At 62.1% G+C, this 461,373-nt stretch carries 401 protein-coding genes, 13 tRNA genes, 3 rRNA genes and 1 other RNA gene (1 of these 418 only partly in view); 192 read left to right on the top strand and 226 right to left on the bottom strand.

Going from position 1 to position 461,373, the window contains the following annotated elements:
• The 8 genes from SM130_RS05945 to SM130_RS05910 all read left to right on the top strand — a co-directional run.
• On the top strand, window positions 1–1,045 hold the 3' portion of the coding sequence (locus SM130_RS05945) for a branched-chain amino acid ABC transporter substrate-binding protein (protein WP_102823216.1). The gene continues 74 nt to the left of window position 1, outside the view; 1,045 of the gene's 1,119 nt are visible here — the last part of the coding sequence; its start codon lies beyond the left edge, outside the window; its stop codon occupies window positions 1,043–1,045.
• 257 nt (window positions 1,046–1,302) lie between these two features.
• Window positions 1,303–2,226, top strand: coding sequence for a high-affinity branched-chain amino acid ABC transporter permease LivH (livH, locus tag SM130_RS05940; RefSeq protein ID WP_102823215.1), 924 nt, complete (start codon window positions 1,303–1,305; stop codon window positions 2,224–2,226).
• On the top strand, window positions 2,223–3,479 hold the full coding sequence (locus tag SM130_RS05935) for a high-affinity branched-chain amino acid ABC transporter permease LivM (protein WP_102823214.1): 1,257 nt from the start codon (window positions 2,223–2,225) through the stop codon (window positions 3,477–3,479). The genes livH and SM130_RS05935 overlap by 4 nt, the downstream gene beginning before the upstream one ends.
• The gene (livG, locus tag SM130_RS05930) at window positions 3,476–4,243 is read left to right on the top strand and encodes a high-affinity branched-chain amino acid ABC transporter ATP-binding protein LivG (RefSeq protein WP_102823213.1); all 768 of its coding nucleotides are present in this window, start codon (window positions 3,476–3,478) and stop codon (window positions 4,241–4,243) included. Before SM130_RS05935 ends, livG begins: the two co-directional genes overlap by 4 nt.
• A 2-nt stretch (window positions 4,244–4,245) precedes the next feature.
• Window positions 4,246–4,947, top strand: coding sequence for an ABC transporter ATP-binding protein (locus SM130_RS05925; RefSeq protein ID WP_102823212.1), 702 nt, complete (start codon window positions 4,246–4,248; stop codon window positions 4,945–4,947).
• A 171-nt stretch (window positions 4,948–5,118) separates the two neighbouring features.
• Entirely contained in the window at window positions 5,119–5,928 is an 810-nt protein-coding gene (locus SM130_RS05920) for a dienelactone hydrolase family protein (RefSeq protein ID WP_102823211.1), read from the top strand.
• 95 nt (window positions 5,929–6,023) lie between these two features.
• Window positions 6,024–6,464, top strand: coding sequence for a hypothetical protein (locus tag SM130_RS05915; protein WP_102823210.1), 441 nt, complete (start codon window positions 6,024–6,026; stop codon window positions 6,462–6,464).
• The gene (locus SM130_RS05910) at window positions 6,461–6,862 is read left to right on the top strand and encodes an META domain-containing protein (protein ID WP_102823209.1); all 402 of its coding nucleotides are present in this window, start codon (window positions 6,461–6,463) and stop codon (window positions 6,860–6,862) included. Before SM130_RS05915 ends, SM130_RS05910 begins: the two co-directional genes overlap by 4 nt.
• 303 nt (window positions 6,863–7,165) lie before the next feature.
• On the opposite strand, the gene SM130_RS05905 is transcribed toward SM130_RS05910, so the two are convergent.
• The 12 genes from SM130_RS05905 to mshL form a co-directional block, all read right to left on the bottom strand.
• Window positions 7,166–10,888, bottom strand: coding sequence for a DUF6701 domain-containing protein (locus SM130_RS05905; protein WP_146029718.1), 3,723 nt, complete (start codon window positions 10,886–10,888; stop codon window positions 7,166–7,168).
• Between the two features lie 304 nt (window positions 10,889–11,192).
• The gene (locus SM130_RS05900; RefSeq protein ID WP_102823207.1) at window positions 11,193–11,588 is read right to left on the bottom strand and encodes a pilus assembly protein MshP; all 396 of its coding nucleotides are present in this window, start codon (window positions 11,586–11,588) and stop codon (window positions 11,193–11,195) included.
• Window positions 11,578–12,483 carry a PulJ/GspJ family protein gene (locus SM130_RS05895; protein ID WP_102823206.1) on the bottom strand — a complete coding sequence of 302 codons (906 nt, stop codon included), beginning with the start codon at window positions 12,481–12,483 and terminating at the stop codon, window positions 11,578–11,580. Before SM130_RS05895 ends, SM130_RS05900 begins: the two co-directional genes overlap by 11 nt.
• The gene (locus SM130_RS05890; RefSeq protein ID WP_102823205.1) at window positions 12,483–13,037 is read right to left on the bottom strand and encodes a type II secretion system protein; all 555 of its coding nucleotides are present in this window, start codon (window positions 13,035–13,037) and stop codon (window positions 12,483–12,485) included. The genes SM130_RS05895 and SM130_RS05890 overlap by 1 nt, the downstream gene beginning before the upstream one ends.
• Window positions 13,037–13,504: a pilus assembly FimT family protein gene (locus SM130_RS05885; RefSeq protein WP_102823858.1), complete on the bottom strand. Its 468-nt coding sequence runs from the start codon at window positions 13,502–13,504 to the stop codon at window positions 13,037–13,039. Before SM130_RS05885 ends, SM130_RS05890 begins: the two co-directional genes overlap by 1 nt.
• Before the next feature lie 92 nt (window positions 13,505–13,596).
• Complete coding sequence (locus SM130_RS05880) at window positions 13,597–14,034, bottom strand: type II secretion system protein (protein ID WP_102823204.1); 438 nt, start codon at window positions 14,032–14,034, stop codon at window positions 13,597–13,599.
• Between the two features lie 22 nt (window positions 14,035–14,056).
• A complete protein-coding gene (locus tag SM130_RS05875; protein WP_102823203.1) occupies window positions 14,057–14,587 on the bottom strand; it encodes a prepilin-type N-terminal cleavage/methylation domain-containing protein in 531 nt (176 codons plus the stop codon).
• Window positions 14,588–14,686: 99 nt separating this feature from the next.
• On the bottom strand, window positions 14,687–15,925 hold the full coding sequence (locus tag SM130_RS05870; RefSeq protein ID WP_102823202.1) for a type II secretion system F family protein: 1,239 nt from the start codon (window positions 15,923–15,925) through the stop codon (window positions 14,687–14,689).
• Between the two features lie 84 nt (window positions 15,926–16,009).
• Window positions 16,010–17,737, bottom strand: a complete 1,728-nt coding sequence (locus SM130_RS05865) for a GspE/PulE family protein (protein WP_102823201.1) — start codon at window positions 17,735–17,737, stop codon at window positions 16,010–16,012.
• Entirely contained in the window at window positions 17,734–19,101 is a 1,368-nt protein-coding gene (locus SM130_RS05860) for a tetratricopeptide repeat protein (protein ID WP_102823200.1), read from the bottom strand. The genes SM130_RS05865 and SM130_RS05860 overlap by 4 nt, the downstream gene beginning before the upstream one ends.
• Window positions 19,098–20,027 (bottom strand): ExeA family protein, encoded by a 930-nt coding sequence (locus SM130_RS05855; protein ID WP_102823199.1) that lies wholly within the window; start codon window positions 20,025–20,027, stop codon window positions 19,098–19,100. The genes SM130_RS05860 and SM130_RS05855 overlap by 4 nt, the downstream gene beginning before the upstream one ends.
• A gap of 8 nt (window positions 20,028–20,035) precedes the next feature.
• The gene (mshL, locus tag SM130_RS05850; RefSeq protein WP_102823198.1) at window positions 20,036–21,637 is read right to left on the bottom strand and encodes a pilus (MSHA type) biogenesis protein MshL; all 1,602 of its coding nucleotides are present in this window, start codon (window positions 21,635–21,637) and stop codon (window positions 20,036–20,038) included.
• A 47-nt stretch (window positions 21,638–21,684) separates the two neighbouring features.
• On the opposite strand from mshL, the gene SM130_RS05845 reads away from it, so the two are divergent.
• Window positions 21,685–21,876, top strand: coding sequence for a hypothetical protein (locus SM130_RS05845; protein WP_342369125.1), 192 nt, complete (start codon window positions 21,685–21,687; stop codon window positions 21,874–21,876).
• Window positions 21,877–21,955: 79 nt separating this feature from the next.
• On the opposite strand, the gene gspM is transcribed toward SM130_RS05845, so the two are convergent.
• The 4 genes from gspM to dinB form a co-directional block, all read right to left on the bottom strand.
• Window positions 21,956–22,633, bottom strand: coding sequence for a type II secretion system protein GspM (gene gspM, locus SM130_RS05840; protein WP_102823197.1), 678 nt, complete (start codon window positions 22,631–22,633; stop codon window positions 21,956–21,958).
• A complete protein-coding gene (locus SM130_RS05835; protein ID WP_102823196.1) occupies window positions 22,626–23,231 on the bottom strand; it encodes a PilN domain-containing protein in 606 nt (201 codons plus the stop codon). Before SM130_RS05835 ends, gspM begins: the two co-directional genes overlap by 8 nt.
• Window positions 23,231–24,151: an MSHA biogenesis protein MshI gene (locus tag SM130_RS05830; protein ID WP_102823195.1), complete on the bottom strand. Its 921-nt coding sequence runs from the start codon at window positions 24,149–24,151 to the stop codon at window positions 23,231–23,233. The genes SM130_RS05835 and SM130_RS05830 overlap by 1 nt, the downstream gene beginning before the upstream one ends.
• Window positions 24,152–24,472: 321 nt before the next feature.
• Complete coding sequence (gene dinB / locus SM130_RS05825) at window positions 24,473–25,537, bottom strand: DNA polymerase IV (protein WP_102823194.1); 1,065 nt, start codon at window positions 25,535–25,537, stop codon at window positions 24,473–24,475.
• A gap of 99 nt (window positions 25,538–25,636) precedes the next feature.
• Between dinB and SM130_RS05820 the strand changes: the two genes are divergently transcribed.
• Window positions 25,637–25,888, top strand: a complete 252-nt coding sequence (locus tag SM130_RS05820) for a hypothetical protein (protein ID WP_102823193.1) — start codon at window positions 25,637–25,639, stop codon at window positions 25,886–25,888.
• Window positions 25,889–25,902: 14 nt separating this feature from the next.
• On the opposite strand, the gene SM130_RS05815 is transcribed toward SM130_RS05820, so the two are convergent.
• From SM130_RS05815 to uvrB, 7 genes are all read right to left on the bottom strand, one after another.
• Entirely contained in the window at window positions 25,903–26,352 is a 450-nt protein-coding gene (locus SM130_RS05815; protein ID WP_102823192.1) for an acyl-CoA thioesterase, read from the bottom strand.
• A gap of 192 nt (window positions 26,353–26,544) precedes the next feature.
• Window positions 26,545–26,620 (bottom strand) — tRNA-Glu (locus SM130_RS05810).
• Between the two features lie 46 nt (window positions 26,621–26,666).
• A tRNA-Ala gene (locus SM130_RS05805) sits at window positions 26,667–26,742 on the bottom strand.
• Window positions 26,743–26,786: 44 nt separating this feature from the next.
• Window positions 26,787–26,862: transfer RNA gene (locus tag SM130_RS05800), tRNA-Glu, on the bottom strand.
• A 75-nt stretch (window positions 26,863–26,937) separates the two neighbouring features.
• A tRNA-Ala gene (locus tag SM130_RS05795) sits at window positions 26,938–27,013 on the bottom strand.
• Between the two features lie 167 nt (window positions 27,014–27,180).
• On the bottom strand, window positions 27,181–28,662 hold the full coding sequence (gltX, locus tag SM130_RS05790; RefSeq protein WP_102823191.1) for a glutamate--tRNA ligase: 1,482 nt from the start codon (window positions 28,660–28,662) through the stop codon (window positions 27,181–27,183).
• 199 nt (window positions 28,663–28,861) lie between these two features.
• Entirely contained in the window at window positions 28,862–30,877 is a 2,016-nt protein-coding gene (gene uvrB / locus SM130_RS05785) for an excinuclease ABC subunit UvrB (RefSeq protein WP_102823190.1), read from the bottom strand.
• A gap of 295 nt (window positions 30,878–31,172) precedes the next feature.
• Here uvrB and SM130_RS05780 point away from each other — a divergent pair, with 295 nt between their 5' ends.
• Both SM130_RS05780 and SM130_RS05775 read left to right on the top strand, forming a co-directional pair.
• Window positions 31,173–32,369, top strand: coding sequence for an amino acid aminotransferase (locus SM130_RS05780; RefSeq protein ID WP_102823189.1), 1,197 nt, complete (start codon window positions 31,173–31,175; stop codon window positions 32,367–32,369).
• A 102-nt stretch (window positions 32,370–32,471) separates the two neighbouring features.
• Window positions 32,472–32,547, top strand: a tRNA-Asn gene (locus tag SM130_RS05775).
• Window positions 32,548–32,846: 299 nt separating this feature from the next.
• Here the strand turns inward: SM130_RS05775 and SM130_RS05770 are convergent.
• Both SM130_RS05770 and grxD read right to left on the bottom strand, forming a co-directional pair.
• Window positions 32,847–33,209: a VanZ family protein gene (locus tag SM130_RS05770; RefSeq protein ID WP_102823188.1), complete on the bottom strand. Its 363-nt coding sequence runs from the start codon at window positions 33,207–33,209 to the stop codon at window positions 32,847–32,849.
• Window positions 33,210–33,410: 201 nt separating this feature from the next.
• Window positions 33,411–33,737, bottom strand: a complete 327-nt coding sequence (gene grxD / locus SM130_RS05765) for a Grx4 family monothiol glutaredoxin (protein ID WP_102823187.1) — start codon at window positions 33,735–33,737, stop codon at window positions 33,411–33,413.
• Between the two features lie 272 nt (window positions 33,738–34,009).
• Here grxD and argF point away from each other — a divergent pair, with 272 nt between their 5' ends.
• Window positions 34,010–34,930 (top strand): ornithine carbamoyltransferase, encoded by a 921-nt coding sequence (gene argF / locus SM130_RS05760; RefSeq protein ID WP_102823186.1) that lies wholly within the window; start codon window positions 34,010–34,012, stop codon window positions 34,928–34,930.
• Window positions 34,927–36,024 (top strand): ABC transporter ATP-binding protein, encoded by a 1,098-nt coding sequence (locus SM130_RS05755; RefSeq protein WP_102823185.1) that lies wholly within the window; start codon window positions 34,927–34,929, stop codon window positions 36,022–36,024. Before argF ends, SM130_RS05755 begins: the two co-directional genes overlap by 4 nt.
• On the opposite strand, the gene tadA is transcribed toward SM130_RS05755, so the two are convergent.
• From tadA to SM130_RS05730, 5 genes are all read right to left on the bottom strand, one after another.
• Window positions 36,021–36,503, bottom strand: a complete 483-nt coding sequence (gene tadA, locus SM130_RS05750) for a tRNA adenosine(34) deaminase TadA (RefSeq protein WP_102823184.1) — start codon at window positions 36,501–36,503, stop codon at window positions 36,021–36,023. The two genes, SM130_RS05755 and tadA, sit on opposite strands and share 4 nt — an antisense overlap.
• A gap of 19 nt (window positions 36,504–36,522) precedes the next feature.
• Window positions 36,523–37,893 (bottom strand): multicopper oxidase family protein, encoded by a 1,371-nt coding sequence (locus SM130_RS05745; protein WP_102823183.1) that lies wholly within the window; start codon window positions 37,891–37,893, stop codon window positions 36,523–36,525.
• Window positions 37,894–38,002: 109 nt separating this feature from the next.
• Window positions 38,003–39,583, bottom strand: a complete 1,581-nt coding sequence (guaA, locus tag SM130_RS05740) for a glutamine-hydrolyzing GMP synthase (RefSeq protein WP_102823182.1) — start codon at window positions 39,581–39,583, stop codon at window positions 38,003–38,005.
• Window positions 39,584–39,726: 143 nt separating this feature from the next.
• Window positions 39,727–41,196, bottom strand: a complete 1,470-nt coding sequence (guaB, locus tag SM130_RS05735; protein WP_102823181.1) for an IMP dehydrogenase — start codon at window positions 41,194–41,196, stop codon at window positions 39,727–39,729.
• Between the two features lie 126 nt (window positions 41,197–41,322).
• Entirely contained in the window at window positions 41,323–41,874 is a 552-nt protein-coding gene (locus SM130_RS05730; RefSeq protein WP_102823180.1) for a sugar ABC transporter ATPase, read from the bottom strand.
• Between the two features lie 132 nt (window positions 41,875–42,006).
• Between SM130_RS05730 and xseA the strand changes: the two genes are divergently transcribed.
• The 4 genes from xseA (at window position 42,007) to SM130_RS05710 (ending at window position 46,275) form a co-directional block, all read left to right on the top strand.
• On the top strand, window positions 42,007–43,383 hold the full coding sequence (xseA, locus tag SM130_RS05725; RefSeq protein ID WP_102823179.1) for an exodeoxyribonuclease VII large subunit: 1,377 nt from the start codon (window positions 42,007–42,009) through the stop codon (window positions 43,381–43,383).
• Between the two features lie 103 nt (window positions 43,384–43,486).
• A complete protein-coding gene (locus SM130_RS05720; protein WP_102823178.1) occupies window positions 43,487–44,311 on the top strand; it encodes a M23 family metallopeptidase in 825 nt (274 codons plus the stop codon).
• Between the two features lie 23 nt (window positions 44,312–44,334).
• Window positions 44,335–44,877: a hydrolase gene (locus SM130_RS05715; RefSeq protein ID WP_102823177.1), complete on the top strand. Its 543-nt coding sequence runs from the start codon at window positions 44,335–44,337 to the stop codon at window positions 44,875–44,877.
• 78 nt (window positions 44,878–44,955) lie between these two features.
• Window positions 44,956–46,275 (top strand): mechanosensitive ion channel family protein, encoded by a 1,320-nt coding sequence (locus tag SM130_RS05710; protein ID WP_102823176.1) that lies wholly within the window; start codon window positions 44,956–44,958, stop codon window positions 46,273–46,275.
• Window positions 46,276–46,535: 260 nt separating this feature from the next.
• On the opposite strand, the gene SM130_RS05705 is transcribed toward SM130_RS05710, so the two are convergent.
• Both SM130_RS05705 and SM130_RS05700 read right to left on the bottom strand, forming a co-directional pair.
• Window positions 46,536–48,737, bottom strand: coding sequence for a TonB-dependent copper receptor (locus tag SM130_RS05705; protein ID WP_102823175.1), 2,202 nt, complete (start codon window positions 48,735–48,737; stop codon window positions 46,536–46,538).
• Between the two features lie 52 nt (window positions 48,738–48,789).
• Window positions 48,790–49,149, bottom strand: coding sequence for a DUF2946 domain-containing protein (locus tag SM130_RS05700; RefSeq protein WP_102823174.1), 360 nt, complete (start codon window positions 49,147–49,149; stop codon window positions 48,790–48,792).
• Window positions 49,150–49,468: 319 nt separating this feature from the next.
• Between SM130_RS05700 and leuA the strand changes: the two genes are divergently transcribed.
• The 8 genes from leuA to SM130_RS05660 all read left to right on the top strand — a co-directional run bounded on the left by leuA (window position 49,469) and on the right by SM130_RS05660 (window position 57,763).
• Window positions 49,469–51,139, top strand: coding sequence for a 2-isopropylmalate synthase (gene leuA / locus SM130_RS05695; RefSeq protein ID WP_102823173.1), 1,671 nt, complete (start codon window positions 49,469–49,471; stop codon window positions 51,137–51,139).
• Between the two features lie 299 nt (window positions 51,140–51,438).
• The gene (locus SM130_RS05690; RefSeq protein WP_102823172.1) at window positions 51,439–52,494 is read left to right on the top strand and encodes an NAD(P)-dependent alcohol dehydrogenase; all 1,056 of its coding nucleotides are present in this window, start codon (window positions 51,439–51,441) and stop codon (window positions 52,492–52,494) included.
• An 89-nt stretch (window positions 52,495–52,583) separates the two neighbouring features.
• Window positions 52,584–53,447: a carboxylate/amino acid/amine transporter gene (locus SM130_RS05685; protein ID WP_102823171.1), complete on the top strand. Its 864-nt coding sequence runs from the start codon at window positions 52,584–52,586 to the stop codon at window positions 53,445–53,447.
• 110 nt (window positions 53,448–53,557) lie between these two features.
• Window positions 53,558–54,289 carry an endonuclease gene (locus SM130_RS05680; RefSeq protein WP_102823170.1) on the top strand — a complete coding sequence of 244 codons (732 nt, stop codon included), beginning with the start codon at window positions 53,558–53,560 and terminating at the stop codon, window positions 54,287–54,289.
• A gap of 63 nt (window positions 54,290–54,352) precedes the next feature.
• A complete protein-coding gene (locus SM130_RS05675) occupies window positions 54,353–55,015 on the top strand; it encodes a DUF2238 domain-containing protein (protein WP_102823856.1) in 663 nt (220 codons plus the stop codon).
• 4 nt (window positions 55,016–55,019) lie between these two features.
• The gene (locus tag SM130_RS05670) at window positions 55,020–55,412 is read left to right on the top strand and encodes a DUF2784 domain-containing protein (RefSeq protein WP_102823169.1); all 393 of its coding nucleotides are present in this window, start codon (window positions 55,020–55,022) and stop codon (window positions 55,410–55,412) included.
• Between the two features lie 201 nt (window positions 55,413–55,613).
• Complete coding sequence (locus SM130_RS05665; protein WP_102823168.1) at window positions 55,614–56,414, top strand: methyltransferase domain-containing protein; 801 nt, start codon at window positions 55,614–55,616, stop codon at window positions 56,412–56,414.
• Between the two features lie 2 nt (window positions 56,415–56,416).
• The gene (locus tag SM130_RS05660) at window positions 56,417–57,763 is read left to right on the top strand and encodes an APC family permease (protein WP_102823167.1); all 1,347 of its coding nucleotides are present in this window, start codon (window positions 56,417–56,419) and stop codon (window positions 57,761–57,763) included.
• Window positions 57,764–57,766: 3 nt separating this feature from the next.
• Here SM130_RS05660 and SM130_RS05655 read toward each other — a convergent pair whose 3' ends face one another.
• Complete coding sequence (locus SM130_RS05655) at window positions 57,767–58,561, bottom strand: amidohydrolase (protein ID WP_102823166.1); 795 nt, start codon at window positions 58,559–58,561, stop codon at window positions 57,767–57,769.
• Window positions 58,549–59,697 (bottom strand): pyridoxal phosphate-dependent aminotransferase, encoded by a 1,149-nt coding sequence (locus SM130_RS05650; RefSeq protein WP_102823165.1) that lies wholly within the window; start codon window positions 59,695–59,697, stop codon window positions 58,549–58,551. The genes SM130_RS05655 and SM130_RS05650 overlap by 13 nt, the downstream gene beginning before the upstream one ends.
• Before the next feature lie 158 nt (window positions 59,698–59,855).
• Between SM130_RS05650 and cysE (SM130_RS05645) the strand changes: the two genes are divergently transcribed.
• Window positions 59,856–60,650 carry a serine O-acetyltransferase gene (gene cysE, locus SM130_RS05645; RefSeq protein ID WP_102823164.1) on the top strand — a complete coding sequence of 265 codons (795 nt, stop codon included), beginning with the start codon at window positions 59,856–59,858 and terminating at the stop codon, window positions 60,648–60,650.
• 4 nt (window positions 60,651–60,654) lie between these two features.
• On the opposite strand, the gene der is transcribed toward cysE (SM130_RS05645), so the two are convergent.
• From der to trmJ, 19 genes are all read right to left on the bottom strand, one after another.
• Window positions 60,655–62,133 (bottom strand): ribosome biogenesis GTPase Der, encoded by a 1,479-nt coding sequence (gene der, locus SM130_RS05640; protein WP_102823163.1) that lies wholly within the window; start codon window positions 62,131–62,133, stop codon window positions 60,655–60,657.
• 102 nt (window positions 62,134–62,235) lie between these two features.
• Window positions 62,236–63,384 (bottom strand): outer membrane protein assembly factor BamB, encoded by a 1,149-nt coding sequence (gene bamB / locus SM130_RS05635; protein ID WP_102823162.1) that lies wholly within the window; start codon window positions 63,382–63,384, stop codon window positions 62,236–62,238.
• Window positions 63,385–63,387: 3 nt separating this feature from the next.
• Window positions 63,388–64,029, bottom strand: a complete 642-nt coding sequence (locus SM130_RS05630) for a tetratricopeptide repeat protein (RefSeq protein ID WP_102823161.1) — start codon at window positions 64,027–64,029, stop codon at window positions 63,388–63,390.
• Between the two features lie 27 nt (window positions 64,030–64,056).
• The gene (gene hisS, locus SM130_RS05625; RefSeq protein WP_102823160.1) at window positions 64,057–65,346 is read right to left on the bottom strand and encodes a histidine--tRNA ligase; all 1,290 of its coding nucleotides are present in this window, start codon (window positions 65,344–65,346) and stop codon (window positions 64,057–64,059) included.
• Between the two features lie 16 nt (window positions 65,347–65,362).
• Window positions 65,363–66,475 carry a flavodoxin-dependent (E)-4-hydroxy-3-methylbut-2-enyl-diphosphate synthase gene (gene ispG / locus SM130_RS05620; protein ID WP_102823855.1) on the bottom strand — a complete coding sequence of 371 codons (1,113 nt, stop codon included), beginning with the start codon at window positions 66,473–66,475 and terminating at the stop codon, window positions 65,363–65,365.
• A gap of 7 nt (window positions 66,476–66,482) precedes the next feature.
• Window positions 66,483–67,511, bottom strand: a complete 1,029-nt coding sequence (locus tag SM130_RS05615) for a RodZ domain-containing protein (protein ID WP_102823159.1) — start codon at window positions 67,509–67,511, stop codon at window positions 66,483–66,485.
• Window positions 67,508–68,266, bottom strand: coding sequence for a type IV pilus biogenesis/stability protein PilW (gene pilW / locus SM130_RS05610; protein WP_102823854.1), 759 nt, complete (start codon window positions 68,264–68,266; stop codon window positions 67,508–67,510). Before pilW ends, SM130_RS05615 begins: the two co-directional genes overlap by 4 nt.
• Before the next feature lie 11 nt (window positions 68,267–68,277).
• Complete coding sequence (gene rlmN, locus SM130_RS05605) at window positions 68,278–69,426, bottom strand: 23S rRNA (adenine(2503)-C(2))-methyltransferase RlmN (protein WP_102823158.1); 1,149 nt, start codon at window positions 69,424–69,426, stop codon at window positions 68,278–68,280.
• 19 nt (window positions 69,427–69,445) lie between these two features.
• On the bottom strand, window positions 69,446–69,877 hold the full coding sequence (ndk, locus tag SM130_RS05600) for a nucleoside-diphosphate kinase (protein WP_003284654.1): 432 nt from the start codon (window positions 69,875–69,877) through the stop codon (window positions 69,446–69,448).
• 166 nt (window positions 69,878–70,043) lie between these two features.
• On the bottom strand, window positions 70,044–70,244 hold the full coding sequence (gene iscX / locus SM130_RS05595) for a Fe-S cluster assembly protein IscX (RefSeq protein ID WP_102823157.1): 201 nt from the start codon (window positions 70,242–70,244) through the stop codon (window positions 70,044–70,046).
• 10 nt (window positions 70,245–70,254) lie between these two features.
• Window positions 70,255–70,593 carry an ISC system 2Fe-2S type ferredoxin gene (fdx, locus tag SM130_RS05590; protein WP_102823156.1) on the bottom strand — a complete coding sequence of 113 codons (339 nt, stop codon included), beginning with the start codon at window positions 70,591–70,593 and terminating at the stop codon, window positions 70,255–70,257.
• 5 nt (window positions 70,594–70,598) lie between these two features.
• Entirely contained in the window at window positions 70,599–72,461 is a 1,863-nt protein-coding gene (gene hscA / locus SM130_RS05585; RefSeq protein ID WP_102823155.1) for a Fe-S protein assembly chaperone HscA, read from the bottom strand.
• A 41-nt stretch (window positions 72,462–72,502) separates the two neighbouring features.
• A complete protein-coding gene (gene hscB, locus SM130_RS05580; RefSeq protein ID WP_102823154.1) occupies window positions 72,503–73,024 on the bottom strand; it encodes a co-chaperone HscB in 522 nt (173 codons plus the stop codon).
• A gap of 7 nt (window positions 73,025–73,031) precedes the next feature.
• Entirely contained in the window at window positions 73,032–73,355 is a 324-nt protein-coding gene (gene iscA, locus SM130_RS05575; protein WP_102823153.1) for an iron-sulfur cluster assembly protein IscA, read from the bottom strand.
• An 11-nt stretch (window positions 73,356–73,366) separates the two neighbouring features.
• The gene (iscU, locus tag SM130_RS05570) at window positions 73,367–73,753 is read right to left on the bottom strand and encodes a Fe-S cluster assembly scaffold IscU (RefSeq protein WP_102823152.1); all 387 of its coding nucleotides are present in this window, start codon (window positions 73,751–73,753) and stop codon (window positions 73,367–73,369) included.
• Window positions 73,754–73,796: 43 nt separating this feature from the next.
• Window positions 73,797–75,011: an IscS subfamily cysteine desulfurase gene (locus SM130_RS05565; protein ID WP_102823151.1), complete on the bottom strand. Its 1,215-nt coding sequence runs from the start codon at window positions 75,009–75,011 to the stop codon at window positions 73,797–73,799.
• Window positions 75,012–75,043: 32 nt separating this feature from the next.
• Window positions 75,044–75,535: a Fe-S cluster assembly transcriptional regulator IscR gene (gene iscR, locus SM130_RS05560; RefSeq protein ID WP_102823150.1), complete on the bottom strand. Its 492-nt coding sequence runs from the start codon at window positions 75,533–75,535 to the stop codon at window positions 75,044–75,046.
• Between the two features lie 167 nt (window positions 75,536–75,702).
• Window positions 75,703–76,479: a serine O-acetyltransferase gene (cysE, locus tag SM130_RS05555; RefSeq protein ID WP_102823149.1), complete on the bottom strand. Its 777-nt coding sequence runs from the start codon at window positions 76,477–76,479 to the stop codon at window positions 75,703–75,705.
• Window positions 76,479–77,315: a tRNA (cytosine(32)/uridine(32)-2'-O)-methyltransferase TrmJ gene (trmJ, locus tag SM130_RS05550; RefSeq protein ID WP_256044955.1), complete on the bottom strand. Its 837-nt coding sequence runs from the start codon at window positions 77,313–77,315 to the stop codon at window positions 76,479–76,481. The genes cysE (SM130_RS05555) and trmJ overlap by 1 nt, the downstream gene beginning before the upstream one ends.
• A 94-nt stretch (window positions 77,316–77,409) precedes the next feature.
• Here trmJ and suhB point away from each other — a divergent pair, with 94 nt between their 5' ends.
• The gene (gene suhB / locus SM130_RS05545) at window positions 77,410–78,225 is read left to right on the top strand and encodes an inositol-phosphate phosphatase (protein WP_102823148.1); all 816 of its coding nucleotides are present in this window, start codon (window positions 77,410–77,412) and stop codon (window positions 78,223–78,225) included.
• Window positions 78,226–78,284: 59 nt separating this feature from the next.
• Here the strand turns inward: suhB and SM130_RS05540 are convergent, their stop codons facing one another.
• The 6 genes from SM130_RS05540 to queA form a co-directional block, all read right to left on the bottom strand.
• Window positions 78,285–78,818: a glycine zipper 2TM domain-containing protein gene (locus SM130_RS05540; RefSeq protein ID WP_102823147.1), complete on the bottom strand. Its 534-nt coding sequence runs from the start codon at window positions 78,816–78,818 to the stop codon at window positions 78,285–78,287.
• Window positions 78,819–78,895: 77 nt separating this feature from the next.
• Window positions 78,896–79,807, bottom strand: a complete 912-nt coding sequence (secF, locus tag SM130_RS05535) for a protein translocase subunit SecF (RefSeq protein WP_102823146.1) — start codon at window positions 79,805–79,807, stop codon at window positions 78,896–78,898.
• Window positions 79,808–79,819: 12 nt separating this feature from the next.
• Window positions 79,820–81,688 carry a protein translocase subunit SecD gene (gene secD / locus SM130_RS05530; RefSeq protein ID WP_102823145.1) on the bottom strand — a complete coding sequence of 623 codons (1,869 nt, stop codon included), beginning with the start codon at window positions 81,686–81,688 and terminating at the stop codon, window positions 79,820–79,822.
• A gap of 64 nt (window positions 81,689–81,752) precedes the next feature.
• Window positions 81,753–82,082 (bottom strand): preprotein translocase subunit YajC, encoded by a 330-nt coding sequence (gene yajC / locus SM130_RS05525; RefSeq protein WP_102823144.1) that lies wholly within the window; start codon window positions 82,080–82,082, stop codon window positions 81,753–81,755.
• Window positions 82,083–82,124: 42 nt separating this feature from the next.
• A complete protein-coding gene (gene tgt, locus SM130_RS05520) occupies window positions 82,125–83,240 on the bottom strand; it encodes a tRNA guanosine(34) transglycosylase Tgt (protein WP_102823852.1) in 1,116 nt (371 codons plus the stop codon).
• A gap of 14 nt (window positions 83,241–83,254) precedes the next feature.
• Window positions 83,255–84,304, bottom strand: coding sequence for a tRNA preQ1(34) S-adenosylmethionine ribosyltransferase-isomerase QueA (gene queA / locus SM130_RS05515; RefSeq protein ID WP_102823143.1), 1,050 nt, complete (start codon window positions 84,302–84,304; stop codon window positions 83,255–83,257).
• Between the two features lie 112 nt (window positions 84,305–84,416).
• Between queA and SM130_RS05510 the strand changes: the two genes are divergently transcribed.
• The 3 genes from SM130_RS05510 to SM130_RS05500 all read left to right on the top strand — a co-directional run bounded on the left by SM130_RS05510 (window position 84,417) and on the right by SM130_RS05500 (window position 85,795).
• Window positions 84,417–84,503 (top strand) — tRNA-Leu (locus tag SM130_RS05510).
• 487 nt (window positions 84,504–84,990) lie between these two features.
• The gene (locus SM130_RS05505; protein ID WP_003284681.1) at window positions 84,991–85,203 is read left to right on the top strand and encodes a cold-shock protein; all 213 of its coding nucleotides are present in this window, start codon (window positions 84,991–84,993) and stop codon (window positions 85,201–85,203) included.
• A 94-nt stretch (window positions 85,204–85,297) separates the two neighbouring features.
• The gene (locus SM130_RS05500) at window positions 85,298–85,795 is read left to right on the top strand and encodes an RDD family protein (RefSeq protein ID WP_102823142.1); all 498 of its coding nucleotides are present in this window, start codon (window positions 85,298–85,300) and stop codon (window positions 85,793–85,795) included.
• Between the two features lie 72 nt (window positions 85,796–85,867).
• Here the strand turns inward: SM130_RS05500 and lptG are convergent, their stop codons facing one another.
• Window positions 85,868–86,929 carry an LPS export ABC transporter permease LptG gene (gene lptG, locus SM130_RS05495; protein WP_102823141.1) on the bottom strand — a complete coding sequence of 354 codons (1,062 nt, stop codon included), beginning with the start codon at window positions 86,927–86,929 and terminating at the stop codon, window positions 85,868–85,870.
• On the bottom strand, window positions 86,922–88,043 hold the full coding sequence (gene lptF, locus SM130_RS05490) for an LPS export ABC transporter permease LptF (protein ID WP_102823140.1): 1,122 nt from the start codon (window positions 88,041–88,043) through the stop codon (window positions 86,922–86,924). The genes lptG and lptF overlap by 8 nt, the downstream gene beginning before the upstream one ends.
• A 266-nt stretch (window positions 88,044–88,309) precedes the next feature.
• On the opposite strand from lptF, the gene SM130_RS05485 reads away from it, so the two are divergent.
• The 9 genes from SM130_RS05485 to rlmF all read left to right on the top strand — a co-directional run bounded on the left by SM130_RS05485 (window position 88,310) and on the right by rlmF (window position 99,984).
• Window positions 88,310–89,797: a leucyl aminopeptidase gene (locus SM130_RS05485; RefSeq protein WP_102823139.1), complete on the top strand. Its 1,488-nt coding sequence runs from the start codon at window positions 88,310–88,312 to the stop codon at window positions 89,795–89,797.
• 73 nt (window positions 89,798–89,870) lie between these two features.
• Entirely contained in the window at window positions 89,871–90,290 is a 420-nt protein-coding gene (locus tag SM130_RS05480) for a DNA polymerase III subunit chi (protein ID WP_102823138.1), read from the top strand.
• 71 nt (window positions 90,291–90,361) lie between these two features.
• Window positions 90,362–90,748, top strand: coding sequence for a DNA polymerase III subunit chi (locus tag SM130_RS05475; RefSeq protein ID WP_102823137.1), 387 nt, complete (start codon window positions 90,362–90,364; stop codon window positions 90,746–90,748).
• Window positions 90,749–90,856: 108 nt separating this feature from the next.
• Window positions 90,857–93,691, top strand: coding sequence for a valine--tRNA ligase (locus tag SM130_RS05470; RefSeq protein WP_102823136.1), 2,835 nt, complete (start codon window positions 90,857–90,859; stop codon window positions 93,689–93,691).
• Window positions 93,692–94,061: 370 nt separating this feature from the next.
• A complete protein-coding gene (nhaD, locus tag SM130_RS05465; RefSeq protein WP_102823134.1) occupies window positions 94,062–95,444 on the top strand; it encodes a sodium:proton antiporter NhaD in 1,383 nt (460 codons plus the stop codon).
• A 64-nt stretch (window positions 95,445–95,508) separates the two neighbouring features.
• Window positions 95,509–95,805 (top strand): winged helix-turn-helix domain-containing protein, encoded by a 297-nt coding sequence (locus SM130_RS05460; protein ID WP_102823133.1) that lies wholly within the window; start codon window positions 95,509–95,511, stop codon window positions 95,803–95,805.
• A 6-nt stretch (window positions 95,806–95,811) separates the two neighbouring features.
• Window positions 95,812–97,638, top strand: coding sequence for an SLC13 family permease (locus SM130_RS05455; protein WP_102823132.1), 1,827 nt, complete (start codon window positions 95,812–95,814; stop codon window positions 97,636–97,638).
• A 110-nt stretch (window positions 97,639–97,748) separates the two neighbouring features.
• Complete coding sequence (locus SM130_RS05450) at window positions 97,749–98,918, top strand: YbfB/YjiJ family MFS transporter (protein WP_102823131.1); 1,170 nt, start codon at window positions 97,749–97,751, stop codon at window positions 98,916–98,918.
• 70 nt (window positions 98,919–98,988) lie between these two features.
• Window positions 98,989–99,984, top strand: a complete 996-nt coding sequence (gene rlmF, locus SM130_RS05445; protein WP_102823130.1) for a 23S rRNA (adenine(1618)-N(6))-methyltransferase RlmF — start codon at window positions 98,989–98,991, stop codon at window positions 99,982–99,984.
• Window positions 99,985–100,010: 26 nt separating this feature from the next.
• Here the strand turns inward: rlmF and SM130_RS05440 are convergent, their stop codons facing one another.
• The 3 genes from SM130_RS05440 to SM130_RS05430 all read right to left on the bottom strand — a co-directional run bounded on the left by SM130_RS05440 (window position 100,011) and on the right by SM130_RS05430 (window position 102,875).
• Window positions 100,011–100,202, bottom strand: a complete 192-nt coding sequence (locus SM130_RS05440; RefSeq protein ID WP_102823129.1) for a hypothetical protein — start codon at window positions 100,200–100,202, stop codon at window positions 100,011–100,013.
• 466 nt (window positions 100,203–100,668) lie between these two features.
• Entirely contained in the window at window positions 100,669–101,880 is a 1,212-nt protein-coding gene (locus SM130_RS05435) for an MFS transporter (protein WP_102823128.1), read from the bottom strand.
• A 95-nt stretch (window positions 101,881–101,975) separates the two neighbouring features.
• Window positions 101,976–102,875 (bottom strand): UbiA family prenyltransferase, encoded by a 900-nt coding sequence (locus SM130_RS05430; RefSeq protein WP_102823127.1) that lies wholly within the window; start codon window positions 102,873–102,875, stop codon window positions 101,976–101,978.
• A gap of 210 nt (window positions 102,876–103,085) precedes the next feature.
• Between SM130_RS05430 and yejK the strand changes: the two genes are divergently transcribed.
• From yejK to SM130_RS05415, 3 genes are read left to right on the top strand one after another with little or no spacing between them, the layout of a single operon-like run.
• Window positions 103,086–104,093: a nucleoid-associated protein YejK gene (yejK, locus tag SM130_RS05425; protein ID WP_102823126.1), complete on the top strand. Its 1,008-nt coding sequence runs from the start codon at window positions 103,086–103,088 to the stop codon at window positions 104,091–104,093.
• Window positions 104,094–104,100: 7 nt separating this feature from the next.
• Window positions 104,101–104,919, top strand: a complete 819-nt coding sequence (locus SM130_RS05420; protein ID WP_102823125.1) for a hypothetical protein — start codon at window positions 104,101–104,103, stop codon at window positions 104,917–104,919.
• Between the two features lie 11 nt (window positions 104,920–104,930).
• Window positions 104,931–105,758, top strand: a complete 828-nt coding sequence (locus SM130_RS05415) for a DUF4344 domain-containing metallopeptidase (RefSeq protein ID WP_102823851.1) — start codon at window positions 104,931–104,933, stop codon at window positions 105,756–105,758.
• Window positions 105,759–105,761: 3 nt separating this feature from the next.
• Here SM130_RS05415 and SM130_RS05410 read toward each other — a convergent pair whose 3' ends face one another.
• Together SM130_RS05410 and SM130_RS05405 are read right to left on the bottom strand one after the other, a co-directional pair.
• The gene (locus tag SM130_RS05410) at window positions 105,762–106,700 is read right to left on the bottom strand and encodes a glutathione S-transferase family protein (RefSeq protein WP_102823124.1); all 939 of its coding nucleotides are present in this window, start codon (window positions 106,698–106,700) and stop codon (window positions 105,762–105,764) included.
• 89 nt (window positions 106,701–106,789) lie between these two features.
• Entirely contained in the window at window positions 106,790–107,065 is a 276-nt protein-coding gene (locus tag SM130_RS05405; RefSeq protein ID WP_102823123.1) for a GIY-YIG nuclease family protein, read from the bottom strand.
• 170 nt (window positions 107,066–107,235) lie between these two features.
• Here SM130_RS05405 and mltF point away from each other — a divergent pair, with 170 nt between their 5' ends.
• The gene (mltF, locus tag SM130_RS05400) at window positions 107,236–108,696 is read left to right on the top strand and encodes a membrane-bound lytic murein transglycosylase MltF (RefSeq protein WP_102823122.1); all 1,461 of its coding nucleotides are present in this window, start codon (window positions 107,236–107,238) and stop codon (window positions 108,694–108,696) included.
• 22 nt (window positions 108,697–108,718) lie between these two features.
• On the opposite strand, the gene SM130_RS05395 is transcribed toward mltF, so the two are convergent.
• Window positions 108,719–111,436 carry a cation-transporting P-type ATPase gene (locus SM130_RS05395; protein ID WP_102823121.1) on the bottom strand — a complete coding sequence of 906 codons (2,718 nt, stop codon included), beginning with the start codon at window positions 111,434–111,436 and terminating at the stop codon, window positions 108,719–108,721.
• Window positions 111,437–111,644: 208 nt separating this feature from the next.
• Between SM130_RS05395 and SM130_RS05390 the strand changes: the two genes are divergently transcribed.
• The 8 genes from SM130_RS05390 (at window position 111,645) to guaD (ending at window position 123,014) form a co-directional block, all read left to right on the top strand.
• On the top strand, window positions 111,645–112,325 hold the full coding sequence (locus SM130_RS05390; protein ID WP_102823120.1) for an SDR family oxidoreductase: 681 nt from the start codon (window positions 111,645–111,647) through the stop codon (window positions 112,323–112,325).
• 240 nt (window positions 112,326–112,565) lie between these two features.
• Complete coding sequence (locus tag SM130_RS05385) at window positions 112,566–113,921, top strand: 8-oxoguanine deaminase (RefSeq protein ID WP_102823119.1); 1,356 nt, start codon at window positions 112,566–112,568, stop codon at window positions 113,919–113,921.
• Window positions 113,922–114,123: 202 nt separating this feature from the next.
• On the top strand, window positions 114,124–115,215 hold the full coding sequence (locus tag SM130_RS05380; RefSeq protein WP_102823118.1) for a BMP family ABC transporter substrate-binding protein: 1,092 nt from the start codon (window positions 114,124–114,126) through the stop codon (window positions 115,213–115,215).
• Window positions 115,216–115,354: 139 nt separating this feature from the next.
• The gene (locus SM130_RS05375) at window positions 115,355–116,329 is read left to right on the top strand and encodes a 2-oxoglutarate and iron-dependent oxygenase domain-containing protein (RefSeq protein ID WP_102823117.1); all 975 of its coding nucleotides are present in this window, start codon (window positions 115,355–115,357) and stop codon (window positions 116,327–116,329) included.
• Between the two features lie 162 nt (window positions 116,330–116,491).
• Complete coding sequence (gene xdhA / locus SM130_RS05370) at window positions 116,492–117,931, top strand: xanthine dehydrogenase small subunit (RefSeq protein ID WP_102823116.1); 1,440 nt, start codon at window positions 116,492–116,494, stop codon at window positions 117,929–117,931.
• Complete coding sequence (gene xdhB / locus SM130_RS05365; protein ID WP_102823115.1) at window positions 117,924–120,317, top strand: xanthine dehydrogenase molybdopterin binding subunit; 2,394 nt, start codon at window positions 117,924–117,926, stop codon at window positions 120,315–120,317. Before xdhA ends, xdhB begins: the two co-directional genes overlap by 8 nt.
• A 266-nt stretch (window positions 120,318–120,583) precedes the next feature.
• Entirely contained in the window at window positions 120,584–121,417 is an 834-nt protein-coding gene (gene xdhC, locus SM130_RS05360; protein ID WP_102823114.1) for a xanthine dehydrogenase accessory protein XdhC, read from the top strand.
• A gap of 289 nt (window positions 121,418–121,706) precedes the next feature.
• The gene (gene guaD, locus SM130_RS05355; RefSeq protein ID WP_102823113.1) at window positions 121,707–123,014 is read left to right on the top strand and encodes a guanine deaminase; all 1,308 of its coding nucleotides are present in this window, start codon (window positions 121,707–121,709) and stop codon (window positions 123,012–123,014) included.
• 243 nt (window positions 123,015–123,257) lie between these two features.
• On the opposite strand, the gene SM130_RS05350 is transcribed toward guaD, so the two are convergent.
• From SM130_RS05350 to SM130_RS05335, 4 genes are all read right to left on the bottom strand, one after another.
• Entirely contained in the window at window positions 123,258–124,130 is an 873-nt protein-coding gene (locus SM130_RS05350) for a metal ABC transporter substrate-binding protein (RefSeq protein ID WP_102823112.1), read from the bottom strand.
• Window positions 124,131–124,140: 10 nt separating this feature from the next.
• Window positions 124,141–124,959: a metal ABC transporter permease gene (locus SM130_RS05345; RefSeq protein WP_181019198.1), complete on the bottom strand. Its 819-nt coding sequence runs from the start codon at window positions 124,957–124,959 to the stop codon at window positions 124,141–124,143.
• 41 nt (window positions 124,960–125,000) lie between these two features.
• Window positions 125,001–125,672, bottom strand: coding sequence for a metal ABC transporter ATP-binding protein (locus SM130_RS05340; protein WP_181019197.1), 672 nt, complete (start codon window positions 125,670–125,672; stop codon window positions 125,001–125,003).
• A 380-nt stretch (window positions 125,673–126,052) separates the two neighbouring features.
• A complete protein-coding gene (locus tag SM130_RS05335) occupies window positions 126,053–126,808 on the bottom strand; it encodes a GntR family transcriptional regulator (RefSeq protein WP_102823109.1) in 756 nt (251 codons plus the stop codon).
• A gap of 366 nt (window positions 126,809–127,174) precedes the next feature.
• Here SM130_RS05335 and SM130_RS05330 point away from each other — a divergent pair, with 366 nt between their 5' ends.
• Complete coding sequence (locus SM130_RS05330) at window positions 127,175–128,521, top strand: NCS2 family permease (protein ID WP_102823108.1); 1,347 nt, start codon at window positions 127,175–127,177, stop codon at window positions 128,519–128,521.
• Window positions 128,522–128,599: 78 nt separating this feature from the next.
• Window positions 128,600–129,226: a LysE family translocator gene (locus SM130_RS05325; RefSeq protein WP_102823107.1), complete on the top strand. Its 627-nt coding sequence runs from the start codon at window positions 128,600–128,602 to the stop codon at window positions 129,224–129,226.
• A 177-nt stretch (window positions 129,227–129,403) separates the two neighbouring features.
• Here SM130_RS05325 and uraH (SM130_RS05320) read toward each other — a convergent pair whose 3' ends face one another.
• The gene (gene uraH, locus SM130_RS05320) at window positions 129,404–129,757 is read right to left on the bottom strand and encodes a hydroxyisourate hydrolase (protein WP_102823106.1); all 354 of its coding nucleotides are present in this window, start codon (window positions 129,755–129,757) and stop codon (window positions 129,404–129,406) included.
• 279 nt (window positions 129,758–130,036) lie between these two features.
• On the opposite strand from uraH (SM130_RS05320), the gene puuE reads away from it, so the two are divergent.
• From puuE to SM130_RS05275, 9 genes are all read left to right on the top strand, one after another.
• Window positions 130,037–130,969 carry an allantoinase PuuE gene (puuE, locus tag SM130_RS05315; protein ID WP_102823105.1) on the top strand — a complete coding sequence of 311 codons (933 nt, stop codon included), beginning with the start codon at window positions 130,037–130,039 and terminating at the stop codon, window positions 130,967–130,969.
• On the top strand, window positions 130,966–131,481 hold the full coding sequence (gene uraD / locus SM130_RS05310; protein WP_102823104.1) for a 2-oxo-4-hydroxy-4-carboxy-5-ureidoimidazoline decarboxylase: 516 nt from the start codon (window positions 130,966–130,968) through the stop codon (window positions 131,479–131,481). Before puuE ends, uraD begins: the two co-directional genes overlap by 4 nt.
• A gap of 59 nt (window positions 131,482–131,540) precedes the next feature.
• The gene (alc, locus tag SM130_RS05305) at window positions 131,541–132,536 is read left to right on the top strand and encodes an allantoicase (RefSeq protein ID WP_102823103.1); all 996 of its coding nucleotides are present in this window, start codon (window positions 131,541–131,543) and stop codon (window positions 132,534–132,536) included.
• A 129-nt stretch (window positions 132,537–132,665) separates the two neighbouring features.
• Window positions 132,666–133,178: an ureidoglycolate lyase gene (locus SM130_RS05300; protein ID WP_102823102.1), complete on the top strand. Its 513-nt coding sequence runs from the start codon at window positions 132,666–132,668 to the stop codon at window positions 133,176–133,178.
• A gap of 87 nt (window positions 133,179–133,265) precedes the next feature.
• Window positions 133,266–134,522 (top strand): urate hydroxylase PuuD, encoded by a 1,257-nt coding sequence (locus SM130_RS05295; protein ID WP_102823101.1) that lies wholly within the window; start codon window positions 133,266–133,268, stop codon window positions 134,520–134,522.
• A 191-nt stretch (window positions 134,523–134,713) separates the two neighbouring features.
• Window positions 134,714–136,063: a nucleobase:cation symporter-2 family protein gene (locus SM130_RS05290; RefSeq protein WP_102823100.1), complete on the top strand. Its 1,350-nt coding sequence runs from the start codon at window positions 134,714–134,716 to the stop codon at window positions 136,061–136,063.
• Between the two features lie 129 nt (window positions 136,064–136,192).
• Window positions 136,193–137,740: a cation:proton antiporter family protein gene (locus tag SM130_RS05285; protein ID WP_102823099.1), complete on the top strand. Its 1,548-nt coding sequence runs from the start codon at window positions 136,193–136,195 to the stop codon at window positions 137,738–137,740.
• Window positions 137,741–137,902: 162 nt separating this feature from the next.
• On the top strand, window positions 137,903–139,429 hold the full coding sequence (locus SM130_RS05280) for a uracil-xanthine permease family protein (RefSeq protein WP_256044958.1): 1,527 nt from the start codon (window positions 137,903–137,905) through the stop codon (window positions 139,427–139,429).
• A gap of 100 nt (window positions 139,430–139,529) precedes the next feature.
• Window positions 139,530–140,354 (top strand): DUF5020 family protein, encoded by an 825-nt coding sequence (locus SM130_RS05275; RefSeq protein WP_102823098.1) that lies wholly within the window; start codon window positions 139,530–139,532, stop codon window positions 140,352–140,354.
• A gap of 60 nt (window positions 140,355–140,414) precedes the next feature.
• Here the strand turns inward: SM130_RS05275 and SM130_RS05270 are convergent, their stop codons facing one another.
• Complete coding sequence (locus SM130_RS05270; RefSeq protein WP_102823097.1) at window positions 140,415–142,346, bottom strand: methyl-accepting chemotaxis protein; 1,932 nt, start codon at window positions 142,344–142,346, stop codon at window positions 140,415–140,417.
• A gap of 207 nt (window positions 142,347–142,553) precedes the next feature.
• Between SM130_RS05270 and SM130_RS05265 the strand changes: the two genes are divergently transcribed.
• The gene (locus tag SM130_RS05265) at window positions 142,554–144,038 is read left to right on the top strand and encodes a sensor domain-containing diguanylate cyclase (protein ID WP_102823096.1); all 1,485 of its coding nucleotides are present in this window, start codon (window positions 142,554–142,556) and stop codon (window positions 144,036–144,038) included.
• Here the strand turns inward: SM130_RS05265 and SM130_RS05260 are convergent.
• On the bottom strand, window positions 144,035–144,853 hold the full coding sequence (locus SM130_RS05260) for a substrate-binding periplasmic protein (protein WP_102823095.1): 819 nt from the start codon (window positions 144,851–144,853) through the stop codon (window positions 144,035–144,037). The two genes, SM130_RS05265 and SM130_RS05260, sit on opposite strands and share 4 nt — an antisense overlap.
• Before the next feature lie 248 nt (window positions 144,854–145,101).
• On the opposite strand from SM130_RS05260, the gene SM130_RS05255 reads away from it, so the two are divergent.
• The 4 genes from SM130_RS05255 to SM130_RS05240 all read left to right on the top strand — a co-directional run bounded on the left by SM130_RS05255 (window position 145,102) and on the right by SM130_RS05240 (window position 150,015).
• Window positions 145,102–145,716: a TetR/AcrR family transcriptional regulator gene (locus tag SM130_RS05255; RefSeq protein ID WP_102823094.1), complete on the top strand. Its 615-nt coding sequence runs from the start codon at window positions 145,102–145,104 to the stop codon at window positions 145,714–145,716.
• Between the two features lie 227 nt (window positions 145,717–145,943).
• Window positions 145,944–147,518, top strand: coding sequence for an MFS transporter (locus SM130_RS05250; protein WP_102823093.1), 1,575 nt, complete (start codon window positions 145,944–145,946; stop codon window positions 147,516–147,518).
• A complete protein-coding gene (locus SM130_RS05245; protein ID WP_102823092.1) occupies window positions 147,515–148,630 on the top strand; it encodes an HlyD family secretion protein in 1,116 nt (371 codons plus the stop codon). The genes SM130_RS05250 and SM130_RS05245 overlap by 4 nt, the downstream gene beginning before the upstream one ends.
• Window positions 148,627–150,015, top strand: coding sequence for an efflux transporter outer membrane subunit (locus tag SM130_RS05240; protein ID WP_102823091.1), 1,389 nt, complete (start codon window positions 148,627–148,629; stop codon window positions 150,013–150,015). The genes SM130_RS05245 and SM130_RS05240 overlap by 4 nt, the downstream gene beginning before the upstream one ends.
• A 107-nt stretch (window positions 150,016–150,122) precedes the next feature.
• On the opposite strand, the gene SM130_RS05235 is transcribed toward SM130_RS05240, so the two are convergent.
• The 5 genes from SM130_RS05235 to SM130_RS05215 all read right to left on the bottom strand — a co-directional run bounded on the left by SM130_RS05235 (window position 150,123) and on the right by SM130_RS05215 (window position 155,042).
• Window positions 150,123–150,575 (bottom strand): PA2169 family four-helix-bundle protein, encoded by a 453-nt coding sequence (locus SM130_RS05235; protein ID WP_102823090.1) that lies wholly within the window; start codon window positions 150,573–150,575, stop codon window positions 150,123–150,125.
• Window positions 150,576–150,727: 152 nt separating this feature from the next.
• A complete protein-coding gene (locus SM130_RS05230; RefSeq protein WP_102823089.1) occupies window positions 150,728–151,966 on the bottom strand; it encodes a sensor domain-containing phosphodiesterase in 1,239 nt (412 codons plus the stop codon).
• 163 nt (window positions 151,967–152,129) lie between these two features.
• Window positions 152,130–152,930, bottom strand: a complete 801-nt coding sequence (gene xth / locus SM130_RS05225) for an exodeoxyribonuclease III (RefSeq protein ID WP_102823088.1) — start codon at window positions 152,928–152,930, stop codon at window positions 152,130–152,132.
• 82 nt (window positions 152,931–153,012) lie between these two features.
• Window positions 153,013–154,371, bottom strand: a complete 1,359-nt coding sequence (locus tag SM130_RS05220) for a heavy metal sensor histidine kinase (protein ID WP_102823087.1) — start codon at window positions 154,369–154,371, stop codon at window positions 153,013–153,015.
• Entirely contained in the window at window positions 154,368–155,042 is a 675-nt protein-coding gene (locus SM130_RS05215; RefSeq protein WP_102823086.1) for a heavy metal response regulator transcription factor, read from the bottom strand. Before SM130_RS05215 ends, SM130_RS05220 begins: the two co-directional genes overlap by 4 nt.
• A 142-nt stretch (window positions 155,043–155,184) precedes the next feature.
• On the opposite strand from SM130_RS05215, the gene SM130_RS05210 reads away from it, so the two are divergent.
• On the top strand, window positions 155,185–155,673 hold the full coding sequence (locus tag SM130_RS05210) for a GlcG/HbpS family heme-binding protein (RefSeq protein ID WP_102823085.1): 489 nt from the start codon (window positions 155,185–155,187) through the stop codon (window positions 155,671–155,673).
• A gap of 16 nt (window positions 155,674–155,689) precedes the next feature.
• The gene (uraH, locus tag SM130_RS05205; protein WP_102823084.1) at window positions 155,690–156,100 is read left to right on the top strand and encodes a hydroxyisourate hydrolase; all 411 of its coding nucleotides are present in this window, start codon (window positions 155,690–155,692) and stop codon (window positions 156,098–156,100) included.
• 5 nt (window positions 156,101–156,105) lie between these two features.
• Here the strand turns inward: uraH (SM130_RS05205) and SM130_RS05200 are convergent, their stop codons facing one another.
• Window positions 156,106–157,014, bottom strand: coding sequence for a LysR family transcriptional regulator (locus SM130_RS05200; protein ID WP_102823083.1), 909 nt, complete (start codon window positions 157,012–157,014; stop codon window positions 156,106–156,108).
• 117 nt (window positions 157,015–157,131) lie between these two features.
• Here SM130_RS05200 and gcl point away from each other — a divergent pair, with 117 nt between their 5' ends.
• The 6 genes from gcl (at window position 157,132) to SM130_RS05170 (ending at window position 164,798) form a co-directional block, all read left to right on the top strand.
• Window positions 157,132–158,913: a glyoxylate carboligase gene (gene gcl / locus SM130_RS05195; RefSeq protein WP_102823082.1), complete on the top strand. Its 1,782-nt coding sequence runs from the start codon at window positions 157,132–157,134 to the stop codon at window positions 158,911–158,913.
• Between the two features lie 181 nt (window positions 158,914–159,094).
• Window positions 159,095–159,877 (top strand): hydroxypyruvate isomerase, encoded by a 783-nt coding sequence (hyi, locus tag SM130_RS05190; protein ID WP_102823081.1) that lies wholly within the window; start codon window positions 159,095–159,097, stop codon window positions 159,875–159,877.
• A 37-nt stretch (window positions 159,878–159,914) separates the two neighbouring features.
• Window positions 159,915–160,805: a 2-hydroxy-3-oxopropionate reductase gene (locus SM130_RS05185; RefSeq protein WP_102823080.1), complete on the top strand. Its 891-nt coding sequence runs from the start codon at window positions 159,915–159,917 to the stop codon at window positions 160,803–160,805.
• Between the two features lie 329 nt (window positions 160,806–161,134).
• Window positions 161,135–162,406, top strand: coding sequence for a glycerate kinase type-2 family protein (locus SM130_RS05180; RefSeq protein ID WP_102823079.1), 1,272 nt, complete (start codon window positions 161,135–161,137; stop codon window positions 162,404–162,406).
• A gap of 32 nt (window positions 162,407–162,438) precedes the next feature.
• Entirely contained in the window at window positions 162,439–163,854 is a 1,416-nt protein-coding gene (pyk, locus tag SM130_RS05175) for a pyruvate kinase (protein WP_102823078.1), read from the top strand.
• Window positions 163,855–163,949: 95 nt separating this feature from the next.
• Window positions 163,950–164,798, top strand: a complete 849-nt coding sequence (locus tag SM130_RS05170; RefSeq protein ID WP_102823077.1) for an urea transporter — start codon at window positions 163,950–163,952, stop codon at window positions 164,796–164,798.
• Window positions 164,799–164,800: 2 nt separating this feature from the next.
• Here the strand turns inward: SM130_RS05170 and SM130_RS05165 are convergent, their stop codons facing one another.
• Window positions 164,801–165,025 (bottom strand): DUF2188 domain-containing protein, encoded by a 225-nt coding sequence (locus SM130_RS05165; protein WP_102823076.1) that lies wholly within the window; start codon window positions 165,023–165,025, stop codon window positions 164,801–164,803.
• A gap of 264 nt (window positions 165,026–165,289) precedes the next feature.
• On the opposite strand from SM130_RS05165, the gene hmpA reads away from it, so the two are divergent.
• From hmpA to pncB, 4 genes are all read left to right on the top strand, one after another.
• Entirely contained in the window at window positions 165,290–166,468 is a 1,179-nt protein-coding gene (hmpA, locus tag SM130_RS05160) for an NO-inducible flavohemoprotein (RefSeq protein WP_102823075.1), read from the top strand.
• Between the two features lie 51 nt (window positions 166,469–166,519).
• Window positions 166,520–166,753: a hypothetical protein gene (locus tag SM130_RS05155; RefSeq protein WP_102823074.1), complete on the top strand. Its 234-nt coding sequence runs from the start codon at window positions 166,520–166,522 to the stop codon at window positions 166,751–166,753.
• 230 nt (window positions 166,754–166,983) lie between these two features.
• The gene (locus tag SM130_RS05150; RefSeq protein WP_003294664.1) at window positions 166,984–167,154 is read left to right on the top strand and encodes a general stress protein; all 171 of its coding nucleotides are present in this window, start codon (window positions 166,984–166,986) and stop codon (window positions 167,152–167,154) included.
• Window positions 167,155–167,456: 302 nt separating this feature from the next.
• Window positions 167,457–168,659, top strand: a complete 1,203-nt coding sequence (gene pncB, locus SM130_RS05145; RefSeq protein WP_102823073.1) for a nicotinate phosphoribosyltransferase — start codon at window positions 167,457–167,459, stop codon at window positions 168,657–168,659.
• 35 nt (window positions 168,660–168,694) lie between these two features.
• Here the strand turns inward: pncB and SM130_RS05140 are convergent, their stop codons facing one another.
• Window positions 168,695–169,888, bottom strand: coding sequence for a GGDEF domain-containing protein (locus SM130_RS05140; protein WP_102823072.1), 1,194 nt, complete (start codon window positions 169,886–169,888; stop codon window positions 168,695–168,697).
• A gap of 357 nt (window positions 169,889–170,245) precedes the next feature.
• Here SM130_RS05140 and SM130_RS05135 point away from each other — a divergent pair, with 357 nt between their 5' ends.
• On the top strand, window positions 170,246–172,147 hold the full coding sequence (locus SM130_RS05135; RefSeq protein ID WP_102823071.1) for an autotransporter domain-containing protein: 1,902 nt from the start codon (window positions 170,246–170,248) through the stop codon (window positions 172,145–172,147).
• Between the two features lie 59 nt (window positions 172,148–172,206).
• Here SM130_RS05135 and SM130_RS05130 read toward each other — a convergent pair whose 3' ends face one another.
• Window positions 172,207–173,106: an ATPase gene (locus SM130_RS05130; protein ID WP_102823070.1), complete on the bottom strand. Its 900-nt coding sequence runs from the start codon at window positions 173,104–173,106 to the stop codon at window positions 172,207–172,209.
• 357 nt (window positions 173,107–173,463) lie between these two features.
• Between SM130_RS05130 and SM130_RS05125 the strand changes: the two genes are divergently transcribed.
• Window positions 173,464–173,733, top strand: a complete 270-nt coding sequence (locus SM130_RS05125) for a hypothetical protein (RefSeq protein ID WP_102823069.1) — start codon at window positions 173,464–173,466, stop codon at window positions 173,731–173,733.
• Window positions 173,734–173,738: 5 nt separating this feature from the next.
• Here the strand turns inward: SM130_RS05125 and SM130_RS05120 are convergent, their stop codons facing one another.
• A complete protein-coding gene (locus SM130_RS05120; RefSeq protein WP_102823068.1) occupies window positions 173,739–174,629 on the bottom strand; it encodes a LysR family transcriptional regulator ArgP in 891 nt (296 codons plus the stop codon).
• Window positions 174,630–174,721: 92 nt separating this feature from the next.
• Here SM130_RS05120 and SM130_RS05115 point away from each other — a divergent pair, with 92 nt between their 5' ends.
• The 4 genes from SM130_RS05115 (at window position 174,722) to SM130_RS05100 (ending at window position 179,479) form a co-directional block, all read left to right on the top strand.
• On the top strand, window positions 174,722–175,330 hold the full coding sequence (locus tag SM130_RS05115) for a LysE/ArgO family amino acid transporter (RefSeq protein ID WP_102823067.1): 609 nt from the start codon (window positions 174,722–174,724) through the stop codon (window positions 175,328–175,330).
• Window positions 175,331–175,731: 401 nt separating this feature from the next.
• Complete coding sequence (locus SM130_RS05110; protein ID WP_102823066.1) at window positions 175,732–176,313, top strand: superoxide dismutase; 582 nt, start codon at window positions 175,732–175,734, stop codon at window positions 176,311–176,313.
• 294 nt (window positions 176,314–176,607) lie between these two features.
• Window positions 176,608–178,668: a putative bifunctional diguanylate cyclase/phosphodiesterase gene (locus tag SM130_RS05105; protein ID WP_102823065.1), complete on the top strand. Its 2,061-nt coding sequence runs from the start codon at window positions 176,608–176,610 to the stop codon at window positions 178,666–178,668.
• A gap of 127 nt (window positions 178,669–178,795) precedes the next feature.
• The gene (locus tag SM130_RS05100; protein WP_102823064.1) at window positions 178,796–179,479 is read left to right on the top strand and encodes a spermidine synthase; all 684 of its coding nucleotides are present in this window, start codon (window positions 178,796–178,798) and stop codon (window positions 179,477–179,479) included.
• Window positions 179,480–179,494: 15 nt separating this feature from the next.
• Here the strand turns inward: SM130_RS05100 and SM130_RS05095 are convergent, their stop codons facing one another.
• Entirely contained in the window at window positions 179,495–180,388 is an 894-nt protein-coding gene (locus tag SM130_RS05095) for a GIDE domain-containing protein (protein ID WP_102823063.1), read from the bottom strand.
• A gap of 1 nt (window position 180,389) precedes the next feature.
• Complete coding sequence (locus SM130_RS05090) at window positions 180,390–180,962, bottom strand: LemA family protein (RefSeq protein ID WP_102823062.1); 573 nt, start codon at window positions 180,960–180,962, stop codon at window positions 180,390–180,392.
• 169 nt (window positions 180,963–181,131) lie between these two features.
• Between SM130_RS05090 and SM130_RS05085 the strand changes: the two genes are divergently transcribed.
• From SM130_RS05085 to SM130_RS05055, 7 genes are all read left to right on the top strand, one after another.
• A complete protein-coding gene (locus tag SM130_RS05085) occupies window positions 181,132–182,466 on the top strand; it encodes an imelysin family protein (RefSeq protein ID WP_102823061.1) in 1,335 nt (444 codons plus the stop codon).
• 165 nt (window positions 182,467–182,631) lie between these two features.
• Window positions 182,632–184,050 carry a di-heme oxidoredictase family protein gene (locus SM130_RS05080; protein WP_102823060.1) on the top strand — a complete coding sequence of 473 codons (1,419 nt, stop codon included), beginning with the start codon at window positions 182,632–182,634 and terminating at the stop codon, window positions 184,048–184,050.
• Between the two features lie 64 nt (window positions 184,051–184,114).
• Window positions 184,115–185,191 (top strand): imelysin family protein, encoded by a 1,077-nt coding sequence (locus tag SM130_RS05075; protein WP_102823059.1) that lies wholly within the window; start codon window positions 184,115–184,117, stop codon window positions 185,189–185,191.
• Between the two features lie 2 nt (window positions 185,192–185,193).
• The gene (locus tag SM130_RS05070; protein ID WP_102823058.1) at window positions 185,194–186,288 is read left to right on the top strand and encodes a DUF1513 domain-containing protein; all 1,095 of its coding nucleotides are present in this window, start codon (window positions 185,194–185,196) and stop codon (window positions 186,286–186,288) included.
• An 84-nt stretch (window positions 186,289–186,372) separates the two neighbouring features.
• Window positions 186,373–187,995 carry a methyl-accepting chemotaxis protein gene (locus SM130_RS05065; RefSeq protein ID WP_102823057.1) on the top strand — a complete coding sequence of 541 codons (1,623 nt, stop codon included), beginning with the start codon at window positions 186,373–186,375 and terminating at the stop codon, window positions 187,993–187,995.
• Window positions 187,996–188,222: 227 nt separating this feature from the next.
• Window positions 188,223–189,359 carry an efflux RND transporter periplasmic adaptor subunit gene (locus tag SM130_RS05060; RefSeq protein WP_102823056.1) on the top strand — a complete coding sequence of 379 codons (1,137 nt, stop codon included), beginning with the start codon at window positions 188,223–188,225 and terminating at the stop codon, window positions 189,357–189,359.
• 68 nt (window positions 189,360–189,427) lie between these two features.
• Window positions 189,428–192,484: a multidrug efflux RND transporter permease subunit gene (locus SM130_RS05055; protein WP_102823055.1), complete on the top strand. Its 3,057-nt coding sequence runs from the start codon at window positions 189,428–189,430 to the stop codon at window positions 192,482–192,484.
• Window positions 192,485–192,503: 19 nt separating this feature from the next.
• Here the strand turns inward: SM130_RS05055 and SM130_RS05050 are convergent, their stop codons facing one another.
• The 5 genes from SM130_RS05050 to SM130_RS05030 all read right to left on the bottom strand — a co-directional run bounded on the left by SM130_RS05050 (window position 192,504) and on the right by SM130_RS05030 (window position 196,450).
• Entirely contained in the window at window positions 192,504–192,725 is a 222-nt protein-coding gene (locus tag SM130_RS05050) for a hypothetical protein (protein ID WP_102823054.1), read from the bottom strand.
• A gap of 177 nt (window positions 192,726–192,902) precedes the next feature.
• Window positions 192,903–194,552, bottom strand: coding sequence for a chaperonin GroEL (gene groL / locus SM130_RS05045; protein ID WP_102823053.1), 1,650 nt, complete (start codon window positions 194,550–194,552; stop codon window positions 192,903–192,905).
• Between the two features lie 57 nt (window positions 194,553–194,609).
• The gene (locus tag SM130_RS05040) at window positions 194,610–194,903 is read right to left on the bottom strand and encodes a co-chaperone GroES (protein WP_019340746.1); all 294 of its coding nucleotides are present in this window, start codon (window positions 194,901–194,903) and stop codon (window positions 194,610–194,612) included.
• A 248-nt stretch (window positions 194,904–195,151) separates the two neighbouring features.
• Window positions 195,152–195,610, bottom strand: a complete 459-nt coding sequence (locus SM130_RS05035) for an FxsA family protein (protein ID WP_102823052.1) — start codon at window positions 195,608–195,610, stop codon at window positions 195,152–195,154.
• A gap of 132 nt (window positions 195,611–195,742) precedes the next feature.
• Window positions 195,743–196,450 (bottom strand): HugZ family protein, encoded by a 708-nt coding sequence (locus SM130_RS05030; protein ID WP_102823051.1) that lies wholly within the window; start codon window positions 196,448–196,450, stop codon window positions 195,743–195,745.
• Window positions 196,451–196,549: 99 nt separating this feature from the next.
• Between SM130_RS05030 and SM130_RS05025 the strand changes: the two genes are divergently transcribed.
• The gene (locus SM130_RS05025) at window positions 196,550–197,308 is read left to right on the top strand and encodes an SDR family oxidoreductase (protein ID WP_102823050.1); all 759 of its coding nucleotides are present in this window, start codon (window positions 196,550–196,552) and stop codon (window positions 197,306–197,308) included.
• Between the two features lie 72 nt (window positions 197,309–197,380).
• Here the strand turns inward: SM130_RS05025 and SM130_RS05020 are convergent, their stop codons facing one another.
• Window positions 197,381–198,385, bottom strand: coding sequence for a DUF481 domain-containing protein (locus SM130_RS05020; RefSeq protein WP_102823049.1), 1,005 nt, complete (start codon window positions 198,383–198,385; stop codon window positions 197,381–197,383).
• 134 nt (window positions 198,386–198,519) lie between these two features.
• On the opposite strand from SM130_RS05020, the gene SM130_RS05015 reads away from it, so the two are divergent.
• On the top strand, window positions 198,520–198,879 hold the full coding sequence (locus SM130_RS05015) for an MGMT family protein (RefSeq protein ID WP_102823048.1): 360 nt from the start codon (window positions 198,520–198,522) through the stop codon (window positions 198,877–198,879).
• A gap of 38 nt (window positions 198,880–198,917) precedes the next feature.
• Window positions 198,918–200,618 (top strand): AmpG family muropeptide MFS transporter, encoded by a 1,701-nt coding sequence (locus SM130_RS05010; protein ID WP_102823047.1) that lies wholly within the window; start codon window positions 198,918–198,920, stop codon window positions 200,616–200,618.
• 55 nt (window positions 200,619–200,673) lie between these two features.
• Here the strand turns inward: SM130_RS05010 and SM130_RS05005 are convergent, their stop codons facing one another.
• Together SM130_RS05005 and SM130_RS05000 are read right to left on the bottom strand one after the other, a co-directional pair.
• A complete protein-coding gene (locus SM130_RS05005; protein ID WP_102823046.1) occupies window positions 200,674–201,498 on the bottom strand; it encodes a mechanosensitive ion channel family protein in 825 nt (274 codons plus the stop codon).
• 87 nt (window positions 201,499–201,585) lie between these two features.
• Window positions 201,586–202,065 (bottom strand): YajQ family cyclic di-GMP-binding protein, encoded by a 480-nt coding sequence (locus tag SM130_RS05000; protein WP_102823045.1) that lies wholly within the window; start codon window positions 202,063–202,065, stop codon window positions 201,586–201,588.
• A 158-nt stretch (window positions 202,066–202,223) separates the two neighbouring features.
• Here SM130_RS05000 and SM130_RS04995 point away from each other — a divergent pair, with 158 nt between their 5' ends.
• The 5 genes from SM130_RS04995 to SM130_RS04975 are packed head-to-tail and all read left to right on the top strand — an operon-like array spanning window position 202,224 to window position 207,794.
• On the top strand, window positions 202,224–203,189 hold the full coding sequence (locus SM130_RS04995; protein ID WP_102823044.1) for a GGDEF domain-containing response regulator: 966 nt from the start codon (window positions 202,224–202,226) through the stop codon (window positions 203,187–203,189).
• A gap of 5 nt (window positions 203,190–203,194) precedes the next feature.
• Window positions 203,195–204,106 (top strand): putative 2-dehydropantoate 2-reductase, encoded by a 912-nt coding sequence (locus SM130_RS04990; RefSeq protein ID WP_102823043.1) that lies wholly within the window; start codon window positions 203,195–203,197, stop codon window positions 204,104–204,106.
• Window positions 204,107–204,151: 45 nt separating this feature from the next.
• Window positions 204,152–206,167 (top strand): sensor histidine kinase, encoded by a 2,016-nt coding sequence (locus SM130_RS04985; RefSeq protein ID WP_102823042.1) that lies wholly within the window; start codon window positions 204,152–204,154, stop codon window positions 206,165–206,167.
• Window positions 206,168–206,184: 17 nt separating this feature from the next.
• Window positions 206,185–206,769 (top strand): cob(I)yrinic acid a,c-diamide adenosyltransferase, encoded by a 585-nt coding sequence (locus SM130_RS04980; RefSeq protein ID WP_102823041.1) that lies wholly within the window; start codon window positions 206,185–206,187, stop codon window positions 206,767–206,769.
• Entirely contained in the window at window positions 206,766–207,794 is a 1,029-nt protein-coding gene (locus SM130_RS04975) for an ion transporter (RefSeq protein WP_102823040.1), read from the top strand. Before SM130_RS04980 ends, SM130_RS04975 begins: the two co-directional genes overlap by 4 nt.
• A gap of 170 nt (window positions 207,795–207,964) precedes the next feature.
• On the opposite strand, the gene SM130_RS04970 is transcribed toward SM130_RS04975, so the two are convergent.
• The 8 genes from SM130_RS04970 to secA all read right to left on the bottom strand — a co-directional run bounded on the left by SM130_RS04970 (window position 207,965) and on the right by secA (window position 218,274).
• Complete coding sequence (locus SM130_RS04970) at window positions 207,965–208,744, bottom strand: alpha/beta hydrolase family protein (RefSeq protein WP_102823039.1); 780 nt, start codon at window positions 208,742–208,744, stop codon at window positions 207,965–207,967.
• On the bottom strand, window positions 208,731–209,858 hold the full coding sequence (locus SM130_RS04965; RefSeq protein WP_102823849.1) for a DUF3182 family protein: 1,128 nt from the start codon (window positions 209,856–209,858) through the stop codon (window positions 208,731–208,733). The genes SM130_RS04970 and SM130_RS04965 overlap by 14 nt, the downstream gene beginning before the upstream one ends.
• 234 nt (window positions 209,859–210,092) lie before the next feature.
• On the bottom strand, window positions 210,093–211,655 hold the full coding sequence (gene ahpF / locus SM130_RS04960; protein WP_342369122.1) for an alkyl hydroperoxide reductase subunit F: 1,563 nt from the start codon (window positions 211,653–211,655) through the stop codon (window positions 210,093–210,095).
• Between the two features lie 118 nt (window positions 211,656–211,773).
• Window positions 211,774–212,337 (bottom strand): alkyl hydroperoxide reductase subunit C, encoded by a 564-nt coding sequence (ahpC, locus tag SM130_RS04955; RefSeq protein ID WP_003284760.1) that lies wholly within the window; start codon window positions 212,335–212,337, stop codon window positions 211,774–211,776.
• Between the two features lie 174 nt (window positions 212,338–212,511).
• Window positions 212,512–213,450 (bottom strand): Nudix family hydrolase, encoded by a 939-nt coding sequence (locus SM130_RS04950; RefSeq protein WP_102827035.1) that lies wholly within the window; start codon window positions 213,448–213,450, stop codon window positions 212,512–212,514.
• Window positions 213,447–214,079, bottom strand: a complete 633-nt coding sequence (locus tag SM130_RS04945; RefSeq protein ID WP_102827034.1) for a glutathione S-transferase family protein — start codon at window positions 214,077–214,079, stop codon at window positions 213,447–213,449. Before SM130_RS04945 ends, SM130_RS04950 begins: the two co-directional genes overlap by 4 nt.
• Window positions 214,080–214,203: 124 nt before the next feature.
• Entirely contained in the window at window positions 214,204–215,421 is a 1,218-nt protein-coding gene (gene argJ / locus SM130_RS04940; protein ID WP_102827033.1) for a bifunctional glutamate N-acetyltransferase/amino-acid acetyltransferase ArgJ, read from the bottom strand.
• A 114-nt stretch (window positions 215,422–215,535) separates the two neighbouring features.
• Entirely contained in the window at window positions 215,536–218,274 is a 2,739-nt protein-coding gene (gene secA, locus SM130_RS04935; protein ID WP_102827032.1) for a preprotein translocase subunit SecA, read from the bottom strand.
• A gap of 296 nt (window positions 218,275–218,570) precedes the next feature.
• Here secA and SM130_RS04930 point away from each other — a divergent pair, with 296 nt between their 5' ends.
• The 4 genes from SM130_RS04930 (at window position 218,571) to SM130_RS04915 (ending at window position 220,353) form a co-directional block, all read left to right on the top strand.
• Window positions 218,571–219,026, top strand: a complete 456-nt coding sequence (locus tag SM130_RS04930) for a DciA family protein (protein ID WP_102827031.1) — start codon at window positions 218,571–218,573, stop codon at window positions 219,024–219,026.
• 121 nt (window positions 219,027–219,147) lie between these two features.
• Window positions 219,148–219,612: a multidrug transporter gene (locus SM130_RS04925; protein ID WP_102827030.1), complete on the top strand. Its 465-nt coding sequence runs from the start codon at window positions 219,148–219,150 to the stop codon at window positions 219,610–219,612.
• Window positions 219,613–219,709: 97 nt separating this feature from the next.
• Entirely contained in the window at window positions 219,710–219,964 is a 255-nt protein-coding gene (locus SM130_RS04920; RefSeq protein WP_102827029.1) for a YebG family protein, read from the top strand.
• A 119-nt stretch (window positions 219,965–220,083) separates the two neighbouring features.
• Entirely contained in the window at window positions 220,084–220,353 is a 270-nt protein-coding gene (locus SM130_RS04915) for a DUF3509 domain-containing protein (protein WP_102827028.1), read from the top strand.
• A 177-nt stretch (window positions 220,354–220,530) separates the two neighbouring features.
• Here the strand turns inward: SM130_RS04915 and SM130_RS04910 are convergent, their stop codons facing one another.
• The 4 genes from SM130_RS04910 to SM130_RS04895 all read right to left on the bottom strand — a co-directional run bounded on the left by SM130_RS04910 (window position 220,531) and on the right by SM130_RS04895 (window position 227,820).
• A complete protein-coding gene (locus tag SM130_RS04910; RefSeq protein WP_102827027.1) occupies window positions 220,531–223,152 on the bottom strand; it encodes a LuxR C-terminal-related transcriptional regulator in 2,622 nt (873 codons plus the stop codon).
• Between the two features lie 264 nt (window positions 223,153–223,416).
• Complete coding sequence (locus SM130_RS04905; RefSeq protein WP_102827026.1) at window positions 223,417–224,778, bottom strand: DUF1329 domain-containing protein; 1,362 nt, start codon at window positions 224,776–224,778, stop codon at window positions 223,417–223,419.
• Window positions 224,779–224,881: 103 nt separating this feature from the next.
• Window positions 224,882–226,681 (bottom strand): DUF1302 domain-containing protein, encoded by a 1,800-nt coding sequence (locus SM130_RS04900; protein ID WP_102827025.1) that lies wholly within the window; start codon window positions 226,679–226,681, stop codon window positions 224,882–224,884.
• Window positions 226,682–227,262: 581 nt separating this feature from the next.
• Window positions 227,263–227,820, bottom strand: a complete 558-nt coding sequence (locus SM130_RS04895; RefSeq protein ID WP_102827024.1) for a hypoxanthine-guanine phosphoribosyltransferase — start codon at window positions 227,818–227,820, stop codon at window positions 227,263–227,265.
• Window positions 227,821–228,070: 250 nt separating this feature from the next.
• Between SM130_RS04895 and upp the strand changes: the two genes are divergently transcribed.
• From upp to SM130_RS04880, 3 genes are all read left to right on the top strand, one after another.
• Window positions 228,071–228,709: a uracil phosphoribosyltransferase gene (gene upp / locus SM130_RS04890; RefSeq protein ID WP_102827023.1), complete on the top strand. Its 639-nt coding sequence runs from the start codon at window positions 228,071–228,073 to the stop codon at window positions 228,707–228,709.
• A 2-nt stretch (window positions 228,710–228,711) separates the two neighbouring features.
• On the top strand, window positions 228,712–229,971 hold the full coding sequence (locus SM130_RS04885; protein WP_102827022.1) for a uracil-xanthine permease family protein: 1,260 nt from the start codon (window positions 228,712–228,714) through the stop codon (window positions 229,969–229,971).
• Window positions 229,972–230,065: 94 nt separating this feature from the next.
• On the top strand, window positions 230,066–230,377 hold the full coding sequence (locus tag SM130_RS04880) for a YkgJ family cysteine cluster protein (RefSeq protein ID WP_102827021.1): 312 nt from the start codon (window positions 230,066–230,068) through the stop codon (window positions 230,375–230,377).
• A 58-nt stretch (window positions 230,378–230,435) separates the two neighbouring features.
• On the opposite strand, the gene SM130_RS04875 is transcribed toward SM130_RS04880, so the two are convergent.
• The 6 genes from SM130_RS04875 to hemA all read right to left on the bottom strand — a co-directional run bounded on the left by SM130_RS04875 (window position 230,436) and on the right by hemA (window position 235,814).
• Complete coding sequence (locus SM130_RS04875; RefSeq protein WP_102827020.1) at window positions 230,436–230,954, bottom strand: acyloxyacyl hydrolase; 519 nt, start codon at window positions 230,952–230,954, stop codon at window positions 230,436–230,438.
• Window positions 230,955–231,038: 84 nt separating this feature from the next.
• A complete protein-coding gene (gene murI / locus SM130_RS04870) occupies window positions 231,039–231,833 on the bottom strand; it encodes a glutamate racemase (RefSeq protein WP_102827038.1) in 795 nt (264 codons plus the stop codon).
• On the bottom strand, window positions 231,826–232,575 hold the full coding sequence (locus SM130_RS04865) for a molybdopterin-synthase adenylyltransferase MoeB (protein ID WP_102827019.1): 750 nt from the start codon (window positions 232,573–232,575) through the stop codon (window positions 231,826–231,828). The genes murI and SM130_RS04865 overlap by 8 nt, the downstream gene beginning before the upstream one ends.
• A gap of 21 nt (window positions 232,576–232,596) precedes the next feature.
• Window positions 232,597–233,424 (bottom strand): peptide chain release factor N(5)-glutamine methyltransferase, encoded by an 828-nt coding sequence (prmC, locus tag SM130_RS04860; RefSeq protein WP_102827018.1) that lies wholly within the window; start codon window positions 233,422–233,424, stop codon window positions 232,597–232,599.
• Window positions 233,425–233,466: 42 nt separating this feature from the next.
• A complete protein-coding gene (gene prfA, locus SM130_RS04855; protein ID WP_102827017.1) occupies window positions 233,467–234,549 on the bottom strand; it encodes a peptide chain release factor 1 in 1,083 nt (360 codons plus the stop codon).
• A complete protein-coding gene (gene hemA / locus SM130_RS04850) occupies window positions 234,546–235,814 on the bottom strand; it encodes a glutamyl-tRNA reductase (RefSeq protein WP_102827016.1) in 1,269 nt (422 codons plus the stop codon). The genes prfA and hemA overlap by 4 nt, the downstream gene beginning before the upstream one ends.
• A gap of 202 nt (window positions 235,815–236,016) precedes the next feature.
• On the opposite strand from hemA, the gene SM130_RS04845 reads away from it, so the two are divergent.
• From SM130_RS04845 to ychF, 9 genes are all read left to right on the top strand, one after another.
• On the top strand, window positions 236,017–237,744 hold the full coding sequence (locus SM130_RS04845) for a tetratricopeptide repeat protein (protein WP_102827015.1): 1,728 nt from the start codon (window positions 236,017–236,019) through the stop codon (window positions 237,742–237,744).
• 3 nt (window positions 237,745–237,747) lie between these two features.
• Window positions 237,748–238,368: a lipoprotein insertase outer membrane protein LolB gene (gene lolB / locus SM130_RS04840; protein ID WP_102827014.1), complete on the top strand. Its 621-nt coding sequence runs from the start codon at window positions 237,748–237,750 to the stop codon at window positions 238,366–238,368.
• Window positions 238,369–239,229 (top strand): 4-(cytidine 5'-diphospho)-2-C-methyl-D-erythritol kinase, encoded by an 861-nt coding sequence (gene ispE / locus SM130_RS04835; protein ID WP_102827013.1) that lies wholly within the window; start codon window positions 238,369–238,371, stop codon window positions 239,227–239,229. It abuts the gene before it with no gap.
• Window positions 239,230–239,248: 19 nt separating this feature from the next.
• A tRNA-Gln gene (locus tag SM130_RS04830) sits at window positions 239,249–239,323 on the top strand.
• A gap of 58 nt (window positions 239,324–239,381) precedes the next feature.
• A tRNA-Gln gene (locus SM130_RS04825) sits at window positions 239,382–239,456 on the top strand.
• Between the two features lie 78 nt (window positions 239,457–239,534).
• Window positions 239,535–240,476 carry a ribose-phosphate pyrophosphokinase gene (locus SM130_RS04820; protein ID WP_038665423.1) on the top strand — a complete coding sequence of 314 codons (942 nt, stop codon included), beginning with the start codon at window positions 239,535–239,537 and terminating at the stop codon, window positions 240,474–240,476.
• Window positions 240,477–240,595: 119 nt separating this feature from the next.
• On the top strand, window positions 240,596–241,213 hold the full coding sequence (locus SM130_RS04815) for a 50S ribosomal protein L25/general stress protein Ctc (protein WP_102827012.1): 618 nt from the start codon (window positions 240,596–240,598) through the stop codon (window positions 241,211–241,213).
• A 33-nt stretch (window positions 241,214–241,246) separates the two neighbouring features.
• Entirely contained in the window at window positions 241,247–241,831 is a 585-nt protein-coding gene (gene pth, locus SM130_RS04810) for an aminoacyl-tRNA hydrolase (RefSeq protein WP_014597511.1), read from the top strand.
• 24 nt (window positions 241,832–241,855) lie between these two features.
• The gene (gene ychF, locus SM130_RS04805; protein ID WP_102827011.1) at window positions 241,856–242,956 is read left to right on the top strand and encodes a redox-regulated ATPase YchF; all 1,101 of its coding nucleotides are present in this window, start codon (window positions 241,856–241,858) and stop codon (window positions 242,954–242,956) included.
• A 261-nt stretch (window positions 242,957–243,217) separates the two neighbouring features.
• Here the strand turns inward: ychF and SM130_RS04800 are convergent, their stop codons facing one another.
• The 16 genes from SM130_RS04800 to SM130_RS04725 form a co-directional block, all read right to left on the bottom strand.
• The gene (locus SM130_RS04800; protein ID WP_102827010.1) at window positions 243,218–244,240 is read right to left on the bottom strand and encodes an ABC transporter permease; all 1,023 of its coding nucleotides are present in this window, start codon (window positions 244,238–244,240) and stop codon (window positions 243,218–243,220) included.
• Between the two features lie 64 nt (window positions 244,241–244,304).
• Window positions 244,305–245,855, bottom strand: a complete 1,551-nt coding sequence (locus SM130_RS04795; RefSeq protein ID WP_181019310.1) for a sugar ABC transporter ATP-binding protein — start codon at window positions 245,853–245,855, stop codon at window positions 244,305–244,307.
• 58 nt (window positions 245,856–245,913) lie between these two features.
• Entirely contained in the window at window positions 245,914–246,828 is a 915-nt protein-coding gene (locus SM130_RS04790; RefSeq protein WP_102827008.1) for a substrate-binding domain-containing protein, read from the bottom strand.
• 24 nt (window positions 246,829–246,852) lie between these two features.
• Window positions 246,853–246,987: a hypothetical protein gene (locus SM130_RS04785; protein ID WP_342369121.1), complete on the bottom strand. Its 135-nt coding sequence runs from the start codon at window positions 246,985–246,987 to the stop codon at window positions 246,853–246,855.
• A gap of 217 nt (window positions 246,988–247,204) precedes the next feature.
• Complete coding sequence (locus SM130_RS04780; RefSeq protein WP_102827007.1) at window positions 247,205–248,437, bottom strand: maltoporin; 1,233 nt, start codon at window positions 248,435–248,437, stop codon at window positions 247,205–247,207.
• Between the two features lie 143 nt (window positions 248,438–248,580).
• Window positions 248,581–249,516: a sugar ABC transporter substrate-binding protein gene (locus tag SM130_RS04775; protein ID WP_041015773.1), complete on the bottom strand. Its 936-nt coding sequence runs from the start codon at window positions 249,514–249,516 to the stop codon at window positions 248,581–248,583.
• Between the two features lie 438 nt (window positions 249,517–249,954).
• Entirely contained in the window at window positions 249,955–250,971 is a 1,017-nt protein-coding gene (locus SM130_RS04770; protein WP_102827005.1) for a Gfo/Idh/MocA family protein, read from the bottom strand.
• A 108-nt stretch (window positions 250,972–251,079) separates the two neighbouring features.
• Window positions 251,080–251,940 (bottom strand): sugar phosphate isomerase/epimerase family protein, encoded by an 861-nt coding sequence (locus tag SM130_RS04765; protein WP_102827004.1) that lies wholly within the window; start codon window positions 251,938–251,940, stop codon window positions 251,080–251,082.
• 57 nt (window positions 251,941–251,997) lie between these two features.
• Window positions 251,998–253,008, bottom strand: coding sequence for a Gfo/Idh/MocA family protein (locus SM130_RS04760; protein ID WP_102827003.1), 1,011 nt, complete (start codon window positions 253,006–253,008; stop codon window positions 251,998–252,000).
• Window positions 253,009–253,063: 55 nt separating this feature from the next.
• Window positions 253,064–255,001 (bottom strand): 3D-(3,5/4)-trihydroxycyclohexane-1,2-dione acylhydrolase (decyclizing), encoded by a 1,938-nt coding sequence (gene iolD, locus SM130_RS04755; RefSeq protein WP_102827002.1) that lies wholly within the window; start codon window positions 254,999–255,001, stop codon window positions 253,064–253,066.
• 86 nt (window positions 255,002–255,087) lie between these two features.
• On the bottom strand, window positions 255,088–255,930 hold the full coding sequence (locus tag SM130_RS04750) for a TIM barrel protein (protein WP_102827001.1): 843 nt from the start codon (window positions 255,928–255,930) through the stop codon (window positions 255,088–255,090).
• A gap of 29 nt (window positions 255,931–255,959) precedes the next feature.
• A complete protein-coding gene (locus tag SM130_RS04745) occupies window positions 255,960–257,459 on the bottom strand; it encodes a CoA-acylating methylmalonate-semialdehyde dehydrogenase (protein WP_102827000.1) in 1,500 nt (499 codons plus the stop codon).
• A 73-nt stretch (window positions 257,460–257,532) separates the two neighbouring features.
• The gene (locus SM130_RS04740) at window positions 257,533–259,002 is read right to left on the bottom strand and encodes a sugar porter family MFS transporter (protein WP_102826999.1); all 1,470 of its coding nucleotides are present in this window, start codon (window positions 259,000–259,002) and stop codon (window positions 257,533–257,535) included.
• 124 nt (window positions 259,003–259,126) lie between these two features.
• Entirely contained in the window at window positions 259,127–259,933 is an 807-nt protein-coding gene (gene iolB / locus SM130_RS04735; protein WP_102826998.1) for a 5-deoxy-glucuronate isomerase, read from the bottom strand.
• An 11-nt stretch (window positions 259,934–259,944) separates the two neighbouring features.
• Window positions 259,945–260,859 (bottom strand): myo-inosose-2 dehydratase, encoded by a 915-nt coding sequence (gene iolE, locus SM130_RS04730; RefSeq protein WP_102826997.1) that lies wholly within the window; start codon window positions 260,857–260,859, stop codon window positions 259,945–259,947.
• Window positions 260,860–260,907: 48 nt separating this feature from the next.
• Window positions 260,908–262,851, bottom strand: a complete 1,944-nt coding sequence (locus SM130_RS04725) for a bifunctional 5-dehydro-2-deoxygluconokinase/5-dehydro-2-deoxyphosphogluconate aldolase (RefSeq protein WP_102826996.1) — start codon at window positions 262,849–262,851, stop codon at window positions 260,908–260,910.
• Between SM130_RS04725 and SM130_RS22310 the strand changes: the two genes are divergently transcribed.
• The gene (locus SM130_RS22310) at window positions 262,841–262,975 is read left to right on the top strand and encodes a hypothetical protein (RefSeq protein ID WP_102826995.1); all 135 of its coding nucleotides are present in this window, start codon (window positions 262,841–262,843) and stop codon (window positions 262,973–262,975) included. The genes SM130_RS04725 and SM130_RS22310 overlap by 11 nt on opposite strands.
• 102 nt (window positions 262,976–263,077) lie before the next feature.
• Window positions 263,078–263,977 (top strand): MurR/RpiR family transcriptional regulator, encoded by a 900-nt coding sequence (locus SM130_RS04720; protein ID WP_102826994.1) that lies wholly within the window; start codon window positions 263,078–263,080, stop codon window positions 263,975–263,977.
• A gap of 72 nt (window positions 263,978–264,049) precedes the next feature.
• Here the strand turns inward: SM130_RS04720 and SM130_RS04715 are convergent, their stop codons facing one another.
• The 10 genes from SM130_RS04715 to SM130_RS04670 form a co-directional block, all read right to left on the bottom strand.
• A complete protein-coding gene (locus tag SM130_RS04715) occupies window positions 264,050–264,247 on the bottom strand; it encodes a hypothetical protein (protein ID WP_102826993.1) in 198 nt (65 codons plus the stop codon).
• 105 nt (window positions 264,248–264,352) lie between these two features.
• The gene (locus SM130_RS04710) at window positions 264,353–265,360 is read right to left on the bottom strand and encodes a branched-chain amino acid ABC transporter permease (protein ID WP_102826992.1); all 1,008 of its coding nucleotides are present in this window, start codon (window positions 265,358–265,360) and stop codon (window positions 264,353–264,355) included.
• 2 nt (window positions 265,361–265,362) lie between these two features.
• Complete coding sequence (locus tag SM130_RS04705; protein WP_102826991.1) at window positions 265,363–266,250, bottom strand: branched-chain amino acid ABC transporter permease; 888 nt, start codon at window positions 266,248–266,250, stop codon at window positions 265,363–265,365.
• 69 nt (window positions 266,251–266,319) lie between these two features.
• Window positions 266,320–267,537, bottom strand: coding sequence for an ABC transporter substrate-binding protein (locus tag SM130_RS04700; protein ID WP_102826990.1), 1,218 nt, complete (start codon window positions 267,535–267,537; stop codon window positions 266,320–266,322).
• Between the two features lie 84 nt (window positions 267,538–267,621).
• On the bottom strand, window positions 267,622–268,338 hold the full coding sequence (locus SM130_RS04695) for an ABC transporter ATP-binding protein (RefSeq protein ID WP_165362560.1): 717 nt from the start codon (window positions 268,336–268,338) through the stop codon (window positions 267,622–267,624).
• The gene (locus tag SM130_RS04690; protein ID WP_046621429.1) at window positions 268,335–269,111 is read right to left on the bottom strand and encodes an ABC transporter ATP-binding protein; all 777 of its coding nucleotides are present in this window, start codon (window positions 269,109–269,111) and stop codon (window positions 268,335–268,337) included. Before SM130_RS04690 ends, SM130_RS04695 begins: the two co-directional genes overlap by 4 nt.
• Before the next feature lie 533 nt (window positions 269,112–269,644).
• Complete coding sequence (locus SM130_RS04685; protein ID WP_102826989.1) at window positions 269,645–270,916, bottom strand: OprD family porin; 1,272 nt, start codon at window positions 270,914–270,916, stop codon at window positions 269,645–269,647.
• A 103-nt stretch (window positions 270,917–271,019) separates the two neighbouring features.
• Complete coding sequence (locus tag SM130_RS04680) at window positions 271,020–271,625, bottom strand: peroxidase-related enzyme (protein WP_256044982.1); 606 nt, start codon at window positions 271,623–271,625, stop codon at window positions 271,020–271,022.
• 55 nt (window positions 271,626–271,680) lie between these two features.
• A complete protein-coding gene (locus tag SM130_RS04675) occupies window positions 271,681–273,363 on the bottom strand; it encodes an AMP-binding protein (RefSeq protein ID WP_102826988.1) in 1,683 nt (560 codons plus the stop codon).
• A 392-nt stretch (window positions 273,364–273,755) separates the two neighbouring features.
• Entirely contained in the window at window positions 273,756–274,778 is a 1,023-nt protein-coding gene (locus SM130_RS04670; RefSeq protein ID WP_102826987.1) for a UV damage endonuclease UvsE, read from the bottom strand.
• 317 nt (window positions 274,779–275,095) lie between these two features.
• Between SM130_RS04670 and SM130_RS04665 the strand changes: the two genes are divergently transcribed.
• From SM130_RS04665 to SM130_RS04590, 16 genes are all read left to right on the top strand, one after another.
• Entirely contained in the window at window positions 275,096–276,259 is a 1,164-nt protein-coding gene (locus SM130_RS04665) for an isovaleryl-CoA dehydrogenase (RefSeq protein WP_102826986.1), read from the top strand.
• A gap of 112 nt (window positions 276,260–276,371) precedes the next feature.
• Complete coding sequence (locus tag SM130_RS04660; protein WP_102826985.1) at window positions 276,372–277,979, top strand: carboxyl transferase domain-containing protein; 1,608 nt, start codon at window positions 276,372–276,374, stop codon at window positions 277,977–277,979.
• Window positions 277,980–278,035: 56 nt separating this feature from the next.
• Complete coding sequence (locus SM130_RS04655; RefSeq protein ID WP_102826984.1) at window positions 278,036–278,833, top strand: gamma-carboxygeranoyl-CoA hydratase; 798 nt, start codon at window positions 278,036–278,038, stop codon at window positions 278,831–278,833.
• Complete coding sequence (locus SM130_RS04650; protein ID WP_102826983.1) at window positions 278,833–280,743, top strand: acetyl-CoA carboxylase biotin carboxylase subunit; 1,911 nt, start codon at window positions 278,833–278,835, stop codon at window positions 280,741–280,743. Before SM130_RS04655 ends, SM130_RS04650 begins: the two co-directional genes overlap by 1 nt.
• 192 nt (window positions 280,744–280,935) lie before the next feature.
• Window positions 280,936–281,835, top strand: a complete 900-nt coding sequence (locus SM130_RS04645) for a hydroxymethylglutaryl-CoA lyase (protein WP_102826982.1) — start codon at window positions 280,936–280,938, stop codon at window positions 281,833–281,835.
• An 86-nt stretch (window positions 281,836–281,921) separates the two neighbouring features.
• Entirely contained in the window at window positions 281,922–282,617 is a 696-nt protein-coding gene (locus SM130_RS04640; RefSeq protein WP_102826981.1) for a CoA transferase subunit A, read from the top strand.
• Window positions 282,618–282,621: 4 nt separating this feature from the next.
• Window positions 282,622–283,251 carry a CoA transferase subunit B gene (locus SM130_RS04635; RefSeq protein WP_003280093.1) on the top strand — a complete coding sequence of 210 codons (630 nt, stop codon included), beginning with the start codon at window positions 282,622–282,624 and terminating at the stop codon, window positions 283,249–283,251.
• Window positions 283,252–283,508: 257 nt separating this feature from the next.
• On the top strand, window positions 283,509–284,690 hold the full coding sequence (locus SM130_RS04630) for an acetyl-CoA C-acetyltransferase (RefSeq protein ID WP_102826980.1): 1,182 nt from the start codon (window positions 283,509–283,511) through the stop codon (window positions 284,688–284,690).
• A 79-nt stretch (window positions 284,691–284,769) separates the two neighbouring features.
• Window positions 284,770–285,168 carry a MerR family transcriptional regulator gene (locus SM130_RS04625; protein WP_102826979.1) on the top strand — a complete coding sequence of 133 codons (399 nt, stop codon included), beginning with the start codon at window positions 284,770–284,772 and terminating at the stop codon, window positions 285,166–285,168.
• A gap of 694 nt (window positions 285,169–285,862) precedes the next feature.
• Window positions 285,863–286,948 carry a TRAP transporter substrate-binding protein gene (locus tag SM130_RS04620; protein ID WP_102826978.1) on the top strand — a complete coding sequence of 362 codons (1,086 nt, stop codon included), beginning with the start codon at window positions 285,863–285,865 and terminating at the stop codon, window positions 286,946–286,948.
• A gap of 73 nt (window positions 286,949–287,021) precedes the next feature.
• Entirely contained in the window at window positions 287,022–287,624 is a 603-nt protein-coding gene (locus tag SM130_RS04615; RefSeq protein ID WP_102826977.1) for a TRAP transporter small permease subunit, read from the top strand.
• 16 nt (window positions 287,625–287,640) lie between these two features.
• On the top strand, window positions 287,641–289,011 hold the full coding sequence (locus SM130_RS04610; protein ID WP_102826976.1) for a TRAP transporter large permease: 1,371 nt from the start codon (window positions 287,641–287,643) through the stop codon (window positions 289,009–289,011).
• Window positions 289,012–289,084: 73 nt separating this feature from the next.
• On the top strand, window positions 289,085–290,584 hold the full coding sequence (locus tag SM130_RS04605; RefSeq protein ID WP_102826975.1) for a sigma-54 interaction domain-containing protein: 1,500 nt from the start codon (window positions 289,085–289,087) through the stop codon (window positions 290,582–290,584).
• 111 nt (window positions 290,585–290,695) lie between these two features.
• Window positions 290,696–291,094: a DoxX family protein gene (locus tag SM130_RS04600; protein ID WP_102826974.1), complete on the top strand. Its 399-nt coding sequence runs from the start codon at window positions 290,696–290,698 to the stop codon at window positions 291,092–291,094.
• 251 nt (window positions 291,095–291,345) lie between these two features.
• Window positions 291,346–293,061: a tannase/feruloyl esterase family alpha/beta hydrolase gene (locus SM130_RS04595; RefSeq protein WP_102826973.1), complete on the top strand. Its 1,716-nt coding sequence runs from the start codon at window positions 291,346–291,348 to the stop codon at window positions 293,059–293,061.
• Between the two features lie 274 nt (window positions 293,062–293,335).
• Window positions 293,336–294,598, top strand: a complete 1,263-nt coding sequence (locus SM130_RS04590; protein ID WP_102826972.1) for an OprD family porin — start codon at window positions 293,336–293,338, stop codon at window positions 294,596–294,598.
• Window positions 294,599–294,720: 122 nt separating this feature from the next.
• Here the strand turns inward: SM130_RS04590 and SM130_RS04585 are convergent, their stop codons facing one another.
• From SM130_RS04585 to otsB, 8 genes are all read right to left on the bottom strand, one after another.
• Entirely contained in the window at window positions 294,721–294,882 is a 162-nt protein-coding gene (locus SM130_RS04585; RefSeq protein ID WP_181019309.1) for a hypothetical protein, read from the bottom strand.
• 171 nt (window positions 294,883–295,053) lie between these two features.
• On the bottom strand, window positions 295,054–295,263 hold the full coding sequence (locus SM130_RS04580; protein ID WP_015275957.1) for a hypothetical protein: 210 nt from the start codon (window positions 295,261–295,263) through the stop codon (window positions 295,054–295,056).
• A 226-nt stretch (window positions 295,264–295,489) separates the two neighbouring features.
• On the bottom strand, window positions 295,490–295,771 hold the full coding sequence (locus tag SM130_RS04575; protein WP_102826971.1) for a hypothetical protein: 282 nt from the start codon (window positions 295,769–295,771) through the stop codon (window positions 295,490–295,492).
• 91 nt (window positions 295,772–295,862) lie between these two features.
• A tRNA-Met gene (locus SM130_RS04570) sits at window positions 295,863–295,939 on the bottom strand.
• Between the two features lie 162 nt (window positions 295,940–296,101).
• Window positions 296,102–297,001 (bottom strand): DMT family transporter, encoded by a 900-nt coding sequence (locus SM130_RS04565; RefSeq protein ID WP_102826970.1) that lies wholly within the window; start codon window positions 296,999–297,001, stop codon window positions 296,102–296,104.
• Window positions 297,001–297,645 (bottom strand): carbonate dehydratase, encoded by a 645-nt coding sequence (can, locus tag SM130_RS04560; protein ID WP_102826969.1) that lies wholly within the window; start codon window positions 297,643–297,645, stop codon window positions 297,001–297,003. The genes SM130_RS04565 and can overlap by 1 nt, the downstream gene beginning before the upstream one ends.
• Before the next feature lie 80 nt (window positions 297,646–297,725).
• Window positions 297,726–299,141: an alpha,alpha-trehalose-phosphate synthase (UDP-forming) gene (gene otsA, locus SM130_RS04555; protein WP_102826968.1), complete on the bottom strand. Its 1,416-nt coding sequence runs from the start codon at window positions 299,139–299,141 to the stop codon at window positions 297,726–297,728.
• Entirely contained in the window at window positions 299,138–299,935 is a 798-nt protein-coding gene (gene otsB, locus SM130_RS04550; RefSeq protein WP_102826967.1) for a trehalose-phosphatase, read from the bottom strand. Before otsB ends, otsA begins: the two co-directional genes overlap by 4 nt.
• A 177-nt stretch (window positions 299,936–300,112) precedes the next feature.
• Here otsB and SM130_RS04545 point away from each other — a divergent pair, with 177 nt between their 5' ends.
• On the top strand, window positions 300,113–300,655 hold the full coding sequence (locus SM130_RS04545; RefSeq protein ID WP_102826966.1) for a hypothetical protein: 543 nt from the start codon (window positions 300,113–300,115) through the stop codon (window positions 300,653–300,655).
• 391 nt (window positions 300,656–301,046) lie between these two features.
• Here the strand turns inward: SM130_RS04545 and rimI are convergent, their stop codons facing one another.
• From rimI to SM130_RS04520, 5 genes are all read right to left on the bottom strand, one after another.
• Window positions 301,047–301,499 (bottom strand): ribosomal protein S18-alanine N-acetyltransferase, encoded by a 453-nt coding sequence (rimI, locus tag SM130_RS04540; RefSeq protein ID WP_102826965.1) that lies wholly within the window; start codon window positions 301,497–301,499, stop codon window positions 301,047–301,049.
• Complete coding sequence (locus SM130_RS04535; RefSeq protein ID WP_102826964.1) at window positions 301,492–302,313, bottom strand: energy transducer TonB; 822 nt, start codon at window positions 302,311–302,313, stop codon at window positions 301,492–301,494. The genes rimI and SM130_RS04535 overlap by 8 nt, the downstream gene beginning before the upstream one ends.
• Window positions 302,310–303,854 (bottom strand): 2-isopropylmalate synthase, encoded by a 1,545-nt coding sequence (locus SM130_RS04530; RefSeq protein ID WP_102826963.1) that lies wholly within the window; start codon window positions 303,852–303,854, stop codon window positions 302,310–302,312. The genes SM130_RS04535 and SM130_RS04530 overlap by 4 nt, the downstream gene beginning before the upstream one ends.
• A 373-nt stretch (window positions 303,855–304,227) precedes the next feature.
• Window positions 304,228–305,466, bottom strand: coding sequence for a saccharopine dehydrogenase family protein (locus tag SM130_RS04525; protein WP_102827036.1), 1,239 nt, complete (start codon window positions 305,464–305,466; stop codon window positions 304,228–304,230).
• A 26-nt stretch (window positions 305,467–305,492) separates the two neighbouring features.
• A complete protein-coding gene (locus SM130_RS04520; RefSeq protein ID WP_102826962.1) occupies window positions 305,493–306,590 on the bottom strand; it encodes a carboxynorspermidine decarboxylase in 1,098 nt (365 codons plus the stop codon).
• A gap of 273 nt (window positions 306,591–306,863) precedes the next feature.
• Between SM130_RS04520 and mksB the strand changes: the two genes are divergently transcribed.
• The 3 genes from mksB to mksF all read left to right on the top strand — a co-directional run bounded on the left by mksB (window position 306,864) and on the right by mksF (window position 311,884).
• Window positions 306,864–308,150, top strand: coding sequence for an Mks condensin complex protein MksB (mksB, locus tag SM130_RS04515; RefSeq protein WP_102826961.1), 1,287 nt, complete (start codon window positions 306,864–306,866; stop codon window positions 308,148–308,150).
• A 201-nt stretch (window positions 308,151–308,351) separates the two neighbouring features.
• A complete protein-coding gene (gene mksE, locus SM130_RS04510; protein WP_102826960.1) occupies window positions 308,352–309,053 on the top strand; it encodes an Mks condensin complex protein MksE in 702 nt (233 codons plus the stop codon).
• Window positions 309,050–311,884, top strand: coding sequence for an Mks condensin complex protein MksF (gene mksF, locus SM130_RS04505; RefSeq protein ID WP_102826959.1), 2,835 nt, complete (start codon window positions 309,050–309,052; stop codon window positions 311,882–311,884). The genes mksE and mksF overlap by 4 nt, the downstream gene beginning before the upstream one ends.
• A 92-nt stretch (window positions 311,885–311,976) precedes the next feature.
• Here the strand turns inward: mksF and SM130_RS04500 are convergent, their stop codons facing one another.
• From SM130_RS04500 to SM130_RS04435, 14 genes are all read right to left on the bottom strand, one after another.
• Complete coding sequence (locus SM130_RS04500) at window positions 311,977–314,286, bottom strand: PqiB family protein (RefSeq protein WP_102826958.1); 2,310 nt, start codon at window positions 314,284–314,286, stop codon at window positions 311,977–311,979.
• Window positions 314,279–314,902: a paraquat-inducible protein A gene (locus SM130_RS04495; RefSeq protein ID WP_102826957.1), complete on the bottom strand. Its 624-nt coding sequence runs from the start codon at window positions 314,900–314,902 to the stop codon at window positions 314,279–314,281. The genes SM130_RS04500 and SM130_RS04495 overlap by 8 nt, the downstream gene beginning before the upstream one ends.
• Window positions 314,889–315,545 (bottom strand): paraquat-inducible protein A, encoded by a 657-nt coding sequence (locus SM130_RS04490; RefSeq protein WP_102826956.1) that lies wholly within the window; start codon window positions 315,543–315,545, stop codon window positions 314,889–314,891. The genes SM130_RS04495 and SM130_RS04490 overlap by 14 nt, the downstream gene beginning before the upstream one ends.
• A gap of 557 nt (window positions 315,546–316,102) precedes the next feature.
• Window positions 316,103–316,218: ribosomal RNA gene (rrf, locus tag SM130_RS04485) — 5S ribosomal RNA — on the bottom strand.
• 130 nt (window positions 316,219–316,348) lie between these two features.
• A 23S ribosomal RNA gene (locus SM130_RS04480) occupies window positions 316,349–319,239 on the bottom strand.
• Between the two features lie 267 nt (window positions 319,240–319,506).
• Window positions 319,507–319,582: transfer RNA gene (locus SM130_RS04475), tRNA-Ala, on the bottom strand.
• A 30-nt stretch (window positions 319,583–319,612) separates the two neighbouring features.
• Window positions 319,613–319,689, bottom strand: a tRNA-Ile gene (locus SM130_RS04470).
• A gap of 91 nt (window positions 319,690–319,780) precedes the next feature.
• A 16S ribosomal RNA gene (locus tag SM130_RS04465) occupies window positions 319,781–321,317 on the bottom strand.
• The 16S, 23S and 5S rRNA genes sit together here with 2 tRNA genes alongside, the layout of an rRNA operon.
• Before the next feature lie 559 nt (window positions 321,318–321,876).
• Window positions 321,877–322,497: a protein-methionine-sulfoxide reductase heme-binding subunit MsrQ gene (gene msrQ, locus SM130_RS04460; RefSeq protein ID WP_102824603.1), complete on the bottom strand. Its 621-nt coding sequence runs from the start codon at window positions 322,495–322,497 to the stop codon at window positions 321,877–321,879.
• Window positions 322,497–323,504 (bottom strand): protein-methionine-sulfoxide reductase catalytic subunit MsrP, encoded by a 1,008-nt coding sequence (gene msrP, locus SM130_RS04455; RefSeq protein ID WP_102824602.1) that lies wholly within the window; start codon window positions 323,502–323,504, stop codon window positions 322,497–322,499. The genes msrQ and msrP overlap by 1 nt, the downstream gene beginning before the upstream one ends.
• A 54-nt stretch (window positions 323,505–323,558) precedes the next feature.
• On the bottom strand, window positions 323,559–324,398 hold the full coding sequence (gene pssA, locus SM130_RS04450) for a CDP-diacylglycerol--serine O-phosphatidyltransferase (RefSeq protein ID WP_102824601.1): 840 nt from the start codon (window positions 324,396–324,398) through the stop codon (window positions 323,559–323,561).
• Window positions 324,399–324,550: 152 nt separating this feature from the next.
• Window positions 324,551–325,567, bottom strand: coding sequence for a ketol-acid reductoisomerase (gene ilvC, locus SM130_RS04445; protein ID WP_102824600.1), 1,017 nt, complete (start codon window positions 325,565–325,567; stop codon window positions 324,551–324,553).
• Between the two features lie 77 nt (window positions 325,568–325,644).
• The gene (ilvN, locus tag SM130_RS04440) at window positions 325,645–326,136 is read right to left on the bottom strand and encodes an acetolactate synthase small subunit (protein WP_003279875.1); all 492 of its coding nucleotides are present in this window, start codon (window positions 326,134–326,136) and stop codon (window positions 325,645–325,647) included.
• A 2-nt stretch (window positions 326,137–326,138) separates the two neighbouring features.
• Window positions 326,139–327,863, bottom strand: a complete 1,725-nt coding sequence (locus SM130_RS04435; protein WP_102824645.1) for an acetolactate synthase 3 large subunit — start codon at window positions 327,861–327,863, stop codon at window positions 326,139–326,141.
• A 406-nt stretch (window positions 327,864–328,269) separates the two neighbouring features.
• Here SM130_RS04435 and SM130_RS04430 point away from each other — a divergent pair, with 406 nt between their 5' ends.
• Window positions 328,270–328,701 carry a DUF4124 domain-containing protein gene (locus tag SM130_RS04430; RefSeq protein ID WP_102824599.1) on the top strand — a complete coding sequence of 144 codons (432 nt, stop codon included), beginning with the start codon at window positions 328,270–328,272 and terminating at the stop codon, window positions 328,699–328,701.
• Between the two features lie 39 nt (window positions 328,702–328,740).
• Here the strand turns inward: SM130_RS04430 and SM130_RS04425 are convergent, their stop codons facing one another.
• The 3 genes from SM130_RS04425 to mrcB form a co-directional block, all read right to left on the bottom strand.
• A complete protein-coding gene (locus tag SM130_RS04425) occupies window positions 328,741–329,061 on the bottom strand; it encodes a YqcC family protein (protein WP_102824598.1) in 321 nt (106 codons plus the stop codon).
• Window positions 329,061–329,762: a tetratricopeptide repeat protein gene (locus SM130_RS04420; RefSeq protein ID WP_102824597.1), complete on the bottom strand. Its 702-nt coding sequence runs from the start codon at window positions 329,760–329,762 to the stop codon at window positions 329,061–329,063. The genes SM130_RS04425 and SM130_RS04420 overlap by 1 nt, the downstream gene beginning before the upstream one ends.
• Before the next feature lie 65 nt (window positions 329,763–329,827).
• Window positions 329,828–332,140, bottom strand: coding sequence for a penicillin-binding protein 1B (mrcB, locus tag SM130_RS04415; RefSeq protein WP_102824596.1), 2,313 nt, complete (start codon window positions 332,138–332,140; stop codon window positions 329,828–329,830).
• A gap of 160 nt (window positions 332,141–332,300) precedes the next feature.
• On the opposite strand from mrcB, the gene SM130_RS04410 reads away from it, so the two are divergent.
• The 4 genes from SM130_RS04410 (at window position 332,301) to SM130_RS04395 (ending at window position 335,912) form a co-directional block, all read left to right on the top strand.
• The gene (locus tag SM130_RS04410; RefSeq protein WP_102824595.1) at window positions 332,301–333,863 is read left to right on the top strand and encodes an AAA family ATPase; all 1,563 of its coding nucleotides are present in this window, start codon (window positions 332,301–332,303) and stop codon (window positions 333,861–333,863) included.
• Between the two features lie 72 nt (window positions 333,864–333,935).
• Window positions 333,936–334,721 carry a class I SAM-dependent methyltransferase gene (locus SM130_RS04405; protein ID WP_102824594.1) on the top strand — a complete coding sequence of 262 codons (786 nt, stop codon included), beginning with the start codon at window positions 333,936–333,938 and terminating at the stop codon, window positions 334,719–334,721.
• An 18-nt stretch (window positions 334,722–334,739) separates the two neighbouring features.
• Window positions 334,740–335,003: a TfoX/Sxy family protein gene (locus SM130_RS04400; protein ID WP_102824593.1), complete on the top strand. Its 264-nt coding sequence runs from the start codon at window positions 334,740–334,742 to the stop codon at window positions 335,001–335,003.
• A gap of 111 nt (window positions 335,004–335,114) precedes the next feature.
• Window positions 335,115–335,912, top strand: coding sequence for a Crp/Fnr family transcriptional regulator (locus SM130_RS04395; RefSeq protein ID WP_102824592.1), 798 nt, complete (start codon window positions 335,115–335,117; stop codon window positions 335,910–335,912).
• A 207-nt stretch (window positions 335,913–336,119) separates the two neighbouring features.
• Here the strand turns inward: SM130_RS04395 and SM130_RS04390 are convergent, their stop codons facing one another.
• From SM130_RS04390 to SM130_RS04380, 3 genes are read right to left on the bottom strand one after another with little or no spacing between them, the layout of a single operon-like run.
• Window positions 336,120–337,004, bottom strand: a complete 885-nt coding sequence (locus SM130_RS04390; protein ID WP_102824591.1) for a ChaN family lipoprotein — start codon at window positions 337,002–337,004, stop codon at window positions 336,120–336,122.
• Window positions 337,005–337,014: 10 nt separating this feature from the next.
• Window positions 337,015–337,758, bottom strand: coding sequence for a heme ABC transporter ATP-binding protein (locus SM130_RS04385; protein WP_423835158.1), 744 nt, complete (start codon window positions 337,756–337,758; stop codon window positions 337,015–337,017).
• Between the two features lie 23 nt (window positions 337,759–337,781).
• Window positions 337,782–338,819, bottom strand: coding sequence for a FecCD family ABC transporter permease (locus SM130_RS04380; RefSeq protein ID WP_102824589.1), 1,038 nt, complete (start codon window positions 338,817–338,819; stop codon window positions 337,782–337,784).
• Window positions 338,820–338,950: 131 nt separating this feature from the next.
• On the opposite strand from SM130_RS04380, the gene SM130_RS04375 reads away from it, so the two are divergent.
• From SM130_RS04375 to SM130_RS04320, 12 genes are all read left to right on the top strand, one after another.
• Window positions 338,951–339,286, top strand: coding sequence for a Rieske (2Fe-2S) protein (locus SM130_RS04375; RefSeq protein WP_102824588.1), 336 nt, complete (start codon window positions 338,951–338,953; stop codon window positions 339,284–339,286).
• A 31-nt stretch (window positions 339,287–339,317) separates the two neighbouring features.
• Window positions 339,318–341,120, top strand: a complete 1,803-nt coding sequence (locus SM130_RS04370; RefSeq protein WP_181019236.1) for a protein-disulfide reductase DsbD — start codon at window positions 339,318–339,320, stop codon at window positions 341,118–341,120.
• 208 nt (window positions 341,121–341,328) lie between these two features.
• The gene (gene aroQ, locus SM130_RS04365; RefSeq protein ID WP_102824586.1) at window positions 341,329–341,772 is read left to right on the top strand and encodes a type II 3-dehydroquinate dehydratase; all 444 of its coding nucleotides are present in this window, start codon (window positions 341,329–341,331) and stop codon (window positions 341,770–341,772) included.
• Between the two features lie 77 nt (window positions 341,773–341,849).
• Window positions 341,850–342,305, top strand: coding sequence for an acetyl-CoA carboxylase biotin carboxyl carrier protein (accB, locus tag SM130_RS04360; protein WP_102824585.1), 456 nt, complete (start codon window positions 341,850–341,852; stop codon window positions 342,303–342,305).
• A 17-nt stretch (window positions 342,306–342,322) separates the two neighbouring features.
• On the top strand, window positions 342,323–343,672 hold the full coding sequence (accC, locus tag SM130_RS04355) for an acetyl-CoA carboxylase biotin carboxylase subunit (RefSeq protein ID WP_102824584.1): 1,350 nt from the start codon (window positions 342,323–342,325) through the stop codon (window positions 343,670–343,672).
• Window positions 343,673–343,819: 147 nt separating this feature from the next.
• Window positions 343,820–344,701 carry a 50S ribosomal protein L11 methyltransferase gene (prmA, locus tag SM130_RS04350; RefSeq protein ID WP_102824583.1) on the top strand — a complete coding sequence of 294 codons (882 nt, stop codon included), beginning with the start codon at window positions 343,820–343,822 and terminating at the stop codon, window positions 344,699–344,701.
• Window positions 344,702–344,811: 110 nt separating this feature from the next.
• Entirely contained in the window at window positions 344,812–346,035 is a 1,224-nt protein-coding gene (locus SM130_RS04345; protein ID WP_102824582.1) for a DUF3426 domain-containing protein, read from the top strand.
• Between the two features lie 200 nt (window positions 346,036–346,235).
• Window positions 346,236–347,249 carry a tRNA dihydrouridine synthase DusB gene (gene dusB, locus SM130_RS04340; RefSeq protein WP_102824581.1) on the top strand — a complete coding sequence of 338 codons (1,014 nt, stop codon included), beginning with the start codon at window positions 346,236–346,238 and terminating at the stop codon, window positions 347,247–347,249.
• A complete protein-coding gene (gene fis, locus SM130_RS04335) occupies window positions 347,246–347,566 on the top strand; it encodes a DNA-binding transcriptional regulator Fis (protein WP_003279911.1) in 321 nt (106 codons plus the stop codon). The genes dusB and fis overlap by 4 nt, the downstream gene beginning before the upstream one ends.
• A 78-nt stretch (window positions 347,567–347,644) precedes the next feature.
• Window positions 347,645–349,249 (top strand): bifunctional phosphoribosylaminoimidazolecarboxamide formyltransferase/IMP cyclohydrolase, encoded by a 1,605-nt coding sequence (purH, locus tag SM130_RS04330; RefSeq protein ID WP_102824580.1) that lies wholly within the window; start codon window positions 347,645–347,647, stop codon window positions 349,247–349,249.
• Window positions 349,250–349,467: 218 nt separating this feature from the next.
• Window positions 349,468–350,760 (top strand): phosphoribosylamine--glycine ligase, encoded by a 1,293-nt coding sequence (gene purD / locus SM130_RS04325; protein WP_102824579.1) that lies wholly within the window; start codon window positions 349,468–349,470, stop codon window positions 350,758–350,760.
• A gap of 116 nt (window positions 350,761–350,876) precedes the next feature.
• A complete protein-coding gene (locus tag SM130_RS04320; RefSeq protein WP_102824578.1) occupies window positions 350,877–353,687 on the top strand; it encodes a hybrid sensor histidine kinase/response regulator in 2,811 nt (936 codons plus the stop codon).
• A gap of 16 nt (window positions 353,688–353,703) precedes the next feature.
• On the opposite strand, the gene SM130_RS04315 is transcribed toward SM130_RS04320, so the two are convergent.
• Entirely contained in the window at window positions 353,704–354,954 is a 1,251-nt protein-coding gene (locus SM130_RS04315) for a cytochrome P450 (protein WP_102824577.1), read from the bottom strand.
• Window positions 354,955–355,181: 227 nt separating this feature from the next.
• Between SM130_RS04315 and SM130_RS04310 the strand changes: the two genes are divergently transcribed.
• Entirely contained in the window at window positions 355,182–356,129 is a 948-nt protein-coding gene (locus SM130_RS04310) for a lysylphosphatidylglycerol synthase transmembrane domain-containing protein (RefSeq protein WP_102824576.1), read from the top strand.
• 101 nt (window positions 356,130–356,230) lie between these two features.
• Complete coding sequence (locus SM130_RS04305; RefSeq protein WP_336442456.1) at window positions 356,231–356,959, top strand: VC0807 family protein; 729 nt, start codon at window positions 356,231–356,233, stop codon at window positions 356,957–356,959.
• Between the two features lie 60 nt (window positions 356,960–357,019).
• On the opposite strand, the gene SM130_RS04300 is transcribed toward SM130_RS04305, so the two are convergent.
• From SM130_RS04300 to SM130_RS04280, 5 genes are all read right to left on the bottom strand, one after another.
• The gene (locus SM130_RS04300; RefSeq protein WP_181019234.1) at window positions 357,020–357,172 is read right to left on the bottom strand and encodes a hypothetical protein; all 153 of its coding nucleotides are present in this window, start codon (window positions 357,170–357,172) and stop codon (window positions 357,020–357,022) included.
• 50 nt (window positions 357,173–357,222) lie between these two features.
• Complete coding sequence (locus SM130_RS04295; RefSeq protein WP_102824574.1) at window positions 357,223–358,122, bottom strand: AEC family transporter; 900 nt, start codon at window positions 358,120–358,122, stop codon at window positions 357,223–357,225.
• A 116-nt stretch (window positions 358,123–358,238) separates the two neighbouring features.
• Window positions 358,239–359,159 carry a dTDP-4-dehydrorhamnose reductase gene (gene rfbD / locus SM130_RS04290; protein WP_102824573.1) on the bottom strand — a complete coding sequence of 307 codons (921 nt, stop codon included), beginning with the start codon at window positions 359,157–359,159 and terminating at the stop codon, window positions 358,239–358,241.
• A gap of 250 nt (window positions 359,160–359,409) precedes the next feature.
• Window positions 359,410–360,117 carry a DNA/RNA nuclease SfsA gene (gene sfsA / locus SM130_RS04285; protein WP_102824572.1) on the bottom strand — a complete coding sequence of 236 codons (708 nt, stop codon included), beginning with the start codon at window positions 360,115–360,117 and terminating at the stop codon, window positions 359,410–359,412.
• A complete protein-coding gene (locus SM130_RS04280; RefSeq protein WP_102824571.1) occupies window positions 360,117–361,289 on the bottom strand; it encodes a pyridoxal phosphate-dependent aminotransferase in 1,173 nt (390 codons plus the stop codon). The genes sfsA and SM130_RS04280 overlap by 1 nt, the downstream gene beginning before the upstream one ends.
• 191 nt (window positions 361,290–361,480) lie before the next feature.
• On the opposite strand from SM130_RS04280, the gene dksA reads away from it, so the two are divergent.
• From dksA to SM130_RS04200, 16 genes are all read left to right on the top strand, one after another.
• Entirely contained in the window at window positions 361,481–361,927 is a 447-nt protein-coding gene (gene dksA / locus SM130_RS04275) for an RNA polymerase-binding protein DksA (RefSeq protein ID WP_102824570.1), read from the top strand.
• 90 nt (window positions 361,928–362,017) lie between these two features.
• A complete protein-coding gene (gluQRS, locus tag SM130_RS04270; RefSeq protein ID WP_102824569.1) occupies window positions 362,018–362,923 on the top strand; it encodes a tRNA glutamyl-Q(34) synthetase GluQRS in 906 nt (301 codons plus the stop codon).
• A 106-nt stretch (window positions 362,924–363,029) separates the two neighbouring features.
• A complete protein-coding gene (locus SM130_RS04265; RefSeq protein ID WP_003095129.1) occupies window positions 363,030–363,206 on the top strand; it encodes a hypothetical protein in 177 nt (58 codons plus the stop codon).
• Window positions 363,190–366,144 (top strand): sensor histidine kinase, encoded by a 2,955-nt coding sequence (locus SM130_RS04260; protein WP_102824568.1) that lies wholly within the window; start codon window positions 363,190–363,192, stop codon window positions 366,142–366,144. The genes SM130_RS04265 and SM130_RS04260 overlap by 17 nt, the downstream gene beginning before the upstream one ends.
• A gap of 61 nt (window positions 366,145–366,205) precedes the next feature.
• Window positions 366,206–367,618: a sigma-54-dependent transcriptional regulator gene (locus SM130_RS04255; protein ID WP_102824567.1), complete on the top strand. Its 1,413-nt coding sequence runs from the start codon at window positions 366,206–366,208 to the stop codon at window positions 367,616–367,618.
• A 753-nt stretch (window positions 367,619–368,371) separates the two neighbouring features.
• Window positions 368,372–369,766 (top strand): polynucleotide adenylyltransferase PcnB, encoded by a 1,395-nt coding sequence (locus tag SM130_RS04250; protein WP_102824644.1) that lies wholly within the window; start codon window positions 368,372–368,374, stop codon window positions 369,764–369,766.
• 1 nt (window position 369,767) lies between these two features.
• A complete protein-coding gene (folK, locus tag SM130_RS04245) occupies window positions 369,768–370,295 on the top strand; it encodes a 2-amino-4-hydroxy-6-hydroxymethyldihydropteridine diphosphokinase (RefSeq protein WP_102824566.1) in 528 nt (175 codons plus the stop codon).
• A gap of 127 nt (window positions 370,296–370,422) precedes the next feature.
• Window positions 370,423–371,223, top strand: coding sequence for a 3-methyl-2-oxobutanoate hydroxymethyltransferase (gene panB, locus SM130_RS04240; protein WP_102824565.1), 801 nt, complete (start codon window positions 370,423–370,425; stop codon window positions 371,221–371,223).
• Window positions 371,220–372,080, top strand: a complete 861-nt coding sequence (gene panC / locus SM130_RS04235; protein ID WP_102824564.1) for a pantoate--beta-alanine ligase — start codon at window positions 371,220–371,222, stop codon at window positions 372,078–372,080. Before panB ends, panC begins: the two co-directional genes overlap by 4 nt.
• Window positions 372,081–372,163: 83 nt before the next feature.
• Window positions 372,164–372,544, top strand: a complete 381-nt coding sequence (gene panD / locus SM130_RS04230; RefSeq protein ID WP_102824563.1) for an aspartate 1-decarboxylase — start codon at window positions 372,164–372,166, stop codon at window positions 372,542–372,544.
• A 363-nt stretch (window positions 372,545–372,907) separates the two neighbouring features.
• Window positions 372,908–374,572: a glucose-6-phosphate isomerase gene (gene pgi, locus SM130_RS04225; protein ID WP_102824562.1), complete on the top strand. Its 1,665-nt coding sequence runs from the start codon at window positions 372,908–372,910 to the stop codon at window positions 374,570–374,572.
• A 144-nt stretch (window positions 374,573–374,716) separates the two neighbouring features.
• Window positions 374,717–375,592 carry an oxygenase MpaB family protein gene (locus tag SM130_RS04220; protein ID WP_102824561.1) on the top strand — a complete coding sequence of 292 codons (876 nt, stop codon included), beginning with the start codon at window positions 374,717–374,719 and terminating at the stop codon, window positions 375,590–375,592.
• Between the two features lie 64 nt (window positions 375,593–375,656).
• A complete protein-coding gene (locus tag SM130_RS04215) occupies window positions 375,657–376,673 on the top strand; it encodes a class I SAM-dependent rRNA methyltransferase (protein ID WP_102824560.1) in 1,017 nt (338 codons plus the stop codon).
• An 85-nt stretch (window positions 376,674–376,758) separates the two neighbouring features.
• A complete protein-coding gene (locus SM130_RS04210; protein ID WP_102824559.1) occupies window positions 376,759–379,650 on the top strand; it encodes a DUF748 domain-containing protein in 2,892 nt (963 codons plus the stop codon).
• The gene (locus tag SM130_RS04205) at window positions 379,650–379,946 is read left to right on the top strand and encodes a DUF2845 domain-containing protein (RefSeq protein WP_102824558.1); all 297 of its coding nucleotides are present in this window, start codon (window positions 379,650–379,652) and stop codon (window positions 379,944–379,946) included. Before SM130_RS04210 ends, SM130_RS04205 begins: the two co-directional genes overlap by 1 nt.
• Before the next feature lie 17 nt (window positions 379,947–379,963).
• Window positions 379,964–380,272: a DUF2845 domain-containing protein gene (locus tag SM130_RS04200; RefSeq protein ID WP_102824557.1), complete on the top strand. Its 309-nt coding sequence runs from the start codon at window positions 379,964–379,966 to the stop codon at window positions 380,270–380,272.
• A gap of 73 nt (window positions 380,273–380,345) precedes the next feature.
• On the opposite strand, the gene SM130_RS04195 is transcribed toward SM130_RS04200, so the two are convergent.
• The 15 genes from SM130_RS04195 to ftsH all read right to left on the bottom strand — a co-directional run bounded on the left by SM130_RS04195 (window position 380,346) and on the right by ftsH (window position 395,486).
• The gene (locus SM130_RS04195; RefSeq protein WP_102824556.1) at window positions 380,346–380,714 is read right to left on the bottom strand and encodes a BON domain-containing protein; all 369 of its coding nucleotides are present in this window, start codon (window positions 380,712–380,714) and stop codon (window positions 380,346–380,348) included.
• A gap of 268 nt (window positions 380,715–380,982) precedes the next feature.
• Window positions 380,983–383,088, bottom strand: coding sequence for a polyribonucleotide nucleotidyltransferase (gene pnp / locus SM130_RS04190; RefSeq protein WP_102824555.1), 2,106 nt, complete (start codon window positions 383,086–383,088; stop codon window positions 380,983–380,985).
• 206 nt (window positions 383,089–383,294) lie between these two features.
• The gene (gene rpsO / locus SM130_RS04185) at window positions 383,295–383,564 is read right to left on the bottom strand and encodes a 30S ribosomal protein S15 (RefSeq protein WP_045429687.1); all 270 of its coding nucleotides are present in this window, start codon (window positions 383,562–383,564) and stop codon (window positions 383,295–383,297) included.
• A 113-nt stretch (window positions 383,565–383,677) separates the two neighbouring features.
• Entirely contained in the window at window positions 383,678–384,595 is a 918-nt protein-coding gene (gene truB / locus SM130_RS04180; RefSeq protein ID WP_102824554.1) for a tRNA pseudouridine(55) synthase TruB, read from the bottom strand.
• Window positions 384,596–384,597: 2 nt separating this feature from the next.
• Window positions 384,598–384,987 carry a 30S ribosome-binding factor RbfA gene (gene rbfA, locus SM130_RS04175; protein ID WP_102824553.1) on the bottom strand — a complete coding sequence of 130 codons (390 nt, stop codon included), beginning with the start codon at window positions 384,985–384,987 and terminating at the stop codon, window positions 384,598–384,600.
• Between the two features lie 102 nt (window positions 384,988–385,089).
• Window positions 385,090–387,591: a translation initiation factor IF-2 gene (gene infB / locus SM130_RS04170; protein ID WP_102824552.1), complete on the bottom strand. Its 2,502-nt coding sequence runs from the start codon at window positions 387,589–387,591 to the stop codon at window positions 385,090–385,092.
• 28 nt (window positions 387,592–387,619) lie between these two features.
• Complete coding sequence (nusA, locus tag SM130_RS04165; RefSeq protein ID WP_102824551.1) at window positions 387,620–389,101, bottom strand: transcription termination factor NusA; 1,482 nt, start codon at window positions 389,099–389,101, stop codon at window positions 387,620–387,622.
• 47 nt (window positions 389,102–389,148) lie between these two features.
• Window positions 389,149–389,607, bottom strand: coding sequence for a ribosome maturation factor RimP (gene rimP / locus SM130_RS04160; RefSeq protein WP_102824550.1), 459 nt, complete (start codon window positions 389,605–389,607; stop codon window positions 389,149–389,151).
• Window positions 389,608–389,735: 128 nt separating this feature from the next.
• A tRNA-Met gene (locus tag SM130_RS04155) sits at window positions 389,736–389,812 on the bottom strand.
• 96 nt (window positions 389,813–389,908) lie between these two features.
• A tRNA-Leu gene (locus tag SM130_RS04150) sits at window positions 389,909–389,994 on the bottom strand.
• A gap of 7 nt (window positions 389,995–390,001) precedes the next feature.
• The gene (gene secG, locus SM130_RS04145; protein ID WP_102824549.1) at window positions 390,002–390,385 is read right to left on the bottom strand and encodes a preprotein translocase subunit SecG; all 384 of its coding nucleotides are present in this window, start codon (window positions 390,383–390,385) and stop codon (window positions 390,002–390,004) included.
• A 4-nt stretch (window positions 390,386–390,389) separates the two neighbouring features.
• Window positions 390,390–391,145, bottom strand: coding sequence for a triose-phosphate isomerase (gene tpiA, locus SM130_RS04140; protein ID WP_102824548.1), 756 nt, complete (start codon window positions 391,143–391,145; stop codon window positions 390,390–390,392).
• Window positions 391,146–391,210: 65 nt separating this feature from the next.
• The gene (gene glmM / locus SM130_RS04135) at window positions 391,211–392,548 is read right to left on the bottom strand and encodes a phosphoglucosamine mutase (RefSeq protein WP_102824547.1); all 1,338 of its coding nucleotides are present in this window, start codon (window positions 392,546–392,548) and stop codon (window positions 391,211–391,213) included.
• 10 nt (window positions 392,549–392,558) lie between these two features.
• On the bottom strand, window positions 392,559–393,410 hold the full coding sequence (gene folP / locus SM130_RS04130; RefSeq protein WP_102824546.1) for a dihydropteroate synthase: 852 nt from the start codon (window positions 393,408–393,410) through the stop codon (window positions 392,559–392,561).
• A gap of 165 nt (window positions 393,411–393,575) precedes the next feature.
• Window positions 393,576–395,486: an ATP-dependent zinc metalloprotease FtsH gene (gene ftsH / locus SM130_RS04125; RefSeq protein ID WP_102824545.1), complete on the bottom strand. Its 1,911-nt coding sequence runs from the start codon at window positions 395,484–395,486 to the stop codon at window positions 393,576–393,578.
• A 637-nt stretch (window positions 395,487–396,123) separates the two neighbouring features.
• On the opposite strand from ftsH, the gene yhbY reads away from it, so the two are divergent.
• Window positions 396,124–396,435, top strand: a complete 312-nt coding sequence (gene yhbY, locus SM130_RS04120; protein WP_102824544.1) for a ribosome assembly RNA-binding protein YhbY — start codon at window positions 396,124–396,126, stop codon at window positions 396,433–396,435.
• A gap of 34 nt (window positions 396,436–396,469) precedes the next feature.
• On the opposite strand, the gene SM130_RS04115 is transcribed toward yhbY, so the two are convergent.
• The 8 genes from SM130_RS04115 to grpE all read right to left on the bottom strand — a co-directional run bounded on the left by SM130_RS04115 (window position 396,470) and on the right by grpE (window position 406,695).
• Window positions 396,470–396,901 carry a DUF4149 domain-containing protein gene (locus SM130_RS04115; RefSeq protein ID WP_102824543.1) on the bottom strand — a complete coding sequence of 144 codons (432 nt, stop codon included), beginning with the start codon at window positions 396,899–396,901 and terminating at the stop codon, window positions 396,470–396,472.
• Complete coding sequence (gene greA, locus SM130_RS04110; protein WP_102824542.1) at window positions 396,879–397,355, bottom strand: transcription elongation factor GreA; 477 nt, start codon at window positions 397,353–397,355, stop codon at window positions 396,879–396,881. Before greA ends, SM130_RS04115 begins: the two co-directional genes overlap by 23 nt.
• Entirely contained in the window at window positions 397,352–400,573 is a 3,222-nt protein-coding gene (gene carB / locus SM130_RS04105; RefSeq protein ID WP_102824541.1) for a carbamoyl-phosphate synthase large subunit, read from the bottom strand. The genes greA and carB overlap by 4 nt, the downstream gene beginning before the upstream one ends.
• Window positions 400,574–400,609: 36 nt before the next feature.
• Window positions 400,610–401,758, bottom strand: a complete 1,149-nt coding sequence (carA, locus tag SM130_RS04100) for a glutamine-hydrolyzing carbamoyl-phosphate synthase small subunit (RefSeq protein ID WP_102824540.1) — start codon at window positions 401,756–401,758, stop codon at window positions 400,610–400,612.
• A 216-nt stretch (window positions 401,759–401,974) separates the two neighbouring features.
• Window positions 401,975–402,781 (bottom strand): 4-hydroxy-tetrahydrodipicolinate reductase, encoded by an 807-nt coding sequence (gene dapB / locus SM130_RS04095; protein WP_102824538.1) that lies wholly within the window; start codon window positions 402,779–402,781, stop codon window positions 401,975–401,977.
• A 78-nt stretch (window positions 402,782–402,859) separates the two neighbouring features.
• Entirely contained in the window at window positions 402,860–403,990 is a 1,131-nt protein-coding gene (gene dnaJ, locus SM130_RS04090; RefSeq protein WP_102824537.1) for a molecular chaperone DnaJ, read from the bottom strand.
• Between the two features lie 122 nt (window positions 403,991–404,112).
• Window positions 404,113–406,026 (bottom strand): molecular chaperone DnaK, encoded by a 1,914-nt coding sequence (gene dnaK, locus SM130_RS04085; RefSeq protein WP_102824536.1) that lies wholly within the window; start codon window positions 406,024–406,026, stop codon window positions 404,113–404,115.
• Between the two features lie 99 nt (window positions 406,027–406,125).
• Window positions 406,126–406,695, bottom strand: coding sequence for a nucleotide exchange factor GrpE (gene grpE, locus SM130_RS04080; protein ID WP_102824535.1), 570 nt, complete (start codon window positions 406,693–406,695; stop codon window positions 406,126–406,128).
• Between the two features lie 214 nt (window positions 406,696–406,909).
• Here grpE and recN point away from each other — a divergent pair, with 214 nt between their 5' ends.
• Window positions 406,910–408,583: a DNA repair protein RecN gene (gene recN / locus SM130_RS04075; protein WP_102824534.1), complete on the top strand. Its 1,674-nt coding sequence runs from the start codon at window positions 406,910–406,912 to the stop codon at window positions 408,581–408,583.
• Window positions 408,584–408,640: 57 nt separating this feature from the next.
• On the opposite strand, the gene fur is transcribed toward recN, so the two are convergent.
• On the bottom strand, window positions 408,641–409,045 hold the full coding sequence (gene fur / locus SM130_RS04070; protein ID WP_015275871.1) for a ferric iron uptake transcriptional regulator: 405 nt from the start codon (window positions 409,043–409,045) through the stop codon (window positions 408,641–408,643).
• Between the two features lie 95 nt (window positions 409,046–409,140).
• Between fur and SM130_RS04065 the strand changes: the two genes are divergently transcribed.
• Entirely contained in the window at window positions 409,141–409,656 is a 516-nt protein-coding gene (locus SM130_RS04065) for an outer membrane protein assembly factor BamE (RefSeq protein WP_102824533.1), read from the top strand.
• Window positions 409,657–409,696: 40 nt separating this feature from the next.
• Here the strand turns inward: SM130_RS04065 and SM130_RS04060 are convergent, their stop codons facing one another.
• Window positions 409,697–410,023, bottom strand: a complete 327-nt coding sequence (locus SM130_RS04060; protein ID WP_102824532.1) for an RnfH family protein — start codon at window positions 410,021–410,023, stop codon at window positions 409,697–409,699.
• The gene (locus SM130_RS04055; RefSeq protein ID WP_102824531.1) at window positions 410,016–410,450 is read right to left on the bottom strand and encodes a type II toxin-antitoxin system RatA family toxin; all 435 of its coding nucleotides are present in this window, start codon (window positions 410,448–410,450) and stop codon (window positions 410,016–410,018) included. Before SM130_RS04055 ends, SM130_RS04060 begins: the two co-directional genes overlap by 8 nt.
• Before the next feature lie 211 nt (window positions 410,451–410,661).
• Here SM130_RS04055 and smpB point away from each other — a divergent pair, with 211 nt between their 5' ends.
• A complete protein-coding gene (gene smpB / locus SM130_RS04050; protein WP_102824530.1) occupies window positions 410,662–411,144 on the top strand; it encodes an SsrA-binding protein SmpB in 483 nt (160 codons plus the stop codon).
• 72 nt (window positions 411,145–411,216) lie between these two features.
• On the opposite strand, the gene SM130_RS04045 is transcribed toward smpB, so the two are convergent.
• A complete protein-coding gene (locus SM130_RS04045) occupies window positions 411,217–412,002 on the bottom strand; it encodes a GntR family transcriptional regulator (RefSeq protein WP_102824529.1) in 786 nt (261 codons plus the stop codon).
• Between the two features lie 268 nt (window positions 412,003–412,270).
• Here SM130_RS04045 and SM130_RS04040 point away from each other — a divergent pair, with 268 nt between their 5' ends.
• The 7 genes from SM130_RS04040 (at window position 412,271) to ssrA (ending at window position 420,847) form a co-directional block, all read left to right on the top strand.
• Window positions 412,271–413,965 carry an L-lactate permease gene (locus SM130_RS04040; protein ID WP_102824528.1) on the top strand — a complete coding sequence of 565 codons (1,695 nt, stop codon included), beginning with the start codon at window positions 412,271–412,273 and terminating at the stop codon, window positions 413,963–413,965.
• Window positions 413,966–414,053: 88 nt separating this feature from the next.
• A complete protein-coding gene (locus tag SM130_RS04035) occupies window positions 414,054–414,875 on the top strand; it encodes a (Fe-S)-binding protein (RefSeq protein WP_102824527.1) in 822 nt (273 codons plus the stop codon).
• A complete protein-coding gene (locus tag SM130_RS04030) occupies window positions 414,872–416,332 on the top strand; it encodes a LutB/LldF family L-lactate oxidation iron-sulfur protein (protein WP_102824526.1) in 1,461 nt (486 codons plus the stop codon). Before SM130_RS04035 ends, SM130_RS04030 begins: the two co-directional genes overlap by 4 nt.
• A complete protein-coding gene (locus SM130_RS04025) occupies window positions 416,329–417,000 on the top strand; it encodes a LutC/YkgG family protein (protein ID WP_102824525.1) in 672 nt (223 codons plus the stop codon). Before SM130_RS04030 ends, SM130_RS04025 begins: the two co-directional genes overlap by 4 nt.
• Window positions 416,997–419,843: an FAD-binding and (Fe-S)-binding domain-containing protein gene (locus SM130_RS04020; RefSeq protein ID WP_102824524.1), complete on the top strand. Its 2,847-nt coding sequence runs from the start codon at window positions 416,997–416,999 to the stop codon at window positions 419,841–419,843. The genes SM130_RS04025 and SM130_RS04020 overlap by 4 nt, the downstream gene beginning before the upstream one ends.
• A 187-nt stretch (window positions 419,844–420,030) precedes the next feature.
• Window positions 420,031–420,336 (top strand): hypothetical protein, encoded by a 306-nt coding sequence (locus tag SM130_RS04015; RefSeq protein WP_102824523.1) that lies wholly within the window; start codon window positions 420,031–420,033, stop codon window positions 420,334–420,336.
• Window positions 420,337–420,468: 132 nt separating this feature from the next.
• Window positions 420,469–420,847: a transfer-messenger RNA gene (ssrA, locus tag SM130_RS04010) on the top strand.
• Between the two features lie 188 nt (window positions 420,848–421,035).
• Here the strand turns inward: ssrA and SM130_RS04005 are convergent.
• The 4 genes from SM130_RS04005 to SM130_RS03990 all read right to left on the bottom strand — a co-directional run bounded on the left by SM130_RS04005 (window position 421,036) and on the right by SM130_RS03990 (window position 428,526).
• Window positions 421,036–421,920 carry a restriction endonuclease gene (locus tag SM130_RS04005; RefSeq protein WP_256044952.1) on the bottom strand — a complete coding sequence of 295 codons (885 nt, stop codon included), beginning with the start codon at window positions 421,918–421,920 and terminating at the stop codon, window positions 421,036–421,038.
• A gap of 67 nt (window positions 421,921–421,987) precedes the next feature.
• On the bottom strand, window positions 421,988–425,197 hold the full coding sequence (locus tag SM130_RS04000) for a type I restriction endonuclease subunit R (protein WP_102824521.1): 3,210 nt from the start codon (window positions 425,195–425,197) through the stop codon (window positions 421,988–421,990).
• Complete coding sequence (locus SM130_RS03995) at window positions 425,198–426,553, bottom strand: restriction endonuclease subunit S (protein ID WP_146029736.1); 1,356 nt, start codon at window positions 426,551–426,553, stop codon at window positions 425,198–425,200. It abuts the gene before it with no gap.
• On the bottom strand, window positions 426,550–428,526 hold the full coding sequence (locus SM130_RS03990) for a type I restriction-modification system subunit M (RefSeq protein ID WP_102824520.1): 1,977 nt from the start codon (window positions 428,524–428,526) through the stop codon (window positions 426,550–426,552). The genes SM130_RS03995 and SM130_RS03990 overlap by 4 nt, the downstream gene beginning before the upstream one ends.
• 253 nt (window positions 428,527–428,779) lie before the next feature.
• On the opposite strand from SM130_RS03990, the gene SM130_RS03985 reads away from it, so the two are divergent.
• A complete protein-coding gene (locus SM130_RS03985; protein WP_102824519.1) occupies window positions 428,780–429,394 on the top strand; it encodes a LysE family translocator in 615 nt (204 codons plus the stop codon).
• A gap of 191 nt (window positions 429,395–429,585) precedes the next feature.
• Here SM130_RS03985 and malK read toward each other — a convergent pair whose 3' ends face one another.
• From malK to SM130_RS03970, 3 genes are all read right to left on the bottom strand, one after another.
• Window positions 429,586–430,701 carry a maltose/maltodextrin ABC transporter ATP-binding protein MalK gene (gene malK / locus SM130_RS03980; RefSeq protein WP_102824518.1) on the bottom strand — a complete coding sequence of 372 codons (1,116 nt, stop codon included), beginning with the start codon at window positions 430,699–430,701 and terminating at the stop codon, window positions 429,586–429,588.
• Between the two features lie 81 nt (window positions 430,702–430,782).
• Window positions 430,783–432,411 (bottom strand): alpha-glucosidase, encoded by a 1,629-nt coding sequence (locus tag SM130_RS03975; RefSeq protein ID WP_102824517.1) that lies wholly within the window; start codon window positions 432,409–432,411, stop codon window positions 430,783–430,785.
• 149 nt (window positions 432,412–432,560) lie between these two features.
• Window positions 432,561–433,109 (bottom strand): sugar O-acetyltransferase, encoded by a 549-nt coding sequence (locus SM130_RS03970; RefSeq protein WP_102824516.1) that lies wholly within the window; start codon window positions 433,107–433,109, stop codon window positions 432,561–432,563.
• A gap of 177 nt (window positions 433,110–433,286) precedes the next feature.
• Here SM130_RS03970 and SM130_RS03965 point away from each other — a divergent pair, with 177 nt between their 5' ends.
• Window positions 433,287–433,910, top strand: a complete 624-nt coding sequence (locus tag SM130_RS03965; protein WP_102824515.1) for a glutathione S-transferase family protein — start codon at window positions 433,287–433,289, stop codon at window positions 433,908–433,910.
• Between the two features lie 12 nt (window positions 433,911–433,922).
• Here the strand turns inward: SM130_RS03965 and malT are convergent, their stop codons facing one another.
• From malT to malE, 4 genes are all read right to left on the bottom strand, one after another.
• Window positions 433,923–436,670 (bottom strand): HTH-type transcriptional regulator MalT, encoded by a 2,748-nt coding sequence (malT, locus tag SM130_RS03960; protein ID WP_102824514.1) that lies wholly within the window; start codon window positions 436,668–436,670, stop codon window positions 433,923–433,925.
• A 104-nt stretch (window positions 436,671–436,774) separates the two neighbouring features.
• On the bottom strand, window positions 436,775–437,665 hold the full coding sequence (malG, locus tag SM130_RS03955) for a maltose ABC transporter permease MalG (RefSeq protein WP_015275801.1): 891 nt from the start codon (window positions 437,663–437,665) through the stop codon (window positions 436,775–436,777).
• Window positions 437,666–437,676: 11 nt separating this feature from the next.
• Window positions 437,677–439,242 (bottom strand): maltose ABC transporter permease MalF, encoded by a 1,566-nt coding sequence (malF, locus tag SM130_RS03950; protein WP_181019233.1) that lies wholly within the window; start codon window positions 439,240–439,242, stop codon window positions 437,677–437,679.
• A gap of 67 nt (window positions 439,243–439,309) precedes the next feature.
• Window positions 439,310–440,497 (bottom strand): maltose/maltodextrin ABC transporter substrate-binding protein MalE, encoded by a 1,188-nt coding sequence (gene malE / locus SM130_RS03945; protein WP_102824513.1) that lies wholly within the window; start codon window positions 440,495–440,497, stop codon window positions 439,310–439,312.
• 251 nt (window positions 440,498–440,748) lie between these two features.
• Between malE and SM130_RS03940 the strand changes: the two genes are divergently transcribed.
• Together SM130_RS03940 and SM130_RS03935 are read left to right on the top strand one after the other, a co-directional pair.
• Window positions 440,749–442,821, top strand: a complete 2,073-nt coding sequence (locus tag SM130_RS03940; RefSeq protein ID WP_102824512.1) for an alpha-amylase — start codon at window positions 440,749–440,751, stop codon at window positions 442,819–442,821.
• The gene (locus SM130_RS03935) at window positions 442,818–443,936 is read left to right on the top strand and encodes a hypothetical protein (protein ID WP_102824511.1); all 1,119 of its coding nucleotides are present in this window, start codon (window positions 442,818–442,820) and stop codon (window positions 443,934–443,936) included. Before SM130_RS03940 ends, SM130_RS03935 begins: the two co-directional genes overlap by 4 nt.
• A gap of 300 nt (window positions 443,937–444,236) precedes the next feature.
• Here SM130_RS03935 and SM130_RS03930 read toward each other — a convergent pair whose 3' ends face one another.
• Window positions 444,237–445,892, bottom strand: coding sequence for a glucan 1,4-alpha-maltotetraohydrolase domain-containing protein (locus SM130_RS03930; RefSeq protein ID WP_102824510.1), 1,656 nt, complete (start codon window positions 445,890–445,892; stop codon window positions 444,237–444,239).
• A gap of 386 nt (window positions 445,893–446,278) precedes the next feature.
• Between SM130_RS03930 and SM130_RS03925 the strand changes: the two genes are divergently transcribed.
• Together SM130_RS03925 and SM130_RS03920 are read left to right on the top strand one after the other, a co-directional pair.
• The gene (locus tag SM130_RS03925) at window positions 446,279–447,571 is read left to right on the top strand and encodes a maltoporin (protein ID WP_102824509.1); all 1,293 of its coding nucleotides are present in this window, start codon (window positions 446,279–446,281) and stop codon (window positions 447,569–447,571) included.
• Between the two features lie 122 nt (window positions 447,572–447,693).
• Window positions 447,694–448,617, top strand: a complete 924-nt coding sequence (locus tag SM130_RS03920; RefSeq protein WP_102824508.1) for a MalM family protein — start codon at window positions 447,694–447,696, stop codon at window positions 448,615–448,617.
• Between the two features lie 261 nt (window positions 448,618–448,878).
• On the opposite strand, the gene sugE is transcribed toward SM130_RS03920, so the two are convergent.
• From sugE to zwf, 6 genes are all read right to left on the bottom strand, one after another.
• Window positions 448,879–449,199: a quaternary ammonium compound efflux SMR transporter SugE gene (gene sugE / locus SM130_RS03915; protein WP_102824507.1), complete on the bottom strand. Its 321-nt coding sequence runs from the start codon at window positions 449,197–449,199 to the stop codon at window positions 448,879–448,881.
• A gap of 724 nt (window positions 449,200–449,923) precedes the next feature.
• A complete protein-coding gene (locus SM130_RS03910) occupies window positions 449,924–450,787 on the bottom strand; it encodes an aldo/keto reductase (RefSeq protein WP_102824506.1) in 864 nt (287 codons plus the stop codon).
• A gap of 12 nt (window positions 450,788–450,799) precedes the next feature.
• The gene (locus SM130_RS03905) at window positions 450,800–452,428 is read right to left on the bottom strand and encodes an NADP-dependent glyceraldehyde-3-phosphate dehydrogenase (protein ID WP_102824505.1); all 1,629 of its coding nucleotides are present in this window, start codon (window positions 452,426–452,428) and stop codon (window positions 450,800–450,802) included.
• A gap of 70 nt (window positions 452,429–452,498) precedes the next feature.
• Complete coding sequence (locus SM130_RS03900; protein ID WP_102824504.1) at window positions 452,499–453,236, bottom strand: bifunctional 4-hydroxy-2-oxoglutarate aldolase/2-dehydro-3-deoxy-phosphogluconate aldolase; 738 nt, start codon at window positions 453,234–453,236, stop codon at window positions 452,499–452,501.
• 18 nt (window positions 453,237–453,254) lie between these two features.
• Window positions 453,255–453,968 carry a 6-phosphogluconolactonase gene (gene pgl / locus SM130_RS03895; RefSeq protein ID WP_102824503.1) on the bottom strand — a complete coding sequence of 238 codons (714 nt, stop codon included), beginning with the start codon at window positions 453,966–453,968 and terminating at the stop codon, window positions 453,255–453,257.
• The gene (zwf, locus tag SM130_RS03890; protein ID WP_102824502.1) at window positions 453,955–455,424 is read right to left on the bottom strand and encodes a glucose-6-phosphate dehydrogenase; all 1,470 of its coding nucleotides are present in this window, start codon (window positions 455,422–455,424) and stop codon (window positions 453,955–453,957) included. The genes pgl and zwf overlap by 14 nt, the downstream gene beginning before the upstream one ends.
• A gap of 171 nt (window positions 455,425–455,595) precedes the next feature.
• On the opposite strand from zwf, the gene SM130_RS03885 reads away from it, so the two are divergent.
• Window positions 455,596–456,465 carry a MurR/RpiR family transcriptional regulator gene (locus SM130_RS03885; RefSeq protein ID WP_102824501.1) on the top strand — a complete coding sequence of 290 codons (870 nt, stop codon included), beginning with the start codon at window positions 455,596–455,598 and terminating at the stop codon, window positions 456,463–456,465.
• A gap of 74 nt (window positions 456,466–456,539) precedes the next feature.
• Here SM130_RS03885 and SM130_RS03880 read toward each other — a convergent pair whose 3' ends face one another.
• From SM130_RS03880 to mdtD, 4 genes are all read right to left on the bottom strand, one after another.
• On the bottom strand, window positions 456,540–457,499 hold the full coding sequence (locus SM130_RS03880; RefSeq protein ID WP_102824500.1) for a glucokinase: 960 nt from the start codon (window positions 457,497–457,499) through the stop codon (window positions 456,540–456,542).
• The gene (edd, locus tag SM130_RS03875) at window positions 457,496–459,322 is read right to left on the bottom strand and encodes a phosphogluconate dehydratase (RefSeq protein ID WP_102824499.1); all 1,827 of its coding nucleotides are present in this window, start codon (window positions 459,320–459,322) and stop codon (window positions 457,496–457,498) included. The genes SM130_RS03880 and edd overlap by 4 nt, the downstream gene beginning before the upstream one ends.
• 97 nt (window positions 459,323–459,419) lie before the next feature.
• Complete coding sequence (locus tag SM130_RS03870; protein WP_102824498.1) at window positions 459,420–459,680, bottom strand: hypothetical protein; 261 nt, start codon at window positions 459,678–459,680, stop codon at window positions 459,420–459,422.
• A 231-nt stretch (window positions 459,681–459,911) separates the two neighbouring features.
• A complete protein-coding gene (gene mdtD, locus SM130_RS03865) occupies window positions 459,912–461,339 on the bottom strand; it encodes a multidrug transporter subunit MdtD (protein WP_102824497.1) in 1,428 nt (475 codons plus the stop codon).
• Window positions 461,340–461,373: the final 34 nt, after the last annotated feature.

Raw genomic sequence — 461,373 nt, 5'->3', positions numbered from 1 at the left:
CGCCGACACAATCCGCATCGGATTGGCAGGGCCGGTAACCGGACCGGTGGCGCAGTACGGGGACATGCAGTTCATCGGGGCCGAAATGGCCATCGAACAGATCAACAAGGCCGGCGGGGTGAACGGCGCTCAACTGCAAGGTGTTCGCTATGACGACGCCTGCGATCCGAAACAGGCCGTGGCGGTGGCCAACAAGATCGTCAACGACAACGTCAAGTTCGTGGTCGGTCATCTCTGCTCCAGCTCCACGCAGCCAGCATCCGACATTTATGAGGACGAAGGCATCCTGATGATTACCGCGGCGTCGACCAGCCCGGACATCACCTCCCGCGGTTACGAACTGATCTTCCGCACCATCGGCCTCGATAGCCTGCAGGGCCCAACCGCTGGCAACTTCATTGCCGACCACGTCAAGCCGAAGAATGTCGCGGTCATCCACGACAAGCAGCAATACGGTGAAGGCATCGCCACTGCGGTCAAGCAGACCCTGGAAGGCAAGAACATCAAGGTCGGCCTGTTCGAAGGCATCAATGCCGGCGACAAGGACTTCTCCTCGCTGATCGCCAAGCTCAAGCGTGAAGGCGTGGACTTCATCTACTACGGCGGCTATCACCCGGAACTGGGCCTGCTGCTGCGTCAGTCCAAGGAAAAAGGCCTGAACGTGCGCTTCATGGGTCCGGAAGGCGTCGGCAACTCGGAAATCTCCGCCATCGCCGGTCCAGCTTCCGAAGGCATGCTCGTGACACTGCCGAAGTCGTTCGATCAGGATCCGCGCAACAAGGAGCTGGTGGACGGCTTCAAAGCCAAGAAGCAGGACCCGACCGGCCCGTTCGTGTTCCCGGCCTACGCCGCCGTGCAGGTCATTGCCGAAGGCATCGAGAAAGCGGGTAGCACCGACACCGACAAGGTCGCCGAGGCGCTGCGCAGCAACACCTTCGACACCCCTACCGGCATGCTCGCGTTCGACGAGAAAGGCGATCTGAAGGACTTCAATTTCGTCGTCTACGAATGGCACCAGGACGGCACCAAGACCGAAGCCAAGTAATTTCCATCAGCCTGATGAAGCCCACTCTCGCGTGTGGGCTTTGTTTTAAGCAGGCGGCCCTGCCAAAAGCACCGGGCCGCCCTGCCGTACCTGTAATTCAACGAGCGGCCTGAACAGCAGGCCCACCTCGAACCGATGCCGTGTGTGATCCGCAGGGCACCGTACCGCAGTGGCGCCGCGCCAGAGTGTGCGGTGCGTTCGACGTGGGGCAGCGCAGCAGACCGAAACGGAATTACAGGGACTTCGGGAGAGCAGTGATGCCTGAGCTTTACCACTACCTACAACAACTGATCAACGGGCTTACCGTTGGCAGCACGTACGCGCTGATCGCCATCGGGTACACGATGGTTTACGGCATCATCGGCATGATCAACTTCGCCCACGGCGAGGTGTACATGATCGGTTCGTATGTCACCTTCATCGCGATTGTCGGCCTGTCCATGATGGGCCTGGATGCCTTGCCCATACTGATGATTGGCGGTTTCGTCGCCGCCATGATCGTCACCAGCGCCTACGGTTACAGCATCGAACGGGTCGCCTACCGTCCACTTCGCGGCAGTAACCGCTTGATCCCGCTGATTTCTGCGATCGGCATGTCGATCTTCCTGCAGAACGTCGTACTGCTGGCACAGGACTCCAAGGACAAGGCGATCCCCAACCTGATGCCGGGCAACCTGGTCATCGGTGAAAGCGCCATGAACGGCGTAGTGATCTCGTACATGCAGATCCTGATCTTCGTGGTGACCTTCGCCGCGATGTACGGCCTGACGATGTTCATCTCGCGTTCACGTCTGGGTCGCGCCTGCCGCGCCTGCGCCGAAGATCTGAAGATGGCCAACCTGCTAGGCATCAACACCAACAGCATCATCGCCCTGACTTTCGTCATCGGTGCTGCGCTGGCTGCCGTCGCGGCAGTGCTGATCAGCATGCAGTACGGGGTCATCAATCCACACATCGGCTTCCTGGCCGGCATCAAGGCGTTCACCGCAGCGGTGCTCGGCGGTATCGGCAGCATTCCGGGCGCCATGCTCGGTGGTCTGGTACTCGGCGTAGCCGAAGCCTTCGGTGCGGACATTTTCGGAGACCAGTACAAGGACGTCGTGGCGTTCAGCCTGCTGATCCTGGTGTTGCTGTTCCGCCCAACCGGCATCCTCGGTCGTCCGGAGGTTGAAAAGGTATGAGCGGCAATCTCCGTACAGCCTTCTTCAGCGCCCTGCTGGTCATCGCCGTGGCGGTGCCGGTGTTCGGCCTGAAGCTCACCACCGTCGGTATCCGTGTCGAAGTGCATGGCGCCGAAATCGGTACCTTCTGGATCATCGCCGCATGTGCCGTTGCCATGTTCGTCTGGCAGCTGTTTCGCACGCACCTGGCCGCTGGTTGGGCCGCGAGCCCGAACTTGCCCACCGTGCCTGCCGGCGCCGGCAATTTCTTCACGCTGCCCTCGACCCAACGCTGGATCATCCTGGCGCTGGTGCTGGTTGCGCTGGTGTGGCCGTTCTACGGATCACGGGGCGCGGTAGATATCGCCACGCTGATCCTGATCTACGTGATGCTCGGTCTCGGCCTGAACATCGTCGTGGGTCTGGCCGGCTTGCTGGACCTCGGTTATGTCGGCTTCTACGCCGTCGGCGCCTACACCTACGCGCTGCTCTCGCACTACTACGGTGTCGGGTTCTGGACCGCCTTGCCCATCGCCGGCGCGATGGCTGCCTTGTTTGGCTTCCTGCTGGGCTTTCCGGTATTGCGCTTGCGCGGTGACTATCTGGCTATCGTGACCCTCGGCTTTGGCGAGATCATTCGCATCCTGCTGCGCAACATGACCAGTGTCACCGGCGGCCCGAACGGCATCAGCGGCATCGACAAACCGACCCTGTTCGGCCTGTCCTTCGACCGCCGTGCCGCCGAAGGCATGCAGACGTTCCACGAGTATTTCGGCGTGGCCTACAACTCGGTGAACAAGGTGATCTTCCTGTACCTGATCGCCCTGCTGCTGGTACTGCTGACGCTGTTCGTGATCAACCGCCTGCTGCGCATGCCGATCGGTCGCGCCTGGGAAGCCTTGCGCGAAGACGAGATCGCCTGCCGCGCCCTGGGCATGAACCCCACCGTGATCAAGCTCTCGGCATTCACCCTCGGCGCGACCTTCGCCGGTTTCGCCGGCAGCTTCTTCGCCGCGCGCCAGGGGCTGGTATCGCCGGAGTCCTTCACCTTCATCGAGTCGGCGATCATCCTCGCCATCGTGGTGCTGGGTGGCATGGGCTCGCAGCTCGGCGTGATTCTCGCGGCGATCGTGATGATCCTGCTGCCCGAGCTGATGCGCGAATTCAGTGAGTACCGCATGTTGATGTTCGGCGCCCTGATGGTGCTGATGATGATCTGGCGCCCGCAAGGTCTGCTGCCGATGCAGCGCCCACACCTGGAGCTGAAACAATGAGCCGCCCGATTCTAGAAGTACGCGGCCTGATGATGCGTTTTGGCGGCCTGCTTGCCGTCAACGAGGTGGGGCTGACGGTACACGACAAGCAAGTGGTCTCGATGATCGGCCCCAACGGCGCCGGCAAGACCACGGTATTCAACTGCCTGACCGGCTTCTATCAACCGACCGCCGGGGAGATCCTGCTCGACGGCACGCCGATTCACGGCTTGCCCGGCCACAAGATCGCTCGCCAGGGCGTGGTGCGCACCTTCCAGAACGTCCGCTTGTTCAAGGACATGACGGCGGTGGAGAACCTGCTGGTGGCACAGCATCGTCACTTGAATACCGGCTTCCTTGCCGGCTTGCTGAAGACTCCGGGCTTTCGCAAGAGCGAGCGCGCGGCGATGGATTTCGCTGCGCACTGGCTTGAGCAGGTCAATCTGACCGAGGTTGCCAACCGTCCGGCTGGCACCCTCGCCTACGGCCAGCAGCGCCGCCTGGAAATTGCCCGCTGCATGATGACGCGCCCGCGCATCCTCATGCTCGACGAGCCGGCGGCCGGCCTCAATCCGAAGGAAACCGAGGACCTGAAGGCGCTGATCGCCATGCTGCGCGACGAACATGGCGTCACGGTGCTGCTGATCGAACACGACATGAAGCTGGTCATGAGCATTTCCGACCACATCTACGTGATCAACCAGGGGACGCCGCTGGCCGATGGTTCACCCGAACAGGTGCGCAACAATCCAGACGTGATCAAAGCCTACCTGGGGGAGGCGTAAGCATGCTGACTTTTGAAAACGTCTCGACCTTTTACGGCAAGATCCAGGCGCTGCATGACATCAACGTGCAAGTGGAGCAAGGCGAGATCGTCACCCTGATCGGCGCCAACGGTGCCGGCAAGTCGACGTTGCTGATGACCCTTTGCGGCTCACCGCAGGCGGCCAGTGGCAGCATTCGCTTCCAGGGCGAGGAACTGGTCGGCCGGCAGACCTGCGACATCATGCGCAAGGCCATCGCCGTGGTGCCCGAAGGACGGCGGATCTTCGCTCGCCTGACGGTTGAAGAGAACCTCTCCATGGGCGGTTTCTTCACTGGCAAAACGGACTTCCAGGAGCAGCTGGACAAGGTGCTCGGCCTGTTCCCGCGGCTCAAGGAACGCTTCCAGCAGCGCGGCGGCACCATGTCCGGCGGCGAACAGCAGATGCTTGCCATCGCCCGCGCCCTGATGAGCAAGCCCAAGCTGCTGTTGCTCGATGAACCGTCGCTCGGCCTGGCACCGATCATTATCCAGCAGATCTTCGAGATCATCGAACAGCTGCGCGAGGATGGCGTGACGGTGTTTCTGGTCGAGCAGAACGCCAACCAGGCGCTCAAGCTGGCCGATCGCGGCTACGTGCTGGAGAACGGACACATCGTCATGCAGGGCAGCGGCGAGGACCTGCTGACCGATCCGAAGGTACGTGACGCCTACCTGGGAGGTTGAACCAAATTCGGCGTTTACGAAGCCCCGCCTCATGGCGGGGTTTTTTTTGCTCTTCGCTTTTCTAGCGCCGTCTGCAAGCGTCAGGCGAACCCCCGCCCTGCACCCGCAGTCGAAGAACCCGCTATGCTTTCCTCCGCTCATTCACGCTGTACTACCCGTCAAGGAGACCTCATGAAGCGCCACTGCCTGCTCGGCCTGCTCATGGCTGCCAGCGTCACTGCGTATGCAGAGATTCAGACGCAGGAAATTCCCTACACCGCTGCCGACGGCACCGAGATGATCGGCTACTACGCCTATGACGACGCCATCGAGGGCAAGCGCCCCGGCATCGTTGTAGTCCATGAGTGGTGGGGGCTGAACGATTACGCCAAGCAGCGCGCCCGTGACCTCGCCGAACTGGGCTACAGCGCCCTGGCCATCGACATGTACGGTGAAGGCAAGAACACCGAGCATCCCAAGGACGCCATGGGCTTCATGCAGGCGGCGATGAAGGACGCCGACGCCGCCAAGGGTCGTTTCAATGCCGGCCTCGACCTGCTCAAGGAACAGGCCCAGACCGATACCGCCAAACTCGGCGCGGTGGGCTACTGCTTTGGCGGCAAGGTGGTGTTGGACATGGCCCGCCAGGGCGTTCCGCTGGATGGCGTGGTCAGCTTCCACGGCGCGCTGGCGACCGAGACTCGCGCCGCGCCAGGCAGCGTCAAAGCACGCGTGCTGGTCGAGCATGGCAGCGAAGACAGCATGATCAGCAGCGACGACATCGCCGCGCTGAATGTCGAGATGGTCAAAGCCGGCGCCGACTACCAGTTCGTCAGCCTGCCTGGTGCCAAGCACGGCTTCACCAATCCGGGCGCCGACGCCCATCAGAAGAGCGGCCTCGACGTCGCCTATCAGAAAGCCGCGGACGAACGTTCCTGGCGTGACATGCAACGCTTCTTCAGCGAAACCTTCGGCGCACCGGAAGCCATCCGGGCGCAGTGACGGCAGCAGGTTTCGTCCGTGATTCGTCCCGGCGGCACGCCTGTCGCTGGGACGCGTGCTAGCATTGCGCGCATATTCATCGTCGATCACGAGTCATGGCCGAACACGATTTCCGCTACACCCTGCTCAACCCCGCCCATACCCTTACCGAATGCCGCGCGTTGGCGCCGGGCCGCTATCAGGTCACCGGCAATGGCGGCTCCATTCGCAGCGGCGACGTACTGATCGTCACGCTCAAGGGCAGCCGCGATCTATCCCAACGTCTTACGGTCGATAAGGTCCGCCACTTGATCAACCCGCCCGGGCAATGGATGGCCGTAGCCAGCGGACCGGTTTTCCGCGAGTTGGAAATCCTTAACTGGCAGGTCGCTTGCGATAGCTGCGGCAAGCAGCTGGACTTCGAATTCGCGGTAGACGCCAAGCTGGGCGAGGCCGCCCGCAAGCCTGCCGCGCAAGCCCGTATTGCCGAACTCGGTTGGTCAGGCGTGGACGGCCAACACCTCTGCCCTAGCTGCCGGAAGGAGAAACAGGCATGACTTTGCGTATATTTCCTTTGATTGCAACTCTCGGCCTCGTGGGCTGCGCAACGGAGCCTCTTGAGCTGCAGCGCGACGTCACCTATATCGCCGAGTGGATCGGCGACGAGCCGGTAATCGGCCGTACCGCCGTATCGCTCACGCTCAGTGAAGGGCGCGCCTACGGCAATGCCGGCTGCAATCACTGGTTCGGCAGCTACGAGCAGAACGGACAGCAGATCCGCTTCAGCAACCTGGGCAGTACGCGCAAGATGTGCGCCGAGGAGATCATGGAGCAGGAGCACGCGTTCCTCGACCTGCTCAATCGCGTCGAGCGCTGGGATGTCTCCAACATCGACCAGCTGCGCCTCTGGCCCGCTGAGGGAACTTCGCTGCGGCTGTGGCCGGAGCAGGAATAACGCGCTCCAAATCTGCGCATGCCGCAAGGCTTGCGCACCGCTTTCACGCGAGATCGCTGAACAATCATCTGTCGGTACCGCCCTCACGGCCCATTCGCCTCGACGCCCCTATTCCCGCCACGCCGCGGATTCCGACGCTCAGCGCCTGCGCAAGTAAACCCGTCTACCGGCGTTCACGAAACTGGCACATCCAGTGCATAGACTGAATCAACCAGTTTCGGGGACCCTGGTACAGGCAGGCCAGGGATTCCCCTCTTTAATACCGCTCACCTGAAGGGCCGCAACAGCGGCCCTTCAGCCGTTCTAGCGATAGAGTTCGCGGCGGAAGATCAACGGCGGTGAGCCTTGGTAGATGCCGAAGCTCGCCAAGCCGCGCGCGGTTTGGCGTCCAGTACCATTCCAGTCGTACAGCAGCCACGCCGGCGATCCAGGTAGCTCGACCTGCACCGAACCATCATTGCCCGCGCCAGGCGCGCTCATCAGGATCTGCCCAATACCTGCTGTGGGGCCGCTGCGACTCGGCGTCGTTTCCCCAGCAGACAAATTGCCGGTAAAAGTGTCCACAACCAGTGCAGGATTGCCGAGCAACGGGGCAGAACAAGTATCTTGCGTTTCGGTCTGGAAAGCTCCGTCGCGCCAGCTTTCGATGCGTAGCGGCAGGCTCAGCCCCTTCAGCTCGGAACCGTGCGCGTTGTCGAGGCTCAGCCGACCCAGGCGCAGCTCACTCCCCCCGAAGGTGAAGGAGTAAGGCTGGCACGTAGTGCCGCCGAAGCATGCACCGTCCTTATCGGTCAGTTCGGCCGCGGAAAACGATTGCCGCGCGAGAATGGCGATCGGCGCATCCTCGCTACTGGGCTGCAAAGCACTGCGGTAAATAAGCTGACGGCCCGACCAGACGAAGGACATCTCTCCATCGCCAGAGACGGCGTCTAATTGCGCCACGCTGACGCTGCCCTGGGCGGTAATTCTGCCATCAAGGCCGGGCCGACCCGTTTCGGAGGTAGGAAGAAGCGAGAGCGCCGGTGGGTTCAATCGCCAGAAAGGCTCCCGATCATAGTTATTGGTGACAGCCCCCTGACGATTGAGTCCGGTAGCGACGAGCGTAGGCGGCTGGACGAAATCCACGGCCTGTTCCTGATAGCTGAAAGCTCCGCACGCGGGCTGCAGCGCGGCCGACCCCTGCACGCCCAGGGAGGCCGGAATGATCCTGCCCACCAGTGCGCTGCTGCCCCCACCGATGGATTCACCGAAATATGCCGGCGGGGTGGCGACCAGCCTGAAGACACCGACCTCGGAAAGCCTGCTGGACACACTGGTCTGAGTTCCCAGTACATGCTCGTAGGTTTGTGGCAATAGGGTCCCGGCGCTACCCGGCACGGGCGCTACCAACTGACTGGAAAGTCCGATACCAGCCAAGCGAAAATTCGGCGTGGTCGGATTGCCCACGCACAGCGCCTCAGCGTTCAGCAGCTCACCGTCGGTCTGCCAGCCCACCGCACGGATGCGCAAAGGGAAATTGTCACCGGCTCGTGCAGCGAAGACAGGGCAGGTCCCGCTCACCCCTGCCGCCGTGCAGAGCGAATCGGTTTCCAGACAAAGCCCGTATGGCTTGACCAGGAAGGGATCGGTACCCGTCATGCTCAGCCCGTTGTCGCCGGTTGCGGCGCTGCCGTTATAGATCGCCGTCAGACGCATCTGGCCCGCATCGTCGTAGCGAACCGCGAGCGAGGCGCTGCCGGTCGTGTCGAATGCCAGGGCAACGCCGGTAGGACTGGTACTGACATTGGTGCCGTTGACCACCACCGGCTGGGTGCCGCTGGCGGGGTCGACATAGATCGAACTGAACTGAAGCGTCCGCGTGACGTTGGCGAAGCCAGGCACGCAGAGCTGAGCATTGTTGCTCGAGCGAACGGCCCGTAGCGGGATATTGCTCTGCGTTCGGGCCGAAATCAGCGTTGGCGCATCGAAGATAAAACCGCTGTCGGCATAGGTGATCCGACAATTGCTAGTCGAACATACCGGCACACTTAGCGGCTTGGTCGCCGGAACAGAACCCGTTATGCCGAGCGTGACGGCGCCAACCGCGCCATTTCGCAACTGCGCACTGGCCACCCCACCACTGAAACTCAGAACATTGCCACCGCTGACAGACGCCGGTGCCGTAGCGGTCCACCCGTTGTTCGGCGTCAGGGTGACCGTAACCGGGTCGGTAAAGAGGCTGCTGCAGGCGCTGTCCAGGCAGGCACGGATGGTCACAGGCTGCGGATTGCAGGTCACCGCATCGCCTGAGTACTCGAAGCGAAAGTGGTCGATCTGCTGACCGATCGCCTCTAGCCGATCCGCGCAGAACGATAGATCGTCTAGTTCGTGGACATTGTTCGAGCCGCCGGTGGAGCCGGTGAAGGTGACGAAAAAGTTCTGCGGCAGCGCCGCCTGGCCAGCTTCGGCCTGGGCATCGAAGGGCGCGATCAGGGTTGCGAATCCTGCACCAGTATTGCGTTCGACGCTGACCAGCGTGCGACCGGCGATCCGGCTGTCGAGGGTGATGCGGTAGGTATGCCCCGGACCAGGCGTCGTGCCGGATACATCCACGCCCGGGTTGAGGTTGGCCGCGGCCCCGCGCAGGTACCGGTAACCGCTGGTGCCGCTGCCGGACCCGCGAATGGATACCGAGTCGGCCCGCGCGCCCGGTCCGCCTACGCGGGTTTCGGTCGGATTGGAAAAGTTGCCGAATTCGTCCAGTGCGATACCCAGCCAGCCGCCGGAGAAACCACTGACACCGTTGAGCTGCGCATAGCCCAGCGAGCCGCCGTAGCCACCCGGCTGCGGTGTGACGGAAGCATCCGAGAAGATCACCGCCACACCATCGGCCCCAGAGCCGTTGTAGGCGTAGTACTTGAACTCGATCTGCACCAGATTGCCGGCTGCTGGCACCAGGCGTTGCACGGTGGCGCCAGTGGCGACGTTGCCGCTGTTGTCGGTCAGGCGCAGGCGATTGCCGATAATGCGCGGCACGCCGAAACTGCCATTTCGGCTAGTCACAGCCCAGTCATTACCGAGGGCTGCGCGGTTGAAACTGTCGTTGAGACAGCTCGGCACAGCCGGTGGCCGACAGGCATTAGCCGGAGTGGAGTTGGGGAGGCAGGTGCCGATCACCGTGCTGGGGCTGTTGACGAAGATGGTCGAATAGCTCGGGGCGGTGAAATCACCGAAGGCCGTGGTGCTGTTGAGCGTCACCGCCCCGCTGACCGTGGTAACGCTGATCGGAAGCTCGGCGCTGCCCAAGGTGCTGCTGGTGAACGTGGCCGATCCAGCTCCCGTTACGCTGCCAGAAACCATGTTAACCCCGCTGAACTGCGCGGCGTTGTTGGCTGCGTGGAAGTTACCCTGAATGGTTCCGCCAGTGATCTGCAGTCCGGACGAATCCGAGCGGGCGCCGCCGAGCAGGTTGGTACCGTTGGTGGTGACCGTGCAGCAACCGCTGCGTACCAAGCCGCTGATGCTGCCGCCCGTTAGACTGATACTGCCGTTTGTGGAGGTCAGCGTTCCGCTCACCACCGTGCCATTGGTCGTGATCAATCCTGTGGTCTGCACCAGACCACCCACATTGCTGGTGCGAAGATCGAATGCCCCGCCACCGGTCACGTCTCCGCTCACCGACATGCCGTTGATGGTCACGCCGTTGCCGCCATACACGCTTCCGCTCACGCTGCCGTTGGTCAAGCTGACCGAGGCATTGCTGGAGACCGAGCCGCTGATGGTGCCGCCATTGATACTCAGCGAACCGCTGTTCCCGGTAACCGAACCGAAGACCTGGTTGTTGCTGCCCACCAGGTTGACCGCACCGCTGCCGGTCGTTATCGAGCCGCGAATCGTGTTGTTGCCCGACCCGTCGATCGTGCCAAAGGTCGACTCGAGCGAGATGTTCTTGGCCGAGGTGCCTATGGTGACACCACTACTGAGAGCAAAGCCTCCATTGGCAACCACCCGGATATCGCCCAGGCCTTCCCAGAACACCGTGGACACCCGAAGCACGTCGCCCGCGGCCAGCACAACCCGGCCGCTACAGTTAAAGGTACTGCCCGACTGACTCCAGCTGCCGGAGCAAGGCGGAGGTGAAATAGGATTGAAAAGAGTATCGCTGCTGAACGTGTAGGTCGCAGCCCAGCCGGGCAGAGTCCACAGGAGCAGAGGCAACAGCAAAAGAGTCCGCTTGATCATGACAGAGCCGCCTTCCGGCCCTGCCCGCACAGGGGCGTATCGCTCACGGTCCCACCTGGCGCAACGGGCATGGATGGCGAGGAGTCCTCGCGCGTCTGGCAAGCACGACTCATGGCAACTCCACGACTGCAGTCAACTGGCGATAAGCGTAGTCCGGGCTTCCCGCTGCCGCGTACTGCGCGGTCGCGGTGATCTGGCGGAAGCTGACGGTCTTGTTCTCTTCGGCCACCGCTCCGGCCGAGCTCGATGTACACGCGACGGCGATCGAAAAGCCTTCGAGCGTGAAGGTCGCCGCGCAAGATTGGTTCGCCACTGCGCGGGCGATTCCCCACTCCAGTCCAGCCTGGGCCATCTGATAGGCGCGCGCCTGCTGCAGGCTCATGCTGTTGGTGGCGCTCTGGTTAAGCGCCAGGTGAGTCATCGCCGCAATCACCGAGGCAATGACGATAATGATGAACAGCGCGGCCACCAGACCAAAGCCGCGCTGACGGGCATCAAGGCGCATTGTCGACATGCACCTGTTGCAGCAAGACGATCTCTTCATTGTTTTTCTTCAACGTCAGGCGAATGCTTACCAGACCGCCACGTGTGCTGGTGCCGGGGGCATAGCTGAATTGGCAGGCGGCCACTGAATCGACCAGCACTGCGCTGTTGGCTGCGCTATAACCGTAAGTCGCGGCGAGGCTGCCAAAGGTCGCGCGTCGAATCACGCCGGTGCCGTTGCCGGCGGCATCCGTACCGGGACCGTCGCAGCGATAGCCCACCACATCGCGCACTAGGTAGAAACGATGCTGCGGCGAAGCAAACTTGAACCGAAAGTTGTTTGCCGTCGTGCCGCCCAACGTAAGCGCACCCAACGCATGGCTAAAGCTCACACCGCTTGGCGTAATGACTGCCGCAGAGGTGCTGGCGTTCTGGTTGAATGGCGGCCAGACGCTGTCACCCTGCGAGCTGGTACCGATGTTGTAGATCACCATCCAGCGCGCCGCAGCCACCTGTACCGAGTCGACGCCAGGGCTGAGCACCTCGATGCTGCAGGCGCTGCTGGGCGGGCAACGAGGCGGGTCGAAACGCACGCCGGCACCGCCATGCTGGTTCGCCCGATAGCGCCCAGCCTGATCGATTAGCAGCAGCTCCAGCGTCTGGGAGTCGCGGGCGCGCAGGGTATTCGGCACGCCTAACCGTACATCGCGCGCCATGCGGTTGAGTGCGGTCGCGGCTAGATCGACCAGCTCGGCACGACGGCTCTGATCGACGAAGCTCTGCATCGGATTGTTCAACACGGTCGCAAGCATTACTGCGACCACGCCCGCCAGGGCAATCACCATAATCAGCTCAACCAGAGTAAAGCCACGCGCGTCGGTACGCGCGCTGCCTTTGGAATCCGCGACTCTGCCCATCAGTAACGCGCTCGATAGCCGGCGAGGCTGAGATCCTGACCCGCTGGGTCCGTAACGGTCACCAGAATGCGCAGGGCGTTCGCTGCGCTCAGGCTGTTGAGCGTCACCGGTGCCACTTGTACCTGCACGCGATAACCCTCGAGACCCGCAATAGGCGAGATGGAAAAAGCACTACGTGGCGCTAACGGCTGTGCTCCGGGATAGGTCAGCCCGTTGTAATCGCAGACATCGTCAAAGCCGGCGCGGCCGGAGCCGTTGGCCGAAGCCGCACAGTTCGTGCTGGTGGGAAAAGACTGCAGGCTGATCTCTTCCAGATAGGCTTCAGCAATGGACAGCGCCTGCTGGCGCAGCATTGGATCAGCCGAACGCCCAGTAATGGATGCCATGGCCGAATAAAGCGCGGCCACCGCAATACCGATGATGACGATACTGATGACCAGCTCGACTAAGGTCATGCCACCCTGCCGATGCTTGGCTGGGCGCGCTAGCGAATGGGCTTTAGCGTCAGCGGAGATTCTGCGCGCTCCGTTTGGATCCGGAAAAAATCGAGGCATCAGGGGTGGGCCTCAACGAAACCAGTGTCGGCATGTATCGCCAGGCTGAAACCGCCGACCCGACCGATCTGGCTGCCGCTGCCGCAGGCACTGCCGGCGGCCACACAGCCGCGGGAATTGAAGGTGACGTCCAGCGCCTGCTGCACGCTCACCCCGGAAGGAAGTCCGGCGGCGTAGCTGACACCGGAAGGGTTGCTTACCAAAGCGCCTGCGGGGACGGCGCCGCAGGCGCTAGCGTAGCTTAACGAGTAACCACCGTTGTCGACCCGCGCGCGGATCGAACAACCGCTCGACAGCGCGAGCTTCTGCGCGTAACGCACGGCGGTCAGGCTCTGCTCGAAGTACAGGCGCTCATCGAACACTTGGCGATCAAAAAACCGGGGGCCCACCACAGCGGCAAGCACACCTACGATCATCAGGACGAGGATGAGCTCGACGACTGTGAAACCGCCTTGGGGGATGCGCATTGGCATTGGCCCATTACTAGCGCAGGCTGCAGGGCGACTTCGATCCAGCAGGAACGAATTCGGCATCGACAAACTGCGCCGGCCTGACCGGCTTAGCAGCCGCTGGTTGTCACAGTGAAAGATGGCGGTGTTATCACCGCAGGAGTACCTGTGCTGGTAGCTTCGGCATAAACTACTTTGCAATCAGTAGTGCTCTTCACAGCTACGGTACCTGCAGTAGAAACATCGTAGTCATTAGAAGTTATCTGCGCTGCGGTCAGGATGCCAGTTGCACTCGGATAACCGTTTGAAAGTTGAACATCAACTCCTTCCAGCTTCACTGATTCTGGCTTGGTGCCCGTCGCTATGTAAGCGGCATGGGCAATCGCTGAAGCAGACTTCATCGCCCCGGCTGCTCCATTAATAGATGCCACTTTCGCATCCTTTCCAAAATCAGCAAATCTCGGCAAAGCAAACGCCGCCAAAATCCCCAAAATAACAATCACCATAATCAACTCGATCATGGTGAAACCGCTCTGTTGCTTCTTCATGGTTGTTGCTCCTTGGTAATACTCAGTTGAAGTTGACGAAGACTTCGCCGGTATTGGCGTTGTATTCGATGACGTCGTCACCGCCATCGAGGTTGTAGGTGTAAAGGCAGCGGGTGCCGTTAGCCGTAGCGGTGAATGCCGGGTTAGTGCCGACAAGGCTTTGCGATGAGGCCTGTAGCAGGTTGTTCCAGAGGTTGCGACACTCGCCCGCAGTCATGCTGGCATTACCCAGCGGCGTGCCGCTGCGCTCGGTGCCGACGGGCCAGCCGTTGGCGTTGACGTCTATCGCGCCATTGCCGTAGCCCTGCACATTGATCTGGCAGTTGCCCGCCAGGCAGCTGTTGCTGCCGCCGTTGCGGTTGAGTTCGTACTGGCCGCGCACTAGAGACACGGCCGATACGAACGCTCCGCCGGCATTACGTACGCTGGCGCGGTGGGCGTCCTTGGCCGAGTCGATGAAATGTGGCAGCGCTACCGCGGCAAGAATGCCGAGGATTGCGATCACCACGACCAACTCGATCATGGTGAAACCCGCTTGTTGTCTCGCGTCCATCTGTCGCCGTTTTTCCGTCATATGTTCTCCGAGATCGGTCCCTAAGCAATTGCCGTGCTGGCGCGCCGTTTGGCCCGACCAGCGGCTGTAATCCCGTCGTCAGCCCCTGCCCTGCGCTGCGCTGCCCAGCTCCCACATCGGCAGAAACACGCCGAGCGCAAGAATCAGCACCATCACGCCCATGCAGACGATGAGAATCGGTTCGATGGCATCGGCCAGCTGCTTGAGGTCGTAGTCGACCTCCTGCTCGTAGAAGTCAGCGACCTCGATAAACAGGTCGTCCAGCGCTCCGGTCTCTTCGCCGACGGCCATCATCTGCAATACCAATGGGGTGAACAGGCCGGAGCTATGGGCAGAGCGGGTCAGCGCTTCGCCGCGCTCGACACTTTCGCGGATGCCGAGAATGGCCTGGCCGATATGCTGATTGCCGACGCTGGCGCTGTTGATCGAAAGGGTCTGTAGCAGCGGCACGCCGGCGCGATACATCATCGCGAAGGTGCGGGTGAAACGAGCCAGGGCTATCCGTTCGAAGATACCGCCGACAATCGGCAGGCGCAGCTTGATGCGATCCCAGCGCAGTCGCCCGGCATCGGTCTCGATCCATTTGAAGAAGGCGTAAAGTCCGCCAACGATGCCCAGCAGCAACAGCCACCAATAGTCCCGCATGAAGTTGGAAGTACCGATCAGCAAGCGTGTCGCCCAGGGCAGCTGCGCGTGGAACTGGGCGAAGACCTTGGCGAAGGCCGGGATCACCAGCAGGTTGATCACCCCCAGTGCAACGCCCATGGCGACCAGTACGAAAATCGGGTAGCGCGTCGCCTGCTTGATGCGCTTGCGTGTCTCGCGCTCCAGTTCGAGATAGGCCGACAACTGTTTGAAGGCCTGATCTAGCTGGCCGGTGTTCTCGCCGACACTGACCATGCTGACGAACAGGTTGTTGAACACCTTGGGATGGGCATTGAGCGCAACGGCCATGGACTGCCCACTTTCGAGGCTGGCGCGCACGTCTTGCAGAATCCCGCGGAAATACAGGTTGCGACTGGATTCCGCCAGACCGCCGATGGCGCGAATGATCGGCACCCCGGCCTTGTTCAGGCTGTACATCTGCCGGCTGAAGATGATCAGCTCATCGAGGTCGACGCGCTTGCGCTGCAGCTTGTTACGCAGCAGGGCTAATACGTCGACGCTCGCGGCCTGGGCGCGCTGTGCGTCGATAGTCAGCGGTGTGATCTGCCGGGCTACCAGTTCGCTGGCCACGGCATCTGCGCTGGCACCATCGAGTGCGCCGGAAACTCGCGCTCCATGCAGGTCGCGGCCGGTATAGCGGAAGCTAGGCATCGGCGCGGTCCTCACCGAGCAGCCGCTCGCTAGCAATGATGCTGGCGCTCAGCACGGCGACCGAAGGCAGCAGATAACGGGCTGTCACGCGAGTACCTCGTCATCCGCCAGAGTGGCGCAGACTTTCAGCACTTCTTCGACGCTGGTGATACCGGCGATTGCGTAATCCAGCGCGCAAGCCGCGAGCGGCCGATAGTGCGCCTGGTGGCGCGCGGCTTCGGCGAAACCCTGTGGATCGCCGCGACGCAACGCGGCGATCATCGGCTCGTCCAGTTCCAGCAATTCGTACACACCGACGCGGCCTGCGTAGCCGCTGTTGTGGCACTGGTGACAACCACTACCGCGTTTGAAGCGATGCTCACGCAGCGGCGCACCATGGAGCGACTCCAGCCAGGCGAGCTGGCGCGCATCGGGCTGTTCTTCCTCCATGCAGTTTTCGCACACCCTGCGTATCAGCCGCTGCGCCAGCACGGCGTTGAGCGCTGTGGCCACCAGGAACGGCTCAACCCCCATGTCGATCAGGCGCATGGCCGAGGTCAGCGCATCGTTAGTGTGCAGAGTCGAGAGCACGAGATGGCCGGTCAGCGCAGCGCGCAGGCCGATCTCGGCGGTTTCCTGATCGCGGATCTCGCCGACCAGGACGATGTCCGGGTCCTGACGCAGTGCGGCGCGCAACACCCGGGCGAAGGTCAGCTCGATCTTCGCATTGACCTGCACCTGATTAACACGCGGCAGGCGGTACTCGACCGGGTCTTCGACGGTGATGATCTTCTTTTCCGGGCTGTTCAGCTCGGAAAGCCCGGCATAGAGCGTGGTGGTCTTGCCCGAGCCGGTTGGGCCAGTGACTAGCACCATGCCGTGCGGACGCTGCAGCAGGCGCCGGAAGCGCTCGAGCATGGCCGGCGGCATACCGGTGCCCTCGAGCTTGAACATGGCGCCGCTCTGGTCGAGCAGACGCATGACAACCGACTCGCCGAACTGCACCGGCATCGTCGATACACGGACGTCTAGGTTGCGGTTCTTCACTCGGATATTGAAGCGGCCGTCTTGCGGCAGGCGCTTTTCCGAAATATCCAGGCCGGACATGATCTTCAGACGCATGACCAGCGCCGAAGCAACACGGTGCTCCTTCATTACCTGCTCGTTGAGCACGCCGTCGATCCGCTGGCGGATGCGGACCACGCCTTCGTCCGGCTCGATATGGATGTCCGAAGCCTTCATTTGCACGGCGTCTTCGAACAAGGTCTGCAGCAAGCGCACCACCGGTGCATCGCTGTTGCTTTCGGCACCCAGACGCGAGAGGTCAAAGTCGCTTTCCTGCAGTTCACCTTCCAGCTCGCCGGCCAACGAGGCGATTTCGCTGGTGCGCCGGTAGAGCTGATCCAGAGCGCCTAGCAGTTCGCTTTCACGCACCACGGCTGGGTGGACGCGCTTGCCGAGCAGGCGCTCGATCTCATCCTGGGCAAAAATATCCAGCGGATCGGTCATACCCACCAGCAGGCCATCAGCCTGGCGGGACAGCACGATCACGCGGAAGCGTCGAGCCACTGCCTCGGGCAGGCTCTGGGTCAGCTGATTGTCAAACTTGTAGTGTTTCAGTTCGACGAAAGGAATCTGCAGCTGCTCGGACAACGCATGCAGCAGGCGGCCCTCGTCGATAAAGCCAAGGTCCAGCACCGTGCGGCCGAGCTTGGAGCCGGTACGTTTCTGATCCTGCAGCGCCTGTTGCAGCTGGGCGTCGCTGATTAGTCCGGCCTGGACCAGCAGATCGCCGAGGCGAATCTTGCGTTGGCGCATATCTTGAACTGTCATCGAATCGCTCCAAGCGCGCCGGCACGTTCGGCGGCGAAGCGCCGCGAGTTGTCATCGAGCCCCCGCCCCTGAGCGGCCAGGCGGTAATGGCGGGCAGCTTGGGCGGGCTGGTCGATCTGCTCCAGCGCGATGGCCAGGCCCAGCTGCCAGGACGCCTGCTGAGGCTGTCCAGCGACCAGTTGGCGGTAAACCGCAACGCTGCCCGGCCAGTCACCAACCTGCTGCTGCAATGCAGCCAACAGGGCGAAATAGCTGGGGTCATCGGCAAGCGAGGGCGCGTTCTGTTTCAAGGTCGCCAGCGCAGCAAGCTTGTCGCCGCTCTGCAACTGGCCACGCGCAAGCAGCGTGCGCAGCTCGGCGTCGAAGGGGCGTCGTTGAAGCTGAGCGGGCAGCCAAGCGAGCAGCGGCTCGATTTGCCCAGCGGCAAGGTAGGTGCGTGCCAACCAGCGCGTCGGCTCGGGGTTTTCCGGCTGTGCGGCATGCAGCGCTTGCAGCAATTCGATTGCTCGTGGGTAGTTCTGCTGCTGCAGGGCATCTCGCGCCTGCGCCAATGCATCTGGCCGATGGCTGCCAATCTGCACGGTCGGCTTCGGTGATACCTGCGGCGTGGCTAACTGCGCAGGCGCTGCCTTGGCGACTGGTCGAGCATCCGGAGCGATCACCGAAGCGGCCTGGTCCGCTGACGCTGTGCGGGTCACCCAATCAGGCAGGCTCGACTCATCCAGCGCCGGCTCGGCAACGGGCAGCTCGATCAGCTCGGGCTCGGTTTCTGAAGCCCCACCCATGCGCACTTCTAACCAGAGCTGCGCATGGCCGCCAGCGGGCTCGATGCGATCACGGATGTCGAGCCGGTCCGTCATGCCAATCAGCAACACCTGCACCTGATCGCCCTGCTGCTCTACCCGCCAAGACAGATTCAGCCCGTTGTTCTCGACGCGACCGTGTCGTGCATCGCCAACAAGCGTCACGCCAGGCAAACGCAGGCTGATCGCGCCGCCTTCATCGGTGCGCTGGTAGCTGATCGATCGATTCAGCAGCAACTGCAGCACGAAGCGAGCGCCGTCTTGCTGCGGCAGAACATCCAATAGCTGAACCGCTGGCGCAGCGGTGACAACCGGAGCGATGGCGATCGGTGCCTCCTGCGGCACGGCGGCTTCAGGCAAGCGCTGAAGCGCAGCGGCCATGGCCCAGATCAGCAACAGCACGGCGATAAGTGGCAGCAGCCAGCGGCGCAACCGCACCGCGCGCTCACGACGCGCCGCTGCAGCCTCGTCAACGGAGCGCATGCCGCCGAGCGAACCTTGCCCGCCGGACGCTGCGCCGCGGGCTTCGAGATCACGCAGCATGTCGTTGACCAGACTCATAGCGATGCCTCAACGAACGGGTACAACCAGGGCCATACGCCTACAACCAGGCTTACGCTTGCAGCGCCAGCCAAGATGGCCCAACGCAGCGGTGAGACAGCACGCACGAAGGGGCGCGCGCCTTCGGTATCGGCCAATGCGCGTCGCACATGGCGACAGGCGACCCGCCGCTGGCCTTCGCCAAAGGCGGCCATCAGGCATTTGTTGGCCAGGATGTTGATCAGTCGAGGGATACCGCCGCTACCCTTGACCAGCAGCCGCACGGCTGACGGCTGGAACAGTGGCTCACCCTCGTAACCGGCGGCCGCCAGACGCTCGTCCAGATAGCGGCGCGCGTCGCTGACATCGAGCGGTTGCAAACGATAGGAGAACGTGACGCGCTGGCGCAGCTGGCGGAAAGCGTCGCTGGCAAGGGTGACATCCAGTTCCGGCTGGCCGAACAGCACCACCTGCAGCAATTTGCGCTGCTCCGTTTCCAGATTGGTCAGCAGGCGCAGGGCTTCCAGGGTGGCAGGCGGCAAGGCTTGCGCCTCGTCGATCAACACCACGGTGCTCTTGCCTTCGCTCGCCAGCTCGATCAGGCGCCGATGCAGCGCGGCAAGCAGCCCATGGTCATCCAGCTGCTCGACCGCAGGCACGTGCAGCTCATGCGCGAGGGCTTGGCGCAGCGCTCGCGGTTCGAGCGACGGGTTTGGCAACCAGGCAAGCTGGTAACGCTCCGGTTCGAGCTGCTTGAGCAGCGCACGGCAAAGCAGTGTCTTGCCGGTCCCCACCTCGCCAGTGACCTTGACGAAGCCCTCGCCTTCGGCCAAAGCCACACGCAAGAGGTTCAAGCAGGCCTGATAAGGCGGAAGCTGGACCATGAAGCCGGTGTTCGGCGTCAGCGCGAATGGCTTCTCGCGCAGGCCGAAGAATGCCTCGTACATACCGCGGCCTACCTAACCTGCCGAAACGAATCGGCGCTGCGACGCAGCTCGTCGACCCAGACCTGATCGTCGATCACTTGCGGACGCACCAGGATGACCAGCTCGGTCTGCTGTAAAGATTTGCGCTGCTGCTGGAACAGCCCCCCAACCACCGGCAACTTGGAAGCCCATGGAATGTTGGCGTCGTTGTTGCTGTTACGGTTTTCCAGCAGGCCGCCAATGACCACGACCTGACCGCTGCGGGCCCGCACGATTGAGTCGGACTGGCGCGTGGTCGACAAGGCCAGCGGCAGGTTGAAGACATTATCCGAGCTGCCCAGCTGGATGCTTTTGTTCTGGTCCTGGACACGGCTGACGGTCGGCCGCACGTGCAGCGTGACCTGATCGTTCTCGTCGATCTGTGGCGTCACATCCAGGGAAATGCCAGAGAAAAACGGCGTCAAGGTGATGTCCAGGTCCGGTGCGGTGGTGCCGCCGGCAAGCGAGGTGGTGGTCGTCGATACGTCAGTGACGAAGAACTCGTCGGTACCGACCTTGATCACCGCTTTCTGGTTGTTCAACGTCGAGATCCGCGGGCTGGACAGCACGCGCACATCGCCCTGGGTTTCCAGCAGCTGCAGCACCCCGTTGAAATCGCCTACGCTGACCGCTGCGCTGAACACGCCGCCCACGTTGTTAACACCGCTCAGGGCATCGCCCTGTAAGCCCAACGCGATATTGGCGTTGCCCATGGAACCCAGCTGGGCCCAGTTGATGCCCGACTGGAAGCCGTCCGACAGGTTCACCTCGAGGATCTTCGTCTCGAGGATCACCTGACGCTGCAGGTTGCGCTGCGCCTGTTGCAGGAAGCGCTCGACGGCCTGCTGATCGCCACTGGACGCACGAACCACGAGCAGACCGGCCTGCGGGTTGACCACGACACTGTTGCCTGCCTCGCTGCCGATCATCATCGCCACCACTTCACTCACCTCGCCCCAAAAGTCGACGTTGCTGCTGGTCAGCAACTGGCTGGCATTGACGGTGCTGGAGGTTGTACTGGTGGTAGTGCCACCGGCACCTGTGCCAGTGTTATCGCTGGTGGTGGCCTGACCCGAGCTGACCCGGGTATCGCTCATACCCTGACGCTTCAGGTTGAGGTAATTCAGGTCATAGGTGCGGGTTACCGCGGTATTCGCCTGAATCTGGTAGCCATAGCTGGTGCGCCGATAGTCATATCCGTAGCTGTCGCGAACCGCTGCAAGCACTTCTTCCAATGTCACATTGCGCAGGCTGAAGGTGATATTGCCGGTCACAGCCGGATGCACCAGCAGGTTCTGCCCCGCGCTGTCCATCAGACTGAGGAAGAACTCGCGCGCCGGCATGTCGTTGGCTACCACGTCGAAGCGCGGGCCGCTGACAGCCGAACTGCCGTCGATACTTAACGGTGGAATCAAGGCGGCCTGCACGGAAGGTGGCGGCAGCGCCTTGGCCTGGCTCTGTTGCAGGCTTTCCTCGAACAGGCGGTTGCTCTGTTCGTAGAGGCGCCTGTCGCCGTCCTCGAACGTCTGGCAGGCAGCCAGCAGGCAGAACAGGCTCAGCAAGCCGAGACGCGGCAAGAGGGTCGGCATCATGGTCGGGTTTGACTCGGAGTGATGACCGGCGCGACCAGACGCAGCAGTTGCTGCTGGCCATCACGTTCGATCAGGACGGAATTCGTATTGATAGCCAGGACTCGAGCATCAGCCAGACGCTGGCCCACCCGCAGCGACTGCCCGTTGAGTACCGCACGGGCGCCATCGGCGCCACGGAATATGCCCTGCAGATGCATGGCAGCCGCCGGGGCTTTGTGCTCTGCGGTGGCCTGAATTAGGGCGGCAGGTGGTCTGGTTGGGTCAAGCGCAAAAGCCGACGCCGGCAGCAAGAAGGCCAGCCCGACCACACAGAAAAATTTAGACACCGACCCACCCCGCGTCACGGCTCAAAGTATGCAGTTCGAGAGTGATCCGAGCCTTGTCCGGCCCGGCTTCCTCGATGTGGTAATCCAGGCTGTCCCAATGCAGACGCCAGCCACTGTTCTGCACGGTCTGCAGATAATCGAGCAGGTCGAAGTAACCACCTTGCAGGGTCAGACGCACCCCATGACGGTAGAAACCAACGGTCGGAGACGCGGCGGCACTCGCGGTATCTGACGGAGCGGCAGGGAGCTCCAATGGCGCGCTGAAACTTTGCAATCCCACCATCTGCAGCCGCGGCTGCCGACGCAACAAATCCTGCAGCAGCGCTTTCATCCGCGCAGGTGAAATCAACGAGCTGGTTCCCTCGTCGATGCTGTGCAAAATCCGCTCGCGGCCAATTTTTGCGGCATCGAGAGCGTCCAGATATGGCCGATTGGGATCGGCGGCGAGCCGGGCCTGAAGCTCAAGCAATGCGTTGCTGGCTTCCAGACGGCGTGCTTCGGCAAGCTGACGTTGACTATCCTGCTGAGCGATTCGCTGGGCGAGCGGCTCAGCGACCAGCATCAGGTACAGCATGCCCAGCAATGCCGCGCCGACCAGCATGCTCAGCCATTGCTCACGTGGCGCCAATGTTCCCCAACGCTGCCGAAGGAGATCCAGAGCACTACTCATCATCGGCCCCCTTTGCGGATCTCGATGCCAATCGGAAAAGCAGCAGGCCGCTGTCATCGCGTTGCAGATCGAAGCTGCCAAACTCACGACCCTGCAGTGCTTCGCTGCGGCCGAGACTTTCCAGGTAAAGCGGGAGCAACTCCTGATCCTGGCTCAAGCCACGCAGCAGCATGTCGCTGCCACCTGCCTGCAAGCGGATCCGGGTTAGCCAAAGCCCACTGGGCGGGTGTCGATCGGCAAGCGCGGCCAGCAACGGGGCGAAACCACCACGCAGCTGGCTGTCGAGGGTTCGCAGATGCTCCGCGAGACGCTGCAGATGGCGATTCTCCGCTTCGCGCTCGGCTAGCTGCGCTGGCAGGCGGGGGTCCAGTGTCGGCTCGCGGTAGTTGGCCTTGAATGTTTGCAGCTGCGCTTCGGCCTCGCGCGCCTGAGCCTCGGCATGCTGCCGTGTCGCCACGCTCTGCTGCAGGTTCCAGCCTTGCCAGATGCCGTGGGCGAGCAATGCCAGAACCAATAGGCAAACGCCAACCAGCATCTGCCGCGGCCGCGGGCCACCCTGCTGACGGCGTTCGCGCTGGTAGAGATTGACGTTCTGCATCAGACGGCTTCCTGACGCAGGGCAGCGCCGACTGCACCCAAACAGAACGCCTGTCGAGATTCGGAAAGGTCGGCAGCAGGCTGCCCTGGGAATAGCTCCCGCAAATCAAGCCGCTGCAGATTCACCGCAAGGCCGCTGGCCAACCCCTGGAAGGTCCGCTCACCGTCCTGCTTCATGGGCAGCAACATCAATCGACTGATGTAGCCCTTGCCAAGCTGACTTTCGAAATAATCGAGCGAGCGCTGGATCTCCAACGTCATGCTTCCAAGATCCTGGGCCGCTCGGGCGAGCCCGTGCTCGATACGACGCGCCATGTAAATGTCGGTACCGTTCTGGGTGCAGATAAGGCCCTCGCTGGTGCGCAGGCGCAGCAGCGCAAGATTGATTCCGTCAGCGCCAGCCAAAGATCCCAGGTTGCGAAACGCCAGCTCGGTGATATCGATGCTCGCCATGCGCAGCCCTGCTTGCCGCACGAACTGGGCATGGCGCTGCATACGGGCTTTCTCGAGAACGGCGCAGTAGACCATGCGGTTACGGCCGCGGTAGGCATCCTCAGGCAATGCGAAGCAATCGATCACAACGTCATCGAGCGGCTGACTGATCATGTCCTTGATGCGCCAGCGCATGGCGTCGCGAAGCTCCTGCGGCTGCACATCGGGTGCTTCGAGAAGGAACATCTGATACTCGGACGGATGCAGCAGCAGGTTCACCGGCATGCCATCAAGCGCATGTGCGTTAACTGCCTGCTCGAGCAGCGCGGGCTGAGCCTCAACCGCCCCCTCGAGATGTTCACAGCACAGCAGTTCAGGTCGGCCGTCGTGCGGGCGTACCACATGCGCAAGCGCGACGCCCTGCGGACCCACCTCGAGACCGAGGACGCCGGCTGGCTTGAAATTCTTGGATTTGGAAAACAGACCCACCACTGGCTCCCTCGCCAAGAATGTCGGTACTCAACTGCTTAAGTGCAGAGAATCGATTACTGAGGGCATGAACAGATAGCATAATGCCATCCATCTAGCCCCTGACAAAGCCAGTGATGCGCCCAAATATTGTCGTAAATCAATCGCGCACTAAAAAAACGTCAATCAAAAGACGCCAAATAACGCGCGCATTCTGGTCTAAACCGGAGCACCTCGCTACTAGGGCCGCCACCTTTCGTCGCACGATTTGGTCACAAAATAGTCAGCCTGACGAACGGTCCAGCCTTTAAGGAACTTTTAGTCTTGAGCTGATCGCCAACGCTAGAACAGGCTCAACTGCTCGAAACCAGCGCGCAGATCGATCAGCCGCACGCCGACTCCGATCAACCGGACCGGCCTGGCGCCACGGGAGAACGCCATGGCCAGCAGGTCTGCATAGTCTTCGAGCTCAAGCCCGGCGCCGGCCTGTTCCAGCGTGGTCTGGCTGAAGTCATGGAATTTAAGCTTCACGAATGGCTTGCCTGGCCGGTAGCCGCTGTCGAGCCGAGCCATACGGGTAGCAAGCTGCTGAAGCAGTTCGGGCAGTCGCTCCAGGCAAGCAGGAAGGTCAGGCAAGTCACGATCGTAGGTTTGCTCGACACTCACCGACTGCCGACGACTCTCGACTTGCACCGCACGCTCGTCGATACCACGCGCCAACCCCCAGAGCCGCTCGCCAAACGCACCAAACTCGCGAACCAGCTCCAGCCTGCCCCATTCACGCAAGTCGCTGCAGGTACGGATGCCCAGCCGCCCAAGTTTCTCCGCGGTGACCCGCCCGACGCCATGCAGCCGCTTGACCTCGAGCGCTTGTACGAATTCATCGACTTGCGCTGGTGTGATGACGAAAAGGCCGTCAGGCTTTTTCCATTCACTGGCGATCTTGGCGAGAAACTTGTTCGGCGCGACACCTGCCGAGACAGTGATGCGCAGTTGCTGCCAGACGCGTCGACGGATGTCCTCGGCGATACGCGTGGCGCTGCCGGAAAAGTGCTCGCAGGCGGTGACATCCAAGTACGCCTCGTCCAGCGACAGTGGCTCAATCAGCTCGGTATAGGTGCGGAAGATGTTCTGAATCTCGCGCGACGCCTCCCGGTAGGCATCCATGCGCGGGCGCAGGATGAGCAGATCGGGGCACAGCTTCAACGCATGCCCCGAGGCCATGGCCGAACGCACCCCGTACGCGCGCGCCTCGTAATTGCAGGTCGCGATGACGCCGCGTCGATCGGCAGCGCCACCCACTGCAATTGGCCGCCGGGCCAGGCTTGGGTCGTCGCGCATCTCGATAGCGGCATAAAAACAGTCGCAATCGATATGGATGATTTTGCGAAGGCTGGGTTGACTCACGAAAAACGGGGCACCGGGCAGGAGTGAACGAATCTTCAGCGCGACAGGTCGGTTATTCAGATGGTAAGTCCTTTACCGCCCCGATAGTCGGAGGTTCAGATGAAAATCTTGTATGCAGGCGCAATCGTCCTGAGCGGTCTTTTTTCCGCGGCCGCGATGGCTGACCAGGACATGATGAACACTCAACCGCAAGGCACCAATACGCAGCAGGAAAAGCACGGTGACGATCACGTGCGCGAGAACAAGGACGGCGACAAGCAGAGAATGAAAGAAGAAGTGCAGGACGACTGGCGAGAAGATGCCGAAAAACGCCGCGAGAGCGACGTAATGAAGCCCGAGCAACGCGGCTAGCCAAGTCCGTCCGGTTACAGCTCCAGCGGGTACGGTTGCACCAGCGCCTTGCCGTAGCCGTCGATGAACTCCGGCGGCATGCGCTTGGGCTTCCCGCTGGAGAGTTCGATACAGACGAAGGTGGTCTGCGCACGCAGCAGGGTTGTGCCATCGGCCGGCCTGATCAACTGGAAGCTGCGCTTCATCCTAAGCCGCTGGTCCGACTCGGATATCCAGGTTCCGAGACTCAGAGCATCACCCTCATAGGCTGCAGCCAGGTAGTCAATCTCGTGCCGCAACACCGCCATGGCCCGGTCCAGGCGGTGGTAGTCGTCTATTCCGAGCCCAAGGCTTTGTGAGTGCTCCCAGGCGCAGCGCTCCAACCACGTCACGTAGACGGCATTGTTGGCATGCCCGAGCTCATCGATGTGCTCGGATTGCACCTGCAGGTCGATGATGAATGCTTGCGGCTGATCCCAGCTCATTGGTCAGATGCCTCGATGACTGATTGCGATGGCCTATGAAAGCGCAGCAAAGCCAGCGAGTCACGCAGGTTACCGCGAGCAATGGTGCGATATTCAGAAACCAGCCGCCCTGCCCTGCTTTTCCATCGCACAAAACAAAAAGGGCCATCTCATGAAAGATGACCCCTTGAAGCCCAAAACGGGCAATAAAAATGGCGTCCCCTAGGGGACTCGAACCCCTGTTACCGCCGTGAAAGGGCGGTGTCCTAGGCCACTAGACGAAGGGGACGAAACCTTCGCAAACTTACCGAAACAACCTATCGGCAAGCCGTGATTGGTGGAGCTAGACGGGATCGAACCGTCGACCTCTTGCATGCCATGCAAGCGCTCTCCCAGCTGAGCTATAGCCCCAGATTTATCGTCTCTCGACGCGCGATGTAAACATCGCTGAATAATGGCGTCCCCTAGGGGACTCGAACCCCTGTTACCGCCGTGAAAGGGCGGTGTCCTAGGCCACTAGACGAAGGGGACGCAAACCCTTCAAGCGCAACCTGTATTTCTTATCTTCGCAAATACAGGTTGGTGGCAATTCTGCTCTTCGAGATTTGGTGGAGCTAGACGGGATCGAACCGTCGACCTCTTGCATGCCATGCAAGCGCTCTCCCAGCTGAGCTATAGCCCCATCTCGAGGACGGGGCGCATATTAGGTGCGCACCCCTGCAGTGTCAACAACAATTTCGAACGGGCCGAAGATTTTTTGGCATTAGGAACAACTACTTACCGCCGACGGGCGGTAACACATCGCACTACGGCGAGGCTGACCCGCTGCATCACCCTTTCTCGAACCCGTCAGGCGATCGTCGCGAGCAGCTTCTCCCACTCCTTGGCTTCCTTCTTCGAGGCGCCCCCGAGCAGCTCAAGCGCATTGCGCAGACGGAAGCGCGTCAGATCCGGACCGAGGATTTCCATGGCGTCCAGAACCGATACCGAACTGGCCTGGCCAGTGATAGCCGCGAACATCAGCGGCATCACATCGCGCAGCTTGAAGCCGAGGTGCTCCGCAACCTGCGTGATGCAGGCCGTGATGCGGTCCTTCTCCCACTGACGCAGCGCCTCGAGCTTCCACAGGATCAGCTGCATCACCTGGCGCACCTGTACGGCATCGAGTTTCTTGTGCGCAAACAGCGCCGGATCGAGCGGCAACGCACCTGAGAAGAAGAAGCCAGCCAACGGCGCAATCTGGCTGAAGGTTTCCACGCGCTGCTGCACGTGCGGCGCGATCTGCATCATGTACTGCGGATTGAACGCCCATTTCTGCACTTGCGCAGCGAACTGCTCGACCGACAGCTCGCGCAGCCATTGGCCATTCAGCCAGGACAGCTTTTCCAGATCGAAGATCGGCCCGCCCAGGGACACACGATTGATGTCGAAATGCTCGACCATCTCGTCCAGCGTGAATTTCTCGCGCTCATCGGGCATCGACCAACCCATGCGCCCCAAGTAGTTGAGCATCGCCTGCGGCATAAAGCCCATGCGCTCGTAGAAGGTCACCGAGGTTGGGTTCTTGCGCTTAGACAGCTTGCTCTTGTCCGGATTGCGCAGCAGCGGCATGTAGCAAAGCTGCGGTTGCTCCCAGCCGAAGTACTCGTAGAGCTTGATCAACTTGGGCGCCGACGGCAGCCACTCTTCGCCGCGCAACACATGAGTGATGCCCATCAGGTGATCGTCGACAACGTTGGCGAGGAAGTAGGTCGGCAGGCCATCGGCCTTCATCAGCACCTGCATATCCATGCGATCCCAGCCGATCTCAACGGTACCGCGCAGCATGTCCTGCACCTGGCACACGCCTTCGCTCGGCACTTTCATGCGGATCACGTGGGATTCGCCGGCAGCGATGCGGCGCTGAGCCTCGGCCGGATCAAGGTGCATGCAATGACCGTCGTAGCGTGGCGTTTCTTTGTTCGCCATCTGCTCAGCACGCACCTGATCCAGACGCTCGCTGCTACAGAAGCACGGGAACGCATGGCCGTTGCCGACCAACTCGTCCGAGTACTTCTTGTAGATCTCGCCGCGCTCGCTCTGCCGGTACGGGCCATGCGGGCCGCCGACATCGGGGCCCTCGTCCCATTCAATGCCTAACCAGCGCAGCGCATCATAGATCTGCTGCTCGGACTCACGAGTCGAGCGTACCTGATCGGTATCCTCGATGCGCAGGATGAACTGACCGCCGTGCTGACGGGCGAAACACAGGTTGAACAGCGCGATATAGGCGGTTCCAACGTGAGGATCACCAGTGGGAGATGGCGCAATACGGGTGCGGACGGTGGTCATGAATGCTCTCGAACGAAAAGGACGAACAGAAAAACAGAAGTGCCGAATGTTAACAGGCGAGGCGCGGCCGGCTCCAGCCGGACGCCAACGCCTTACCGGCTGACGGGCACAGCAATGCGGAGCATGAGGCGCGACCATTTCAGGGAGCCAGGGAAGATGCACCCTTGCGACGATACGGGCGGAAAAAGCGCCAGGCCATTCAGACCTGCAGCAGGCGCTCGCGCAGCTTGTGGATTTCGTCGCGTGCCTCGGCAGCCGCCTCGAACTCCAGATCGCGCGCCAGGCTTAGCATTTTCTCTTCCAGCTGGCGGATCCGCTTGGTGATCTCGCTCGGCGAACGCAGCTCGTTTTCGTAGCGCGCACTTTCCTCCGCCGCCTTGGCTTCACCGCGCCGCTTCTTGCTGCGCGAGCCCGGTACGGTTGCACCTTCGAGAATGTCGCGCACGTCTTTCGTCACGCCCTTTGGCACAATGCCGTTGGCTTCGTTAAAGGCAATCTGCTTGTTTCGCCGGCGCTCGGTCTCGTCCATGGCACGCTGCATGGAGCCGGTGATGTTGTCGCCATAGAGGATGGCGCGGCCATTGAGGTTGCGCGCGGCACGCCCGATGGTCTGGATCAGCGAGCGCTCCGAGCGCAGGAAGCCTTCCTTGTCCGCATCGAGGATCGCCACCAACGACACCTCGGGCATATCCAGGCCCTCGCGCAGCAGGTTGATGCCAACCAGCACGTCGAAGGTGCCCAGGCGAAGGTCGCGGATGATCTCAACGCGCTCCACGGTATCGATGTCCGAGTGCAGGTAGCGCACCCGCACGTCGTGGTCGCTGAGGTAGTCAGTCAAGTCTTCGGCCATGCGTTTGGTCAGCGTGGTGACCAGCACCCGCTCCTCCTTGGCCACGCACTTGCGAATCTCCGAAAGCAGATCGTCGACCTGCGTCAGTGCCGGACGCACTTCAATCTGCGGATCGACCAGACCGGTCGGACGCACCACCTGCTCGACCACCCGCCCGGCATGCTCGGCCTCGTAAGGCCCTGGCGTGGCGGAAACGAAGATCGTCTGCGGACTGATCGCCTCCCACTCGTCGAAACGCATCGGCCGGTTGTCCAGCGCCGACGGCAGACGGAAGCCGTACTCCACCAGGGTTTCCTTACGCGATCGGTCGCCCTTGTACATAGCGCCGACCTGCGGCACCGAAACGTGGGATTCGTCGATCACCAGCAGCGCATCGGCGGGTAGGTAGTCGAACAGGGTCGGAGGCGGCTCGCCTGCGTCGCGACCGGAGAGATAGCGCGAGTAGTTCTCGATGCCATTGCAATAGCCGAGCTCCACTATCATTTCCAGATCGAAGCGAGTGCGCTGCTCCAGCCGCTGCGCCTCCACCAGCTTGTTCTGACTGCGCAGGTAGTCGAGCCGCTCACGCAGCTCGTCTTTGATCTTCTCGATGGCGTCGAGCAAGGTTTCCCGTGGCGTCACGTAGTGGCTCTTGGGGTAGAAGGTGAAGCGTGGCAGCTTGCGGATCACCTCGCCGGTCAGCGGATCGAATGCGGAAAGACTTTCCACTTCATCATCGAACAGCTCGATACGCACAGCTTCCAGGTCCGATTCCGCCGGGAAGATGTCGATCACGTCGCCGCGTACGCGAAAGGTGGCGCGGGCGAAATCCATGTCGTTTCGCGTGTATTGCAGGCCGGTCAGGCGGCGCAGGAGTTCACGCTGATCGAGCCGATCGCCACGATCCACATGCAGCACCATCTTCAAATAGGACTGCGGATCGCCCAGACCATAGATGCATGAAACAGTGGTAACGATGATCGCATCTGATCGCTCCAGCAGCGCCTTGGTGGCCGACAGGCGCATCTGCTCGATGTGGTCGTTGATCGACGCATCCTTCTCGATGAAGGTATCCGAAGACGGTACGTAAGCTTCCGGCTGGTAGTAGTCGTAGTAGGAAACGAAATACTCCACGGCGTTGTTCGGAAAGAACGCCTTGAATTCGCCATAGAGCTGGGCGGCCAGTGTCTTATTCGGCGCCAATACCAGTGTCGGCCGCTGAACATGGGCAATGACGTTGGCGACGCTGAAGGTTTTGCCGGAGCCGGTTACACCCAACAGCGTCTGGTGCGACAGCCCCGCCTCGATGCCTTCGATCATCTGCCGAATCGCCTCCGGCTGATCGCCGGCCGGCTGGAAACGGGTGACCAGTTCGAATTTGGACATTTCGCCTCTCTAGGTAACGTGTGCGAGCTTGGCGGCCGGTTCTTCGACAGCCATTCAGCAGTTTGGCGCGACGGCGAGCAGACCTTAAAACTCCTGCCGCAGATGGGCGCGCAACACTTGGGAAACCGCCCATCTTTCCGCTACGCAAAACGCACCGAAAGTGATCAGAAAACCTCGGTAGCATATCGCAGGCAATAAGCATGACCGCTATACTACCGCCCCGTTTGCGCATCACCCTGCGCGCCGACGCGAGGGTGGTGAATCTAGTCACTCTTCTCTTTCGAGCCCCCTCACCATGAGTTTGTTCTCTGCTGTCGAAATGGCGCCGCGCGATCCTATCCTCGGCCTCAATGAAGCCTTTAACGCCGACACGCGGCCGAACAAGGTCAATCTCGGTGTCGGTGTCTATTACAACGAACAAGGTCGCATTCCCCTGCTGCGCGCCGTAGTCGAGGCGGAACATGCCCGCATCGCTGCCAACGCGCCGCGCGGCTACCTGCCGATCGAAGGCATCGCCGCTTACGACGCAGCCGTACAGAAGCTGCTGTTCGGCGAAGATTCTTCGCTGATTGCCGAAGGCCGGGTCGTGACTACCCAGGCGCTTGGCGGCACCGGAGCACTGAAGGTCGGCGCCGACTTCCTCAAACGCCTGCTGCCCGATGCCGTGGTTGCCATCAGCAACCCTAGCTGGGAAAACCATCGCGCACTGTTCGAATCGGCCGGCTTCCCGGTACAGAACTACAGCTACTACGACGCCGCCAACCACGGCATCGACCGCGCCGGCCTGCTGCATGATCTGAAGAACCTGCCGCCCCGCTCCGTCGTCGTGCTGCACGCCTGCTGCCATAACCCGACCGGCGTCGATCTGGACCTGGATGACTGGAAACAGATTCTCGATGTGCTGCGCGCCCAGGATCATGTTCCGTTCATCGACATTGCCTATCAGGGTTTTGGCGACAGCATCGAGGAAGACGCCGCTGCCGTGCGCCTGTTCGCCGAGTCGGGCATGACCTTCTTCGTTTCCAGCTCGTTTTCCAAATCCTTCTCGCTGTACGGCGAGCGCGTCGGCGCGCTATCGATGGTTACCCAGAGCCGCGAGGAGTCCGCGCGGGTGCTGTCGCAGGTCAAGCGCGTCATTCGCACCAACTATTCCAACCCGCCGACGCATGGCGCCACCATTGTCGCCTCGGTGCTCAACAGCCCGGAACTGCGCGCCATGTGGGAAGCCGAGCTGGGCGAGATGCGCAGCCGCATCCGTGAACTGCGGCTGAGCATGGTCGAGCAACTGGCAGCCAAAGGCGCGAAGACGGATTTCAGCTTCGTGGCAGCCCAACGCGGCATGTTCTCCTATTCAGGCCTTACGGCTGAGCAGGTCGAACGGCTGCGCGTCGAGTTCGGTGTTTACGCCATCAGCACCGGCCGCATCTGCGCCGCCGCACTGAACCGCAACAACATCGGCCACGTCACTGACGCCATCGTTCAGGTGCTCTGATCGACTCCGTTTCGGGGCCTTTTCAGGCCCCGAAATGGCGCCGCGCCTACTGCCGCAGAGGGTTGACTTCTCTTTTGCAAACAGTAGGATACGCACCGTTGTTCCGCGATAGCTCAGTCGGTAGAGCAAATGACTGTTAATCATTGGGTCCCAGGTTCGAGTCCTGGTCGCGGAGCCAAATTCGAAAGCCTCGGTTAGATACCGGGGCTTTTTTATGGCCGCCGGACTCTCACCAGGGACGGCGTCCCAGGTTATTCGCTTCGCTCACCCCTTCGGGGCCGCGCTGAAGCGCGTTCTGCTGGCGCAGTCGAGCCTGGTCGCGGAGCCAAATTCGAAAGCCTCGGTTAGATACCGGGGCTTTTTTATGGACGCCGGACTCTCATCAGGGACGGCGTCCCAGGTTATTCGCTTCGCTCACCCCTTCGGGGCCGCGCTGAAGCGCGTTCTGCTGGCGCAGTCGAGTCCAGATCGCGGGGGTCACTCCGGTAGCGGCTCGCCAAGCCGCTGCCGCCACCAGCCGTGAGCCAGCATGGAGCAACCCCAGCCCAACAGAACGCCCAGCACATTGGCCAGCATGTCCCAGCGGGATGCCGTGCGATGCGGCAGTAGTCCCTGAGCGAGCTCGATCAGCAGGGCCGCGGCCACGGTCAGACATAGCCCCCAGATGAACGGTATGCGAGGAAAACCCAGGCGTAGCGTGAACACCAGGGCCGCAAAGCCCAGCAAATGATGCAGCTTGTCTTGCTGATTGAATAGCTGCGGTACCGGCTCTGGCTTCAAGCCATTGAAGAGCACGACCGCCAGCACGATCAGAAAAGGCAATACTCGCAGATAGGGCATAAGAAAGGGTCTCTCACTCGAAGGCGCAAGGCATAAAAAAAGAGGACGGCGCCCTCAACGCGACCTATGACCGGCGAAAAGCGGTAAAGATCACTAACGGCCGTTTCACTTTCTTTACTTCATATCTCGATCACAAACAAAAATGCCCGCATCACTCGATGCGGGCATTTTGTTGAATGCACCTACGATAACGTCTGGTGCTTATGCTTCGGTCTTGCCGACAGCAGACTTGATCAGCGGCTGCAGCTCACCCTTTTCGAACATCTCCAGAATGATGTCACTACCACCGACCAGCTCACCGCCCACCCACAGCTGCGGGAAGGTCGGCCAGTTGGCGTAGGCAGGCAGGCTGGAGCGAATCTCGGGGTTCTGCAGGATGTCCACATAGGCGAACTTCTCGCCGCAGCCCATGATGGCCTGGGTTGCACGAGCGGAAAAGCCGCACTGCGGGGCATTGGGCGAGCCCTTCATGTACAACAGCACCGGGTTGTTGGCGATCTGTTCTTTGATGGTTTCGATGATATCCATGGAGTACCTCGGCTAGACACGGTTGCCGCGCATTGTACCGGAAAACGCCGGGGAAAGCCGAGCGGAGGACTCGGCTTTATCGCGACGCAAGGGCCGCCAATACTGCGATTCAGCCCGATATAGCCAGCGCAGAGCGGATTTGCGCCTGCGCTCGCTTTCTGGATAAGATCGCGCCTTTCCCGTTTCGTCGCTCCCCGTGCGACCCCCAGTCGTCGGTCCCCTTTTCCCTTGAAACCACTGGATCGCGAGCTGCGGCAATAAAGGTAGTTGATATGAGCGCAAGGCATTTTCTCTCACTGATGGACTGCACGCCCCAGGAGCTGAATAGCCTGGTCCGCCGAGGCATCGAGCTGAAGGATCTGCGCGAGCGCGGCGTCCTGTTCGAGCCATTGAAAAATCGCGTGCTGGGGATGATCTTCGAGAAGGCTTCAACCCGCACACGACTGTCATTCGAAGCCGGCATGATCCAGCTCGGCGGTCAGGCGATCTTCCTCTCGCCACGCGACACCCAGCTGGGCCGTGGCGAGCCGATCAGTGATTCGGCCATCGTCATGTCGCGCATGCTCGATGCGGTGATGATCCGCACCTTCGCCCATTCGACCCTTACCGATTTCGCCGCCAATTCGAGCGTGCCGGTCATCAACGGCCTATCCGACGACCTGCACCCCTGCCAATTGATGGCCGACATGCAGACGTTCCATGAACACCGCGGCAGCATCGCCGGCAAAACGGTGGCGTGGATCGGCGATGGCAACAACATGTGCAATACCTATATAGAAGCGGCCATCCAGTTCCAATTCCAGCTCAAGGTTGCCTGCCCCGAGGGCTACGAGCCCGACGCCGAACTGATGGCGCGCGCGGGTGATCGCGTGCAGGTGCTGCGTGATCCCCGCGAAGCTGCAGCAGGCGCTCATCTGATCAGCACCGATGTCTGGGCTTCCATGGGCCAGGAAGACGAAGCGGCTGCGCGCCTTGCCACCTTCCGCCCCTACCAGGTCGATCGCGCCTTGCTCGATTGCGCCGCCGAAGACGTGCTGTTCATGCACTGCCTGCCCGCCCACCGTGGCGAAGAGATCAGCCACGACCTGCTCGACGACCCGCGCTCCGTTGCCTGGGATCAGGCCGAGAATCGCCTGCATGTGCAAAAGGCGCTGCTGGAGTTTCTCGTCGAGCCGGCCTACCACCACGCATGAAGCACGAGCCGCCACTGCTGCAACTGCGTAACCTGGCCTGCGGCTATGGCGAGCAGAGCATCGTCCAGCACCTCAATCTGCATTTGAACCGCGGCGATATCGGCTGCCTGCTGGGCCCCTCCGGCTGTGGCAAGACCACCACCTTACGTGCCATCGCCGGCTTCGAGCCGGTGCACCAGGGCGAGATCCACCTGGCGGACTCGGTCATCTCCCGCTCAGGCTTCACCCTGGCGCCGGAGAAGCGCCGTATCGGCATGGTCTTTCAGGACTACGCGCTGTTCCCTCACCTAACGGTGGCGGAGAACATCGCGTTCGGGATCCGCAAGCAGCCTGACTGCTCGCGCATCGTCTCGGAAATGCTCGAACTGGTGCACCTATCCGCCCTTGGCAAACGCTACCCGCACGAACTCTCAGGCGGTCAGCAACAGCGTGTCGCGCTGGCGCGGGCCTTGGCACCTGAACCCGCGCTTTTGCTGCTCGACGAGCCCTTTTCCAACCTCGACGTCGAGCTGCGTCGGCGCCTCAGCCATGAGGTGCGCGAGATTCTCAAGGCACGCAACACCAGCGCCATTCTGGTTACCCACGATCAGGAAGAGGCCTTCGCCGTCAGCGACCAGGTCGGCGTGTTCAAGGATGGTCGTCTTGAGCAATGGGACACTCCGTTCAACCTCTACCACGAGCCCCTGACGCCCTTCGTCGCGAGCTTCATCGGCCAAGGCTACTTCATTCGCGGGCAGTTGCTCGACCCGGAAACCGTGCAGACCGAACTCGGTGTGATTCGCGGTAACCGGGCCTACACCTGGCCTGCGGGGAGTTCGGTGGACGTGCTGCTGCGCCCGGATGACATCGTCTACAAGCCGGATAGCCCGCTGCGTGCGCTGATCGTCGGCAAGACTTTTCTCGGCGCGTCGACGCTGTACCGGCTGCAGCTGCCCACCGGCAATCAACTGGTAGCGATATTTACCAGCCACGCCGATTACCCGACCGGGCAAGAAGTGGGCATCGCCATTGCCGCCGATCATCTGGTGGTGTTTCCGGCTCAGGGCAGCGTCGCCGCCCACGAAACGCTTCAGCCAGCGATAGCAGCGCGCTAGCCCTTCTGCCGGCGCAGGCGAAAGAACTCGCTGAGCACCGTTCCGCATTCCTCTGCCAGCACGCCACCCTCAACCAGTACATGGTGATTGAGAAAGCCCTGCTCGAAGAACTGGCCACGGCTGACGACCACGCCAGCCTTGGGCTCGGTGGTGCCGTAAACGACTCGCTGGATGCGCGAATGCACGATCAGACCGGCGCACATACTGCAGGGCTCCAGCGTCACGTAGAGCGTGCTACCAGGCAGCCGATAATTTTGCACAGCCAGCGCCGCATCGCGCACCGCGACCATCTCTGCATGGGCGCTAGGATCGCGCTGCGAGATCGGGCAGTTGTAGCCGCGCCCGATAATCAGGCCGTCCTGCACCAGCACGGCGCCCACCGGCACCTCGCTCAACGCCGCGCCCTGCGCCGCCAGCACCAAGGCTTCGCGCATGAAGTGCTGGTCCTGGCTGCGGTCGATGATCAGTGGCTTTCTCACTGCTGCACCCTGCCCTGTCTCATACCACCTCTATCGCGGCCATCAGACCGGTTTCCATATGGTCGATGACATGACAGTGGAACATCCAGACACCCGGGTTATCGGCGACCAGCGCGATGCGGGCGGTTTCGTTCTTGCCCAGCAGATAGGTGTCGGTGAACCAGGGATCGATCTTGCGGCGATTGGACGAGATCACCTTGAAAGCCATGCCGTGCAGGTGAATCGGATGTTGGTACTGGCTGAGGTTGCGCAGTTCGAAGATGTAGTGCCCATCCTTCTTCAACGTGGCAATCGGGCGATCGGCGCAGGTCTTGTCGTTGATGTCCCAGGCCTGGCCGTTGATCTGCCAGAACGTGAAGGCACCGCCCTGCTCGACATCTGTCGACAGGTTGCCGGCCCACTCGAAGTTGAAACGCAGGGTTTCGGCGCGCTGCAGGTCCGGCTCGGCCACGGGGTTGGCCGGCAGCGCCGGCGGCCAGACACCCGCAGCGTCGTCATGCGCCACCGAACGCAGTGTCGCCAGCCGCAGAGGACCATTGCGCAGGGACAGTTCAGTGCCAACCTTCGGCACCTTCAGCGCCAGCTCGATGCGCATACCAGGACCAAGCCAATACTCCTTGCCGAGCGGCACGGGTGCGACCGGATGCCCGTCGAGCGCGTAGATGCGCGCCTCGCCGTCCGGCAGGTTAAGCCGGTAGGTCAGGGTGTTATCGAGGTTCAGCAGCCGCAGTCGCACGACCTGCCCAGCCGGAAGATCAAGCGTGGGAGCATGCTTGCCATTCACCGTCGAAAGCACACCAGGCGTGCCCCCACGGGCCGCCTCGCGGGGCACGCTGAATTCGGTGAAAGCGCCCTGCTTATCGACATGCCAGCTTTTCAGATTGAGCGTGCGCTCGTGCCTGAAGCCACTCGGCTCACGTTCCTCGACGATCAGCGGGCCGACCAAACCACGCCCAAGCTGGGCAGCACTGGTGGTGTGCGGGTGATACCAGAAGCTGCCGGCATCGTGCAGCTGGAAGCGATAGTCGAAGAACTCACCGGGCAGCACTGGCAGCTGCGATACATAAGGCACACCGTCCATTTCCAGAGGCAGACGAATGCCATGCCAATGAATGGTGGTGGGCTCCGGCAGGTTGTTGATGAAGCGCACGCGCAGCCAGTCGCCCTGACGGCCACGCAGCTCCAGACCTGGCGCCTGTCCACCATAGGCCCAGGCTGGCGTCATATGACCCGGCACCAGCTCGACGTCCAGCGGTGCGGCGATCAGCTCATAGTCATGGGTAGTGATGTCAGCCGGACGGCCGAGCCAGTAGCGTGCGCCACTGCCGGCAAGGCCGACCACGCCAAGACCGGCCAGGCCGGTGAGAATCTGTCTACGGGTGAAGGACATGCGTGGGCTCCAGCCAGTCCGAATTAATGGGCCCATCAGGCTCGACGCGCCTCTCTGCGGAAGCTGCGCATAGCATGAGGGCAGCCTGGGCTGCCCTCATTGCTTCAGATCACTCCCACTCGATCGTGGCAGGCGGCTTGCTCGACACGTCGTAGGTGACGCGGGAAATGCCTTCGATTTCGTTGATGATGCGGTTGGAAACCTTCTCCAGCAGCTCGTAGGGCAGATGTGCCCAGCGTGCGGTCATGAAGTCGACGGTTTCCACCGCACGCAATGCGACGACCCACGCATAACGACGGCCATCGCCAACAACACCCACCGATTTGACCGGCTGGAACACCACGAAGGCCTGGCTGGTCTTATGGTACCAATCGAAGTTGCGCAGTTCCTGAATGAAGATGTGGTCGGCACGACGCAGCAGGTCGGCATATTCCTTCTTCACTTCGCCAAGGATACGCACGCCCAGCCCCGGACCCGGGAAGGGATGACGGTAGACCATGTCGTAGGGCAGGCCGAGTTCCAGGCCGATCTTGCGCACCTCGTCCTTGAACAGCTCGCGCAGCGGCTCGACGAGCTTGAGGTTCATCTCCTCCGGCAGGCCACCGACGTTATGGTGTGACTTGATCACATGCGCCTTGCCGCTCTTGGCGCCAGCCGACTCGATCACGTCCGGGTAGATGGTGCCCTGAGCGAGGAACTGGATGTTGTCCAGTTTGCTGGCTTCGGCATCGAACACGTCGATAAAGGTGCGACCGATGATCTTGCGCTTCTTCTCCGGGTCCGCCTCGCCTTCGAGATTGCCGAGGAACTGCGCTTCGGCGTCGGCGCGGATTACCTTGACGCCCATGTTCTCAGCAAACATGGCCATCACCTGATCGCCCTCATGCAGGCGCAGCAGGCCGTTATCGACAAATACGCAGGTCAGTTGCTCGCCGATGGCTTTGTGCAGCAGCGCCGCGACGACCGAGGAATCAACGCCCCCGGACAGGCCCAGCAGGACGTTGGCCGAACCCACCTGATTGCGCACCTGCTCGACCAGATCCTCGACGATGTTGGATGGCGTCCACAACGCTTCACAGCCGCAGATTTCCAGCAGGAAGCGCGAAAGAATGCGACCGCCCTGACGGGTGTGGGTCACTTCAGGATGGAACTGAACGCCGTAGTAACGACGGTCATCGTCGCCCATGGCTGCAATCGGGCAACTCGGCGTGCTGGCGAGGATATGGAAACCTTCCGGCAGCGTGGTCACCTTGTCACCGTGGCTCATCCAGACGTCCAGGCCGAACACCCCGTCGTCATCCATATGGTCTTCGATGCCGTCGAACAGCTTCGACTTGCCAACCAGATCGACGCGGGCATAACCGAATTCGCGAACGTCGGAGCCTTGCACCTTGCCACCGAGCTGCTCGGACATGGTCTGCATGCCATAGCAGATGCCGAACAGCGGCACACCGAGATCGAACACAGCCTGCGGCGCGCGCGGGCTTCCTACCTCGTGAACCGATTCCGGACCGCCGGCGAGAATGATGCCGCGCGGTGCGAAGGCACGGATGTCGTCCTCGCTCATATCCCACGGATGCAGTTCGCAGTAGACGCCGATCTCACGTACGCGGCGGGCGATCAGTTGGGTGTACTGGGAACCGAAATCCAGAATCAGGATTCGGTGAGCGTGAATGTCAGGATGAGCCATATGGGCATCTCTCGTGGTAGTCACAAATGACACGGGGCTGATCGAACAGCCCCGTTCTCATACTTTTAAAATCGATTTGCCGCGTCGCGAGCGATGGGCAGGCAACGCAGCATGCCCTAGCACAGCAGTGTCAGATCGATTCTTCAGCCGACCCGGTAGTTCGGCGCTTCCTTGGTGATCTGCACGTCATGTACGTGCGACTCGGCCATGCCGGCGCCAGTGATGCGCACGAACTGCGGCTTGCTGCGCATCTCGTCAACGGTGGCGCTGCCGGTGTAACCCATCGAAGCACGCAGGCCGCCCATCAGCTGATGGATGATCGCTGCCAGCGAGCCCTTGTACGGCACACGGCCTTCGATACCTTCGGGCACCAGCTTCTCGGCGCCAGCGGCGGAATCCTGGAAGTAACGATCCGAGGAGCCTTGAGCCTGGGACATGGCACCCAGCGAGCCCATGCCACGGTAGGCCTTGTAAGAGCGGCCCTGGAACAGCTCGATCTCACCCGGCGCTTCTTCGGTACCGGCGAACATCGAACCCATCATCACCGCGTTGGCGCCAGCGACGATGGCCTTGGACAGGTCACCGGAGAAGCGGATGCCACCATCGGCAATCATCGGCACACCGGTGCCTTCGAGCGCGGCGGAGACGTTGGCGATGGCAGAGATCTGCGGCACGCCGACACCCGCGACGATGCGCGTGGTGCAGATCGAGCCCGGGCCGATACCGACCTTGACCGCGTCTGCGCCGGCCTTGACCAGATCCAGCGCCGCTTCGGCGGTGGCAATGTTGCCGCCGATCACCTGCACCTGCGGGAAGTTCTCCTTCACCCAGCGCACGCGGTCGATCACGCCGCGGGAATGACCATGGGCGGTATCCACCACCACCACGTCGACACCGGCAGCGGCCAGTGCTTCGACGCGATCACCGGTATCGGCGCCGGTACCGACTGCGGCACCGACGCGCAGACGACCCTGGCTGTCCTTGGAGGCCAGCGGGTAGGTCTTGGCTTTCTCGATGTCGCGGAAGGTGACCAGACCGCGCAAGTGGAAATTGCCGTCTACCACCAGCATCTTCTCGATGCGGTGCTTGTAGAGTTCGGTCTTGATTTCTTCCAGGGCGGTGCCTTCAAGCACGGTGACCAGCTTGTCCTTGGGCGTCATGATCGCTGCGACGGAATCGCCGGCGTTGGGAGTGAAGCGCAGGTCACGGCCGGTAACGATGCCGACCAGCTCCTTGCCGGAAACCACCGGGAAGCCGGAGAAGCCGAGCTCGTGCGCCTTGCGCAGCAGTTCGCTGATCTTTGTTTCCGGCGTGACGGTGACCGGATCGTGAACGATGGCGGTCTCGTGACGCTTGACCTTGCGCACCTCGGCAGCCTGCTGCTCGATGCTCATGTTCTTGTGGATGATGCCGATGCCGCCTTCCTGCGCCATGGCGATGGCCAGGCGAGCTTCGGTGACGGTGTCCATGGCCGCAGAAACCAGCGGAATGTTCAGCTCGATTTCGCGGGTCAGACGGGTCTTCAGGCTGACATCCTTCGGCAAAACCTCGGAATAACCCGGGATCAGGAGAACATCATCGAAAGTCAGGGCTTCTTGGCTGATACGCAGCATGGCGGGGGCTCCCAGGCGGGAAAAAGGAAGCGCGGCATTATACCCACGCACCCCTTCTCGCTCAATGCGGATCTGCGCTGCTTCGCGCTCGTCTAAAAGCGCAGACCTCATAAAATGACCATTCGGTCACGAGCGATCGATCACCAGCGCCACCTTGAAACCCAGGCGTTCGGCAAACTCATCCAGGAACGCTTGACGGAATTCTGCCTCGCCCCAGCCGTTGAAGATGAATCCCAGATTGGAAAAGCCGCAGGCCGGGATGAATAGAAAACCGTTGATGTCATCTTCGAAGCCGCAATCCGGACAGGTGAAATTGTCGGTTTGCCTGGGCATCCATTCGTCGAGGCTCTCGAACAATGCCTCGCCGATCTCGCGGCGGCACTCGGGACAGCCTGCCTCCTCGGCAAAATCCCGTGTCGGCGTGTAGATGCAGCGCTTGGTCATTACCTCCAGGCCGTTGATGGGCTCGCCAAAGGGCAAGCGTTCAGGGTGCAGCACGACACTGCGCGCGCCGGAGGCAATCGCGTAACCCATACCGCCGACGCCACGGCCACAGGTGGTAGGCAACGCCTCGACGATGCGCCGCTCGGCCAGCCAGCGCAGGATCATCCGCGCCTTGGCTTCATGGCCGGGGAACGTGGAAATGCGCGGCACGATAATGGCTTGGCTCTGGCTCATGGGGGCTCGAAACGGAACACGAAGGGAAAGCCGCGCAGCTTAGCGCCACGCCCGTGCCGGTCAAGACCAGGCAGACCGCCACCGTGCGCTTTTCGGTTTGCGCACGAGCGCGCCCGGCTTATCATCGCCGCCATGCTCAAAGATCCCTTCCAGCGTCTCAATCTCGATCGCGAAGTGCTGACCGTCAGTCAGCTCAACGGCCGCGCCCGCCTGCTGCTCGAAGATGTGTTCGCCCAGATCTGGGTCGAAGGGGAGATTTCCAATCTTGCCCGCCCGGCGTCCGGCCACATCTATTTCACCCTCAAGGACAAGAACGCCCAGGTGCGCTGTGCGCTGTTCCGTCAGAACGCAGCGCGGGTCCGCCAGGCCCTGCGCGACGGGCTGGCGGTGCGGGTGCGCGGCAAGGTGTCGTTGTTCGAGGGGCGCGGCGACTACCAGCTGATTCTCGACACACTGGAGCCAGCCGGCGACGGCGCGCTGCGCCTGGCTTTCGAGGCGCTGAAGGAAAAGCTCGCCGCCGAGGGCCTGTTCGCCGCCGAGCGCAAGGCGGCCCTGCCCGCCCACCCTCGGCGCATCGGCATCGTCAGCTCACCGACCGGCGCGGTGATCCGCGACATCATTTCGGTGTTCAAGCGCCGCGCGCCGCAGGTCGAGCTGACGCTGATCCCGACGGCCGTGCAGGGCCGCGAAGCCACCGGACAGATCGTCCGCGCGCTGCAGCTGGCCGATGCCCAGGGCTTCGACGCGCTGATCCTGGCCCGCGGCGGCGGCTCGCTCGAAGACCTCTGGTGTTTCAACGAAGAAGCCGTGGCGCGCGCCGTAGACGCCTGCATTACGCCGATCGTCAGCGCCGTGGGTCACGAGACTGACGTATCGATCGCCGATTTCGTCGCTGACGTTCGCGCACCGACTCCGTCCGCGGCTGCCGAGCTGCTCGCGCCGAGCAGTTCGGACCTGCAAAACCGGCTCAGCGGGCTGCAGCAGCGCCTGGTGTTGCGCATGCGCGATCGCCTGCACCGAGACGCCATGCGTCTGGAAGGCCTGACCCGCCGCCTGCGCCATCCCGGCGAACGTCTGCAGCAGCAAGCTCAGCGAATCGATGATCTCGAACAGCGCCTGCTGCGCGCCGTCGACCGCCGTCTGTGCAGTGGCCAGGAGCGCCTGGCCCGCCTGGAAACGCGACTGGCTGCGCAACATCCGGGACGCACGCTAACTCTTCTGCGTCAGCGCCTCGAGCACCTGTCCTCGCGCCTGCCACGGGCGATGCAGGCAACCGTTAAGGGGCGACGCCAGCAGCTACAAGGCCTCGTCCAGACGTTGCACGTGGTCAGCCCACTGGCCACCCTCAGTCGTGGTTACAGCATCTTGCTCGACGAGCGCGGCCAGGCGATCCGCAGCGCCAGCCAGACAGCACCTGGGCAGCGCCTGAAGGCCAGGCTCGGCGAAGGCGAACTGGAGGTGCGGGTGGAAGACAATCATCTGGCGCCGATTACGCTGCCATTGCTGTAAGCCCGGCAGCGGTAGCCTGGCCGGAAATGCCCTGACATCCCTGGCTCTTTCTCTATTCCTGCGTTTACGCGAGGATGGGCCGTTTCTCTCAGCGGACCCATCCATGCCACGCCTGCTCACACTGCTGCTCTGCCTTGCGCTTGCCCTTCCCGCCCATGCCGAAGGCTTCATCACGCGCCTGCTCAACAAACCCGCGCCCGGTGGCGTCGCCGTTATCGAAGTAGGCGATGGCCCGGCCGCGCCACAGGCGCGCTACCAGGGCAAGCCGACGCTGGTAGTGCGCGAGGATGGCAAACGCTGGATCGCCATCGTCGGTATTCCGCTTTCGGTGAAGCCCGGCGCGCAGCAGCTGGAGATTGATGGCCGCGGGCAGACCTTCCAGGTCGAAAGCCGTGAGTACCGAGCGCAGCACATCACGCTGAAGAACCAGCGCCAGGTCAATCCGAATCCGGCAGACCTCAAGCGCATCGAGCGCGAACTGGATGAGCAGAACCGCGCCTATCGCCAGTTCAGCGCCAATCAGCCGAGCAACCTGCTGTTTGATCGCCCGGTCAACGGCCCGTTGTCATCGCCATTCGGGCTGCGCCGCTTCTTCAACGGCGAGGAACGCAACCCGCATTCAGGCCTGGACTTCGCCGCCAAGACCGGTACGCCGATCAAGGCGCCGGCAGCAGGCAAGGTGATACTGACGGGCGATTACTTCTTCAACGGCAAGACGGTTTTCGTCGACCACGGCCAAGGCCTGATCAGCATGTTCTGCCATCTTTCCGAGATTGGCGTGAAAGTCGGCGATCAACTGGCGCGCGGTCAGGTGCTCGGCAAGGTCGGCGCTACCGGCCGTGCCACCGGCCCGCATCTGCATTGGAACGTGAGCCTGAACGACGCGCGAGTCGACCCGGCCATCTTCATCGGCGCGTACAAGCCTTGAACACATCACGAGGAACGACAGCGATGCGCATCAAAGCGACTGATTCCACCCTGCTGATCATCGACATTCAGGAACGCCTGTTCCCGGTAATTCTCGAAAGTGAAGCCATGGCCGAGCACACCGCCTGGCTGCAGCAAGTGGCTCAGCGAGTCGGCGTGCCGGTACTGCTGACAGAGCAGTACAGCAAAGGGCTCGGCCATACGATTGCTGCCCTGCGCGAGGGCGTGGAAGAGGCAGCCATTGTCGAGAAACTGCATTTCTCCGCAGCGGGCGACGGCGAGTTGTTCCAGCGCCCCGGCGGCGAGCGCCGGCAGTTCGTCATCTGCGGCTGCGAGACTCATGTCTGCGTGCTGCAGACGGTGCTGGACCTGTTGGCCCGCGGTAATGAGGTGTTCGTCGTGGAAGAAGGCGTCAGCTCGCGCAGGGCCAGCGACAAGGCGCTGGCCCTGAAACGCATGCGCCAGGCCGGCGCGGTCATCGTCTCGCGGGAGATGGTCGCCTTCGAATGGATGGAGCGCGCCGGCACCGAGCTGTTCAAGAGCATCAGCCGCGAATTTATCCGCTAGCCAAAACACACCGATACACCGGGCTGCGGCCGAGGCGGTTTGCCAAGGCCGCGCCCTCACCTTTCAATGGAGATGCACATGTCTGACGATCTGGCCGGCTGGCTGGACTGGCTCAGAGCCCACCCTGAACTGCAAACGCTGCTCGCCAGCGCCACGCTGATTTTTGCCGCCTGGCTGTCCAACTGGATCGTCAAGCGCATCCTGGTGCGCGGCCTTTACCGCCTGCTGCAACACACCCGCGAGAACAAACTGCAGGACTTCGGCATCATCAAGCGGTTGTCGAACATCGTGCCCGCGCTGGTGCTGTCGCTTGGCGTGACAACGGTGCCTGGCCTGCCGGAGGCCGCGGTGACCGTGGTGCGCAATGTCTGCGGCGGCTTCATCGTGCTGACCATCGCGCTGGCGCTCGGCGCGCTGCTGGACATCATCAACGTGGTCTACCAGCGCCGGCCGGACGCACGCCTGCACCCGATCAAAGGGTATCTGCAGGTGGTGAAGATCGTCGTCTACGCCATCGCCACCATCCTCATCATCGCCACCCTGATCGACCGCTCGCCACTGATCCTGCTTTCCGGCCTGGGCGCCATGGCGGCGGTGCTGATGCTGATCTTTCAGGACACCCTGCTCTCGCTGGTGGCCAGCGTGCAGATCACTTCCAACGACCTGATCCGCGTCGGCGACTGGGTAGAGATGCCGCAGCTCAATGCCGACGGCGACGTGATCGACATCGCCCTGCACACCGTCAAGATCCAGAACTGGGACAAGACGATTACCAGCATCCCGACCAAGCGCTTCATTTCCGATTCGTTCAAGAACTGGCGCGGCATGCAGGAATCTGGCGGGCGTCGCATCAAGCGCAGCCTGTATCTGGATCAGCAGAGCGTGCATTTTCTAAGCGAGGATGAGTGCAAGCATCTGCACCGTTTCAACCTGCTGGATGAATACCTCACCAACAAGCGCCACGAAATCGACGAGTGGAACGCCAAACTCGAAGAACGTGGCAAGGAGCCGGTCAACACGCGGCGCATTACCAACATCGGCAGTTTTCGGGCATATGTTGAACGCTACCTGCGCGCGCACCCCGGCGTGCACCAGCACATGACGTTGATCGTAAGGCAGATGAGCCCGACTGCCGATGGCTTACCGCTGGAGATCTACTGCTTCACCAACACCGTGGCCTGGACGCAGTACGAGTCGATTCAGTCGGACATTTTCGATCATCTGCTGGCAATCCTGCCGGAGTTCGGTCTGCGCGTGTTCCAACACCCAAGCGGCGCCGACATGCGCAACTGGGGTGAAGCGCTGGGGCAGCGCGGCGCACCGGCGCTCCCATCCCTGGAAAAGCATCCAGCGGAAGGCGACAAGGAAAGCTTGTCGAGCGCGGTCGGGCGGGGATAGAGAAAGATCGGCGGGGAAGAGAAGTTGCGCGAACCAACGTCTCAAACCGCCCCATCACGAACGCGTCGTCACTAGCGGCTATCGCAGAGGCCTAATCGTAGGTTGGCGCTGAGGCACGAAGCAGCTGGCGCAGCCTTGAGCACTGCCCATGCGTCGTCCCTGACGCCAGCACCGCGAGCCACACCACCGCGCCCCGCGCCTCAGCGCCAACCTACGTCCGGAGCGAGGGAATCCTCGCTCCTATACCGCCATTGTTTCGTTTAGAAGCTCATGTCGACCCGCGCCCAGTAGGTGCGACCCGGTTCGTTTACGCGACTAGTGGGCTCGAGGCCGTAATCGGCGAAGCCCGCGCTGCCGGCAAGATTGAGGTGCTCGCTGTAGGCCTTGTCCAGCAGGTTGTCGACGCCCGTGCTGAGCTTGAAGTTCTTGTTCAGCCGGTAGGCACCGTTGACCGCCAGCACGCCGAAGCCCGCACTCTCGTCGAAGTCCTTGCCCACCACGGTGCCCTGATTCTCGGCAACCCGCCCCTGCGAGGCGACCACGCGCCAGAGGCCACTGGTGCTCCAGTTTTCACGCTCGTAGGTCAGACCCAGGCGCCCTTCCAGCGGTGGGATCTGCGGCATGGCCCGATCATCGCTGCGGTTCTTGCCCCAGGCATAGGCCAGGCTCGCATCACCCTTCCAGTTGCTGGTGAACCGATAACTCGCACCCATTTCGGCACCGGCAATGGTGGCGTCGATGTTGCTGACATCAGCACGGAGCATGCCGGGCATCACGCCGGGCACATAGCTGAACAGGATGTAGTCTTCGACCAGCCCGGCATAGGCCGAAACCCAGGCCTCCAGTGGTCCCTTGGCGTATTGCAGGCCGACGTCGAGCTGCGTGGTCTTCTCTGGCCGCACCGAGTCGAATGGCTGCACGGTGCCGACCGGGCCGGGGTTGGAGACGAACAGCTCCCAGTAGTCGGGGAAGCGTTCGGCATGACCGACGCCTGCGTACCAGGTCGCGGGCATTGCCGCGAGCTCTTCCTCGTAGCGCAGGAAGCCGCTGTAGAGCGTGTCGCGACGGGCTTCGCCCTGAGTCGGGTTGTCCCAATCCTGACTGATCGGCATGCCCATCATGTTTTTCAGAGTCGGGTGATGGCTGCGGAAGAAATCGCGCTCGTCGGTGGCTTCGTGCAGATCCAGGCGCAAGCCGCCGATGAGTTTCTCGCGCTCGCTGAGCTGCCACGTCACTTCGCCGAAGATGCCATAGCTATGCAGCATGGCGTCCGGCACCCAGGGCAGTGCGTCGCTTCCTGCCGCAGCGACCATCTGGTTGACGTGCAGGTTCGGGTCCATGACCTTGCGGTGCTCGCTGCGCTGCGCATCGACGCCAGCCTTGAGTTCGACATCGGTCCACTGCCAGGTGCCAACCACCCGGCCGCCGAGGGTGCGGCGATCGACCCGCGACAGCGTGGGGTTCGGCATCATCCCACCTGGGCTGCGCAGGCTGTAGTTATCCATGATGTGGTCGGCGTAGTTGTAGTAGACCTGCGCTTCCAGCCCATAGAACGTTTCACCGATATTGGTCTTCTCGAAGCGCAGCCCCAGGCTTTCGCGCTGGAACTGGCTGCCGTCCATGCCGCGCCCGGCATAGCGTGCGAAGCCGTCACCACGGCCGGCGGTGAGTTCGATCAGCGTATCTTCGTCTGGCGTCCAGCCCAGCGCCACATCGGTGTTCCACTTGTCGTAGCGCGACGGCACGGTGTTGCCATTGCCGTCGGCGTAATCATCGGCCTGTGAGCTGTTGGCCATCAGCCGTGCGTAGCCTTGGCTGTTGCCAGCGGCAGCATCCAGGTTGCGGTCGAAGCGACCATTTGAAGCGGTCAGCAGACTGCCGTTGATGCGGTAATCCGGCTCGCTGAATTGCTCCGGTTCGCGCTCGAAAAGCACAGTGGCGGCCGAAGCGCCTGGTCCCCAGAGCACGCTCTGCGGTCCTTTGATGACGGTCAGCTTGTCGAACGTGTCCGGGCTGATATACGAGCTGGGCGAATCCATGCGGTTGGGGCAGGCGCCGAGCATTTCGCCGCCGTTGGAGAGCAACTTCAGCCGCGAGCCGAACATGCCACGGAACACTGGATCGCCGTTGACGCCGCCGTTACGCACCGCGGAAAAACCGGGAATGGTTTTCAGATAATCGGCGCCATCGCTTGCCGGCATAGGCTGTCGCGGGATCTTCGGGTCGGTCACGACCGTCAAGGGTGATTGCTGGCCGACGCCGGTGATGACCATCGGCGCCAGTTCGACGGTGTCGGCGTGCCCCGCGTGGGCGGAGTGATCGGCTTCGGCCGCCAGCGCGCTGCCGGCGAGCATCCCCAGCAGAGCGGCATGGGCGAACTGCCAACGCAGACGAGACGGTTGAATTGAAAAACGCTCAGACAAGCGCGCACGCGCCGTACAGCCATGAGTAATGCTGGACATAGGAACTTCCACTTCTGCATGTGATTTGGCCGCCATAGGCGGTCGATGAATGTCAGCAGTGCAGAAGCGGAGGTGCGCGCGGATGGCCACTGCTGCGACGCAGCGCCGATGGCAGCGGTTGTTCGGGAAGAGGCTGGAAATAACCCGGTTCGTGGCGCGGCAGCGCCAACTGGACGGAAAGACTGAGCGGTGGGTTGACCGTCAGCAGCTCGCAGTAGCCACAGAGGTCTAGCGCGGCCAGCCAGGCCGGCTCTCCCGCGCGTGCCTGGCCATGATGACCGTGAGCGGAGGGTTCATGCCCGGCGTGGTGCTGATGCTCGTTGACCTGAGCGGCCTGAGCAACCTGGACTGCCGAGTACAACGGGCCGACATGGATCATCAGCATGGCGAACAAGCCAAGCCAGATACTCATTGTCGAAAGCCGTTTACGTGTCACCGGTATGTCCTTCAGTTGACCGTGACCTAACCCAGTGAGGGAGTAGCCGGATGATCGCACGCAGCCCGCATCGGTGCTGCTGCGACATGAGGCCGCAACGAGCGGCAGCAATCAAACTCGAGCTTTGCCGAAAGAATCAGCATAAAAAGCCAAATACACATGTTAATTGGAACAAACCATCAATTTTCCTCACGAGCTTGCAATACACAGCCACCAAGCAATAGCTTTGCACCATAAACCACTGCCCATACTGGGCAAACAAGTTGCTAGCTCAAGCTTCGCCTGGGGAAACACCATGACCATGCTCAAGAACCCGTCGAAAAAATATCGCGCCTTTCCAGCCATCGACATCCCGGATCGCACCTGGCCGTCCAAGTCGATTACCCAGGCACCGATCTGGCTGAGCTCGGATCTTCGCGACGGCAACCAGTCGCTGATCGAGCCGATGGACGCGGCGAAGAAAATGCGTTTCTTCAAGACACTGGTTCAGGTTGGCATCAAGGAAATCGAGGTCGGCTTCCCCTCCGCCTCGCAGACCGACTTCGACTTCGTCCGCGAGCTTATCGAGGGCGGGCACATCCCCGACGACGTCACCATCCAGGTGCTGACCCAGGCCCGTGAGGACTTGATCACCCGCACCTTCGAATCGCTCAAAGGCGCCAAGCAGGCCATCGTCCACTACTACAACGCCACCGCGCCGAGCTTTCGCCGCATCGTCTTCAACCAGGACAAGGCTGGCGTGGTGAACATCGCGGTCAGCGCGGCACAGATCATCAAGCGCCTGGCCGCGCAGAATCCGGAAACCGCCTGGCGTTTCGAGTACTCGCCGGAGATCTTCAGCTCCACCGAGCCGGAGTTCGCCGTCGAGGTGTGCAATGCGGTGGTCGAGGTGTTCCAGCCGACGCCTGAGCAGAAGCTGATCCTCAATTTGCCGGCCACCGTAGAAGCCGCCACGCCGAACATCTATGCCGACCAGATCGAGTGGTTCTGCCGCCACGTCAACCGTCGCGACAGCGTGCTGGTCAGCCTGCACACCCATAACGACCGAGGCACCGGCGTAGCCGCCACCGAGCTGGGCCTGATGGCCGGCGCCGATCGCGTCGAAGGCTGCCTGTTCGGCAACGGCGAGCGCACCGGCAACGTCGACCTGGTCACCGTGGCGCTGAACCTCTACACCCAGGGCGTCGACCCGCAGTTGGACTTCTCCGATATCGATGCAGTGCGCAAGGTGGTCGAGGAATGCAACCAGCTGCCGGTGCACCCGCGCCACCCTTACGTGGGCGACCTGGTGCATACCGCGTTCTCCGGCTCGCACCAGGACGCGATCCGCAAGGGCTTCTCCCAGCAGGACCCGAACGGCATCTGGGAAGTGCCCTATCTGCCGATCGATCCAGCCGATATTGGCCGCAGCTACGAGGCGGTGATTCGCGTCAACAGCCAGTCCGGCAAGGGTGGCATCACCTTTCTGCTCGAGCAGGAGTACGGCATCAGCCTGCCGCGACGCATGCAGATCGAGTTCAGCCAAGTGGTACAGAAGGAAACCGACCGCCTTGGCCTGGAGATGAGTGCCAAACAGATCTACGCGCTGCTGGAAGCGGAATATCTGCAGGCAACCGCGCCGTACATGCTCAAGGGTCATCGCCTGCAGGAAGAGAACGGCACCAGCGCGGTCGACGTCGAAGTTGCAGCCGATGGCGAGATCGCCCACTGGCGTGGCATCGGCAAAGGTCCGCTGGAAGCGCTGGTAGCCGCGCTGCCGGTCAAGCTGGAGATCATGGACTACCACGAGCACTCCATCGGCGCCGGCAGCAACGCCAAGGCTGCCGCCTACATCGAGGTGCGCCTGGATGGCGAGCGGCCGCTGCATGGTATCGGCATCGACGAGAACATCACCACTGCCAGCATCCGCGCGCTATTCAGCGCCATGAACCGCGCCTTGCGCGAGGCCCAAGAACAGGCTGCCTGAGCCTGAACGGCGAGCCCACGGGGCTCGCCCTTGCATCTGCTCATGACAGTCACCCCTCCTCCGACAGGCGTCATGGTTGGCGCCTGTACATCGCAACTGCCATCTCCGTGGCTCGCCGGTCGCGGCCCTGGGTGGTAATCGACTGAACTGTTCTTCGCCGAAGAACCCTCCCAACTCAGTCAGCCAAGCCCTGGCAAATCGGCAGAAACACGTCAGCCTTCGGCAGGATTGTGCAAACGCTCCTGCCTTCACCGCCATTAGGCTTGGCCTCTGCAACCCGACCAACAAAAGGAGCCGTCATGAGCAACAGCATCGGTTACGCCGCCCTCGACCCAAGCACCCCGCTCGCGCCCTACTCGTTTTCGCGCCGCGAAGTAGGACCGAACGATGTCCAGATCGAGATTCTCTTCTGCGGCGTCTGCCATTCAGACCTGCATACCGCGCGCAACGAGTGGAACAACACGCTGTATCCCTCCGTACCCGGTCACGAAATCGTCGGCCGCGTAAGCGCGGTCGGCGCGAACGTCAGCACGTTCAAGGCTGGCGATATCGCCGGCGTCGGCTGCCTGGTCGACAGCTGCCGCAGCTGCTCGTCCTGTGGTGAAGGCCTGGAGCAGTATTGCGAGAGTGGTTTTGTCGGCACCTACAACGGCCCGGCCTTCGGCGGCGGCGAAAACACCCTTGGCGGCTATTCGGACAATATCGTCGTGGACGAAAAATTCGTCCTGCGCATCAACCACACCGACAACCTGGCGGCCGTCGCCCCGTTACTTTGCGCTGGCATCACCACCTACTCGCCGCTGCGCCAGTGGAAGGTCGGCCCGGGCCAGAAGGTTGGCGTAGTCGGCCTCGGCGGCCTCGGCCATATGGCGGTAAAGATCGCCAATGCCATGGGCGCGAAGGTCGTGTTGTTCACCACCTCGCCGGACAAGCGGGACGATGCCCTGCGGCTCGGCGCGTCGGAAGTCGTGGTATCGAAGAACAAGGAGGAAATGGCCGCGCACGTCAACAGCTTCGACTTCATCCTCAATACCGTCGCCGCGCCGCATAACCTCGACGCCTTCGTCAATCTGCTCAAGCGCGACGCCACCATGACCCTGGTCGGCGCACCGGCTTCGCCACACCCATCGCCCAGCGTGTTCGGCCTGATCTTCAAGCGTCGTCGGATCGCCGGCTCGCTGATCGGCGGCATCGCCGAAACCCAGGAGATGCTCGACTTCTGCGCCGAGCACGGCATCGTCTCGGACATCGAGATGATCCGCATGCAGGACATCAACGACGCCTACGAGCGCATGCTCAAGAGCGACGTGAAGTACCGCTTCGTCATCGACATGGCCACCCTGAAAGCGGCCTGATCGTCCGGCTGGCAGGCCTGCGGGCACGCCGGCCCTTCCCTCTTTCATGCGCAGCCGCTAAGGTCGCCGGCCTTCGTCGAGGAGCCGGCATGCGCTATCTGATCTTCGTCACCCTACTCTGGGCCTTTTCCTTCAACCTGATCGGCGTTTACCTGGCCGGTCAGGTGGACAGCTATTTCGCCGTGCTCACGCGAGTGATCCTCGCCGGGCTGGTGTTTCTGCCGCTGACCCGCTGGCGCGGCGTCGCCCCCGGCTTTATTGCCGGCGTGACTCTGGTTGGCGCTTTGCAGTTCGGCGTCACCTACCTGTGCCTGTACATGAGCTTCAACGTGCTGACGGTCGCCGAGGTGCTGTTGTTCACCGTGCTCACGCCGCTGCACGTGACACTGATCGACGATGCGCTCAACCGCCGCTTCAACCCCTGGGCACTGGTCGCGGCAGCGGTGGCAGTGTTCGGTGCCGGGCTCATCCGATACGACGGCGTTTCCGGCGACTTTCTCGGCGGCTTTTTGCTGATGCAGCTGGCCAACTTCACCTTTGCTGCCGGGCAGGTGTTCTACAAGCATCTGGCGCAGCGCTATCCATCCGACGTGCCACTGCATCGCCGCTTCGGCTACTTCTTCCTCGGCGCACTGTTGATCGTGTTGCCAGCATGGCTGCTGTTCGGTAACGCCGAGAAGCTGCCAACCACCACGACGCAATGGACGGTGCTGATCTGGATGGGCGTACTGGCAACCGCGCTCGGACAGTTCTGCTGGAACAAGGGCGCAACGCTGGTGGATGCCGGCACCCTGGCCGTGATGAACAACATGGCGGTGCCGGTGGGCCTGGTACTCAATCTGCTGTTCTGGGGAACCACCACCAACCTGATATTGCTGGCGATCGGCGGCGCGATCATCCTCGCCTCGCTGCAGATCAACCGCCTAGGCCAGAGGCCCATGAAGGCGCAATGAAGGCGCAATGACATTACGCAAGTCTTTGTTTTTTATGACTTTTAGCTAGACGACAGGTAGAATGCCGGCCCGCGCATGGATGCGACACTCGTTCAGTTGTCGAGAATTCCATGCGCCGCTTCAGTCTCTTCCTGCTTGTCCTGTTTTGCTGTTCCAGCACCTATGCCGATGCACCTCGCACCTTCCGTGAAGCGAAGAAGGTCGCCTGGACCATCTATGCCGACCGCCCGGTAGACTTCTACTGCGGCTGCAGCTTCAAAGGCAATCGTATCGATCTAAATAGCTGCGGCTACATTCCACGCAAACAGCCCAAGCGGGCCGAACGGGTGGAGTGGGAGCACATCGTGCCAGCCTGGGTCATCGGCCATCAGCGCCAGTGCTGGCAGCAAGGCGGGCGCAAGCAGTGCACCGCCAAAGACCCCCTCTTCAGCCTGGCCGAGGCTGATCTGCACAACCTGGTCCCGGTGGTCGGCGAAGTGAACGGTGACCGCAGCAACTTCGGCTTCGGCATGCTCACTGAGAAACCCAGCCAGTACGGCGCCTGCCCCTTCGTGGTGAACTTCAAGCAGCGCACGGCCATGCCGGCCGAATATAGCCGCGGTGCCATTGCACGGACCTACCTGTACATGAGCGAGCGCTACAAGCTGCGCCTGTCGAAACAGGACCAGCGCCTGTATGACATCTGGAATCGCCAGCATCCGGTCAGCGAATGGGAGCGCACACGCAACCAACGCATCGCCTGCCTGCAGGGTAATGCCAATGCCTATGTCGGCAAGGTCGACATGCGGCGCTGCGACCGCTCGATTTCCCGCTCCTCGGCAACCGCCGGCCGCCAGGGCTAGCGCGCCACCGCGACTTGCTGGAGGCAGGGAATGCCCCGGTTGCATGCCGCCTGGCGCCGCTGCATGCTGCCGGCTGGATTGATCACCATGGCAACTTCCATGCAGGACAGAACGCTCTACGCAACGCTCGGATTGGTCGTGCTGCTGGCGCTGGTGTGCTCCGCCATCGCGCCCTTTGACCGTGCAACCTGGCTGCTGGAAGTCGCCCCGGTGCTGATCGCTGCGCCCTTGCTGCTCTGGAGCTACCAGCACCTGCCACTGACGCGATTGCTATACGTGGTGATCGCCATCCATGCGTTGATCCTGATTCTCGGCGGGACCTATACCTACGCGCGCGTCCCAGCTGGGTTCTGGGTGCAGGAATGGTTCGAGCTCAGCCGCAATCCGTACGACAAGCTCGGCCATTTCATTCAGGGCGTGACGCCGGCCCTACTCGCCCGTGAAATCCTGCTACGCCTACGCATCGTCACGCCTGGAAAAATGCTCGGCTTTCTCGCGGTCTGCGTCGCGCTGGCGTTCAGCGCCTTTTATGAGCTGATCGAGTGGTGGGTGGCACTCATCGCTGGGCAAGGCGCGGAAGATTTTCTCGGCACCCAGGGTGACCCATGGGATACCCAATCGGACATGTTCATGGCACTGCTTGGCGCGCTCTTGTCCGTGACCCTGCTGGCGCGGGTGCAGGATCGCCAGATAGGACACCTGAGCCGCACGAGCACGGCGGCATAGCGCAATGCTCTATCGCATGGGAGCGGACGCCGTGTTGCTGTTGCACCTCGGCTTCATTCTGTTCGTGCTGCTCGGTGGCCTGCTTGTCGCGTGGAAGCGTGGCTTCGTGCTGATACATGTTCCGGCGATTGTCTGGGGCGTATTCGTCGAGCTGAGCGGGCGGGCGTGCCCGCTGACCCATTGGGAGAACCTGCTGCGGCGCTTGGCCGGCGGCGCGGGATACGAGGCGGGCTTCATCGAGCACTATCTGCTGCCATTGATCTATCCCGCCTGGCTGAGCACCCCGGTGCAGTACCTGCTGGCGGCGGTGGTGGTGCTGGCCAACCTGCTGATCTATGGCTGGGTGCTGTGGCGTCAGCGGCGCAGCACCGTTGCCCACCAGTTGCCCCGAGAGTAACCGCGGCACCTCACGCTCACATCGGGTTACAAGCTGCCAATAATCCTTCGAACCGCCCCCCGCCGGGGCTTTGCGGATGCTCTTCGGCATCTCGCGAATCGCCCATCACCGCGCAGCGAGAACCTTGCGCCCTGACTCGGGTCCGGACATTAACGCCCCGCCCAAGCCGAAGGGGGCCGAAACTCGCCAAGGGGATCATTCATGTCGCTCGTGTCCGTCCGCCGTCCCGTTTTTCTCATCGCTCTGCCGTTTTTACTCGCTACGCTTTTTCCTGCCCATGCGCAGGTCGCGCCAGAGCTCGACGTGCCTTATGTGCCGACGCCGGACCGTGTGGTCGCGCGGATGCTGGAGATGGCCGACGTGAAGTCCGGCGATACCGTCATCGATCTCGGCTCCGGCGACGGGCGCATCGCCATCGCGGCTGTACGCGACCGCGGCGCAGACTCGGCGCTGGGCATCGACCTCGACCCCGAACGCATCGAGGAAGCCGAAGCCAACGCGAAATCGGCTGGCGTATCCGACAAAGTCAGCTTCGAACAGGGCGACCTATTCAAGAAGGACATTTCCGAAGCCACGGTACTGACAATGTACCTGCTGCCGCGGATCAACCTGCGTCTGCGTCCGGTCATCCTCGATACGCTAAAACCTGGCACGCGAGTGGTGTCCCATGCGTTCGGCATGGACGACTGGCCGGCCGATCGCACCGACTATGTCGGCGGCAGCTATGTCTATCTGTGGATCGTCCCGGCCAAGGTCGAGGGTCGCTGGGAGGTCGAAACGCCGGATGGTAGCTTTGTCCTCGACCTGCAGCAGCAGTATCAGCAGGTACTGGGGATTGCTCGGTCCGGCGGGCTGAACAACAGCGTCGTCGGCAATCTCGAAGGCGACATAATCCACTTCGAGATCGGCGGCACGCCTTACGTGGGAAGAGTCGAAGGCGATCGTATCAGCGCGCTGAAAGGCGAAGGTTCGAGTTCAAACTGGAACGCGCGGCGTAGCTGAGCATGGACGCTCGAGCACACACCCGGCACGCCACCGGGCTTTCCGTTCTCGACGGCGTTGCCGTACTGGTGGGTGTCGTGGTCGGCGTGGGCATTTTTGGCTTTCCGCCATTGGTGGCCCAGCATGCAGACAGCGCGACAACCTACATCGCCTTGTGGCTGGCCGGCGGTGCGCTGATGCTGATCGGCGCGCTTTGTTACGCAGAGCTGGGCGCGAGCTTCCCGGATGAGGGCGGTGAGTACCATTACCTATGCCAGGCCTGGGGAAGCAGGCTGGGACTGATGTTCGCCTGGGCCCGCGGCACCGTCATCCAGACCGGCGCCATTGCGGCGGTGGCATTTATCTATGGCGACTACGCACAGCGGCTGATTCCCCTCGGCGACTACGGAAGTGCACTGCACGCGGCCTTCTCCGTTGTCCTGCTGACCACGCTCAACGTGCTCGGTACACGCCAATCCAAACGCATCCAGGTGCTCTTGAGCAGTCTGACCGTTCTGGCGCTGACTGGCATCATGCTGACCGGCCTGCTTTCGCCCGAGCAGACCAGGCCGGTCCTCGCCGCAGAGCCTTCCGCCAGCGGGATCGGTATCCTCGGTATGGGCATGGTCTTCGTCCTGCTGACCTATGGCGGCTGGAACGAAACCGCTTATCTATCTGGAGAACTGCGCGATCCGGGACGCAACATGAGCCGGGTTCTGCTCGTTGGTACCCTGGTTGTGACTACGCTCTATCTGCTGACCAACATTGCGCTGCTGCAGATGTTCGGCCTCGAAGCCCTGCGCCAGTCGGATGCGGTCGGCGCCGACCTGATGGAAGTGGTTGCCGGCAGCTGGGCGGCACAGGGTTTGAGCCTGCTGATCTGCTTCACTGCCTTGAGCACCATAAATGCGACGATTCTGACCGGTGCTCGCGTGTACTACGCGCTAGGTCGGGACGTCCCCCAGCTGGCAATGCTCGGCGCCTGGAACGAGCGCGGCTCGACGCCCATCCGCGCGCTGCTGGTCCAAGCGGCCATCACCCTTTTGCTGATCCTGTTCGGCGCATTGAGCCAGAGCGGTGTGCAGGCTATGGTCGCCTACACTGCGCCGGTGTTCTGGTTCTTCATGTGCATGACGGCATTGGCGCTGCTGCGCTTGCGCAATCTACAGCCGCACGTGCCACGACCGTTCAGGGTTCCGCTGTACCCGCTGCTGCCGTTGATCTTCGCCAGCAGCTGCCTGGGCCTGTTCGTTTCGAGCACGCTGTACGCAGGCCCGGGCGCCCTGCTCGGGCTAGCGGTACTCGCGTTCGGATTGCCGCTGCTACTTATGCGGCGCACGGCGCTCGCGGCGGACACGCTTGAGCGATGACCACTACGGCTTCAGCTCGAATTCGTCACCATCGTGGTAGGCCGGAAAGCGCTCGCGGAACGCAGCCAAGTCGCGCACGCGCAACGTGCAGCGCAAAACAGCATCGCGGTCCTCGCCGTTCAGCAGCGTGTCGCCCTTGAAATCGAGCACCTGGCTGTCGCCGCTGTAGGGATAGCCCTTACCATCTTCACCGATCCGGTTGACCGCCGCGACGTAACAGAGATTTTCGATAGCGCGCGCCGGTAACAGGCGATTCCAGGCATCACGGCGTGCGGCGGGCCAGTTTGCCGTGTAAAGCAGCAGGTCGGTGCCGTGTGGATCACGGCTCCATACCGGAAAACGCAGGTCGTAACAGATCAGCGGGCGCACACGCCAGCCGTTCACCTCGAACAGTGCTTGCTGCTGCCCCGGGGTGTAATGCTTGTGCTCGCCGGCCATACGGAACAGGTGTCGCTTGTCGTAATGCAAGACCTCACCATCCGGGCGCGCCCAGAGCAAACGATTGCGATGACTGCCGTCGGCAGCCTCGATGATCACACTGCCAGTGATTACGGCATCCAGCCGGGCAGCTTGCGCTCGCAGCCATACATAGGTCGGCCCCTCTTCCGGCTCGGCCAGTGCAGCCGAATCCATGGAGAAACCGGTGGTGAACATCTCCGGCAGGACGATCAGGTCGGCGCCGCTGGCCTGATCCAGCAGCGTAATGAATCGTTCGTGATTGGCGGCAGCGTCCTGCCAGATCAGGCTGGTCTGTACCAGCGCCAGTTCGAGGTCGGGCAGATCGTTCAAATCGCGCATAGTCGTTCCGCCGCTTCACGCAGCGTCTCCTCTCGTTTGGCAAAGCAGAAACGCACCAGCCGCAAATCGGCCGGGGCGTTCTGGTAGAACACCGAAATCGGAATACTTGCAACGCCGTGTTCGCGGGTCAGCCACTCGGCCATTGCGACATCATCAAGATCAGGGCGGATCGCTGAATAGTCGGCAAGCTGGAAGTAGGTGCCCGCAGCCCGAGTGAAGCTGAAGCGAGACCCAGCCAGCAGATCGCAGAACAGATCGCGCTTGGCCTGGTAGAAGGCCGGCAGCTCGCTGATGTGCTCGGGATGTTCAGCCATGAAATCGGCCAGGGCCCACTGCAGCGGCGTCACCCCAGTGAAGCTGACGTACTGGTGCACTTTGCGCAGCTCACTGCTGAGCACAGGCGGCGCCACTACATAGCCAGTCTTCCAGCCAGTGACGTGGTAAGTCTTGCCGAAGGAACTGATGACGAAGGCTCGCTGGTAAAGCTCATCATGGCGTAACACGCTGGCATGCTCGCGGCCGTCGAATACCAGATGCTCATAGACCTCGTCACTGAGCAGATAGATATCGCGTTCGCGAATCAGCGCAGCCAGGTGATCGAGATCATCGGCGTCGATCAGTGCGCCGCTGGGGTTATGCGGCGTGTTCAGCACGATCATCCGCGTGCGCGGGGTAATGGCGTCGGCCAGTCGCTGCCAGTCGATATGAAAATCCGGCAGGCTCAGCTGCTGGTGGATGCAGACGCCGCCGGCCAACTGCACCGAAGGCTCGTAACTGTCGTAGCAGGGATCGAAGACGATGACTTCATCGCCCGGTCGAACCACCGCCTGGATCGCACAGAAGATCGCTTGGGTAGCGCCGGGCGTGATGGTGACCTCGCTGGCGGCATCCACTTTTCGCCGATACAGGGCGGCGACCTTCGCCGCGACCTGCTCGCGCAATGCCGGCAGGCCGGTCATCGGTGCGTACTGGTTGTGTCCCGCCATGACATGGTGGGCCAACGCCTCGCGCAACGCGTCGGGGCCGTCGAAATCGGGAAAGCCCTGGGAGAGATTCAACGCACCGGTGTCCGCCGCGAGCTGCGACATCGTGGTGAAAATGGTGGTGCCAACGTTGGGCAGTTTACTGATGAGCATGACAGCCTTCCGACAAGCCTGCCGCGTGGGGGTTCGGCAGGACGGCGAACAGAATAGCCGATGACCGATGCACGATACGAGGTACGCAGCACCCGTCGTGGGGCTGCTACAGTTGCAGCGAACGGGCATCCACTCGTATCGACCATAAGGAACCTTCCATGCCTAGTCATCCTGTCAGCACGCTGTGGAACGACCTGCGCGCCCAGGCGCAACGCGCGCTGGAGACGGAGCCGACCCTGGCCGCGGTTTTCCGCCAGGCCATCCTCGATCACCCCGACTTCGGTTGCGCGCTGGCCTACCGCATAGGCCATGCGCTGGCGGAAAGCACCGAGCAGGGCCATACGCTCGCCGACCGCTTCGCCAGCATTCATCACCAAGCCGCGCAGCTGGCCGAGACGGCGTGCTGCGACCTGCAGGCAATCGTCAGCCGCGATCCGGCGTTCGACACGGCACTCGAAGTGTTCCTGTTCTCCAAAGGTTATCTGGCACTACAGGCCTATCGCGTCGGGCACCTGCTGCACGGACGGGGCGAACGCCTGCTGGCGATGTTCATTCAGGCGCGCAGCAACGAACGACTGGGTATCGACATCAATCCGGCCAGCCGGATCGGCAGCGGCATCATGCTCGACCACGGCACGGGCATCGTCATTGGCGAAACCGCCGTGGTGGGCGATGACGTGTCGATCCTGCAGGGCGTTACTCTGGGGGGAACTGGCAAGGAAGGCGGCGACCGCCATCCGAAGGTACGCAGCGGCGTGATGATCGGCGCAGGCGCGAAGATCCTGGGCAACATCGAGATTGGCGAGGGGGCGAAGGTCGGCGCAGGTAGCATCGTGCTGCATGCCGTTGCGCCGCACACCACAGTGGTCGGCAATCCGGCACGTCAAGTCGGCACGCCGCGCCACGCACGACCGGCCCTGGATATGGACCAGTCGTTCGACGGAGATCGCTGAGCAGTCAGCGCTTGTCGCGGCGCTTCTTCTCGGCCTTCTTGTGGTGGGACATGAGACGGCGCTTCTTGTTGACCTGGCGGTCGGTAAGCGTGTTCTTCTTGCCTTCGTAAGGGTTTTCCCCGCCCTTGTACTCGATACGGATGGGCGTACCAACCAGCTTCAGAACGCGCCGGTAGGTATTTTCCAGATAGCGGGTGTAGGACTTGGGAATCGCGTCGACCTGGTTGCCATGGATCACGATCAGCGGCGGGTTGGCGCCGCCCAAGTGCGCGTAACGAAGCTTGATCCGGCGGCTGGCAACCATCGGCGGTGCATGCTCGCGGACTGCATCTTCAAGGATCTGCGTCAGACGGCTGGTGGGCCAACGCGTAACGGCTGAAGTGAACGAAGCCTGCACCGACTTGTACAGATTGCCGACGCCAGTGCCATGCTTGGCGGAGATGAAGTGGATGTCGGCGAACTCGACGAAGAACAACCGGCGCTCCAGTTCGGTCTTCACGTAGTCGCGCTCACTCGGCTCCATGCCGTCCCACTTGTTCAGTGCGATGACCAGCGCCCGACCGCTTTCCAGCACGAAGCCGAGCAGGTTCAGATCGTGTTCGACCACGCCCTCGCGGGCATCCATGACGAAAATCACGACGTTGGAATCCTGGATCGCCTGCAGCGTCTTGACCACCGAAAACTTTTCTACGGCCTCGAAGATCTTGCCGCGGCGGCGCACACCGGCCGTGTCGATCAGTGTGTACTTGGCGTCGTCACGTTCGAAGGGAATGTAGATGCTGTCGCGGGTTGTACCGGCCTGGTCATAAACGATGACCCGCTCCTCGCCGAGCATGCGGTTGACCAGCGTCGACTTGCCCACATTGGGCCGACCGATGATGGCGATCTTGATGCCATCCTTTTCGCTCGGTCCAGGGATGCGTTTGAGCTCTTCGCCTTCAGCAACCGCCTCACCCTCTTCACCCTCGCCTTCGGCAACTTCGGCATTGTCCTTGGGAAACATGCCGAGCGCCTGCTCGAGCATATGGGTGATACCACGGCCATGGGCGGCGGCGATCGGCAGGGCGTCACCGAGGCCCAGCGGGCTGAATTCCGCTCGGGCGATATCCGGATCGATGCTGTCGACCTTGTTCGCCACCAGGAAGTGGCGCTTGTTCATCTTGCGCAAGTGCTCGGCAATCATCTGATCGCCAGGCGTCATGCCGGCACGCGCGTCGACCATGAACATGACCGCATCGGCCTCTTGCATGGCTTGCAGCGACTGCTCGGCCATCTTGGCGTCGATGCCCTCCTCGTCACCGGTCAGACCGCCGGTATCGATGACGATGTAGGTGCGGCCCTGCCATTTGGCCTCGCCGTACTGGCGATCTCGGGTCAGACCAGCATACTCGGCAACAATGGCGTCGCGGCTCTTGGTCAGGCGGTTGAACAGGGTGGACTTGCCGACGTTCGGGCGGCCCACCAGGGCGATTACGGGAACCATGCGGCTCTCCACTGCGATATTTCAGAAAACACGAAGGCCGCTGCAAGGCAGCGGCCGAATATTCATGGCTCCGCCAGGCGGAGCCGTGGGCACAACGTGCGGTCAGTCGGCCTGACGAATCGTCAGTGCCACCAGCTTGCCGTCGTTGCCAAAGGCATATAGCCAGTCGCCCTCGACTACCGGGCGGGCACGGACGCCGGAACTATCGATACGCTCGCGGGCGACAAAACGACCATCAACCTGGCTCATCAGATGCAGATAGCCTTCGATGTCCCCTACCACAACATAGCTGGAAAACACCGCCGGGGCTGAAAGCTGGCGACGGGCCAGGGAGTCGTTGCGCCACAGCGCAGTCGTCGACCGCTCGTCGATGCCTTCAACCGCACCGTCAGCAAGGCTCAGGTAGACGCTGCCATAACCAAGCGCCGCACCCGAGTAGCTGGAGGCGTCACGCTGCCAGAGCACACGACCACTTTCCAGCTCCAGCGCCGCAGCACGGCCCTGGTAGCTAGCTACGTACAAGGTACCGCCAGACAACAGCAAGCCGCCGTCGATATCCACAACCCGCTCAAGCTCCGAGCGCCCTTGCGGAATAGCGACGCGCTGCTCCCATACCGGAAGTCCGCGACGAGTATCCAGCGCAACGACCTTGCCACTCGACAGGCCGGCGACGGCCAGCTGATTGGTCAATAGCGGCGCGCCGGTACCCCGCAGGGTGAGCACCGCAGGCGAGCTTTCGTAGCTCCAGCGCTGCGCGCCGGTATCGATCTCCAGAGCGATCAGGCGATCATCCTGAGTCTGCACCAGAACGATATCGCCATTGACGGCCGGGGCGGCCAGCACTTCACTGCTGACCTGGCTGCGCCACCGCTCCTCGCCAGTGCTAACGTCCAGCGCGAGCACTTCGCCACGCAGGGTGCCGACCAGGACCAGGCCGTAGCCAGCACCCACGCCGCCGGAAACCGGCTTGTCGAGCTTCTTCTTCCAATTGACCTTGCCGGTCAACCGATCCATGGAAACCACCAGTCCTTCGACGTCGGCGGCGTAGATCTGATCGCCGTATACCACCGGGGTCAGCAAGTTATAGGTTTTACCCTGCCCCTCACCGATCGAGCGGCTCCACTCTTTCTTCAAGGAGATTTCTGCCTTGAACTTGGTGAGTTCCGCCGGCTCCAGTTCTTTAGTGTCCTTGCTGCTGCAACCTGCGGCCAGTACGGCCAAGGTCAGCAACGCTGCAGTCTTCCAGCGCATCGTTTACGCCTCCCCTCGGGCCAAATCATCCAGCTTCATTTGCAGGCCACCAATGGCGGCATCCTGGGACAGCGACTCCTTGGCCTTGGTGTAAGCCGCGTGGGCGTCGTCGCTACGGCCTAGCTGCACGAGCAGATCGCCCCGAAGCTCTTCACGGCTGGCGACGAACGCCTGATCGACCTTGCCATCCAGCAGCTTGAGCGCTTCATCAGCCTTGTCCTGCGTGGCCAGAACGCGCGCAAGGCGCTGACGTGCCAGCTCATCCAGCGTTTTGTCGGCTGGCTTGTCGACGACGGCGCGGAGCTCGCTAGCCGCCTCATCCAGTCGACCGGACTCGACCGCCACCTTGGCCATGAACAGACTGCCGTATTGCGCGTAGTGCGTACCGGCAAAGTCCTTCTTCAACAGATTGCCCAGGCGCGAGATCTCGGCGGCGTCGGCCTCACCGGTTTCCAACGCAGCGACCAGCAACTGCTGGTAAACGAGCGAGGCGCTCTGCGCCTGGTTGATCTGATGTTTCTGCCAGAACTGCCAGCCAAATACCAATACCAGGGCCAGCACCGCCCCCAGCAGCAGCGGCTTGCCGTTGCGCTGCCACCAGTCTTTGATCTGCGCCAGTGTTTCTTCTTCGGTACCCGAGGTCACGCTGTAACTCCTTTCATTCGCTTAGTCTCAGACCTGCTCGAGGCAGGCAGCCAGACGCTCGGGTAGAGCATCCCAGGCAATGCTTTGTTGTTCGGTGTCGTCGCGTAGCGGCTTGCAACCTACCACGCGCCCGGCAAGTTCGTCCTCACCCAGAATCAGTGCGAAACGTGCGCCGCTCTTATCGGCCTTCTTGAACTGGCTCTTAAAGCTGCCGGCCCCAGCGTTGACCAGCAGGCGCAGGCCCGGAAGCTCATCGCGCAAGCGTTCGGCCAAGGCCAGCGCTGCCAGCTCTGCGGCCTCGCCGAACGCGCAGATATAAGCGTGTGGCACCGGGCTCAGTGCATCCGGCACCAGTTCGAGTGTTTCCAGCAACAGCACTAGACGCTCGACGCCCATGGCGAACCCAACGCCCGGCGTCGGCTTGCCACCGAACTGGCTGATCAGACCGTCATAGCGCCCGCCAGCACAGACCGTGCCCTGAGCACCGAGCTTGTCTGTGACCCACTCGAAAACGGTACGGCCGTAGTAGTCCAGGCCACGCACCAGCTTTGGATTGATTTCGTAGGCGATACCCGCCGCATCGAGACGGGCTTTCAACCCATCGAAATGCGCTCTCGACTCGTCATCGAGGTAGTCGTGCAGCGTCGGCGCGTCAGCCAGCAGTGCCTGAGTCTGGGCGTTCTTGCTATCGAGAATGCGCAGGGGATTGGTCTTCAGACGCCGCTGGCTGTCTTCGTCGAGTTGATCGAAGCGCTGCTGCAGGTAGACGACCAGCGCATCACGGTAACGGGCGCGGGCTTCACTGGAACCTAAGCTATTGAGTTGTAGCGTCACGGCATCGGAGAGGCCGAGCTGTTTCCACAGGCGCGCCGTTAGCACGATCAGTTCGGTGTCGACATCCGGCCCCGGCTGATTGAAAACCTCCACGCCGATCTGGTGAAACTGGCGATAGCGGCCCTTCTGCGGCTTTTCGTAGCGAAACATCGGGCCGGTGTACCAGAGTTTCTGCACCTGCCCGCCGCCGGTCAGCCCATGCTCGAGCACAGCGCGCACGCAACCAGCCGTGCCTTCCGGACGCAGGGTCAGCGACTCCTCGTTACGATCGAGGAAGGTGTACATCTCCTTGTCGACGACGTCGGTGCCTTCACCGATACCACGTGCAAACAGATCTGTGAACTCAAGAATCGGCAGGCGAATCTCGCTGTAGCCGTAGCTATCTAGCAATTGCGCGAAAGTGCTTTCCAGGTAGCGCCAGATCGGAGTCTGCGCAGGCAGGATGTCGTTCATGCCACGAATGGCTTGCAGGGACTTGCTCAATGGATTTCCTTAAGGATCAACTGCGCGCGATGACCGCCGCGTCGGCCGCGAGCTTCTCGGCGGCCTTGCGCCGGATGAGCTGCTCCAGCTCATCGACGAGGTTGTCGTTGTTCAGTTTCTGCGCCGGCTTGCCGTCGATGTAGACCAGGTTGCTCGGGCTGCCACCGGTAAGGCCGATATGCGCCTCCTTGGCTTCACCCGGGCCATTGACCACGCAACCAATCACGGCAACGTCCAACGGCACCAGCAAATCCTCCACGCGGGTTTCCAACTCGTTCATGGTCTTGACCACATCGAAGTTCTGCCGCGAGCAGCTCGGACAAGCGATGAAGTTGATACCACGCGAACGCAGACGCAGGGATTTGAGAATGTCGAAGCCAACCTTGATTTCCTCGACTGGATCAGCCGCCAGCGACACACGAATGGTGTCGCCGATTCCGTCAGCAAGCAGCATGCCCAGCCCCACCGCGGATTTTACCGTGCCGGAGCGCAGCCCGCCCGCCTCGGTAATGCCGAGATGCAGCGGCTGTTCGATCTGTCCGGCGAGCAGCCGATAGGCCTCCACCGCCATGAACACATCGGACGCTTTGACGCTGACTTTGAAATCCTGAAAGTCCAGTCGATCGAGGTGATCCACATGGCGCAGCGCGGACTCTACCAGCGCCTGCGGTGTCGGCTCGCCGTACTTCTTTTGCAAATCCTTTTCCAGCGAACCGGCATTCACGCCGATGCGGATCGGGATGCCCTTATCTCTAGCGGCATCGACGACTGCGCGAACCCGGTCCTCGCGGCCGATGTTGCCTGGGTTGATACGCAGGCAATCAACGCCAAGCTCGGCCACACGCAACGCGATCTGATAATCGAAGTGAATGTCCGCCACCAGGGGCAACTGGACGAGCCGTTTGATGCGCCCGAACGCTTCGGCGGCCTCCATGGAAGGCACCGAAACCCTGACGATATCCGCGCCGGCATTCGCTAGGCGCTGGATCTGCGCAACCGTCGCTTCGACGTCGCAGGTTTCGGTATTGGTCATGCTCTGTACGGAGATCGGCGCATCGCCACCGACCGGAACGTTGCCCACCCAGATCTTCCGGGACTGGCGACGCTTGATAGGAGATTCGGAATGCATGGTCAACTTACTGTCCGAGCTTGAGGCGCGCCGTCTCGCCGCGCATGTGAGAAGCGAGGTTCACGTTTTCACCGTTGTAACTGAGCTGGGCGCCGCGGGCGTACCCCAAATGCACGTCCAGCGGCGCCTTGCCACTGACCGTCCTGGTGGTTCCGGCCTTGGCCAGTGCGCTGAATAGTACCCGTCCGTCGGCATCGCTCACCCGCGTCCAGCAGTCAGCGGTAAAGCGCAACTCCAGTTGGACCTCACCCGGGGCGGCAGCAACAGCGCTGGGGGTGCTCGCCGCAACAGGAGCAGGAGCCTCGGCGGAAGCGGCTGATGCGGCCGGGCTCTCGCCCACGGACGCTGGCAGTTCCAAGGGCAGTGAATGCGCTGCCTCGCCCGCCGGCGCGGCAGTATTGCTCGGATCTACCGAAGCAGGCGGTGCTTGCGTTGCATCGGATGACTCAGTGGTCTCGCTTGGCTGCGGATCGCCCAATGGGCCGGACTGCTCTGTCCGCGGCGCGGCTTGCTGATCGGCAGCCTCATCGGCGCGGTCCAGCAGATGAATCTCGGTGGTACCGTCAGCACCTTGCACTTCGATCCGCTCCAGCGCCGAGACCGGGCGTGTGGTGACCTCGCGCGCCGTGCGCTCTTGCCACCAGTACCAAGCCACCGCGGCCAGAACCAACAACAACGCGAAGCCGAAGAAGCGCATGAAGCTACGTGATAAACGGCCGGGCTCTTCGATGCGACCCAGACTGTTCACGTTACTGCCGGAAGCGTTGGTGCCGGTGTGCTGATCGAACTCCTGAACCAGGCGGTTCTGATCCAGGCCGAGCAGTTTTGCATAGGCTCGAACGTAACCACGGGCAAATGTATGCCCCGGCAACTGGCTGAAGTCGCCGGCCTCGATACGGGCCAGCGAGCGCTCAGTGAGATTCAGCTGTTGCGCAACGGCAGACAAAGGCCAGCCTTTGTCTTCGCGGGCTTTACGCAGCGTTTCGCCGGGATTGTTGCCCATCGGTGCAGCGGATTCTTGGTGCGGCGCGGTCATCGTTGCTCCGAAAGATATTGCTTGTACTCATCCGTACCGGGATACAACCGCCTTAGCTGCAGCCCCAGGCTGGCAGCTGTATCACGGTCCTGATGGATGCTGGCCAGGCGAATACCAAGCAGCAGACTACGTGCGTTCTGCTCGGACACCTGACTGAAGCTATCGTAATAACGCTTGGCGGGAACGTACTGTTTGTCCTCGAAGGCCATGAGGGCAAGTTCGAGTAGCGCACGAGGCTGGCGACCGTCTAGGCGAAGCGAGCGCGTGAAGTAAAGCTCAGCCTCCTCGCGCTGTCCCAGCTGCAGCGCGGTCATGCCGAGATTCTGAAATACTCGCGCCCGCTCGGGGTACATGTTGTCTTCGGCTGCCTGACGAAAGCGCTCCATCGCCTCAGGGTAGCGTTTCTGCTCGAACAGAAAGCTGCCGTAGTTGTTGAGAATGCGGGCGTCACGGCGACTGGACAGCGCCTCGCGGTAATGCTTGTCGGCCAGGTCGTTTTCCATCTCGGTCTGGAAGACCAACGCCAGCGCGGCATGCGCATCGGCGCTGCGCGGGTCCATTTCCAATGCCTTGCGCAACGGTGTCTTGGCGCGTGCGGCTTCGCCCTGCTGCAGATAACCAATGCCCAACTGGATATAGGCGTCACGTGCCTGCTGACGCCCCTGGTCGGTCCTCAGCGGATCGACGGTTCCAGAAGACACACAACCGGCCAACAGGCCGGTCAGTAGAAGCAGCAGCGCAGCGCGCAGAATCATCGGCATCCCCCTCAGGATCGGTTCGAAGCAATTTGCGCCGCACCTGGCTCGCTCTGTAGCTCACGCACAGCGATGTATCTCTCGCTTCGACGCGTCCGGTCCAGAACCTGGCCGACGAGCTGACCGCAAGCCGCGTCGATGTCTTCGCCGCGGGTGGTACGCACCGTTACATTGTGCCCACCTTTGTGCAGGATGTCCTGAAAACGGCGGATGGCATTGTTGCTCGGCCGCTCATATCCGGAATGAGGGAATGGATTGAAGGGAATCAGATTGATCTTGCACGGAATGTTCGTCAGCAGCGCAATCACCTGCTCGGCATGCTCGGGCTGGTCATTGATGCCCTTGAGCAGCGTGTACTCAATGGTCAGCACGCGCTTCTCGCCAAGCTGCGAGATGTAGCGTTTGCACGCCGCCAGCAACATATCCAGCGGATACTTCTTGTTGATCGGTACCAGCTGATCGCGCAGCGCATCGTTGGGTGCGTGCAGCGACAAGGCCAAGGAAACGTCGATCACCTTGGCCAGCTCATCAATCATCGGCACGACGCCGGAGGTCGACAGCGTCACCTTGCGCTTGGAGATACCGTAGCCGAGGTCATCCATCATGATGTGCATGGCGGCGACCACGTTGTCGAAATTCAGCAGCGGCTCGCCCATACCCATCATCACCACATTGGTGATAGCCCGATCTACTTTCGCCGGGATGGAGCCGAACGATTTATTGGCAATCCACACCTGCCCGATAACTTCAGCGGCGGTGAGGTTGCTATTGAAACCTTGTTTGCCGGTGGAGCAGAAGCTGCAGTCCAGCGCACAACCGGCCTGCGACGAAACGCAAAGCGTCCCGCGCCCGCCCTGCGGGATATACACCGTTTCCACACAACTGCCCGAAGCGACACGCACAACCCACTTGCGGGTGCCGTCGCTGGAGATGTCTTCACTGACGATCTCCGGGCCGCGAATCTCGGCGCAAGCCTTGAGCTTTTCGCGCAAGGCTTTGCCGAGATTGCTCATGGCGTCAAAGTTATCGACGCCAAAGTGGTGAATCCATTTCATCACCTGACCGGCGCGAAAACGCTTCTCCCCGACGGACTCGAAGAAGCTCTCCAGTTGCGACTGGGTAAGCCCGAGCAGATTCACTTTACCGGTAGTGGCAATCATTGGATTCACCTTCGCTTGATCAGCGAATGCGTGCGCACACTTCGGTGGCAGCGAAGAAGTAAGCGATTTCACGGGCAGCGGACGCTTCCGAATCGGAACCGTGCACGGCGTTCTCGTCGATCGAAACGGCAAAATCGGCGCGAATGGTGCCAGCAGCTGCTTCTTTAGGGTTGGTAGCGCCCATCAGCTCACGGTTCTTGGCGATGGCGTCTTCGCCTTCGAGAACCTGAACGATGACCGGGCCGGACGTCATGAAAGCAACCAGGTCCTTGAAGAAACCGCGCTCGCTGTGCTCGGCGTAGAAACCGGCAGCTTCGCGCTCGGACAGCTGAACCATCTTGGAAGCGACGACGCGCAGGCCGGCCTTCTCGAAACGGGTGGTGATTTCGCCGATGACGTTCTTGGCGACAGCGTCAGGCTTGATGATGGAGAAGGTGCGTTGCAGGGCCATGTAGGACTCCAAACTGATGGGTTAAAGCGAACGAGTAAACCCGCGGATTATACGCGGGTTCAGGTCAAAAACATAAGGGTAGAGGGCGCGACCCCAGGATCAGCCGATAGCCTGCCGAACGGTTGCCGTTGCATCCCGGAGCGGCAGCGCGACCCCGAGCCGAGTCCTATTCAGCCTCTTCGATCCAGGCTGCCTGAATGGCTTCGAGCACTTTTTCTCCGCCGCGACTGGGCTCGTCGGCAAAGTCAGGCAGCTCCACTACCCAACGGTGCAAATTGACGAAATTCACGTAGCGCGGATCAACGTCTGGCTTGCGCTCAGCCAGCTCGATGGCAATCTCCAGCACATCACTCCATTTCAGCTGCATGACGCCTACCTCAATGCCCTTCGGAAACCTGGTTGATGGTGTATTTCGGTATCTCCACGACAAGGTCGGCATCAGCCACTATCGCCTGGCAAGACAGCCGCGAATTAGGCTCCAAGCCCCATGCCTTGTCGAGCATGTCGTCTTCAAGCTCGTCGGAGGCCTCAAGCGACTGAAAACCTTCACGCACCACCACGTGACAGGTCGTGCAGGCACATGACTTCTCACAAGCATGCTCAATGTCGATGCCGTTACGCAGCGCGGCATCCAATACCGTCTCACCTGTCTGCGCCTCGATAACGGCGCCTTCCGGGCAATGGTCGGCATTGGGCAGGAAAATAATCTGCGGCATCTGGGTCAATCCTCAATATCGTTTAGCCGCCGCCCGGCCAGTGCGGCCTTGACGGTGGAATCCAGCCTGCGCGCAGCAAAGGCGTCGGTAATCTGGCTCAAGCGCTTGGCCTGTCGTTCGATGGCGACCACATCGTGGCTATCCAGCAGCCCGCGCAGATCAGCCATCTGGGAGTCGATTGCAAGCCGCTCTTCAGCCGATAGCAGGCGCTCGCCGTCAACCAACAATGCCGCTTCAACCGCCTCAAGCAGGCGCTGCGCGTCCACCAACTGCTCACGCAAGGCGCGCGCATCGCGATCCTCGTCAGCCTTGCGGAAGGAGTCCTCAAGCATTCGGGCTATCTCGCCATCCGTCAGGCCATAAGAGGGTTTGACCTGAATACTGGCCTCGACACCGGATGCCAATTCGCGCGCCGACACACTGAGCAAGCCGTCCGCATCGACTTGGAAGGTAACGCGAATCTTCGCCGCCCCTGCCACCATCGGCGGGATTCCGCGCAGCTCGAAGCGTGCCAGAGAGCGGCAATCGGAAATCAGTTCACGCTCACCCTGCAGCACATGAATCATCATGGCCGACTGACCGTCTTTATAGGTGGTGAAGTCTTGCGCCCGAGCAACCGGAATCGTCGTGTTGCGCGGGATGATCTTTTCCATCAGCCCGCCCATGGTTTCCAGACCAAGCGAGAGCGGAATCACATCGAGCAGTAACAGCTCGTCTCCATCGCGATTGTTGCCCGCCAGCGTCTCGGCCTGAATCGCTGCGCCGATAGCCACAACCTCATCGGGGTCGATGTCAGTCAGCGGCTCACGACAAAATAGCTGCCCGACGGCAGAGCGCACTTTCGGCACGCGGGTCGAGCCACCGACCATGACCACCGCGGTAATCTCCTCCAGCTCCACGCCGGAATCACGCACCGCACGACGGCAGGACTTGAGACTACGCGCGATCATCGGCTCGATCAGATCATCGAAGGTCTCTCGATTCAGTTCGCCCGACCAACCGGCATAGGCAACCGACACCACATCGACGTCGCTGAGACGCTCCTTGGCGTCACAGGCAATCTTCAGCAACTCGCGCTGAGCACCGGGGTCAAGATCGCCGGAAACTCCGGCACATTCGAGAATCCAGCCAGCCACGGCATGATCGAAATCATCGCCGCCCAGAGCGGTATCGCCGCCGGTAGCCAGCACCTCGAAGACACCTTTGGTCAGCCGCAGAATTGAAATATCAAAGGTACCGCCGCCCAAGTCGTAAATGGCGACGACGCCTTCCGCCTGCCGATCCAGACCATACGCAACGGCGGCTGCAGTAGGCTCGTTGAGCAGACGCAGAACACTGAGCCCGGCGAGCCGTGCGGCATCCTTGGTAGCCTGGCGCTGCGCGTCGTCAAAATAAGCCGGAACGGTGATCACAGCCCCAACCAGCTCACCGCCCAGACTCGCTTCGGCGCGCTGACGAAGTGTGCGAAGAATTTCAGCAGACACTTCAACCGGGCTCTTGGCGCCCTGCACGGTTTCGATGAAAGGCATCTGCGATTCGGCCTGACGGAAGCGATACGGCAGCTGCTCACCAAGCTGCTTCACATCAGCCAGGCCGCGGCCCATCAGCCGTTTGACGGAACTGATGGTGTTGAACGGATCGGTTGCGGCGGCAAGCTTGGCTTGCGCACCGACCTCAATATGATCAGCGTGGTAGCGCACCACCGACGGCAGAATCACCCGCCCGTCGGCATCTGCCAAAGGCGCCGTAACACCGCTGCGCAACGCAGCCACAAGGGAGTTGGTAGTGCCCAGGTCTATTCCGACCGCCAGGCGCCGCTGATGAGGCTGTGGGCTATGTCCGGGCTCAGCAATCTGAAGTAAGGCCATGTCTTTCTGATATCGGGCGCAGCGCTAGGCGCTGCGCGGGGTTAATCGTCGAGGCGCTCTTCGAGTTGGCGCACTTCCTGAGTCAGCTTGTCGAGGAACTGCATGCGTCGAACCAAGCGCTCAGCATCGGCGCGCCGCTCAGGACGCTGCCAGATCTGGGCAAAATCATCGTTCAACCCTTGCTGCGCCTGCTTCAAGCGCAACTTGAACGGCGCCACGCCATCCAGATCGGCTTTTTCGTGAAGCTCCTCGAGCTCCTCGCGCCAGTGCATCTGCTGCATGAGGAAGGCAGGATCCTGAACAGTCGCTTCCAGCGGCACTTCATGCCCTTCGATCGCCAGCAGATACCGCGCTCGCCGACTAGGGCTCTTGAGTGTCTGGTAGGCCTCGTTCAGGTTGGCCGAGCGCTCCAGCGCCTGACGCTGATCGCTTTCGCCAGCATCTGCAAAGCGATCCGGATGAACCTGACGAGCCAGCTCTCGATAACGATCAGCAAGCCGCCCCAAGTCCAACTCGAACTCCGGCTTCAACTCGAACAGTGCAAAGTGACAAGGAGTACCCACGGCGTCCTCAGATATTGAAGCTTTCGCCGCAGCCGCATTCGCCACGAACGTTCGGGTTATTAAACTTGAAGCCCTCATTGAGGCCTTCGCGAACGAAGTCGAGTTCGGTGCCGTCGAGGTATACAAGGCTCTTGGGGTCAATGATCACATTAACGCCATGACTCTCGAACACCGAATCCTCGGCTGCCGTCTCGTCAACGAACTCGAGAACATACGCCAACCCGGAGCAACCGGTCGTACGGACCCCAAGCCTCACGCCTACACCCTTGCCACGCCCGTCCAGCGAACGGCGGACATGCTGGGCTGCCGCGGGCGTCATGGTGATAGCCATTGCAACCTCCCTTAGAGCAGACCTTTCTTCTCGCGGTAATCACGCACCGCAGCCTTGATCGCATCTTCGGCGAGCACGGAGCAGTGAATTTTCACCGGCGGCAGCGCCAGTTCTTCGGCAAGCTGCGTATTCTTGATGGTTTCCGCCTCTTCCAGCGTCTTGCCCTTCATCCACTCGGTAGCGAGGGAGCTAGAGGCAATCGCCGAACCGCAACCGTAGGTCTTGAACTTGGCATCTTCGATGACACCTTGCTCATTGACCTTGATCTGCAGCCGCATTACGTCGCCGCAGGCCGGCGCGCCGACCATACCGGTACCAATGCTCGGATCTTCATCGTCGAACTTGCCGACGTTGCGCGGATTTTCGTAGTGGTCGATGACCTTATCGCTGTATGCCATGGTGCAATCCTCTTAGATCAGGCTATGCGGCGTTTGCCGTCGGTCAGTGGGCTTGCCACTCGACCTTGGAGATGTCGACGCCGTCTTTGAACATGTCCCACAGGGGCGAGAGCTCACGTAGCTTGGTTACCGCCTCGCACACTTTCTGTGCTGCATAGTCGATTTCCTCCTCGGTCGTGAACCGGCCAAAGGTGAAACGAATGGAGCTGTGCGCCAGCTCATCATTGCGCCCCAACGCGCGCAGCACGTACGACGGCTCGAGCGAAGCGGATGTGCAGGCGGAGCCGGACGATACGGCCAGGTCCTTGAGAGCCATGATCAGCGACTCACCCTCAACGTAATTGAAGCTGAGATTGAGATTGTGCGGCACGCGAGCGGTCATGCTGCCGTTCACATACAGCTCTTCGAGATATTCGACTTGCTTGTAGAAGCGATCACGCAGCACGCGGACACGCTCGTTTTCCTGGGCCATCTCTTCCTTCGCGATACGGAAGGCTTCACCCATACCGACCAACTGGTGGGTTGCAAGGGTGCCGGAGCGCATGCCGCGCTCATGCCCGCCACCATGCATTTGCGCCTCGAGACGAACACGGGGCTTGCGGCGTACGTAAAGCGCACCAACTCCCTTCGGCCCATAGGTCTTGTGCGCCGAGAAAGACATCAGATCGACCTTCATCTGCTCGAGATCAATCTCGACCTTGCCGGTCGATTGCGCTGCATCGACATGGAGCAGAATGCCGCGAGAGCGGGTCAACTCACCGATCGCGGTAATGTCATTGATGGTTCCGATTTCGTTGTTCACGTGCATCACAGACACCAGGATCGTGTCGTCGCGCAGTGCAGCCTCAACCATGGCGGGGGTTACGATGCCATCCTCACCCGGCTCGATATAGGTAACCTCGAAGCCTTCGCGCTCGAGCTGCCGAGTGGTATCCAGAACAGCCTTGTGCTCGACCTTGGTGGTAACGATGTGCTTACCCTTGGAGGCATAGAAATGTGCAACGCCTTTGATCGCAAGGTTGTCCGACTCGGTCGCACCGGACGTCCAGACGATCTCACGGGGGTCAGCATTGACCAGCTCGGCAACCTGGCGGCGCGCATTTTCCACGGCCTCCTCGGCCTTCCAGCCAAAGGCGTGAGAGCGCGACGCCGGATTGCCGAAGTTGCCTTCGTTCGTGAGGCACTCGATCATCTTGGCGGCAACACGCGGATCCACAGGAGTGGTCGCAGAGTAGTCCAGGTAAATCGGCAATTTCATTCAGATCTTCTCCTATCAGGCAGTCGCCCTGCTCATTCGATGGCGGACGTTTCTATCTTGTCCATCTGCGGCGAAGTGCCGCCAGCCTTACGCATGTCCTGGCGCAGCGCGACCTGCTGCACGTCCTGGCGCATAACCAGATCAGCCAAACTGATGCCGCTGAGGAATTCATGGATTTGCTGACTCAAGTCGCACCATAGATGGTGGGTCAGGCAGGTATCGCCGGAGTGACAGCCACCCAGTCCCTGGCAGCGCGTAGCATCGACCGACTCATTGACGGCATCGATAACCTGAGCAACCTGGATGCCGGCCATGTCACGGGACAGCTGATAGCCACCGCCAGGGCCGCGCACACTGGTCACCAGACTGCCACGGCGCAGCTTGGCAAAAAGCTGCTCGAGATAGGAAAGCGAAATCCCCTGGCGCTCGGAAATATCGGCCAGAGAAACCGGACCATGCTGCGCGTGCAACGCGAGATCAAGCATGGCGGTAACGGCATAACGGCCTTTGGTGGTTAATCGCATCGGTCTGCACCAAGCATTACGGTTTGGCGCAATTATGCAATTCCCGAGTATTTGAGTCAACTATAAGACCTATTGATTTAGTAGGTCTTTAGCGAGATGGCGCAGCGTAATCCCTGGCCCGCCGCTCAGCGGGCTCGCATGATACCAGCTGCAGGCAGGCCCCGCACTCAACCGCGCCCATCACCCGCCTCAGGCTTAACCTCGACGAAATCTTCTTCTCGCAGTTCCGGCAGATCCTTAGCGCAATAATCACTACCCAAGGCTTTCAGCGCACCGCACATTCCTTCCAGGCGCTCTTCGACAGCCTGAACGTGGTCGAGTAACTGGCCGATAGCTCGGGCTACCGGATCCGGCATGTCCTCACTGACTCCGTAGGCGTCAAAACCAATCTTTTCGGCGATAGCCTTGCGCTTGGCCTCCTGCTCGTCACTAGACTTGATAATGACACGTCCGGGGATCCCTACTGCCGTAGCTCCCGGCGGCACCTCCCGCGTGACCACTGCGTTGGAGCCGATCTTCGCTCCCGCACCGACAGTGAACGGCCCGAGAATCTTCGCGCCGGCCCCGACGATAACGCCATCTTCGAGAGTCGGATGACGCTTACCCTTATTCCAGCTGGTACCGCCCAGCGTGACACCGTGATAGAGGGTCACGTCATCACCGATTTCCGCGGTTTCACCAATCACGATACCCATGCCGTGATCAATGAAGAAACGCCGTCCAATCCTGGCACCTGGGTGAATCTCGACACCGGTAAGCCAACGACCCAGGTTCGATGACATACGCGCAAGCCATTTCCATTCATGCACCCATAGCCAGTGGGAAAGCCGATGGATCCAAATGGCGTGCAGGCCCGGGTAGCAGGTCAGAACTTCGAACGCATTGCGAGCTGCCGGATCGCGATGAAACACGCTTCGAATATCTTCGCGCATGCGCTCGAACATCAATCACTTCTCCGTTTGTGAGGCTCGCCTCGGGTGGCCTTCTGCGTCTCGGTGAGGATACCGCGCAGGATATTCATCTCTAGCTTGCTGATACCGCTGCGCCCATAAAGACGCCGCAGCCGGGGCATCAGATGCCTAGGCTTGGTCGGGTCGAGGAAACCAATATCCACCAGCGTCTGCTCAAGATGACCGAAGTAATTCTCCAGCTCGTCAACCGTCACCGGCTGGGCATCGAGCATCGCCGTGGTTTCGAGCTTCTCGACCTTCGTTGGCCGCCCTTCGGCTGCGAGCCAGGCCATGCGCACTTCATAGGTGAGCACCTGCACCGCGGCGGCCAGATTCAACGAACTGAACTGAGGATCAGACGGAATGTGAACGTGATATTGGCAACGCTGCAGCTCCTCGTTGGTCAGCCCGGCATACTCACGACCAAAAACCAACGCCACATCATTTCCACTTGCCGCCTGCTCCACGGAAACCGACGCGCATTCTCGCGGATCAAGCAACGGCCATGGAATGCGACGGTCACGCGCGCTCGTTCCAAGCACCAGACTACAACCGACCAAAGCCTCTTCCAGCGTACCGACCACCTGCGCAGCATCGAGGATATCGGTCGCGCCGGACGCCCTGGCTATGGCATTGGGGCTTGGGAAATCTTCCGGATCGACCAACACCAGACGCGACAGCCCCATGTTCTTCATAGCGCGGGCGGCGCCACCGATGTTGCCAGCGTGACTGGTATTGACCAGCACCACACGAATGTTCTGCAGCGACACAATGATTCTCTGCTTGAAAGCGAGGGGAAAGCTTACAGGAAGCACCTCTTGATCCGCCATCTGCGCCCCCCTGCCACAGCACCAGTGACGCTACATGCGCCGACGCTTTCCTGATAGAATTTCGCGCTTTCTTTAACGACCAGGTAATTGATCCATGCAGCCCATGCTGAATATCGCGCTGCGCGCCGCCCGCAGCGCCGGTGAACTGATTGTCCGCTCCACCGATCGCCTGGATGCAATCTCGGTCAACGAGAAAGAAGCAAAGGACTACGTCACCGAAATCGACAGGGCCGCCGAACAGAGCATCATCACCGCGCTGCGGAAGGCCTATCCAAATCATGGCATCCTCGGCGAAGAAGGCGGGCTGCTCGAAGGATCCGGTGACGGCGCGGACTACCTGTGGATCATTGACCCGCTGGACGGCACCACCAACTTCATTCGCGGCATACCGCACTACGCCGTCAGCATTGCGTGCAAATACCGCGGCCGCCTGGAACACGCGGTCGTTCTGGACCCTGTGCGCCAGGAGGAGTTCACCGCGAGCCGCGGCCGCGGTGCAGCAGTGAACGGTCGTCGCCTGCGAGTCAGCGCACGCAAGAGCCTGGATGGCGCACTGCTCGGTACCGGCTTTCCATTCAAGGACGGCCAGATGGACAACCTGGACGCCTACCTGAACATGTTCCGCAGCCTGGTCGGCCAGACCGCAGGCCTGCGTCGGGCGGGAGCAGCCAGCCTGGACCTCGCTTATGTCGCGGCAGGCCGCTTCGATGCGTTCTGGGAGTTTGGACTTTCCGAATGGGACATGGCAGCCGGCGCCCTGCTGATTCAGGAAGCGGGCGGCCTGGTCAGCGATTTCAGCGGCGGCCACGATTTCCTGGAAAAAGGGCAGATCGTTGCAGGCAATACCAAATGCTTCAAGGCCGTACTGACCGCTATCCAGCCCCACCTCACGCCGTCACTCAAGCGCTGAGTACGACGCAAAAAAAACGCCCCATCGGGGCGTTTTTTTCGTCTGCAATATCGCTCAGATCACTGTTGCGACAGCACCAGCTGACCGTCTTGCACCGGAATCTGGCTTCCCGGATCACGATCCATACGTACGCGACCAACCTTCCCGGCAAGGTCGTACTTGACATCGTAGCCGACGACCTTGTCATGCGTATCGGTAACGGTGCTGCAACGCGTTTCGGTGGTGGAATAGGTGCTACCGGCCTGCATCCGCCCCTGCACTTGATTACCGGCGTAGCCGCCACCAACCGCACCGGCAACGGTAGCGATCTTTTTGCCATTGCCACCGCCAACCTGATTACCGAGCAGACCACCGACCACAGCACCCACTGCGGTACCCGCAATGCGATGCTCGTCCTGCACGGGTTTCTGGCGGGTCACCGTGACATCCTTGCAGACCTCACGAGGCGTTCGGATGGTCTCCTTGATGGGTTCGACCGCCAGCACCTCGGCGAATTTCGGGCCTCTATCTACCAGTGTATAAGTAGCGAAAGCGCCACCAGCAGTGGCGATCACTACACCGAGTGCCGTACCGACCAACATGGATTTGTTCACAGTGACATCCTCTTCCTTCGGGCTGCGCCCGTTCCGCCGCCTTGGACCGCGCCAGGCTACGGAAGTTCGAAGAAGAATCAGGGGCGCTCGTCGACTTCTTCTTCTACCACCGGCGGAATCAGATCATCGCGGGTGAGCTTGAGCCAGACCAGCAGCATGCCAGCGACGTAGACCGACGAGTAGGTGCCCGCTCCAACGCCGATCAACAGCGCCAGCGAAAAGCCCCACAAGTTCTCGCCACCGAACACCATAAGCGAGCCAACAGCGAGCAAAGTCGAGACGGACGTCGCCACGGTGCGCAGCAGCGTTTGCGTGGTGGAGATGTTTATATTCTCCAACAGCTCCGCCTTGCGCAGCATGCGGAAGTTCTCGCGAATCCGATCGAAGATCACAATGGTGTCGTTCAGCGAATAACCGATCACCGCCAGCACGGCCGCCAGCACCGTGAGATCGAACGAAATCTGGAAGAACGAGAACACCCCAAGCACCAGGATCACGTCGTGGAAAAGCGACAGCACCGCGCCCAGGCCGAACTTCCATTGGAAGCGGAATGCCACGTAAACCAGAATACCGCCCAGCGCGAGCAGCATGCCCAGACCACCCTGATCACGCAGCTCCTCGCCGACCGCCGGCCCGACGAACTCGACACGCTTTACGCTCACCGAATTGGCGCTATCCGCGTTGCGTAGCGCACTGGCGACACGCTCCCCAAGCTGCGGGTCATCACCAGGCATACGCACCAGCACATCGGTGGTCGCACCGAAACTCTGGACCACCGCATCGGCAAAGCCGGACTGCACCAACTGCCCACGAACCTGCTCGAGCTCGACCGGACGCTCGTAGCCTAACTCGATCAATGTGCCGCCAGTGAAGTCGAGGCCAAAGTTGAGCCCCTTGACCACCAGACTGGCCAGCGAAGCAACCGTCAGCAGCACGGTAAGGGCAAAGGCCACATGGCGGACGCCCATGAAATTGATTACGCGTTTCATCGTGCTAGCCCCTTAAATCCACAGCTTCTTGAGATCGCGGCCACCATAGATCAGGTTGACCATGCCGCGCGTCACGATGATTGCAGTGAACATCGACGTCAGAATGCCGATCGACAGGGTCACCGCAAAGCCCTTGATCGGGCCGGTACCCATGGCGAACAGAATGCCGCCGACCAGCAAGGTGGTCAGGTTGCCATCGACGATCGCCGAGAAGGCGCGGTCGAAGCCCTCATGAATGGCGCGTTGAATCGACATGCCATTGGCAATTTCCTCTCGAATTCGCGAGAAGATCAGCACATTGGCATCGACCGCCATACCCATGGTCAGGACGATACCAGCGATACCCGGCAGGGTAAGCGTGGCGTTGAGCATGGACATCATGGCGGTCAGAACCACCATATTGAAGAGCAACGCGATGGTCGCCAGCACGCCGAAGAACTTGTAGATCAGCACCATGAAGATGGCGACGAAAAGGAAGCCCCACATCGCCGCCTGAACACCCAACTTGATGTTCTCGGCACCCAGGCTCGGGCCAATGGTGCGTTCTTCCGCGAAGTACATCGGTGCAGCCAGACCGCCGGCGCGCAGCAGCAATGCCAATTCGGACGACTCACCCTGGCCGTCGAGGCCGGTGATGCGGAACTGACTGCCGAGCGGCGACTGAATGGTCGCCAAGCTGATGATTTTCTTCTCTTCCTGGAAGGTTTCGACCCGCACCTCCTGCTCGACGCCATCGACCGCCTGGCGTACATAGCGGGTAACCGGACGCTGCTCGATGAAAATTACCGCCATGCTGCGACCGACATTGTTACGCGTGGCGCGATTCATCAGATCACCGCCATGACCATCGAGACGGATGTTGACCTGCGGACGACCGTTCTCGTCGTAGCTGGCCTGGGCATCGGTCACCTGGTCGCCAGTGATGATAAGCGTACGTTCCAGCTGAACAGGCGGGCGACCTTCCTGGCGGAACTCGAACGCCTCGGTAGAAGCTCGCGATGCGTCGGCATCGGCTGCCAGACGGAACTCCAGGTTCGCTGTCTTGCCGAGAATGCGCTTGGCTTCAGCGGTGTCCTGTACGCCTGGTAGCTCCACGACAATCCGATTGGCGCCCTGGCGCTGTACCAGCGGCTCAGCTACGCCAAGCTCATTGACGCGATTGCGCACGGTGGTCAGGTTTTGCTTGATCGAGTATTCGCGTATTTCCGCCAACTTGGCTTCGGTAAGGGCCAGGCGCAGTACGTATTGCCCGTTGCGCTCAGCGGAAGTCAGCTCGAAATCGGTAAAGTTCTTGCGGATAACTGACTGAGCGGCGCTCAGCGTTGCCTCGTCAGCAAAGCCTAGCTGCACGGCATCCTTCAGATTCGGCAGGCTGCGATAGCGCACGCGCTCTTTACGCAGCAGGCTCTTGACCTCGCCATCGGATACGTTCAGCCGGGTTTCGATAGCCTTTTCCATGTCGACTTCCAACAGGAAGTGCACACCGCCGGAAAGATCGAGGCCCAATTTCATCGGGCTTGCACCCAGACTCCGCAGCCAATCAGGCGTAGTAGGCGCCAGATTGAGGGCAACGACGTAGGCGTCGCCAAGCGCACGCCGAACGATATCTTTGGCTGGCAACTGGTCGTCCTGCCGCTCCAGACGCACCAGGCCACCGCGGCCCTGCTCGTCCAGCGATGCAGACTTGACGGCAATACCGCCATCCGCGAGCGCCTTACTGATGCGCTCAAGATCCGCGGTTCCGATTTCTTGCGCCGTGCTGGCGCCGGTAACCTGGATCGCCGGGTCATCCGGATAAAGGTTGGGTGCCGAATAAACAAAGGCGATCGCTAGCACTGCCAGAATCAGCAGGTATTTCCAGAGAGGGAATCTATTGAGCATGACGCAGCCCGTTTAATGAACGCGGGGCGCCTTGCGCGCCCCGTCGGTGTTGAATGAAGTCAGCTCAGATGGCTTTCAATGTGCCCTTGGGCAACGTTGCGGCGATTGCCACTTTCTGGAACTTCAGCTCAACGCTGTCGGACACTTCGATCACAACGAAGTCATCGGCGACCTTGGTGACCTTGCCAGCGATGCCGCCGGAGGTGACCACTTCGTCACCCTTCTGCAGGCTGGCGATCAGGTTCTTGTGTTCTTTGGCACGCTTGGACTGGGGACGCCAGATCATCAAATAGAAAATGACCAGGAAACCGACCAGGAAAACCCACTCGAAACCAGTACCAGCAGGACCAGCGGCAGCCTCCTGGGCATAGGCGGCGGGAATCAGAAAGCTCATGTAGCACTCCTGTTGCAGAAAGGATTGTTTTGTTGTGGCATGTCACGCAAGCGGCGGCGTTGGCAGACCGCGCTTGGCATAAAAGGCGTCGACAAAGGCCGCCAATGTACCTTGTTGAATGGCGTCGCGTAAACCAGCCATCACTCGCTGGTAATGTCGCAGGTTATGTATGGTATTCAACATGCTACCCAGCATTTCGCCGCATTTATCCAGATGATGCAGATACGCACGGGAGAAATGTTTGCAGGTGTAACAGTCACAGCTAGGATCCAACGTGGAATCGTCGTGCTTATGCACCGCATTGCGGATCTTGATCACACCGGTATCGGTAAAAAGGTGGCCGTTACGCGCATTGCGCGTAGGCATGACGCAATCGAACATGTCGACACCGCGCCGCACACCCTCGACCAGGTCCTCCGGCTTACCCACGCCCATCAGGTAGCGAGGCTTGTCGGCAGGCATCTGCGGCGGCAGAAAATCCAGAACGCGGATCATCTCCTCCTTCGGCTCGCCTACTGAAAGCCCCCCGATGGCCAGCCCATCGAAGCCGATTTCGCAAAGCCCTTCCAGCGAACGCATGCGCAGCGACTCGTGCATCCCCCCCTGCACGATCCCGAACAGCGCAGCCGAACTGTCGCCATGCGCAGCCTTCGAGCGCTTGGCCCAGCGCAGCGACAGCTCCATCGAGCGTCGCGCGACGTCTTCGTCGGCGGGATAAGGCGTGCATTCATCGAAGATCATCACGATATCCGAGCCCAGGTCGCGCTGGACCTGCATTGACTCCTCCGGCCCCATGAACACTTTGGCGCCATCGACAGGCGAGGCGAAGTAGACCCCCTCCTCCTTGATCTTGCGCATCGCACCCAGACTGAAAACCTGAAACCCGCCGGAATCGGTGAGGATTGGTCCCTGCCACTGCATGAAGTCATGCAGGTCGCCGTGACGCTTGATCACCTCAGTTCCGGGACGCAGCCACAAATGAAAGGTGTTGCCGAGAATGATCTGTGCACCGATCGCCTCGATGTCGCGGGGCAGCATGCCCTTGACGGTACCGTAAGTGCCTACCGGCATGAACGCCGGCGTCTCGACGGTGCCACGGGGAAAGGTCAGACGTCCCCGACGCGCCTTGCCGTCGGTGGCAAGCAGCTCGAAGGACATATGGCAGGAGCGAGTCATTGGGTTTCCTCGGGACCGCGCGGCGCGGGATTGCGGGTGATGAACATGGCATCACCGTAACTGAAGAAGCGATAGCGCTGAGCCACGGCCTCGGCATAGGCCGCCATGGTTTCCGGGTAGCCGGCAAAGGCGGAAACCAGCATCAGCAGCGTTGATTCAGGCAGATGGAAATTGGTTACCAGCGCATCGACGACATTAAAGGTCTTGCCTGGGTAGATGAAGATATCGGTATCGCCACTGAACGGTCTGAGCTGCCCATCACAGGCTGCCGTCTCCAGCGAGCGCACGCTGGTGGTCCCCACGGCGATCACCCGACCGCCGCGGGCGCGACAGGCGGCTACCGCGTCGACCACATCCTGCGTCACCTCCAGCCACTCACGGTGCATGTGGTGCTCTTCGATACGCTCGACACGCACTGGCTGGAAGGTTCCAGCGCCGACATGAAGGGTAACGTAGGCCGTTTCCACGCCAGCCTCGCGCAGCGCCTGTAGCAGCGCCTCGTCGAAATGCAGCCCTGCAGTAGGCGCCGCCACAGCCCCTGCGCGCTGTGCATAAACGGTCTGATAACGCTCGCGATCGGCAGCGTCGTCAGGCCTGTCTATATAAGGAGGCAAAGGCATGTGCCCGATACGCTCGAGTAGCGGCAAGACGTCCTCGTCGAACTCAAGCTCGAACAACGCATCGTGCCGGGCGACCATCACCGCCTCGCCGCCGCCTTCCAGCAGGATCCTCGATCCGCCCTTTGGCGACTTGCTCGAACGGACGTGCGCCAGAACACTGCGACCGCCAAGCACCCTCTCGACGAGGATTTCCAGCTTGCCTCCAGTAGCCTTCTGACCAAACAGGCGCGCCGGGATCACCCGCGTGTTGTTGAACACCATCAAGTCGCCAGGTCGCACGTACTCCAGCAGATCAGCGAAGTTGCGGTGCGACAGCTCTCCGGTCTCGCCGTCGAGCACCAACAAACGACTTGCGCGCCGCTCCGCCAGGGGATGTCTTGCGATCAGGGCATCGGGCAGCTGGAAGGAAAAGTCAGCGACTTGCATAGACAGGATTCAGGACGCGGAAAGGGCGCAAATCTTATCCGAAAGGCATCTATCTGGCCACGCCAAACGATTGACCACTGCACTTTGTATCCATATACTGCGCGCCCACTGTGCCTCGATGGCGGAATCGGTAGACGCAGCGGATTCAAAATCCGCCGTTGGTAACAACGTGAGAGTTCGAGTCTCTCTCGAGGCACCATCAGTGAATCGCTACACGCAGCCACGCTGCAAACTCCGCGAGCGGCAACCGAACCGCCAGCAAACGGAGACGCCGTAGCGAAGCTTCAAAACACCAAGCCGTACGCGACCATCTAGAAAGAACATGGCTCTGCAGTAAAGCAAGCAATATGGCAACACCGCTTCCCCGCAGACTGACATCCGTATCGATGCGGTCGGCTTCGGCATGACTCTCCCACCCCAGTGGATACAGCGAGTCGCCCATCTCAAAAGTGCCGAAATGGCGCTGCCTGGACAGGCAAATTCTATGGCTCCGAGGGGTTGGCATTCCCCGGCGAGTTATCGTAGAGTGTGCCCACTGTGTTTGCATGGGTCGCTGTTGAATCGTGACCTGGTGCAGTAGATCTTCAGATCCGCTACTCCGCTCGACTCTCTTACTCCTTGCAACCAGTTACAGCTTCCTGCAATGCAGGGGCAATTCTACTTTTGAGTTTCAAGGATACAAAGACATGTCGAATCGTCAGAACGGTACCGTCAAGTGGTTTAACGACGAAAAAGGTTTTGGTTTCATCACTCCCGAAAGCGGTCCGGATCTGTTTGTGCACTTCCGCGCAATCGAAGGCAATGGCTTCAAGAGCCTGAAAGAAGGCCAGAAAGTCAGCTTCGTCGCTGTGCAAGGTCAAAAGGGCATGCAGGCTGACCAGGTTCAAATCCAGGAATAAGCCCCGCTCCGAAAGCCCCTGATGGCAACATCAGGGGCTTTTTTATGCGCGCAATTCCGTAGAATGCGCCACCGCCACCTGATCGAGACATGTAATGCGCCGACATCTGCTCAGCCCGCAGGGCCAATTCCCCGCCGCCGGCCTGGCGCGCCGACTGGCAGCAATGTTCTATGACAGCCTGTTGTGTATTGCGCTGATGATGGTCGTCACCCTGTTCTATCAGCAGGTATTGCTGCGATTACTCTACGGCAGCGAACAGCTACAGATACTTGCCGACGCCGGCCGCCTGGATATCGACCCGCTGCTTTCCACCCTGCTGCTATTCAGCCTGTTCGCCTTTTTCGCCAAGTTCTGGACCCACAATGGCCAGACGCTGGGCATGCAGGTATGGGGGATTCGAATCCAAAACGCGGACGGGCGCGCCATTGATCTGTGGCAAGCACTGCTGCGCTTCCTGATCGCACTGGTTTCGCTGCTGTGCCTGGGAATGGGTTACTGGTGGATGCTGATCGACAAACAGAAGCGCACCTGGCACGACATCTACTCCGAGAGCCAGGCCGTCCAGTTACCGAAGAATATTCACAAGAAGTAAGCTCAGCCTGCAACAGCTGACCATCACAGACAGATAGCCGTCGGCGCCCTCGCCGAGGGCTTCCAACTGCAACTATCCCGCTCGACGCAACAGCCAGGCGCCGATCAGCGCACAAATGCTTGCCGGCAGCACCACCGCCAGCAACGGCGAAAAGCCAAATACCTGACTTGCCGGACCGAGCAGGTCCTGAATGATGCGGAACACGAAGCCGACAACCACACCCGTAAAGACGCGCTGCCCGAGCGTGACCGAACGCAGTGGCCCGAAAATGAACGAGATCGCCAGCAAAACCAGCGCCACGGTGACAGCCGGCTGCAGGACCTTGGTCCAGAAGGCCAGCCAGTAACGACCATTGTTCAATCCCTGCTCGCCAAGGTAGTGGATATAACGCCACAAGCCGGTGATCGACAACGCTTCCGGCTCCATCACCACGGTACCAAGTAGCTGAGGGGTCAGTTGGACATCCCAACGCTCTTCGGGCGCGCGCAGCACCTCAGTGCGGTCGCCCCGGAAATGCGTCGTCGATATGTTCTCGAGCTTCCAGTGATCCCCCTGATAGCTGGCACGACGAGCAAAACTCGAAGACTGCAGCCGGCGCTCGTCATCGAAGCGATAGCGCGTCACGCCCACTAGAACTCCGCCGGGCTGCACGGCGTTGACGTGCACGAATTCGTTTTCCTGGCGATGCCACAACCCGCGCTTGCTGCTCTGCGCCTCCCCCGCACCTTGCGCCAGGGAACGCCGGGCCTGGGCGATATCCTCGGTCGCGGGCGCGACATACTCACCGATCAGGATGCCGGCAACGAGCAACACCAGCATCGGCTTCATCACCGCCATCACGATGCGCCCCAGCGAGACGCCAGCGGCGCGCATGATGGTCAGCTCGCTGCTGCTCGCCAGCGTGCCCAGGCCGATAAGGCAACCGATCAGCGCCGCCATCGGCAGCATTTCATACAGCCGACGCGGCGAGGTGAGCAGCACGTACTGCAAGGCGTCACCCAGACCATAGTTGCCCTGGACATCGCCCAGCTCATCGATGAACGCGAACAGCAGCGCCAACCCAACGATGATGCCGAGCACGGTCAGAATCGCGAGGAAGACATGGATACCGATATAGCGATCGAGCTTAACCATGAGCCATCTCCCGCTGCATACGGCGCTTCTTCATTCGCAGCCTGATCGGCTCCCAGAACAGCATCAGCAGGCCGATCGCCAGGAACACGCCATGCACCCACCACAGCCCCAGCGCCACTGGAATACGCCCCTTGTCCAGCGCACCCCGCACGGCGATCAACAAGGCGAGATAGGTCATGTACAGCAGAATGGCGGGCAGCAGCTTGAGAAAGCGCCCCTGCCGCGGGTTGACCTTTGCCAGCGGCACGGCCAGCACGGTGACGACAAACACCAGGAGCGGCAGAGATAGCCGCCACTGCAATTCGGTTTGATGACGCACGTTGTCGCTACCCAGCAGCTCACGAGTCGACATAGCCTCGCGCTCGCTCAGCTCCATGCTCACTTCCGGTTTGGGCAGCAGCACGCCGTAGGTGTCGTACTGAATCGCACGATAGTCGGCCTGCCCTGGCTTGCCGTCATAGCGATAGCCGTTTTCCAATATCAGGTAGCGACTGCCGTCAGGCTGGATCTCCTGCCGGCCGCTTTCGGCAACCAGCACCGACAGCCCGCTTTCCTTGCCGGTCTGACGCGATACGTTGGTTTCGGAAATGAACACGCCGCCCAGCTCGCTACGGTCAGCCGATAGCTCACGGGTGTAAGTTACCCGCGAGCCGCCACGCAGCGTCTGAAATCGTCCTGGCACCAGCGTATCGAACTCGGTCAGCGAATCCTGCTGGTTGAGGATGCGATCCACCTCGGCGATACCTTGCGGCGCCAGGCCCAAGCTCAGCCAACCCACCAGCGCAGCAACCAGTGCCGCCGGCGCCATGCTGTACGCCAGCAGACGACGCTGACTCATGCCGGTCGCCGACAGCACGGTCATCTCGCTTTCCAGGTAAAGGCGACCATATGCCAGCAAAATGCCGAGGAACAGCCCGAGGGGCAGGATCAGCTGGAGAAAGCCGGGCAGACGAAAGCCCATGATCAGCAACAGCACCCCGGGATCGAGCACTCCCTGCGCAGCCTGCGCCAGGTACTTGATGAAGCGGCCGCTCATGATGATCACCAGCAACACGGCACTGACCGCGCTCATGGTGACCAGCAGTTCTCGGGACAGGTAACGAAAGACGATCAAACCAGACACTCCAGGGTTGTCAGGCTCTGGCGGCAACGCTCAAACTAGCCGCCAGTTGCCGGCCCGCCGCAGCAGGCCGTTGGAAATAGGTAATGACGCACCGACCGGACGCGGATCGCCGCGCCGAGGCAATCGCCGAAACACGGTCGATTGCAACGTTTCTAGCCTAGCGCAGTCGTTAGCAACGACCGTACAGGCGAACCACCGGAAAAATAAGCCCGGCATTATCCTGCAAACCCGACTCTTTGTCTTGGGGACACCACGTCATGGAATTTGTTGTCAAAAGCGCCAAAGCCTCCACCCAGAAGACCGCCACCCTGATCCTGCCCCTGGCCGACGATTGCGTCCTCGGCAGCGTCGCACAGAGCGTAGACAGCGCCAGCGGCGGTGCACTCAGCACCGCGCTCAAGCGTGGCGACATCCAGGGCAAGCCGGGACAAACGCTGCTGCTGCACGGCCTGCCTGGCCTCAAGGCTGAGCGCGTGCTGCTGGTCGGCATCGGCAAGGCGGACGAACTGGACAGCCGCCAATGGCGCAAAGTGGTCAATGCCGCACTGGCAGCGATCAAGAACCTCGGCGGCGGCGATGCCGCATTTGCCATGCAGGACGTCCAGGTCAAGGGCCGCGACAGCTACGCTCGCACTCGCCTGCTGGTAGAAATCGTCGCCGACGGCCAGTACGTTTTCGATAGCTTCAAGAGCAAGAAAGCCGAACCGCGCGCGCTGCAGAAGATCATCCTGCTCTGCGACAAGGCCGAGCAGCCAGCACTGGAACGTGCCGCGCGCGAGGCATCGGCGATCGCCAGCGGCATGGCTTTCACCCGCGACCTCGGTAATCTACCGCCGAATGTTTGCCACCCGACCTACCTCGCCGATCAGGCGAAGCAGATGAGCAAGGCCTACAAGAGTCTGAAAGTCGACGTTTTGGACGAGAAGAAGCTGCGTGATCTCGGCGCCGGCGCTTTCCTCGCTGTGTCTCAGGGTAGCGATCAGCCCGGCTGCATCATCGTCATGCAGTACAACGGCGGTAAGAAAGGCGACAAGCCATATGCCCTGGTGGGCAAAGGCATCACCTTCGACACCGGCGGCATCAGCCTCAAGCCGGGCCAGGGCATGGACGAGATGAAGTACGACATGGGTGGTGCCGCTAGCGTATTCGGCACCCTCAAGGCCGTACTGGAACTGCAGCTGCCCATCAACCTGGTCTGCCTGCTGGCCTGTGCCGAGAACATGCCCAGTGGCGGCGCCACCCGCCCGGGCGACATCGTCACCACCATGAGCGGACAGACCGTGGAAATCCTCAACACCGACGCCGAAGGCCGCCTGGTGCTGTGCGATACCCTCACCTACGCCGAACGCTTCGAACCACGTGCGGTAATCGACGTGGCCACCCTGACCGGCGCCTGCATCGTCGCGCTGGGCAGCAACACCTCGGGCCTGCTGGGCAACAACGACGAACTGGTGCAGCAGTTGCTGCAGGCAGGCGAAAGCGCTGCCGATCGCGCCTGGCAATTGCCGCTATTCGATGAGTACCAAGAGCAGCTGGACAGCCCCTTCGCCGATATCGCCAACATCGGCGGGCCCAAGGCCGGGACCATCACAGCCGCCTGCTTCCTCTCGCGCTTCACCAAGAAGTACGCCTGGGCGCATCTGGATATCGCCGGTACGGCCTGGACCAGTGGCGGCAAGGAAAAAGGCGCTACTGGCCGTCCCGTGCCGCTGCTGACCCAATACCTGCTGGACCGGGCCAGCTGACGATGCCGACCGTCGCGCATGAACCCTCGGGCCGGAGCCGCCTCGCATCGGCCGGCTCGGGCGGAGCACGGCCATGACGCGGGTCGAGTTCTATGTACTGCCGGATGACAACCCGCTCGGCCGCTTGCGAGCGGCCTGTCAGCTGGCAGCCAAGGGTTGGCAGCACGGCATGCAGGTATTCGTCCGCTGCGTAGACGAAGCGCAATCGAACCAGTTGGACGAGCTGCTCTGGAGCTTTCGCGCCGAGCGCTTCATTCCCCACGAGCAGGATGACGATGACCCTCAGATCCCGGTAGTAATCGGTATCGACCAGGCACCGCCATTCACTCAGGGACTGTTGATCAACCTGGCGTCGACGCTCTCTTCGCACCTCGACCAGTTCAGCCGGATCATCGAGATCGTCAATCAGGAGCCGCAGCTGCTTACCGCTTGCCGGGAGAACTTCCGCCTGTATCGACGGCAGGGCTATGATCCGCAACGGGTCGAACTCTAGAACCCTCCATACCACAGCAAAGGACAACCCCTGGCAGCAGCCGGGATGCTGCAGCCTCCGGAACCTCTGAGATGACACCGAAAGCCCCGAACAAACCCGCCGAGCTGCTGAGCGATCTCGAGTCCATCCGTGCCCTGCTCGGAGACGACTTCCCTGACAACCCGCCGAACAGCGAAGCGCTTGATCCAGACAGCATCCCCTTGCTGTCCGATATCGTCGAGCCGGCCCCTGCTGCAACCTCCGGCGACCCGAGTGACGACGAGCCACGGGAAACCAGTGTACGCAGCGCGTTCCGCACCCTGGCTGAGCGGCACATTGATCACGAGCTGCGCACCGCCGCCAACCTGATCCTGCAGGAAGTGATCGACGACTTCGTGCCGCAGATCGAAGCGGAGCTCAAGCGCCGCCTGGAAAGCCGGATCGACCGCCTGGTGCGCACCCCCCCGCCGCGTAGCTGATCCTCTCGCCATTGATGCGCAGTTAATCCGCACGGCCGCGAAATCTCGCGGCCGTTTGCCTTTATACTTGCCCGTTTTTCCGACCAGCCGTTTTAAGGGTCCCGCCGCATGGACAAGACCTACCAGCCGCACGCCATCGAGACTTCCTGGTACCAGACCTGGGAATCGAACAACTATTTCGCCCCGCAAGGTTCCGGCGAGCCCTACACCATCATGATCCCGCCGCCGAACGTCACCGGCAGCCTGCACATGGGTCACGGCTTCAACAACGCGATCATGGACGCCCTGATCCGCTGGCGTCGCATGCAGGGCCGCAACACGCTTTGGCAGCCGGGCACCGACCATGCCGGTATCGCCACCCAGATGGTGGTAGAGCGCCAACTGGCTGCCCAGGGCGCCAGCCGTCATGACCTGGGCCGCGAGAAGTTTCTCGAGAAGGTCTGGCAGTGGAAGGAAGAATCCGGCGGCACCATTACCCGGCAGATCCGTCGCCTGGGCTCCTCGGTGGACTGGTCGCGCGAGCGCTTCACCATGGACGAAGGCCTGTCCGAGGCGGTCAAGGAAGCCTTCGTGCGCCTGCATGAAGACGGTCTGATCTATCGCGGCAAGCGCCTGGTCAACTGGGATACCAAACTGCACACCGCCATTTCCGATCTGGAAGTGGAGAACCACGACGAGAAGGGTCACCTCTGGCACCTGCGCTATCCGCTGGCCGATGGCTGCAAGACCGCCGATGGCCTGGATTACCTGGTGGTCGCCACTACCCGTCCGGAAACCATGCTCGGTGACGCCGCCATCGCAGTGCACCCGGAGGACGAGCGCTACAAGAGCCTGATCGGCCGCCACGTCATGTTGCCGCTGGTCAACCGCCTGATCCCCATCGTCGCCGACGACTATGTCGACCTCGAGTTTGGCACCGGCTGCGTGAAGATCACCCCGGCGCATGACTTCAACGACTATGAAGTCGGCAAGCGCCATCATCTGCCGCTGATCAACATCTTCGATCAGAACGCCTGCGTGCTGGCACGTGCCCAGGTGTTCAACATCGACGGCTCGGTGAACGACAAGATCGATGGCAGCCTGCCAGACGGCTACGCGCACATGGACCGTTTCGATGCGCGCAAGGCCATCGTCGCCGAGTTCGAGGCGATGAGCCTGCTGGAAAAGATCGATGACCACGCGCTGAAAGTGCCGCGCGGCGATCGCTCCGGCACCATCATCGAGCCCTGGCTGACCGATCAGTGGTACGTCTCCACCAAACCGCTGGCCGAGAAGGCCATCGCTGCCGTGGAAAGCGGCGAGATCCAGTTCGTGCCCAAGCAGTACGAGAACATGTACTTCAGCTGGATGCGCGACATCCAGGACTGGTGCATCAGCCGTCAGCTCTGGTGGGGCCATCGCATTCCTGCGTGGTACGACGAAGCCGGCAACGTCTATGTCGGCCGTGACGAGGCCGAGGTTCGCACCAAGTACAACCTCTGCAACAACGTCGAGCTGCGTCAGGACGAGGACGTGCTGGACACCTGGTTCAGCTCGGGGCTGTGGACCTTCTCCACCCTCGGCTGGCCGCAGCAGACCGAGTTCCTCAAGACCTTCCACCCCACCGACGTGCTGGTCACCGGCTTTGACATCATCTTCTTCTGGGTCGCCCGGATGATCATGCTGTCCACCCACCTGACCGGGCAGATTCCGTTCAAGACCGTCTACGTGCACGGCCTGGTGCGCGATGGCCAGGGACAGAAGATGTCCAAGTCCAAGGGCAACGTGCTCGACCCGCTGGACATCGTCGACGGCATCACCCTTGATGAACTGCTGACCAAGCGCACCAGCGGAATGATGCAGCCCAAGCTGGCCGACAAGATCGCCAAGCAGACCCGCGCCGAATTTCCCGAAGGCATCGCCAGCTACGGCACCGACGCCCTGCGTTTCACCTTCTGTTCCCTCGCGTCGACGGGCCGCGATATCAAGTTCGACATGGGCCGCGTCGAGGGTTACCGCAACTTCTGTAACAAGATCTGGAACGCCGCCAACTTCGTCTTCGAGAACACCGAAGGCAAGGATACGGGCGCCAATGATGAGTCAGTGGAGCTGTCCTCGGTGGACCGCTGGATCATTTCCGCGCTGCAGCGTACCGAAGCCGAAGTGAGCCGCCAGCTGGAAGCCTTCCGCTTCGATCTGGCTGCTCAGGCGCTCTACGAGTTCATCTGGGACGAGTACTGCGCCTGGTACCTGGAGCTGGTCAAGCCGCTGCTGTGGGACGAGACGGCCAGCGCCGAACGCCAGCGCGGCACCCGCCGCACCCTGGTGCGCGTGCTGGAAACCGCGCTGCGCCTGGCACATCCATTCATGCCGTTCATCACCGAGGAAATCTGGCAGCGCGTCGCACCGCTGGCCGGCAAGTCCGGCCCGACCCTGATGCTGCAGCCGTGGCCGGAGTTCAACCCTGAGCGCATCGACGAAGCCGCCGAAGGCGACATCGAGTGGGTCAAGGCCTTCATGCTGGGCATCCGCCAGATCCGCGGCGAGATGAACATCTCCATGGCCAAACGTATCGACGTAGTCCTGGGCAACGCCTCGTCTTCCGACCAACACCGTCTGGCCGACAACGAGCCGCTGCTGAAGAAGCTGGCCAAGCTGGAAAGCGTGCGCCTGCTCGGCGACAGTGAAGAAGCGCCGCTGTCCGCGATTGCGCTGGTCGGCGACATGCAGGTGCTGGTGCCGATGGCGGGCCTGATCGACAAGGATGCCGAACTGGCACGCCTGGACAAGGAAATCGCGCGACTGGACGGCGAGGTCAAACGCGTCGGCGGCAAGCTGTCCAATGCCGGCTTCGTCGACAAGGCGCCAGCAGAGGTGATCGACAAGGAACGCGCCAAACTGGCCGAGGCCGAGCAGGCCAAAGCCAGGCTGCAGGAGCAGCGCGACCGAATCGCCACCCTCTGATCATCCGATCAATCGCGTTAAACGAGAAGGCCAGCCCGAAAGGTGCTGGCCTTTTTGCTTAAGGAGGTCATCTTGATTGATGACAAGTTATTACCGGTAACGCTGATACACTATGTCGCACATGAAACACCCCTTTACAAACTGGCAGGCCGTTAAAGCCAAGACGAACAGCTCGACGATGTGAAATGAGCCCCCTGCTGCGAGGCGCGATGCAATCTGAGCATTCACGCTGAACGCGCAACCGATTCCTGGGCAGATTACTGCCTCGACTTTTTTCACCTTCGACAGCAACTCGTGCCCCTGCCAGCCGCTGAGGCTGCGTCGCCACGTCCGCATGCCCGGCAAGGTTCCTCAAGATGGAGTCCCTCCGATGTATGCGCTAATGGCTGTCGTGTTCGTCATAGGCTATCTCTGCATAGCCTTTGAACATCCCCTGAAAATAGACAAGGCCGCTGCGGCGATCCTGACCGCGGTACTGACCTGGACCATTCTGGTGCTAGGCGCCGACCAGATCCTGCCGCTACTGCAGCCGGGCAGCCATAACCCTGCCGATTCATCGGCAGTGGTCGTCGAAGCGCTACGCCATCATCTCGGCGAGGTGTCGGAGATCCTCTTCTTCCTGCTCGGGGCGATGACCATCGTCGAGCTGATCGACTCCCACGAAGGCTTCAAGGCGATCACCGATCGCATCCAGACCCGCAAGCGTGTGCATCTGCTGTGGATCATCGGGTTCCTGACGTTCTTCCTCTCCGCGGCGCTGGACAACCTGACCACCACCATTGTCATGGTTTCGTTGCTGCGCAAGCTGATCCGCGGCCGTCCCGAGCGCTGGCTGTTCGTCGGCGTTGTCGTGATTGCCGCCAACGCCGGTGGCGCCTGGTCGCCGATCGGCGACGTGACCACCACCATGCTCTGGATCGGTAACCAGATCACCGCATCCGGGGTGATCGTCAATCTCTTCATCCCGAGCCTGGTTTGCCTGCTGGTGCCGCTGACCATCCTCAGCTTCACCCTGCGCGGCGAAGCGCCACGGCCGCGCCCCCGTGCTCACCTGGCCGAGAAGCATCCGCCAAGCACCAGTGTGTTCGAGCGCAATCTGGTACTCGGCCTCGGTCTCGCAGCCCTGCTGTTCGTCCCGGTATTCAAGACCGTGACTCACCTGCCCCCGTATATGGGCATCCTCTTCGGCCTCGGCGTGCTCTGGGTAGCTACCGAGATCATTCACCGCAACAAGAACGACGAAGACAAACATCCGCTTTCAGTGGTTGGCGTTCTGCGCAAGGTGGACACCCCCAGCGTGCTGTTCTTCCTCGGCATTCTGCTGGCCGTGTCCAGTCTCGCCACCGCCGGCCATTTGACCCAGGTCGCTACAGCGCTGCGCGAATCGCTCGGCCATATCTACGCGATCAACTACGCCATCGGCCTGCTCTCTGCGGTGGTCGATAACGTGCCGCTGGTAGCGGGCGCGATGAAGATGTATCCGCTGGTCAGCGAGAAGATGCTGGCGGCAACTGCCACAGAAGAACTCGGCTGGATGTCGCAGTTCGTCGTTGACGGTAATTTCTGGGAGATGCTCGCCTACTGCGCCGGCACCGGCGGCAGCACGCTGATCATCGGCTCGGCAGCGGGCGTCGCCGCCATGGGCATGGAGAAGATCAGCTTCACCTGGTACATCAAGCGCGTCAGCCTGCTGGCCTTCCTCGGTTACACTGCCGGCGCAGCGACCTACGTCGGCATGCTCGCCCTGCGCTGAGCCATCGCCCCGCCGGGTCGTTGATGCCGAAAGGCGCCACCAACGACCTGGCCAGGGACCGCGCATGACCGTCAGCAAGACCAAAACCAGTTTCTACCGCAGACTCTACGTCGCCTGGCTGATCGACAGCGGCAGCGCCACCAGCGTCCCGGCGCTGATGGAGGCGACCGGCATGCCACGACGCACCGCCCAGGACACCCTTGCCGCGCTCGCGGAGCTGGACATCGATTGCACCTTCGAGCAGGACGACGGCGAGCGGCACAACGCCGGCCACTACGCCATTCGCGACTGGGGCGCCATCGACAAAGGTTGGATCGAGCGAAACCTGGCCCATATCAAGTCCGTCCTTGAATACCCCTGATCATCCATGAATGCCGATCTGCTGCTGGTCCTCGCCCTGCTGGCGAGCTGCGTCGGTCTGTTCGCGCTGAACAAGCCGCGCATGGACGTGGTAGCCGTGCTGGCGATGGTCGCTCTGCCACTCACCGGTGTACTCAGCGTGCAAGAGGCGCTGGCCGGTTTCAGCGATCCGAGCGTGGTGCTGATCGCTACCCTGTTCGTCATTGGCGATGGACTGGTGCGTACCGGCATCGCCTATCGCCTGGGCGACTGGCTGATGCGCGCCGCTGGCAGCAGTGAAACCCGCCTGCTGATCCTGCTGATGCTGGCCGTCGCGGGGCTCGGTTCGGTAATGAGTTCGACTGGCGTAGTGGCGATCTTCATTCCCGTGGTGCTCGGCATCGCCAATCGCATGAAGGTGTCACCGCGCCGACTGATGATGCCTCTGGCATTTGCCGGTCTGATCAGCGGCATGCTGACTCTGGTGGCGACCCCACCAAATCTGGTGGTCAACAGCGAGCTGCGTCGCGCCGGTCTCGAAGGTTTCGCCTTCTTTGCTTTCACCCCGATCGGTCTGGCGATCCTGTTGCTCGGGATCGGCTACATGCTCGTCGCCCGTCATTGGCTAGGCACCGACAAGAACAGCGAAGCGCTGGAGCAACGGCATACCCTGGCCGACCTTGCGCAGAACTACCGGCTCGACGAACGCGAGCGGCGCCTGCGGATCTTGCCGGGGTCGGTCCTGGCCAACCAGGCACTCGATGCGCTGCAACTGCGCAGCCAGTACGGCATCAACGTGATCGCAGTAGAACGCCACGAGCGCCTGCGAAACCTGCTGCTGATGGCCACCGGTAACACCGAGCTGTTCGTCGACGATGTGCTGCTGGTCGACCTCGCCAGCCCGGCCATCGGCCTGCTTGGTGCCTATCAGGAACTCGGTCTCGAGCCGCTGCAACTCAGCACTTCATACTATGCCGTCCATGCGCGGGAGCTGGGATTGGCCGAGGTCGCACTGCCGCCGGATTCGCGCCTGCCAGGCAAGACCATTCAGCAGCTCGGCTTTCGCAGCCGCCACAAGCTCAACGTCGTCGGGCTGAGGCGCAACCGCGAGGCGCTGCAGGGGCTACTGGTCGACGAGAAGCTCAAACCGGCCGATACCCTGCTGGTCGCCGGCAGCTGGAAGCACATCCACCGCCTGCAGGGGTTGAGTAGAGACTTCCTGGTACTGAGCCTGCCGGCGGAGGTGGACGACGTCGCCCCGGCCGCCCGCCAGGCACCCTTTGCGCTGCTCGGGTTGGCCGTGATGGTGGCGCTGATGGTCAGCGGCCTGGTGCCCAACGTGTTGGCCGCGCTGATCGGTTGCCTGGTCATGGGGCTGTTCCGCTGCATCGACATGGATAGCGCCTACAAGGCGATCCACTGGCAAAGCCTGGTGCTGATCGTCGGCATGCTGCCGTTCGCCCTGGCGCTGCAAAAAACTGGCGGTATTGCACTGGCCACTTCCGGATTGGTCGGCCTGCTCGGCGACGCCGGTCCGCATGCCCTGCTTGCCTGCCTGTTCCTGCTGACTGCGCTGATCGGGCTGTTCATCTCCAATACCGCGACGGCCGTGCTGATGGCGCCAGTTGCGCTTTCCACCGCCGAACAGCTGGGCGCCTCGCCCTACCCGTTCGCCATGATCGTGGCCCTGGCTGCCTCTGCAGCGTTCATGACACCAATCTCCTCGCCAGTGAACACGCTGGTGCTTGGCCCTGGACAGTATCGCTTCGCCGACTTCTTGCGCATCGGCGTGCCCTTTACCGCGCTGGTAATGGTCGTAGCCGTGCTGCTGGTGCCGCTGCTGTTTCCGCTTTGAACGTGCGCAACAGCGGATCGTCGGCGAGCTGGCGCCTGTCGAAAAGTGGCATGGCGACTGTAAGACACAGCCGTTAAGCTCCAGCTCTCATTCTAAAAAGAACAGATTCCATGCCTCAGCGTGTCGCCCTGTTTCCGGTCCTGCTGGCCGGTGCCGTTCTGTTATTGGTCGTCCATGGACTCGGCCGCTTCGTCTATACCCCGCTGCTGCCCTGGTTGGTGGAGGACGGCCTGCTTAGCGTGCAGCAAGGCGCCAGCATCGCCAGCTGGAACTACCTGGGCTACCTCATCGGCGCGTTGCTCGCGGTGCGCTGGCATCGCGTCGCGCAGATACGTCGCACGCTGCCCTGGGCGCTTGCGCTACACGTGCTGAGCAGCCTGTTGCAGACCCAGGCCGAATCCGCCGATACCCTCGCCGCACTGCGCCTGGCCAATGGCATCAGCAATGGCCTGGTGTTCGTCCAGGCGCCGTCGCTGATTCTCGAATGGCTGGCGCGCCAGCAGCGCGTTTCCTCCAGCGGCCTGGTCTATCTCGGTGTCTGCGTAGGCCTGATCATCTCCAGCTTGCTGGTGAGCCTGAGCGATGGTTTTCTGCTCGGTGCCGAACGCTGGTGGCCGGCGGCGCTGTTGTCGATACCGCTGGCCTGGTGGGGCTGGCGGCAGCTGTCGCGGCTGGACATGCCGCCCGAGGACGAAGCCCACCCGTCGGCGACGCCGCCCAGCGGCAAGCTGCTCGATCGCTCCAGTACCCCGTTGTTTCTCTCCTACGCCGGTGCCGGGATGGGCTACATCCTGCCGATGACCTTCCTGCCGATGGTCGCGCGCCTGCAGGTGGAGCCCGGCGATTTCCTGATCGGAGGCAGCTGGCTGGTAGTGGCGCTGGCGACCCTGCCGTCGCCCTGGCTGTGGAATCGTCTGGGGGTGCGCATGGGCGATGATATCGCCCTGCGCCTGAGCTATCTCACGCAGCTGCTTGGGGTGCTGGCTGCACTGCTGCTACCCGGCGCCGTTGGCATCCTGCTTTGCGCGGTACTGGTCGGCGGTACCTTTCTCGGCACCGTGCTGCTGACCCAGCGTTTGGCGCGGGCGCTGCATCCGCATCAGGGGCCGCGGCTGTCAGCGGCGTTGATCGCGCTATACGGCCTGACGCAACTGGCGGCACCCTGGCTGACAAGCATCTGGATGGGCATGGGCGGCAGTCTGCATAGCGCCTTCTGGCTCGGCGCTGGGGCCCTGCTCTGGGGCCTGCTGTGGATGCTGATGGTGCCGCGCCGCCGCTAGCATCGGGACGTTTGCGCGAGCGGCGGTTGTGGGACAATGCGCGCCCCTGCCGCCAACCTCCGCTGATCAAATGACGCGCAAAACCCCATCCCCTACTTCGCAGCCTGACCGTGCCGAACCCGGCAAGCCGGTACTGCATCGGCGCAACCGTCACAGCGGTCGCTACGACTTCCCGGCGCTGATCGCCGGCTGCCCGGAGTTGACCGAGCATGTCATCGTCAATCCGTATGGCAAACAGAGCATCGACTTCGCCGACCCGGATGCGGTCAGGGTGTTCAATCGCGCGCTACTCAGACAGTTCTACGGCATCAAGCATTGGGACATTCCGCCGGGCTACCTCTGCCCGCCGGTGCCCGGACGCGCCGATTACCTGCACGGCCTGGCCGACTTGCTCGGGCAGAACGACGACCAGGCCATACCCCGCGGCACCTCTGTGCGCGCACTGGACATCGGCAGCGGTGCCAACTGTATCTACCCGCTGATCGGCCATCGGGAGTACGGCTGGCACTTCACCGGCAGCGACATCGATGCCGTCGCGCTGGGCTCGGCCCGCGCCATCGTCTCGGCCAACGGCCTCGCCAAGGCCATCGAGCTGAGGCAGCAAACTGCACCGAAGCACATTTTCAACGGCGTGGTATTGCCGGGAGATCGCTTCGATCTGACGCTGTGCAATCCGCCGTTCCATGCGTCGCAGGCCGAGGCCAGCAGTGGCAGTCAGCGCAAGTGGCGCAATCTCGGCAAGCTCGATCCGAGCCGCAAACTGCCCGCGCTCAACTTCGGTGGCCAGGCGGCAGAGCTCTGGTGCGAAGGCGGCGAAGCGGCCTTCATCGCGCGTATGGCGGAAGAGAGTGCGTTATTCGCCAGGCAGGTCTATTGGTTCAGCACGCTGGTATCGAAGGGGAGCAACGTGGCGCCACTGGTGACACGGCTAAAACGCCTCGGTGCCCGTCAGGTGCATACCCTGGACATGGCCCAGGGGCAGAAGAAGAGCCGGTTTGTCGCCTGGACCTTTCTCAGCGAAACCGAGCAGGCGAGCTGGCGCGCCGAGCGCTGGCCGAAACGGTAAAACTCAGGCAGGTGCGGCGGAGGGGCTTAGATCGCAACGTCCCAGAGCTGCTTGTTCTTTAGCGCCATGGTCTGAATGTAGCGCGGCTCGCCGTTGATCTCTTCCAGCTCGGTCATCCCGGCCAGCTCACCGACGACGCGGTAACGCTTGCCGACTCGCTTGTCCTGCAACGGGTAAAGCTTGGCGATTTGCTGGGCGAGTTCGGTGAGGGTGGACATTGCTTCTTGCTCCATTGACTGCGTGCCGCAGGTATTTACCAACTGTTGATGACGGTTATGCGACAGCCGAGCCTTAGAGGGTGGTTCAAGACTGCCGCCTGATTGCGAGCTGCGCGCACAAAGGCCGATAGTTTGCGGCTAAGAACCGGCGATTTGTTCTTAACGTCTTCTACGCCGCTTCGCTTTTGGAGCGACGAATTCCGAATTGATTCCCTCACGTTCGTCGCCGCTCACTGCACTACGACGCCAGACGTCGAATTGGCATTCGCCGGCCACGACAACTTCGGCGAGGCTGGCGATCCAGTCTCAGGTCAGGACGGAGCCGTAAGGCAGCGGACGAGCAGGTTTCAGCAGGTTCCCAGGCCCATTTGTAGCAACGCCAGACCGCCCTGCTGCCAGCCCCACCAGGCGAGCGCCAGCAGGCCCAGCAGCAGCGCGCCGGCGATGCCAAGCCCGAGCAGCTTCATCAGTTGACCTGCGCTTCGCGCAGCCGCTCGACCGGCTGCTCACGAATCGGCCAATTGAGCACCGCCGCCATCAGGCTCAGCGCGATTGCGATCTGCCAGACCAAGTCATAGCTGCCGGTGCGGTCATACAGCCAGCCGCCCAGCCAGCCGCCGAAGAACGAGCCCAGCTGATGGAACAGAAAGGCGATACCGCCGAGCATCGACAGATTGCGTACGCCAAACATGGTCGCCACGGTGCCGTTGGTCAGCGGCACCGTAGACAGCCACAGCAAGCCCATGGCGATGCCGAAGGCATAGGCGCTCCAGACGGTCAACGGCGCCAACAGGAAGGCACTGATCACTACCCCGCGGATCAGATACAGGCCAGCCAGCAGCTTCGGTTTGGAGTAGCAGCTACCCAGCCAACCGGCGGTGTAGGTGCCGACCACATTGAACAGCCCGACCAGTGCCAGCACCGTGGTACCGACCTGAGCCGGCAGGTGCTGATCGACCAGATAGGCCGGCAGGTGCAGGCCGATGAAGACCACCTGAAAGCCACAGACGAAGAAGCCCAGCGCCAGCAACCGGAACCCGGAATGCCCGGCGGCCTCACGCAGCGCCTCGCCCAACGACTGCTGCGCACCGGGCGCCGCCGGGGCCTGCGCCGGACTACGCATCATCCCCGCAAGCGGCACGATCAGCGCCACCAGCATGCCCAGCGCCAGCAGCGCCGAGGACCAGCCCAGCCACTCAATCAGGCCGAGGCTGCCCGGCAGCATGATGAACTGGCCGAAGGAGCCGGCGGCGCTGGCGATGCCCATCGCCATGCTGCGTTTTTCCGGCGGCACCGCGCGGCCCACCGCTCCGAGGATCACCGAGAACGAGGTGCCCGACAGCCCCAGCCCGATCAGCAGCCCGGCACTCAGCGTCAGGGTTGTCGGCGAGTCGGACATCGCCATCAACGCCAGCCCGACCGCGTAAAGAACGCCACCTATCAACACGGCACGCGCCACACCGAAGCGGTCCGCCAGCGCACCGGTAACCGGCTGCATCAGGCCCCAGATCAGGTTCTGCATGGCAATGGCGAAGGCGAAGACCTCCCTGCCCCAGCCGAACTCGGCGCTCATCGGCGGCAGGAACAGGCCAAAGCCGTGGCGCACGCCCAGGGAAATCGCGAGGATCAGCGAGCCACCAGCGAGAATCCAGGCCGAGTTGCGCCATACAGCGGTCATGACGGTCGTTCCTTGAAGAAAAGGCGACCAGTTTACTCAGTTAAGCCTTTCTTTCGTCACCCCATGTGTCCGCCGAGCTACTCACCGGCAGAGCGCTATAGCGCCAGCAGGCCTACCGCCATCAGCAGCGGCGTCGCTACGCTGACTGCCGCATTCAACCCCAGCGCCGGCAGCAGGTGTTGTGCCTGCAACGGTTCACGCCGCAGCAGCCATGCCGCGCGCAGAGCGAGCGGCAGGCTCAGCAGTCCCAGAGCGGCGCCGGACAGACCGGGCTGCGTCAGCATGGCCAACAGCACCCCGTATGTCAGCAGCCACTGCACAAGCGCCACGTGCAAAGCCTTTTCGACGCCGATGTGCATGGGCAGGGTGCGCCGGCCAACGGCGCGATCGGCCTCGATGTCCGGAAACTGGCCGAGCAACAGCAGGTTGTTGCATAGCAACAGGGCCGGCAGGATCAACAGCAGATCCCCGGTGTTCGGTGGGCCGCCGAGAACGATGCGCGTACCCAGCACCATGAGCGCAAAACCCAGGCCTGGCGCGAACAGGCACAGCCAGGGATGGCGGGTCAGCCAGGGCGTGTAGACCACCACCAGCAGCAGGCCCGCCAGGCCAAGCGGTGCCAGGCTGAGCGTCAGTTGCGGCTGGCGTAGCAGGAAAAACAGGCCAATCAACGCGCAGCCCAGCAGGCTGCCGAGACCAAGCAGCAGGGTGCGGCCAAGCAAGTGCGGATGCGCCAGCAGGGTGCCGCTGCCGCCGCTGAATGCGGTACGACGGGTACGCAGGTCGAGGCCGCTGCGGTAATCGCTCCACTCGTTCAGCGCATTGACTGCGGCATGGGCAGCCAAGGCGCCAAGTAGCACCAGCACGGCATCTACGACGGGAACCGCATCCGATCGCCCGCGCGCGGCCAAGGCCAGCCCGAGCGCCACGCAGCTCAGCGTCAGCAGCAGGAAACGACCGCGCACCACTCCCAGCCAGTCCCAGGTTCCGCTCATCGTCCTACCCCCACATTCACCTTGCGTACGGCAGGCTAACGCCAACGCCACCCGTGGTCTTTGACCCAGATCCGCTCAATGCCGAGCAGGCACTGCTTGTGGCAACCCCAACGCAGTTCTCGCCTGCGGCGACGCTTCGGGACACAGGCCACGCGATGCCTGCTCTCGGGTAAACTGCCCCACCTGTTGCATTCCAGCCGTGAGATCGCCATGCCCATCCGCCACTGTATCGTCCACCTGATCGAGAAAAAGCCGGACGGCACCCCCGCCGTGCTCCATGCCCGTGACTCGGAGCTGGGCAACTCCCAGGCCATCGAGAACTTGCTGGCCGATCTCAACGAGAGCTACAACGCCAAGCAAGGCAAGGCCTGGGGCTTTTTCCACGACGAATCCGGCGCCTACCCGTTCAGCGGCTGGCTCACGCAGTACATGGAAGGTAATAACGACTTCACCGCGTTCAGCCGCCAGGCGGTCGAGCATCTGCAGAAGCTGATGGAAGAATCCAACCTCTCCACCGGCGGCCACGTGCTGTTCGCCCACTATCAGCAGGGCATGACTGATTACCTGGCCATTGCCCTGCTGCATCACAGCAACGGCGTTACCGTGACCGACTCGCTGGACGTGACCGAAGCCAGGCACCTCGACCTCGGCCAGCTGCATCTGGCGACGCGGATCAACATTTCCGAGTGGCAGAACAACAAGCAATCGAAGCAGTACATCTCCTTCATCAAGGGCAAGAACGGCAAGAAGGTGTCCGAGTACTTCCGCGACTTCATCGGCTGTCAGGAGGGCGTCGACGGCCCGGGCGAAACGCGCACCCTGCTCAAGGCGTTCAGCGATTACGTCGAAAGCGAGGACCTGCCGGAGGAGAAAGCGCGGGAGAAGACCAGCGCGCTGGTCGGCTACGCCAGCAGCCAGTCGAAGATCGGCGAACCCATGTCGCTGGAAGAGCTGTCCGGGGTGATCGACGAGGAGCGTCCGCGTGCCTTCTACGAGCACATCCGCAACAAGGACTATGGCCTGTCGCCGGAGATTCCTGCCGACAAACGCACGCTCAACCAGTTTCAGCGCTTCACCGGGCGGGCCGAAGGGCTGTCGATCAGCTTCGAGTCGCATCTGCTGGGCTCGAAGGTCGAATACGACGAGGCGCGCGACATGCTGATCATCCGCCAACTGCCGACCCAACTGAAGGACCAGCTCAAGCGGCGCAAGGACTGACCGCGCCATGCGCCTAGGAAACGCCGTTCTCGATGATTGCCTGTGCGACCCGGCAGCGCCGCTGGGGCGTGATCCGGCACGCTGTTTCGACCTGGACAAAGTACAGGCACAGGTGCAGCTGGCAAGCCTGAAAGATTGGCTGCGCGTGCAGCAGACCATGCTCTGGGCCAACCAGCGCGACGCGCTGCTTCTGGTGTTGCAAGGGCCGGATTGCTCCGGCAAGAACGGCGTAATCCGCCGCGTGCTCGCTGGTCTCGATCCGCTGGGTCTTGCGCCGCACAGCTTCCAGGCGCCGAGCGAGGAAGAACGTCACCACGATTTCCTCTGGCGCTACCGGACACGCCTGCCCGCGCCCGGCATGCTCGGCATATTCAATCGCAGCTACTACGAAACGCTGGTCAGCGATCTGCGCGATGGTCTGTGCACACCCGCTGACATCCCGCCGCGTCAGGCTGCGATCGAGGCTTTCGAACATCAGCTGCCAGCCAGCGGGATTCGCCCGCTCAAGTGCTATCTGCAACTGTCCGTCGATGAGCAGAAGAAACGCTTGCATCGGCGCCTGGAGCAGCCAGAAAAGCGCTGGAAGCTGACCCTCGGCGATCTGCACGACCACCGCCACTTCGCCGAGCAACAGGCGCAATGGGCGGAGGTGCTGTGCCATAGCCACAGCGATGCGGCGCCCTGGTACGTGATTCCTGCCGACCACCGCTGGCTGCGCGACCTGCTCGCCGCCAGCCTGCTCGCCCGCGAGTTCGAACGCCTGGCGCTCGAATGGCCGACGCGCCCGGCGCCGTTCAGCCATGCCGATCTGGACAGCACGCCGTGACGCGCATCGGCATGGTGCTGTTACTGCTTCTGCCTGCGCTGGCCCAGGCGCAGCAAGTTGACGCGGCGGCGAAGCTGTCGGTAGATGAAGTTCGCTTCACCGTGGCCAATGCCGAGTTCACCCTGATGCACGAGATGGGGCACCTGCTGATCAGCGAACTGCAGCTGCCGGTGTTGGGCCGTGAGGAAGACGCCGCCGACCAGCTCGGCTTCATGGGCCTGTTCCTGCTGCAGCAGGAACAGCACCGCGACGACTTCTACGCCAAGCTGATGGACGTCGCCGATTACTGGCGCTTGGAATGGCAGAGCGCGGAGCGCAACGGCGCACAGGTACCGGTCTGGGACAGCCATGCACTGGATGCCCAGCGCTTCTACAACATTGCCTGCCTGGCCTATGGCAGTGATCCGGACCGGTTGGACTGGGTGCTGGAGGTAAGCGGGTTGCCGGTGGAACGGGCGCTGTACTGTCCCGAGGAATATGCGCAGGCCGCCCACGCGGTGCAGTGGTTTCGCGAACATTTCGGCCGCAGCGACGAGCAACCGGCGCGGCATCGCATTCAGGTGATCTACGACACCCCACCCGGGCATCTGCCGGGCGGTGCCGAACTGCTGGAAAAGATTCGCGCCAGCGGCGAACTCGAAGCGGTCGCGGCCAAAGCCAGCGATGCCTTCGACCTGCCCCGCGACCTCACCCTGCGCATGAGCACCTGCGGCGCTCCGGACGCCTGGTTCAACCGCATCAGTGGTGAGCTGACGCTGTGCTACGAGCGCATCGCCTATTTCCGCGACCTGGCTGCGGAACTGCCGCGGCTGCGCAGTGCTGCAGCCGCGCCGCACTAGGCCTCAGCGCGCTTCGATCCGGTAGCCGATTCGCGGGAAGTGCACATGCACGACACCGGTGCGATCGTCGCTGCGGCGCACGATCAGCTCTTCCATGCCAGCGAAGACCAGCTCGCCCTCGACCGGATCGGCGCCGTAATCCACCGCCGCAATAGCGACCTGCTGGCCTTCGTGGAAGCCGTTGGGTTCAGAGAAAGCCTCATCCGGCAGCGCCGCAGGCTCAGCCTCGAGCGCCATGCGCAGCGCGTCTTCGGCGGACAGCTCGCTGCTTGAGCCATGTCCCACGCCGAGCACCTTGCCCAGCCAGGCACTGACATCCGGATAAGTATCCACCAGCGGCGCGGTAACCGGGGTAGCGCGCAGGAACCACAGGCAATGCGCGACGGAGAAGTCGGCGATCGACGGTGCCGCACCCAGCAGGAATTCGCCCTGCTCACGCGCCAGTTGCTGCTGCAGGCGCGTCATGAAGGTCGGCCAGTCGTTCTTTGCCTGCTCCAGCGAAACGCGACTCACCGAGCCGTTGGCGAAAAGCTGCGCACGATCCTTGCTGAAGGTCTGGACGAATTCCTTGGGCACCTGGGCGAAGCGCAACGCCATCGACTCAGGCTGGAACACCAGGCTCACCGCATTCAGGAACAGCACCGAATCGGCCCACTTGGCCAGTGTCGCGGCGGCAAACTCCTGGCCTTCGGGAAACAGCGCCGGCGTGGCCTTTTCAGCTTCGAGGCGACGCGCGATCAACGCAGTATCGCAATAGACATCGGCACCGACCTGCAGCACTGGCGTGCGCCGGTAGCCACCGGTCAGGGCGGTCAGATCGGGCTTGGGCATGACCGGGGGGATCATCACCGAGCGCCAGGACAACTGCTTGAACCCCAGCATCAGACGCGCCTTTTCGGCAAAGGGCGAGGTGGGATAGTGGTGCAGGATCAGCTCGTGCATGGCAGGCTCCGCCAGATGGATGGGTGAGATCGAGGACATCAGCTTAGACGCTCCGCCCGAGCGAGCCTACCGGCTGATTAACGCATCATTCACGCGACCGGAGCGGCGAGACTCACCAGGCGCTCCTTGGCGCGCTTGTCCAATCGCTTGATGGCAATCTCCCTCCGCAGCGCATCGCCCTTGCTGGCGCAGGCCTCGACATAAACCAGCGCCTGCGCCGGACTGGAATGGAAGAAGCGCGCGCCACGTCCACGCTGATGCTCGGCAAAGCGCCGTTGTGCGTCGTCGCTGATACCGCAATACAACGCACCGTTGGCGGCGCGGACCAGATAGACGAACCAGGGTTTTGGCATCACCTCGGTCATGGGAAAAAGAAAGCCTCGATGCAGCGGCGAGTCGGGCCGGCATTATGCCCAACTTGCGCGAGGCATCCAGTTGCCAGCGCTCTTGCGTCATCGTTTGCGCTGCCCACTTAGCAGAGTGCCAGTTAGCTGTCCAGATATGGTGGCGGTTCGCCTTTGCGTATACTGCGCCGATGTTTGCCCAAACCGTGTTCCGCAAGCGCTGCGCCATCTGGCTGTTGGCGACCGGACTCTTCCTGATGCTCAGCAGCTGCGCCGAAAAGCCCAGCGAGCTGGAGCGGATACGGGAGGAAGGCGTCCTGCGCGTGATCACCCGCAACAGCCCTTCCACCTACTTCCAGGACCGCAACGGCGAGGCCGGCTTCGAGTACGAGCTGGTCAAGCGATTCGCCAGCAATCTCGGCGTCGAACTGCAGATCGAAACCGCCGACAACATCGAAGAAATATTCAGCCGCCTGAACCGCCCCGGCGGCCCCGCGCTGGCCGCTGCCGGCCTGGTTGCCAGCGAAGGTCGGATGGAACTGGCGCGCTTCACCCGCTCCTATCTCGACGTCACCACGCAGGTGGTCTACCGCAGCGGCCAGCGCCGGCCGACCAATCCGCAGGACCTGATCGGCAAGCGCATCCTGGTACTCAAGGGCAGCAGCCAGGCGGAAAAGCTCGCCTCGCTGCAGGCCGAGTACCCGGAGCTGCGCTATGAGGAATCCGATGCGGTGGAAGTCGTCGACCTGCTGCGCATGGTCGATGAGGGGCAGATCGACCTGACCCTGGTGGAATCCAACGAGATGTCCATGAACCAGGTGTATTTCACCAATATCCGCGCCGGTTTCGATGTGGGCGAGCAGAACAGCCTGGCCTGGATCGTCGCCAAGGGTGAGGACGACAGCCTGCTCAAGGCCGCCGACTCCTTCCTCGAACAGGCCCAGCAGAACGGCACCCTGCAGCGGCTGCGCGAGCGCTACTACGGTCATGTAGACGTGCTCGGTTACGTCGGCGCCTACGCTTTCGCCAAACACCTGCAGCAACGACTGCCGCGATACGAAAAAGCCTTCCGCGAAACCGCCAAGCGACATGGCATCGACTGGCGTCTGCTGGCGGCGATCGGCTATCAGGAATCCCATTGGCAGCCCGAGGCCACCTCCAAGACCGGCGTGCGCGGTCTGATGATGCTGACCCTGCGCACCGCGAATGCAATGGGCGTGACCAACCGCCTCGACCCGGTGCAAAGCATCCAGGGCGGCGGCAAGTATCTGGTCAAGATCCATACGGGCCTGCCGGGCAGCATCGAAGAGCCGGACCGCACCTGGTTCGCCCTCGCCGCCTACAACGTCGGCGGTGGCCACTTGGAAGACGCCCGCAAGCTGGCCGAAGCCGAAGGGCTGGACCCCAACAAGTGGCTGGACGTGAAACAGATGCTGCCGCGCCTGTCGCAGAAACAGTGGTATAGCAAGACACGCTACGGCTATGCCCGCGGCGGCGAGCCGGTGCACTTCGTGGCCAACATCCGCCGCTACTACGACATCCTCACCTGGGTGACCCAGCCGCAGATGGAAGGCCAGCAGCTCGCCAAGAGTGACCTGCATATCCCCGGCATCTACGCCACCGACCTGATGGAAGAACTGCCGCCGCTCTGAGCGCTCGGCTACCGGCTCCGCCTCACGACGGGCCGGCCCCCACACGACGCAGCAGTGCCTTCTCGACTTCCAGAATCACCAGCACCGCCACACCGGCGAGCACCACCAGCACGCCGGTGGTCAGCGGTAGCGCCTCGGAGGCGAACAGCGATTGCATGAATGGCGCGTAGGTGAACAACAACTGCAGCGCGAACACGCCAAACACCGCCACCAGCACTCGCGGCGTGCCCTTCACGCCTTGCACGGTAAAGGAAGGCGCCTTCAGGTAACGCACGCTGAACAGATAGAACACCTCCATGCAGACCAGCGTATTCACCGCCACGGTGCGCGCTGCTTCTACCGTCTCGCCCTGAGAGAGCATCCACTGGTACATGCCGAAGATGCCGGCGAGAAACAGCGCCGAGACGAAGAAGATCCGCCAGATGACGAAGCGTGACAGCATCGGCTCGTCCGGTCGCCGTGGCGGACGCTGCATGACGTCCGCCTCGGTTGGCTCGAAGGCCAGCACCAATGCCAGCGCCACGGAGCTGACCATGTTGACCCAGAGCACCTGCACCGGCGTGATCGGCAAGGCGATGCCGAGCAGCACGGCAAGCAACAGCGACAGCGACTCACCGCCATTGATCGGCAGCAGGAAGGTCACCGTCTTGCGCAGGTTGTCGTAGACCGTACGCCCCTCTTCCACTGCATGGGCGATGGAGGCGAAGTTGTCATCGGCCAGCACGATGGCGCCAGCCTGTTTGGCCGCCTCGGTGCCCTTCATGCCCATGGCGACACCGACATCGGCCTGTTTCAATGCCGGCGCGTCGTTGACACCGTCACCGGTCATGGCGACCACCTCACCGTTGGCCTGTAGCGCGCGCACCAGACGCAGCTTGTGCTCCGGGCTCGCACGGGCGAACACGCGGGCTTCGGCGACCGCTTGGCGCATGGCCGTTTCGTCCATCTGCTCCAGCTCGGGCCCGGTGATCGCCTTGATGTCGTCGCCCATGCCCAGCTGCCTGGCGATGGCGCTGGCGGTCACGCCATGGTCACCGGTGATCATGACCACGCGGATGCCGGCAGCGCGGCATTGCGCGACGGCGGTTATCGCCTCGTCGCGCGGCGGATCGATGATGCCGACCAGACCGAGCAGCGTAAGGCCACTGGCGACATCGGCATGCTCGAGGCCCTGCTTGTCGGCGGCCAGCCTGCGCCTGGCCAGGGCCAGCACTCGCCGACCAGCGCGTGCCTGTGTTTCGATCTGCTCGTGCCAGTGTGCCTCTTCCAGCACCCGCTCCTCGCCATCGGCCTCAAGCTGGTAGGAACACATTGCCAGCACGCGCTCCGGTGCGCCCTTGAGCAGTACCTCGCGCGCGCCTTCGCAGGCATGCAATGTCGCCATGAAACGATGCTCGGACTCGAAGGGGATCACGTCCAGCCGCGGCCGATCGACCTGCAGCGCTGATGGCGACAACCCGGCCTTCATCGCCAGGGTCAGCAACGCGCCCTCGGTGGGATCCCCGGCCAGCACCCATGCCTGATCTTTCTCATGCAGGCTGGCGTCATTGCACAGCGCCGCTGCTTCCACCAGTGCGCGAGCAGCCGGCGAGCGTGCCTGAAGCATGGCCGGTTCGACTGCCGCGCCGTCGAACGACAACGTACCTTGCGGGGCGTAGCCGGCGCCTTCGACTTCCAATGACTGGCCGGCGCAAACCACCTGCTGCACGGTCATCTCATTGCGGGTCAGCGTGCCGGTCTTGTCCGAACAAATCACCGTCACCGAGCCCAGGGTTTCCACCGCCGGCAGACGGCGAATCACCGCGTTGCGCGTCGCCATGCGTTGTACGCCGATGGCCAGGGTGATGGTCATGATCGCCGGCAGCCCCTCCGGAATAGCCGCCACCGAGAGCCCCACCGCTGCCATGAACATCTCGCCGGCGCCCACGCCGCGCACCAGCGTGCCGAAGAGAAACAGCAGCGCGCCGGTCGCCAGGATGACCATGGTCAGGATGCGACCGAACTCTTCCATCTTGCGCAGCAGCGGCGTGGTGCCCTGCTCCACCGATTCCAGCATGCGACCGATGCGGCCGATCTCGGTAGCCGCGCCAGTGGCGACCACCACCGCACGCGCCTGGCCCTGGGTCACCAGCGTGCCGGCATAGCCCATGCAGAGGCGATCACCGATTGAGGCAGCATCGTCCACGGCGCCGACCTGCTTGTCGACGGGGACCGATTCACCGGTCAGCGCCGCCTCGTCGACGCGCAGGTTGCGCGCCTGCAGCAAACGCACATCGGCCGGCAGGCTATCGCCCGAAGCCAGCAGCACCACATCACCAGGCACCAACTCGGCGGCATCGATGTCCTGCTGGCGACCATCACGCAGCACCACCGCATGCGGCGCCAGCAAGTGGCGGATAGCCTGCAGGGCCTTCTCCGCCTTGCCTTCCTGGACGAAGCCGATCACCACGTTGAGCACCACCACCGCCAGGATGACGAAGGTATCGACCCAGTGGCTCATCAATGCAGTCACCAGCGCAGCGGCGATCAGCACATAGAGCAGCACGTTGTTTACATGGCGCAGCAGGCGCTGCCAGATGCTTGCCTGCTTGGCCTCGTCGAGCCGATTGGGGCCATACTCGAGCAGCCGCTGCTGGGCCTGCTCGTGAGTCAGGCCGGCGCTCGAAGACTCCAGCGCAAGCAATGCCTCATCGGTCTGGCACGCGTGCCAGCGGTTCGATTGGGTTTGCTGTTCGAGCATTGGATCCCCCTGATCATTGATTCGGTGCTACCAGCCGCACCGGCAGAGCTAGCCCATAAGAGCCGAAATAGAGCCTTCTATGCCATCGTAGGGAAACGGCTTGCAACACTCATGCAGCGGTCAAATGCCGCACGCCGCCGAGGCGACCCGCAAAGTCCACTGCCGCGCTATTCTTGCCCGTCAGTCATGATCTACCGAGGACGCACCCATGCAAAAAACCGTACTCATCATCGGCGCTTCCCGCGGCCTGGGCCTCGGCCTGGCCAAGCAGTTTTCCAGCGCAGGCTGGCAGGTGATCGCCACGGTGCGCAACCCGCAGCATGCAGAAACGCTTCGCCAGATACCGCAACTACGCGTCGAGACGCTGGATATGGACGATGCGGGCAGCGTAGACCAGCTGGCCACACGCCTGGCCGGCACCCGGCTCGACGTGTTGTACGTCAACGCCGGCGTTGCCGGGCCACAGGACAAACCGGCCACGCAAGCCACTCAAGCGGAAGTTGGCCAGCTGTTCTTCACCAATGCGGTCGCACCAGTGCGCCTGGCCGAGCGGCTGCTGCCGCTGGTGGATGCCGAACGGGGCGTGGTGGTGTTCATGAGTTCGATTCTCGGCAGCGTCGAGACCGGCCCGGGCATGGGCATGGACCTGTATGGCGCGAGCAAGGCCGCGCTGAATCACATGACCCGCACCTTCGTCGCCGGGCTCGGCGAGACCAAGCTGACCGTGCTGTCGATGCATCCCGGCTGGGTAAAAACCGACATGGGCGGCGACCAGGCGCCGTTGGATGTCGAGACCAGTACCCGGGGTATGGTCGAGCAGGTTACCCGTGCCATCGGGCAGGGTGGGCATCGGTATTTGGATTTCCAAGGTGATCCGTTGCCCTGGTGAGGGATGCGAGAATCGCCGTAGGAGAAGCTTGGCCGCGAAAAGACAACCTCGCTGCCAGATCCATTCGCGGTCAAGCCGCGCCCGCTAATGAGGTCGAGCCAAACCCTCTGTGACAAACCCATTGCAACCCTTTATCTTTCCCTCTCGGCAGAGGCATCCACGCCTCCGCCCCCTGGATCAGCAGACAGGGCATAACTGAGCTGGCTACTCTGAACTCAACCATTCAGGAGAAAGCCAGCCATGGCTGCTCATCGCATCTGGATCAAGAATCCCCTCGCCCTGTTCACGGCCAACGACCACCGTGCCCCTGGCGGGCTAGTGATCGAAGACGGTGTCATCACCGAAATGCTTGCTGCTGGCGCATCGCCCGCGCAGCCTGTCGACGAAACCTTCGACGCCCGTGAACATGTGGTACTGCCGGGGCTGGTCAACACCCATCACCACTTCTATCAAACGCTCACCCGCGCCTGGGGACCGGTGGTCAACGAGCCGTTGTTCAACTGGCTACTGACCCTTTATCCGGTCTGGGCGCGGCTGACACCACAGGCACTGCAGCTGGCAAGCAAGGTGGCGCTGGCCGAGCTGCTGCTGTCCGGCTGCACCACGGCGGCGGATCACCATTACCTGTTCCCCGGTGGTCTGGAAGAAGCGATTGATATCCAGATCGAGGTCGTGCGCGAGCTAGGTATGCGCGCCATGCTCACCCGCGGTTCGATGAACCTGTCCAAGGAGAACGGCGGCCTGCCCTGCAAGAGCGTGGTGCAGGACGCCGAGACGATTCTTGCCGATAGCGAGCGGCTGATCGAGCGCTACCACGAGCGCGGCGATGGCGCGCAGATCCAGATCGCCCTGGCGCCGTGCTCGCCGTTCTCGGTCACCACGGACATCATGCGTGCCTGTGCGGAGATAGCCGAAGCGCGCGACGTACGCCTGCATACGCATCTGGCCGAGACACTGGACGAGCAGGAGTTCTGCGCGAAGCGCTTCGGCATGCGCACCGTGGACTACCTGCAGAGCGTCGGCTGGCTCGGCCCACGCACCTGGCTGGCCCATGGCATCCATTTCAACCAGGTGGAAATTCACCGCCTGGGTGCAGCCGGTGTGGGCATCTGCCATTGCCCAAGCTCCAACATGCGCCTGGCCTCCGGCATCTGCCACACCCTCGAACTCGAGGAAAAAGGCGCCACTATCGGCCTGGGGGTCGACGGCTCCGCCTCAAACGATGCCTCCAATATGATGCTCGAAGCGCGCCAGGCATTGTTTATCCAGCGCCTGCGCTACGGCGCCGAGAAGATCACCCCGCAGAAGGTGCTCGGCTGGGCGACCCGGGGGTCGGCGCACCTGCTCGGGCGTAACGACATCGGCGAGCTGGCAGTGGGCAAGCAGGCGGACCTGGCAATGTTCAAGCTCGACGAACTGCGCTTTTCCGGCAGTCACGACCCCATTGCTGCGTTACTGCTGTGCGCCGCCGATCGTGCTGACCGGGTGATGATCGGCGGCAAATGGCGTGTCGTCGACGGTCAGATCGAAGGCCTCGACGTGCAGGGGCTGATTGCCGATCACCAACAAGCGGCGCGACAGCTGGTCAACGGCTGATCGCTACGCACAACGCTTGCACCAAAGCTGGGCGCCATGGATTACTGGCGCACCAGCGCAAGCCTCTACCAGCCGCAATCGGCGAAGCTCAGGCGCCGCATGCCGGCGTCACGCAGGTATCTGTCCAGTTGGTCAGCTTTTTGCTAACCAGCTATCAGCCAACACAGGCTCTGTAGCTAGACAAACAGGAGCGTCACCCGCCATGCAGAACAACCCACGGAAAACCCTGCTGCGCACTCTCGCCGCAGCGATCGGCTTCAGTGCCGCCCTCACCACCGCTGCCGCTTCGGCCGCCGATCCGCTGAAGGTCGGCTTCGTCTACATCGGCCCGATCGGTGACCACGGCTGGACCTACCAGCACGAGCAGGGCCGCAAGTACATGGAAGAAAAACTCGGCGACAAGGTGAAGACCAGCTTCGTCGAGAACGTGCCAGAAGGCGCCGATGCCGAGCGGGTGATCCGCAACATGGCCAAGAGCGATTACGACCTGATTTTCACCACCTCCTTCGGTTACATGAACCCGACGTTGAAGGTCGCCAAGCAATTCCCCAAGGTCACCTTCGAACACGCTACCGGCTACAAGCAGGCGAAGAACGTCGGCACCTATCTGACCCGCTCCTATGAAGGCCGCTACGTCGGCGGCTTCCTTGCGGCGAAGATGACCAAGAGCAAAAAGGTCGGCTACATCGCCTCCTTCCCGATTCCGGAAGTGATCCGCGACATCAACGCCATCCAGCTGGCGCTGGACAAATACAATCCCGGCACCGAGATCAAGGTGGTGTGGGTCAACACCTGGTTCGATCCGGGCAAGGAAGCCGATGCCGCCAACGCACTGATCGATCAGGGCGTTGACGTAGTCTTCCAGCACACCGACAGCCCGGCGCCGATCCAGGCCGCCGAGCGCCGTGGCGCCTATTCCGTCGGCTATGCCTCTGACATGCAGCACTTCGGGCCCAAGGCCGTACTGACCTCCATCGTCAACGACTGGGGTCCGCATTACGCCAAATCCGCCGAAGCAGTAATGGCCGGCAACTGGAAGTCCGAGGATTTCTGGGGCGGCCTGGCCGAAGACAGCATCAGCCTGCCAATCAGCGACCTGGTACCTGCCGACGTGAAAGCCGAAGCCGAAGCAATCATCGCCAGCATCAAGAGCGGGGAATTCCATCCGTTCACCGGCCCGATCAAGGACCAGGCTGGCGAAGTCCGCATCGCCGAAGGCGAGACCGCCAGCATCAAGGACCTCGCCTCGATGAACTACTACGTCGAAGGCCTCAAGGCCGAAATGCCGAAGTAAGCGTTACCTGCGCTGGCCTGATGCCGGCGCATTGCGGAATCTGCGTGCTGTCCCGCCACCAGGCGAACCGCACGCAGGGGGCATAGCCCTCGAAAGCCGCCGGTACGAGAAGACCGGCGGCGCCGTACCGGAGTCAGCCATGAATGCACTGCCCATCATCGATATTTCCCCGCTCTATAACACCGACGAAGCCGGCCACCTGGCGGTTGCCAAGGCAATCGACCGCGCCTGCCGCGAGTGGGGCTTCTTTTATATAAAGGGCCATCCGATCAGCACCGAGCGCATCGCTACGTTGACCGAACACGCCCAGCGCTTCTTTGCCTTACCCGCCGACGAAAAGCTGAAGATCGATATCACCCAGAGCAGCCATCACCGCGGCTACGGTGCTGTCGCCACCGAGCAGCTGGACCCGAGCCAGCCGTGCGACCTGAAGGAAACCTTCGACATGGGTTTCCACATGAGTGCCGACCACCCGGACGTACTGGCCGAAAAACCGCTGCGTGGGCCCAACCGTCATCCGCTTCAGCTCGAAAGCTGGACCGACCTGATGGAGGGCCACTACCGCGACATGCAGGACCTGGCCTGCACCCTGCTGCGTGCCATCACCCTGGCGCTGGGCATCGAGCGGGACTTTTTCGACAAGCGCTTCGTCGAGCCCATCAGCGTGTTCCGCATGATCCACTACCCGCCCCGGCAGACGGCCACCAGCGCCGAGCAGCAGGGGGCCGGCGCGCACACCGACTACGGCTGCGTCACTCTGCTCTATCAGGATCAGGCCGGCGGTCTGCAGGTGCAGAACGTCAAGGGCGAGTGGATCGACGCGCCGCCCATCGAAGGCACCTACGTGGTCAACATCGGCGACATGATGGCGCGCTGGAGCAACGACCGTTACAAGTCGACGCCGCATCGCGTGGTCAGCCCGCTGGGCCTGGACCGCTATTCCATGCCCTTCTTCGCCGAGCCGCACCCGGACACCGAAATCAGCTGCCTGCCCGGCTGCTACAGCGATGACAACCCACCGAAATATCCCAGCACCACTTGCAGCCGGTACATGCTCTCGCGCTTTGCCGAGACCTACGCCTACCGACGGCAGGGCGAGGCCGAATCGGCCTGAGCGGACTTTAATTGCAGTAGGAAAACCCGGGCGATGGCCATCGAGCCACTCGTCCGAGCTGCGCTCGTCTGACGCATTGACTTTTGAGTCAGGAATTAGTTGACCGAAAAGTCAGATAGCGATAGTTTGCGCGTCAGAACAACAACAGTCGGAGGCATCGCCGTGATCCAGTTTCTCCTCAATCGTGAGTTGCGCAATGAGCAGGCTCTCGACCCCAACACCACGGTGCTGCAGTACCTGCGCGAGCACCGCGGCAAAACGGGCACCAAGGAAGGCTGCGCCTCCGGCGACTGCGGCGCGTGCACCGTCGCAGTCGGCGAGCTGGTGGGCGACCGCCTGCGCTACCGCACCCTCAACTCTTGCCTGACCTTCGTCTCCGCCCTGCACGGCAAGCAGCTGATTACTGTGGAAGACCTCAAGCATCAGGGCCAGCTGCACAGCGTTCAGCAAGCCATGGTCGACTGCCACGGCTCGCAGTGCGGGTTCTGCACACCAGGCTTCGTCATGAGTCTGTTCGCTTTGCAGAAGTCGGCAGACGGTTACGACAAGGCCGACACCCACGAAGCACTGGCTGGCAACCTCTGCCGCTGCACCGGCTACCGCCCGATACTGGAAGCGGCCGAGCAGGCCTGCTGCGGCAAGCAGCCGGATCAGTTCGACGCCCGCGAAGCCGACACCATCGCTCAGCTGAAAGCCATCGAACCGCGCGAAACCGCCGAGCTGAACAGCGGTGACAAGCGCTGCCTGTCGCCACTGACCGTGGGCGACCTGGCCGACATTTACAGCGCCAACCCCGATGCCCGCCTGCTCGCCGGTGGCACCGACCTCGCGCTGGAAGTCACCCAGTTCCACCGCGAGCTGCCGGTGATGATCTACGTTGGCCACATCGCCGAGATGAAGAAGGTCGAAATCACCGACAGCAGTATCGAGATCGGCGCGGCCACCCCGCTGACCGATTGCTACGAGGCGCTGGCGCAGGAATACCCGGACTTTGGCGAACTGCTGCATCGCTTCGCCTCCCTGCAGATCCGCAACCAGGGCACCCTGGGTGGCAACATCGGCAATGCCTCGCCCATCGGCGATTCGCCGCCGCTATTGATCGCTCTAGGCGCTCAAGTGGTCCTGCGCAAGGGCAGCAACAGCCGGACGTTGCTGCTGCAGGATTACTTCATCGACTACAAGGTCACCGCCCGCGAACAAGGCGAGTTCATCGAGAAGATTATCGTGCCGCGCGCCCAGGCCAACCGGGTGTTCCGCGCCTACAAGGTGTCCAAGCGTCTGGACGATGACATCTCCGCGGTCTGCGCCGCGTTCGACCTGAAGCTCGAAAATGGGCTGATCGACGATGCCCGCGTCGCCTTCGGCGGCATGGCCGCCATTCCGAAACGCGCGGTGGCCTGCGAGCGCGCGCTGATCGGCGCGCCGTTCAATGCCGACACCATCGAGCGCGCCTGCGAAGCGCTGGGAAAGGACTTCACGCCGCTCACCGACTTCCGTGCCAGCCGCGAATACCGCCTGCTGGTCGCCCAGAATCTGCTGCGCAAATGCTTCCACGAACAACAAGCGCCGGCGTATGAAACGAGGGTCACTTCCTATGCATAAGCCAACCAAGTCACAAGAAGAATTGGCCGCCCTGTTCAAGCAGGATCTGGTGACTGGCGTCGGCCGTGGCGTCAAGCATGACAGCGCGCCCAAGCACGTTACCGGCGAAGCGGTCTATGTCGACGACCGTCTGGAATTCCCCAACCAGCTGCACGTCTACGCCCGGATGAGCGACCGTGCCCACGCACGCATCGTGCGCATCGACACGGCGCCCTGCTATGAAGTGCCCGGCGTCGCCATCGCCATCACCGCTCAGGACGTGCCGGGTCAGCTGGACATCGGCGCGGTCATGCCCGGTGACCCACTGCTGGCGGACGGTATTGTCGAGTTCATCGGCCAGCCGGTGATCGCCGTCGCCGCCGACAGCCTGGAAACCGCCCGCAAGGCGGCCATGGCTGCGATCATCGAATACGAAGACCTGGAACCGGTGCTCGACGTGGTCGATGCGCTGCACAAGAAGCACTTCGTGCTCGACAGCCATACGCACCAGCGCGGCGATTCGGCGACCGCGCTTGCCGCCGCCCCCCGCAGACTGCAAGGCAGTCTGCACATCGGCGGGCAGGAGCACTTCTATCTTGAAACCCAGGTTTCCTCGGTGATGCCGACCGAAGACGGCGGCATGATTGTCTATACCTCGACGCAAAACCCCACCGAAGTACAGAAGCTGGTTGCCGAAGTGCTCGGCGTCTCGATGAACAAGATCGTCATCGACATGCGCCGCATGGGCGGCGGCTTCGGCGGCAAGGAAACCCAGGCCGCGGGCCCTGCGTGCATGTGCGCGGTGATCGCGCACCTCACTGGCCGCCCGACCAAGATGCGCCTGCCACGCATGGAAGACATGACCATGACCGGCAAGCGCCATCCGTTCTACGTCGAGTACGACGTCGGCTTCGATGATGACGGCCTGCTGCACGGTATCGAGATCGACCTGGCCGGCAACTGCGGCTACTCGCCGGACCTCTCCGGCTCCATCGTCGACCGCGCCATGTTCCACTCCGACAACGCCTATTACCTGGGCGACGCCACCATCAACGGCCATCGCTGCAAGACCAACCTGGCCTCCAACACCGCCTACCGCGGCTTTGGCGGCCCGCAAGGCATGGTCGCCATCGAGGAGATCATGGACGCGGTGGCACGCGAGCTGGGCAAGGACCCGCTGGACGTCCGCAAGCGCAACTATTACGGCAAGACCGAGCGCAACGTCACCCCGTACTACCAGACCGTCGAGCACAACATGCTCGAGGAGATGACCGCCGAGCTCGAAGCCAGCAGTGAATACGCCAGGCGCCGCGAGGAGATCCGTGCGTTTAACGCCACAAGTCCGATCCTCAAGAAGGGCCTGTCGCTGACGCCGGTGAAATTCGGAATCAGCTTTACCGCCAGCTTCCTCAACCAGGGCGGCGCGCTGGTGCACGTCTACACCGACGGCAGCATCCACCTGAACCATGGCGGCACAGAAATGGGTCAGGGCTTGAATACCAAGGTGGCCCAGGTGGTGGCCGAGGTGTTCCAGGTCGACATTGATCGCATCCAGATCACCGCGACGAACACCGACAAGGTGCCGAACACCTCGCCAACCGCCGCTTCCAGCGGTACCGACCTCAACGGTAAAGCAGCGCAGAACGCCGCCCAGACCATCAAGCAGCGGTTGGTCGAATTTGCCGCGCGGCATTACCAGGTCACCGAAGAGGACGTGGAATTCAAGAACGGTCAGGTGCGCGTGCGTGACCGGTACGTATCGTTCGACGAGCTGATTCAGCAGGCCTATTTCGGGCAGGTGTCGCTGTCGTCCACCGGCTTCTACCGCACGCCGAAGATCTACTACGACCGCAGCCAGGCGCGCGGCCGGCCGTTCTACTACTTCGCCTACGGCGCGGCCTGCTCGGAGGTGATCGTCGATACGCTGACAGGCGAGTACAAGATGCTGCGCAGCGACATCCTGCATGACGTCGGCGCCTCGCTGAATCCGGCTATCGATATCGGCCAGGTAGAAGGCGGCTTCGTCCAGGGCATGGGCTGGCTGACCATGGAAGAGCTGGTGTGGAACGACAAGGGCAAGCTGATGACCAGCGGCCCGGCCAGCTACAAAGTTCCGGCCGTTGCCGACATGCCGCTGGATCTGCGGGTCAAGCTGGTGGAAAACCGCAAGAATCCGGAAGACACCGTGTTCCATTCCAAGGCCGTCGGCGAGCCGCCGTTCATGCTCGGCATTTCGGTCTGGTGTGCAATCAAGGACGCCGTCGCCAGTCTGGCGGACTACAAGGCGCAGCCGAAGATCGACGCGCCGGCGACGCCCGAACGGGTGCTGTGGGGGGTGGAGCAGATGCGCAAGTTGAAGCGGACGGCCAAGGCTGCGCCGCTACCGGCAACCGAAACGATTAGCTGAGCGGCCTCGTAACGCAAAGGAGTTGCGTAGAGAGAACCGTAGGATGGCGTTGAGCGAAGCGATACCCATCGATGTTGCCGATGATCGCGGCGGGTATCGCAAGCTCAACCCACCCTACGGTGGTGGAGTTAATCGTAGGAGCGAGCTTGATCGCGGCGTGTTCCGCGCCGCAGCGAAGCGATCGCCGAACTCTGTTCCCGAGCAGAACTAGGCGGCTCTGGCGCCTACACGGAAAAATCGCATGCCATTAGGCATCGGAGAACGACATGAACAGCTGGATAGACGCCCTCGCCGACCTGCAACAACAAGGCGAACCCTGTGTGTTGGTGACCATCATAGAGGAGCGTGGCTCGACGCCGCGCAATGCCGGCTCGAAGATGGTGGTCAGCCGCGAGCGTCTGTACGACACCATTGGTGGCGGCCATCTGGAATACAAGGCGCAGCAGATCGCTCATGAGATGCTGGAAAACCGCAGCCGCGATACCCGTCTCGAGCGCTTCTCCCTCGGCGCGAGCCTGGGCCAATGTTGCGGCGGCGCCACTGTGCTGCTGTTTGAACCCATGGGCCAACCGCAGGCACATATCGCCGTGTTCGGTGCCGGCCATGTGGGTCGCGCCTTGGTGCCGCTACTGGCCAGCTTGCCGTGCAAGGTGCGTTGGATCGATTCACGTGAAAGCGAATTTCCGGCTCATATCCCCCAGGGGGTCGAGAAGGTGGTGAATGACGAAGTCGTCGATGAAGTCGAGGACATGCCCGCGGGCAGCTACTTCATCGTCATGACCCACAACCATCAACTCGACTTGGAGCTGACCGCGGCGATCCTCGAGCGTAACGACTTCACCTACTACGGGCTCATTGGCTCGAAGAGCAAACGCGCCAAGTTCGAACACCGCCTGCGCGACCGCGGCTTCCAGCCCGAAACCGTGCAGCGCATGCGCTGCCCGATGGGTATCGCCGAAGTGAAGGGTAAATTGCCGATCGAGATTGCCGTATCGATTGCCGGTGAGGTGATTGCCACCTACAACGCCAGCTTTGGTGAAAAAACCGCAGACGGTGAAAAGCCGGTGCCCATGCTGGTGCCCGCCTCACGACGTGGCTGACGGCACGCGGTTTTAACCGCGAAAAAACGTCACAGCGCGTCAATGCCATCGCGCCCATGATTTATTACGAAGAAACACCACACCCACAAAGCGTTTCGCGCCGCACTGCTGCCCTGCCTCGTCGATTCAGGACTGGTAGACGCAGAACCGGGCACGACAACGCATTGGGCCGGAATCCAACAACGAAGGAATGGGAGCGCTCAGGGACGTCGAGCCTTGGGCACGAAGACGCCGCTTCGAGCGAATCGCGGTCAAGGCCGCTCCCACGACTGTTTTATGAGAGAACGCCATGCATCAAGCAAAAGCCTACCGTGCCGCCCTGCTCCACTGCCTTGCTGACCCGCGCGAAGTGGGCATCGAGCAATCCTACGAATATTTCGAGGACGGCCTGCTGGTGGTCGAGGACGGCAAGATCGCGCGCATCGGCGCTGCCACCGAGCTGCTACCCACGCTGCCGGCCGGCACCGAGGTGGTCGAATACCCGGATGCGCTGATCACCCCCGGCTTCATCGATACCCATATTCACTACCCGCAGGTCGGCGTGATCGGCTCGTACGGCACCCAGCTGCTGGATTGGCTGGAAACCTACACCTTCCCCAACGAAGGGCGTTTCAGCGACATGGCGCATGCCCGCGAGCAGGCAGACCTGTTCCTCGGCGAGTTGCTGCGCAACGGCACCACCACAGCGCTGGTGTTCGGCACGGTGCACAAGCAGTCGGTGGATGCCTTCTTTGAAGCGGCAGAAAAGCTCAACCTGCGCATGATCGCCGGCAAGGTGCTGATGGACCGCAACGCACCGGACTTCCTCACCGACACCGCCGAAACCGGCTATGCCGACAGCAAGGAACTGATCGAGCGCTGGCACGGCAAGGGCCGCCTGCATTACGCCGTCACGCCGCGTTTCGCGCCGACCAGCACCCCCGAGCAAATGACACTCGCCGGCAAGCTGTTCGCCGAATTCCCCGACCTGTACATGCACACCCACATTTCTGAGAACAAGCAGGAGGTCGAGTGGGTTAAAGAGCTGTTCCCGGAGCGTAAAGGCTACCTCGACGTCTACGACCATCATGGTCTGATCGGCGCGCGCTCGGTATTCGCCCATGGCATCCACCTGTGCGACGACGAATGCAAACGTCTTGGAGAGACCGGTTCGGCCGTCGCCTTCTGCCCCACCTCCAACCTGTTCCTCGGCAGCGGCCTGTTCGATCTGGCCAAGCTGGAAGGCTACGGCGTACGGGTGGGGTTAGGCACGGATGTCGGCGGCGGCACCAGCTTCTCGCAACTGCAAAGCCTCAACGAGGCCTACAAGGTGCTGCAGCTGCAGGGCCAGAAACTCGATGCGTTCAAGGCGCTCTACCTGGCCACGCTCGGCGGCGCACGGGCGCTGTATCTGGACGACAAGATCGGCAACCTGCAACCGGGCAAAGATGCCGACTTCGTCGTCCTCGACTACAAGGCGACCCCACTGATCGACTACCGCCTGAGCCAGGCGACAACGCTGCAGGAGAAACTCTTCGCCCTGATGATTCTGGGTGATGACCGCGCGGTGAAAGAAACCTACGCCGCAGGGGTTTCGGTGCACCGAAAGGCTTCCTGAACAGCAGGTCGCGGACGTAATCATCAACAGCCGTTGATGCGTGTTTTGTTGGACGCGTGGATCGGAGAAGCGGGATCCACCCTACGGATCGGAGCCAAAACCGCGGCCCGTAGGGTGGATGTCGCTTTTTACATCCACCACCAGTCGCACAGAACCCAATGAACCCGTGAATCGCGCTTTTTACGTCCACCATCAAATCGCACCAAGCTAAAGAACGCGTGGATCCGTGAAGCGCGATCCGCCCTACGGCTTCAACGCCGCCATCAGCGTGTCGAGGTTGTGCTCGAACATGCCGAGATAGGTGCTGGCTGGTCCCTCACTAGCGAGTGCATCCGAATACAGCGTGCCGCCGACGGTGGCGCCGGCCTCGTCGGCGATCTGCTCGATCAGCCGCGGATCACGGATGTTCTCGACGAACACCGCGCGTACGCCCTCGCTGCGTATCTGCCGGATCAGTGCGGCGACGTCCGCCGCCGAGGGTTCGTCATGGGTGGACAATCCCTGAGGCGCGATGAATTCCAGCTGCCAGGCCTGCCCCAAGTAGCCGAATGCGTCGTGGCTGGTCACTACCTTGCGCTGACTGGCCGGCAAACCCGAAATCCGAGCGTCCGCTTTTTTGAGTAACGCGTGCAGGCGGGTCAGGTAGGCGTCGCGACGCTCGTTGTAGACGTCGCGGTTGGCAGGGTCGAGTTCGCCGAGTGCCTTGGCGATGTTTCGTACATAGATCTCGGCATTGGTCAGGCTCTGCCAGGCATGCGGATCCGGCACTCGCTCTCCATCCTCATCCAGCATCAACGGCACGACACCCGCACTGGCATTGATGCGTTTGCCGGTGGGCTCGCTGCTGGAGAGCACGCGCTCCAGCCATGGCTCGAAGCCCAGGCCGTTGGCGATGATCAGGTCGGCACGCAGCAAAGCCTTGGCATCGTCCGGGCTGGGCTCGTAGAGATGCGCGTCGGCATCGGCATGCACGAGATTGATCAGGTCGATGTTGTCGCCGCCGACTTCGCGAGTCAGATCCGCCAGGATGCTGAAGCTCGCCACCACATTCAGTTTTTCCGCCGCTTGCAACGACAAAGGCAGCCACAAGGCCAGCGCGAAAAGCAGGTAACGCATGATCAATACCTCAAACAGTCATGGGAAATGGAGACGAGCGCAGCAGGCCGTGAACCGGGCCAGCGACCACCGAGAACAGATAGAAAATGCCGGCCAACAGCACGATGCACGGCCCGCTGGGCAGGCTGGCGTAGAAGGAAAGCAGCAGCCCCAGCCACACGCACACTGCGCCGATCAGCGCAGCGAGCGGCAACAGGACCAACAGTCGACGGCTCCAGAAGCGCGCCGCGGCAGCGGGCAACATCATCAGCCCCACCACCATCAGCGCGCCGATGGCCTGGAAGCCGATCACCAGGTTGAGCACCACCAGCGTCAGGAAGGCGGCATGTGCCAGCGGGCCGAAGCGGCTGATGCTGCGCAGGAACAACGGATCGAGGCTGTCCAGCGCCAGGGCGCGATAGCTCAGGGCGAGCACCACCAGGCTGAACATTGCAGTGCCGAGCATGCCGTACAACGTGGTCGTATCCACCGCCAGCGCCGAGCCGAACAAGAGGTGCAACAGATCCAGCTTGCGCCCGGCCAAACCAAGCAGGAGCACACCGCTGGCCAGCGAAATCGGATACAGCGCCGCGAGGCTGGCATCCTCGCGCAGCCCGGTACGCCGCGTGACCCAGGCTGCTGCCCCGGCCATGCCAAGGCCGGCCACCAAGCCGCCTGCGGTCAGCGCCGGCAGGCTCAAGCCGAACAACCAGAATGCCAGCGCTGCGCCGGGCAAAATGCCGTGGGCGATGGCATCACCCATCAGGCTCATCCGACGCAGAATGAGAAACACGCCAAGCGGTCCGGCACTGCAGGCCAGCGCAACGCTGCCGAACAAGGCCCGGCGCATGAATGCGAATTCGCTGAAAGGTGCCCAGAGAACATCCGGCGTCACGCGACCTGCCCAAGCTGTTGCCGCTCGGCCGCGAACTGGCGGATCGGTGCCTTGAGGCAACCGCTGCGCGCGATCAGCAACCCCTCGCAGTTGTTCCGCTCCAGTCCGGCAAGGTTATGGCTGACCAGTACCAGCGTCCTCCCCTCCTGCTGCCAGCGCTCGACGTGCTGCCAGAGTAGACGCAACCCCACGTCGTCCAATGCCGCCTCGGGTTCGTCGAGCAACAACACCTGAGCATCGGTCAGGCTCAGACGCGCCAGCAAGGCACGCTGCAATTCGCCACCGGAAAGCGCATGCAAGCCCTGGCTTTGAAGGTCGAGCAGCCCCCAGTCCACCAATGTCTGGCGCAGCCGCGCCTGACGCCCGCTACGCCCCAGTCGGCTGCGCCAGAAACCGGCACTGACCAGTTCGGCCAGGCGAATGGGGAACTGCCGATCCACGTGCTGTTGTTGCGGCAAATAGGCCACACCACCCATGAGCGGTACACCCACATCGACTCGGCCTGCCAATGGCCGATCCAGCCCTGCTATCACCTTGAGCAGGCTGCTCTTGCCCGAGCCGTTGCTACCGATGACGGCGGTCAGGCTGCCCGCCGTCAAGCGCAGATCCAGCGGTGGCGTAAGCGCGCGCCCACCGGCGCCCCACTGCAAGCCATGGCATTCGATCATTGTCACCTCGTAATTGAGTAGTTCCGGGCCGCACGGTATTTGCGCTCGGCAGCGCGCCCGCGTCTCTGCCTAGATGCGGGAGTGAGCCAGCAAGCGCATGCTATAGTTATAACATAACAATATGCATATCGACCAAGGCGCCGCAACCGACCTCTGTAATGATCAGCAAGGATGAAGGAGACGCATGGGAGATCCCGGGACTAGAAAAACAGACGCAGCCTGCACCGCCAAAGAGCGGGACATAGGCAGACGGAGTTCAGCGGCATCGAGACAGAGAATGGCTTCGCAGGGGGCTGCTTGGTTCCGGCGGGCTGCCGGCGCGATTGATGGCGAAACACTTGGCGCTGGCGCGATGCGCGCCAGCGCGATCAGGTCTAAGCCTAGCGGGCCGTACGCGGCTTTTTCTTCGCCAGGGCGAGATGCGAGAAAACGGCGTGCAGATCGTCTGACGCGCTGTCTTCATCGAGGTTGAGCTTGCTGTCGATGTGATCCATGTGATGCATCATCAGGCTGACCGCTTTTTCGCTGTCGCGCGCAGCGATGGCGTCGATCAGCTGGTTGTGCTCATCGTAAGAGCAATGCGAGCGGTTGCCGCTTTCGTACTGAGCAATGATCAGTGAGGTCTGCGAAACCAGACTGCGCTGGAAACTCACCAGCGGTGCATTCTTCGCCGCCTCGGCCAGTTTCAGATGGAATTCGCCGGAAAGACGAATGCCGGCACCGCGATCGCCACGGGCGAAGCAATCTTGCTCGTCTGTCACCATCTGCCGCAGTTCGGCCAGCTGATCGGCGCCTGCGTGCTGCACCGCCAGTTCGGTGATGGCTCGCTCGACCAACCGCCGCGCGAAAAAGATCTGTCGGGCTTCGTCGACACTGGGACTGGCAACCACGGCGCCGCGGTTGGGCCGCAGCAGCACCACGCCCTCGTGCGCCAGGCGCGAAAGCGCGCGTCGGATGATGGTGCGGCTCACCCCGAAAATTTCGCCCAGGGCTTCTTCACTGAGCTTGGTGCCCGGCGCAAGGCGCTGTTCGAGGATTGCATCGAAGATGTGTGCGTAAACGATGTCGTCCTGGGTCCCGGTACGGACCTTGCCGCTTTTCGTCGGCTTTTTCAGAGGCTGCAACTGTTCGTTCATGGTGACTCGCGTCGGAAGTATCGGCAGACCGAACTTTACTGCCTTTCAGCGCCTGACTGCAGTGGCTGTGGGGCAAACAGCGAAATAAATCCAGTTTCATTGTGCACAATCAACGATTTGCAAATCTCGACGCCTACCGCCTTTGTTCTAGCGTGCCTGTCCAGAGAACTGCCCGAGAGCGTCTATCCAGAGACCCAAAGGCAAACATTACGAATCGAGTTGCATTTTTTGTATACAAAAGCATAATCGCGAACAAGCCTTCCTGACCTTTCGGTCAAAAAAATCGAACAGGACGAGCCCTCACCATCACCTGCCTCAAGAGCACCGCTCTGGGTGATAGACAACAAGAACGATGAGGAACACCTTGTGGAAAGCACCAAGCAGGAACAGGCGGCCCTCGGGCTGCAGCCGAAGAATCCCGGCTTGCTCGACCGATTCTTCAAACTCACCGCCCACCGAACCACCATCAAGACCGAGCTGCTTGCCGGCCTGACGACGTTCGTCACCATGGCCTATATCATCTTCGTCAACCCCAACATCATGGCCGACGCCGGCATCGACCATGGCGCGGCTTTCGTTGCGACCTGTATCGGTGCGGCCCTCGGTTGTCTGCTGATGGGGCTTTACGCGAACTGGCCGGTGGGCTTGGCGCCCGGCATGGGTCTCAACGCGTTCTTCACCTATACCGTGGTCGGCGAGATGGGCTACAGCTGGCAGATCGCGCTGGGCGCGGTGTTCATCTCCGGCATCCTGTTCATGATCATGAGCCTGTCTCGTCTACGCGAGTGGTTGCTCAACAGCATTCCGATGAGCCTGCGCTTCGCCATGGGCGCCGGCGTCGGCCTGTTTCTCGGCTTGATCGGCTTGAAGACCGCCGGCATCGTCGTCGACAGCCCCGCGACCCTGCTGACCATGGGCTCATTCGGCGAACCCACTGCGCTGCTCGCAGCTGTGTGCTTTCTGATGATCGCCGTACTCAGTCATCGCAACATCTTCGGCGCGATTCTGCTGAGCATGCTGGTGGTCACCGGCATCGGTTGGGCGCTGGGTCTGGTCGAGTACAACGGCCTGGTTTCGATGCCGCCTAGTCTGGCGCCGACCTGGCTAGCCATGGACATCGCCGGCGCGCTGAACGTCGCGATGGTCAGCGTGATCCTGGCCTTTCTCTTCGTGAACATGTTCGACACCGCCGGCACGCTGATGGGCGTTGCGCATCGCGCGCACCTTGTGGATGAAGACGGCAAGATCCAGAACCTCTCACGCGCCCTCAAAGCGGACAGTACCTCCAGTGTCGCCGGCGCGCTGGTCGGCTGCCCACCCGTCACCAGCTACGTCGAAAGTGCTTCGGGCGTTGCCGCGGGCGGCCGTACCGGGCTGACCGCGGTCACCGTCGGTGCACTGTTCCTGGTCGCCATGTTCTTTGCGCCGCTGGCCGGCATGATCCCTGCGTATGCCACGGCCGGCGCACTGATCTATGTAGCCATGCTGATGATGAGCGGCATGGCGCACATCGACTGGAAGGACCACACCGACACCATTCCGGCTATCGTTACGGTGGTGATGATGCCGCTGACGTTTTCCATCGCTAATGGCATCGCGCTGGGCTTCCTGACCTACGCGACGCTCAAGCTGCTGACGGGGCAGCGCGAGAAGGTCTCGATCAGCCTGTATGTCTTGTGCGTGATCTTTATCGCCAAGTTCGCGTTTCTCTGAACGAAGCTGGGCAGCGCCCGGCTCGCCCCCTAGCCCCTCCGCTTGCGGTGGGGCTTTTGCATAGGCCAAGGAGGCCCAATGACCCTTGAGATATGGCTGTTATTCGCCGGTGCGGCGCTGGTGGTGATTCTCATACCGGGGCCGCTGTCGCTGCTGATGATCAGCAACAGCCTGAACTACGGGGTACGCCGTTCCTGGCCGGCCTTCCTCGGCGGGGTGACAGCCTCGCTCGCCCTGCTCTGCGCCTCGGCCCTGGGACTCGGCGCATTGCTAATGGCGTCGGAGCAGGTATTCAGCGTGCTGAAAATCCTCGGTGCCTTCTATCTGTTCTACCTGGCTTGGCAGAGCTGGCAAGAGGCTCGCCAGGCACCGGCGCCGAGCGACATCGAAACCCCGGCCCTCGTCCCGCGTTTCAGTCGGCTGTTCGGCCGGGCGTTTCTGCTGGGCGGCAGCAATCCGAAGGACATCCTCTTCTTCGCCGCCTTTCTGCCGCAGTTTCTAAGCACGGCGCAGCCTTTTCTGCCGCAGCTGCTGGTGATGATCGTCACCTGGGCGGTGCTGGATCTCGGCTGCAAGTTGGCCTATGGACTTGGCGCGCAGCGTGCGGGCCATTACCTGCGCTCCGGAAGGGGGCACGTCTGGTTCAACCGGACCAGCGCGGCGCTGTTTGGGGGCGCAGGTGCGGCTTCGTTGTTTAGCCGGTGAGTGAGGACTTTCATCCACTCCGTCAGCTGCGGTGACGCGGCGGAGAACTCGTCTTCGCCCCCAAGCACCCGCTAGCCGCACGCCGTAGTTCGCGCACAGCTTTCTCCCGCCCATAAAAAACCCGCCATGACGGCGGGCAAAGGGACTCCAGAAGAGTCAGCACGTAAAGGAAATGCCTCAGCTACCGCGATAGGTCGAATAGCTGTACGGCGAAATCAGTAGCGGCACGTGATAGTGATCCTGCCCGGCATCGATACCGAAACGCAGGACCACTTCGTCGAGGAACGCCGGCTCACCCAGTTTCACGCCGCGGCTGCGGTAGTAATCGCCAGCGTGGAAATGCAGCTGGTAGACGCCAGACAGGTAATCATCACCCTCCAGCAATGGGCTGTTGCAGCGGCCATCGGCATTGGTTTCTCGGCTGGCGACCAAGGTCAGCGCCTGGTCGTCAACGCGATACAGCGACACCTTGATCCCGCTGCCCGGACAACCATGGGCGGCATCGAGTACATGTGTGGTCAATCGGCCCACGGGCACCTCCGCTTCGTTGATAGGAAACTGACCCGAGCATAACCACGCGAACCGGCCCACTCAAGACAATTTGCATATAATTTTGTACACAATTCAAAATAGGCAGGATTGGCCCGATCTCTGCAGATCTCTGGTGCCACCATGCTGACTGCGTAGCAGCATCCCCAAAGCGATCAGCGCGATACCGGCGAAATTGGCTATTTACAAACGGCACATCAATTTGTATACAATCGGATCATCCAGTCGAGCTAGACGACCCGCCATACAGGAAGCACCTCAGTGACCGCCGACTACCCACGCGACCTGATCGGTTACGCCAGCAATCCACCGCACCCGCATTGGCCGGGCGATGCCCGTATCGCCTTGTCTTTCGTACTCAATTACGAAGAAGGCGGCGAGCGCTGCGTGCTGCACGGCGACAAGGAATCCGAAGCCTTCCTGTCCGAGATGGTCTCTGCTCAGCCGTTGCAAGGCGTACGCAACATGAGCATGGAGTCGCTCTACGAGTACGGTAGCCGCGCCGGTGTCTGGCGCCTGCTCAAGCTGTTCGATAAGCACGACATTCCGCTGACCATCTTCGCCGTGGCCATGGCCGCCCAGCGCCATCCGGAGCTGATAAAAGCGATGGCCAATGCCGGTCACGAAATCTGCAGCCATGGCTACCGCTGGATTGACTACCAGTACATGGACGAGGAGCAGGAGCGCGAGCACATGCTCGAAGCGATCCGCATCCTCACCGATATCGTTGGCGAACGTCCGCTGGGCTGGTACACCGGCCGCACCGGGCCGCACACCCGCCGGCTGGTGCGCGAGGAAGGTGGCTTTCTCTACGACTCCGACACCTACGACGACGACCTGCCCTACTGGGACCCGGAATCGACACCGGAACAGCCGCACCTGGTGATCCCGTACACGCTGGACACCAACGACATGCGCTTTACCCAGGTCCAGGGCTTCAACACCGGCGACGATTTCTTCACCTATCTGAAGGACGCGTTCGACGTGCTCTACGCCGAAGGCTGCGAAGGTGCGCCGAAGATGTTGTCCATCGGTATGCACTGCCGGCTGCTCGGTCGCCCGGCGCGCCTGGCCTCGCTTGCTCGCTTCCTCGAATACGTGAAGGGCTTCGACAAGGTCTGGTGCGCTCGCCGCGTCGATATCGCACGGCACTGGCATGCCACCCACCCTCTTACTGCGGAGCGCAACGCATGACCCCCTTCAAGACGATCAAACCTTCGACCCTGGACCGCGACGCGTTCGTCGCCGCCTTCGCCGATGTTTACGAACACTCCCCATGGGTCGCCGAGACGGTCTATGGCGCCGGCGTCGACGAGACGCTGGATTACGTCGAGGTGATGCACACCCGCCTGTCGCAGGCCATGCTCGCGGCCGATCACGCGACGCAGCTGGCATTGGTCAATGCTCACCCTGATCTGGCAGGCAAGGCCGCCGTGCGTGGCGAGTTGACCGCCTCCAGCACTTCGGAACAGGCCGGCGCCGGCATCCATGAATGCACCGCCGAGGAGTTCGACCGTTTCACCGAACTCAACGATTCCTACAAGGCGAAGTTCGGCTTCCCCTTCATCATGGCGGTCAAGGGCAGCAATCGACATCAGATCCTTGCCGCCTTCGAGGAACGCATCCACAACGACCCCGAGCGGGAGTTCGCCCGAGCGCTGGCGGAGATCAACAAGATCGCCTTGTTCCGTCTGCAGGCGATGTAACGACCGCATCAACGCAGTGATCGATCGAAACCGCTTCTCTCAGCCAAGGCAGACGAGTCATGAAAGCTAGCTCCGTACCCTTCGAAAAATACGTCAACCTTGCTGATGCCCGCCTGGGCACCCGCGCCGTCTCCGTCACCGACGACTGGTTCGCCGACGTCAATCGGCTGTTCCAGCCGACGCCGGCGGTATGGAAGGAAGGCGTATTCGATGACAACGGCAAGTGGATGGACGGCTGGGAGTCGCGCCGCAAGCGCTTCGAAGGCTACGACCACGCGGTGATTCGCCTGGGCGTGCCGGGCTCGATCAAGGGCGTCGACATCGATACCAGCTTCTTCACCGGCAACTACCCGCCGTCCGCCTCGCTGGAAGCCTGCTTCATTACCGAAGGCGACCCGAGCGACGACACCGTCTGGACGGAAATCCTGCCGGCGGTCGAGCTGCAGGGCAACAGCCACCACTATCACGAGATCGCGTTCGACAAGCCGGTCAGCCACCTGCGCTTCAACATCTACCCGGACGGCGGTGTGGCACGCCTGCGCGTGCACGGCATCCCGTTCCGCGACTGGAACAGCGTCGGCGACAACGAGCAGCTCGACCTGGCGTCGGCGCTCAATGGCGGCCGTGCGCTGGCCTGCTCGGACGAGCACTTCGGCCGTATGAGCAACATCCTCAACCCCAATCGTGGCGAAAACATGGGCGACGGCTGGGAGACCGCCCGTCGTCGTACGCCGGGTAACGATTGGGTCATCGTCGCCCTAGGTCACCCGGGCGAGATCGAACGCATCGTCGTCGACACCCTGCATTTCAAGGGCAACTACCCCGACAGCTGCAGCATCCAGGCAGCCTATGTCAAAGGCGGCACCGACAGCCAGATCGAGACCCAGAGCCTGTTCTGGCGCGAACTGCTGCCGAGCCAGAAGCTTTCCATGCACGCCGAGCACACATTCAGCGAGCAGATCGCCAAGCTCGGCCCGATCACCCACGTGCGCCTGAACATTTTCCCGGACGGTGGCGTCAGCCGGCTGCGGTTGTTCGGCAAGGCGGCCCGCTAAAGCCGGCGGTTGTAGGGTGGCTTGCTGCCTGAGGGTCAGCGACTACGCCATGGTGGGCTGAAGCCCACCCTCCTGCTCCGGCAGCCGGCCGGCCCACCCCAAAATCATTACGAACTGAACGAGCACAGCATGCGCACACTCAAGATCGAACCGTTGACCAAGGAAGCCTTCGCCCCATTCGGTGATGTGATCGAAACCGAAGGCAGCGACCACTTCATGATCAACAACGGTTCCACCCGCCGCTATCACAAGCTGGCAACGGTCGAGACCGCGCAGCCGGACGATAAGGCCATCATCAGCATCTTCGCCGCCGATGCGCTGGAGATGCCGCTGGTCATCCGCATGCTCGAAAGACACCCGCTGGGCAGCCAGGCGTTCATTCCGCTGCTCGGCAACCCCTTTCTGGTCGTGGTCGCGCCACTTGGCGATGCACCTGTACCGGGTAACGTCCGCGCCTTCCGCAGCAACGGCAGGCAGGGCGTCAATTACCACCGCGGCGTCTGGCACCACCCGGTGCTGACGATCGAAAAGCGGGATGAATTCCTGGTGGTCGATCGCAGCGGTTCAGGCAACAACTGCGACGAGTACTTCTTCACGGAGGATCAGCAACTCCTCCTCGACCCCCAACGGAAATCGACTTGAGTGCAGCCGCACTCGCGACGGGCTCAAGCCGACTCCAATAAGAAGAAATGACGGCCGCTACGGTGGCCGTGCAAAGAGGTAATCAACGTGGACGCACATCTGACCGAATGGCTGAACCTGAGTATTCGCTGGATTCACATGATCGTCGGCATCGCCTGGATCGGTGCCTCCTTCTACTTCGTCTGGCTGGAAAACAACCTCAACCGCAGTAACCCACGCGAGGGGCTTTCGGGCGACCTCTGGGCCATCCACGGTGGCGGTATCTACCACCTGGAAAAATACAAGCTGGCCCCGCCGCAGATGCCGGAAAACCTGCACTGGTTCAAGTGGGAGGCCTACACCACCTGGCTGTCCGGCGTGGCACTGCTGATGGTGGTGTATTACCTCAACCCGAGCCTGTACCTGATCGCGCCAGGCAGTGGCCTGTCTCCCGCGACCGCCATCGCCCTAGGCTTCGGCTCGCTGATCGTGGGCTGGTTCGTCTACGACCTGCTCTGCGATTCAGCCCTTGGCAAAACGCCCGCCCTGCTCGGCCTGATCCTCTTCGTACTGGTGATCGCCGCCTGCTGGGGCTATTCGCAAGTATTCAGCGGTCGCGCGGCCTACATTCACACCGGTGCGCTGATCGGCACGATCATGGTCGGCAACGTGTTCCGCATCATCATGCCGGCCCAGCGCGCGCTGGTGGCGGCCATCGAACAGAACCGCACGCCCGACCCGTTGCTGCCGGCCAAGGGCCTGCTGCGTTCGCGGCACAACAATTACTTCACCCTGCCGGTGCTGTTCATCATGATCAGCAACCACTTCCCCAGCACATACGGCAGCCAGTACAACTGGCTGATCCTCGCCGCCCTCGGCGCGCTGTCGGTGCTGGCACGCCACTACTTCAACACCCGCCACAGTGGTAATCGCTTCGCCTGGGCGCTACCGGCCGCGGCACTGGGCATGATCTGCCTGGCCTATGTCACCGCGCCGAATCGCCAACCGGCCGCGCCGAACCTGGCGCCGACTAGCCCCGAGCAAGCCAGCATGAGTGCGCAGCAGACCGGCACTTCCACCGTTGCAGAGGCTGACGCCAGCAACAGCGAGTTCGCCAAGGTTCGCAGCGTGATCGATGAGCGCTGCACGGTGTGCCATGCCGCACAGCCGAGCAGCCCATTGTTCAGCGCGCCCCCGGCAGGCGTGATGTTCGATACGCCTGAGCAGATCAAGCAGCAGGCAGCGAAGATCCATGCGCAGTCCGTCGCCAGCCAGATCATGCCGCTGGGCAATATGACCAACATGACTCAGGAAGAGCGCGACCTGCTTGGTGCCTGGATCGACAAGGGCGCCCCGATCGACTGATCGGCGCCCGCCAGCCGCGCTCCCGGGCGCGGCTTTTTTTCATCCCGAGCAACCCAACCTAACCACACCAGACGGAGAGAACTCCTGACCCGGTGGGCCCGGCTGCAGCCGATCGAGCCCAGAAACCCGGCCTCGCACGTTCAGCGAGGTCACCGCGACTATCCAATAACAAAAGCGTCCGAGGTGTTTGCATGAACGATGTGACCGAGCGGGAAACCGCGCCAGCCACAGAAAAGCGGCTGCCCTTGCTGCAGATGCTGCTGGTGAGTCTCCAGCACGTCCTGCTGATGTATGGGGGAGCTGTCGCAGTCCCGCTGATAGTGGGCCAGGCGGCCGGGCTGTCGCGCGAAGAAATTGCCTTCCTGATCAACGCCGACCTGCTGGTGGCCGGTATCGCAACCGTTGTGCAGTCGATGGGTATCGGGCCGCTAGGAATCCGCATGCCGGTCATGATGGGCGCGAGCTTCGCGGCGGTAAGCAGCATGGTGGTCATGGCCGGCATGCCGGGCGTAGGCATGACTGGCATTTTCGGTGCGACCATCGCCGCCGGCTTCTTCGGTTTGCTGATCGCTCCCTTCGTCTGCAAGATCGTGCGGCTGTTTCCACCTCTGGTAACCGGCACGGTGATTACCGCTATCGGGCTCTCGCTATTCCCGGTGGCAGTCAACTGGGCAGGCGGCGGAAGCGCTACTGGCGAATTCGGCGCCCTGCCCTACCTTGGGGTCGCGGCAGCCGTACTGGTCGTCATTCTGCTGATCAACCAGTTCATGCGCGGCTTCTGGGTCAACGTATCGGTGCTGATCGGCATGGGCCTGGGCTATGTGCTGGCTGGCAGCCTCGGCATGGTCGATCTGACCGGCATACATACCGCGTCCACATTTGAAGTCGTCACGCCCAATCACTTTGGCGCACCGCAATTCCTCCTCGCCCCCATTCTGTCGATGTGCCTGGTGGTGGTGATCATCTTCGTCGAGTCCGCGGGGATGTTTCTCGCCCTTGGCAAGATTACCGGCCAGGAAGTCGATCCGAACCAGCTGCGCCGTGGCCTGCTGTGTGATGCCGGCGCGACGTTCCTGGCTGGTTTCATGAACACTTTCACGCACTCATCGTTCGCCCAGAACATCGGCCTGGTGCAGATGACAGGCGTGCGCAGCCGCTACGTCACCGCCGTCGCCGGGCTGATCCTGATCAGCCTGAGCCTGCTACCGAAAGCAGCGTTCATGGTTGCATCGATCCCCGCGGCAGTGCTCGGCGGCGCCGGTATCGCCATGTTCGGCATGGTCGCGGCGACAGGCATCAAGATTCTCCAGGAGGCCGATATCAGTGATCGACGCAACCAGCTGTTGGTTGCGGTAAGCATCGGTCTGGGCATGATTCCAGTAGTTCGCCCGGAGTTCTTCGCGCAGCTGCCGCACTGGCTGGAGCCGATCACCCACAGCGGTATCGCCCTAGCGACGTTGAGTGCCGTGGCGCTGAATCTGCTGTTCAACGTGCTTGGCGGCCCGGAGCGTGAGGCCTTGACCGGCTCGGCCCACACCTGAGCCTGAACGTGGCGGCCAGCCTGGGCCGCCACGCAGGCCATGCCCGTCGGTTCACCTCTCGCCGAGCATGCCTCGACAAGCAACGACATCCCGTTACAATGCCGCGCCCTCCCTGCCCGGACGCCGCCGATGTTAGAAGCCAGCTGGATTGCCTTTGCCTTTGTCCTGGGGCTGGCGGCCCGTTACATCGGTCTGCCACCGCTGATTGGCTACCTGGCAGCCGGCTTCGCCCTATCGACTGCCGGCTCGGATGTTGGCGTCGGCCCCAACGACAGCGACATCCTCCAGCATCTGGCCCATCTCGGCGTCCTGCTGCTGCTGTTTACCGTCGGCCTCAAGCTGAAGATCAGCAACCTGGTACGGCGTGAGGTCATCGGCGGCAGCCTGCTGCATTTCGTCATATCTAGCCTGCTGGTGCTGCCGGGCATCGTGCTGATTCTCGATATGCCCTGGAACGAGGCGTTGCTACTGGCGATCGCACTGTCGTTCTCCAGTACCGTGCTGGCGGCCAAGGTGCTGGAGAGCAAGCGCGAGCTGCGCGCGTTCCATGGCCGGGTAGCAATCGGCGTGCTGATCATCCAGGACCTTATTGCGCTGGTGGTAATGAGCGTGGCCGCCGGCCAGGTGCCGTCGCCATGGGCTTTGCTGGTGTTCCTGCTGCCGCTACTGCGTCCGTTGCTGTTCCGCCTGCTGGACGCCAGCGGTCATGAAGAACTGCTGATACTGCTGGGATTGATGCTCGCGCTGGTGGTCGGCGGCCACGGCTTCGAAGCGGTCGGGCTGAGCTCCGAACTGGGTGCGCTCGCCTTCGGCGCCATGCTGGCCAAGCACAAGCGAGCCGGCGAACTGTCCAACTCGCTGTGGGCGATCAAGGAAGTCTTTCTGGTCGGCTTCTTTCTACAGATCGGCATGGGCGGCCTGCCGGATGCCAGCGCGCTGACCTTCGCGCTGGTGATGGCCGTGTTGCTGCCGCTCAAGGGCGTGCTGTTCTTCTTTCTATTCCTCGGCTTTCGTCTGCGCGCACGCAGTGCCTTCCTCAGCGCCTCGAGCCTGACCAACTACAGCGAGTTCGGCCTGATCGTCGCCAGCGTGGTACTGCCGCAATGGTTGACGCCGCTGGCAGTTGCCGTGGCGCTTTCGTTCGTCGTCTCGGCGCAGCTCAATCGAGTGGTACACCCGTTATACGAACGCCTGGCCCGCCGGCTGATTCCGCTTGAACGAAACATCCGTCACCCCGACGAGCAACCGGTGTCGCTCGGCGATGCACAGATCCTGATCATGGGCATGGGCCGCACCGGCCGCGCGGCCTACGACCACCTGAGCGCGAAGGGCTATCGCCTGGTCAGCCTGGATTCCGACCCGGTGATGGTCGAGCGCAATAGCGCCGAAGGCCGCCATATTCTGTTTGCCGATGCCGAAGACCAGATGTTCTGGCAGAACCTCCAGATGAACGACGTCAAGGCAGTGATCCTGGCGATGAATGACGCCGAAGCGAAGATCATTTCCACCACCAAGCTGCGTGGAAATGGTTTCTCAGGCCTGATCGTCTCCCATGCCATGTACGAAGACATTGCCCAGCGCATACAAGAGGCCGGGGCCGATCACACCTACCTGACCATGAGCGAAGCCGGCGCGGGCCTGGCGGAGAACGTCGCGCGGGCCTTGGACCCTAAATAGCGAAGGTGCGACCATCGGTCATCTTGTACACAATCCGAAAATTTATTGTTCCAACGTCTGTCCACAGATTGTTATAGTCGGGCCATCCGATCACCGCCCTACAGCTGGTGCGACGGGTAGAGGTGCCGTGACCCTCGAAAGCCCATGACCGTACAACAACAAATGGCAGGCTTGACCATGACCGCAACCGATACGAGCAGCGGCAGCGCTGCAGCACCTCAGCAAGACCTCATCTATGGGCTGGACGACCGTCCGGCCCCCCTTCCGGCACTCTTCGCGGCACTGCAGCACGTACTGGCGAGCTTCGTCGGCGTAATCACCCCGACCCTGATCGTCGGCAGCGCCCTCGGCCTGGGCGCCTACGTGCCCTACCTCGTCAGCATGGCGCTGTTCGTCTCCGGGCTCGGCACCTTCGTCCAGGCCAAGCGCATCGGCCCGATCGGCTCCGGGCTGCTGTGCCTGCAGGGCACCAGCTTCGGCTTTCTCAGCGCGATCCTCAGCGCCGGCTTCATCGTCAAGGCACGCGGCGGCACGCCTGAGGAGATTCTCGCCACGCTGTTCGGCGTCAGCTTTTGCGCGGCCTTCGTAGAAATCGCCTTCAGCCAGTGCATCAACAAGCTGCGTCGGGTGATTACTCCCGTGGTCACCGGCACGATCATCTGCCTGATGGGACTGTCGCTGATCAAGGTGGCCATGACCGACATCGCTGGCGGCTACGGCGCGCCCGATCTTGGCGCGCTGTCCAACCTCGCTCTGGCGGGCCTGGTAATCGGCATCATCGTGGTGCTCAACCGCTTCCCCTGGCCGGTACTTCGGCTTTCTGCAGTGATCGTCGCGCTCGGCGTTGGCTACGGCGTGGCACTGGCGATGGGCAAGGTCGACCTGTCCGGCCTCGGCAGCCTGCCCTTGGTCAGCGTGCCGCAGCCGTTCCGTTTCGGCTTCGCCTTCGACTGGATGGCGTTCATTCCGATCGCTGTGATTTTCTTGATCACACCGCTGGAGACAGCGGGCGACCTCACGGCCAACTCGATGATTTCACGCCAACCGGTGCGCGGGCCGCTGTATATGCGGCGCATCAAGTCGGGCATCCTGGCTGACGGCTGCGCTTCGGTCACCGCAGCGGTGTTCAACAGCCTGCCGATGACCACCTTCAGCCAGAACAATGGCGTGATCCAGCTGACCGGCGTGGCCAGCCGCTATGTCGGCTTCTATATAGCCGGGCTGCTGATTCTGCTGGGCCTGTTCCCGGTGGTCGGCGGCGTGCTGCAAGCCATGCCCAAGCCCGTGCTCGGCGGCGCCACCCTCATCATGTTCGGCACCGTAGCGATCGCCGGCATCAAGATCCTCGCCGAAGCGGGTCTGCATCGGCGCAACATGCTGATCGTCTCGATCTCGCTGGGCATGGGGCTGGGCGTTGCCGGCGTGCCGGAAGTGCTGAGCGCGATGCCCGACGTGCTGAAAAACATCTTCGGCTCGCCGATCACCATCGGCGCCTTCAGCGCCATTCTGCTCAATCTGTTCCTGCCCCGAGAGCCGAGCGAGATGGATGTCTTCGACCCGGAAGAGCTGATCGAGGATGCCGTCGGCACCAACACCCTCTCGGTGAACATCCCCGACTACCGGAAACAGGATGATCGCCACAACCGTGACGTCATGCCGCATGCGACCAGGGCCGATTCTACGGGTTGAACGACGCTCGCACCGCTTCCCGCCGTCTCGACCTTCGCCCAGAATACGCGCCGGTCGCGACGGCCTTGCCTACAAAAAAAAACACACAGGAACCACACCTATGCAACTGAAGACTGCCCCGCTCTGCCTCGCCCTTACCGGCGCCCTGCTCGCGACACCGGCGCTGGCCGGCGATCTGATGCACTGGCAGAACAACAGCCTGACCTACCTGTACGGCCAGGATTACAAGGTCGATCCCGACACCCAGCAGACCGTCACCTTCGAACATGCCAGCGGTTGGGCATGGGGCGACATGTTCTTCTTCGTCGATAACATCTGGTACAACGGCGTGAGTGGCAGCGACGGCCACACCTACTACGGCGAGTTCAGCCCACGCCTGTCGCTGAGCAAGATCAGCGGCCGCGACTTCTCCTTCGGTGTGGTCAAGGACGTGCTGGTTGCCGCCACCTACGAGCGCGGCGAAAGCTCGGCCGCAGGCGTGCCGAATCAGAACTACCTCTTGGGCCCAGGCTTCGATCTCGACCTGCCTGGCTTTGACCGTTTCGCGCTGAACTTCTACTACCGCAAGCCCGACGGCTCCACCGGCCGTGCTTCCGGTCAGTGGCAAGTGACGCCCACCTGGGCGATGACCTTCCCGGTCGGCAAGTCGGACATCCTCTTCGACGGCTTCATTGACTGGGTTGTCAATGATGCGGGTTCCGAGTCCCGCGGCGATTTCCTGAAGAAGAACCTGCACATCGTCCCGCAGATCAAATACGACCTGGGCAAGGCGCTGAACAACGAGCCGGGTCGTCTCTATGTGGGTATCGAATACGACTACTGGTCCAACAAGTACGGCATCGAAGACGGTGGATTCGTCAGCCGCAACTTCGTCGGCAAGACCGATCAGAGCACAGCCAGCGTGCTGATCAAGGCGCACTTCTAAACGCCTAGGCAAAAAAAACGGGGCGCCTCAGGGCGCCCCGTTTCGTTTCCGGCGTCCGGCTTACAGGCGGAAGCTCCCCATCTGCCGCCCCAGATCCTCTGCCAGTTGCGACAGCGCCTGGCAATCGGCCCGACATTCCTGCACGTCCTGCGCCGTGGCTTGCGCCAGATCGGCGATGCCCTGCACGTTATGGGTGATCTCCTCGGTGACGCTGCTCTGCTCCTCGGTCGCAGCGGCTACCTGAGTGTTCATGTCGCTGATGGCTTCCACTTGCTCGGTGATCGCCTGCAGCGACTGACCGGTGCGCTGGCTGGCATGCACGCCGGTACCCGTTGCGGCCTGGCCGGCATGCATGGCGCCCACCGCGGTCTCTGCACCATTCTTCAAACGCTGGATCATTTGCTGGATCTCGTCCGTCGATGCCTGGGTGCGGCTGGCCAGCGTGCGCACCTCATCGGCCACGACCGCGAAGCCACGACCCATGTCGCCGGCACGGGCCGCTTCGATGGCCGCGTTGAGTGCCAGCAGATTGGTCTGCTCGGAAATGCTGCGGATCACCGCCAGCACCTGATCGATTGAGGCCACCTGCTGCGCGAGCTCGGTGACCGAGCTGGCTGCCTGGCCGATCTCGCCGGACATCCGCTCGATGTGCCTGATCGATTCACCCACCACCTGTCGCGCCTGCAGTGCCTCGCTGCGCGCGCCTTGCGAGGCTTGCGCCGCGTTGCTGGCGTTGCGCGCGATTTCCTGCACGGTGAGACCCATCTCGTGCACGGCTGTGGCGACCATGTCGGTCATCTCATGCTGACGCCCCGCGCGCACGGCGGTGTCGTCGACCACCCGCGCCACCTGGCCGACAGCGGTGCGCAACTGCTCGCTGGTGTTGAGCACATCGCCGATCAGACTGCGCAGGCTGCCGATAAAGCGATTGAAGCCGCGCGCCAGATCGCCGAGCTCGTCGGCACGGCTTTCGTCCAGCCGACGCGTGAGATCGCCACCACCTCCGCCGATTTCAACCAGCGCGTTGGTCACCTGGCGAATCGGTTTCACCAGGCCTCGGGCCAACAAGACGACTAGCCCGAGGAAAAACAGGGCAATGCACGCGCCGATCAGGCTGATGGTCCAAAGCGTACGACGGGCTTCAGCAAAGATTTCCGCTTCCGGCACTTCGCTCACCAGTACCCAGCCAAGGCTTTCCAGCGGCTGTGCGATCGCCAGAAATGCTTCACCGTCGCGCTCGAAGCGTACCGCCCCCTCGGCCCGGTTGAGCAGTTGCTGCGCGGCATCACGCCCGGTCAGCGTGCTCAGTTCTGCTCGGTCATTGTTCTCGGTTCGTGGATGTACCTTCACCCGGCCATCGCCACTGATGAGATACACCTCACCGCGCTCGCCAAAACGAAAGTTGCTGATCAGCTCGGACATGCTCGTAAGGCTGTAGCCCAGCCCTGCAACACCCAAGGTCTTACCAGCGACACTGATGCGCTGGTTGATAAACAGGGTCGGTTGCCGAGAGGCCTTGTCGATATCAATCTCGAAACGCCGTTCGATGCCGCCATCTATAAGGCTGTAGAACCAACCGTCGCCTGCCGCGCTGCGGCTGAGCGTGCGAGATAGGCCCGCCTCTGAGTAATAGTTGCCGCTCTCCAGTACCGCGATCGAAGTGGTCAGCGCGTTCTGCTGCGCTTTCACACCGTCCAGATAACGACCGATAGCATCCGCGCCGATGCCAGATTCGCTTGCACGCAGCCAATCAAGCACCAGCGCGTTATGTGCAATGCCGGCCGTAGCGGTGATCGGAGCGGTAAGGGTGCGCTCGATGTCGTTACGAATGGCCGCGATATTTGCTGGCAATGCCTGGCCAACGAGATAGCGTTCGGCCAAGCGATTGACCGCGGAGGAATACACGAGAATGACGATCAGAGTACTGGTGAGCAGGGCTGCTCCCATGCTGACAATCAGCTGCCATTGGATACTGCGTTGCATGAAAGGCATCACTGCGACCTCGGTTGTTTTTAGAATGCATACAACTTGATGGCTATATGTATACATCAATATAAATTTGGCGTCATTATGCTATCGACTGGAAAAATGGGCCCTTTAGACCGTTTGGCGGAGGGCTGAAGCGCCGTCCCGGCCGGGCTGATTCGGCAGATAGAATGCGGGCAAAGAGCCGCGCAGTTGTTGCGGCAGGAGTGATCGATGCCGCGACTGAACCTGAAGCAGCGTTCCCTGCTCCCGCTTTTGGCGGTAATCATTGGAATTGGCTTCGCCGTTAGCAGCCTCGCCAGCTACTACATGTCTCGGGAAACCATCCGCAAAGGCATCATCGGCGTGGAGTTGCCGCTTACCGCGGATGTGATTTCAGGGGAAATACAAAAAGACCTGGTTCGCCTGGTCCAGGTCTCCTCGGCGATGGCGCAAGATCCTTTCGTGCTCGACTGGTTGGATCATGGTGAAGCCAACCCGGCATTGATCAGCCGTTACCTGCAAGCCATCCAGCAGCGATACGACACGTCCACGGCCTTCTTCGCCTCGCGCGTGTCGGAAACCTATTACACAGACACCTCAGCCCAAACCATGCAACCGAGCGATACAGCCGACGGCTGGTTCTATCGCTTCGAACAGAGCGGACTACCTTGGGAAATCGTCGTCGACGTCTCAAGGCTGACGATGTTCATCAACTATCGCGTGCTAGGCGCTGGCGGTGAGTTCCTGGGTGTCGCTGGGGTTGGCTTGACGCTCGAGCGGGTCGTGGAGCTGATCGATACGTACCAGCGTCGTTTTCAACGCAACATCTACTTCGTCGATGCACGCCGACGCATCGCCATGAGCGGTCAACATGGCGGGCCGGATGGCGCTGCCCGCGGAACCGCGCTGGCCGATGTCCCTGGCCTGGCCGATCTCAACCGACAATTGCCGCAGCTTCGCCCGGGCTCATTCGCGTACGAGAGCGGGGGCGCGCAACACTTCATCAACATTCGGGATATCCCGGAGCTGGGCTGGTTCCTGATGGTTGAAAAGCAGGAAAGCAGCGTTATGGCGCCGGTGCGCCGCGCCCTCTGGATAAATCTGCTGATCTGCTTCAGCGTGACCGCCACGGTGCTGTCGCTGGTGGGTCTGATCAGCCGCCGCTATCTGCAGCGGATCGAAACCATGGCCACCCACGATGCCCTGACCGGATTGCTCAATCGTCATGGTTTTGCGCTGGTCGCCGGACAGGCCATCCTGGAAACCAGGCGGCAACAAGGTAGCCTGTGCGCGGTAATTCTTGATCTGGACCACTTCAAGCAGTTCAACGATCGACACGGGCATCTGGCCGGTGATTTCGTGCTTCGTCACTTTGCGCAACTGCTGAGCAGGCAGATTCGGCAGTCCGATCTGGTATCCCGATGGGGCGGCGAAGAATTCGTCGTGCTCTTCAAAGACACCGACTTCGCCACCGCAGCCTCGCTGGCAGAGCGCGTGCGAGCGGCTACAGAGGCAGAGCTGTTCAACTATGACGGCACGCGCCTGGAGGTCACCGTAAGCATTGGCGCTGCGCGTCTTGCACCCAAAGGCACGCTTGAACAGATGCTACGGGAAGCGGACGAGGCCCTCTATCGAGCGAAAAACAGCGGACGCAACCGCGTATGCCTGGCTGCTGCAACCCACGAAACCGCTGGTACTGCGCCGTCCGGCTGCTAGTTTCCCCCGGTCTGCTTGAGCTTTTTCCGCTCGATAAAGTCGACCTTCCACTGCTCCATACCGATGTACTCAGACGACAGATTGGCCTCCACCTGATGCCTTTCCTTCAGCGCTGCGAGTTCGAGACGCTGCTCATCGAGAAAGCGGTCGAATCGCAGGATCAGCTCAGGATGCCGGACACTGGAAAGGTTGAAGGTGCCGCGGGTATGCGGCAGGCCCGGATCGAAAACCAACGCGCCGGGCTTGGCCCGCACGTTATTAAGGTAATGGGCTGCAACCACTACGTTGTAGTAGCCGCCATCGGTGTCCTTCAACAGCGCCTGCCGCACCATGCGCGGCAGATCCCTGGTACTGACCAACAGAATTTGATTCGTGCCGATACGGTCTTCGTAACCCCGCGGTGTCCAGCCATCCACCACGGCGAGCCGCCGGAGTTGCTCGAGGCCGAGTCCTGCGCGGCGCGGCGCCACCATGACCCCATCGACATAGTTGACCAGTGGCTGGCTGTATCTCACGTCGCGCCCGGTCTTCGCCGGGACCGACCAGTTCGGGTTGTCGGGGTATTTCGCATCGATTTCGCCTGCCAGCAGCGCCGGCAATAGCGCATCGACCGGCATCACCCGCAGGGTTACCCGCACGCCACTATGGGCGGCGAAACGGTCGAAAACCTCGCGCGCAAAGCCTTGGTAATTGCCCTCGGCGTCACCCTGGTAGTGCGGCAGGAATGCCGCCTTCTCAACGCCGATGGTGTAGGTCGGCTCAGCGAGGGCGGGAAGCGAGAACACCAGAACAACCGAGGCAAGAAAGGACTTCATGACCAACTCCTTTTGTTATCAATCGGCACGACTGCGCAGCGGTTCGGTGGAGCGAGATCAGCCCAGCGCATCCGGTTACAGTGCAACGCAAAGGACAGTAGCAGAGCGCACGAATATTTTGCATACAAATATACACTTTATTGTGCACAACCTATCGAATCCGGCGCTTTCTTGAGGCGAAAGAGAAGCCGGTGCTAGGATGCTGCCGCAGGCTACCAGGCACGGTAGTTGTGAAACGAAAAGGCCCCATGTCCAGTATCCGTGAGCGCAACAAAGAGCTGATTCTCAAAGCCGCCAGCGAGGAATTCGCCGAGAAAGGCTTCGCTGCGAGCAAAACCAGCGATATCGCTGCCCGCGCCGGGCTGCCAAAGCCCAACGTCTACTACTACTTCAAATCCAAGGAAAACCTCTATCGCGAGGTGTTGGAGAGCATTGTCGAACCGCTGCTCGAAGCGTCGGCACCGTTCAACCAGCCTGGGCATCCGGCCGATGTGCTGCGCGCCTATATCCGTACCAAGATCAGAATCTCGCGTGACCACGCCTGTGCCTCCAAGGTGTTCGCCAGCGAGATCATGCACGGCGCCCCACACCTGTCCCCTGAGCGCACCGCGCAGCTGAATGCGCAGGCTGCGCACAACATCGCCTGCATCCAGCGCTGGATCGACGACCGCCTGATGGCCGATGTCGACGCCAACCACCTGCTGTTCAGCATCTGGGCGGCGACGCAGACCTACGCTGACTTCGATTGGCAGATCAGCACCGTCACCGGCAAGACACGCCTCGACGACGCCGACTACGACGCGGCCGCCGACACCATCATCCGTTTGGTCCTCAAGGGTTGCGAGATCGCTGAACCAAGCTAGGCCCGTACGACTGCGCGGCCTGCTTCGGCGCGACTGGCGCAACTTCGGCGTCCGCAGCCCGCACCGAGGCGACTAACCAGGCCCGCTCGGCAAATTGACGGGCGAAATTCGTGGTCATGCTTGTCCTATGCGTGAATGCGCCACTGGGGCGCACCCGGACCCGCACTATCACGATGCCCGAATACCTCTCGCCGGTTCCTCGCTGGGAACCTCATGAACGCCCCTCGATGCCCGGCTCGCCGGCGATCCTGCTGCACAGCCCGCCGCGGCGCCTGGCCTATGCCGCGGTGGCGGTGCTCGTTGGGCTGACCGGCGGGCTCGGCAATGCGTTGTTCATCGCCAACCTGCCGGCAATCCAGGGCGACCTCGGCCTGACACCCGAACAGGGAGCGTGGCTGCCCGCCGCCTATTTCATGGTGAATGTCTCCACCAATCTGCTGATGATCAAGGTGCGCCAGCAATACGGCCTGCGCGTCTTCGCCGAGATTGGTCTGGCCGTCTATGCCTTGCTGACTATCGCCCATGTCTTCGTCGAAGGGCTGGGCATGGCCATGTTTGTACGCGCCGCCAGCGGTTTTGCCGCGGCGGCCACCACTTCGCTCGGGCTGTTCTACATGCTGCAGGCCTTTCGCAAGGTGGACCTGCCGCGAGGCGTGATCGTCGCCTTCGGTATGACCCAGGTGGCCACACCGCTGGCCTGGCTGCTGTCGCCACCGCTGGTGGATATCGGCCAGTGGCACCGTCTGTATGTGTTCGAGAGCGGCCTGGCGCTGTGTTCGCTGGCCGCCGTGGTGGTGCTCAAGCTGCCGGTTGGCGAGCGCATCAAGGTCTTCGAGCCACTGGATTTCCTCACCTTCGCTTTATTCGCTCCGGCCCTGGCACTGGTGGCCGCAGTATTCGCACAGGGCCGCGTGCAGTGGTGGACCGAGGCGCCCTGGCTGGGCTACGCGCTGATTGCCGCGTTGTTGCTCGGCTGCCTGACCTTCATGATCGAGCATCATCGGCGCAACCCCTTGCTGCAAACCCGCTGGCTTGGCACCGCGGAGATGCTGCGCTTCGCCTTCGGCGCCTTGGCGCTGCGCTTTCTGCTGGCCGAGCAGAGCTACGGTGCGGTCGGCCTGCTGCAGACACTCGGCATGGGGCCCGACCAGCTGCGCCCGCTGTATGCGGTGATCCTGCTCGGCCTGGTGATGGGCATCGCCGCCAGCGCGATGACGTTCAGCCCGCGGACCGCTTTGGTGCAAATTCTGCTTTCCATCGTGCTCATCGGCGTGGCGAGCTTTCTCGACGTGGACGCAACCAGCCAGACCCGCCCGCACGACCTGTTCCTCAGCCAGGGGCTGCTGTCGTTCGCCAGTGGGATGTTCCTCGGCCCGTTGCTGATCAGCGGTATCGGCAAGGCACTGGCCAACGGCCCGAACTACCTGGTGAGTTTCATCGTGCTGTTCTCCATGACCCAGAGCCTCGGCGGGCTGGCCGGCCCGACGATGTTCGGCACCTACCAGATCGTGCGCGAACAACACCACTCGGCGCACCTGACCGAGCAGATCGTCCCGGCAGACCCGCGCGTCGCCGCACGTCTGGCTCAGCAGAGCCAGGCGCTGGCATCGACCCAGGGCGACCCGCAGCTGCGCCAGGCGCTCGGTGGTGCGCGCCTGTCACAGACCATAACCCGCGAAGCCAACGTGCTGGCGTTCAACGACGTGTTCCGCCTGATCGGCCTGCTCGCCGTCGCCGTGCTCGGCTGGTCGCTGTTCCACACCCTGCGCCTGGCGCGACAGAAGAAGGCCCCTGCCCCATGAGCGATGCGCGCGCGCCCGACGACCAGACCACGCCAGCCACGGATGCCGGCGGAACCCCGCCCGAACCGCCCAAGACGATCCAGCCGAGTCGCCGCGCGATCGTCCTGATGTCGCTGGTCGCCCTGGCCGGGGTGCTGGCCATTCTCTATGCCTGGCAGCTCTGGCCGTTCTCCGGCAGCCAGGTGACCACCGAGAACGCCTACGTACGCGGCCAGCTCACCGTACTTGCGCCCCAAGTGGCCGGCTACGTCACGGAAGTCCGCGTGCAGGATTTCGAGGCGGTGGAACAGGGCCAGCTGCTGGTGCGCATCGATGATCGTCAGTACCGCCAACGAGTGGCACAACGTCGTGCGGAGCGCGACGCCGCACGTTTCGAACTGGAAAACCTCGACCAGCAACTGGCCGCCGATCGCGCCACCCTGGCTGTGCGCCGCGCCGATCTGTTCGCCGCCGAAGCCGAGCAGGCCCGAGCACGCGCGGACGAGCGCCGGGTCGATGAGCTGGCCGAACGTGGTTCGGTGTCCATCCGTGAGCGCGACCAGGCCCGTGCCAGCGCCCGCGCGGCCGCCGCCAATGTGCGCAAAGCGCGGGCCGCCATCGAGATCGCAGAACAGACGCTCAAGGCCAGCGACATTTCCCGTGGCGGCCTGGAGGCGCGGGTACAGATTGCCGAGGCCACGCTGCGCCAGGCCGAGATCGACCTGGCCAACACCGAAATCATCGCCCCCGCAGCGGGCCGCGTCAGTGAGGTGGGGGTGCGCCTGGGCCAGTACGTTTCGGCCGGCTCACAGCTGCTCTTCCTGGTCCCGGCAAGGCTCTGGGTAATTGCCAACTACAAGGAAACCCAAACAGCGAACATGCGCCCCGGCCAGCCGGTCACCTTCGAAGTCGACGCGCTGGACGGCGCGCGCCTGACCGGACGTGTCGAGCGCCTGGCACCGGCGACCGGTTCCGAGTTCAGCGTCCTGCGCCCGGACAACGCCACCGGCAATTTCACCAAGGTGGTACAACGCCTGCCGGTGCGCATCGCCATCGACCCCGACCAGCCACTGGTTGAGCGCTTGCGTCCCGGCCTGTCGGTCATTACTCACGTGGACACCGCAGCGCAATGAAACCGTACGGCCTGTTCACCGCCCTGGCGCTCGGGTTGCTATGCGCTTGCGTGCCGCACCGCGAACCGATCCCCCAGCAAGCTCGGCTCGATGAAATACCTGCGCAGTGGCGGCTTCCGGCCAGCGCCTCGGCGCCAATCGAACAGTGGTGGCAGCGCTTCGCCGACCCCGAATTGGCGGCGCTGGTCGAACGTGCCCTGGCGCGCAACACCGACCTGCTGATCGGAGCGGAGCGCCTGGAAGCCGCACGAGAGCAGATCCGCCTGTCTCGCGCGGCCCTGTTGCCGAGCCTGGATGCCGTGCTCGGGATCGAACGCAGCCAGGATTTCGGCGCAGCCGGCCTGACTCGCACGACGGCAGCACAGCCTGGCATTCAGCTCAGCTACGAAGCGGACCTCTGGGGCCGGCTTGCCCGCCTGCGCCAGGTTGCCGACTTGCAGTACCAGGCCTCGGAGGCCGAACAGCAGACCCTGCTTCTAGCCGTCGCCGCCACCGTGGCGCAGGGCTATGTCTCGCTGCTGTCGTTGGACCGCCAGCTCGCGCTGACCCACGAAACCGTGGCGTCGCGCCAAGCGGCACTGCATCTGGCCGAGGATCGGGCACGAATGGGCTACACCTCCGAACTGGAGCTGACCCAGGCCCGCGCCGAGTTCGAAGCCGCGGCGCAGCTGGTGCCGCAACTGGAACAGGCCATCGTCGAGCAGGAGCATGCGCTGCGCCGGCTGACTGGCGACTCACCCGGCCCTGTTGCACGCGGCTCGCTGGACGAGCTGCACCCGCCCGCAGTGCCCGGCACCTTGCCCGCCGCCCTGCTGCGCCAGCGCCCTGACCTTTACCAGGCCGAACAGCAGCTCGCTGCCAGTGACCTGTTCCTCGACAGTGAGCGCGACCGTTTTCTGCCGCGCGTACAGCTGTCCGCGAGCCTCGGCCGCCTCTATGTGAACGCGCTGGACTACGACCCGGTGAAAGTCTGGAGCCTGGGCGCCAGCGTGCTCGCCCCGCTGTTCGATGGCGGACGCCGCGAGGCTGGCGTCGCTGTGGCCACGGCCGAACGCAATCAGGCCGCCTATGCCTACCGAGCGGCCGTGCTGACCGCCTTCAGCGAAGTGGAGAATGCGCTTTCCGGTCTGGATCGCCTCGCCAGCCAGCGCAGCCGGATCGAGGCACGCCGCAAGGTACTCACCCGCTCGCTGGAGATCGCCGAAGACCGCTACCACGGCGGCTACTCGTCCTACCTCGAAGCGCTCGATGCCCAGCGCAACCTGTTCGATACGCAACTGACCGAAGTGCAACTGCAGGAAGCGCGGATCAACCGTCTGATCCAGCTCTATCGCGCTCTGGGTGGTGGCTGGCAGGCACCGGACGATGTGCCTGCCAAGTTCTGATCCCGCCGTGGCCGCGAAACGGCGCCGGCAGGAAAACCATCCGCCCACAAAAAACGCCAGCAGGCGCTGGCGTTTTTGCATACCGCTCTCTGCTGACGCGCTAACGGTCAGCCGCGTGCGCGTGCGGCGTCGCGCAGTGCCTTGACCTGGTCGTGATTGCGCTGGACGCCCTGGTATTGGCGTTCGACAACGCTACGCACCTCGGCCGGCAGGTCTTTTTCCAGCGCCTTGCGGTAGCTCTTCACCGCAACATCCTCGCCACGCTCGCACTCGTTGAGAATGGCTTCATCGTCCTTACCGGTAATCATCGACTTGAGGTCGACCCAGCGACGATGCATGTCGGCAGAAACGCTGGTGCTGGTTTCCGGATCACCACCCATCGAGCGCACCAGCTGTTGCAGCTCGGACGCAGCGGTGGCGCAATCGCGCGAGCGCTGGTTCATGGTGCTTTTGAGCTGTGGATCGCGCAGGTCCTCAGCGCATTCGAGGAAGCCCTTCTCGCCGTCCTTGCTGGTTTCTATCAGATCGTTGAGTACTGAAATCGTCTCTTTCGTATCCATCGTGTACCTCCTGCCAAGTCGACTCGGGAGGGGCCGCATTGCTGCAGCCCGCGTTAAAAGTCGACTGCCCGCGCACCACAAAGGTTCAGCGAAACCGCTGGAAGGCACGCGCCTGGGTGCTGCGGTCGGGGCGACCGCAGCACCGCGTCAGCTCATGCAACCCAGGCGCTCAACGGCATGGGGCGGCCGAGCAGATAGCCTTGCGCCTTGTTCACCTCCAGACGCCGCAGCATGGCCAGTTCTTCCTGCGTTTCGACGCCCTCCGCGACGACTTTGCAGCCGGTTTCGTCGGCAAAACGGATCAGCGCCGCGGCGAGCGCACGGCAGCCGGTGTCACTGTCGACATTGCGGATCAGGCTGCTGTCGAGCTTGATCACATCCGGCTTGAGCTTGAGGATGTGGCGGAAGCTCGCATAGCCGGCTCCGGCATCATCCACGGCCAGGCGCAGCCCCTTGCTGCGCAGCGGCTCCAGCGCCTCAGCCAGCAGGGAATAGTCCTGTACGGATGCATGCTCAGTCACCTCGAGCATCAGGCGCGCCAGTGGCCGACCAGCAAGCACCTCGTCCAGTGCACCAGCGAGTATGGTGTCCGGCGAAACGTTGAGTGACAGGTAGTTATCGGCCGGCAACTGATCGAAGCCCAGCAGTGCTTCCTCGATCAGTGCCACCTCCAGGTCTTGCTGCAGTCCGACCTGTCCCGCCTCGGCGAACCATTTGTCCGGTGTGCGCTGCGGCTCGACGCTGAAACGAGCCAGCGCTTCATGACCGACGATTCGGTTCTCCACCAGGTGCACGATGGGCTGGTAGACGACTCGGTAGCTGCGCTCGGCGAGGATGGCCTCGATGCGGTTGCGCTTGTCCTTGAGGGCCTGCTGACTTTTCGTCTGGGATTCCAACAGGCGCCCGGCAAAGGCGGCGAACAGCCGCAGGGTGTTCAGGTCGCGCTCATCAAGGGAGTCGTTCGGTTGCGTGCTGAAACAACAGAAGGTGCCGTAAAGCACACCATCGCTGAAACGAATGGGCACGCTTAGGTGCGCACCTATCGGCAGCTCGGTAGTAACCGGAAGGAGCAATGCCTCGGCAAGCTGCGTGGCATCGTGGATCAGCTCGGGCAGGCGTCCATCGACGACGCGCTGGCAGTAGCTGTCCTCCAATGGACCGGAGTCACCAACGCAGAGGGTAAGGTGTTCTATCCGGCCGTCGACATGCCGGAACACACGAGCACCCTCGCTGAACTCGGCAACGAAGGCCACCTCCATTCCCAGGTAGCTGCGCACCGCATGCAGAGCCTCGCAGAGCATCGTGCCGATCGACAGATTGCCGGCCTCCAGCCTCGCCAGCATCGCCACTGGGTCTCGCCTGTCGTCAGCCGAATCTAGGTGTCCGAGCATCCATACCTCCTGCCACAACCGAATCGATGCCGATTGGCCACTACCTGGCCGGTTCGTGAGTTAGAACAGGCCACCTTGTAGCGAATAGCCAGCGCTCAGCCCCGCCAGCCGACCGGCGGCGCTGCGACCAGCCCGCGGGCACCAGCCAGGCCGGAAATGCGCTTCACGAGTCGCAAACGTCATCTCCCGCGAGACGGACCCACGTCGGCGCGTGGTCGCTGGCGTGCTCCTGATCGCGAACCCAGCGGTCGACTCCAGCATCCTGCAGGCGTGACGCGAGGTCCGGGCTGAGCAGCAGATGGTCGATGCGCAGCCCGGAGTTCTTCTGCCAGTGCTGTCGAAAGTAATCCCAGAACGTGTAGATGCGCTCGTCCGGATACCTGGCGCGCAGCGCGTCGGTCCAGCCCTGCGCCAGCAAGCGCGCAAAGCACTCGCGGCTTTCCGGCTGGAGCAGCGCGTCCTTCTTCCAGGAGCGCGGGCTGTAGATGTCCTCGTCGGTCGGCACTACGTTGTAATCCCCGGCCAGCACCACCGGGTGGCCGCTGCCGAGCAGGCCGGCGGCGTGTTCGATGAAGCGCTCGAACCAGCTCAGCTTGTAATCGAACTTCGGCCCCGGCTGCGGATTGCCGTTGGGGAGATAGAGACAGGCGACGATTACACCGTGGGCCGCCGCTTCCAGATATCGACTGTGCGTATCGTCCGGATCGCCAGGCAGACCGCGGCGGATCTCCAGCGGGTCGTCGCCCTTTGCCAGAATCGCCACGCCGTTCCATGACTTCTGCCCCTGCCAGATGGCACCGTAGCCAGCGGCGCGGATGTCATCGATGGGGAAGTCGGCGTCTTGCGCTTTGAGCTCCTGCAGGCACACCACATCAGGCTGCTCGCGCCCCAGCCATTCGAGCAGGTTGGTCCGTCGTGCACGGATCCCGTTGATGTTGTAGGTAGCGATTTTCAGACTATCCACGCGCGCATCTCTCACAGGCGGTTATATCCACCTTAGCTGTGACAGCACGCTGCGGCTTCCGTCTCGGGTACCGGTAATCGGATCAGCCGGGCATTTCAGCGAAACGCAGCGTGAATTCGGTCTGCTGCGCATCACTACGCGCGCCAACCTCGCCGCCGTGCAGCTGCATGATCGAGCGCACGATGGCCAGCCCCAGGCCGCCGGAATCGCCTGGTTCGGCGCGTGACGGATCGCAACGGTAGAAACGGTCGAACAGCCGCGGCAGGTGTTCCGCCGCAATCGGCGGCCCCTGATTGATTACGCTGACCCAACGCCAGCCATCCGCTGAGCCGCTGACAATGCGCACCGGACTATCGCTGGCGCCGTAGCGCAGCGCATTGGCCAGCAGGTTCGCCAGTGCGCGGCGGATCAGCTCGGCATCGCCGAACAGCTCACCTTCCGTCTCGTCGAGCAGGCGGATGCCGCGCTCCTCGGCAACCCCCTCGAAGTAGTCGCACAGTTGCTCGACCAGTGCGGGCAGCGAAAAAGCCTGCCGCGCGATGGCCGCTGCTGGCTGCTCGGCACGGGCGAGGAACAGCATGCTGTCGATCATCCGCGCCAGACGCTCGTATTCCTCCTGATTGGACACCAGCAACGCCTGATAGGCCTCGGCCTCCCGCGGCTTGTGCAGCAGCTGCTGGGTCTGGCCCATGAGGTTGCCCAGGGGCGTGCGCATCTCATGGGCCAGGTCCTCGCTGAAGCGGGACAGCCGCGCGAAGCCCTGTTCCAACCGACTCAGCATCTGGTTCAGCGCAGCACGCAGCGGTTCCAGCTCGCTGGGCATGGCCGATTCATCGAGACGCAAATGCAGATGTTGCACGTCGATGGTCAGTGCCTGGCGGGTCAGGTGGCGCACTGGGCGCAAGGCGCGTCGACTGATCAGCCAGCCGAGCACGGATGCCAGTAAGGCGCCAAGACTCAACGCCCACCACAGCTTCACACGATAGGCCGCCAGCATCTGCTCGCGCTCGGCGAGCAGGCGCCCGGCGACCAGCGTCAGCCCCGCCTCGCCCGGCAGCCGACGCCACGCCAGCCGCGCCCCATCAGCATCGGTTAGGGTCGCGGCGTCGCTAGCCGCCAATGACGGAATGCTCAGCCGCGCCGGATTGATTTCGATCAGCGCGCGGCCCTGTGCGTCCAGTAACCAGAGCAGGCTGTCGCGATTGCCCAGCATGTTTTCGTACAGCTGCGGCCGTTGCCGCAGCGCCTCGACACTGGCGCTGTCTTCCAGCAAAGCCTGCATGCGCTCCAGCCGGCCAAGCAGCGCCTGATCGTCACGCCAGGCGATCTCGCGCTCCAGCGAGCGGTAAAGGTACAGGCCGATGCTGCCCAACAGCACGCTCGCCACCAGGGCGAACGCCAGGGCCAGGCGCAGGCTGAGCGAACGCGGCAACAGGCTCACGTCGTGGTTTCCAGTACATAGCCCATGCCGCGCACGGTGTGGATGAGCTTGAGCGCATAAGGATCGTCGACCTTGGCGCGCAGGCGGCGGATCGCGACGTCGACCACATTGGTGTCGCTGTCGAAGTTCATCTGCCAGACCTGCGAGGCAATCTGCGCACGGGACAGCACCTCGCCTTCGCGCAGCAGCAACAGGTGCAGCAAGGCAAATTCTTTGTTGGTCAGGCTGATGCGCTCGCCCTGGCGGGTGACGCGGCGGCGCAGCAGGTCCAGCTCCAGATCAGCAACCTGAAAGCGCTCGACTTCGCGCGGCGGCCCGCGGCGCAGCAGGGTGCGCACCCGCGCCAGCAGCTCGGCGTAGGAGAACGGTTTGACCAGATAATCGTCGGCGCCCAGCTCCAGCCCGCGCACGCGGTCCTCCACCGCATCACGCGCCGTCAGGAACAGCACCGGGGTGTGCGCGGAGCGCTTGCGCACCACCTGCACGAGCTGCCAGCCATCGAGCCCCGGCAGCATGACGTCGAGGATCACCAGGTCGAAGGTCTCCTCCTCGATCAGGTATTTGCCATCGACGCCGTTGCGCGCCACATCTACCCGGTAGCCGGATTCTTCCAGCCCGCGCTTGAGGTAGTCAGCCGTCTTGGCCTCGTCCTCCACCACCAGAATTCGCATCGGATCACCTCGCTGATCACGCATAGGTTAGGGAGTCCGCAATGAACCGGCCATTACAAAAGCGTAATGCGCAGGCAACGGTTCTGACGGGCCGGCGGCGGCACCATGCGCCCCGAAGCTCAGCCACCCAAGGAAACCGGATATGCGTATCGCAGCCTCACTGTCATTGCTGGCGCTGGCCCTCAGTGCCAACGCCGCCACACCGGCACCGATCACTCAGCAGAACGTCTCGCTGGCCCTGGCCGAAGGCCTGATCCAGGCCACGCTGGACCAGTGCCACGCGGAAAACCGCACGGCGGTGGTCGCGGTAGTCGATCGCGGCGGCAACCTGGTCGCCCTGCGCCGGGACGACAACGTCGGCCCGCACAACACCCTCGCCGCCCAGCGCAAGGCCTACACCGCACTGTCGAGCAAGACGCCGACCCGTCTGTTCGCCGAGCGCGCCGCCGGCACACCGGACGCCGCCAACCTCAACACGCTCGACGAACTGCTGCTGCTCGGCGGTGGCGTACCGCTGAAGGTCGGCGACGAGGTGATCGGCGCCATCGGCGTGGCCGGTGCCGGCGGTGCCAAGAACGACGAGGCCTGCGCCATGGCCGCCATCGAAAAACTGCTGCCCTCCTCCCACTGAAGAAAAGGAAAACCCCATGAAAGCACTACGTTCCATCGCCGCCGGCTTGATGCTCAGCGGCCTGTCCGGCCTGACCCTCGCCGCCGGCAACCCGCTCAGCGTGCATGTGCTGAATCTGCAAGACGGCCTGCCTTCGCCGGACGTCCGCGTCACGCTGGAACAGCGTCAGGGCGACACCTGGCAGTCGCTCAACAGCGGCGAGACTAACGCCCAGGGCCGCATCACTGCGCTGTATCCCGAAGGCAAGGCGCTGGAGAAAGGCACCTATCGCGTCACCTTCATGACTGGCGACTGGTTCGCCACGCAGAAGGCCAGCACCTTTTTCCCCGAAGTTCCGGTGATCTTCGAGGCCGACGGCAGCGTCGAGCACTATCACATCCCGCTGCTGCTGAGCCCCTACGGCTTCTCCACCTACCGCGGCAACTGAGCCGCTCAGCGCACTTCCCAATAGCCCGGTGCGTTGTAGATGTCCTTCAGGTAGTCGATGAAGAAACGCACCTTGGCCGGCAGGTAGCGCTGCTGCGGGTATACCGCCTGGATGTCGTAGGCCGGCAGCGCGTACTCGTCGAGTACCGTCACCAGCTCGCCGCGCTTGAGTTCGGCCTGGATCTCCCAGGTCGAGCGCCAGCCGATACCCAGGCCCTGCTTGACCCAGTCGAACAGCAGCTCGCCGTCGTTGCAATCCAGGTTGCCAGCCACGCGGATCGCCACCTGGCGGCCGTCGCGCAGGAAGGTCCAGCCACGTTGCTGGCCGCCCTGCAGGTTGAAGGCGAGGCAGTTGTGCTGCGTCAGCTCTTCCAATGCCGTCGGCGTGCCATGCCGAGTGAAGTACTCCGGCGATCCGCAGACCACCCGCCGATTGGGAAACAGCCGTACCGCCACGTAGTTGGGGTCGGTCACCTCGCCGATGCGGATGCCCATGTCATACCCATGCCGCACCAGATCGACGACGCTGTCGGTAAAGTTGAACGACAGCTGCAGGTCCGGGTAGCGCGCCTGGAATGCCGGCGCGTGCGGGCCGATATGCCGCCTACCGAACGCCGCTGGCGCCGAGACCACCAGATGTCCACGCACCGAGGTGCCGTGATGGCTGATGCTGGCATCGGCTTCCTCGAAGTCCTTCAGCAGCCCGCGGGCGCGCTCCAGGTACTGCTCGCCCAGATCGGTCAGCGCCAATCCACGCGTGGAGCGGTGCATCAGCTTGACGCCCAGGTGCCGCTCCAGCGCATCGAGTCGACGGCCCATCACCACAGGCGTCACGCCCTCTTTCAGCGCGGCAGCGGCAAAGCTGCCGTTCTCGGCCACTAGCACGAAGCTGTGCAAGGTTGTGTAGCGATCCATTCGATACTCCTGATATCGACAGAACTGAAGTTTCGGCCAATTCCCTCGTTCCGACCAGCCCTTCATGCTTGGGCCACGTATAAAAACTATCGAGTTACCCGTAGGAGGGAACGACCCATGGCCCGAATGAGAGCAATCGATGCCGCCGTAGCGGTATTGCGCAAGGAAGGCATCGACACCGCCTTCGGCATCCCCGGTGCCGCGATCAATCCGCTGTACTCCGCCCTGCGCGCCGACGGCGGCATACGCCACATCCTTGCTCGTCATGTCGAAGGCGCTTCGCACATGGCCGAGGGCTATACCCGCACCAAGGCCGGCAACATCGGCGTGTGCATCGGCACCTCGGGCCCGGCCGGCACCGACATGATCACCGGCCTTTACTCCGCCTGGGCCGACTCGATACCGATCCTCTGCATCACCGGCCAGGCGCCGCGTGCTCGCCTCTATAAAGAAGATTTCCAGGCCGTGGACATCGAGTCCATCGCCAAGCCGGTGACCAAGTGGGCCGTGACCGTACGTGAGCCGGCGCTGGTGCCGCGCGTGTTCCAGCAAGCTTTCCACGTGATGCGCTCCGGTCGCCCCGGCCCTGTGCTGATCGACCTGCCGTTTGACGTGCAGATGGCCGAGATCGAATTCGACGTCGACACCTACGAACCGCTCGCCGTCTACAAGCCGGCCGCGACCCGCAAGCAGGTCGAGAAAGCCATCGACATGCTCTGCGCCGCCGAGCGTCCGCTGATCGTTGCTGGCGGCGGCATCTACAACGCCGGTGCCGAAGCTTTGCTGGTGGAGTTCGCCGAAACCGTTGGCGTACCGGTGATTCCGACCTTGATGGGCTGGGGCTCGATCCCCGATGACCATCCGCTGATGGCTGGCATGTGCGGGCTGCAGACCAGCCATCGCTACGGTAACGCGAACATGCTGGCCTCGGACTTCGTGCTCGGCATCGGCAACCGCTGGGCCAATCGCCACACCGGCACGGTCGAGGTCTACACCAAGGACCGCACCTTCGTGCACGTGGATATCGAACCGACCCAGATCGGCCGGGTGTTCTCGCCGGACTTCGGCATCACCTCCGATGCGGGCGCCGCGCTGAAGCTGTTCGTCGAAATCGCCAAGGAACGCAAGGCTGCGGGCAAGCTGCCGGATCGCACGCCGTGGGCTGCGGACTGCCAGGAGCGCAAGCGGACGATGCTGCGCAAGACCCACTTCGACTCGGTGCCGATGAAGCCGCAGCGCGTGTATCAGTGCATGAACAATGCCTTCGGCCGCGACGCCTGCTACGTCAGCACCATCGGTCTGTCGCAGATCGCCGCCGCGCAGTTCCTGCATGTCTACAAGCCGCGCCACTGGATCAACTGCGGCCAGGCCGGCCCGCTCGGCTGGACCATTCCGGCAGCGCTGGGTGTGGTCGCGGCTGACCCGACGCGCAAGGTGGTGGCGCTGTCGGGCGACTACGATTTCCAGTTCATGATCGAGGAGCTGGCGGTGGGTGCGCAGTTCAAGCTGCCCTACATCCACATCCTGGTGAACAACGCCTACCTCGGCCTGATCCGCCAGGCGCAGCGCGGCTTCGAGATGGATTACTGCGTGCAGCTGGGCTTCGAGAACATCAATGCCGACCACAGCGGCATGGAAGGTTACGGCGTCGACCACGTCGCGGTGGTCGAGGGCCTGGGCTGCAAGGCGATCCGCGTGTTCAAGCAGGAAGACCTGCGCCCCGCCATCGAACAGGCCCAGGCCTGGATGGCCGAGCATCAGGTGCCGGTGGTGATCGAGGTGATCCTCGAGCGGGTCACCAACATCGCCATGGGCACCGAGATCGACGCCATCAACGAATTCGAGGCGCTGGCCGAAGGCCGCGAAGACGCACCGACCGCGATTGGCTTGCTGGATTGATTCAGCTGTAACCAACGACGCGTGGACGACGCTTCGCGGTCTTCCTCGCTACCTAAGCGAATGTAGGGTGGATGTCGCGAAGCACATCCACCGCATGTCACCGCCGACGAATCGATTTCTCAACGTTCCCGGCACCGAAGCAAAACCTAATTGATCCCTACAGATCACAAGGAGAACCCCCATGCCCCGCTTTGCCGCCAACCTGTCGATGCTGTTCACCGAGCAGGACTTTACTGACCGCTTCGCCGCCGCCGCCCAGGCCGGCTTCAGCGGTGTCGAGTACCTGTTCCCCTACGACTACCCGGCCGAGGAGATCAAGGCCCGGCTGGAGGCCAACGGCCTGACCCAGGTGCTGTTCAACCTGCCGGCCGGTGACTGGGCGAGCGGAGAGCGCGGTATCGCGATCCTGCCGGAGCGAGTCGAAGAGTTCCGCGCGGGCGTCGATCAAGCGATCGCCTATGCCAAGGTGCTCGGCAACACTCAGGTCAACTGCCTGGCCGGTATCGCTCCGCGCAGCGCCGACCTCGGCAAGCTGGAGATGACCTTCATCGAGAACCTTCGCTATGCCGCGCAGAAACTCGAACAGGCCGGTATCCGCCTGGTGATGGAGATGATCAACACCCGCGACATCCCGCGCTTCTTCCTCAACAACACCTCCCAGGCGCAGGAAATTCGCGGCAAGGTCGGCCATCCCAACCTGTTCCTGCAGTACGACATCTATCACATGCAGATCATGGAAGGTGACCTGGCCCGGACCATCGAAACCAACCTGGAGGCGATCAACCACATCCAGCTGGCCGACAACCCGGGCCGTAACGAACCGGGCACCGGCGAGATCAACTACCACTTCCTGTTCGAGCATCTGGACCGCATCGGCTACCAGGGCTGGGTCGGCTGTGAATACAAGCCGGCCACCACTACGGAAGCAGGCCTTGGCTGGCTGAAAAGCCACAACGCCATCTGAACTGACGCGAACCAGACTAATTTTGAGGAGAACACTCATGGCTAAGATCGGATTTATCGGCACCGGCATCATGGGCTTGCCCATGGCTCAGAACCTGCAGAAGGCCGGCCACAGCCTTTTCGTTTCCACACACCACGATCCTGCTCCGGCGTCCCTGCTCGAAGCCGGTGCCGTCGCCCTGGCCAACCCGAAGGAAGTCGCCCAGGAAGCCGAGTTCATCATCGTCATGGTGCCGGATACCCCGCACGTCGAAGATGTGCTGTTCCGTGAGAACGGCATTGCCGAAGGTGTTGGCCCGAACAAGCTGGTGATCGACATGAGCTCGATCTCCCCTAGCGCCACCAAGCAGTTCGCCGAAAAGATCAACGCTACCGGCGCCCAGTACCTCGACGCACCGGTATCAGGCGGTGAAGTCGGCGCCAAGGCCGCAACGCTGTCGATCATGGTCGGCGGCAGCGAAGAAAGTTTCGCCCGTGCCCTGCCGCTGTTCCAGGCGATGGGCAAGAACATCACCCTGGTCGGCGGCAACGGCGACGGCCAGACCGCCAAGGTGGCCAACCAGATCATCGTTGCGCTGAACATCCAGGCCGTCGGCGAGGCCCTGCTGTTCGCCGCGAAGAACGGTGCCGATCCGGCCCGCGTTCGCGAGGCACTGATGGGCGGTTTCGCCGGTTCGAAAATTCTCGAAGTGCATGGCGAACGCATGATCAAGGGCACCTTCGACCCGGGCTTCCGCATCAGCCTGCATCAGAAGGACCTCAACCTGGCCTTGGCCGGCGCTCGCGAGCTGGGCCTGAACCTGCCCAACACGGCCAACGCGCAACAGGTATTCAGCACCTGCGCGGCCATCGGCGGCAGCGGCTGGGACCACTCGGCGCTGATCAAGGGCCTGGAGCACATGGCCAATTTCTCGATCCGCAAGGAGTAACGCCTTCGAGCGCGTGGCGACGGGCCAGCGGCACCCACCTTCAGGGACAGACAGACCGGGTGGTGGGTAGTCGCGAAGCCTGACGCAACGTCGCTCAAAGGGTCGGGTTGCAGGTTCGCAAGGTCGGAATCATCGCGTCTCCCCCACGACCGCAAGCCCTGCGCAGCTCAGCCCGACCGCCGTCTCGTACGGCACCTTTTCGATTCGCCCGGCACAAGGAGTCACGGCCCGACTGCCGGGCGGGTCGATTTCAATTGCAGACCTTAGTGCTTGCATTGGCGAGCCCTAAGGTCTGGAATCGGTTGCAGACCTCATACAAGGAGCTTCAGATGACCCTCGACCCACAAGCCCTGCTGCGCCAGTTGTTCGACAGCGCCATCGAGGCCGCTCACCCGCGTCACGTGCTTGTCGACCACCTGCCGGAAGACCGCAGCGGTCGCGCCATCGTCATTGGCGCAGGCAAGGCGGCCGCGGCCATGGCCGAAGCCATCGAGAAGGTATGGGAAGGCGAACTCTCCGGCCTCGTGGTGACTCGCTACGAGCACCATGCCGACTGCCGCCGCATCGAGGTCGTCGAGGCCGCCCACCCGGTACCGGACGATGCCGGCGAGCGCGTCGCCCGGCGCGTGCTGGAACTGGTCAGCAACCTCGAGGAAAGCGACCGGGTGATCTTCTTGCTTTCTGGCGGCGGCTCCTCGCTGCTGGCACTGCCGGCAGAAGGCATCTCGCTGGCCGACAAGCAGGCGATCAACAAGGCCTTGCTGCGCTCCGGCGCGCACATCGGCGAGATGAACTGCGTGCGCAAGCACCTTTCGGCGATCAAGGGCGGACGCCTGGCCAAAGCCTGCTGGCCAGCGAGCGTTTACACCTATGCGATTTCCGACGTGCCCGGCGACGAAGCCACGGTAATAGCGTCCGGCCCCACCGTGGCCGATCCGACTACATCGGCGCAGGCATTGGAAATTCTCGAGCGTTATCACATCGAGGTGCCGGCCAACGTTCGCGCCTGGCTCGAAGACCCACGCTCGGAAACCCTCAAGCCGGGCGATCCGATGCTTTCGCGCAGCCACTTCCAGTTGATCGCCACGCCGCAACAATCGCTCGACGCGGCGGCTGAGGCGGCCCGCGCTGCCGGCATTACGCCGCTGATCCTCGGCGATCTGGAAGGCGAGGCGCGCGAGGTCGCCAAGGTCCATGCCGGTATCGCTCGTCAGGTGGTGCTGCACGGCCAGCCGATCGCCGCGCCTTGCGTGATCCTCTCTGGCGGTGAAACCACGGTGACCGTGCGCGGCAACGGTCGTGGCGGGCGCAACGCCGAATTTCTCCTGAGCCTCACCGAAAACCTCCAGGGCCTGCCTGGGGTTTACGCGATGGCCGGTGACACTGACGGCATCGATGGCTCGGAAGACAACGCCGGCGCGCTGATGACCCCGAACAGCTACACCCGTGCCGAGGCCCAGGGCATGCGCGCCGCCGATGCGCTGGCCAACAATGATGGCTACGGCTACTTCGCCGCGCTGGACAGCCTGATCGTCACCGGCCCGACGCGCACCAACGTCAACGATTTTCGCGCCATCCTGATTCTGCCGCCCTCGGCCTAGACCGAGGACGCTCACCTGCCAGCGAGCCCGCCATGAAAGCCGACAAGAAGGTCAAGATACTTGCCACCCTAGGCCCCACCACCCGCAGCATCGACGATGTGCGCGCACTGGTCGGAGCCGGGGTCAACCTGTTCCGCCTGAACTTCAGCCATGGCGAGCACGCCGACCATGCCGAGCGCTTCGCCTGGATTCGCGAGGTGGAGCGTGAGCTGAACCAGCCGATCGGCATCCTCATGGACCTGCAAGGGCCCAAGCTCAGGGTGGGCCGCTTCGCCGAAGGCAAGGTGCGACTGGAACGCGACCAGGCCTTCCGCCTGGATCTGGATCCGACGCCGGGCGACAGCCAGCGGGTCAACCTGCCGCATCCGGAAATCATCGCCGCGCTGGAACCCGGCATGCAGTTGCTGATTGACGATGGCCGCTTGCGCCTTACCGTCACCGGGCGCCACGGCGATGCAATCGACACCCGCGTGGTGGCCGGCGGCGAGTTGTCCGACCGCAAGGGCGTCAATGTCCCGGAAGCAGTACTGGAGCTGAGCCCGCTGACGGACAAGGATCGCCGCGACCTGACGTTCGGCCTGCAGCTGGGTTTCGATTGGGTCGCACTGTCCTTCGTCCAGCGCCCGCAGGATATTCATGAGGCGCGCAAGCTGATCGGTGATCGCGCCTTCCTGATGGCCAAGATCGAGAAGCCGTCGGCTGTGCAGCATCTGCGCGAGATCGCACGCCTGTCCGACGCAATCATGGTGGCGCGCGGCGACCTGGGCGTGGAAGTGCCGGCCGAGAACGTGCCGCGTATCCAGAAGAACATCGTGCGCATCTGCCGTCAGCTGGGTCGACCGGTCGTAGTGGCCACGCAGATGCTCGAGTCCATGCGCTTCGCCCCGGCGCCGACTCGCGCCGAGGTCACCGACGTGGCCAATGCGGTTGCCGAGGGCGCGGACGCGGTGATGCTCTCCGCGGAAACCGCTTCCGGCGACTACCCGCTGGAAGCGGTGAGCATGATGAGCAAGATCATTCGCCAGGTGGAAAGCGGCCCGGATTTCCAGGCTCAGCTCGATGTACACCGACCGAACGCAGAGGCCACCCTGCCGGATGCCATCAGCTGCGCCATCCGCCGTATCAGCGGCATCCTGCCGGTGGCAGTGCTAGTCAACTACACCGAGTCAGGACGGTCGAGCCTGCGCGCCTCGCGCGAGCGCCCGGCCACGCCGATCCTAAGCCTGACGCCGAGCGTCGCCACCGCGCGTAAGCTCACCGTGGCCTGGGGCGTGTACTCGGTAGTGGATGCACCGATGCGCGACATGGAACAGGTCAGCAGTCACGCCCTGGAACTAGCGCGTGCACAGGGCATGGCGGATAGCGGCGACACGGTGCTGATCACCGCCGGCGTTCCCCTCGGCCAGCCGGGCACTACCAACACGCTGCGCATCGAAGTCCTGAGCTGACCAGGCCGGGCGTCTGCCTGGCCAAGCCAACCGATACCACCTCTGCCGCCGGCCCCATGCGGGCCGGCGCCCTTGCGTTCGCCCGGATTTCGCCGATGCGTGCTCCCGTTGCACTTCGCGCCGTGCTCCATGCCTTTGCCCAGATTTTCCTCCAGCGCCATGCCGGCTGTGGCGCGCTGGTCATCCTCGCACTGGCCCTGGCCAACCCGGCGCTGCTCGCTGGCGCCCTGTTCGGCGTTCTGATGGCCCATGCCGGCGCCGTCTGGCTGGGCTACCCGGCGGGCGATCACGAAGACGGTCTGTACGGCTACAACCCCGCCCTGCTCGGCGCGCTGCTGGTCCATCTACTCGGTCTTACGCCGGTGAGCCTGGCGACAATAGCGGCGGCCTCGCTAGCCAGCTGTCCGCTGCAGGCGTGGCTGCTCAACCGGCTGCGTCATCACGGCGGGCTGCCGGGGTTCACCTTTCCATTCGTCCTGATCGGATTCGTCACGCTGTTGGCGACTGCCCCTGCGCCTGCGTTCCTGGCCAGCAGGCTGCAGCCGGACGCCAGCGCGCTGTTCGGTGCCTGGCTGCTGGGCATCGGTCAGGTGGTCTTTATCGATGATCGGCTTGCGGCGGCCTGCCTGGTGACAGCGGTCGCCGTGGCGAACTGGCGTGATGCACTCTGGCTGCTGGCTGGCTCGGCGCTAGGCCTGGCGATTGCCACCTTGCTCGGCGCCCCCTGGCCCGACGGGCTGGCCGGCTTCAACCCGGCCCTGGCGGCCTTGGCGCTCGCCCAATGGCGGAGCGGCTGGAGCTTGCCGGTACTGGGCATGCTCGCCGCCATCGCGTTCTGGTTGATCCTTCAGGGTCTAGGGCTGCCGACCCTGACCCTGCCCTTTCTGCTGGCCACCTGGCTGGGCCTGCTGATTCGACCGCCGCGCCGCAGCCACAGCGGCTAGCTTTAGCCGCCAGTCGCCAGCGGGTCCTGTTCCTGCGGGTAGCGGTGCTCTTCTTCGACGTTGCCGTCGCTGCCATGCACGTTGACCAGCGCGGTACGCAGTTTCATGTAATCGCGGGTTTCATCGAGGATGTCCTGTCTGTTCCCGGCTTCGAGCAGTGCGCGTTGATCGCCTTCTTCGCGTAGCACCCAACGGTCGTCCTCGAACGTGATGTGATAAATCTCCATGGCGTATCTCCAACTGGTGGTTTGTATTGGGTTACCTGGTTAAGAAAGCCGCCAGCGTCCGAGGTTCGCCATTACCGGGCAGGGTTGAAAAGACCTTATAGGGTCGATCGAACCGTAATAATCAGGGTTGTTTCTACACTGGGTCCGCTGCAAACCTTGATTCAAGTCAATTCCAAGCTGGAACGATTGTTGAAAGACCTCTGGCAGAACGTTTCGTGATCGCGCGGCGATCACAGGACGCCATTCCCATCAGAGGAGTCAACAATGCTTTGTGCTGAACAGATCACCCTTATCAAGGCCACCGTACCGCTGCTGGAGAGCGGCGGCGAGGCGCTGACCACTCATTTCTACCAGCTGCTGCTCACCGAACATCCCGAGGTGCAGCCGCTATTCAACCAAGCCCACCAGGCCAGCGGCGAGCAGCCACGTGCCCTGGCCAACGGCGTATTGATGTACGCCAAACATATCGACCGCCTCGAAGCGCTCGGCCCACTGGTCGCACAGATCATCAACAAACACGTCGCCTTGCAGGTCCTGCCCGAGCATTACCCGCTGGTGGGCTCCTGCCTGCTGCGTGCCATTCGCGAAGTGCTGGGCGCGGAAGTCGCCACCGATGCGGTGATCGATGCCTGGGGTGCTGCCTATCGGCAGCTGGCTGACATCCTCATCGGCCAGGAAGAAGAACTCTATCAATCCAAGGCCGAGGCCGTTGGCGGCTGGCGTGGCGCGCGGCGTTTTCGCATCGCTCGCAAAGTCGTCGAGAGCGACGAGATCACCTCATTCCATCTGCAACCAGACGATGGCGAGCCAGTGATGGAGTTTCTGCCCGGCCAGTACATCGGCCTGCGCCTGGAGATCGACGGCAAGGACGTGCGGCGCAACTATTCGCTGTCCGCCGCCGGCAATGGCCGCGAATACCGCATTAGCGTCAAGCGCGAGCCCGGCGGCGTGGTGTCCAACGCTTTGCATGGCATGCCTGAGGACGCACTACTGGAACTGTTCGCACCGGCGGGCGAGTTCACCTTGCAACCCGGTGACAAGCCCTTGGTGCTGATCAGCGGCGGCGTGGGTATTACGCCAACCCTGGCAATGCTGGAACAGGCACTGGCCAGCGCACGACCGGTGCATTTCATCCACTGCGCCCGCAATGCCGAGGTACACGCTTTCCGCCATAGCGTGGATGCACTTGCCGAGCGCCACGCGCAGCTCAAGCGCTTCTACTGCTACGAGGAACACTCCGACGCAACGCCCGTGCCGGATGCCGTCGGCCGACTCAGCGAGCATCAACTCGCCGAATGGCTGCCCGCCGACCGCGATGTCGATGCCTACTTTCTCGGGCCGAAGCCGTTCATGGCTGCAGTTCGCCGTCAGCTGAAATCGCTCGGCGTGCCAGAGCAGCAGACTCGCTACGAGTTCTTCGGCCCCGCTTCCGCGCTCGATTGATCCATTCGGAGGCTCGCTCACGGCGAGCCTCTTCTCGAAGGAGACTCAGCCATGCTTTATCAAACGTCCGCGCCGCATCGTCTGATGAGCGCTGCCAATGCCTTGATGATCGCTGGCACGCTGCTTCTGCTGTCAGGCATCAGCGGCGCTTACCTGTTCGACCAATACCTGGCGATGGGCAGCATCGTCGCCGCCCATGCGCTGGTTATCCTCGGCCCTACGGCATTGAAGATCGGCTACGTCATGCGCCTTCTTGCCGAAAGACGCGAAAAACTTGCCGCCTGACGGTAACCAGATGCGCTCTTTCGGCAACTCATAACTTAGGCCAGCTCAACTTGCCGCTTCGCCTGTAATTTCACTCCGCCATAGTCCTACTCGACATAGGGGAAACCATTCGTCTACACATTTTAATTCTTCGAAACTCCTATCGCCGGACTGCCTCTGACACTGTGAAGGCTGTTGATCTCTTCTTCAGCCCTTTTGTGAAAGTCTCTATCCATTGAGGAGAAAAAGACATGGCAAATAACAATCCTGGCAACTTCGCCAACGATAAAGAGAAAGCATCAGAAGCTGGCCGCAAAGGCGGCCACAACAGCGGCGGAAACTTCGCCAACGACCGTGAAAAGGCCTCCGAGGCTGGCCGCAAGGGTGGCCAGAACAGCCACGGCGGTGGCCGCAGCAGCTAAACGCTGACGGCGTAAGAAGGGCAGGCGCCGATTGGCACCTGCCCTTCTTTTTGCCTTAAGGTTATAACGCCCATTAATCGGAATAGCCTTTACTTATCGATTAACTGCCGCCTAATAGCGATACCGAGATATCAAAATAATATATAAATAAAATCACCCTCAGCAACGCTTGCCAGCCAAGTAACGACACTTGTAAAACGCAGCTTGCCATTAGCAATATTACTTCATCCTCAACGAATTCAGCCTGTACCCTACGCCGTTTGTCGGTATCATCATGCGCTCTTTCCAACTTGGAGCAGTCGATGAACAGCAGCGCCTTTTCCGAGCGAATCATCCAGAGCCTGCTGGATACCGATTTCTACAAGCTGACCATGATGCAGGCAGTGCTGCATCATTATCCCAATGCAGAAGTCGAATGGGCGTTTCGCAGCCGCTCCGGCGAGGACCTGACACCTTTTCTCGATGAAATCCGCCAGCAGATCGAAGCACTTGCCGAGCTGCAGATAACACCCGAAGAGTTGGCCTTTCTCGAACGCATCCCCTATATGCAGCCGGATTTCATCCGTTTCCTGGGCCTGTTTCGCTTCGACCTGCGCTACCTGCGCGTCGGTATCGAAGACGGCGAACTGGTAATGCACCTGCGCGGCCCATGGCTGCACGTGATCCTTTTCGAGGTGCCGCTACTGGCTATCGTCAGCGAGGTGCGCAACCGGTCGCGCTACCCGCAGGTAACCATGGAGCAGGCAAGCGCGCGGCTGGATGAGAAGTTGAACTGGTTGCGCGGCCAGGCCAGCGCCGAGGAGCTGGCGAGCTTCACCCTGGCGGACTTCGGCACGCGCCGGCGCTTCTCCTATGCCGTCCAGGCAATGGTGGTTGAACGCCTGCAACACGGGTTTCCGGGCCGTTTCGTCGGCACCAGCAATGTGCATTTGGCGCGGGTACAACACGTGAAGCCGATGGGCACCATGGCTCACGAGTGGATCATGGCGCATCAGCAACTTGGCCCGCGGTTGATCGACAGTCAGGTCGCGGCACTCGATTGCTGGGTACGCGAGTACCGCGGTGCGCTGGGTATCGCGCTGACCGACTGCATCAACATGGATGCCTTTGTAAGCGATTTCGATCTGTACTTTGCCAAGCTGTTCGATGGCCTGCGCCATGACTCGGGCGACCCGCTGATCTGGGCCGAGAAGGCCATCGCGCACTATCAGCGTCTGGGCATCGACCCGCGGACCCGCCAGCTGATTTTTTCCGATGGCCTGAACTTCGCCAAGGCGCTGGATATTCACCGTGCCCTGATCGGCCGCACTCAGGCCAGCTTTGGCATCGGTACAGGCCTCACCTGCGACATTCCAGGTGTCGAGCCGACCAACATGGTCATCAAGATGACCGCCTGCAATGGCCAGCCGGTGGCGAAACTGTCGGATTCACCAGGCAAGACCATGTGCCGCGATGCCGCCTTCGTCAGCTATCTGCGGCATGTATTCAACGTCGCAGAAAGCTGACTGAACAGCGGCGAATCGAACGCCCGACCGATGCGCTATGCACCCGGAGCGAGCACTCCTTGCTCCAGGGCATCAAGATCCATCGCACAGAGGCGATTGCGCCCGCTCGTCTTGGCGTAGTACATGCGTTTGTCCGCCAGTTCCAGCAAGTCGCGGTAGTCAGTCACCTGATCGCAACGGCGCTCGGCCAGGCCGATGCTCGCCGTCAGCGCTGTGCCTTCCGGCCGCTGGCCCAGCCCATTGCCGACGATGCGTTCGAGCGCCTGGTGCGCCTGGTGCATGTCGGTGTCCGGCATGATCAGCACAAACTCCTCGCCGCCCCAGCGCAGCAGGCTATCGGAAGCACGCAGCTTAGCTACCAGGCGTCGGGCCGCCTCACGCAGCACCTGATCACCGGCTTCGTGGCCATGGTTGTCGTTGATTGCCTTGAAGTGGTCCAGATCAATAAATGCCAGGGCAAGAGCGCCGTTCTTGCGCTGCGCGCCATCCCACTGCAAGCGGAGGATTTCTTCGCCACTGCCGCGGGAGAAAATCCCGGTGAGCGGATCCCGAATGGCCTGGCGCACCAGCGCGAACATGAACGCCAGCTGGCTCATGCTGGCCAGGCTGGCGACGCCGGCAATCAGGATCAGCAGCCAGAACGCGCCGGCAAACGACGGCCAGTTGAGCGTCGCCCAGCTGAGGTAACCGGTCAGCGCCTGCGCCAGCAGCAGCAGGCAGGACAGCACCAGATTCTCCACCAGGGTCAACGGGAAGATGGTCAGCCCTGCCATCAGCACGAACGGCAGGAAGGCATAGCCGGCACCCACCACCGCGGAGAATTGCGCCAGCTGATAGCTGCCGAGCAAGGTGTGCGAAGCGATATAGAAGAGGGTCGGGATGGCGAACAAAATCGCGATCGCACGGTACGCATCCAACAGGTTGCCGCTGGGGCGATAGAACAACAGCAGGCAGGTGAACGCCAGGCAGGCCATCATCCGAAACCCGGCCAGCGCCGCCCAGAGCTGAGGTTCGAACACCATCAGATCGATCAGGCTCCACAACGGAGTCAGCACGGCGAAGAGGAAAGCGAACAAGCGCACGCGATTGACGATCAAGGTCGCGCGGCGCTGGCACAGCAGCAGCGGATGGCGCCCCGGGCTGAGCAGATGGCGAAGCTCGCTGGGCTTTAGCTCGCTGGGCAGTAGTGAACTCAAGCGGCTACGCAGCAGGTCGAGAAGTGATGGCATTTATTGTTGTGCTCCCTGGCTGGGAAATTCTATTTCCGTGCGGGCTGGTGATGTAGCTGGCAGTTCCGGCGGCCGCTAGCAAACGGTTCAGCCATCCAGTCAGATCATCGGGGCGATCGACTTGGCGTTCCCGATGCGCAAGCGCGGCGGATGGTATCAGTTGGCCATCAAAAACCCTTGAGCCAGGACAATGAATCGGAAGGCAAGCGGCCATTACGTCTTAGGAGGTAACGGGCCGCTGAGGCGAAATCGCCCTTTCGAGGGCTTATCTGCACGGCCACCTGCCACTAGCGTGACCGGGTCGCCCGCACGTGCGCGAGCGACGTATCCACAAGAAAAACAATAAGGAGATACTCCGTGCAGAGCGTTCTCAAACCGCTTGCGGCAATCATTCTGCTCACCTGTACGACCGGTACGGCCACCGCCAATAGCGGACCGTTCAGCCAGTTCGTTGTGTTCGGCGACTCGTTGAGCGACGCCGGCAACTTTCCCGACCTGCAAAGTCCGACACTCGGCGGCAACCCCACCGGCGGATTACGCTTCACCAACCGCACCGGCCCTACGTATGGTGCGGGCGAATATATCGGCGAGGTTGGCACACAACGATTGGCCAGCATGCTCGGCCTTCAATCGCTGCCTTCCACGCCGCTGTTACCGGCAATACTCACAGGCAATCCGGACGGCACCAACTATGCCGTTGGTGGCTATCGCACAGATCAGATCCTCGACTCGATAACCGGCGATTCGACTGTCTCAATCAACGGCCTCTCCCGCACCCGCCTTGGTTATCTGCGGGAATATCCGCGAGTCGACAGTAACGCGCTGTACTACCTGAACGGCGGCGGCAATGACATTTTCCAGGGGCGAGACATGCTCTTGGCAGCGAGCGACTTGGCCGAGGGCGTCAGAGCTCTGCAGGCAGCCGGGGCCCGCTACATCATCGTCTCCGATCTGCCCGATGTCGGCAGCACGCCGCTTGGCACACTTAATAACGTGACCGATATTTGGAATGATCTGACTACAGACTTCAATACGGAGCTGGCGAGCCGCCTGCAAGCCCAGGGCGGCAACTATGTGCTGGTGAATAACCGCCTGCTCTTGTCGGAAGTTCGCGCTGACCTTGCCGCATTCGGTTTTGACCCGAACGTGGCACAAACCGCTGTTTGCTTCGATTCTTCATCTTCTACCCCTTGCCTGCCTGACCCGACCTACGGCCTTGGCGGCACCGCCCCGGACCCTAATCGCCTGATGTTCAATGATGGCGTCCATCCGACCACCGCCGTTCACCAGATCAGCGCCGATTACCTCTACTCGATCATCGCCGCCCCGTGGGAAATCTCGCTGCTGCCAGAAATGGGCCGGTCCGCACTGCGCGCTCACTTGCAGCAACTGGACAACGAGCTGTCAGCCCAGCGTGGCAACTGGCAGGCGGTCGGTGCATGGCGCACTTTCGTCCAGGGTGGTTACAACCGGCCTGAGTACGACGGTTACGGTGGCGGAGACGGCCACGGGCTGAGCGTGTCGGTGGGTGTTACCCAGCGCCTGAGCGATGCCTGGCTGGGCGGAGTCAGCCTGGGTCTGGCGGAAAACTCCCTGGAACTGGGAAGAAACGACTCGGACTACGACATGCGCAGCTACCTCGCCACGGCTTTTGCGCGCTACGAGCAGCAGCGCCTGTTCGCCGACTTCAGCCTTAGCGTCGGTTACCTCGATTACCACGATCTGAAGCGGACCTTTGCCTTGGGCATCACCGAGCGAGCGGAAAAGGGGGACACCGAAGGTACGCTCTGGGGAGCCGCGGCCAAGGCTGGCTTCAACCTCATGCAGCCCGGTGACCAGCTGCAGTTCGGCCCGTTCATAGGCGCGAGCTACCAAAAGATCGAGGTCGACGGCTACAGCGAAAAAGGGACACGGTCGACCGCGCTGAGCTATCACGATCAGGAGTTGAAATCGCTGCGTCTTTCGCTCGGACTGTTCGGCGACTACGCCCTAACCGAGCGCACGCGGCTGTTCGGCGAAGTGGCGCGGGAGGTGGAACGTGAGGACGAGGATCGCCAAGATCTGCGCATGTCGCTGAACAGCGTACCGGGCAACACCTTCGAGCTGCCGGGTGCGGTACCGACCGGCGACCAGACGCGCTTCAGCCTTGGCCTGGCGCACCGTTTGACGCCAGGTCTGTCGTTGCGCGCCAACTACCACTACCGGGGCAACGACAACCGCGACCACGGGCTGGGGTTATCACTGGCCTGGGACTTGTAAGCAGCTACGCGGGGAGATGCCGCCGCCGCGAATAGGCGCGGCGGTGGCGAACTTCCGAGTCAGCGACCGTCAATCTGCCCTTGCAGGTTGGCGATCTGGCTCTGCATGGCATTGATGGTACGGGTGACCTGGGCGCGGAAGGAGTCGAACTCCGCCGTGTTGGTAGCGCTCGGTGCCGGACGGTTGTCCAGTTGGCTGCGCAATACCATGATGTCCTGCTCCAGACGGCTGATCGCCTGATTCTGATTGCCGCCCTGCTTCAGCGCGGCCACATCCTTGCTCAGAGCATCGAGCCGACCGGCCAGCTTGGCTTGCTCGTTCAATGTCGACTTCAATGATGCCTGCTCGCTGCCCAGCGTGTTGACGGTTTCCGTCAATGTCGCGGTGGTGCCTTGTTGAGCCTGAAGATCGGTACCCAGACGCTCGAAGCGCTTGCCCTGCTCTTCCAGGCGCTGATCCTGATTGCCCTGCCGGCCGGCCAGGCTTTGCTGCTCGGTGGCGAAGGCCTGCTGCTTGCGACCGAGTTCCACGGTCTGTTGCTCAAGCTGCTTGATGCGCAGCTTCACCGCCTCGCTTTCAGTGGTCACGTTGGACTCGGTCGCGACGACCTTGCCGGAAATGTCCTGCAACCGCCCCGCGGCATCTTCGCTGATGCGGGCGAAGCTCTCCTGAGTGGCAACCAACTGCATTTCCAGCATGGCGATCTTCTGATAGCTCCACCAGCCAAGCGCGCCGAGGCTGATCAGCAAGGCCAGCACCACGACCCACAGCGGAGCCGTACTCGCTTTGCTGCCGCCGCCGCTCGCGCGGCGCTTTTGTCGCGAGCGACCGTCATCGGGAGGTTCGGCCGCGGGTCGCCGCATCGGCTCGAGATCCGGCGCCGGATAGGGCTCCACGCGATCACGGCCTGTGGTCAGGCTGGGGATGTTGTCCAGTTCGTCGTGAGCATCGTTGCGCATGGGGTACCTTCAATGGCGCGAAGCGAAAAACAGCGCGCAGTATAACGATTCGGGAAGCAGCCATCAGCGATGGCGCCTCTGCCGACTAGATGCACCGCGGTAGGGCATCGCGCTGCTTGTGAAACGCATCACAGTGCACCGAAACCCAGATCGCCTGACGGTGAGACACCTACGCAGCGAGCGCGAGACATGACGCAAATCCTGCAAGCCTCACCAGCTGCGCCCTGCACTTGCCTGCAGTGGCTTTCAAAAAGTATCAGCGCAACTTGGTACGCGGCTTGCTATGCCTCTCATGCCAGCGGATAGACACTTCCGACACGGATGTCGGGCCTTAGGGCAATCACGAGGAAACACAGCATGGAGCTGAACAAAGCGGTTATCGACTGCATGCGCAGCCTGCGACGCAGACTTCGCGATGAGCAGCAACTCGACATCCATCTCAACCAACCGGATGCGGTATCGGCCATGCTTACCGGGTGCATGCACTCGAATGACGAGCTGACCCGCGAACTCGGCCGCCAGCTCGCCGTCTTCAGCGACCAGTTGCCGCCGCCCGTGCCGCGCCCATCGTCCAGCTCAAGCAACACCAAGGTGCGCATCTATCGAGGCCAGCGAGTTCTCGCCTGAGCCTGTCAATCGACCAGCAACCAACCACTGGCGCAACGCACCAGGTGCCGAGTCAATTCGTCGAGTAATTGCCCGCCATTGCGCCAGTGGTGCCAGTACAACGGCACGTCGATCGGCGGTCCGGACAGCACATCGACCAATTCCCCGCGCGCAAGTTCGCCACGCACCTGCAACTCCGGCACCAATCCCCAACCCAGCCCACTCAGCAGCAGACGCACGAACCCCTCGGAAGACGGGCACAAGTGGTGGATGAATGCCTCGCCGCCGCCAACTGCCGCCATGTAGCGATGTTGCAGCTGGTCGTCCGGGCCGAAGACCACAGCCGGCACGCGCGCGAGGTCACCGGGCGCTGCCGGCTGTTTGAAATGCCTACTGACAAACGCCGGACTGGCTAGTGCGCGATAGCGCATTGCACCGAGAAACTGGCTACGCGCACCCGCCAATGGGCGCTCCGCAGCGCAGACGCAGGCGGCAACCTCCCCGGCGCGCATCCGTTTGAGCCCGACGGCTTGGTCTTCCACTACGTGGTCGAGCAAAACCCGATGCTCGGCGCAAAACGGCGCCACCGCCCCGGCCCACCATGTCGCCAGGCTGTCGGCATTCAAGGCGATCCGTAATCGCTCCGGCAACCGGTTCTCGTCCAGTGCCGGAACCTGCCCTTGCAGATCACGCTCGAGCAGCCGCACCTGCTGCACGTGATTGAGCAGGCGCTGGCCTAGCTCGGTCGGCCTGGGTGGACTATCACGCAACAGCACCGGCTGACCAACGCGCGCTTCGAGCAGCTTGATTCGCTGCGATATGGCCGACTGCGAAAGCCCCAACGCCTGTGCAGCACGCTCGAAGCCGGCTTGCTCCACGACTGCGGCAAGCGCGGCGAGCAACTTGTAATCGAACATCAGATTTCCTAATGCCACCTGACCATAATTTGTTTCTCTTATAGCTCGCCACTTAGCAGACTCGCCAGCAGAAAACGAAAGAGGCGTAGGTTATGAATGCGATCTGGCAAAGCTATATCAACGGTTTACTGGTGGCCGCCGGCCTGATCATGGCCATCGGCGCGCAGAACGCCTTCGTGCTCGCGCAGAGCTTGCGCCGGGAACATCATCTTCCAGTGGCGGCGCTGTGCATTGTCTGTGACGTATTGCTGGTCAGTGTCGGCGTGTTCGGCCTGGCGGCGGTACTGGCGAGCAATCCGCTGCTGCTGGAAGTCACCCGCTGGGGCGGCGTGGCTTTCCTCGTCTGGTACGGCACGCTCGCGCTGCGCCGGGCGGCCAAGCCGCGAAGCTTGCGCAGCGCCGACGCGCAACCGCGTCCGCTGCGCGCGGTATTGCTGGCCGCGCTGGCCGTTACCCTGCTCAACCCGCACGTCTATCTCGATACCGTAGTGCTGATCGGATCACTCGGCGCACAACAGCCCGAGCCGGGCGCCTATACATTGGGTGCCGCTAGCGCCTCGACGCTGTGGTTCATGACTCTCGCGCTCGGCGGAGCCTGGCTTGCGCCCTGGCTGGCCCGTCCGCTGACCTGGCGCCTGATCGACCTCGGTGTCGCGGCCATGATGTTTGCGATTGCCGCGCAGCTGGCATTCGCTGGCTGACGCCTTTGCACGCGACATCCCACCGCGGGCCAATTAGCAGATCGAAAGGAACGCCACAGCCGGCGGCGCGGTCCACGCAAGGCGCAGCCAGTCATTCGCAACCGATGCATTGTCCCGGCAACCCCTCTGGAACCTATATTCCATACAGTTGCCGCGTGGTTTTGCCGCAGGTCGGGTGCTATGATCGCTGGCTCGCAGACATGGAGCGGAAGGCTTCAGTCTGTCTGTTCGGCCGACCGTGAACGGCCAGAGATTGCGCAAGCATGTAGCGAGCGAAGGGTACTACCGAGGTCTGGGCGGGACGCGTATTTCGCGCCTGCTGACCGGCATCGCCGGCACCGCCTCGTACGTTCCTTCCAGCTGGCCGCATCAATCCTCGACACCTGAGTAGGAGATACATCATGGCTTTCGAATTGCCGCCGCTGCCGTACAAAAAAAATGCTCTCGAGCCGCACATGTCCGCCGAGACGCTCGAGTTCCACCACGACAAGCACCACGCTGCTTACGTGACCAACCTGAACAACCTGATCCCGGGCACCGAGTTCGAAGGCAAGGACCTGGAAAGCATCATCAAGACCTCTTCCGGCGGAATCTTCAACAACGCCGCTCAGGTCTGGAACCACACCTTCTTCTGGAACTGCCTGGCACAAAACGCTGGTGGCCAGCCGACCGGCGCGCTGGCTGATGCCATCAACGCCTCCTTCGGCTCCTTCGACAAGTTCAAGGAAGAGTTCACCAAGACCGCCATCGGCACCTTCGGCTCCGGCTGGGCCTGGCTGGTCAAGAAGTCCGACGGTAGCCTGGGCCTGGCGAGCACTATCGGCGCCGGCAACCCGATGACTGCAGGCGACAAGCCGCTGCTGACCTGCGACGTCTGGGAGCATGCCTACTACATCGACTACCGCAACGCCCGTCCGAAATTTGTCGAAGCGTTCTGGAACCTGGTCAACTGGGACTTCGTCGCGAAGAACTTCGCAGGCTGAGTCACTGAACCAGCGTCATGGAAATGCCCGCACTCAATGCGGGCATTTTCATTTAAGGCTTCGGCCTTGCCTGCCGCTATACAAATGCAGGCCAAGAAATATACATCGCCTTACGTTAGCGGTATTCGGCGCGCAATGTTTCCTTAGGATTGCTTCGTTGTACTTGCATCCTATGACGTACTGCCGGCACAGTCGGAGCTGCTGTCCTCCCTGGTGTTAATCAGCCCTTTGACGACTGCCGAATGACTAACAATACTTCCGCAACCGAGCGTCGGCACGGAAAAGGACCTTCATTTGAAGCTGGAAATGCGCAATAGCCTGTCGCGTAAGCTCCTGCGTGTCGTCCTGCTATCAGCGCTGGCGGTAGGGCTGGTGCTCAGCTGCGCGCAGATCATCTTCGGCGCATACAAGACGCGCCAGCTGATCGAGGCCGACGCCCAACGTATCCTGCGCATGACTCGCGACCCTTCTACTCAGGCGATCTACAGCCTCGACCGCGAGATGGGCGCGCAGGTGATGGAAGGGCTCTTCCAGCACGAGTCGATTCGCATGGCATCCATCGGCCATCCGGACGAAGGCATGCTGGCGCTGAAGATCAGACCGCCTATCGATCTGCCGACCCGCTGGCTGACCGACCCGATCCTCCACCGCGACCGGCAGTTCTCGATCCCGCTCATCGGCAAACCGCCCTACAACGAATATTACGGCGAGCTGCGCATCACCCTGGACACGGCCCAATATGGCCAGGATTTCGTCAACGACTCCATCGTGATCTTCATCGTCGGCATCCTGCGCGCGCTTACCTTGGGCTTTGTGCTCTTTCTGATCTACCAGTGGCTGCTGACCCGGCCGCTGACCAAGCTCATCGAGCACCTGGCGCAGATCAACCCGGACCGCCCCGGCGAGCACAAGCTGCCGATGATCAGAGGTCACGAGCGCAACGAACTGGGCCTTTGGGTGGAAACGGCCAACGGGCTGCTCGCCTCTATCGAACACAACATGCATCTGCGTCTGGAAGCTGAAAGCAGCCTGCATCGGATGACCCAGTACGACTCGCTGACCGGATTACCCAACCGACAGCAGCTCCAACACCAGCTCGACCATATCCTCGACGAGGCGCGCCGTTTGCAGCGGCGCGTCGCGGTGCTCTGCCTGGGCCTTGACGACTTCAAGGGCATCAACGAGCAGTACAGCTACCAGACCGGCGACTGCCTGCTCAAGGCGCTGGCCGACCGCTTACGCGGCTCCGCAGGCCGACTCGGTGCACTGGCACGATTGGGTGGTGATCAGTTCGTGCTGGTGCTGAGCGGCATCGAGCAACCGTATGAAGCCGCTGAGCTGGCACAGGCGCTACTCGACGACCTGGAAAACCCGATCGATCTCGATCAGGACCCGATTCGGCTGCGGGCCACCATCGGTATCACGCTTTATCCGGAGGATGGCGACAACACCGAGAAGCTGCTGCAGAAAGCCGAGCAGACCATGACCCTCGCCAAGAGCCGCTCGCGCAACCGTTACCAGTTCTATGTGGCCAGCATCGACAGTGAAATGCGCGCTCGCCGGGAACTGGAAAAGGACCTCAGCGAAGCCCTCAAGCGCGACGAGTTCCATCTGGTCTATCAGCCTCAGGTGGACTATCGGCAGAATCGCATCACTGGCGTCGAAGCGCTGATTCGCTGGAAACATCCACAAGGCAGGCTGGTGCCCCCGGATCTGTTCATCCCTCTGGCTGAGCAGAACGGCAGCATCATCGAGATCGGCAAATGGGTACTTGACCAGGCCTGCAGCCAATTGCGTCGCTGGCATGCCGAAGGACATACCGGTTTGCGTGTGGCGGTGAATCTCTCCACGGTGCAACTGCGCCACCCGGAACTGCCGGCCATGATCGGCGAGCTGCTACAGACCCATCAGCTGCCCGCCGAAACCCTGGAGCTGGAGGTGACCGAGACAGGCCTGATGGAGGACATCGACGCCGCCGCAAACAACCTGCACAGCCTGCGGCGTTCCGGTGCGCTGATTGCGATCGATGATTTCGGTACTGGTTATTCCTCGCTCAGCTATCTCAAGAGCCTGCCGCTGGACAAGATCAAGATCGACAAGAGCTTCGTCCAGGACATTGGCCAGGACGAAGGCGCAACCATCGTCCGGGCGATCATCCAGCTCGGCAAGAGCCTGGGTATGACGGTGATCGCCGAGGGTGTCGAGACACCGGAGCAGGAAGCCTATCTGATCGCCGAGGGCTGTCAGGAGGGCCAGGGCTACTACTACAGCAAGCCGCTGGCGGCCGCTGATCTTGACCTGCTGCTGCGCCAGTCGGCGCCTTTTGATCGGGCGGGTAATTCCGAGCTGCGTTAGGCCGGCAAGCCTAAGCCTTAGCTGCCCGTTCGACGCCAGGCAGTCGCCCGAACGCTGGCCAGGCGCGAGGACTTCGTCCACACTTTCCGCCCTTTTTCGGCCATCCACGGCCTACGGCGAGCCCTCAATGAAACGCTTCGTACTTCTGGATACCGCCGCGATCCCCACCGGCGGCGCCTTGTGCCTGTTCGAATACGGCGATGACTTCGTCATCAAGATCCAGGGCGGCAACGGCAACCAGCTGATGAACACGCGTACCCATGGTTCGGAAGACGCGTTGGCCGAGATCCCCTGCAAACGGATCGCTTCGCGCCCGCAGGCACGCGTCCTGATCGGCGGACTGGGTATGGGCTTCACCCTCGCCTCCGCCCTGCGCCACCTCGGACAGGACGCCGAGGTACTGGTAGCCGAATTGGTGCCAGGGGTGATCGAGTGGAACCGCGGTGCGCTCGGCGAGAAGTCCGGACACCCGCTGCGCGACAGCCGCGCCGAGGTGCTCAATCAGGACGTCGCGGAGTTGCTGCAACAGCAGCCTCAGGGCTTCGATGCAATCATGCTGGACGTCGATAATGGCCCCGAAGGTTTGACGCAGAAGAGCAACAGTTGGCTCTATTCACTGGACGGTCTGAATGCCTGTGCCCGCGCGCTGCGTCCGTCCGGCGTGCTCGCCGTATGGTCGGCCAGCGCCGACAGGGCTTTCTCCGACAAGCTTGCCAAGGCCGGCTTCAAGGCCGAAGAAGTGCAGGTGTTCGCTCACGGCAACCGCGGCACGCGTCATACCATCTGGATCGCCGAAAAGCGCAAGCGCTGAGCAGGTCGCTGGGTGTTACCAGGCGGTAATACCGAACTGCATCGCCAGCCATACGGCACCTGCCAGGCACATGACTGCACCTCCTGTGGCCTGCCAATAGAAGCGCCGGGTGATGACCTCCTCCCCGTGACTGGACAGCACAAAGGGTAGCGCTTCACTTGGGCGCGCCAATTGATGTTGTTCCGGGGCGGCGCTCTTCTGCCGATGACGATCCTCGGCTTCGAACCGCGCGGCCAGGTGGACGCGATTCCATTCATGCTCGTCCAGTTGCCCATCGGCATTGCTGTCGAAACGCTGCAGAAGGCCGGCGTAGTCGCCCTTCCACTGACGGATCACTTCACGTTTGGCTGACGACAGATCGAGGCCTTGGCGCCCGCCGCCGGTGGTGCGAAAGTCGCCAATTGCGTACAGCGGTTCGCCCTCGTGCAGCCGCTCCTCGGTGTAGCGATAGCGTTTACCACTGCTCAGCAGGCTCAGCCAGCCACTCGGGGCGATGCCGCGCGGGTGACGCAGGCTGCCGGTCCATACCTTGCGAAAAGCAGGATGCACCTCGGCACCGCGCGGATCAATCAGGCACTCGCCCGTGGCATCGGCCAGGCGCAACCAGGCTTCGCTGGTGCCACGCTCCAATACGCTCCAACTGCTGCGCTTGCCATTGGAGCGATACTCCTCGATGCAGTAGCGCCACCATAGACAGGGCTCGCCCGTAAGCGGCGCCACCGATTGCGGCACGGACAGTTCACACAGCATGCCGACCAGCTCGACGTAGCCTTGAGCCGCCGAGCGGATGCGTGAAGTCGGCGTATCGAGCAGATGGCGCGCGCGCGACCAGCGGCTGATACAGACCCAGGCGCCGCCAAGGCAGAGCGCAGCGGCTAGGGCGAAGGTGAAGATCTGGCCGAGATCCATTTCAGCCGAACAGCGCCTTCAGATCGACGTCGGCCTTCTCCGCCTCGCTGAATTGCAGCAGCGCGGCCTCCTTGAATCCAAACGTCCGGGCCAGCAGCACATCGGGGAATTGCTCGATGCGTACGTTGTTCAGGTTGACCGCCTCGTTGTACAGCTCGCGGCGGTCGGCGATGCCGCTTTCCAGCCCACTGATGCGTTGCTGCAGGTGCCGGAAGCTCTCGTTGGCCTTCAGCTCGGGGTAATTCTCGGCCAGCGCGAACAGTCGACCCAGTCCGGCACGCAGCCCGGTTTCGGCCTGCCCCAGCGCACCGACATCGCCCTGCTCCCGCGCGCTGGAAACCGCGTTGCGCGCGCTGATCACCTGCTCCAGCGTATTGCGTTCGTGCTGCATGTACTGCCGACAGGTTTCCACTAGTTTGGGCAGCTCTTCATGCCGCTGGCGCAGCAGCACGTCGATGTTCGCCCAGGCCTTGCCGACGCCATGTTTCAGGCGCACCAGGCCGTTATAGAGAATCACCGCATAGGCGGCGACGAGGAACAGCACTACCAGCACAACTACCGCGCTCAGGCTCATGACATCTCCATATCTGGGCTGCAAAACGCCAGCATTCTACCGGTTGCGCTGACACGGAAGAGAGAGCCCGTGCACGCATTGGCTTTGCACAAAATGAAAATCTTTCGCATTATTGAGCGCTTCCGAGCAGCCCTCGGCTTCGTTCACTCGCACGCAAAGGAACCCGCACATGCTACGCACCCCCATCTGGGCAACCGCCAGCCTCCTCGCTGTCGCCATCTCGCTCGCCGGTTGCGGTGAAGACAAGACACCAACCAACCAGACCGCTGCACCGCAAAGCACAACCGAGAGCGTGCCGGCTGAACAGGCGCAGACGCCCGATGAGCAGGCGGCAAAAGCAGTCGTCGGCCACTACGCCGATCTGGCGCTGGCCGTTTTCAGCGACGCGCACAGCACTGCAGTGCAACTCCAGCAGGCAATCGATGCGTTGCTCGCCAACCCCAGCGAAGAAACCCTGCAGGCCGCTCGCCAAGAGTGGCTGGCTGCCCGTGTTCCGTACATGCAGAGCGAAGTGTTCCGCTTCGGCAACCCGGTCGTCGATGAGTGGGAAGGCCAGCTCAACGCCTGGCCGCTCGACGAAGGCCTGATCGACTACGTCGAAGGTGATTACCAGCACGCGCTCGGCAACCCGGGCGCCAACGCCAACATCATCGCCAATACCGAACTGCAGATCGGCGAAGACAAGATCGATACCCGCGAAATCACCGCCGAGCTGCTGACCAGCCTCAACGAGCTCGCCGGCTCCGAGGCCAACGTCGCCACCGGCTACCACGCCATTGAATTCCTGCTCTGGGGCCAGGACCTCAACGGCACCGGCCCGGGCGCCGGCGAGCGTCCGCATACAGACTACGTCGTAGGCGAAGGCTGCACGGGTGACAACTGCGACCGTCGCCGCACTTACCTGAAAGTCGCGACCGATCTGCTGGTCAGCGACCTGCAGGAAATGGTCGAGCAGTGGCAGCCAGGCGCGGAGAACTACCGTGCCAGCCTGGAAGCCGAATCGGGTGAGAACGGCCTGCGCAAGATGCTCTTCGGCATGGGCAGCCTCTCGCTCGGCGAACTGGCCGGCGAACGCATGAAGGTCGCACTGGAAGCCAACTCCACCGAAGACGAGCACGACTGCTTCAGTGACAACACGCACAACTCGCATTACTTCAACGCCCGCGGCATTCGCAACGTCTATCTGGGCGAATACAAGCGCGTGGACGGCAGCACCTTGACCGGCCCGAGCCTTGCCTCGCTGGTGCAGGGCGTCAGCCCTGAAGTGGACAGCACACTGAAGACCGACCTGGAGACCACCGAAGCCAAGCTGCAAGTGCTGGTCGAAAGTGCCAACAACGGCGAAGCCTTCGACCAGCTGATCGCTGCGGACAACGCCGAAGGTCAGGAAAAGGTGCGTAGCGCCATCGCCGCCCTGGTCAAGCAGACCGCCTCCATCGAACAGGCGGCCGCTGCCCTCAACATCAGTGACCTCAACCCCGACACGGCCGATCACGAGTTCTGATCGGCATCGACACGGGTGCAGCGCTTGCGCCCGTGTCGCATCACCAATCAACCCTCTGCTGCCGGTGCGCCACCGCAGTAATCCGCAAATGCAAATCCCTCTTATTCAAATTAGATTAGCCTGCTAAGATTGCGCGGCTTAATTCACCGCTCTGCAGGTAATCCAATGCGCCCGCTGTTTCGCCGCCTCTTTCCGTTGCTGGCCTTGGCTCTGGCCGCCTGCGGCAACGACGAAACGCCGCGTTTCGAACAACCCGAGCCCGGTGAAGCACTTTCTGGCGGCAGCACCACCGTCATGAAATTCGACCACAACGCCTTCTCGATGCCTTCGGCCAACCTGGCGCCGATGCGTCGGCTCGACTTCAGCGTAGGCAACAGCTTCTTCCGCAACCCTTGGGTCATTGCTCCCGCCTCCACTACGGCGCGCGACGGCCTTGGTCCGTTGTTCAACACCAACGCCTGCCAGAACTGCCACATCAAGGACGGTCGAGGCCATCCGCCTGCAGCCGGCGCAGCCAGCGCCGTATCCATGCTGGTGCGACTGTCGATTCCGGCAGGACCGGAGCACGCCGAAGTCGTTCATGAACGCGGCATCGCCCCTGAGCCGAGCTACGGCGGTCAGCTGCAGGACATGGCGATTCCTGGCGTCGCACCGGAAGGCAAGGTGCGTCTGCGCTATTCGACCGAGCGTGTGCGCTTCGCCGACGGCAGTGAAGTCGAGCTACGCAAACCGCTAATCGAACTGAGCGAACTGGGCTACGGCGATATGCATCCGAACACCCAGATGTCGCTGCGCATCGCGCCGCCGATGATTGGCCTCGGCCTGCTCGAAGCCATTCCCGAGGAGGCCCTGCTGGCCAATGCCGACCCCGATGACCGCGACGGCAACGGCATTTCCGGACGCCCCAACCGGGTCTTCGATCAAACCACCCGGCAAACCGTGATGGGCCGCTTCGGCTGGAAGGCCGGCCAACCGAGCCTGAATCAGCAGAATGCCGACGCCTTCTTCAACGACATGGGATTGTCCACCAGCCTGCTCAGCGGCAGCAGCTGCACCGAGCGGCAGACGGATTGCCGCGCCATGCCTGACGGTGGCGAGCCGGAAGTGAGTGACAACATCCTCGCCCAGATCCTGTTTTACACCCGCAATCTCGGCGTACCGGCGCGGCGCAACGTTGGTGATTCTCAGGTGCTCGCCGGCAAGACGCTGTTTCACCGTGCTGGCTGTCAGAACTGCCATGTACCGCAGTTCACCACCGCCGCCGACGCAGCGGAACCGGAGCTGGCCAACCAGCTCATCCGCCCCTATACCGACCTGCTTCTGCATGACATGGGCGAAGGCCTGGCCGATCACCGACCGGAGTTCGAGGCCAATGGTCGCGAATGGCGTACGCCGCCGCTCTGGGGCATCGGCCTGACGCAGACGGTCAGCGGGCATACCCAACTCCTTCACGACGGGCGTGCCCGTAGTCTGCTCGAAGCCATACTCTGGCATGGCGGCGAAGCGGAGAAATCCCGCCAGATCGTACTGGGCTTCGATCAGGAACAACGCAACGCGCTACTGAGCTTCCTCGAGTCGCTCTAAATGCCATCCAATCCAAGCTTTTTCGGCGCGAAAGCGCTGTAACGGCCTAGCCGACGAGGACACCATGATCCGTTCCAACTCCCTGCGCATTGCCAGTGGCAGCCTGTTTGCCGCGCTTGTGTTGAGCGCCTGCACCCCGACTGACCCGCAAGCTGAAACCAGCAAGGCGCTGGTCGATGGCGTGCTGTTGCCGAGCTACACCCAGTGGGCCGAGGCGGACCGCCGCCTGGCTGCAAGCGCTATTGCCTACTGCGCTGACAATCAGACAACCGAGGAGGCACGCGCGGCGTTCGTGCATGCACAGACCGCCTGGGCCGGCTTGCAGCCGCTGCTGATCGGCCCCATGGGCGAAGGCAATCTGGCCTGGCAGGTGCAATTCTGGCCCGACAAGAAGAATCTGGTCGCGCGCCAGGTCACGGCATTGCTTAGCGCCAAACCCGACCTTACCCAGGCCGATCTGGATGGCGCCAGCGTCGTGGTACAGGGCCTGAGCGCCTACGAATACATCCTCTTCGACAGCAGCATCGACCTCGGTGACAGCGCCACCAAAACGCGCTATTGCCCGTTGTTGACGGCTATCGGCGAGCACCAGCAGAAACTCGCCGCCAACGTGCTGCAGCAATGGCAAGACAAGGACGGCATGGCCGACCAGCTGCGCAGCTTCCCCAACGAACATTACGCCGAGCCGAGCGAAGCGATCGCCGAGCTGCTGCGGGTTCAGGTCACCGCACTCGACGGCCTGAAGAAAAAACTCGGCGCCCCGCTCGGTCGGCAGAGCAAGGGGCATCCGCAGCCGTATCAGGCCGAAGGCTGGCGCAGCGACACGACCCTGGCGAGCATCAGCGCGGCCGTCAAAGGCGCCGAAAGCCTGTGGCTGGGCGCCGATCAGGATGGCTTGCGCAAGCTGCTCGGCGCCGAGCAAGCAGACCTGGCCAAGCGCATCGACGCCGGTTACGCCGAACTGCTGCAGCAACTGGCCGGCATGACCCAACCGTTCGGCAAGCTGCTGTCCAGCGAAGAGGGTCGTACCGAGCTCGACGGGCTGTACCAACGGATCGACCGCCTGCATCGCCTGCACCAGCTGGAGCTGGCACGCGCGCTTGGTGTGCAGATCGGCTTTAACGCACACGACGGGGACTGATCATGAGGCGCCGCACCCTGCTTGGCCTGACCGGCGCCGTGCTTGCCGCTGGCGGTATAACCGGCTGGACGCTGACCCGTCATGGCGGACAGCCGGTGTTGCTGTCGGCGCGCAACGACAGTAACGGTCAACACTACGCGGTCGGCTACCGTCTCGACGGCAGCCAGGTATTCGCCACCCCTGTCGCCGAGCGCTGCCACGATGTTTACCCGCACCCGTACCTGCCGCTAGCGGTGTTCGTCGGTCGTCGCCCGAGTCGCGAAAGTTATCTGATCGACTCGCGTGACGGGCGCTTGCTGCAGACGCTGACGTCGCCGGCCCACCGCCACTTCTACGGTCACGGTGTGTTTCACAAGGAAGGCGAGTGGTTTTACACCACGGAGAACGACACCTCCGATGCCGGCCGCGGCGTACTCGGCGTCTATCGATTGGAAGGCCGCCAACTGCTGCGCGTCGGCGAGCACGCGACCCACGGAGTCGGCCCGCATCAGCTGTTGTGGATGCCGGACGGCGAAACCCTGGTCATCGCCAACGGCGGTATCCGCACCGAGGCCGACAGCCGCGAGATGATGAATCTCGCCGCCATGGAGCCGAGCCTGGTCCTGCTGCGCCGCGACGGCACCCTGATCAGCAAGGAACAGCTACCCGAGCAGATGAACAGCGTCCGCCACCTCGCCGTGGCGGCAGACGGCACTGTCGTGAGCGGTCAGCAATACGAAGGCGACCCAATGGACCGCGTACCGCTGCTGGCAATCAAGCGGCCGGGGCAAGCCTTCCAGCACTTCCCGCTTGGCGAGGCGCAGCGGCAGATCATGAACCAATACACCGCAAGCCTCGCCATTCACGACGAATTGCGCCTGCTGGCGGTGACCGCGCCGCGCGGTAACAAGGTCTTCATCTGGGATCTGGACAGCGCCGAACTGCGACAGGAAGCGCACCTACCCGACTGCGCCGGCGTCGCCGCGGTTGCCGAAGGCTTCGTGGTCAGTTCTGGCCAGGGCCGTTGCCGATTGTTCGACTGCCGCGGCAAGCAGATCGCCAGTACGCCGCTGGAGCTGCCGGCAGGGCTCTGGGACAACCACCTGCGCATCGTCTAGCTCAAGACAACGCTCACACCGCCGATACATCAAGGTAACGGCAGGGATGCTCATTGTTGTTTCATCACGCAACGAGACCTTGCCATGCTCCAAAAATCCCTGCGCGCTCAAATTCTCGCGCTGATCGGCGGCAGTCTTCTGCTGACGCTGCTCATCGCCCTCGTCTGCATTCGCATGCTCAGCGGTAACATCGATCACTTCCAGAAGCTGCTCGACGGCCCGCTGGCCGAACTGCAACTGATCGACGAGGCCAACCTCGAGTTCAAGGTGCAGGTCCAGGAATGGAAGAACGTGCTGCTGCGCGGCAAGCAGTCCGACACTCGCGCCCGCTACTGGAGCCAGTTCGAGAGCCAGGAAACCAAGGTGCAGAAAATCCTTGGCGACCTGCTCGTGCTGAGCGCGGACGAGCCCACCCTTGCGGCTCAAATCGAGCGTCTGCGTAACGAGCACCGTACCCTTGGCGTGGCCTACCGCAAAGGCCTGACCGACTACATCGCCGCTGACGCCGACCCGCTAGCAGGGGACGCCGCCGTAGCCGGGATCGATCGGGCGACCAGTGCTCAACTCAGCGAGCTGGTCAACCAGCTGCATGACGCCGCCGAGCAGCGCTCGGAAACCATTCGTGCCGATGCCGAAACCACCGCAATGCTGGGCCCGGTCATCATGATTCTGGCCGCGGTGGTGGTCGCCCTGCTGAGCCTGTGGCTAGTCAATCGGCAGATCATCGAGCCGATTCGCAGTCTGATCGAACACATCGCCCGCCTGAGCCAGGGCAAGTTCAGCGACCGCGTCGACGCCAGCCGCGCCGACGAGCTGGGCCGTCTCGCCGTCGCCGCCAATGTGCTGCGCGATTTCCTGGCCGACACCTTCACCCGCCTGCGGCAGAGCACCTCCAATCTGGACAGCGCCAGCGGCGAACTCAGCGCCATCGCCAAAATGATGGCCGACGGCACCCGGGAGCAGTTCTCGCGTACCGACCAGGTCGCCACGGCGATGCACGAGATGTCTGCGACCGCTCAGGAAGTATCGCGCCACGCTGCCGAGGCAGCCCAGGCCGCCGATGCTGCCGACCACGCCGCACAGCAGGGTGAGACGGTCATGCGGGCGACCATCGCCACCATCACCGAGATGAGCGGTGAAATCGCCAACACGGCAGCCGTCATTCGCCGCCTCGAAGGCGACAGCGGACGCATCGGCAAGGTGCTGGAGGTGATCCGCGGGATCGCCGATCAGACCAACCTGCTGGCGCTCAACGCGGCCATCGAAGCCGCCCGCGCAGGCGATGCCGGTCGCGGCTTTGCCGTAGTGGCCGACGAGGTGCGCACCCTGGCACAACGCACCGCCGAATCAACCGCTGAAATCCATCAGATCATCGATACCGTGCAGACTGGCGCCAGCAACGCAGTGCGCGCCATCGAGAACGGCCAAACACGCAGCGAACAAGGCGTCGGCCAGGTGACCGAGGCTGGCCAGATGCTGCAGCGCATCACCGAAGCGGTCGAGGCGATTCGCGACATGAACCGCCAGATCGCCACCGCTGCCGAGGAGCAGACAGCAGTGGCCGAAGACATCTCGCGCAACATCACCGAGATCACTTCGATCGCCACCATCAACCAGCAGAACGTGGAGCGGACCGAAACCGCAAGTCAGAACCTTCATGGCCTGTCGGCACAGCTCACCGAAGTCACTCAGCGCCTTGCCGGCTGACCGATAGCGGGGTGGGCCGGCAAACAGTCGTCCATCCCGACCTTCAGCGGTTTTCACCCTACCTGCCTCTTTACTTGGCCCCGATTCGGGGCTAAGTTCCTCGCTCTCCGATTGCTGCTGCGCCAGGCGCCAGCAGGTTGCCGACCCCGGCAATGATCGGATCGTTCGAACGGCTGCCTCGATCATGGCAGTAGACAGCCGGCTCACATCTCCAAGGAAATCGGAAAATGTTGCGCCGCATGCTGTTCATGCTCGGCGCGGTGGTCGTCGTCGTTGCGATCCTCGCCGCACTCAAGTTCAACTCGATCTACCAACAGATTCAGCAGTTCCAGGCACCCAAGCCGGCAATCAATGTCGAAACCGAGCTCGCCCGGCGCATGGACTGGCAAAGCCGCCTGCCGGCAATCGGCACGCTCAGAGCTTCTCAAGGCATCGACCTCAGCGTCGAGATCGCCGGGACGATCACCGACGTACAATTCCAGTCTGGCGAGAAGGTCAGCAAAGGCCAGGCGATTGTGCTGCTGGACAGCGAAATGGAGCAGGCCAGCCTGGCCAGCGCCGAAGCCGACCTCAACCTGTCCCGAGTGGAATTTCAGCGCGCACGCAGCCTGCTTGATCGCCAGGCCATCTCCCGCAGCGAGTACGACCGGCTCAACGCCGAATCGCAGAAGGCCCAGGCAAGCGTTGCCCAGCTGCGCGCCAGCCTGGCCAAGAAGCGCGTGCTGGCACCCTTTGCCGGCACTATCGGCATTCGTCAGGTGGACGTAGGTGACTACATCGCTGCCGGCACGCCGATCGCCACGCTGCAGGACCTGACCAGGCTATACGTCGACTTCTTTCTGGCCGAACAGCATGTGCCGCTGCTAGCCCTCGGACAGAAGGTTCAGCTGCGCGTAGCCGCCTACCCCGACGAACGTTTCGAAGGCGTGATCACCGCGCTGAACCCGAAAGTGGAGACCAGCACCCGTAACGTTCAGGTGCGCGCCGAGCTGGCCAACCCGGACGGCCGTCTGTTGCCCGGCATGTTCGCTGATCTTCAAGTATTGCTGCCGACCGAAACGGCGCAGGTGGTCGTGCCGGAAACGGCCATCACCTACACGCTGTACGGCAACTCGGTACTGCTGGTGACCGAAGGCACGCCGCCGGAAGGTATCAGCACGGACGAGCCTTACCTGGTGGTCGAACGCCGCTTCGTCACCACCGGCGAGCGACGCGATGGGCTGACGGTCGTCTTCGAAGGCCTCGAGGGCGGCGAGCAAGTGATCATTGCCGGCCAGCTCAAGCTGGACAGCGGCGCCCATGTCGCGATCAGCGAAAGCCGTACCCTCAAGCTGGAAGGCTCGCAGCAGCCGGCGACCAACTGAACGGCGCCTGCCGGTAACACGGCAGGCCCGACGCACAGCAGACTTCGAACAGGTTCCAGGGAATTCCCATGGCTTTCACCGATCCCTTCATCCGCCGACCCGTGCTGGCAAGCGTCATCAGCCTGCTGATCGTGCTGCTCGGCGTGCAGGCGTTCAACAGCCTGACCATTCGCCAGTATCCGCAGATGGAAAGCGCCCTGATCACGGTCACTACCGCCTATCCGGGCGCCAATGCCGAAACCATTCAGGGCTATATCACCCAGCCGCTCCAGCAGAGCCTGGCCAGCGCCGAAGGCGTTGACTACATGACCTCGGTCAGCCAGCAGAACGCCTCGGTAATCTCTGTGTACGCGCGCATCGGTGCCGACACCGACCGTCTCTACACCGAGCTGCTCAGCCAGGCCAACTCGGTGAAGAATCAGCTGCCGCAGAGCGCCGAGGACCCCGTGCTGAACAAGCAGGCGGCCGACTCCACCGCGCTGATGTACATCAGCTTCTACAGCGACCAGCTCTCCAACCCGCAAATCACCGACTATCTGTCGCGAGTGATTCAGCCGAAGCTGGCCACGCTGCCGGGCATGGCCGAAGCGGAAATCCTCGGCAATCAGGTCTTCGCCATGCGCCTCTGGCTGGATCCGGTGAAGCTCGCGGCGTACGGGGTTTCCGCCAGTGACGTCAACGAGGCGGTGCGCAAGTACAACTTCCTCTCCGCGGCTGGCGAGGTGAAAGGTCAGTATGTAGTCACCAGCATCAACGCCGACACCGAACTGAAGACTCCGGAGGCGTTCGCCGCGATCCCGCTGCGCACCCAAGGCGACAGCCGGGTGCTGCTGGGCGACGTCGCGCGGGTGGAGATGGGTGCCGAGAGCTACAACTCGATCAGCTCTTTCGACGGCATTCCCTCCGTCTATATCGGCATCAAGGGTACCCCCAGCGCCAACCCGCTTGATGTGATCAAGGAAGTGCGCGCAATCATGCCGCAGATCGAGGCGCAATTGCCGCCCGGACTCAAGGCCAGCATCGCCTACGACGCCACCGAGTTCATCCAGGCCTCCATCGACGAGGTGGTGAAGACCCTGGCCGAGGCGGCAGTGATCGTCGTCATCGTTGTGTTCCTCTTCCTCGGCTCGCTGCGCACCGTGCTGATTCCGGTGGTGACCATTCCCCTGTCGATGATCGGCGTGATGTTCTTCATGCAGGCCATGGGTTATTCGATCAACCTGCTGACGCTGCTGGCCATGGTGTTGGCAATCGGTCTGGTGGTGGACGACGCCATCGTCGTGGTGGAAAACATCCACCGGCATATCGAACAGGGCAAGGCGCCGTTTCAGGCGGCCATCGACGGCGCGCGGGAAATCGCCATGCCGGTGGTGACGATGACCATTACCCTGGCGGCGGTCTATGCGCCCATCGGCTTCCTACAGGGGCTCACCGGAGCGCTGTTCCAGGAGTTTGCCCTGACCTTGGCCGGGGCCGTGCTGATTTCCGGCGTCGTGGCGCTGACGCTGTCACCGATGATGTGTTCGAAGCTGCTGCGTCACGAGGAGAACCCCAGCGGATTTGCCAACCGTCTGGACGAGCTGTTCGAGCGGCTGAAGCAACGTTACCAGCGCGCTCTGCACGGCACCCTGAACACGCGCCCGGTGGTGCTGGTGTTTGCCGTGCTGGTCCTCGCGCTGATTCCCGCCCTGCTCATGTTCACCGAAAGCGAACTGGCGCCAGAAGAGGACCAGGGCATCGTATTCATGATGGCCAGCGCGCCAAAAACCGCCAACCTGGACTATCTGAACGCCTACACCGACCAGTTCCTGGAGATATTCCAGAGCTTTCCGGAGTACTACTCCTGGTTCCAGATCAATGGCTTCGATGGCGTGCAAAGCGGCATCGGCGGCTTCTTGCTCAAACCCTGGGATGAGCGCGAGCGCTCGCAGATGGAAATCCTCCCCGAAGTGCAGGCCAAGCTCGACCGCCTGCCCGGCCTGCAGATCTTCGGCTTCAACCTGCCCTCGCTACCTGGCACGGGTGAGGGTCTGCCGTTCCAGTTCGTCATCAACACGGCGAACGACTACGAGACGCTGCTGCAAGTGACCGACCGCATCCGCAAGCGCGCCGAGGAATCGGGCAAATTCGCCTTCCTCGATGTGGATCTGGCCTTCGACAAACCGGAGATCGTGGTCGAGATCGACCGCGAGAAGGCCGCGCAAATGGGCGTCTCCATGGAGGACCTCGGCCTGACACTGAGTACCCTTCTCGGCGAGGGCGAGATCAACCGCTTCACCATCGAGGGTCGCAGCTACAAGGTCATCGCTCAAGTCGAGCGCGCCTACCGCGACAACCCCGAGTGGCTGAGCAACTACTACGTGCGCAACGGGCAAGGTCAGATGCTGCCTCTGTCGACGCTGATAAAGGTGCGTGATCGCGCACGCCCAACCCAGCTCAAGCAGTTCCAGCAACTCAACGCGGCAATGATCCAGGGCTTTCCGATCGTCAGCATGGGGGAAGCGATCGATACGCTGCAGACCATAGCCCGCGAAGAGGCGCCCGACGGCTTCGGTTTCGATTACGCCGGTGCCTCGCGGCAGTACATCCAGGAAGGCAACGCGCTGTATCTGACCTTTGCTTTGGCTTTGGCGGTGATTTTCCTGGTGCTGGCTGCCCAGTTTGAAAGCTTCCGCGATCCGCTGGTCATCCTGGTTACCGTGCCACTCTCGGTCTGCGGTGCGCTGGTGCCGCTGTTTCTCGGCCTGTCGAGCATGAACATCTATACACAGGTGGGCTTGGTGACGCTGATCGGCCTGATCAGCAAGCACGGCATCATGATCGTCGAATTCGCCAATCAGCTGCGCCGTGAACAAGGGCTGAGTCGACGCGAAGCGGTGGAAGAAGCCGCGGCGATCCGCCTGCGCCCGGTACTGATGACCACTGCTGCAACAGTGTTCGGCATGGTGCCGCTGATCATTGCCAGCGGTGCCGGTGCGGTCAGCCGCTTCGATATCGGCCTGGTGATCGCCACCGGCATGTCGGTGGGGACGTTGTTCACCCTGTTCGTGCTACCAGCGGTCTATGACCTCGTAGCCCAGCCGGACCGCGTACCGAGCGAGCGCGCGGTGGTCAGCGCCAGCTGATGCCCAGGTGGTGCGTGGCTCAACGCATCCCCTGGGACAAGCCGTAAAGCAGCAACAACAGATCCTGATCGGGCCGCGCGGCGTCGAATCGGGCCTTGCCGCTGGGCGGCAGCGGACAGTAATCGCGCGTTGCACTGCTCTGTACCAGCGTGGCGCCAGGCTCGTTCCAAGCCGCCACGCACAGCGTGGTAACCCCAAGCGCGCCGACCAGAAACAATCCTCGAGCTATTTCCAGCTTCATGGCGTAAGCCCTTGATTAAGCGGATAGTTAACTGACCGTAGCCTAGCTGGTAAATTCTTGCGTGCTTTTGGACGAACGGTCACATCGGTCGTCGCGAACCTGACCGGCATGCTATCGCAAGGTCAAAAAAAACCCCGCACGAGGCGGGGTTCTTTTGCAGCTCAGGGGCCGGTCGGCTTACATCATGCCGCCCATGCCACCCATGCCACCCATGCCACCCATGTCCGGCATGCCACCAGCAGCCTTGTCGTCAGCCACTTCAGCGATCATCGCTTCGGTGGTGATCATCAGGCTGGCGATGGAAGCGGCGGCCTGCAGAGCAGAACGGGTTACCTTGGCCGGATCGAGAATGCCCATCTCGATCATGTCACCGTACTCGTCGGTCGCAGCGTTGTAACCGTAGTTACCATTGCCCTGCTTGACCTTGTCGACCACAACGCTCGGCTCGCCACCGGAGTTGGCAACGATCTGACGCAGCGGTGCTTCGACAGCACGACGCAGCAGAGTAATGCCCACGTCCTGATCGGCGTTTTCGCCCTTCAGCTCGGAGATCGCCTGCAGTGCACGGACCAGAGCGACACCGCCGCCAGGTACCACGCCTTCTTCAACGGCAGCACGGGTTGCGTGCAGCGCGTCTTCAACGCGGGCTTTCTTCTCTTTCATCTCGACTTCGGTGCCAGCACCGACCTTGATCACGGCAACACCGCCAGCCAGCTTGGCCAGACGCTCTTGCAGCTTCTCTTTGTCGTAGTCGGAAGTGGTGTCTTCGACCTGCTTGCGGATCTGCGCAACGCGAGCTTCGATGTCGACCTGCTGGCCAGCACCATCGATGATGGTGGTGTTTTCCTTGTTCAGCACAACGCGCTTGGCGTTACCCAGATGCTCCAGGGTAGCGGTTTCCAGGCTCAGGCCGACTTCTTCGGAAATCACGGTACCGCCAGTCAGGATGGCGAGATCCTGCAGCATGGCCTTGCGACGATCGCCGAAGCCAGGTGCCTTGACCGCAGCAACCTTGACGATGCCACGCATGTTGTTGACGACCAGAGTCGCCAGGGCTTCGCCCTCGACGTCTTCAGCGACGATCAGCAGCGGACGACCGGCTTTGGCAACAGCTTCCAGCACCGGCAGCATTTCGCGGATGTTGGAGATCTTCTTGTCGACCAGCAGCAGCAGCGGGCTGTCCAGCTCGGCGACCATGGTGTCCGGCTTGTTGATGAAGTACGGGGACAGGTAACCACGGTCGAACTGCATGCCTTCAACGACAGACAGTTCGTTTTCCAGGCCCGAGCCTTCTTCAACGGTGATCACGCCTTCCTTGCCAACCTTCTCCATGGCTTCGGCGATGATGGCGCCGATGGAGCTGTCGGAGTTAGCGGAGATGGTGCCAACCTGAGCGATGGCCTTGAAGTCAGCGCATGGCTTGGACTGATTCTTCAGCTCGGCGACGATGGCGATGGTCGCCTTGTCGATGCCACGCTTGAGGTCCATCGGGTTCATGCCGGCAGCAACGGCCTTCAGGCCTTCGTTGACGATCGACTGAGCCAGAACGGTAGCAGTGGTGGTGCCGTCGCCCGCGTCATCGTTGGCACGGGAAGCAACGTCCTTGACCAGCTGCGCGCCCATGTTTTCGAAACGGTCTTTCAGCTCGATTTCCTTGGCAACGGAAACGCCATCCTTGGTGATGGTCGGAGCGCCAAAGCTCTTCTCGATGACGACGTTACGACCTTTCGGGCCGAGGGTCGCTTTTACCGCGTCAGCCAGGACGTTGACGCCAACCAGCATCTTCTTGCGAGCGGAGTCGCCGAACTTAACTTCTTTAGCAGCCATGTTGATTCTTCCTCAAATTCTGTTGATGGAACGCAGTTCGCTAGAGGCGAACGCTGATCAGGCTTCGACGACGGCGAGGATTTCGTTCTCGCTCATCACCAGCAGATCTTCACCGTCAACCTTGACGGTGTTGCTGCCGGAGTAAGGGCCGAATACAACCTGGTCGCCAACCTTGACGGCCAGCTGACGGACTTCGCCGTTATCCAGAACGCGACCAGTGCCTACAGCGACGATCTCGCCACGGTTCGGCTTTTCGGCAGCGGAGCCCGGCAGAACGATACCGCCTGCGGTCTTGGTTTCTTCTTCGCTGCGACGAATTACGACGCGGTCATGCAGAGGACGAAGCTTCATTGTCGATCTCTCCTAGTAGAGTTATTCCATGCCGATGACCTTCATCGGCGGGTTGGGCAAATCCGGCGGTGCCGGTTGCGGCCCGCAATGCGAGCCGCAGAAGACGGACTGTCGAACACGACAGCGACCTTGCGGTGTCCGCTACATGCGGGCGTTCAAGAGTATTTCAAGGGGCGCGCATGAAATTTTCATGGCTGAAAACCAAAAACGGCATGCCTGAGAGCATGCCGAAACAGCGATTGGCCGGCCTAGCGGTCGCGGTCATTGCGCTCCCATTCGCCCTCAATCACGTTCGGCCGCTGCGGGTTGGCGCGCGCCTGCAGATCGTCGGAGAAAGCGCGCTGACGGCGCATCCGTGCTTCGATCCGCCGGTTGATCTGACGGAACAGAAAGTTGCGGGTCGGCGGGAAGAGCACGATCAGCGCCAGCACATCACTGATGAAGCCGGGCAGGAACAGCAAGCCGCCGCCGATGGCCATCATCAGCCCCTGCAGCATTTCGCGCTCGGGCAGTTCACCACGCGCCAGACGCTCGCGGGCGCGCCAGGCCGTGGCGAAACCGGCCAAGCGCAACAGCAACACGCCGGCGATGCCGCTGAGCACCAGCAGCAGGATGGTCGCCAGCGCGCCGATGGAACTGCCGACCTTGATCAGCACATACAGCTCGGCCAACGGAAACAACAGAAACAGTACAAAGAAGATTCGCATCGATGGTCCTTGACGGAAGATCAGCTTCCAGTCCTCTGTAGATGGCGGCATGGTCGGCCTAATTCAACCCGGATAGAAAACAGCCTGTAACCGGATTATGCGCAATGCGGCTGAAGCGAAACTGAATCCACTTCAGCCACGCGCCATCGCAACCAGCGCTTGGCGCACTGCCATCGGCGTTTCGCAGGGCTGCGGGAACGCCAGCCAATGCAGTGCCTGGCCGATACGCAGATGGAATCCCTCGCTGTCGACGCCAGCCATCTGCGCAGGCGTACTCTGCGGCAAACCGGCCTGCTCGACGTAACGGGCGATGGCGGCAGCGTGGTCGTCGTTCATGTGCTCGACCATGCCCCGCTCCAGCTCACCATTTTCGACCGCAAAGGGATTGGCCAGTGCGACGTGATCCAGCCAGTGAATTGCACCGAAACCGCCGATATAGCGCCAGCGCACCGGCTCCAGCACCCAGAAATCGAAGTCATGCACACGATGGTAATCGCGCGACTCGGGAAAGTAGCTGTAGTAGCGCTGCGCGGCCGACTCGATCGCCGCAGGCTCGTCGAGCTGTCGGGCTACGGCCAACAGCGTAAGCCGCCCAGCAGCCTGCACGTCCTCGGCGGCGCGTTCGCCAACCAGCAGCGAGCAGTGACCATCAGCTTTTAGATTGCGGGTGTGCTGGGCGATGCGGCTGATCAGGATCAGCGACCAGCCATTGGCGTCCAGGCAGTAAGGCACTACCGAACCGAATGGAAATCCCGGCATGGCCTGGGAATGAGTGGAGAGCACGCCGCGGTATTCCTTGAGCAGGAGTTGTCGGGCATGCTTGTTGGCTTCGGCGCTCACTGGGTCTCCTCGAGAGACGGGTTCGGGTCGACGGAGCGCTCAGCATAACGGTTTCCCCCGCGGGCGTCGTTCCCGCAGAACGAGCACATGGAGATAGGCATGCAGCTTCAAGACAAAGTCATCATCGTCACCGGCGGCGGCCAGGGTCTCGGCCGCGCCATGGGCGAGTACCTGGCGAGCAAGGGCGCGCGACTTGCACTGGTGGACCTGAATCAGGAGCGCCTGGACGAAGCTGTCGCTGCCTGCAAGGCAGTCGGCGGAGACGCCCGCGCCTACCTGTGCAACGTCGCCAACGAGGAACAGGTGACCGCCATGGTTTCATGTGTGGCCGATGACTTCGATGGCCTGCATGGGCTGGTGAACAACGCCGGTATCCTGCGCGATGGCCTGCTGCTGAAGGTCAAGGACGGCGAGATCAGCAAGATGAGCCTGGCGCAGTGGCAGGCGGTGATCGACGTCAACCTGACCGGTGTGTTCCTCTGCACCCGTGAAGTCGCGGCAAAGATGGTCGAGCTGAAGAGCGAAGGCGCGATCATCAACATCTCGTCGATCTCCCGCGCCGGCAATATGGGCCAGACCAATTACTCCGCTGCCAAAGCCGGGGTGGCGTCTGCCACGGTGGTTTGGGCGAAGGAGCTGGCACGCTACGGCATTCGTGTCGCCGGTGTGGCACCGGGCTTCATCGAGACGGAAATGGTCGCCAGCATGAAGCCTGAAGCCCTGGAGAAGATGACCGCCGGCATTCCGCTCAGGCGCATGGGCAAACCGGCGGAGATAGCTCATTCGGTGGCGTACATCTTCGAGAACGACTACTACACCGGACGCATTCTCGAACTCGATGGCGGCCTGCGCCTCTGATTGCATCCCTCGCGCAAAAAGAAAGGCAGCCATTGGCTGCCTTCTTTATATATGCACAACAGCCGGTCTGGCTTACCAGCCCACCCCGAACCCGATGCTGTAGCGGGTCTCGTCGAGGTCGTTGTCCGCGCCGCTGATGATGTCCTTCTGCGCCTTCATGTTCAGCGAGGCCCAGTCGGTCACCTTGTAGCGCAAGCCGATCTCGGCATCGAGCGCGTAATCGGCGACATTCTCTAGCGGCTTGCCAAGTTCACCGGTGCTGTACAGCTCGAAGGTCTTGCCTACCAGGTAACGGTTATAGTCCCACTTGGCTGCCGCCAGGTAGAAATTTTCCTTGTCGCCATCAGCGAACTCATAGTCGCTGCGGTTGATCAACGCGGCCAGCGAGAACGCGCCCAGTTCGTTGTCCCAGAACTGGTAACCCGGACCGGTACCAATGGTGCGCTGGCGGCGAACGTCTTCGATCTGATCACGCTTGTAGCTGAGACGCCCCTGCCAGAACCAATGCTGGTCGAGGAACCGGTCCAGCGCGTATTCGGCATCCCAGTTGTCGGTAACGGTCACGCCATCGCGGTATTCGCGGTTGTAGTTGCCGGTGCCGTTGTGGCGCCACAGGCCATGACGAGCCTTGGTATCGAAAGAGACGTCATAGTCATCGGTATCGGTTTCGGCGCGTTTGTAATCCATCGCCACGTCGATGTTGCCCTTCCAGGTGAAATCCTGAATCAGCGGTTTGGGATGAATGATCTGCGAAATGCTCGCCAGCTCCACGGTACGCGGAGCGGCACCGTTGATCAGCGTGACTTTGCCCTGCTCGGAAGCCCGCAATGCGTGCGCGACCTCACCGGTCACGTTGTCCTGTTTGACGAGTAGCTTCTGGTCGCTTTCCAGCGTGGCGATCTGGTTCCACTTCAGCGGAATCGAGCCACCGTATTCGGTTTCGATGAGCAATTTGCCGCCATCGAGCACGCTGATCTTGCCGGTCAGGCGATCACCGTTCTTCAGCCACACCGTGTCGGCGAACGATGGCAGGGCAACAGCGCAAAGGGTCGTGCAAAGCAGGGTTCTGGTGAGCATATTAAGGATGGGAATCTGTCGAAGGCGGTTGAAAGGCTGGCATTATCCCTATGCGTTCAACTACAGCAAGCAAAGACCGCCGAATGGACCGCGAGTTCTCTGCCTGACCAGTCCCCCGTCGCCCGGAAGCCAAGATGATTGATCACGCACCGCTGCTGCCGCCCTCTGCCGATGCCGAGGCGCGTCGTGCCGCCGTATACCTGGTGATGTCACAGATCCCGCCAGGCAAGGTCACAAGCTACGGCGAACTGGCCGCCATGGCCGGGCTCGGCCGCGCTGCCCGCTGGGTGGGCCGGTTGATGTCGCAATTACCCGACGGCACCAGTCTGCCCTGGCACCGGGTTATCGCTGCGGGGGGGCGGCTCAGCCTGCCAGCCGGTTCCGCAGCCGGGCATGAACAGCGTATGCGCCTGCGCGCCGAGGGCCTCACCATCGTCAACGACCGGGTGGACATGCGTCGGCACGGCTGGCATTCCACGGAGCACAGCGGTTAGAGTGCGCCCTTCGTCCGAACTGTACAGAACCTCGATGTATGTCCCGTGAAACCTGGCGCGATGCGCTAGCCGCCTACGCCAGCCCCGCTACGCTGGCCCTGCTGTTGCTGGGTTTCGCCGCGGGCCTCCCCGCTGTACTGGTGTTCTCCACGCTTTCGGTCTGGCTGCGCGAAGCCGGGGTTTCCAGGGAAACCATCGGCTTCGCCAGCTGGATCAGCCTGGCCTATGCCTTCAAGTGGGTCTGGTCGCCGATGCTCGATCAGTGGCGCCTGCCCTGGATCGGCAGCCTTGGCCGGCGCCGGTCATGGCTGGTGCTGTCGCAGGCGCTCATCGCCATCGGTCTGATCGGCATGGCGCTGTGCAATCCGCAGCACAACCTGACGATGCTCATCGCCCTGGCAGTGGTTGTGGCCTTTTCCTCGGCCACCCAGGACATCGCCATTGATGCGTACCGCCTGGAGATTGCCGAAGACAAATTACAGGCGACCCTGGCCGCTAGCTACATGACCGGCTACCGGGTCGCCATGCTGCTGGCCAGCGCCGGCGCACTGTTCCTCGCTGAGTGGCTGGGTTCAAGCAGCGTCGATTACAACCAGGCCGCGTGGGCCACGACCTATCTGGCGTTCGCTGTACTGATCATCCCCGGCCTGATCACCAGCCTGGTGATTCGCGAGCCGGAGGCTGGCACCCCGCTACCCAATGAGCCGTCACGTTTCAGCTTCAACCACCAGTTGGCGGCGGTTGGCCTGCTGCTGGTGCTGCTCATCTCGGTACCGGCGATGATCAACGCGCTGATCGCCCAGGCCTGGCCGCGGGCAACGCTGTACGCGCTGTTCATTCTCGGGACGATTTCACCGATGGGGCGGGCCCTGTTCGCACCGGTGCGCCACATCTTTGGTCAGGCAGCTCAGAGGCAGCGCCCGCTGCGTTTCGACTTCGCCCATCAGGCCGTGTCAGTGATCTTGCTGATCATCCTGATGGTTTCCACCACCGGCATGTTCCAGTCCTACTGGGGCGGCTACTGGCCACGCGGCACCATGTATCTGCTGATCTGCTGGGGCTGTCTCTCAGCACCCGGGCGTATCCTGATGGGCCCAGTACTGACGCCAATTACCGACTTCATCGTCCGCTACCGCTGGCAGGCACTGTTGCTGCTCGGATTGATAGCCACCTACCGCATGTCGGACACGGTGATGGGTGTGATGGCCAACGTGTTCTACATCGACCAGGGCTTTTCCAAGGACGAGATCGCCAGCGTCAGCAAGCTTTTCGGCCTGATCATGACGCTGCTCGGCGCAGCATTTGGCGGCTTGCTGATCGTGCGTTTCAGCATTCTGCCGATTCTCTTCATCGGCGGAGTCGCCTCGGCGGCGACCAATCTAATGTTCATGCTGCTGGTCGAGATGGGCGCGAACCTGCAAATGCTCATCGTCACCATCTCCTGCGACAACTTCAGCGGTGGTCTGGCGTCCACAGCATTCGTCGCCTACCTGTCGAGCCTGACCAATCTGAAGTTCTCCGCCACGCAATATGCATTGCTCAGCTCACTGATGCTGCTGTTGCCGCGCCTGCTTGGGGGGTATTCCGGGGTGATGGTGGAGAAGGTTGGCTACAGCGACTTTTTCCTGATCACCGCACTGCTCGGCATTCCGACCCTGGTGCTGATCGCCTGGCAGTGGTCGAGAACACGGCAGCAGCCGGATGAGCCGCAGCGCGACGCCACCTCAGAACAGTCCTGAAGAACGAAGAAGCCGGCATATGCCGGCTTCTTTCTGTCTGCACAACACGAACGCGTCAGCTCTGTACCAGATGCACCACACGCTGCGGGAACGGGATACCGACGCCAGCGGCAGTCAATCGCTCCTTGGCCTGCTCGGTGAAGCTGAAGGTCACCGGCCAGAAGTCGCCTGTCGCAACCCAAACACGCAGGGACAGGTTCACCGAACTGTCCCCAAGCCCGGTAACGAACACCACCGGCTCAGGCTCGCGCAGCACCCGCGGGTCCTCGGCTATTTCCAGCAATACCTGTCGTGCCAGCTTGATGTCACTGCTGTAGTCGATGCCGACATTGATGTCGGCACGGCGGCGGGGCTCGCGGGAAAAGTTGGTGATGTGCCCATTGGAAAGCGCCCCGTTGGGCACCACCACCGTCTTGTTATCCCCGGTTTTGAGCACGGTATGAAAAATCTGGATGGAATTCACCGTACCCGCGGTGCCCTGCGCCTCGATCCACTCGCCAACGCGAAACGGACGGAACAGCAGGATCAGCACACCACCGGCGAAGTTCGCCAGGCTGCCCTGCAAGGCCAGGCCGATCGCAAGGCCGGCGGCACCGATCACCGCGATGAAGGAGGTGGTTTCCACGCCAATCATCGAAGCCACGCTGACCAGCAGCAACACCTTGAGCACCACACTGGCAAGGCTGCCGATAAAGCCATGCAGGGTCGGGTCCACCTGCCTGCGCTGCAATAGGCTGCTCACCTTGGCGGTCAGGGTGTTGATCAACCACCAGCCGAACAGGAATGTCAGCAGCGCCAGTGTCACCTGCGCGCCATACTGCAACACGATGGGCAGCCAGGATTCGGAAAGATCGACCAGGTAGTCGACGGAGAGGTCCATGGAGTTACTCCTTCAAGCATCGGCGCCCTGAGGACGGGCGCCGACGAACGCGGGGGATGAACGCTCGCGCCGAGGCGCGAAGGGGAATTAGTCGCGGAAGTTGTTGAACTGCAGCGGCATGCCGAATTCATGACCACGCAGGGCGGCGATCGCTTCCTGCAGATCGTCACGCTTCTTGCCGGTCACGCGTACCTGCTCACCCTGGATGGCAGCCTGCACCTTGAGCTTGGCGTCCTTGATGTGCGCAACGATCTTCTTCGCCAGTTCCTTTTCGATCCCTTCACGCAGCACCACTTCCTGCTTGGTACTCTTGCCGGATGGGTAGGCATCCTTGATCTCCAGGCACTGGATATCAATCTTGCGCTCGACCAGGCTCAACTTGAGGATCTCGAGCATCTGCTCCAATTGGAACTCAGCGTCTGCCGTCAGCTGCACGGTCAGGTCCTTGTGCTCGAAGCTGCCTTTGCCGCGCAGATCGTAACGACGATCCAGTTCCTTCATGGCGTTATCGATCGCGTTGGTGACTTCGTGTTTGTCCAGTTCGGACACCACGTCGAACGAGGGCATGGGATTCCTCCACTAAAGTAGCGCGACAGGCCGCATGAGCCGAGCGCGTATGTCTTGACGGTTAAGAAAGCGCGGTCATTATAACGATTCGACGTGTCAGCGCCCGCCCTACGGCAAGGAGTGACAGGACGTCCCCTCTTCAATTGATTGAGCTTGCCATGCCCAACCCCCTTCTGAGCATCCTCGTAGTCGATGACGCCAAGTTTTCCAGCGTCATGATAGGTCGCGCACTGAGCAAGGCTGGCTATCAGGACATCCGCTTCGCCAGCAGTGCTGCCGACGCGCTTGTGCAGCATGCGCAACGGCCTGCTCACGTGCTGTTAGCCGATTGGCTGATGCCGGAAATGGACGGCCTCGAACTGACCGGCCAGATTCGCCAACGCGATGCTCTGGGCGGCCACTACAGCTACGTCATCCTGCTGACTGGCCGCGATAGCGAGAATGCCCTAGGGCAAGCGTTCGACCACGGCGTCGACGACTTCATCAGCAAATCGGCAATGAACGAACAGTTGTTGCCACGCATCTTCGCCGCCGACCGCCTGTGTGGCTCCCTTCAGCGACTCAAGCAGGAGAATCATCAGCTCACGGAGAATGTCGCCACGCTCGAACAGCAAAGCCTGCAGGACCCGCTGACCGGCCTGGGCAATAGCCGTTACCTGCAGCAACGCTTGGCTGCCAGCCTGCGGCAGATGGAAAATCGCGGTTCAGCGCTGTACTACCTGCAGATCGGACTGCCCGATGCGGACATGCTACGCGAGCGTTACGGCGAGGCGGTCTACGCTGAGATTCTGTGTGCCATCGCTACCCGCCTGCAGCAACTGGTACGCCCGCTCGACGTGGTGTGCCGGATCGATGAAAGCCAGTTCGGCCTACTGGCGCTGGTCAACGACCTCAAGGGCTGCTCGCCGAGCAGCTTCAAGCGCTTGCACGAAGGTCTGAACCTCAGGGCATTGAAGACCAGCGAGGGGTTCGTCTCAATCAAGGCCGGCATCAGCCTGGTCAGCCTCGACACCGATGCATTGCCAATCTCGCCCGAAACGATCATCGAACGTGCTGCAGCCATGCTACCGAGCGCCTACAGCACCGGTCGTATCGTCCCGCAGCGTCTGAAGCAATCGGCCTGAAGCACGTGACCTGGCACGTGCTTGGCGCAGGCGCACTCGGCAGCCTATGGGCCACCCGCCTCGCCAGGGCCGGCATTCCGGTACGAATGATCCTCCGTTCCGCGCAGCGCCTGGTCGATTACCAGTGGGCCGGTGGGCTCACGCTGAGCGAAGCGGGTCACGCCAGCCTGCATGCCATCCCGGCAGAACTGCCTGACGCCGCCACGCCAATCCAGCGGCTGCTGGTCGCATGCAAGGCCTACGATGCGGAAGCCGCGATTGCCCCGTTGGCGCAGCGCCTCACCCCGAACTGCGAAATTCTACTGCTGCAGAACGGCCTTGGCAGCCAACAGGCGATTGCCGAGCGCTGGCCCCAGGCGCGCTGTATTTTCGTCTCGAGTACCGAAGGCGCCTATCGCGACGGCCCGATGCACGTGGTGTTCGCCGGACACGGGCAGAACTGGCTGGGCGACTCCGGCGGCGGCAACGCGCCTGCCTGGCTGGAGGACCTGGACCGTGCCGGCATCCCGCATATCTGGAGCACAAACATTCTGGCGCGCCTGTGGCGCAAGCTGGCACTGAACTGCGCAATCAACCCTCTGACCGTGCTTCACGATTGTCGCAACGGTGAACTGCTGCAACATCGTCAGCAGCTCAGCGAGCTCTGCGAAGAACTGACCGAGCTGCTCACCGCTTGTGACCAGGCAGCTGCCGCCGAGGATCTGGAGCGGGAGGTGCGGCGGGTGATCGAAGCGACGGCTGCCAACTACTCGTCCATGTATCAGGATGTGCGGCTCGGCCGCCGCACAGAAATCGCCTATCTGCTCGGCCATGCCTGCCGTAGCGCGGATTCCCTTGGTCTGGCCGTGCCGCGGCTGCACGAACTGCATCGTCGCCTGCGCGAACACCTGAGCCAGCGCGGATTGCCCACCGACTGAGCCCCGGCTACCCTGCAGAAACCCTCTGCTACGCCGTGCCCGCCAATGATCCTGCGTCAGCGCCTCGAAAACCTTCCAGTCGGCCGCAAACTGCTGCTCGCCCTCCTCGTTCTGCTTGCCGCCGTTCTGCTGGTCTCCAATCTCACCTTTATCAGCGCGGCCTACTGGATCTCGCGGCAGAGCGTGGCACCGCAGGCGATGCACACCCTTGGCGAGCTGTTCGCCACCGAACAGCTGAGCACTCGCGCGCTGTCGTCTCCGGAGGCGGCCAGAGCATTGCTCGAGCGCCTGGAAGGTTATGCGCCATTGCGCGCGGCGATGATCTACGACCGCGACGGCAACAGCCTCGCGCAACTGCAGCAAGGTGAACGGCTGCGCCTGCCGGAACAACTTGGTGAGGTCGCCCAATGGCGCGCGGGCGAGATTCGCGCCAATCTGCTGGTCAGGCTGCCGCAACCGGACGGCAGCGCCGGATACCTGCTAATGGTGGCCAGCAGCGAGCTGCCGGGCGCCTTCTATACCGGCACTCTGACGGCGAGCCTGGCGATTCTCGTTGCCAGCCTGCTGCTATGGGTACTGGTCGCCCGGCAGATTCGCCAACTGATCACCCGACCGATTCGCGACCTGGAGGCGCTGTCGCGCCAGGTCACCCGCGAGGAGGATTACTCGCTGCGCGCCGAGCCCGGCAATCAGGACGAGATCGGTCGGCTGGCCGATGCGTTCAACACCATGCTGTCGCGCATGGAAGCCCGCGAGCAGCAGCTCAAGCGCGCCCGCGACGACGCCCAGGAAGCGTTCGACCACGCCCAGGGACTGGCCGAGGAGACCCGTCACTCCAATCGCAAGCTGGAGCTGGAAGTGCAGGTGCGCAGCAAGATCGAGCAGAAGCTGACCGGCTTTCAGAAATACCTCAACAGCATCATCGACTCGATGCCCTCGGCGCTGATCGCCCTTGATGAGCAGCTCTATGTCACCCAATGGAACCAGGAAGCCACCAGCCTTTCCGGAACGCCATTGGATGATGCGCTCAACCAGCCGGTGTTCGTCGCCTTCGAACCACTCCGACCGTTCCTCGCGCAAATTCGGCGCACTTCGGAGCAGCACGTGGTTGAGAAAGTCGAACGAGTGACCTGGCTGCGCAACGACGAGCCGCGCCACTATGCGCTGACCTGCTATCCGCTGACGGGCACTGGCGGCCGCGGGGTGGTGATCCGCATCGACGACATCACCCAGCGCATCAACATGGAAGAAATGATGGTGCAGTCGGAAAAAATGCTTTCGGTCGGCAGCCTGGCCGCCGGCATGGCCCACGAGATCAACAACCCCCTCGGTGCCATCCTGCACAACGCACAGAACATTCGCCGCCGCCTCTCGCCGGAACTCGAGCGCAATCGTGAGGCGGCAGAGGAGACCGGCGTGCGGCTGGAGGCGGTCAACCAGTACCTGCAACGCCGTGAAGTGCCGCAGCTGCTCGACGGCATCCAACAGGCAGGCTCACGCGCGGCGAAGATCGTCAGCCACATGCTCAGCTTCAGCCGGAAGAGCAACCGCCAACTGGCCGACTGCCACCTGCCGATGCTGATCGACCAGGCGCTGGAGATCGCCGGCAACGACTTCGCGCTGATGGAGGGCTTCGACTTCAAGGCCATCGACATCGTCCGCGATTTCGATCCGCGCGTAGACCGCGTGCCGTGCATCGGCAATGAACTGGAGCAGGTGCTGCTCAATCTGCTGAAGAACGCCGCTCAGGCCATCCATACACACCAGACCGGGAGGCCTGGGCAGATCATCCTGCGCACGCGCCTGAATCCACCTTGGGCGGAAATCCAGGTGGAGGACAACGGTGGAGGTATTCCGGAAAATGTGCGCAAACGCATCTTCGAGCCATTCTTCACCACCAAGGAAGTCGGCCAGGGAACCGGACTGGGTCTTTCCGTCTCGTATTTCATCATCACCAACAATCATCAGGGTCAGATGGAGGTGCAGTGCCAACCCGGGCAAGGCTCCACCTTCACCCTGCGCCTGCCGCTGACCTCGCCCGCCGAGCCAGCCACAGCCTGAACACAAGGGATAAACGCATGGGCAATCGACTTTCGAAGATCTACACCCGCACTGGCGACACCGGCGAAACCGGCCTCGGCGACGGCCGCCGGGTACCCAAGGACCATCCCCGTGTGGAGGCCATGGGCGAGGTCGACACGCTGAACAGCCAGCTCGGGCTGCTACTGGCCGAACTGGCGGAGGCACAGGTGCAATGGCCAGCGCTCGACGAGCTGATCAGCGTCTTTGCGCCCTGTCAGCATCGCTTGTTCGACCTCGGTGGCGAACTGGCGATGCCTGATTACCAGGCACTGCAGGAAGCGGAAGTCGGGCGATTGGAACAGGCCATCGACAATTGGAACCAGGAGCTCGGGCCGCTTAAGGAATTCATTCTGCCCGGTGGGTCCCGTCTGATCGCCCTCGCCCACCTGTGCCGCAGCATGGCGCGAACAGCCGAACGCCGTTGCCAGCAGCTGAACGCCAGCGAAGCAGTGCGCCCGGTACTGCTCGCCTATCTGAACCGCCTTTCCGATGCCCTGTTCGTCGCCGCCCGCCTGATCGCCCGGCGCCAAGGTTGCGGAGAGATTCTCTGGCAGCCAGCCGCAGCGAAGCCCCGCGAATGACTGAGCCGACCGTCGCGCAACAGGCACGGCGGCGCGATGGCCTGCATGCCGTTTGGGAAGCGTTCATCGTCTTGCTGGTCTGCGCAAACCTCGCGCTGATCCTGTTCGACAGCCTGTTTGCGCTGCATCCCGTCAACGCCGCACTGGCGAGCCTCGCGCCAAGGCTGCATGAGAACTACCAGCAGACCATTCACGCGAACTTCCAGTACATCGACCTGGGGTTCGTGGCCATCTTCGTGCTCGACGTCGTACTTGGCTGGACCGTGGCCCTGTTCGAACGCCGCTATGCGCGCTGGTACTACTACCCGTTCGCCCACTGGTACGACGTGCTTGGCTGCATCCCCCTGGCCGGGCTGCGCTGGCTACGGGTATTGCGCGTGGGCTCGTTGCTGATCCGCCTGCAGCGCCTGGGCCTGATCGACATGCGGCGCTGGGCGATTTACGGCGTTTTCAGCCGCTATTACTACTTGCTGATCGAAGAGCTTTCCGATCGGGTGATGGTGCGCCTGTTCGGCCGCCTGCAGCAGGAGATCGGCGCCAGCGATGACTTGTCGCGACGCCTGCTGCAGGAGGTGGTCCGGCCGCGCAAGCAGCGCGTGCTGAACGACATTTCACGGCGCCTGCAAGCCATGCTGGAAACCGGTTATCGCGACAATCGAGGGGCCATCGAAGGCTACGTCAGCCAGCTGATTCACCAGGCGCTGCAGAACAACCCCGAGATGCACAACCTGCGCAAGCTGCCACTGGGTAACCGTCTAGCCAGCACGCTTGACGACGCCCTTAGCGACATCGCCTCGCGGCTGCTGCAAGGCGCTGTCGAAGGCATGCGCGGCGCGCAGTTTCAGACACTGGCGGGCAATCTGGCTGACGAGTTCTTCGACGCTTGGGTGTATCAGGATGAGCAGACCGACCTGGCATTGGAAGAACTGCTGGTCGACGTCATCGAGGTGCTCAAGCAACAGGTGCTCGACCGGCGCTGGAGCCGTTTCGTCGGCCCGACGCCACCGCCAACACATCCGCGGTGAGCCGCATTGACGGGCCAACACGCGCCGACCCGGCAGACATCGATAGGCTCACTCGACATACGCCGCCTCGGCGCATCGAGTCATTACCGGCGCTGCGCTGAAGCCCAGCCTAGGTAGGCCGCCTTCCCCGGACGAAGCCTTTGCAGGTGATCACCTCTGACGGTCCCGGCTTAGGATTCTTCAACCGCCTTGAAGCCCTCAGCGGATTTCTCGTCGAGGCGCGCGCCGATAATCATCTCGGTCGCCCAGTTCACCAGAATCGAGGTATAGGCTTCCTGACAACGCTCGTTGCTCAGGGCGTGGTCGGCACCGCCGATGATGCGATGCGTCAGCGACTGGGTACCGTGGAAGGCAGCGCGATAACTCATGATCGTTTCGTGAGGAACGAAGGTGTCGTGTTCGGACTCGACGATCAGCACGTCACCTCGAAACTCCGCGCAAGCCGCCAGCGCACGATTTTCCTCCGGCCGCACGCGCCTGCTACGTAGCTGGTTGAGCAGTTCCCGATCAAGCCGACGCTTGGGCACCTGCCACTCCCCGTCGAGGTACAAGGCCGGTACGCGCAGCGCCAACCATTTCACCGGACGCAATGCGGTGAGAATCGCCGCCAGGTAACCGCCGTAGCTGGTGCCGACCACGGCGATCGCCGAAGAGTCGATATGAGGATGCTGGGCAAGCAGGTCATAGGCTGCCAGCAGATCGTCGAGGTTCTGTTCGCGGGTTACCGTTTCCTGCTGTGCACGGGTTTGCGCATGGCCTCGCAGGTCGAACGACAGGCAGACGCAACCGAGCCCGGCGATGCCGCGCGCGCGGCTGAGATCACGTTGCTGGCTGCCACCCCAACCATGCACGAAGAGCACGCCAGGCATCTTCGCTGGAGGTGTGAGAAACGTACCGGCAATGTGTTCATCACCGACCAGGATGTCGACCATCTCGCTATGCGTCGCCATATTCCTCCACCATCACACACTTGGTAATGAAACCAACATCGGCGTCTTCGTCCCGATACAGCACGCTCGCCCCGGCCGGCGCGCTCTGCTGCTGTCCGTAGAACTCGAGCGACGATGCCCGCACCGCCCGAGTGGAGGCCCCCTGTTTGAAAATTTCCAGCGCGGCAATCTCCGCGCTGCTAGCGCCACCTATACGCCAGGACTGCTCAAGGACGCCGGAGCGCGGCTGTCCACGGCCATCGATGCCCTGAGCGATATCGTAATTGCGACGTGAAGCGAAGAATTGCCGATAACAGGCCGACGCCGCTTCGTCATAGACCTGCGCCTGACTGACCGCCAAGCGTGTGGTTTCCGGGAGATCCAGCTCCAGCAGCGCCTCGAAGTCGCCATTGACGACCACCAGATCGGAGCCGCCATAGACCTCGTTGCCTGCGTTGTCCTGGGTGAGGCGCTGTGTACCGTAATAGCTCGCCAGTCGGCCGCCGACTCGTATCTGGCCGACGCTAAAAGTCGTGACACGATCCAGATGCGCCTCCAGGACCACCCCGTACTGGGCCAGCTCCTGCTCGTCGAGGGTGAACAACGCGCGGTCGAGCGAATCACTGTCATCGACCCGTTGCTGGCCGCGCCCGCCCGTCGCCCGCACTGGCTTGATCCGCACCGGCCCCTCATGCAGTAGCCGCCGCCCGGCCTCACAGGCGTCTTCAAGACTGAAGGCGCTGTATCCGGCCAATACGCTGCCCTTCACCTGGGTACCGAAATCCCGCGACCAACCAACCGGGGCCGCCGCATCAGGACGGACCAGCGGATGAGTGATCGCCTTTGTTTCGATGAAGGCCTGCGGTACGACTCCGCCGAATAGATCGTTTTCTTCGTGCAACCCAAGCTCCTGCGCTTCGCGCAGACCGACGACGGTACCCGATGGCACGAGATAAGGATGGGCATCATAGCGGCGCGTCGGGTCGTACTCGCCGCCGTAACTCAAGCCCAGTAAGGCCGCCAGGCGTTCGGCCAATACCGCGTGAACAACTTTCTCGTGCTGCGGCTCGCGTGACCGGTTGGGGTAGGTCAACACGACCCTGCGTGAACTCTGCAGCGTTTGCGCATTCATCATCTTCGTGGACAGCTCCATGGACTGCTCGACATGCACGCCCCTGGCCGTAGCCAACGTGGCGTTCGCTTCCACCTGAGCGCTAGCACGGTGTAATGCGGTAGACCGCATTCAATGCTCAATGATCCTCAGCCCTCGGGCATGCGCCCTTTCACACGTCCTTTGCGCCACCCCGCGCAGAGCACAAAAAAGGGGAGCAGCCCGCAGCTGCTCCCCTTCTTTTTTTCGCTTCTCGGATCAGGCCGGCGCGGAAGACCGGATCAGGTGATCGAAGGCGCTCAGCGAAGCCTTGGCCCCTTCACCCAACGCGATCACGATCTGCTTGTACGGCACCGTGGTTACGTCACCGGCCGCGAACACGCCGGGGATGCTGGTCTGGCCTTTGGCGTCGACGATGATCTCGCCGAAGCGCGACAGCTCCACGCTACCCTTGAGCCAGTCGCTGTTGGGCAGCAGGCCGATCTGCACAAAGATGCCTTCCAGCTCGACGGTGTGCACGGCGTCGTTGTTGCGGTCCTTGTAGAGCAGGCCGGTGACTTTCTGGCCATCGCCCTGGACTTCGGTGGTCTGCGCCATCTTCAAGATGGTCACGTTGGGCAGGCTCTGCAGCTTGCGTTGCAGTACCGCATCGGCACGCAGTTCCTCACCAAATTCGAGCAGGGTGACATGGGCGACGATGCCGGCCAGGTCGATGGCCGCTTCCACGCCGGAGTTGCCGCCACCGATCACCGCCACACGCTTGCCCTTGAACAACGGGCCGTCGCAGTGCGGGCAGTAGGCGACGCCACGACCGCGGTATTCCTGCTCGCCGGGCACGTTCATTTCGCGCCAGCGTGCGCCGGTGGCAAGGATCAGGCTCCTGGCCTTGAGCTCGCCGCCGTTCTCGAACTGCACGCGATGCAGGCCGTCTTCGCCAGCCGGAATCAGCTTACTGGCACGCTGCAGGTTCATGATCTCGACTTCGTATTCACGCACGTGTTCTTCCAGCGCGCGGGCCAGTTTCGGGCCTTCGGTTTCCTTCACCGAGATGAAGTTCTCGATGGCCATGGTGTCGAGCACCTGGCCGCCGAAGCGCTCGGCCGCCACACCGGTACGGATGCCCTTGCGTGCGGCGTAGATGGCCGCTGCGGCGCCGGCCGGGCCACCACCGACCACCAGCACGTCGTAGGCGTCCTTGGCCTTGAGCTTCTCGGCGTCACGGGCGCTGGAGCCGGTATCGAGCTTGGCGAGGATCTCTTCCTCGCTCATGCGGCCCTGGGTGAACAGTTCGCCGTTGAGGTAGATGCTCGGCACCGACATGATCTGGCGACGCTCGACTTCGTCCTGGAACAGCGCGCCGTCGATGGCGACGTGCTTGATGTTCGGATTGAGCACGGCCATCAGGTTCAGCGCCTGGACCACGTCCGGGCAGTTCTGGCAGGACAGCGAGAAGTAGGTTTCGAAGCGGTAGTCGCCGTCCAGCGCCTTGATCTGCTCGATCACCTCGGGGGCGGTCTTCGACGGATGGCCGCCGACCTGCAGCAGCGCCAGCACCAGCGAGGTGAATTCGTGGCCCATGGGGATACCAGCGAAACGCAGGCTGATGTTGCCGCCGATGCGGTTGAGCGAGAACGACGGCTTGCGCGCATCGTCGCCGTCGGTCTCCAGGGTGATCTTGTCGCTGAGGCTGGCGATGTCCTGCAGCAGGCTCAGCATCTCCTGGGATTTCTCGCCGTCATCGAGGGACGCAACGATCTCGAAGGGCTGGGTGACCTTCTCCAGGTAGGCTTTCAACTGGGTCTTGAGATTGGTGTCCAACATGAGCAGCGGTACCCCGTACGGAATTCAGGAAATAAAACGCCCGGACGGTTCGCGTCCAGGCGTTGGTTCGAAGGAGCGAACAGCAGCTCCTTCGACAGGCAAGCAAGGCAGATAGGCTTTAGATCTTGCCGACCAGGTCCAGCGACGGAGCCAGGGTCTTCTCGCCTTCTTTCCACTTGGCCGGGCAAACTTCGCCCGGGTGAGCGGCGGTGTACTGGGCGGCTTTCAGCTTGCGCAGGGTTTCCGACACGTCACGAGCGATCTCGTTGGAATGAATCTCGACGGTCTTGATCACGCCTTCCGGGTTGATCAGGAAGGTGCCACGCAGAGCCAGACCTTCTTCTTCGATGTGCACACCGAAAGCGCGGGTCAGCTGGTGAGTCGGATCACCGATCAGCGGGAACTGCGCCTTGCCTACGGCAGGGGAAGTTTCGTGCCAGACCTTGTGCGAGAAGTGGGTATCGGTGGTGACGATGTACACCTCGGTACCGGCCTTCTGGAATTCGGCGTAGCTGTTGGCTGCGTCTTCGATTTCAGTCGGGCAGTTGAAGGTGAAGGCAGCCGGCATGAAGATCAGCACGGACCACTTGCCCTTCAGGGATTCTTCGGTGACTTCAATGAACTTGCCGTTGTGGAAGGCATTGACTTTGAACGGTTGAACTTGAGTGTTGATCAGCGACATCTGCTAACTCCTTTGGGGGGTTAAGAAACTTTGACGGGGCCTACGATAGCGCAGCCAGCAGCATACCGTTAATTGATTAAGGGAATAGCACTGATTGCTTTCATCTATCGACGACACATTCGGTTGACCGGCTCTACCGCAGCATCGCCAGTGACCCGTAAATGCGTAGGTGGTTCAATCTGGCCAAAACGCTCGAATCGCCGCGACGCCCTGCGCGCCGGCCTCACGAGCTCTGGGAATATCCGCCGTCAGCAGGCCGCCCAACAGGTAAGCCGGCCGGTCGAAGCCTAACAGCAAATCGGCGACACGCGCCCATCCCAACGGGGGCGCTTCCGGATGACTCGCGGTGACCTGCACCGGCGACAACGTGACGAAATCTACTCCCAATGACGCGGCCAGTTCCAGCTCTTCGGCATTATGGCAAGACGCCGCGAGCCATTGCCCGAGTGCTATTGGTCGGCCTTCACTTACCTGACGCAACTGCTCGGCAGTCAGGTGCCAACCTGCCTGCGGGAAGTTTGCCGCCCAGTCCAATGGTCCCTTGAGCATCAACTGCGCGCGACCCTCGCACAAAGCAAGTGCCCGTTCCGCCAGCGCAAGATATTCGGCATGCAGCAGCGACGGCGCACGTAGCTGGATCAGCCGAATTCCGTCATCCAGCGCGCGTGCGAGTCCGTCGAGCAAGCGTTGTGGAGCAATGCCATCTGGCGTGACCAGATAGCGTTGCGGCAGGCGCGCAGCCGCGACGATCGGTTGATTGGCGGCCGGGAAGCTGTAATTCGTCAGCTGATCTGCCGCCACCCACATCAGCGGCTGGCCTTCCGCGCCGTGCGGCTCACCGGTAAACGCCTGCACCTCCCAGACATCGAGGAGCACCTGCTTGTCCGGATAATCGTGGCGCACCTGGATCAATGGCTGCGCCGCGGTGACCACAATTCCCAGTTCCTCCAGCAGCTCGCGCGCCAGTGCCGCCTGGACGCCCTCACCTGCTTCAACCTTGCCGCCGGGAAACTCCCACAAGCCACCCTGATGCTTGTCGAGCGGGCGCTTGGCGATCAGTACACGCTCGTCGGCGCCACGGATGACAGCGGCGGCGACATGGATTCGTTTCACTTCTGCACTTCCTGAAGAGCGCTCTGACGCCAGCGCTGAAAAGCTGGCCACTGGTAGACCGTCTCGACATAACTCGCTGCGACAGCCGGCAGGGCTACTCGATAACTTCGTAGGCGCGAGGCAACTGGTGCGTAAAAAGCATCGGCGATGCTTGGCTGTCCGAACAGATAGTCGCCTATCGGGCCGAAGCGTCCGCGACAATCAGCCCAGATCGCACAAACCCGATCGATATCTGCCTGGACCGCATCGGGCAACTCAGGCAGCGCCTGGTCACGCGCCATATCCATCGGCAAATGGCTGCGCAGCGCCTGGAAGCCGCTGTGCATTTCAGCGCAAACGCTGCGGGCCAATGCGCGAGCGTACCGCTCGCGCGGCCACAAGCATGCCTCAGGGAAGCGCTCGGCCAGGTATTCGGCGATTGCCAGCGAATCCCATACCGGCCCGTCCTCGGTCAGTAGCACCGGGACTTTTCCAGTCGGCGAATAACCGAGCAGCCGAGCCCGACTGTCGGGCCGATAGAGCGAGACCGGAATCTGTACGCATGCAGCATCGGACAGATCCACTGCCAGAGCGGCACGCAGCGACCAGGATGAGTAGTTCTTGTCACCGACGACCAATTGCAGAGCCATGACAATGCGCCTCGATTGTCTTGCGGGAGAGTCAGTGGACGTTAAAGCGCGGCAAGCGCGAATGGCAAATTCCCATTGCGCATGGGGCCATGCGCAATGGGAATGGCGGAGGCAGGCGAGTCAGTCAGGTGCGGTATTCGGCGTTGATCTTCACGTATTCGTGGGACAGATCGGTGGTCCAGATAGTCTCGCTGCAGCTACCACGACCCAGTTCGATGCGGATGGTGATTTCCTCGAGGGCCATCACCGCTGCACCCTGTTCTTCGGTGTAGCTGGGCGAGCGTCCACCCTGGCTGGCAATGCAGACTTCGCCGAGAAAAACGTCGATCTTGCTGACATCCAGGTCCGGCACGCCGGCATAGCCGACAGCTGCGAGGATGCGACCCCAGTTCGGGTCGGAGGCGAACAACGCAGTCTTGATCAGTGGCGAATGCGCCACGGCGTAGGCGACGTCCAGGCACTCCTGGTGATTGCCGCCACCGTTGACCTGCACCGTGACGAATTTGGTCGCGCCTTCACCGTCGCGGACGATGGCCTGGGCCACCTCCATGAAGACTTCGAGCACTGCCTGCTTGAGCTTTTCGAACAGCTCGCCCGTAGCTTCGGTGACTTCCGGTAGAGCAGCCTGCCCGGTGGCGATCAGCATGCAGCAATCGTTGGTGGAAGTGTCGCCATCGATGGTGATGCGGTTGAACGACTTGTTCGCCGCATCGCGCACCAGATCCTGCAACACGCCGCCGGCCACCTTGGCGTCAGTGGCGATGTAGCCGAGCATGGTCGCCATGTTCGGTCGGATCATGCCGGCGCCCTTGCTGATGCCGGTGACCGTAACCGTGACGCCGTCATGCTGGAACTGCCGGCTGGCGCCCTTGGGCAGCGTATCGGTGGTCATGATGCCGGTAGCGGCTTCGGCCCAATGATCTGGCGACAGGTCATCGAGCGCGGCCTGCAGCGCCGATTCGATTTTCTGCACCGGCAGCGGCTCGCCGATCACACCGGTGGAAAACGGCAGCACCGCCGTCTCGTCGACCCCGGTGATGGCAGCGAGCGCCGCGCAGGTATACCGGGCATCCGCCAGACCTTGCGGCCCGGTGCCGGCGTTGGCGTTACCGGTGTTGGTCAACAGGTAACGCACCGGACCGTGCATACGTTCGCGGGTGACGATGACCGGGGCAGCGCAGAAGGCGTTGGTCGTGGTTACCCCAGCGACCCGCGAGCCTTCGGTACAGCGCATGATCACCACATCCTTGCGGCCCGGTCGCTTGATGCCAGCGGAAGCGATGCCGAGTTCGAAACCGGGTACCGGATGCAGGGTAGGTAAAGGACCAAGACCAACAGCCATGGATGCGCTCCTTCAAAACGATAGATGGCCAACGGGCCGAGAAAGGGATTGCGACAAAAACGCCGCGAGCGGCAGAAGCCGGTCGCGGCGCGGAATCACCAGGCGAGGACGGACTTACTGAACCTGGCCGTGGCAATGCTTGTATTTTTTACCCGATCCGCACGGGCAAGGCTCGTTACGGCCAATCTTGGGCTCGGTACGCACCGGCGCCGCAGCGACGTCGGCCTGGCCTTCGACTTCTGGCTCCTCCTCCGGCTGATCCAGAGCAGATACCTCGGCGTGCTGGAACTGCATGCGCTTGGCCAACTCTTCCGCCTCGTGACGCAGACGTGCTTCCTCTTCGACCGGATCTTCGCGACGAACCTGCACATGAGACAGCACGCGGATACTGTCGCGCTTGATGGATTCGAGCAGGTCCTGGAACAGTGTGAAGGACTCGCGCTTGTACTCCTGCTTCGGGTTTTTCTGGGCGTAACCGCGCAGATGAATACCATGACGCAGGTGATCCATGGTCGACAGATGGTCTTTCCACAGATCATCCAGTACGCGCAGCACGATCTGCTTCTCGAAGGAACGTAGCGCCTCGGCGCCAGCCAGCTCTTCCTTCTCGTTATAGGCCGCCAGCAACGCTTCGAGAATCCGCTCGCGCAGGGTTTCTTCGTAGAGTTTCTCGTCTTCGTCGAGCCACTGCTGGACCGGCAGACGTGAACCGAAATCGCTGTAGAGCACCGCTTCCAGACCGGGGATATCCCATTGCTCCGGCAGCGACTGCGGCGGGATATGCGCACTGATCGCGGCATCCAGCGCTTCCTGACGGAACTCGGCAATGGTCTGGCCGATTTCATCAGCAGCCAGCAAGCTGTTGCGCATGTGATAGATCACCTTGCGCTGCTCGTTGGCCACGTCGTCGTATTCGAGCAACTGCTTGCGCATGTCGAAGTTGCGGCCTTCGACCTTGCGCTGCGCCTTCTCGATGGCATTGGTTACCATGCGGTGCTCGATGGCCTCGCCCGACTCCATGCCCAGCGCCTTCATGAAATTCTTCACCCGATCGGAGGCGAAGATACGCATCAGGCTGTCTTCCAGCGACAGGTAGAAGCGGCTCGAGCCCGGGTCACCCTGACGGCCGGCGCGACCACGCAACTGATTGTCGATACGACGGGATTCATGACGCTCGGATGCAATGACGTGCAGGCCGCCCGCTTCTAGCACCTGCTGGTGGCGCTTCTGCCAGTCCGCCTTGATCTGCGCGACCTGTTCTTCAGTCGGATTCTCAAGCGCTGCAACTTCCACTTCCCAGTTGCCACCCAGAAGGATGTCGGTACCACGACCTGCCATGTTGGTAGCAATGGTCACGGCACCTGGGCGCCCGGCCTGGGCAATGATCTCGGCTTCCTTATCGTGGTGCTTGGCGTTGAGCACCTTATGCTCGAAGCCTTCCTTTTCCAGCAGGCGCGAAACGTATTCGGACGACTCGATAGTCGCCGTACCCACCAGCACCGGCCGGCTTTGCGCTCGACACTCTTTGATATCAGCGATGATGGCAGCGAATTTCTCTTCCTGGGTCAGATACACCAGGTCGTTAAAGTCCTTACGTGCCAGTGCCCGGTTGGTCGGAATGACAACAACAGGCAGGTTGTAGATCTGCTGGAATTCGAACGCTTCGGTGTCCGCCGTACCGGTCATGCCGGCCAGCTTCTTGTAAAGGCGAAAGTAGTTCTGGAATGTGGTCGAAGCCAGGGTCTGGCTCTCGGGCTGGATCTGCAGCCCTTCCTTCGCTTCGATGGCCTGGTGCAGGCCTTCGGAAAGACGACGGCCCGGCATGGTCCGGCCGGTGTGTTCGTCGATCAGCAGTACCTGGTTGTTCTGCACGATGTATTCGACGTTGCGATGGAATAGCTTGTGAGCACGCAGGCCAGCATACACATGGGTCAGCAGACCGAGGTTGTGCGCCGAATAGAGGCTTTCGCCCTCGGCCAGCAAACCGTCCTGGGTCAGCAATTCTTCAATGTACTGGTGACCCTGCTCGTTCAACTCAACCTGACGGGTCTTCTCATCGATGGAGAAATGCCCTTCCTGGGTGACGACCCCTTCCTCTTCCTCGATGTGCTGCGTGAGCCGAGGAATGAGCAGGTTGATCTGCTGGTACAGCTTGGAACTGTCCTCAGCCTGACCGGAGATGATCAGTGGTGTGCGCGCTTCGTCGATCAGGATGGAGTCGACTTCGTCGATCACGGCGAAGTTGAGTTCGCGCTGGTTCTTTTCCTGCAGGCTGAACGCCATGTTGTCGCGCAGGTAGTCGAAACCGAATTCGTTGTTGGTGCCGTAGGTGATGTCAGCGGCGTAGGCGGCGCGCTTTTCTTCCGGCGGCTGGAACGGGGTGACGATGCCAACCGAGAGGCCGAGGAATTCGTAAAGCGGGCGCATCCAGTTGGCGTCGCGGCGGGCCAGGTAGTCGTTGACCGTGACCACGTGCACGCCCTTGCCAGCCAGCGCATTGAGATACACCGCCAAGGTGGCAACCAGGGTCTTGCCTTCACCGGTGCGCATCTCGGCGATGCGGCCTTCATGCAGAGTCATGCCACCAATCAACTGAACGTCGAAATGGCGCATACCCATGACGCGCTTGCCGGCTTCGCGGCAGACGGCAAATGCTTCAGGAAGGATCTGATCGAGGGTTTCGCCTTTCTTGAGACGGGCCTTGAACTCTTCGGTCTTGCTGCGCAGCTGCTCGTCGGAGAGCGACAACATCTGCTCTTCGAGTGCATTGACGGACTGAACCGCCTTGAGCATGCGTTTGACCTCACGCTCATTCTTGCTTCCAAAGAGTTTCTTTAATAAAGGCGCAAACATATCGACAAAGACTTCCATGCTGGGGATGGAGGCACGCCCGCGGGGGTCACGGCTGCGTGCAAAGCCGCCATTCTACTCGGAAACGGCAGTGAGGAAAGGTGCCTAACTGCGCAGCGCAATGACTCAGCATCACTGCTAATGCCGTCCTAGGTGATCTTATCGAAAGCCAGACACAGCGCATTTCCAATACACGATCAGGCCCCTAAAATGCCCCGCTGCACTCCCCGCATCGACAGCGCCTGGGCGCGTAGGCTTCTGCTACGATGCGAGCGTCACCACTGAATCTACGGACCATCATGGCCTTTCGCCCGTCACCAGCCCGCGCACCGGCGGCCCTGTTGCGCGAAGTAAAGCCGCTCCGAGCGCTATTCGGCGAAGCCCTTCGCATTGATCGCCTGCAACATTTGCTGGAAAGCCAACTACAGCCCGCCGCCCGCGAGCATTGTCGTGTGGCATCTTGGCGCGAGGGCTGCCTGCTGCTGATCGTCACTGATGGCCACTGGGCCACACGACTGCGCTACCAGCAGCGGCGACTGCAGCGTCAGTTAGAGGCGCTCGAAGAATTTGCCGGATTGACTCGCATCCAGTTCAAAGTGCAGCCGCCGCCTCCACCGAGGCACACCCCGGCTCGCACGCAACCACTTTCGAGCAACGCCGCAAACAGCATTCAGGCGGCGGCCGATAGCATCCGCGACCCCAATTTGCGCGCCGCACTGGAACGCCTGGCCAGTCGTGGCAAAACGGAAGGCTGACATCCTGCTACAAATGCATGCCGCAACGTTGCGCAGGGCCCGCTGACACGGGTTAGCATGAACGACGTCGCAACGGAGGCCTTTTCATGCTGCTTAGCCACCTGTTTACCGGTAATCGGCCATGCTGATCGGCGCCCTGCTCATTCTCACGTGGCTGGTGCTGCTGATTCGCTATCCACTCAGAGCCGTGCCCATTTCGCTGGGAGCTACACTCGGCCTCGCACTGGTCGCCGGCTGGGTTATCTGGCAGGAGCATAGAGAAGAGCAACTGCTCGCTCGCATCGAGATTCAGTTGACTCACGACCCCCGTCGTTGCTCCGGCGCACAGCCATTGCACGTGCACCTGAAAAACCACACCGACAAGAAGCTGCAAAGTCTGCAATGGGAAGTGGCGGCTTACTCGCCAGGTTCACGCACCAACCTGGCGCGACGCGCCTATGACGCCCCGACGTATCAAGGGCCTGGCGATTTGCTGCCTGGAGCCAGTTGGGAGTCCTGTTTGCCGCTACCGCTGCTGCGTAGCGGCTACCGCGCGGCTACGCTGGAGTTCCAAGCCGACCGGTTGCAGGGGCATTTTGCCAACTGATCGCGAAGCTCGTCGAACTGCACACTACCAATCTTCGCACCGCCCGCTTATGCTGTACAAATAAACAGTATCAATCTGCCAATGACCGAGGTGGTAAATGGCCGTCGAAGTGGTGTACCGCAGCAGTCGGGACCTGGAGCGCTTGTTCATGGATAAAGCCGAAGCCGATCGTCATGACAAGATGCTGGAGCTGGCCGAGGCACTGGCTGCCGTCCTGCAGCAAGCCTCCCCATCGCTGAGCGAAAAACAGGCCGAAGATATCGGGATCTACATGGCAAGGCATCGGGATCTGTTCGCCAAGGCATTCAAGAGCAGCCCCGAGGCGCTGGCCGAACTGACGACGCAGACATGACGCGTACATAGCAGATCTACTTGCGACTTTTTCGACGACCTGTGAGCGTTGTGCTTGGGAAACTTGTCATCGCTTAGCCGGGTCCATTGCTGGCAACCCCTCAAAGAGGTATCCAGGCAATGACGAGTCCATTCCAGAAGATTAGCGATGTGTTTCGTCCCCGCTACAACGTCAATTTCAGCATCGAGAAGCCGGATGGCAGCATCCTGCTGACCCTGACCGGTGCAGAAGGCGTAGCTGTAAAGCGCTATATCAGTACCGACCAATGGCGTGACCAACAGCAGCTGCAGCGTCTGATTACCAGCCTGCAGGTCAGCCTTGCCATCGAACGCGGTGACCAGGTGTCATCACGCATGGTGCGCGGAGGCTTGCATCCGGCTCCTCTGTAACAGATCGACCTGACTGCCTGCAGGTTGCCGCCGTTTCGCCCCAAGCTCATCCAGAACAAGAACAAAAAAATAACAATTCTGGCTGTCGGTCACGAGACCCGCAGCGCATCGTTGCGCCTTACTCGGCTCAAGTCAGGCGCAACGATGAGTCACCCGCCCCATTAAGCTACTTTCGTTTCATAGCCAAGCAAGCGCCTTTGCCTTGGCCACAGCCTGCGTTCGGCGCGCGACTCCCAGCTTGGTGTTGATCCTGCGCGCATGTGTCTTGACCGTATGCAGCGATATGAATAGCTGTTCGGCAATCTCCTGATTGGAACAACCCTGAGCGATCAGCCGCAATACCGTCAGCTCCCGATTGCTAAGCACCGTCTCATCAGGTGCCGGCAACAGCGCCTCTGGCTCGCGCTCGTATCTCAACAACCGCTGCCGTAGTGACTCGCCCTTTTGCGAAGAAAGCACGCTCGCCAGCCATTGCGGTTGGCGGTGGTGCAGCTCATACAAGGGTTTAACTAGGTTTTGCCGTGCAGCTTCCCCGAGTGCCAGACGCAGTTCCAGCTCCGCCTCGACCATCTGACCGTCGGCATGCAGTGCCTCAGCCAGACTGAAACGGCATTCACAGGCCAGGCCTAGCCGCTGAACTCGCATGTTCTGCTCGATCTGATCGCGCAGGGCTGCGATCGCCTTCGCTGGCTGCCCGTCGAGAATATCTATTACCGCAAGATAGCGCCGCACTCTCGGCAGTAGCTCGTAGAAACCGGACGGAGACAAATAACCCGGCCCCTCGTACAACGCCAATACCTGACCTAGCGCGGCTCGTGCTTTACGCAACTCGCCCTGATGCAACCAGGCCACGCCGTTTATCAAAGGCAGGATGCCGCGAAACCTTGCCTCCGGTACATGGCGCCACTGCGACAGGCGCTCGGCGTCACGCAGCCAATGGTAAGCGCAGGCAAACTCCTGATTGCGAGCCGCGAGCTCGGCGAGCCCGACGTAGCCAAAGAAACAGTAGGAATCGCCGCAGGTTTCAGTCTCGGCCTTACCGAGCTGATAGGCCTCCTGCGCCGGCGCATCGAGGCCCTGGTAGGCCAGCAAATGCCCCTGCAGCAACTGCAGTCGGCCAATGAGCGGGCTGTGCCGTACTGACTCGCGCAAAGTCTGAAGTGCCTCGCTCAGAACCCCAACCGCACGTTCGAACTCGCCTGTCAGCTCTAACAGTTGAATGCGATCGACGCTGAGCATCACCTCATAAAGCACGCTGCCCTTAAGACGGGCGAGCTTCATCCCTTCGCTGTTGTATTGCTGAGCTAGCTCAAGCTCGCCTTCGGCCATGGCCTGCTGTGTCAGAACCTGATAGCAAAGCACACGCTGCGCCCAAGCATGATCGGACAAGACCTCCAGCGCCTGAAGACAGTTCTGCCGCGCCTCGGGCTCGCCGCGCAGGCGCGCAAGAAATCCTCGCAGAGCCTGCCATTGCGCCAATAGCTGCGCCTGCCGACGGGCATCCGGCTGTGGAAAGAACTTGGCCAGTTCAGCCAGACAGTCGTCTACCTCGTCGAGACGCGCCGAAATAATCAGCGCCCACCCCTGCAAAACGATCAGTCGCGTAGTGCTGGCAAACAGATCCTGAGGCAGCTCGCTTCGCCATTTCAGAAAGCGGGAAACGTTGTCCCCGATTAGTAGTTGTTCCTGTCCGTAACGCTGCAGGTAGTTCGCCGCCACTTCAGGTTGTCCTGCCCATAGCGCGTGCTCGACTGCCTCACGCATTTCGCCACGGCTGGCGAACCATTGGCAGGCGCGTAGATGCACCTGAGTCGGCGCCGAGCTTTCGGCCGAGCGCTGCAGCATTAGCACGAGCGGCTTCCACAGTCGAAACCACTCGCCGCAATTATCGATCTGCCGAATGAACAGCTGAAGAGTCTTGAGAATATCGAGAATTTCGCGGCCTACGCCGTCGAGCACATGATCGCAAAGCTCGGCAGAGAATCGGGGCATGCGTGCCAGCGCCATCAGCGCGCGGCGTACTTCGTCGCTTAACCCAGCCATGACTTCACGTTGGACGTAATCACGCAGCAGCGGCGTTCCGGCAAGCAGGCGTTCACGCAGCGCCTGCTCATCGGCCTGCAGCAGCATCAGGCAGACGCCGGCCGGCCAACCCTCCATCCCCCTCTGCAACTGCTGAAAGCTCTCCGGCGAGAGTGTCAGGCGATGCACTTGAAGTACCTGCTCGAGCTCCTCGGCAGTGAACGCCAACGCCTCGGCTTCGAATTCGAAAAGATGGCCCTGCAACAGGAGGCGCGGCAGCTTCCACGCCGGTTGTCGACGGCTCGACACCCACCAGCTAATTGGAGCGGGGCTCATGTCGAGGAGCATATCGAGGCAAGCATCAAGCTCAGGACTGTAATCACGCGGGTAGTCGTCGAGCATGATCCATAGCGGCTGCCGGACACGCCGCAATAGCGAGAGCATATCGTTCTCGCATCCCAAATTCATGGCGGCCCGCTCCCCAAGCGCATCGCTCAGTTGAGCGAAAAGAGCCTGAACGGTACAGCTGCGCCCGCCCAGATCCAGCCACACCAGACGAGTGCCGTCGGGCACCAGCCGAGCACATTCGCCCATCAGCACGGTCTTGCCAAATCCTGCCGGCGCGCAGATCAAACGTAAGCGACAATCGGTCTCAAGCAGCGCCTCGACCAATCTCGGCCGCCCAACGTGAAGCGGTGGCAACCGAGGAATTGACGCAAGTTGCTCTGCGGCGCTTGCCTCTGCACTGAGCGCATCAGGAATGAAGCGTACGGACATGGCAACGGTTCTCTTGTTCGAGTCAGTCCATTGAAACACAGCGGTGCGTGTGCCTGGCATTACGCTCGGTTGCCGCAGCCTTCCAGCCGAAGGGCTGAGTGCCGCTGCAGATAGCCGCCTCGTTGGTTACCTTTCAGGTAGACGGTGCGGCTAGCACCAAGCACCAAGCACCAAGCACCAAGTGGAAATTATCATCCACTGCTTCTCGACAAAAAAAAAGGCGGCCAACTTGGCCGCCTTATTCATCTGCTAAATGTCAGTAAATCAGCGCACCCCCGCATTGCGCAGCGCAGCCGGCGTGAAGTCTCGAGCCGAGGCACGGTAGCCGTACTCGTGAGGCTTCTCCTCGTTGCTCATACCGATCGCGATGTAGCGGCCAGAAATGATGTCGTAGAGCGCTTCGAAAGCGTAAGCCGGGACCTTGTGCTGGTAGTACTGCAGCGAATGGGCTTCACCTACACGCCAGAGCTGGCCACGACCGTCATACAGTTCCGACTGGACAATGGTCCAGCTGTCTTCATCAACGAAGAACCGACGCTTGGCGTAGATGTTGCGCTCGCCACTCTTGAGTGTGGCTTCGATTTCCCAAACACGGTGAAGCTCATAACGCGCCAAGTCCTGATTGACGTGACCGGCCTTGATCACATCCTTGTACTTCAGGTCGCTGGATGCAATTTCGTAGCTGTTGTACGGCACGAAGAGTTCTTTCTTGCCGACCAGCTTCCAGTCATAACGATCTGGTGCGCCACTGAACATATCGAAGTTATCGGTGGTGCGCATGCCGTCAGAAGCGGTACCTGGGCCGTCATATGCAACCTGTGGCGCACGGCGAACACGACGCTGACCGGCGTTGTAGATCCAGGCCTGACGCGGCTCCTTCACCTGATCCAACGAGTCATGCACCAGCAGTACGTTACCGGCCAGGCGGGACGGTGCCGTCACACGTTGCTTGAAGAACAGCAGCGCGTTCTTGGCGCGCTCCGGATCCAGGTCAGCCATACCCAGTGGAAACGCCACCTCGTCCTCAAAGTGGACCATGGTGTAGCTGCCATTGGTTTGCGGAGTGGCCTGAACGATATTGCGACGCACGTTGCCGCCGCGATAGCGAGTAATGTGGTTCCACACTACTTCCAGCCCGTTTTTAGGGATCGGAAATGCGTAATAGCGACTGTCGGTGAAGTTGGCGATACCGTTACCGCCCTCGACGAGTTCGGTATTCACCGCACTCTTCTTCGCAGCTTCGTAGATTTCATCCGGCACGGCGACCGACCGGTGAGTGGGGAACACGCGAATCTTGTAGGTTTCCGGATAGCGTTTGAACATCGCCATCTGGCCTGCAGTCAGCTTGTCCTTGTACTGCTCGGCATTCTGCGCGGTGATGACGAACTTGGGCTGTTCGTCCTTGAAGGGATTGGTCAGATGCCCGTTCTTGAGCGGCGCGGCGTCGGTCTTGAGACCACCGGTCCACTCAGGGATGCTGCCGTCAGCGTTACCGGCTTTTTCCGCGCCCAGCGGCGTCAGTGATGTACCGAGCTTGGCGGCTTCTTCAGGGGAAACGGCAGCCATCACACTGCTCGCAAGCAGAGAGAAGGCCAAGACACTGAATAGCTTTCTTGTTGTTTTCATACGATTCCAGTTCCTCTTGATCTTGTTATGCGGCCGGATGCGATGCCTATCGCTATCGCCCGACCGGCGCTTCCTCGCCAGCCGGACATCAGGGCAACACTCCTTAGAAGTTCACGCCCACGCTGAACGCGAGGAAGTCGCGATCAACCAGCGTGTTGAAGTCCCCCCCGAAGAAATCGGTGTAAGACAAGCTGGCGGTGTAGGTGTTCTGGTATTCGGCGTCCAGACCAACGCTAACGGCCTTAGCACCTTCGTTGAACAGACCATTCGGACCGTAACCATCAACGTCATGGGAGAACGACACGTTAGGTTTGAAGTTAATCCCAGCGAAGACGTTGTTGTAATCAGCAACAGCGCGCAGGCGGTAGCCCCAGGAGTTGGCGGTTACGAAGCCGTGGCGGCCGTAGTCGGCGAGTGCCAGCGGATCATCTGGCGTACCATAAATAGCATCGCGTCCGTAACGAAGTTCACTAGTACTCTCTAGACCACCTACGTGGGCATAGCCAATTTCACCCACAACAGTGACACGGCCAGCCCCCAGTACTTGATCGAAGAAATGGGTAAAGGTGGTCTGTATCTGGGTGATCTCTTTGCGGTTGTATCCGCGATTCTCCGCGCCGAAGCTGCTGTCAATCGGAGACGTCCCAGGCGCAATCGGATTAAGCAATGCTCTGGTTACGTCCTGGGTATTGATCTGCAACGGCGCGTTAGGGCGGTAGCTGATTTCCCCAGACCAAGCGGTACCTGAAGGCAACGTGGTAGAAAAGCTAAGGCCATACAGCTGAATATCTTCCGGATATTCAAGGTAATAGCTACCATTACCTAGCATTACAGCCCGCGCGGCGTCTGCAGCAAATGGGCCAGCGCCCGCCATAATGTCGCCAAGTGCCAGTGCTGTAGCAAGGCCTGCGCTCTGAGTACTGAGGTTTGGCGTACGGCTATGGTAGTTCATGAAATACGCACCATACTCCGTCGCGTCACCCAGCCAACGCAGCGCCAAACCGAACTGGCCTGAGTCCCGAGCATCACGATCCCCGGCACGGGGAAGTACGATACCCTCAGTCGTATAGTCAAAACCTTGGCCGTAGAAGCCAGCAAGGCCCGCCAACTGCGCGAGCGCTGGGGAGTAATTGCCAGCATGGTAGTTGTTGTCGCAACCATCCTGAACAACATCTACAGCGAAGAACGTGCCGCAGTTATCGGCGATGGTCTGGTCCCACTCCAGCTGATAGAACGCCTCCATGCTCAGGCGATCACTCAGGCTCTGCGAAATGTAAAACATGTTGACCGGAATCAAGCCCTCTTTGATCTCGGCTCCGGGGCGGCGAAATGCGGCCGCATCCAGCGGGTTAATTGAGTTGATGCTGTTGCCGATGAAGGTACTTTCGCCCCAACTGACAACCTGCCGGCCAACGCGGACAGTGCCTGGCAAATCGCCTAGCGCGTAGTTGTGATAAACGAACGCATCCAGAATCTGCGCACCCGAAGACTGGGCAGCTTCTTTACGATTGCTGTCACTAATGTCCTTGAACAACCGGCTCTCGTCCTTCAGCTCAAAGTCATACCAATATTTGCCGCGAACGAAGGCACCGCTATCCCGATAGCGGAGTTCAAGATCATGAACGCCCTTGAAGATTTTCGAGAAGGTTTCGCCCTTCTTGAAGTTCAGGCGCCCATCATCCCCAGTTTGGGTGTAGCCCGTTCCCCCATTGTTGATACCTACCAGATCCATATCCCGGTCAGTGGTCGACCAGCTGGCGCCGATGGACATGGAAGAATCGAACTGACCTTCGATTTCACCGATATTGAAGTTCACGGCGTATGCCGGGGCAGCGATGCTCAGCGCGACGGCGAGAGCTAGAGACTTCGGCTGGAAGATTCCTTGCCTTGTTGTTTTTGTCATGAGGCGCTCCTGGTTGGTTCGAAGTGCGTCAACCCTACCCAGACCTCGAGGTAGGGTTAAGCGCACTAAGGTTTGATTTAGCGTGTAATCCTTTAGTGTTAATAGCCTTTCCAGCAGTGGCTTTCAGCGCGATCACGTCGGGCCACGCGCAATAAGGACTTCCTGAGCTTAGCCGTGATTGCAAAGGCCGCAAAGCCCGCCGCAGAGCCTTTGCGCTCCCCGCCGTGAAGAAATGCTGGCCAGTTATCCTAAAGTTCAATTCATGACGGCGATATCACTCCCCAAAACCGTCGAATGACTTCCCAGCCGGTGTGCGGAACGCGGCGGCGTAGCGCAACAGATACTCGCGCAAAAAACTGCCGCAACGACGCCTATGCGTTACCTTCGTCAGGCGAGTGGGGCGAAACGAAACAGGGAGAGGAATCAGCGCTAAGCGCCGATGTAGCGGGCCGGAGCGATAGTCCAGACAACTAGCGTGAAAGTGCACCTACGAACGCAAACAAACGGCTCGCAATTCACCTATGTTGCCGGCGCACCCATTGCAGGTGCGCGGCGGCCTCAGTGAGGTTAACGGGGAACGCTTACAGCCCTTTCACTGCATAGATCCCCGGCGCGTTACGCCAGTAACCCTTGTAGTCCATGCCGTAACCGAAAATGTAGCGGTCAATGCAACTGAGCCCGACGTAATCAGCCTTCAGGTCAGGGCGCGCCTTGCGCTCGTGCTCCTTGTCGATCAGTACCGCCGTATGCACATCCGCAGCACCTGCATGCCGACAGAAGTCGATGATTGCACCAAGCGTATGGCCTTCATCCAAGATGTCATCGATGATCAGCACGTCGCGATCAATAAATGAAATTTCCGGCTTGGCCTTCCAGAATAGCTCACCACCGCTGGTTTCGTTACGGTAACGGGTCGCATGCAGGTAGGACAGTTCAAGCGGGAAATTCAGCTTCGGCACCAGCTTGCCGGAGAAGATCAGGCCGCCGTTCATCACACAGAAGACAACCGGGTTCCGATCAGCCAGCTCGCCATTGATCGTTTCCGCGACCTTGCTGATCGCTGCTTCCACTTGCTCTTCGGTGTACAGGCAGTCTGCCTCCGCCATGACTTGGCGGATATGTGCGAGATCGACGGACATGATGCGGTTTCCCTCAGAAGATGAGTGTTAGAGCGCCGAAAATGACACAGGCAGCTCACGCGGTTGAATCGCCATACCTGAACAGCGAAAAACCTGACCGAACAGCCTACTTTCAGCGGTCCGCGAAAGGGCGTGGAAGATACCCACCCGCGCCGTGCGCAGCAAGTCTGGCGGCTGGATGACGCGCGAATAGCCGCTGACCCGACGATGCTTTAATCTAAGCCGGTTTATTTGCCCGCCGGAGCCCACAATGCCCATTCGAGAGATCCGCCACCCGCTGATCCGCCACAAGCTCGGCCTTATGCGCCGCGCCGATATCAGCACCAAGAACTTCCGTGAACTGGCTCAGGAAGTGGGTTCGATCCTCACCTATGAAGCGACCTCGGATCTGCCGCTGGAACACTACAACATCGATGGTTGGTGCGGCCCGGTGCAGGTAGAGAAGATTTCCGGCAAAAAGATCACAGTCGTACCCATTCTGCGTGCCGGCATCGGCATGCTCGACGGCGTGCTCAGCCTGATCCCAGGCGCCAAGGTCAGCGCAGTGGGCATCGCGCGCAACGAGGAAACGCTAAAGGCGCAGACCTACCTGGAAAAGCTGGTTCCGGAAATCGAACAACGCCTGGCAATCATCATCGACCCGATGCTAGCCACCGGCGGTTCGATGGTCGCCACTATCGATATGCTGAAAAAAGCCGGTTGCAAGGAGATTCGCGCGCTGGTGCTAGTCGCCGCCCCGGAAGGCATCGCCGCCGTGGAACACGCGCACCCCGACGTGCTGATTTTCACCGCATCCATCGATGAGCGTCTCGACGAGCACGGCTACATCGTCCCGGGCTTAGGCGATGCCGGCGACAAGATCTTCGGCACTAAGCAGAAGGACATCTGAGCATGTCGCATACCGACGAGCCGCTTGGCCGGCAGGTGCTGGCTGGCGCGCAGATGCTATTCGTCGCCTTCGGCGCGCTGGTGCTGATGCCGCTGATCACCGGCATGGACCCCAACGTGGCGCTGTTCACCGCCGGCCTCGGAACCTTGCTGTTCCAGGTGATCACACGCCGCCAGGTGCCGGTTTTCCTGGCATCCAGTTTCGCGTTCATTGCCCCGATCATCGCCGCGAAGGGTGAGTTTGGCCTCCCGGCGGTCATGGGCGGCGTGGTTGCTGCCGGGCTGGTCTACATGCTGCTCGGCTTTGCCGTGCGCCTGAAGGGGCCGGGCTTCATCGACCGCCTGCTGCCGCCGGTGGTCATCGCCCCAGTGATCATCTCGATCGGCCTAGCGCTGTCGCCTGTAGCGGTAAACATGGCGATGGGCAAGGCTGGTGACGGCAGCGCACAGCTGATTCCATACCAGACGGCGATGCTTATTTCGATGCCAGCCCTGATCACCACCTTGCTGGTGGCAGTGCTGGGCAAGGGGCTTTTCCGGCTAGTGCCAATTCTCGCTGGGGTCGCGGTCGGCTACGGGCTTTCATTCGCGTTCGGCGTAGTCGATACCAGTGGTATTGCCGCTGCGCCCTGGCTGGCCGTGCCCAATTTCGTTACGCCCGAATTCAACATAGGCGCGATCCTGTTCATGGTTCCAGTCGCGCTGGCACCAGCCATCGAGCATATCGGCGGCGTAGTGGCCATCGGCAGCGTGACGGGTAACAACTACGTCAAAAAGCCCGGTTTGCACCGCACGCTGCTGGGCGACGGCGTAGCCACATCCGCGGCAGGACTGTTCGGCGGCCCACCCAACACCACCTATGCGGAGGTGACCGGCGCTGTGATGCTGACTAAGAACTACAATCCGAAAATCATGACTTGGGCAGCGATGTTTGCAATCACACTGGCTTTCATCGGCAAGTTTGGTGCTGGTCTTCTCAGCATCCCGGTCCCAGTGATGGGCGGCATCCTCTGCCTGCTGTTCGGCTCGATTGCGGTGGTTGGCCTGAGCACACTTATTCGCCATCAGGTGGACCTCTCCGAAGCCCGTAACCTGATCATCGTGTCGGTGACGTTGGTGTTCGGCATCGGCGGCATGGCCATCGGCTACGGTGAATTCACTCTCTCCGGCATTTCGCTGTGCGCGATCGTAGCGCTACTGCTCAACCTCCTGCTTCCGGGCGGCGAAGGCTGGCGCAACAAGCAGCTGAAAGAAGAACCATGACGTACAGGGCACCAGCCGCCGCCGCTGGTGCCGTCACGGGCCCACTGGCCCTCTTGCGCCCTCCCGGTTGAGCTAAATCGGCTAGACTGGCGCCATGAACGATTCGACCATTTCTCACCAGCAACTCGAAGACACGGCAGTGAGCTGCGCTACGTGCGCGGCCTGCTGCTGCCGTCTTGAAGTATTGCTGTTCAGCGACACCGGCGTGCCTGAACGCTTTATCGAGACTGACCGCTGGGGGGGCGAAGTGATGCTGCGGCTGGAAGACGGCTGGTGCGCAGCGCTAGACCGGGACAGCATGCGCTGCACGATCTATGAGAATCGTCCACTGATCTGCAGGGAGTTCGAACTGGGGTCGGATGATTGTCGCGAAGAGCGCAAGGGTACGGCCACAGCCTATCGCTGAGCCGTCTGGCGGAGCAGCAGGGCTCTGGAAAGCCCTGCAGCGATGCCACCGATATGGCTTAGAAAGCCATCCGGTAATGCAAGGCGTAGCTTTCGATGCCGTCATTCGGCTTCTTGATGCCAGCGTTGGAGTAATGGATCGCACGCACGCCCACTTCATGACCACCAGCAAAACGCAGACCAGCGCCGAACCGATCCTCGAACTGGAACGATGAACCCAGGCGGTTGCCTTCTACCTCAGTGTTCTCGAACGCGGCGACGCCGATACCCGCCTCGACGTAGGGTTTTACTGACTCACCGGCGAACTCGTAGACGAATACCGGAGCCAGCGAAATGCTGTGGTTGCTCGACGACTCGTCACCCTCCCAGTAGGTGTAGCCGGCATCCCAATAACCAGTCAGCCGACCCACGCGAGTCTGGAACCAGCTGGTGCCGAAGTCGAACTGCGCGCCCAGACGGTAGGTCATGGTCGACTCGTCGGTCTGGCCGACCGCAACGGTAAAGTCTACCGCGTGGGCAGCTGCCATTTGCCCTACGGAAAGCGCCGCCACGGCAGCGAGGGAAAACAGTTTTTTCATGGGAACGTCCTTATAAAAACACTGTGTTTGTTTGGTTATTTTATTGCCAGCATCACTTGAGAAACCGGGCTGCGTTGGGAGTTCCTAGCCAGAAAAGAACTCAACCTCGGCATTTTCACCCCAAAGTATAGGCAGGACACCGGCCATTCGCTGCGGATCGCCACTGCAATAGAAACGCTGGGCAGCCTCTCCATCGGCAAGTAAATGGCGCTCCGCCAGCATTTCACCCAAGTGCCGCGCGACGGCTGCGCCGGTATCAATAAGCCGGACGTCAGCAGGCAGCACCTGCGTCAGCAGCGGGCGGATGAAGGGGTAATGCGTGCAGCCAAGGATCAGCGTGTCACAACCCTGCGCCAGCAGCGGTTCGACCCAGCCGATCAGCATCGCGCGGGTCTCGGCGCTTTCCAGATCGCCCGCCTCGATGCGCTCGACCAAGCCGGGACATGGTTGAGTGATAACCCGTACATCGGCGGCGAAGCGATCCAGCAATGCGGCGAACCTCGCGCTTTTCAGCGTCCCGGTAGTGGCAAGCACGCCGACGACACCGCTCCGCGTGGCCTGAGCAGCAGGCTTAACGGCCGGCTCCATGGCAATGATCGGGATCTGCGGATAGCACTCGCGCAGTTCGCCTACCCCGGCAGCGGTCGCGGTATTGCACGCAACCACCAACGCCTTCGCACCCTGCTCGACGAGAAAGGCCGCGATGACGCGGCAGCGCTCGCGAATGTAGTCCGGACTCTTTTCGCCGTAAGGCACATGGGCGCTGTCGGCCAGGTAGAGCAGCGACTCATGCGGCAGGCGATGGCGGATTTCGCGCAGCACAGAGAGCCCGCCAACCCCCGAATCGAAAACGCCGACGGGCGCGTTGCAATCAGCCACGACCACACACCGCGCATTGCGGGTCGCGCTTGACGCGCATTTCGCGGAATCGGCTACCCAAGGCATCGATCAAGAGCAGCCGGCCAATCAGCGGTTCACCGAAACCTGCCAGCAGCTTGAGCGCCTCCAGCGCCTGCAGACTACCAACCATACCCACCAATGGACCGATCACACCGGCCTCGCTGCAAGTCAGCTCGGCTTCGCTACCGTGCCCGTACAAGCAGTGGTAGCACGGGCTGGTTTCGATGCGCGGATCGAATACCGACAGTTGCCCTTCGAGGCGGATGGCCGCACCGCTGACCAGCGGTTTCCTGGCCTTCACACAGGCGGCATTGACCGCCTCACGTATGCCGAAGTTGTCCGTACAATCGAGCACAAGATCGACCTGAGCGACCGCCGCCTCCAGCGAGTCGGCATCCAGACCGCTGCGGTGAGCTACCAGATGTACATGCGGGTTAAGTGCCTCCAGCCGGAGCATGGCCGAGTCGACCTTGTGCAGCCCCAGCGATGGAGTGTCATGGGCGATTTGTCGTTGCAGGTTGGTCAGATCCAGGGTATCGAAGTCCGCCAGATGCAGCTCACCGACCCCGGCAGCCGCCAGATAGAGCGCAACCGGCGAACCCAGCCCGCCAAGCCCAACGATCAGCACTCGGCTCTGCTTGAGTCGAAGCTGGCCCTCGATATCGACCTGCTTGAGCAGGATCTGCCGGCTGTAGCGCAGCAGTTCTTCGTCACTCAGCATCCAAAACCTCTCGAAACGAAATCATGGCAGGCGGCCAAGACTGATACGCTCGTGCCCACCCAGATCGAGTCGGCTCTGCGCATCTTCGAAACCATGAAGAACCAGCAGCGCGCGCACCGCTTCGGCCTGATCATAGCCATGCTCCAGCAGCAGCCAGCCACCCGACTGCAGGTGCGCTGGCGCCTGGCTGATGATCGAACGAATGTCGTCCAGCCCGTCCGCGCCTGCGACCAGCGCACTCTGCGGTTCGAAACGCACATCGCCCTGCTGCAGGTGCGGGTCGCTGGCTGGAATATAGGGAGGATTGCTGACGATCATCGCGAAGCGCTCAGCGTTCAGTGCGGCAAACCAGTCACTGACGGTGAAGGTGGCATTGCCCAGCCCGAGGCGCAGTCGATTGCGCTCGGCCAGCGCTACAGCCGCCTCGACACGGTCGACGCCGCAGACCTGCCAGCTCGGCCGCTCGACTGCCAGCGCCAGCGCGATCGCGCCAGTACCAGTGCCCAGATCAAGCACCCGAGCCGATGCCATCGGGAGCAACTGCAGCGCGGTTTCGACTAGCAATTCGGTGTCCGGGCGCGGGATCAGCGTATCCGCCGCCACTTCGAGTTCCAGACTCCAGAACCCCTGGCGACCGAGGATATAGGCGACTGGCTCACCCTGCCGCCGCCGCGCAAGATCAGCAGCGAAGCGTTCAGCGCTGGCAGGCGGCACCTCGCGCTCGGGCCAGGTGCGCAGATAGCTGGTCGACTTGCCCAGCGCCGCGGCGAGCAGCCACTCGGCATCCAGCCTGGCGCTCGGCGAATCCGGCAGATCGGCACTGTGCAGCAAGGACTCGATGGTTGGCATGGGTTGCTCGTAAATGTGGCGCAGCATGAAGCGAGGTAACAGTCAGTCGCCCAGCGCCGCCAGCTGATCGGCCTGATATTCCTGCAGCAAGGGCTCGATAACCTGCTCCACGGAGCCTGCGATCACTTCGTTGAGCGAATACAGCGTCAGGTTGACCCGATGGTCCGTGACGCGGCCCTGAGGAAAATTGTAGGTACGAATACGCTCGGAACGATCACCGGAACCGACCAGCAACTTGCGCGTTTCGGAAATCTCCTTGTGCGCCGCGGCGTCCTGCCGATCCTGCAGCTTGGCGGCGAGCCAGGCCATGGCCTTGGCGCGGTTCTTGTGCTGCGAACGCTCCTCCTGACATTCGACGACCATGCCGGTCGGCAAGTGCGTGATACGGATCGCCGAATCGGTCTTGTTGACGTGCTGACCACCAGCACCGGAGGAACGGTAGGTGTCGACGCGCAATTCGGCAGGATTAATCTCGACCGCCGCTTGCTCGTCCGGCTCGGGCAACACCGCAACAGTGCAGGCCGAGGTATGGATGCGGCCCTGCGACTCGGTTTCCGGCACGCGCTGTACCCGGTGCGCGCCGGACTCGAACTTGAGCTTGGCGTAGACGTTGTCGCCCTCGACGCGGGAAATCACTTCTTTGTAGCCGCCGTGCTCGCCCTCGTTCTCGGAGAGAATCTCGACGCGCCAGCCCTGCTTCTCGGCATAGCGGGAATACATTCGGAACAGATCGCCGGCGAAAATCGCTGCCTCGTCGCCGCCCGTGCCGGCGCGAATTTCGAGAAACACGTTGCGCCCGTCGTTCGGGTCCTTGGGCAGCAGCATGCGCTGCAGATTGGCCTCGAGCGTTTCGAGTTGGGCCTTGGCTTCGGCAACCTCCTCTTCGGCCATCTCGCGCATATCGGGATCGCTGTCCTTGAGCAGCGCCTGGGCGCCCTCTAGGTCCTGCTGAACCTTGCACAGCTGGCGATAGGCGACGATCACCGGTTCGACTTCAGCATATTCGCGAGAATAGGCACGAAAGCGAGTCTGGTCGCTGATGACTTCAGCATCGCCGAGCAGTGCGGTGAGTTCTTCGAAACGGTCCTGCAGAATATCCAACTTGTTGAGCAGCGAAGCTTTCATGGTTTTTCCGTGCCGTCGTGCAGGGCGAAGAGCTCCTGGGCCATGCTCAGCGCCTCGATGCGACCCTCTGCGGAGAGTTTCTTCAGCTGCACGCTGGGCGCATGCAGCAGCTTGTTGGTCAGGCCACGGGCCAGCTGAGCGAGCACATCTTCGGCACTGCCACCATTGGCCAGCAGGCGCTGGGCCTTACTCAGCTCGTCGTCGCGAATCCGCTCGGCATGCTGCCGATAGGCCTTGAGCACATCGACCGCGGCCAGTTCGCGCAAACGCTGCATGAAGTCTTCGGTGCCTGCAGCGACCAATTCCTCGGCAGCCTGAGCGGCACCCTGACGGCTCTTGAGGTTCTCCGCGACCACCTCGTGCAAGTCATCGACCGAGTACAGATAAACGTCGTCGAGCTCACCGACCTGCGGCTCGATGTCGCGCGGCACGGCGATATCGACCATGAACATCGGCTTGTGCTTGCGCCGCTTGAGGGCTTGCTCGACCGCGCCCTTGCCGAGAATCGGCAACTGGCTGGCGGTGGAACTGATGACGATGTCGCTGTTGTGCAACTCATCCGGGATATCGGCGAGCAGGATCGCATGCGCCCCCAGCTCGGCGGCCAGCGCACTGGCGCGCTCGAGCGTGCGGTTGGCGACGACGATCCTTTTCACGCCCTGCTCATGCAAGTGACGCGCCACCAAGGTAATGGTCTCCCCCGCACCGATCAGCAGCGCCTGACTGCGCTGCAGATTGCTGAAGATCTGCCGCGCCAGGCTGACTGCGGCAAACGCGACGGAAACCGGATTCTCGCCAATAGCAGTATCGGTGCGCACGGTCTTGGCGGTGCTGAATGTCGCCTGGAACAGCCGTCCAAGGAGCGGACCAACACTTCCAGCCTCCCGCGCCACCGCGTAGGCCGACTTCATCTGGCCGAGAATTTGCGGCTCGCCCAGCACCAACGAGTCGAGCCCTGAGGCGACCCGCATCATGTGGCGCACGGCCTGATCGTCGACATGCACATAAGCGCAAGCCTTGAGTTCGTCGAGGCTTAGACGGTGATAGCTGGCCAGCCAAGCCAGCACGGCGTCGGCTTCGACCTGATCCTGCTGCAGATACAGCTCGCTGCGGTTGCAGGTCGAGAGGATCGCCGCCTCGCGGGTCGGGGTGACGCGACACAGCTGGCGCAAGGCGTCGACCATCTGGTCGGGCGTGAAGGCTACGCGCTCGCGGACGTCCACCGAAGCGGTCTTGTGATTGATGCCAAGCGCGAGGAAAGCCATGCAGAATCGCTGATTCGATAACAGAGCGCGCAATTCTCCTACTTCGACAGATGGAGAACAACCATTGCCCTCGATTGTCGGATGCGATTGGTAGGGCCATTTGCCTACCAAACCGGCTCGCGCGCCCACCAGGGGGCGATGGGCTTGACCTGCGGCTTGTGTCATCATGCCGCGACCGCATACAGCCGTACATTTTTCCCCTATGAAAAGACTCGCCGCACTTGCCGCCCTGCTGTTGATCGGCGGCTGCCAGACCTTCACGCAGCAAGCATCCGAAAGCAGCCCGCCGGTCGAGGACGCTGCGCCGGAGAGCTCCGTCAGCGACGCGGCAGAGTATGGCTCGTTCAGCCGCCAATCCCTCTATGCGCTACTGGTCGCAGAGTTGGCCGGCCAGCGCAATCGCTTCGATATCGCCTTGGGCAACTATGTCCAGCAAGCCCATGCGACCCAGGATCCCGGCGTTGCCGAGCGAGGTTTTCGCATTGCCGAATACCTTGGTGCAGAGCAGGCCGCGCTGGATACCGCGATGATCTGGGCACGCAACGCCCCGCAAAGCCTCGAAGCGCAGCGTGCCGCTGCCGTGCAGCTCGCCCGCGCCGGTCGCTACGAGGAATCCATGGAATTCATGGAAAAGGTCCTTCAAGGCCAGGGCGATACGCACTTTGATTTCCTTGCGCTTTCAGCGTCGGAAACCGATCCGGATACCCGTGCCGGCCTGTTGCAGAGCTTCGACAAGCTGCTAGTCAAACACCCGGACAACCCTCAGCTGACCTTCGGCAAAGCCGTCCTGCTGCAGCAGGACGATCGCAGCGAAGAAGCACTGGCGCTGTTGCAGAAGCAACCGGCCAAGCAGCGTCAGATCCCCTCGATTCTTCTAGAGGCCCGCCTGCTACACAGCTTGCAGCGCAGCGACGAAGCGCTGCCGTTGCTTGAGAAAAGCCTTCGCCAGCATCCCGAAGACAAGCGCCTGCGCCTGACTTATGCACGCCTGCTGGTCGAGCAGGAGCGCCTGGAAGACGCCATGGGCGAGTTCGCAACGTTGGTCCAGCAGCATCCGGCCGATGACGACCTGCGCTTCTCCATGGCGCTGGTCTGCATGGAAGCCGAAGCCTGGCGTGAGGCCGCCGTTTATCTCGAAGAACTGATCGAGCGCGGCAGCCACATTGATGCGGCCTATTTCAATCTCGGCCGTGCCTACCAGGCCATGGGGCGAACCTCTAAAGCTCTGGATGCGTTGGCCCAGGTCGGCCCAGGCAATGAATACCTGCCGGCTAAGCTGCTGCAGAGCCAGCTGCTGTACTCCGCCAAGCGCGACCAGGAAGCCTCTGCAGTGCTGGCCGACGCGCGTCAGCGGCAGCCCGATTACTCCATTCAGCTATATCTCATCGAGATCGAAGCGCTCTCCGAACACAATCGCGTCGAGCAGGCGTGGAAGCTGGCGGAGCAGGCACTCGAGGACTTCCCCGATGACCTCAACCTGCTCTATACCCGCGCCATGCTCGCAGAAAAGCGCGGTGATCTGGCCCAACTGGAAAGCGACCTGCGCTTCATCATCGAGCGTGAGCCAGACAATGCCATGGCCCTCAACGCACTCGGCTACACCCTGGCTGACCGTACCAAACGTTACGACGAGGCACTGCAACTGATCGAGCAGGCTTACCAGCTCAACCCCGACGACCCGGCGATTCTCGACAGCCTCGGCTGGGTCAACTTCCGGCTGGGCAACCTGGCCGAAGCGGAAGCACTGCTGCGCAAGGCGCTGCAGCGCTTCCCCGACCACGAAGTAGCGGCACATCTGGGTGAAGTGCTGTGGGCGAAGGGTGAACGCAGCGAGGCCCGCGCGGTCTGGGGCAAGGCACTCAAACTACAACCCGACAGCGAGGTCTTGCGCGAAACGCTCAAGCGGCTGACCGGATCGGAGAAGCCCTAACCCATGCCCCTGCTGAAAAAACTACTCGCTCCCTGCCTGGCACTGCTGCTTGCTGGCTGTGCCGGCCTCGGTACACGCGAATCGGTTGAAGGCGCCGGCAATGCTGCCGCCTGGAAAGAGCACCGCAGCCAGGTCGAGACCCTCGATGGCTGGCAGATCAGCGGAAAAATCGGCATTCGCGCACCGCAGGAATCCGGCAGCGGCACGCTGTTCTGGCTGCAACGCCAGGACTATTTCGACATTCGCCTGTCCGGGCCGCTAGGCCGTGGCGCCACGCGACTGACTGGCCGGCCGAACGCTGTATCGCTGGAAGTAGCTGGCCAGGGTCGCTTCGAAGCGGACTCGCCGGAAGCGCTGGTCGAAGCGCAGCTCGGCTGGCAGTTGCCGGTATCCCACCTGCTCTGGTGGGTGCGCGGGCTGCCAGCGCCGGACAGCCGCAGTCGTCTGAGCCTGGACAGCGAAAGCCGCCTGGCACGCCTGGAGCAAGACGGCTGGCAGGTTGAGTATTTGGCCTATGCCGAACACAACGGCTTCATTCTGCCCGAGCGCATCCGCCTGCAAGGCCACGACCTGCAGATCACCTTGGTGGTCAAGGATTGGCAACCACGGCAGCTAGGCCGCTGAATGCAGACACTCACCCTGCCGGCGCCAGCCAAGCTCAACTTGATGCTGCACATCACCGGCCGCCGCGCCGATGGTTATCATGAGCTGCAGACACTGTTTCAGTTTCTCGACCATGGCGACGAACTCGGCTTCCGCCTGCGTGAAGATGGCAAAATCCGTCTGCACGCCGAGCTACCAGGGGTCGGTCACGACGACAACCTGATCGTCCGCGCGGCGCGCCTGTTGCAGCGCGCAAGCAGCTGCCCGCTAGGTGCCGACATCACCTTGCTCAAGCACCTACCCATGGGCGGCGGCATCGGCGGCGGCAGCTCCGACGCAGCGACCACCCTGCTAGGTCTCGATCACCTGTGGAACCTGCACCTCGGCGAGGATCGCCTGGCCGAACTGGCGCTCACCCTGGGTGCCGACGTACCGGTGTTCGTCCGCGGCCGGGCGGCGTTTGCAGAGGGAGTCGGCGAGCGTCTGCAACCGGTCGATTTACCCGAGCCATGGTTCCTCGTAATCGCGCCGCAAGTCTCTGTTAGTACAGCGGAAATATTTGCCGACCCAGAGTTGACACGTAATACCCCGGCCATTACAGTTCGCAGCCTTCTTGCAGGGGGCGGTCATAATGACTGTCAGCCGGTAGTCGAGAAGCGTTATCCAGAAGTTCGTAACGCTTTGAGCTTGTTGAACAAATTCGTTCCGGCAAGCATGACTGGCACTGGAGCTTGTGTGTTTGGGAGCTTCCCAAACGAAGGCGAGGCTGATAAAGTCCGCCGCCAACTTCCAGACACTTTGCCAAGTTTCGTGGCACGCGGTCGTAACGTTTCGATGTTGCACCGAAGCCTTGAAAAACTGGCGCAGGAAGCGAGTGCGTAGCACACAGGTTGTACGATACAGGGGCGTCGCCAAGCGGTAAGGCACCAGGTTTTGATCCTGGCATGCGTTGGTTCGAATCCAGCCGCCCCTGCCATAACCTCCCAAGGTTCGTATGATCGAAAGCGCACGGGATAGATAGAAGTTGACCCTACAGGGGCGTCGCCAAGCGGTAAGGCACCAGGTTTTGATCCTGGCATGCGTTGGTTCGAATCCAGCCGCCCCTGCCATACACTTGAAGCTGTTCAAGAGCTTGCCTTTTGAACAGCTTTTTATTCATCGGACCCACCCTCAGGCAGGTACTGCGCGTGTCCAAGATGATGGTCTTCACGGGGAACGCCAACCCCGACCTGGCCCGACGTGTCGTACGTCAGCTGCATATCCCCCTCGGTGATGCCTACGTCGGAAAGTTCTCCGACGGCGAAATCAGTGTCGAGATCAACGAGAACGTTCGCGGTAAGGACGTCTTTCTGATTCAGCCGACCTGCGCCCCGACCAACGACAATCTGATGGAGCTGGTGGTTCTGGCTGATGCCTTCCGCCGCTCCTCTGCGTCGCGCATCACCGCTGTGATCCCCTACTTCGGTTATGCCCGCCAGGATCGTCGCCCACGTTCCGCTCGAGTTCCGATCAGCGCCAAGGTCGTTGCCGACATGCTCGACGTCGTTGGCGTCAACCGTGTTCTGACCGTCGACCTGCACGCCGACCAGATCCAGGGTTTCTTCGACATGCCGGTGGATAACATCTACGGTTCGCCAGTGCTGGTCGATGACATCCAGGCTCAGCGCTTCGAAAACCTGATGATCGTTTCCCCCGACATCGGTGGCGTGGTCCGCGCCCGTGCCGTGGCCAAGTCCCTCGGGGTAGATCTGGCGATCATCGACAAGCGTCGGCCGAAAGCCAACCAGTCCGAAGTGATGCACATCATCGGTGACATCGATGGTCGTACCTGCATCCTCGTCGATGACATGGTCGATACCGCCGGCACCCTGTGCCATGCAGCCAAGGCGCTGAAAGATCATGGCGCTGCCAAGGTTTATGCCTACTGCACGCACCCGATCCTGTCCGGCCGCGCCATCGAGAACATCGAAGGTTCCGTGCTCGACGAGCTGGTGGTGACCAACACCATTCCGCTATCGGCCGCTGCGCAGTCCTGCACTCGAATTCGCCAACTGGACATCGCGCCAGTGGTGGCTGAAGCGGTACGCCGCATCAGCAATGCCGAATCGATCAGCGCGATGTTCCGCTAAGCACAAGCTTCGCGAATCGCACTGAACGTAATGTGCCCCGCCTCGTGCGGGGCTTTTTGCCCAACAGCCCGAGCGCTGGTCGCAAGCGCGACAGGTAATGTTGCTACTGGAGAATCACCATGAACAATTTCACTCTGAATGCCCAAGTGCGTTCCGACCTGGGGAAAGGTGCGAGCCGCCGCCTGCGTCGTAACGCCGCCCTGGTTCCGGCTGTCATCTACGGTGGCGAAAAGGCCCCGCAGTCCATCAGCATTCTGGCCAAGGATTTCGCCAAGCTGCTGGAGAACGAAGCCTCCTTCAGCCACGTTCTGACCCTGAACGTCGATGGCCAGGACGAATCCGTTCTGATCAAGGCACTGCAGCGTCACCCGGCTAAGAGCTTCGTCCTGCACGCCGACTTCGTTCGCGTCGTTGCCGGCCACAAGCTGACCGCTACCGTTCCCCTGCACTTCATCAACCAGGAGTCTTCGGTTGGCGTGAAGCAGCAAGGCGGCGAGATCCTGCACAACCTCAACGAAGTCGAAGTTTCCTGCATGCCGCAAGACCTGCCGGAATTCATCGAAGTCGACATGGCCAACGTTGAAGTCGGTCAGGTTCTGCACATGACCGACATCAAGCTGCCGAAAGGTGTTGAGCTGGTCGCCCTGGCCCACGGCAGTGACCTGCCGGTTGCCAACGTTCATGCTCCGCGCGTGAGCAAGGACGACGCTCCGAAAGAAGAAGGCGCTGCCGAGTAATCCACTCGCATAGCCGAAGAAGAGGCCCCCGTCGTGACTGCCGTAAAACTGATCGTCGGCCTGGGAAACCCAGGCCCTGAATACGACCAGACCCGGCATAACGCGGGGGCTCTTTTCGTTGAGCGCCTGGCTGCCCGTGAAGGCGTCTCGCTCAGCAATGATCGCAAGTACTTCGGCCTGGTCGGCAAGTTCAGCCATCAGGGTGAAGACATCCGTCTGCTTATCCCCACTACCTACATGAACCGCAGCGGTCAGGCAGTGGCGGCATTGGCCGGCTTTTTCCGAATTCCTCCCGAGTCCATCCTGGTCGCCCATGATGAACTCGACATGCCCCCCGGCGTCGCCAAGCTCAAGCAGGGCGGCGGTCATGGCGGGCACAACGGGCTGCGCGACATCATCGCCAAGCTCGGCAATCAGAACAGCTTTCATCGCCTGCGCCTGGGTATCGGCCATCCCGGCCACGCCAGCCTGGTCAGTGGTTACGTGCTGGGGCGTGCGCCGCAGGCCGAGCGCGAAAAGCTCGACGCCAGCATCGACTTCGCACTGGATGTCGTGCCCGAAATCCTGGCCGGCGACTGGACACGCGCCATGCAGCGCCTGCACAGCCAGAAGGCCTGAACCTAACTCCGAGGCTAGATCACTATGGGATTCAACTGCGGCATCGTCGGTCTGCCCAACGTCGGCAAGTCCACCCTGTTCAACGCCCTGACCAAATCCGGTATTGCGGCGGAGAACTTCCCGTTCTGCACCATCGAGCCGAACAGCGGCATCGTGCCGATGCCCGATCCACGTCTCGATGCGCTGGCGGCGATCGTCAAGCCGGAGCGGGTGATTCCCACCACCATGGAGTTCGTCGATATCGCCGGTTTGGTGGAAGGCGCCTCGAAAGGTGAAGGCCTGGGCAACAAGTTCCTCGCCAACATCCGCGAGACCGATGCCATCGCCCATGTCGTGCGCTGCTTCCAGGACGACAATGTGATTCACGTTGCCAACAGCGTCGACCCCAAGCGCGACATCGAAATCATCGACCTTGAGCTGATCTTCGCCGACCTCGACAGCTGCGAGAAGCAACTGCAGAAAGTCTCCCGTAACGCCAAGGGGGGCGACAAGGAAGCCGTGGCGCAGAAAGCCCTGCTTGAGAAGCTCATCCCACACTTCACCGAGGGCAAGCCGGCGCGCACCCTGATGAAGACCCTGGGTGATGACGAAAAGGCCTTGGTCCGAGGCTTTCACCTGCTCACCAGCAAGCCGGTGATGTACATCGCCAACGTCGCCGAAGACGGCTTCGAGAACAATCCGCTGCTCGACGTGGTCCAGGCCATCGCCGACGCCGAGGGTGCACCCGTAGTACCGGTGTGCAACAAGATCGAAGCGGAGATCGCCGAGCTCGATGACGGCGAAGAAAAAGACATGTTCCTCGAGTCCCTCGGCCTCGAAGAGCCCGGCCTGAACCGCGTGATCCGCGCCGGTTATGAATTGCTCAACCTGCAGACCTACTTCACCGCTGGCGTGAAGGAAGTCCGAGCCTGGACCGTCAGAATCGGCGCCACCGCCCCGCAGGCCGCGGCAGTGATCCACACCGACTTCGAGAAAGGCTTCATTCGTGCCGAAGTAGTCGCCTATGACGACTTCATTCAGTACAAGGGTGAAGCCGGGGCCAAGGAAGCCGGCAAATGGCGTTTGGAAGGCAAGGAATACATCGTCAAGGACGGCGACGTGATGCACTTCCGCTTCAACGTCTGAGCCACTGGCTCCACATGGAAAGCCCCTTGGCCTCCCGGCCAAGGGGCTTTTTTCGTAGTGGCGGGAGCGTTATCTCAGCCTGTAGCCTTCGCTGGCCGCGACGGATCGTGGAGTCTTTCAAGGCGACGTGACTTTTCCAAGTTACTCGAATCTCTGACTGCCAGGCTGGAGGCTGACGAGTAGATTGCCGACCGGCAACACCAGAGGCAGTACCCAGCGGCACACAAGGCGAAGCGATCGCTCCGCCTCGTCATCACGCATCTATCGCTTGGCCTTCTTCTTATTACGGTATTGGTCGAGCACTACGGCGACGACGATGATCATGCCCTTGATGATGTCTTGCAGGTAAGCGTCGACGCCGATGAACGTGAAGCCCGACGCCATGACACCGAGAATCAGCGCGCCGATGACGGTCCCGGTGATCCGCCCTACCCCGCCGACCAGGCTGGTGCCGCCAATGACTGCCGCGGCAATCGCGTCCAGCTCGTAACCCATGCCCATCCCCGCCTGGCCGGTCGCAGCGCGGGCCGAGGCGACGACGCCAGCTAACCCAGCCAGCAACCCGGCAATGCTGTAGACGATCACCAGGTGGCGCTTGACGTTAATGCCGGAGATTCGCGCGGCTTGCATATTGCCGCCGATGGCATAGGTGTACTTGCCGTATTTGGTGTAGCGCAGCGCTACGTGGAAGATCAGCGCGACGACTAAAAAGATAATGACGGGCATCGCCCCACTGCCGATGGCCGTGTAGGAGTCGCTGAGCATGCTCACCGGCTGACCTTCGGTGTAATAGCGAGCCAGACCACGGGCCGACACCATCATGCCGAGCGTGGCGATGAACGGTGGGATGCCGGTGATGGCAATGATGCTGCCGTTGATTACGCCGGCGAGCAGTCCGACGCCCAAGCCGGCCATCACTGGCACCCAGACCGGCAAGTCGGTCAGCGAGGGGAATACCGCGCGGCCGAAGTCGGAGGTCTGAGCCAGACTCGCCGCAACCATTGCCGACAAGGCCAGCACCGAGCCGGAAGACAGGTCGATACCTGTGGTGATGATCACCTGGGTCACGCCGATAGCCAGCAAGCCGATGATCGACACCTGCAGGATCATCAACACCAGCCGTTGAGAATTCATCAGGAAGCTCTGGTCCCGAACCATCCAGCCGAAGGCCTCGAAGATCAGGCCGATGCCAATCAGCACCAGCAGAATGCTCAGCTCCGTCGGCATCCGCCGACGCGAACGTACCGGGGCTTCGAGGGGTTTGTTCTCGGAAATGGCGCTCATTGTTATTGTCCTCGCTTGCGAGCCGCGCCCCGAACGGGCGCAGCTATCCGTTCAGTCAGTGGCGTCAGTGCAAAGATCTGATGCCGGAAGCCAGATGCATCACCCGCTCCTGCGTCGCTTCGCCGCGATCCAGGAAGCCCATCACCTCGCCTTCGTGCATGACCATGATGCGGTCGCTCATGCCCAGCACTTCCGGCAGCTCCGAGGAGATCATGATCACGGCCATGCCCTGCTCGGCCAGCTTGGAGATCAGGTGGTAGATCTCCGCCTTTGCGCCGACGTCGATCCCGCGGGTGGGCTCATCGAGGATGAGGATGCGTGGATTCGTCATCAGCCAGCGAGCCAGCAGCGCCTTCTGCTGATTGCCACCGGAAAGGTTGCCGATGCACTGCTCCAATGAGGGCGTCTTGACACGCAAGGTCTGACGCATCTCTTCGCAGAGTTCATGCAGTACTTTTTCGTGCACGAAGCCGGCACCGGTGTGCTGCGGTAGCACGGCCACCTCCATGTTTTCCTGCACGCTCAGGCAGGGAAAGATCCCGGTGTCCTTACGATCTTCGGTGAGCAGCGCCATGCCTTTGCCGATGGCCTTGCAGGGGTCGGTCATGCGGATCGACTCGCCGTCGAGAATGACTTCGCCGCTGGTAGCGGGCGTCACGCCGAACAGCGTTTCGGCGACATTGGTGCGACCCGAGCCCATCAGTCCGGCGATACCAAGAATTTCGCCGGAGCGCAGATCGAAGGACACGTCATGGAATACGCCATCCAGCGTCAGGTTGCGCACCGACAGCACGCTCGCGCCAACCGGCGCCATGCGCTCAGGGAATAGCTGGCTAAGCTCGCGGCCGACCATCATCGAGATCAGGCTGTCGCCGTCCATGCTGTCGGCCCGTTGCAGGCCGATGTAAGCGCCGTCGCGAAACACCGCCACCTCATCGGCGATGTTGAACACCTCATCCATCTTGTGGGTGATGTAGATGATCCCCTTACCCTGCGCCTTGAGGTCCGCGATGATCTCGAATAGGTGCGCCACTTCGGTTTCGGTGATGGCCGAGGTGGGCTCGTCCATGATCAGCACGTCGCTGTCATACGACACCGCTTTTGCGATCTCCACCATCTGCCGCGCAGCGATGCTCAGCTCACCCACCGGCTGGTCCGCATCGAGGCGGATGCGCAACCGTTCCAGCAGACCCTGGGTGCGTCGGCGCATTTCACCGTGATCGACCAGATGCAGCGCGTTGAGTGGTTCGCGGCCGAGCCAGACGTTCTCGGCGATGGTCATGTGCGGCATCAGGTTGAGCTCCTGATGAATCATCGCGATACCGGCCTGCAGCGCCTGCAACGGGGTCTGGAATTCGACCCGTTCACCGCGCAGGCGCAGCTCGCCGGCGTCGGGCTGGTAGATACCAGCGATGATCTTCATCAGGGTCGATTTGCCGGCACCGTTCTCGCCCATCAGGGCCAGCACGGTGCCAGGACGCAGGCGCAGCTGCACATCGTCCAGCGCGACGACGCCAGGAAAGCCCTTATGAACGTTGATGATCTCCAGCAGGTATTCCGAGCGGTGCAGCATTGCTGGCTCGGTGGTATAGGTCTTGGCAGCGGAACTGAGCATTTGCATCGTCTCCATTGGGGCCCCATCGGCGCCCCGCGCCGATGGCTGCGGTATTGCTTTAGCGTTGGTACTGCTGACTGTTTTCGCGCGTTACCAGATGCACATCGATCCAGATGTCGCCGTACAGCGCTTCGCCCTGGACAAGGCCGACCGCCGCGTCAAGGGCGCGCGCGCCCATCGCCGCCGGATCACGCAGCACGCTGAGCGCCAGCTGTTCACGGTCGATCGCCGCCAGGCCGTCGGGAGTTCCGTCGATACCTGCCACAGGCAGAGTGCTGTCAGCCTGACGAAGGGCCATGGCGGCACCGATGCCCATCTCGTCGTTGTTGGCCGCGACCGCGTCGATGTCGCGGCCGGACAGCAGCCAGTTGTTCATCAGGTTCATACCCTGATCGCGCTGCCAATCGCCGGACTGCTCCTCGACGACGCGGATCTCGGGGAACTCCGCCAGCACGCGCTTTACGCCTTCGGTGCGCTTGCGAGTGTCGTCGTGGGCAAGCCGTCCCAACAGAATTGCCAGGTTGCCTTTGCCACCCATGCGCTCAGCCAAGGCGCGCATCTGCATCTCGCCAATGGCGTGTTCGTCCGTGCCGACGAACACCACACCCTTGGGGAAGCGCTCTACTTCGGGCCGGCTGTTGAGATAAACCAGCGGGATGCCGGCGGCCACCACCCGTTCAGTGATCTTTCCGGTGGCGGCGGTATCAGCCGGGTTGACGATGATGGCGTCCACACCCTGGCTGATGAAGCTTTCAACCTGGCTGATCTGACGCACCACATCACCGCCGGCGTCTTCCAGGTTGAGCTTTGCCCCGCCAGGAACCTCGGCGGCACGTTCCTGCATGGCGCGCACCAGGTAGGCGATGTAGTTGTCGTATTGGGCCACTGCTACACCGATGCGCAGCTCAGCGAAGGCCTGGGTGCTGAGAAGCCACAGGCCGAAGCCGATGGCCGTAAGGATGCGTTTGGACATGCCATTTCCCCGCGATGAATGTGGTCAGCCGAGCGTGATGAAGCCGGTTACGGCGAGGCCGCAGAGCAACCGTCCGTCACGCTGCTGACAGACGCAGGCCGTATGGAGCCGGCCCAGGCTGCGAAGCAGGGCGCGCAAGCGGGTTGAAATAGAGAGCATTAGAATGCGTGGGGCAGCCCGGCGCAGGGATAGTCCAGGCAGGGCACGGCGAGCGGGTGTAGTGGTTTTCATCGACAGTACCTTTTTGCGGTCTTTGTTCTTGTTGTGGCGGGCGTGCACTGGGCGACACCCGCCTTGTCGTCAACCTGCAATGGACTCTAGTAGACTATAAATTCCATTTCAATCGCTAAATGCAATTTATTTTCTATTTGTTTTTCTACCAAGAATGCTCGACCTGCACGCCAAAATTGGTGCCGTGCCGGGCGCTGCCGAAACTGCCGGTATCGGATAGCGCGGAGCCCGCCACCAACTCGCTCGCCGCCTGCTGCGCGGCGCGGTTCCATTGGGCGTAGGTGACATAGAAACGAACTTCGGGATGTGCGCCCTTGAAGGTCGGCCCGTTAGGCGACCACGTCGGCGCCAACGTCAACTTGTTAAGCGTGCGGGTGCCGCCGGGTGCACGGACACGGTCATGGCCAAGCTCGGTAGCGAATTTGAACTGCTCGGTGAAGCCGTAGACGGTGCGTGCGCCGACTGAGAACCAGTGTTGATCGTCATCGTCCGGCCGGCGGTCCTTCTGATAGACGATCTGGAACTGTCCGCCCCAGCGCGGCGAGGTCTGCCAGTCGAAGAACTCGACGATGCGATAGCTGGTGCTGTCGCTGTCGAGGCCGACGTCTCCGGTCGACCCCAGCGCGATCCCAGGCCCGGCGCCGTATTGCAGCGCCAGGGTGTTGGTGCCACCCAACCCGAGAAACTCGCTCTGCTTGTGCTGCGCCGTAAGCGCCCAGCCGCTATTGGCTTCGTCCTGCCAGGTCGGCTTGTCGATGTAGCTAGCGCCCAACTCCAGTTCACCGCCAGGATTGGTCTTGAAGCCGGCGACATTGAAGTCGTGCCGATTGATGTAGCGCGCCTGATCGAGGTTGTCCTTGCGCGAGAAGGCGTAGCTGTAGCGTAGCCCGCCGATCTCCACGTCCTCGATGCCGCCCCCAGTGGCACTCTGATTCCAGTAGAAGAAATCAGAAATATCGATGGAGTTACGTTTGTAGTAGCGACGCCCGGCCCACAGCGAGCCGCCGTTCAGCGCAGCCACGTCCCGCCAGTAGCCATAGGCCTGGACCATGCGCGCGCGGCCATGGTCACCGGTAAATTGCGGGGTATGGTCGTACTCGTTGAACAGCTGGGCCATGCCGTAGAAGCCGACTCGCGAACCATCGTCCAGCGAGAAGAAGTCCTGCCAGGCACCCAGTTCGATCAGTTGCTCGCATTCGTTACCCAGGCGGTACTTGGAAGCGGCACCGGGGAGCTGGAAGCACTGCTGGGAATTGGAGCCGCTCGAGCCACCGGCACCGATGCGAAAGTAGCCTTCGGTTTCCAGCGCCATGGCCGCCGGCGTGGCAAACGCAGCGAAAACGAAGAGTGAAGTGGTTGCTGTTGTTATTGTTTTCATGTTGTTTTCCTTGGTCGAGATAGCCCGCTGCCTTTTCCTGAAGGCAAGCGATGCCCGCGAAGCCGGGGAGATCGCAAAACGGGCGGGATGAAACGATTGGGGCTGCTCAGGCGGCCGGCGCGAATGCGCGGCCGCCGCTGGCGTTACTGCTTGAGGCGCGCCTGGAAGGACTCGACGTTCTCCGGCGTGATCAGCTCGTAGGGAATCCAGAGGGTCTGCTCGACCGGCTCGCCTTTGGCCATTTTGATCGCTGCTTCGACGGTACCGTGCGCCTGGCCGCGGGCATCCTGAAATACCGAGGCGGCGAGCATGCCGCGCTTGACCGCCGCCAGGCCGTCCGGCGTGCCATCGACGCCGCCGATCAGTACCGAGTCCTTGCCGCGGCCGGCCTGTTGCAGGGCCATCGCCGCGCCAATGCCCATCTCGTCATTATTGGAGGCGACAGCGTCGAACTCGCGCCCCGACAGCAGCCAGTTGCTCATCAGGTCCATGCCCTTGTCGCGCATGTAGTTGGCGGTCTGCTCCTCGACCACGGTGATGCCCGGGTATTTGGCCAGCACTTCCTTCATGCCCTTGGTGCGGTTGTGAGTGGAGTTGTTCGCCAGGTCGCCGAGCATGATCACCACGTTGCCCTTGCCGCCCATTTTTTCTACCAAGTACTGCATCTGCAGGCGGCCAGCTTCCAGGTCGTTCGAGGCGACGGTGATAACGCCTTCAGGCAGTTTCTCGTCGTCGGGGCGGCGGTTCACGTAGATCAGCGGAATGCCAGCCTTGACCGCCGCCTGCGTAATGTTGCGAGTAGCTGCGGTGTCCACCGGGTTGACGATAATGGCGTCGACTCGCTGGCTGATGAAGCTCTGCACCTGATTGAGCTGCTTGACCACGTCACTGCGGGCATCTTCGAACTGCAATTGCACGCCCTCCTCCTTAGCCTTGCCAGCCATGGATTCGCGCAGGTAGGTCAGCCAGTTGTCGTCGAACTGCGACATGCTCACACCGAACTTGAGTTCGGCCATGGCGCCGGTACTGGTCATGAGCAGGGAAAGTGCCAAGGTGGCAATTCGTGTCTTGATACGCATGATGGGTAACTCCGTTGTTTTTGTTTGAATGGGTGGAGCGTGCAGGCATGCAGGCTCAGCCGCTGCCAGCGAGCGCAAACCATGTTCAAGGGGGCGCAGCCGTACCAGGACGGCAGGCGAGGAGGCTAAACAGCGGCAGCGAGGCCAACTCTCGTATCGAGGTACCAGCCGCGCGGGCCGGGGCGGTTTTCGGGATCTTCATTGACGGCACCTTTATTGTTTTTTGGGGGCTCGTCCGATCGACGCTGATACGACTGGCGAAGTGGACGATGAAACGTCAACTGCGAGACCGAATGTAATGGAATGTAAATTCCAGTACAACATATTTTGGAATTTATATTTTGCTTCAACCAGGCATGGAAATCTTGCTTCGAGCAGCCGCGACGCTACGAACCGCCGTGCCTGGTAACGCCGCCATGGGCAACATTCGCCGCGTCGCTACGCCAGGTGAAGCACCTGACCCAACGCAGCGCTCTGGCGAGCGGCGTCAAGCAGTCGCTGAGTGCTCAGCACCTCCTCCATCCTTACCGGCATGCTGCCTTCGCCTTTCAGCGCGGCGATCCACTGCCGGTAGAACGCAGGCCATTGACCGCGCTCGGAGGGGATCAATTCGCGATCATCGCCGCGTTGCAACCAGCCCCAGCGCAGATGCTCCTCGGCTCCCCAGCGCTTGCCGAGCGCCTTGGGCGTCTGGCCATCGAACAAGGCGTGGGCCTGCCCGTCCAGATGTTCGATGCGATAGCAGCCCTGGCTACCATTGATGCGAAGCCGCGGGCCGGGTGCATGCTGGATGGAACTGCCCCACAGGTGCGAGCGCACACCGTTGCGATGACTAAGAGAGACGAAGTAATCGCAGTCCAGCGACTCGTCCACGTAGCTCATCTCGGCATAGATCGACGCCACCGGCCCGAACAGCAGCAGTGCCTGGTCCAACTGATGACTGCCGATGTCGCGCAGCGCACCGCCACCGGCGACCTTGCCCTGATCGGCAGCCTGCCAGCCTTCGATGCGTGACTCGAAACGATGGACGTCGCCGAGCGCGCCGCTCTCGAGGAGTTTTCTGACAGTGAGGAAATCCGAATCCCAGCGCCGGTTCTGGTAGACGCACAACGGCACCCCAGCACGTTCGGCTCGTGTCGCCAGATCCCGCGCCTGGGCTTCGTCCAGGGCGAAAGGCTTGTCGCTGAGCACGGGCACGCCCAGTTCGATGGCTTCGCGCACCTGTGCCGTTCGTACTGCGGGCGGCGTGGAAATCACCACCGCATCGACCCCCGCTGCGACCAATGCGGCGAGCGAGTCGAAGACTGGCGTACCGCGGTGATCCTGCTCCACTTCGGCACGACGTTCCGCTGAGCGCGTGACCACACCGACGAGGATGCAGCCCGGTGTCGAGACAATGAAAGGGGCATGAAAGAAGCGCCCACCCAGGCCGTAGCCCACCAGACCGATACGCATGGCATTTTCCTTGCGGCAAGGCGAAGCCAGAGCCGCTACCGAGGCAGCGGGCAAAGGCTTGGCAAGATAAAGGTCAGGCCGCTTGGGTGCAGCGGCCGGAATATGCGATCAGCGCAGCAGTTCCTGCTTCACCCTATCGAGCATGAACCGACAGGACTCGTCGGCGCGCTCCTCCCAGGCAAACACCGCCACGGTGGCAATGCCGTCAAACTTCATCTCACGCAGCGTGGAGAAGAAGGCATCCCAGTCCACCTCACCCTGGCCAATGTCCAGGTGCTGGTGCACGGTCGCGGTGACGCCCGGCGGGTTGACGATATAGCGCAGGTTCGACGAACCCCGATGGTTGTATGTGTCGGCGATGATCACGTGGGTAAGTTTGTCGCCGGCGTACTTCAGCATCGGCGCGATATCGCCCTTGCCGTCGTCGTAGAAAAAGGTATGTGGCGCAGCGTAGAGGTAATTGACGAAGTCCACATCAAGCCCGCGGATCAGGTCGACACCCTCATTGTTACGCTCGCAGAAATCGTAGGGGTGCGCCTGAATATCGAGCTTGATGCCTTCGCGCTCGAAGATCGGCAGCAGCTCGTCCATCGACCTCATGAACTGTTGCTCGCAGATCAGCGCGTTGTCGGCCTGGCCGGCGAACTCGGTGTTCATCAGCTCGCAGTCCATCTCCACAGCAACCTGAATGGCGCGCTTCCAGTTGCGCACCGCCGCCTGACGGTTCTCTTCATCCGGTCCGGCCCAGTGGTACAGCGGCAACAGCGACGACAGCTGCACACCGGTGTCGCCAAGTGCCTTCTTGAATTCACGGATGCGCGCCTTGTCCACGCGCGGATATTTGTAGAAAGGGAAAAAATCCTCGCGCGGCGACAGCTCGATGTACTGGTAGCCGAGCTCAGCGGCCTTGTCGACCATCTGCGGAATCGGCAGGTGGCGGTACATGTAGGGATCAAGGGCGATGCGCATGTTCAGGTCCTCTTGTTCTTGTGCTGCAGGCGCGACTTCGCGCCTGCAGATGGTCAGTCAGGCATAGAAGGCGGGTTTCGCTGGCAACTCGATCGGCTCGACCTTGCCACTGGTCTGCGCCAGCACACAGGCGTCACCGCTGACGGCTGCGGTGTAGCCATCCCATGCCGACGGGCCGCCAATTTTTCCGTCGCGCACGCCGCAGATGAAATCTTGCAGCTCTACGTCATAGGCTTCGATGAAGCGTTGCTTCCAGTCGGTGAGGATGGTGTTCGACAACTTCGCCGCGCTGCGCATCTGCACCGAGGCCGGCTCCGGCAGCTTGGCGATGCCGGTCTCGCCGACCACTTCGCACTGGATGTCGTAGCCGTACTGGCAGTTGACGAAGATCTCCACATCGATACGAGTGCCCTTGGCGGTTTCCAGCAGGACGATCTGTGGGTCCTTCAGGTGCGGCAGCGCATTGGAGGTCTTGCGCGGGTAGAGCACCTGCGCCGAAACGAAGTGGTCGTCGAGCAGCCAGGTGAATACGTTCAGCTCATGGATCAGGGTGTCGGTGATGGCCATGTCGGTGTTGTAGGCCTCGCCGACCGAGGGGTTGCGGTGCGCCGCGTGAACCATCAGCGGCGCGCCGATGCCGTTCTCGTCAATGACCTTCTTTAGCGCGCGGTAGCCCGAGTCGTAAGGGCGCATGAAGCCCACCTGCACCAGGCGCTTGCCATGGGCCATCTCCGCTTCGACGATCTTGCGGCAGCCTGCTGCAGTCACTGCCAGCGGCTTTTCGCAGAACACCGGCTTGCCGGCGGCGATGGCTGCTAGCACGAATTCCTCATGGCTAGGGCCCCAGGACGTCACGAGGATGGCATCAACGTTATCCGCCCCGATCAGCTCCTGACCGCTGGCGTAAACCTCCGCCTGAATGCCCAGCCCTTCGACAACCTTGCGCGCCGCGTCAGCGTTGATGTCGTTCACCGCGACGACCTGCGAACCCGCCAGGGCGAAGCTGCAGCGACGAATGTGATCCTGGCCGATGGCGCCGGTACCGATGACTCCAAGTCTGATTGTCATGATGCGTGTCTCCAATTTGGTTTGGGTTCTTGTTTTGCAATGCGTGTTTGGAAGTTCAGTACTGACGCGCTTTGGCTGTATTCGCCTTGAGCATCTGCGACACCGCGGCGATACGTTCGCTTTGCGAAACCTCGGCGCCACCGACCCGCCACCAGGACAGATACTTGTGGATCATGGTCTTGGGCAGCACTTTGATATCGATGAGGGTCGAGACGCGCTGCTGGCGTGCATCGGCCAGCGCCGCGCGTAGCTCGTCGAGCGTGCGAACCTTGTAGGTCTTGCAGCCGTAGGCCGCGGCGCTCATGGCGAAATCCACCGGAATGAAGTCGCCATCGAGCTTGCCGGTCTCCGGGTTGCGGTAGCGGAACTCGGTGCCGAAGCTGTCCATACCGTGTTCCATCTGCAGGTTGTTGATGCAGCCGAACGTCATGTTGTCCAGCAGGATCACGTTGATCTTCTGCCGCTCCTGAATGGCGGTGACCAGTTCGGAATGCAGCATCAGGTAGGATCCATCACCGACCAGCGCATGCACTTCGCGATCCGGCTCGGCGAGCTTGACGCCCAGTGCGGCGTTCACCTCGTAGCCCATGCACGAGTAGCCGTATTCCAGGTGGTAGGTGTGCGGCCCCTTGCTGCGCCAGGCCCTCTGCAGGTCACCCGGCAAGCTGCCGGCGGCGGCGACGATGACGTCGCTGTCGCCCAGCTCGGCATTGAGCATGCCGAGCACCGCGCTCTGCGTCAGGCTGGAACCGGTGAGTTCGATGAACTCCTCCAGCACTGCGCGCGGCAGGTGATCGTCGATCTCCGGGACGAAACCGTCAGTGCCGTATTCAACAGCGTAGACGCGGTCGACCTCGGCCTTCAGTTGCGCTCGGGCATCGGCCACCGCACCGCCCCATGCCGCCTGGTAATCAGTACGGCCGAGGGCTTCGCCCAGTGCATCGAGGCCCACCTGGGCATCGGCCACCAGCTGCACGGCGTCCAGTTTCCACGCATCGAAGGGGCTGACGTTGAGGTTGATGAAGCGCACGTCCGGGTTCTGGAACAGCCATTTGGACGAGGTAGTGAAGTCGGTGTAGCGGGTGCCGACACCAATCACCAGATCCGCCTCCTTGGCCAGCAGATTGGCGGCCAGGCAGCCGGTTTCGCCAATGCCGCCGACGTTCAGCTCGTGAGCCGAGACGATGGCGCTCTTGCCGGCCTGGGTTTCGGCAAAGGGGATTTCGAAACGCTCGGCGAAGCGCTGCAGCGCGTCAGCCGCATCGGAATACTTCACCCCACCGCCACAGATCAGCAGCGGCTTGCGCTTGGCTTTGAGCAGCGCGACGGCGTCTTCCAGCATTGCCTCGCTCGGCAGGCGGCGATCCAGCCGGTGTACGCGCTTGGCGAAGAAGTAGTCGGGGTAATCGTAGGCTTCGCCCTGCACGTCCTGCGGCAGTGCCAGGGTCACCGCGCCGGTCTCGGCCGGATCGGTGAGTACACGCATGGCGTTGATCGCCGCGCTCATCAGCTGCTCGGGGCGCGTGATGCGATCCCAGTATTTGCTGACCGCCTTGAAGGCGTCATTCGTGCTGATCGAGAGATCGTGGGATTGCTCGATCTGCTGCAGCACCGGGTCGGGCTGACGGCTGGCGTACACATCGCCAGGCAGCAGCAGGACCGGAATGCGGTTGGCCGTCGCGGTCGCCGCGCCGGTAAGCATGTTGGCCGCGCCGGGGCCGACCGATGAGCTGCAGGCGTAGATCTGCCGGCGGCGCTTCTGTTTGGCGTAACCGATGGCGGCATGCACCATGCCCTGTTCGTTACGGCCCTGATGGACGACCAGCTCGCCGGCGTCCTGCTCCAGTGCCTGGCCGAGGCCGAGCACGTTGCCATGGCCGAAGATGGTGAAGATTCCCTTCACGAACTTGCTCTCGACCCCGTCGACGCTGACGTACTGGTTGTCGAGAAACCGCACCAGGGCCTGAGCCATGGTCAGTCGGATCGTATTCATAGCGACACCACCTTTATTGTTCAATTGCCGCTTCGTACTGAAAGCTGGCAGGAGCCGTGCAGACGGCGCCCTGCCACTGACGCGCTTCAGGCCGCGCGCCCGTCCGCCACCAGCACCCGCTCACGCAGGTGGTCCATGCTCTGCTTGAGGGCCGGCTCGGCGTCCTCCAGACCATGCACGGTGTCGGCAAACGGCTCGAACGAGCAGTGGCCCGCATAACCCTGTGCCAGCAGCTCGCGCAGTTGCGGGGCGTTGCCAAGAATGTCCGCGTCGCTGACCAGCACCCGATGGCCATCACGAATGTCGGCCAGGGGCACCGCACCATCCTCGACGCCCGAGATATGCACCAGCCCGGTCAGCTCCGGAAAGAACTCCTGCTCGCAGGCGAGGTGGTGGTGGAAGGTGTCGTGCACCAGGCGGAACACGTCCAGCCCGCCGACCGACTTGATTGCCTCGACAGCCTTGCGCTTGTGGCGCAGCGAGCATTCTTCGAAGCCCAGCGGCTCGACGAAACCGAGGATGCCGTGCTCGCGCAGGATCGGTGCGATCTCGCTCAGCGCGGTGCGCAGGCCGCGCGCACGTTCGGCCTCGTCGCGCGGATCGTTGCGATCATTCAGCGGGCACATCACCAGCGCCTCGGCACCGCAGTCACGAGCGTAGGCGGCGAGCTTCAAGGTCTGCGCGCGGCGCTCGTCGTTCCACACATCGAAGGGGTACAGGGCGTTGATCGACAACACACGCACGCCTTTTTTCTCGCATAGCTGGCGGATTCGCTCCGGCGGGGTGCCGTCTTCGATCTCGACGCCCTTGAGGTCGTTGCGAATCTCGATGGCATCAGCGCCGAGCGCCAGCGCCATGTCGATGAACTGGTCCAGCGGCAGGCGTGGGGCGGACATGCGGTTGAGGGCAAAACGTAGGGTCTGGCTCATCTTTTTTCTCCGTATTGATAAACGCAGGGTTATTTGGCAATCGGCATGCTGAATTCGGCGCCCTTGGCGATGCTGTCGGGCCAGCGCTGCATAACGCTCTTGTAGCGGGTGTAGAAACGCAGGCCTTCCTCGCCATAGGCGTGGTGATCGCCGAACAGCGAGCGCTTCCAGCCACCGAAGGAATGCCAGGCCATGGGCACCGGGATCGGCACGTTGATGCCGACCATGCCGACCTGAATGGAGCGGGCGAAGGCGCGGGCGATGCCGCCGTCGCTGGTGAAGCAGGAAACGCCGTTGCCAAACTCGTGGGCGTTGATCAACTCCACCGCCGAGGCGAAGTCCGGCACGCGGACGATGCAAAGCACCGGGCCGAAGATCTCTTCCTTGTAGATAGTCATTTCAGGCGTGACCTGATCGAACAGCGTGGCGCCGACGAAGAAGCCGTTCTCGGCACCGGGCACCTTGAAGTCGCGCCCGTCGACCAGCAACTGGGCGCCCTCTTCCACGCCCTTGCCGATGTAACTCTCGACCTTGGCCTTGTGCTGCGCAGTGACCAGCGGGCCCATGTCGGCATCGGCCTCAATGCCGTTGCGCACGCGCAGCGCGTCGATGCGCGGACGCAGCTTCTCGATCAGTCGATCACCGACATCGCCCACCGCGACCGCCACTGAGATGGCCATACAACGCTCACCCGCCGAGCCGTAGCCGGCGCCGATCAGCGCATCGGCAGCCTGTTCGAGATCGGCGTCGGGCATGACGATCATGTGGTTCTTCGCACCGCCCAAGGCCTGCACGCGCTTACCGCGGTGCGTGCCTTCCTGGTAGATGTACTCGGCAATCGGCGTCGAGCCGACGAAGGACACCGCTTCCACATCTGGATGTTCGAGCAGCGCGTCGACGGCTTCCTTGTCGCCCTGCACCACGTTGAACACGCCGTCGGGCAGCCCGGCCTGTTTGAGCAGGTCGGCCATCAACAGGCTGGCCGACGGATCGCGCTCAGAAGGCTTGAGGATGAAGGTATTACCGGTGGCCAGCGCCATCGGAATCATCCACAGCGGCACCATGACCGGGAAGTTGAACGGCGTGATTCCGGCGCAGACGCCCAGCGCCTGGCGCATGTTCCAGTTGTCGATGCCGCCGCCGATGTTGTCGGTGAAGGCGGTCTTCATCAGGTGCGGGGCACCGCAGGCGAACTCGACGATTTCGAGGCCACGGGTCACCTCGCCCATGGCGTCGGACAATACCTTGCCGTGCTCGCGGGTAATGATGCGCGCCAATTCTTCGTGGTGTTGATCGAGCAGCTCCTTGAACTTGAACAGGATGCGCGCGCGGCGTAGCGCCGACTGCTCGGACCAGGCTGGGAATGCCGCTCTCGCCGCAGCGACGGCCTCATCAACGGTCTGGCGGCTGGCCAGGGCAACGCGCGCGCCCACTTCACCGGTAGCCGGATTGAACACCTCGCTGAAGCGCTCCCCTTGCTGCTGAACCGCTCCATTGATGTAGTGACCGAGGGTGCTTATCTGACTCATCTGTTTCTTCCTCTCGCCGCTTGGGACGGCATCGCGTGTGATTAAGGGGCGCCGAGCAACCCGGTGCGGGCTTTCAGCGCTGATTACGGACCGCCTGGTAAGCAGGCCGGCGCTTGGACACATTCGAATAACGACCACCGGGCCGCAGCTTCTCGAGCATCACGCCTTCGATCTTCTCCAGCGCTACACCGCGGGTTTCCGGGACGAAGCGGGTGACGAACCAGTAGCCAAACGCGCAGCAGCCGGCGAACAGCCACATCGGGAAGGCGCCGTGAAAACGCTCCAACAGGTATGCGTTCTCGTTGATCATCGGGAAGGTCTGGGTGACCAGAAAGTTGGCCGCCCACATGGCGCAGACGGCGACGCTCATGCCCAGCGAGCGCATGCGGTTGGGGAATATTTCGGAGATCAGCACCCAGGTGCCGATGCCCCAGGACAGCGCGTACAGCACCATGAACAACAGCATGCCGAACAGCGCCAGGTAACCGGTCTGCTGGTTGTAGAGCGCATAGGAGGTGATCAGCAGGCCGGCAATGGCGCCGATGGTGCCAACGCGCATCAGTGCCAGGCGCCCGACGCGGTCGATCAGATAGGCGCCGATCATGGTGCCCACCAGCTGCATCACGCCGATCCAGATGGTCTGGTACAGCGCCGACTCGGTGCTACCGGTAACGCTCTTCAAGACCATGGGCGCGTAATACATCATCACGTTGACCCCGGTGACTTGCTGAATCATCGCCAGCAGGCAGCCGACCATGAGAATCAGGATCAGCCCGGACTCGCGCAGCTCCAGCTTGCCGGGACAGGTCTTGCGGTCCTGCTTGAGCGAAGCCTTGATCTCGCCCAACAACTGTTGCGCGTGCTCGGGGTTGGAAATGCGCGTGAGGGTGCGCAGTGCGGCCTTGTCCTGGCCGACCAGCACCTGCCAGCGCGGCGACTCGGGGATGGCGAAGACCACCAGACAGAACAGCGCGCAAGGCACAACTTCGGAGCCGATCATCCAGCGCCAGCCGTACTCCACCAACCACTGATCGGCGACGCCCTTGGCGATCTGGTAGTTGACGATGAACACCACCACCTGACCGAACACGATAGCCATCGACTGCATGCCCAGCGCCCGACCGCGCATGCCCTTGGGCGAGACCTCCGACATGTACATCGGCGACACGGTGGCTGCCAGGCCAACGGCGAGCCCGCCGATCATGCGGTAGAGCACGAACCAGGTGAAACTCTCGGCGAGCGCCGAGCCCAGCGCCGAGACGGTAAACAGCAGCGCAGCAATCACCAGGGCTTTCTTGCGGCCCAGGCGCCCGGCGATCCAGCCGGCACTCAGGGCACCGATGATGCAACCGATCACGACATTGGAAACGGCCCAGCCAGTCTCGGCTGCGGTGAGTCCGAAGTACTGCTTGAGCGAGTCCACGGCGCCGGAAATCACTGCCGTGTCATAGCCGAAAAGGATGCCGCCCAAGGCAGCCACTGCGCAGATCCGCAGCACATAGGCCACGTCGTGGCCACGGGTGGAGTCATGATATTCAGACATATCGTTTCGCTTCTCTGGCTTTTGTTATTGGGTTCCAGACGTCAGCTACTACTGAAGCTTCTGTACAGATGGCTCGCTCCTGAGCCGGTCACTGTCCTTCAGGTCTCTTGCGGTGTTGCACTGTTCAACCTTGCAACATCCATTCGTGCGCCGGATCGTTGTGGAATTTCCACACCCGCTTCGGCCCGGCCATCACGTTGAGGTAATACGAGCGGTAGCCGTATGGCACGCACACCGGGTGATAGCCGCGCGGCACCAGCACCACATCGTTGTTCTCCACCGCCAGCGCCTGATCGATGCTGCGGTCGTCGGTGTAGACACGCTGGAAGACGAAGCCCTGTGCGGGGTCGATGCGGTGGTAGTAGCTCTCCTCGAGAAAGCTCTGCGCCGGCAGGTCATCGGTGTCGTGCTTGTGCGGCGGGTAGCTCGACGAGTGCCCGGACGGGGTGATCACTTCCACCACCAGCAGGGAATGGGCAGCCTCGGTGTCTGGCAGGATGTCGCAAACGTAGCGGGTGTTGGCCTCCTTGCCGCGCATCGAGCGCTTCATGGAAGCCGGTTCGATCAGCCGCGGCGGCAGCGTATCGCCGGTTGCACCGGGTGCCATGCAGACGGCGATTTCCGCAGTGCCATGGGCGGTCACCTGCGCTTCCGTATGGGGCGGCAGATAGGCGGCGAAGGGCGACTTATCGTCGAACACACTTTGCCGATCGCCGATCTGCGACCAGTTGAACGCGCCATGCTGCGAATGGCTGCCCTGGATGCTGGCATGCCCGCTGAGTAATACGATGCAGGCCTCACGGTCCAGGCCGGCCACCGGCAGGGTGTCACCGTCGGCCAGTTGGTAGGCGGCGAAGCCGACGTACTCCAGCGCCTTTTCCGGCACCTCGACCAGCGTGCGGTCTTTCTGGCCTTTGACGAGCAGATTCATGGGGCCTCCTTTCAGGCTGTGGCGCGGTAGCGAGCTTCGGTCATCGCGACAAGCTCGCGCAGGGTGTCGAAGCCTTTCTTGGCATAGGCGTAGCTTGGCGCGACGGCGGGGTCCTGCTCGGCCTCGACGACGATCCAGCCGCGATAATCAGCCTGGTAGAGGCGATCGAGCATCGGCGCGAAGTCGAGGTCGCCGTCACCGGGCACGGTGAAGGCACCATTGACGATGCAGTCCGGAAAGCTCCACTGGTTGTTGCGCGCCAGTTGCACGACTGCTTGGCGAACATCCTTGAAGTGCACATGGCAGATGCGCTCGATGTGCCGATCGAGCAAGGCCAGCGGATCGCCACCACCCATGAAACAGTGGCCGGAATCGAACAGCAGACCGACTTCGTCTCCGGTCACTGCCATCAGCTGGTCGATGTCATCCGGCGTTTCGACGTAGGCGCCCATGTGGTGGTGGTACGCCAGCCGCACGCCTTGCGATTGGGTAAACGCCGCAACGCGAGTGAGCTTGTCGCCGTACGCCTGCCACTGCGCCTGACTGTGGAAGCGTGGACGCTCGAGCAACGGCACGCGTTTGCCCTGAATGGAGCCGGCCACCTCGCCGTACACCATTACCGTGGCACCGTTGTGGGCCAGCAGCCGGCAATGGCTGGCGATGGCTTCGATTTCGTCCTCGGCGCTGCGATGCGCAAGGCCGCTGGAATACCAGCCGGAAACCAGCGCCAGGTCATGTTCGGCGAGCACCTGATGAACGCCTTCAGGCGTCTTGGGGAATTTGCCGTTGAGCTCGAAGCCTTCGTAACCAATCGCCTTGCCTTCGCTCAGAGCGGTCGACAGCGGTGTCTCGCCACCGAGCGATGGCAAGTCGTCGTTGCTCCAGGAAATCGGGTTGATACCTATCCGGATGGGTGAATTGTTCATCTACGCACCTGCTTGTTCTTGTTCGGGCGGGTTCATGTGTCGCTGCGTTCAGGAGCGCGGGCGGGCCTCGCGCCAAGCGCCGATCAACCGTTCGAAGGTGGCTTGCACGCGGCCAATCAGCGCTTCGTCTTCAAGTTCACCAGCGAGCCAGGCGCGGCTCGGCTCCTGGAAGATTGTGCGGCCCACCGCGAAACCACGGCATACAACGCTGTCCCCGGCCTGGCGGAAGCCTTCGGCGAGTTCATCCACCGGCGCGTTGAGGCCAAGCACCACGACGCCGCGGCAATAGGGATCGCGCGCCTGGATGAGTTCGTCGAGCTGGCGCCAGACCGACGCGGGCTGCGCCTCGATCTTCCACCAGTCGGGGTAGATGCCGAGGTTGTACAGGCGCTTGAGCGCACGCGGCAGCACGTCCGGGTGCTCGCCAGGCAGATTCTTCGGCGGAATGATTTCCAGCAGCAGCTCGTGGCCGCTCACTTGAGTCGCTTCGTACAGCGCGCGGATCTGCGCCTCCTGTTCCAGGCGCAGCAGCGGTTCGTCGTCCGGGTGGTACTGCACCAGGCATTTGACGATCTGCTCACGGGGCCAGCTGACCAGCTGGGTGCCAATCGAACGACCATGCTCGAAGGCGAGCGGTCTGGAGAACTGCAGCTCCACCGGGCGCGCCACCCACCAACCGCGACCGGTGGCGGCATTCAGTGCGTCCTGGCCGAAGCGATCATCAGCCAGCAGGCCAACATTGCAGGCCACCCCCTGCCGCACCAAGTCAGTCTCGACCCGCTCGATGGCCTGTACGAACAGTTGCTTGAGGCGTGGAACATCACGGGAATCGACGCCCGCCTGCTGCGCCAGATCGGCGAACTGGCTGCGGTGGTCGAAGGCGAAAACGAACAGCTGGTTCCACGGTTTGCGCGCCACACTGACGCGGTGCAGGCGGTTCAACTCGACGTCCTGATCCGGGCGCGCCAAGGGCTCGGGGCGGCTGAACAGGTAGTCCAGCTCGGCCATGGTCGGCATTGCCGGGGCACAAGCGTGGCGAGACACCACCAGCCCGCCACAGGCGTTGGCCAGCTGGCAGCAGCGCGCATCGTCGGCGCCGGTCAACCAGCCGCGCAGGAAGCCCGACATGAAGGCATCGCCCGCGCCCAGCACGTTGAGTACTTCGACGCGAATGCCGCGATGAATCTCGCCGTCTTCCAGACGCTCAGGAATCGCACCGCGAATAACCGTGCAACCCAGCGCGCCAAGCTTGACCACCAGGGCTGCGTCAGTGACGCCGCGCACATTGCGCAGCGCGGTGAGCAGGTCATCGGATCCGCCGGCGATAAGGAACTCTTCCTCAGTGCCGACGATCAGGTCGAAGCGCGGCAGAATTCCTTGCACGTGAGCGGTCACTTCGGCGCTGGCGATAAAGCGCGTTTCGCCGTCGGCCTTGCCGGTCAGCCCCCAGAGCACCGGGCGGTAGTCAATATCAAGCACGCGCTGCACGCCATGCTTCGCGGCGAAATCCAGTGCGCGACTGCTGGCCTTGTAGACGCTCTCAGTGGAGAAGTGCGTGCCGGTGATCAGCAGCGCCTTGCTGGAGGCGATGAAGACTTCATCGATATCTTCTTCACGCAGGGCCATGTCGGCGCAGTTCTCGCGGTAGAAAACCAACGGGAACGTGTCGCGATCCTTGATGCCGAGCAAAACCATTGCGGTCAACCGTTGCGGGTCCACCTTGATGCCACTGGTATCGCAGCCTTCTCGCTTGAGCGATTCGACCAAGAAGCGCCCCATGTGGTCGTCACCGACACGCGTCAGCATCGCCGATTTAAGGCCAAGCCGCGCGGAACCGAAGGCGATATTTGCGGACGAACCGCCGAGGTATTTAGCGAAGCTGCTGACGTCCTCGAGGCGCGCCCCGACCTGCTGGGCATAGAGATCGACGCCGAGGCGCCCGAGACAAATCAGATCCAGCTGGCGGTCACTTGCGAAGGTTATGTCGCCCATGGCGGCTCCTGTTGTTCTTATGGCCTGCGTTCATCGCACGGTGGCGATCGGGATGAGTGGAGCCTACTGCTCGGATTCTGCTTTATCAACTTTTTTTCTATATTTATTTTTAGTGGAATTTTGATTCTATTAATGCGCGACTCGCTTGCCGATCCGCGGTCGAGTGACTTCCGCTTTCGGCACCGGATCGCGTAGGCTGGTCGAAAAATGGAGGGGAAGACGCCGCATGTCCGACATCGAATCCGTGCCTGCCGAGTCGGCGCAGGCGCCCGCCAGCGTCGACACGCTGTTGCAGCGCATCACCGACGACTTCGAAAGCCTGCCGCGGCAGCTGAAACGGGTTGCCAGCTACATCAGTGAGCAGACCGACCGGGTCATGGTCGATCGGATCAGCGACATCGCCACGCAGTGCGAGGTGCACCCCTCGGCCATCGTGCGTTTCTGTCAGCGCTTCGGCTTTTCCGGCTTCAGTGAGATGCAGGCGCTGTTTCGCGACGCCTACACACTCAAGGCGACGCCCGTCCAGAATTACCAGCAGCGCATTCGCAAGCTGATCGCCAATAAATCGCACAAGGCATCCGGCGCGGACCTGGCCCGCGAATGTGTCGACGCAACGCTTTCAGGACTGGAACGGCTAGGCAACGAGCTCGATGACGAAGCCTTCGAGGCCGCCGTGGACTTGCTGGTAAACGCGGACAACATCTATGTGGTTGGGGTGCGCCGCTCATTTGCGGTCGCCGATTACCTGGTCTACAACCTGCAGCACACCAATAAACGCATCCATCTGGTCTCCGGCCTCGGCGGTAGCTACCGCGAGCAAATGCGCAGCGTGCGCGCCAATGACCTGATCATTGCGATCAGCTTCAGCCCCTACGGCAAGGAAAGTCAGCAGTGCGTGCGCATCGCCCAGCACAAAGGCGCCAAGTCGCTGATCATCACCGACAGCCCCTTGTCCCCCCTGGCCAAGCGCGCCAATGCGGTGCTGATGGTCAATGAGGGCAGCGCGTTCGCCTTTCGCTCGCTCAGCGCCACGCTGTGTCTCTGCCAGGCCCTGTTCATCGCCCTCGCCTATCGCCTGGAGCTGTCAGTCGACGAGATTCAGGAGCAGCCCGACCTGGACAGCTGAGGCGTCTCTACATGCAAGCAAAGGCCCCGACGAGTCGGGGCCTTTTCGTTTCTGCCGAAGGGGATGCATCCGTTAAAGCGGGCCAGGATCAGGCATCGGATCAGGCGGAGGGGCAGCCTTTTCGAGTTGTTCGAGCACTTCTTCCGGCAGTTCATCCGGACCATCCAGCTCGGTGTCGCTTTCGGCGTCGTCAAGATCGTTGAGCGGGGATTCATCAGCTCGCCACGGCCAGACGGGCTGCGACGGTTGAAGCGGTTCGATACCAGGCATGACGGTTACCTCACGAGGTGTGTGCAGGTTAGGCACGCATCTGCCGGCCGGGTTCGAAAGGCGAAGCACCGTCCGGCGCAATCCGGACGATGCCGCATCAGCCCGCTACTTGAAGTTGCGCTTCACCAACCGTTCCAGCCAGCCGACGATGCCGGAGCGGAACAGCAGCACGCAGAGCACGAAGATCACCCCGAGAATGACGTGCACCCACTCGCCCAGCGGGCCATTCGACAGCGAGCTCTGCAGCGTCACCACCACGGTGGCGCCAACCAGGGGGCCGAGGATGGTGCCAACGCCACCTAGCAGGGTCATCAGGATGACCTCGCCGGACATGTGCCAGTGCGCATCGGTCAGCGAGGCCAGCTGGAACACCACGGTCTTGGTCGCGCCGGCCAGCCCGGCAAGCGCCGCGGAGATCACGAACGCCAGCAGTTTGTGCCGATCGACGTTGTAGCCGAGCGACACCGCGCGCGGTTCGTTCTCGCGGATGGCCTTGAGCACCTGGCCGTAGGGCGAGTGAATGGTGCGCTGAATGATGGCGAAGCCGAGGACGAACACCGCCAGCACGAAGTAGTACATGGCCATGTTGTTCTGCATGTCGACGAGGCCAAACAGATGCCCGCGTGGCACGCCCTGCAGACCATTCTCGCCACCGGTGAACGGCGCCTGGACGAAGACGAAGAACACCAGCTGCGCCAACGCCAGGGTGATCATCGCGAAGTAGATGCCCTGCCGCCGGATCGCCAACATGCCGAACAGCGCGCCGAGCACCGTCGAGGCCAGCGTGCCGGCGAGGATGCCAAGCTCGGTACTGAGCCCGCTGTAGCTGCTCAACATATAGCCGGTAATGTAGCCGCCGGTGGCGAAGAACGCCGCATGGCCGAAGGACAGCAATCCCGCGTAGCCCAGCAGCAAGTTGAAGGCGCAGGCGAACAAGGCGAAGCACAGCAGCTTCATCAGGAACACCGGATAGACCGCCAACGGTGCCAACAGCGCAATTACCAGCAGCACCGCGTAGAAGATCTTCTGCCGCCGCGCTGCCGCATGCCTGCGCTCGCGTACCACACTGGCCTGCCGCATCGATGCAGCCTGTACGTTTGCCGGATTCGTCATGCTCATGCCTCCTTACCAAAGAGTCCCGCAGGACGAATCAACAGCACCGCCACCATGACCAGGAACACCACAGTGTTGGCCGCTTCTGGATAGAACACCTTGGTCAGCCCCTCGATCAGGCCCATGGCGATACCCGTGACGATTGCACCGAGTATCGAGCCCATGCCGCCGATCACTACCACGGCGAACACCACGATCAGCAGGTTCGAGCCCATGCCCGGCGTAACCGCGTAGATGGGCGCCGCCAGTACACCGGCGAACGCTGCCAGCGCCACGCCGTAGCCGTAGGTCAGGGTGACCAGCAGCGGCACGTTGATGCCAAAGCCCTGCATCAATTTCGGGTTCTCGGTTCCGGCGCGCAGGTAAGAACCCAGGCGGGTGCGCTCGATCACGTACCAGGTCGCCAGACACACCACCAACGCGGCGACGATCACCCAGGCGCGGTAGGTTGGCAGGAACATGAAGCCGAGGTTGAAGCCGCCGCGCAGCAACTCCGGCATCGGATAGGACGAGCCGGATACGCCGAACAGCTTGACGAAGCTGCCCTCGACGATCAGCGCCAGGCCGAAGGTCAGCAGCAATCCGTAGAGGTGATCCTCACCGGCGATGCGCCGCAGCAGCCCGCGCTCGATGGCCATGCCCAGGCAGCCCACCACCAACGGCGCCAGCACCAGCGCGAACCAGTAGCTCACGCCCAGGTAATTCAGCGCCAGATACGCCACGAAGGCACCGAGCATGTACTGCGCACCATGGGCGAAGTTGATGATGCGCAGCAGGCCGAAGATGATCGCCAGGCCCAGGCTCAGCAGTGCGTAGAACGCCCCGTTGATCAGGCCGAGCAGCAGCTGCCCGAGCAGCACGCTCAGGGGTACGCCGAATAGGAGAGTCATGGTTCATCACCCAAAGGAAGTCCGTGGCACCCGGCCGTTACCGACCGGGTGATGGCGCGGCCTAGCCGATTACTCTTTGGCGACCAGCTTGGTGCATTGGGTTTCGGCGATCGGCCGGTAGGCCTGCTCGCCAGGGATGGTGCTGACCACCTTGTACAGGTCCCACTCGCCGCTGGATTCGGCCGGCGTCTTGACCTGTACCAGGTACATGTCGTGGACCATGCGGCCGTCCTCGCGAATACGCCCGTCCTTGGCGAACATGTCGTTGACCGGGGTCTTGGCCATCTGCGCGCGCACGGCGACCGTCTCGTCGGTGCCGGCGGCCTTCACGGCGTTCAGATAATGGGTGGTGGCTGAATAGATGCCGGCGTGCACCATGCCCGGCATGCGCTTGGTGCGTTCGTAATAGCGCTTGGCCCAGGCGCGGGTTTCATCGTTCATGTCCCAGTACCAGCCGGTAGTCAGCATCAGACCCTGGGTCACATCCAGGCCCATGGCATGGATGTCGTTGAGAAACACCACCATGCCGGCGAGCTTTTGCCCGGACTGGGTGACGCCGAATTCGCTGGCGGTCTTCAGCGAATTGACCGTATCGGCACCGGCGTTGGCCAGGGCGATCACTTCGGCGCCAGATCCCTGGGCCTGCAGCATGTAGGAGGAGAAATCGTTGCTCGGGAACGGATGGCGAACCTTGCCGACAACGCTGCCACCCTCGCCTTCCACCACCTTGGTGATGTCGGTTTCCATGGCATGGCCGAAGGCATAGTCGGCGGTGAGGATGAACCAGCTCTTGCCGCCATCGGCGAGTACCGCCTTGGCCGTGCCATTGGCTAGCGCGTAGGTGTCGTAGGTCCAGTGGATGTGGTTTGGCGAGCAGAACTCGTTGGTGATGCTCGATGCCGCCGCGCCGGAGATCAGTGCCAGCTTGCCGCCCTGCTCCACCACCTTGCTCGCGGCCAGTACCACGGAGCTGGCGACCATGCCAGTCACCATGTCGACGTTACGCTCGTCGATCCACTGGCGCACGGTGTTGGCGCCGACGTCAGGTTTGTTCAGGTCATCGGCATGGAAAACGACGATCTTCTTGCCGTCCACCTTGCCGCCGAAATCCTCCACGGCCATCTTCAGCGCTTCCAGGCCGCCCGGGCCGGAGAGGTCGCGGTAGGTGCCGGACATGTCGGCCAGATAGCCGATGCGGATTTCGTCGTTGCTGATCTCGGCCTGGGCGACCGAGGCGATCAGGGAAGAAGCCAGGATGGCACTCGCACTCTTGCGGAAAAAGCTCATGTATTCACCACTCTCGATTGTTTTTGTTGTGGTTGGGGCCGGCATCCACTGCGGCCGGTTACTGCTTTGCTGAGTCGTCCGGGCTCACACTCCGAGACAGGAATTGAGGAAATCCTTCTTCGAATCCAGGTCGGCCGCCTCGATCTCTTCGATGATGCGGCCGTGCTCCATGACGTAATGGCGGTCGGCCAATGGCGCGGCGAAGCGGAAGTTCTGCTCCACCAGGACGATGGTCAGGCCGCGCTGCTTGAGCTTGATCAGCACCTCGCCAAGCTTCTGCACGATGACTGGCGCCAGGCCTTCGGTGATCTCATCAAGCAGCAGCAGGTTGGCGCCGGTGCGCAGGATGCGCGCCATGGCCAACATCTGCTGCTCGCCACCGGAGAGCCGCGTGCCCTGGCTGAAACGGCGTTCGTAAAGGTTGGGAAACATTTCGTAGAGCTCGTCCAGGCTCATACCGCCACTGCGCACCGTCGGCGGCAGCAGGAGGTTTTCCTCGACGCTCAGGCTGGCGAAGATGCCGCGCTCTTCCGGGCAGTAGCCGACCCCCAAGCGCGGAATCTGGTGGGCCGGCATGCCGATGGTCTCGTTGCCGTTGACGACGATGGAGCCGGTGCGGCGTCCAACCATGTTCATGATCGCCCGCAGCGTGGTGGAGCGCCCGGCGCCGTTGCGCCCGAGCAGGGTCACCAGCTCGCCACGGCCGACCACCAGATCGACACCATGCAGAATGTGCGATTCGCCGTAGAAGGCATGCAGATCGCTGACGCGCAGCTGATCGCGGTCCATAGGTGGGGTCATGCGTGCGCCTCCTCAAGTGCTGCGGCTTCGCTGCCGAGATAGGCTTCGCGCACCTGCGGGTTGGCCGAAACGCTTTCGTAATCGCCCTCGGCAAGCACCGATCCGCGCGCCAGCACGGTGATGCGATCGCACAGGCGGCTGACCACGCTGAGGTTGTGCTCGACCATCAGCACCGTGCGGTTGGCCGCGGCCTTGCGCACCAGCTCGACGACCATGTCGACGTCTTCGCTGCCCATGCCCTGGGTCGGTTCGTCGAGCAGCAGCACGAAGGGGTCCAGCGCCAGCGTGGTGGCCAGCTCGAGCGCGCGCTTGCGGCCATAGGGCAGCTCGACCGCCAGGGTCTGGGCGAAGGATTGCAGGTCCACTTCGGCGAGCAGCTGCATCACCTGATCGTCCAGCTCACGCAGGCTGCGTTCGGACTTCCAGAAGTGAAAGGAATTACCCATCTTCTGCTGCAGCGCGACGCGCACGTTTTCCAGCACGCTCATGTGGCCGAACACTGCGGAAATCTGGAACGAGCGCACCAGGCCGAGCCGGGCGATCTCGTTGGCCTTCATCGAGGTGATGTTCTTACCGCGATAGAGGATCTCGCCGCGGGTAGGCGTGAGGAATTTGGTGAGCAGATTGAATACGGTGGTCTTGCCGGCGCCGTTGGGGCCGATAAGCGCATGGATGTGACCCTGACGGACCTTCAGATCGACGGAATCCACGGCGGTGAATCCGCGGAATTCCTTGGTCAGGCCGCGCGTTTCCAGCACGAACTCTGGTTCCATTGGGTGCCCTCTAACCTTGATTGTTGTTGTTGGTTATGGCGCAGGTCGCTGCATGACCTTTACGTAAACGATAACAACCAGTTTCCGTATACGGCAAGTGGCTTTTTCAAACGAATGATTGACCAGAGAGGCGCGGAGAATCTGGGCAAAAGGCCAGTAGCCGAGCCTGTGGCTTGACCGTGTTGCTTGCGCCGACATTACGGGAATGGCGCATCGATTCGCCTTGCCGTGCGACCGCTAGCGCGGATACCGAACACTGATGGTTCCCATGCGCTCGCGCAGGAGCCCAGTCAGGCGCTCCTGCACCTGGACGCAGAGCGTTCGCCCTCGGCGTACCCCGCGGGAGCGTGGGCACGCTCAGTTTTGAAGAGGTCGGCCATCCGGGGCGACGACCAAAGAATCCTGCCCAGCAGGGCGAAACCACGTTATCAAGCGACTCGGTAACCGGCTTACCACCGCCGCCAAATCAAACCTCGCACTACCTAAAAAAAGCACAGCCGGACCATCGCCCGGTCCGGCCATGCCCTCTCACATCAGAACTTCATCGTATAGCTGACAATCACCCGGTTCTCATCGATATCCGTGGTATGGCTTCCGCGATACATCACATTGCGCAACCGCACGTTGAAGTTCTTCAGCGGGCCGCTTTGCACGGTGTACGCCAGATCAACGTCCCGTTCCCACTCCTTGGCATCCGCACCAGCAATCTCGAAGTTGTCGCCACGTACGTAACGCGCCATCAACGTCAGGCCCGGAATGCCGGCTGCGGTGAAGTCATAGTCGTAGCGCATCTGCCAGCCATCCTCCTCGGCCCGCAGAAAGTGGTGGTAGGTCAGAGTATTGAGCGTCCATGGGTCGGTGCCGCCGCCAACGAAGGGCATCCCGGTGTCGCCGCTCTGGTCCTGATAACCCAGGCCCAGGGAATGCCCGGAGTAGAGCATGCTGAACATGCCGCCGATGTTGCGGTTGTCGACCCGGGCGTTGCCTTCGCCGTCACTCTTGAAGTAGCGGATATCGGACTTCAGGCTGAGCTGATCGGACAGCGGCAGCACGTGCAGCAGGTTGACGTGATGCTGACTGTAGTTGTCTTCCAGCTCGGCGTAGTAATAGGTGGCGGCGAGTTTCGGCGTGAAGGAATAGCTGCCACCCGCGAAGTTGAAACGGTCGCTGGCCACGCCGCCACTCGCACCGTCGGCGAACATGGTCATGTCGCCGTAGTTGGACGAATCACGCAGGCGCGTGGAGCGGAACTGGCCGCCGAGCACGGTCAGCCCCTCGATTTCTTTCGACAGGATCTGCGCACCCTCGAAGGTCTGCGGCAGCATGCGCGTGTCGTTGCGGAACAGCACCGGCAGCGTCGGCTGGTGGGTGCCGATACTCAGTACGGTGTTCGACAGTTTGGCCTTGGCGGTGAGGCCGAGGAAGCTGTAGTCGTCCACTGGCTCGGCGCTGCTTGGACTGCGCGGCAGCGTGCCTGTGCCACTGGTGCCGGCGCCGGAATCGAGCTTCACGCCCAACAGGCCGAGCGCATCGACGCCGAAGCCAACCGGCCCTTCGGTGAAGCCGGACTGCAGGTTGAGGATGAAGCCCTGGCCCCACTCCTCCGCCTTGGATTTGGGCTCGCCCTTGTGGCGCGGGGAATCGACTTGACCGTCTTCGCGATAGTCGCGGTTCATATAGAAGTTGCGCAGTTCCAGATTTACCGTGGCGTCGTCGACGAACGCGGCGCTGGCGATGCTCGGCGCACCGAGTGCAGCGGCCATGCCACCGAAGAGGAAGTACTGGCTCAGGGGTTTCAGGTGCATAGATGTCTCTCTTGTTATTGTTGATGAATGCAGCTGTGTTAGCCCGACCGCGACTCCCTGCCGGACTGGATTACCACGTCATGCGGTAATGCGTTGCTCGCGCTCAGCGCGCGGTGCTTCTGGGCACACGGCCCAGCAGGTAGAACTCGTCGTTGGGTGGGGTGCGCGCCATGGACACCAGGCGGTTGGAAAGCCCAAACAGCCCGGCGATGGCGCCGATGTCCCAGATGTCGTCGCGACTGAAGCCCAGGGCTTCCAGCCGCGCCTGCCAGGCGTCATCCAGCACGCCGCGCTCCGCGGCCAGGTGCAGGGCGAAATCGAGCATGGTGCGCTGGCGTTCGGAGATCGGCGCGGTGCGGTAGTTGACGGCGATCTGGTCGGCCAGCTGCGCGTCCTTGGCGAGGATGCGCAGGATCGCGCCGTGGGCCACCACGCAATACAGGCAACCGTGGTCGGCACTGACCGCGACGACGATCATTTCCTTCTCGGCCTGGGTCAGGCTGTCGGCTTCGCGCTCCATCAGCGCATCGTGATAGGCGAAGAAGGCGCGGAACTCCGCCGGCCGATGGGCAAGCATGAGAAAGACGTTGGGAATGAAACCGGCCTTTTCCTGCACGGCGAGAATCCGTTCGCGCAGGTCGACAGGCAGCGCATCGAGGCTATCGGGCAGCGGAAAACGACTGACCGGTTGAGTCATGGCGAAAGTCATAGAAAGCTCCGTGAGAGTGAACGAGCATGCCGGCCGGGCGAACCGGCCGTTGTCGTCAGTGCTGTTCGCTGATGCCCAGCTCGACCACGCTGATCTCGCGCATGCGGAATTTCTGCACCTTGCCGCTGATGGTCATCGGGAAGTCGTCGACGAAGCGGATGTGCCGCGGCGTCTTGAAGTGGGCGATGCGGCCCTTGCAGAACTCGCGCAGCGCCTCGGCCTCGACCTCATGGCCGGGGTGCAGCTTGACCCAGGCGACGATCTCTTCGCCGAACTTGCTGTCCGGCACGCCGATCACCTGCACGTCGGCCACCGCCGGATGGGTGAAGAGGAATTCCTCGATCTCGCGCGGGTACACGTTCTCGCCGCCGCGAATGATCATGTCCTTGTTGCGGCCGACGATCTTGATGTAACCCTCATCGTCCATTACCGCGAGGTCGCCGGTGTGCATCCAGCGGGCGCCGTCGATGGCATCGCGGGTGGCGTCCGGGTTGTTCCAGTAGCCGAGCATCACGCTGTAGCCGCGGGTGCAGAGTTCGCCGATCTGCCCACGCGGCACCACCGCGCCGTGCTCGTCGACGATCTTGCTTTCCAGATGCGGCTGGGTGCGGCCGACGCTGGTCACACGGCGTTCCAGGTCGTCGTCGGCGCTGGTCTGGGTGGAGACCGGGCTGGTTTCGGTCATGCCGTAGGCGATCTGCATTTCCGCCAGGTGCATGTCGTCGATGACGCGCTTCATCACCTCGATCGGGCAGGTGGAGCCGGCCATGATGCCGGCGCGCAGGCTGCTCAGGTCCAGCGACTGGCGCTCCGGGTGGTCGAGCATGGCGATGAACATGGTCGGCACGCCGTACATGCCGGTGGCCTTTTCCTCGGCCGCAGCCTGCAACGCGGCCAGCGGCTCGAAAGCGGCGCTCGGGTAGATCATGGTGGTGCCGTGGGTGACGCAACCGAGGTTGCCCATGACCATGCCGAAGCAGTGGTACAGCGGCACCGGGATCACCAGACGGTCGTGCTCGGTGAGCTTGAGACTCTCGCCGACCATGTAGCCGTTGTTGAGGATGTTGTAGTGACTGAGGGTGGCGCCTTTCGGAAAGCCCGTGGTGCCGGAGGTGTACTGGATATTGATGGGGTCGTCGAACTGCAGGCGCTCGCCACACTGGCGCAGCTGCTCGGGGCCGACCTGCTCGGCCATCTCCATCAGCGCCTGCCACTGCAGCATGCCGTCCACCGGCTTGTCGCACAGGCTGATCACCCCGCGCAGCTCGGGCAGCATATGGCTCTGCAGGGCACCGACAGCGGCACTTTCCAGCTCCGGCAGCAGCTCGTGGAGCATGGCGTGGTAATCGGAGGTCTTGAAGGCATCGGCGCAGATCAGCCAACGGCAGCCGGACTGCTTCAAGGCGTATTCGAGTTCGCTGAGGCGGTAGGCGGGATTGATGTTGACCAGCACCACGCCGATCTTCGCGGTAGCGAACTGGGTGATGCACCACTGGGCATTGTTCGGCGACCAGATTCCCACTCGTTCGCCAGCTTGCAGTCCGAGGGCCAGCAGGCCACGCGCGCAACGGTCCACCGCTTCCGCCAGTTCCGCCCAGGTGTAACGCAGCTGCTGATGGCGCACCACCAGGGCCTCGCGCTGGGAAAAGCGCTCCACGGTACGGTCGAAGGCCGCGCCGATGGTCATGGGCAACAGGGGTTTGCTCTGCGGTCCGCAGGTATAGCTCGGAAGACTCATGACGATTTTCCTCAGTCTTATGTTTGTTATGAGGCGTGCTCGCAAGGGCGCTGGCGCTGCTGACAGTCACCCTAGGTCACGATTACGTTAACGTAAAGGTAACTAGCTGACAATATGTCGCAGGGTAGGCGAAAGTCGAGGGGTAGCACGTAGTCAAATGGCCAGTATTTGGTGGCGTATAACTGGCTGCAGCCTAAGTGGCGCGCCTCGCTGATGGGCTTCAGCTCACGGAAACTGCGGTGCCCCCTTGGTGGGCTAAAGCCCACCCTACTGGGAGATCGTAGCCAGTCGAACCGCTACGGTACGGCGGGCACCACGGCACCGTTGTAGGGTGGGCTTCAGCCCACCAGAACGAGCCGAGGCTACAACCGCATCTGCCGGCTACGGCGCCGTCAGGCACTTTCGCGCTGGTACTCGTGATGGAAATCCAGCGCGGCGAGGTTCTTGTCCTTGGCTTCGAGCATGATGTCGAAGCGATCCAGAAACTGGCATGCGTAACGATTCGTCCAGCGATTCCACATGCGCTTGCTGTGCGCATAGAGGTCGCGCTTGCTGACCTTTTCCAGCAACTCGGGGAGTTCCAGCTTCTGCTCCGGCGCGAAGCCTAGCTCCATCAGGCTCTCCTGCGGCTGCGAGTAGTGCATGGTCGGGCGCACACCGCGCCAGCTTTCCAGAACGCGCTCGATGCGCGGGTCGTCCGGCTCGATGTAGCGGTTCTCGTGAATCCAGCAGTGATGAATGTCCAGCACCACCGGCGCGAGGTCGGCGAGACTCAGGCAGTCGTCCAGGCCATAGGTCTTTTCATCGTTCTCGAAGGTGATGCAGTGCCGCGCCTCGCTCGACAGGCGGGGCCACACGGCACGCACACCTTCGGCGCCGAGCCGCCCGGCGATATGCAGGTTGCATTTGAAGTCCTGAAAGCGCCGGCCGTAACCCATCATGCGGATCATGTCAGCGTGGTATTCGAACTCCGCCAGGCTGTTCTCGACCACCTGCGGCTTGTCCGAACCCAGCACGCAATACTGGCCGGGATGCATGGACAGGCGGATATCGTTGACCCGCGCCAGTTCGCCGATCGCAGCGAAGCCAGCCTCGAGGCGATTCCGTATCTCAGCGCGGCGGTAGAAGGGCGCGATCTCGGCATGGCTGTAGAACGGCAGCAGGTCGCTGGACAGGCGCAACATGCGCAGCATCGGAGGCAACGTGGCGACGTATTCGAGCAACACCCACTGAGCGTTCAGATTGTGCTCGATGATCTCCTCCAGCCTCGTCTCGGCCGCTGCGCGACCGACCGAAGCCATCCAGCGCAGCGTGGTGCTGCGTGGGTTGAAGGTGCGCTCGATGCGCTCCAGCTCCTTCAGCGAGAGGCTCTGTTGCGGGTGGCGATACATGCAGGCGAAGCCGATGCGGGGCATGGAGTTCCTCGTCGGTGGCAGGCCGGCTTTGCGGCCACTGCCTGTTTAGTCCCGCCAGCCTCCAGCCAAGTGCCCCTGCACCGACGAAACACCACCGCGCCACCAACCAACGGCCGCACCTTACCGGGCCTATGCTTGCAGACATGTCGACTCGGCGGTGTGTTGACAGACCGAGAGCGGACCTTTACGTTAACGTAAAGCAGCGAACGATCATCCATGCTGATGACCTAGAACCGCTACCAGAGCGCCGGCCTGCACTCCGCCGGACGAACGAACCCTCTGAAAACAGAACAATTACAAGACAAGCAGGTGGCCCCATGAACTACTCCAGCCTCAATTTCGCCCTCGGTGAAACCATCGACATGCTGCGCGAGCAGCTGCAGGCCTTCGTCGCCGCCGAGATTGCCCCGCGCGCCGAAGCCATCGATCAGGAAAACCTGTTCCCGGCGGACATGTGGAGAAAATTCGGCGAGATGGGCCTGCTCGGCGTGACCGTCTCCGAGGAGTACGGTGGTGCCGGCCTCGGCTACTTGGCCCACGTGGTGGCGATGGAAGAAATCAGCCGCGGCTCGGCCTCGGTCGCCCTCTCCTACGGCGCCCATTCCAACCTGTGCGTCAACCAGATCAACCGCAACGGCAACCCCGAGCAGAAGGCGCGCTATCTGCCCAAGCTGGTCAGCGGCGAACATGTCGGTGCGCTGGCCATGAGCGAGCCCAATGCCGGCTCCGACGTGGTGTCGATGAAGCTGCGCGCCGAGAAACGCGGCGACCGCTACGTGCTCAACGGCAGCAAGACCTGGATTACCAACGGCCCGGACGCCAACACCTATGTGATCTACGCCAAGACCGATCTGGACAAGGGCGCACACGGCATCACCGCGTTCATCGTCGAGCGCGACTGGAAGGGTTTCTCTCGCGGCAGCAAGTTCGACAAGCTCGGCATGCGCGGCTCCAACACCTGCGAGCTGTTCTTCGATGACGTCGAGGTGCCGGCAGAAAACGTGCTGGGCGCAGAGAATGGCGGCGTCAAGGTGCTGATGAGCGGCCTGGACTACGAACGCGTGGTGCTGGCCGGCGGCCCGACCGGGATCATGCAGGCCTGCCTCGATGTGGTGGTGCCCTACATCCACGACCGCAAGCAGTTCGGCCAGAGCATCGGCGAGTTCCAGTTCATCCAGGGCAAGGTGGCGGACATGTACACCCAGCTCAACGCCAGCCGCGCCTATCTGTATGCCGTCGCCCAGGCCTGCGATCGCGGCGAAACCACCCGCAAGGATGCCGCCGGGGTCATCCTCTACACCGCCGAAAACGCCACGCAGATGGCCCTGCAGGCGATCCAGATTCTCGGCGGCAACGGCTACATCAACGAATTCCCGACCGGCCGCCTGCTGCGCGACGCCAAGCTCTACGAGATCGGCGCCGGCACCAGCGAGATTCGCCGCATGCTGATCGGCCGCGAGCTGTTCAACGAATCCAAGTGAGCTTGCGGGCTGAAAAATGCCCACAGCCTCGTAGGGTGGAAAACCGCGAAGCGTTTTCCACCGCAGTCGGTGGATGGCAGCGCCATCCATGATGGAATGAACGGAGCCAACCATGGCCATCCTGCACACCCAGATCAATTCCCGTTCGCCGGAGTTCGCCGCCAACAGCGCCGCGATGCTCGAACAGGTGAACAACCTGCGCGCCCTGCTCGGCCGCGTCAGCGAAGGCGGTGGCGCGACCGCTCAGCAGCGCCACGTCTCGCGCGGCAAGCTGCTGGTGCGCGAGCGCATTGACTGCCTGCTCGACGCCGGCTCGGCCTTTCTCGAACTCGCGCCGCTGGCCGCCCATGAGGTGTACGGCGAAGACGTCGCCGCCGCCGGCATGGTCGCCGGAATCGGCCGCGTCGAAGGCATCGAGTGCATGATCATCGCCAACGATGCCACCGTGAAAGGCGGCACCTACTACCCGCTGACGGTGAAAAAGCACCTGCGCGCGCAGACCGTCGCCCGCGAGAACCGTCTGCCCTGCATCTATCTGGTGGACTCCGGCGGCGCCAACCTGCCGCGCCAGGACGAGGTCTTCCCCGACCGCGAACACTTCGGCCGCATCTTCTTCAACCAGGCCAACATGAGCGCGATGGGCATCCCGCAGATCGCCGTGGTGATGGGCTCCTGCACCGCCGGCGGCGCCTATGTGCCGGCGATGGCCGATGAGACCATCATGGTGCGCAACCAGGCGACCATCTTCCTCGCCGGCCCGCCGCTGGTGAAAGCCGCCACCGGCGAGGTGGTGACCGCCGAGGAATTGGGCGGGGCCGACGTGCACTGCAAGACCTCGGGCGTTGCCGACCACTACGCCGAGAACGACGAGCATGCGCTGGCCATCGCCCGCCGCTGCGTGGCCAACCTCAACTGGCGCAAGCTCGGCCAGCTGCAGACCCGCGAGCCGCGCGCACCGCTGTATGCCGCCGACGAGCTGTACGGCGTGATTCCGGCCCAGGCCAAGCAACCCTACGACGTGCGCGAGGTGATCGCGCGGCTGGTGGATGGCAGCGAGTTCGATGAATTCAAGGCGCTGTTCGGCACCACCCTGGTTTGCGGCTTCGCCCACCTGCACGGCTATCCGATCGCCATCCTCGCCAACAACGGCATCCTCTTCGCCGAGGCGGCGCAGAAAGGCGCGCACTTCATCGAACTGGCCTGCCAGCGCGGCATCCCGCTGCTGTTCCTGCAGAACATCACCGGCTTTATGGTCGGTCAGAAATACGAGGCCGGCGGCATCGCCAAACACGGTGCCAAGCTGGTCACCGCAGTGGCCTGCGCCCAGGTGCCGAAATTCACCGTGCTCATCGGCGGCAGCTTCGGTGCCGGCAACTACGGCATGTGCGGCCGCGCCTACGACCCGCGCTTCCTGTGGATGTGGCCCAACGCACGGATCGCCGTGATGGGCGGCGAACAGGCCGCCGGGGTACTCGCCCAGGTCAAGCAGGAACAGAGCGAGCGCGCCGGCAAGAGCCTCGGCGCCGACGAGGTCGCAGCGATCAAGCAGCCAATCCTCGAACAGTACGAGCGCCAGGGCCATCCCTATTACTCCAGCACGCGGCTGTGGGACGACGGCGTGATCGACCCTGCGCAGACCCGCGAGGTGTTGGGGCTGGCGCTTTCAGCGGCGCTGAATGCGCCGATCGAGCCGACCCGCTTCGGCGTGTTCCGCATGTAATCCGAGCCGCCGGCGCTAGAAACGTCGGCGACTGCAGTCGCATCGAGGATGCCGAGATGACCGATTTCCAGACCATCGAGCTGAACAAAGACGCGCGCGGCGTGGCCACCCTCTGGCTCAACCGCGCGGACAAGAACAATGCCTTCGACGCCGGGGTGATTGGCGAACTGAACGCGGCCCTGGCGCAGGTGCAGGACGATGCGAGCATCCGCTTTCTGATCCTGCGCGGGCGCGGCAAGCACTTCTCCGCTGGCGCCGATCTGGGCTGGATGCGCGAGTCGGCGAAGCTCGACTACCAGGCCAACCTCGCCGACGCCCATGAGCTCGGCGAGCTGATGCAGCGCCTGTATGAGCTGCCGCAGCCAACCCTGGCCGTGGTGCAGGGTGCAGCGTTCGGTGGTGCGCTGGGGCTGATCGCCTGCTGCGACATGGCCATCGGCGCCAGCGACGCGTTGTTCTGTCTGTCGGAAGTACGCATCGGTCTGGCACCGGCGGTGATCAGCCCGTTCGTGGTCAAGGCCATCGGCGAGCGCGCCACCCGCCGCTACGCGCTGACCGCAGAACGCTTCAACGGCGAGCGCGCCCGTGAGTTGGGCCTGCTCGCCGAAACCTATCCGGCCAGTGAACTGGACGCCGCGCTCGGGCAGTGGGTCGACAACCTGCTGCTTAACAGCCCGCAGGCGCTCAAGGCCTGCAAGGATCTGTTGCTGGACGTGGGCGATGGAGATTTCGACGCCGACCTGCGCCAGACCACCGAACAGGCCATTGCCCGGCTGCGTACCAGCCCGGAAGGTCAGGAAGGCCTGAGCGCCTTTCTGGAAAAACGCACGCCCGCCTGGCAGGAGAAGAAGTGATGAATCGCCATATCGATACTCTGCTGGTGGCCAACCGCGGCGAGATCGCCTGCCGCGTGATGCGCACCGCCAAGGCCATGGGCCTGACCACCGTTGCCGTGCACAGCGCCATCGACGCCAGCGCGCGCCACGCCCGCGAAGCCGATATCCGCATCGACCTGGGCGGCGCCAAGCCGGCCGACAGCTACCTGCGCATCGACAAACTGATCGAAGCGGCGAAAGCCAGCGGTGCCCAGGCCATTCATCCGGGCTACGGCTTTCTCTCGGAGAACGCCGACTTCGCCCGCGCCATCGAACAGGCCGGGCTGATCTTCCTCGGCCCGCCCGCCTCCGCCATTGACGCCATGGGCAGCAAGTCCGCGGCCAAGGCGCTGATGGAAGAAGCCGGCGTGCCGCTGGTGCCGGGCTATCACGGCGAAGCGCAGGACGTGGAAACCTTCCGCGTTGCCGCAGAAAAGATCGGTTATCCGGTGCTACTCAAGGCCACCGCCGGTGGTGGCGGCAAGGGCATGAAGGTGGTCGAGCGCGAGGCGGAGCTCGCCGAGGCGCTGGCGTCCGCGCAACGTGAAGCGAAATCGTCATTCGGCGACTCGCGCATGCTGGTCGAGAAATACGTGCTCAAACCGCGCCATGTGGAAATCCAGGTCTTCGCCGACCAGCACGGCAACTGCCTGTACCTCAACGAGCGCGACTGCTCGATCCAGCGCCGCCACCAGAAAGTAGTCGAAGAAGCACCAGCGCCAGGCCTTTCCGCCGAACTGCGCCGCGCCATGGGTGAAGCTGCGGTGAAGGCGGCCAAGGCCATCGGCTACGTCGGTGCCGGCACCGTGGAATTCCTGCTCGATGCCCGTGGCGAATTCTTCTTCATGGAAATGAACACTCGTCTGCAGGTAGAGCACCCGGTCACCGAGGCCATCACCGGCCTTGATCTGGTCGCCTGGCAGATTCGCGTCGCCCGTGGCGAGCCGCTACCGATCAGCCAGGAGCAAGTGCCGCTGATCGGCCACGCCATCGAGGTCCGCCTGTACGCCGAAGACCCGGACAACGATTTCCTGCCCGCCACCGGCACCCTGGATCTATATCGTGAAGCCGAGGATGGCCCGGGCCGTCGCGTCGATAGCGGCGTTGCCGAGGGCGATACCGTGTCGCCGTTCTACGACCCGATGCTCGGCAAGCTGATCGCCTGGGGCGAGAACCGCGAGGAAGCGCGCCTCCGTCTGCTGGCAATGCTCGACGAGACCGCCGTCGGCGGCGTGCGCACCAACCTCGCCTTCCTGCGCCGCGTCGTTGGCCATCGCGCGTTTGCCGAGGCCGAGCTGGATACCGGCTTTATCCCGCGTCACGAAAGCGAGCTGCTGCGTCCGGCTGGCGAACTGTCCGATGCGTTCTGGCAGCAGGCTGCCGAGGTCTACGTGCAGACCGAACCGACCAAGGTGCGCGGCGACGATGCCCATTCACCGTGGTCCAAACGCGACGGGTTGCGCTTCGGCATGCCTACACAGATCACTCTGCACCTGCAGTGCAATGGCGAGAGCCGTCGGCTGCGGGTCGATCCGGCAGCGCAGCAGCAGAACGTCCGCACGCCCAAGGCGATCCGCCAGGGCGATGCGCTGTATCTGCAATGGAACGGCGAATGGCTGGCCGTGCGCGCCTTCGACCCCATCGCCGAAGCCGAGGCCAGCCACCAGCACCACGGCGGCCTGACCGCACCAATGAACGGCAGCATCGTTCGCGTGCTGGTGGAAGCCGGTCAACATGTCGAGGCCGGTACTGCTTTGATCGTGCTGGAAGCGATGAAGATGGAACACAGCATCCGCAGCGCCCAGGCCGGCGTGGTCAAGAGCCTGTTCTGCAGCGAAGGCGAGATGGTCAGCGAAGGCGCGGTGCTGCTGGAGATGGAAGAGGCCTGATTCGTAGGGTGGGCTTTAGCCCCCACAGCAGTGCCGGAGGCTTTTCGGTCAGCCTGCGGCGACATCGGTGGGCTGAAGCCCACCCTACAGTGAAGGCGTGCCGGTTTTGTAGGGTGGGCTTTAGCCCACCAGCAGCGTCACAATTCAACGACACTGGTGAAGGCTCGAAGAGCGTTCACCCCTGGAGGACATATGAGCCTGCCCAAACAGGTCCGGCTGGTGGAAGTCGGCCCGCGCGACGGTCTGCAGAACGAGCAGCAGCCGATCAGCGTCGCGGACAAGGTGCGCCTGGTGGACGACCTGAGCGCCGCTGGCCTCAACTACATCGAGGTCGGCAGCTTCGTCTCGCCCAAGTGGGTGCCGCAGATGGCCGGTTCCGCCGAGGTCTTCGCGCAGATCCAGCGCAAGGCCGGCGTCACCTATGCTGCGCTGACGCCGAACATGAAGGGGCTGGAAGCGGCCATCGAGGCCGGCGTGAAGGAAGTCGCGGTATTCGGTGCGGCCTCCGAGGCTTTTTCGCAAAAGAACATCAACTGCTCCATCGCCGAGAGCCTGGCGCGCTTCGCGCCGCTGATGGAAGCCGCCCGCGAGCAGGACATCCGCGTGCGCGGCTACGTCTCCTGCGTACTCGGCTGCCCCTACGAGGGCGACGTGGCGCCAGCAAAGGTCGCCGAAGTCGCCCGCGAGCTGTATGCCATGGGCTGCTACGAGGTTTCCCTTGGCGACACCATCGGCACCGGCACACCGGGCAAGACCCGCACGCTATTCGACACGGTGGCTCGTGAAGTGCCACGCGAACGACTCGCCGGGCATTTCCACGACACCTACGGCCAGGCACTGGCGAACATCTATGCGAGCCTGCTGGAAGGCATCGCGGTGTTCGACAGCTCGGTGGCCGGCCTCGGCGGTTGCCCCTACGCCAAAGGCGCCAGCGGCAATGTCGCCAGCGAAGACGTGCTGTACATGTTCAACGGGCTGGACATAGCCACCGGCATCGACCTCGATGCGTTGATCGCTGCCGGCCAGCGGATCAGCCAGCTGCTGGGCCGTGCCAATGGTTCGCGGGTGGCCCGCGCCAGGCAAGCCGGCTAGCGGCATCGTTCTTGCTAAACCCTATTCGTCGGGCGGCCATCTATCGGACCACCCGGCACAGACAGAACAACAAGTAGAGGTAATTCATGAACAAGATTTACCCCAGCGCCGCCCATGCCCTGGAAGGGTTGGTTCAGGACGGCATGACCATCGCCGTCGGCGGCTTCGGCCTGTGCGGCATTCCCGAGCAGCTGATCGCCGCCCTGCGCGACAGCGGCAAGAAAGACCTGACTGCCATCAGCAACAACGCCGGCGTCGACGGCTTCGGCCTCGGACTGCTGCTGGAGACCCGGCAGATCAGCAAGATGGTTTCCTCCTACGTGGGTGAGAACAAGGAGTTCGAACGCCAGTACCTGGCCGGTGAACTGGCCCTGGAATTCACCCCGCAAGGCACCCTGGCCGAGAAGCTGCGTGCCGGCGGCGCGGGCATTCCGGCGTTCTACACCAAGACCGGCTACGGCACTCTGGTCGCCGAGGGCAAGGAGACCCGCCAGTTCAACAGCGAGTGGTACGTGATGGAGGAATCCCTCACCGCCGACCTGGCCCTGGTCAAGGCATGGAAGGCTGACAAGGCCGGCAACCTGCTGTTTCGCAAGACCGCGCGCAACTTCAACCCGCTGGCGGCCATGGCTGGCGAGGCCTGCGTCGTCGAGGTGGAGGAGATCGTCGAAACCGGCGAGCTGGACCCGGACCAGATCCACCTGCCGGGTATCTACGTGCATCGCATCGTGCACAACCCGAGCCCGGAAAAACGCATCGAAAAACGCACGGTGAGGAGCTGAGACCATGGCCTGGACACGTGAACAGATGGCGCAACGCGCCGCCCAGGAGCTGCAGGACGGCTTCTACGTCAACCTCGGTATCGGCCTGCCGACCCTGGTCGCCAACTACATCCCCGAAGGCATGGACGTCTGGCTGCAGAGCGAGAACGGTCTGCTCGGCATCGGCCCCTTCCCGACCGAGGAAGAGATCGACCCGGACCTGATCAACGCCGGCAAGCAGACCGTCACCGCCCTGCCCGGCTCGAGTTTTTTCGACAATGCGCAGAGCTTCGCCATGATCCGCGGCGGCCACATCAACCTGGCCATCCTCGGCGCCATGCAGGTGTCGGAAAAAGGCGATCTGGCCAACTGGATGATCCCCGGCAAGATGGTCAAGGGCATGGGCGGCGCGATGGACCTGGTGGCCGGCGTCAAGCGCGTCGTGGTGCTGATGGAGCACACCGCCAAGGGCGGCGCGCACAAGATCCTGCCGGCCTGCGACCTGCCGCTGACCGGTCTCGGCGTGGTCGACCGGATCATCACCGACCTCGGCGTGCTGGACGTCACCGAGCAGGGCCTGAAGCTGGTCGAGCTGGCCGAAGGCGTCAGCTTCGACGAACTGCAAGAGGCCACCGGCAGCCCGATTCAACGCTGAGTCGCGGTACGGGAACGCCGCTCCGGGCTGCACAGCCAGCGGCGTTTTCCTCGGCCAGCCCGAGCGCTCGACGCGACCGCGAAGCCACACCCGCGCCAGCACTGGCCAGTCACTTAGGCGCCCGTATACTGCGGCATTGACCGGCCCGCCAGGCCGCCTCCCCCGTGTCGTTCGAGGGCACCCTTTCCCGGAGTCAGGCCGCGTGCCTGACCCTCGCGTTACGCTCCGGCGTAGCGCTTTTTTATTCGGAGTCCGTCATGCAAGACGTCGTCATCGTAGCTGCAACCCGCACCGCCATCGGCAGTTTCCAGGGCGCGCTGGCCAATGTGCCGGCAGTCGAACTGGGCGCTACCGTGATCCGCGCCCTGCTGGAAAAGACCGGCATCGATCCGGCCCAGGTCGATGAAGTGATCCTCGGCCATGTGCTCACCGCCGGCGCCGGACAGAACACCGCGCGCCAGGCCTCGATCAAGGCCGGCCTGCCCCACGCTGTACCCGCCATGACACTGAACAAGGTCTGCGGCTCGGGCCTCAAGGCCGTGCATCTGGCCGTGCAGGCGATCCGCTGCGGCGACGCCGACGTGGTCATCGCTGGCGGCATGGAGAACATGAGCCTCGCGCCCTACGTCATGCCCGGCGCGCGCACCGGCCTGCGCATGGGCCACGCGCAGATGGTCGACAGCATGATCACCGATGGCCTGTGGGATGCCTTCAACGACTACCACATGGGCATTACCGCCGAGAACCTGGCCGACAAGTACGGCATCGACCGTGCTCAGCAGGACGCCTTCGCTGCCCAGTCCCAGCAGCGCGCCGCCGCCGCCATCGAAAGCGGCCGTTTCGATGCCGAAATCACCCCGGTGCTGATCCCGCAGCGCAAGGGCGATCCGGTTGCCTTCGCCCGTGACGAACAGCCCCGCGCCGGCACCACGGCCGATTCCCTCGGCGGCCTGCGCGCAGCGTTCAAGAAAGACGGCAGCGTCACCGCCGGCAATGCCTCGACCCTCAACGACGGTGCCGCCGCGGTAGTGCTGATGAGCGCCAGCAAGGCCGAGGCGCTGGGCCTGCCGGTGCTGGCGAAGATCGCCGGCTACGCCAACGCCGGCGTCGACCCGGCGATCATGGGCATCGGCCCGGTTTCCGCTACCCGCCGCTGCCTGGAAAAAGCCAGCTGGTCGCTGGACGAACTGGACCTGATCGAAGCCAACGAAGCCTTCGCCGTGCAGGCGCTGTCAGTCGGTAAGGAATTGGGCTGGGATGCCGATAAGGTCAACGTGAACGGCGGCGCCATTGCCCTCGGCCATCCGATCGGCGCCTCGGGCTGCCGTATCCTGGTGACCCTGCTGCACGAGATGCAGCGCCGCGATGTTCGCAAGGGCCTGGCGACACTGTGCATCGGTGGTGGCCAGGGAGTAGCCTTGGCAGTCGAACGCGCCTGAGCGAACCGTCGCGGCAGGGCATGCTGGCAGACATACGCGCCCGGTTCGCCGGGCGCGACAGAGGATGATCGGAAGAATCATGGCTAAACAGACCTACAGCATTTCCGACCTGGCCAACGAGCTGGATATCACCACTCGCGCCATCCGCTTCTATGAAGAACAGGGCATGCTCACGCCGACTCGCCGCGGTCAGGAACGCATCTATTCGGGCAAGGATCGCGTCGCGCTGAAGCTGATCCTGCGCGGCAAGCGCATCGGCTTCTCATTGGCCGAATGCAAGACGCTGATCGAGCTGTACGACCCCAAGGCCGGCAACCAGAAGCAGCTGAACATCATGCTGCAGATGATCGCCGACCGCCGCCAGCAGCTGGAGCAGCAACTGCTCGACATCCAGCAAATGCAGCTTGAGCTGGACACCGCCGAAGAACGCTGCCGCACCGCTCTGGAAAACACGCTGGCCAAGCAAGCCGCCAGCTGATCGCCTCGCTTACCCAACGCCCATCCAAAAATCAGGTTTCACGCTCCGCGCGACGCCTGATTTTTTTGCACACCACAGCAAACAGCAAGTCCGGAAAAATGGACACTTTCCAGAATTGCAGACACCGCGGGTTTTCGGCCGTGCCGGTGTCTGCCGGAATGGACACCCTGCGTAGTGTCCCGAACGCTCGAACTCCGGCTTCGATCCGAAATTGGTGGGCTGAAGCCCACCCTACGGTTGATCGAGCAAAGGAGTGGCCCAGGGCGCTCCGCTTCCACTTGTAGGGTGGGCTTCAGCCCACCGCACCGCCTTGCACATCATCCACGAAAGCCCTGCACCAAATACCCCGCAGCCCCACCGCGCCGTCAAACCCCGTACGTCCGTAGGGTGGGCTTCAGCCCACCGGCCATCCCAACGCCAGTCCATAACCATCTGTCGAAGGTTCGCGCCTTCTGCCCACCGCCTCATCCCCACCGCACCACAACCGGTCCCCGCTTTTCGGCCTGCCCACACGATAGGCACAGAACCTGCAATCCACCCTCCGACGCCAGAACAAACCAAAGAACAAGACTGGCGCCGGATCGGCAGCATCGGCTCGGCCTCTGTTCTTGTTCTGGCCTGTTAACGCCCTCGACCCACGGGCAGTTACGCGTCCGCCCTCGGGCACCAGAACAACAACAAGAAGGAAACTTGCATGTCGACCAAGAACAAACTCTCCCGTATCGCCTGCGCCATCGGCGCCACCACCCTGCTCGGCGCCAGCCTGTTCAGTGGCGTCGCCAGTGCCGCGGAAAAGATCCGCTGGCAGGTGCCGCTGGCGTTTCCCTCGCACCTGATTGGCCTCTCCACCCCGGTCAAGCATCTGTCCGAATCGCTCAAGGCGGTATCCGGCGGTGATATCCAGCTGCGCTACTACGAGCCGGGCGAGCTGGTGCCGCCGTTCGAGATCATGGATGCAGTGAGCAGCGGCAAGTACCCGGCCGGCTACACCTGGATCGGCTACGACCAGGGCACCATTCCGGCCCTGCCGCTGTACTCCGGCGCGCCATTCAACATGGAGCCGCCGGCGCACCTGGCCTGGTACTACCAGGGTGACGGCAAGAAGCTGCTCGAGGAGATCTACGCCCAGCGCAACATCCACCCGATGCTGTGCAGCATCATCGGCCCGGAAGGCGCCGGCTGGTTTGCCAAGCCCATCGAGAAACTGGATGACTTCGATGGCCTGCGCATCCGCTTCGCCGGCATCGGCGGCAAGGTGCTGGAAAAGCTCGGCGCCTCGGTGACCATGGTGCCGGGCGGCGAGATCTATCAGGCGCTGGAGCGCAAGACCATCGACGCCACCGAGTTCTCGCAGCCGGCGGTGGACAAGATGTTGGGCCTGGACCAGATCATCAAGAACTACATCATGCCCGGCTGGCACCAGACGCTGACCACCTCGCACCTGCTGGTGAACAAGGACGTCTGGGACAAGCTGAAGCCGGAAAGCCGCGCGCTGATCGAGATGGGTTGCGAGTCGGCCACGCTCAAGGGCTTTGCCGAAAGCGAGTGGGCACAGCCGACCGCGCTGCGCGACTACCAGAAGCAGGGCGTGAAGGCCCAGGTACTGCCTGAGCCGGTACTGCGCGAACTGCAGAAGGTCACCGATGAAGTGCTCGACGAGATGGCCGCCAAGGACGAGATGTTCAAGCGCGTGCTGACCAGCCAGCGCGAGTTCATGCAGCACCACTCGATCTGGCACGGCATGGGCTACCTGCCGCGCGACTTCTACAAGTACGACTGACGGCTACGCCTAAGCCAGCGGGCACGGCGACGTGCCCGCGTTCATCACCTGTGTCGAGATTTCGAGGTCCGCCGTGTCCTTCAAGCCCGTCTCTCCCGATGCGCCAGCGCCTGACGCGCTGCCGTACAACCGCATCTCGCGACCACTGGACCGCCTGCTGGTGGCCATTGGCGAAGCCAGCGCCTGGCTCTGGCTGGCGGTTCTGCTGGTGGTACTGACCAACGTGTTCAGCCGCTTCGCCCTCTCGCGCGGCTCCATCGCGCTGGAGGAACTGTCCTGGCACCTGTTCGGCGCCGCCCTGATGCTCGCCCTCGCCTATGCCGTGGTGCGCGACGACCATGTACGCGTCGACGTGCTGCGCGAGCGCTTCAGCCTGCGCAGCCAGGCCTGGATCGAGCTGATCGCCATCCTGCTGCTGGCCCTACCGGTGATCGCGCTGATGATCGATGCGCTGATCCCCTACGCCTACAAGGCCTACCTCTACAACGAGCGTTCCCAGGCGCCGAGTGGGCTGCCCTACCGCTTCATCTTCAAGAGCGTACTGCCGCTGGGCTTGCTGCTGGTGGCGCTGGCGCTGTTCTCCCGCGCCCTGCGCTGCAGCACCCTGCTGTTCAATTTTCCGCGGGCCCTGATGGCCCCCTCGGACGAGCGCGACCGCGTTCGTTCGCAGCCCTGATGGAGTAGTCGCAATCATGGGTCTGGAAGAAATCCTCGTCATCGCCATGTTCGCCAGCTTCATGGGCCTGCTGCTGCTCGGCTTCCCGGTTGCCTGGTCGCTGGCCGGCATCGGTCTGCTGTTCGCCGTGGTCGGCTATGTGCTGGTCGAACACTTCGACGCCAATCTCTGGTTCACCTGGGACGGCACCATCGGCGTGCTCGACGCGCGCATCTACGGCATCGTCGCCAACGAGCTGATGGTCGCCCTGCCGCTGTTCATCTTCATGGGCATCATGCTCGACCGCTCGGGCATCGCCGAACGCCTGATGCACAGCCTGGTGCGCGTACTCGGCCCGCTGCGTGGCGGCTACGCGGTGACGGTGGTGGTGGTCGGCATCCTGCTCGCTGCCTCCACCGGCATCGTCGGCGCCTCGGTGGCACTGCTCGGCATGCTCTCCATCGGGCCGATGCTGCAGGCCAACTACAACAAGAGCCTGGCGGTGGGCACTGCCTGCTCGGTCGGCACGCTGGGCATCCTTATTCCGCCGAGCATCATGCTGGTGCTGATGGCCGACCGCCTCGGCACCTCGGAAGCCTCGGTGGGCAAACTGTTCATGGGCGCGCTGATACCCGGGATGATGCTGGCGCTGATGTACATCCTCTACATCGTGGTCGTCGCCTGGCTGAAGAAGGATTTCGCCCCGGCGCCGGCCAACCGGCCCAAGCTCGACGGCCGCGCGCTGCTCGACGTGTTCTGGGCCGTGGTACCACCGCTGGCGCTGATCTTCGCCGTGCTCGGCTCGATCTTCTTTGGCATCGCCACCACCACCGAGGCCTCGGCGGTCGGCGCCTTCGGTGCGTTGCTGATGGCTGCTGCCAGCCGCCGCCTGAGTCTGCCGGTACTCAAGGACGCGCTGTACCAGACCAGCCGCACCGCCGCGTTCATCTTCGGCATCTTCATCGGTGCCACGGTGTTCGCTGCGGTGCTGCGCGGCCTGGGCGGTGACGATGTGATCCGCGCGGCGCTGACCGGCCTGCCGTTCGGCCAGACCGGCGTGCTGCTTACCGTGCTGGCGATCACCTTCCTGCTGGGGTTCTTCCTCGACTGGGTGGAGATCACGCTGATCATCCTGCCGCTGGTGGCGCCGGTGCTGTTCTCCATGGGCGTCGATCCGCTGTGGTTCGCGATCCTTTTCGCGCTATGCCTGCAGACCTCGTTCCTCACGCCGCCGGTAGGCTTCGCGCTGTTCTACATCAAGGGCGTCTGCCCGCCGGGCATCACCACCCGCGATGTCTACCTCGGCGTGTTGCCCTACATCGTCATCCAGCTGATCGGTCTGGCCCTGGTGTTCTATTTCGCGCCGCTGGCCACCTGGCTGCCCAACGAAGTGTATTCCCAGCCCTGAGCCAACCGGCTGCCTTGCCCGTGGCAGCCGGGGCCAACCATAATCGGCCGACCAAGAACGGACCTGACTGCCCATGAGCATTGCCCGCGACGCACTCGACAACCACGGCCTGATCGTCGGCGTTTCCCCGGAACGCTTCCGTGCCGTGGCCATGCCACTGCTGTTCGATCACCTGAACGCGCAGTGCGAGGGCACCATCGCGGTCAACCGCCAGGCCCGTATCGTCTGGATCAACGACAAGTACGCCGAGAAAGTCGGCATCCGCGACCCATCCAGCGTGCTCGGCAAGGAGATCGAGGAAGTGTTGCCGGCCAGCCGACTGCGCGAAGTGGTGGAGAGCGGCCAGCCGAGCATGATCGACCTGATGGCATTCGGCGACGAGCACTTCGTGGTCACCCGCATCCCGCTGCGCGACGAGGACGGCACCCTGGTCGGCGCGCTGGGCTTCGTGCTGTTTGATCGCGCACGGCATCTAAAACCGCTGATGTCCAAGTACACCAGCCTGCAGACGCAGTTGGTCGCCACCCAGAACGAATTGGCCAAGGCGCGCCGGGCGCGTTACACCATCGCCGGCTTCATCGGTAACAGCCCCGCTGCCAGCGAGATCAAACGCCAGGCACGGCGGGCCGCGCAGCTCGACGCCACCGTGCTGCTGCGGGGTGAAACCGGCACCGGCAAGGAGCTGCTCGCCCAGGGCATCCACAACCTCTCGCCACGGGCACGCGGACCGTTCGTGGCGGTCAACGTCGCGGCGATTCCGGAAAGCCTGGTCGAGGCCGAACTGTTCGGCACCGCCCCCGGCGCCTTTACCGGCGCCGACCGCAAGGCGCGCATCGGCAAGTTCGAGGTGGCCAACGGCGGCACGCTGTTTCTCGACGAGATCGGCGACCTGCCGCTGCCGCTGCAGGCCAAGCTGCTGCGCGTGCTGCAGGAACAGGAGGTCGAGCCACTCGGCTCCAACCAGGTCAAGGCGCTCAACGTGCGGGTGATCGCCGCGACGCATATCGACCTGGAAGCCAAGGTCGCCGCCGGCCAGTTCCGCGACGACCTCTACTACCGCCTCAATGTCCTCGCCCTGCGCGTGCCGCCATTGCGCGAGCGCAGCAGCGACATCCCCGCGGTGGTCGAACACCTGCTCGACGACATCGCCAACCGCTCCGGCCAGCCGCCCATGGAGCTGAGCCCCGAGGCGCTGGCACTGCTCTGCGCACAACCCTGGCGCGGCAACGTGCGTGAGCTGGGCAACCTGCTGGAGCGTGCGCAGTTGTCCGCAGATGGCCCGCAGTTGCAGGCGGCGCATTTGATGCCATTGCTTGGCGATCAGGCCCGTTCCGCGGACGCACCAGCCTATGTCGCCGCCGCACCAGCGCCAGCGCAGGCCGCACCGGCAGCCGATATCGAAGAACTCCCGCTGCAACCGCTGGCGCAGACCATCGCCCAGGCCGAACGCCGCGCCCTGCAAAGCGCATTGCTCGCCTGCAAGGGCAACCGCCGCCGTGCCGCGATGGAGCTCGGCATCTCCCGCGCCAGCCTCTACAGCAAGCTGCAGCAACACGGCCTGAGCCAGCGCTGAGCGGTCTAGCCCGTGGCCTGCAAGCCAACGGCGATACGGCACTGTGACCTTGGCTGATCTACAGTTGTGTCAGGGCCGCCGATTCCCGGCGACGCAATGGGACGGGCAACGATGACAGACGATGCAGGCAAACTGGTTCTCAGACTGGCAGTCGGCGTGCTGATGCTGCTGCACGGCATCCACAAACTCTTGCACGGCGTCGATGGCATCGCCGGCATGCTCGGCGGCATGGGGCTGCCGGCGTTTCTCGCCTATGGCGTGTTTCTCGGCGAGGTGGTCGGGCCGCTGCTGGTGATTCTTGGCGTTTACACCCGTCTCGGTGCCCTGCTGATGCTGGGCAACATGGTCGTCGCGCTGGCCCTGGCGCATCGCGATGAACTCTGGTCGCTGGGCTCGATGGGCGGCTGGGCCATCGAATTGCAGGGGCTGTTCCTGTTCGGCGCGCTGGCCATCATGCTGCTTGGCGCCGGGCGCTACAGCGTCGGCGGGCTGAACGGCCGCTACAACTGACAGCGCCATGTCCGGCGTTGCGGACAGTCGTCCAGCGCGCCGGACATCGCTTCACGTGCCATCTACCGCACTGGACGCCTCGCCTCTTTCTGCCGATCTCCCTTCTTCCGCGCCGTAGAGCCCTCGCCCCAGCGGCGATGACCGACCATCGCCTGCCACCCCCTTCCTTCCAGCCGCTGGCATGCCATTGGCTTGAGCGCTATTGCGCCCGACCGGCGCACCGGCTCGACAACAAGAAGAAGGAAGCCCCAATGATGCCTATCCGTAGCAATCCGTTTACTCGACGCGCGCTGTGCCTGACGCCACTGGCCTTGGCGTTGCTCGCTGCCGAAGCCGCTCAGGCGGCGACCTGCGCCGAGCTGATCGGTCGCGAGGTTCCAGCGCAAGCCATCGGCCTGCCCACCAGCGGCGCGCGCGTCACCGCGGCGACCCCAGTGGCGGCTGGCGGCAGCGCACCGCAGACCTTCGGCCCCTATTGCGATGTCAGCGCCGAGATTCGCCCGGTCGATCCCGCTGCGCCGGCCATCCGCATGCGCCTGGCGCTGCCCGAGCAATGGAACCGCAAGGCAATTATGTTTGGCGGCGGCGGTTACAACGGCACGCTGCCGAACGTCGCCGGCAACGTGCCCGCCGGCCCGGTTGATCAGCCCACGCCGCTCGGCCGTGGCTACGCGGTGTTCAGCAGCGATTCCGGGCATGTCGCCGATCCGCTCAGCCCCGGCTCGTTCGCCTGGAACGACGAAGCCCTGGCCAACTACGCCCACGACGCACTGAAGAAAACCCGCGACACCGCGATGTACCTGATCGAACAGCGCTACGGCGCCGCGCCCGAGCGCAGCTATTTTGCTGGCGGCTCAACGGGCGGCCGTGAGGCGCTGGCGGTTGCGCAGCAATGGCCGACCGATTTCAACGGTGTGATCGCTCTCTACCCCGCCTACAACGCACTGGCGCTGGACCTGCAGTTCGGCCGCATCACCCGCGCACTTGCCCAGCCCGGTGCCTTCCCCAGCCTGGAGAAACGCGCCGCATTGCTCGAAGCGGCGATGCAGGCCTGCGACAAGCTGGATGGCGTGCGCGACGGCGTGATCAGCCATCAGGCCGCCTGCAATGCCCAGTTCGACCCGGCTCGCGCCAAGCTCAACGGCAAACCGCTGCGCTGCCCAGGTGGTGCCGATACCTCGCAACGCTGCCTGTCGGATGCGCAGATCCAAGCGCTGCGGGTGTTCAACACGCCGATTCGCTTCAACTTCCGGTTGGCCAGCGGTGAAACCCATTACCCGGGGTTCAACACCTGGGGCACCGATCTCGGCCGGCCCGGCGAAGGCGCGCAGCTGGTGGTCAATCGTCTGGGCCTCAACACTCTGCAACCGAGCTACCCGATGCCCGTGCACGGCACCGGCTTCGCCGAGGGCGCGCCCTACCATTCCGGCTTTTGGGATGAATGGGTGCGCTACTTCGTGACGCGCAATCCCACCTTCAACTCGCTCACCCTCGACCCGCAGAATCCCGGCCCGTGGCAGGCGCGCATCAGCGAGCTGTCGCTGCGCCAGGACGTCAACCAGACCAACCTCACCGCCTTCGCCAGAAACGGCGGCAAGCTCCTCATGGCTCACGGCAGTTCCGACCAACTGGTGAGCACCCGCGCCACCGCCGAGTATTACGAGCGCGTGCGCCGCGACATGGGCCCGGGCAAGACGCAGCGCTTCCTGCGCTACTACGAGATCCCCGGCTACGGCCACGCCGCCAGCACCGTGTTCAACGCCGCCTGGGATTCGCTGACCACGTTGGAGAATTGGGTCGAACAGGGCCGCGCACCGCGCAGGCAGGTCGTCGCCGATAGCGTTGGCGTGCCCGGTCGCACCCGCCCGCTGTGTGAATACCCCGGCTGGCCGAAGTACGTCGGCAAGGGCGACGTGAATGCCGCGTCAAGCTTCGTCTGCGTGAAGAGCCGCAAGGGCACGCGCTAGTACCTGAACCGGCGCCGGCTCCCCGGCCGGCGCCCCCTCCTTAAACCGTCCGCCGCGCTGGACACCGCCTCGTCAAAGCTGGCCGCGAGCCATACATGTCCAGCCTACCGGACGCTTCCCTAGCTGCTCCCGACGCTTGCCATCGCACCACGCAAGCGCTCTGGCGCGCGTCATCCAGCCGATCAAACCCGCTGTTTCCGTCACTGGCACGCCTTTCGCTCTATGCCCTGTAGCCGCCCGAGAGCGGCCCAAAACAACAACAAGAGGAAATACCATGCGACCGCACCACAAAACCCTCTGCCACATCCTCTGCGGCAGCGCCGTAGTGATCGCCACCCACCCCGCCAGCGCCGCCTTCGTCGAAGACAGCAAGGCCAGCATCGACCTGCGCAACTTCTACATGAACCGCGATTTCCGCTCCGGCGACGGTCAGTCCAAGGCCGAGGAATGGGCCCAGGGCTTCATGCTGAAAATGGAATCCGGCTACACCGAAGGCCCGATTGGCTTCGGCGTGGACGCCATCGGCCTGCTCGGCGTGAAGCTCGATTCCAGCCCCGACCGCGTCGGCACCGGCATCCTGCAGAGCGACCGCGAAGCGCCCAACCGCGCCCAGGACGACTACGGCTCCGCTGGCATCACGGCCAAGGCCAAGCTATCCGCCACCACCCTGCACGTCGGCACCCTGCAACCGATCCTGCCGGTGGTAATGCGCAACGACAGCCGCCTGCTACCGCAGACCTATCGCGGTGCCTGGCTGCAAAGCAAGGAGATCGAAGGCCTGACCCTGGACGTCGGCAAGCTCGACCGCGTCAACCAGCGCAACTCCTCCGATAACGAGGAAATGACCGCCTTCAACGGCGGCCGGCGCAACATCCAGTTCGGCAGCCAGACCAGCAGCGACGAATTCCTCTTCGCCGGCGCGCGCTACGCCTGGTCGCCGGAGCTGAGCACCAGCTACTACTACGGCGGGCTGGACGGCATCTACAAGGAGCACAACTTCGGCCTGGTTCATGTCCTGCCGCTTGGCGACAAGCAGAGCTTCAAGACCGACCTCCGCTACGTGCACCAGACCGACGACGGCGGCAGCAACGTCGACGCCGATGCCTTCGGCGCCATGTTCACCTACAAGCTCGGCGGCCACGCCTTCGGCGCCGGCTACCAGCAGCTCAACGGTGACACCGGTTTCGCCTACATCGCCGGCAGCGACAACTCGCTGGTCAACCTGGTGCAGATCAACGACTTCGGCAACGAGGACGAACGCTCCTGGCAGGTCCGCTATGACTACGACTTCGCCGCCATGGGCATCCCCGGCCTGAGCCTGATGACCCGCTACCTCTCCGGCGACAACGTCGACCGCGGCCCCGCTGCCAGCGAAGGCAAGACCTGGGAACGCAACACCGACATCGCCTACGTGTTCCAGAGCGGCCCGCTGAAAAATCTCGGCCTGCGCCTGCGCAACGCCACCACCCGCAGCAACTTCGGCAGCGACCTGGACGAGAACCGCTTTATCGTCAGTTACAGCCTGCCGCTCTGGTAAGCACCCACGCCGCAGCACCTCTCCTCGTTGGACTTCGCCGGGCCTCGCGCCCGGCTTTTTTTAGGCATGAAAAAGGCGACCCTCGGGCCGCCTTTTCTCACGCTTCAGCCTTGCCTGTCGGCTCAGCCCTGCTTGGTATTACGCCGCAGAATCTCGTTCACACGCTCCGCGGTATACACCCGCTTCGCCTCGTCGCTCGGCTTGTGCCGAACATCGAACATCACACCCGCACTGATTGCCAACACACAAACGATCACCGAGACCGCAGACAGCAACGTATTCATCACACGCCCTTAAGACACCAAAGAAAAACCGCTAGCGGCGGATGGCTCCCCGCGAAATGGCGCCGATTCTGCGCCGCGCCATGGGCAGCGTCAACGGCTACCTAAGGCGCCATAGCCCTCTGATACCGCGGCCTTCACAAGACTCTGCTCACTAGCCTATCGCCCTAACCTTCATGGCACAGCAATCTGCAGACTACCCAACGCAAACCGCACAAACACCGCCCAACCCACGGCACTCAAAACGCCCAACGCCAGATAACCCACCACAATCCCCAACGCGATCTGCTTCCACAATCCGGCGTGGGGGTCACGGTTGTAAACGGACGGCTCCACGGAACGAACATCCCGCTCGGCACGGATTTCATCAAAACGGTCAGGCATGGTTTACCTCGGTAAACGGAACAGCAAATAGATGGAACGAAAAAGGCGGCTAGCTTTGGCCAGGGGCCGTTGGATGTCTAGTGGGCGGCAACTAAACGCGAGGAAGGATCGCCCGTCACGAGGGCTACGCGCTATGAGCCGCCTTTTGCGGATCATCTGGGATCAGCACTTCGCTTATCTGCGCGCTTACAGAGCAAGCGCTTCGAACAGAAGCGAAGGCTCCGACTCAGAACAAGTGAAACTTAACGAACAGAAACGGGATGATGATCAAGAGCAAAGCCGTATTGTGCTGCCGCCTCGTCAGCCACACAAAAGCAACGAGCGACAACACGGTCGCCGGTAGCAAAAGGAGCTGATAAACATAGAAAGCGACGGCAAAACACTCGATCTGGTTGTCTTCAGACCCAAGAAAGAACAGACATTCCGTACCCAGCAAACCAAGGGCAGACCACCCAAGCGCACCTAGAACCGTTGCAGTTTTGAACAGCCATACGGCTATATTCTTCATAGCATCCTTGCCAAAGCGAGCCGTAGCCAGCGTGTAGTCACCGGACAAAACAAAAAAAGCGGTTAGCTTTCGCTAACCGCCTTTCTGTGTCTGGTGGCTACACCGGGACTTGAACCTGGGACATCAGCATTATGAATGCTGCGCTCTAACCAACTGAGCTATGTAGCCAAGTGGCGCGCATTATTCTCTGGTCGCCTGAGGCTGTCAACCCTGGCTCTGTAGATTTTTTATCCTTTTCAAACGGTTAGTTACGAACGGTCCGGACCGCTCAGGTGGGCCGCTCAGGTGGGCCGCTCAGGTGAAGCCGCCTAGGTCGGAATCCTTCGCGGCTTAGCGGAACGACGGCCTAGTGGCCAGCAGCAAGCCGGCGAAGATCAGCGCTCCGCCGATCCAGTGGAAGGGTTGCAGGGCTTCGCCCAGAAGCACCCAGCCGAGCAGCGCGGTGAAGACCGGCATCAGGTAGCTGGCCATGGCGGCCTTGGCGGCGCCGACGACTTTTACGCCGTGGTTCCAGGCGAGGTAGGCGATCAGCGAGGCGAACACGGCGGTGTAGCCGATGGCGCCGAGGTTGGCCGGCGTGGCGGCGAAGCCCCCTACCCGGCTCAGTTCGTACAGGTAGAACGGCAGGATCAGCGGCACGCCAAGCAGCATCAGCACGCCGAGCAGCACCAGCGGGGGCACGGTGAGGAAACTCGACCAGCGCCGCAGCAGCAGCGTGTACAGCGCCCAGACCAGCACGGCCAGCAGCATGATGAGGTCGCCGGCCTTGAACGACAGGCTGGCGAACGTCTGCCAGCTGCCCCGGCTGATCAGGTAGAGCAGCCCCGCCGCCGCCACGGCCATGCCGAACCAGGCACGCCGCAGCGGCCATTCACCGAGCAGAAAGCCCGCACCGATAAAGGTCGCCAGCGGCAGGCAGGTATTCACCAGCGTCAGGTTGATCGCTTCGGTGCTTTGCGCTGCGGTGTAGAGCAGCGAGTTGTAGCTGGCGATACCGAGCGCGGCGATCACCGGCAGGCGCCAGCCGGCGGCACGCAAGGCCGCTCGATGGGTCCAGATGCCTTTCGCCACGAAGGGCAGCAACAGGCAGGTAGCCAGCACCCAGCGCCAGAACGACAGGCTCAGCGGCGGAATCTGATCGTAAAAGGCGCGGGCCACCAGTGCGTTGCCGCTCCAGCAGAGCACAGCGATGAGCAGACCGGCGAATGCCGGGGCGTGGCGGCTGTTCATCAGGCGTTACGCGGCGGACGCAGGCGGTATTGCGACGGCAGCTGATCGAGTCCGCTGACGGTGACGTTGAGGTTTTTCCAGATGCCGTCCTTGATGCCATAGATGCAGCCATGCACGGCCAACGGCTGGCCGCGGTGCCAGGCGTTCTGGACGATGGTGGTGTGGCTGACGTTGGCGACCTGCTGGATGACGTTGAGCTCACAGAGGCGGTCGACCTGCTCGTCTTCGGTGGCCAGCTTGGAGAGGTGCACGCGATGCTCGTAGTAGAGATCGCGGATGCTGCGCAGCCAGCCGTCGATCAGGCCCAGCTGGTCGTCACGCATGGAGGCGCGCACACCACCGCAGCCGTAGTGGCCGGTGACGAGGATGTGTTTGACCTTGAGCACGTCGACCGCGTACTGGATGACCGACAGGCAGTTGAGGTCGGTGTGCAGCACGACATTGGCGACATTGCGATGGACGAACAGGTCGCCAGGCAACAGACCGACGATCTCATTGGCGGGCACGCGGGCATCGGAACAGCCGATCCACAGGTATTCCGGCGCCTGCTGCTTGGACAGTTTTTCGAAGAAGGTGGGGTCTTCTTCCTTGATGGCCTCGGCCCAGCGGGCGTTGTTCTCGAACAGCGGTTCCAGCTCGCTCATCTACGTTGTCCCTATGGTTCGGCCCCGCACCTTACGAGCCGGCCTGGCCTTTGACAAGCAAGGCCGGCTCGCGCGGGCGGTCAGTCCGGCTCGACGAGTTCTTCCGTCTCGATGACCGTGGTGCTGGGCTGGGAGACGTACGAACGCAGGTCACGCATGAAGTTGTCGCGCCAGGCATCCAGATCGGCGGCACGGATGGCGCGCATCAGGTGCTCGTAGCGATCCTTGCGTTCGGCCAGCGGCATGCTCAGCGCACGGTCGAGGGCTTCGGCCATGCCGACGCAATCGTACGGATTGACGATCAGCGCGGAGGTCAGCTCGCGTGCGGCACCAGCGAAGCGCGACAGCACCAGCACGCCGGGGTCTTCCGGATCCTGCGCGGCGACGTATTCCTTGGCGACTAGGTTCATGCCATCACGCAACGGGGTGACGAAACCGACGTCGGCGGTGCGGAACAGGCCCATCAGCACGCGGCGGTCGTAGCTCTTGTTGAGGTAATGCAGCGGCGTCCAGTCGAGGTCGGAGAGGCGCCCGTTGAGGTGCCCGGCCTGGCTTTCGAGTTGCTCACGGATGTGCTGATAGGTGCGCACGTCGGAGCGCGAGGTCGGCGCGATCTGCAGGAATTCGACGTTATTGCGATGGCTCGGGTAGCGGTCGAGAAACTCTTCGTAGGCGCGGAAGCGCTCCACCAAACCCTTGGAGTAATCCAGCCGGTCAACCGAGATGATGGTCTGCCGTGTCGCGTCGCTGGCCCGGCGCATGGGATGGGCGCGGCCTTTGTAGCCTTCAGCGAGCTTCTGGATTTCGTCCGGCACCACGCCGATCGGATAGACCCCGGCGCGGAAGTTCTGCCCGTAGGCGGTCAGGCTGCCGTCCGGCTCGATGACGCCGCGCACTTCGCGGGTGATGTAGTCCTGAAAGGCCAGGCGGTCGGTGTCGGTCTGGAAGCCGATCAGGTCGTAGTAGCAGAAGGTCTTCAGCAGTTCGTTGTGCGGCGGGATGGCGGTGAGGATTTCCGGCGCGGGAAACGGGATGTGCAGGAAAAAACCGATGCGGTTGCGGATGCCCAGCTGGCGGCAGGCTTCGGCAAACGGGATGAGGTGGTAGTCGTGAATCCAGATGATGTCGTCGGGCTTGAGCAGCGGCTTGAGCTTCTCGGCCAGCATGCCGTTGACCCGCCGATAGCCGTCGTATTCTTCGCGGCTGTAGCGCGCCAGGTCGATGCGATAGTGGAAGATCGGCCAGAGCGTGTTGTTGGAGAAGCCGCGGTAGTATTGGTCGTAGTCACGCTTGTTCAGCGGTAGCGTGACGTAGGTGATGTTGCCCACTTCTTCGGTGTTGATGGTTGGCGTTGCGCTGATCTCGCCGCTCCAGCCGAACCAGATGCCACCGGCCTGGCGCAGGGCGTCGTAGACACCCACGGCCAGCCCTCCGGCGGCCACTTTGCCCGGTTTGATTGGCGCCACGCGGTTGGAAACCACTACTAAACGGCTCATGGCAGAAAATCTCGCTCTAGTCTGGTTTTATTTTTGGGCTCGGCCGGCACGCCGAGATCGTTCAGCAGCGCTTCGACCCACTCGCCAACGGCAGCCACCGATGCGACTCGCTCGCGGGCTTCGCTGGGGCCGTCGCCGACCTTGATGGATCGCCCACCGAGCGCATTGACGGCGGCAAAGCCGGCTTCGTCGGTGAGGTCGTCGCCAAGGAACACGGGGGTTTTGCCGGCGAATGGCGGCTCCTGCATGAAGGCGCGAATCACCTCGCCCTTGCTCGCCCCGCGGGGCTTGAGTTCGAACACGCACTTGCCCGGCTGCAGGGTCAGTACCTCGGCGTAACGCTGGGCGAAGTCTTCGGCCAGGTTGCGGGCAACTTCCTCCAGCTCAGGCGCCTGACGAAAATGCAGGGCGAAGGCGACGCTCTTGTTCTCCAGATGCAGGTCTGGATGCTGGCTGCACGCCTGCTGCAGCTCGCGCTGGATCTGCTCCAGCGCCTGGCTGTCGAGTGCCAGGTTGCGCAGCTCACCCGTCGCATCGCGGCGTTCAGCACCGTGCACGCCAGCGGCGGGCAGTTGCAGCGGCGCGAGCAAGGCATCGAGTTGCGCAAGCGGACGGCCAGAGATCACGGCGACTGGAATGCCGCCAGCATGCAAACGCTCCAGAGCCGCGAGGGTGGCGGGTGGAATGAAGACGAGCTCCGGTCGCGGCTGAATCTCAGCGAGCGTTCCGTCGACATCGAAGAAGAAAGCGTAGCGCCGTGCCTCGGGCGCGGGTTGGTCGTTTTGATCATTCATGCAGAGTAGGACTCCGGATCACGCGCGGTGGTTCGTCTCCTTTTCATCAAGAAGGTCAGGCATCTATGGCAGCAGGAAGGATGGACCCGGATGGTGGATCCGGCCAGCGGCGAGCCTGAATCTTCCCCGAGCCGCCGGGTCACACCTGCAAGACCGATGTCCTGACAGGAGACGATCATGAGCGATCAAAAACCCTACACCCCGACGGAAATCGACGACACCGAAGACCGCATGGGCTCGATGGAGCAACTCGACTTCGACCAGCGCCGCGACGAGCGCAAGGGCCGCATCGGTGATGAAGTGCCCGGCGAGCAGATTGCCGACGAGTTCCCGCCGGAGCGTGAGGCCGAAGCCGGAATGACGGTCGGTGAAGTGCCCAGTGGTGAAACCACAATGGACGACCTGGCCCCGGAAACGCAGATCCCGGACGACGGCGCGCGCTCGCCGAACGAACGCGGCCATGGCGGCCCGGCGGACCAGGACCTGAGCGTGGTGTCGGAGCACGAAATCGGCGCGGACGTGGATCTCGACGAAGCCGAACTGGGCCGCTACGACCCGGTCGACGGCAAGCCGTGGGACGGCCCCGCCAAAGGCGACGAAGACACCGGCCTCAGCGGCGGCGATGCGGTGTTGCGCGAGGATGACAGCGTGCTGTCCGACGACGAACTGGAAGGCGAAGCCCCGCTGGATTCGGGACGGGACAAGCGGCCGGGGGAATAAGCCGGAGCCATTTGCCGCAAGCCATAGGTACCTGCGCAACGAGAACTCGGATGGACGCTGCCGCAACGGGAGCGTCCCGCCAGGTACCTGTAGGGTGGGCTTCAGCCCACCAAATAACCAACACCTCGCGAAGGCGGTGGGCTAAAGCCCACCCTGCGGCATGGGTGCGCCGTAGGGATGGTTAGCCCTTCCGGGCAGCCGAATCAGCCCCCGCATGAGGGACCTGCCGCGCAGCAGTGCACACGTAGGGTGGGCTTCAGCCCACCAAATGACCGACACCTCGCGAAGCGGTGGGCTAAAGCCCACCCTACGGCATGGGTACGCCGTAGCGATAATTGGGCCGTTCCCAGGGAGCGCCCTCGTATGACTGAGCCTTCAGCCGATCCGGCGATCAATCCAGCAACGTACAGGCCATCACCAGTGCATCTTCGCGACCATCTGCCGCCGGGTAGTACGCCCGGCGCCGGCCGACTTCGTTGAAGCCATAGCGCTCATAGAGCCGATAAGCCGTGGTGTTGCTCGCGCGCACCTCGAGGAAGCATTCACGCCCGCCGCGTTCGCGGGCACGTTCCATGAGGTGTTCCAGCAGGCGCAAGCCAAGCCCGCGACCCTGGCTCTGCGGCTTGACGGTGATATTGAGCAGGTGCGCCTCGTCGAGGATCAGGTTGATCACACCGTGACCGACCTGTTGCTCGCCCTCGAACATTACCCAGCACTCGTAGGCACTCAACGCATCGTTGAAAATGCCCCGTGTCCAGGGATGGCTGAAGGCGGCGTATTCGATCGCCAACACAGTTTCGATATCCGCCGCGGTCATCGGGCGGAAGCTGACAGCATCATTCATCACGCGAACTACCTATATGCCAGCGCGGCATGCTGCGGCGCAGGGTCTTCCACAGCTCGGCCTTGGCGGACGGCTGCTCCATCAACTGTTCCAGCCCAGGCATCGCCAGCGCGCGCCCGAGGCCTTCGACGGCCAGTTCGCGGTAGCAGGCGTCGACATCCACTTCGCCGGCAAAACGCAGCGCTGGTCGGCCGATCAGCCAGATGCAGTCGCAACCCATGTTTTCCAACTCGGCGGCCATCACACCCTGGACGTAATCGCGTGCGGCCTCGCCGCCCTGGTCGAGGCTGCCCTTGTGCAGTAGCGGCCAGCGAATCGGCTCGCCATCGCCGACCTGCTGCGGCTTATCCGGCAGACGTGCAGCGCGCAGCAGATCCTTGAGCAGGATGTAGGCCGGATCGCGGCTCTGGAAGGATTCACCGGTGGGCAACTCCACCACCAGCAAGACGTTGCCGGCGCGCATCAGCTGCAGCGAGAAACGTGGCGGTGGCTCGATGGGCTTGGCCGGCTCGGCTGCCTGTTCTTCCGCCGCGGCAGCAACCGGTACCGGCTGCTTGGGCTCCGGCATGGCGATACGTGGGCGCGGCGCTTGCGGCTGTTCGATTGCCGGCGCTGCGGTCGTCGGCACCACAACCGACGCGGCAACAGGCACCTCGGCTACAGGTGCAACGGCAATCTCCGGCTCCGCTTCGACCACGACCGGCAACAGCAGCTCCGGCCGCGACGGCGCAGCAAAAGGTAATTCGGTGCGCGGCAGCCAGCTGGCTACCTGCATGGCGTCGAGGTAGGCGCGACGCCGGGCTTCGTTGATCAAACGCCCTCCACCTGCGGATGAGCCTTGGCGCCGACCTGCATCAGGTTCAGCGCGTTGAGGTAAGCCTTGGCCGAAGCGACAACGATATCGGTATCAGCGCCGTTGCCATTGACGATGCGCCCGCCCTTCTCCAGCCGCACGGTGACTTCACCCTGGGAGTCGGTGCCCTGGGTGATGGCGTTGACCGAATACAGCTGCAGCGTGGCGCCCGACTGGGCGACCGCTTCGATGGCCTTGAACGTGGCGTCCACCGGGCCGGAACCCTGGGCTTGGGCGCTGCGCTCGGCACCGTCAACGCTGAGCACCAGCTTGGCTTCAGGCACGGTGCCGGTCTTGCTCGCGACTTCCAGGCTGGCCAGCTTGAAATGCTCCGGTGCTTCATCGGCCAGGGTATCGGAGACCAGCGCTTGCAGGTCTTCGTCGAAAATTTCGTGCTTCTTGTCCGCCAGTTCCTTGAAGCGGGCGAACGCAGCATTCAGCTCGTCACCTTCCAGCACGATGCCCAGCTCGTCCAGACGCGAACGGAATGCGGCACGCCCGGAGTGCTTGCCCATGACCATCTTGTTGGCATTCCAGCCAACCGACTGGGCGGACATGATTTCGTAGGTTTCGCGATGCTTGAGCACGCCGTCCTGGTGGATGCCCGACTCGTGGGCGAAAGCGTTGGCACCGACGATGGCCTTGTTCGGCTGCACCGGAAAACCGGTGATGCCCGACACCAGACGCGAGGCCGCGAGGATGTGCTCGGTCTCGATGCGGGTGTGCACGTCGAGCAGGTCCTGGCGGGTCTTGATCGCCATGACGATCTCTTCCAGCGCGGCGTTGCCGGCACGCTCGCCGAGGCCGTTGATGGTGCATTCCACCTGACGCGCGCCAGCTACCACGGCCGCCAGCGAGTTGGCCACGGCCAGGCCCAGGTCGTTGTGACAGTGCACGGAGAACACCGCTTTGTCGGCATTCGGGATGCGTTCGAGCAGCTGGCGGATGGTCTCGGCGTACTGGTGCGGGATGGCGTAGCCGACGGTGTCCGGGATGTTGATGGTACGCGCGCCGGCGTCGATGGCGGCCTCGATGATGCGGCAGAGGAAGTCGATTTCCGAACGACCGGCATCCTCACAGGAAAACTCCACGTCGGCGCACAGGCTGCGCGCCTTCTTCACCGCGCGCACGGCCTGCTCGACCACCTGGTCCGGCTGCATGCGCAGCTTGTACTGCATGTGGATCGGGCTGGTGGCGATAAAGGTGTGGATGCGCCCGGCGTTGGCCCCGGCCAGTGCTTCGGCGGCGCGCTCGATGTCGGCATCGACGGCGCGTGCCAGGCTGCACACGGTGCTGTCCTTGATGTTGTCGGCCACCAGTTTCACCGCGGCGAAATCGCCGGGGCTGGCGATGGCGAAGCCGGCCTCAATCACGTCCACCTTCAGCCGCTCCAGCGCGCGGGCGATGCGCAGCTTTTCCTCAGCGGTCATTGACGCGCCGGGGCTCTGCTCGCCGTCACGCAGGGTGGTGTCGAAGATGATGACGCGATCGTTGCTGCTCATAGGAAATCCTCACGGCTGCCGAGCGCCTCTCGGAGGGCGCCTGTACTCCGTGGATTGTCGCGTGAAATCGACGAAGCGGGAAGGCGAAGCTGTGTTCGTAGGGTGGATGTCATTTTTACATCCACCGTAAGCAGCGTAAGGTGGAAAACCGCAACGCGGTTTCCGCCAGCCCCCATTGGTGGAAAAGCCTTCGGCGTTTTCCACCCTACGAAACACAAATGCTGATCTCGCAGGCCGGCATGGCCACCGCAGGTTCCGCTGCACGTAGGGTGGATGTCGCTTTTTACATCCACCGCCGCGCCGCCGACAAAGCAAAAGGCCCCGCTACCAGAGCAGCGGGGCCTTTCGTTCTTGCGTGCAACTTGTCGCTGGCTTACTGATCCCAGGCCCGATCGCCACGCTCATCCTTGATACGAGTCGGCAGACCCATCACATCGAGCAGCTTGAGGAACGGCTGGGCCGGCAGCTCTTCGACGTTGACCATGCGCTGCGCATCCCACTCGCCACGCGCTACCAGCAGCGCGGTGGCAACCGGCGGTACGCCGGCGGTGTAGGAAATGCCCTGGCTATCGGTCTCGGCGTAGGCTTCTTCATGATCGGCCACGTTGTAGATGAACAGCTCGCGCGGCTGCCCGTCCTTCGTGCCCTTGACCAGATCGCCGATGCAGGTCTTGCCGGTGTAGCCCGGCGCCAGCGATGCGGGATCGGGCAGCACGGCCTTGACCACCTTGAGCGGTACTACCTCCAGGCCTTCAGCGGTGCGCACCGGCTGCTCGGAAAGCAGGCCAAGGTTATTCAGCACGGTAAAGACGTTGATGTAGTGCTCGCCGAAGCTCATCCAGAAGCGGACGTTCGGTACGTCGAGGTGCTTGGAAAGCGAATGCACCTCGTCATGGCCGGTCAGGTAGAGGCTCTGCTCGCCCACGATTGGCAGGTCGTCGGTGCGTTTGACCTCGAACATGCGGTTGGTCGTCCACTGGCTGTTCTGCCAGCTGTACACCTGACCGGTGAATTCGCGGAAATTGATTTCCGGGTCGAAATTGGTGGCGAAATACTTGCCGTGCGAACCGGCGTTGACGTCGAGAATGTCGATCGACTCGATCTTGTCGAAGTATTCCTGCTGCGCCAAGGCAGCGTATGCGTTGACCACGCCCGGGTCGAAACCGACGCCGAGGATGGCGGTGACGCCCTTTTCCTGGCACTCAGCCAGGTGCTTCCACTCGTAGTTGCCATACCACGGCGGCGTTTCGCAGATCTTGCCCGGCTCTTCGTGGATCGCGGTATCCAGATACGCGGCACCGGTGTCGATGCAGGCACGCAGCACGGACATGTTGAGGAAGGCAGAACCGACGTTGATGACGATCTGTGATTCGGTCTCACGAATCAGTGCCTTGGTCGAGTCCACGTCCATGGCGTCCAGCGCATAGGCTTTGATTTCGCCGGGCTGCTTGAGCCCGCCCTTGGCCTGCACGCTGTCGATGATGGCCTGGCATTTGGAGATGTTGCGCGACGCGATAGCAATACGACCGAGTTCATCGTTGTGCTGCGCGCACTTGTGGGCCACCACCTTGGCGACACCTCCTGCACCAATGATAAGAACGTTTTTCTTCAATTGTTTCACCCCCTTGTACTGCAGCCTCAGGAAAGGCTGGACAGGTAATCGTTAAAGTCGAACTCACGAACCACCTCGACGCTGCCGTCGAGCTGCTTTACTACGATGGACGGCATTTTCAGGCCGTTGAACCAGTTCTTCTTGACCATGGTGTAACCCGCCGCATCGATGAACGACAGCCGATCGCCGATGGCAAGCGGACGATCGAATTGGTACTCACCGAAGATGTCGCCGGCCAGACAGGATTTGCCGCACACCATGTAGCTGTGCTCGCCGTCGCTGGGCGCCATCTTGGCGTTGAGGCGGTAGATCAGCAGATCGAGCATGTGCGCCTCGATCGAGCTGTCGACCACGGCGAGATTCTTGCCGTTGTACAGCGTGTCGAGCACCGTCACTTCCAGCGACGCACTCATGGTGATCGCCGCTTCGCCGGGCTCGAGGTAGACCTGCACGCCGAACTTTTCCGAGAAGGCTTTCAGGCGTGCGCAGAAGGCATCCAGCGGATAGCCCTCACCGGTGAAGTGAATGCCACCGCCCAGGCTGACCCACTCGACTTTTTCCAGCAGGTGGCCGAAGCGCTCCTCGATGGTACTCAGCATCTCGCCGAACAGTTCGAAGCTGGGGTTCTCACAGTTGTTGTGGAACATGAAGCCGTTGATCTTGCCGATTACAGCTTCGATCTTCGCCGGGTCGTGCTCACCCAGACGGCTGAACGGGCGCGCAGGATCGGCCAGCAGGTAGTCGGAACTGCTGACCTGTGGGTTCACGCGCAAACCCCGAATGGTGCCTTCGGTGGCGGCCTCGAAACGCTCCAGTTGGCCGATGGAGTTGAAGATGATCTTGTCGCAGTTGGCGACCATTTCTTCGATTTCGTCGTCGGCCCAGGCCACGCTGTAGGCGTGGGTTTCGCCGGCGAACTTCTGCCGCCCGAGCTTGAGCTCGTACAGCGAGGACGAGGTGGTGCCGTCCATGTACTGCTGCATCAGGTCGAACACCGACCAGGTGGCGAAGCACTTCAGCGCCAGTAGAGCCTTGGCGCCGGACTGTTCGCGCACGTAGGCGATCTTCTCCAGATTGCCCAAGAGCTTCTGCTTGTCGATGAGGTAATACGGCGTCTTGATCATGTGTACGTGCCCCCAAGGGATTTCGCCGGACAGGAGCCGGCAGCTCCCCGTTTGCAAAAGCCGCGAATTGTGCCGATTACCGGTGCATATCGAAATAGATTTTCAACACTTCGTCATCATTCGGGACGCCCGATAGCGCTTCTGCCGCCGCGAACGCCGATGCTAGACAGGCTAACCCGCATGCAATGACGTTCAGGTGACTCGCGCGACTTGTGCTACGCCACACCGTTCTGGCCGCGGCCAATCGTCTGGCCTGCCATCAAACCAGCGCCAATGCAGTACAATTCGCGCTTTTTTACTGGCTGGACTGGCGCCTCGATGATCGAACCCAAGCGCGTATTGCGTGCCCTTGCCGAACACTGGACGTTGCTCGAGCCGCTGTGCGAGCGTTTCGACGCCGGCACCCTGAGCCTGGTCGAACTTCGCCATCAGCTCACCGCGCAACTGCCGGAAGGCACGCCCACCGATGTCACCGCCCTGCTCGACCAGTGGATCCGTCTGGACATTCTGGTGCCGGTGGCCAAAAGCCCCAATCGCTTCGAGCTGAACGCGCAGATCCACGACTTCCTCGCCTATCTGCGCCGCGAGCATCGTCTCGGCCTGTGCCTGGAGATCGAAGCCTATCTGCGTCACCTGGAGCGCCTGGCCGGGCATATCCTCGATGCCTTCGAGATTCGCGACGGCAACGACCTGGCCCGCCAGCTGCGCCTGCTCGACATGCGCGTGCGCGATGTATTGAAGAAGCTCGACAACGACGAGCAGGCGCTGGTCGCTGTGGCCGACCGGGCCAAGACCAGCGACCGCCAGATTCCACTGCGCCAGCGCTATGCCGAAGTCCTGGCGACCTGGGACGAATACGTCGAGCCGATGATTCAACTGGTCTCCGCCGATGGCGCCTTCGAACAGGGTGTACACCGCGTCGAGCAGGTGCTGATGAGGCTGCTCGGCGAACAGCAGCGCCTCGGCCAGCTGGTCGACGACGACCTGCTCGTGCGTACTCATGCACGCATTCTGGAGATGCAGACCACCGCCCAGCTGACCCTGCGCAAAGCGCGCGAATTGCTGCTGCCACTGCGCGAAGAAGCGCGCCGGCACAACGCCGTGACCCGTGGTGCGGCGCTGGCGCTGTCGGCGATCCGCAAGAAGGGTCTGGATGCCGTGCCACAGGCTTCGCTGCCGCTGTTTACCCGTCCGCAAACGACTTTTCTCGGCTCTGCCAGCCAGGTCGAGGCTTATGTCTACGCCCTGGCCCGCTTCGAGCCGAAACCAGCGCAGTTCCCCCGGGCCAGCACCAAGCGCAAGGGCGAGCAGCCCCGCGCCCCACGCACCGCCCGCGAGATGATCGAGCGTTGCCAGCAGGCCCTGCCGCTGCCGGACCTGATGGCCTGGCTGCTGGAACAGGAGCCCGATGGGGCGACCGACGAACTGCTCTACTGGTTCTCGCGCTTGTCACGCGATGGCCGATTCCAGCGTGACCGCCTGGAACGCCGCGAATACCTGACCCGCGAGCATCGGGTCAGCCTCAGCTCCTTCGCGCTGGTGGGCAACGCCAATGGCTGAGTCATTCGAGCGGCCTGTGGGGGCGTCCGGTGGAAAAGGCTTCGCCGCTTTCCACGGGGCGGTCTACCGCACTGCGGCCACCTCCCTCGCGGAACCCCTCGTAGGGTGGACAACGCGCAGCTTGTACGCCGCCAACCGCACCCAATTCTTCGCAGGACAAGGCTTCGCCCCTGTCCGTCCAACGATCTCCGAGCGACCTGAATGAACATCGACCTCAAGGAAATGACCCAGCTGGCGCCGATCTTCCGCGAGCTGTTCAAGGGCTATCACCTGTCGCGCAGCGAGCCAGAGCCCTACGCCCAACTATCGAACCTGCAGGACCAGTACCGCGCGCTGTTCAAGGCGCTTGGCTACGAGCTGGTCTGCGATCCGCGAGGCTTCTACTATTTCGTCCCCGAGCAGATGGGCGCGCAGGTGAACAAGACCGCGCAGCGCCTGGCACTGTTCACCTTCATTCTCGTCGAGCATCTGGCCGACCAGGGCCGCGACCCGCTGGCGGTGCTCGACGGCGGTAGCCTCGGCCGCGACGAACTGCCGGCGTTGCTGGACAAGTACCGCGACCTCTTCCAACAGGCCGAAGTCACCACCCAGGACGAGCTGGAAGAAAAGGTCATCCGCCGCCTGACCCAGCTGGGCTTTGCCGAAGACAGCAACGGCGTCTACCGCTTCCTGCCGCCGATGCACCGCTTTCTCGATGTCTGCCTGTCGGTACAGCAGGACCGTGATCTCGCCGCCAGCCTGCACAGCAGCGACCTGTCGCTGCCGGCGCCGCAGCTGATCGCCGAAGACGACAGCGAGGATGACATCATTCTTATCGAGGAGCCGGACGAGGCCCTTGTCGAAGAATCCGAAGAAGACGCCCTGGCCCGCGCCATCGCCGCTGAAAAGGAGCTTGAAGCATGAGCCAGGAACGCTACGGCATTCGCCGCTTTGCCCTGCTGAACACCGCCGGCTACAGCCTGGGCATCTTCCCGCTGGAAAACCCGTTGTCGGTCTACGGCGCCAACAACCTCGGCAAGTCCGCTTCGATCAACGCGCTGCAGTTCCCGATCCTGGCGCGCATGTCGGACATGAGCTTCGGCAAATACAGCCTGGAGCAGTCACGCAAGTTCTACTTCGCCTCTGACACCAGCTACATCCTGGTCGAAGTCATGCTGCCCCACGGCCCGCATGTGATCGGCGTCGCCGGACGCGGCCCGGGCGGCGGCTTCGGCCACCAGTTCTTCGTCTACCGGGGCTCGCTGGATCTTGACCACTACCAGCAGAACGGCACCTGCCTGCGCCAGCGCGAGCTGTTCGCCAATCTCGAACGCGCCGGCATCAAGGCCTACGAGGCCAAGCCGGATGAACTGCGCCGGTTGCTGGTCGGCGGGCACACGTCGATTCCGCTGGACATGACGCTGATCCCGCTGCGCTCGACCAGCGAGCAGAGCCTGAAGACCTTCCGCGCGCTGTTTATCAACCTGCTACATATGCGCGAGATCACTGCGGCCAAGCTCAAGCAACTGTTCCTCGACGCTTTCGAGCACAGCCTGCGTTCGGGCAGCGTCGACTACATCGCCGCCACCGAAGAGGCCTTCCGCGACGTGCGCCGCATGGAACAGGACTATCAGGCGCTTGTGGCTGCCGGCCCGCTGGTCGAGGCGCTGGCCGCCGGCGTTTCCCAGCGCGAGCTGCTGCGCGGCAAGCTGCATCGCCTGTCGCCGCTGCTCGACAACCTGCTCGGCACCTGGCACGACTACGCCGATGCGCGCAAGGAAGAGCTGGTAATCCAGGCCGAGCACTACCGGGGTGAGCAGGACGGCTTGCAGAACGAGCAGCGCGGCTCAACCGGCGAGCTGATGCGGCTGGAACGTGAAATCAGTGAAGCTCAGCGCTGGCTCGGCGAGCTGGCCGTCCTGAAGAACCGCTTCGCCCTGGTCGACGATGCCCACGTGCTGGAGCAGCAGCTACTCGCCGCCAAGGACGCCCACGACGAGCTGGCCGGTGCGCTGGCGCAGTCCCGCCAGTTTTCCAGTGAAGACCTGGACGAGCGTCTGCGCGATCTGGAAAAGCGCTTGAAGTCGGTGAAGCAACAGCTCGATCACGCCGACAACAACAGCTATTCGCGCCTGCGCGAAGAGTTCTCCCAGGCCGATGTCGACCGCCTGATGCGCCTGTTCAACGGCCAGCTGTTCAGCCTGCCGCTGGGTGAGAAAGGCATCACTGCCGAAGGCGAGGACTGGGTCAAGGCAGTCGAATCGGTGCTGGATCGCTTCAAAGGCGACACCTTCTCGGTGCCCGGCCTGTCAATCGATCTCTCGCACATCGAACCGCCGGCATTGCAGGCACTCGCCGACCGCGCCGCCCTGCGCGACCAGAAGGATCGCCTCGAACGCGAGCTCAAGCAGCTCAAGACCCAGCACGCCGTGGCCGTCGACCGCAACGCGAGCAAGGCTCAGGCCGAGGCGCTGTACCAGGCCGTGCTGGACGCGCAGAAGGCGCTGGAAGACTTCCGCCGCAGCCAGACCCTGGCCGCCGAAGAACCCGCGAAGCTGGAACAGCTGGCTCAGGCAGAAGCAGCCCAGGACGAACTCAAGCGCACCAGTGATGCCTTCGCCGAACGCGTGCAGCATCTATCGGCGAAGCTTCAGCTGATCGGCCGTCAACTGGCCGACCTGGAAGCCAAGGAACGCACCCTGGAGGACGCCCTGCGCCGTCGCCAGTTGCTGCCAAGCAACCTGCCGTTCGGCACGCCGTTCATGGACCCGGTGGACGACTCGCTGGACAACCTGCTGCCGCTGCTCAACGACTACCAGGACAGCTGGCAGGCACTGCAGCGCGTCGACGGCCAGATCGAGGCGCTGTATGCGCAGGTGCGGCTGAAGGGCGTGGCCAAGTTCGACAGCGAGGAAGATCCCGAGCGGCGCCTGCAGCTCTTGGTCAACGCCTACGCGCACCGCCAGGACGAGGCGCTGACCCTGGCCAAGGCCCGTCGCGCGGCCGTCACCGACATCGCCCGGACACTGCGCAATATTCGCAGCGACTACGAAAGCCTCGAGCACCAGTTGGCGCTGTTCAACCGCGAGATCAACAAGCGGCAGGTTTCCAACCTGGCGAGCTTCCGCATCGTACTGGCGCCGAACAAGGATGCGCTCAAGCACATCGACCAGATCATCCACAGCGCCGGGCAGTACGAGGAAGGCGAGACGCTCTCGGTGTTCGACCTGTCGCAGTCGGTCGAGCAGGACGCGAAGAACGAGGAGGCCAAGGAGTATCTGGCGCGGCTGGTGGCGGCGAACAACAACCAGCTGGGCTTGAAGGACCTATTCGAGCTGGCATTCGAAATCACCAAGGTCGGCGGCCAGCCGGTGATCCACACCGACATCGACGGTGCGGCGTCCAACGGCACCACCATGACCATCAAGGCGCTGACCAACATGTACCTGTTGCTGCACCTGATGGATCGTGAACAGGCCGGGCGCATCCGACTGCCCTACTACCTCGACGAGGCAGCGGATATCGACGAGCGCAACCAGCAGGCACTGATCGAAACCAGCCTGCAGCTGGGCTTCGTGCCAATCCTCGCGTCGGTCAAACCGCAGGTTTCCGCGCACGTCGCCATCGATCTGGAAGGCGGCAGCGGGCCGGCGGGCATTTACATTGACGAGGCGGACTGGAAATACATCAGCCGTCGCGAGGCGGTCGCCAGCGAGCACACTGCTTCAGCCCAACGGACCGAAGAACCGGCCTGACGAAAAAGGGCCCCGCGGGGCCCCTTTTCATGCACATCCGGCTATCGCCGTTGGGTGGGCTTCAGCCCACCGATAACGTCCCGGATCGATCGTCACTTGTCACTGGTAGCTCGCCCCAACTCGATCTTCGGCGCCCAATCAAACCACTCTTCCTGCGGCTCCTTGAACAAGGCAAAGGTCTGCCCCGGCAACGCACGCTGCCCCATCCGCTCCCCATCGGGGGTGGCGAAGGCAACCCCGCCCTCGATCAGCGACTCCAGCGAATCGGTGCGGAGGCTGGCACCCTTGAACAGGCTGAAGTCGACACCGAAGCCACTGGTTTCCCAGAACCGGCTGCCGGTGTGCACCAGCGCTGTGTAGCGCGGCTCGATGAGTACGCGGATCAGTACACGGTCGGCATTCTGGCCCAGCTCGTAACCGGTCACCTCACCGACTTTTACCTCACGATAGGTCACCGCATTGCCCGGTTTGATCGAGCCCAGCCGCGCAGCGCTAAGGACCAGTCTGAGCCCATCGCCAGCCTTCTGCGGCTCACGCTCCTGCCCCACGAAACGCGATTGGGCTGCAGCACCCGGCTTGCCGGGAGCAACCTCGAGGTAGGGACCGCTGACCAGGGTGTCTAGATTGGCCGTGCGCATGATGCCAAGCTCGGGCCGTACGACCCAGAACTGGGTGCCCGCGCGGGCAATACGAGACTCTGCAGCGGTTATCCGGGCCCGCAGTACGACATGTCCCAGATCGTCGCTCAGCGTCACGCTATCGACCTCACCGACGTCCAGCCCCTTGTAGCGGATAGGCGTTCCGGCCGCCAAGCCATCGCCGCGATCCAGACGAATCTCTACCGACGTACCGCGCCGTATCGCGCTGTCCCTGTCCTTGTGTAGCTCAAAGCGGGGCACTTTCTTGGTGGCCGCCGCTTGCGGATCCGGCGTCTCGAATGCGATCCCACCAGCCAGCAGGCTTTGCAGCGACTCGCTGCGCACCTCGATACCGGACAGCCCTCCGGTCAGTGAGATGCCACTGGCATTCCAGAACCGGCTCGAGCTATTCACCAGATCGGCGTAGGGCTGCTCGATGTGCACGCCAACCACAACCCGCTGCTGGTCCCGAGAAAACTGGTAGCTCTGCACTGAGCCTACCCGGACTTGGCGATAGAGGACGGGACTGCCGACATCCAGCGAGCCGAGATTGTCGGCCGTCAGCACCAGGTGAAGACCCGGCGAACGTATATCCAGCGGTGGCGCCTTGGCACGCGCCACGAAGTTGCGTCTGGCTTCGGCGCCCTTCTCACCAGGGCGAACCGAAATGTAATTGCCGCGCACCAGGGCCTCTAGCCCGGATATGCCGGCAACCGAAACAGACGGTTTGACTACCCAGAACTGCGTGTCCTCGACCAGATAGTCCTCGAACAGCGGGTCGATGGAGAGCTCGGCCTGCGCGCCACTGAGGTCCGAATCAATATCCAGCTTCTTCAGCAAGCCGACCTGCATGCCCTTGTAGATCACCGTTGTGCGGCCCGCCTGCAGCCCATCGAAATCCTGGAGCGATACGAGCGTCCTGATACCGGCCTGGGCCGCATCGAAATCCTCGTACAGCCGAAACGGGATGCTTGGATCGGTCGCCGGGCTGTCCTTGCGGTGCGCTGGCGTGGCGAAGGCGATGCCGCCGGCTACGATGCTGGCCAGCGACTCCGTACGAAACTTCACCCCCGTCAGGCCGGCATCCACGGTGACGCCACTGGCGTTCCAGAAACGAGTGTGTTTGCGCACCAGATGTGCGTATTCCGGTTGGATATACAGCTGCACCTCAACCGTGCTGTCGTCCTCAGCCAACACATAGTTCTTCACCTGCCCAACCTGAATTTGCCGGTAGAACACCGGGCTGCCGCGGTTCAACGAACCGAGCCGTTCGGCCTTAACGGTCAGGTGCAGGCCGATACGGCTGTCAGACATGGGCGGCTCTTCTACCAGCGCAACAAAACGCCGTGTAGCTTCTCCATCGGCAGGGCTAATGCCGATGTAGTTGCCCGACACCAGGGTCTCCAGCCCGGTAATCCCGGCGAGGGTCACACTGGGCTTTACCAGCCAGAAACGCGTGCCGCTGCGTAGGTAGCCATCAACATCCTTGTTCATCTCGATGTCCGCAACCACGACCTGCCGGCGCTCGTCATCGCCCAGATGCAGATCGCGTACGACACCGATCGTCATGCCCTTGTAGAGGACCGCAGTCTTGCCTATCTCGATCCCCTCGGCGCTCTCGAAGACCACTTCGATGTGTATGCCTCGCTCGCTATAGGCTTGCCAAGCGAGCCAGGCGCCAATCGCCAACGCGATTAGCGGCAGAATCCAGATGGCCGACCAGCTGGACGCAGGACGAGTATTGGCTTGTGGCAGGTCAGTCATGCTTGTTCCCGGATTCCGTGTTATCCCAGATCAGACGTGGGTCGAATGTGATCGCAGCCAGCATGGTCAGGACGACTACACTGGCGAATGCAACTGCGCCAAAACCGGCTTCGACGCTGGCGAGGCTGCCGAAATTGACGATCGCCACCAGAATGGCGATGACAAATATGTCGAGCATGGACCATCGCCCTATCCACTCGATAAATCTGAAAACAAGTATTCGCTGGCGCGGCGACATTGGGTGATGGCGCTGTACTGAGAACAGCAACATCGCAATCCCAACCAGCTTGAAGGTGGGCACCAGAATACTGGCGATGAACACCACCGCGGCAATCGGGAACATGCCGTGCTTGGCCAGGGTGACTACGCCGGACATGATCGTGTCCGGCGTGCCGCTGCCGAGCATGCGCACCGTCATGATCGGCAGAAGATTCGCCGGTAGATAGAGCAGCGCAGCGGTGATCAGCAACGCCCAGGTCCTTGCTATGCTGTTGGGCCTGCGCATGTGCACGCGGGCTCCACAACGACTGCAACGGTCATGGGAATGTTCGGCATTCGCACGGTTCAGCTGATGGCACTCATGACAGACCATCAGCCCAGCATCAGCGGCGCGCATCGCGGCGCTCCGATAACGCTTCCCAGACCTGGTGCGGCGACATGACCAATTCCAGCCACACCTGAACTACCAGTAGCCCGGCGAAGCACGCCAAACCGATCCCAAGGCTTAGCTCAGCCATGTCTCTCAGCTTGATGATCGAAACCAGAATGCCAAGCAGATAGACCTCCAACATGCCCCACTCCCGTAGATGGTGATAGGTCCGATAAAGCAGCGTCCCTAGAGGCTTTGCACGATCAGCTGCAATACAGACCAACACTACGAGCTGACACAACAGCTTGAGTAGCGGCACCGCCATACTGCAAAGAAACACCACGACGGCGATGCCTTGCATGCCGCTGTTGTAGAGGCTGAGCACACCGCTCCAGACGGTGTCATGGGTAACCCTGCCGAGCAGATTCAATTGCATGATGGGCAGGAAGTTGGCCGGGAAGTACAAGAGCAACGCCGCAAGCACCAAAGCCATGCCCGGCCCAACGATGCGATGGCGCAAACGAAACAACTCACAACCGCAACGTGGGCACTCTGCAACTTCACCGAGCGCGAGCGTCGGCTTCAGCATCAGCAGGTCACATTCAGGGCAAGCAGCCAACTGCTCGAGCGGAACCTCCTCGAGCCCTGGCGTAGCAGCCGATTCCGTCATGGCAAATACCCGAGCAAAGCGCTCATTCTAAACGAGCGGTGGATGCCGCTGTGAGTCGTCAGTCAGGCGGAGGCGACGATACGGGAAGCCCGTTTGAGGCTATCGAAGCGCTCCAAGGCGGTCCCAATATTTTGGTTACCGCCTAACGCCCAAAGCCCGCCCATATGCATCCGTAGACGAGCAGGCTGTTTTTGCACAACTTGTAGTGCTATTCGCCCGCAACGATCGTCCGACACTCTCAACGCAGCTATGTAGCTATGTAGCTATGTAGCTATGTAGCTATGTAGCTATGTAGCGGAATTATCTGAGCTCTGGATACAGACCGCACGCTGACCTGCAGCTTAAGAGGCAACCCGTCATGCCGGTGCTCCACCTCCCTGCCGCCCTCTGCCGCCTCTGCCGCCGACCCTAGGCCGCTCGACCAGCTAGCCCTAAGCATCGAGGTGACCGTTAAGTTGACCTTTCGATGATCAACGACAGTACGTGCTATCGCAGCTTTCTTTTGGGCAAAAGTAAACCCCCGACCCGCTTTCGCGGATCGGGGGTTTGGGAAAGGAGCTTGACGATGACCTACTCTCACATGGGGAGACCCCACACTACCATCGGCGATGCGTCGTTTCACTACTGAGTTCGGGATGGGATCAGGTGGTTCCAACGCTCTATGGTCGTCAAGCAATTCAGTTGCTGTCTCGGGGTTTAGCCGCTACAGCCAATTGGGTATGTGATCAGGTAATGCGTGTTCATGCTGATTTTCGGCTTTTCTGTCGACTTTCCGTCTAACAGCCAAATTGTTTGGGTGTTATATGGTCAAGCCTCACGGGCAATTAGTATTGGTTAGCTCAACGCCTCACAGCGCTTACACACCCAACCTATCAACGTCGTAGTCTTCGACGGCCCTTCAGGGAGCTCAAGGCTCCAGTGAGATCTCATCTTGAGGCAAGTTTCCCGCTTAGATGCTTTCAGCGGTTATCTCTTCCGAACGTAGCTACCCGGCAATGCCACTGGCGTGACAACCGGAACACCAGAGGTTCGTCCACTCCGGTCCTCTCGTACTAGGAGCAGCCCCTCTCAAATCTCAAACGTCCACGGCAGATAGGGACCGAACTGTCTCACGACGTTCTAAACCCAGCTCGCGTACCACTTTAAATGGCGAACAGCCATACCCTTGGGACCGGCTTCAGCCCCAGGATGTGATGAGCCGACATCGAGGTGCCAAACACCGCCGTCGATATGAACTCTTGGGCGGTATCAGCCTGTTATCCCCGGAGTACCTTTTATCCGTTGAGCGATGGCCCTTCCATACAGAACCACCGGATCACTAAGACCTACTTTCGTACCTGCTCGACGTGTCTGTCTCGCAGTCAAGCGCGCTTTTGCCTTTATACTCTACGACCGATTTCCGACCGGTCTGAGCGCACCTTCGTACTCCTCCGTTACTCTTTAGGAGGAGACCGCCCCAGTCAAACTACCCACCATACACTGTCCTCGATCCGGATAACGGACCAGAGTTAGAACCTCAAAGTTGCCAGGGTGGTATTTCAAGGTTGGCTCCACGCGAACTGGCGTCCACGCTTCAAAGCCTCCCACCTATCCTACACAAGCAAATTCAAAGTCCAGTGCAAAGCTATAGTAAAGGTTCACGGGGTCTTTCCGTCTAGCCGCGGATACACTGCATCTTCACAGCGATTTCAATTTCACTGAGTCTCGGGTGGAGACAGCGCCGCCATCGTTACGCCATTCGTGCAGGTCGGAACTTACCCGACAAGGAATTTCGCTACCTTAGGACCGTTATAGTTACGGCCGCCGTTTACCGGGGCTTCGATCAAGAGCTTCGCTTGCGCTAACCCCATCAATTAACCTTCCGGCACCGGGCAGGCGTCACACCCTATACGTCCACTTTCGTGTTTGCAGAGTGCTGTGTTTTTAATAAACAGTCGCAGCGGCCTGGTATCTTCGACCGGCATGGGCTTACGTAGTAAATACTTCACCCTCACCGGCGCACCTTCTCCCGAAGTTACGGTGCCATTTTGCCTAGTTCCTTCACCCGAGTTCTCTCAAGCGCCTTGGTATTCTCTACCCAACCACCTGTGTCGGTTTGGGGTACGGTTCCTAGTTACCTGAAGCTTAGAGGCTTTTCCTGGAAGCATGGCATCAACCACTTCGCTTTCTAAAAGAAAGCTCGTCATCAGCTCTCGGCATTAAGATCCCGGATTTACCTAAGATCTCTGCCTACCACCTTAAACAAGGACAACCAACGCCTTGCTGGCCTAGCCTTCTCCGTCCCCCCATCGCAGTAACTAGAAGTACGGGAATATTAACCCGTTTCCCATCGACTACGCTCTTCAGCCTCGCCTTAGGGACCGACTCACCCTGCGTCGATTAACGTTGCGCAGGAACCCTTGGTCTTTCGGCGTGCGAGTTTTTCACTCGCATTGTCGTTACTCATGTCAGCATTCGCACTTCTGATACCTCCAGCCAGCTTCTCAACTGACCTTCACAGGCTTACAGAACGCTCCTCTACCGCTCAACTTACGTTGAACCCGTAGCTTCGGTACCTGGTTTGAGCCCCGTTACATCTTCCGCGCAGGCCGACTCGACTAGTGAGCTATTACGCTTTCTTTAAAGGGTGGCTGCTTCTAAGCCAACCTCCTAGCTGTCTAAGCCTTCCCACATCGTTTCCCACTTAACCAGGATTTTGGGACCTTAGCTGACGGTCTGGGTTGTTTCCCTTTTCACGACGGACGTTAGCACCCGCCGTGTGTCTCCCGTGCTGACACTTGCTGGTATTCGGAGTTTGCATCGGTTTGGTAAGTCGGGATGACCCCCTAGCCGAAACAGTGCTCTACCCCCAGCAGTGATACACGAGGCGCTACCTAAATAGCTTTCGAGGAGAACCAGCTATCTCCGAGCTTGATTAGCCTTTCACTCCGATCCACAGGTCATCCGCTAACTTTTCAACGGTAGTCGGTTCGGTCCTCCAGTTAGTGTTACCCAACCTTCAACCTGCCCATGGATAGATCGCCCGGTTTCGGGTCTATTCCCAGCGACTAAACGCCCTATTAAGACTCGCTTTCGCTACGCCTCCCCTATTCGGTTAAGCTCGCCACTGAAAATAAGTCGCTGACCCATTATACAAAAGGTACGCAGTCACCTAACAAAGTAGGCTCCCACTGCTTGTACGCATACGGTTTCAGGATCTATTTCACTCCCCTCTCCGGGGTTCTTTTCGCCTTTCCCTCACGGTACTAGTTCACTATCGGTCAGTCAGTAGTATTTAGCCTTGGAGGATGGTCCCCCCATATTCAGACAAAGTTTCTCGTGCTCCGTCCTACTCGATTTCACTTCTAAGACCTTTTCGCGTACAGGGCTATCACCCACTATGGCCGCACTTTCCAGAGCGTTCCGCTAAAATCAAAGAAGCTTAAGGGCTAATCCCCGTTCGCTCGCCACTACTAAGGGAATCTCGGTTGATTTCTTTTCCTCAGGGTACTTAGATGTTTCAGTTCCCCTGGTTCGCCTCACACACCTATGTATTCAGTGTGTGATAACCATCTTATGATGGCTGGGTTCCCCCATTCAGACATCTCCGGATCAAAGTCTGTTTGCCGACTCCCCGAAGCTTTTCGCAGGCTACCACGTCTTTCATCGCCTCTGACTGCCAAGGCATCCACCGTATGCGCTTCTTCACTTGACCATATAACCCCAAGCAATCTGGTTACTGTCTAATAACGTGAAGACGACATTCGCCGAAAATCCGCATTCTGCCCATAAAGAGCAACTCGCAAATTTTACCTTGACTTGAATAATTACCAGTGAAAGTAACTACCCAAATCTACTTCTATCACATACCCAAATTTTTAAAGAACAGTTCTGGCGCAAAGACCAGAAATCAATACCCTCAAACATCCATCAGATGCCCAAGCAGCACTCATTTCTGAGCTTTCAGCGATTATCGAGTTAATGGTGGAGCCAAGGAGGATCGAACTCCTGACCTCCTGCGTGCAAAGCAGGCGCTCTCCCAGCTGAGCTATGGCCCCATCTACAGATCGGCCACATCCCATGACAATTGGTGGGTCTGGGCAGATTCGAACTGCCGACCTCACCCTTATCAGGGGTGCGCTCTAACCAACTGAGCTACAGACCCAATCGTCTCTCTCGGGTCGAAACCCAATCGCTTTTCGCTAGTGAATCAAGCAATTCGTGTGGGAGCTTATGAAGAAGCTGAAGTCTTCGATTAAGGAGGTGATCCAGCCGCAGGTTCCCCTACGGCTACCTTGTTACGACTTCACCCCAGTCATGAATCACTCCGTGGTAACCGTCCCCCCGAAGGTTAGACTAGCTACTTCTGGAGCAACCCACTCCCATGGTGTGACGGGCGGTGTGTACAAGGCCCGGGAACGTATTCACCGTGACATTCTGATTCACGATTACTAGCGATTCCGACTTCACGCAGTCGAGTTGCAGACTGCGATCCGGACTACGATCGGTTTTATGGGATTAGCTCCACCTCGCGGCTTGGCAACCCTTTGTACCGACCATTGTAGCACGTGTGTAGCCCAGGCCGTAAGGGCCATGATGACTTGACGTCATCCCCACCTTCCTCCGGTTTGTCACCGGCAGTCTCCTTAGAGTGCCCACCATTACGTGCTGGTAACTAAGGACAAGGGTTGCGCTCGTTACGGGACTTAACCCAACATCTCACGACACGAGCTGACGACAGCCATGCAGCACCTGTGTCAGAGTTCCCGAAGGCACCAATCCATCTCTGGAAAGTTCTCTGCATGTCAAGGCCTGGTAAGGTTCTTCGCGTTGCTTCGAATTAAACCACATGCTCCACCGCTTGTGCGGGCCCCCGTCAATTCATTTGAGTTTTAACCTTGCGGCCGTACTCCCCAGGCGGTCGACTTAATGCGTTAGCTGCGCCACTAAGATCTCAAGGATCCCAACGGCTAGTCGACATCGTTTACGGCGTGGACTACCAGGGTATCTAATCCTGTTTGCTCCCCACGCTTTCGCACCTCAGTGTCAGTATTAGCCCAGGTGGTCGCCTTCGCCACTGGTGTTCCTTCCTATATCTACGCATTTCACCGCTACACAGGAAATTCCACCACCCTCTGCCATACTCTAGCTTGCCAGTTTTGGATGCAGTTCCCAGGTTGAGCCCGGGGCTTTCACATTCAACTTAACAAACCACCTACGCGCGCTTTACGCCCAGTAATTCCGATTAACGCTTGCACCCTTCGTATTACCGCGGCTGCTGGCACGAAGTTAGCCGGTGCTTATTCTGTCGGTAACGTCAAAACAGCAAGGTATTAGCTTACTGCCCTTCCTCCCAACTTAAAGTGCTTTACAATCCGAAGACCTTCTTCACACACGCGGCATGGCTGGATCAGGCTTTCGCCCATTGTCCAATATTCCCCACTGCTGCCTCCCGTAGGAGTCTGGACCGTGTCTCAGTTCCAGTGTGACTGATCATCCTCTCAGACCAGTTACGGATCGTAGCCTTGGTGAGCCTTTACCTCACCAACTAGCTAATCCGACCTAGGCTCATCTGATAGCGCAAGGCCCGAAGGTCCCCTGCTTTCTCCCGTAGGACGTATGCGGTATTAGCGTTCCTTTCGAAACGTTGTCCCCCACTATCAGGCAGATTCCTAGGCATTACTCACCCGTCCGCCGCTGAATCAGAGAGCAAGCTCTCTTCATCCGCTCGACTTGCATGTGTTAGGCCTGCCGCCAGCGTTCAATCTGAGCCATGATCAAACTCTTCAGTTCAATACTGCTTGGGTTTTGAGAAAACCCTAAACTTGGCTCAGCAATCGCAAATCTCTTTACAAGTAAAGAGTAACTCTCGAATACTCGAGTGTTGCTTTGTGATGCTGATAATCTAGCTGACCATCAGTCTTACATTCACAAGCACCCACACGAATTGCTTGATTCAGTTGTTAAAGAGCGTTTCGATCAAGTCTTTCGTCTCAACCGAGGCCGCGCATTCTACAGCAGCCTTGTTACCTGTCAAGCTGTTTTTGAAGAACTTTTTCTTTCTTCTCAACCGCTTGCGCCTTCGATCAACTCTCATCTCTCGTCAGCGGGAGGCGAATCATACAGCGTTCAAAACCGCTGTCAACCACCTCTTTCAACCGCTTCCGATCAACCTGACCGAAGCCACCAACAGGACTCAACCACCACCCTGTCAGCCCGGCGCATTCTACTCGAATTTGCCATCCGTGCAACCCTTTTATTTCGCTAACCTTTTGATTTACAAGAGATTTTGCTTAAGGACTGCGCCGGAGAAGGTGCGCATTATAGGAGCCTGAAAACTAACGTCAACCGTTTATTTCAGTTTTGTTCCACGCTTCGTTACACCACGCAGCGAAGCAAGAGCCGTGGCTGCCACCGGTAAGCGCAGCAGCAACAACGCTGCAGCGATACCGGCATAGAGGAACCAGCGCGCGGCGTCGGCCCGAACGACCCAGAGCATATGCAGTAGAGCCACGATGACAATCAGATAGATCAGCCGATGTACCGACTTCCAGCGCTTTCCGAGGCGACGCATACTCCACCGGGAGGACGTCATCGCCAGGATGGCTAGTCCGAAGAAGGCAATAGTGCCGACTAGGATATAAGGTCGTTCTATCAACTCCCCACCCAGACGCCATAGCTCGCCACCTAATAGGAAGTAGAGGTAGCTAGTGATGTGGAGCAACGCATAGGTAAAGCACCAAAGCCCAAGCTGACGGCGCGTAGCAAGCCAACCACCCCATCCTGTCAGGCGCTGTAGGGGTGTCATCGAAAGCGTCAGAAGCAGCAGCACCAACGCGCCCTGCCCCAGGTTATCAACCAGTACTTTTCCCGGGTCAGGCCCGAGCTTGAGCTGCCAGGCCAGATACAGCCAGTACCCAGGCACACTCAGCGCCAAAGCGAATACGGCCAGCCGCCAAAACGGGTAGCGCATCAGTAGTCCTTACTGAGGTCCATGGCGCCGTATAACCCCGCAACCTCTTCGGCGTAACCATTGAATAGCAACGTATCGCGAACATTGGCGCTGAACAGGCTCCCAGGAAGTCGGCGCTCCTGGGCCTGGGACCAGCGCGGATGGGAAACCTTGGGGTTGACGTTCGCGTAGAAGCCATATTCTTGCGGCGCCATTGATTGCCAGGTCGTCGCTGGCTGGTCTCGCACAAAGCTGATACGTACGATCGACTTGATGCTCTTGAATCCGTACTTCCATGGAACCACCAGCCGCAACGGCGCACCGTTTTGATTAGGCAGCGTGCGGCCGTACATGCCGACGGCCAGCAGAGTCAGCGGGTGCATGGCCTCGTCCATTCGCAGTCCTTCGACATAAGGCCAGTCGATCAGCGCGAAACCGGAACGGGTGCCGCGCATCTCCTCGGGCCGGAATGCCGTTTCGAAGCGTACGTACTTGGCGGAAGAATGCGGCTGAACCCTGCGGACCAGATCTGCCAGAGGGAACCCAAGCCAGGGGATGACCATCGACCAGGCTTCCACGCAGCGCAGGCGATAGATTCGCTCCTCAAGCTGAGATTCAGAACAAAAATCCTCGAGCGAATATCGGCCAGGTCGATCAACTTCACCGTCCACCAGAACGGTCCAGGGTTCGACCTTTAGCGCAGAAGCATGACGCGCCGGATCACCCTTGTCGGGGCCGAACTCGTAGAAATTGTTGTATGAAGTGGCATCCGCATAAGGCGTGACGGATTCACCGTCCGGGACGACGGCATGCCAGCGGGTGGACGCGAGTTTATCGGTGAACCAGACCGGAGCAGACTCTGCAGTCGCGCCGGGATAGCGCTCGGAGGCCTTAGCCAGGGAAGGCAGGCCGACGATAGCGCCGGAGAGCATGGCCCCACGAAGCACCTGTCGACGACTCAGGTAAGCCGCGTCGGGCGTAACGTCAGACTCACGGCATTCACCGGAGGCGGGAATCCTGATAAGCATGGGGAGCTCCGCGTATTGATTCCGATGGAGCAATACGCGGAGCCGGCGTCAAAATCAACCCTCGACGCGCTTGCGGCGACGCAGCTGCATCAAGTATTGCACCGGGCCAGAAACCGCATATGCGAGGAAGATCAGCAACAGGATACGCGGCGGATCGCTGAACACGACGGCAAACACAAGCACGACCACAAGAATGGCGACAAAGGGGACGCGCCCTTTCAGATCAAGATCCTTGAAGCTGTAGTATTTGATATTGCTGACCATCAGCAAGCCAGCGGCGGCGACCATCAGCGCAAACAGCATGACCAGCACCAGCGGTAGATCGACGCCACGAATCCCCACCTCATCCAGCGCCCAGACGGCCCAGACCCAACCAGCGACCACTCCCGCCGCAGCCGGACTTGCCAGACCGATGAACCAGCGCTTGTCCACCTTGCCGATCTGCGTATTGAAACGTGCCAGTCGCAGCGCTGCACAGGCGACATAGATAAAGGCAACCGTAAGACCGACATTGCCCAACTCGGATAAAGCCCACTCATAAGCCAGAACTGCGGGAGCCAGCCCGAACGCCACCATATCCGAGAGCGAGTCATACTCTGCGCCGAAGGCGCTTTGCGTATTGGTCAGGCGAGCCACGCGCCCATCCAGCCCGTCCAGCACCATGGCAACGAAGACCGTCGCTGCGGCCACATAGAAGTTTCCATTAATAGCCGTAATGATCGAAAAGAAGCCGGCAAATAGGTTGGCGGTGGTGAACAGGTTGGGCAGCAGGTAGATGCCACGATGGCGCACCTTGCGCCCATCAGGCTCCTGGATTTCCTCGACATGCTCATCGATCGGCAGAATGCTCTCTGGCTCGACTGGCTTGTTCGGATCTTCGGGTTGTCCACTCATGCGCATTCACCTTCTACAACAGGTACGGATAGATTTCGACCAGATCAAGAGACCTGCGGTTCAGCCTGGCCAAACCCGCGATTTATACCAGAAGCCTGGCAGACAAAACGAAAAAACGCGGCCGAAGCCGCGTTTATTGAGCTGTAGAACGATCAGTTCTTGCTCTTGTCGACGATCTTGTTAGCCGCGATCCAAGGCATCATCCCGCGCAGCTTCTCGCCGACCACTTCGATGCCGTGGGCCGCGTTGTTGCGACGGTAGGCAGTCATGGACGGATAGTTTGCAGCGCCTTCGGTGATGAACATCTTCGCGTACTCGCCGTCCTGAATGCGCTTCAGCGCATTGCGCATAGCGGCGCGGGACTCTGCGTTGATGACCTCAGGGCCGGTCACGTACTCGCCGTACTCGGCATTGTTGGAGATCGAGTAGTTCATGTTGGCGATGCCGCCTTCGAACATCAGATCGACGATCAGCTTCAGCTCGTGCAGACACTCGAAGTAAGCCATTTCCGGCGCGTAGCCAGCTTCGACCAGCGTTTCGAAACCAGCCTTGACCAGCTCAACGCAACCACCGCACAGAACAGCCTGCTCGCCGAACAGGTCGGTTTCGGTTTCGTCCTTGAAGGTGGTTTCGATGATGCCGGTACGACCGCCGCCAACGCCACAGGCGTAGGACAGAGCGACATTACGGGCGTTGCCGGAAGCATCCTGGTAGATCGCGATCAGGTCAGGAATACCGCCGCCCTTGACGAACTCGGAACGCACGGTGTGGCCCGGCGCTTTGGGAGCGATCATGATGACGTCCAGATCACCGCGCGGCACGACCTGGTTGTAGTGGATCGCGAAGCCGTGAGCGAAGGCCAGGGTAGCGCCCTGCTTCAGGTTCGGCTCGACCTCGTCCTTGTACAGGCGGCCTTGGAATTCGTCGGGAGTCAGAATCATCACCAGGTCGGCGGCGGCAACGGCTGCCGGCACATCACTGACTTTCAGGCCATGAGCCTCGGCCTTGGCGATGGACGACGAGCCCGGACGCAGGCCAACGGTGACGTCGACGCCGGAATCCTTCAGGTTGCACGCGTGAGCGTGGCCCTGGGAGCCGTAACCGATGATGGCGACCTTCTTGCCCTGAATGATGGAGAGGTCGCAGTCTTTATCGTAAGAAACCTTCATGAATTACCCCTGTTGCCGGCCTCGTGGGCCATTCGATAAAACGTTACTGACTGGCGAGACGACGTGTCCGACAGCCGTTAGATACTCAGTACTTTGTCACCGCGGGAAATCCCGGTGACGCCACTGCGCACAACTTCCAGGATCGAAGCGGTGCCAACGGCCTGGATGAAACTGTCCAGCTTGTCACTGGTTCCGGCCAGCTGAATCGTATACACGCTGGTGGTCACATCGACGATCTGCCCGCGGAAGATATCGGTGGTGCGCTTGACCTCGGCACGCTGGGCGCCGGTAGCCTTGACCTTGATAAGCATCAGTTCACGCTCGATGTGAGCGCTCTCCGACAGGTCGACCAGCTTGACGACTTCAACCAGCTTATTGAGGTTTTTGGTGATCTGCTCGATCACCTCCTCATGGCCGACCGTGGTCAGCGTCAGACGCGACAGCGTCGGGTCTTCAGTCGGCGCCACGGTGAGGCTTTCGATGTTGTAGTTACGTTGCGAAAACAGACCGACCACACGAGACAGTGCACCCGGTTCGTTTTCCATCAGCAGGGAGATGATGTGTCTCATGATCAGGTCCGCTCCGTCTTGCTCAGCCACATGTCGCGCATCGCACCGTCTTTGATATGCATCGGATAGACGTGCTCGGCGGTATCGACAGCGATATCCAGGAAGACCAGACGATCCTTCATGGCGAATGCCTCTTCCATCATCGGCTTGAGGTCCTTGAGGTCGGTAATGCGCATTCCGACGTGACCATAGGCCTCGGCCAGCTTGACGAAGTCCGGCAGCGACTCCATGTAGGAGTGCGAGTAGCGACTGTTGTACACCATGTCCTGCCACTGGCGGACCATGCCCAACGCACCGTTGTTGAGGTTGATGATCTTCACCGGCAGGTCGTACTGCAGGCAGGTCGACAGCTCCTGGATGTTCATCTGGATACTGCCCTCGCCGGTAACGCAGGCGACATCGGCTTCGGGGAAGTTCAGCTTCACACCCATGGCTGCCGGCAGGCCAAAGCCCATGGTGCCGAGGCCGCCCGAGTTGAGCCAGCGGTTGGGCTTGTCGAACTTGTAGTACTGGCAGGCGAACATCTGATGCTGACCGACGTCCGAGGTTACATAGGCCTGGCCCTTGGTTACTTCGCAGAGCACCTCGATAGCTGCCTGCGGCTTGATGATCGAACCATCCCCCTCGTTATAGGGAAACAGCCGGCCATTGCCGCGCCATTCCTCGATCTGCTTCCACCAACTGGCCACGGTCTCGGCATTCGGCACCTGGCCGATCTCCTTGACGATGGCGACCATCTCGGTGAGCACGCTGTCGACCGGACCGACAATCGGGACGTCCGCCTTGATGGTCTTGGAGATAGATGCCGGATCGATGTCGATGTGGATGATCTTGGCGCTCGGGCAGAACTTGGTCGCACCATTGATCACGCGGTCATCGAAGCGCGCACCGACAGCCAGGATCACATCGGAGTGGTGCATCGCCAGGTTGGCGGTGTAGCTGCCGTGCATGCCGAGCATGCCGACGAACTGACGGTCGCTGCCCGGATAGCACCCTAGGCCCATCAGGGTGTTGGTCACCGGCAGGTTGAGCATCTTCGCCAGCTCTGTCAGTTGCGCCGAGGCCTTGCCCAGGACCACGCCGCCACCGGCGTAGATGATGGGCCGCTTGGCTCCCAGCAACAACTCCGCCGCCTTGCGAATCTGGCCCGAATGCCCACGCACGGCCGGGCTGTACGAACGCAGCTTGGCCTTCTTCGGGTAGACGTATTCGAACTTATCGGCCGGGTTGGTCATATCCTTCGGGATATCGATGACAACCGGCCCTGGACGCCCGGACTCGGCGAGATAGAACGCCTTCTTCATCACTTCGGGGATTTCCGAAGGATGTTTGATCATGAAGCTGTGCTTCACGATGGGCCGTGAGATGCCGATCATGTCGGTTTCCTGGAAGGCATCGGTGCCGACCATGGTGCTGGGCACCTGACCGGAGATGACCACCATCGGGATCGAGTCCATGAAGGCGGTGGCGATACCGGTGATGGCGTTGGTCGCCCCAGGACCGGAGGTCACCAGCACCACGCCAGCCTTGCCGGTCGCGCGCGCATAGCCATCGGCCATGTGGGTGGCGGCCTGCTCGTGGCGAACCAGGATGTGCTCGATGGACTTTTCCTTGAAAAGCGCATCGTAGATATGCAGAACGGCACCGCCCGGGTACCCGTAGATGTACTTAACGCCTTCGTCGCGCAGGAAGCGGACGACCATTTCAGCGCCGGATAAGAGTTCCACGTTGTTCACCTCTAAACGCCAGATAGCGAATCCAAGTCGGAGCCGCCAGAAATAGGTTTACTGCTAGCAGGGCATGAGCGACGGTGGTCGCCGACTACGTCAGCCACTGACTGAGCCAGTATTGGAAGAGACCCTGGTGTCTCGGGCTCTCCACCCAGCGCGAGGTAACGCGTTGCGGGTGATGCAGGTCGGCGCGGGTAGCACCTCATGTCTGTCTAGACTGAGCCGGTATCGCTTGCGGCGAGGCGACTCAGGACAGCAAGCCTCGAATTGTTCGGATTCAGCACCAGCAAGTCAAGCTTGCCGTTGTGTTTGAGCAATGTTGAGCTGTGACAGGGTGCAGAAGCGGCGCGCCGGCTTTTGGGTATAGTGACGACCGGTTTCCAATTCCAACGAAGGTAACAGCATGCGATTCACGTTTTTTGCGGGCGGCTTGCTACTGGCGCTTTGCGGCAACGTCATGGCCGCCCAGGTTTACAAATGGGTGGACGCCCAAGGGGTTACGCATTTCGGTGCGCAACCACCTCAGGGCCAGCAGGTGGAAACCGTCAATACGGTAACCGCGCCAGCGAAACCGGTCGCGGCGCCAGAACCGGCAGAGCAAAACGAGGCTGAAGCCGACCAGAGCAGCATCGACCGCAAGGTGAAGCAGCAGGTCGCCGCGCAGGAAACCGAACGCAAGGCGTACTGCGAAACCATGCGCACTAACCTGGCACAACTGCAGAACAACCCACGCGTGCGCGTCAACGACAACGGCGAAACCCGGCGGTTAACCGAAGAAGAGCGCCAATCGCGGATCAGCGAAACCCGCGACAAGATCGCCGAAAACTGCAACTGAGCTGGAATTACGGCTAGCGGCGCCAGGCGTCGCCGCGGCCTACGATGCCTTGATCAGTACGTCGAAATCGCGCAACGCCTCGAGCAGACTGACCGCCCGCGCCTCCCGATACGCGACCTCAGCCATGGCGCAAATGTCCGAGGCTGCCGGTAGAGGCAGATCCGACTCGACGATGGCCTTCATTCGAGGCAGGAAAATCCATTGCAGCCACTGCTCGAACCGCAGCGTATCCACGCAGAACGGCTCGACGCTGACCAGCGCCTCCTCCGGTGGAGGCTCAGCACTCCAAAGCCCCAGCGCTCGAAGCTCACGCTCGATCAACAGCAGCTGCTGAGCAACTGCAGGCAGGCGCTGATCCATCACAGGCTGACTTTGGCGCGTTCACGCGCCTGTGCCGCCCCTGCGTTGTCGCCCTGACGCTCCCGCGATTGAGCGATCAGCTCCCAGAGACTCGCCTGCAAGGCTGGACGCCCACTTGCATAACTCAATGCGCGACGCGACAGCTGTTCGGCCTGGGTGGCATCGCCCTGGGCCAGTCGGACCTGAGCGAGACGATAGAGCACTTGCGGCTCGCGCGGCGCAATGCGCTGCGCGCGTTCGAGGCTGGAAGCCGCACCGTTCAAATCACCACCGCCCTGCTGCTGCTGGGCCGTCGTCAGCAGTGCAAGCACGGGGCCGTCGAGTTGCTCGTCAGCAGCCAGGCCGCTTCCGGGACGAGGAATGCCGCTGGGCATACTCGGTTGCGGCGCGCTGGGTGGAGCCGAGATCGACGGTGCCGGCTGCCACGTTGGCTGGCTCGCGCCCGTCGACCCTGTAAAAGGAGCATCGGGCGCTGCGAATGTCTCAAGCGGTGCGGAACTCCCCTGCGGCACCATCACCACGACCCCCGAATCCTCCTGCTGCTGCCGCGGCGCGGCCATCGTCGGGGCCGGTGGCGCTCGATAGCCCTGACGCGCGGCCAGTTCCTCGGACACCGGAGCGCCCGAGTCCACTACCGGAATCGAGCGACGATCGACCGTGGCGCAGCCCTGGATCAGGACTACCGCCGTAACAACAGCCATCCACTGCTTGTTCACCAATTCAGACCCCTTCACAAGAAAACACAAGATGCATATCAGGCCGGCAGTTACTGCAGCCACCCACGCACCCAATCCATAACTGATTCGGCCGGTGCCTGGATGCCGCAGCCCGGCCCGGGAGTCGGCTCGCTGCCGCGAATATAGGGCATCTGTACGGCATCGGGGCAGCGCTCGTCCGTACCCAGGCCGCTACGTGCATCCACCCATGCGTATGTCACGTTGTCCGGCACCGGCATCTGCAGAGGCAGCGGGTCGGCTCGACGCATGAAGTCAGCCCAGACCTGCAGCGCTCCGGTCGCCCCGGTCAGCGAAGTCTTGCCGTTGTCATCACGTCCCAGCCAGACCACCGTCAGCAGATCCTGGCTGAAGCCAGCGAACCAGCTGTCACGCGAGTCGTTGGTGGTCCCGGTCTTCCCGGCCAGGTTGAGCGACCGCGGCAGACGGTTGTAGGCAGATCGTCCGGTCCCCTCGCTCATGGCGCGCTGCATGGCGTACTGGGTCAGGTAGATCGCACCGGGATCGAAGCGCTGCTGAATCTGGAACGGATACCGCTTGAGCGGCTCACCGTCCGCGGTCAGTACACTGCGAATACCGCGCAACGGCGTGTTGAAGCCACCGTTGGCCAATGTCTGGTACATGTCGGCCACTTCGATCGGACGAAGCCCGCCAGCGCCGAGCAGCATCGATGGGTAGGCCGGCCATTTCGGCGATGCGCCCAGCCGCTCAAGCGTCTTCAGCACGTTCGGCACACCCAGATCGAGCCCGAGCCGGGCCGTGGACAAGTTGTATGAATTAGCCAGCGCCTGATACAGATAGACCGTTCCATAGGCCTGACGCCCATAGTTCTGCGGCTTCCAGACCTGCCCGTCGGCGCCCTTGACCGAGAACGGCTCATCCTCGAGCAAGCTCGTCAGCGTGTATTGGCTAGGTTTCTCCAAGGCCGCAAGATAAATCGCAGGCTTGATCAGCGAGCCGATCGGGCGCGAAGCGTCCAACGCCCGATTGAATCCGGCGAAACCCGGTTGCCGGCCGCCCAGCATCGCCTGGATCTCTCCGGTTTCGGGGTTGGTCACGATCATCGCACCCTCAACGCCTTCGGTACTCTTGCCGAGCCGCTTGAGCGTTTCGCTCATGGCCTGTTCGGCTTTTAGCTGAAGGATCGGATCGAAACTGGTGAAGACGCGCAGGCCTTCCTCGGTGAGGTCCTCGTCCCGATAGTCCTCGCGTAGCTGACGCTTGACCAGATCGAGAAAGGCTGGATAGGAGCTGTCGGCCATGCTGCCACGCTGGGTCACACCCAACGGCGCCTGCTTGGCCTTGGCCACGTCCTCGGCGCTGACCACCTGTTGCTCGGCCAGTAGATCGAGAACCAGATTGCGGCGCTCCAGCGCCCTTTCCGGGTTGCGGCGCGGATTGTAGTAGGTCGGTCCTTTAACCATGCCGACCAACAGCGCCACCTGCGGCAACTTCAACTCAGCCAACGGCTGGCCGAAGAAGTACTGGCTCGCCAGGCCGAAGCCGTGCACGGCGCGACGGCCGTCCTGACCGAGAAACACCTCGTTAAGGTAGGCTTCGAGAATCTCCTGTTTTTCGTAATGCAGCTCCAGCAGCACCGCCATCATCGCCTCGGTGGCCTTGCGGTTGAGGCTGCGCTCATTGGTCAGGTAGAAGTTCTTCACCAGCTGTTGAGTCAGGGTACTGCCGCCCTGGCGAACCTGGCCCGCGGTCAGGTTGACCCACACCGCACGTGCGATGGACTTAGGCGATACGCCGAAGTGATTGAAGAACTCCCGGTCCTCCACCGCGACCAACGTCTCCACCAGATAGGGCGGCACCTGATCCAGCTTGATCAGAATGCGATCCTCGTTATGCGCCGGATACAGCCCGCCGATCAGCACCGGCTCCAGACGCGCGACCGGCAACGTGCCGCCATTACCCGCACTGAGGCCGGCAACGAAATCGCCGGAAAAGCGCACCCGCAGCCGCTGCGACTGCTCGGCACCTTCGTAGAACTGGAAGCCACGGGTATGCAGTTCGATGTCATTGCCAGCCACCGACGCGCCGCCCGGACCACTGACCGCACGTTCGCGGCGATAGCCCAGCGCGTCCAGCTCCGCGAGGAAATCGTTCTTGTCCAGCTTCTGCCCGGCGAAGAGTTCCAGCGGCCGGGCGTAGACCTTGGCTGGAATCGTCCAGCGCTTGCCGGAGAATTTCTCTTGCACCACGGCATCGAGATAAATAGCGAAACCGGCCAGGATCACCAGGCCGACAATGGACAGTTTTACCGCCCAGCCCAACCAAGGGCGAGCGCCAGCGGAGCGGCGCTTGGAGCGTGTACGGGGGGAGCGAGGTTTAGTCATGGCGGCGCATTATACGCACTTTGCAGCAGCGGACCGACGGCCTCTCAGCGGTTTGCAGCGCAACGCACAGCAGCCATAATGCCAGCGACTTTTCGACTGTGTGGACTGCTTCGCAGTGGACTCGCACGCCCCCGCTCAAGAACTTCAACAAGGAATGACCGTGAGCCAAGCATTGATCGCCGCCCTGCAGAATCCTGCCGTGTACCCGCACCCCACCGAGGGCGTCAGGGTCATCGAGACCCATATTTCCTGGGTGATCCTCACCGGCACCTACGCCTACAAAATCAAGAAACCGGTGGACTTCGGCTTCCTGAACTTTACGAATCTCGCCTCGCGCAAGCATTTCTGCGAAGAGGAACTACGACTCAACCAACGCATGGCACCCGACCTTTATCTGGAAGTCCTGCCCATTAGCGGCTCGCCGGATGCGCCCGAGATCAATGGCGCAGGCGAACCCTTCGAATACGCCCTGAAGATGCGTGAATTTCCGCAAACTCAGCTGCTGGCCGAATTGCAGGCGCGCGGCGAATTGACGGATACGCACATCGACGCCTTGGCCGAGCAGATTGCGCATTTTCACCAGAGCACCCCGCAGGTACCCGCCGGTCACACTCTGAGCAGCGCCGACGCGATCGTCGCGCCGATGCGGCAGAACTTCGAGCAGATTCGCCCACTACTCAGCGAAGCAGCAGACCTACGCCAGCTGGACTCGCTCGAAGATTGGACAGAAACCAGCATTCAACGCCTGCGCCCGCTGCTCGAGCAGCGCTGCCAACAGGGTTTCGTCCGCGAATGTCACGGCGACCTCCACCTGGGTAATGCTACGTTGATCGACGGCCATGTCGTCCTGTTCGACTGCATCGAATTCAATGAGCCGTTCCGCCTGATTGATGTTGCCTCGGATGCTGCGTTTCTCGCCATGGACCTGGAGGATCGCGGCCTGAAGTGCCAAGCACGCCGCTTCCTCAATGGATGGTTGGAGCACACCGGCGATTACGCAGCCCTGGCGCTGTTGAATCTGTACAAGGCCTATCGCGCGTTGGTACGTGCCAAGGTCAGCCTGTTCCGCCTGTATCAGGAGCAGGACGCCGTGCAGCGCAAGGTGATCGTGCGCCAGTACCGCAGCTATGCGAACCTGGCCGAAAGCTACAGCGCCATTCCCTCACGCTTCCTGGCCATTACCCATGGCGTTTCCGCCGTGGGCAAGAGCCACGTCGCGCTGCGTCTGGTTGAAGCCCTGGGCGCGATACGCCTGCGCTCGGACGTCGAGCGCAAGCGGCTGCATGGCGAGCAGTCCGACGCACAGCAGGGCCAGCTCGATACCGGCATCTATAGCCAGCAGGCCAGTGATGCGACCTATCAGCATCTGCACAAGCTCGCGACTACCGCGTTGCAAGCCGGATTTTCAGTGGTGATCGACGCTGCGTACCTTAAACAGCAACAGCGCCAGGATGCCTGGCAGGCGGCCGAGTCGACCGGCGTGCCGTTCTTGTTGCTCGACTGCCAGGCGCCCGATGCGGTGATCGCCCAGTGGCTGGCGCAGCGTCAGGCCGAAGGCCTCGATCCATCTGACGCGACCATGGATGTGGTCCATGCGCAGCAAGCCAGCCGTGAAGCCCTGAGCGAGAGCGAACGACTGCACAGCCGTCGAGTGGATACCCAGGACGCCGGCAGCCTTGACGAGCTGGTCGCAAACATCCGTCAACACCTGCCCGGTCTCTGACCGCCAGGCACCGCAGCGAGCAGAGCGCGGCGGTGCTTCTATACTCTGGTATCGCAATCGTGGATAACCGATATGCCTGCCAGCGAATCACGCTCCCCTGGGGCGGCCAGCGAAAGCGTTCAGCTGTTCTCCAGCCGCTCCACCGACTATGCGCGCTTCCGTCCGACCTACCCCGAGGCACTGTTCAGCTGGTTAGCGAGCCAGTGCGCAGAGACAGAAATCGCCATGGACGTCGCTGCGGGCAATGGGCAAGCCAGCTTCCCGCTGACGCGCCACTTCCATCAGGTTCTTGCATGCGACGCCAGTGCCGAGCAGCTGAACGCTGCGGACGACTGGCCGGATGTGCAGCGTGTCGTCGCCGACGCCCATCAGCTACCGGTGCAAAACGGGCAGCTCGATCTGCTGGTGGTCGCCCAGGCGCTGCACTGGTTTGCCACACCGGCATTTTTCGCCCAGGCGCGGCTCGCGCTGAAGCCGCACGGCCTGTTCTGCGCCTGGTGCTACAGCCTGCTGGAGGTGGCACCGCCGGTGGATGCGCTGATTCAGAACCTCCATAGCGAAATCCTTGCCGGCTACTGGCCAGCCGGCCGCACCAGCGTGGATGCCGGTTACCAAGACATCCGGCCTCCTTTTGCACGTATCGCATGCCCGGCATTTTCCCTGGCCGCCCATTGGGATCTTGCCGAGCTGATCGGCTACCTGCGCACCTGGTCCGCCGTCAAACAGTGGCAAAAGCAGCACCGTCGCGATCCGGTTGCAATGATAGAGCCGCAGTTGTCGTCAGCCTGGGGCCCGCCTGATCAGCGGCGACGCGTCCGCTGGCCGCTACACTTTATGACAGGCTTCCCCAATCGCTAGTACCGCAAGGATGCCGCCATGCACGACGAACTACTTTCACTCCGCAATCTAGGCAAGACCTCGGTGCAGTGGCTACACGCATCGGGCATCCATACCGCAGCCGATCTCCGAAGACTGGGGGCGGTAAGCTCCTATCGCGCGGTGAAGTCGCGAGGCTTCGGCGCCTCGAAGGTGCTTTTGTATGCCATTGAGGGCGCATTGCGCGACTTACCTTGGCAACAACTGCCGGCGCCCTTGAAGGAAGAACTCAATCGAAGCCTGGGTGACGAACACGACAACTAGAGCTGGCTCACAACCTCTGCTTGGCGAGATTTACTCGCTCAGGTCACAGGGCCTATTGTGCGCCGACGTGACCCTGCCAATCGTCTGCCCGTTCGTTCAAGGATTACCGACATGTATTTACTCGGGGAGCAACCGGCGTACGCCGATCGCCTGATCAACCGCCTGCAAACAATCCCCTCACAGCTGCTGGAAGGCTTGCAGCCGTCGGGCCCCAACCTTGAACTCAAGCACACCGATGACCTCTGTGCCGAGCTACCGACGCAACAACTCTTCATCATTGAAGCAGGACTGCTGCACGCGCTGATCGACGGTAAGGCGCTGTTCTATCTTCAAGAGGGTGACCTGGTTGGATTGCGCCAGTCCGGCGACCTGCCGGAATGCCGCTACTGCAGTGACGAGCCGATCAGCCTCATTCCCTACTCCCGCAACGCCGCGTTTCAGCATATTCATGCCGACGAGCACCGCCAGGAGCTGTTCACCCAATACCTGATCGGCCATACCGCGCTGCTCGGCGACGCGCTTGCGCGGCTCAAGCAACCGGAAATCCGCCCATCCACCGGTTTCAAGCATTTCGCCGTCGGCGAAGAACTGATTCGCCAGGGCGACGAAGCGGATAACGTGTTCATCATCATCGAAGGTCACGCGAATGCGGTCGTCGACGGCCAGAAAGTGGGTGACGTACAAAAGGACGAGATCTTCGGTGCCATGGCGGTGTTCACCCGCGAACGGCGCAGCGCAACGGTCGTGGCTAGCGAACCTTGCACGGTCATGGTCATTCCCAAGGAGCAGTTTCTCGGGCTGACGCAAAGCAATCCGCGCATTGCCCACAGCCTTATCGAGAGCATGGCGCGACGTATCGACCTGCTGAACAAGGAAGTCACCCATCTGCGCGTCAATGTTGCCGTCTGAGACAAGTGGCCGACGCACACGAATTTTTTTACGAAAGCCTGTTGACGCAGAAATGAGAATTGTTATTATTACCACAACTGATCGCGAGGTCAGCCGATAGCTGAAGGCTCAGGCAGTCGAGCCTTCAGGTTATCTCCTCATCAGGCTAATCACGGTATTGACCCGGCTCTGCCGGGTCTTTTTTTGCCTGCAGAAAAGCCGACCTTCCTATTTGCTATGTTGGCGCAGCTGTTCGCAGTGGTCCTGCTCCGGTTGTGCCGGCGTATACCAGACGTAATCGGCCTGCGCAGCGGCCACCGTCTCGCCCACTTCGGCCAGCATCAGCACCGCAACCGGCTTTCCGGACATATCCTCGATATGCAGCGGCACACCCAGATCACGCCGCACATGAAACGCGCCGGCTAGCAGCATCGAAGGTGTCGGTGCTGCGACCACCTGCTCGGCCATGCGCCGATCACGCTGCTGCTGCACCGCCAGCATCGCCGGCAGCTGGGACGCGGGCAACATCCCGCAATGGGAAACCTCGATCTGCGCCAGCAAGGCATTCCGCACCGCAGCGGTGGCGGATGTGCGCCCTTGCAGCGCTGGGGCCGCGCGGTAGATCGACATGATTTCCTCGCGCCCCAGATTGGCATGCAACAGCGGATACGGTTGAGCGAGGGCGTAACTGACCAGCGGGCCATACAGGCTCCAGTCCCACCCCTTCTGCCAGCCCAGCGCATCAGGAAGATCGGCTGGCCCACGACCTTCACGCACATCGCGGCGCAGCGCATCGATTCGCGCCTGCTGCTCGGGCTCGAGCATCTCCAGCAACAAGCTGCCCTGCGGCCGCCTCTGCTCCAGCGCCTGCAACAACCAGAGCTGCAATGCGTGATGGTCAGGATTGTCGTGGCGCTCGCCGACCAGCAGGTGGTCGTGAGCTTGCAGTTTCGTCACGAGCTGGGCAGGCGTAATCACCGCATTGCGCTGTAGGTCGACAATCGTGCCGAGATCAGGGTGATCGCGCCCTTCCGGGCTCTGCCACTCGGGCAATGCCGGCAACGTATGGCAACCGGTCAACAACCCCAGCAACAGCAATAGAGCGATGCGCACGAGAACCTCCTCAACGGGCGATGATCAGCGGATGACCGCGTTCGGGATGGCGCTGCACCAGCACGTCCAGACCGAAAACCGCTTGCAGCGGCTCTGCACGTAGCACCTCGTCAACCGATCCCTCAGCGTGCGGGCAGCCATTCTTGAGCAGCAGAAGACGATCACAGTAGCGCGCCGCCAGGTTCAGGTCATGCAGGATGACCAGCGCAGCGCCGCCCTGCGCAGCGAAACCTCTGACTGCCTGGAGAATGCTGTGTTGATGCGCAGGGTCGAGCATCGAAGTGGGCTCATCGAGCAGCAGCACTCGCCCCGGTCCGCCCGGCCACAGCTGTGCCAGCACCCGAGCCAGATGGACACGCTGGCGTTCGCCACCAGAGAGCTTGAGGTAACTGCGCGCCGCAAGATGCTGCGCGTCCGCGGCGGCAAGCGCCGCGGCGACGATGGCGGCGTCGGCCTGGCGCCCGGTGCGATGAGGCAGGCGACCCATGGCAACGACATCCGCGACGCGAAAAGCGAAACTCAATGTCGAGCTCTGCGGCAGCACGGCCAGACAGCGTGCGCGCTCTACGTCCGGCCATTCACCGAGCGCGCGGCCTTGCAGCAATACGCCTCCCGCAGATGGCAGCAACTCACCGGATAACGCCGCAAGCAGCGTGCTCTTGCCGGCGCCATTCGGCCCGAGCACGCCGAACACCTGCCCTGGCTGCAGCTCGAGCGATACGCTCTGCAGTGCCGTAATCGCACCTCTGCGCACCGTTAAATCGCTGCCTACCAGCATCAGACGCGCTCACGCAGCAGTAGATAAAGGAAGAACGGCGCCCCGAGCAACGCCGTAACGATACCGATCGGCAGCTCGGCAGGCGCGATCACCAGCCGCGCAGCAACATCGGCAAGTAGTAATAGGCTGGCGCCGGCAAGCGCTGATGCCGGCAACAACAACCGATGGTCGGGACCGACCAGCAAGCGCATCAGATGCGGAACCACCAACCCGATAAAGCCAATCAGGCCCGCTGCCGCAACCGCCGCACCAACACCTAGCGCCGTACAGACCACCAGCTCGCGTTTGACCCGCTCAACGTCAAAGCCTAGATGGCGCGCTTCCGACTCGCCCAGCAACAGCGCGTTCAGAGCACTCGACCGCCGCGGCAGCCAAAGCGCGACGGCGACCGTAATCAACAGCAGCGGCCAAAGCCGCGCGTAGCTGGCGCCGTTCAGGCTGCCGAGATTCCAAAAGGTCAGCGAGCGCAACGTTCGGTCGTCGGCCAGATAGGTGAACAATCCGACCACCGCACCAGCGAGTGCCGTAAGCGCAATGCCCGAAAGCAGCATGGTGGCGACATGTGTCTGGCCGTCGCGCCGACCCAGGCGATAAACCAGCAGCGTCACACCGAGCCCACCGACGAAGGCGAATGCCGACAAGAAGTAGGGCTCCCACGTAAGCGGCAAAGCCGGGACGAACGTGGCACCAACGATAGCGACCGCCGCGCCTAGGGCCGCACCACTGGACACCCCGACCAACCCCGGGTCGGCCAGCGGATTGCGAAACAGTCCCTGCATCGCCACCCCACAGAGCGCCAGCACCGCGCCGGAGGCACAGCCCAGCAACGTACGCGGCAGGCGAATTTGCGAGAGAATCAACTCAGCCTGCTCCAGTCCGGCTTGCTCGATCGGCGCGCCGAGCAGCCGCAACGCAGCAGCCAGGCTATCGCCAAGCGTCAGGCTCAGCGGCCCCAGTGCAAGCGACAGCCAGATGGCGGTCAGCAGCAACAGACCGAGTACGAAAAACAGAAAGCGCACGGGAACCAAACTGCCCATCGGAGTGCTTCGCCAAGCGATATGAGCGGCGAAGGATAAGAGCGCGCCGCGGCAGCCGCCACCCCGATACGCGCTATCGAGCCGCGCACGGCGCTTTGCTGCGATAATCGCTGCCTCTGGCGGAGGACATGATGATTCGATTGTGCGCAACACCCGAACTGCTCGAAGGGCAAAGCCGCGGCTTCACGGTCGGCGAACTGAAGGTGATCGCCGTTCGCCGCGATGGCCGGCCGTACCTGTATGAAAATCGCTGTCCGCACCGCGGCGTACCCCTGGAATGGCAGCCCGACCAGTTCCTCGACGACAGCGGTAGCCTGTTGCAGTGTGCGACCCATGGCGCGCTGTTTCTCATCGAATCCGGCGAGTGCGTGGCCGGCCCATGCGCCGGCCAGTCGCTGCGCCAGCTGGATGTAATCGAAGAACGGGACAGCATCTGGTTGCAAACTGATCGGCAGAGCGACAGTTGAGCGCGGGCGCCGACGCCCGCGCTTGGTTATCATGCCGCCACAGCTTTTCCGTGAGATCGCCATGCTTCGCCTGCTGAGTCTGCTGCTCCTGCTATTTGTGCTTCCCGCCAACGCCGGCCTGTTCGACAGCAAGCCCAGCGCAACCCTTGGTGGTGCGCTGAACAACAGTGGCGACTTCCTGCCGGTGCGCGAGGCTTTCAGGCTGAGCCTGGTGGAAGCTGCCCCCGAACGGATCACGCTGCGCTTCGTCGCAGCGGAGGGCTATTACCTCTATAGGCACCGCTTTGCGTTCCAGACCAGTGAGGCGAACGTCACGCTCGGCGAGGCGCAACTGCCAGACGGCACGCCCAAGGTCGACGACTATTTCGGCGAGATCGAAGCCTATTACGGCATCGTCGATATCGAAGTACCGGTAATCAACCCGGGCAACCGCCCCTTCGTTCTGCAGGTGTCCTATCAGGGTTGTGCCGACAAAGGCCTGTGCTACCCGCCGGAAACCGAATCGCTGCCCATCGGCGACGGGGCGGCGGCAGCGACCTCCTCCTCGGGCGATCAGTCCGGCGCGCAGGACCTGTCCTGGAAGTCGATCGCCCTGTTCTTTCTGGCCGGCCTGGGCCTGACCTTCACCCCCTGCGTGCTGCCAATGCTGCCGATCCTCACCGGCGTCGTGCTGCGTGACCAGCCGGGCGGCATGCGCAGCTTTCTGCTCTCGCTGGCCTATGTACTGCCGATGGCGGGCGGCTTCGCCGTGCTCGGCGCGCTGATGGGTGTATTCGGTGCCGAGCTGAATCTGCAAGCCCGACTGCAGTCCCCTTGGGTCCTGGTGCCGTTTGCGCTGTTCTTCGTTGCGTTTGCACTGGCCATGTTCGGCCTGTTCGAGCTGCGCCTACCCCAGGCGCTTAGCAGCCGACTCGATCGCCTCGCTGGCAATGCACGAGGTGGCTCGTTCACCGGTGCGGCGCTGCTCGGCGCGGTGTCGAGCCTGCTGGTGTCGCCCTGCGTTTCCGCACCGCTGGCCGGCGCACTGCTTTATATCAGCGCCAGTGGTGATGCACTGGGCGGCGGCCTGAAGCTGTTCGCCCTGGGGCTGGGCATGGGTGCACCGCTGGTGCTGTTCGCCACTGGCGGCGGCGCCCTGCTGCCCAAGAGCGGGCCATGGATGATCAGCGTGCGTAACGTATTCGGTGTACTGCTGCTCGCCGTCGCCGTGTGGATGCTCGAGCGCGTGCTGCCCGGCCCGTTTGCGCTGGCCTTGTGGGGCCTGCTCGCAGCTGGCAGCGCGGTCTTTCTCGGCACCCTCGAGTTCACCAGCAAGACACCACGGCAAAAGCTCGCCCAGCTGGCAGGTCTGGTACTGCTGGTCTACGCGCTGGCCGCTTGGGTCGGCGCATTGCAGGGTGGCTCGGACCCACTTCGACCGCTGCCGCACACTGCTGGTGGTGTATCGCCGGGCAGCATGGCCAGCGAAGGCTGGCATACGATCTCCACGCCCACCGAGCTCGACGCACAACTGGCCGCGGCCCGCGCTGCGGGCCAACCGCTGATGCTGGACTGGTATGCCGACTGGTGTATCAGCTGCAAGGTGATCGAACGCGAGGTCTTCGCCAATCCAAAAGTGGCACCGCGCCTGGCCGACTATCGTCTAATCCGCTTCGATATCACCGAGAGCAACGCAGCCCAACGCAGCCTGCTGGACCGCTACAAACTGTTCGGCCCGCCAGCCGTCCTGTTCTTCGATCGAGGCGGGAAAGAGATGGGTGAGGTACGCGTAGTCGGCGAGATAGACGCTTCCGGCTTCACCGAGCGGCTCGACCGGGCCGCCGCTCTGCTATAACCGCCGACGGTGCTTTTCCGCCTCGCCCGCTGCATGCCGAACACCAGCACCCACGGATTGATTGCGGCAATCTTCAGACATAATGCGGGCATTTCCCGCGATTGAGACATGACTGGACAGTCAGCCCTCGCTTGGGGCATAGTTTTTCCCTTTCGCGACCCAGCCGGCAGTGGCCAGGTCAGCGCATCCAGAAAAACAAGGAATATCGATGGCCACGCTTCTGGTCCTCCACGGGCCGAATCTGAATCTGCTCGGCACCCGCGAGCCTGGAGTCTACGGCGCGGTGACGCTGCCCCAGATCAACCAGGACCTGGAGCAGCACGCTCGTGATCGCGGCCACCATCTGCTGCATCTTCAATCCAATGCCGAGTACGAGCTGATCGAGCGCATTCACGCAGCTCGCAGCGAAGGCGTCGACTTCATCCTGATCAATCCTGCGGCATTCACGCATACCAGCGTCGCATTACGTGACGCGTTGCTGGCCGTGAGCATCCCATTCATCGAAGTGCACCTGTCCAACGTGCACAAGCGTGAACCTTTCCGCCATCACTCCTACTTTTCCGATATCGCGGTGGGTGTGATCTGCGGCCTTGGCGCCAGCGGCTACCGGCTGGCCTTGGAGGCCGCCCTGGAACAACTCGCTGCTTCCTGAGGGACTCGCACGCAGGTGCCAAGTCTTGAAGAAGCGAGCAGCAATGCCCTTTGAACTTACCTCGGAGTCAATGCTTCATGGATATTCGCAAAGTCAAAAAGCTGATCGAACTGCTGGAAGAGTCCGGTATCGACGAACTGGAAATCCACGAGGGTGAAGAGTCGGTACGCATCAGCCGCCACAGCAAGCAGGTAGCGATGCAGCAGCCCTTCTACGCCCCGGCTCCGGCCGCACCGGCCCCTGCCCCGGTAGCTGCTGCCCCGGCCGGCGACGCTACTCCCGCCGCGCCCAAGCTGAACGGTAACGTGGTCCGCTCGCCTATGGTCGGCACCTTCTATCGTGCCTCCTCGCCGGAATCCAAGGCGTTCGCCGAAGTCGGTCAGAGCGTGAAGAAAGGCGACATCCTCTGCATCGTCGAAGCCATGAAGATGATGAACCACATCGAGGCCGAGATCAGCGGCACCATCGAATCCATCCTGGTGGAGAATGGTCAGCCGGTCGAATACGACCAGCCGCTGTTCACCATCGTTTGAACCGCGGAGAGCCAGCGATGTTGGAAAAAGTACTGATCGCCAACCGCGGCGAGATTGCCCTTCGAGTTCTGCGCGCATGCAAGGAACTGGGCATCAAGACCGTGGCTGTGCACTCCACTGCCGACCGTGACCTGATGCACGTGTCGCTGGCCGACGAGTCCGTCTGCATCGGCCCGGCCGCCTCTGCCAAGTCCTACCTGAGCATCCCGGCACTGATTGCCGCTGCTGAAGTCACAGGCGCCGACGGCATCCACCCCGGCTACGGCTTCCTCGCCGAGAACGCCGACTTCGCCGAACAGGTGGAGAAGTCCGGCTTTACCTTCATCGGCCCGACCGCCGACGTCATTCGCCTGATGGGTGACAAGGTGTCCGCCAAGGACGCGATGAAGCAGGCCGGCGTGCCGACCGTTCCAGGTTCTGACGGCCCGCTGCCGGAAGACGAGACGGATGCGCTGCGGATCGCCCGCGAAGTGGGCTACCCGGTGATCATCAAGGCTGCCGGTGGTGGTGGTGGCCGCGGCATGCGCGTCGTGCACAAGGAAGAGGATCTGATCGCCTCGGCCAAGCTGACCCGCAACGAAGCCGGTGCCGCCTTCGGCAACCCGATGGTCTACCTCGAGAAGTTCCTGACCAATCCGCGCCACGTGGAAATCCAGGTTCTGGCCGACGGCCAGGGTAACGCCATCCATCTGGGCGATCGCGACTGCTCGCTGCAGCGCCGTCATCAAAAAGTGATCGAAGAGGCCCCTGCTCCGCTGATCGACGAAGAAGCCCGCAGCAAGGTTCTGGCCCGCTGCGTCAAGGCGTGCATTGATATCGGCTACCGCGGCGCCGGTACGTTCGAGTTCCTCTATGAAGACGGCAACTTCTACTTCATCGAGATGAACACTCGCGTACAGGTTGAGCATCCGGTTACCGAGATGGTCACCGGCATCGACATCGTCAAGGAAATGCTGCTGATCGGCGGTGGTCAGAAACTCTCGATCAAGCAGGAAGATGTCGTCATCCGCGGCCACGCCGTCGAATGCCGTATCAACGCCGAAGATCCGCGCACCTTCATGCCCAGCCCGGGCAAGGTGAAGCACTTCCACGCACCGGGCGGTAACGGCGTACGCGTCGATTCGCACCTGTATGACGGCTATACCGTGCCACCTCATTACGATTCGCTGATCGGCAAGCTGATCACCTTCGGGGCAAACCGTGATGAAGCCATGGGCCGCATGCGCAATGCGCTGGACGAGTTGATCGTCGACGGCATCAAGACCAACGCCCCGCTGCACCGCGACCTGGTGCGCGACCCCGGCTTCTGCAAGGGTGGCGTCAATATCCATTACCTGGAAAAGAAACTGGGCATGGACAAGCACTGAGCCCAGCTCGGCGCTGTAGTACAGAGGCTGCCTTCGGGCAGCCTTTGTCGTTTCTGTATATCGGCGCACCGCAGCCCAAGCTGGCCGCAACACGCGCCCTCCAGTAAGCTTGCCGGCTTTTACCGCGACCCCACTCGAGAGGCTTCCATGTCCTGGCTGCAGATCCGACTTGCGATTTCCCCCGATCAGGCCGAAGCCCTGGAAGACCAGCTGTTGGACTTGGGCGCGGTATCCGTAACCTTCATGGACGCCGAGGATCAGCCGATTTTCGAGCCGGACCTCAACACCACCCCGCTGTGGTCGCATACGCACCTGCTGGCACTGTTCGAAGCCGACACCCACCCGGACTCGCTGCTCGCCCACCTGCAGCTGTTGCGTGGCGGCGAGTTGCCTGAGCACCAGATCGAGGTAATCGAGGATCAGGATTGGGAGCGCAGCTGGATGGACAATTTCCAGCCGATGCGCTTCGGCCGCCGCCTGTGGATCGTCCCGAGCTGGCATGCGGCACCAGAGCCCGATGCGGTCAATCTGCTGCTGGACCCGGGACTGGCCTTCGGTACAGGCACTCACCCCACCACGGCGCTGTGTCTTGAATGGCTGGACGCGCAATCCTTGCAGGGTCAGTCGCTGCTGGATTTTGGCTGCGGCTCGGGAATTCTGGCGATTGCCGGCCTGCTGCTGGGTGCCGAGCATGCCGTCGGCACCGATATCGACACCCAGGCGCTGGACGCCTCGCGTGACAATGCCGAACGCAACGGCATCAGCGAGGAGCGTTTCGCGCTCTACCTGCCCGAGGCTCTGCCGGAAAAGCCAGCCGATGTGGTGGTCGCCAATATCCTCGCCGGCCCGCTCGTCTCGCTCGCGCCACGCATTACCGCACTGGTCAAGCCAGGCGGCCGCCTGGCGCTGTCCGGCATCCTGGCCGAGCAGGCAGAGGACGTCCGCGCCGCTTATAGCGGGGCATTTGAACTCGATCCAACTGCAGACAAAGACGGCTGGGTGCGCATCAGTGGCATCCGTCACGCTTGATTAGCGACTTGCGACCTCGCCCGCACACCCGCATACCAGCCGCCGCGAGCTACTGCCGCTCGGCGACTGGCTTACGCTAGACTAGCCGGCACATTCGCGCGGAAACACGCATGACCAGCTTCATCACCCAGTGTCCCAACTGCAGCACCCGCTTTCGTATCAGCCGCAACCAATTGCGCGCGGCCCACGGCGCAGTGCGTTGCGGCGCATGCATGGAAGTCTTCAACGCAGCTCACCATCTGCTGCGTGACGAGCTGAACCCCACGCAGCCACTGAGTGCTCACCATGCCGCGCCGGCCGAGGCGCAAGCGGTCGAGGTTGCCAAGCATGCAGAACCGGCACCAGCGGCCAAGACCGATGAAACCCTGTGGATCCATGACGACCTGGACCTCGACAGCCTCGATCTGGACGAAGAACTGGCCAAGCTGGAGCAGCAAGAGCGCGAATTCGCACGTGACCTTCTTGGCCTGGAAACTGATAGCACAGTCTCAAAGGAGGCTATCTCCGAACACGATGAGAGCTGGGCAGAGATTCTGCTGAACGCCGAACGGGGCGCCACGCCGTCGCCGGACGAGCCTGGCGCCGAGACCGTCCACTTCACCCCTGTCACTGCCGATGCACCCCCGCCGCCAAGCCCCCTGGCAATCAGCTCAAGGCCGCTGGATACCGCCAAGACGCAGCAAGCCCGCAGCGAGCGCATCGAGCCGGAGCTGGCGACCTCGTCTGAGCCACAGAACCTAGATGACGCTGCCATCTCAACCGAACCGCGCCGCGAACCGGGCATGCGTGACGAGCCGCTGTTCGAACTCGACGACGAACCGTTGCAACTGGACTGGCAAGAACGCAAGAAACCCTGGGGACGCTGGCTGGGCTGGGGTGCGCTGAACCTCTTGGCGGTGCTAGCCCTGGGTGCACAGTACGTCGTCTACAACTACGACGAGCTTTCGCGGCAACACCAGTACCGCACCTGGTTCGAGCGTATCTGCCCGACCTTGGGCTGCGAACTGCCTGCGCTGGTCGATATCGGTCAGATCAAGAGCAGCAACCTGGTTGTACGCAGCCACCCCGAGTTCACCGGCGCCCTGGTGGTGGACGCGATCCTCTATAACCGCGCCGCCTTTGCCCAGCCATTTCCGCTGCTGGAAATCCGTTTCGCCGATCTGAATGGAAAGCTGCTCGCCAGTCGCAGCTTCAAACCCAGCGAGTACCTCTCCGGCGAACTGGCGGGGCAGGCCCAGATGCCGCCTCAGGTTCCGATCCATATCGCTCTGGATATTCTCGACCCTGGCGCCAAGGCAGTGAACTACAGCCTGAGCTTCCATTCGCCGGATTAGCCGCACTTAACGTTTCGCGACAGCCCCGACGGCATTCGCGAGACCGGCGGCGGGTGCATCCAAACTCCCGGCGATAAGGCGACCGCTGTTCAGATTTTGTTCAAAACAGCCTTTAACCCGTCATGCGTAGCGGGTATTATGCCCACCCTTTTTTGCAGTCCCGATCGACCTAACAAGCAGGCCCCAAGCAGGGAATCTTCATGTCAGCGGTACGCATCGGCCCCTACACCTTGACCAATCAGTTGATCCTCGCGCCCATGGCTGGCGTGACCGATCAGCCGTTCCGCCAGTTGTGCCGCCGCTTCGGCGCGGCCCTGGTGGTCTCGGAAATGCTCACCAGCGATATGCGCTTGTGGAACAGTCGCAAGTCTCGCCTGCGCATGCCACACGCGGACGAACCCGAGCCGCGCTCGGTGCAGATCGCTGGTGGCGATCCGCAAATGCTGGCAGATGCCGCTCGCCGGAACGTAGAGCTTGGGGCACAGATCATCGACATCAATATGGGTTGCCCGGCGAAGAAGGTCTGTAACAAGGCCGCCGGCTCGGCGTTGATGCGTGATGAACGGCTGGTCGCCGAGATTCTCGAAGCCGTGGTTACTGCGGTGGACGTTCCGGTGACGCTGAAGATTCGCACCGGCTGGGACAGGCAGAACAAGAACGGGCTGACCGTCGCACGCATCGCAGAGCAGTCGGGCATCGCAGCACTTGCCGTTCACGGCAGGACCCGCGCGGATCTGTACACCGGCGAGGCCGAGTACGAGACCATCGCTGGCATCAAGCGCGCGGTGTCGATACCGGTGTTTGCCAATGGCGATATCGACTCGCCGCAGAAGGCTGCCCAGGTGCTACGGGCAACCGGAGTGGACGGCCTGCTGATCGGACGTGCGGCGCAGGGTCGCCCGTGGATCTTTCGCGAAGTGGAGCATTATCTGCGCACCGGCGAGCTGCTGGCGGCGCCGAAGCTGGAAGAAATCGAAGACACCCTGCTGGAGCATGTGCAGGCGCTGCATGAATTCTATGGCGAGGTGATGGGAGTCCGTATCGCCCGCAAACACGTGGGTTGGTATCTCGCAACACTGCCGGGCGCGCGGGACTTCCGTGCCCGTTTCAATCATCTGGAAGACAGGGATGCACAGGGCTTCAGCATTCGGCAATTTTTTGCCGAACAATGCTCAGGGCCTGGCTCGGTGGATGGAACAGAGGTGGCCGCATGACGCTGTTGAATGAAACATTGGTAAGTGGAACAACATCCGTGAGTGACAACGTAAACCTCAAGCAGCACCTGAACACGCCGAGCGAAGCAGGGCAGACACTGCGAGGCAGCGTCGAGAAAGCGCTGCACAACTATTTCGCCCGTCTCGAAGGTGCCGACGTCACGGACGTTTACAACCTCGTACTCTCCGAAGTGGAAGCGCCGCTGCTGGAAACCGTGATGCACTACGTCAAGGGCAACCAGACCAAGGCTTCCGAGCTGCTGGGCCTGAACCGCGGCACCCTGCGCAAGAAACTCAAACAGTACGACCTGCTCTGAAGCGGCAGCCGGCAGGGGCGGCTGTTCGCACCCCTGCCTCTTTCGCGGACTCAAGCCTGTAGCCTCTAGGAACCGTCAATGACCGACCAAACCACCCGCCTTCCCGTGCGCCGCGCGCTGATCAGCGTGTCTGACAAGACCGGCGTCGTCGACTTCGCCCGCGAACTCGAAGCCCTGGGCGTCGAGATCCTCTCCACCGGCGGCACCTTCAAGTTGCTGAGCGAGAGCGGCATCGCTGCCGTCGAAGTGGCCGACTACACCGGCTTCCCGGAGATGATGGACGGGCGGGTGAAGACCCTGCATCCGAAGATCCACGGCGGCATCCTCGGCCGTCGCGATCTCGATGGCGCGGTGATGGCGGAGCATGGCATTGCGCCGATCGACCTGGTGGCGGTCAACCTCTACCCGTTCGCCGCCACCGTGGCAAAACCCGGCTGCACCTTGCCGGACGCCATCGAGAACATCGACATCGGCGGTCCGACCATGGTCCGAAGCGCGGCGAAGAACCACAAGGACGTCGCCATCGTGGTCAATGCCGAGGACTACGCGGCAGTGGTCGACAACTTGAAGAACGGCGGGCTGACCTATGCCCAGCGCTTCGACCTGGCGCTCAAGGCGTTCGAACACACCGCCGGCTACGACGGCATGATCGCCAACTATCTGGGCGGCATCGACCAAAGCACAGAGCCGCTCAGCACCGAAAATCGCAGCCTGTTCCCGCGCACCTACAACATGCAGTTCATCAAGGCGCAGGACATGCGCTACGGCGAGAACCCGCATCAGCAAGCCGCCTTCTATGTAGAGAAGCCGGACGAAGCGTGCGTCGCGACCGCCAGGCAGCTGCAGGGCAAGGAGCTGTCGTTCAACAACGTGGCCGACACCGACGCGGCGCTGGAATGCGTGAAGAATTTCACCAAGCCGGCCTGTGTGATCGTCAAGCACGCCAATCCGTGCGGCGTGGCCGTGGTTCCGGAAGAGGAAGGCGGCATCCGCAAGGCCTACGACCTGGCCTACGTCACCGATAGCGAGTCGGCATTTGGCGGCATCATTGCCTTCAACCGCGAACTAGACGGCGAAACCGCCCAGGCCATCGTCGAGCGCCAGTTCGTCGAGGTGATCGTCGCGCCCAAGGTTTCTCAGGCGGCGCGCGACGTCATCGCCAGCAAGGCCAACGTGCGCCTGCTTGAGTGTGGCGAATGGCCGGCCGAACGCACCCCGGGCTGGGACTACAAGCGCGTCAATGGCGGGTTGCTGATCCAGAGCCGTGACATCGGCATGATCACCGAGGCCGATCTGAAGATCGTCACCCAGCGTGCGCCGACCGAGCAGGAAATCCATGACCTGATCTTCGCCTGGAAAGTAGCCAAGTTCGTCAAATCCAACGCCATCGTATACGCCAAGAATCGCCAGACCGTCGGTGTCGGCGCTGGCCAGATGAGCCGCGTTAACTCGGCGCGTATCGCTGCGATCAAGGCCGAGCACGCCGGCCTGCCGGTACCGGGTGCCGTCATGGCGTCCGATGCGTTCTTCCCCTTCCGCGACGGCATCGACAACGCAGCCAAGGCCGGCATCACCGCAGTGATCCAGCCGGGCGGCTCGATGCGCGACAACGAGGTGATCGCCGCGGCCGACGAAGCAGGCATTGCCATGGTCTTCACCGGCATGCGCCACTTTAGGCATTGATTTCGGCCGCACTGTAGCCAGCATCTGCTGCGTTGCCCCGGACTGCGCCAATGCTCATTGCCAACAGGCAACTGCGCTTGTCGAAGCCCAGGGCGCCTTGCATCTACCGGCTCCATTGCGACCTCGCACCCAGTCGCCTTTTTCGTAGGGTGGAAAACCGCGTAGCGTTTTCCACCGAATGGGCCAACGGCCCTTGCCTCCCTCTCTAGGAGACAGCAATGAATGTACTGATCATCGGCAGCGGCGGCCGCGAGCACGCCCTGGCCTGGAAGGTTGCGCAGGATCCGCGCGTGGCCAAGGTTTTCGTCGCCCCAGGCAACGCCGGCACCGCCACCGAAGCCAAGTGCGAGAACGTCGCCATCGACGTGCTGGCCATCGAACAGCTGGCTGACTTTGCCGCCGCCAACGTGCAGCTGACCATCGTCGGCCCCGAGGCGCCACTCGTCAAAGGCGTGGTCGACCTGTTCCGTTCGCGCGGTCTGGACATCTTCGGTCCAACGGCCGCCGCTGCTCAGCTGGAAGGTTCGAAGGCGTTCACCAAGGACTTTCTGGCTCGCCACACGATCCCCACTGCCGACTACCAGAACTTCACCGAAGTTGAGCCCGCCCTCGCCTACCTGCGCGAGAAGGGTGCGCCGATCGTCATCAAGGCCGACGGCCTGGCGGCAGGCAAGGGCGTGATCGTCGCCATGACGCTGGAAGAGGCTGAAGAAGCCGTGCGCGACATGCTCTCGGGTAATGCCTTCGGCGACGCCGGCGCCCGCGTGGTGATCGAAGAGTTCCTCGATGGCGAGGAAGCCTCTTTCATCGTCATGGTCGATGGCCAGAACGTATTGCCGATGGCCACCAGCCAGGACCACAAACGCGTTGGCAATGGTGACAGCGGTCCGAATACTGGCGGCATGGGTGCCTACTCTCCCGCCCCGGTAGTTACCGCCGAAGTGCACCAGCGCGTGATGGATGAGGTGATCTATCCAACCGTGCGCGGCATGGCCGCCGAAGGCAACGTCTACACCGGCTTTCTCTATGCCGGGCTGATGATCGACCAGAGCGGCGCGCCAAAGGTCATCGAGTTCAACTGCCGTTTCGGCGATCCGGAAACCCAGCCGATCATGGTGCGACTGGAGTCTTCGCTGGTGCTGCTGATCGAGGCTGCGCTGGCCAAGGCGCTTAACAAGGTAGAAGCGACATGGGATCCGCGCCCGACGGTTGGCGTCGTGCTGGCTGCCGGCGGCTACCCGGGCGATTACGCCAAAGGCGACGTGATCGATGGGCTGGACGATGCTGCTGCGCTGGACGGCAAGGTGTTCCATGCTGGCACTGCAATGAATGCCCAAGGCCAAGTCGTCACTGCCGGCGGTCGCGTGCTTTGCGCAACTGCAATCGGACGCAGTGTTTCCGAAGCACAGCAGCAGGCCTACCGTCTGGCGGAAAAAATTCGCTGGAATGGCTGCTTCTATCGCGACGATATTGGCTATCGCGCCATCGCGCGGGAGCTTGGCGACAGCTGAACGTAACCATTCGCCAGGAATGCGCGCGACGCCAAGCTTTATCAGCGTCGCACGCATTACAGGCCGACGGCGGCATGGCTATAATCCGCCGTCACACACATGAACGGACTTCTCTAGTGGGTCGGCTCCGGATTGCCATAGCTGTCATCTTCGGCCTGCTGCTGATCAACTTGATCCCGCTGTCGGCCCAGGCTGCCATTGCCCAACCGACACCCTCCTTTGCTACCGCAGCTGCCGAAACGGACTCTGTTCCGCAGAATTGGCGCATGCTGGTCGACCAGTCCGGCGGGCTTACGCTCGATGAGATAGTGTCTCAACGAGCCTTGTTTCAACGCCTGGACAAACTGTCCTACAGCGCCCCCGCCAGCGACAAAGCCATCTGGCTGCAGGTCAGCCTTCCACCGCTAGGCAAGCCCAAATGGCTGTGGCTGTTCGCGCCACGCGTGCAATACCTGGATTTCTATCTACTGCGTGACGGCCAGCTGGAGCGACACACCGAGACTGGCGAGATGCGCCCGATCAGCGCACGTCCGCTGGCCAATCGCGCCTACCTGTTCAGCCTGCCCAACGACGGACAGCCTCGCGAAGCCTACATCCGTCTACGATCCAGCCACCCGGTCATGGCCTGGTTCAACACCATTGATGACGCCGGCCTGGTCGCACAGAACAAGCCTGCCTATCTCTTTGGCGCGCTGTTCGGTGCCCTGGCACTGCTGATGGTCTACAACCTGCTGCGCTTTGCCTACACGCTCAGTTACACCCATATCTGGTTGAGTCTTCTGCACGGCGCGCTGCTCACCTGTGCTACGGCAAACCTTGGGGTTCTGGCCGTGTGGCTGCCCGGACTGACGTACAGCCAGCCGTTGATAGCCGACCTGGCGGCAGTGGTTGCCAGCAGCGCCTTGCTCGGCTACACCCTGGGCTTCTTCCACCATCGAGGACGCACCTGGATCACCTGGCTGCTGGGCATCGAGCTCAATGTGGTACTGGCGCTGGCGGCCAGCATCCTGATCAGTCAGTGGCCCTGGTACAGCTGGTTGATCTATTCGCTGGTAGTCGCCGCATCCTTCAGTGCGCTGGCGGTGGCTATCTATCATTGGCGGCAGGGTTACCAGCCTGCACGCCTGGTCGTAGCTGGCACGACGGTGTTCAACATCGGAATGGTGTTCTTCATGCCGATGCTGCTCGGCTTCGACCAGCTTGACCCAGGATGGCTGACCGGCGGCCTGTTCAGCCTCGCAACCCTTGCAGGCCTGCTGCTGAGCTTCGCCTTGCTCGAACGTCAGCGTCAGCGTCAGTCCGACAGTCGCACCCAATACACCGCAGCGGCCGTAACCAGTGCCGAACTGAAAACCAAAGCGGACTTCCTGTCGAAGATCAGCCATGAGCTGCGCACGCCCATGAATGGCGTGCTGGGCATGAGCGAGCTGCTGCTGGGCACATCGCTTTCAGCCAAGCAGCGCGATTACGTGCAGACGATCCACAGTTCCGGCAATGAACTGCTCAACCTGATCAACGAGATTCTTGACATCTCCAAGCTGGAATCTGGGCAGATCGAGCTGGACGATGTGCAGTTCGACTTCAATGCACTGATCGACGATTGCCTGAGCATCTTCCGCGCCAAGGCCGAACAGCAGAAGGTGGAGTTGATCAGTTTCATCCAACCCCAGCTGCCGCAAGTGGTTGCCGGCGATCCGACTCGCCTGCGCCAGACCCTGCTGAACCTGCTGGAGAATGCGTTCAAGCAGACAGATGAGGGTGAAGTATTGCTGATCGCCGCAGTCGACGGGCCTCAGGAAAGCCCCCGCTTGCGGATCACCGTACAGGATAGCGGGCGTCCGCTTGAGGCTTACGAGCGCGACGCATTGCTCAATGCAGCGGTCGATAGCCACGACTTCCTTGCAGCTACGCGCCACGGTGGTCGGCTCGGCCTGATCATCGCCCGGCAGCTGGTGCAGTTGATGGATGGCGATTTCGGCATCCAGACCGGAACCACCCAAGGCAACACGCTGTGGATCAGCCTGCCACTGTCCAGCGAGGGGCTGGCGCAAAGCAATGCTGACCTGGACGGACCGCTGCAAGGCACGCGATTGCTGATCGTGGATGACAACGACACCTGCCGCAAGGTGCTGGTGCAGCAGTGCAGCGGCTGGGGGCTTGACGTCAGCGCGGTCGGCTCGGGCAAGGAAGCGCTGGCCCTGTTACGCACCAAAGCGCATCTGCGGGAATACTTCGATGTGGTACTGCTCGACCAGGACATGCCAGGGATGACCGGCATGCAGTTGGCGAGCAAGATCAAGGAGGACTCCGGCCTCAATCATGACATTCTGCTGATCATGCTCACCGGTATGGGTAGCGCACCAAGCAAGATCATTGCACGCAACGCCGGCATCAAGCGCATCCTCGCCAAGCCGGTCGCCGGCTACACATTGAAGACAACGCTCGCTGACGAACTCGCACAGCGCCAGCAAGGCTCCCAGCATCGTGCCATGGCTACACCCCAGAACATGCCCCCCGTGGAGGTCCCCGGCGACTTCCGCATCTTGGTCGCCGAGGACAACAGCATCTCCACCAAGGTCATTCGGGGCATGCTGAACAAGCTCAACCTGCAACCGGACACCGCCTGCAACGGGGAAGAGGCGCTGGAAGCCATCAAGGCTCAGCCGTACGACCTGGTCCTGATGGACTGCGAAATGCCGGTGCTCGATGGCTTCCAGGCCACCCATCAGCTGCGTGAGTGGGAAGCGCGTAATGCCCGCCCGCGCACGCCGGTGGTTGCCCTGACTGCACACATCCTCAGCGAACACCGCGAGCGTGCTCGCGAGGCCGGCATGGATGGCCATATGGCCAAGCCGGTGGAACTGTCGCACCTGCGCGAGCTGATCGATCACTGGGTTCGGGTCAAACAGGCCGAAAGCGTCGACTGATGGCCTCCTGCGGTTGTCAGGCAGTCAACGGCTTCACATCACTGATCAATAGTCCGCTTTGCGGTTTCGCCGGCATGCGCGACAGGTCGATGCGAAGATCCTGCGCTGGCACCGCATATTCCATCTCGCGGGTCAGCACGCGCAACGCGACCTTCAGCAGTTCGATGGCAAGTCGTTCGCCCGGACAGCGGTGTCCCTCGGCAGGATCACCGCCGCCCTGGGTCACAAAGCTGAAGGCATTGTCCTGCCAATTCTCGAAGCGTTCGGGTTGGAACGCGTCGGGTTCGCTCCAGCGGCTTGCTTCCCGGTTGGTACCCCATAGATCGAGCATCACGCGCGTGCCTGCCGGGAAGTGATAGCCCTGCCAATCGAACCCTTCACGCACCCGTGCAGCGGTAAACGGGAAGAACGCATGAATGCGCCGTACCTCCTGCGCGAAGGGCTCGAGCATGGCATCCTCGTTGCGTAGCCGCTCGCGCCACTGCGGGTGAGCCAGTAGTTCCAGCGCCCCGTAGATGATGAAATAGGAGACCGCCACGGTCGGTCGTAGCAGATTGAGTAACTCGACGGCCGCCACCCGGCTGTCGAGGGGCGATCCATCCAGGTTGCGGTGATGGGCGACGACCATGAGTGCCTTCGTCGAATCGACTTTCAGCTCACCCGCACGCACCTGCTCGATCAGCTGTTGCAACCAGGCTTCCGCTTCGCGCCTGGCCTTGCGCGCAGCCCAGTGCCTGGCACCGACGCCTCCCGCGCCATCAATCAGGGCCACCAGCTGGTCACGCCGCTCAGCCAATTCCGCCAACGGCAGGGGCACACCGGCCCAGCGGCACACGCTATCGGTAAGAACAGTCTGCACCTCGCTCATCAGCTCGATATCGCTCTGCGTCTTCCACTCGCCGATGGCCCGACGCCAGCCTTGCTCGGTCAGCTTCACCACCTCTTCAACGGCAGCGGCGTCCAGCAGCTGCATGAACATGCGCTTGCGATGTCGATGTGCCTCACCGTCCAGCCCCTGAACGCCACCTTCGCCGATCAGGGTCTTTTTCAGCATCCGCGGCATCGCCTTTTCCCGCTGCAGGTAGCGCTCGTCATAGAACAGCCGCGCGGCTTCCTCGCCGCTCAGGCAAATGGTGTTCTGCATCAGCAAACGCGTCTGGAAGACGTTGCTGTGCAAGCGTAGGCAGCGGTCACGAATGAAAGGGTAGCCTTCGCCAAGCAGCGTTAGCGAGCTTTCCAGATGTTCGTCACGGGGAATGTCGGTCATTGGCGTACTCCACAGTTAGCTAGTTCTGCAGTCGACAGCTCACCACCTTGAGCGTTGCCGAAGGAGTGCCCCGAGAGTCGGAAAACTGAACAAAACCGGCTGGTTGCTGCCGATTATCTGGACGAGTCGAAACAGGTGGAGGTAATCGGCCTGGCGGCGAATCAGGGATAGCCGGCGCGCGCTGACAACGAGCGTGGCCGCCCCTGCAAATTCCAAGGAGCCACGCAATGATGAAGAGGAGCGATGTCGCCTGGACCCTGGTCGGGGGCTCGGCCGTGCTGCTGTCCGGCTATCTGCTTTACCACGAGGTGCGCAATATCTCCCTTGCCGAACTCACCGACAGCTTGCATGCAATCGGTGCTGGCGGCTGGATGCTGGCCGCGCTGTCGACCCTGGGCGCCTATGTCGCGCTGGCCTGGTACGACCGTATCGCCATGGCTCATCTGGGCAAGAAAATATCCTGGTGGTTCATCACCCTCTGCTCCTTCACCACCTATGCCCTGGCCCACAATATAGGGGCGTCGGTTTTTTCCGGCGCATTGGTGCGCTACCGCGCCTATCGCAGCAAGGGGCTTACGCCGCAGGAAATTGGCATCCTCATTGTCTTCTGCTCTTTGACGTTCGCGCTGGGCACGCTGTTTGCCGGTGGCGTCGTTCTGATCCTCAAGCCGCAACTGCTGGACCGCCTCGTCCATAGCCCCAGTTGGGTTTCGATCGCCATCGGCTCGGGCCTGCTTGTGTTGATCGCGCTCTACGTTTTCGGCGCTTGGCGCCAACTGCCCCCCTGGCGCCTGGGTAAATGGCACATCGAATATCCGCGACTACCAATCGTGGGGCGCCAGCTGCTGGCCGGACCACTGGAATTGCTCTGCGCAGCGGCAATCATCTACTTTGCGCTGCCTGCGGAGAACAACCCGGGTTATCTGACGATACTCGGTGTATTTCTCGCTTCGTTCTCCTTGGCGCTGCTGTCCCATGCCCCCGGAGGCCTCGGCGTGCTGGAGCTGACGTTCCTCGCCGCGCTTCCGGAGCTACCCACGGTGGACGTCCTGGCCGCGCTGATCGTATTCCGCGGTTTCTATTTGTTGCTGCCATTTGCCTTGGCCATGCTGATCGTCCTGGTGTTCGAGCACGGCCAATGGCGCGTGCGACGAGCCAATACGGAGCGGCCTTGAAACTTGCGTAAACACGCGCGACGCCCATACCGACGAAGATGGTCTGGCGAACAGAAGCAACACAGGCGATCATGCAGCCCTCTCCAGACCAACCCGATGTCATGACCGATACCACGCAAACACAGACCGAACATAAACCGCGCCCACTGATCGACCTGGCCGTCAGCATCCTGATTCCTTCGCTGATCCTGATGAAGCTCAGCGGTGAAGACCGTCTCGGTGCTGATGGCGCTCTGCTGCTAGCCCTGGCCTTCCCGCTCGGCTGGGGGCTGTGGGAGCTGGCCAAGTACCGCAAATTCAACTGGATCGCCCTGCTTGGCCTGATCAGTGTCTTGCTGACCGGCGGCATCGGCCTGTTGCAGCTGGACACCCAGTGGTTGGCAATCAAGGAGGCTGCCGTTCCGGGGGTCATCGGCATTGCCGTGCTGGCGTCGACTCGCACCCGTTACCCGCTGATTCGCACCCTGCTATACAACCCGAAGGTGCTCAACGTGGACAAGATTCACCAGCAGCTTGAGCACAACGGCCAGGTCGAACACTTCGAGACGCGCCTGCTGCGCGCGACCTACCTGCTCAGCGGCACCTTCTTCTTCTCGTCTTTCATGAACTATGTCTTGGCCAAATGGATCGTCAACAGTCCGGCTGGCAGCGAAGCGTTCAATGCCGAGCTGGGTCGCATGACCCTGCTCAGCTACCCAATGATCGCGATCCCCAGCATGCTGATGATGATGGCGATCTTCTACTACCTGTGGCGTACCATCCATGGCCTGACCGGCTTGCGGCTGGAGGACATCATGGCTGGCGCGCAGGAACAACGCGGCAACAAATAGCCGAGCATGAAAAAGGGCTGCCCGGCGCGTGCCGAACAGCCCTACTGCGCCCCCGTTCCGTCAGAACAGCAGCTTGAATATCCCGATCACCACGATCAGGCCAATGATGAAGATGATTCCCGCGGTCCCGCCGATAAATTTCAGCATGCTGTTCTCTCCCGTTTTCCAAAGGCTGTGATTTTGTGACACCCCCAGCTCGGGGGCGTTCGTCAAAATCCACCATGCAACGTCAAGACTGCCAGCTGCCGACGGGCAAAATTCGGTTAGCCAGCTGCGAGCATCATCCAGAGCGGCAGGCTGACGACGGCCAATACCGTGGACAGAAACACGGTCGAACTGACCGCTCGCGTATCCTCTGAGTGTTTGACGAAGGCCAGCACATTGACCCCGCTAGGGCAGGCCGCAAGCAGCACCAGTACGTTGCGCGCATCCTGATTCAGCCCAGGCAACAAACCGCTCAGCCACCAGACCAGTGCCGGAAACAGCGCCAGCTTGATCAGCGTCAGCAGTAGTACCAAGCTGCTTGGGCGCAACCGGTAACGCGACAGGCTGATACCCAGCACCATCAGCGCACAGGGCAACGCCGCTTGCGCCAGCCATCCGGCAACGCGCCACAGTGGCTCGGGCAGTGCCAGGCCGGAGAGGTTTAACAACGCACCAAGCAACAGCCCGATGATCAACGGATTCGCCAGGTTCTTCAGCAGCGCCGGCGCGCTGACCTTGTCGCCGTCACCCAGCGCCGCGTAGAAACTCTGCAGCGAAAACAGCACGAGACTGTGAAACACCAGGATGGCGAATACATAAACCAGACTTTCCGCGCCGAGCAGTGTGGTCACCAACGGGATGCCAACCAGCACATTGTTCGAATAGGCAGCCGTGAGACCCAGCGGTGTCGCCCGTCCGTTCCGCAGGTGGGCAACCGCATTGACCAGCAAGAAAACCAGCAGAACCGGCACGAAATAGGCCAGCAGAAGCATCGGCGACATGCCGTCGCTTAGCTCGGCACGTGCAATTCCGGTAAACAACACCGCCGGCATGAACAGTTTGAAGGTGACGCTGGCCAGGCCGGCGGCGCCTTCACTGCTCAACCATTGGCGCCAGCCGAACAGATAACCGAGCGTAATCAGACCGAAGATCGGCAGGATTGCCAACACCACCACCATGCTGCGCTTCCTCGCGAGAGCCGAACGTCAGGCCGCGCCCAGGCGCGGGGGGCGCAAGAATACACCGGTGATCGGGGAAATCGCACGGCGGCCGGGCGACCGCCGTAAACGTCGTATCAGGCCCGGGAGCTTCTTTCGCGGGCGACCGAGCGCTGTTCCTGGTGCTGCAGCGTGGCGATGACATCAGCCAGATCGTCCTGCCAGGCATGGAGCTTCAGGCCGAACGTCGACTCGAAGCGACTGCAATCGAGCACCGACCAGGCCGGGCGACGAGCAGGTGTTGGATATTGCGCAGTAGCGATCGGCGATACGGTCGGCTGTCGCTCGATCAGGCCGGCCGCTTCGCCCTGACGGAAAATCTCGGCGGCGAAGTCGTACCAGGAACAGGCTGGAGCGCCGCTGTAGTGGTACACGCCCCAGGCGAGCTCAGCACCGGCGGCATGCCGCCGGGCCAGCTCCAGCAACACCGAAGCGATCGTGCCAGCCTGGGTCGGGCAACCGATCTGATCGCTTACCACGCCAAGCGCATCGCGCTGCCGCGCGAGCCGCAGCATGGTCTTGACGAAATTGTGCCCGTGCACGCCATACACCCAACTGGTCCGCAGGATCAGGTGGGCAGGCAGGCGGGCCCTGATTGCCTCCTCCCCAGCCAGCTTGCTCGCGCCATACACGCCAGTCGGACCGGTTGCGTCGCCGTCGGTGTAAGGGTGATCGGCCTCACCCGAGAACACGTAATCGGTGGAGATGTGGAACAGCGGAATCCCCGCATGCGCGGCGGCCTCGGCGAGGTGACGCGCCCCGTCCCGGTTTACCGCATAGGCCTGCTCGCTATGGGATTCAGCATTGTCCACATGGGTGTAGGCTGCCGCATTGATGATCAGCTTGGGGCGTTGACGCATCGCGGCCGCGACCTGTTCAGGCTTGGAGATATCCAGCTGCGCCCGCGTCGGAGCCAGCGCTTCCAAGCCAAAACCTACCGCTCGCTCAACAAGCTCTCGCCCCACTTGGCCACCGGCACCGCAAACGAGAATTCGCATTCTTTGTCGCCTCATCAATGACGCCCGCGCCCGGCGCGGAGGTCCGAAAATCAGTTCTGCCCACAACGGCACGCGCGCAATCGCGGTGCCGCCCAAGATGCCGCCATCGAAGCCGGTAGGATCGCGTCGTTACGCCGTATCAAACGGCGGAGCAGAGCCTCCCGGAGGTGATGGATGTGGTTTCCAGCCTCGTTGAGGCCAGACGAAAGGCACTTTGTTCCCCAGCCGCAGAAAAATTTATGCCGCGGCGTCAGAGCAACACCGGTAGCCGAGCGCCAATCCGCAGCTCTGATGGGGACAGCTCGACGCCGTAAGCAAGCACCTCGACCCCAGCCGCCACTGCCTCCAGCAGCGCTGCGGCATATACCGGATCGATCTCGCCCGCGGGCCGAACCGCTTCGACACCACTGAGATTGACGCAGTACAGTTGCACGGCGCGTACCCCCGCCCGAGCCAGCGCCGCCAGTTCACGCAGGTGCCTGGTGCCACGCGCAGTCACCGCATCGGGAAACGCTGCAACAGCCGTATCGGCAAACCCGAGGGTGACGCTCTTGACCTCAACGAATGCGGCAACGCCAGCATAGTCGAGGCGAAAATCCACCCGGCTGTTCTCCGTTCCATAGGCGACTTCACGTTTTAGCGCCGTAAACCCCGCCAACTCGGCGATCTGCCCGTTCAGCAGCGCCTCCTCGACCAACGGATTGGCCCGTGCCGTATTCACGCAAGCCAAGCGCCCCTGCGGCGTTTCAACCAGTTCCCAGGTGCCAGGCAGCTTGCGCCGAGGGTCGTTGCTGCGTTGGAACCACAGCCGCGCGCCTTCCTCCATGCAGTTGAGCATCGACCCGGTGTTGGGGCAGTGAATACACAACGCCTCGCCTTCATCCGTGATGATATCGGCGAGAAAGCGCTTGTAACGCCTGACCAGTCGCCCCTGTTCCAGCGCTTGAGCGAAGCGCATCAGGATTGCCAGCTACGCAAGCCACGGGCGATGCGCGCGACGGCTTGCTCCAGACGAGGCAGGTCTTGGGTGTAGGCAAAGCGCACATGATGCCCGGCCTGGAAGCGGCCAAAATCCAATCCCGGGGTGATCGCGACGAATTCGATTTCCAGCATATGTTGGCAGAATGCGTAGGCATCGCCGCCGAACGCACTGATATCGGCATACAGATAGAACGCCCCTTGCGGCTCGACCGCGATGCCGAAGCCCAGCTCGCGCAGGGCTGGTAACAGGAAGTCTCGCCGACGGGCGAATTCGCAGCGTCGCGCCTTGAGTATCTCCAGCGTCGCCGGTTCGAAGCAGGCCAGGGCTGCGTGCTGGGCCATGCTTGGCGCGCTGATGTAGAGGTTTTGCGCAAGCTTTTCCAGCTCCGGAACGGCAGCCGGCGGCGCCACCAGCCAGCCCAGGCGCCAGCCGGTCATGCCGAAGTACTTGGAAAAGCTGTTGAGCACGAACGCGCCGTCATCGACCTCCAGCACGCTGGCCGCATCGACGCCATAAGTCAGCCCGTGGTAGATCTCATCAACCACCAGATGACCGCCACGTTCTTTCAGCGCCCCGGACAGCCGGGCCAGTTCGTCGCGCTCCAGCAGCGTGCCCGTCGGATTGGCCGGCGACGCGACCAGCGCACCGACACTGTCGCGGTCCCAGTAGCGCTCGACCAGCTCCGGGGTCAGCTGATAGCGAACCTCGGGGCCGACCGGCACCAATTGCGCAGTACCCTCGACTAGCCGCAGGAAATGCCGATTGCAGGGGTAGCCCGGATCGGCGAGCAACCAGTGCTTGCCCGGATCCACCAGCAGGCTCGCCGCCAGCAGCAGCGCACCGGAGCCACCGGGCGTAATCAGGATGCGTTCGGGGTCAATGGTTAATCCATAGCGTTGCACGTAGAAGCCGGCAATGGCTTCACGCAGCTGCGGCAGGCCGCGGGCGGGTGTGTAACGTGTGTGCCCGGCCGCCAATGCGGCCTGCCCTGCAGCGACGATAGGCGCTGCGGTGGTGAAGTCCGGTTCGCCAATTTCCAGATGAATGACGTCGTGGCCTTGAACTTGCAGCTGGTTGGCCCGCTCCAAAAGCGCCATGACGTGGAAAGGTTCGATTGCGCGGCTGCGCGCACTGTATGACGAGGTCATCTGACCTTCCTGCTGAGAACGAAACGTGAATTCTACCCAAGGTCCCGATACTGCTGTAATTACTGTTGGATTCGGGAGTAGCGCGCCCCGATCCGATCTGGTAAGTTCGCCCGCTTGCAGCCGCAGGGCCGGCACGGGCCGGCAAGGGACAAATCATCCTGCGCAATGGACATAGCGAGAGGCGTTCATCCATGCCCATTACCAAAGATACACCGTCGAACAAGCAACTGATTCGCGCCTTCGAGCCCTATAAGGAAAGCAAGGGCGACGAATACATGAGCGACAAGATGCGCGCCCACTTCACTGGCATCCTGAACAAGTGGAAACAGGAGCTGATGGAAGAGGTCGATCGCACCGTGCACCACATGCAGGACGAGGCTGCCAATTTCCCTGATCCGGCCGACCGTGCCAGCCAGGAAGAAGAGTTCAGCCTGGAACTGCGCGCCCGCGACCGCGAGCGCAAGCTGATCAAGAAGATCGACGAGACGCTGCAGCTGATCGAAGACAACGAGTACGGCTGGTGCGACTCCTGCGGCGTCGAGATCGGCATCCGCCGACTCGAAGCTCGCCCCACCGCCACGCTCTGCATCGACTGCAAGACGCTGGCGGAGATCAAGGAAAAGCAGATCGGTTCCTGATCCCGAACGGGGCGCTTCGGCGCCCCGCTTCATTTCAGGACTCTGCAGCGCTTCATCCGCCCCGCCATCACCGATCGCGCCGGCTCTGCCATGCCCTCTGCCACCCCTGCCCCTACTGATCGCTACGTCGGCCGTTTTGCCCCGACGCCCAGTGGTTACCTGCATTTCGGCTCGCTGGTCGCGGCCCTTGCTTCGTACCTGGATGCCCGCGCGGTCGGCGGTCGCTGGCTGCTACGCATGGAGGACATCGATCCGCCGCGGGAAATGCCGGGCGCGCAGAAGGCCATCGTCGATACGCTCTTGAGTTACGGCTTCGAATGGGACGGCGAGATGCTGTGCCAGAGCGAGCGGCACGCGGCATATCGCACCGCAATTGAGCGATTGCTCGATGAAGGGCTGGCCTATGCCTGCACCTGCTCGCGCAAGCAGCTCGCAGACTACCCTGGTCCCTACCCCGGCTTTTGCCGCGACGCCGGGAACGGCCTCGAAGATGCAGCCATTCGCCTGCGGCTACCGGACCGCGAGTGTGGCTTCATCGATCGCGTGCAGGGCGAGTTTCGTCAGCACCTGGGTCGCGAGGTTGGTGATTTCGTAATCTGCCGCCGCGACGGCCTGATCGCCTACCAGCTCGCCGTGGTGCTGGACGATGCCTGGCAAGGTGTCACCGACGTCGTGCGTGGCGCCGATCTGCTCGACTCCACGCCGCGCCAGCTCTACCTGCAGGAAGTATTGGGCCTGCCGCAACCACGCTATCTGCACCTGCCGCTGATCATCCAGCCGGACGGCCACAAGCTGGGCAAGAGCTACCGCTCGCCACCGTTGCAGCCCCACGAGGCGAGCCCGCTGCTGCTGCGCGCACTGCGCGCCCTCGGCCAGCTGCCGGCAGCAGAACTGAACGATGCGCTGCCAAGCGAAATCCTCGGCTGGGCGGTTAGTCACTGGGATGCCGAACGTATCCCGCGCACCCGGACTCTGGCTGAGGCGCAGCTGCGTTGAGTGGCCGGCAGCGCCGAGCGGAACATACGACTGGTTTTGCCCGCCACTGGTGGCTTGCAACGTGCCGCTGCTCTACCATCGCCTCACTTCCGACACGAGACCCGGCATGTATATCTACCGACTGGTGCTGCTCCTGGTAGTGGGGATCTATCTGTTCTCCCCGGCGATCATGGACTGGTGGATCGACCCCAACGGCGCGTGGTATCGACCCTACCTGCTGTGGCTGATCCTGATCGTGGTGACCTTCATTCTCCAGAGCCAGCGTGATGCAGACGAGCTTTAGCCTGAGCCACCTGATCCTGATCAGCGCCGCCTACCTGTTCATGCTGTTCGGCGTCGCCTGGGTCAGCGAACGCGGCCTGATTCCGCGCTGGGTCATCCGTCATCCACTGACCTACACCCTATCGCTGGGCGTCTATGCCAGCGCCTGGGCCTTCTACGGCACCGTCGGCCTGGCCTATCAGTACGGCTATGGTTTTCTCGCCACCTATCTGGGCGTCTGCGGCGCCTTTCTGCTGGCGCCGGTGCTGCTCTATCCGATTCTGCGCATCACCCGCACCTACCAGCTGTCGTCACTCGCCGACCTGGTGGCGTTCCGTTTCCGCAGCACCTGGAGCGGCGCCCTGACCACCATCGTCATGCTGATCGGCATGCTGCCGTTGCTCGCCCTGCAGATCCAGGCGGTGGCCGATGCCATCGGCATCCTCACCCTCGAACCGCTGCAAGAGCGCGTGGCGCTGGGCTACTGCCTGATGATCATGCTGTTCACCATTCTTTTCGGTGCCCGTCACATCGCCACGCGGGAAAAACATGAAGGACTGGTGTTCGCCATCGCCTTCGAATCCATCGTCAAACTGGTGACCTTCGGTGCGATCGGCCTCTATGCCCTTTATGTGGTATTCGGCGGCCCGCATCAGCTGGAGATCTGGCTGCTGCAGAACCAGTCGGCCTTGCAGGCATTGCACACACCTTTGCAGGAAGGCCCCTGGCGCACGCTGCTGCTGGTGTTCTTCGCCTCAGCCATCGTGATGCCGCACATGTACCACATGACCTTTACCGAAAACCTCAACCCACGCGGCCTGGTCAGTGCCAGCTGGGGTTTGCCGCTCTATCTGCTGCTGATGAGCCTGGCCGTACCGCTGATTCTCTGGGCCGGCCTCAAGCTTGGGGTGAGCACCAACCCGGAGTACTTCACCCTCGGCCTGGGGATCGCCGCGCAGAGCGAGACGTTGGCGCTACTGGCGTTCGTTGGCGGCCTGTCAGCCTCCAGTGGGTTGATCATCGTCAGCACCCTGGCGCTGTCGGGTATGGCGCTCAACCATCTGGTGCTGCCGCTGTATCAGCCATCCAGCGAAGGCAACATCTATCGCTGGCTGAAGTGGACACGCCGCAGCCTGATCTTCGCCATCATCATGGCCGGCTACGGTTTCTACCTGCTGCTCGGCGCCGAGCAGGATTTGTCCAACCTCGGCATCGTCGCCTTCGTCGCCACCCTGCAGTTCCTTCCAGGCGTGCTTTCGGTGCTCTACTGGCCGACGGCCAATCGGCGTGGCTACATCGCCGGCCTGCTGGGCGGCATCGGCGTCTGGATGGTAACCATGCTGTTGCCGCTGGTAGGCAATCTGGATGGTTTCTACATACCGTTATTCAACGTCGTCTACGTGCTGGATGACACCAGTTGGCACCTGGCTGCGATCGCCTCGCTAGCAGTCAACGTACTGGCGTTCTCGTTGTTCTCCATCTTCACCGAAACCAGTCCCGAAGAGCAGAGTGCTGCCGAAGCCTGCGCTGTGGAGAATGTCCGCCGCCCACAACGTCGCGAGCTGATGGCTGCCTCGCCGCAGGAGTTCGCTACCCAGCTGGCCAAGCCTCTCGGCGCCAAGACCGCCCAGCGCGAAGTGGAACAGGCACTGCGCGATCTGCAATTGCCCTTCGACGAGCACCGCCCCTACGCTCTGCGCCGCCTGCGCGACCGTATTGAAGCCAACCTTTCCGGCCTGATGGGCCCCAGCGTGGCGCAAGACATCGTCGAGAACTTCCTGGCCTACAAAAACGGTGCCGAGGGCTACATCACCGAAGATATTCACTTCATCGAGAGCCGTCTGGAGGAGTACCACTCGCGCCTGACCGGCCTGGCCGCTGAACTCGATGCCCTGCGCCGCTATCACCGGCAAACACTGCAGGAACTGCCCATGGGCGTCTGCTCGCTGGCCAAGGATCAGGAAATCCTCATGTGGAACCGCGCCCTCGAAGAGCTCACCGAGATTCCCGCGCTGCAGGTAGTCGGCTCGCGCCTGTCGACCATCGCCGAGCCCTGGCGCAGCCTGCTGAGCGATTTCATTGAGCAAGCCGACGAGCACCTGCACAAGCAACGCCTGGCGCACAATGGCCATCGCCGCTGCCTCAACCTGCACAAGGCAGCCATTGCCGAGCCACTGGCGCCGGGTAATAGCGGCCTGGTGCTGCTGGTCGAAGACCTGACCGAAACCCAGCAGCTTGAGGACCGCCTGGTGCACTCCGAACGCCTGGCCAGCATCGGCCGCCTGGCAGCCGGTGTTGCGCACGAAATCGGCAATCCGATCACCGGCATCGCCTGCCTGGCGCAGAACCTGCGGGAAGAGCGCGACGGTGATGGCGAAATCGTTGAGATCAGCGGCCAGATCATCGAGCAAACCAAGCGCGTCTCGCGCATTGTGCAATCGCTGATGAGCTTCGCCCATGCCGGCGAGCGCCAGCACCAGCTGTATCCGGTGAGCCTGGCGCAAGCCACGCAAGATGCCATCGGCCTGCTCTCGCTCAACCGCAATCGCACCGAGGTGCAGTTCGTCAACATCTGCGATCCGGAGCATTTTGCCGAAGGCGACCCGCAACGCCTCGCGCAAGTACTGATCAACCTGCTTTCCAATGCCCGCGACGCGTCGCCGCAAGGCGGCGTGATCCGTATCAGCAGCGAGGTCGCCGAGCAGACCGTGTATCTGCTGGTCGAGGACGAAGGCGAGGGGATTCCCAAGGACATTCAGGATCGACTGTTCGAACCGTTTTTCACCACCAAGGACCCAGGCGAAGGCACCGGCCTGGGCCTCGCGCTGGTCTATTCGATCATTGAAGAGCATTATGGCCAGATCGATATCGACAGCCCGGCCGACCCGGAAACACAGCGCGGCACCCGTTTTCGCATCACCCTGCCGCGGCATGTCGAAGCGTCCCATGCCGTAAGTTGAAGAGGCGACTGCCGTTCCGGCCCGGCGCCGGTTCTGCCTCCAGACCGTCGAGAGAGTACTGATGTCACACATTCTGATCGTCGAAGACGAAACCATCATCCGCTCTGCCCTGCGACGCCTGCTTGAGCGCAACCAGTACGAGGTCAGCGAAGCCGGCTCGGTGCAGGAGGCACAGGAGCGCTACAGCATTCCGGGTTTCGACCTCATCGTCAGCGACCTAAGACTACCCGGCGCGCCCGGCACAGAGCTGATCAAGCTCGCCGAAGGCACGCCAGTGCTGATCATGACCAGCTATGCCAGTCTGCGCTCGGCTGTGGACTCGATGAAGATGGGCGCGGTCGACTACATCGCCAAACCATTCGATCACGACGAGATGCTGCAGACCGTGGCACGCATTCTCAGCGACCATCAGCACAACGCCGCGACACAGGCGCAACCCGCGCGTAACACGAGCGCCGCATCAGGCGAAGCTGATCGGGACGACATCGGCATCATCGGCCACTGCGCGCCCATGCAGGATATGTTCGGCAAGATTCGCAAGGTCGCCCCGACCGACTCCAACGTGCTGATTCAGGGCGAGTCGGGCACCGGCAAGGAATTGGTCGCCCGTGCGCTGCACAACCTTTCACGACGCGCCAAGGCCCCGATGATTTCGGTCAACTGCGCCGCCATCCCGGAAACACTGATCGAGTCCGAACTGTTCGGCCATGAAAAAGGTGCCTTCACCGGCGCCAGTGCGGGCCGCGCCGGCCTGGTCGAAGCAGCGGATGGTGGCACACTGTTCCTCGACGAGATCGGCGAACTGCCACTGGAGGCGCAGGCACGCCTGCTGCGGGTATTGCAGGAAGGCGAGATCCGCCGGGTTGGCTCGGTGCAATCGCAGAAGGTCGATGTGCGCCTGATTGCAGCTACGCACCGCGACCTGAAAACCCTGGCCAAGACCGGGCAGTTCCGTGAAGACCTCTACTACCGACTGCACGTCATCGCGCTCAAGCTACCGCCGCTGCGCGAGCGCGGGAGTGACGTGCTGGAGATCGCCGAGGCGTTCCTCGCACGCCAGGGCGAACGCATGGGCAGCGATGATCTGCACTTCTCCCGCGATGCCGAGCAGGCGATCCGTCATTACTCCTGGCCAGGCAACGTGCGCGAGCTGGAAAACGCAATCGAACGCGCGGCAATTCTTAGCGAAAGCCCGGAAATCGATGCCGAGCTGCTTGGCATCGACATCGAGCTTGATGAGTTGGACGACGACTTCGACGAGCCCCTCGGCAGCATCCGCGGTATAGCCAGCAGCAACGAGCCGACCGAGGACCTGTCGCTGGAGGATTACTTCCAGCACTTCGTGCTCGAACATCAGGACCACATGACCGAAACCGAGCTGGCTCGCAAGCTGGGCATCAGCCGGAAATGCCTATGGGAACGGCGCCAGCGCCTGGGTATCCCACGCCGCAAATCGAGTAGCGCTGCTGGGTAACCTGTTACCGCCACTGCACGACTCGTAACAAAAACCGGGAGTAACGGTAACGTTGTCCCGGTTTTTTCTTGCCCGCCTGAAATGCAAAAATCACTAACCTACTGATATATAACGAATTTAAAAAGCTGGCACGGCAACTGCTATCTAAATGGCACAACAACAATAACAAGCAGATCCCATAACAAGAACAAGACGTAACGGCTCCAGCAAAATAACGACAAGAAGGCGGAGGCGCAGCTAACTGATTCTTTTGGAGAGGACTTGCCACGGGGTTCGCCCCACGACCAGGCCGAGAACAATAAAAAACTGCATCGAGCAGGGCCCGCACTGGTTGGATCGAAGATCAAGGCAAAGTCAGCAACCAAAGAAATCCGTTTGCTATTAGCTCTCATTATAAGAGCGCTCTCGAAGGCCACGGCCCAAGGGAACAGGCGAACAACAAGAACAGCAACGCCTGAACGACTAATAACAATAAAAGCACGCAACAGTATTCAGAGGGGAGCTTCGGCTCCCCTTTGTGCTATTCGGGATTTGTCGACCCGGCCCGCGAACCCGTTGCACTGGCGCCACATCAAGCACCACGCACCCGACCTGAGTGCTGCGCTGAGCAATACCTTCGTCACGCTGCGCAAGATGCTTTTTGACACCTCCCCGCGCATCGTTCAACATCCAGCACTCTCGGTGCTAGAATCCGCGCAGGTTTCGCGGCCATTCGCGACACCGGCCCGTCATTCCGCCACACAGTTGCCCCCCATGCTGAAAAAGCTGTTCCAGTCTTTTCGTCTTCCTCTGCGCCGTATCCCGCATCCCCGCCGCACACCTGAAATTCTGTCCAGCCGGCAGCATTCCCTGCATCGCAACGAGATCAGTCGTTACGCGGTGAGCGTGGTCGAACGGCTGCAGCAGGCTGGTTACGAGGCCTATGTCGTGGGCGGCTGCGTGCGCGATCTGCTGCTGCAGCTGAACCCCAAGGATTACGACGTCGCCACCAGCGCGACGCCCGAGCAGGTGCGTGCCGAGTTCCGCAACGCACGGGTGATTGGGCGACGGTTCAAGCTGGTGCATGTGCATTTCGGTCGCGAGATCATTGAAGTCGCCACCTTCCGCGCCAACCATCCCGAAGAGGATGACGATGACGCCAGCCATATGGCATCGCGTAATGAGAGCGGGCGCATCCTGCGCGACAACATCTATGGCACGCTCGAGGACGACGCCCAGCGCCGCGACTTCACCATTAACGCGCTGTATTACGATCCGACCACGGAACGCATTCTCGATCACACCCGCGGTGTGCATGATATCCGCAACCGCCTGATTCGGCTGATTGGTGACCCCGAGCAACGCTATCAGGAAGACCCGGTGCGCATGCTGCGCGCGGTGCGCTTCGCCGCCAAACTCGACTTTGAGATCGAGCGCCACAGCGCCGAACCCATCGTCGATCTGGCCGACCTGCTCGACGGCATTCCCTCGGCCCGTCTGTTCGACGAAATACTCAAGCTGTTCCTCGGTGGCAAGGCCGAGCGCACCTTCGAGCTGCTGCTCGAATACGACCTTTTCGCCCCGCTGTTCCCGGCGAGCGCAGCGGCCCTGGAGCGCGACCCGGAATACGCCGGTACGCTGATCCGCAACGCGCTGGCCAATACCGACCTGCGTATCCAGCAAGGCAAGCCGGTCACGCCCGCCTTCCTTTTCGCCGCACTGCTCTGGCCTGCCCTGCCCGCTCGCGTGCAGGAACTGCAGGATCGTGGCATGCCGCCGATCCCGGCGATGCAGGAAGCCGCGCACGACATCATCTGGGAGCAGTGCCAGCGCACCGCCATTCCCAAACGCTTCACCATGCCCATGCGCGAAATCTGGGATATGCAGGAGCGCCTGCCACGTCGCCAGGGTCGCCGCGCCGACCAGCTGCTGGAAAACCCCCGCTTCCGTGCCGGTTACGACTTCCTCCTGCTGCGTGAAAGCGCCGGTGAGCAGACCGGGGGCCTGGGTGACTGGTGGACCGACTACCAGGAAGCCAGCGAAAGCGAGCGGCGCAACATGATTCGCGGGCTCAGCAATAAAGACGAAGCGGGCGGAGCGAAAAAACGCCGCCGCGGCGGACGTCGCCGGCGGGCTCCGGGCGACAGCGCCGCCACCCCGGCCGAGTAAGATGGAACGCGTCTATATCGGCCTGGGGAGCAACCTGGCCGATCCGCAACAACAACTGCGCGGCGCCCTCCAGGCGCTGGCAGAGCTCTCGCAAAGCAACCTGGCGGCAGTCTCGTCACTCTATGCCAGCGATCCACTTGGGCCAGCCGACCAGCCACGCTACGTCAATGCTGTTGCTGCCCTGGACACCAGCCTCGCACCGCTCGCCCTGCTCGACGCCCTGCAGTGCATCGAACTGGCCCAGGGCCGCGAACGCAAAGCCAAACGCTGGGGACCACGCACGCTGGATCTGGATATGCTGCTGTTCGGCGACCGCCTGATTGACGAGCCGCGCCTCAAGGTTCCGCACTATCACATGCAGGCCCGCGCATTCGTGCTCTACCCATTGGCCGAGATTGCGCCGGCGGAACTGGTGCTAGCAGACGGTCGGCGACTCACCGATCTGCTCGCAGCCTGCCCATTCAGCGGCCTGGAGCGCCTCTCCAGCGACAGTGTCACCGTCGCGGTAACGAACGTAACGTGCGGGTAACACTCGCGATTGACTTACTCTGTCGCCGCCGGGACTATAAGCGCCCTCTGCCATTGGCGACCGCCGCGCGCTAGCGGTGCACTGCCCCGGCAATCCTGACCTCCGAGGCTCGAAGAGGACGGCATTCATGCCAGACGTAACCCTGACCACGCTGCAAGGACTCAAGCACAAGCGCGAGAAGATCGTCATGCTCACCTGCTATGACGCCACCTTCGCCAAGACCGCCTGCGATGCGGGCGTCGAGATGCTTTTGATCGGCGACTCACTCGGCATGGTCCTGCAAGGTCACGACAGCACCTTGCCAGTCACCGTCGCCGACATGGCCTACCACACCGCCAGCGTCAAACGCGGCAACCGTGGCGCGATGATCGTTGCCGACCTGCCATTCATGGCTAACGCCACGACTGAGCAGACCCTGAACAACTCGGCCGTGCTGATGCAGGCCGGCGCGCACATGATCAAGCTCGAAGGCACTGCCTGGCTGGCCGAGTCGATCCGGCTTCTGGCCGAGCGTGGCATTCCGGTCTGCGCCCACATGGGGCTGACGCCTCAGGCCGTTAACCTCTTCGGCGGTTACAAGGTCCAAGGCCGCGAAGAAGCCCAGGCGCAGCAAATGCTGGCAGACGCCAAAGCGCTGGAAGCCGCTGGCGCCGCGATGTTACTGCTCGAATGCGTCCCCAGCGATCTCGCCGCGCGCATTACTCAGGCGGTGGGCATTCCGGTGATCGGCATCGGCGCCGGCAGCGACACCGACGGCCAGGTGTTGGTGCTGCACGATATGCTCGGGCTTTCGCTCAGCAGTCGTGTACCGAAGTTCGTCAAGAACTTCATGCGCGAGCACGGCGACATCCCTTCCGCCATTGCCGGCTATGTAAAAGCGGTCAAGGCCACCGAATTTCCCGCAGCCGAGCACGGTTTCTCCGCATGAACATCGTCAAGACCATTGCCGACCTGCGCGCTGCGGTCGCCCGGGCCCGCAGCGAGGGCAAGCGCATCGGCTTCGTGCCGACCATGGGCAATCTGCACGCTGGCCATATCGCACTGGTAAAAAAGGCCGGTCAGCGTGCCGACTTCGTAGTCGCCAGCATCTTCGTCAACCCGCTGCAGTTCGGCCCCAACGAGGACCTGGACAGCTATCCGCGTACCCTGGCAGCGGATCAGGACAAGTTGTTCGAAGCCGGCTGCCACCTGCTCTTCGCGCCCAGCGTGGAAGAGATGTACCCACACGGCCAGGCCCAGCAGACCATCGTCCGCGTCCCTGGCGTATCGGAAGGCCTGTGTGGCGGCAGTCGCCCCGGGCACTTCGACGGCGTCTCCACGGTGGTGACCAAGCTGTTCAACATGGTTTTGCCGGATCTCGCGGTGTTCGGGCAGAAGGACTTCCAGCAGCTGGCGGTTATTCGCACCATGGTTCGCGACCTGAACATGCCGGTGCAGATCCTTTCCGAGCCGATCGTTCGGGCCGATGACGGCCTGGCACTGTCGTCGCGCAACGGCTATCTGACCCCGGACGAGCGTGCCACGGCTCCCGTGCTCTATCGCACGCTGAACCAGCTGGACATGGCCATCCGCGGCGGCCGCCGTGACTACCCGGCACTGATCGACGAAGGCCTGAGCGCGCTGCAAACCGCCGGCCTGCGTCCGGACTATCTGGAAGTTCGCAACGCCATCGATCTGCAGCCCGTGAGCGACGCGTCCAGCGAAGTGGTTATTCTCGCCGCTGCCTATTTGGGCAAGACGAGACTGCTCGATAACCTGCTCGTCGATATCCGCACATCGGCCTGATCCCAGCCAATTGTCCGCAGCCTTGATCACCCTCAAGGCTTGAGGCACACTCTGCGCCGCTTGCGCACCCGGAGGACCCTGCCATGCACGCCATCATGCTTAAGGCCAAACTGCACCGCGCCCAGGTAACTCACTCGGTGCTCGATTATGAAGGTTCCTGCGCCATCGACGGCGAGTGGCTGGACCTGGCCGGCATCCGTGAGTACGAACAGATCCAGATCTACAACGTCGACAACGGCGAGCGCTTCACCACCTACGCGATCCGCGGCGAGGAAGGGTCGAAAATCATCTCGGTCAACGGTGCCGCTGCTCACAAGGCGGGTGTCGGCCATCGCCTGATCATCTGCGCCTACGCCCACTACAGCGAGGCCGAGCTGCTCAGCTTCAAGCCTCACGTGCTCTACATGGGTGCCGACGGCGAGCTTAGCCACACCAGCAACGCCATCCCGGTACAGGTTGCCTGACCTCTCCGCCTGGCATCGCTGAAAAGAAAGCCCGAAGTGTTCGCACTTCGGGCTTTTTCGTTGTGCGAAGCGCCCACGGGTTCTGGATGATTGGGAAGATGCATCAGTGCAGGCAGAATAGAAGAAATAGCCCGGAACGTAGCAGGGGTTTTCCCTGTCTCAGCTGACTCTGATGGCATAGGATGTGCCTTCACCGGCTCGGTCAAAGCCGGGTTCGGCCAGCATCCGCAGCATTCAGGACGAGTGCCGGCGCGCCCGCACGGTCATACATATCACTGAATCCTGTCGCGGCCATTGCGCGCCGCGATGTGCACTAACCGCAAGGATTCAGCGGCCTGTCAAAGCAAAGGAAGCCGCATCACCATGAGCTACTACCAGCATCCGCTCGATGTCACCGGTCTGCCGTCCTGGAAGGCCTTGGAAGAACACCGCCTGGCCATGCAGAACTTCAGCATGCGCGAAGCATTCAAGGCCGACCCGACACGCTTCGATGATCTGTCGGTTTCCTGCAGCGGTCTGTTTCTCGACTATTCGAAGAACCTGATCACTCCTGAAACCCGCACCCTGCTGGTGAACCTCGCACGCGAGGCCGGCGTTGAGCAGGCAGCCCATGCGATGTTCGAAGGCGAGAGGATCAACGGCTCGGAGAATCGCCCGGTATTGCACACCGCACTGCGCCGTCCCATGGGCGAATCGGTGATGGTCGACGGCAAGAACATAATCCGCGACGTGCACACCGCCCTGGCGCAGATGACCGATATCGTCACCCGCATCCACAACAATCTGTGGCGCGGCTTTAGCGACAAGACCATCACCGACGTGGTGAACATCGGCATCGGCGGCTCCTTCCTCGGTCCGCAGCTGGTCTCCGAGGCGCTGCTGCCGTTCACCCAGCACGGCGTGCGCACGCATTACCTGGCGAACATCGACGGCAGCGAATTTCGCGAAGTAACCGCCAAGCTGAACGTTGAAACCACCCTGTTCATCATCTCCAGCAAGACCTTCGGCACGCTGGAGACGCTGAAGAACGCCCAAGCCGCGCGCAACTGGTACCTGGGCAAGGGTGGCACCGAGGAGAAGCTCTACCGTCATTTCATCGCGGTGACCAGCAACAAGCAGGCGGCCATGGAATTCGGCATCCGCGAAAAGAACATCTTCCCGATGTGGGATTGGGTCGGTGGCCGTTACTCGCTGTGGTCGGCGATCGGCCTGCCCATCGCGCTCGCCATCGGCATGTCCAACTTCAAGGACCTGCTCTCCGGCGCTTACAGCATGGACCAGCATTTCCTCAGCGAACCGTTCGAGAACAACATGCCGGTTCTGCTGGCAATGCTGGGCATTTGGTACCACAACTTCTGGGGCGCTGAGAGCTACGCCTTCCTGCCCTACGACCATTACCTGCGCAACTTCGTCAAACACCTGCAGCAGATGGACATGGAGTCCAACGGCAAGAGCGTGCGCCAGGACGGCACACCGGTTTCCTGCACCACCGGCCCAGTGATCTGGGGCGGTGTCGGCGCCAACGGCCAGCACGCCTATCATCAGTTGCTGCACCAAGGCACACCGCTGATTCCGGCGGATTTCATTGTCCCGGTGGTCAGCCACAACCCCGTCGCCGATCACCACGAGTGGCTCTACGCCAACTGCCTGTCGCAAAGCCAGGCGCTGATGCGCGGCAAGACGCGCGAGGAAGCCGAGGCTGAACTGCGTGCCAAGGGTCTGAGCGAAGCCGAGGTTCAGCGTCTTGCGCCGCACAAGGTGATTCCGGGCAACCGGCCGAGCAATACCGTGGTCATGGAAACCATCAGCCCCGGCCGTCTCGGCGCGTTGATCGCGCTATACGAGCACAAGGTCTTCGTCCAAGGCGTGATCTGGGGAATCAACTCCTTCGATCAGTGGGGCGTGGAACTTGGCAAGGACCTGGGCAAGGCCGTCTATAACCAGATGACCCGCTTCGATGCCGCTCCGGCAGAAGATGCCTCCACCCAAGGTCTGATCGACTTCTTCCGCGGCCGTCATCGCGGCTGACAGCGCCACCTGACCGGACGGCGCGCTGCTGTCCGGTCACGCCTACCCAAGCCTCGCCCCTGGTCCGAACCTTAGCGCAACCGCAGGCAACGACCGCCTCCTCAGGTAACATCGCCTGCTTCAGAAGCCAGCAGCGCCATTACCATGGAATTCATCCGCCGTCAGATCGAAACCCGCGTGCTCAGCCTCACCGGCCTGGCGATCGGTGGCGTGGATTACGAGCATCCGCCGGGCGACCCTGGCCTGTTCGGGCCGGAGTCGGTCTGTTGGCGGGTGCACGGCGATTTCACCTCGATGATGGTCGGCGGAATCTCCGCGTTGCTGCTACAGGCGCTGCATCCTCTGGCGCTAGCCGGCGTGTGGGATCACTCCAACTTTCGCCAGGACCTGCTCGGCCGGCTGCGGCGCACCGGCCAGTTCATCTCCGCGACAACCTTCGGTAGCCAGGCCGACGCCGACCGGTTGATCGAGCGGGTCCAGCGGATCCACGCCGGCGTGACCGGTACGGCGCCGGATGGCCGCCCCTATGCCGCTTCCGACCCGGATCTGCTGACCTGGGTCCATGTCGCGGAAGTCAGCAGCTTTCTCAAATCGCACCTGCGTTACCTCAACCCTTCCCTCTCCGCGGCCGAGCAGGATCGCTATTACGATGAAGTCGCGCTGATAGCCGAGCGCCTCGGCGCCAAGGATGTGCCACGCTCACGCGCGCAGATCGCGGCTTACCTGGAACGACTCCGACCTCAGCTGCGTAGCGACGAACGCGCACTGGAGATCTTGCAGATACTGCGTACCGCCCCGGCGCCGAGCCCGCTGCTCCGGCCGTTCGGGACGCTGATGCTGCACGCCGGTGTCGAGCTCATGCCTGAATGGGCTCCGGCGATGCTTGGCCTTTCATTGAGCGACAACCGACGCCAGCTGATCCGCGCTGGCGTGCGCAGTACCGCACCGGTATTGCGCTGGGCCGTACGCAGCGGCTCAGTGCATCGCGCACGCCGGCGTATGGGCCTGCCGCCACGCTAGCATCGCCCGACTGTCGAAGCGTTTCTTGGTAAACTGCGCGCCCTCCTATTTCGAGTCGCCGCGCATGCCCTCTCTAGACCAGGCGCTGCGCGCCGCCTTCGAAGCCCGTCGCCCGCTGCTCGACGAGCTGCAGCTACAGGGCACTGATTGCTATCGGCTGTTCCATGGCAGCCAGGAAGGCGCAGCCGGTCTGACGGTCGATCGCTACGGGCCGCAACTGATGGTGCAGAGCTTTCACCAGTCACTCGATGCGCTGTCGTTGCAGACTATCCATGACGAGGCCGGCGAATTTCTCGGGCAACCGCTGCAACTCATCTACAACGACCGCTCGCAAAGCAACTCGCGCATCGATCGCAGCGTTGCGGGTCATCAGCCAGACGACGCTGCGCTCGAAGATCAGATCGCCCATGAGTGGAGCCTGCGCTATCGCATACGCGGGCGCCACAGCGGGCAGGATCCGCTGTTGTTTCTCGATCTGCGCAACGCCCGCGGTTGGGTTAAGCAGCACAGCGCCGGCAAGTCGGTGCTCAACCTGTTCTCCTATACCTGTGGCGTCGGGCTGTGCGCTGCTGCAGGCGGCGCGGCGGAAGTCTGGAATGTCGATTTTGCCGAGCGCAACCTGGCAGTGGGACGGGAAAACGGCGAGCTGAATCCGTCTTTGCCGCCGATGCATTTTGTCCAGTCCGACTACTTTCCGGCCATCCGCCAGCTGGCCGGGCTGCCGATCAGCGCGCGCCGCGGACGCGCGCTCCCGGATTACCCGCGCCTGGCGCAACGCCAGTTCGACCTGGTGTTGCTCGACCCGCCCGCCTGGGCACGCAGTGCGTTCGGCACGGTGGATCTGCTGCGCGACTACCAAAGCCTGCTCAAACCGGCGTTGCTGGCCACCGCCGAAGGGGGCGTGCTGATCTGTTGCAACAACCTGGCGAAGGTATCTATGGATGACTGGCGGAGCCAGGTCCTGCGCTGCGCCGAGAAAGCCGGCAGGCCGGTACGCGAATGGCAGGCGCTGGCACCGGCTGCCGACTTTCCGTCCCACGATGGGCTGGCACCACTAAAGACTCTGATTCTGCGGCTCTGAGCGCATTGCCCGCGTCGCTCGATTCGGGGAACCGCATGCCCGTGCCATACTCCAAGGCATCCATCCGCCAGGAATACTTCCGGTCATGCCCAAAGGAATGAAGCGTGCGTTCACCGGCGTGGCGCTCGCGCTGATCTGCTACAGCCTGCTTGGCTTCCTGATTCTGCCGGGTATCGCCCAACGCATCGTCAATCAACAGCTGGCGGTCTATGCAACCGTACCGGCGAGCCTGCAACGTATCGAATTCAACCCGTTCAGCCTTGAGCTTTCGCTGTTCGACTTGCACATCGGCGAGCAGGACGATCGTCAGCTAGCCTTCGAGCGGCTGTTCCTCGACCTGCAATGGGATAGCCTTTGGCAGCGCACCTTGCATCTGGCGGCGGTCGAACTGTGGGCGCCGCATGTCGAAGCGCGCTTCACCCAGGATGGCACGCTCAACCTCAACCAGCTGTTCAAGGCGCCTGAGGCGGAGCCAACAACCAGCGAAGACGGCGAAATCTTTCCGCTGCGCATCGACCGACTGCAGCTCGCACACGGACACCTCGGATTCGAGGATAAGCGGCCGAGCGAGCCGATCGTCCTGATATACGACTCGCTGGACTTCGAACTGCACAACCTGGCCACTCGCAGTGATGGCAACGCCGATGCGCGCCTTACTGCCAGCGGGCCAAGTGGCGGGCGCATCGATTGGCAGGGCGACCTCAACCTGCAGCCGTTGACCTCCCGCGGTAAGCTGCAAGTCAGCAAACTGCAGCTTAAGGACCTCTGGCCCTACGTCCGCGACGCCGCACCGTTGGTGCTCAAGGACGGCAGCCTCGAACTCAGCACGAGCTATCGCCTCGATCTCCATAAAGGCTTCACGTTATTGCTGGACGACGCCAGCGCGACATTGGGGCAGCTGGCACTCGATAGCCCGGACGGGCGCAAGCTGGTCCGCCTGGAACGACTCGAACTGAGCGAAGCCGCGCTGGACCTCGCCAAGCAGCGGGTCACCATCGGCAAGCTGCGCAGCCGCAACTTGGAAACCTGGGCCGCCCGGGAAGCCGACGGCGAGCTGGACTGGCAGAAACTGTTCGCCTCCACTCCGGATAAAGCGGATGCCGCCGGGGCAGCCGCAGTGGAAGAAACCCAGCCTGCCAGCGAAACCTGGCAATTGCTGCTGCGCGACGCACAGCTACGCGACTATCGGGTGCATCTGGCCGACCGCGTTCCGGACGACGACGTCGAACTGGCGTTGGGTCCGCTGAATCTCGACATCAGCGACTTCGACAGCCTCGGCACCAGTCCCTTCTCTCTCAAACTGGACACCGGCCTCGGCAAACAAGGTGCCGTCCAGGCCAACGGCCAACTGCAGCTGAAGCCCATGAGTGGCAAACTGGCCGTGGCCACTCGGGACATCGATCTGCGCCTCGCTCAGGCCTACCTCAGCCCGCTGGTCCACCTTGAGCTGCGCAGCGGAATGCTGGCCAGCGAATTGAATATCGAGCTGCAGGACACCGAGCCGTTGGCGTTCAGCGTGCGCGGCAGCGTCGACGCAACGCAACTGCATACGCTCGACACGATAAACAACCGCGACTTCGTCAAATGGCAACGGCTGCAACTCAGCGGCCTGGACTATCGCCACCCGAGCAGTCTCGCAATCGACCGTATCGACCTGACTCAGCCGTACGCCCGTTTCATCATTAATCCGGACCTAAGCACCAACATCAACGATCTGCTGGTCGAGCGCAGCGACCCGACAAGCGCCGCGGAAAAAAAGCAGTCGCCGGAGGCCGACCCGCTGGCCATTCGCATCGGCGGAATCAACATAGCCAACGGCTCGGCGAACTTCGCCGACTTCAGCCTGCGTCCACCTTTCGTTACGGCAATCCAGTCGCTCAACGGCGATATCGGTACGCTGGACAACCGTGCACAGAAGGCTGCCTCGGTGAACATCGCCGGCAAGGTGGATCAGTACGCCCCAGTCAGCATCAAGGGCAGCCTGACACCGTTCGACCCGTTGCAGAGCCTGGACATCGCGACCAGTTTCCGACAGGTAGAACTGACTACGCTGACACCCTATTCCGGCAAGTTTGCCGGCTACCGGATCCGCAAGGGCCGCCTCAATCTGGATCTGCACTACCGGATCGAGCAAGGCCGTTTGAACGCAAAGAACAAGGTGGTTCTGGAGCAGCTGCAGCTTGGCGAGAGGGTCGACAGCCCGGACGCGGTGGATCTACCTGTGCGCCTGGCGGTGGCCTTGCTGAAGGACAGCAAGGGCACCATCTCCATTGAGCTGCCGGTACAAGGCGACCTGAACGACCCGCAGTTCAGCGTCATGCCGATCGTCTGGCAGACGCTGCGCAACCTCGTGGTACGTGCTGCGCAAGCGCCCTTCAAGTTCATCGCGGGCCTGGCTGGCGGTGGCGATACAGACCTCAGCCACATCGGCTTCCGCCCGGCCAGCAGCGATCTGGATAGTGAAGCACGCAAGTCGCTGGACACACTGGCATCGGCGCTAAAGGAGCGCCCAGGGCTGCGTCTTGAGGTTGAGGGCATGAGCTCAAGCGAAGTCGACGGCCCGTTGGTCGCCGAGCAGCGTTTGCAACAGGAGCTTCGCGAAACCCAGTACCGCATTCTCCAGCGCCGCGGTGACAAGGTTCCGGCGGACCCAGGTCAGATCCAGATCGAAGACAGCGATACGGGACCATTACTCGAAGGTATCTACCGCAGTCGGCTTGGCCGGCAACCGCCAAGCGAGTGGGCCGGACTCGATACCGAACAGCGCGCCCAGCAGATGCGCCAGGCCGTGCTCGCTTCCTGGGCTGACAACGCAGCATTGTTGCGCCGCCTCAGTCGTGAGCGTGCCGGCGCGATAAAGGGTTATCTGGTCGAGGCAGGTCTGAATTCCGAGCGGGTCTATCTGTTGGACACCGGCACGGCGGAACAGGCGAGTGACGGCAAGGTAGCGACCGTACTACACCTAGGGAGTGACTGATGACAGCGACAAGATATCTAAGCGCGTGCTTGTTATTGGCGGCCTTCACCAGCGCCCACGCCGACACCATGCGCTGCGGCAGCCAACTGGTCACAACGGGCGATCGAACCTTTGAAGTCGAACGCAAATGCGGTGTGCCACAACACCGCGATCTGGTTGGGTACACCCTGAGCCGCAACGACCGCCAAGAGTTCGCCCTGGAAGAATGGGTGTACGGCCCTCAAAACGGGATGCTCAGCATCCTGACATTCGAAGGGAACCGCCTGGTTCGAATCGAAACCCGCAGAGCCAACTGAACACAGGGAGTCAGTAGATGAATCGTCACCTAACCAGCCTACTGCTTGTTGTGTCACTGAGCAGTCTGCATGCCGAGGCGGCCTCCACCTATCGTTGCAACAGCCGCCTGGTAAGTCTTGACGCCACTACGGCAGAGGTGCGCAGCAAGTGCGGGGAGCCGGTCACCAGTGCAATGGTGGGCTACAAGGAAATCATCGACGATTACGGCTATCGGCAGGAGGTTTCGGTCGAGGAGTGGGTCTATGGGCCGAACCATGGAATGCTCCACTTCTTGCGCTTCGAAGGTAATCGGTTGCGGCAGATCGATAGCCAGCGCGGCAACTAGCCCATAAAAAACCCCGCTAAAGCGGGGTTTTTTTATGCTCCGTCCCACCACTAACTAGCGGGAAAGAACTGTATCAATCTGCAGTTTTCAGGCCGTCGGCAGCAACGTTGCGAACGCCTTTGATACCTTTGGCCTTGGCAATAGCGGCCTCTTTTTCAGCCTCGGTAGCTACGGTCCCGGACAGCGAAACAACGCCATCCTTGGTTTCCACTTCGATGTCCATGCCTGGGGTGGCACCTTCAGCCAGCAGCGTGGACTTCACCTTGGTGGTGATCCAAGTATCGGAAGCGGCATCACCGGCGTCGTCCATGGTGTTGGCGGCCAACATCACGGTGTCGGTCTTATCGATGGCAGGGGTGTTATCAGCCAGCGCGGCGCCAGCAAATGGCAGGCTAAGAGCAGCGGCAATGGCGGCAGCGGTAAGGGTCTGAGTAGTCTTCATAGATGTCACTCCTGTTCTCATGGTTTCTGGGGCATGTCTCCGGCCCCAGATGCACAGATAACAGCGCAAGCGGTGTGCCAACTACCGCCATTATTTTTATCGTTATAAAACAATCACTTATGAGTTAGGCTTTTAACAGGTCACTTGCACTATGCATGCTTGGCCGTACCGTTGCGTGCATCTTGCAAGCTTACGCAGGCAAACGCGCAATAACTGCAGCCAAACAAAAAGGGCCCGAAGGCCCTTTCTGTCAGCTACGCAGGATCGCTCAGACGCCAGAAGCTTCCGCAGCGGCAACGTCCTTGATGGACAGCTTGATACGGCCGCGGTTGTCCACGTCCAGTACCAGTACTTTCACTTCCTGACCTTCCTTCAACACGTCGGTGACCTTCTCGACACGCTGATCGCTCAACATCGAGATGTGCACCAGGCCGTCCTTGCCAGGCAGGATGTTGACGAAGGCACCGAAGTCGACGATGCGCTCGACCTTGCCAACATAGATCTTGCCGATCTCGGCCTCGGCGGTGATGCCGAGAACGCGCTGCCTGGCGGCCTCAGCAGCCTCCTTGGTTTCACCGAAGATCTTGATCGAGCCGTCATCCTCGATGTCGATCGAGGCCTTGGTTTCTTCGCAGATGCTGCGGATGGTGGCGCCGCCCTTGCCGATGACGTCGCGGATTTTATCCTGATCGATCTTCATCGCGATCATGGTCGGTGCGTTGGCCGAAAGCTCGGTACGCGACTGAGCGATGACCTGGTTCATCTGACCGAGGATGTTCTGACGCGCTTCCAGAGCCTGGCCGAGTGCGATCTCCATGATCTCCTCGGTGATGCCCTGGATCTTGATGTCCATCTGCAGCGCAGTAACGCCTTTTGCAGTACCGGCAACCTTGAAGTCCATGTCACCCAGGTGATCTTCATCACCAAGGATGTCGGTCAGGACGGCAAACTTGTCGCCTTCCTTGACCAGGCCCATGGCGATACCGGCAACCGGCGCCTTCATCGGCACACCGGCGTCCATCAGAGCCAGGGAAGCGCCGCAGACCGAGGCCATGGAACTGGAACCGTTCGACTCGGTGATCTCCGAGACAACGCGGATGGTGTACGGGAACTCGTCAGCGCTCGGCAGCATGGCAGCAACCGAACGACGGGCCAGACGCCCGTGGCCGATTTCGCGGCGACCAGTCGCACCCATGCGACCACACTCGCCCACCGAGTAAGGTGGGAAGTTGTAGTGCAGCATGAAGGGATCTTTCTTCTCGCCTTCCAGGGTGTCGAGCAACTGCGCGTCACGGGCAGTACCGAGCGTGGCAATGACCAGCGCCTGGGTTTCACCACGGGTGAACAGCGCCGAGCCGTGGGTCTTGTCGAGCACGCCGACTTCGATACTCAGACCACGCACAGTGCGGGTGTCACGACCATCGATACGCGGCTTGCCGTTGACGATGTTTTCGCGAACGGTGCGGTATTCGATTTCGCCGAAGGCTTCTTTGACTTCGCCAGCAGACGGTTGGCCTTCTTCACCGGAGAACTTGGCAACGACCTGGTCTTTCAGCTCACCCAGGCGCGCATAGCGGTCCTGCTTGATGGTGATGGTGTAGGCCTGAGAGATGGCCTCGCCGAATTCGCTACGAATGGCGCTGAGCAGCTGAGTGTTTTCAGCCTTAGGCTGCCAATCCCAGACCGGCTTGCCCGCTTCGGCCGCCAACTCGGCAACAGCCTGGACTACCACCTGGAACTCGTCGTGAGCAAAGAGCACCGCGCCCAGCATCTGGTCTTCGGTCAGCTCTTTGGCTTCGGATTCGACCATCAGTACGGCGTCTTTAGTACCGGCAACGACCATGTCCAGGCTCGAAGCCTTGAGCTGTTCGTAGGTCGGGTTCAGCAGGTAGCCGGTTTCCGGATGGAAAGCGACACGGGCAGCGCCGATCGGGCCGTTGAACGGAATGCCGGAAATCGCCAGCGCGGCGGAAGTACCGATCATCGCAGCGATGTCCGGATCGGTCTTCTTGCTCGTCGATACGACGGTGCAGATGACCTGGACTTCGTTCTGGAAGCCTTCCGGGAAGAGCGGGCGGATCGGACGGTCGATCAGGCGCGAGGTCAGGGTTTCCTTCTCGGAAGGACGCGCTTCACGCTTGAAGAAACCGCCTGGAATTTTACCGGCAGCGTAGGTTTTTTCCTGGTAGTGGACCGAAAGCGGGAAAAAGCCTTTGCTCGGATCAGCAGTTTTAGCACCGGTGACGGCGACCAGAACGGCTACGTCGTCATCGACGGTGACCAGTACGGCGCCACTGGCTTGACGGGCGATACGGCCCGTTTCGAGGGTTACGGTCGACTGACCGAATTGAAATTTCTTGATTACCGGGTTCACGGTGGTTCCTTCTCTATGTTGCCTTGGGGGAAACGTTTCTCACACCTCGCGGGCCATGCCTCGCGCGAAGCGCCTTACTCGAATTCTTGGGCAATGCAGGGTATCGAACCCGGATGTTGTCCAAAGATGTAGCTCTGAAAGGCAAAAGCTGGAAGCAGGGCGAGCCCCACTTCCAGCTTTGGCATTCAGCTTCGCACCAGCATCGCTTAGCGACGCAGACCCAGACGACCGATCAGGGTGCTGTAACGAGTAGTGTCCTTGCCCTTCAGGTAATCCAGCAGCTTGCGGCGCTGGTTAACCATACGGATCAAACCACGACGCGAGTGGTGATCTTTACCGTTGGCTTTGAAGTGACCTTGCAGCTTGTTGATGTTGGTGGTCAGCAGGGCAACCTGCACTTCCGGCGAACCGGTATCACCTTCAGCTTGCTGGTACTCGCTAACGATCTGAGCTTTTTCTTCAACGCTAAGTGCCATGATGGGCTCCTATTGTGAACAGGCCGGGACATGTCCCGTGTTAATAAAAGGATTGACCGTGCCTGCCGACAGCCACCCTTGAAACGCCACTGCCGAAGCAGCGAGCGCATCGGTCATTCCGACCGAATCAGTCGACGCGGCGCGATGCGCCCGTCTTCGCTCACTTCACCAATACCGATGAAGCGAGCAGTGTGATCCTGTACACGAACCATCCCGTACTTGGGTGCTTCAGGCGCCCGCACCGGTTGCCCATGCAGCCAGTAATAAGCGCTGTGCTCGGAGAGCTGCAATAAAGGCCAATGCTCGAGCCCGCTATCCACCGGCTGCAGAAGACCATCCAGAGCTTCGGCACCACCCTCGCCGTGCAACTGCTCCAATGTTTCGAGCGTTACCGTCTGCGTCAGGTCGAACGGGCCGGCCTGGGTTCGCCGTAGCTCGGCGACATGCGCACCGCAGCCGAGCAAGTGGCCAATGTCTTCGACCAACGTACGGATATAGGTGCCTTTGCTGCATGCAACAGCCAGTCTCGCCTTATCGCCGTCGAGCGAGAGCAACTCCAGGCGCGCAATGTTAACAGAACGCGGCTCGCGCTCCACCACTTCTCCAGCACGTGCCAATTTGTATAGCGGCTGGCCGTCTCGCTTGAGTGCCGAATACATCGGGGGCACCTGCAGGATGCTCCCGCGAAACTGCGGCAACAGCGCCTCCAGCTGCTCGATGGTGACCTCTACCGGCTTGCGCTCCAGGACTTCACCTTCGGCATCGGCGGTGGTCGTGGTGACACCCAGCTGCATGACGGTCTCGTAAGCCTTGTCGGCATCCAGCAGGTACTGCGAGAACTTGGTAGCCTCGCCAAAACACAACGGCAACACCCCTGTGGCGAGCGGGTCGAGACTTCCGGTATGCCCGGCCTTCTCTGCATTCAGCAACCAGCGAACTTTCTGCAACGCAGCATTGGAGGTAAACCCACGCGGCTTGTCGAGCAGGATGATGCCGCTGACGTTACGGCGTATACGCTTGACCTGTGCCACGCTTATTCCCCGCGCTCGTCGCTGTGCTTGCGATCTTCGGCTACCGCACGCTCGATCAACGAGCTCAGCTCGACACCGCGACGAATGCTCGCGTCGTAGTTGAAATGCAGTTGCGGAACAGCGCGCAGCTTCATGCTCTTGCCGAGCTGCATGCGAAGGAACCCGGCAGCGTCGTTGAGAATGCGTAGATTGCCCTTGACCGCTTCCTGGTCGTCATCCTGACCCATGATCGTGATGAAGATCTTTGCATGGGACAGATCGCGACTGACGTCGACAGCGGTGATCGTAACCAGGCCCAGCCGCGGATCTTTGATTTCTCGCTGGATGAGTAGCGCCAACTCGCGCTGCATCTGGTCGCCGATACGCTGGGTACGACTGAATTCTTTGGCCATAAATTTCCACCCGTTTAAAAGCCGAAAGCTGGAAGCTCGAAGCGGTCACCGCATCTCTGCGGTCACCGACTCCTTGCTTCCAGCTTTCAGATTGACGCTTGCTTACAGCGAACGAGCCACTTCGACCTTCTCGAACACTTCGATCTTGTCGCCAGCCTTGACGTCGTTGTAACTCTTCACCGCGATACCGCATTCCATGCCGGCACGGACTTCCGCAACGTCATCCTTGAAGCGACGCAGGGATTCCAGCTCACCTTCGAAAATGACCACGTCATCGCGCAGGACACGAATCGGACGGTTGCGATGCACCATACCCTCGATGACCATGCAGCCCGCCACAGCGCCGAACTTCGGCGAACGGAACACGTCGCGCACTTCGGCGATGCCAAGGATGTTCTCTCGAACATCGCTGCCGAGCATGCCGGTCAGCGCCTTCTTGACGTCTTCGATGATGTCGTAGATCACGTTGTAGTAACGCAGATCCAGACCTTCCTGCTCGACGATCTTGCGCGCACCGGCGTCGGCACGAACGTTGAAGCCGAACAGCACGGCATTGGACGCCAGCGCCAAGTTGGCATCGCTCTCGGTGATACCACCGACACCACCACCAATGACACGCACCTGGACTTCATCATTACCCAGGCTGCCGAGCGAACCCTGCAACGCCTCGAGCGAACCACGGACGTCGGATTTGAGGACGATGTTGAGCGTCTTCTTCTCTTCCTGGCCCATGTTCTCGAAGATGTTTTCCAGCTTGCCGGCATGCGCACGGGCCAGCTTCACTTCGCGGAACTTGCCCTGACGGAACATGGCCACTTCACGCGCCTTCTTCTCATCAGCAAGAACGCTGAGCTCATCGCCCGCATCCGGCGTACCGTCAAGACCGAGGATCTCGACCGGAATCGAGGGACCCGCTTCCTTGATCGGCTTGCCATTCTCGTCGAGCATCGCGCGGATACGGCCGTAGTTCGAGCCAACCAGCGCCATGTCGCCTTGACGCAGCGTACCGTCCTGTACGAGCACGGTAGCGACCGGGCCGCGACCTTTATCCAGTCGCGATTCGACCACGACACCACGACCCGGAGCAGACGGAGTAGCCGTCAGTTCGAGGATCTCGGCCTGCAGCAATACTGCCTCGAGCAGATCGTCGACACCGGTACCCATCTTCGCGGATACCGAGACGAACGGCGTATCACCGCCCCACTCTTCCGAAGTCACTTCGTGAACAGACAGCTCGCTACGAATCCGGTCCAGATCGGCACCCGGCTTATCGATCTTGTTAACCGCAACCACCAGCGGAACACCAGCAGCCTTGGCATGCTGGATTGCCTCGATGGTCTGCGGCATTACGCCATCATCGGCCGCTACGACCAGGATCACGATATCGGTCGCTTGTGCACCACGGGCACGCATGGCAGTAAACGCCGCGTGGCCAGGGGTGTCGAGGAAGGTGACCATGCCGCGATCGGTTTCCACGTGGTAGGCACCGATGTGCTGGGTAATACCACCCGCCTCACCAGCAGCCACCTTGGCGCGACGTATATAGTCGAGCAACGACGTCTTACCGTGGTCGACGTGACCCATTACAGTCACGACCGGCGCACGTGTAATCGCCTCGCCTTCGAACTTCAACAGCTCGGCCAACTGTTCTTCTAGGGCGTTGTCACTGACCAGCTTGACCTTGTGGCCAAGCTCTTCTGCGATCAACTGGGCAGTTTCCTGATCAAGAACCTGGTTGATGGTCACCGGAGTGCCCATCTTGAACATGAACTTGATGACTTCAGCTGCCTTGACCGACATCTGCTGAGCCAAGTCGCCAACCGTGATGGTTTCGCCAATGGCCACTTCACGAACGATCGGACCGGTCGGGCTCTGGAAGCCATGCGCATTGCGCTTCTTCAGCTTCGATTTGCCACGCCCGCCGCGACGGAATCCATCGGCGTCGTCTTCGCCACTGCGCGCGGTGCGCGACAGCGGTGCTTTTGCCTTCAGGGAAGGGCGATGTTGAGCCTGCTTGCGATCACGACGTTCGTCGTCATCACTGCGCGGCTTCTCGACACGACGCGGCTCTTCCTTTTTACGCTCTGGCGCAGGAGCTACAGGCTCTACTGCCGCCGGCGCCGGCTCTGCACTTACTACCGGCTCTGCTGCTGCCGCAGCCGGCGCATCGGCCTGGGGCTTAGTCGACTCTGCCTGACGGCTAGCTTCTACGTCGGCACGCTCGCGCGCTTCCTGTTCGGCCTTCAGACGGGCAGCCTCTTCGGCCGCACGCTGCTCTTCCAGCTCGCGGCGCTGTTCGGCCTCGATCTCCTCGGCACTGCGTTTGACGAAGGTCTTCTTCTTACGCACTTCGACGCTGATGGTCTTGCTGCCCCCAACCTTGAGCTTGGTAGTGGTCTTGCGCTGCAAGGTAATCTTGCGCGGCTCGTCCACTTTTGCCCCGTGGGTGCTTTTCAAATGGGCCAACAGGGCCTGTTTCTCGTTATCGGTCACTACTTGCTCGGCGCTGGTGTGCGACAGTCCTGCCTCACGCATCTGCTGAAGCAGTCGCTCGACCGGTGTGGCGACCACTTGGGCCAGTTCTTTCACCGTGACTTGCGTCATGCATTTCTCTCCTCAGGCCGCTAATTACTTACTCGAACCAATGGGCTCGGGCGGCCATGATCAGCTTGCCGGCACGCTCTTCATCGATGCCGTCTATGTCGAGCAGATCGTCTATAGACTGCTCGGCCAGGTCTTCGCGGGTGATGACTCCCCGCACGGCCAACTCGACCGCCAGTTCTTTATCCATGCCTTCGAGTGCCAGCAGATCTTCAGCCGGCTGAGCGTCTGCAAGCTTCTCCTCGTTAGCGATGGCCTTAGTCAGCAGGCGATCTTTGGCCCGCGTACGTAGCTCATTGACGATGTCCTCGTCGAAGCCTTCGATGCCAAGCATTTCCTCCATGGGGACATAGGCAATCTCTTCGAGGGAGGTAAAGCCCTCTTCCACCAACACCTGAGCCAACTCCTCATCGACGTCCAGCTCTTCGACAAAGTTGCGCAGAATGTCGCCGGTTTCTTCCTGCTGTTTGGCCTGGATGTCCGCTTCGGTCATTACGTTCAGCGTCCAGCCGGACAGCTGGCTGGCCAGACGCACGTTCTGACCACCACGGCCAATCGCCTGAGCCAGATTATCCTCGGCAACTGCGATATCCATGGCGTGCGCATCTTCGTCGACGATAATCGCCGCGACTTCAGCGGGCGCCATCGCATTGATGACGAACTGTGCCGGGTTCTCGTCCCACAGGACGATATCGACGCGCTCACCACCAATTTCGCCCGAGACAGCCTGAACGCGCGAACCGCGCATGCCGATACAGGCACCCTGCGGATCAATGCGCTTGTCCTTGGAGCGAACGGCGATCTTGGCACGCGAGCCCGGATCACGAGACGCGCCCATGACCTCAATGAGGCCCTCGGCGATCTCCGGCACTTCGATGCGGAACAGCTCGATCAGCATTTGCGGCGCAGTACGCGACAGGATGAGCTGCGGACCGCGATTCTCGGTGCGAATTTCCTTGAGCAGTGCACGAACACGGGCACCGACGCGGAAGGTCTCACGCGCGATGATGTCCTCACGGGCGAGCAACGCTTCGGCGTTGTTGCCCAGATCAACGATGACACTGTCGCGGGTGACTTTCTTGACCGTACCGGAAATGATTTCGCCCAGGCGATCACGGTAGGCCTCTACCACTTGCGCACGCTCGGCCTCACGGACCTTCTGCACGATCACTTGCTTGGCGGTCTGCGCGGCGATACGGCCGAATTCGATGGATTCGATCTTTTCTTCGAAAACCTCACCGAGCTTGGCGTCGGGATTACGCTCCTGAGCCTGATCCAGAGCCAGCTGATGGGCTGGATCGTCAAAATGCTCATCGTCGACCACGGTCCAGCGACGGAACGTTTCGTAACTGCCGTTCTGGCGATTGATTTCTACACGCAGATCAACTTCATCCTCGTAGCGCTTCTTGGTAGCTGTGGCCAAGGCCAGCTCCAGCGCTTCGAAAATTACACTCGCCGGTACGCCCTTTTCATTGGACACCGACTCCACAACCAGCAGTACTTCTTTGCTCATCGTACGCCTCGCCTTTCGCAATCCATTGGGATCCGCGGGATCCGCTCTCAGTCAAAACGGGGAATGATGTTGGCCTTATCGATCATGTCGATAGGCAACAGGTATTCATGGTCGTCTACCAGCACCACGACATCCTGCTCTTCCACCCCACGGAGAAGACCCTGGAAATTGCGCCGGCCCTCGAAGGGCGAGCGCAGCTTTATTTTTACTTGGTCACCGACATGGGCCGAGTACTGTTCAGTGGTGAACAGTGGGCGATCCATACCGGGAGAAGAAACCTCAAGGGTGTAATCCACGCTGATCGGATCTTCCACGTCGAGCACACCACTCAATTGACGGCTGACCTTCTCGCAGTCGTCGATGAGGATGCCATCGGCATGGTCGATATAGACTCGCAGCAATGAATGCCGCCCCTGGGAAATGAACTCGATACCCCAGCACTGATAGCCAAGCGCCTCAACCACCGGGGCCAACAAGGCCTGCAACTGTTCTAGCTTGCTCGACATCGAAGTCCCTCGCGCATGCTGTACAAATGAAAAATGGGCGAAACGCCCATCCCTTTTGATCGCCTGTAAATGCCGGCGACCTGGCTTCAAGCTAATAAAAAGCCCCTGTACAGGGGCTTTTTATTGACTGGTTGCGGGGGCTGGATTTGAACCAACGACCTTCGGGTTATGAGCCCGACGAGCTACCAGACTGCTCCACCCCGCGTCAAACTGGGCACGAATTATACGACTCGCGCCTAATACAGGTCAACTTAAAACCCTTAAAACACAAGAAAGCCCGCACTAGGCGGGCCTGCTTGTTTGGTACCGAGGAGGGGACTCGAACCCCTACAGCCTATGGCCACTACCACCTCAAGGTAGCGTGTCTACCAATTCCACCACCTCGGCAAAAACCTTATTGCCCTTTTTCTACTTCAGGCAGATCGCCCGCAGCATCTGCCGGCTTGCGCTGCTCGAGCACCGGCACATCTTCTACAGCAGGCTTACTTACCGGCACTTCCAAAACCGCCGGATCCGGCAACCCCGCCTGGGACAACTGATCAGCCTGCTGCTTTGCAAAGAACGCCAAACCGAGACTAGTCAGGAAAAAAACGCCGGCCAGTATAGCAGTAAGACGACTCAGAAAGGTAGCAGAACCTTGGCTTCCGAAAACGGTAGCCGAAGCGCCCGACCCGAAAGAAGCACCAGCATCCGCACCTTTGCCCTGCTGCAGCAGCACCAGCGCAACAACACCTAGAGCAACCAGCAGATGCACCACAATCACAACAGTCTGCAACATCTGATCAGTTCCCCGCGGCGCGACAGATCGCGCCAAATTCATCCGCTTTCAGAGAGGCTCCACCAACCAGCCCCCCATCAATATCCGTCATCGCGAATAGCTCAGCGGCATTGTCCGCCTTGACGCTGCCGCCGTACAAAAGCCTAACGCCCTCGGCGATCTGGCGATCTTGACGCGACAACTGCTCTCGTATGGCAGCATGTACTTCCTGGGCCTGCTCAGGGGTTGCGGTCAAGCCAGTACCGATCGCCCATACAGGCTCGTACGCAATCACCGCAGACTTGAACGCCGACACACCGTGATCATCCAGCACTTGCGCCAATTGACGCCCGACCACTTCCAGTGTCTTGCCAGCCTCACGCTCATCGAGCGTTTCACCCAAACACAGCACAGGCTTCAAACCACCCTCCTGCGCTGCCAAAAACTTGCGACTGACCACCTCGTCCGTCTCACCCAATACCAGGCGACGCTCGGAGTGACCAACCAGAACCCACTCACAGCCAACCTCAGTAAACTGGTCTGCTGACACCTCTCCGGTTAGCGCCCCGAAGCCATTCTGCACCGCACAATCCTGGGAACCGACAGCAATACGCTCGCCATCTATGCCACCCAGAACCTGAGAGACATGCAGGCAGGAGGGGAACACCGCAACTTCGACGCCTGCAGGAAATGTCTGCAAGCGGAGAGACTCGATAAGCTCTGCGACGCTAGCGCGGGTACCGTTCATTTTCCAGTTACCAGCTACCATGGGGCGACGCATGCTTTACCTCATCGGTCAAAGTGGGCGCAGATGTTACTCAACAGAAAACGACCTGGCAAGCGCGATTACGCACAAACTTCAGTGACAACCTTGGCAAGCTCTTCCGCCATGCCGCGCACCTGACTTTCGTCATCGCCCTCGACCATGACTCGCACCAGCGGCTCGGTGCCGGACTTGCGCAAGAGTACGCGACCTCGCCCCCCCATGCGCTCGGTAACACTGTCGCAAGCAGCCTGCACGCTAGGGTGCGAGATAGGGTCCCGATCACCAGCAAAACGCACATTGATCAGTACCTGAGGGCACTTGTGCCACGCCAGTCGCTCCTGAGCCAACGTTTGCTCGCGCCGACGAAGCGCCAGCACGACCTGCAACGCCGCAATGATCGCATCGCCCGTAGTGGTGTGCTGAGCACAGACGATATGCCCGGAATTCTCACCGCCCAAAGCCCAGCCCCGATCAAGCATTTCTGCGATCACATAACGATCCCCGACCTTGGCCCGCGTGAACGGGATTTCCCGCGCCTTCAGGGCGAGCTCGAGTCCAAGGTTGCTCATCAGCGTACCCACCACCCCACCGGACAGTCGATCCCGCTCCTGCAGGTCAGTAGCGATGATATAGAGCAACTCGTCACCATCCACCATGGCGCCCGTGTGATCGACCATCATCACCCGATCACCATCACCATCAAAGGCAATACCCAGATCGGCGCCGTGCTCCACAACGGCCTTCTGCAGCTGCCCAACATGGGTGGAACCCACATCAGCATTGATGTTCAGCCCATCCGGCTGCGCGCCAATCACTATCACCTCAGCGCCCAGCTCACGAAAGACACTGGGCGCGACTTTATAGGTCGCGCCATGCGCACAATCGACCACCAGCTTCAATCCGGAAAAATCGGTACTGGTAGGCACACTGCTTTTACAGAACTCGATGTAGCGTCCCGCTGCGTCATTGATACGCGACGCCTTACCCAGCTGGGCCGACTCAACCACCGTCATCGGCGCATCGAGCAGCTCCTCTATCATCAGCTCCACTTCATCTGGAAGCTTGGTGCCGCGGCCCGAGAAGAATTTGATGCCGTTATCGTGATGCGGGTTGTGGGAGGCACTGATGACGATGCCAGCCTCCGCATGGAAAGTACGCGTCAGATAGGCGACAGCCGGCGTTGGCATGGGACCCAGTAACAGCACATCAGCGCCAGCTGCGGACAAACCCGCCTGCAGCGCCGATTCGAACATGTAACCCGAGATCCGCGTGTCCTTGCCGATCAGAATCCGGCACTTGCCCTGCTTGCGAAATGCCATGCCGGCGGCCCAACCCAGCTTCAGCATAAAGTCAGGCGTGATCGGAGGTTGCCCGACGTGACCGCGAATGCCATCGGTGCCGAAATACTTTCTAGTCATATTGTCTTCCCTATTCCGCCGCCTGCACTGCAGCAATCATTCGAACCACATCAACTGTCTCGGCAACATCGTGAACGCGCACGATCCGAGCGCCTTTGCTCACGGCAAGGGCCGCCAGCGCCAGGCTGCCATACATGCGTCCATCGACTGCGCGCCCCAGCACCGCCCCGACCATGCTCTTGCGCGACACGCCAACCAATAACGGTCGACCTAGACGGTGAAGGGCCTCCATGTGCCGGAACAGCACAAGATTATGCGACAGCGTCTTGGCAAAGCCGAAGCCGGGATCAAGAACTATCCGGTCAGCGGGAATTCCCGCTGCAGCGCAGGCAGCCATTCGCTGCTCGAGAAATGAACAGACCTCATCAATCACGTCGTCGTAGCGGGGGTCGTCCTGCATATTGCCCGGCTCGCCACGCATGTGCATCAGACAAACCGGCAAGCCGGCATCAGCGGCCGCATCCAACGCACCGTCGCGCTGCAGTGCACGTACATCGTTGATCAATCCCGCACCTAAACGAGCGCATTCGCGGATAACGGCAGGTGTAGAAGTATCTACCGAAACCACCACATCCAGCTCTCGAGCGACCGCTTCGACGACTGGCGCAACGCGCTCCAGCTCCTCGGTAGGCGATATAGAACGTGCACCGGGTCGCGTGGACTCGCCGCCTATATCGATCAGCGTAGCCCCAGCAGCCACCATCGCCTCGGCATGCTGTACAGCTGCGTCACGCTCGGCGAAGCGGCCACCATCAGAGAAAGAGTCAGGGGTGACATTGAGAATACCCATCACCTGGGGACGGGATAGATCAAGCACTCGACCACCGCAGACAAGTCGAGAGAGGAAAAACGAATCGGTCATTTACAAGCCTTGAGCGTTCAGGCCGGACGCGCAAGCCAGGGGCCCCACGCCGACTGCACCACCATGGCGCAACAGGCTGGACAATTTACACCAGAAGGGGCGCCTATGCGCCCCTCCTGGTTACAGACCATCATGTTGGCTGGTGAACTCACCAGATCCGCGACCTTAGTGCTCGCCAGCAGGGCCGCCGATCGGGGTTTGCGGACGACTGTCATCCGGAACAACCGGCGTGCCGGATGCTCCCGAACCACCTTCCCAATCACGTGGCTCACGCGGCGTGCGCCCAGCCATGATGTCGTCGATCTGCGGCGCATCGATGGTTTCGTACTTCATCAACGCCTCAGCCATCGTGTCGAGCTTGTCGCGGTTGTCAGTCAGAATTTGCTTGGCCGTGCCGTAGCAGCGATCAATGATGCTGCGCACTTCCTCATCAATCAGCTTCGCGGTTTCCCCGGACACGTTGGAATGTTGACTGCCAGCACTGCGACCAAGGAACACCTCGCCCTCCTCTTCGGCATACATCAACGGTCCGAGCTTTTCCGACAGGCCCCATTTGGTGACCATATTCCGAGCCAGCTGCGTTGCCCGCATGATGTCGTTCGACGCACCGGTGGTGACACCCTCGAACCCCAGAGTCATTTCCTCAGCGATACGACCACCGAACAACGAGCATATCTGACTGATCAGTGCGCGTTTCGAGAGGCTGTAACGGTCTTCTTCCGGCAAGAACATGGTGACGCCGAGCGCCCGACCACGCGGAATGATAGACACCTTGTAAACGGGATCATGCTCGGGAACCACCCGACCAACGATGGCATGACCTGCCTCATGGTAAGCCGTATTGAGCTTCTCCTTTTCCGACATGACCATGGACTTGCGCTCGGCGCCCATCATGATCTTGTCTTTGGCCAGCTCGAACTCTTTCATCTCGACCACACGCTTACCGGCACGGGCAGCAAACAGCGAAGCCTCGTTGACCAGGTTAGCCAAGTCGGCACCGGAAAAGCCCGGCGTACCGCGCGCAATAACGGCCGGAGCAACGTCTTCACCCATGGGCACTTTGCGCATATGTACTTTGAGGATCTGCTCGCGACCACGGATATCCGGCAGGCCAACAACCACCTGGCGGTCGAAACGGCCCGGACGCAGCAAGGCAGGGTCAAGCACGTCAGGACGGTTGGTGGCAGCGATCACGATGATGCCGTCGTTCATTTCGAAACCATCCATCTCAACCAGCAACTGGTTGAGAGTCTGCTCACGCTCGTCATGACCACCACCCATGCCCGCACCACGATGGCGGCCTACGGCATCGATCTCATCGATAAAGATGATGCAAGGCGCGTGTTTCTTGGCTTGCTCGAACATGTCACGCACACGGGATGCACCGACACCGACGAACATTTCCACAAAATCTGAACCGGAAATGGTGAAGAACGGCACCTTGGCTTCGCCAGCAACTGCCTTCGCCAAAAGAGTTTTACCGGTACCTGGCGAGCCAACCATCAGCACACCACGCGGGATGCGTCCGCCAAGGCGCTGAAACTTGCCCGGGTCGCGGAGGAACTCAACCAGTTCGTGGACTTCTTCTTTTGCTTCATCGCAGCCAGCAACATCGGCAAAGGTCGTTTTAACCTGATCTTCCGAGAGCAGGCGCGCCTTGCTCTTGCCGAAGCTCATCGGTCCACCCTTGCCGCCCGCCCCGCCCTGCATCTGGCGCATGAAGAACATGAACACGGCAATGATCACGAGAATCGGGAAGCTCGCAACCAGCAACTGGGTCCAGATGCTCTGCTGCTCGGGCTGCTTGCCTTCGATCAGCACATTATTATCGAGCAGGTCACCGATCAGGCCGTTGTCCTGAATCGCCGGGCGAATGGTCTTGAAGGTATCGCCTTCGCTGCGCTTGCCGATGATGACGAAGCCATCGACAGTCACGCGCTCGACGCGCCCTTCTTTGACTTGCTCGAGGAAGTCCGAGTAGTTCAGCGTCTGTGGCTCGCTCGGGCTGGAGAAGTTGTTCATCACCGTGACCAGGACGGCGGCGATGATCAGCCACAGGATCAGGTTTTTTGCCATGTCGTTCAAATTAACTACCCTCTGGAGCAAACCCGTTGTCTGCAGGCCCGCATGACGGCCGATTGGTTGCTCGGCCTAACTTACTACACAACGTACTGAAACTGGCAGCCGGTCTGTAACCCTATGAAACAGCGTAGCCCTTGTAGCGCGGGGCCGTCCATTCGACTGAAGCCTGTCTGATAGACCGCCAGATATGGCATTTTGCACCGAACGCCGCGCCACTTCTGCTTGCATGTGAAGCATCTAACCACGCACGCCACTTGCAGAGCGCCTTGCGTGCGCTTTTCCAATACCCGTCGCCCTTCCCAGGCACGTCGAATCACGAGCCGCGGAATATCCCGAGGATAAAACGCGGTGCCAGCATCGCGACAAATTTCGCGTTTTTTACGCGTGAACGCAGCGGGCTAATGCGCGCCTACATTCATATTGGGGCCATCTTGTGAATCACAAGTCCGCCAGAGCACTCAGCGATCACAAACCGATGCTCCGCGAAACTGGTCGGCTGAGAAGATGACGGCTTGGGCACGGCAACATCAGCACGACGAAAGGCGCCAAGCTGATGGCTTACCTGTGCGACGTTCAACCTGTCGGGTACACTAGCCGCCGTTTTCAAGGCTTCTGACGCAAGGGTCGAAATATGCCGCTCACCAACGAGCAAAAGAAACAGTACAAATCCATCGGCCACCACCTGAAGCCGGTTCTCATCGTGGCCGAGAACGGACTGACCGAAGGCGTTCAAGCCGAACTCGAGCGAGCCCTGAATGATCACGAACTGATCAAGATCCAGTTCCGCCTCGCAGAGCGCGAAGATCGTCGCGCTCTGATGGAAGTGCTGTGCAAGAACGGCAAGTGCGAGCTGGTACAAGCCATCGGCAAGATGGCATTGGTGTATCGCAAGAATCCGAAGCCGAACAAACAGCTTTCAAACATTCACCGCTTCCAGGCTTGAGATCGTTTTGCGGCAGACGCAAGTCTGCCGCCTCTCAATGCTCGCGACCGGGCGGCGGCTGCAGTACCAGCATCAGTCCGCAAAGCGCCATGGCCAGAAAGCTGAAACTGGCCCAGTAGAGCGATTCGAACCAGCCAGCTCGCATCAGCAACTGACTGCCCGCGAGCAGCATCACTGCCAGCAAAAGCTGGCCACGCACGTCGCGCCACAAGCCGTGCAAACCCGTCACTTGAATCAATACAAGCACCTGCAGCGCACCACAGATCGCGGCAAAGCCGACAAGCAATGGCCTCAGATTGCCGGCAATCTCCTCGACCAGCAACGGCGCCAGCCCGATGCGCCCAAGCGCGGGCAGCACCATGAACTGCAGCAACCACAAGCCACCAACCCAGAACGTCTGGGCCAGTTGCCAGGTGATGATGCCAGCCCGCGCGGGCTGCCGGTCAGAGATGGCGGACTTCGACAATCTCGTACTCAATCACGCCGCTGGGCGTCTTGACGGCCACAACGTCGCCTTCTTCCTTGCCAATCAGTGCGCGCGCAATCGGCGAACTCACCGACAGCTTGCCCTGCTTGATATTCGCCTCATCGTCACCGACGATCTGGTAGGTCACTCGCTCATCTGTCTCGACATTGGCGATTTCCACGGTGGTGCCGAAAATCACCTTGCCAGTATGGGCAATGGTGGTGACGTCGATGATCACCGCATTCTGCAGACGCCCTTCGATATCGCGGATACGCGCCTCGACCATGCCCTGCTGCTCGCGCGCAGCGTGGTACTCGGCGTTCTCCTTGAGGTCACCGAGCTCGCGCGCGGTGCCAATATCCTGGCTGAGCTTAGGACGCACCACCTTGGTGAGGTGCGCATGCTCTTCTTCCAGGGCGCGCGCGCCCTGGACGGTCATCGGGTATTTAGTCATGCGTTGATTCCTGCATGCAGGTCCTGCAGCCGGCGCACGGTCTTCTCGGGACCGAATTTCAGCGCCTCACAGATCGCCTGCCCCGCCGCGATGGTGGTGGTGCAGTAGATTTTGTGCTGCAGGGCGTTACGACGAATGGAATAGGAGTCAGCGATCGACTGACGACCTTCAGTGGTGTTTATGATCAGGGTGACTTCGTCATTCTTGATCATGTCGACCACATGCGGACGGCCCTCGGTCACCTTGTTGACGCGGCGCACAGGCAGACCCGCCGCCTCGATCAGCTTGGCAGTGCCGGCAGTGGCCACCACTTCAAAGCCCAGGCCAATCAGATCACGCGCCACACCCGCTACCAACGGCTTGTCGTCGTCACGCACACTGATAAAGGCCACACCAGCATTCGGCAGGATTTCGCTAGCGCCCGACTGGGCCTTGGCAAAGGCTTCGCCGAAGGTATCGCCCACGCCCATCACTTCACCGGTGGACTTCATTTCTGGGCCGAGGATCGGGTCGACGCCTGGGAACTTGGCGAACGGGAACACCGCTTCCTTGACGCTGAAGTACGGCGGGATGATTTCGGCGCTGTAACCCGCTTCTTCGAGCGTCTTGCCGGCCATGACACGCGCGGCCACCTTGGCCAGCGAGACGCCAACGCACTTGGAGACAAACGGCACGGTACGCGAAGCACGCGGGTTCACTTCGATGACGAAGATGTCCTCGCCCTGCACAGCCATCTGCACGTTCATCAGGCCGACCACATTGAGCTCCAGGGCCATCTTCTTGACCTGATCACGGATCTCGTCCTGGATGTGCATCGGCAGCGAGTACGGCGGCAGCGAGCAGGCGGAGTCACCGGAGTGCACGCCGGCCTGTTCGATGTGCTGCATGATCGCGCCGATCACCACAGTTTCGCCGTCGCACACCGCATCCACGTCCACTTCGATGGCGCAGTTGAGGAAGTGGTCGAGCAGCACCGGGCTGTCGTTGGAGACTTTTACCGCTTCGCGCATGTAACGCTTGAGCTCGTCTTCCTGGTAGACAATTTCCATTGCCCGACCGCCCAGCACATAGGACGGACGCACCACCAGCGGGTAACCGATGGTCTTGGAGTGAGCCAGGGCTTCGTCTTCACTGCGCGCGGTGGCGTTGGCCGGCTGGCGCAGGCCAAGGCGCTGAACCATTTGTTGGAAGCGCTCACGGTCTTCGGCGCGGTCGATAGCGTCCGGACTGGTGCCGATGATTGGCACGCCGGCTTCTTCCAGGGCGCGGCAGATTTTCAGCGGAGTCTGGCCGCCGTACTGCACGATCACACCCTTGGGCTGCTCGACGCGGACGATTTCCAGCACGTCTTCCAGGGTCACAGGCTCGAAGTACAGGCGATCAGAGGTGTCGTAGTCGGTGGAGACGGTTTCCGGATTGCAGTTGACCATGATGGTCTCGTAGCCGTCTTCACGCAGCGCCAGGGCGGCGTGCACGCAGCAGTAGTCGAACTCGATGCCCTGGCCGATACGGTTAGGACCGCCACCGAGGATCATGATTTTGTCGCGGCTCGACGGATTGGCCTCGCACTCTTCCTCGTAGGTCGAGTACAGGTAAGCGGTGTCGGTCGCGAACTCGGCAGCGCAGGTGTCGACGCGCTTGTACACCGGCAGCACCTTGAGCTTGTGACGGTGGCTGCGCAGGTTCTTCTCGGTCACACCCAGCAGTTTGGCCAGGCGAATGTCGGAGAAGCCTTTGCGCTTGAGCGTGTACATCGAGTCGCGATCAATGCTGGACAGCGCCAGGGTCTTGATGCGCTCTTCGTCCTTGATCAAGTCTTCGATCTGAACCAGGAACCACTCATCGATATTGGTCAGCGCAAAGACATCAGCCACGGTTTTACCCGCACGGAAGGCATCGGCGATGTACCAGATACGGTCAGCGCTGGGCACGGTCAGCTCGCGGCGTAGGGTGCTCTCGGCTTCAGGATCGGCCAGGTCGAGTTTTTCATCGAAACCGGCTACGCCCACTTCCAGACCGCGCAGGGCTTTCTGCAGGGATTCCTGGAAGGTGCGGCCGATGGCCATGACTTCACCGACCGACTTCATCTGGGTGGTCAGGCGGGCGTCGGCTTTCGGGAATTTCTCGAAGGCGAAACGCGGGATCTTGGTCACGACGTAGTCGATGGCCGGCTCGAACGAGGCCGGGGTACGACCGCCGGTGATGTCGTTGCTCAGCTCGTCGAGGGTGTAACCCACCGCCAGCTTGGCGGCGATCTTGGCGATCGGGAAGCCGGTGGCCTTGGAGGCCAGCGCCGAAGAACGCGACACGCGCGGGTTCATCTCGATCACGACCATACGGCCGGTGTTCGGGCAGATGCCGAACTGCACGTTGGAGCCGCCGGTTTCCACGCCGATCTCACGCAGCACCGCGAGCGATGCGTTACGCAGGATCTGGTATTCCTTGTCGGTCAGGGTTTGCGCTGGCGCCACGGTGATCGAGTCACCGGTGTGCACGCCCATCGGGTCGAAGTTCTCGATGGCGCAGACGATGATGCAGTTGTCCTTCTTGTCGCGGACCACCTCCATCTCGTATTCCTTCCAGCCGATCAAGGATTCGTCGATCAGCAGTTCGCTGGTCGGCGACAGATCGATACCGCGGGCGCAGATTTCTTCAAATTCTTCGCGGTTGTAGGCAATGCCGCCGCCAGTACCGCCCATGGTGAAGGACGGACGGATGATGCAGGGGAAGCCGACCTTCTCCAGCACCGCATAGGCTTCTTCCATGTTGTGGGCGATGCCGGAAACCGGGCAGGCCAGGCCGATGTCTTTCATCGCCTTGTCGAAGCGCGAGCGGTCTTCAGCCTTGTCGATGGTGTCGGCATTGGCACCGATCATCTCAACGCCGAACTTCTCCAGCACGCCGTGTTTTTCCAGATCCAGTGCGCAGTTCAGCGCAGTCTGGCCGCCCATGGTTGGCAGCAGAGCGTCGGGCCGCTCCTTCTCGATGATCTTGGCCACGGTGGCCCACTTGATCGGCTCGATATAGGTGGCGTCGGCCATCGACGGGTCGGTCATGATGGTGGCCGGGTTGGAGTTCACCAGGATGACGCGGAAGCCTTCCTCTTTCAGAGCCTTGCAAGCCTGAGCACCGGAGTAATCGAACTCGCACGCCTGGCCAATGACGATGGGGCCGGCGCCGAGGATGAGGATGCTTTTGATATCTGTACGTTTTGGCATTTTCTTACTCTCGAATCCTTTGGTCAGTCGACAGGCTTAGCGGCGCTTGGCCATGGCTTCGATGAAACGGTCGAACAGCGGCGCGACGTCGTGCGGGCCCGGGCTCGCTTCGGGGTGACCCTGGAAGCTGAAGGCAACCTTGTCGGTGCGCTCGATACCCTGCAGGGTGCCGTCGAACAGCGACTTGTGCGTCGCGCGCACATTGGCCGGTAGGCTCGCCTCATCCACGGCAAAGCCATGGTTCTGACTGGTGATCATCACCACGCCGGTCTTCAGGTCCTGAACCGGATGGTTCGCACCATGGTGGCCGTTGGGCATCTTCACGGTCTTGGCACCGGAAGCCAGCGCCAGCAGCTGATGGCCCAGGCAGATGCCGAATACAGGAATGTCGGTTTCAAGCACTTCCTGAATCGCCTTGATCGCGTAGTCGCACGGCTCGGGATCGCCTGGGCCGTTGGCCAGGAAGATACCGTCCGGATTCAGCGCCAAGGCTTCGCTGGCAGGCGTCTGCGCCGGCAGCACGGTGACGCGGCAACCACGCGCAACCAGCATGCGCAGGATGTTGTATTTCACGCCGTAGTCGAAGGCGACGACGTGATAAGGCAGTTCGCTGGCCGGGATTTCGGCATGGCCGTCATCCTTCAAACACCAGACGCTGGAACGCCACTCGTAGCGCTCCTTGACGCTGACTTCCTTAGCCAGATCCATGCCCTTGAGGCCAGGGAAACTGCGCGCCAGCTCCAGCGCTTTTTCTTCAGTCGCGTCGCTTCCGGCAAGGATGCAGCCATCTTGCGCACCCTTCTCTCGAAGAATGCGGGTCAAACGACGGGTGTCGATGCCAGCGATGGCAACGGTGCCGTTGGCCTTGAGATAGTCAGGCAGCGATTGCTTGTCGCGCCAGTTGCTGGATATCAGCGGCAGGTCACGAATCACCAGGCCGGCGGCCCAGACTTTCCAGGACTCGGCATCTTCCGGCGTGGTACCGGTGTTGCCGACGTGAGGATAGGTGAGGGTTACGATCTGCTTGGCGTAGGAAGGATCGGTGAGGATTTCCTGATAGCCGGTCATGGCGGTATTGAACACCACCTCACCAATGGTTTGCCCATCGGCGCCGATGGATTCGCCGCGAAAGATGCTGCCATCGGCAAGAGCCAGAATGGCTGGCGTAAGGGCTGGCTTAGTCAAGAGACCTCCCGTAGATCAAGGCTGGAGCAGACGCAGATTGTAAAAAAGCGGGATGACGTGTGAAGGTCATCCCGCTTTTTGTTTGATTCATTTCTGCGCAACTTTTAGTGGACACACTAAAGCGAGTAGCTTACAGAAAACCCTGTTTAGGGTCCAGCCAAAATGCCCGACAAGCGCACCCGGAACGAGCACGGCGTTGCCGAGCGGCGCAAAAACTCATTTCAGACCAAGCACATCCTGCATGTCATAAAGGCCGGCCGGCTTCTCGTCCAACCAGAGCGCAGCACGCACCGCACCCTTGGCGAAGGTCATACGACTGGAGGCCTTATGGGTGATTTCGACGCGCTCGCCGTCAGCTGCAAACAGCACGGTGTGATCACCGACCACATCGCCGGCTCGCACAGTAGCGAAACCGATCGTGTCGCGCTGCCGCGCCCCGGTCTGCCCTTCGCGCCCGTACACCGCGACCTTTTGCAGATCACGCCCCAGCGCCTCGGCCACCACCTCGCCCATGCGCAGTGCGGTACCTGAAGGTGCATCCACCTTGTGCCGGTGATGCGCCTCGATGATCTCAATATCAACCTCGTCGCCCAGCACCCGGGCTGCCGTGTCCAGCAGCTTGAGGCAGAGATTGACGCCAACACTGAAGTTGGCCGCGAAGACGATCGGGATGTCCTTGGCCGCCGCCGCGAGGCGCTCCTTCTCTTCCGGGGAGAAGCCGGTAGTACCGATCACCATGGCCTTGCCGGCACGGCGACATACCTCAAGGTTCTTCAGCGTTACCGACGGATGAGTAAAATCGATCAGCACGTCGAACTCGTCGACTGCTCTGGCGAGCTCTCCGGTCAGCGGCACACCTAGACGGCCAATCGCAGCCAGCTCGCCAGCATCGGCACCCACCAAGGTGCTGTCCGGACGATCGATGGCGGCCGTAAGGCCGGCGGCACCGCTGGTCTGCTGCACCGCCTCGATCAAGGTCTTGCCCATACGCCCGGCGGCGCCGGTCACTGCAATACGTCGCATCAAATCAGCTCCAGGCTGCAGGCCTCCGGGCGGCAGACGCAAGCACGAAGCCTGTCGCCCACCACCCGCAGCCCTGTGTCATACATCACCGAAAAAGCGCTTCACACCCTCGAACCAGCCACTGGCCTTAGGCGAATGGGACGTGTCGCCCTGCAACGTGCCACGAAACTCCTCAAGCATCTCGCGCTGACGCTTGCTCAGGTTGACCGGCGTTTCCACCGCCACCCGACACAGCAGATCACCCGCCGCGCCACCGCGCACCGGCGCGACGCCCTTGCCCCGCAAGCGGAACTGCTTGCCGGTCTGGGTGCCTTCCGGAATCTTCAGCTTGACGCGCCCATCCAGGGTCGGCACTTCCAACTCGCCACCCAATGCGGCATCGGCAAAGCTGATCGGTACTTCGCAATACAGATGCTTGCCGTCACGCTGGAAGATCGCGTGCTCGCGGACATTGACCACGACATACAGGTCGCCGGCCGGACCACCCTGAGTACCCGCCTCGCCTTCGCCGGACAGACGAATGCGATCGCCGGTGTCCACGCCTGGCGGAACCTTGACCGATAGTGTTTTCTGCTCCTCAACGCGCCCCTGCCCATGGCAGCTGCCGCACGGATCGGAAATCATCTTGCCGCTGCCATGGCAGCGTGGGCAGGTCTGCTGCACCGAGAAGAAGCCCTGCTGCATGCGCACCTGACCGATACCGCCACAGGTGGTACAGGTCACGGGGCTGGTGCCCTTCTTCGCGCCGGAGCCATCACAAGGCTTGCATTCGACCAGCGTCGGCACGCGAATCGTCACCGTGGTACCGCGCACGGCCTCTTCGAGATCCAACTCCAGCGTGTAGCGCAGATCACTGCCACGCTGCGCGCCGCCACGTCCGCCGCCGCGGCCGCCACTGAAGAAATCGCTGAACACATCGCCGAAGATGTCGGAGAAATTCGCGCCGCCATAACCAGCACCCGCTGCGCCAGCACCCATCTGCGGATCGACACCGGCGTGACCGTACTGATCGTAGGCAGCTCGCTTGCTCGGATCGGAAAGCACTTCATAGGCCTCGTTGGCCTCCTTGAAGGCTTCCTCGGCAGCCTTGTCTCCCGGATTACGGTCTGGGTGATGCTTCATCGCAAGGCGCCGGTAGGCTTTTTTCAGCTCCGCCTCGCTGACGCCACGCTCGACGCCCAGCACCTCATAAAAATCGCGTTTGGCCATAACTATCCTGAACCCTCAATTTCATGCCTTCCAGACACGCCGACGCGGGAGCAAGCCCCCGCGCAGCGGTCGGGCCCGCCCGAACGATGTCGGGGCGGGCTGGAACGGAAGCAAGCCAGGGCTTACTTGTTGTCCTTGACCTCTTCGAACTCGGCGTCGACCACGTCGTCGCCCGGCTGGGTCTGCTCGTCTGCCGATTGCCCTTCACCACCCTGAGGCTGCTCGGCGTACATCTTCTGCGCGACAGGTGTGGAGGCTTGGGAAACCGCAGCGATCTTGGCTTCGATCTCGGCTTTGTCGTCGCCCTTGATGGCCACTTCCAGCTCGCCAAGCGCTTTCTCGATTGCCGCCTTGTCGTCGTCGCTGGCCTTGTCGCCGGCCTCAACGAGCATCTTGCGGGTCGCATGCACCAGCTGATCGCCCTGGTTACGCGCAGTCGCCAGCTCTTCGAACTTGCGGTCTTCCTCGGCATTCGCTTCGGCGTCGCGCACCATCTGCTCGATTTCCTCCTCGGACAGACCGGAGTTGGCCTTGATCACGATGGATTGCTGCTTGCCAGTCGCCTTGTCCTTGGCGGACACATGCAGGATGCCGTTGGCGTCGATGTCGAAGGTGACCTCGATCTGCGGCATACCACGCGGTGCCGGCGGAATCTCGGCCAGGTCGAAGCGGCCCAGCGACTTGTTGCCGGTCGCCTGCTTGCGCTCACCCTGCAGCACGTGAATGGTCACCGCGCTCTGGTTGTCGTCGGCCGTGGAGAACACCTGCGACTTCTTGGTCGGAATGGTGGTGTTCTTCTCGATCAACGGCGTCATCACGCCACCCAGGGTCTCGATACCCAGGGTCAGGGGCGACACGTCGAGCAGCAGCACGTCCTTCACGTCACCGGCCAGCACCGCGCCCTGGATGGCAGCACCCATTGCGACGGCTTCGTCCGGGTTGACGTCCTTGCGCGCTTCCTTGCCGAAGAACTCGGCGACCTTCTGCTGAACCAGCGGCATACGGGTCTGACCGCCGACCAGGATCACGTCGTCGATCTTCGAAACGTCGACCCCGGCATCCTTCAGCGCGATGCGGCAAGGCTCGATGGTGCGCTGCACCAGATCCTCGACCAACGCTTCCAGCTTGGCGCGGGAGATCTTCACGTTCAGGTGCTTCGGACCGGTCGCATCGGCAGTGATGTAAGGCAGGTTGACGTCAGTTTGCTGGCTGGAAGACAGCTCGATCTTGGCCTTTTCAGCAGCTTCCTTCAGACGCTGCATCGCCAGCGGGTCACCCTTGAGGTTCATGCCGCTTTCTTTCTTGAACTCGTCGACGAGGTAGTCGATCAGGCGAATGTCGAAATCCTCGCCACCGAGGAAGGTGTCACCGTTGGTGGCCAACACTTCGAACTGGTGCTCGCCATCGACTTCGGCGATCTCGATCACCGACACGTCGAACGTGCCGCCGCCCAAGTCATAAACGATGACGGTGTGGTCGCCCCGGGCCTTGTCCATGCCGTACGCCAACGCAGCCGCGGTCGGCTCGTTGATGATTCGTTTGACGTCAAGACCAGCGATGCGGCCGGCATCTTTGGTGGCCTGACGCTGGCTGTCGTTGAAATAGGCCGGCACGGTGATAACCGCTTCGGTCACCGGCTCACCGAGGTAATCCTCGGCAGTCTTCTTCATCTTCTTGAGGATTTCCGCAGAGATCTGCGGCGGTGCCATTTTCTGGCCATTCACCTCGACCCAGGCGTCGCTGTTGTCCGCCTTGACGATCTTGTAAGGGACCATCTGGATGTCTTTCTGCACGACATCTTCATCGAAGCGACGACCGATCAGTCGCTTCACTGCATACAGAGTGTTGTGCGGGTTGGTCACCGCCTGACGCTTGGCCGACTGGCCAACCAGGATTTCGCCATCATTCGCATACGCGATGATCGACGGTGTAGTACGGCCGCCTTCGGCATTTTCAATAACCTTGGCTTTACCGTTTTCCAGGATCGAGACGCAGGAGTTGGTGGTTCCCAGGTCGATACCAATGATCTTGCCCATTTTAATTCGCTCTCCAAATTTCGATTGGTCCGCGCCTGCTTACCGGCTGCGGGTAACACAAAAACGCTTGACTACCAGATGGGGGTCGGCAGCCGGATTTCAAGCCTTCTCATCAATCGAAGGCGGCGCGTCGGCGGGCGCCTTGCTGACGACGACCATCGCCGGACGCAGTAGTCGACCGTTGAGCAGGTAGCCCTTCTGGAACACCTTAAGCACGCTGCCAGGCTCGACATGGGTGCTTTCTTCCATGGCCATGGCCTGGTGATGCTCGGCATTGAACGGCTCGCCATGCGGGTCGAGCTGCTCGAGCTGGTGACGCGCCAGGGTGTCCTGCAGCAGTTTGAGGGTCAGCTCGACGCCTTCGCGCATCGGCTTGACGGCCTCGTCATCCGGACTGGACAGTTCAAGACCGCGCTCCAGGCTATCGGCCACCGCCAACAGGTCACCGGCGAACTTCTCCAGCGCAAACTTGTGTGCCTTTTCCACATCCTGTTCGGCGCGCCGACGGATGTTCTGCAGCTCTGCTGCCACGCGCAGGGACTGATCCTGCGCGGCTGCCAGTTGCTCTTCCAGCGACTGCACGCGGGCGGCCAGATCCTCGGCTACATCCGCTTCCGAGTGCTCAGGCGTTTCCGGGTTCTGGTTATCCAGGTTCTGCTCGTCGGCCATGGGTCCTCCTCTATGTACGATCAGCGGGCAGCAAACCCGCGCTTGTGCGGCTATATGGGGGCGCCAAAACCTGCTTCAAGGGCTATCGCCGGCAGGCGATGCAGGAAATGACGAACCGTCGCATCAAATGCCTTCCCACACTCATCCGGCAAGGCTTGTAGCCGCCACAGAAACCACTGTATAAATACCCAGCACGCAACTTGGGGAGCCTCACATGCTGGTTCATCTGTCGGTACACAACTACGCCATCGTCGAGCACCTTGACCTCGAACTCAAACGAGGCATGAGCGTCATCAGCGGGGAAACAGGCGCTGGCAAGTCAATCATGCTGGACGCCCTTGGTCTGACCTTGGGCGACCGCACCGACAGCAGCGTCGTCCGCATTGGCGCCGATAAAGCCGACATCCTCGCCAGCTTCGATCTGGACGACATTCCCGATGCGCGAGCCTGGCTCGCAGAGCGCGACATGGACAACGAGGGTCCCTGCATCCTGCGTCGTGTGATCACTGCCGAAGGGCGCTCACGGGGGTATATCAATGGCACACCCTGCCCCCAGGGTGATCTCAAGGCACTGGGTGAGTTGTTGATCGACATTCACAGCCAGCACGAGCATCAGTCCTTATTGAAGACCGACACTCATCGACGCCTGCTCGACGAGTACAGTGGCAGCCAGGAACTGGCGCGACAGGTGCAACTGGCCGCGCAGCGCTGGCGGCAGACGCGCCAGACGCTGGAGCGCCTAAGCAATAGCGGCGACGAACAGCGCGCACGTCACCAGCTGCTCAGCTACCAGCTGGAAGAGCTGGAAAGCCTCTCGCTGGGCGAGAACGAACTGGAACAACTGGAACACGAACACAAAAACCTGGCCAATGCCGAGCAGCTGCTTGGCGCTTGCCGCCAGGTCATGGAGCTGTGCAGCGAAAGCGACGCCGGCAATGTGCTGTCCGCACTGACCAGCAGCCTGCAGCGCCTGACCGCCTTCCAGGAGCAACCCCAAGCCCTTAGCGAAGCGGTCAATCTGCTGGCAAGCGCTCAGATCCAAGTCGAAGAAGCCATCGGCGAACTCAATCGCTTCGTCGATCATTTCGACGCCGATCCCGAGCGCCAGCAGACGCTAGAAGAACGCCTGGACACGATCTACACCCTGGCCCGCAAGCATCGCGTCCAACCCAGCGAATTGCCTACCCTGCATCAGCGGCTGCTGGAAGAGCTCGAAGGACTCAACGCCGATGATGAAGCAGTTGAGCGTCTCGGCGAGGAGCTGGCGGCCTACGCCCGGCACTATGAAGAGAAAGCCGGCGAACTCAGCCGCATACGCCAGGCCGCAGCGGATCAACTGGCGAGCGCAGTAGAGGTTGAGATCCAGCGCCTGGGCATGCCAGGCGGCAAGTTCAGCGTGCAATTCAAGCCTGCAGCCGAGGGCGAGTTGATGCCATACGGCCTGGAGCAGGTAGAGTTTCTCGTCAGCGCCAATCCAGGCCAACCAATGCGACCGCTGGCCAAGGTCGCATCGGGTGGTGAGCTATCACGCATCAGCCTGGCGATTCAGGTCATCACTGCGCAGACGTCGCGCGTACCGACACTGGTATTCGACGAAGTTGACGTTGGCATTGGCGGCCCCACCGCGGAGGTCGTCGGGCAGCTGCTGCGCCGCCTCGGCGAGCGCGGGCAGGTCCTGACCGTTACCCACTTACCCCAAGTTGCCGCCCAAGGGCATCACCACCTGTTCGTACACAAGGCCCGCGGCACCGATGAAACCCGCACCGCAGTAGCCGAGCTGGACCAGACCGGTCGAGTCGAGGAGATCGCGCGAATGCTCGGCGGCGTCGACCTGACCGAACAATCACTGGCCCATGCCAGGCAGATGGTCACATCAGCCCAGGCCTGAGCCCGACTGACAGGCATGAAAAAGGCGGCCACGGCCGCCTTTTTCACATACTGAAGATCAGTCTTTCTTGCGCACGTAGAGCACCAGATTGTGATCCACCAGCTCGTAGCCGTGGCGCTTGACGATCTCTTTCTGCAGTTTCTCGATCTCGGGATCGAAGAACTCGATGACATCGCCACTGTCGACGCAGACCATGTGGTCATGGTGCCCGCTATCGGCCAGTTCGAAGACGGCATGACCACCATCGAAGTTGTGCCGAACTACCAGGCCGGCCGCCTCGAACTGGGTCAGCACGCGATAGACCGTCGCCAGTCCGACATCCTCACCCGCCTCCATCAACGCCTTGTAGACGTCTTCGGCGCTCATGTGACGGCGATCGGTAGTGTCCAGCATCTGCAGGATTTTAACCCGCGGCAGAGTTACCTTGAGCCCAGCTTTACGTAGTTCGCTATTTTCGACCATGGTTGGCTTTCTCGCTGCTGCTGTTTCGCAGCCTCCTTCAATACGGGTATGATCCGGGTTCTTTGCCCAGCCAAGATAGTGGAAGTCACCCACCGATGCAAAACACCAAGCTCATGCTGACCAGCCTCACCCTTGTGGGTCTGTTCGCACTCGCCGGTTGTTCATTTCCCGGGGTTTACAAGGTCGACATTCAACAGGGCAATGTCGTCACGCAGGACATGATAGACCAGTTGCGCCCCGGAATGACCCGCCAGCAGGTGCGGTTTATCATGGGCAACCCGCTGATCACCGACACCTTCCATGCCAACCGCTGGGACTACCTGTACAGCATCCAGCCCGGCGGCAGTCAGCGCCAGCAGGAACGCGTGAGCCTGGTATTCAATGCGAACGACCAACTGGCTGGCCTTGCCGGCGACTTCATGCCCGGCGTGAGTCGCGACGAACAGATCCTTGGCCGCGACGCACAGGCGCCAGTCAGCACGCCTGCAGCCAAACCAAGCCAGCCAGAAGAGCGTCCCGCACCCGGCTCGCTGCTGGAGCAGATTCAGCGTGAAGTGGACCAGGCCGAACCGGTCCCGGTGCCGATTCCCGAGCCGCTGGAAACCGAATAAAAAAACGCCCGGCTAGTCCGGGCGTTTTGTTTCAGCATGTTCAGGCGTCCTCATCAGACGTCTCACCCTTGCTCTTGGCCGCTCGCGCAGCCCGCTGTTTGCGCACCTCTTTCGGGTCGGCAATCAGCGGCCGGTATACCTCGACCCGCTCACCCTCTTCCAACACTCGCTCCTCAGGCTTGGGCACCGCCTTGCCGAAGATCCCCAGCGGCGCCGCAGCCAGGTCCAAACCGGGAAAGTGAGCATCCAGACCCGAGCGCAGCGCGGCCTCGCGCACCGTGGTGCCGGCGGCCACCGTCATCTGTAGCAGCTTCTGCTTGTCCGCCAACGCATAGACCACTTCAACCGCAATCGACTGCTTATCCATAAAGCTGCTTCGCCCGCTCGCAGAAGGCATCTACCAAGGTATTGGCGGCCTGATTGAATAACGGCCCAAGCGTCGCCTTGACCAGCGGCCCAGCGTAATCGAAGGTGAGGTCCAGGCTGATCTTGCAGGCCTTCTCACCCAGTGCCTTGAACTCCCAGATGCCGTGCAGGTGACTGAAAGGCCCCTCTTCAAGGGTCATCTCGATACGCTTGCCGAAATCCAGTGCGTTGCGCGTCATGAAGCGCTGACTCAGCCCGGCCTTCGCCACCGTCATGCTGGCGTGCATTTCGGTCTCGCTGCTGGAAAGCACCTCGGTCGCAGAACACCAGGGCAGGAACTGCGGGTAGCTGGCTACGTCGTTGACCATGTCGAACAGCGCCTGCGCCGGATACGGCAGCAGCGCGGAACGTTGAATGTGCGTCGTCATGCGGACCTTCTACGTCGTCGTTTCATTGCGCGCCATTCGAAAAGCACCCGGCGCAGCCAGCTCGCAACCACATCGCTCATCGTTCGGGCGAGCCGACACGGCGCAAAGCGCGCACATTGTCGGGGATTAGTGGCTGCCCCTCAAGTTTCTGCCGCTGCCACTGCTGCAGGCTGTCGCCAGCCGCAGCGGGACTCCCTATAATGCGCCCCCTATGGCCAAACAGAAGAAACAGTCCCCCGGGACCATCGCGCTAAACAAGAAAGCGCTACACGACTACTTCATCGAACAGAAATTCGAGGCTGGCCTCGTTCTGGCCGGCTGGGAAGTGAAAAGCCTGCGTGCTGGCAAGGCGCAACTGGTCGACAGCTACGTCCTGCTCAAGGATGGAGAAGCCTGGTTGATGGGCTGTCACATTACGCCGCTGACCGCCGCCAGCACCCATGTCATTGCCGACCCGACCCGAACCCGCAAGCTGCTGCTGAACAAGCGCGAGCTGGGCAAACTGTTCGGTGCAGTGCAGCAGAAGGGTTACGCCTGCGTGGCGCTATCGCTGTACTGGAAGAAGCACATGATCAAGTGCGAGATTGCCCTCGGCAAAGGCAAGAAGGAGTTCGACAAGCGCCACACCGAGAAGGAACGTGATTCCGATCGGGAGATCCAGCGCGCGATGCGTACCAAGGGCAAGGACGATTGAGCCGCGCCCGCCGCCTGGCTTGATCAGCCCAAACGGCAATACCAGAGCCGGCACTGCCTGCCGGCTCTACGGTCACCCCTCCTTCAGCATCCTTTCGCCCTGCCTGCGCTGCGCACGCGCCAGCCGCTGAGCCTCCTGCTGACCCTCCGCCAGTACTTCCTGCACATAGTTGATATGGCGATGAATCACCTCGCGGGCCTCGGTCGCTCGCCGCCCCATGATTGCCTCGTACAACTCGCGATGCTGACTCATCAGCATGTCCCGCGTTTCGTCACGCAGGGCGTACATACCGCCGATGTTGGTTACCACGTTGCGCTTGAGCAGATCGAACAGGCCACGGATGGTGTGCAGCAACACCGCGTTGTGGCTGGCTTCGGCAATCGCGAGATGGAACTGGGCATCGGCCGCCCCTTCTTCCGCCCGCGTGACCTTGCCTTCACGGGCATAGCAGTCCTGCAATGCCACGAAAGCTTCGGTGAGCCGCTTCTGGTCGACCTCGGTCGCACGCAGCGCCGCGTAATAGGCACAGCTGCCCTCAAGTGTGTGACGAAATTCCAGTAGATCGCGCTGCGCATCGCTGTTGTTCTCAAGCAGATGCAACAACGGATCACTGAACGTCGAGCCGAGCGACTCGGCCACGAACGTACCGCCACCATGCCGGCTGACCAGCAGCCCCTTGGCCGCGAGCTTCTGTATCGCTTCGCGCAGCGAAGGCCGCGAAACTCCAAAGCGTTCAGCCAGGGCGCGCTCCGCCGGAAGACGCTCACCTGCCTTGAGCGTGCCTTCGAGAATCATGGTTTCCAGCTGCGCGACGATATCGTCCGCCAGCCGCCGCTGCCGCACCACTCCCACGTCCATAGTCACCCTCGAATGGTCTTACCAATCCGAAAATGCTAGCCATGACCGCGCATCCGCACAAGGCCCACTGCTGCGACCAAAGTCTATAGCTAGCTAATTGACGCCCCTATACGCAGCTCTTACGCTGACCATTCCCTCCTGTTAATTGGTCTTACCAATTAACAGGGTGGTCTAAAAATAAGAGGACTCAGCATGAGATCTGCGCACAAGAACAATTCCACGGTCCGCTCAGGGCCCTATCTGAACCGTACCGCAGGGGAAGCCTGACATGTCCAACGGACTGCTCGCACTTTTCGCCTTCACACCCATTCTGCTCGCAGCAATCATGCTGATCGGCCTGCGCTGGCCCGCCAGCCGCGCCATGCCGCTGGTCTTCCTGTTCACCGCAGCCATCGGGCTGTTCGTCTGGGACATGAGCGTCAACCGGATCATCGCCTCTACGCTGCAAGGCCTAGTAATCACCCTGGGCCTGCTGTGGATCATCTTCGGCGCGATCCTGCTGCTGAACACCCTGAAGCACTCCGGCGGCATCACCGCCATTCGCGCTGGTTTCACTACCATCAGCCCTGACCGCCGTATCCAGGCCATTATCATCGCCTGGCTGTTCGGCTGCTTCATCGAAGGCGCCTCCGGCTTCGGCACTCCGGCCGCCATCGCCGCACCGCTGCTGGTTGCGGTCGGCTTCCCAGCGATGGCCGCAGTCCTGCTCGGCATGCTGGTGCAAAGCACGCCGGTTTCCTTCGGTGCGGTCGGCACGCCGATTGTCGTCGGCATCAACAGCGGCCTGGATACCGCCACCATCGGCGCGCAACTGGTTGCCCAAGGTTCCAGCTGGAACGCCTACCTGCAGCAGATCACCAGCAGTGTGGCGATCACCCATGCCATCGTTGGCACCGTGATGCCACTGATCATGGTACTGATGCTGACCCGCTTCTTCGGCAAGGAAAAAAGCTGGAAAGCCGGCTTCGAAGTGCTGCCGTTCGCGATCTTCGCGGGCCTGGCATTCACCCTGCCCTACGCTGCCACCGGCATCTTCCTCGGCCCGGAATTCCCGTCGCTGCTCGGCGGCCTGGTCGGTCTGGCTATCGTCACCACCGCTGCTCGCTACAAATTCCTGACGCCGAAGACCACCTGGGACTTCGCCGATGCCAAGGAATGGCCGGCCGAGTGGCTCGGCACCATCGAAATGAAGCTGGACGAGATGACAGCTCGCCCGATGAGCGCCTTCCGTGCCTGGCTACCCTATGTACTGGTCGGCGCGATTCTGGTGATCAGCCGCGTGTTCCCGCAGGTCACTGCCGCGCTGAAATCGGTATCCATCGCGTTTGCCAACATCCTCGGCGAAACCGGCGTCAATGCCGGCATCGAGCCGCTGTATCTGCCGGGCGGCATCCTCGTCATGGTGGTGCTGATCACCTTCTTCCTGCACGGCATGCGCGCTTCCGAGCTCAAGGCGGCGGTGAAGGAATCCAGTGGCGTGCTGCTCAGTGCGGGCTTCGTGCTGCTGTTCACCGTGCCGATGGTGCGCATCCTGATCAACTCCGGCGTCAACGGCGCTGAACTGGCCAGCATGCCGATCGTCATGGCGCGCTACGTCGCCGACAGCGTAGGCAGCATCTACCCGCTGCTGGCACCCGCCGTAGGCGCACTGGGCGCGTTCCTCGCCGGCTCCAACACGGTCAGCAACATGATGTTCAGCCAGTTCCAGTTCGGCGTAGCACAATCACTGGGCATTTCCGGTGCGATGGTGGTTGCCACCCAGGCCGTCGGTGCTGCGGCAGGCAACATGGTCGCGATCCACAACGTGGTTGCTGCATCCGCCACCGTTGGCCTGCTCGGCCGCGAAGGCTCCACGCTGCGCAAGACCATATGGCCTACGCTGTACTACGTGCTGTTCACGGGGGTGATCAGCCTGATCGCCATCTATGTGTTAGGCGTAACCGACCCGCTGGTCGGGCTGTAAGAAACAGAATCGTGCCCCCATCTGGGGGCACGGTTGCATTCCAGAAACCGCATTTGCGGATAACCGGGCTAACCCGGAGACCAAGCCGATGAGCCAACTCTTCTACGATGCCGCGCCGAACGCTACCCGCGTCGCGCCGCCGCTGCCAAAGCCGCGCGAATACCCCGCCAAGCCGAGCCAGGTTTATCTGTTCGGTACCTGCGTAGTTGACCTGTTTTATCCCGAGGCCGGCCTGGATGCCATCCGCCTGCTCGAACGCGAAGGATTGACCGTGCACTTCCCGCAGGGCCAGACCTGCTGCGGCCAGCCGGCCTACACAACCGGCTACACCGATGAAGCACGCAAGGTCGCACGGGCGCAGCTGGAGCTGTTCGCCAACGACTGGCCGGTGGTCGTCCCTTCCGGCTCGTGCGCCGGAATGCTGCGCCACCACTATCTGGACCTGTTCAAGGACGAGCCGGCCACCCTCGCCCGAGTCGAAGCGCTGGCAGAGCGCACGTTCGAGCTGGCCGAGTTTCTGCTCAACGTCTGCAAGGTCGAGTTCAAAGATGCCGGCACGCCAGCCAAGGTCGCGCTGCACACCTCCTGCTCGGCCCGCCGGGAAATGAATACCCACCTGCACGCCCGCGCGCTACTCGCTCAGCTGGGCCAGGTCGAGCGCGTCGAGCATGACCACGAAAGCGAATGCTGCGGCTTCGGCGGCACCTTCAGCGTGCGCATGCCCGACATCTCCGGTGCCATGGTGCTGGACAAGACCCGCGCGCTGAAGGAATCCGGTGCGCATCAGGTGATCAGCGCCGACTGCGGCTGCTTGATGAACATCAACGGTTCGCTGGAAAAGCAGCGTGAAGCCCTGCGCGGCCAGCATCTGGCGAGCTTCCTCTGGCAACGCACCGGAGGTGCCCGATGAACGCCGAACAGCGTATTCCCGCGATACAGATCGAGAACGCCGGCGACCCGGATTTCCGCGCCCGCGCCCGCACGTCACTGAAGGACGACCAGTTGCGACGCAACTTCCGCACCGCCATGGACTCGCTGATGACCAAGCGCGCCACGGCGTTCAGCGATGCCGACGAACGCGAGCGGCTGCGCGAGATGGGCAACCGGATCCGCGCCCGCGCACTGTCGAAGCTGCCCGAATTGCTCGAGCGGCTGGAAACCAACCTGACCCGCAACGGCGTGAACGTGCACTGGGCGGAGACGGTGGAAGAGGCGAACAACATCGTCCTTGAGATCGCCCGCGCCCACGAGGCGAAGCAGGTGATCAAGGGCAAATCGATGGTCAGCGAAGAGATGGAAATGAACCATTTCCTCGAAGGTCATGGCATCGAATGCCTGGAATCGGACATGGGCGAATACATCGTCCAGCTCGACCACGAAAAGCCTTCCCATATCATCATGCCGGCCATCCACAAGAACGCCGGCCAGGTCGCGACCTTGTTTCACGAGAAACTAGGCGTGGAGTACACCAAGGACGTCGACCAACTCATTCAGATCGGCCGCCGCACACTGCGCCAGAAATTCTTCGAGGCCGATATCGGCGTCTCCGGCGTGAACTTCGCAGTGGCTGAAACCGGCACCCTGCTGCTCGTCGAGAACGAGGGCAACGGGCGCATGTCCACCGGCGTGCCGCCGGTACACATCGCCGTCACCGGCATTGAAAAGGTCGTGGAGAACCTGCGTGACGTGGTCCCGCTGCTCTCGCTGCTGACCCGCTCGGCGCTCGGCCAGCCGATCACCACCTACGTCAACATGATCTCCAGCCCGCGCAAGGCCGATGAGCTCGACGGCCCGCAGGAAGTGCACCTGATCCTGCTGGACAACGGCCGCAGCCAGGCCTTCGCCGACAGTGAATTGCGCCAGACGCTCAACTGCATCCGCTGTGGCGCCTGCATGAACCATTGCCCGGTGTACACCCGCGTCGGCGGTCACACTTACGGCGAGGTCTACCCCGGCCCCATCGGCAAGATCATCACGCCGCACATGGTCGGCCTGGACAAGGTGCCGGATCATCCCAGCGCCTCTTCTCTATGCGGCGCTTGTGGCGAAGTCTGCCCGGTGAAAATCCCGATCCCGGCCATTCTGCGTCGGCTGCGTGAAGAGAACATCAAGGCACCGGACGATCCGCACAAGGTCATGCTTGGCCAGGGCAGCAAGTACTCGAAGAAGGAACGCCTGATGTGGGCCGGCTGGCGCCTGCTCAACACCAGCCCGACGCTTTACCGCCTGTTCGGCTTCTTCGCTACCCGTCTGCGCGCCCTTACGCCATCGAACATCGGCCCCTGGACGCAGAACCACAGCGCACCAAAACCTGCCGCCCGCTCGCTGCACGAGCTGGCCCGCGAGCACCTGGAGGGCAAGCGATGAGTGCCAAGGCCAACATCCTCGCCAAGCTGAAAAAAAGCCTGGAAGGCGCTACGCCCATCGTCGATGACTACGACGAGTCGCTGGTCACCCAACCTTGGACCTACGCGCCCGAGCAGCGTATCGCTCGTCTGCGCCAGCTTATGGAAGCGGTGCATACCGAGATCCACCTGACCAGCGTCGCCGGCTGGCCAGCCCTGCTCGAACAGCTATTGCACGATCGCCAGCTGCCAAGCCTGTTGATTGCCCCGACCACGCCGTACGGCCAGCGCTTCACCGAGCACTGCGCCGGCCGCGAAGGCCTGCCGACGCTCAAGGCCTACGACCGCCCGGTCGAGGAGTGGAAGCAAGAGCTGTTCGACGACACCCCGGCCAGCCTCACCGGCACCCTTGGCGCAATCGCCTCCACCGGCAGCCTGATCATGTGGCCGACCCGCGAGGAGCCGCGCCTTATGAGCCTGGTACCGCCGGTACATTTCGCCATCCTCAAGGCCAGCGAAATCCACGACAACTTCTACGAGATCCAGCAGAAGTTCCAGTGGGCCGCCGGCATGCCGACCAATGCGCTGCTGGTCTCCGGCCCGTCGAAAACCGCCGACATCGAGCAGGTGCTGGCCTACGGCGCCCATGGCCCGAAGGATCTGATCCTGCTGATCCTGGAGGACGCATGAACGCCGCGGCGCAAGTCGAACGTGCGCCGCTGCCAGTCGCGTTCCTCCGCGAAGTCGACCGCCTGATCCCAATCGAGCGGCGTTTCGACGACCCGCTCTCCACCCTGGCCTTCGGCACTGACGCGAGCTTCTACCGGCTGATCCCCAAGCTGGTGGTGCGCGTCGAGTCCGAAGCCGAAGTGATTGCGCTGCTCAAACTGGCCCATGCGGAAAATGTCCCGGTCACCTTCCGTGCGGCCGGCACCAGCTTGTCCGGCCAGGCGATCAGCGACTCGGTGCTGATCGTGCTCGGCGACAACTGGAACGGCCGCGAGATTCGCAACGGCGGCGAGCAGATCCGCCTGCAGCCCGGCGTCATCGGTGCTAACGCCAATGCCGTGCTCGCTCCATTTCAGCGCAAGATCGGCCCTGATCCGGCCTCGATCAACGCCGCGAAGATCGGCGGCATCGTTGCCAACAATTCCAGCGGCATGTGCTGCGGCACTGCGCAGAACACCTACAAAACCCTCGCCGGCCTGCGCGTCGTACTGGCAGACGGCACCGTGGTCGACAGCGAAGATGGCGCCAGCGTCGACGCCTTCCGCCAGAGCCACGCCGCACTGCTCGATCAACTGGCCGAACTCGGGCGCGAAACTCGCGCCAATGTTGAGCTGGCCGCAAAGATTCGCCACAAATACCGGCTGAAGAACACCACCGGCTTCTCGCTCAATGCGCTGGTCGATTACGACGAGCCACTGGATATCCTCAACCATCTGATGGTCGGCTCCGAGGGCACCCTGGGCTTTATCAGCGCAGTGACCTACGACACCGTGCCGGATCACCCGCACAAGGCCAGCGCGTTGGTCGTGTTCCCCGACGTGGAAACCTGTTGCCTGGCCGTACCGGTACTCAAGCAGCAACCGGTCTCGGCCGTGGAGCTGCTCGACCGTCGCAGCCTACGCTCGGTCGAGCACAAGGCCGGCATGCCCGAGTGGGTGAAGGAGCTGTCGCCAACTGCCTGCGCGCTGCTAATTGAATCGCGCGCCGCCAGCCAGTCGCTGCTGCATGAGCAGATCAATCTGATCATGACTTCCATCGCGCATTTCCCGGTGGAGAAGCAGGTCGACTTCAGCGAAGACCCGGTGGTCTACAACCAGCTGTGGAAGATCCGCAAGGACACTTTCCCCGCAGTTGGCGCCGTGCGCCAGACCGGCACCACGGTGATCATCGAAGACGTCACCTTCCCGGTCGAACGCCTGGCCGAGGGCGTCAACCGCCTCATCGAACTGCTCGACAAGCACCGCTACGACGAAGCGATCCTCTTTGGCCACGCGCTGGAGGGCAACTTGCACTTCGTCTTCACCCAGGGCTTCGATGACCCGGCCCAGGTCGCCCGTTACGAAGCCTTCATGGGCGAAGTGGCGCAGCTGGTCGCCGTCGAGTTCGGCGGTGCGCTCAAGGCCGAACACGGCACCGGGCGCAACATGGCACCCTACGTCGAGCTGGAATGGGGCAGCGAAGCCTATGCGCTGATGTGGAAAATCAAACGCCTGCTCGACCCCACCGGAATCCTCAATCCAGACGTAGTACTTTCCGAAGACCCGGACATCCACCTGAAGAACCTCAAGCCGATGCCGGCCGCCGACGAGATCGTCGACAAGTGCATCGAATGCGGCTTCTGCGAACCGGTCTGCCCGTCCAACGGGTTGACCCTGACGCCGCGCCAGCGGATCGTCATCTGGCGCGACATCCAGGCGCGCAAGCGAGCCGGTGTCGACACCTCGGAGATTGAACGCCTCTACCACTACCACGGCGTCGAAACCTGTGCCGCCACCGGCCTCTGCGCACAACGCTGCCCGGTGGGCATCAACACAGGCGATCTGGTACGCAAGCTACGCGGGCATGAAGCGAGCAAAACCGGTACTGCCAACTGGCTGGCCGATCATTTCAGCACCGCCGTGCAGGGTACGCGCTTCATGCTGCACGTCGCCAACGGCGCCCACATGATCCTAGGCACCAAGCGCCTGGCCAAACTGTCCGCGACCATGACCAATGCGAGCAAGGGCCGCGTTCCGCAATGGACGCCGGCCATGCCGCAACCCTTGCAGCGCCTGCACCTGCCCCAGCCCGCCGCTCAGGATGAGCGCCCACGCGTGGTCTATCTGGCCGCCTGCGTCTCACGCGCCATGGCACCCGCCGCCCGCGACCAGGAACAGGAGCCGCTACTCGACAAGACCCGCAGCCTGCTGGAAAAGGCCGGCTACCAGGTAATCTTCCCCGAGCAGTTGAACGACCTGTGCTGCGGTCAGCCGTTCGCCTCCAAGGGCTATGCCGAACAGGGCGAACGCAAGCGTCAGGAGATGCTCGACGCCCTGCTCAAGGCCAGCCGCGGCGGGCTCGACCCGATCTACTGCGACACCAGCCCCTGTACGCTGCGCCTGGTCCAGGGCCTGACCGATCAGCGCCTGGATCTCTACGATCCGGTGCGTTTCATCCGCACCCACCTGCTCGACAAGCTGGACTTCGTTCCGCAGGAAAAAGCGATCGCCGTGCATGTCACCTGCAGCACCCAGCATCTTGGGGAAGCGCAGGCGCTGATCGATATCGCCCGACATTGCGCCCAGGAAGTCGTGGTGCCCGAAGGCATCCATTGTTGCGGCTTCGCCGGTGACAAGGGCTTCACCACGCCCGAGCTCAATGGCCACGCACTGCGCAGCCTGAAGGACGCGGTGCAGATCTGCGATGAAGGCATCTCCACCAGCCGCACCTGCGAGATCGGCTTGTCGCGTCATGGCGAGATCGACTACCACGGGCTGGTCTATCTGGTGGATCGCGTCACGCGCAGTAAAACAGCAGCGCAATAGCTCTAGCGCGAAGGTTACGGCCCTGCTCAGCGGAGCGGGGCCGTTTCGTTTGTGGCGTTTCGATGAACGCTCACGCGCAATCGCAGTCGGAATTTTAGAGCCCCTGACGGGTTCGATTCGACTCGGCGCCGCCGTTTCAGCAGTTATCAGGCAGGCCCGGGAAGTCCACAAGACTGGAGGACCCACAATGAAAGTTCACGCACTGCTCGCATCCGCGGTACTGCTAGCCAGCCCCGCCGTCTTCGCACAACAGGACCTGTGTCAGGTCAACCTGCAGGAAATCGACGACAACATGGCCACCAACACCGCCACCTTGGGTGAGCCGGCCAGGAGCAAAGTCGAGGAATACGTCCAGCAGGCGCGCCAATCCCAGCAGTCCGGCGACACCGAAGCGTGCATCGCTCACTCCACCAAAGCCCTGCAAGAGCTCAAAGGCCCAGGCAGCTCGGGCAGCGGTGGCACCGCAGGCTCCGGCTCCGGTGGCGGCAACTGACCGAAGGCGGTGGGATCGTGCAAACGATCCTGCCGCAGCCGCTGTACACTTTTTAACCAGCGTGATTAAAAAGTGATCGACACACCGTAAAGATCGCCGTACACTCCCGCCCCAGCACCACAAGCGTCACCAGGGGCCGATTAGGATTCGACGCCGGTAACAAAACTTGAGGGGCATGCCGAGTTGGTAACAGAACTCGTAAATAAACTGTTGCAAACTTATAGTTGCCAACGACGACAACTACGAAGGGTACGCGCTAGCCGCCTAACCTTCATCTGGTCGCTTCGGCGCCAGCGGTCACTAGGGGATGCCTGTAAACCCGAAATGACTGTCAGATAGAACAGGATCGCCGCCAAGTTCGCTGTAGACGTAACGGCTAAAACTCATACAGCTCGCTCCAAGCACCCTGCCAATCGGGCGGCGCGGAGTTAACTCAGTAGATCTGGCTAAGCATGTAGAACCGATAGCGGAGAGCTGGCGGACGGGGGTTCAAATCCCCCCGGCTCCACCAAACACAAAGCCCCGAGAATCTTGAGATTCTCGGGGCTTTTCTTTGTGCGGTCGAAAGACGGTTCGAAGGTCCTCAGCAAACAGTCCTGCGCTTTACCTCGATACGCGCCTGAATCTCTGTCGGCATTGCGCGCAGCTCTGGACGACACGCTAGTAACGTTCGCGCCGGTCATCACAGCGCAGGGGCAGTCACTCCTCGGAAAAGTAGTCGCTGTCGATCTGCTTGACCTCATACACCTGCTTAACGCTCACGCCGAGGTTGTGTTCGACCATCAGGCGGGCGAGCTCGATGCCGTCGATCAGCACCACCTTGATATCCAGGCCGAGTGCTGCGTCCCTCGCGCCAGCAGAAAAATCCGAGGTGGTGATGAATACACCCTTGCGCGCCCTCTTTCGCGTCAGTGCGCCGATGAACTTGTCGATCTCCGGGCGGTGCACGGTGTTGGCCCAGCGCTTGGCTTGCAGGTAGATCACATCCAGCCCGAGCTTGTCTTCCTTGATGATGCCGTCGATACCGTCGTCGTTGGTGAGCTGGGTCGCTTTGCCAGCCTCCTTTCGTGAACCGCCGTAGCCCATGGCAATCATCAGATCAACGACTACCTGCTCGAAGAAGCTCGGCGTAGCAGCCCGCACCTGCGCCAGCAGTTCGTCGGCCAGGGATTGCTGCAACGCCTGATAGGCTTCGGCCAGTTGCTCATCCGGCGTGGTTTCGGTCAGATCGCTGCCTACAACGGCAGCGGCATCTGTCACCTGAGGTTTAGCCGTATGAAAATCGGCGAACTCAGGAAACTGCTTCAGCCAGGCCACGGTGATCCGCGCCGGGCCACTGGCAAGCGCCTCCCGCCCCCGGTCGGTGATCTGCACCATTCCCTTGCTCGGAATCGTCAGCAGGCCAGCCTTGTTCAGATAGGTTCTGGCCCAGCCCACTCGATTGTTGATCACGGTCTGATTCCCCGAGGGCAGCCGCTCCTTGCGCTCTTCTTCGGTCAGCTGGAACACATCAGCGATGCGCACGCGCAGGGCGCCAAGCGGCAACGGCGCTCCGTCGCCAACCGCCTGCAGCACCGGTCGCATGACACTTTGAAAATCCGGAATTGCCATCCTGTGCATTTCTCCTAAGTGCTGTGTAGTTGAAAGAAACTCACAAACCGGCCGACGGACGAGCCCCGCCAGCCAGAGCCTTCAGCATTTTGTAGATGACCAGCGCAAACGCCCGACTCTTGGTCTCGTTATCCAGCACGCCCAACGACATCTTCTCGTTGTCGGTCATGGCATCCAGCACGGTATCGATCACCCGTTTTGGCAGCAGCCCGTGCATCACTTGGTCGATCGAGTGGTTGTTCACCTGTGCCATCAAATCATCCTGGCGCGAGAGACGTTCGGTGATGCCAGCAGCAAAATGCAGCTGGTCGTCATCGTGCGTGTCCGCCCCGAAGATATCGTTGAGCGCCTCGATGATCTCCGACAGGCGCTTCTTCTCCGGGTCGTGCGGTTTGCCGCTGCCGACGTCGCTGCCGGGCTTGAGGGTGTACTCGCCGCCCTCCTCGCTCAGGCGCAGCTGGTGTTCGGCGCGTTTGCTAAGTCGGTAGTGGGTCAACTGCAGCTCGCCGACGTCCACGTCGTCCTGATGCAGGCGGTCGATCCGCAGCAGCGGGTGCAGGTGCTTGGCGAACACGCAGAGCTGTTCCAGCTCGCGATCCTCATAAGGCACGATCTGCGAAAGGAATTCATACAGGCGCACAAAGCTCTGCAGGTTCTTGCGAAACAGGTCGAGCTGATCCACCTGTTCGCCGGCTTCCTTGAGTGCGTGCTCGGCTTTCTTCAAACCGGCGCTGTCACCATTGGCTTCGGCGGTGCGTTTGAAATCCAGCGCCTGCTGGCGCGACTCGATGCTGAAGGCGTAACGCTTGGCGAAGCGCTCCTTGGCCGGCTGGCAGTAGTAGCTGAGCTTGCTGGCCGCCGCTTTCGGGTCGAAGAAGGCCAGGGCGAAGGCTTCGACCTCCTGCCAGTGATAGATCCCCTCGGCATCCAGCTTTTTCTGCAGGTCGTAGATGATCTGCGGGTCGGTGACATCGCTTAGCTCGGCCTTGGTGTAGTACGGCAGGAAGGCGTCGAGGATGTCTTGCGGCTCGTTGAAGAAGTCTAGGATGAAGGTCTGCTTGGCCGGAAAGGTACGGTTCAACCGCGACAGGGTCTGCACGCAGTCCACGCCCTGCAGCTTCTTGTCCACGTACATGGCGCAGAGCTTGGGCTGGTCGAAGCCGGTCTGGTACTTGTTGGCGGCGATCATCACGTTGAAGTCCTGGGTGTCGAACGCGTCAGCCAGGTCGCGGCCATTCAGGCCGGCGTTGAGCAGGCTGCTGTTTTCCGTCACTTCCTCGGGGATCACCTCATCCGGCAATACGCTGCCGGAGAACGCCACTAGCGGATGCACGTCGGCGTAGCCCATCTGCTGCACGTAGGCCTTCACCGCCAACTGGTAGCGCACCGCCTCCTGGCGGCTGCTGGTCACCACCATCGCCTTGGCCTGTCCATTGAGCAGGTGGCGAATGTTGGCGCGGAAGTGCTCGACGATGATCTCGACCTTCTTGTCAATGTTGTACGGATGCAGCCGCACCCAGCGCGCCAGCTTCATGCGTGCCTTCTTCGAGTCCACCTCGTCGTCTTCGCCGTCCGGGTGGGCGATCTTCCAGGCGGTGCTGTAGGTGGTGTAGTTCTGCAGCACGTCGAGGATGAAACCCTCTTCGATGGCCTGGCGCATGGAGTACAGATGAAACGCCTCGGGCTTGTTGCTGGCACTGGGTGGCAGCGTCGGGTCGGGCACACGGCCGAACAGCTCCAAGGTCTTGGCCTTGGGCGTGGCGGTGAAGGCGTAGTAGCTGATGCGCTCGTTCGGCTGACGCGCCTGTACGGCGGCATCGAGCAAATCTTCGGCGCTGATCTCTTCTGGCTCTTGTCCATTGGAGCCGAGCGCATCGCTGCCGAGAATCTGCTTCAGCTTGCTCGCCGAGGAGCCGGTCTGCGAGGAATGCGCCTCGTCGGCGATTACCGCATAGCGCCCCGAGGCGAGCTTGGGGTATTTCTCCAGCGCGTCGAACAGCGCCGGGAAGGTCTGGATGGTGACGATGATGATGCGTGTCTGCTCGGCCAGCGCCTCAGCCAGTTGCTCAGACTTGCTCTGGCTGCCGACGTCGCGGGTGATCGGCCGCACCACACCCTGGGCGTGCTCGAACTGGTAGATGGTGTTCTGCAACTGGCTGTCCAGCACCGTGCGGTCGGTGACCACGATCACCGAACTAAACAGCCGCTGGCCGTCGTGGCTGTACATCGAGGCGAGCTGGTGGGCAGTCCAGGCGATGGAGTTGGACTTGCCGGAACCGGCGCTGTGCTGGATCAGGTAACGCTTGCCCGGGCCTTCGGCGTGGGTGGTTTCGATCAGCCTGTTGACCACATCCCATTGGTGGTAGCGCGGGAAGATCATCGTTTCCCTGGTGGTCAGCGAGCCGTCGAATCCCTCGCTGGTCTTCTTGTCCAGATGCAGGAAGCGCCCGAGCACCTTGAGCCAGGCATCCGGCTGGAACAGCTGTTGCCACAGGTAGCCGGTGGCGTACTGGCTGTCGTCTGGCGGCGGCGGGTTGCCGGCGCCGCCTTCCGCGCTGCCGAGGTTGAACGGCAGAAAGAAGGTGTCCTTGCCGTCCAGCTTGGTGGTCATCGCCACCTCGTTCTGGCCCACCGCGAAATGCACCAGCGCGCCGCGTTTAAAGGTCAGCAGTGGCTCGGGCTTGCGTGTGAGCGGGTCTTTTACTGGGCGGTCATAACGGTACTGGCGCTTGGCGTTTTCCACCGACTGCTTGAACTCGCTTTTCAGCTCCAGCGTGGCAGTGGGGATGCCGTTGACGAACAACACCAAGTCCAGCCGTGGGTTGTAGCTCTGGCCGCTACCGCCAGCCTCACGCGCATGGGGCGAGTAAGACACCTCCGGCACCACGCGAAGGCGGTTGCACTGGTAGCGCTTGAGGGTGTCCGGGTTCATGCCGTGGTCGGGCTGGAAGCTGCACAGCTCGACTTTTACCGCGGGTAGTTTGAAGCCATGGCGCAGCACGTCGAGGGTGCCGCTTTGCTCCAACTCGCGCACCAGCTTCTGCACCAGCACATCGTCAGGGTTATTCGGGTTGGCCTTGGCGAACTTGTCCCAACGCTCCGGCCAGGCGTCCTTGAAGTAACCAAGAAAGTCCTCGGTATACAGCGCCGTGCGCCGGTCGTAGCCGCTGGCCGGGCCAGTGAGCCAGCCCTGGGCGACCATGGCGGTGATGATGTCCTGCTGAAACTGGGCTTCCTTGCTGTCCGCCATTTATACAGCCTCTGCTACTGCTAATTCGGGGGCTTGGGCGCTGGCCGGAGGCTGCCAGCCGCGCACGTCGATTTTGCCGGTGACGGCGGCGGAGATTAGGGCGGAGCGGCGTTCTATAAGCAAAGAAACACCATTTTCCGCCTCAGTCACGAGCTGATCGAACCGAGAAACTTCAGTATCAAGAAACGCCACAATGTCATGCTGCTCACCAGACGGTGGTACGGGAAATTTCTCAGGGGATATGTGCTTATTGTTAATCTGGGGAACCGTTGATACATCTGCCAACTCTGCAAGCCCTCGACACTTCAAGACATTGGCGAAGTAGTACGCATTATTGTCAGCTTCCATCTCCCAGCCCATGAGATTGGGATCAAGTAATGCGCTCACCTCCACGACATTTACCTTATTAAGGAAAATTGCAGCGCCACGCTTGGGAAAAATAACAAACTGACTTCTTGGTCGATACGCTTTTTCAATCGATGGATCTACAAAGAAATCCCACTGCCCGATACTGAGTGTATCTGCTGACAATGAGCCAACCTTCAAAAACGGCAGATTCCCACTGTCATTCACCATATCTTCCGGCACTGCTTCGGAGCCAAAAAGCATTCCAATGTAGCCGCCTTTTCTGACAATCCAATGCGCCGGCACCTCGCCTAGCCACTCCACGCCGGAGTTCTTCATCGGCACCGTGGGGTCGAGGCCTTTGGTGACGGCGTGGTAGATCACGGCCTGGCGCTTTTCCTTGAGCAGCTCGATCAGGCGCTGCTGCTCTTCGATCAGCGCGTCGATGCGAGCGGTTTCGTGGTCGAGGAAGTGGGCGATTTGGGTTTGTTCAAATACCTCAGGTGTCGCGACCTTGAAGTTATTGATCACATCAGTGGGCACCCGTTTCAGCCCGCCAGCACCGATCATGCTGGAAGTGCAGAAGTCCATGTAACTGTCTTCTTGCACGCGGTAATAAAGGTACTCAGCATTAACACCCTGATAGGGTCTAAGAACGTTGATTTCGCTAGAGCCGAACCCAATTCCATTAGTTAGGCCTTTGGCAATCGCAACATTCTTATTCTCGAAGCACGGCGTGACCTTAGCCTGCAGTACGTCTCCATCTTCGAAGTAGGTGTAGCCGCCAATGACCTCGCCGATGGGGCGCTCTTCATCCAGTTGCACGACACCAGTTTTTAGCTTCTCCATGGGAACGAAGCTACATAGTCGTCCCGTATCGCCGTCGTAGCCTGACTTTCTCGGATTGAGTAATGCGCGATGCTTTAACGGCGTCAATATCCAATGCTCCGGCACCTCGCCTAGCCACTCCACATCAGATTTTTTATACGCCGGATACGCTGGATAGCTCATGCCGACAGCCCTTCAATCATCTGCTTGATACGGTCGGTGCACGCTTTCAAATCACGGTCGATCTCGGCCAGCGGGCGCGGAGGCTGGAACACATAGAAGTGGCGGTTAAAAGGAATCTCGAAGCCGACAATGCCGACCTCGCCATCCTGCGCATCACGCTTGCTTTCGTCGATCCAAGCATCCGGCACATGGGGGATGACTTCGCGCTGGAAGTAGTCGTATACCGACTCGCCCAGCGGCACGTTCTCGTTGTCGCGCAGGCCGCTGTCAGCCTCAGGCTGGCCCTTGGTGGTGCAGATATCCGCCTCGGGGTCGCGCTCGCTCAGGGCGTTGAGCAGCGCCTTGAGTTCCGCCGTGGCGAGGGAAACGCCGTGGGCGCCGAGGGTCTTCTTTAGCAGCTTGCTGAACTGCTCGCGGTTGCGGTGCAGCACGCTCGCATCCATGGTTTGCAGGGCGGTCAGCAGCTGTTGCTGAACGGCGCTGTCGAGTTTCTGCAGGGCTTTTTCTTCCAGCACTTTGCCGATGCGCTCGGCGCTGGTTTGGAAGTTCAGGCGCAGCGGGCGCTCGACGGTGATACGGCGGTAGCCGAAGGCCTCGATGGGGAAGATCTTGCTTTGCGCGGTGGCCTCGAAGCGGCCGTAGAGGCGCACCAGCTCGTCGATCTGCTCCTCGGTGATGTACTGGCGCTTGCTGCCGAGGGATTTGCGCATCTTGGCGAAATGCCCGCTGCCATCGAGCAGCTGCACCTTACCCTTGCGCGTGTCGGGCTTGTGGTTGGAGAGAATCCACACGTAGGTGGCTATACCGGTGTTGTAGAACATGTCTGTCGGCAACGCGACGATGGCTTCGACCAGATCGTTCTGCAGCAGGTAGCGGCGAATCTCCGATTCGCCCGACCCGGCGCCGCCGGTGAACAGTGGCGAGCCGTTGAGGATGATGCCGATGCGCGAGCCGCCTTCACGCGGGTCACGCATCTTGCTGACCAGGTGCAGAAGGAACAGCAGCGAGCCGTCGGACACTCGTGGCAGGCCGGGGCCGAAGCGACCGTCGAAGCCTTTGTGGCTGTGCTCGTCGGTGATCTGCTTCTGCACCTTCTTCCATTCCACGCCGAACGGCGGGTTGCTGAGCATGAAGTCGAAACGCTTGTCGGCCAGCTGGTCGTTGGACAGGGTGTTGCCGAGCTTGATGCTGGCGACGTCTTGGCCCTTGATCAGCATGTCTGCCTTGCAGATGGCGTACGACTCGGGGTTGAGTTCCTGGCCGTGCAGGGACACGGTGACCTTTTCGCTGATGGACTGGATGTACTCGTCGCCCTCGGAGAGGAAGCCGCCGGTGCCCGCGGTCGGGTCATAGATGGTGACGATGCTGTTGGGCGCGAGCTTGCCGTCCTGCCCGGTGATCACCAGCGAGGTGGTGAGGTGCACGATATCGCGCGGGGTGAAGTGTTCCCCGGCGGTTTCGTTGGAGCTTTCCGCGAATTTGCGGATCAGCTCCTCGAAGATAATGCCCATGCCGAAGTTGCTGATGCGCTCGGGGCTCAGGTCGGTGGCGGCGAAACGCTGCACCACCTGGTACAGCAGGTTGGCGGTTTCCAGCTGCTGAACGAAATCCTCGAAGTGGAAGTGCTCGAAGATCTCGCGGGCATCCTTGCTGAAGGCCTGCACGTAGCTCATCAGGTCGGCGGCGGTCTGGGTGTCCGACAGCGTGCCGAGGGTCAGCGGCGAGGCGTTGAAGAACTGCTGGCCGGCGGCGCGCAGCAGGATCATCTCGCGGACGGTATCGGGGCGGCCTTCCTGGGCGAAGGTCTGCTTGATGACCTCGTCCTTGGTCGGCGCGAGCACGCATTCCATCCGCCGCAGCAGGGTGAACGGCAGGATGATGCGGCCGTACTGGGATTGCTTGAAGTCACCGCGCAACAGATCGGCAATCGACCAGAGAAACGCGGCCGTCTGGGAATGATTTTCCGTGTTCACGCTACAGCTCCAAGGGGGATCGGCAAAAGCCGTTACTTTACCCCGCTGGGCGCGTCACAAGGTGAGGTCAATGCAGGCGCTTTCCCTGTCGGCATCGATGGTACGACACGCAACAGCAAGCCAGCCTCTCGGGGAGCGCTGTTTCAATGCCTCTTCAACCCGCCATACGCAGGTCAGTTAGCGCCTGGCCCGGATAGTATCGATGAATGCTCTATGCTGGTTCATTCCAGCCGCCCCGTAGCAAGGAGTCTCTATGCCCAGCCTCGAATACCTGATTACCTGTCTGGTTGTCGTGCTGATACCCGGCGCAGGGGTGATCTATACGGTTTCGACTGCGCTGATGCACGGCCGTCGCGCCGGTATTCTGGCCGCGACAGCCTGTACGCTAGGGATTCTGCCGCATCTGCTGGCGACCATTCTCGGTGTCGCGGCGATCCTGCATTCCAGTGCGCTGGTCTTCGAGACTCTGCGTTATGCCGGTGCCGCCTACCTGCTCTATCTCGCCTACGCGACCTGGCGTGACCGTTCCGCGCTGGCGGTGGGCGGCGATAGTGAACCACTCAGGGTTCGGTCGCTGGTTGCCAAGGCGCTGTTGGTCAATCTGCTGAACCCGAAACTGACCATTTTCTTCCTGGCCTTTCTGCCGCAATTCATCCGGCCGGGCGCGGGTGATGAGCTTGGACAGCTGCTCGGCCTCAGCGCGACTTTCATGCTAATGACATTCGCGATCTTTACCGTCTACGGCCTGCTGGCGCACGCCTTTCGCAAGACAGTCATCGAGTCGCAGCGCGTTCAGGCCTGGTTGCGCCGGGGCTTCGCGGCATCATTTGCCGGTCTCGGTGTGAACCTGGCCTTGGCCGACAGATGAATTCCCAGGCCTTTGACGCGCCGAGCAAACGCACACGGCAATGGTTCCAGCGTCAACGGATCAGGCGGACCGTGCCGCTCTGTATGGCGTAGGCACTGAGCAGCCTGAACGAGCCGATTTGCCGCACTCGCTCAGGCGCAATCAAAGCTAGCCGAGCTCACCCTGCCATCAGTTTAGCGGGGCGGACTCAGTCATCCATAAATCGCCGGCTCCCGGTAATGCCGGGCGCAGGCCTCACCGTTTTCGCGGAAGAGGTGGCATTTGTCGGCCTTTAGGCCGGCGGCGAAGGTTTCGCCTTCGGTGACGCGCAGGTTGCCGTCGACGCAGAGGGTGATGACGTCCTGCAGGCGCTCCAGGGTGAGGTAGAGCAGGTTGTACTGGCCCAGCCGTTCAGCCACGGTGATCTGGCCGTGGAAGGTGAAGTCGGCCTCTTCCGGCATGACGAAGTGTTCGGGACGGATGCCGAGGGTCAGCGGGTCGCCGGCGCTGACGGCGCTGCCATCCACCGGCAAGGTGAGTGGGTAGCCGCTGGGCAGTTCGATGGTGACGGTTTCAGGGCTGGCGGAGATGGCACGTACGTCGACAAAGTTCATCTGCGGCGAGCCGAGGAAGCCGGCGACGAAGCGATTCTTCGGGTAGTGGTACAGGTGCAGCGGTTGCCCGACCTGGGCGATTTCGCCGGCGTTGAGCACGACGATCTTGTCGGCCAGGGTCATGGCTTCGACCTGGTCGTGGGTCACGTAAATCATGGTGGAACGGATGCGCTGGTGCAGGCGGGCAATCTCGATGCGCATCTGCACGCGCAGGAAGGCATCGAGGTTCGACAGCGGTTCGTCGAAGAGGAAGACCTTGGGCTCGCGGACCATGGTGCGGCCGATGGCGACGCGCTGGCGCTGGCCGCCGGAAAGATCCTTGGGTTTGCGTTCGAGCAATTTTTCCAGTTGGAGGATTTCCGCGACCGCTTCGACGCGGCGCGTGATCTCGCGCTTTTCGACGCTGGCGAGCTTGAGGCCGAAGGCCATGTTCTCGGCCACGGTCATGTGCGGGTAGAGGGCATAGGACTGAAAAACCATGCCCACCGAGCGATCCTTGGGGGGCAGGTCGTTGACGCGCTGGTTGTCGATCAGTAGATCGCCCGAGGTGATGTCCTCGAGCCCAGCGATCAGCCGCAGCAGGGTGGATTTGCCGCAGCCGGACGGACCGACGAAGACGACGAATTCGCCGTCTTCGATATCCAGGTCGATATGCCGGGTGATCGGCGTACCGTCGTAACTCTTGCAGATGTCGCGCAGCGTGACACTGGCCATCGTTATTGTTCTCCGTTTATGCCGCCAAGCTCTCGTTATCTGGCGCAGCGGTGGGCCAACCCCGCCGCTGCCGACGCTCCCTTAACCCGCGAGCCGCACGTAGCCGAAGCCATGGGCCGGCAACCGCGCCCACTGGCCGTCGTATTCGGCGAAGCTCGCCGGTACGTCCACCAGCGGCACCGCCTGCCCCGGCAGCTCGTAGCTGCGCGGCAGATCGCCCAGGTTGAACAGGCACAGCCAGGCTTCGTCGCCCAGTCGCCGCTCGAACACCAGCAAGGCGTCGTCATGGTAGACCATGCGGATATCGCCCTCGATCAGCAGGCGCTGCTCGCGCCGCCAGCCGAGGAAGCGCCGGTAGCAGTTGAGCATCGAGTGCGGATCGGCATCCTGCGCGGCCACCGACAGCGAACGGTGCGAGTCATCCACCGGCAGCCACGGCTCGCTGCCGGTGAAGCCGGCGTGATGCGCTTCGCTCTGCCAGGGCATCGGCGTGCGGCAACCGTCGCGGCCCTTGAATTCCGGCCAAAAGGTGATGCCGTACGGATCGACCAGATCTTCGTAGCGCAGTTCCGCTTCGGGCAGCCCCAGTTCCTCGCCCTGGTACATGCAGACGCTGCCGCGCAGGGACAACAGCAGTGCCATCAGCAGCCGACCGCGCTCCGGATCGGGACGGCCATTGAGCGCCCAGCGTGTCATGACCCGGACCACGTCGTGGTTGCCCATCGACCAGCACGACCAGCCATCCGCCAGTTCACGCTCGATACCTTCGACGGTGTGACGGATGTAGGCCGGACTGCACTGCTCGGTAAGCAGGTCGAAGGAATACGCCATGTGCAGCGTGTCGCCGCCGCTGGTGTAGGCCGCCATGGTGCGCAACGACTCGTCACAACCGATCTCGGCCACCGAGGAGGCACCGGGATAGCGCTGCAGCAGCGCACGCAGGCGGCGCAGGAAGTCCATGTTTTCTGGGCGCGTCTTGTCGTAGATGTGGCGCTGGTAGGCGTAAGGGTTGTCGACACGCACACCGATGCTGCCTTCGCGAATCTCGGTGTTCGGCGGGTTGTCGCGCAGTTCGGCGTCGTGGAAGTAGAAGTTGGCCGCATCGAGGCGGAAACCGTCCACGCCGAGCTTGAGCCAGAACTCCATGTCGTCGAGCACTTGATCCTGCACAGCCGGGCAGTGGAAGTTCAGGTCCGGCTGGCTGGAGAGAAAGTTATGCAGGTAGTACTGCCGGCGCCGGCTGTCCCAGCTCCAGGCCGGGCCGCCAAAGACCGACAGCCAGTTGTTCGGCACGGTGCCATCCGGCTTGGGATCGGCCCAGACGTACCAGTCGGCCTTGTCGTTGTCGCGGCTGGAGCGGCTTTCGACGAACCACTGATGCTGGTCGGAAGAATGGTTGAGCACCTGATCGATTAGCACGCGCATGCCGCGCTCATGGCAGGCCTGGACCAGCCGAACGAAGTCGTCGAGGGTGCCGAACAGCGGATCAACGCCGCGGTAGTCGGCCACGTCGTAGCCAAAATCCTTCATCGGCGAGGTGAAGAAGGGCGACAGCCAGATGGCGTCGACGTTGAGGCTGGCGATGTAGTCCAGCTTGTGCAGCACGCCCGGCAGGTCACCCACGCCGTCGCCGTTGCTGTCGAAGAAACTACGTGGGTAGACCTGATAGATCACCCCGCCGCGCCACCAATTCTGAAGTTGCTCGGACATGTCAGGTTACCTTGAGTGAGCAGTGAAGACGGGTCCACTCTAGGTGCGGCATCCAGTCGCAACATCCTCCGGCGGCGGGCTTGTGCAGGCGTACGGGCCGGGCGTAGACGGCGCGCTCGGCGAGGGCGTAGACGGCGACAGCGAGCCGGTCAGCGTATCCGCGCCGGGTTGCCGACCACCGTGGCGCCGGCTGGCACGTCGCGGGTAACCACGCTGCCCGCGCCGATTACCGCGTCGTCACCGACCGTCACGCCAGGAAGGATGATCGCCCCGCCGCCGACCCAGACGTTCCTGCCAATATGGATCGGCCGGCCGAACTCGACGCCTGATCGGCGCGCCTCGGGATCACGCGGATGATCGGCGGTGTAGAGCTGCACGGCCGGGCCAATCTGCGCGCCGGCGCCGATGTGCACCGCAACCACGTCGAGAATCACGCAATTGAAGTTGAGGAAGGCGCCCTCGCCGAGATGGATGTTGTAGCCGTAGTCGCAGTGGAACGGCGGGCGGATCACCGCACCGGCACCGACCGCGGCCAACCGTTCGGCCAGAAGTGTGCGGCGCTCGTCCGGCGACGCCGCCAGCGCCGCGTTGTAGCGCACCATCCAGGCTTTGGCCGCGGCCTGATCGGCAAGGATTTCCGGATCGCCGGGGTAGTAAAGCTCGCCGGCCAACATCTTCTGTTTCTCGCTCATCGCCATGGCAACGCCTCCTTCGCAAAGAGGTCGAGGGTGCCACAGCCAGGCGCCGCACTCCTCCTCCCCCGCCCGGCGGCCAACGGACGAGGCGATTGATGGTTCCGTGCGATGCCTTCGCATCCACCAGCAGGCTCGACTAGGGTTGATGCACTGTTCACCCTCGCCTTCGGAGCACTGCCTGTGAAACTGATCGGTCGCTACATGTCGCCTTTCGTCCGCCGCGTCGGCGTCAGCCTGCATCTGTTGGACATACCGTTCACCAACGAACCACTCAGTGTCCTGACGGATAGTCTGAAGATTCGCGAGTACTCGCCGCTGGGTCGAGTGCCCGCGTTGGTGCTGGAGGATGGTCAGGTGCTGATCGACAGCAATGCCATCCTCGATTATTTCGATCAGCTGGCTGGCGCCAAGCGCGCACTGCTGCCGCTATCCGGCCCTGAGCGCATCGAAGCGATGAACCTGCTGGCCTTTGCCGTCGGTGCCTGCGAGAAAACCGTGGCGGCGTATTACGAGCGCGATCGGCGGCCGGAAGGGCTGGTCTGGGACGACTGGTATCGCCATTGTGAGGATCAGGCGCGCGGTGCGCTGGCGTTGCTGGACGCACGCCAGGCTGAGCGCGGCGAGCGCCCCTTGCTGGGCGAGCGCATGAGTCAGGTGGATATCAGTGCGGTAGTCGCCTACGACTTCGCCCGCCTCACCCTGCCCGACACGCTGGCGCCGGACGGCGCCTTCCCGCATCTGGCCTCAGCGTCACAGCGCGCCAACGCCCTGCCCGCCTTCGCCCAGACCCAGTGGAAGGGCTGAGCTCCGAGCGCTTCAATCCCCCTGAATCTTGCTCAGCAGATCGCGCGCGAGCTGCACGGCCTCGGCGCGGTGGGTGATGTTGAGCTTCTGGTAGAGGCTGCGGATGTGCGTCTTGATGGTGGTGGGCGCGACGTTGAGGTGATCGGCGATCTGCTCGTTGGACTGCCCGGCATGGATCAGGCTCAGCACCTGCCACTCGCGCCGGGTCAGCGGTGAGCGGCGGATCAGCTCGGGGACGTCGGGGCGATTGATGATGTCCTGGATCACCGCCTCGTCGAGGGTGATGCGGATGGCGCGGCTGAAGTCGCGCTGCTGCTGCGCCAGCTGGATCAGCCGCGTGGCGCGCTGGGCTTCCGGCTCGTCGAGGGTGCGCTCATGCAGCAGGCTCTTGAGCATGCCGATGATCGGCTTGCCAACCCGCAGGAAGCTGCCGATGGCACCGCTGCCGCTGGCCAGGGTCATCGCCCGTTGCAGGTGATCGAGCGCCTGCTGCCGTTCTTCACGCAACCAGTGCAGCTGTGCCAGGAGGATGTGGTTGCGGTTGCGATCCATCACCAGGCCATGGCGTTCGGCGTCGGTCAGCAGCTGACGCAGGATTGGCAGCGCGCTGTCCAGCTGGCCGAGCGTCACATGGGCGCGCGCGTGGTTGCGTGCGTTGAGCTGGGAAAAGTGGTTGGCGCCAGCGCTGACCGGTGGTGCGCTGATCAGCCATTGGCGAATCGCCTCGCGATCCTGGCTGGAATCCCAGTAGGCGAGCATCACCGCGTGGGCGTTGGCCAGCCAGTCGATGTGGTAGCGATCATCGGCGAGCATCGCCTGCATCTGACTGATGTAATCGGCACAGGCGCTCTGCTGGCCGCGGGCGTAGGCGACGCCGGCCAGCAACGTGTGGCTCTGCAGGCGCCAGCGCTGGTCGCCAAGCTCGTCGAGAATCTGGATGCCCTGCAGCGCGCATTGTTCGGCCGCGTCCAGCTGATGCCACTCCAGCAACACCTGGCCGCGCACGCGGTAGATGAACTCGACGATGGGCGTGGCCCGCAGGTGCTGCTGTTCGATGTACTGGATCGCCCGTTCCTGCAGGGTGTAGGCCTTCTGCAGATGGCCCTGGGCGATGGCGATCTCCGACAGTTGGCCGAGGCTCCAGACCACCAGGTGCGACGCATTGATCTCGCGGGCGCGGCGCTCGGCTTCCTCGTACTGCTTCTGCGCCTGTGGCAGTGCGCCCTGGACGAAATGCACCTCGGCCAGACCGGACATCGCCGCCACCCGCGAGGTGCGCATGATCAACGGCTCGCAGGTCAGCGCCTCCTGGGCCAGCGTGATGGCGCGCTGTTCATCGCCCTGGTTCATCGCGACTTGCGCACGCACCGCATTGAATTCACAGACGATGCGCGCCCAGTCCTGCTCGGAGCAGCTGCGCTGTAGCGCCAGTTCGGCGGCCTTGAACCAGCGTTCGACATGTTCGAACTGATAGGAATTCTGCGACACCCAGGCTTGCAGCAAAGTAAGCAGCGGCGAGCCGGCGATCACCGTTTCCGGCAGGGTTTCCAGGCATTGCTGCAGCAGCCCGAGCTGGCCCTGGCGGTAGAAGGCGCGCCCGTGGCGCTGGAGGATTTCGGCGACCTGCTGCGGGTCGCCCGCCTGCACCGCATGGCGTGCGGCCTCCTCGGGCAGGTTCTCGGACAGCAACGCCTCGGCGGCACGCAGGTGCAACTGGTTGAGCCGCTGCGGCTGATGGGTGCGCAGCTCGCCCTGCAGGAACACGGCGAACAACGGATGGTAGCTGTACCAGCGGCGCAGGCTGTCCAGTGGCTGGATGAACAGGCCGCCGCGCTCGAGCCGTTCGAGCATCTCGCGACCGTGGCAGGCTTCGGTGAGGCGATCGGCCAGCGCAGCATCGAAACGGTCGAGCAGGCAGGTCGCCTCGAGAAAGCCGCGCAGGTCTTCGGGCAGCCCCTCGATCACCTGCTCGCGCATGTAGTCGCGGATGTCCGGATGGCCGAGCAGCAGGTTTTCCAGGAACAGGTCCATGCCACGGCTGGTCTGCACCTCCTGCAGCGCCAGTTGCAATGCGCAGGGCCAGCCGCCGATGCGGCGGTTGAGCCGCTCGACCTGCTCGCGATTGATGCTCACCGGCACGCCCAGCTCCAGCAGGGCCTGCACCTCATCATCCTCGAAGGCCAGCTGGCGGGCATCGAGCAGCAGCAGCTGGTGCTTGACTCGCAGCTCGGCCACGCCCAGCTCCGGCAGGCGGCGGCTGCACACCAGCAGCGTCATCCAGCAGGGCATGTGGCGCAGGAAGAAACGCAGCCCGGCAATCAGCTCGCGCTCATGCAGCACCTCGAACTCGTCGAGCACGATGAGGATCGCCTCGTGCTCGCCTGGCAGCTCGGCCAGCAGCTGGGTGAACAACGCATCCAGCGACACCAGGCCCTGCTCGGCGAGCGCGGCGGACAACGGGCAACCGGCATCGAGTTGGCGATCCAGCGCCTGGGTCAGGTAGCGACCGAACTGCAACGCGAGGTTGTCGCTGGCATGTAGCTGCAGCCAGGCGACGCGGCCATCGAAGCCCCGTGCCCACTGCGCCGCCAGGGTGGTCTTGCCGAAGCCGCTGGCCGCGTGCAGCACGGCCAGACGCACCTGCGGCAGGCGCAGCTGCCATTCGTCCAGGCGCGGGCGCTCGAGCAGGCCCGGCGGCAGCATGGGGATCGCCAGCTTGGTGGGAATCAGCGGTAGCAACGCTGGCATCGAGGCATTCATGGACGGCTCCCTGTTCTCGTTCTTGTTGTTGTTTTTCCCGTGGCCTGGCGCACCGGCTCGCATGGCTCCCGCTCCCCGGTCTGGCGCCCTGTTTCGCTAAGTCCTCAGCCTTTCACACCGCCCGCAGTGAGCCCACCGACAATCCACTTCTGGCAGTAGAGGAACACCGCCGTGATGGGCAAGCCGGACAGCACCGCCGCGGCGGCAAAATCACCCCACAGGTAGTTCTGCGGATACAGGTATTGCTGGGCACCCACCGAGAGGGTCAGCTTGTCGACGTCCATCAGCAGCACCGAGGCAATCGGATATTCGGTAACACTGGTGATGAACGCGAGGATGAACACCACCGCCAGGATCGGCACGCTCATCGGCAGCAGGATATGGAAGAACGCCTGCCAAGTGGTCGCACCGTCGACGATGGCGGCTTCCTCAAGCGAGGCATCGATGCTTTCGAAGTAGCCCTTGATGGTCCAGATATGCAGCGCCATGCCACCCAGCGAGGCGACGATTACCGCGCCGTGGCTGTTCACCCCGAGCCAGCTGACGTGCTGACCGAGCTGGTCGAACAGCGCATAGATGGCCACCAGCGAGAGCACCGGCGGGAACATCTGGAAGATCAGCATGCTTTTCAGGATCGGCGCCTTGCCGCCGAAGCGCATGCGCGCGAAGGCATAGGCGCTGGTGGTCGACAGCAGCAGGATCAGTATCGAGCTGACGAAGGCGATCTTCACCGAGTTCCACAGCCACAGCAGCACGGGGAACGGCGGCTGGGTCACGCTGCCGTCCGCGTGGGTGTAGGGAATGCCGAGCGCCAGCGACCAGTGTTCCAGCGTCGGGTTCTCGGGGAACAGGCTGCCGGTGGCGAAGTTGCCTTCGCGGAAGGAGATCGAGATCACCATCAGCAGCGGGAAGAGGATCGCAGCGACGAAGGCGAGCAGTGCCGCATGAGTCGCCCAGAGCCGGTAACGCGCGGATTTCGGTTGCACCATGGCCATTGCCGGTCTCCTTATACCTTCACTTTCGAGAGTTTGAGATTCAGCAGCGCCATGGCACCGACGAGGATGAAGATCATCGTGGCGATGGCCGCGGCCAGGGCGAAGTCCTGTCCGGAATCCTGGAAGGCGATGCGGTAGGTGTAGCTCACCAGCAGGTCCGTGGTGCCGGCCGGCGTGGTGGCGCCGATGATGTCCGGCCCGCCGCGGGTCAACAGGGTGATGAGCACGAAATTGTTGAAGTTGAAGGCGAAGCAGGCGATCAGCAGCGGCATCAGCGGCTTGATCAGCTGCGGCAGGGTAATGCGCAGCAGGTTATCCAGCGGGCTGGCGCCATCAATCGCCGACGCCTCGTACTGGTCGCGCGGGATGGCCTGCAGCAGGCCCATGCACAGCAGCAGCATGTATGGGTAGCCGAGCCAGGTGTTGACGATCAGGATCATCGTGCGGGCCAGGCTCGGATCGCTGAACCAGTCCGGACGGATGCCGAACAACCCTTCCAGCAACAGGTTGATCTCACCGAAGTTCTGATTGAACAGCCCGCGGAACACCAGGATGGAAATGAACCCCGGCACCGCATACGGCAGGATCAGCATCAGCCGGTAGAATGCCTTGCCGCGCACCAGCTCCCATTGCAGCAGGCTGGCCAGCACCAGGCCGACGGCCAGGGTGAAGACCACCGTGAGCCCGGCGAAGGCGAAGGTCCAGGCGAAGATCTGTATGAAAGGTTCGCGAATGCTCGGCTCGGTCAGCACACGGGCGAAGTTGGAGAAGCCAGTGAATACGGCGAAGCCCGGCGGCACCGCCTTGCCGGTTTCATCGACATAGAAGCCGCGCTCCATGTCGGCGGTCAGCCGCGCACCGGTACGGGTGTCGACCAGCACGCCGGGGCCGTCCTGCCGATACTGCGGCTCGACCGCCGCCACCTCGCGCAGACCGTACAGGCGCAGCAGGCTGCCATCCGGCGCCTGCATGACCCACTGTTCCAGGTTCTTGCGCCGCTGAATCACCTCGCGCAGTGCCAACGCCTCACCCAGCCCGTCGACACTTTCAGCCGGCTGCAGCGCAAGTGGCGCTTCCGGGTCCGGTTCGCCGGTCAGCGGCGGGCTGACGAACATGCCCAGCTCGCCCTTGTCCACCCGCAGACGCTCGCCGTCCGGGCTCTGGTGCAGGCTGAAGCGAAAACGCTCGCCGGCCAGATAGGTCTGGCTCAGGTGATAGCGTTCGACCTGGGCCTGGTTGAGCAGGTTGGTGCCGCTGTAGTTGGTGAACCCGATGCCCACGGTATAGAGCAGCGGGAAGATGACGAACACCAGCATGCCCGCCACCGACGGGAAGATGTAGCGCTGGGCGTACATGCGCCGATTGATGAACAGGTAGCTGGCGATCCCGGTGACCACCAGTCCGAGCAGGGCGAACGCCATCTGCTTCTGGACGTAGAGCGCGACCACCAGGTACAGCGCAAAAGCGTTGAAGGCCAGCCAAAGCAGCCAGCGCACGCCGGTGGTCAGGGAGCGGGGCAGGCCCCAGGGTGTCGGACGGGTCATGGCAGGGCTGGGCAACTCGGCACGGGCATTCACGAGAGAAGAACCTTTCTGAACGGAGCTTAGTCTGCCGGCGCGCCTGTGCAGGCGCGCCAGCGACGGTTCAACGGGTGATGCGCTTGGCGGCATCGTCCAGGGCGGCGTCGACATCCTGCCGGCCAGAGGTGATGTTGGTCAGCGCAGCAGCCATCGATGACCAGAACGCCCCCATCTCCGGCACGTTGGGCATCGGCTCGCCCATCTGCGCGTTCTCGAAGGTCGCCTTGATGTGCGGATTGGCGGACAGCTCTTCCATGTAGGCCGTGTTGGCCACCGCACCCAGTGGCACGTCGGCATTCACCGTCTTCAGGCCTTCGACCTGCAGCAGGTAGTTCTCGAGGAATTCCACGGCCAGGTCCTTGTTCGGGCTGGCCGAGTTGAGCAGCGCTGCGGCGACGCCGACAAAGGGCTTGCCCGGCTCGCCATCGACGCCCGGAATCGGTGCCACGCCGAAGTCGATGCCGCTCTTCTCGATGTTCGACCAGGCCCAGGGGCCGCTGATCATCATCGCCGAGTCGCCCTTGTTGAACGCCGCTTCGGCCACGCTGTAGTCGGCGCCCTTGGGCATTGCGCCCTTGTCGATCAGGTCGCGCAGCACCTGCGCACCGGCCTTGGCGCCGGCGTTGTTCACGCCGGTGGACTTGACGTTGTAGCCGCCATCGGTCTGCTCAAACACGTAGCCGCCCTTGGCCGACAGCAGCGGCCAGGTGAAGTAGGTGTTGTTGTAGTCCCAGAGAATGGCGCGCTTGCCTTGTGCGGCGAGCTTCTCATTGAGTGCCATGACGTCATCGAAGGTCTTGGGCGGGGTATCAACGAGTGCCTTGTTGTAGATCAGGCCGATGGTTTCGACGGAAATCGGATAGCCCCACAGCTTGTTGTCGTAGGTCACCGCCTGCCAGGAGAAATCGGCAATGCCCGACTTGGTGTCGGCGCTGGGGGTTACCGGAGTCAGCAGCCCGCTCTTGGCCCATTCGCCGATGCGGTCATGGGCCCAGATGAAGATGTCCGGGCCGTTGCCGGTGGCAGCAGCTTGCTGGAACTTGTCGGTGGCGCTGTCCGGGTGGGCCACTTCGACCGGAATGCCGGTCTCGGCGGTGAACTTCTTGCCGACTTCGGCCAGGCCCTTGTAGCCCTTGTCGCCGTTGATCCAGACGACCAGCTTGCCTTCCTCGATCGCCGCCAGCGCCGGTAGCGGCAGGCTGAAGGTGGCCGCCAGGCCGACGGTGGCGATACACCAGAATTTCTTGTTCATGCTTCGCTTTCCTCGTGGCTTCTTTTAGTTGTTCCACCTGCTGCCGGCCTGAGGCTCTGACAGTCGTTCCATCCTCGGCGCGTGCCATGCCATCTACATCCTCCTCCTCAAGAGGGTGGAGGGCGTAGAAGCGGGGCGTAGATGCTTGGTCGCAGCCGCACAAAATACGCCATCAGCCTAGCGCTTACGCCTATACCCGGCTGTCAACGAGCGGTCAAATGTAGCGAAAATGCATAATGGAGCCACATCTAATGCGCGCCCACTGGCTGTCTGCCCTGCCGCTACTGTTTGGCCTCGCCCTGCCCTTGCCCAGCCTGGCTGCTCCCGAGCTGAGCGTTCGCCTGAACGAACAGCCACTGACACCGAACTGGAACGCCCTGGCTGCCGATCGCTACGACACCGAGCTTGCGCTCGAACCCGGCCAGCTGCAGTTGCGCATGCCAGGCGCCAGCGCCGGGAACGTCGCGCTGGCGCCGTTCCGTCGGCAGCCGCTTGGCAAAGACAGCGCCTACCGCTACGAAGTGCCCGAAGCCGGACGCTATCGTTTGATCGTCGAAACCGGCACGGACGCGGCGCTGCGTCTGTTGCCGATCAAGGCCGCCGAGCAGAAGGCGGCGACAACGGCATGCCAAGCCTGGGATGGCAATGCCGTGAACGTGGCGGTTGGCGATGTGTTCCGCGACGGCCAGCCCCTGCGCGACGCGCTGTCCGGCGCTACGGCGGTCGTCCGCAACGGCCAGGTGACGTTAAAGCCAGCCACCGACAGCGATGGCCTGCTACTGCTCGAAGTCGCCGAACCGGCGGGTGCCGCGCCGTCGCACGACTGGCGCAACGCGACGGTGTATTTCGTCCTTACTGACCGCTTCGCCAACGGCGACCCAAGCAACGACCGCAGCTATGGCCGCGAGCCGGACGGTCTCGACGAGATCGGCACCTTCCACGGCGGCGACCTCAAGGGGCTGACCGAACGGCTCGACCACATCGCCAGCCTCGGCGTCGATGCGCTGTGGATCAGCGCGCCCTACGAACAGATCCACGGCTGGGTCGGCGGTGGCGATAGCGGCGACTTCCGCCACTACGGCTATCACGGCTACTACGCGCTGGATTTCACCCAGCTCGACGCCAACATGGGCAGCGAGGATGACCTGCGCGCCCTCATCAGCGCGGCCCATGCTCGCGGCATTCGCGTGCTCTTCGATGTGGTGATGAACCACCCCGGCTATTCGACCCTGCAGGACATGCAGCAGATGGGCTTCGGCGCCCTGCGCGACGGCATGGCCGCCTACCTGCCCGAGCAGTGGAGCGCCTGGCAGCCGGAAGCCCACGAGAACCTGCACGCGTACCACAACCTGGTGGATTACGAGCACCCGAGCTGGTCTGCCTGGTGGGGCCGCGACTGGGTGCGCGCTGGCATCGCCGATTACGACACACCGCCCAGTAGCACGGTTGATCCGCTCAAGGGCTCGCTGGCCTTTCTGCCGGATTTTCGCACCGAGTCCGAAGCCATCGTCGAGCTGCCGGAGTTTCTTTCGCGCAAGGCACACACCCGCGCCGTCCCGCGTGAGGGTTATCGGGTCCGTGATTACCTGATCGAATGGCTGACGCTCTGGGTTCGGGACTTCGGCGTCGACGGCTTTCGGGTCGATACCGTCAAGCATGTCGAACCCGCCACCTGGGCCGAACTACGCGCCGCCGCCGAACACGCCCGTGCCGACTGGGCGCGCGCCAATCCGGACGATCCCATGGCCAGCGAGCCGTTCTGGATGGTCGGCGAGGTGTTTGGCCACGGCCCGCAGGCCAGCGACTACCTGGACCAGGGCTTCGACGCGCTGATCAACTTCGACTTTCAGCAGCAGTCGCTGGCTGCCAGCGATTGCCTGGCCGCCGCCGAGCCCAGTTTCGCCGACTACGCCAGGCGCCTAGCCGAGACGCCCAGGCACAACCTGCTGAGCTATGCCTCATCCCACGATACCGCGCTGTTCAGCCAGTTGGCCAAGGGCGACCTGGCGCGCCAGCGCGGCCTGGCCGCCGCCCTGCTGCTGGCGCCCGGCGCAGTGCAGGTCTACTACGGTGACGAAAGCGCCCGCGCCTTCGGCCCCAGTGGATCGGACCCGTACCAGGGCACCCGCAGCCCGATGAACTGGGCCGAGCACGAGCGACCCGAGGTCGCCGCACTGATTGAACGCTGGCAGCGAATCGGCCAGTTCCGTGCACGCCACCCGGCCATCGGCGCGGGAACGCATCGCCTGCTTTCGCCCGGCCAGCCTTATGCCTTCGCTCGTGAACTGGGCGAGGACAAGGTCATCGTGGTGCAGGCTCGATGAGTTCGGCCTCGCTGACTGCCGCCGCGCGGCGACAGGCCCAGCTGGCCTTTCTCGCCAGCGGCACGGAGTTTCGCCTGGGCCGGGTTGAGGACTGTCCACTGCCGCCGCAGCAACTCGCCGCCGTCAGCGGGAGCGAGCCCTGGGTGCGCGACTGCTTCGACGATGGCCTGACCGCATGCGTTTATCGCGTGCAGCTGGATGGCCGCGACTGGGCGCTCAAGGTCGCCCGCCGGCCCTGTCGCGTGCAAAACCCGGACGGCCAGGCGAGCTTTCTCAACGAGCTGCAACGCCGCCGCGATCTTGCACGCTTGATGCGCAACCCTGAGCAGGCCGAACGCCTGGCCGGCATCGTACCGACGCAATACGCCTCGCTGCAGCAGGGCATCGTGCTGTCGCCCTGGGTCGACGGCAGTCGCATCGAACGCTGGAGCGAGCGCCAGCTGCTGGAGCTGTTCGAGCTGCTGGTCACACTACTGCTGGGCGGGCTGTTCGAATGGGATCTGGCTGCAGGCAACACGCTGGACGATGGCCGCATTCGCCTGTTCGATTTCGGCTACCTCTACCCCTTCGACCCGCTGCGCCAGTACAACAGCGACGGCCTCGCCTCGCCGGGCTTTCATGCGGCCGAGCGCTTCGAGACCCGCCAGCTGTTCGCCTGTTTGCTGCGTATGGAGCAGGAAAGCGAGACATGGGCACTGGCTGATTTCGAGCTGGAAAAACGCATTGCTCTCGAAGCCTACGAGCGGTTGCATCGAGAGCTGACAGCCCGCGGCGCAAGCGAAACGGTATTGGACTGGCTGACTGCCGTGATGCGTCACTGGCGCAACGCACTGGCTGGCGATCTGGCCGGGCTGTACCTGCAGGAAGCCTGGCGCTCGCACTGGCTGGACGTGAAGGACGACCTCAGTGGGCAGAGCTGCACGCCGCTGACCCTGCAGCGCCTGGCCTGGCTCAATGAAATGGCGACTACCCACCATCCCGACCTGCTCGCCAGCGGGGCGTTGGCCAACGAACGACAGCCCGGCCGTGAAGCGCTGCTCAACGAGCTGCGCCTGGCGGAAGCACAGGCGATTCGCTGGCAATTGGCGGATGTTCAGAACGCCCAGGAGGTATGAGCCGCGCGGGTGTGGCAACGCTATGGCCAAAGCGGGAACCTGAAGGTTGGCTGCTAGGTGAAGCTCCGCTGTGGTGGGCTGAAGCCCACCCTACGATGCAGCTAATCTCGTCGTATGCGTACGGTGCCGCGACTCGCAGCTGAACCCGTCCTTGTAGGGTGGGCTTCAGCCCACCGCAACGGTCCTAGCAACAGCCACGCGGCTACCAGAATCCACGGCCGTGCCCAACATAACAGTGCCGCCAAAAAAAGCCCGCCTCACATAGGCGAGGCGGGCCACAGGTGCTCGTGCTTCTTCGGGCTAGAAGCGCCCGACCGTACTGGTGCCTTCGCTGGGCGTCAGGCGGTTGTTCGCCCCGCCCTGCCACTGCCGCACCAGCGTTGCGTTGGCCTCGTTGCGGATCAGGCATTTCCACTCCACGTTCTGGCCGGCAGGCACGGAGATGCTGCCCTTCCAGGTCGGGTAGGCGCTGGTATCGGTCAGGCGCACGGCGGATGCCGGGCTCCAATTGCCGAGCTGGCTGACATTGCCCGCCGCGTAGACGCTGTCGCCGGGTTGCGTCACGCCGTTGTCGCAGCGGAAGCTCACGTTGACCAGTCCGCCGGGCTCCTCACCACCACCATTGCCAGTGCCACTACGCCACACGCGCACCTGGCCGTTGCTGGTGTTGACCACCTCGCTGAAGTTGCCGCTGGCGACTTGCGCGGGATTGCCAAGGTTGGAGTTGAGCGCCACGACCAGCGTCTGCTGCGTACCACTGACCGTAGCGACCAGGCCCGAGTAACCGCTGTGGAAGCTGATCGCCGAATCGGCACGCACGCCGGCGGCGCGACGCACCTGAATCAGCTGGCGGATGAAGTCGCCGTAACCCCAGTCGTACATGTGCGACCAGTACACCACCGGCGTGCCGGGGCTGGTGAGGATGTAGGCATAGGCCTGGCGAATCAGCCCGTCCTGCAGCGCCCAGTGATGCTGACCGCCGTTCTGTCCGGGCGAGTAGCCGGTGTCGTGGTTGTCGACGAAGGTCACCGCCACCTCGCGCCAGCGCGGGTCTGGGTTGCCGTTCAGGCCGTTCTTCCAGTCGGCGATCGAGCCGTTCTGCATGCGCTCCTTGAGGGCGAAGTCGAACACCGGGCACTTGGCGCGATCGGACCAGTCCTTGATGATCTGCTGCCAGCTGGCGGTGTTGCGCCAGTCCCAGCTCGGGTATTCGGAGGGGCCTTTCCACAGCTCGCCGACGCAGAAACTGTTGTCGGCGCTGTCGGTCATCCAGCTGTTGACCCGCTCCGGCGCAAAACCGCGGACGAAGTCGAAGCGAAAGCCGCCGGCACTGTACTGGCCGCGCAAGTTGGCGAACTCGTCGCGGAACATGCCGTAGACCTGCGGATGACCGGTATTGAGGTCCGCATCGCCGCCGACGAAACGGTCGCCGTCGTCGCAGTCGTTGGGGTAGTTGCCCGGGTCGGCGCAGTCATTGCGCCAGAAGCCCTGGCCGGCCGGCAGGTTGATTTCCTTGTTCGGGTAACCACGGTTCATGTGGTTGGGCACCACGTCATAAAGCACCTTGACGCCGGCGCCACCGAGCGCGCCGGCGGCCTGCCGCAGCTGGGAATCGCTGCCGTAGCGGCCATTCTTGTTGAAGTCGTGCCAGAAGTAGCCTTCGCCACCGCCGGATTTGCCGCCCTCGCTCCAGCTGGAGAAGTCGCGCCAGGGCACTGGCATCCAGATCGCCGAGAAGCCGTCGGCGGCGATGGTCGAGGCCTGCTGGCGGAGGATGTTGTACCAGTTGTTCGGCGCCTCGCGGACGACGTTCCAATGGAAGCCCTGAAGGATGATTTCGTCGCCGCCGTGGTAGCGCACGGCGTTGGGGCTCTTGCCGGCCTGGTCGGCCATGGACTGCAGCGGTAGCGGCAGCAGGATCGCCGCCAATACGGCGGCACGCAGGATGTGGCTCATCGCAATACTCCGGTTCTTGTGCTTGTTCGGGTATCCGACGGCGGGGCCGCCAGATGAGGATGAACGCCGGCCGGGTCTTCGACCGGCATCCGCAGGCTGCCCCTACGCGCCCCTGCGACCAACCTCCCCCGCACGGCTCACGGTGGCGTAGTGGCCAGGCGGAAGGCCCCTGGCAATCATCTGCGCCCCTCTCGTCTCATCCCCGCCCCGGGAATTACGCCGTACTCATCCCTCTTACGCCCTCGTTCTGCGCCAGCGAAATCTGCGCCCCGGAGGATGCCGCAGCCACCGCGATCTCCGAGGCTTGCGTCACCGCGCTGCACCGCCACCGGCCGGCAGCGAAGGCGTGATCGTTCGGCATTAACAAGAAAAACAAGGACCTCGTCATGAAGCACACCGCGCACCCAAGCTTTGCCCTCAAACCCGCCTGCATCCTCGCTGCCCTTCTGGTCGGCGGCCCGGCTTTGGCGGTCGACTTCCACGGTTACCTGCGCTCTGGCGTCGGCGCCACGGCGGGCGGCGGCGATCAGGCCTGCTTCCAGGCAGCCGGCGCGCCAGCAAAATACCGTCTGGGTAACGAATGCGAAACCTACGCCGAGATCGGCCTCGGCCAGGAAGTCTGGAGCGAAGGCGACAGGAGCTTCTATGTAGACAGCATGATCGCCTACCGCTCCGATCAGGGTAACGACTGGGAAGCCACCGGCACTGACACCAACGGCGGCGAGAACAACCCGTTCGACGAAGCCGGCACCACCTCCATCCGCCAGTTCAACGTGGTCGGCAAAAACCTGATCCCGAGCCTGCCAGGCGCGGCGATCTGGGCCGGCAAGCGCTACTACAAGCGCCACGATGTACACATCAACGACTACTACTACTGGGACGTTTCCGGCCCCGGCGCCGGTATCGAGGACATCGACCTGGGCTTCGCCAAGGCGAGCGTGGCATGGATCCGCAATACCGACGGCGACTGGGTCTACCAGGGCTCGGGCACCGGCACCAACCTGGCCAACGACACCCTGGACTTCCGCCTCGCCGAAATCGACGTCAACCCGGGCGGCAAGCTGGAGATCGGCTACGACTACGGCAAGGCCAACCTTACCGATGAGCAGGAGCGCGACCCTGGCTACCAGGACCAGAAAGGCCACCTGGTCACCCTCGAGCACACCCAGAGCGACTGGTTCGGCGGCTACAACAAGCTCGCCCTGCAGTACGGCACCGACGGCATCATCGGCAGCAGTGGGCGCAACAACACCGGTAACAGCGACGGCAAGATGTTCCGCCTGGTCAACCAGGGCGTGGTCGGCCTGACTGACAACATCGAGATGATGTATGTGCAGATCTATGAGGACCGCGATTTCGACAACGACTCCGGACAGACCTGGGCCAGCTTCGGCGTGCGCCCGGTGTACAAGTGGAGCGACGTCATGAGCACCGCGCTGGAGTTCGGTTACGACCGCGTCGATCCGCAGGCCGACGGCGAACGCTCCCGCGACCTGAAGAAACTCACCCTCGCCCAGCAGTGGTCAGCCGGCAACAGCTTCTGGGCGCGCCCGCAGATTCGCGTGTTCGCCACCTACGCACAGTGGGACGGCGGCCGTTACCAGGCAGCCAGCGAGTCCATCGATGCCGGTGACGACGACGGCATCACCTTCGGCGTGCAGGCCGAAGCCTGGTGGTAAGCCGCACCGTTTGAATGCCGTTGCGGGCCGACCGCGACGGCACCCCTTCCGCTCCCACCGTCCAGACGGTGCCTTTGCCCCGACGCTGGCAGGTCGGGGCATTTTTTGTTCGGAGAACTACCATGCATCGCATGTTCTTCCTTGCCGCCGGGCTAGCCGCCCTGACGGTTGCCGGCTGCAGCAGCGAACCGTTGCGCCGGGTCGACGCCCTCACTGCCACCCCGGCGCCGCTGCAACGTTCGGTCGAGCAGGCGCGTGATGCGCTGGCCGCCGCGCCAACCTGCTGCAACGGTATCGACCAGTTGCCCTTCCAGCAACTCGAGGCCGGTTTCACTGGCGACATGCTGATCGACACCCAGGCGCCGGCCTACGCCTTCGAAACCGGCAAGAGCTTCTTCCGCGCCTTCACGCTGCCAGCTGGCGGCCCGTCATTCGAGATCCGCCTCTACAGCCAGGCCGGCAGCAGCGTACTCGCGCCCAATGCCATGCTGCTCGACAGCCGCATGCGTCCGACCCGACTGCTCGGCGCCGATGACTTCAGCTATGTACCGCCGACCGGGCTCAAGGGTGACAGCCTCGATGCGCGCATTCGCATCGACCGCTCGCAGCCCGAGCACCCGGGCAACGAGCGCTACCTGATCCTCTACACCAGCGACGCGCAAATGGCCGGCCAGACCGTTCTGCAGCACCCGGCCAAGGCCTATGCCAAGGCGCTCGGCAACGAGCCGCCAAGCATCCCCGACCCGGTGGCGCGGCATTCGCCAGTAGGCGTGATCAGACTGGTGATGATCCCCGACAGCGCCGCCGGCTCGACCGCCAAAGGCTACGTACCGGGCTACAGCATCGGCCAGGAAATGGGTAACGAGCTGCCCAGCGCGCCGGCACCGGCCGTGCTGCCAGAAACCTCGTCCTACTACCGCCAGGCGATCGATGCGGCACTGGCGCAAAAGGATGTCGAACGCGCCCTGCGCCTGGCCGACGAAGCGGCGCGAGTGGGTGATAGCGGAGCGAAGAAGTACCTGCTGGAGCGCATCGAGATACGCTGAAAAACCGGCAAGCGCGCGCACCATTGCCTGCTACCCATAGGGTGGGCTTCAGCCCACCAGATGCAGGAGCACCGACTCCCCCAGGCGGCCCGGTACGAACGAGACGATTCGCACATCTGCGCCATCGAAGCGGTGGATGGATAGAGCGTCATCCACCCTACGACGCCTGCTGGCACCGTAGGGTGGGCTTCAGCCCACCAATTGCAGGAAGGCGGAGTGCGCAAACCGCCTCGAGCGTACGTCAGGACAAGGCGCCACGTTTCAGGCCGTCAGCTTCAACCCCACCAAACCCGCCAGCAGCAGCACGACGCTCGCCAGCCGTGCGGGCGAGGCGCTTTCGCCGAAGATAAGGATGCCCAATGCCACGGTGCCCAGCGCGCCGATGCCGACCCAGATGGCATAGGCGGTACCCACCGGCAGGACCTGCATGGCGCGGGCAAGAAGGAAGAAGCTCCCCGCCATGGCCACAACGGTGAGCGCACTGGGCAGCGGGCGGGTGAAGCCCTCGGAAGCCTTGAGGCCAATGGCCCAACCCACTTCCAGAAGACCGGCGATAGTCAGCATGATCCAGGCCGAATGCATGACGAGGACTCCATCAACTGCAGGGTCGTCCCCGCACGATTCGACACGCCGACGGGTCGTCCCGCGGCGGACGCGACCCTAGCACAGGAGCGCACCATTTTGGACCACCCGCAGCCCCCGTCGATCGCTGGCTTGTTGAATCAGGACGAATCGATGCGAATCCCATCACGAATGCCGCGCGGTGGATGGGTGAAGCGTCATCCACCCTACGAATCGTCGCGTAGGGTTTGATGGTTCCCACGCTCCTGCGTGGGAACCCACCTTCAGGCGCTCCGGCGCCAAGCACGTGACGGACCCAGCGGCGTGCCCACGCCGGAGCGTGGGTACGTTCAATCCGGCAATCGGTGGCATGTCGTATCGGGGATATAGCGGTGTGATCCCATCGCGAATGCCACGCGGTGGATGGTGAAGCGTCATCCACCCTACGAAACCCGGTCCACCCCCCGGATTTTGATGGTTCCCACGCTCCTGCGTGGGAACCCACCTTCAGGCGCTCCCGCGCCCAAGGCACGTGACGGACCCAGCGGCGTGCCCACGCGGGAGCGTGGGTACGATCAATCCGGCAATCGGTGGCATGTCGTATCGGGGATATAGCGGTGTGATCCCATCGCGAATGCCGCGCGGTGGATGGGTGAAGCGTCATCCACCCTACGAACCGTCGCGTAGGGTGGAAAACTGCGAAGCATTTTCCACCTTGGATGGCCGACAGATGAGCATCCCAGCCTTACGCCACTTCATGCCCTCGGGCCGCTTCGCTCAGGTAGAACCAGGTGGGACGGTCGAGTGCCAGTTCGGCGCCCTGCAATGCCTCCTCGATGCGCTCCCAGCGCAAGCTGCCGAGAATCGGCAGTGGGCGCCCAGGCAACATGCGCAGCCAGGCCAGCGCTACCTGATTGGCCGTCGCGCCCCGGTCGGCGGCGACTGCTTCGAGGGCGTTGCGCAGCCGCTCGCCGAAGCGCCCGCCTGCCATCGGAGACCAGGCCAAAACCTGCAGGCCCGTAGCCTGCAAGGCATGCAAACCGCCGTTCCAGACCCAATCCTGGGCCTGCAGCGAGAGTTCGATCTGGTTGCAGCGCAGCGGCACGCGTTGCGCCAATGCCTGGCAATGCAACACCTCGGCATTCGACAGCCCTACCCAGCCGACCTTGCCGCTGGCGATCAGGTCGTTCAGCGTGTCGGCCACCTCGTCGACCTGCAACAGCGGGTCCGGCCGGTGCAGCAGAAAACCGTCGAGCCGCTCCACACCCAGCCTAGCCAGGCTGCCGTCGACCGCCTCGCGCAGATAACGGGCACTGGTGTCGTAGTGCTTGACCTGCCAACGCGAGCAATCCTGCCCCGCCGGCACGATATCGGCCTTGCCGATGATCTGCAGACGCTGGCGCAGCGCCGGCGCCAGGCGCAGGGCCGCGCCGAAGTGCGCCTCGCAGCGCCCGCCGGCATAGATGTCGGCATGGTCGAAACCATTCAACCCGCGCTCGACGCAGCGTTCGATGAACGCCAGCAGTGCCTGGGGTTCACCCAGCTCGGGGTATTCCATCAGGCGCATCATGCCCAGCAAAAGCGGCTGGGCGAGCACGGGCGAGGCCATGGCAAGGCTCCGTCAGAAGATGTAATCAGTGGTGAGGAAGCTGGAGCGACGCTCACGGATGATGTCATCGACCAGCTGCTTGTTGGCTTCGTTGAAGCGAGTCGCCACCAGGGTGCGGATGGAGAACACACGCAACGCATCATGTACCGACAGTGTGCCCTCGGCGGAATTCTTGCGACCGTTGAACGGGTAGCTGTCCGGCCCGCGCTGGCACTGGGCATTGATGTTGATGCGGCCGACCTGGTTGACGAAGGCATCGACCAGCTCGCCGACCTGCGCCGGGTCGTTGCCGAAGATCGACAGCTGCTGGCCGTAGTCCGAAGCGGTGACGTAGTCGATCACCTCCTGCAGCTCGCGATACGGCACCACGGGCACCAGCGGGCCGAACTGTTCTTCGTGATAGACACGCATGGACGAATCGACCGGGCTCAGCACCGCCGGATGAAAGAAGGTCTGGTGCGACTCGCCGCCACCGGCATTGACCACTCGCGCGCCCTTGGCTACTGCGTCTTCGAGCACCGCGTGCAGATAATCGGTCTTGCCTGGCTCCGGCAGCGGCGTCAGCGCCACGCCCGGCTCCCAGGGCATGCCGGGCTTGAGCGCATTGACGCGAGCGGCGAAACGTTCGAGGAAACCATCGAGCACCGCCTCGTGCACGAAGAGAATCTTCAACGCCGTGCAGCGCTGGCCATTGAACGACAGCGCGCCAGTCACGGCCTCTTCCACGGCATTGTCCAGATCGACATCCGGCAGGACGATGCCCGGGTTCTTCGCGTCCAGCCCCAGCGCGGCGCGCAGGCGGTGCGGACGCGGGTGCAGCTTCTTCAGATCGGCGGCACCCTTGTGCGTGCCGATGAAGGCGAACACGTCGACCTTGCCGCTGGCCATCAGCGCGCTGACCGTTTCGCGACCTCGGCCATAGATGACGTTGATGACGCCGGCCGGGAAGCTGTCGCGGAAGGCTTCGAGCAGCGGATGTACCAGCAGCACACCGAACTTGGCCGGTTTGAACACCACCGTGTTGCCCATGATCAGCGCCGGGATCAGCGTGGTGAAGGTTTCGTTCAGCGGGTAGTTGTACGGCCCCATGCACAGCGCCACGCCCATCGGCACGCGGCGGATCTGGCCGAGCGTGCCCTGCTCCAGCTCGAAGCGGCTGGAGCTGCGGTCCAGCTCCTTCAGCGCATGAATGGTGTCGACGATGTAGTCGCAGGTGCGGTCGAATTCCTTTTCGGAATCCTTGAGGTTCTTGCCAATCTCCCACATCAGCAGCTTGACCACCGCCTCGCGCTGCTCGCGCATGCGCGCCAGGAAGGCCTCCACATGGGAGATGCGCTCGGCCACGCGCATGGTCGGCCAGGCGCCGCGACCGTTATCGTAAGCGGCGACGGCGGCGTCCAAAGCGCGTAGCGCGGCGTCGGCATCCAGCAGCGGCGTACTGCCAAGGACTACCTGGCGCTCGCTGCCGTCCGCCTCGCGCAGGAACACCGGGCTGCGCACCTCGGCCAAAGGACCGTCCCAGTTCATCAGCTTGCCATCGACCAGATAATCGCGCTGCGTAACCGGTGCATCCGGACGATAGGCCTCGGGAATCTCATCCAGACGGGGGAAAAGCTCGGAAAGCGGGCGCGCGTTGCTCATGCAACCTCCAGGTAGCGAGAAGAAGGGGGAGAAGCGGCGGGCCTTTGCCCGCCACGAAGGGATGGGACGATTACAGCTCGCGCTGCTCGGCACGCTCGGCGCGCAGGTCGAAGTCGCGCGGCAGTTCGGCTGCCGACGCGCTGTCCAGCGCCTGCAGGGCCTGGCGCGTGGCGCTTTCGATGGCGGCCCAGCCGCCGGCACGCACGGCCTTGGCATCGACCATCCAGGTGCCGCCGACGCACATCACATTGGTCAGGGCCAGGTAGTCCCGCGCGTTGCGCGCATTGACGCCGCCAGTCGGGCAGAAGCGGATGTCACCGAACGGCCCGCCCAGCGCCTTAAGCGCTGCCACGCCGCCACAGATCTCGGCGGGGAACAGCTTGAAGCGGCGATAGCCCATGGCATAGCCGAGCATGATTTCCGAAGCGCTGGCGACGCCCGGCAGCAGCGGCAGCGGCCCCTGCAACGCGGCCTCGAGCAGCGCCGGCGTGCTGCCGGGCGAGACGATGAACTGCGCACCGGCGGCCTCGGCCTGCTCGAGCATGTTGGCGTCGAGCACGGTGCCGGCGCCGACGATCAGCTCCGGGCGCTGCTCGCGCAGCAGGCGAATGGCGCCCAGGCCCAGCGCCGAACGCAGGGTGATTTCCAGCACGCGCAGGCCGCCGGCGGCCAGAGCATCGGCCAGCGGCAGAATGTCCGCCTCACGCTCGATGGTGATCACCGGCAGGATGCGCGCAGCGCTGCACCACTTGTCGATCAGGGCGATCTTGTCGTTCATGGCTTCGGCGCTGGTTTGGATAGATGTCATGGAAAATTCCTTGCGGCCTCAGGGGCACCAGTAGATTTCGAGGGGACGGGCGAGGAAGGCGCGGATCGGCATCGCTTCGTAGGGCTCGCCAGCCAGGGCCTGATTGAGCGTGGCGAGCTTGCCGCGACCATGCAGGGCGAGCAGCGTCAGCCGGGCACTGGCCAGCAACGACAGGCTCATGCTCAAACGCTGGCGCGGCACAGTCGGCGCCTGCATCGGCAAGCAACGCCGCGTGCCACGCGGGTCGAGCGCCTGCTGCAGATTCGGGCTGTCCGGAAACAGCGAGGCGGTGTGGCCGTCCTCACCCATGCCCAGCACCAGCACATCGATTGGCGGCAGTTCGGCCAGCGCGGCATCGGCGCGTTCGGCCGCCTGCTCCAGGCTCGCCGCGCTCTGGTAAAGCCCGACCAGGCGCGCTGCAGCAGCCGGCCCCTGCAGCAGGTGGCGACGCAGCAGACCTTCGTTGCTGTCGGGATGACTGACCGGCACCCAGCGCTCGTCGGCGAGGCTGACGGTGACCTTGGCCCAATCCAGTTCCTGCTGCGCCAGGCGTTCGAAGAAGGCGATCGGGCTGCGGCCGCCGGAAACCACCAGCGTCGCCGCACCGCGCTCGGTGATCGCACTGCGCAGGGCGTTGCTCACGGTCAGCGCCAGTTCGCCGGCCAGCTGCTCGGCGTCACCAAGGCTGAAGCCCAGGGTCTGCACCGGCAGATCGAGATTAGAGATCGTCATACCAACTCCTGCCATCACGGCTGATCAGGGCAATCGAAGCAGCCGGTCCCCAGCTGCCTGCTGCGTAAGGTTTGGGGGGGGCGCCGACGCGCTGCCAGCCGTCGATCAGCTGGTCGCACCACTTCCAGGCGTATTCGATTTCGTCCTTGCGCACGAAGAGGTTCTGGTTGCCCTTCATCACTTCGAGCAACAGCCGCTCGTAGGCATCGGGGATGCGCGGGCTCTTGTAGGTTTCCGAGAAATTCAGCTGCAACGGGCCGCTGCGCAGCTGCATACCCTTGTCCAGGCCCTGGTCCTTGGTCATCACCAGCAGCGAAATGCCTTCCTGCGGCTGCAGACGGATGATCAGCTTGTTGCCGATCAGCTGGCGCTGCTCCGGGGCGAAGATGTAGTGCGGCGGCGCCTTGAAGTGAATGACGATCTGCGACAGCTTCTGCGGCATGCGCTTGCCGGTGCGCAGGTAGAACGGCACGCCGGCCCAGCGCCAGTTGCAGATCTCGGCACGCAGCGCGACGAAGGTTTCAGTGTCGCTCTGGGTGTTGGAATTTTCTTCCTCCAGATAGCCCGGCACGTGGCGGCCAAGGATGCTGCCGGCGACGTACTGGCCGCGCACCAGCTGCTGGCCGAGCTGCTCCGGCGCAATCGGCGCCAGCGCCTTGAGCACCTTGACCTTCTCGTCGCGGATGCTGTCGGCCGAGAGGTCGCTGGGCGGGTCCATGGCGATCAGGCAGAGCAGCTGTAGCAGGTGGTTCTGGATCATGTCGCGCAGCTGGCCGGCCTGGTCGAAGTAGCCCCAGCGCCCTTCGATGCCGACCGTTTCGGCAACGGTGATCTCCACGTGAGAGATGTGGTTCTGGTTCCACTGGGTCTCGAACAGGCTGTTGGCGAAGCGCAGGGCGATCAGGTTCTGCACCGTGTCCTTGCCCAGGTAATGGTCGATGCGATAGGTGCGGTCTTCCGGGAAGAAGCGCGCCACCGCATCGTTCACTTCGCGGGAGGACTCCAGGTCATGGCCGATGGGCTTTTCCAGCACCACGCGGGTGCGCTCGGCCAGCCCCGCCTCGGCCAGCCCGGCGCAGATCGCGCCGTAGACCGAAGCCGGGGTAGCGAAGAAAGCGACGATGCTTTCGACCTGGCCGGCCTTGTCCGCCAACGCGGCGAAATCCTCGGCACGGCGGAAATCCATGCTCAGGTAATCCAGGCGCGCCATGAAGCGCTGCAGCACGGCTTCATCGAGGTCGCGCTCGCCGACATGGCGGCGCAGATGCTCTTCAATCATTGCCAGATGGCTTGCCGCCTCGCTGCTCTCGCGAGCCAGTGCGAGCAAACGGGTTTCGGTTGGCAGCAGGCCGGCGCGATCGAGCTGATAAAGCGCGGGGAACAGCTTGCGCAGGGCCAGATCACCGAGGGCGCCGAACAGCGCCAGGGTGCAGGGTTCGACAGATAATGGCGTCATGATGTTTGTTCTTCTACTAATACTGCCCTATGAATACACGGCGATGCCTGGTTATTCAAGTTTAATGTAGTAATAAAAACAACATTTACCGCAAATCGAGATTCCTGTGGTCGCTCCGCACCCTGCTCAGTAGCATAGGCCACCCCTTTCGCAAGCCGCATCAGGACTGACATGGACCGCGTACACAACCTGCTTGAGCAGATCCAGCGCCGCATCGAAGACCTCAACAAGGCCGAGCGCAAGGTCGCCGAGGTGATCCTGCGCAATCCGCAGCAGGCCACTCGCTTCAGCATCGCCACCCTGGCACAGACCGCCCAGGTCAGCGAGCCTACGGTCAACCGCTTCTGCCGCTCGTTTGGCGTCAGCGGTTATCCCGAGCTGAAGATGCAGCTGGCGCAAAGCCTCGCCAGCGGCGCCGCCTATGTAAGCCAGGCGGTAGAACCGGACGACGGCCCGGCGGAATACACGCGCAAGATTTTCGGCTCGGCCATCGCCTCGCTGGACAGCGCCTGCCAGAGCCTCGACCCGCAGCTGGTCAGCCGCGCCGTCGACCTGATGATCCAGGCCCGGCAGATCCACTTCTTCGGCCTCGGCGCCTCGGCCTCGGTGGCGCTGGATGCGCAGCACAAATTCTTCCGCTTCAACCTGGCAGTGACCGCCCATTCGGACGTGCTGATGCAGCGCATGCTGGCCTCGGTAGCGCATACCGGCGAGCTGTTCGTGATCATTTCCTACACCGGGCGCACCCGCGAATTGGTAGAGGTGGCACGTATCGCGCGGCAGAACGGCGCCTCGGTACTCGGCCTGACCGCCGCCGGCTCGCCACTGGCGCAGGCCAGCACGCTGAGCCTGAACATTCCGCTTCCCGAGGACACCGACATCTACATGCCAATGACCTCACGCATCATCCAACTCACCGTACTCGACGTGCTCGCTACCGGCATGACCCTGCGCCGTGGCGTGGATTTCCAGCCGCATCTGCGCAAGGTGAAGGAAAGCCTCAATGCCAGCCGCTATCCAGCGAATGAAGAACCGGGCTAAAGAAACCGAGGCAGCGCGGACGCGGGATGTTGCTATAACAACATCCCGCCATCACCACGCCCAATACCGCCAGATCAGCGCGCCAGCGCCTGCTCCAGCGCCACGCCGGCGCCTTCCAGCCCCGGATATTCAGCGGTAACCAGCCACACCGGTACGTCGCCGAGATAGCCACTCATGCAGCCCTTGCTGGCGAAGCCGCGGGCGAAACCACTGGCCGCGAAGAAATCGGCGAAACGCGGCACCACACCGCCGACGATATACACCCCTCCCCGCGCGCCGAGCGTGAGCACGTTGTTGCCGGCGACCCGCCCGAGCCAGACACAGAACTGCTCCAAGGCCGCCACCGCCACATGATCACCCGCAAGCGCAGCCGCCGTAACCTCCGCCGGCGACGCCAGTCGGGGCATCAAACCGGCCAAGCCGCAGACCGCACGATAGAGCAACAACAGGCCACCGCCACTGAGTACGTCTTCGGCGCGCACATGGCCAAGCTGAGCGAACAGCACCTGCCACAGCGCCGCCTCATGCGCATCCGCCACTGGCAGATCGACGTGTCCGCCCTCCCCCGGCAGCGCGCGCCAATTACCGCCACCCAAGGGCAGCAACGCGGCGACACCAAGCCCCGTGCCCGGCCCGATGACCAATGCCGGCGCATCCGGCTCGGCCTCGCCGGCGCAGATCATGCGGCGCTCCGCCTCGCCCACCCGCGTCATACCCAGCGCCATCGCGGCGAAGTCATTGATCAGCAGCAGCTCGTCCAGCTGCAGGGCACCGCAAAAGTCGCTTCGCGTCAGCCGCCAGTGATTGTTGGTGAAGGTGAACTGCTCGCCCTTGACCGGTCCGGCACAGGCCAGGCACATGGCGCGAATGCTGCCCGGCGCCAGGCCGAGCGTTGACAGGTAATGTTCGACTGCCTGCTCCGGGGTTTCGAAATCCGCCGCGGCCAGTACCCGCACCGACTCAAGCTGCGAGTCGCGCCACAGGGCAAAACGCGCATTGGTGCCGCCGATATCACCGACCAGCGCCAGCGTCATCGCAGCGCCTCCAGCCCGGCGGTGAATACGCTGGCGCCCTGCTCGGCGGAACTGAACGCAGCCCGCATAAAGCCGAACAGCTCGCGCCCGCAACCCTGCACCTGCGCGGCAGGCGCCGCTACCGGGGAACGATCGGCCAGCTCCGCGGCATCGACCAGCACCTCGAGCACGCCACTTTGCCCATCCACACGCAGCAGATCACCGTCACGCAAGCGCGCCAGCGGCCCGCCATCGATGGCTTCGGGACACACATGAATTGCCGCCGGGACCTTGCCCGACGCACCGGACATGCGCCCGTCGGTAACCAGCGCGACCTTGAAACCGCGGTCCTGCAGCAGACCGAGATAGGGCGTCAGCTTGTGCAACTCGGGCATGCCGTTGGCACGTGGCCCCTGGAAGCGCACCACCGCAATGAAGTCGCGCTCCAGCTCGCCCGCCTTGAATGCCTCGACCAACTCCAGCTGATCGGCAAAGACTCGCGCCGGCGCCTCCACGACGCGATGCTCGGGAGCCACGGCAGACACCTTCATCACGCCGCGACCGAGATTGCCGCTCATCACCCGCAGACCGCCTTCGGCAGAAAACGGCCGAGCGACCGGCCGCAGGAGGCTTTCGTCCAGGCTCGCCGCCGCGCCTTCACGCCAGGTCAGCCGACCGTCTTCGAGGAAGGGCTCCTGGGTGTAGCGATTGAGCCCACGGCCCATCACGGTATGCACATCCTCGTGCAGCAGGCCGGCCGCGAGCAGCTCGCGCACCAGCACCGCTACACCGCCCGCAGCATGGAAATGATTGATGTCGGCCGAGCCGTTGGGATAGACCCGGGCCAGCGTTGGCACCACGGCGGAGAGGTCGGCCATGTCCTGCCAGGTCAGCTGGATGCCGGCCGCCTGGGCAATGGCCGGCATGTGCAGGGTGTGGTTGGTCGAGCCGCCGGTGGCATGCAGCGCGACGATGGCGTTGACCAGCACACGCTCGTCGACCAGCTCACCCAGCGGCGTGAAGCTGCCACCCTGCGGCGTCAGTCGAGTGACTTGGTGCGCCGCCTCGGCGGTCAGCGCATCGCGCAATGGCGTGCCCGGATTGACGAAGGACGACCCCGGCAGATGCAGACCCATCACTTCCATCAGCATCTGGTTGGTGTTGGCGGTGCCGTAGAACGTGCAGGTGCCAGGGCTGTGGTAGGCCTGCATCTCCGCCGCCAGCAGTTCATCGCGACTGGCCTTGCCTTCGGCATAGCGCTGGCGCACCGCGGCCTTGTCCTTGTTGGCCAGGCCGGATGGCATCGGCCCGGCCGGCACGAACACGGCCGGCAGATGACCGAAGCGCAGCGCGCCGATCAGCAGCCCGGGAACGATCTTGTCGCAGATACCGAGCAACAGCGCCGCATCGAACAGGTTGTGCGACAACGCCACCGCGGTGCTCATGGCGATCACCTCGCGACTGGCAATGGCCAGCTCCATTCCCGGCTCGCCCTGGGTGACGCCATCACACATCGCCGGCACGCCGCCCGCCACCTGTCCCACCGAGCCGATGTCGCGCAGCGCCTGGCGCAGGCGTTCGGGGTAGTCCTCGTACGGCTGATGAGCCGAAAGCATGTCGTTGTAGGCGGTGACGATGGCGACGTTGGCCGCATCCGGCAGGCGCAGGCGCTGCTTGTCCTGCGCACCGCAACCGGCAACGCCGTGGGCGAAGTTCGCGCATTGCGCCCCGTTGCGCGCGGGGCCAGCACTGGCAGCGCCGCGAATCATGGCGAGATATGGCTCGCGCGTCGGGCGGCTGCGCTCGATCAGGCGCTGGGTGACTTCGACGACTACGGGATGCATGAAACCTCCTATTTGTAGTTTTTATAAACAATAGGTCGGAATCATAACGGCGAATCAGGCGGCTTCGAAGAAATATGTTTGTTTAAACAACAAACAATCAACCGCGCAACAGTTCCAGCTGACGGCGCAGCTGGGCAACATGGGCTTTTTCCGCCCGTAGCCCCGAGGTCAATTCAGCCTTGTCCTGTTCCAGACGCACGATCACCTGGCCGAGGCCATCCAGCAGCTCGCGCAATACCGTCAGCTCACGGCACTGGCTTTGCCGCCCCATCCATAGCAACCAGAGCAATACCAATAGCACCATCACGCTGCACAGCGAGGTGCCGATCAATAGCCAGGCTAGGCTCATTGCACTCATCGTTTCGCTCCTTTGATAACGGCGCAGTGCCGCTTCAGAGCCTCAACGATATGTAGCTTATGACGACAGGTCGATAATGTTTACTTGAACAGGTAAACAATTGCAGCGGGTCTTTGCGATGAGCCGATGGCCATGACGGCCATATCCCGCTCAGCTCGGTAGGCGCTGCGCCAGCCTGACGCAGCGCTCAAGCAACCACCTGTCGTGAAACATTACAGATAGGCGTCGGCGCTATTCACCGACATCCACCGAACGCCGCGGATCGTCAGCCTGAGCGGGATCGCGATGTTCCAGTTGCAGGAACAACGCGGCAGCCAGCATTGCCATGCCGCCGACGCAGAGGAAGGTCAGCTGGAATGCATGCAGCACTTCGCTGCCCTGGGCGTCATCCACCGTGAAGCCACCGAGCAGCGCACCGGCAGTGGCGACACCAAGGCTCATCGACAACTGCACCACCACCGACAACAGGCTGTTACCGCTGCTGGCATCGGCATGGCTGAGGCCGACCAGGGTGACGGTGTTCATCGCGGTGAACTGCATCGAGTTGACCATGCCGATCAGCCCGAGGTGCACCAGCAGCAGCCAGGTCGGCGTGAGCGTATCGATGGTCGCCAGACTGGCGATCAGGCAGCCAAGCAGCAGGGTGTTGCCGATCAGCAGGCGGCGATAACCGAGGCGGTCGATGATCGGCTTGGCCAGGGACTTCACTGCCATCGCCCCGAGTGCCAGCGGGATCATGCTCATCCCGGCCTGCGCCGGCGAATAGCCCAGCGCCACCTGCAGCAGCAGCGGCAGCAGGAACGGCAACGCGCCGCCGCCCAATCGGGCGAACAGGTTGCCGAAGATACCCACGGCAAAGCTGCGCGTATGGAACAGTGCCGGACTGAACAGCGGCGCGCTGATGCGCCCCGCGCGCAGCCAGTAAGCGGCCATGCACGCCGCGCCTGCGAACAGCAGCAGCATCACGTGAGCATGCGACATGTGCATATGACCGAGCCCTTCAAGAGCGATAGTGACCAGCACCATCGCCGCGCCGAACAGCACGAAGCCCAGCGTATCGAAGCGCACCCGCTCGGGGCCCTTCAGATCCGGCATGAAACGCAGCGCAGCGATACAGCCGATCACCCCCACCGGCAGATTGATTAGGAAGATCCAGTGCCAGGAGGCGTACTCCACCAGCCAGCCGCCCAGGGTTGGCCCAAGCAGCGGGCCGACCAGCCCCGGCAGCGCGATGAAGGCCATGATCCGCACGAAGTCGCTGCGCGGAAACGCCCGCAGCACCACCAACCGCCCCACCGGCAGCATCAATGCACCGCCCAGCCCCTGCAGCACACGGGACGCCACCAGCTGGTTGAAGCTGGTGGACAGCGCGCAGAACAGCGAGCCCACGGAGAACAGCACGATGGCGGTAACGAAGATGCGCCGGCTGCCGAAGCGGTCGGCGATCCAGCCGGACGCCGGAATCAGCAGCGCCACGGTCAGCATGTAGGCGATCACCACGCCCTGCATGCGCAGCGGGTTTTCCGCCAGATCACGCGCCATGGCCGGCAGCGCGGTGTTGAGAATGGTGCCGTCGAGCGTCTGCATGAAGAAGGCGATCGCCACCAGCCACGGCAGGATCCGTGCGGCGCGGGCGTCGAGAGCTACGGGCGGTTGCATGAAGGCCCCGGATACGAAAAGTGCACCATGTTAG

The organism is Stutzerimonas stutzeri (genome assembly GCF_038561965.1).
GTDB classification, from domain to species: Bacteria; Pseudomonadota; Gammaproteobacteria; order Pseudomonadales; family Pseudomonadaceae; genus Stutzerimonas; species Stutzerimonas stutzeri_AA.
Note: the sequence above shows the minus strand (reverse complement) of the source record. Positions and strands in the feature narration are given on the sequence as shown.

What these genes read in the sequence shown, in the direction of transcription:
- SM130_RS05680 (WP_102823170.1), top strand. Translation starts at nt 53,558, where the DNA reads ATGCGCCGCTTCAGTCTCTTCCTGCTTGTCCTGTTTTGCTGTTCCAGC.
- panC (WP_102824564.1), top strand. Translation starts at nt 371,220, where the DNA reads ATGAACATCGTCAAGACCATTGCCGACCTGCGCGCTGCGGTCGCCCGG.
- SM130_RS04650 (WP_102826983.1), top strand. Translation starts at nt 278,833, where the DNA reads ATGAATCGCCATATCGATACTCTGCTGGTGGCCAACCGCGGCGAGATC.
- rimI (WP_102826965.1), bottom strand. Translation starts at nt 301,499, where the DNA reads ATGAATGATGCTGTCAGCTTCCGCCCGATGACCGCGGCGGATATCGAA.
- SM130_RS05615 (WP_102823159.1), bottom strand. Translation starts at nt 67,511, where the DNA reads ATGACCGCGCCGCACCAAGAATCCGCTGCACCGATGGGCAACAATCCC.
- SM130_RS05920 (WP_102823211.1), top strand. Translation starts at nt 5,119, where the DNA reads ATGAAGCGCCACTGCCTGCTCGGCCTGCTCATGGCTGCCAGCGTCACT.
- mdtD (WP_102824497.1), bottom strand. Translation starts at nt 461,339, where the DNA reads ATGCAACCGCCCGTAGCTCTCGACGCCCGCGCCGCACGGATCCTGCCG.
- SM130_RS05335 (WP_102823109.1), bottom strand. Translation starts at nt 126,808, where the DNA reads ATGAACGAACAGTTGCAGCCTCTGAAAAAGCCGACGAAAAGCGGCAAG.
- xdhC (WP_102823114.1), top strand. Translation starts at nt 120,584, where the DNA reads ATGAACAGCTGGATAGACGCCCTCGCCGACCTGCAACAACAAGGCGAA.
- SM130_RS05865 (WP_102823201.1), bottom strand. Translation starts at nt 17,737, where the DNA reads ATGACAGTTCAAGATATGCGCCAACGCAAGATTCGCCTCGGCGATCTG.
- SM130_RS04000 (WP_102824521.1), bottom strand. Translation starts at nt 425,197, where the DNA reads ATGGCGGACAGCAAGGAAGCCCAGTTTCAGCAGGACATCATCACCGCC.
- SM130_RS05230 (WP_102823089.1), bottom strand. Translation starts at nt 151,966, where the DNA reads ATGCTCGGACACCTAGATTCGGCTGACGACAGGCGAGACCCAGTGGCG.
- SM130_RS04060 (WP_102824532.1), bottom strand. Translation starts at nt 410,023, where the DNA reads ATGGATAAGCAGTCGATTGCGGTTGAAGTGGTCTATGCGTTGGCGGAC.
- SM130_RS04255 (WP_102824567.1), top strand. Translation starts at nt 366,206, where the DNA reads ATGTCACACATTCTGATCGTCGAAGACGAAACCATCATCCGCTCTGCC.
- SM130_RS05025 (WP_102823050.1), top strand. Translation starts at nt 196,550, where the DNA reads ATGCAGCTTCAAGACAAAGTCATCATCGTCACCGGCGGCGGCCAGGGT.
- bamB (WP_102823162.1), bottom strand. Translation starts at nt 63,384, where the DNA reads ATGCGCTGGAAGACTGCAGCGTTGCTGACCTTGGCCGTACTGGCCGCA.
- rpsO (WP_045429687.1), bottom strand. Translation starts at nt 383,564, where the DNA reads ATGGCACTTAGCGTTGAAGAAAAAGCTCAGATCGTTAGCGAGTACCAG.
- SM130_RS04565 (WP_102826970.1), bottom strand. Translation starts at nt 297,001, where the DNA reads ATGAACAGCCGCCACGCCCCGGCATTCGCCGGTCTGCTCATCGCTGTG.
- xdhB (WP_102823115.1), top strand. Translation starts at nt 117,924, where the DNA reads ATGCATAAGCCAACCAAGTCACAAGAAGAATTGGCCGCCCTGTTCAAG.
- SM130_RS04660 (WP_102826985.1), top strand. Translation starts at nt 276,372, where the DNA reads ATGGCCATCCTGCACACCCAGATCAATTCCCGTTCGCCGGAGTTCGCC.
- SM130_RS05505 (WP_003284681.1), top strand. Translation starts at nt 84,991, where the DNA reads ATGTCGAATCGTCAGAACGGTACCGTCAAGTGGTTTAACGACGAAAAA.
- tgt (WP_102823852.1), bottom strand. Translation starts at nt 83,240, where the DNA reads ATGTCCTTCGAGCTGCTTGCCACCGACGGCAAGGCGCGTCGGGGACGT.
- sugE (WP_102824507.1), bottom strand. Translation starts at nt 449,199, where the DNA reads ATGCATTCGGCCTGGATCATGCTGACTATCGCCGGTCTTCTGGAAGTG.
- SM130_RS05290 (WP_102823100.1), top strand. Translation starts at nt 134,714, where the DNA reads ATGAACGATGTGACCGAGCGGGAAACCGCGCCAGCCACAGAAAAGCGG.
- SM130_RS05155 (WP_102823074.1), top strand. Translation starts at nt 166,520, where the DNA reads ATGCTTTATCAAACGTCCGCGCCGCATCGTCTGATGAGCGCTGCCAAT.
- SM130_RS04800 (WP_102827010.1), bottom strand. Translation starts at nt 244,240, where the DNA reads ATGAGCGCCATTTCCGAGAACAAACCCCTCGAAGCCCCGGTACGTTCG.
- SM130_RS04035 (WP_102824527.1), top strand. Translation starts at nt 414,054, where the DNA reads ATGAGCCAACTCTTCTACGATGCCGCGCCGAACGCTACCCGCGTCGCG.
- SM130_RS05095 (WP_102823063.1), bottom strand. Translation starts at nt 180,388, where the DNA reads ATGGATCTCGGCCAGATCTTCACCTTCGCCCTAGCCGCTGCGCTCTGC.
- SM130_RS04640 (WP_102826981.1), top strand. Translation starts at nt 281,922, where the DNA reads ATGAACAAGATTTACCCCAGCGCCGCCCATGCCCTGGAAGGGTTGGTT.
- malT (WP_102824514.1), bottom strand. Translation starts at nt 436,670, where the DNA reads ATGAATGCCTCGATGCCAGCGTTGCTACCGCTGATTCCCACCAAGCTG.
- fis (WP_003279911.1), top strand. Translation starts at nt 347,246, where the DNA reads ATGACGCTGTTGAATGAAACATTGGTAAGTGGAACAACATCCGTGAGT.
- SM130_RS05070 (WP_102823058.1), top strand. Translation starts at nt 185,194, where the DNA reads ATGAGGCGCCGCACCCTGCTTGGCCTGACCGGCGCCGTGCTTGCCGCT.
- SM130_RS04055 (WP_102824531.1), bottom strand. Translation starts at nt 410,450, where the DNA reads ATGACGACGCACATTCAACGTTCCGCGCTGCTGCCGTATCCGGCGCAG.
- dusB (WP_102824581.1), top strand. Translation starts at nt 346,236, where the DNA reads ATGTCAGCGGTACGCATCGGCCCCTACACCTTGACCAATCAGTTGATC.
- recN (WP_102824534.1), top strand. Translation starts at nt 406,910, where the DNA reads ATGCTGGTTCATCTGTCGGTACACAACTACGCCATCGTCGAGCACCTT.
- rfbD (WP_102824573.1), bottom strand. Translation starts at nt 359,159, where the DNA reads ATGCGAATTCTCGTTTGCGGTGCCGGTGGCCAAGTGGGGCGAGAGCTT.
- panD (WP_102824563.1), top strand. Translation starts at nt 372,164, where the DNA reads ATGCACGCCATCATGCTTAAGGCCAAACTGCACCGCGCCCAGGTAACT.
- SM130_RS05140 (WP_102823072.1), bottom strand. Translation starts at nt 169,888, where the DNA reads ATGCCATCACTTCTCGACCTGCTGCGTAGCCGCTTGAGTTCACTACTG.
- SM130_RS04880 (WP_102827021.1), top strand. Translation starts at nt 230,066, where the DNA reads ATGAACGATTCGACCATTTCTCACCAGCAACTCGAAGACACGGCAGTG.
- edd (WP_102824499.1), bottom strand. Translation starts at nt 459,322, where the DNA reads ATGCATCCCGTAGTCGTCGAAGTCACCCAGCGCCTGATCGAGCGCAGC.
- sfsA (WP_102824572.1), bottom strand. Translation starts at nt 360,117, where the DNA reads ATGCGCTTCGCTCAAGCGCTGGAACAGGGGCGACTGGTCAGGCGTTAC.
- SM130_RS04430 (WP_102824599.1), top strand. Translation starts at nt 328,270, where the DNA reads ATGCGATTCACGTTTTTTGCGGGCGGCTTGCTACTGGCGCTTTGCGGC.
- SM130_RS05685 (WP_102823171.1), top strand. Translation starts at nt 52,584, where the DNA reads ATGCGCTATCTGATCTTCGTCACCCTACTCTGGGCCTTTTCCTTCAAC.
- SM130_RS04220 (WP_102824561.1), top strand. Translation starts at nt 374,717, where the DNA reads ATGGAATTCATCCGCCGTCAGATCGAAACCCGCGTGCTCAGCCTCACC.
- panB (WP_102824565.1), top strand. Translation starts at nt 370,423, where the DNA reads ATGCCAGACGTAACCCTGACCACGCTGCAAGGACTCAAGCACAAGCGC.
- SM130_RS04845 (WP_102827015.1), top strand. Translation starts at nt 236,017, where the DNA reads ATGAAAAGACTCGCCGCACTTGCCGCCCTGCTGTTGATCGGCGGCTGC.
- SM130_RS04970 (WP_102823039.1), bottom strand. Translation starts at nt 208,744, where the DNA reads ATGGCGACGCATAGCGAGATGGTCGACATCCTGGTCGGTGATGAACAC.
- SM130_RS04215 (WP_102824560.1), top strand. Translation starts at nt 375,657, where the DNA reads ATGCCCTCTCTAGACCAGGCGCTGCGCGCCGCCTTCGAAGCCCGTCGC.
- SM130_RS04710 (WP_102826992.1), bottom strand. Translation starts at nt 265,360, where the DNA reads ATGACGAATCCGGCAAACGTACAGGCTGCATCGATGCGGCAGGCCAGT.
- lptG (WP_102823141.1), bottom strand. Translation starts at nt 86,929, where the DNA reads ATGGTTAAGCTCGATCGCTATATCGGTATCCATGTCTTCCTCGCGATT.
- SM130_RS05710 (WP_102823176.1), top strand. Translation starts at nt 44,956, where the DNA reads ATGTCTGACGATCTGGCCGGCTGGCTGGACTGGCTCAGAGCCCACCCT.
- SM130_RS04020 (WP_102824524.1), top strand. Translation starts at nt 416,997, where the DNA reads ATGAACGCCGCGGCGCAAGTCGAACGTGCGCCGCTGCCAGTCGCGTTC.
- ilvC (WP_102824600.1), bottom strand. Translation starts at nt 325,567, where the DNA reads ATGAAGGTTTCTTACGATAAAGACTGCGACCTCTCCATCATTCAGGGC.
- SM130_RS05350 (WP_102823112.1), bottom strand. Translation starts at nt 124,130, where the DNA reads ATGCGTTACCTGCTTTTCGCGCTGGCCTTGTGGCTGCCTTTGTCGTTG.
- SM130_RS03975 (WP_102824517.1), bottom strand. Translation starts at nt 432,411, where the DNA reads ATGTCCGAGCAACTTCAGAATTGGTGGCGCGGCGGGGTGATCTATCAG.
- SM130_RS04625 (WP_102826979.1), top strand. Translation starts at nt 284,770, where the DNA reads ATGGCTAAACAGACCTACAGCATTTCCGACCTGGCCAACGAGCTGGAT.
- lolB (WP_102827014.1), top strand. Translation starts at nt 237,748, where the DNA reads ATGCCCCTGCTGAAAAAACTACTCGCTCCCTGCCTGGCACTGCTGCTT.
- SM130_RS04725 (WP_102826996.1), bottom strand. Translation starts at nt 262,851, where the DNA reads ATGGGCGACATAACCTTCGCAAGTGACCGCCAGCTGGATCTGATTTGT.
- SM130_RS04310 (WP_102824576.1), top strand. Translation starts at nt 355,182, where the DNA reads ATGATGAAGAGGAGCGATGTCGCCTGGACCCTGGTCGGGGGCTCGGCC.
- SM130_RS04205 (WP_102824558.1), top strand. Translation starts at nt 379,650, where the DNA reads ATGACAGCGACAAGATATCTAAGCGCGTGCTTGTTATTGGCGGCCTTC.
- SM130_RS04490 (WP_102826956.1), bottom strand. Translation starts at nt 315,545, where the DNA reads ATGACGGAATCGGCTGCTACGCCAGGGCTCGAGGAGGTTCCGCTCGAG.
- SM130_RS05260 (WP_102823095.1), bottom strand. Translation starts at nt 144,853, where the DNA reads ATGAAGTCCTTTCTTGCCTCGGTTGTTCTGGTGTTCTCGCTTCCCGCC.
- uraH (WP_102823084.1), top strand. Translation starts at nt 155,690, where the DNA reads ATGAAAGCACTACGTTCCATCGCCGCCGGCTTGATGCTCAGCGGCCTG.
- malG (WP_015275801.1), bottom strand. Translation starts at nt 437,665, where the DNA reads ATGGCCATGGTGCAACCGAAATCCGCGCGTTACCGGCTCTGGGCGACT.
- SM130_RS05670 (WP_102823169.1), top strand. Translation starts at nt 55,020, where the DNA reads ATGCTCTATCGCATGGGAGCGGACGCCGTGTTGCTGTTGCACCTCGGC.
- dksA (WP_102824570.1), top strand. Translation starts at nt 361,481, where the DNA reads ATGCCCATTACCAAAGATACACCGTCGAACAAGCAACTGATTCGCGCC.
- SM130_RS05755 (WP_102823185.1), top strand. Translation starts at nt 34,927, where the DNA reads ATGAAGCACGAGCCGCCACTGCTGCAACTGCGTAACCTGGCCTGCGGC.
- rimP (WP_102824550.1), bottom strand. Translation starts at nt 389,607, where the DNA reads ATGTCGAGCAAGCTAGAACAGTTGCAGGCCTTGTTGGCCCCGGTGGTT.
- msrP (WP_102824602.1), bottom strand. Translation starts at nt 323,504, where the DNA reads ATGCTTATCAGGATTCCCGCCTCCGGTGAATGCCGTGAGTCTGACGTT.
- SM130_RS04775 (WP_041015773.1), bottom strand. Translation starts at nt 249,516, where the DNA reads ATGCGTATCAAGACACGAATTGCCACCTTGGCACTTTCCCTGCTCATG.
- iscU (WP_102823152.1), bottom strand. Translation starts at nt 73,753, where the DNA reads ATGGCATACAGCGATAAGGTCATCGACCACTACGAAAATCCGCGCAAC.
- SM130_RS05115 (WP_102823067.1), top strand. Translation starts at nt 174,722, where the DNA reads ATGAATGCGATCTGGCAAAGCTATATCAACGGTTTACTGGTGGCCGCC.
- livH (WP_102823215.1), top strand. Translation starts at nt 1,303, where the DNA reads ATGCCTGAGCTTTACCACTACCTACAACAACTGATCAACGGGCTTACC.
- SM130_RS05165 (WP_102823076.1), bottom strand. Translation starts at nt 165,025, where the DNA reads ATGGAGATTTATCACATCACGTTCGAGGACGACCGTTGGGTGCTACGC.
- gltX (WP_102823191.1), bottom strand. Translation starts at nt 28,662, where the DNA reads ATGACCACCGTCCGCACCCGTATTGCGCCATCTCCCACTGGTGATCCT.
- SM130_RS05050 (WP_102823054.1), bottom strand. Translation starts at nt 192,725, where the DNA reads ATGAAGCTGGAAATAGCTCGAGGATTGTTTCTGGTCGGCGCGCTTGGG.
- SM130_RS04380 (WP_102824589.1), bottom strand. Translation starts at nt 338,819, where the DNA reads ATGGGCAGTTTGGTTCCCGTGCGCTTTCTGTTTTTCGTACTCGGTCTG.
- SM130_RS05405 (WP_102823123.1), bottom strand. Translation starts at nt 107,065, where the DNA reads ATGACCGAGGTGATGCCAAAACCCTGGTTCGTCTATCTGGTCCGCGCC.
- SM130_RS04815 (WP_102827012.1), top strand. Translation starts at nt 240,596, where the DNA reads ATGAACAATTTCACTCTGAATGCCCAAGTGCGTTCCGACCTGGGGAAA.
- otsB (WP_102826967.1), bottom strand. Translation starts at nt 299,935, where the DNA reads ATGAATGATCAAAACGACCAACCCGCGCCCGAGGCACGGCGCTACGCT.
- glmM (WP_102824547.1), bottom strand. Translation starts at nt 392,548, where the DNA reads ATGACTAGAAAGTATTTCGGCACCGATGGCATTCGCGGTCACGTCGGG.
- SM130_RS04920 (WP_102827029.1), top strand. Translation starts at nt 219,710, where the DNA reads ATGGCCGTCGAAGTGGTGTACCGCAGCAGTCGGGACCTGGAGCGCTTG.
- SM130_RS04005 (WP_256044952.1), bottom strand. Translation starts at nt 421,920, where the DNA reads ATGCGACCGGTGCTGCAGGCGGTTGGCGACGGAGCGCCGTTGCCGCTT.
- zwf (WP_102824502.1), bottom strand. Translation starts at nt 455,424, where the DNA reads ATGACGCCATTATCTGTCGAACCCTGCACCCTGGCGCTGTTCGGCGCC.
- SM130_RS05345 (WP_181019198.1), bottom strand. Translation starts at nt 124,959, where the DNA reads ATGCGCCGGGCCTTGTTCGGCAGCGTTGCGCTGGCCTGCAGTGCCGGA.
- SM130_RS05915 (WP_102823210.1), top strand. Translation starts at nt 6,024, where the DNA reads ATGGCCGAACACGATTTCCGCTACACCCTGCTCAACCCCGCCCATACC.
- SM130_RS05890 (WP_102823205.1), bottom strand. Translation starts at nt 13,037, where the DNA reads ATGCCTCGATTTTTTCCGGATCCAAACGGAGCGCGCAGAATCTCCGCT.
- SM130_RS04280 (WP_102824571.1), bottom strand. Translation starts at nt 361,289, where the DNA reads ATGACCTCGTCATACAGTGCGCGCAGCCGCGCAATCGAACCTTTCCAC.
- SM130_RS05665 (WP_102823168.1), top strand. Translation starts at nt 55,614, where the DNA reads ATGTCGCTCGTGTCCGTCCGCCGTCCCGTTTTTCTCATCGCTCTGCCG.
- SM130_RS05650 (WP_102823165.1), bottom strand. Translation starts at nt 59,697, where the DNA reads ATGCTCATCAGTAAACTGCCCAACGTTGGCACCACCATTTTCACCACG.
- SM130_RS04045 (WP_102824529.1), bottom strand. Translation starts at nt 412,002, where the DNA reads ATGGACGTGGGAGTGGTGCGGCAGCGGCGGCTGGCGGACGATATCGTC.
- SM130_RS04790 (WP_102827008.1), bottom strand. Translation starts at nt 246,828, where the DNA reads ATGTCCAAACGCATCCTTACGGCCATCGGCTTCGGCCTGTGGCTTCTC.
- mksB (WP_102826961.1), top strand. Translation starts at nt 306,864, where the DNA reads ATGCAGTACAATTCGCGCTTTTTTACTGGCTGGACTGGCGCCTCGATG.
- SM130_RS04545 (WP_102826966.1), top strand. Translation starts at nt 300,113, where the DNA reads ATGAGCGATCAAAAACCCTACACCCCGACGGAAATCGACGACACCGAA.
- SM130_RS04715 (WP_102826993.1), bottom strand. Translation starts at nt 264,247, where the DNA reads ATGCCTGGTATCGAACCGCTTCAACCGTCGCAGCCCGTCTGGCCGTGG.
- carB (WP_102824541.1), bottom strand. Translation starts at nt 400,573, where the DNA reads ATGCCAAAACGTACAGATATCAAAAGCATCCTCATCCTCGGCGCCGGC.
- SM130_RS04425 (WP_102824598.1), bottom strand. Translation starts at nt 329,061, where the DNA reads ATGGATCAGCGCCTGCCTGCAGTTGCTCAGCAGCTGCTGTTGATCGAG.
- SM130_RS04015 (WP_102824523.1), top strand. Translation starts at nt 420,031, where the DNA reads ATGAAAGTTCACGCACTGCTCGCATCCGCGGTACTGCTAGCCAGCCCC.
- hmpA (WP_102823075.1), top strand. Translation starts at nt 165,290, where the DNA reads ATGCTTTGTGCTGAACAGATCACCCTTATCAAGGCCACCGTACCGCTG.
- SM130_RS05470 (WP_102823136.1), top strand. Translation starts at nt 90,857, where the DNA reads ATGGACAAGACCTACCAGCCGCACGCCATCGAGACTTCCTGGTACCAG.
- prmA (WP_102824583.1), top strand. Translation starts at nt 343,820, where the DNA reads ATGTCCTGGCTGCAGATCCGACTTGCGATTTCCCCCGATCAGGCCGAA.
- SM130_RS05720 (WP_102823178.1), top strand. Translation starts at nt 43,487, where the DNA reads ATGCCACGCCTGCTCACACTGCTGCTCTGCCTTGCGCTTGCCCTTCCC.
- SM130_RS04885 (WP_102827022.1), top strand. Translation starts at nt 228,712, where the DNA reads ATGTCGCATACCGACGAGCCGCTTGGCCGGCAGGTGCTGGCTGGCGCG.
- SM130_RS05080 (WP_102823060.1), top strand. Translation starts at nt 182,632, where the DNA reads ATGCGCCCGCTGTTTCGCCGCCTCTTTCCGTTGCTGGCCTTGGCTCTG.
- uraD (WP_102823104.1), top strand. Translation starts at nt 130,966, where the DNA reads ATGACCCCCTTCAAGACGATCAAACCTTCGACCCTGGACCGCGACGCG.
- SM130_RS04630 (WP_102826980.1), top strand. Translation starts at nt 283,509, where the DNA reads ATGCAAGACGTCGTCATCGTAGCTGCAACCCGCACCGCCATCGGCAGT.
- SM130_RS04670 (WP_102826987.1), bottom strand. Translation starts at nt 274,778, where the DNA reads ATGCCCCGCATCGGCTTCGCCTGCATGTATCGCCACCCGCAACAGAGC.
- mksE (WP_102826960.1), top strand. Translation starts at nt 308,352, where the DNA reads ATGAACATCGACCTCAAGGAAATGACCCAGCTGGCGCCGATCTTCCGC.
- yajC (WP_102823144.1), bottom strand. Translation starts at nt 82,082, where the DNA reads ATGAGCTTTCTGATTCCCGCCGCCTATGCCCAGGAGGCTGCCGCTGGT.
- dapB (WP_102824538.1), bottom strand. Translation starts at nt 402,781, where the DNA reads ATGCGACGTATTGCAGTGACCGGCGCCGCCGGGCGTATGGGCAAGACC.
- SM130_RS05440 (WP_102823129.1), bottom strand. Translation starts at nt 100,202, where the DNA reads ATGTCCACCCTCACCGAACTCGCCCAGCAAATCGCCAAGCTTTACCCG.
- rlmN (WP_102823158.1), bottom strand. Translation starts at nt 69,426, where the DNA reads ATGATTGCCACTACCGGTAAAGTGAATCTGCTCGGGCTTACCCAGTCG.
- iolE (WP_102826997.1), bottom strand. Translation starts at nt 260,859, where the DNA reads ATGAACAATTCACCCATCCGGATAGGTATCAACCCGATTTCCTGGAGC.
- SM130_RS04780 (WP_102827007.1), bottom strand. Translation starts at nt 248,437, where the DNA reads ATGAAAACAATAACAACAGCAACCACTTCACTCTTCGTTTTCGCTGCG.
- malK (WP_102824518.1), bottom strand. Translation starts at nt 430,701, where the DNA reads ATGGCCAGTGTCACGCTGCGCGACATCTGCAAGAGTTACGACGGTACG.
- mksF (WP_102826959.1), top strand. Translation starts at nt 309,050, where the DNA reads ATGAGCCAGGAACGCTACGGCATTCGCCGCTTTGCCCTGCTGAACACC.
- dnaJ (WP_102824537.1), bottom strand. Translation starts at nt 403,990, where the DNA reads ATGGCCAAACGCGATTTTTATGAGGTGCTGGGCGTCGAGCGTGGCGTC.
- tpiA (WP_102824548.1), bottom strand. Translation starts at nt 391,145, where the DNA reads ATGCGTCGCCCCATGGTAGCTGGTAACTGGAAAATGAACGGTACCCGC.
- SM130_RS05875 (WP_102823203.1), bottom strand. Translation starts at nt 14,587, where the DNA reads ATGGACGCGAGACAACAAGCGGGTTTCACCATGATCGAGTTGGTCGTG.
- SM130_RS05700 (WP_102823174.1), bottom strand. Translation starts at nt 49,149, where the DNA reads ATGAGTATCTGGCTTGGCTTGTTCGCCATGCTGATGATCCATGTCGGC.
- SM130_RS04915 (WP_102827028.1), top strand. Translation starts at nt 220,084, where the DNA reads ATGACGAGTCCATTCCAGAAGATTAGCGATGTGTTTCGTCCCCGCTAC.
- SM130_RS05280 (WP_256044958.1), top strand. Translation starts at nt 137,903, where the DNA reads ATGGCAGGCTTGACCATGACCGCAACCGATACGAGCAGCGGCAGCGCT.
- SM130_RS05040 (WP_019340746.1), bottom strand. Translation starts at nt 194,903, where the DNA reads ATGAAGCTTCGTCCTCTGCATGACCGCGTCGTAATTCGTCGCAGCGAA.
- SM130_RS05730 (WP_102823180.1), bottom strand. Translation starts at nt 41,874, where the DNA reads ATGAGCCAGAGCCAAGCCATTATCGTGCCGCGCATTTCCACGTTCCCC.
- SM130_RS05150 (WP_003294664.1), top strand. Translation starts at nt 166,984, where the DNA reads ATGGCAAATAACAATCCTGGCAACTTCGCCAACGATAAAGAGAAAGCA.
- SM130_RS04375 (WP_102824588.1), top strand. Translation starts at nt 338,951, where the DNA reads ATGATTCGATTGTGCGCAACACCCGAACTGCTCGAAGGGCAAAGCCGC.
- SM130_RS05900 (WP_102823207.1), bottom strand. Translation starts at nt 11,588, where the DNA reads ATGCGCCTTGATGCCCGTCAGCGCGGCTTTGGTCTGGTGGCCGCGCTG.
- SM130_RS03985 (WP_102824519.1), top strand. Translation starts at nt 428,780, where the DNA reads ATGCCCAGCCTCGAATACCTGATTACCTGTCTGGTTGTCGTGCTGATA.
- SM130_RS04995 (WP_102823044.1), top strand. Translation starts at nt 202,224, where the DNA reads ATGCCCAACCCCCTTCTGAGCATCCTCGTAGTCGATGACGCCAAGTTT.
- ahpF (WP_342369122.1), bottom strand. Translation starts at nt 211,655, where the DNA reads ATGTTGGACACCAATCTCAAGACCCAGTTGAAAGCCTACCTGGAGAAG.
- pgl (WP_102824503.1), bottom strand. Translation starts at nt 453,968, where the DNA reads ATGACGATCTCTAATCTCGATCTGCCGGTGCAGACCCTGGGCTTCAGC.
- purH (WP_102824580.1), top strand. Translation starts at nt 347,645, where the DNA reads ATGACCGACCAAACCACCCGCCTTCCCGTGCGCCGCGCGCTGATCAGC.
- SM130_RS03870 (WP_102824498.1), bottom strand. Translation starts at nt 459,680, where the DNA reads ATGAGTGCAATGAGCCTAGCCTGGCTATTGATCGGCACCTCGCTGTGC.
- SM130_RS04250 (WP_102824644.1), top strand. Translation starts at nt 368,372, where the DNA reads ATGCTGAAAAAGCTGTTCCAGTCTTTTCGTCTTCCTCTGCGCCGTATC.
- SM130_RS05010 (WP_102823047.1), top strand. Translation starts at nt 198,918, where the DNA reads ATGTCCCGTGAAACCTGGCGCGATGCGCTAGCCGCCTACGCCAGCCCC.
- SM130_RS03935 (WP_102824511.1), top strand. Translation starts at nt 442,818, where the DNA reads ATGAGTTCGGCCTCGCTGACTGCCGCCGCGCGGCGACAGGCCCAGCTG.
- aroQ (WP_102824586.1), top strand. Translation starts at nt 341,329, where the DNA reads ATGGCCACGCTTCTGGTCCTCCACGGGCCGAATCTGAATCTGCTCGGC.
- SM130_RS04065 (WP_102824533.1), top strand. Translation starts at nt 409,141, where the DNA reads ATGCAAAACACCAAGCTCATGCTGACCAGCCTCACCCTTGTGGGTCTG.
- SM130_RS04655 (WP_102826984.1), top strand. Translation starts at nt 278,036, where the DNA reads ATGACCGATTTCCAGACCATCGAGCTGAACAAAGACGCGCGCGGCGTG.
- SM130_RS05420 (WP_102823125.1), top strand. Translation starts at nt 104,101, where the DNA reads ATGCGCCTAGGAAACGCCGTTCTCGATGATTGCCTGTGCGACCCGGCA.
- SM130_RS04260 (WP_102824568.1), top strand. Translation starts at nt 363,190, where the DNA reads ATGCAGACGAGCTTTAGCCTGAGCCACCTGATCCTGATCAGCGCCGCC.
- SM130_RS05015 (WP_102823048.1), top strand. Translation starts at nt 198,520, where the DNA reads ATGATTGATCACGCACCGCTGCTGCCGCCCTCTGCCGATGCCGAGGCG.
- SM130_RS05430 (WP_102823127.1), bottom strand. Translation starts at nt 102,875, where the DNA reads ATGAGCGGAACCTGGGACTGGCTGGGAGTGGTGCGCGGTCGTTTCCTG.
- upp (WP_102827023.1), top strand. Translation starts at nt 228,071, where the DNA reads ATGCCCATTCGAGAGATCCGCCACCCGCTGATCCGCCACAAGCTCGGC.
- SM130_RS05270 (WP_102823097.1), bottom strand. Translation starts at nt 142,346, where the DNA reads ATGCCTTTCATGCAACGCAGTATCCAATGGCAGCTGATTGTCAGCATG.
- SM130_RS05660 (WP_102823167.1), top strand. Translation starts at nt 56,417, where the DNA reads ATGGACGCTCGAGCACACACCCGGCACGCCACCGGGCTTTCCGTTCTC.
- SM130_RS05745 (WP_102823183.1), bottom strand. Translation starts at nt 37,893, where the DNA reads ATGTCCTTCACCCGTAGACAGATTCTCACCGGCCTGGCCGGTCTTGGC.
- SM130_RS05450 (WP_102823131.1), top strand. Translation starts at nt 97,749, where the DNA reads ATGCCTCAGCGTGTCGCCCTGTTTCCGGTCCTGCTGGCCGGTGCCGTT.
- SM130_RS05820 (WP_102823193.1), top strand. Translation starts at nt 25,637, where the DNA reads ATGAAAATCTTGTATGCAGGCGCAATCGTCCTGAGCGGTCTTTTTTCC.
- SM130_RS04785 (WP_342369121.1), bottom strand. Translation starts at nt 246,987, where the DNA reads ATGCTCTCTATTTCAACCCGCTTGCGCGCCCTGCTTCGCAGCCTGGGC.
- SM130_RS05895 (WP_102823206.1), bottom strand. Translation starts at nt 12,483, where the DNA reads ATGGGCAGAGTCGCGGATTCCAAAGGCAGCGCGCGTACCGACGCGCGT.
- guaD (WP_102823113.1), top strand. Translation starts at nt 121,707, where the DNA reads ATGCATCAAGCAAAAGCCTACCGTGCCGCCCTGCTCCACTGCCTTGCT.
- SM130_RS04610 (WP_102826976.1), top strand. Translation starts at nt 287,641, where the DNA reads ATGGGTCTGGAAGAAATCCTCGTCATCGCCATGTTCGCCAGCTTCATG.
- SM130_RS04985 (WP_102823042.1), top strand. Translation starts at nt 204,152, where the DNA reads ATGATCCTGCGTCAGCGCCTCGAAAACCTTCCAGTCGGCCGCAAACTG.
- SM130_RS05885 (WP_102823858.1), bottom strand. Translation starts at nt 13,504, where the DNA reads ATGCGCATCCCCCAAGGCGGTTTCACAGTCGTCGAGCTCATCCTCGTC.
- SM130_RS04405 (WP_102824594.1), top strand. Translation starts at nt 333,936, where the DNA reads ATGCCTGCCAGCGAATCACGCTCCCCTGGGGCGGCCAGCGAAAGCGTT.
- SM130_RS04265 (WP_003095129.1), top strand. Translation starts at nt 363,030, where the DNA reads ATGTATATCTACCGACTGGTGCTGCTCCTGGTAGTGGGGATCTATCTG.
- SM130_RS05240 (WP_102823091.1), top strand. Translation starts at nt 148,627, where the DNA reads ATGAAACCGTACGGCCTGTTCACCGCCCTGGCGCTCGGGTTGCTATGC.
- SM130_RS04420 (WP_102824597.1), bottom strand. Translation starts at nt 329,762, where the DNA reads ATGGCTGTTGTTACGGCGGTAGTCCTGATCCAGGGCTGCGCCACGGTC.
- SM130_RS04370 (WP_181019236.1), top strand. Translation starts at nt 339,318, where the DNA reads ATGCCGCCACAGCTTTTCCGTGAGATCGCCATGCTTCGCCTGCTGAGT.
- SM130_RS04685 (WP_102826989.1), bottom strand. Translation starts at nt 270,916, where the DNA reads ATGCACCTGAAACCCCTGAGCCAGTACTTCCTCTTCGGTGGCATGGCC.
- SM130_RS05000 (WP_102823045.1), bottom strand. Translation starts at nt 202,065, where the DNA reads ATGCCCTCGTTCGACGTGGTGTCCGAACTGGACAAACACGAAGTCACC.
- SM130_RS05180 (WP_102823079.1), top strand. Translation starts at nt 161,135, where the DNA reads ATGACCCTCGACCCACAAGCCCTGCTGCGCCAGTTGTTCGACAGCGCC.
- can (WP_102826969.1), bottom strand. Translation starts at nt 297,645, where the DNA reads ATGAGCGAGCTGGAACCGCTGTTCGAGAACAACGCCCGCTGGGCCGAG.
- mshL (WP_102823198.1), bottom strand. Translation starts at nt 21,637, where the DNA reads ATGATGCCGACCCTCTTGCCGCGTCTCGGCTTGCTGAGCCTGTTCTGC.
- der (WP_102823163.1), bottom strand. Translation starts at nt 62,133, where the DNA reads ATGGTTCCCGTAATCGCCCTGGTGGGCCGCCCGAACGTCGGCAAGTCC.
- trmJ (WP_256044955.1), bottom strand. Translation starts at nt 77,315, where the DNA reads ATGGCGGATCAAGAGGTGCTTCCTGTAAGCTTTCCCCTCGCTTTCAAG.
- SM130_RS05565 (WP_102823151.1), bottom strand. Translation starts at nt 75,011, where the DNA reads ATGAAATTGCCGATTTACCTGGACTACTCTGCGACCACTCCTGTGGAT.
- SM130_RS03885 (WP_102824501.1), top strand. Translation starts at nt 455,596, where the DNA reads ATGGACCGCGTACACAACCTGCTTGAGCAGATCCAGCGCCGCATCGAA.
- SM130_RS04930 (WP_102827031.1), top strand. Translation starts at nt 218,571, where the DNA reads ATGGCCTTTCGCCCGTCACCAGCCCGCGCACCGGCGGCCCTGTTGCGC.
- dnaK (WP_102824536.1), bottom strand. Translation starts at nt 406,026, where the DNA reads ATGGGCAAGATCATTGGTATCGACCTGGGAACCACCAACTCCTGCGTC.
- folK (WP_102824566.1), top strand. Translation starts at nt 369,768, where the DNA reads ATGGAACGCGTCTATATCGGCCTGGGGAGCAACCTGGCCGATCCGCAA.
- SM130_RS05410 (WP_102823124.1), bottom strand. Translation starts at nt 106,700, where the DNA reads ATGCACGAGCTGATCCTGCACCACTATCCCACCTCGCCCTTTGCCGAA.
- suhB (WP_102823148.1), top strand. Translation starts at nt 77,410, where the DNA reads ATGCAGCCCATGCTGAATATCGCGCTGCGCGCCGCCCGCAGCGCCGGT.
- SM130_RS03925 (WP_102824509.1), top strand. Translation starts at nt 446,279, where the DNA reads ATGAAGCACACCGCGCACCCAAGCTTTGCCCTCAAACCCGCCTGCATC.
- SM130_RS04620 (WP_102826978.1), top strand. Translation starts at nt 285,863, where the DNA reads ATGTCGACCAAGAACAAACTCTCCCGTATCGCCTGCGCCATCGGCGCC.
- SM130_RS04905 (WP_102827026.1), bottom strand. Translation starts at nt 224,778, where the DNA reads ATGAAAACAACAAGAAAGCTATTCAGTGTCTTGGCCTTCTCTCTGCTT.
- iscX (WP_102823157.1), bottom strand. Translation starts at nt 70,244, where the DNA reads ATGCAGCTGAAATGGAGTGATGTGCTGGAGATTGCCATCGAGCTGGCT.
- queA (WP_102823143.1), bottom strand. Translation starts at nt 84,304, where the DNA reads ATGCAAGTCGCTGACTTTTCCTTCCAGCTGCCCGATGCCCTGATCGCA.
- SM130_RS05675 (WP_102823856.1), top strand. Translation starts at nt 54,353, where the DNA reads ATGCTGCCGGCTGGATTGATCACCATGGCAACTTCCATGCAGGACAGA.
- SM130_RS03970 (WP_102824516.1), bottom strand. Translation starts at nt 433,109, where the DNA reads ATGGCGATGAGCGAGAAACAGAAGATGTTGGCCGGCGAGCTTTACTAC.
- SM130_RS05110 (WP_102823066.1), top strand. Translation starts at nt 175,732, where the DNA reads ATGGCTTTCGAATTGCCGCCGCTGCCGTACAAAAAAAATGCTCTCGAG.
- SM130_RS04680 (WP_256044982.1), bottom strand. Translation starts at nt 271,625, where the DNA reads ATGACTTTCGCCATGACTCAACCGGTCAGTCGTTTTCCGCTGCCCGAT.
- groL (WP_102823053.1), bottom strand. Translation starts at nt 194,552, where the DNA reads ATGGCTGCTAAAGAAGTTAAGTTCGGCGACTCCGCTCGCAAGAAGATG.
- SM130_RS04585 (WP_181019309.1), bottom strand. Translation starts at nt 294,882, where the DNA reads ATGAATACGTTGCTGTCTGCGGTCTCGGTGATCGTTTGTGTGTTGGCA.
- SM130_RS04895 (WP_102827024.1), bottom strand. Translation starts at nt 227,820, where the DNA reads ATGTCCGTCGATCTCGCACATATCCGCCAAGTCATGGCGGAGGCAGAC.
- ychF (WP_102827011.1), top strand. Translation starts at nt 241,856, where the DNA reads ATGGGATTCAACTGCGGCATCGTCGGTCTGCCCAACGTCGGCAAGTCC.
- yhbY (WP_102824544.1), top strand. Translation starts at nt 396,124, where the DNA reads ATGCCGCTCACCAACGAGCAAAAGAAACAGTACAAATCCATCGGCCAC.
- SM130_RS04925 (WP_102827030.1), top strand. Translation starts at nt 219,148, where the DNA reads ATGCTGATCGGCGCCCTGCTCATTCTCACGTGGCTGGTGCTGCTGATT.
- pssA (WP_102824601.1), bottom strand. Translation starts at nt 324,398, where the DNA reads ATGAGTGGACAACCCGAAGATCCGAACAAGCCAGTCGAGCCAGAGAGC.
- nusA (WP_102824551.1), bottom strand. Translation starts at nt 389,101, where the DNA reads ATGAGCAAAGAAGTACTGCTGGTTGTGGAGTCGGTGTCCAATGAAAAG.
- SM130_RS05855 (WP_102823199.1), bottom strand. Translation starts at nt 20,027, where the DNA reads ATGTACGAGGCATTCTTCGGCCTGCGCGAGAAGCCATTCGCGCTGACG.
- SM130_RS05215 (WP_102823086.1), bottom strand. Translation starts at nt 155,042, where the DNA reads ATGCGAATTCTGGTGGTGGAGGACGAGGCCAAGACGGCTGACTACCTC.
- SM130_RS04040 (WP_102824528.1), top strand. Translation starts at nt 412,271, where the DNA reads ATGTCCAACGGACTGCTCGCACTTTTCGCCTTCACACCCATTCTGCTC.
- SM130_RS05415 (WP_102823851.1), top strand. Translation starts at nt 104,931, where the DNA reads ATGGTGCTGTTACTGCTTCTGCCTGCGCTGGCCCAGGCGCAGCAAGTT.
- secD (WP_102823145.1), bottom strand. Translation starts at nt 81,688, where the DNA reads ATGCTCAATAGATTCCCTCTCTGGAAATACCTGCTGATTCTGGCAGTG.
- SM130_RS04345 (WP_102824582.1), top strand. Translation starts at nt 344,812, where the DNA reads ATGACCAGCTTCATCACCCAGTGTCCCAACTGCAGCACCCGCTTTCGT.
- SM130_RS05860 (WP_102823200.1), bottom strand. Translation starts at nt 19,101, where the DNA reads ATGAGTCTGGTCAACGACATGCTGCGTGATCTCGAAGCCCGCGGCGCA.
- ndk (WP_003284654.1), bottom strand. Translation starts at nt 69,877, where the DNA reads ATGGCCCTGCAACGCACCTTCTCCATCATCAAGCCTGACGCTGTCGCC.
- grpE (WP_102824535.1), bottom strand. Translation starts at nt 406,695, where the DNA reads ATGGCCGACGAGCAGAACCTGGATAACCAGAACCCGGAAACGCCTGAG.
- pgi (WP_102824562.1), top strand. Translation starts at nt 372,908, where the DNA reads ATGAGCTACTACCAGCATCCGCTCGATGTCACCGGTCTGCCGTCCTGG.
- SM130_RS05250 (WP_102823093.1), top strand. Translation starts at nt 145,944, where the DNA reads ATGCCCGGCTCGCCGGCGATCCTGCTGCACAGCCCGCCGCGGCGCCTG.
- SM130_RS04500 (WP_102826958.1), bottom strand. Translation starts at nt 314,286, where the DNA reads ATGACTGACCTGCCACAAGCCAATACTCGTCCTGCGTCCAGCTGGTCG.
- SM130_RS04910 (WP_102827027.1), bottom strand. Translation starts at nt 223,152, where the DNA reads ATGTCCGTACGCTTCATTCCTGATGCGCTCAGTGCAGAGGCAAGCGCC.
- malE (WP_102824513.1), bottom strand. Translation starts at nt 440,497, where the DNA reads ATGAACAAGAAATTCTGGTGTATCGCCACCGTCGGCCTGGCGGCCACC.
- SM130_RS03995 (WP_146029736.1), bottom strand. Translation starts at nt 426,553, where the DNA reads ATGAGCTATCCAGCGTATCCGGCGTATAAAAAATCTGATGTGGAGTGG.
- SM130_RS05275 (WP_102823098.1), top strand. Translation starts at nt 139,530, where the DNA reads ATGCAACTGAAGACTGCCCCGCTCTGCCTCGCCCTTACCGGCGCCCTG.
- SM130_RS04875 (WP_102827020.1), bottom strand. Translation starts at nt 230,954, where the DNA reads ATGAAAAAACTGTTTTCCCTCGCTGCCGTGGCGGCGCTTTCCGTAGGG.
- SM130_RS04295 (WP_102824574.1), bottom strand. Translation starts at nt 358,122, where the DNA reads ATGGTGGTGGTGTTGGCAATCCTGCCGATCTTCGGTCTGATTACGCTC.
- SM130_RS04200 (WP_102824557.1), top strand. Translation starts at nt 379,964, where the DNA reads ATGAATCGTCACCTAACCAGCCTACTGCTTGTTGTGTCACTGAGCAGT.
- ispE (WP_102827013.1), top strand. Translation starts at nt 238,369, where the DNA reads ATGCAGACACTCACCCTGCCGGCGCCAGCCAAGCTCAACTTGATGCTG.
- SM130_RS05815 (WP_102823192.1), bottom strand. Translation starts at nt 26,352, where the DNA reads ATGAGCTGGGATCAGCCGCAAGCATTCATCATCGACCTGCAGGTGCAA.
- SM130_RS05210 (WP_102823085.1), top strand. Translation starts at nt 155,185, where the DNA reads ATGCGTATCGCAGCCTCACTGTCATTGCTGGCGCTGGCCCTCAGTGCC.
- SM130_RS04400 (WP_102824593.1), top strand. Translation starts at nt 334,740, where the DNA reads ATGCACGACGAACTACTTTCACTCCGCAATCTAGGCAAGACCTCGGTG.
- SM130_RS04945 (WP_102827034.1), bottom strand. Translation starts at nt 214,079, where the DNA reads ATGGCTCTGCAATTGGTCGTCGGTGACAAGAACTACTCATCCTGGTCG.
- SM130_RS05285 (WP_102823099.1), top strand. Translation starts at nt 136,193, where the DNA reads ATGTTAGAAGCCAGCTGGATTGCCTTTGCCTTTGTCCTGGGGCTGGCG.
- gspM (WP_102823197.1), bottom strand. Translation starts at nt 22,633, where the DNA reads ATGAGTAGTGCTCTGGATCTCCTTCGGCAGCGTTGGGGAACATTGGCG.
- ftsH (WP_102824545.1), bottom strand. Translation starts at nt 395,486, where the DNA reads ATGGCAAAAAACCTGATCCTGTGGCTGATCATCGCCGCCGTCCTGGTC.
- SM130_RS05005 (WP_102823046.1), bottom strand. Translation starts at nt 201,498, where the DNA reads ATGGACCTCTCCGTCGACTACCTGGTCGATCTTTCCGAATCCTGGCTG.
- secA (WP_102827032.1), bottom strand. Translation starts at nt 218,274, where the DNA reads ATGTTTGCGCCTTTATTAAAGAAACTCTTTGGAAGCAAGAATGAGCGT.
- iolB (WP_102826998.1), bottom strand. Translation starts at nt 259,933, where the DNA reads ATGAATCTGCTCGTCAAAGGCCAGAAAGACCGCACGCTGGTCGAGGTG.
- SM130_RS04700 (WP_102826990.1), bottom strand. Translation starts at nt 267,537, where the DNA reads ATGAGCTTTTTCCGCAAGAGTGCGAGTGCCATCCTGGCTTCTTCCCTG.
- hscA (WP_102823155.1), bottom strand. Translation starts at nt 72,461, where the DNA reads ATGGCCTTACTTCAGATTGCTGAGCCCGGACATAGCCCACAGCCTCAT.
- ahpC (WP_003284760.1), bottom strand. Translation starts at nt 212,337, where the DNA reads ATGTCGCTGATCAACACTCAAGTTCAACCGTTCAAAGTCAATGCCTTC.
- ilvN (WP_003279875.1), bottom strand. Translation starts at nt 326,136, where the DNA reads ATGAGACACATCATCTCCCTGCTGATGGAAAACGAACCGGGTGCACTG.
- infB (WP_102824552.1), bottom strand. Translation starts at nt 387,591, where the DNA reads ATGACGCAAGTCACGGTGAAAGAACTGGCCCAAGTGGTCGCCACACCG.
- SM130_RS05770 (WP_102823188.1), bottom strand. Translation starts at nt 33,209, where the DNA reads ATGCCCTATCTGCGAGTATTGCCTTTTCTGATCGTGCTGGCGGTCGTG.
- SM130_RS04635 (WP_003280093.1), top strand. Translation starts at nt 282,622, where the DNA reads ATGGCCTGGACACGTGAACAGATGGCGCAACGCGCCGCCCAGGAGCTG.
- SM130_RS04590 (WP_102826972.1), top strand. Translation starts at nt 293,336, where the DNA reads ATGCGACCGCACCACAAAACCCTCTGCCACATCCTCTGCGGCAGCGCC.
- SM130_RS05690 (WP_102823172.1), top strand. Translation starts at nt 51,439, where the DNA reads ATGAGCAACAGCATCGGTTACGCCGCCCTCGACCCAAGCACCCCGCTC.
- SM130_RS05655 (WP_102823166.1), bottom strand. Translation starts at nt 58,561, where the DNA reads ATGCGCGATTTGAACGATCTGCCCGACCTCGAACTGGCGCTGGTACAG.
- SM130_RS05780 (WP_102823189.1), top strand. Translation starts at nt 31,173, where the DNA reads ATGAGTTTGTTCTCTGCTGTCGAAATGGCGCCGCGCGATCCTATCCTC.
- gcl (WP_102823082.1), top strand. Translation starts at nt 157,132, where the DNA reads ATGGCCCGAATGAGAGCAATCGATGCCGCCGTAGCGGTATTGCGCAAG.
- folP (WP_102824546.1), bottom strand. Translation starts at nt 393,410, where the DNA reads ATGACCGATTCGTTTTTCCTCTCTCGACTTGTCTGCGGTGGTCGAGTG.
- SM130_RS05935 (WP_102823214.1), top strand. Translation starts at nt 2,223, where the DNA reads ATGAGCGGCAATCTCCGTACAGCCTTCTTCAGCGCCCTGCTGGTCATC.
- iscA (WP_102823153.1), bottom strand. Translation starts at nt 73,355, where the DNA reads ATGGCTATCACCATGACGCCCGCGGCAGCCCAGCATGTCCGCCGTTCG.
- SM130_RS04690 (WP_046621429.1), bottom strand. Translation starts at nt 269,111, where the DNA reads ATGGAACCAGAGTTCGTGCTGGAAACGCGCGGCCTGACCAAGGAATTC.
- SM130_RS04745 (WP_102827000.1), bottom strand. Translation starts at nt 257,459, where the DNA reads ATGAGTCAGATAAGCACCCTCGGTCACTACATCAATGGAGCGGTTCAG.
- SM130_RS22310 (WP_102826995.1), top strand. Translation starts at nt 262,841, where the DNA reads ATGTCGCCCATGGCGGCTCCTGTTGTTCTTATGGCCTGCGTTCATCGC.
- SM130_RS05200 (WP_102823083.1), bottom strand. Translation starts at nt 157,014, where the DNA reads ATGGATCGCTACACAACCTTGCACAGCTTCGTGCTAGTGGCCGAGAAC.
- nhaD (WP_102823134.1), top strand. Translation starts at nt 94,062, where the DNA reads ATGTATGCGCTAATGGCTGTCGTGTTCGTCATAGGCTATCTCTGCATA.
- SM130_RS05255 (WP_102823094.1), top strand. Translation starts at nt 145,102, where the DNA reads ATGTCCAGTATCCGTGAGCGCAACAAAGAGCTGATTCTCAAAGCCGCC.
- SM130_RS04645 (WP_102826982.1), top strand. Translation starts at nt 280,936, where the DNA reads ATGAGCCTGCCCAAACAGGTCCGGCTGGTGGAAGTCGGCCCGCGCGAC.
- leuA (WP_102823173.1), top strand. Translation starts at nt 49,469, where the DNA reads ATGACCATGCTCAAGAACCCGTCGAAAAAATATCGCGCCTTTCCAGCC.
- SM130_RS04750 (WP_102827001.1), bottom strand. Translation starts at nt 255,930, where the DNA reads ATGAGCCAGACCCTACGTTTTGCCCTCAACCGCATGTCCGCCCCACGC.
- SM130_RS05075 (WP_102823059.1), top strand. Translation starts at nt 184,115, where the DNA reads ATGATCCGTTCCAACTCCCTGCGCATTGCCAGTGGCAGCCTGTTTGCC.
- SM130_RS05100 (WP_102823064.1), top strand. Translation starts at nt 178,796, where the DNA reads ATGAAACGCTTCGTACTTCTGGATACCGCCGCGATCCCCACCGGCGGC.
- SM130_RS04900 (WP_102827025.1), bottom strand. Translation starts at nt 226,681, where the DNA reads ATGACAAAAACAACAAGGCAAGGAATCTTCCAGCCGAAGTCTCTAGCT.
- msrQ (WP_102824603.1), bottom strand. Translation starts at nt 322,497, where the DNA reads ATGCGCTACCCGTTTTGGCGGCTGGCCGTATTCGCTTTGGCGCTGAGT.
- yejK (WP_102823126.1), top strand. Translation starts at nt 103,086, where the DNA reads ATGCCCATCCGCCACTGTATCGTCCACCTGATCGAGAAAAAGCCGGAC.
- SM130_RS03930 (WP_102824510.1), bottom strand. Translation starts at nt 445,892, where the DNA reads ATGAGCCACATCCTGCGTGCCGCCGTATTGGCGGCGATCCTGCTGCCG.
- SM130_RS05265 (WP_102823096.1), top strand. Translation starts at nt 142,554, where the DNA reads ATGCCGCGACTGAACCTGAAGCAGCGTTCCCTGCTCCCGCTTTTGGCG.
- SM130_RS04975 (WP_102823040.1), top strand. Translation starts at nt 206,766, where the DNA reads ATGACTGAGCCGACCGTCGCGCAACAGGCACGGCGGCGCGATGGCCTG.
- greA (WP_102824542.1), bottom strand. Translation starts at nt 397,355, where the DNA reads ATGACTAAATACCCGATGACCGTCCAGGGCGCGCGCGCCCTGGAAGAA.
- SM130_RS04305 (WP_336442456.1), top strand. Translation starts at nt 356,231, where the DNA reads ATGACCGATACCACGCAAACACAGACCGAACATAAACCGCGCCCACTG.
- guaB (WP_102823181.1), bottom strand. Translation starts at nt 41,196, where the DNA reads ATGCTGCGTATCAGCCAAGAAGCCCTGACTTTCGATGATGTTCTCCTG.
- SM130_RS05835 (WP_102823196.1), bottom strand. Translation starts at nt 23,231, where the DNA reads ATGCAGAACGTCAATCTCTACCAGCGCGAACGCCGTCAGCAGGGTGGC.
- SM130_RS05035 (WP_102823052.1), bottom strand. Translation starts at nt 195,610, where the DNA reads ATGCGAATCTTCTTTGTACTGTTTCTGTTGTTTCCGTTGGCCGAGCTG.
- accB (WP_102824585.1), top strand. Translation starts at nt 341,850, where the DNA reads ATGGATATTCGCAAAGTCAAAAAGCTGATCGAACTGCTGGAAGAGTCC.
- mrcB (WP_102824596.1), bottom strand. Translation starts at nt 332,140, where the DNA reads ATGACTAAACCTCGCTCCCCCCGTACACGCTCCAAGCGCCGCTCCGCT.
- SM130_RS05130 (WP_102823070.1), bottom strand. Translation starts at nt 173,106, where the DNA reads ATGCGCAACGATGCTCACGACGAACTGGACAACATCCCCAGCCTGACC.
- SM130_RS05925 (WP_102823212.1), top strand. Translation starts at nt 4,246, where the DNA reads ATGCTGACTTTTGAAAACGTCTCGACCTTTTACGGCAAGATCCAGGCG.
- livG (WP_102823213.1), top strand. Translation starts at nt 3,476, where the DNA reads ATGAGCCGCCCGATTCTAGAAGTACGCGGCCTGATGATGCGTTTTGGC.
- SM130_RS05055 (WP_102823055.1), top strand. Translation starts at nt 189,428, where the DNA reads ATGGCTTTCACCGATCCCTTCATCCGCCGACCCGTGCTGGCAAGCGTC.
- SM130_RS05300 (WP_102823102.1), top strand. Translation starts at nt 132,666, where the DNA reads ATGCGCACACTCAAGATCGAACCGTTGACCAAGGAAGCCTTCGCCCCA.
- SM130_RS05065 (WP_102823057.1), top strand. Translation starts at nt 186,373, where the DNA reads ATGCTCCAAAAATCCCTGCGCGCTCAAATTCTCGCGCTGATCGGCGGC.
- SM130_RS05455 (WP_102823132.1), top strand. Translation starts at nt 95,812, where the DNA reads ATGAATGCCGATCTGCTGCTGGTCCTCGCCCTGCTGGCGAGCTGCGTC.
- SM130_RS04605 (WP_102826975.1), top strand. Translation starts at nt 289,085, where the DNA reads ATGAGCATTGCCCGCGACGCACTCGACAACCACGGCCTGATCGTCGGC.
- secG (WP_102824549.1), bottom strand. Translation starts at nt 390,385, where the DNA reads ATGTTGCAGACTGTTGTGATTGTGGTGCATCTGCTGGTTGCTCTAGGT.
- argJ (WP_102827033.1), bottom strand. Translation starts at nt 215,421, where the DNA reads ATGGCTGTTGGTCTTGGTCCTTTACCTACCCTGCATCCGGTACCCGGT.
- SM130_RS04030 (WP_102824526.1), top strand. Translation starts at nt 414,872, where the DNA reads ATGAACGCCGAACAGCGTATTCCCGCGATACAGATCGAGAACGCCGGC.
- SM130_RS04705 (WP_102826991.1), bottom strand. Translation starts at nt 266,250, where the DNA reads ATGACTCTCCTATTCGGCGTACCCCTGAGCGTGCTGCTCGGGCAGCTG.
- SM130_RS05395 (WP_102823121.1), bottom strand. Translation starts at nt 111,436, where the DNA reads ATGCTCGAACAGCAAACCCAATCGAACCGCTGGCACGCGTGCCAGACC.
- SM130_RS05910 (WP_102823209.1), top strand. Translation starts at nt 6,461, where the DNA reads ATGACTTTGCGTATATTTCCTTTGATTGCAACTCTCGGCCTCGTGGGC.
- SM130_RS04595 (WP_102826973.1), top strand. Translation starts at nt 291,346, where the DNA reads ATGATGCCTATCCGTAGCAATCCGTTTACTCGACGCGCGCTGTGCCTG.
- SM130_RS04600 (WP_102826974.1), top strand. Translation starts at nt 290,696, where the DNA reads ATGACAGACGATGCAGGCAAACTGGTTCTCAGACTGGCAGTCGGCGTG.
- SM130_RS04665 (WP_102826986.1), top strand. Translation starts at nt 275,096, where the DNA reads ATGAACTACTCCAGCCTCAATTTCGCCCTCGGTGAAACCATCGACATG.
- SM130_RS04720 (WP_102826994.1), top strand. Translation starts at nt 263,078, where the DNA reads ATGTCCGACATCGAATCCGTGCCTGCCGAGTCGGCGCAGGCGCCCGCC.
- accC (WP_102824584.1), top strand. Translation starts at nt 342,323, where the DNA reads ATGTTGGAAAAAGTACTGATCGCCAACCGCGGCGAGATTGCCCTTCGA.
- cysE (WP_102823164.1), top strand. Translation starts at nt 59,856, where the DNA reads ATGCCTAGTCATCCTGTCAGCACGCTGTGGAACGACCTGCGCGCCCAG.
- fdx (WP_102823156.1), bottom strand. Translation starts at nt 70,593, where the DNA reads ATGCCGCAGATTATTTTCCTGCCCAATGCCGACCATTGCCCGGAAGGC.
- SM130_RS04025 (WP_102824525.1), top strand. Translation starts at nt 416,329, where the DNA reads ATGAGTGCCAAGGCCAACATCCTCGCCAAGCTGAAAAAAAGCCTGGAA.
- SM130_RS05340 (WP_181019197.1), bottom strand. Translation starts at nt 125,672, where the DNA reads ATGATCGAATGCCATGGCTTGCAGTGGGGCGCCGGTGGGCGCGCGCTT.
- SM130_RS05390 (WP_102823120.1), top strand. Translation starts at nt 111,645, where the DNA reads ATGCAAAAAACCGTACTCATCATCGGCGCTTCCCGCGGCCTGGGCCTC.
- uvrB (WP_102823190.1), bottom strand. Translation starts at nt 30,877, where the DNA reads ATGTCCAAATTCGAACTGGTCACCCGTTTCCAGCCGGCCGGCGATCAG.
- xseA (WP_102823179.1), top strand. Translation starts at nt 42,007, where the DNA reads ATGCTCAAAGATCCCTTCCAGCGTCTCAATCTCGATCGCGAAGTGCTG.
- SM130_RS05375 (WP_102823117.1), top strand. Translation starts at nt 115,355, where the DNA reads ATGAATGCACTGCCCATCATCGATATTTCCCCGCTCTATAACACCGAC.
- SM130_RS05475 (WP_102823137.1), top strand. Translation starts at nt 90,362, where the DNA reads ATGACACCGAAAGCCCCGAACAAACCCGCCGAGCTGCTGAGCGATCTC.
- argF (WP_102823186.1), top strand. Translation starts at nt 34,010, where the DNA reads ATGAGCGCAAGGCATTTTCTCTCACTGATGGACTGCACGCCCCAGGAG.
- pncB (WP_102823073.1), top strand. Translation starts at nt 167,457, where the DNA reads ATGAACAGCAGCGCCTTTTCCGAGCGAATCATCCAGAGCCTGCTGGAT.
- fur (WP_015275871.1), bottom strand. Translation starts at nt 409,045, where the DNA reads ATGGTCGAAAATAGCGAACTACGTAAAGCTGGGCTCAAGGTAACTCTG.
- SM130_RS04740 (WP_102826999.1), bottom strand. Translation starts at nt 259,002, where the DNA reads ATGTCTGAATATCATGACTCCACCCGTGGCCACGACGTGGCCTATGTG.
- SM130_RS04210 (WP_102824559.1), top strand. Translation starts at nt 376,759, where the DNA reads ATGCCCAAAGGAATGAAGCGTGCGTTCACCGGCGTGGCGCTCGCGCTG.
- SM130_RS04395 (WP_102824592.1), top strand. Translation starts at nt 335,115, where the DNA reads ATGTATTTACTCGGGGAGCAACCGGCGTACGCCGATCGCCTGATCAAC.
- SM130_RS03880 (WP_102824500.1), bottom strand. Translation starts at nt 457,499, where the DNA reads ATGACGCTGGCGCTGGTCGGTGATATCGGCGGCACCAATGCGCGTTTT.
- SM130_RS05185 (WP_102823080.1), top strand. Translation starts at nt 159,915, where the DNA reads ATGGCTAAGATCGGATTTATCGGCACCGGCATCATGGGCTTGCCCATG.
- SM130_RS04965 (WP_102823849.1), bottom strand. Translation starts at nt 209,858, where the DNA reads ATGATGAATGCGCAAACGCTGCAGAGTTCACGCAGGGTCGTGTTGACC.
- gluQRS (WP_102824569.1), top strand. Translation starts at nt 362,018, where the DNA reads ATGCCCTCTGCCACCCCTGCCCCTACTGATCGCTACGTCGGCCGTTTT.
- SM130_RS05170 (WP_102823077.1), top strand. Translation starts at nt 163,950, where the DNA reads ATGCGTGCTCCCGTTGCACTTCGCGCCGTGCTCCATGCCTTTGCCCAG.
- pilW (WP_102823854.1), bottom strand. Translation starts at nt 68,266, where the DNA reads ATGATTCTGCGCGCTGCGCTGCTGCTTCTACTGACCGGCCTGTTGGCC.
- SM130_RS04695 (WP_165362560.1), bottom strand. Translation starts at nt 268,338, where the DNA reads ATGACCCCACCTATGGACCGCGATCAGCTGCGCGTCAGCGATCTGCAT.
- ispG (WP_102823855.1), bottom strand. Translation starts at nt 66,475, where the DNA reads ATGCATTCCGAATCTCCTATCAAGCGTCGCCAGTCCCGGAAGATCTGG.
- otsA (WP_102826968.1), bottom strand. Translation starts at nt 299,141, where the DNA reads ATGAGCCGTTTAGTAGTGGTTTCCAACCGCGTGGCGCCAATCAAACCG.
- SM130_RS05060 (WP_102823056.1), top strand. Translation starts at nt 188,223, where the DNA reads ATGTTGCGCCGCATGCTGTTCATGCTCGGCGCGGTGGTCGTCGTCGTT.
- iolD (WP_102827002.1), bottom strand. Translation starts at nt 255,001, where the DNA reads ATGAATACGATCCGACTGACCATGGCTCAGGCCCTGGTGCGGTTTCTC.
- prfA (WP_102827017.1), bottom strand. Translation starts at nt 234,549, where the DNA reads ATGAAAGCTTCGCTGCTCAACAAGTTGGATATTCTGCAGGACCGTTTC.
- prmC (WP_102827018.1), bottom strand. Translation starts at nt 233,424, where the DNA reads ATGCCAACCATCGAGTCCTTGCTGCACAGTGCCGATCTGCCGGATTCG.
- SM130_RS03920 (WP_102824508.1), top strand. Translation starts at nt 447,694, where the DNA reads ATGCATCGCATGTTCTTCCTTGCCGCCGGGCTAGCCGCCCTGACGGTT.
- SM130_RS04315 (WP_102824577.1), bottom strand. Translation starts at nt 354,954, where the DNA reads ATGACCGACATTCCCCGTGACGAACATCTGGAAAGCTCGCTAACGCTG.
- SM130_RS04865 (WP_102827019.1), bottom strand. Translation starts at nt 232,575, where the DNA reads ATGCTGAGTGACGAAGAACTGCTGCGCTACAGCCGGCAGATCCTGCTC.
- smpB (WP_102824530.1), top strand. Translation starts at nt 410,662, where the DNA reads ATGGCCAAACAGAAGAAACAGTCCCCCGGGACCATCGCGCTAAACAAG.
- SM130_RS05870 (WP_102823202.1), bottom strand. Translation starts at nt 15,925, where the DNA reads ATGCCTAGCTTCCGCTATACCGGCCGCGACCTGCATGGAGCGCGAGTT.
- SM130_RS05085 (WP_102823061.1), top strand. Translation starts at nt 181,132, where the DNA reads ATGCTACGCACCCCCATCTGGGCAACCGCCAGCCTCCTCGCTGTCGCC.
- iscR (WP_102823150.1), bottom strand. Translation starts at nt 75,535, where the DNA reads ATGCGATTAACCACCAAAGGCCGTTATGCCGTTACCGCCATGCTTGAT.
- SM130_RS05705 (WP_102823175.1), bottom strand. Translation starts at nt 48,737, where the DNA reads ATGTCCAGCATTACTCATGGCTGTACGGCGCGTGCGCGCTTGTCTGAG.
- SM130_RS05500 (WP_102823142.1), top strand. Translation starts at nt 85,298, where the DNA reads ATGCGCCGACATCTGCTCAGCCCGCAGGGCCAATTCCCCGCCGCCGGC.
- hemA (WP_102827016.1), bottom strand. Translation starts at nt 235,814, where the DNA reads ATGGCTTTCCTCGCGCTTGGCATCAATCACAAGACCGCTTCGGTGGAC.
- SM130_RS04530 (WP_102826963.1), bottom strand. Translation starts at nt 303,854, where the DNA reads ATGAGCAGCAACGATCGCGTCATCATCTTCGACACCACCCTGCGTGAC.
- SM130_RS04575 (WP_102826971.1), bottom strand. Translation starts at nt 295,771, where the DNA reads ATGAAGAATATAGCCGTATGGCTGTTCAAAACTGCAACGGTTCTAGGT.
- grxD (WP_102823187.1), bottom strand. Translation starts at nt 33,737, where the DNA reads ATGGATATCATCGAAACCATCAAAGAACAGATCGCCAACAACCCGGTG.
- SM130_RS04770 (WP_102827005.1), bottom strand. Translation starts at nt 250,971, where the DNA reads ATGCGTATCGGTCTGGTGGGCTACGGCCTGGGTGGGCGCTTCTTTCAT.
- SM130_RS05090 (WP_102823062.1), bottom strand. Translation starts at nt 180,962, where the DNA reads ATGAGCCTGAGCGCGGTAGTTGTGCTGGTAGTGCTGTTCCTCGTCGCC.
- SM130_RS04195 (WP_102824556.1), bottom strand. Translation starts at nt 380,714, where the DNA reads ATGAAGACTACTCAGACCCTTACCGCTGCCGCCATTGCCGCTGCTCTT.
- SM130_RS05480 (WP_102823138.1), top strand. Translation starts at nt 89,871, where the DNA reads ATGACGCGGGTCGAGTTCTATGTACTGCCGGATGACAACCCGCTCGGC.
- SM130_RS05120 (WP_102823068.1), bottom strand. Translation starts at nt 174,629, where the DNA reads ATGTTCGATTACAAGTTGCTCGCCGCGCTTGCCGCAGTCGTGGAGCAA.
- SM130_RS05235 (WP_102823090.1), bottom strand. Translation starts at nt 150,575, where the DNA reads ATGGATACGAAAGAGACGATTTCAGTACTCAACGATCTGATAGAAACC.
- SM130_RS04980 (WP_102823041.1), top strand. Translation starts at nt 206,185, where the DNA reads ATGGGCAATCGACTTTCGAAGATCTACACCCGCACTGGCGACACCGGC.
- alc (WP_102823103.1), top strand. Translation starts at nt 131,541, where the DNA reads ATGAAAGCTAGCTCCGTACCCTTCGAAAAATACGTCAACCTTGCTGAT.
- secF (WP_102823146.1), bottom strand. Translation starts at nt 79,807, where the DNA reads ATGAAACGCGTAATCAATTTCATGGGCGTCCGCCATGTGGCCTTTGCC.
- cysE (WP_102823149.1), bottom strand. Translation starts at nt 76,479, where the DNA reads ATGTTCGAGCGCATGCGCGAAGATATTCGAAGCGTGTTTCATCGCGAT.
- SM130_RS05125 (WP_102823069.1), top strand. Translation starts at nt 173,464, where the DNA reads ATGGAGCTGAACAAAGCGGTTATCGACTGCATGCGCAGCCTGCGACGC.
- SM130_RS04675 (WP_102826988.1), bottom strand. Translation starts at nt 273,363, where the DNA reads ATGAGTCTTCCGAGCTATACCTGCGGACCGCAGAGCAAACCCCTGTTG.
- SM130_RS05385 (WP_102823119.1), top strand. Translation starts at nt 112,566, where the DNA reads ATGGCTGCTCATCGCATCTGGATCAAGAATCCCCTCGCCCTGTTCACG.
- SM130_RS04520 (WP_102826962.1), bottom strand. Translation starts at nt 306,590, where the DNA reads ATGATCAAGACGCCGTATTACCTCATCGACAAGCAGAAGCTCTTGGGC.
- SM130_RS04795 (WP_181019310.1), bottom strand. Translation starts at nt 245,855, where the DNA reads ATGCTCAGTTCCGCTGCCAAGACCTATACCACCGAGCCAGCAATGCTG.
- SM130_RS03910 (WP_102824506.1), bottom strand. Translation starts at nt 450,787, where the DNA reads ATGGCCTCGCCCGTGCTCGCCCAGCCGCTTTTGCTGGGCATGATGCGC.
- SM130_RS05245 (WP_102823092.1), top strand. Translation starts at nt 147,515, where the DNA reads ATGAGCGATGCGCGCGCGCCCGACGACCAGACCACGCCAGCCACGGAT.
- SM130_RS03900 (WP_102824504.1), bottom strand. Translation starts at nt 453,236, where the DNA reads ATGACATCTATCCAAACCAGCGCCGAAGCCATGAACGACAAGATCGCC.
- rlmF (WP_102823130.1), top strand. Translation starts at nt 98,989, where the DNA reads ATGACGCGCAAAACCCCATCCCCTACTTCGCAGCCTGACCGTGCCGAA.
- SM130_RS05485 (WP_102823139.1), top strand. Translation starts at nt 88,310, where the DNA reads ATGGAATTTGTTGTCAAAAGCGCCAAAGCCTCCACCCAGAAGACCGCC.
- SM130_RS05435 (WP_102823128.1), bottom strand. Translation starts at nt 101,880, where the DNA reads ATGACCGCTGTATGGCGCAACTCGGCCTGGATTCTCGCTGGTGGCTCG.
- SM130_RS05380 (WP_102823118.1), top strand. Translation starts at nt 114,124, where the DNA reads ATGCAGAACAACCCACGGAAAACCCTGCTGCGCACTCTCGCCGCAGCG.
- SM130_RS05325 (WP_102823107.1), top strand. Translation starts at nt 128,600, where the DNA reads ATGACCCTTGAGATATGGCTGTTATTCGCCGGTGCGGCGCTGGTGGTG.
- SM130_RS03905 (WP_102824505.1), bottom strand. Translation starts at nt 452,428, where the DNA reads ATGAGCAACGCGCGCCCGCTTTCCGAGCTTTTCCCCCGTCTGGATGAG.
- SM130_RS05020 (WP_102823049.1), bottom strand. Translation starts at nt 198,385, where the DNA reads ATGCTCACCAGAACCCTGCTTTGCACGACCCTTTGCGCTGTTGCCCTG.
- pyk (WP_102823078.1), top strand. Translation starts at nt 162,439, where the DNA reads ATGAAAGCCGACAAGAAGGTCAAGATACTTGCCACCCTAGGCCCCACC.
- guaA (WP_102823182.1), bottom strand. Translation starts at nt 39,583, where the DNA reads ATGGCTCATCCTGACATTCACGCTCACCGAATCCTGATTCTGGATTTC.
- SM130_RS04760 (WP_102827003.1), bottom strand. Translation starts at nt 253,008, where the DNA reads ATGACAATCAGACTTGGAGTCATCGGTACCGGCGCCATCGGCCAGGAT.
- SM130_RS04765 (WP_102827004.1), bottom strand. Translation starts at nt 251,940, where the DNA reads ATGCGCATCGCCCTTGATCCCTACATGTACCGCCACCTGCCGATTCCG.
- SM130_RS05880 (WP_102823204.1), bottom strand. Translation starts at nt 14,034, where the DNA reads ATGAAGAAGCAACAGAGCGGTTTCACCATGATCGAGTTGATTATGGTG.
- SM130_RS04580 (WP_015275957.1), bottom strand. Translation starts at nt 295,263, where the DNA reads ATGCCTGACCGTTTTGATGAAATCCGTGCCGAGCGGGATGTTCGTTCC.
- purD (WP_102824579.1), top strand. Translation starts at nt 349,468, where the DNA reads ATGAATGTACTGATCATCGGCAGCGGCGGCCGCGAGCACGCCCTGGCC.
- rbfA (WP_102824553.1), bottom strand. Translation starts at nt 384,987, where the DNA reads ATGGCCAAAGAATTCAGTCGTACCCAGCGTATCGGCGACCAGATGCAG.
- SM130_RS04495 (WP_102826957.1), bottom strand. Translation starts at nt 314,902, where the DNA reads ATGCGCGCCGCTGATGCTGGGCTGATGGTCTGTCATGAGTGCCATCAG.
- SM130_RS05460 (WP_102823133.1), top strand. Translation starts at nt 95,509, where the DNA reads ATGACCGTCAGCAAGACCAAAACCAGTTTCTACCGCAGACTCTACGTC.
- SM130_RS03940 (WP_102824512.1), top strand. Translation starts at nt 440,749, where the DNA reads ATGCGCGCCCACTGGCTGTCTGCCCTGCCGCTACTGTTTGGCCTCGCC.
- mltF (WP_102823122.1), top strand. Translation starts at nt 107,236, where the DNA reads ATGTTTGCCCAAACCGTGTTCCGCAAGCGCTGCGCCATCTGGCTGTTG.
- SM130_RS05715 (WP_102823177.1), top strand. Translation starts at nt 44,335, where the DNA reads ATGCGCATCAAAGCGACTGATTCCACCCTGCTGATCATCGACATTCAG.
- hyi (WP_102823081.1), top strand. Translation starts at nt 159,095, where the DNA reads ATGCCCCGCTTTGCCGCCAACCTGTCGATGCTGTTCACCGAGCAGGAC.